The organism is Shewanella psychromarinicola, from assembly GCF_003855155.1.
Classification (GTDB): domain Bacteria; phylum Pseudomonadota; class Gammaproteobacteria; order Enterobacterales; family Shewanellaceae; genus Shewanella; species Shewanella psychromarinicola.
The window spans coordinates 1,787,813-2,249,185 of sequence record NZ_CP034073.1; the positions used below are offsets into that span (position 1 = coordinate 1,787,813).

At 42.1% G+C, this 461,373-nt stretch carries 409 protein-coding genes, 13 tRNA genes, 3 rRNA genes and 6 pseudogenes (1 of these 431 running past the window's edge); 248 read left to right on the plus strand and 183 right to left on the minus strand.

The window, feature by feature from the left end; all coding sequences use genetic code 11:
* Window positions 1–1,665, plus strand: the 3' portion of a protein-coding gene (locus tag EGC80_RS07715) for an AAA family ATPase (protein ID WP_124012518.1). Its footprint begins 1,101 nt before the window's first position; only the last 1,665 of its 2,766 coding nucleotides appear in the window; its start codon lies beyond the left edge, outside the window; its stop codon occupies window positions 1,663–1,665.
* 1,062 nt (window positions 1,666–2,727) lie between these two features.
* The gene (locus EGC80_RS07720) at window positions 2,728–3,501 is read left to right on the plus strand and encodes a radical SAM protein (protein ID WP_124012688.1); all 774 of its coding nucleotides are present in this window, start codon (window positions 2,728–2,730) and stop codon (window positions 3,499–3,501) included.
* An 82-nt stretch (window positions 3,502–3,583) separates the two neighbouring features.
* Here the strand turns inward: EGC80_RS07720 and EGC80_RS07725 are convergent.
* Window positions 3,584–3,688: pseudogene (locus EGC80_RS07725) on the minus strand (helix-turn-helix transcriptional regulator); the annotation flags it as partial.
* 274 nt (window positions 3,689–3,962) lie between these two features.
* Between EGC80_RS07725 and EGC80_RS07730 the strand changes: the two are divergent.
* Window positions 3,963–4,937, plus strand: coding sequence for a nucleoside hydrolase (locus tag EGC80_RS07730; protein WP_124012517.1), 975 nt, complete (start codon window positions 3,963–3,965; stop codon window positions 4,935–4,937).
* A gap of 422 nt (window positions 4,938–5,359) precedes the next feature.
* Here the strand turns inward: EGC80_RS07730 and EGC80_RS07735 are convergent, their stop codons facing one another.
* Window positions 5,360–6,193 (minus strand): mechanosensitive ion channel family protein, encoded by an 834-nt coding sequence (locus EGC80_RS07735; protein WP_124012516.1) that lies wholly within the window; start codon window positions 6,191–6,193, stop codon window positions 5,360–5,362.
* 358 nt (window positions 6,194–6,551) lie between these two features.
* Between EGC80_RS07735 and EGC80_RS07740 the strand changes: the two genes are divergently transcribed.
* Together EGC80_RS07740 and udp are read left to right on the plus strand one after the other, a co-directional pair.
* Window positions 6,552–7,727 (plus strand): type III PLP-dependent enzyme, encoded by a 1,176-nt coding sequence (locus EGC80_RS07740; RefSeq protein ID WP_124012515.1) that lies wholly within the window; start codon window positions 6,552–6,554, stop codon window positions 7,725–7,727.
* A 744-nt stretch (window positions 7,728–8,471) separates the two neighbouring features.
* A complete protein-coding gene (gene udp / locus EGC80_RS07745; RefSeq protein ID WP_101034022.1) occupies window positions 8,472–9,230 on the plus strand; it encodes a uridine phosphorylase in 759 nt (252 codons plus the stop codon).
* A 126-nt stretch (window positions 9,231–9,356) separates the two neighbouring features.
* Here the strand turns inward: udp and EGC80_RS07750 are convergent, their stop codons facing one another.
* The gene (locus EGC80_RS07750) at window positions 9,357–10,109 is read right to left on the minus strand and encodes an outer membrane protein OmpK (protein ID WP_101034023.1); all 753 of its coding nucleotides are present in this window, start codon (window positions 10,107–10,109) and stop codon (window positions 9,357–9,359) included.
* Window positions 10,110–10,581: 472 nt separating this feature from the next.
* Here EGC80_RS07750 and EGC80_RS07755 point away from each other — a divergent pair, with 472 nt between their 5' ends.
* From EGC80_RS07755 to EGC80_RS07780, 6 genes are all read left to right on the plus strand, one after another.
* A complete protein-coding gene (locus EGC80_RS07755) occupies window positions 10,582–11,043 on the plus strand; it encodes an NfeD family protein (RefSeq protein ID WP_124012514.1) in 462 nt (153 codons plus the stop codon).
* 102 nt (window positions 11,044–11,145) lie between these two features.
* The gene (locus EGC80_RS07760) at window positions 11,146–12,075 is read left to right on the plus strand and encodes an SPFH domain-containing protein (protein ID WP_124012513.1); all 930 of its coding nucleotides are present in this window, start codon (window positions 11,146–11,148) and stop codon (window positions 12,073–12,075) included.
* The gene (locus EGC80_RS07765; protein WP_124012512.1) at window positions 12,075–13,013 is read left to right on the plus strand and encodes an SPFH domain-containing protein; all 939 of its coding nucleotides are present in this window, start codon (window positions 12,075–12,077) and stop codon (window positions 13,011–13,013) included. Before EGC80_RS07760 ends, EGC80_RS07765 begins: the two co-directional genes overlap by 1 nt.
* Window positions 13,014–13,118: 105 nt before the next feature.
* Entirely contained in the window at window positions 13,119–14,168 is a 1,050-nt protein-coding gene (locus EGC80_RS07770; protein WP_124012511.1) for a glycosyltransferase family 4 protein, read from the plus strand.
* A 213-nt stretch (window positions 14,169–14,381) separates the two neighbouring features.
* On the plus strand, window positions 14,382–16,556 hold the full coding sequence (locus EGC80_RS07775; RefSeq protein WP_233768617.1) for an LruC domain-containing protein: 2,175 nt from the start codon (window positions 14,382–14,384) through the stop codon (window positions 16,554–16,556).
* 71 nt (window positions 16,557–16,627) lie between these two features.
* On the plus strand, window positions 16,628–17,212 hold the full coding sequence (locus EGC80_RS07780; RefSeq protein ID WP_233768618.1) for a hypothetical protein: 585 nt from the start codon (window positions 16,628–16,630) through the stop codon (window positions 17,210–17,212).
* Window positions 17,213–17,250: 38 nt separating this feature from the next.
* Here the strand turns inward: EGC80_RS07780 and EGC80_RS07785 are convergent, their stop codons facing one another.
* Window positions 17,251–18,132 (minus strand): LysR family transcriptional regulator, encoded by an 882-nt coding sequence (locus EGC80_RS07785; RefSeq protein WP_124012510.1) that lies wholly within the window; start codon window positions 18,130–18,132, stop codon window positions 17,251–17,253.
* 433 nt (window positions 18,133–18,565) lie between these two features.
* Between EGC80_RS07785 and uvrD the strand changes: the two genes are divergently transcribed.
* The 4 genes from uvrD (at window position 18,566) to EGC80_RS07805 (ending at window position 23,814) form a co-directional block, all read left to right on the plus strand.
* The gene (gene uvrD, locus EGC80_RS07790) at window positions 18,566–20,749 is read left to right on the plus strand and encodes a DNA helicase II (RefSeq protein ID WP_124012509.1); all 2,184 of its coding nucleotides are present in this window, start codon (window positions 18,566–18,568) and stop codon (window positions 20,747–20,749) included.
* Window positions 20,750–20,786: 37 nt separating this feature from the next.
* Window positions 20,787–21,659 carry a 4-hydroxybenzoate octaprenyltransferase gene (gene ubiA / locus EGC80_RS07795; RefSeq protein WP_124012685.1) on the plus strand — a complete coding sequence of 291 codons (873 nt, stop codon included), beginning with the start codon at window positions 20,787–20,789 and terminating at the stop codon, window positions 21,657–21,659.
* Between the two features lie 63 nt (window positions 21,660–21,722).
* Window positions 21,723–22,643, plus strand: coding sequence for an alpha/beta hydrolase (locus EGC80_RS07800; RefSeq protein WP_124012508.1), 921 nt, complete (start codon window positions 21,723–21,725; stop codon window positions 22,641–22,643).
* 154 nt (window positions 22,644–22,797) lie between these two features.
* Window positions 22,798–23,814 carry a hypothetical protein gene (locus tag EGC80_RS07805; RefSeq protein ID WP_124012507.1) on the plus strand — a complete coding sequence of 339 codons (1,017 nt, stop codon included), beginning with the start codon at window positions 22,798–22,800 and terminating at the stop codon, window positions 23,812–23,814.
* A 94-nt stretch (window positions 23,815–23,908) separates the two neighbouring features.
* Here the strand turns inward: EGC80_RS07805 and EGC80_RS07810 are convergent, their stop codons facing one another.
* The 4 genes from EGC80_RS07810 to EGC80_RS07825 all read right to left on the minus strand — a co-directional run bounded on the left by EGC80_RS07810 (window position 23,909) and on the right by EGC80_RS07825 (window position 27,631).
* Window positions 23,909–24,487: a nucleoside triphosphate pyrophosphohydrolase family protein gene (locus EGC80_RS07810; RefSeq protein ID WP_124012506.1), complete on the minus strand. Its 579-nt coding sequence runs from the start codon at window positions 24,485–24,487 to the stop codon at window positions 23,909–23,911.
* A 165-nt stretch (window positions 24,488–24,652) separates the two neighbouring features.
* Window positions 24,653–25,237, minus strand: coding sequence for a TlpA family protein disulfide reductase (locus tag EGC80_RS07815; protein ID WP_124012505.1), 585 nt, complete (start codon window positions 25,235–25,237; stop codon window positions 24,653–24,655).
* Window positions 25,230–25,667 (minus strand): cytochrome c-type biogenesis protein, encoded by a 438-nt coding sequence (locus EGC80_RS07820; RefSeq protein WP_124012504.1) that lies wholly within the window; start codon window positions 25,665–25,667, stop codon window positions 25,230–25,232. Before EGC80_RS07820 ends, EGC80_RS07815 begins: the two co-directional genes overlap by 8 nt.
* A complete protein-coding gene (locus EGC80_RS07825) occupies window positions 25,664–27,631 on the minus strand; it encodes a heme lyase CcmF/NrfE family subunit (protein WP_233768619.1) in 1,968 nt (655 codons plus the stop codon). Before EGC80_RS07825 ends, EGC80_RS07820 begins: the two co-directional genes overlap by 4 nt.
* 465 nt (window positions 27,632–28,096) lie before the next feature.
* Between EGC80_RS07825 and EGC80_RS07830 the strand changes: the two genes are divergently transcribed.
* The 11 genes from EGC80_RS07830 to EGC80_RS07880 all read left to right on the plus strand — a co-directional run bounded on the left by EGC80_RS07830 (window position 28,097) and on the right by EGC80_RS07880 (window position 39,252).
* Entirely contained in the window at window positions 28,097–30,121 is a 2,025-nt protein-coding gene (locus EGC80_RS07830) for a multiheme c-type cytochrome (RefSeq protein ID WP_124012502.1), read from the plus strand.
* Window positions 30,122–30,207: 86 nt separating this feature from the next.
* A complete protein-coding gene (locus tag EGC80_RS07835; RefSeq protein WP_124012501.1) occupies window positions 30,208–30,639 on the plus strand; it encodes a rhodanese-like domain-containing protein in 432 nt (143 codons plus the stop codon).
* A 70-nt stretch (window positions 30,640–30,709) separates the two neighbouring features.
* Window positions 30,710–31,495, plus strand: coding sequence for an FKBP-type peptidyl-prolyl cis-trans isomerase (locus EGC80_RS07840; RefSeq protein ID WP_124012500.1), 786 nt, complete (start codon window positions 30,710–30,712; stop codon window positions 31,493–31,495).
* A 44-nt stretch (window positions 31,496–31,539) separates the two neighbouring features.
* Entirely contained in the window at window positions 31,540–32,280 is a 741-nt protein-coding gene (locus EGC80_RS07845; protein WP_124012499.1) for a nitrite reductase, read from the plus strand.
* Between the two features lie 69 nt (window positions 32,281–32,349).
* Window positions 32,350–33,057, plus strand: a complete 708-nt coding sequence (locus EGC80_RS07850) for a 4Fe-4S dicluster domain-containing protein (protein WP_124012498.1) — start codon at window positions 32,350–32,352, stop codon at window positions 33,055–33,057.
* Between the two features lies 1 nt (window position 33,058).
* The gene (nrfD, locus tag EGC80_RS07855; protein ID WP_124012497.1) at window positions 33,059–34,006 is read left to right on the plus strand and encodes an NrfD/PsrC family molybdoenzyme membrane anchor subunit; all 948 of its coding nucleotides are present in this window, start codon (window positions 33,059–33,061) and stop codon (window positions 34,004–34,006) included.
* A 94-nt stretch (window positions 34,007–34,100) separates the two neighbouring features.
* Entirely contained in the window at window positions 34,101–34,625 is a 525-nt protein-coding gene (locus tag EGC80_RS07860) for a nitrous oxide reductase accessory protein NosL (protein WP_124012496.1), read from the plus strand.
* A gap of 80 nt (window positions 34,626–34,705) precedes the next feature.
* On the plus strand, window positions 34,706–35,983 hold the full coding sequence (gene nosD, locus EGC80_RS07865; protein WP_233768620.1) for a nitrous oxide reductase family maturation protein NosD: 1,278 nt from the start codon (window positions 34,706–34,708) through the stop codon (window positions 35,981–35,983).
* Window positions 35,984–35,996: 13 nt separating this feature from the next.
* A complete protein-coding gene (locus tag EGC80_RS07870) occupies window positions 35,997–36,899 on the plus strand; it encodes an ABC transporter ATP-binding protein (RefSeq protein WP_124012495.1) in 903 nt (300 codons plus the stop codon).
* A gap of 9 nt (window positions 36,900–36,908) precedes the next feature.
* Complete coding sequence (locus tag EGC80_RS07875; protein ID WP_124012494.1) at window positions 36,909–37,760, plus strand: ABC transporter permease; 852 nt, start codon at window positions 36,909–36,911, stop codon at window positions 37,758–37,760.
* Window positions 37,761–37,974: 214 nt separating this feature from the next.
* On the plus strand, window positions 37,975–39,252 hold the full coding sequence (locus EGC80_RS07880) for a winged helix-turn-helix domain-containing protein (RefSeq protein ID WP_124012493.1): 1,278 nt from the start codon (window positions 37,975–37,977) through the stop codon (window positions 39,250–39,252).
* Window positions 39,253–39,458: 206 nt separating this feature from the next.
* On the opposite strand, the gene fre is transcribed toward EGC80_RS07880, so the two are convergent.
* Both fre and ubiD read right to left on the minus strand, forming a co-directional pair.
* Entirely contained in the window at window positions 39,459–40,157 is a 699-nt protein-coding gene (gene fre, locus EGC80_RS07885; RefSeq protein WP_124012492.1) for an NAD(P)H-flavin reductase, read from the minus strand.
* Window positions 40,158–40,236: 79 nt separating this feature from the next.
* A complete protein-coding gene (gene ubiD, locus EGC80_RS07890) occupies window positions 40,237–41,718 on the minus strand; it encodes a 4-hydroxy-3-polyprenylbenzoate decarboxylase (RefSeq protein WP_101034036.1) in 1,482 nt (493 codons plus the stop codon).
* A gap of 153 nt (window positions 41,719–41,871) precedes the next feature.
* Between ubiD and EGC80_RS07895 the strand changes: the two genes are divergently transcribed.
* Entirely contained in the window at window positions 41,872–42,456 is a 585-nt protein-coding gene (locus EGC80_RS07895) for a hypothetical protein (protein WP_124012491.1), read from the plus strand.
* On the opposite strand, the gene EGC80_RS07900 is transcribed toward EGC80_RS07895, so the two are convergent.
* Window positions 42,426–42,674 (minus strand): diguanylate cyclase domain-containing protein, encoded by a 249-nt coding sequence (locus tag EGC80_RS07900; protein ID WP_124012490.1) that lies wholly within the window; start codon window positions 42,672–42,674, stop codon window positions 42,426–42,428. The two genes, EGC80_RS07895 and EGC80_RS07900, sit on opposite strands and share 31 nt — an antisense overlap.
* Before the next feature lie 43 nt (window positions 42,675–42,717).
* On the opposite strand from EGC80_RS07900, the gene EGC80_RS07905 reads away from it, so the two are divergent.
* Window positions 42,718–43,749, plus strand: a complete 1,032-nt coding sequence (locus EGC80_RS07905; RefSeq protein WP_124012054.1) for an IS630 family transposase — start codon at window positions 42,718–42,720, stop codon at window positions 43,747–43,749.
* Here EGC80_RS07905 and EGC80_RS07910 read toward each other — a convergent pair.
* The 16 genes from EGC80_RS07910 to EGC80_RS22540 form a co-directional block, all read right to left on the minus strand.
* Window positions 43,712–44,857: a diguanylate cyclase gene (locus tag EGC80_RS07910; protein WP_124012489.1), complete on the minus strand. Its 1,146-nt coding sequence runs from the start codon at window positions 44,855–44,857 to the stop codon at window positions 43,712–43,714. The genes EGC80_RS07905 and EGC80_RS07910 overlap by 38 nt on opposite strands.
* Window positions 44,858–44,860: 3 nt before the next feature.
* On the minus strand, window positions 44,861–45,841 hold the full coding sequence (locus EGC80_RS07915; protein WP_164839437.1) for an ABC transporter substrate-binding protein: 981 nt from the start codon (window positions 45,839–45,841) through the stop codon (window positions 44,861–44,863).
* 1,055 nt (window positions 45,842–46,896) lie between these two features.
* The gene (locus tag EGC80_RS07920) at window positions 46,897–47,148 is read right to left on the minus strand and encodes a transposase (protein ID WP_124012487.1); all 252 of its coding nucleotides are present in this window, start codon (window positions 47,146–47,148) and stop codon (window positions 46,897–46,899) included.
* A gap of 19 nt (window positions 47,149–47,167) precedes the next feature.
* Window positions 47,168–47,320 carry a hypothetical protein gene (locus tag EGC80_RS22410; RefSeq protein ID WP_157822248.1) on the minus strand — a complete coding sequence of 51 codons (153 nt, stop codon included), beginning with the start codon at window positions 47,318–47,320 and terminating at the stop codon, window positions 47,168–47,170.
* Window positions 47,321–47,842: 522 nt separating this feature from the next.
* Window positions 47,843–49,207, minus strand: coding sequence for a magnesium transporter (gene mgtE / locus EGC80_RS07925; RefSeq protein ID WP_101034040.1), 1,365 nt, complete (start codon window positions 49,205–49,207; stop codon window positions 47,843–47,845).
* Between the two features lie 465 nt (window positions 49,208–49,672).
* Window positions 49,673–49,948: an HPr family phosphocarrier protein gene (locus EGC80_RS07930; RefSeq protein ID WP_101034041.1), complete on the minus strand. Its 276-nt coding sequence runs from the start codon at window positions 49,946–49,948 to the stop codon at window positions 49,673–49,675.
* A 16-nt stretch (window positions 49,949–49,964) separates the two neighbouring features.
* Window positions 49,965–50,831 (minus strand): RNase adapter RapZ, encoded by an 867-nt coding sequence (gene rapZ, locus EGC80_RS07935; protein ID WP_124012486.1) that lies wholly within the window; start codon window positions 50,829–50,831, stop codon window positions 49,965–49,967.
* On the minus strand, window positions 50,828–51,271 hold the full coding sequence (ptsN, locus tag EGC80_RS07940) for a PTS IIA-like nitrogen regulatory protein PtsN (RefSeq protein WP_101034043.1): 444 nt from the start codon (window positions 51,269–51,271) through the stop codon (window positions 50,828–50,830). Before ptsN ends, rapZ begins: the two co-directional genes overlap by 4 nt.
* A 2-nt stretch (window positions 51,272–51,273) precedes the next feature.
* On the minus strand, window positions 51,274–51,561 hold the full coding sequence (gene hpf / locus EGC80_RS07945; RefSeq protein ID WP_124012485.1) for a ribosome hibernation promoting factor: 288 nt from the start codon (window positions 51,559–51,561) through the stop codon (window positions 51,274–51,276).
* Between the two features lie 25 nt (window positions 51,562–51,586).
* Window positions 51,587–53,071 (minus strand): RNA polymerase factor sigma-54, encoded by a 1,485-nt coding sequence (locus EGC80_RS07950; protein ID WP_124012484.1) that lies wholly within the window; start codon window positions 53,069–53,071, stop codon window positions 51,587–51,589.
* Window positions 53,072–53,213: 142 nt separating this feature from the next.
* Window positions 53,214–53,945, minus strand: a complete 732-nt coding sequence (lptB, locus tag EGC80_RS07955; RefSeq protein ID WP_124012483.1) for an LPS export ABC transporter ATP-binding protein — start codon at window positions 53,943–53,945, stop codon at window positions 53,214–53,216.
* Window positions 53,942–54,523 (minus strand): lipopolysaccharide transport periplasmic protein LptA, encoded by a 582-nt coding sequence (lptA, locus tag EGC80_RS07960; RefSeq protein ID WP_124012482.1) that lies wholly within the window; start codon window positions 54,521–54,523, stop codon window positions 53,942–53,944. Before lptA ends, lptB begins: the two co-directional genes overlap by 4 nt.
* Window positions 54,510–55,070 carry an LPS export ABC transporter periplasmic protein LptC gene (gene lptC / locus EGC80_RS07965; protein ID WP_124012481.1) on the minus strand — a complete coding sequence of 187 codons (561 nt, stop codon included), beginning with the start codon at window positions 55,068–55,070 and terminating at the stop codon, window positions 54,510–54,512. The genes lptA and lptC overlap by 14 nt, the downstream gene beginning before the upstream one ends.
* On the minus strand, window positions 55,067–55,633 hold the full coding sequence (gene kdsC, locus EGC80_RS07970) for a 3-deoxy-manno-octulosonate-8-phosphatase KdsC (protein WP_101034049.1): 567 nt from the start codon (window positions 55,631–55,633) through the stop codon (window positions 55,067–55,069). Before kdsC ends, lptC begins: the two co-directional genes overlap by 4 nt.
* Window positions 55,634–55,635: 2 nt before the next feature.
* Window positions 55,636–56,613: a KpsF/GutQ family sugar-phosphate isomerase gene (locus tag EGC80_RS22535; protein WP_124012480.1), complete on the minus strand. Its 978-nt coding sequence runs from the start codon at window positions 56,611–56,613 to the stop codon at window positions 55,636–55,638.
* A 45-nt stretch (window positions 56,614–56,658) separates the two neighbouring features.
* The gene (locus tag EGC80_RS22540) at window positions 56,659–57,621 is read right to left on the minus strand and encodes a calcium/sodium antiporter (RefSeq protein WP_124012479.1); all 963 of its coding nucleotides are present in this window, start codon (window positions 57,619–57,621) and stop codon (window positions 56,659–56,661) included.
* A gap of 200 nt (window positions 57,622–57,821) precedes the next feature.
* Here EGC80_RS22540 and EGC80_RS07980 point away from each other — a divergent pair, with 200 nt between their 5' ends.
* From EGC80_RS07980 to EGC80_RS08030, 11 genes are all read left to right on the plus strand, one after another.
* The gene (locus tag EGC80_RS07980) at window positions 57,822–58,646 is read left to right on the plus strand and encodes an ATP-binding cassette domain-containing protein (RefSeq protein ID WP_164839438.1); all 825 of its coding nucleotides are present in this window, start codon (window positions 57,822–57,824) and stop codon (window positions 58,644–58,646) included.
* Entirely contained in the window at window positions 58,633–59,418 is a 786-nt protein-coding gene (mlaE, locus tag EGC80_RS07985) for a lipid asymmetry maintenance ABC transporter permease subunit MlaE (protein WP_101034050.1), read from the plus strand. Before EGC80_RS07980 ends, mlaE begins: the two co-directional genes overlap by 14 nt.
* Window positions 59,419–59,459: 41 nt before the next feature.
* Window positions 59,460–59,933: an outer membrane lipid asymmetry maintenance protein MlaD gene (mlaD, locus tag EGC80_RS07990; RefSeq protein WP_101034051.1), complete on the plus strand. Its 474-nt coding sequence runs from the start codon at window positions 59,460–59,462 to the stop codon at window positions 59,931–59,933.
* Between the two features lie 79 nt (window positions 59,934–60,012).
* Window positions 60,013–60,612, plus strand: coding sequence for an MlaC/ttg2D family ABC transporter substrate-binding protein (locus tag EGC80_RS07995; protein WP_372491505.1), 600 nt, complete (start codon window positions 60,013–60,015; stop codon window positions 60,610–60,612).
* The gene (locus tag EGC80_RS08000) at window positions 60,609–60,908 is read left to right on the plus strand and encodes an STAS domain-containing protein (RefSeq protein ID WP_101034053.1); all 300 of its coding nucleotides are present in this window, start codon (window positions 60,609–60,611) and stop codon (window positions 60,906–60,908) included. The genes EGC80_RS07995 and EGC80_RS08000 overlap by 4 nt, the downstream gene beginning before the upstream one ends.
* Window positions 60,909–60,935: 27 nt before the next feature.
* Entirely contained in the window at window positions 60,936–61,187 is a 252-nt protein-coding gene (locus EGC80_RS08005) for a BolA family protein (protein WP_101034054.1), read from the plus strand.
* Window positions 61,188–61,202: 15 nt separating this feature from the next.
* Window positions 61,203–62,462, plus strand: coding sequence for a UDP-N-acetylglucosamine 1-carboxyvinyltransferase (gene murA, locus EGC80_RS08010; RefSeq protein ID WP_124012476.1), 1,260 nt, complete (start codon window positions 61,203–61,205; stop codon window positions 62,460–62,462).
* Window positions 62,463–62,617: 155 nt separating this feature from the next.
* Window positions 62,618–64,030: a sensor histidine kinase gene (locus EGC80_RS08015; RefSeq protein WP_124012475.1), complete on the plus strand. Its 1,413-nt coding sequence runs from the start codon at window positions 62,618–62,620 to the stop codon at window positions 64,028–64,030.
* A complete protein-coding gene (locus EGC80_RS08020) occupies window positions 64,015–64,650 on the plus strand; it encodes a response regulator (protein ID WP_124012474.1) in 636 nt (211 codons plus the stop codon). Before EGC80_RS08015 ends, EGC80_RS08020 begins: the two co-directional genes overlap by 16 nt.
* 192 nt (window positions 64,651–64,842) lie before the next feature.
* Window positions 64,843–66,516 carry an Ig-like domain-containing protein gene (locus tag EGC80_RS08025; RefSeq protein ID WP_124012473.1) on the plus strand — a complete coding sequence of 558 codons (1,674 nt, stop codon included), beginning with the start codon at window positions 64,843–64,845 and terminating at the stop codon, window positions 66,514–66,516.
* Window positions 66,517–67,750: 1,234 nt separating this feature from the next.
* Complete coding sequence (locus EGC80_RS08030; RefSeq protein WP_124012472.1) at window positions 67,751–69,070, plus strand: IS4 family transposase; 1,320 nt, start codon at window positions 67,751–67,753, stop codon at window positions 69,068–69,070.
* Window positions 69,071–69,129: 59 nt separating this feature from the next.
* On the opposite strand, the gene degS is transcribed toward EGC80_RS08030, so the two are convergent.
* A complete protein-coding gene (degS, locus tag EGC80_RS08035) occupies window positions 69,130–70,209 on the minus strand; it encodes an outer membrane-stress sensor serine endopeptidase DegS (protein ID WP_124012471.1) in 1,080 nt (359 codons plus the stop codon).
* Between the two features lie 186 nt (window positions 70,210–70,395).
* Window positions 70,396–71,745 (minus strand): Do family serine endopeptidase DegQ, encoded by a 1,350-nt coding sequence (degQ, locus tag EGC80_RS08040; RefSeq protein ID WP_101034060.1) that lies wholly within the window; start codon window positions 71,743–71,745, stop codon window positions 70,396–70,398.
* A gap of 320 nt (window positions 71,746–72,065) precedes the next feature.
* Between degQ and zapE (EGC80_RS08045) the strand changes: the two genes are divergently transcribed.
* The 8 genes from zapE (EGC80_RS08045) (at window position 72,066) to rlmB (ending at window position 80,286) form a co-directional block, all read left to right on the plus strand.
* Window positions 72,066–73,178: a cell division protein ZapE gene (gene zapE, locus EGC80_RS08045; protein ID WP_124012470.1), complete on the plus strand. Its 1,113-nt coding sequence runs from the start codon at window positions 72,066–72,068 to the stop codon at window positions 73,176–73,178.
* 264 nt (window positions 73,179–73,442) lie between these two features.
* Window positions 73,443–73,871 carry a 50S ribosomal protein L13 gene (rplM, locus tag EGC80_RS08050; RefSeq protein WP_101034062.1) on the plus strand — a complete coding sequence of 143 codons (429 nt, stop codon included), beginning with the start codon at window positions 73,443–73,445 and terminating at the stop codon, window positions 73,869–73,871.
* Between the two features lie 17 nt (window positions 73,872–73,888).
* The gene (rpsI, locus tag EGC80_RS08055; RefSeq protein WP_101034063.1) at window positions 73,889–74,281 is read left to right on the plus strand and encodes a 30S ribosomal protein S9; all 393 of its coding nucleotides are present in this window, start codon (window positions 73,889–73,891) and stop codon (window positions 74,279–74,281) included.
* A gap of 394 nt (window positions 74,282–74,675) precedes the next feature.
* On the plus strand, window positions 74,676–74,864 hold the full coding sequence (locus EGC80_RS08060) for a DUF2065 domain-containing protein (protein WP_124012469.1): 189 nt from the start codon (window positions 74,676–74,678) through the stop codon (window positions 74,862–74,864).
* 69 nt (window positions 74,865–74,933) lie between these two features.
* Window positions 74,934–76,229: an adenylosuccinate synthase gene (locus EGC80_RS08065; RefSeq protein WP_101034065.1), complete on the plus strand. Its 1,296-nt coding sequence runs from the start codon at window positions 74,934–74,936 to the stop codon at window positions 76,227–76,229.
* Window positions 76,230–76,351: 122 nt separating this feature from the next.
* A complete protein-coding gene (locus EGC80_RS08070) occupies window positions 76,352–76,969 on the plus strand; it encodes a tetratricopeptide repeat protein (protein ID WP_164839439.1) in 618 nt (205 codons plus the stop codon).
* A gap of 37 nt (window positions 76,970–77,006) precedes the next feature.
* Window positions 77,007–79,538 carry a ribonuclease R gene (rnr, locus tag EGC80_RS08075; protein ID WP_124012468.1) on the plus strand — a complete coding sequence of 844 codons (2,532 nt, stop codon included), beginning with the start codon at window positions 77,007–77,009 and terminating at the stop codon, window positions 79,536–79,538.
* Window positions 79,539–79,545: 7 nt separating this feature from the next.
* Window positions 79,546–80,286: a 23S rRNA (guanosine(2251)-2'-O)-methyltransferase RlmB gene (rlmB, locus tag EGC80_RS08080; protein WP_124012467.1), complete on the plus strand. Its 741-nt coding sequence runs from the start codon at window positions 79,546–79,548 to the stop codon at window positions 80,284–80,286.
* Window positions 80,287–80,395: 109 nt separating this feature from the next.
* On the opposite strand, the gene EGC80_RS08085 is transcribed toward rlmB, so the two are convergent.
* Together EGC80_RS08085 and EGC80_RS08090 are read right to left on the minus strand one after the other, a co-directional pair.
* Entirely contained in the window at window positions 80,396–81,820 is a 1,425-nt protein-coding gene (locus tag EGC80_RS08085) for an MFS transporter (RefSeq protein WP_124012466.1), read from the minus strand.
* Window positions 81,821–81,931: 111 nt separating this feature from the next.
* On the minus strand, window positions 81,932–82,684 hold the full coding sequence (locus EGC80_RS08090) for a DUF481 domain-containing protein (RefSeq protein WP_101034070.1): 753 nt from the start codon (window positions 82,682–82,684) through the stop codon (window positions 81,932–81,934).
* A gap of 216 nt (window positions 82,685–82,900) precedes the next feature.
* Here EGC80_RS08090 and rpsF point away from each other — a divergent pair, with 216 nt between their 5' ends.
* Genes rpsF through rplI form a run of 4 tightly spaced genes read left to right on the plus strand, consistent with a single transcriptional unit; the run spans window position 82,901 to window position 84,337 of the window.
* Window positions 82,901–83,293 (plus strand): 30S ribosomal protein S6, encoded by a 393-nt coding sequence (gene rpsF / locus EGC80_RS08095; protein WP_101034071.1) that lies wholly within the window; start codon window positions 82,901–82,903, stop codon window positions 83,291–83,293.
* Between the two features lie 6 nt (window positions 83,294–83,299).
* On the plus strand, window positions 83,300–83,602 hold the full coding sequence (gene priB / locus EGC80_RS08100) for a primosomal replication protein N (protein WP_101034072.1): 303 nt from the start codon (window positions 83,300–83,302) through the stop codon (window positions 83,600–83,602).
* A gap of 12 nt (window positions 83,603–83,614) precedes the next feature.
* Window positions 83,615–83,842: a 30S ribosomal protein S18 gene (gene rpsR, locus EGC80_RS08105; RefSeq protein WP_101034073.1), complete on the plus strand. Its 228-nt coding sequence runs from the start codon at window positions 83,615–83,617 to the stop codon at window positions 83,840–83,842.
* Between the two features lie 42 nt (window positions 83,843–83,884).
* A complete protein-coding gene (gene rplI, locus EGC80_RS08110; protein WP_101034074.1) occupies window positions 83,885–84,337 on the plus strand; it encodes a 50S ribosomal protein L9 in 453 nt (150 codons plus the stop codon).
* Window positions 84,338–85,180: 843 nt separating this feature from the next.
* On the opposite strand, the pseudogene EGC80_RS08115 reads toward rplI, so the two are convergent.
* Window positions 85,181–87,370 (minus strand): annotated as a pseudogene (locus EGC80_RS08115) (S46 family peptidase); the annotation flags it as partial.
* 130 nt (window positions 87,371–87,500) lie between these two features.
* On the opposite strand from EGC80_RS08115, the gene dnaB reads away from it, so the two are divergent.
* Window positions 87,501–88,907 carry a replicative DNA helicase gene (gene dnaB / locus EGC80_RS08120; protein ID WP_101034076.1) on the plus strand — a complete coding sequence of 469 codons (1,407 nt, stop codon included), beginning with the start codon at window positions 87,501–87,503 and terminating at the stop codon, window positions 88,905–88,907.
* Window positions 88,908–89,053: 146 nt separating this feature from the next.
* Window positions 89,054–90,145 carry an alanine racemase gene (alr, locus tag EGC80_RS08125; RefSeq protein ID WP_124012464.1) on the plus strand — a complete coding sequence of 364 codons (1,092 nt, stop codon included), beginning with the start codon at window positions 89,054–89,056 and terminating at the stop codon, window positions 90,143–90,145.
* Between the two features lie 160 nt (window positions 90,146–90,305).
* Here alr and EGC80_RS08130 read toward each other — a convergent pair whose 3' ends face one another.
* Window positions 90,306–90,782: a chemotaxis protein CheX gene (locus EGC80_RS08130; protein ID WP_124012463.1), complete on the minus strand. Its 477-nt coding sequence runs from the start codon at window positions 90,780–90,782 to the stop codon at window positions 90,306–90,308.
* Window positions 90,783–92,001: 1,219 nt separating this feature from the next.
* Between EGC80_RS08130 and dusA the strand changes: the two genes are divergently transcribed.
* The 3 genes from dusA to EGC80_RS08145 all read left to right on the plus strand — a co-directional run bounded on the left by dusA (window position 92,002) and on the right by EGC80_RS08145 (window position 94,326).
* The gene (gene dusA / locus EGC80_RS08135; RefSeq protein ID WP_124012462.1) at window positions 92,002–93,051 is read left to right on the plus strand and encodes a tRNA dihydrouridine(20/20a) synthase DusA; all 1,050 of its coding nucleotides are present in this window, start codon (window positions 92,002–92,004) and stop codon (window positions 93,049–93,051) included.
* A 585-nt stretch (window positions 93,052–93,636) separates the two neighbouring features.
* Complete coding sequence (locus EGC80_RS08140) at window positions 93,637–93,942, plus strand: hypothetical protein (RefSeq protein ID WP_124012461.1); 306 nt, start codon at window positions 93,637–93,639, stop codon at window positions 93,940–93,942.
* A 183-nt stretch (window positions 93,943–94,125) separates the two neighbouring features.
* Window positions 94,126–94,326, plus strand: coding sequence for a PspC domain-containing protein (locus EGC80_RS08145; RefSeq protein WP_101034131.1), 201 nt, complete (start codon window positions 94,126–94,128; stop codon window positions 94,324–94,326).
* 33 nt (window positions 94,327–94,359) lie between these two features.
* Here EGC80_RS08145 and EGC80_RS08150 read toward each other — a convergent pair.
* Window positions 94,360–94,679, minus strand: a pseudogene (locus EGC80_RS08150) (enoyl-CoA hydratase-related protein); the annotation flags it as partial.
* A 523-nt stretch (window positions 94,680–95,202) separates the two neighbouring features.
* Between EGC80_RS08150 and EGC80_RS08155 the strand changes: the two are divergent.
* Window positions 95,203–95,514 carry a hypothetical protein gene (locus tag EGC80_RS08155; protein ID WP_101034132.1) on the plus strand — a complete coding sequence of 104 codons (312 nt, stop codon included), beginning with the start codon at window positions 95,203–95,205 and terminating at the stop codon, window positions 95,512–95,514.
* A gap of 183 nt (window positions 95,515–95,697) precedes the next feature.
* The gene (locus EGC80_RS08160) at window positions 95,698–95,898 is read left to right on the plus strand and encodes a PspC domain-containing protein (protein WP_101034133.1); all 201 of its coding nucleotides are present in this window, start codon (window positions 95,698–95,700) and stop codon (window positions 95,896–95,898) included.
* Window positions 95,899–95,966: 68 nt separating this feature from the next.
* On the opposite strand, the gene EGC80_RS08165 is transcribed toward EGC80_RS08160, so the two are convergent.
* Window positions 95,967–96,704: an enoyl-CoA hydratase-related protein gene (locus EGC80_RS08165; protein WP_101034134.1), complete on the minus strand. Its 738-nt coding sequence runs from the start codon at window positions 96,702–96,704 to the stop codon at window positions 95,967–95,969.
* Window positions 96,705–96,739: 35 nt separating this feature from the next.
* Between EGC80_RS08165 and EGC80_RS08170 the strand changes: the two genes are divergently transcribed.
* From EGC80_RS08170 to EGC80_RS08180, 3 genes are read left to right on the plus strand one after another with little or no spacing between them, the layout of a single operon-like run.
* Window positions 96,740–97,219 carry a copper chaperone PCu(A)C gene (locus tag EGC80_RS08170; RefSeq protein ID WP_124012460.1) on the plus strand — a complete coding sequence of 160 codons (480 nt, stop codon included), beginning with the start codon at window positions 96,740–96,742 and terminating at the stop codon, window positions 97,217–97,219.
* Window positions 97,220–97,231: 12 nt separating this feature from the next.
* Window positions 97,232–98,203 carry a DUF2333 family protein gene (locus tag EGC80_RS08175; RefSeq protein ID WP_101034136.1) on the plus strand — a complete coding sequence of 324 codons (972 nt, stop codon included), beginning with the start codon at window positions 97,232–97,234 and terminating at the stop codon, window positions 98,201–98,203.
* 2 nt (window positions 98,204–98,205) lie between these two features.
* Window positions 98,206–98,940, plus strand: coding sequence for a TIGR04219 family outer membrane beta-barrel protein (locus EGC80_RS08180; RefSeq protein ID WP_124012459.1), 735 nt, complete (start codon window positions 98,206–98,208; stop codon window positions 98,938–98,940).
* A gap of 113 nt (window positions 98,941–99,053) precedes the next feature.
* Here the strand turns inward: EGC80_RS08180 and tolC are convergent, their stop codons facing one another.
* Window positions 99,054–100,349: an outer membrane channel protein TolC gene (gene tolC, locus EGC80_RS08185; protein ID WP_101034138.1), complete on the minus strand. Its 1,296-nt coding sequence runs from the start codon at window positions 100,347–100,349 to the stop codon at window positions 99,054–99,056.
* Window positions 100,350–100,777: 428 nt separating this feature from the next.
* On the opposite strand from tolC, the gene nudF reads away from it, so the two are divergent.
* The 7 genes from nudF to parC all read left to right on the plus strand — a co-directional run bounded on the left by nudF (window position 100,778) and on the right by parC (window position 108,857).
* Entirely contained in the window at window positions 100,778–101,404 is a 627-nt protein-coding gene (gene nudF / locus EGC80_RS08190; protein WP_124012458.1) for an ADP-ribose diphosphatase, read from the plus strand.
* 39 nt (window positions 101,405–101,443) lie between these two features.
* Window positions 101,444–101,881 (plus strand): DUF1249 domain-containing protein, encoded by a 438-nt coding sequence (locus EGC80_RS08195; protein ID WP_124012457.1) that lies wholly within the window; start codon window positions 101,444–101,446, stop codon window positions 101,879–101,881.
* 34 nt (window positions 101,882–101,915) lie between these two features.
* A complete protein-coding gene (gene cpdA, locus EGC80_RS08200; protein WP_124012456.1) occupies window positions 101,916–102,755 on the plus strand; it encodes a 3',5'-cyclic-AMP phosphodiesterase in 840 nt (279 codons plus the stop codon).
* A gap of 65 nt (window positions 102,756–102,820) precedes the next feature.
* On the plus strand, window positions 102,821–103,393 hold the full coding sequence (locus tag EGC80_RS08205) for a YqiA/YcfP family alpha/beta fold hydrolase (protein ID WP_101034142.1): 573 nt from the start codon (window positions 102,821–102,823) through the stop codon (window positions 103,391–103,393).
* Between the two features lie 70 nt (window positions 103,394–103,463).
* Entirely contained in the window at window positions 103,464–105,350 is a 1,887-nt protein-coding gene (gene parE, locus EGC80_RS08210; protein ID WP_101034143.1) for a DNA topoisomerase IV subunit B, read from the plus strand.
* A gap of 55 nt (window positions 105,351–105,405) precedes the next feature.
* Entirely contained in the window at window positions 105,406–106,554 is a 1,149-nt protein-coding gene (locus tag EGC80_RS08215) for a PQQ-dependent sugar dehydrogenase (protein ID WP_124012455.1), read from the plus strand.
* Window positions 106,554–108,857: a DNA topoisomerase IV subunit A gene (gene parC, locus EGC80_RS08220; protein ID WP_101034145.1), complete on the plus strand. Its 2,304-nt coding sequence runs from the start codon at window positions 106,554–106,556 to the stop codon at window positions 108,855–108,857. Before EGC80_RS08215 ends, parC begins: the two co-directional genes overlap by 1 nt.
* A gap of 252 nt (window positions 108,858–109,109) precedes the next feature.
* On the opposite strand, the gene EGC80_RS08225 is transcribed toward parC, so the two are convergent.
* The 6 genes from EGC80_RS08225 to rsgA (EGC80_RS08250) all read right to left on the minus strand — a co-directional run bounded on the left by EGC80_RS08225 (window position 109,110) and on the right by rsgA (EGC80_RS08250) (window position 116,854).
* Window positions 109,110–109,301, minus strand: coding sequence for a bacterioferritin-associated ferredoxin (locus EGC80_RS08225; RefSeq protein ID WP_101034146.1), 192 nt, complete (start codon window positions 109,299–109,301; stop codon window positions 109,110–109,112).
* A 231-nt stretch (window positions 109,302–109,532) separates the two neighbouring features.
* Window positions 109,533–110,483, minus strand: coding sequence for a D-2-hydroxyacid dehydrogenase (locus tag EGC80_RS08230; RefSeq protein ID WP_124012454.1), 951 nt, complete (start codon window positions 110,481–110,483; stop codon window positions 109,533–109,535).
* 36 nt (window positions 110,484–110,519) lie between these two features.
* On the minus strand, window positions 110,520–111,254 hold the full coding sequence (locus tag EGC80_RS08235) for a glycerophosphodiester phosphodiesterase (protein WP_101034148.1): 735 nt from the start codon (window positions 111,252–111,254) through the stop codon (window positions 110,520–110,522).
* Between the two features lie 24 nt (window positions 111,255–111,278).
* Entirely contained in the window at window positions 111,279–114,518 is a 3,240-nt protein-coding gene (locus EGC80_RS08240; protein ID WP_124012453.1) for a mechanosensitive ion channel domain-containing protein, read from the minus strand.
* Between the two features lie 304 nt (window positions 114,519–114,822).
* Window positions 114,823–115,689, minus strand: a complete 867-nt coding sequence (asd, locus tag EGC80_RS08245; protein WP_101034150.1) for an archaetidylserine decarboxylase — start codon at window positions 115,687–115,689, stop codon at window positions 114,823–114,825.
* Between the two features lie 103 nt (window positions 115,690–115,792).
* On the minus strand, window positions 115,793–116,854 hold the full coding sequence (gene rsgA, locus EGC80_RS08250) for a small ribosomal subunit biogenesis GTPase RsgA (protein ID WP_101034151.1): 1,062 nt from the start codon (window positions 116,852–116,854) through the stop codon (window positions 115,793–115,795).
* 112 nt (window positions 116,855–116,966) lie between these two features.
* On the opposite strand from rsgA (EGC80_RS08250), the gene orn reads away from it, so the two are divergent.
* The 25 genes from orn (at window position 116,967) to EGC80_RS08375 (ending at window position 141,554) form a co-directional block, all read left to right on the plus strand.
* Window positions 116,967–117,512, plus strand: a complete 546-nt coding sequence (gene orn / locus EGC80_RS08255) for an oligoribonuclease (RefSeq protein ID WP_101034152.1) — start codon at window positions 116,967–116,969, stop codon at window positions 117,510–117,512.
* A gap of 126 nt (window positions 117,513–117,638) precedes the next feature.
* Window positions 117,639–117,714 (plus strand) — tRNA-Gly (locus tag EGC80_RS08260).
* Window positions 117,715–117,892: 178 nt separating this feature from the next.
* A tRNA-Gly gene (locus tag EGC80_RS08265) sits at window positions 117,893–117,968 on the plus strand.
* Between the two features lie 36 nt (window positions 117,969–118,004).
* A tRNA-Gly gene (locus tag EGC80_RS08270) sits at window positions 118,005–118,080 on the plus strand.
* 818 nt (window positions 118,081–118,898) lie between these two features.
* Window positions 118,899–119,354: a hypothetical protein gene (locus tag EGC80_RS08275; RefSeq protein ID WP_101034153.1), complete on the plus strand. Its 456-nt coding sequence runs from the start codon at window positions 118,899–118,901 to the stop codon at window positions 119,352–119,354.
* Between the two features lie 172 nt (window positions 119,355–119,526).
* Window positions 119,527–119,985, plus strand: coding sequence for a tRNA (adenosine(37)-N6)-threonylcarbamoyltransferase complex ATPase subunit type 1 TsaE (gene tsaE / locus EGC80_RS08280; protein WP_101034155.1), 459 nt, complete (start codon window positions 119,527–119,529; stop codon window positions 119,983–119,985).
* A gap of 12 nt (window positions 119,986–119,997) precedes the next feature.
* The gene (locus EGC80_RS08285) at window positions 119,998–121,326 is read left to right on the plus strand and encodes an N-acetylmuramoyl-L-alanine amidase (RefSeq protein ID WP_101034156.1); all 1,329 of its coding nucleotides are present in this window, start codon (window positions 119,998–120,000) and stop codon (window positions 121,324–121,326) included.
* 1 nt (window position 121,327) lies between these two features.
* The gene (mutL, locus tag EGC80_RS08290) at window positions 121,328–123,193 is read left to right on the plus strand and encodes a DNA mismatch repair endonuclease MutL (RefSeq protein WP_124012452.1); all 1,866 of its coding nucleotides are present in this window, start codon (window positions 121,328–121,330) and stop codon (window positions 123,191–123,193) included.
* A gap of 1 nt (window position 123,194) precedes the next feature.
* Window positions 123,195–124,121 (plus strand): tRNA (adenosine(37)-N6)-dimethylallyltransferase MiaA, encoded by a 927-nt coding sequence (gene miaA, locus EGC80_RS08295; protein ID WP_124012451.1) that lies wholly within the window; start codon window positions 123,195–123,197, stop codon window positions 124,119–124,121.
* 84 nt (window positions 124,122–124,205) lie between these two features.
* Entirely contained in the window at window positions 124,206–124,463 is a 258-nt protein-coding gene (hfq, locus tag EGC80_RS08300) for an RNA chaperone Hfq (protein ID WP_101034159.1), read from the plus strand.
* Window positions 124,464–124,482: 19 nt separating this feature from the next.
* Complete coding sequence (gene hflX, locus EGC80_RS08305; RefSeq protein WP_124012450.1) at window positions 124,483–125,790, plus strand: ribosome rescue GTPase HflX; 1,308 nt, start codon at window positions 124,483–124,485, stop codon at window positions 125,788–125,790.
* Window positions 125,791–125,823: 33 nt separating this feature from the next.
* Entirely contained in the window at window positions 125,824–126,984 is a 1,161-nt protein-coding gene (hflK, locus tag EGC80_RS08310) for an FtsH protease activity modulator HflK (RefSeq protein WP_101034161.1), read from the plus strand.
* 2 nt (window positions 126,985–126,986) lie between these two features.
* The gene (hflC, locus tag EGC80_RS08315; protein WP_101034162.1) at window positions 126,987–127,865 is read left to right on the plus strand and encodes a protease modulator HflC; all 879 of its coding nucleotides are present in this window, start codon (window positions 126,987–126,989) and stop codon (window positions 127,863–127,865) included.
* Between the two features lie 399 nt (window positions 127,866–128,264).
* Window positions 128,265–128,855: a ubiquinol-cytochrome c reductase iron-sulfur subunit gene (gene petA / locus EGC80_RS08320; RefSeq protein ID WP_101034163.1), complete on the plus strand. Its 591-nt coding sequence runs from the start codon at window positions 128,265–128,267 to the stop codon at window positions 128,853–128,855.
* On the plus strand, window positions 128,855–130,069 hold the full coding sequence (locus tag EGC80_RS08325) for a cytochrome b (RefSeq protein ID WP_101034164.1): 1,215 nt from the start codon (window positions 128,855–128,857) through the stop codon (window positions 130,067–130,069). The genes petA and EGC80_RS08325 overlap by 1 nt, the downstream gene beginning before the upstream one ends.
* Window positions 130,069–130,806, plus strand: coding sequence for a cytochrome c1 (locus EGC80_RS08330; RefSeq protein ID WP_101034165.1), 738 nt, complete (start codon window positions 130,069–130,071; stop codon window positions 130,804–130,806). The genes EGC80_RS08325 and EGC80_RS08330 overlap by 1 nt, the downstream gene beginning before the upstream one ends.
* A gap of 96 nt (window positions 130,807–130,902) precedes the next feature.
* Window positions 130,903–131,532, plus strand: coding sequence for a stringent starvation protein SspA (gene sspA, locus EGC80_RS08335; protein WP_101034166.1), 630 nt, complete (start codon window positions 130,903–130,905; stop codon window positions 131,530–131,532).
* Entirely contained in the window at window positions 131,532–132,002 is a 471-nt protein-coding gene (locus tag EGC80_RS08340; protein ID WP_101034167.1) for a ClpXP protease specificity-enhancing factor, read from the plus strand. Before sspA ends, EGC80_RS08340 begins: the two co-directional genes overlap by 1 nt.
* Window positions 132,003–132,099: 97 nt before the next feature.
* A complete protein-coding gene (locus EGC80_RS08345; protein ID WP_101034168.1) occupies window positions 132,100–132,669 on the plus strand; it encodes an aminodeoxychorismate/anthranilate synthase component II in 570 nt (189 codons plus the stop codon).
* Window positions 132,670–132,797: 128 nt separating this feature from the next.
* A complete protein-coding gene (locus EGC80_RS08350) occupies window positions 132,798–135,284 on the plus strand; it encodes a S9 family peptidase (RefSeq protein ID WP_124012449.1) in 2,487 nt (828 codons plus the stop codon).
* Window positions 135,285–135,386: 102 nt separating this feature from the next.
* Window positions 135,387–136,529 carry an HDOD domain-containing protein gene (locus EGC80_RS08355; RefSeq protein WP_124012448.1) on the plus strand — a complete coding sequence of 381 codons (1,143 nt, stop codon included), beginning with the start codon at window positions 135,387–135,389 and terminating at the stop codon, window positions 136,527–136,529.
* 336 nt (window positions 136,530–136,865) lie between these two features.
* Window positions 136,866–138,083 carry an aspartate aminotransferase family protein gene (locus tag EGC80_RS08360; RefSeq protein ID WP_124012447.1) on the plus strand — a complete coding sequence of 406 codons (1,218 nt, stop codon included), beginning with the start codon at window positions 136,866–136,868 and terminating at the stop codon, window positions 138,081–138,083.
* A gap of 115 nt (window positions 138,084–138,198) precedes the next feature.
* The gene (astA, locus tag EGC80_RS08365; RefSeq protein ID WP_101034172.1) at window positions 138,199–139,218 is read left to right on the plus strand and encodes an arginine N-succinyltransferase; all 1,020 of its coding nucleotides are present in this window, start codon (window positions 138,199–138,201) and stop codon (window positions 139,216–139,218) included.
* Between the two features lie 9 nt (window positions 139,219–139,227).
* Complete coding sequence (astD, locus tag EGC80_RS08370) at window positions 139,228–140,688, plus strand: succinylglutamate-semialdehyde dehydrogenase (RefSeq protein ID WP_101034173.1); 1,461 nt, start codon at window positions 139,228–139,230, stop codon at window positions 140,686–140,688.
* Between the two features lie 68 nt (window positions 140,689–140,756).
* Entirely contained in the window at window positions 140,757–141,554 is a 798-nt protein-coding gene (locus tag EGC80_RS08375; protein ID WP_101034174.1) for a DUF1338 domain-containing protein, read from the plus strand.
* Window positions 141,555–141,614: 60 nt separating this feature from the next.
* Here the strand turns inward: EGC80_RS08375 and EGC80_RS08380 are convergent, their stop codons facing one another.
* From EGC80_RS08380 to crp, 4 genes are all read right to left on the minus strand, one after another.
* Window positions 141,615–142,949: a sensor histidine kinase gene (locus EGC80_RS08380; RefSeq protein WP_124012446.1), complete on the minus strand. Its 1,335-nt coding sequence runs from the start codon at window positions 142,947–142,949 to the stop codon at window positions 141,615–141,617.
* Window positions 142,946–143,620, minus strand: coding sequence for a response regulator transcription factor (locus EGC80_RS08385; RefSeq protein ID WP_101034176.1), 675 nt, complete (start codon window positions 143,618–143,620; stop codon window positions 142,946–142,948). The genes EGC80_RS08380 and EGC80_RS08385 overlap by 4 nt, the downstream gene beginning before the upstream one ends.
* Window positions 143,601–143,951, minus strand: coding sequence for a PepSY domain-containing protein (locus tag EGC80_RS08390; protein ID WP_232772146.1), 351 nt, complete (start codon window positions 143,949–143,951; stop codon window positions 143,601–143,603). Before EGC80_RS08390 ends, EGC80_RS08385 begins: the two co-directional genes overlap by 20 nt.
* A gap of 121 nt (window positions 143,952–144,072) precedes the next feature.
* A complete protein-coding gene (gene crp / locus EGC80_RS08395) occupies window positions 144,073–144,708 on the minus strand; it encodes a cAMP-activated global transcriptional regulator CRP (RefSeq protein ID WP_101034178.1) in 636 nt (211 codons plus the stop codon).
* Between the two features lie 297 nt (window positions 144,709–145,005).
* Here crp and EGC80_RS08400 point away from each other — a divergent pair, with 297 nt between their 5' ends.
* Window positions 145,006–145,785, plus strand: a complete 780-nt coding sequence (locus EGC80_RS08400) for a tetratricopeptide repeat protein (RefSeq protein ID WP_101034179.1) — start codon at window positions 145,006–145,008, stop codon at window positions 145,783–145,785.
* 239 nt (window positions 145,786–146,024) lie between these two features.
* On the opposite strand, the gene EGC80_RS08405 is transcribed toward EGC80_RS08400, so the two are convergent.
* The 3 genes from EGC80_RS08405 to EGC80_RS08415 form a co-directional block, all read right to left on the minus strand.
* Window positions 146,025–146,921, minus strand: coding sequence for a phosphoribulokinase (locus EGC80_RS08405; protein WP_101034180.1), 897 nt, complete (start codon window positions 146,919–146,921; stop codon window positions 146,025–146,027).
* Between the two features lie 128 nt (window positions 146,922–147,049).
* Window positions 147,050–147,304: a YheU family protein gene (locus EGC80_RS08410; protein ID WP_101034181.1), complete on the minus strand. Its 255-nt coding sequence runs from the start codon at window positions 147,302–147,304 to the stop codon at window positions 147,050–147,052.
* Window positions 147,305–147,314: 10 nt separating this feature from the next.
* Complete coding sequence (locus EGC80_RS08415; protein WP_124012445.1) at window positions 147,315–148,331, minus strand: hydrolase; 1,017 nt, start codon at window positions 148,329–148,331, stop codon at window positions 147,315–147,317.
* 112 nt (window positions 148,332–148,443) lie between these two features.
* On the opposite strand from EGC80_RS08415, the gene EGC80_RS08420 reads away from it, so the two are divergent.
* The 3 genes from EGC80_RS08420 (at window position 148,444) to EGC80_RS08430 (ending at window position 152,470) form a co-directional block, all read left to right on the plus strand.
* Entirely contained in the window at window positions 148,444–148,956 is a 513-nt protein-coding gene (locus EGC80_RS08420) for a TAT leader-containing periplasmic protein (protein WP_124012444.1), read from the plus strand.
* Between the two features lie 24 nt (window positions 148,957–148,980).
* Complete coding sequence (locus tag EGC80_RS08425) at window positions 148,981–150,570, plus strand: GMC family oxidoreductase (RefSeq protein WP_101034184.1); 1,590 nt, start codon at window positions 148,981–148,983, stop codon at window positions 150,568–150,570.
* A gap of 538 nt (window positions 150,571–151,108) precedes the next feature.
* Window positions 151,109–152,470, plus strand: a complete 1,362-nt coding sequence (locus EGC80_RS08430; protein WP_124012443.1) for a glycoside hydrolase family 5 protein — start codon at window positions 151,109–151,111, stop codon at window positions 152,468–152,470.
* A 678-nt stretch (window positions 152,471–153,148) separates the two neighbouring features.
* Here the strand turns inward: EGC80_RS08430 and EGC80_RS08435 are convergent.
* Complete coding sequence (locus EGC80_RS08435) at window positions 153,149–153,643, minus strand: TIGR02444 family protein (RefSeq protein WP_124012442.1); 495 nt, start codon at window positions 153,641–153,643, stop codon at window positions 153,149–153,151.
* A 72-nt stretch (window positions 153,644–153,715) separates the two neighbouring features.
* Window positions 153,716–155,626: an ABC transporter ATP-binding protein gene (locus tag EGC80_RS08440; RefSeq protein ID WP_124012441.1), complete on the minus strand. Its 1,911-nt coding sequence runs from the start codon at window positions 155,624–155,626 to the stop codon at window positions 153,716–153,718.
* A gap of 160 nt (window positions 155,627–155,786) precedes the next feature.
* Between EGC80_RS08440 and EGC80_RS08445 the strand changes: the two genes are divergently transcribed.
* A complete protein-coding gene (locus EGC80_RS08445) occupies window positions 155,787–155,984 on the plus strand; it encodes a YheV family putative zinc ribbon protein (RefSeq protein ID WP_164839440.1) in 198 nt (65 codons plus the stop codon).
* A 47-nt stretch (window positions 155,985–156,031) separates the two neighbouring features.
* On the opposite strand, the gene EGC80_RS08450 is transcribed toward EGC80_RS08445, so the two are convergent.
* The 8 genes from EGC80_RS08450 to sfsA all read right to left on the minus strand — a co-directional run bounded on the left by EGC80_RS08450 (window position 156,032) and on the right by sfsA (window position 163,072).
* Window positions 156,032–156,550 carry a DUF4124 domain-containing protein gene (locus tag EGC80_RS08450; protein ID WP_124012440.1) on the minus strand — a complete coding sequence of 173 codons (519 nt, stop codon included), beginning with the start codon at window positions 156,548–156,550 and terminating at the stop codon, window positions 156,032–156,034.
* Window positions 156,551–156,992: 442 nt separating this feature from the next.
* A complete protein-coding gene (gene panC, locus EGC80_RS08455) occupies window positions 156,993–157,847 on the minus strand; it encodes a pantoate--beta-alanine ligase (protein WP_124012439.1) in 855 nt (284 codons plus the stop codon).
* Between the two features lie 48 nt (window positions 157,848–157,895).
* On the minus strand, window positions 157,896–158,693 hold the full coding sequence (panB, locus tag EGC80_RS08460; RefSeq protein WP_101034191.1) for a 3-methyl-2-oxobutanoate hydroxymethyltransferase: 798 nt from the start codon (window positions 158,691–158,693) through the stop codon (window positions 157,896–157,898).
* A gap of 62 nt (window positions 158,694–158,755) precedes the next feature.
* The gene (gene folK / locus EGC80_RS08465) at window positions 158,756–159,247 is read right to left on the minus strand and encodes a 2-amino-4-hydroxy-6-hydroxymethyldihydropteridine diphosphokinase (RefSeq protein ID WP_124012438.1); all 492 of its coding nucleotides are present in this window, start codon (window positions 159,245–159,247) and stop codon (window positions 158,756–158,758) included.
* Between the two features lie 5 nt (window positions 159,248–159,252).
* Complete coding sequence (gene pcnB / locus EGC80_RS08470) at window positions 159,253–160,554, minus strand: polynucleotide adenylyltransferase PcnB (RefSeq protein WP_164839545.1); 1,302 nt, start codon at window positions 160,552–160,554, stop codon at window positions 159,253–159,255.
* Between the two features lie 252 nt (window positions 160,555–160,806).
* Window positions 160,807–161,688 (minus strand): tRNA glutamyl-Q(34) synthetase GluQRS, encoded by an 882-nt coding sequence (gene gluQRS, locus EGC80_RS08475; RefSeq protein ID WP_101034194.1) that lies wholly within the window; start codon window positions 161,686–161,688, stop codon window positions 160,807–160,809.
* A 120-nt stretch (window positions 161,689–161,808) separates the two neighbouring features.
* Window positions 161,809–162,252, minus strand: a complete 444-nt coding sequence (gene dksA, locus EGC80_RS08480) for an RNA polymerase-binding protein DksA (protein ID WP_101034195.1) — start codon at window positions 162,250–162,252, stop codon at window positions 161,809–161,811.
* A gap of 115 nt (window positions 162,253–162,367) precedes the next feature.
* Complete coding sequence (sfsA, locus tag EGC80_RS08485) at window positions 162,368–163,072, minus strand: DNA/RNA nuclease SfsA (protein ID WP_124012437.1); 705 nt, start codon at window positions 163,070–163,072, stop codon at window positions 162,368–162,370.
* Window positions 163,073–163,216: 144 nt separating this feature from the next.
* Here sfsA and pepB point away from each other — a divergent pair, with 144 nt between their 5' ends.
* Complete coding sequence (pepB, locus tag EGC80_RS08490; RefSeq protein WP_101034806.1) at window positions 163,217–164,491, plus strand: aminopeptidase PepB; 1,275 nt, start codon at window positions 163,217–163,219, stop codon at window positions 164,489–164,491.
* Window positions 164,492–164,547: 56 nt separating this feature from the next.
* Here pepB and thpR read toward each other — a convergent pair whose 3' ends face one another.
* Window positions 164,548–165,096, minus strand: coding sequence for an RNA 2',3'-cyclic phosphodiesterase (thpR, locus tag EGC80_RS08495; protein WP_101034197.1), 549 nt, complete (start codon window positions 165,094–165,096; stop codon window positions 164,548–164,550).
* A gap of 186 nt (window positions 165,097–165,282) precedes the next feature.
* Here thpR and EGC80_RS08500 point away from each other — a divergent pair, with 186 nt between their 5' ends.
* The 3 genes from EGC80_RS08500 to mrcB all read left to right on the plus strand — a co-directional run bounded on the left by EGC80_RS08500 (window position 165,283) and on the right by mrcB (window position 172,630).
* Complete coding sequence (locus EGC80_RS08500) at window positions 165,283–167,547, plus strand: putative bifunctional diguanylate cyclase/phosphodiesterase (RefSeq protein WP_101034198.1); 2,265 nt, start codon at window positions 165,283–165,285, stop codon at window positions 167,545–167,547.
* A gap of 128 nt (window positions 167,548–167,675) precedes the next feature.
* Window positions 167,676–170,261, plus strand: a complete 2,586-nt coding sequence (gene hrpB / locus EGC80_RS08505; protein WP_233768621.1) for an ATP-dependent helicase HrpB — start codon at window positions 167,676–167,678, stop codon at window positions 170,259–170,261.
* 68 nt (window positions 170,262–170,329) lie between these two features.
* Window positions 170,330–172,630, plus strand: coding sequence for a penicillin-binding protein 1B (mrcB, locus tag EGC80_RS08510; RefSeq protein ID WP_124012436.1), 2,301 nt, complete (start codon window positions 170,330–170,332; stop codon window positions 172,628–172,630).
* 255 nt (window positions 172,631–172,885) lie between these two features.
* Here mrcB and EGC80_RS08515 read toward each other — a convergent pair whose 3' ends face one another.
* The 8 genes from EGC80_RS08515 to EGC80_RS08550 all read right to left on the minus strand — a co-directional run bounded on the left by EGC80_RS08515 (window position 172,886) and on the right by EGC80_RS08550 (window position 179,876).
* Window positions 172,886–173,695, minus strand: a complete 810-nt coding sequence (locus EGC80_RS08515; protein WP_101034808.1) for a potassium channel family protein — start codon at window positions 173,693–173,695, stop codon at window positions 172,886–172,888.
* A gap of 329 nt (window positions 173,696–174,024) precedes the next feature.
* Complete coding sequence (locus EGC80_RS08520; protein ID WP_101034200.1) at window positions 174,025–174,360, minus strand: hypothetical protein; 336 nt, start codon at window positions 174,358–174,360, stop codon at window positions 174,025–174,027.
* 23 nt (window positions 174,361–174,383) lie between these two features.
* Entirely contained in the window at window positions 174,384–175,037 is a 654-nt protein-coding gene (locus EGC80_RS08525) for a hypothetical protein (protein ID WP_124012435.1), read from the minus strand.
* 6 nt (window positions 175,038–175,043) lie between these two features.
* Window positions 175,044–175,733: a PspA/IM30 family protein gene (locus EGC80_RS08530; RefSeq protein WP_101034202.1), complete on the minus strand. Its 690-nt coding sequence runs from the start codon at window positions 175,731–175,733 to the stop codon at window positions 175,044–175,046.
* A 10-nt stretch (window positions 175,734–175,743) separates the two neighbouring features.
* Window positions 175,744–176,157 carry a YjfI family protein gene (locus EGC80_RS08535; RefSeq protein WP_101034203.1) on the minus strand — a complete coding sequence of 138 codons (414 nt, stop codon included), beginning with the start codon at window positions 176,155–176,157 and terminating at the stop codon, window positions 175,744–175,746.
* A gap of 79 nt (window positions 176,158–176,236) precedes the next feature.
* Window positions 176,237–177,997, minus strand: coding sequence for a polyamine aminopropyltransferase (locus EGC80_RS08540; protein WP_233768622.1), 1,761 nt, complete (start codon window positions 177,995–177,997; stop codon window positions 176,237–176,239).
* 3 nt (window positions 177,998–178,000) lie between these two features.
* A complete protein-coding gene (locus tag EGC80_RS08545) occupies window positions 178,001–178,900 on the minus strand; it encodes a DUF350 domain-containing protein (protein WP_101034204.1) in 900 nt (299 codons plus the stop codon).
* A gap of 13 nt (window positions 178,901–178,913) precedes the next feature.
* Window positions 178,914–179,876: a hypothetical protein gene (locus tag EGC80_RS08550; RefSeq protein WP_124012434.1), complete on the minus strand. Its 963-nt coding sequence runs from the start codon at window positions 179,874–179,876 to the stop codon at window positions 178,914–178,916.
* Between the two features lie 161 nt (window positions 179,877–180,037).
* Between EGC80_RS08550 and glnE the strand changes: the two genes are divergently transcribed.
* Window positions 180,038–182,893: a bifunctional [glutamate--ammonia ligase]-adenylyl-L-tyrosine phosphorylase/[glutamate--ammonia-ligase] adenylyltransferase gene (gene glnE, locus EGC80_RS08555; protein WP_164839441.1), complete on the plus strand. Its 2,856-nt coding sequence runs from the start codon at window positions 180,038–180,040 to the stop codon at window positions 182,891–182,893.
* Between the two features lie 439 nt (window positions 182,894–183,332).
* Here glnE and EGC80_RS08560 read toward each other — a convergent pair whose 3' ends face one another.
* Window positions 183,333–184,286 (minus strand): sodium-dependent bicarbonate transport family permease, encoded by a 954-nt coding sequence (locus EGC80_RS08560; RefSeq protein ID WP_101034206.1) that lies wholly within the window; start codon window positions 184,284–184,286, stop codon window positions 183,333–183,335.
* Window positions 184,287–184,678: 392 nt separating this feature from the next.
* On the opposite strand from EGC80_RS08560, the gene EGC80_RS08565 reads away from it, so the two are divergent.
* Window positions 184,679–184,963: a DUF3081 domain-containing protein gene (locus EGC80_RS08565; protein WP_101034207.1), complete on the plus strand. Its 285-nt coding sequence runs from the start codon at window positions 184,679–184,681 to the stop codon at window positions 184,961–184,963.
* A gap of 50 nt (window positions 184,964–185,013) precedes the next feature.
* Here the strand turns inward: EGC80_RS08565 and zapE (EGC80_RS08570) are convergent, their stop codons facing one another.
* Window positions 185,014–186,216 (minus strand): cell division protein ZapE, encoded by a 1,203-nt coding sequence (gene zapE / locus EGC80_RS08570; protein ID WP_124012433.1) that lies wholly within the window; start codon window positions 186,214–186,216, stop codon window positions 185,014–185,016.
* Window positions 186,217–186,329: 113 nt separating this feature from the next.
* Here zapE (EGC80_RS08570) and EGC80_RS08575 point away from each other — a divergent pair, with 113 nt between their 5' ends.
* A complete protein-coding gene (locus tag EGC80_RS08575) occupies window positions 186,330–187,112 on the plus strand; it encodes a bactofilin family protein (RefSeq protein ID WP_124012432.1) in 783 nt (260 codons plus the stop codon).
* Between the two features lie 148 nt (window positions 187,113–187,260).
* Here the strand turns inward: EGC80_RS08575 and EGC80_RS08580 are convergent, their stop codons facing one another.
* The 3 genes from EGC80_RS08580 to EGC80_RS08590 all read right to left on the minus strand — a co-directional run bounded on the left by EGC80_RS08580 (window position 187,261) and on the right by EGC80_RS08590 (window position 192,315).
* Complete coding sequence (locus EGC80_RS08580) at window positions 187,261–188,178, minus strand: L,D-transpeptidase family protein (RefSeq protein ID WP_101034210.1); 918 nt, start codon at window positions 188,176–188,178, stop codon at window positions 187,261–187,263.
* Between the two features lie 152 nt (window positions 188,179–188,330).
* Window positions 188,331–189,881, minus strand: coding sequence for a nitric oxide reductase transcriptional regulator NorR (norR, locus tag EGC80_RS08585; protein ID WP_124012431.1), 1,551 nt, complete (start codon window positions 189,879–189,881; stop codon window positions 188,331–188,333).
* 145 nt (window positions 189,882–190,026) lie between these two features.
* Window positions 190,027–192,315: a nitric-oxide reductase large subunit gene (locus EGC80_RS08590; RefSeq protein ID WP_124012430.1), complete on the minus strand. Its 2,289-nt coding sequence runs from the start codon at window positions 192,313–192,315 to the stop codon at window positions 190,027–190,029.
* A gap of 438 nt (window positions 192,316–192,753) precedes the next feature.
* On the opposite strand from EGC80_RS08590, the gene slyA reads away from it, so the two are divergent.
* The 4 genes from slyA (at window position 192,754) to EGC80_RS08610 (ending at window position 196,796) form a co-directional block, all read left to right on the plus strand.
* On the plus strand, window positions 192,754–193,233 hold the full coding sequence (gene slyA, locus EGC80_RS08595; RefSeq protein WP_124012429.1) for a transcriptional regulator SlyA: 480 nt from the start codon (window positions 192,754–192,756) through the stop codon (window positions 193,231–193,233).
* Between the two features lies 1 nt (window position 193,234).
* On the plus strand, window positions 193,235–194,293 hold the full coding sequence (locus EGC80_RS08600; RefSeq protein ID WP_101034214.1) for an HlyD family secretion protein: 1,059 nt from the start codon (window positions 193,235–193,237) through the stop codon (window positions 194,291–194,293).
* 143 nt (window positions 194,294–194,436) lie between these two features.
* Window positions 194,437–195,462 carry a DUF2955 domain-containing protein gene (locus EGC80_RS08605; RefSeq protein WP_124012428.1) on the plus strand — a complete coding sequence of 342 codons (1,026 nt, stop codon included), beginning with the start codon at window positions 194,437–194,439 and terminating at the stop codon, window positions 195,460–195,462.
* Between the two features lie 446 nt (window positions 195,463–195,908).
* Window positions 195,909–196,796, plus strand: a complete 888-nt coding sequence (locus tag EGC80_RS08610) for a tetratricopeptide repeat protein (RefSeq protein ID WP_124012427.1) — start codon at window positions 195,909–195,911, stop codon at window positions 196,794–196,796.
* Between the two features lie 234 nt (window positions 196,797–197,030).
* Here the strand turns inward: EGC80_RS08610 and EGC80_RS08615 are convergent, their stop codons facing one another.
* The 3 genes from EGC80_RS08615 to EGC80_RS08625 all read right to left on the minus strand — a co-directional run bounded on the left by EGC80_RS08615 (window position 197,031) and on the right by EGC80_RS08625 (window position 198,579).
* The gene (locus EGC80_RS08615; RefSeq protein ID WP_124012426.1) at window positions 197,031–197,246 is read right to left on the minus strand and encodes a TIGR02450 family Trp-rich protein; all 216 of its coding nucleotides are present in this window, start codon (window positions 197,244–197,246) and stop codon (window positions 197,031–197,033) included.
* A 94-nt stretch (window positions 197,247–197,340) separates the two neighbouring features.
* Entirely contained in the window at window positions 197,341–197,946 is a 606-nt protein-coding gene (locus EGC80_RS08620) for an HAD family hydrolase (protein ID WP_124012425.1), read from the minus strand.
* 24 nt (window positions 197,947–197,970) lie between these two features.
* Window positions 197,971–198,579, minus strand: coding sequence for a CIA30 family protein (locus EGC80_RS08625; RefSeq protein ID WP_124012424.1), 609 nt, complete (start codon window positions 198,577–198,579; stop codon window positions 197,971–197,973).
* Between the two features lie 364 nt (window positions 198,580–198,943).
* On the opposite strand from EGC80_RS08625, the gene EGC80_RS08630 reads away from it, so the two are divergent.
* Window positions 198,944–200,077, plus strand: coding sequence for an endonuclease/exonuclease/phosphatase family protein (locus tag EGC80_RS08630; protein WP_124012423.1), 1,134 nt, complete (start codon window positions 198,944–198,946; stop codon window positions 200,075–200,077).
* Window positions 200,078–200,335: 258 nt separating this feature from the next.
* Here the strand turns inward: EGC80_RS08630 and pepN are convergent, their stop codons facing one another.
* From pepN to EGC80_RS08660, 6 genes are all read right to left on the minus strand, one after another.
* Window positions 200,336–202,999 carry an aminopeptidase N gene (pepN, locus tag EGC80_RS08635; RefSeq protein ID WP_124012422.1) on the minus strand — a complete coding sequence of 888 codons (2,664 nt, stop codon included), beginning with the start codon at window positions 202,997–202,999 and terminating at the stop codon, window positions 200,336–200,338.
* Between the two features lie 77 nt (window positions 203,000–203,076).
* Entirely contained in the window at window positions 203,077–203,670 is a 594-nt protein-coding gene (lpoB, locus tag EGC80_RS08640; RefSeq protein WP_198554786.1) for a penicillin-binding protein activator LpoB, read from the minus strand.
* A 49-nt stretch (window positions 203,671–203,719) separates the two neighbouring features.
* Window positions 203,720–205,090, minus strand: a complete 1,371-nt coding sequence (locus tag EGC80_RS08645; protein WP_124012421.1) for a COG3014 family protein — start codon at window positions 205,088–205,090, stop codon at window positions 203,720–203,722.
* Entirely contained in the window at window positions 205,084–205,596 is a 513-nt protein-coding gene (gene def / locus EGC80_RS08650) for a peptide deformylase (RefSeq protein ID WP_124012420.1), read from the minus strand. Before def ends, EGC80_RS08645 begins: the two co-directional genes overlap by 7 nt.
* A gap of 217 nt (window positions 205,597–205,813) precedes the next feature.
* Window positions 205,814–206,026, minus strand: coding sequence for a SlyX family protein (locus EGC80_RS08655; RefSeq protein ID WP_101034224.1), 213 nt, complete (start codon window positions 206,024–206,026; stop codon window positions 205,814–205,816).
* A gap of 20 nt (window positions 206,027–206,046) precedes the next feature.
* Complete coding sequence (locus tag EGC80_RS08660; RefSeq protein ID WP_124012419.1) at window positions 206,047–207,018, minus strand: WD40 repeat domain-containing protein; 972 nt, start codon at window positions 207,016–207,018, stop codon at window positions 206,047–206,049.
* Window positions 207,019–207,186: 168 nt separating this feature from the next.
* Here EGC80_RS08660 and fkpA point away from each other — a divergent pair, with 168 nt between their 5' ends.
* Window positions 207,187–207,939, plus strand: a complete 753-nt coding sequence (gene fkpA / locus EGC80_RS08665) for an FKBP-type peptidyl-prolyl cis-trans isomerase (protein ID WP_124012418.1) — start codon at window positions 207,187–207,189, stop codon at window positions 207,937–207,939.
* A 320-nt stretch (window positions 207,940–208,259) separates the two neighbouring features.
* Here fkpA and EGC80_RS08670 read toward each other — a convergent pair whose 3' ends face one another.
* Entirely contained in the window at window positions 208,260–209,225 is a 966-nt protein-coding gene (locus EGC80_RS08670; RefSeq protein ID WP_101034227.1) for a zinc transporter ZntB, read from the minus strand.
* Between the two features lie 200 nt (window positions 209,226–209,425).
* On the opposite strand from EGC80_RS08670, the gene EGC80_RS08675 reads away from it, so the two are divergent.
* Window positions 209,426–209,797 (plus strand): YacL family protein, encoded by a 372-nt coding sequence (locus tag EGC80_RS08675; protein WP_101034228.1) that lies wholly within the window; start codon window positions 209,426–209,428, stop codon window positions 209,795–209,797.
* 54 nt (window positions 209,798–209,851) lie between these two features.
* On the opposite strand, the gene EGC80_RS08680 is transcribed toward EGC80_RS08675, so the two are convergent.
* Both EGC80_RS08680 and narQ read right to left on the minus strand, forming a co-directional pair.
* Window positions 209,852–210,481, minus strand: coding sequence for a response regulator (locus EGC80_RS08680; protein WP_124012417.1), 630 nt, complete (start codon window positions 210,479–210,481; stop codon window positions 209,852–209,854).
* Window positions 210,474–212,189 carry a nitrate/nitrite two-component system sensor histidine kinase NarQ gene (gene narQ, locus EGC80_RS08685; RefSeq protein WP_101034230.1) on the minus strand — a complete coding sequence of 572 codons (1,716 nt, stop codon included), beginning with the start codon at window positions 212,187–212,189 and terminating at the stop codon, window positions 210,474–210,476. The genes EGC80_RS08680 and narQ overlap by 8 nt, the downstream gene beginning before the upstream one ends.
* Before the next feature lie 283 nt (window positions 212,190–212,472).
* On the opposite strand from narQ, the gene nrfA reads away from it, so the two are divergent.
* The 6 genes from nrfA to aroG all read left to right on the plus strand — a co-directional run bounded on the left by nrfA (window position 212,473) and on the right by aroG (window position 219,911).
* Complete coding sequence (gene nrfA / locus EGC80_RS08690; protein ID WP_206191826.1) at window positions 212,473–213,861, plus strand: ammonia-forming nitrite reductase cytochrome c552 subunit; 1,389 nt, start codon at window positions 212,473–212,475, stop codon at window positions 213,859–213,861.
* A 337-nt stretch (window positions 213,862–214,198) separates the two neighbouring features.
* Window positions 214,199–214,537 (plus strand): P-II family nitrogen regulator, encoded by a 339-nt coding sequence (glnK, locus tag EGC80_RS08695; protein ID WP_011636110.1) that lies wholly within the window; start codon window positions 214,199–214,201, stop codon window positions 214,535–214,537.
* Window positions 214,538–214,547: 10 nt separating this feature from the next.
* A complete protein-coding gene (locus tag EGC80_RS08700; RefSeq protein WP_124693468.1) occupies window positions 214,548–215,798 on the plus strand; it encodes an ammonium transporter in 1,251 nt (416 codons plus the stop codon).
* 168 nt (window positions 215,799–215,966) lie between these two features.
* Window positions 215,967–216,308 (plus strand): hypothetical protein, encoded by a 342-nt coding sequence (locus EGC80_RS08705; protein WP_233768651.1) that lies wholly within the window; start codon window positions 215,967–215,969, stop codon window positions 216,306–216,308.
* A 191-nt stretch (window positions 216,309–216,499) separates the two neighbouring features.
* On the plus strand, window positions 216,500–217,720 hold the full coding sequence (locus tag EGC80_RS08710; RefSeq protein ID WP_124012414.1) for a tetratricopeptide repeat protein: 1,221 nt from the start codon (window positions 216,500–216,502) through the stop codon (window positions 217,718–217,720).
* A 1,135-nt stretch (window positions 217,721–218,855) separates the two neighbouring features.
* Window positions 218,856–219,911: a 3-deoxy-7-phosphoheptulonate synthase AroG gene (gene aroG, locus EGC80_RS08715; RefSeq protein WP_124012413.1), complete on the plus strand. Its 1,056-nt coding sequence runs from the start codon at window positions 218,856–218,858 to the stop codon at window positions 219,909–219,911.
* 42 nt (window positions 219,912–219,953) lie between these two features.
* Here aroG and EGC80_RS08720 read toward each other — a convergent pair whose 3' ends face one another.
* A complete protein-coding gene (locus EGC80_RS08720) occupies window positions 219,954–220,130 on the minus strand; it encodes a hypothetical protein (protein ID WP_101034235.1) in 177 nt (58 codons plus the stop codon).
* Window positions 220,131–220,481: 351 nt separating this feature from the next.
* Between EGC80_RS08720 and EGC80_RS08725 the strand changes: the two genes are divergently transcribed.
* Both EGC80_RS08725 and EGC80_RS08730 read left to right on the plus strand, forming a co-directional pair.
* A complete protein-coding gene (locus EGC80_RS08725; protein WP_101034236.1) occupies window positions 220,482–222,275 on the plus strand; it encodes an ABCB family ABC transporter ATP-binding protein/permease in 1,794 nt (597 codons plus the stop codon).
* 558 nt (window positions 222,276–222,833) lie between these two features.
* Window positions 222,834–223,049, plus strand: a complete 216-nt coding sequence (locus tag EGC80_RS08730) for a hypothetical protein (protein ID WP_101034237.1) — start codon at window positions 222,834–222,836, stop codon at window positions 223,047–223,049.
* 253 nt (window positions 223,050–223,302) lie between these two features.
* Here EGC80_RS08730 and EGC80_RS08735 read toward each other — a convergent pair whose 3' ends face one another.
* Both EGC80_RS08735 and EGC80_RS08740 read right to left on the minus strand, forming a co-directional pair.
* Window positions 223,303–223,494 (minus strand): hypothetical protein, encoded by a 192-nt coding sequence (locus EGC80_RS08735; protein ID WP_101034238.1) that lies wholly within the window; start codon window positions 223,492–223,494, stop codon window positions 223,303–223,305.
* A 148-nt stretch (window positions 223,495–223,642) separates the two neighbouring features.
* Window positions 223,643–225,130: an FMN-binding glutamate synthase family protein gene (locus EGC80_RS08740; RefSeq protein WP_124012412.1), complete on the minus strand. Its 1,488-nt coding sequence runs from the start codon at window positions 225,128–225,130 to the stop codon at window positions 223,643–223,645.
* Window positions 225,131–225,540: 410 nt separating this feature from the next.
* Here EGC80_RS08740 and EGC80_RS08745 point away from each other — a divergent pair, with 410 nt between their 5' ends.
* The 3 genes from EGC80_RS08745 (at window position 225,541) to EGC80_RS08755 (ending at window position 228,199) form a co-directional block, all read left to right on the plus strand.
* Window positions 225,541–226,173, plus strand: a complete 633-nt coding sequence (locus EGC80_RS08745) for a DUF5610 domain-containing protein (protein WP_101034240.1) — start codon at window positions 225,541–225,543, stop codon at window positions 226,171–226,173.
* Window positions 226,174–226,217: 44 nt separating this feature from the next.
* The gene (locus EGC80_RS08750) at window positions 226,218–226,967 is read left to right on the plus strand and encodes a ferredoxin--NADP reductase (protein WP_101034241.1); all 750 of its coding nucleotides are present in this window, start codon (window positions 226,218–226,220) and stop codon (window positions 226,965–226,967) included.
* Between the two features lie 293 nt (window positions 226,968–227,260).
* Complete coding sequence (locus tag EGC80_RS08755) at window positions 227,261–228,199, plus strand: Dyp-type peroxidase (protein WP_124012411.1); 939 nt, start codon at window positions 227,261–227,263, stop codon at window positions 228,197–228,199.
* Between the two features lie 63 nt (window positions 228,200–228,262).
* Here the strand turns inward: EGC80_RS08755 and argR are convergent, their stop codons facing one another.
* Together argR and EGC80_RS08765 are read right to left on the minus strand one after the other, a co-directional pair.
* The gene (argR, locus tag EGC80_RS08760) at window positions 228,263–228,733 is read right to left on the minus strand and encodes a transcriptional regulator ArgR (protein ID WP_101034246.1); all 471 of its coding nucleotides are present in this window, start codon (window positions 228,731–228,733) and stop codon (window positions 228,263–228,265) included.
* A 195-nt stretch (window positions 228,734–228,928) separates the two neighbouring features.
* On the minus strand, window positions 228,929–229,417 hold the full coding sequence (locus EGC80_RS08765) for an META domain-containing protein (protein WP_124012410.1): 489 nt from the start codon (window positions 229,415–229,417) through the stop codon (window positions 228,929–228,931).
* A gap of 122 nt (window positions 229,418–229,539) precedes the next feature.
* On the opposite strand from EGC80_RS08765, the gene EGC80_RS08770 reads away from it, so the two are divergent.
* The 3 genes from EGC80_RS08770 to EGC80_RS08780 all read left to right on the plus strand — a co-directional run bounded on the left by EGC80_RS08770 (window position 229,540) and on the right by EGC80_RS08780 (window position 230,923).
* On the plus strand, window positions 229,540–229,758 hold the full coding sequence (locus EGC80_RS08770) for a hypothetical protein (protein WP_124012409.1): 219 nt from the start codon (window positions 229,540–229,542) through the stop codon (window positions 229,756–229,758).
* A 3-nt stretch (window positions 229,759–229,761) separates the two neighbouring features.
* Window positions 229,762–230,328 (plus strand): GNAT family N-acetyltransferase, encoded by a 567-nt coding sequence (locus EGC80_RS08775; RefSeq protein WP_124012408.1) that lies wholly within the window; start codon window positions 229,762–229,764, stop codon window positions 230,326–230,328.
* A gap of 238 nt (window positions 230,329–230,566) precedes the next feature.
* Complete coding sequence (locus EGC80_RS08780; RefSeq protein WP_124012407.1) at window positions 230,567–230,923, plus strand: hypothetical protein; 357 nt, start codon at window positions 230,567–230,569, stop codon at window positions 230,921–230,923.
* 19 nt (window positions 230,924–230,942) lie between these two features.
* Here the strand turns inward: EGC80_RS08780 and EGC80_RS08785 are convergent, their stop codons facing one another.
* Window positions 230,943–231,566 carry a GNAT family N-acetyltransferase gene (locus EGC80_RS08785; protein WP_164839442.1) on the minus strand — a complete coding sequence of 208 codons (624 nt, stop codon included), beginning with the start codon at window positions 231,564–231,566 and terminating at the stop codon, window positions 230,943–230,945.
* 133 nt (window positions 231,567–231,699) lie between these two features.
* Entirely contained in the window at window positions 231,700–232,851 is a 1,152-nt protein-coding gene (gene metK, locus EGC80_RS08790; protein WP_124012405.1) for a methionine adenosyltransferase, read from the minus strand.
* 773 nt (window positions 232,852–233,624) lie between these two features.
* On the opposite strand from metK, the gene tkt reads away from it, so the two are divergent.
* From tkt to EGC80_RS08830, 8 genes are all read left to right on the plus strand, one after another.
* The gene (gene tkt, locus EGC80_RS08795) at window positions 233,625–235,619 is read left to right on the plus strand and encodes a transketolase (RefSeq protein WP_124012404.1); all 1,995 of its coding nucleotides are present in this window, start codon (window positions 233,625–233,627) and stop codon (window positions 235,617–235,619) included.
* 190 nt (window positions 235,620–235,809) lie between these two features.
* Window positions 235,810–236,829, plus strand: a complete 1,020-nt coding sequence (epd, locus tag EGC80_RS08800) for an erythrose-4-phosphate dehydrogenase (RefSeq protein WP_124012403.1) — start codon at window positions 235,810–235,812, stop codon at window positions 236,827–236,829.
* A gap of 79 nt (window positions 236,830–236,908) precedes the next feature.
* On the plus strand, window positions 236,909–238,084 hold the full coding sequence (locus EGC80_RS08805) for a phosphoglycerate kinase (protein WP_124012402.1): 1,176 nt from the start codon (window positions 236,909–236,911) through the stop codon (window positions 238,082–238,084).
* 149 nt (window positions 238,085–238,233) lie between these two features.
* On the plus strand, window positions 238,234–239,298 hold the full coding sequence (gene fba, locus EGC80_RS08810; RefSeq protein WP_101034256.1) for a class II fructose-bisphosphate aldolase: 1,065 nt from the start codon (window positions 238,234–238,236) through the stop codon (window positions 239,296–239,298).
* An 860-nt stretch (window positions 239,299–240,158) separates the two neighbouring features.
* Window positions 240,159–240,899: a DUF481 domain-containing protein gene (locus tag EGC80_RS08815; protein ID WP_124012401.1), complete on the plus strand. Its 741-nt coding sequence runs from the start codon at window positions 240,159–240,161 to the stop codon at window positions 240,897–240,899.
* Between the two features lie 362 nt (window positions 240,900–241,261).
* A complete protein-coding gene (locus tag EGC80_RS08820; RefSeq protein ID WP_124012400.1) occupies window positions 241,262–242,008 on the plus strand; it encodes a hypothetical protein in 747 nt (248 codons plus the stop codon).
* Window positions 242,001–242,588 carry a hypothetical protein gene (locus EGC80_RS08825; protein ID WP_124012399.1) on the plus strand — a complete coding sequence of 196 codons (588 nt, stop codon included), beginning with the start codon at window positions 242,001–242,003 and terminating at the stop codon, window positions 242,586–242,588. The genes EGC80_RS08820 and EGC80_RS08825 overlap by 8 nt, the downstream gene beginning before the upstream one ends.
* Before the next feature lie 89 nt (window positions 242,589–242,677).
* The gene (locus EGC80_RS08830; RefSeq protein ID WP_124693514.1) at window positions 242,678–244,120 is read left to right on the plus strand and encodes a hypothetical protein; all 1,443 of its coding nucleotides are present in this window, start codon (window positions 242,678–242,680) and stop codon (window positions 244,118–244,120) included.
* A gap of 142 nt (window positions 244,121–244,262) precedes the next feature.
* On the opposite strand, the gene EGC80_RS08835 is transcribed toward EGC80_RS08830, so the two are convergent.
* From EGC80_RS08835 to EGC80_RS08860, 6 genes are all read right to left on the minus strand, one after another.
* Window positions 244,263–246,521: a PAS domain-containing protein gene (locus tag EGC80_RS08835; protein WP_124012398.1), complete on the minus strand. Its 2,259-nt coding sequence runs from the start codon at window positions 246,519–246,521 to the stop codon at window positions 244,263–244,265.
* 88 nt (window positions 246,522–246,609) lie between these two features.
* Window positions 246,610–247,227, minus strand: coding sequence for a TatD family nuclease-associated radical SAM protein (locus tag EGC80_RS08840; RefSeq protein ID WP_124012397.1), 618 nt, complete (start codon window positions 247,225–247,227; stop codon window positions 246,610–246,612).
* Between the two features lie 135 nt (window positions 247,228–247,362).
* Window positions 247,363–250,515: an efflux RND transporter permease subunit gene (locus tag EGC80_RS08845; RefSeq protein ID WP_101034263.1), complete on the minus strand. Its 3,153-nt coding sequence runs from the start codon at window positions 250,513–250,515 to the stop codon at window positions 247,363–247,365.
* Between the two features lie 2 nt (window positions 250,516–250,517).
* Window positions 250,518–251,717 (minus strand): efflux RND transporter periplasmic adaptor subunit, encoded by a 1,200-nt coding sequence (locus EGC80_RS08850; RefSeq protein ID WP_124012396.1) that lies wholly within the window; start codon window positions 251,715–251,717, stop codon window positions 250,518–250,520.
* 453 nt (window positions 251,718–252,170) lie between these two features.
* Window positions 252,171–253,391, minus strand: a complete 1,221-nt coding sequence (gene srmB, locus EGC80_RS08855) for an ATP-dependent RNA helicase SrmB (RefSeq protein ID WP_101034265.1) — start codon at window positions 253,389–253,391, stop codon at window positions 252,171–252,173.
* A gap of 55 nt (window positions 253,392–253,446) precedes the next feature.
* On the minus strand, window positions 253,447–254,205 hold the full coding sequence (locus tag EGC80_RS08860) for a tRNA1(Val) (adenine(37)-N6)-methyltransferase (protein ID WP_124012395.1): 759 nt from the start codon (window positions 254,203–254,205) through the stop codon (window positions 253,447–253,449).
* Between the two features lie 477 nt (window positions 254,206–254,682).
* On the opposite strand from EGC80_RS08860, the gene brnQ reads away from it, so the two are divergent.
* The 4 genes from brnQ to recJ all read left to right on the plus strand — a co-directional run bounded on the left by brnQ (window position 254,683) and on the right by recJ (window position 259,699).
* Window positions 254,683–256,014, plus strand: coding sequence for a branched-chain amino acid transport system II carrier protein (gene brnQ / locus EGC80_RS08865; protein ID WP_232772151.1), 1,332 nt, complete (start codon window positions 254,683–254,685; stop codon window positions 256,012–256,014).
* A gap of 89 nt (window positions 256,015–256,103) precedes the next feature.
* Entirely contained in the window at window positions 256,104–257,009 is a 906-nt protein-coding gene (gene xerD / locus EGC80_RS08870) for a site-specific tyrosine recombinase XerD (protein WP_124012394.1), read from the plus strand.
* A 127-nt stretch (window positions 257,010–257,136) separates the two neighbouring features.
* Entirely contained in the window at window positions 257,137–257,859 is a 723-nt protein-coding gene (dsbC, locus tag EGC80_RS08875; protein ID WP_101034268.1) for a bifunctional protein-disulfide isomerase/oxidoreductase DsbC, read from the plus strand.
* 115 nt (window positions 257,860–257,974) lie between these two features.
* On the plus strand, window positions 257,975–259,699 hold the full coding sequence (gene recJ, locus EGC80_RS08880) for a single-stranded-DNA-specific exonuclease RecJ (protein WP_124012393.1): 1,725 nt from the start codon (window positions 257,975–257,977) through the stop codon (window positions 259,697–259,699).
* Between the two features lie 307 nt (window positions 259,700–260,006).
* Here the strand turns inward: recJ and EGC80_RS08885 are convergent.
* The 3 genes from EGC80_RS08885 to EGC80_RS08895 form a co-directional block, all read right to left on the minus strand.
* Window positions 260,007–260,093, minus strand: a tRNA-Leu gene (locus EGC80_RS08885).
* A gap of 58 nt (window positions 260,094–260,151) precedes the next feature.
* Window positions 260,152–260,227 (minus strand) — tRNA-Phe (locus EGC80_RS08890).
* Between the two features lie 329 nt (window positions 260,228–260,556).
* Window positions 260,557–261,318 (minus strand): outer membrane protein assembly factor BamD, encoded by a 762-nt coding sequence (locus EGC80_RS08895; RefSeq protein ID WP_101034270.1) that lies wholly within the window; start codon window positions 261,316–261,318, stop codon window positions 260,557–260,559.
* A 134-nt stretch (window positions 261,319–261,452) separates the two neighbouring features.
* Here EGC80_RS08895 and rluD point away from each other — a divergent pair, with 134 nt between their 5' ends.
* From rluD to clpB, 3 genes are all read left to right on the plus strand, one after another.
* Window positions 261,453–262,427, plus strand: coding sequence for a 23S rRNA pseudouridine(1911/1915/1917) synthase RluD (gene rluD, locus EGC80_RS08900; protein ID WP_101034271.1), 975 nt, complete (start codon window positions 261,453–261,455; stop codon window positions 262,425–262,427).
* The gene (gene pgeF / locus EGC80_RS08905; RefSeq protein WP_124012392.1) at window positions 262,427–263,155 is read left to right on the plus strand and encodes a peptidoglycan editing factor PgeF; all 729 of its coding nucleotides are present in this window, start codon (window positions 262,427–262,429) and stop codon (window positions 263,153–263,155) included. The genes rluD and pgeF overlap by 1 nt, the downstream gene beginning before the upstream one ends.
* Window positions 263,156–263,309: 154 nt before the next feature.
* Complete coding sequence (clpB, locus tag EGC80_RS08910; RefSeq protein ID WP_124012391.1) at window positions 263,310–265,883, plus strand: ATP-dependent chaperone ClpB; 2,574 nt, start codon at window positions 263,310–263,312, stop codon at window positions 265,881–265,883.
* A gap of 62 nt (window positions 265,884–265,945) precedes the next feature.
* Here clpB and EGC80_RS08915 read toward each other — a convergent pair whose 3' ends face one another.
* Complete coding sequence (locus tag EGC80_RS08915; protein WP_124012390.1) at window positions 265,946–266,389, minus strand: DUF4124 domain-containing protein; 444 nt, start codon at window positions 266,387–266,389, stop codon at window positions 265,946–265,948.
* A gap of 99 nt (window positions 266,390–266,488) precedes the next feature.
* Here EGC80_RS08915 and pssA point away from each other — a divergent pair, with 99 nt between their 5' ends.
* The 10 genes and pseudogenes from pssA to EGC80_RS08970 all read left to right on the plus strand — a co-directional run bounded on the left by pssA (window position 266,489) and on the right by EGC80_RS08970 (window position 280,831).
* Window positions 266,489–267,337 (plus strand): CDP-diacylglycerol--serine O-phosphatidyltransferase, encoded by an 849-nt coding sequence (pssA, locus tag EGC80_RS08920; protein ID WP_233768623.1) that lies wholly within the window; start codon window positions 266,489–266,491, stop codon window positions 267,335–267,337.
* Between the two features lie 828 nt (window positions 267,338–268,165).
* Window positions 268,166–269,708 (plus strand): 16S ribosomal RNA (locus EGC80_RS08925).
* Between the two features lie 380 nt (window positions 269,709–270,088).
* A 23S ribosomal RNA gene (locus EGC80_RS08930) occupies window positions 270,089–272,992 on the plus strand.
* A 128-nt stretch (window positions 272,993–273,120) separates the two neighbouring features.
* Window positions 273,121–273,236 (plus strand): 5S ribosomal RNA (rrf, locus tag EGC80_RS08935).
* The 16S, 23S and 5S rRNA genes sit together here, the layout of an rRNA operon.
* Window positions 273,237–273,723: 487 nt before the next feature.
* Window positions 273,724–274,835: pseudogene (locus EGC80_RS22965) on the plus strand (IS3 family transposase).
* A gap of 315 nt (window positions 274,836–275,150) precedes the next feature.
* Window positions 275,151–276,155, plus strand: a complete 1,005-nt coding sequence (dmeF, locus tag EGC80_RS08950) for a CDF family Co(II)/Ni(II) efflux transporter DmeF (RefSeq protein ID WP_124012387.1) — start codon at window positions 275,151–275,153, stop codon at window positions 276,153–276,155.
* Between the two features lie 104 nt (window positions 276,156–276,259).
* Window positions 276,260–276,336, plus strand: a tRNA-Trp gene (locus tag EGC80_RS08955).
* A 187-nt stretch (window positions 276,337–276,523) separates the two neighbouring features.
* A complete protein-coding gene (locus EGC80_RS08960; protein ID WP_233768624.1) occupies window positions 276,524–277,510 on the plus strand; it encodes an extracellular catalytic domain type 1 short-chain-length polyhydroxyalkanoate depolymerase in 987 nt (328 codons plus the stop codon).
* Window positions 277,511–277,710: 200 nt separating this feature from the next.
* Entirely contained in the window at window positions 277,711–279,990 is a 2,280-nt protein-coding gene (locus EGC80_RS08965; protein ID WP_124693469.1) for a TonB-dependent receptor, read from the plus strand.
* 169 nt (window positions 279,991–280,159) lie between these two features.
* Complete coding sequence (locus EGC80_RS08970; protein WP_101034322.1) at window positions 280,160–280,831, plus strand: response regulator transcription factor; 672 nt, start codon at window positions 280,160–280,162, stop codon at window positions 280,829–280,831.
* 103 nt (window positions 280,832–280,934) lie between these two features.
* On the opposite strand, the gene EGC80_RS08975 is transcribed toward EGC80_RS08970, so the two are convergent.
* The gene (locus EGC80_RS08975) at window positions 280,935–284,441 is read right to left on the minus strand and encodes a hybrid sensor histidine kinase/response regulator (RefSeq protein ID WP_124012385.1); all 3,507 of its coding nucleotides are present in this window, start codon (window positions 284,439–284,441) and stop codon (window positions 280,935–280,937) included.
* Between the two features lie 168 nt (window positions 284,442–284,609).
* Between EGC80_RS08975 and EGC80_RS08980 the strand changes: the two genes are divergently transcribed.
* Together EGC80_RS08980 and EGC80_RS08985 are read left to right on the plus strand one after the other, a co-directional pair.
* Window positions 284,610–285,794 carry an MFS transporter gene (locus EGC80_RS08980; protein ID WP_124012384.1) on the plus strand — a complete coding sequence of 395 codons (1,185 nt, stop codon included), beginning with the start codon at window positions 284,610–284,612 and terminating at the stop codon, window positions 285,792–285,794.
* Window positions 285,782–286,726, plus strand: coding sequence for an alpha/beta hydrolase (locus EGC80_RS08985; RefSeq protein WP_124012383.1), 945 nt, complete (start codon window positions 285,782–285,784; stop codon window positions 286,724–286,726). The genes EGC80_RS08980 and EGC80_RS08985 overlap by 13 nt, the downstream gene beginning before the upstream one ends.
* Before the next feature lie 150 nt (window positions 286,727–286,876).
* On the opposite strand, the gene EGC80_RS08990 is transcribed toward EGC80_RS08985, so the two are convergent.
* The gene (locus EGC80_RS08990; RefSeq protein WP_124012382.1) at window positions 286,877–287,677 is read right to left on the minus strand and encodes a 3-hydroxybutyrate dehydrogenase; all 801 of its coding nucleotides are present in this window, start codon (window positions 287,675–287,677) and stop codon (window positions 286,877–286,879) included.
* A 613-nt stretch (window positions 287,678–288,290) separates the two neighbouring features.
* Here EGC80_RS08990 and EGC80_RS22830 point away from each other — a divergent pair.
* Window positions 288,291–288,419, plus strand: coding sequence for a hypothetical protein (locus EGC80_RS22830; protein WP_267898635.1), 129 nt, complete (start codon window positions 288,291–288,293; stop codon window positions 288,417–288,419).
* A gap of 241 nt (window positions 288,420–288,660) precedes the next feature.
* Here the strand turns inward: EGC80_RS22830 and EGC80_RS08995 are convergent, their stop codons facing one another.
* Complete coding sequence (locus EGC80_RS08995; protein ID WP_101034327.1) at window positions 288,661–289,158, minus strand: helix-turn-helix transcriptional regulator; 498 nt, start codon at window positions 289,156–289,158, stop codon at window positions 288,661–288,663.
* Between the two features lie 190 nt (window positions 289,159–289,348).
* On the opposite strand from EGC80_RS08995, the gene EGC80_RS09000 reads away from it, so the two are divergent.
* The 5 genes from EGC80_RS09000 to EGC80_RS09020 all read left to right on the plus strand — a co-directional run bounded on the left by EGC80_RS09000 (window position 289,349) and on the right by EGC80_RS09020 (window position 295,536).
* Complete coding sequence (locus EGC80_RS09000; RefSeq protein WP_124012381.1) at window positions 289,349–290,590, plus strand: metal transporter; 1,242 nt, start codon at window positions 289,349–289,351, stop codon at window positions 290,588–290,590.
* Complete coding sequence (locus EGC80_RS09005) at window positions 290,587–291,618, plus strand: efflux RND transporter periplasmic adaptor subunit (RefSeq protein WP_124012380.1); 1,032 nt, start codon at window positions 290,587–290,589, stop codon at window positions 291,616–291,618. The genes EGC80_RS09000 and EGC80_RS09005 overlap by 4 nt, the downstream gene beginning before the upstream one ends.
* Window position 291,619: 1 nt before the next feature.
* Window positions 291,620–294,673, plus strand: a complete 3,054-nt coding sequence (locus tag EGC80_RS09010; protein WP_124012379.1) for an efflux RND transporter permease subunit — start codon at window positions 291,620–291,622, stop codon at window positions 294,671–294,673.
* A complete protein-coding gene (locus EGC80_RS09015; protein WP_101034331.1) occupies window positions 294,670–294,975 on the plus strand; it encodes a DUF3240 family protein in 306 nt (101 codons plus the stop codon). Before EGC80_RS09010 ends, EGC80_RS09015 begins: the two co-directional genes overlap by 4 nt.
* Before the next feature lie 123 nt (window positions 294,976–295,098).
* The gene (locus tag EGC80_RS09020; RefSeq protein ID WP_124012378.1) at window positions 295,099–295,536 is read left to right on the plus strand and encodes a copper resistance protein CopC; all 438 of its coding nucleotides are present in this window, start codon (window positions 295,099–295,101) and stop codon (window positions 295,534–295,536) included.
* Window positions 295,537–295,806: 270 nt separating this feature from the next.
* Here the strand turns inward: EGC80_RS09020 and EGC80_RS09025 are convergent, their stop codons facing one another.
* Window positions 295,807–296,703 carry a LysR family transcriptional regulator gene (locus EGC80_RS09025; protein WP_101034333.1) on the minus strand — a complete coding sequence of 299 codons (897 nt, stop codon included), beginning with the start codon at window positions 296,701–296,703 and terminating at the stop codon, window positions 295,807–295,809.
* A 98-nt stretch (window positions 296,704–296,801) separates the two neighbouring features.
* Between EGC80_RS09025 and EGC80_RS09030 the strand changes: the two genes are divergently transcribed.
* From EGC80_RS09030 to rimI, 4 genes are all read left to right on the plus strand, one after another.
* Entirely contained in the window at window positions 296,802–298,388 is a 1,587-nt protein-coding gene (locus tag EGC80_RS09030; RefSeq protein ID WP_233768626.1) for an NADH-quinone oxidoreductase subunit L, read from the plus strand.
* Between the two features lie 2 nt (window positions 298,389–298,390).
* On the plus strand, window positions 298,391–300,820 hold the full coding sequence (locus tag EGC80_RS09035) for a YbcC family protein (protein ID WP_124012377.1): 2,430 nt from the start codon (window positions 298,391–298,393) through the stop codon (window positions 300,818–300,820).
* A 345-nt stretch (window positions 300,821–301,165) separates the two neighbouring features.
* Complete coding sequence (locus EGC80_RS09040; protein WP_124012376.1) at window positions 301,166–301,540, plus strand: DNA polymerase III subunit psi; 375 nt, start codon at window positions 301,166–301,168, stop codon at window positions 301,538–301,540.
* Window positions 301,527–301,985 (plus strand): ribosomal protein S18-alanine N-acetyltransferase, encoded by a 459-nt coding sequence (gene rimI, locus EGC80_RS09045; protein ID WP_124012375.1) that lies wholly within the window; start codon window positions 301,527–301,529, stop codon window positions 301,983–301,985. Before EGC80_RS09040 ends, rimI begins: the two co-directional genes overlap by 14 nt.
* 86 nt (window positions 301,986–302,071) lie before the next feature.
* On the opposite strand, the gene lipA is transcribed toward rimI, so the two are convergent.
* The 14 genes from lipA to leuS all read right to left on the minus strand — a co-directional run bounded on the left by lipA (window position 302,072) and on the right by leuS (window position 316,380).
* Entirely contained in the window at window positions 302,072–303,037 is a 966-nt protein-coding gene (lipA, locus tag EGC80_RS09050) for a lipoyl synthase (protein WP_124012374.1), read from the minus strand.
* Window positions 303,037–303,690, minus strand: coding sequence for a lipoyl(octanoyl) transferase LipB (gene lipB / locus EGC80_RS09055; RefSeq protein ID WP_124012373.1), 654 nt, complete (start codon window positions 303,688–303,690; stop codon window positions 303,037–303,039). Before lipB ends, lipA begins: the two co-directional genes overlap by 1 nt.
* Before the next feature lie 93 nt (window positions 303,691–303,783).
* Entirely contained in the window at window positions 303,784–304,050 is a 267-nt protein-coding gene (gene ybeD / locus EGC80_RS09060; protein WP_101034339.1) for a DUF493 family protein YbeD, read from the minus strand.
* A gap of 154 nt (window positions 304,051–304,204) precedes the next feature.
* Window positions 304,205–305,416, minus strand: coding sequence for a serine hydrolase (locus EGC80_RS09065; protein ID WP_101034340.1), 1,212 nt, complete (start codon window positions 305,414–305,416; stop codon window positions 304,205–304,207).
* Window positions 305,417–305,569: 153 nt separating this feature from the next.
* Window positions 305,570–306,382, minus strand: a complete 813-nt coding sequence (locus tag EGC80_RS09070) for a septal ring lytic transglycosylase RlpA family protein (RefSeq protein ID WP_124012372.1) — start codon at window positions 306,380–306,382, stop codon at window positions 305,570–305,572.
* Window positions 306,372–307,334, minus strand: coding sequence for a lytic murein transglycosylase B (mltB, locus tag EGC80_RS09075; protein ID WP_233768652.1), 963 nt, complete (start codon window positions 307,332–307,334; stop codon window positions 306,372–306,374). Before mltB ends, EGC80_RS09070 begins: the two co-directional genes overlap by 11 nt.
* A gap of 65 nt (window positions 307,335–307,399) precedes the next feature.
* Complete coding sequence (rodA, locus tag EGC80_RS09080; protein ID WP_283107445.1) at window positions 307,400–308,521, minus strand: rod shape-determining protein RodA; 1,122 nt, start codon at window positions 308,519–308,521, stop codon at window positions 307,400–307,402.
* Window positions 308,503–310,359, minus strand: a complete 1,857-nt coding sequence (gene mrdA / locus EGC80_RS09085; RefSeq protein WP_124012370.1) for a penicillin-binding protein 2 — start codon at window positions 310,357–310,359, stop codon at window positions 308,503–308,505. The genes rodA and mrdA overlap by 19 nt, the downstream gene beginning before the upstream one ends.
* Window positions 310,360–310,488: 129 nt before the next feature.
* Window positions 310,489–310,959 carry a 23S rRNA (pseudouridine(1915)-N(3))-methyltransferase RlmH gene (rlmH, locus tag EGC80_RS09090; RefSeq protein WP_124012369.1) on the minus strand — a complete coding sequence of 157 codons (471 nt, stop codon included), beginning with the start codon at window positions 310,957–310,959 and terminating at the stop codon, window positions 310,489–310,491.
* Window positions 310,959–311,288, minus strand: a complete 330-nt coding sequence (rsfS, locus tag EGC80_RS09095; RefSeq protein WP_101034345.1) for a ribosome silencing factor — start codon at window positions 311,286–311,288, stop codon at window positions 310,959–310,961. The genes rlmH and rsfS overlap by 1 nt, the downstream gene beginning before the upstream one ends.
* Before the next feature lie 161 nt (window positions 311,289–311,449).
* Window positions 311,450–312,085, minus strand: a complete 636-nt coding sequence (nadD, locus tag EGC80_RS09100; RefSeq protein ID WP_124012368.1) for a nicotinate-nucleotide adenylyltransferase — start codon at window positions 312,083–312,085, stop codon at window positions 311,450–311,452.
* A gap of 21 nt (window positions 312,086–312,106) precedes the next feature.
* Window positions 312,107–313,141 (minus strand): DNA polymerase III subunit delta, encoded by a 1,035-nt coding sequence (holA, locus tag EGC80_RS09105; RefSeq protein ID WP_124012367.1) that lies wholly within the window; start codon window positions 313,139–313,141, stop codon window positions 312,107–312,109.
* Window positions 313,141–313,635, minus strand: coding sequence for an LPS-assembly lipoprotein LptE (locus EGC80_RS09110; protein WP_101034348.1), 495 nt, complete (start codon window positions 313,633–313,635; stop codon window positions 313,141–313,143). Before EGC80_RS09110 ends, holA begins: the two co-directional genes overlap by 1 nt.
* A gap of 153 nt (window positions 313,636–313,788) precedes the next feature.
* A complete protein-coding gene (leuS, locus tag EGC80_RS09115) occupies window positions 313,789–316,380 on the minus strand; it encodes a leucine--tRNA ligase (RefSeq protein ID WP_124012677.1) in 2,592 nt (863 codons plus the stop codon).
* Window positions 316,381–316,500: 120 nt separating this feature from the next.
* Here leuS and EGC80_RS09120 point away from each other — a divergent pair, with 120 nt between their 5' ends.
* Window positions 316,501–317,001 (plus strand): zinc ribbon-containing protein, encoded by a 501-nt coding sequence (locus tag EGC80_RS09120; protein WP_124012366.1) that lies wholly within the window; start codon window positions 316,501–316,503, stop codon window positions 316,999–317,001.
* A gap of 222 nt (window positions 317,002–317,223) precedes the next feature.
* Here the strand turns inward: EGC80_RS09120 and EGC80_RS09125 are convergent, their stop codons facing one another.
* The 8 genes from EGC80_RS09125 to EGC80_RS09160 form a co-directional block, all read right to left on the minus strand.
* Entirely contained in the window at window positions 317,224–317,520 is a 297-nt protein-coding gene (locus EGC80_RS09125; protein ID WP_124012365.1) for a DUF6482 family protein, read from the minus strand.
* A gap of 226 nt (window positions 317,521–317,746) precedes the next feature.
* On the minus strand, window positions 317,747–317,932 hold the full coding sequence (locus EGC80_RS09130) for a hypothetical protein (protein WP_124012364.1): 186 nt from the start codon (window positions 317,930–317,932) through the stop codon (window positions 317,747–317,749).
* Window positions 317,933–318,120: 188 nt separating this feature from the next.
* Window positions 318,121–319,632, minus strand: a complete 1,512-nt coding sequence (gene lnt / locus EGC80_RS09135) for an apolipoprotein N-acyltransferase (protein ID WP_233768653.1) — start codon at window positions 319,630–319,632, stop codon at window positions 318,121–318,123.
* Between the two features lie 54 nt (window positions 319,633–319,686).
* Window positions 319,687–320,565: a CNNM family magnesium/cobalt transport protein CorC gene (corC, locus tag EGC80_RS09140; RefSeq protein WP_101034354.1), complete on the minus strand. Its 879-nt coding sequence runs from the start codon at window positions 320,563–320,565 to the stop codon at window positions 319,687–319,689.
* 45 nt (window positions 320,566–320,610) lie between these two features.
* Entirely contained in the window at window positions 320,611–321,081 is a 471-nt protein-coding gene (gene ybeY, locus EGC80_RS09145) for an rRNA maturation RNase YbeY (protein WP_124012362.1), read from the minus strand.
* The gene (locus tag EGC80_RS09150) at window positions 321,078–322,142 is read right to left on the minus strand and encodes a PhoH family protein (protein WP_124012676.1); all 1,065 of its coding nucleotides are present in this window, start codon (window positions 322,140–322,142) and stop codon (window positions 321,078–321,080) included. The genes ybeY and EGC80_RS09150 overlap by 4 nt, the downstream gene beginning before the upstream one ends.
* A gap of 169 nt (window positions 322,143–322,311) precedes the next feature.
* Window positions 322,312–323,736: a tRNA (N6-isopentenyl adenosine(37)-C2)-methylthiotransferase MiaB gene (miaB, locus tag EGC80_RS09155; protein ID WP_124012361.1), complete on the minus strand. Its 1,425-nt coding sequence runs from the start codon at window positions 323,734–323,736 to the stop codon at window positions 322,312–322,314.
* Window positions 323,737–323,820: 84 nt separating this feature from the next.
* On the minus strand, window positions 323,821–324,243 hold the full coding sequence (locus EGC80_RS09160) for a hypothetical protein (protein WP_124012360.1): 423 nt from the start codon (window positions 324,241–324,243) through the stop codon (window positions 323,821–323,823).
* A gap of 226 nt (window positions 324,244–324,469) precedes the next feature.
* On the opposite strand from EGC80_RS09160, the gene EGC80_RS09165 reads away from it, so the two are divergent.
* The 12 genes and pseudogenes from EGC80_RS09165 to EGC80_RS09220 form a co-directional block, all read left to right on the plus strand.
* Entirely contained in the window at window positions 324,470–325,693 is a 1,224-nt protein-coding gene (locus EGC80_RS09165) for an FAD-dependent monooxygenase (RefSeq protein WP_233768627.1), read from the plus strand.
* Window positions 325,694–325,913: 220 nt separating this feature from the next.
* Window positions 325,914–326,501, plus strand: coding sequence for an aminoacyl-tRNA hydrolase (pth, locus tag EGC80_RS09170; protein WP_101034358.1), 588 nt, complete (start codon window positions 325,914–325,916; stop codon window positions 326,499–326,501).
* Between the two features lie 77 nt (window positions 326,502–326,578).
* A complete protein-coding gene (ychF, locus tag EGC80_RS09175) occupies window positions 326,579–327,670 on the plus strand; it encodes a redox-regulated ATPase YchF (protein WP_124012358.1) in 1,092 nt (363 codons plus the stop codon).
* Between the two features lie 213 nt (window positions 327,671–327,883).
* Window positions 327,884–327,960: transfer RNA gene (locus tag EGC80_RS09180), tRNA-Met, on the plus strand.
* Between the two features lie 45 nt (window positions 327,961–328,005).
* Window positions 328,006–328,090, plus strand: a tRNA-Leu gene (locus EGC80_RS09185).
* 45 nt (window positions 328,091–328,135) lie between these two features.
* Window positions 328,136–328,210, plus strand: a tRNA-Gln gene (locus EGC80_RS09190).
* Between the two features lie 23 nt (window positions 328,211–328,233).
* Window positions 328,234–328,308, plus strand: a tRNA-Gln gene (locus tag EGC80_RS09195).
* A 5-nt stretch (window positions 328,309–328,313) separates the two neighbouring features.
* Window positions 328,314–328,390: transfer RNA gene (locus EGC80_RS09200), tRNA-Met, on the plus strand.
* 94 nt (window positions 328,391–328,484) lie between these two features.
* Window positions 328,485–328,569: transfer RNA gene (locus EGC80_RS09205), tRNA-Leu, on the plus strand.
* A 54-nt stretch (window positions 328,570–328,623) separates the two neighbouring features.
* Window positions 328,624–328,698 (plus strand) — tRNA-Gln (locus EGC80_RS09210).
* Between the two features lie 102 nt (window positions 328,699–328,800).
* The gene (locus tag EGC80_RS09215) at window positions 328,801–328,992 is read left to right on the plus strand and encodes a hypothetical protein (protein ID WP_124693470.1); all 192 of its coding nucleotides are present in this window, start codon (window positions 328,801–328,803) and stop codon (window positions 328,990–328,992) included.
* Window positions 328,944–329,344 (plus strand): annotated as a pseudogene (locus EGC80_RS09220) (DUF6363 domain-containing protein); the annotation flags it as partial. The gene EGC80_RS09215 and the pseudogene EGC80_RS09220, both read left to right, overlap by 49 nt.
* Before the next feature lie 311 nt (window positions 329,345–329,655).
* Here the strand turns inward: EGC80_RS09220 and EGC80_RS09225 are convergent.
* The 3 genes from EGC80_RS09225 to lolB form a co-directional block, all read right to left on the minus strand.
* Complete coding sequence (locus EGC80_RS09225; protein ID WP_101034362.1) at window positions 329,656–330,603, minus strand: ribose-phosphate pyrophosphokinase; 948 nt, start codon at window positions 330,601–330,603, stop codon at window positions 329,656–329,658.
* 90 nt (window positions 330,604–330,693) lie between these two features.
* The gene (gene ispE / locus EGC80_RS09230; RefSeq protein WP_124012357.1) at window positions 330,694–331,563 is read right to left on the minus strand and encodes a 4-(cytidine 5'-diphospho)-2-C-methyl-D-erythritol kinase; all 870 of its coding nucleotides are present in this window, start codon (window positions 331,561–331,563) and stop codon (window positions 330,694–330,696) included.
* A gap of 52 nt (window positions 331,564–331,615) precedes the next feature.
* Window positions 331,616–332,227 (minus strand): lipoprotein insertase outer membrane protein LolB, encoded by a 612-nt coding sequence (gene lolB, locus EGC80_RS09235; RefSeq protein ID WP_101034364.1) that lies wholly within the window; start codon window positions 332,225–332,227, stop codon window positions 331,616–331,618.
* A gap of 237 nt (window positions 332,228–332,464) precedes the next feature.
* Here lolB and hemA point away from each other — a divergent pair, with 237 nt between their 5' ends.
* From hemA to EGC80_RS09290, 11 genes are all read left to right on the plus strand, one after another.
* A complete protein-coding gene (gene hemA, locus EGC80_RS09240; RefSeq protein ID WP_101034365.1) occupies window positions 332,465–333,715 on the plus strand; it encodes a glutamyl-tRNA reductase in 1,251 nt (416 codons plus the stop codon).
* A 14-nt stretch (window positions 333,716–333,729) separates the two neighbouring features.
* Window positions 333,730–334,815, plus strand: coding sequence for a peptide chain release factor 1 (gene prfA, locus EGC80_RS09245; RefSeq protein WP_124012356.1), 1,086 nt, complete (start codon window positions 333,730–333,732; stop codon window positions 334,813–334,815).
* A gap of 9 nt (window positions 334,816–334,824) precedes the next feature.
* Complete coding sequence (prmC, locus tag EGC80_RS09250) at window positions 334,825–335,679, plus strand: peptide chain release factor N(5)-glutamine methyltransferase (protein WP_124012355.1); 855 nt, start codon at window positions 334,825–334,827, stop codon at window positions 335,677–335,679.
* A gap of 141 nt (window positions 335,680–335,820) precedes the next feature.
* Window positions 335,821–336,216, plus strand: coding sequence for a SirB2 family protein (locus EGC80_RS09255; protein WP_124012354.1), 396 nt, complete (start codon window positions 335,821–335,823; stop codon window positions 336,214–336,216).
* Between the two features lie 9 nt (window positions 336,217–336,225).
* The gene (locus EGC80_RS09260; RefSeq protein ID WP_124012353.1) at window positions 336,226–337,014 is read left to right on the plus strand and encodes a transglutaminase family protein; all 789 of its coding nucleotides are present in this window, start codon (window positions 336,226–336,228) and stop codon (window positions 337,012–337,014) included.
* 182 nt (window positions 337,015–337,196) lie between these two features.
* Window positions 337,197–338,444, plus strand: coding sequence for a DUF819 family protein (locus tag EGC80_RS09265; protein ID WP_101034370.1), 1,248 nt, complete (start codon window positions 337,197–337,199; stop codon window positions 338,442–338,444).
* A 17-nt stretch (window positions 338,445–338,461) separates the two neighbouring features.
* On the plus strand, window positions 338,462–339,313 hold the full coding sequence (gene kdsA, locus EGC80_RS09270) for a 3-deoxy-8-phosphooctulonate synthase (RefSeq protein WP_101034371.1): 852 nt from the start codon (window positions 338,462–338,464) through the stop codon (window positions 339,311–339,313).
* 161 nt (window positions 339,314–339,474) lie between these two features.
* Window positions 339,475–339,777 (plus strand): IS66 family insertion sequence element accessory protein TnpA, encoded by a 303-nt coding sequence (tnpA, locus tag EGC80_RS09275; RefSeq protein ID WP_124011565.1) that lies wholly within the window; start codon window positions 339,475–339,477, stop codon window positions 339,775–339,777.
* The gene (tnpB, locus tag EGC80_RS09280; protein WP_124693471.1) at window positions 339,774–340,124 is read left to right on the plus strand and encodes an IS66 family insertion sequence element accessory protein TnpB; all 351 of its coding nucleotides are present in this window, start codon (window positions 339,774–339,776) and stop codon (window positions 340,122–340,124) included. The genes tnpA (EGC80_RS09275) and tnpB (EGC80_RS09280) overlap by 4 nt, the downstream gene beginning before the upstream one ends.
* Before the next feature lie 84 nt (window positions 340,125–340,208).
* The gene (gene tnpC, locus EGC80_RS09285) at window positions 340,209–341,714 is read left to right on the plus strand and encodes an IS66 family transposase (RefSeq protein WP_124011563.1); all 1,506 of its coding nucleotides are present in this window, start codon (window positions 340,209–340,211) and stop codon (window positions 341,712–341,714) included.
* 131 nt (window positions 341,715–341,845) lie between these two features.
* Window positions 341,846–342,718, plus strand: a complete 873-nt coding sequence (locus EGC80_RS09290; protein ID WP_101034372.1) for a DMT family transporter — start codon at window positions 341,846–341,848, stop codon at window positions 342,716–342,718.
* 34 nt (window positions 342,719–342,752) lie between these two features.
* On the opposite strand, the gene EGC80_RS09295 is transcribed toward EGC80_RS09290, so the two are convergent.
* Together EGC80_RS09295 and EGC80_RS09300 are read right to left on the minus strand one after the other, a co-directional pair.
* Window positions 342,753–343,730 (minus strand): ketopantoate reductase family protein, encoded by a 978-nt coding sequence (locus tag EGC80_RS09295; protein WP_124012352.1) that lies wholly within the window; start codon window positions 343,728–343,730, stop codon window positions 342,753–342,755.
* A gap of 3 nt (window positions 343,731–343,733) precedes the next feature.
* Window positions 343,734–344,093 carry a VanZ family protein gene (locus tag EGC80_RS09300; protein WP_101034374.1) on the minus strand — a complete coding sequence of 120 codons (360 nt, stop codon included), beginning with the start codon at window positions 344,091–344,093 and terminating at the stop codon, window positions 343,734–343,736.
* A 339-nt stretch (window positions 344,094–344,432) separates the two neighbouring features.
* Here EGC80_RS09300 and EGC80_RS09305 point away from each other — a divergent pair, with 339 nt between their 5' ends.
* The 5 genes from EGC80_RS09305 to rsgA (EGC80_RS09320) all read left to right on the plus strand — a co-directional run bounded on the left by EGC80_RS09305 (window position 344,433) and on the right by rsgA (EGC80_RS09320) (window position 348,874).
* Window positions 344,433–344,918, plus strand: a complete 486-nt coding sequence (locus tag EGC80_RS09305) for a YajQ family cyclic di-GMP-binding protein (RefSeq protein WP_101034375.1) — start codon at window positions 344,433–344,435, stop codon at window positions 344,916–344,918.
* Between the two features lie 1,061 nt (window positions 344,919–345,979).
* Window positions 345,980–346,801 carry a GNAT family N-acetyltransferase gene (locus EGC80_RS09310; protein ID WP_124012351.1) on the plus strand — a complete coding sequence of 274 codons (822 nt, stop codon included), beginning with the start codon at window positions 345,980–345,982 and terminating at the stop codon, window positions 346,799–346,801.
* 104 nt (window positions 346,802–346,905) lie between these two features.
* A complete protein-coding gene (locus EGC80_RS09315; RefSeq protein ID WP_124012350.1) occupies window positions 346,906–347,751 on the plus strand; it encodes an AraC family transcriptional regulator in 846 nt (281 codons plus the stop codon).
* A 76-nt stretch (window positions 347,752–347,827) separates the two neighbouring features.
* Window positions 347,828–347,980 carry a hypothetical protein gene (locus tag EGC80_RS22890; protein WP_308199822.1) on the plus strand — a complete coding sequence of 51 codons (153 nt, stop codon included), beginning with the start codon at window positions 347,828–347,830 and terminating at the stop codon, window positions 347,978–347,980.
* Window positions 347,981–348,016: 36 nt separating this feature from the next.
* Window positions 348,017–348,874, plus strand: a complete 858-nt coding sequence (gene rsgA, locus EGC80_RS09320) for a ribosome small subunit-dependent GTPase A (protein WP_308199823.1) — start codon at window positions 348,017–348,019, stop codon at window positions 348,872–348,874.
* Here the strand turns inward: rsgA (EGC80_RS09320) and EGC80_RS22835 are convergent.
* The 5 genes from EGC80_RS22835 to EGC80_RS09340 form a co-directional block, all read right to left on the minus strand.
* Window positions 348,871–348,993, minus strand: coding sequence for a hypothetical protein (locus EGC80_RS22835; protein ID WP_267898636.1), 123 nt, complete (start codon window positions 348,991–348,993; stop codon window positions 348,871–348,873). The two genes, rsgA (EGC80_RS09320) and EGC80_RS22835, sit on opposite strands and share 4 nt — an antisense overlap.
* Window positions 348,994–349,234: 241 nt before the next feature.
* Window positions 349,235–350,671: an AmpG family muropeptide MFS transporter gene (locus tag EGC80_RS09325; RefSeq protein ID WP_124012349.1), complete on the minus strand. Its 1,437-nt coding sequence runs from the start codon at window positions 350,669–350,671 to the stop codon at window positions 349,235–349,237.
* 100 nt (window positions 350,672–350,771) lie between these two features.
* Window positions 350,772–351,104 (minus strand): hypothetical protein, encoded by a 333-nt coding sequence (locus tag EGC80_RS09330; RefSeq protein WP_124012675.1) that lies wholly within the window; start codon window positions 351,102–351,104, stop codon window positions 350,772–350,774.
* 331 nt (window positions 351,105–351,435) lie between these two features.
* Window positions 351,436–352,020 carry a peptidylprolyl isomerase gene (locus tag EGC80_RS09335; protein WP_124012348.1) on the minus strand — a complete coding sequence of 195 codons (585 nt, stop codon included), beginning with the start codon at window positions 352,018–352,020 and terminating at the stop codon, window positions 351,436–351,438.
* A 57-nt stretch (window positions 352,021–352,077) separates the two neighbouring features.
* Window positions 352,078–352,644 carry a YajG family lipoprotein gene (locus EGC80_RS09340; RefSeq protein WP_124012347.1) on the minus strand — a complete coding sequence of 189 codons (567 nt, stop codon included), beginning with the start codon at window positions 352,642–352,644 and terminating at the stop codon, window positions 352,078–352,080.
* Between the two features lie 230 nt (window positions 352,645–352,874).
* On the opposite strand from EGC80_RS09340, the gene EGC80_RS09345 reads away from it, so the two are divergent.
* On the plus strand, window positions 352,875–353,942 hold the full coding sequence (locus tag EGC80_RS09345; RefSeq protein ID WP_124012346.1) for a DUF2804 domain-containing protein: 1,068 nt from the start codon (window positions 352,875–352,877) through the stop codon (window positions 353,940–353,942).
* Window positions 353,943–354,130: 188 nt separating this feature from the next.
* Window positions 354,131–355,018: a sterol desaturase family protein gene (locus EGC80_RS09350; RefSeq protein ID WP_124012345.1), complete on the plus strand. Its 888-nt coding sequence runs from the start codon at window positions 354,131–354,133 to the stop codon at window positions 355,016–355,018.
* Between the two features lie 24 nt (window positions 355,019–355,042).
* On the opposite strand, the gene EGC80_RS09355 is transcribed toward EGC80_RS09350, so the two are convergent.
* The 3 genes from EGC80_RS09355 to EGC80_RS09365 form a co-directional block, all read right to left on the minus strand.
* Window positions 355,043–355,816 (minus strand): class I SAM-dependent methyltransferase, encoded by a 774-nt coding sequence (locus EGC80_RS09355; protein WP_124012344.1) that lies wholly within the window; start codon window positions 355,814–355,816, stop codon window positions 355,043–355,045.
* 119 nt (window positions 355,817–355,935) lie between these two features.
* Window positions 355,936–356,877, minus strand: a complete 942-nt coding sequence (locus tag EGC80_RS09360; protein WP_124012343.1) for a sugar kinase — start codon at window positions 356,875–356,877, stop codon at window positions 355,936–355,938.
* 207 nt (window positions 356,878–357,084) lie between these two features.
* A complete protein-coding gene (locus EGC80_RS09365; RefSeq protein ID WP_124012342.1) occupies window positions 357,085–358,269 on the minus strand; it encodes a methyltransferase in 1,185 nt (394 codons plus the stop codon).
* 330 nt (window positions 358,270–358,599) lie between these two features.
* Here EGC80_RS09365 and EGC80_RS09370 point away from each other — a divergent pair, with 330 nt between their 5' ends.
* On the plus strand, window positions 358,600–359,010 hold the full coding sequence (locus tag EGC80_RS09370) for a hypothetical protein (RefSeq protein WP_124012674.1): 411 nt from the start codon (window positions 358,600–358,602) through the stop codon (window positions 359,008–359,010).
* Window positions 359,011–359,026: 16 nt separating this feature from the next.
* On the opposite strand, the gene EGC80_RS09375 is transcribed toward EGC80_RS09370, so the two are convergent.
* Entirely contained in the window at window positions 359,027–359,506 is a 480-nt protein-coding gene (locus tag EGC80_RS09375; protein ID WP_164839443.1) for a PulJ/GspJ family protein, read from the minus strand.
* Window positions 359,507–359,641: 135 nt separating this feature from the next.
* On the opposite strand from EGC80_RS09375, the gene EGC80_RS09380 reads away from it, so the two are divergent.
* Entirely contained in the window at window positions 359,642–361,462 is a 1,821-nt protein-coding gene (locus tag EGC80_RS09380; RefSeq protein WP_164839444.1) for an ABC transporter transmembrane domain-containing protein, read from the plus strand.
* 506 nt (window positions 361,463–361,968) lie between these two features.
* Here EGC80_RS09380 and EGC80_RS09385 read toward each other — a convergent pair.
* A complete protein-coding gene (locus EGC80_RS09385; protein ID WP_124012340.1) occupies window positions 361,969–363,567 on the minus strand; it encodes an AMP-binding protein in 1,599 nt (532 codons plus the stop codon).
* 280 nt (window positions 363,568–363,847) lie between these two features.
* Between EGC80_RS09385 and tnpA (EGC80_RS09390) the strand changes: the two genes are divergently transcribed.
* The 4 genes from tnpA (EGC80_RS09390) (at window position 363,848) to EGC80_RS09405 (ending at window position 369,013) form a co-directional block, all read left to right on the plus strand.
* Entirely contained in the window at window positions 363,848–364,150 is a 303-nt protein-coding gene (gene tnpA, locus EGC80_RS09390) for an IS66 family insertion sequence element accessory protein TnpA (protein WP_124011565.1), read from the plus strand.
* Entirely contained in the window at window positions 364,147–364,497 is a 351-nt protein-coding gene (gene tnpB / locus EGC80_RS09395; RefSeq protein ID WP_124693471.1) for an IS66 family insertion sequence element accessory protein TnpB, read from the plus strand. The genes tnpA (EGC80_RS09390) and tnpB (EGC80_RS09395) overlap by 4 nt, the downstream gene beginning before the upstream one ends.
* Window positions 364,498–364,581: 84 nt before the next feature.
* Window positions 364,582–366,087 carry an IS66 family transposase gene (tnpC, locus tag EGC80_RS09400; protein WP_124011563.1) on the plus strand — a complete coding sequence of 502 codons (1,506 nt, stop codon included), beginning with the start codon at window positions 364,582–364,584 and terminating at the stop codon, window positions 366,085–366,087.
* Window positions 366,088–366,427: 340 nt separating this feature from the next.
* The gene (locus tag EGC80_RS09405) at window positions 366,428–369,013 is read left to right on the plus strand and encodes a TonB-dependent receptor plug domain-containing protein (protein ID WP_124012339.1); all 2,586 of its coding nucleotides are present in this window, start codon (window positions 366,428–366,430) and stop codon (window positions 369,011–369,013) included.
* An 82-nt stretch (window positions 369,014–369,095) separates the two neighbouring features.
* On the opposite strand, the gene EGC80_RS09410 is transcribed toward EGC80_RS09405, so the two are convergent.
* Window positions 369,096–369,626: a thioredoxin family protein gene (locus EGC80_RS09410; RefSeq protein WP_372491488.1), complete on the minus strand. Its 531-nt coding sequence runs from the start codon at window positions 369,624–369,626 to the stop codon at window positions 369,096–369,098.
* 138 nt (window positions 369,627–369,764) lie between these two features.
* On the opposite strand from EGC80_RS09410, the gene EGC80_RS09415 reads away from it, so the two are divergent.
* Complete coding sequence (locus EGC80_RS09415) at window positions 369,765–370,382, plus strand: LysE family translocator (RefSeq protein WP_124012337.1); 618 nt, start codon at window positions 369,765–369,767, stop codon at window positions 370,380–370,382.
* A gap of 231 nt (window positions 370,383–370,613) precedes the next feature.
* On the opposite strand, the gene EGC80_RS09420 is transcribed toward EGC80_RS09415, so the two are convergent.
* A complete protein-coding gene (locus tag EGC80_RS09420; protein ID WP_101034392.1) occupies window positions 370,614–370,940 on the minus strand; it encodes a DUF3144 domain-containing protein in 327 nt (108 codons plus the stop codon).
* Window positions 370,941–371,012: 72 nt separating this feature from the next.
* Window positions 371,013–371,564 carry a prepilin-type N-terminal cleavage/methylation domain-containing protein gene (locus EGC80_RS09425; protein WP_372491490.1) on the minus strand — a complete coding sequence of 184 codons (552 nt, stop codon included), beginning with the start codon at window positions 371,562–371,564 and terminating at the stop codon, window positions 371,013–371,015.
* 89 nt (window positions 371,565–371,653) lie between these two features.
* On the opposite strand from EGC80_RS09425, the gene ung reads away from it, so the two are divergent.
* Window positions 371,654–372,313, plus strand: coding sequence for a uracil-DNA glycosylase (gene ung / locus EGC80_RS09430; protein WP_124012335.1), 660 nt, complete (start codon window positions 371,654–371,656; stop codon window positions 372,311–372,313).
* Between the two features lie 102 nt (window positions 372,314–372,415).
* Here the strand turns inward: ung and ispB are convergent, their stop codons facing one another.
* Window positions 372,416–373,387 (minus strand): octaprenyl diphosphate synthase, encoded by a 972-nt coding sequence (gene ispB / locus EGC80_RS09435; protein ID WP_124012334.1) that lies wholly within the window; start codon window positions 373,385–373,387, stop codon window positions 372,416–372,418.
* 404 nt (window positions 373,388–373,791) lie between these two features.
* Here ispB and rplU point away from each other — a divergent pair, with 404 nt between their 5' ends.
* From rplU to EGC80_RS09470, 7 genes are all read left to right on the plus strand, one after another.
* Window positions 373,792–374,103, plus strand: coding sequence for a 50S ribosomal protein L21 (rplU, locus tag EGC80_RS09440; RefSeq protein ID WP_011638532.1), 312 nt, complete (start codon window positions 373,792–373,794; stop codon window positions 374,101–374,103).
* 16 nt (window positions 374,104–374,119) lie between these two features.
* A complete protein-coding gene (gene rpmA, locus EGC80_RS09445; RefSeq protein WP_006080527.1) occupies window positions 374,120–374,374 on the plus strand; it encodes a 50S ribosomal protein L27 in 255 nt (84 codons plus the stop codon).
* A 199-nt stretch (window positions 374,375–374,573) separates the two neighbouring features.
* Window positions 374,574–375,740 (plus strand): Obg family GTPase CgtA, encoded by a 1,167-nt coding sequence (gene cgtA, locus EGC80_RS09450; RefSeq protein WP_101034395.1) that lies wholly within the window; start codon window positions 374,574–374,576, stop codon window positions 375,738–375,740.
* Between the two features lie 20 nt (window positions 375,741–375,760).
* On the plus strand, window positions 375,761–376,519 hold the full coding sequence (locus tag EGC80_RS09455; protein WP_101034396.1) for a threonine/serine exporter family protein: 759 nt from the start codon (window positions 375,761–375,763) through the stop codon (window positions 376,517–376,519).
* A gap of 55 nt (window positions 376,520–376,574) precedes the next feature.
* Window positions 376,575–377,045 (plus strand): threonine/serine exporter family protein, encoded by a 471-nt coding sequence (locus EGC80_RS09460; RefSeq protein ID WP_101034397.1) that lies wholly within the window; start codon window positions 376,575–376,577, stop codon window positions 377,043–377,045.
* Window positions 377,046–377,064: 19 nt separating this feature from the next.
* Entirely contained in the window at window positions 377,065–377,547 is a 483-nt protein-coding gene (gene folA / locus EGC80_RS09465; RefSeq protein ID WP_124012333.1) for a type 3 dihydrofolate reductase, read from the plus strand.
* A 95-nt stretch (window positions 377,548–377,642) separates the two neighbouring features.
* Window positions 377,643–378,029 (plus strand): DUF3718 domain-containing protein, encoded by a 387-nt coding sequence (locus tag EGC80_RS09470; RefSeq protein WP_101034399.1) that lies wholly within the window; start codon window positions 377,643–377,645, stop codon window positions 378,027–378,029.
* A 344-nt stretch (window positions 378,030–378,373) separates the two neighbouring features.
* Here the strand turns inward: EGC80_RS09470 and EGC80_RS09475 are convergent, their stop codons facing one another.
* The 7 genes from EGC80_RS09475 to lptD form a co-directional block, all read right to left on the minus strand.
* A complete protein-coding gene (locus EGC80_RS09475; RefSeq protein WP_124012332.1) occupies window positions 378,374–380,395 on the minus strand; it encodes a methyl-accepting chemotaxis protein in 2,022 nt (673 codons plus the stop codon).
* A gap of 159 nt (window positions 380,396–380,554) precedes the next feature.
* Window positions 380,555–381,373 (minus strand): symmetrical bis(5'-nucleosyl)-tetraphosphatase, encoded by an 819-nt coding sequence (locus EGC80_RS09480; protein WP_124012331.1) that lies wholly within the window; start codon window positions 381,371–381,373, stop codon window positions 380,555–380,557.
* 3 nt (window positions 381,374–381,376) lie between these two features.
* Window positions 381,377–381,757 (minus strand): Co2+/Mg2+ efflux protein ApaG, encoded by a 381-nt coding sequence (apaG, locus tag EGC80_RS09485; RefSeq protein WP_101034402.1) that lies wholly within the window; start codon window positions 381,755–381,757, stop codon window positions 381,377–381,379.
* Between the two features lie 48 nt (window positions 381,758–381,805).
* Window positions 381,806–382,612: a 16S rRNA (adenine(1518)-N(6)/adenine(1519)-N(6))-dimethyltransferase RsmA gene (gene rsmA, locus EGC80_RS09490; protein ID WP_101034403.1), complete on the minus strand. Its 807-nt coding sequence runs from the start codon at window positions 382,610–382,612 to the stop codon at window positions 381,806–381,808.
* Window positions 382,613–382,621: 9 nt separating this feature from the next.
* A complete protein-coding gene (pdxA, locus tag EGC80_RS09495) occupies window positions 382,622–383,605 on the minus strand; it encodes a 4-hydroxythreonine-4-phosphate dehydrogenase PdxA (protein ID WP_101034404.1) in 984 nt (327 codons plus the stop codon).
* A gap of 9 nt (window positions 383,606–383,614) precedes the next feature.
* Window positions 383,615–384,919 (minus strand): peptidylprolyl isomerase SurA, encoded by a 1,305-nt coding sequence (surA, locus tag EGC80_RS09500; RefSeq protein ID WP_124012330.1) that lies wholly within the window; start codon window positions 384,917–384,919, stop codon window positions 383,615–383,617.
* Window positions 384,920–385,063: 144 nt separating this feature from the next.
* Complete coding sequence (gene lptD, locus EGC80_RS09505; RefSeq protein ID WP_124012329.1) at window positions 385,064–387,364, minus strand: LPS assembly protein LptD; 2,301 nt, start codon at window positions 387,362–387,364, stop codon at window positions 385,064–385,066.
* 143 nt (window positions 387,365–387,507) lie between these two features.
* Between lptD and EGC80_RS09510 the strand changes: the two genes are divergently transcribed.
* The 5 genes from EGC80_RS09510 (at window position 387,508) to EGC80_RS09530 (ending at window position 391,624) form a co-directional block, all read left to right on the plus strand.
* Entirely contained in the window at window positions 387,508–388,536 is a 1,029-nt protein-coding gene (locus EGC80_RS09510; protein ID WP_101034407.1) for an aminoglycoside phosphotransferase family protein, read from the plus strand.
* Window positions 388,533–389,222 carry an N-acetylmuramate alpha-1-phosphate uridylyltransferase MurU gene (gene murU, locus EGC80_RS09515; protein ID WP_101034408.1) on the plus strand — a complete coding sequence of 230 codons (690 nt, stop codon included), beginning with the start codon at window positions 388,533–388,535 and terminating at the stop codon, window positions 389,220–389,222. Before EGC80_RS09510 ends, murU begins: the two co-directional genes overlap by 4 nt.
* 59 nt (window positions 389,223–389,281) lie before the next feature.
* The gene (djlA, locus tag EGC80_RS09520; RefSeq protein WP_101034409.1) at window positions 389,282–390,055 is read left to right on the plus strand and encodes a co-chaperone DjlA; all 774 of its coding nucleotides are present in this window, start codon (window positions 389,282–389,284) and stop codon (window positions 390,053–390,055) included.
* A 42-nt stretch (window positions 390,056–390,097) separates the two neighbouring features.
* Window positions 390,098–391,051 (plus strand): D-2-hydroxyacid dehydrogenase, encoded by a 954-nt coding sequence (locus EGC80_RS09525; RefSeq protein ID WP_124012672.1) that lies wholly within the window; start codon window positions 390,098–390,100, stop codon window positions 391,049–391,051.
* Between the two features lie 114 nt (window positions 391,052–391,165).
* On the plus strand, window positions 391,166–391,624 hold the full coding sequence (locus EGC80_RS09530; protein ID WP_124012328.1) for a hypothetical protein: 459 nt from the start codon (window positions 391,166–391,168) through the stop codon (window positions 391,622–391,624).
* Window positions 391,625–391,722: 98 nt separating this feature from the next.
* Here EGC80_RS09530 and purT read toward each other — a convergent pair whose 3' ends face one another.
* The 3 genes from purT to EGC80_RS09545 form a co-directional block, all read right to left on the minus strand.
* Window positions 391,723–392,919 (minus strand): formate-dependent phosphoribosylglycinamide formyltransferase, encoded by a 1,197-nt coding sequence (gene purT, locus EGC80_RS09535; RefSeq protein ID WP_124012327.1) that lies wholly within the window; start codon window positions 392,917–392,919, stop codon window positions 391,723–391,725.
* 273 nt (window positions 392,920–393,192) lie between these two features.
* The gene (locus EGC80_RS09540) at window positions 393,193–393,834 is read right to left on the minus strand and encodes a peroxiredoxin-like family protein (RefSeq protein ID WP_124012326.1); all 642 of its coding nucleotides are present in this window, start codon (window positions 393,832–393,834) and stop codon (window positions 393,193–393,195) included.
* A gap of 114 nt (window positions 393,835–393,948) precedes the next feature.
* Window positions 393,949–395,250 (minus strand): DEAD/DEAH box helicase, encoded by a 1,302-nt coding sequence (locus tag EGC80_RS09545; protein WP_101034414.1) that lies wholly within the window; start codon window positions 395,248–395,250, stop codon window positions 393,949–393,951.
* Between the two features lie 818 nt (window positions 395,251–396,068).
* Here EGC80_RS09545 and EGC80_RS09550 point away from each other — a divergent pair.
* Both EGC80_RS09550 and EGC80_RS09555 read left to right on the plus strand, forming a co-directional pair.
* Window positions 396,069–396,839, plus strand: a complete 771-nt coding sequence (locus tag EGC80_RS09550) for a spermidine synthase (RefSeq protein WP_124012325.1) — start codon at window positions 396,069–396,071, stop codon at window positions 396,837–396,839.
* A gap of 157 nt (window positions 396,840–396,996) precedes the next feature.
* Entirely contained in the window at window positions 396,997–397,203 is a 207-nt protein-coding gene (locus EGC80_RS09555; protein ID WP_124012324.1) for a hypothetical protein, read from the plus strand.
* A 180-nt stretch (window positions 397,204–397,383) separates the two neighbouring features.
* On the opposite strand, the gene EGC80_RS09560 is transcribed toward EGC80_RS09555, so the two are convergent.
* Window positions 397,384–398,742, minus strand: coding sequence for an NCS2 family permease (locus tag EGC80_RS09560; RefSeq protein WP_124012323.1), 1,359 nt, complete (start codon window positions 398,740–398,742; stop codon window positions 397,384–397,386).
* A gap of 968 nt (window positions 398,743–399,710) precedes the next feature.
* On the opposite strand from EGC80_RS09560, the gene EGC80_RS09565 reads away from it, so the two are divergent.
* Window positions 399,711–400,754, plus strand: a complete 1,044-nt coding sequence (locus EGC80_RS09565) for an IS110 family RNA-guided transposase (RefSeq protein WP_124012322.1) — start codon at window positions 399,711–399,713, stop codon at window positions 400,752–400,754.
* Between the two features lie 290 nt (window positions 400,755–401,044).
* Here the strand turns inward: EGC80_RS09565 and tnpC (EGC80_RS09570) are convergent, their stop codons facing one another.
* From tnpC (EGC80_RS09570) to EGC80_RS09590, 5 genes are all read right to left on the minus strand, one after another.
* Window positions 401,045–402,550, minus strand: coding sequence for an IS66 family transposase (tnpC, locus tag EGC80_RS09570; RefSeq protein ID WP_124011563.1), 1,506 nt, complete (start codon window positions 402,548–402,550; stop codon window positions 401,045–401,047).
* Window positions 402,551–402,634: 84 nt separating this feature from the next.
* A complete protein-coding gene (gene tnpB / locus EGC80_RS09575; protein WP_124693471.1) occupies window positions 402,635–402,985 on the minus strand; it encodes an IS66 family insertion sequence element accessory protein TnpB in 351 nt (116 codons plus the stop codon).
* Window positions 402,982–403,284 (minus strand): IS66 family insertion sequence element accessory protein TnpA, encoded by a 303-nt coding sequence (gene tnpA / locus EGC80_RS09580; RefSeq protein WP_124011565.1) that lies wholly within the window; start codon window positions 403,282–403,284, stop codon window positions 402,982–402,984. Before tnpA (EGC80_RS09580) ends, tnpB (EGC80_RS09575) begins: the two co-directional genes overlap by 4 nt.
* A 1,019-nt stretch (window positions 403,285–404,303) precedes the next feature.
* Window positions 404,304–405,083 carry an acetoin reductase gene (locus EGC80_RS09585; RefSeq protein WP_124012321.1) on the minus strand — a complete coding sequence of 260 codons (780 nt, stop codon included), beginning with the start codon at window positions 405,081–405,083 and terminating at the stop codon, window positions 404,304–404,306.
* A gap of 471 nt (window positions 405,084–405,554) precedes the next feature.
* Window positions 405,555–406,664 carry an ISAs1 family transposase gene (locus tag EGC80_RS09590; RefSeq protein ID WP_124012320.1) on the minus strand — a complete coding sequence of 370 codons (1,110 nt, stop codon included), beginning with the start codon at window positions 406,662–406,664 and terminating at the stop codon, window positions 405,555–405,557.
* Window positions 406,665–407,039: 375 nt separating this feature from the next.
* Here EGC80_RS09590 and EGC80_RS09595 point away from each other — a divergent pair, with 375 nt between their 5' ends.
* On the plus strand, window positions 407,040–407,801 hold the full coding sequence (locus EGC80_RS09595) for a hypothetical protein (protein ID WP_124012319.1): 762 nt from the start codon (window positions 407,040–407,042) through the stop codon (window positions 407,799–407,801).
* Between the two features lie 198 nt (window positions 407,802–407,999).
* Here EGC80_RS09595 and EGC80_RS09600 read toward each other — a convergent pair whose 3' ends face one another.
* The gene (locus EGC80_RS09600) at window positions 408,000–408,809 is read right to left on the minus strand and encodes a RecX family transcriptional regulator (protein ID WP_124012318.1); all 810 of its coding nucleotides are present in this window, start codon (window positions 408,807–408,809) and stop codon (window positions 408,000–408,002) included.
* A gap of 667 nt (window positions 408,810–409,476) precedes the next feature.
* Here EGC80_RS09600 and EGC80_RS09605 point away from each other — a divergent pair.
* Both EGC80_RS09605 and EGC80_RS09610 read left to right on the plus strand, forming a co-directional pair.
* The gene (locus EGC80_RS09605; protein WP_124012317.1) at window positions 409,477–411,543 is read left to right on the plus strand and encodes a methyl-accepting chemotaxis protein; all 2,067 of its coding nucleotides are present in this window, start codon (window positions 409,477–409,479) and stop codon (window positions 411,541–411,543) included.
* Between the two features lie 350 nt (window positions 411,544–411,893).
* A complete protein-coding gene (locus EGC80_RS09610) occupies window positions 411,894–412,730 on the plus strand; it encodes a mechanosensitive ion channel family protein (protein ID WP_101034423.1) in 837 nt (278 codons plus the stop codon).
* A gap of 422 nt (window positions 412,731–413,152) precedes the next feature.
* On the opposite strand, the gene EGC80_RS09615 is transcribed toward EGC80_RS09610, so the two are convergent.
* Entirely contained in the window at window positions 413,153–414,082 is a 930-nt protein-coding gene (locus EGC80_RS09615; protein ID WP_101034424.1) for a LysR family transcriptional regulator, read from the minus strand.
* A gap of 131 nt (window positions 414,083–414,213) precedes the next feature.
* Here EGC80_RS09615 and xapA point away from each other — a divergent pair, with 131 nt between their 5' ends.
* Window positions 414,214–415,038, plus strand: coding sequence for a xanthosine phosphorylase (gene xapA / locus EGC80_RS09620; RefSeq protein ID WP_101034425.1), 825 nt, complete (start codon window positions 414,214–414,216; stop codon window positions 415,036–415,038).
* A gap of 876 nt (window positions 415,039–415,914) precedes the next feature.
* On the opposite strand, the gene EGC80_RS09625 is transcribed toward xapA, so the two are convergent.
* From EGC80_RS09625 to EGC80_RS09635, 3 genes are all read right to left on the minus strand, one after another.
* Entirely contained in the window at window positions 415,915–417,006 is a 1,092-nt protein-coding gene (locus EGC80_RS09625) for an NADH:flavin oxidoreductase (protein ID WP_124012316.1), read from the minus strand.
* A gap of 385 nt (window positions 417,007–417,391) precedes the next feature.
* On the minus strand, window positions 417,392–417,712 hold the full coding sequence (locus EGC80_RS09630; RefSeq protein ID WP_124012671.1) for a YbjQ family protein: 321 nt from the start codon (window positions 417,710–417,712) through the stop codon (window positions 417,392–417,394).
* A gap of 123 nt (window positions 417,713–417,835) precedes the next feature.
* Entirely contained in the window at window positions 417,836–418,285 is a 450-nt protein-coding gene (locus EGC80_RS09635) for a phosphate-starvation-inducible PsiE family protein (RefSeq protein ID WP_101034429.1), read from the minus strand.
* Between the two features lie 114 nt (window positions 418,286–418,399).
* Here EGC80_RS09635 and EGC80_RS22415 point away from each other — a divergent pair, with 114 nt between their 5' ends.
* Window positions 418,400–418,537: a hypothetical protein gene (locus EGC80_RS22415; protein ID WP_164839445.1), complete on the plus strand. Its 138-nt coding sequence runs from the start codon at window positions 418,400–418,402 to the stop codon at window positions 418,535–418,537.
* A gap of 530 nt (window positions 418,538–419,067) precedes the next feature.
* Here the strand turns inward: EGC80_RS22415 and EGC80_RS09640 are convergent.
* Window positions 419,068–420,855: an aminopeptidase P family protein gene (locus EGC80_RS09640; protein WP_124012315.1), complete on the minus strand. Its 1,788-nt coding sequence runs from the start codon at window positions 420,853–420,855 to the stop codon at window positions 419,068–419,070.
* A 293-nt stretch (window positions 420,856–421,148) separates the two neighbouring features.
* Here EGC80_RS09640 and EGC80_RS09645 point away from each other — a divergent pair, with 293 nt between their 5' ends.
* Complete coding sequence (locus EGC80_RS09645; RefSeq protein ID WP_124012314.1) at window positions 421,149–422,363, plus strand: M24 family metallopeptidase; 1,215 nt, start codon at window positions 421,149–421,151, stop codon at window positions 422,361–422,363.
* Window positions 422,364–422,476: 113 nt separating this feature from the next.
* On the opposite strand, the gene EGC80_RS09650 is transcribed toward EGC80_RS09645, so the two are convergent.
* From EGC80_RS09650 to EGC80_RS09675, 6 genes are all read right to left on the minus strand, one after another.
* A complete protein-coding gene (locus EGC80_RS09650) occupies window positions 422,477–422,947 on the minus strand; it encodes an FKBP-type peptidyl-prolyl cis-trans isomerase (protein ID WP_101034433.1) in 471 nt (156 codons plus the stop codon).
* 104 nt (window positions 422,948–423,051) lie between these two features.
* On the minus strand, window positions 423,052–423,402 hold the full coding sequence (locus tag EGC80_RS09655) for a DUF1294 domain-containing protein (RefSeq protein ID WP_101034434.1): 351 nt from the start codon (window positions 423,400–423,402) through the stop codon (window positions 423,052–423,054).
* Window positions 423,403–423,428: 26 nt separating this feature from the next.
* A complete protein-coding gene (locus EGC80_RS09660; protein WP_124012313.1) occupies window positions 423,429–424,832 on the minus strand; it encodes a hypothetical protein in 1,404 nt (467 codons plus the stop codon).
* Window positions 424,833–424,873: 41 nt separating this feature from the next.
* Entirely contained in the window at window positions 424,874–426,025 is a 1,152-nt protein-coding gene (locus tag EGC80_RS09665) for a DUF418 domain-containing protein (protein ID WP_124012312.1), read from the minus strand.
* Window positions 426,026–426,227: 202 nt separating this feature from the next.
* A complete protein-coding gene (locus EGC80_RS09670) occupies window positions 426,228–427,115 on the minus strand; it encodes a prohibitin family protein (protein ID WP_124012311.1) in 888 nt (295 codons plus the stop codon).
* A 36-nt stretch (window positions 427,116–427,151) separates the two neighbouring features.
* Window positions 427,152–427,637 carry a hotdog fold domain-containing protein gene (locus EGC80_RS09675; protein WP_101034438.1) on the minus strand — a complete coding sequence of 162 codons (486 nt, stop codon included), beginning with the start codon at window positions 427,635–427,637 and terminating at the stop codon, window positions 427,152–427,154.
* A 179-nt stretch (window positions 427,638–427,816) separates the two neighbouring features.
* On the opposite strand from EGC80_RS09675, the gene EGC80_RS09680 reads away from it, so the two are divergent.
* From EGC80_RS09680 to EGC80_RS09740, 13 genes are all read left to right on the plus strand, one after another.
* Window positions 427,817–428,707 (plus strand): DUF368 domain-containing protein, encoded by an 891-nt coding sequence (locus tag EGC80_RS09680; RefSeq protein WP_101034824.1) that lies wholly within the window; start codon window positions 427,817–427,819, stop codon window positions 428,705–428,707.
* A 227-nt stretch (window positions 428,708–428,934) separates the two neighbouring features.
* Window positions 428,935–429,897 carry a YbgA family protein gene (locus EGC80_RS09685; protein WP_124012310.1) on the plus strand — a complete coding sequence of 321 codons (963 nt, stop codon included), beginning with the start codon at window positions 428,935–428,937 and terminating at the stop codon, window positions 429,895–429,897.
* Window positions 429,898–429,909: 12 nt separating this feature from the next.
* Window positions 429,910–431,343 (plus strand): deoxyribodipyrimidine photo-lyase, encoded by a 1,434-nt coding sequence (gene phrB / locus EGC80_RS09690; protein ID WP_124012309.1) that lies wholly within the window; start codon window positions 429,910–429,912, stop codon window positions 431,341–431,343.
* 278 nt (window positions 431,344–431,621) lie between these two features.
* Window positions 431,622–432,833: an NnrS family protein gene (locus tag EGC80_RS09695; protein ID WP_124012308.1), complete on the plus strand. Its 1,212-nt coding sequence runs from the start codon at window positions 431,622–431,624 to the stop codon at window positions 432,831–432,833.
* Window positions 432,834–432,986: 153 nt separating this feature from the next.
* Window positions 432,987–434,396 carry an ammonia-forming cytochrome c nitrite reductase subunit c552 gene (locus tag EGC80_RS09700; protein WP_124012307.1) on the plus strand — a complete coding sequence of 470 codons (1,410 nt, stop codon included), beginning with the start codon at window positions 432,987–432,989 and terminating at the stop codon, window positions 434,394–434,396.
* Between the two features lie 340 nt (window positions 434,397–434,736).
* The gene (locus EGC80_RS09705) at window positions 434,737–435,135 is read left to right on the plus strand and encodes a nuclear transport factor 2 family protein (protein WP_232772238.1); all 399 of its coding nucleotides are present in this window, start codon (window positions 434,737–434,739) and stop codon (window positions 435,133–435,135) included.
* The gene (locus EGC80_RS09710) at window positions 435,135–435,884 is read left to right on the plus strand and encodes an SDR family NAD(P)-dependent oxidoreductase (protein WP_124012306.1); all 750 of its coding nucleotides are present in this window, start codon (window positions 435,135–435,137) and stop codon (window positions 435,882–435,884) included. Before EGC80_RS09705 ends, EGC80_RS09710 begins: the two co-directional genes overlap by 1 nt.
* A 98-nt stretch (window positions 435,885–435,982) precedes the next feature.
* Window positions 435,983–437,251 carry an NAD(P)/FAD-dependent oxidoreductase gene (locus EGC80_RS09715; RefSeq protein ID WP_124012305.1) on the plus strand — a complete coding sequence of 423 codons (1,269 nt, stop codon included), beginning with the start codon at window positions 435,983–435,985 and terminating at the stop codon, window positions 437,249–437,251.
* On the plus strand, window positions 437,248–438,069 hold the full coding sequence (locus EGC80_RS09720) for a DUF1365 domain-containing protein (RefSeq protein ID WP_101034446.1): 822 nt from the start codon (window positions 437,248–437,250) through the stop codon (window positions 438,067–438,069). Before EGC80_RS09715 ends, EGC80_RS09720 begins: the two co-directional genes overlap by 4 nt.
* Window positions 438,070–438,233: 164 nt before the next feature.
* Complete coding sequence (locus EGC80_RS09725) at window positions 438,234–439,469, plus strand: SAM-dependent methyltransferase (RefSeq protein ID WP_124012304.1); 1,236 nt, start codon at window positions 438,234–438,236, stop codon at window positions 439,467–439,469.
* 82 nt (window positions 439,470–439,551) lie between these two features.
* Window positions 439,552–440,082: a DUF2878 domain-containing protein gene (locus EGC80_RS09730; protein ID WP_124012303.1), complete on the plus strand. Its 531-nt coding sequence runs from the start codon at window positions 439,552–439,554 to the stop codon at window positions 440,080–440,082.
* Window positions 440,079–440,765 (plus strand): chalcone isomerase family protein, encoded by a 687-nt coding sequence (locus EGC80_RS09735; RefSeq protein WP_124012302.1) that lies wholly within the window; start codon window positions 440,079–440,081, stop codon window positions 440,763–440,765. The genes EGC80_RS09730 and EGC80_RS09735 overlap by 4 nt, the downstream gene beginning before the upstream one ends.
* Before the next feature lie 56 nt (window positions 440,766–440,821).
* Window positions 440,822–441,373 carry a DUF3833 domain-containing protein gene (locus tag EGC80_RS09740; protein ID WP_101034450.1) on the plus strand — a complete coding sequence of 184 codons (552 nt, stop codon included), beginning with the start codon at window positions 440,822–440,824 and terminating at the stop codon, window positions 441,371–441,373.
* Window positions 441,374–441,585: 212 nt separating this feature from the next.
* Here EGC80_RS09740 and EGC80_RS09745 read toward each other — a convergent pair whose 3' ends face one another.
* The 5 genes from EGC80_RS09745 to EGC80_RS09765 all read right to left on the minus strand — a co-directional run bounded on the left by EGC80_RS09745 (window position 441,586) and on the right by EGC80_RS09765 (window position 446,921).
* Window positions 441,586–441,930 (minus strand): DUF3634 family protein, encoded by a 345-nt coding sequence (locus EGC80_RS09745; RefSeq protein ID WP_101034451.1) that lies wholly within the window; start codon window positions 441,928–441,930, stop codon window positions 441,586–441,588.
* Window positions 441,931–442,781: 851 nt separating this feature from the next.
* Window positions 442,782–443,504 carry a TorF family putative porin gene (locus EGC80_RS09750; protein WP_124012301.1) on the minus strand — a complete coding sequence of 241 codons (723 nt, stop codon included), beginning with the start codon at window positions 443,502–443,504 and terminating at the stop codon, window positions 442,782–442,784.
* A gap of 112 nt (window positions 443,505–443,616) precedes the next feature.
* Entirely contained in the window at window positions 443,617–443,991 is a 375-nt protein-coding gene (locus EGC80_RS09755) for a cupin domain-containing protein (RefSeq protein WP_124012670.1), read from the minus strand.
* Between the two features lie 12 nt (window positions 443,992–444,003).
* Complete coding sequence (locus tag EGC80_RS09760) at window positions 444,004–445,503, minus strand: CoA-acylating methylmalonate-semialdehyde dehydrogenase (protein ID WP_124012300.1); 1,500 nt, start codon at window positions 445,501–445,503, stop codon at window positions 444,004–444,006.
* 65 nt (window positions 445,504–445,568) lie between these two features.
* Window positions 445,569–446,921: an aspartate aminotransferase family protein gene (locus EGC80_RS09765; RefSeq protein WP_124012299.1), complete on the minus strand. Its 1,353-nt coding sequence runs from the start codon at window positions 446,919–446,921 to the stop codon at window positions 445,569–445,571.
* Between the two features lie 303 nt (window positions 446,922–447,224).
* Here EGC80_RS09765 and EGC80_RS09770 point away from each other — a divergent pair, with 303 nt between their 5' ends.
* The 3 genes from EGC80_RS09770 (at window position 447,225) to EGC80_RS09780 (ending at window position 450,252) form a co-directional block, all read left to right on the plus strand.
* On the plus strand, window positions 447,225–448,721 hold the full coding sequence (locus EGC80_RS09770) for an aldehyde dehydrogenase (protein ID WP_124012298.1): 1,497 nt from the start codon (window positions 447,225–447,227) through the stop codon (window positions 448,719–448,721).
* A gap of 237 nt (window positions 448,722–448,958) precedes the next feature.
* The gene (locus EGC80_RS09775) at window positions 448,959–449,381 is read left to right on the plus strand and encodes a VanZ family protein (RefSeq protein WP_124012297.1); all 423 of its coding nucleotides are present in this window, start codon (window positions 448,959–448,961) and stop codon (window positions 449,379–449,381) included.
* A gap of 37 nt (window positions 449,382–449,418) precedes the next feature.
* On the plus strand, window positions 449,419–450,252 hold the full coding sequence (locus EGC80_RS09780) for a sulfurtransferase (RefSeq protein WP_124012296.1): 834 nt from the start codon (window positions 449,419–449,421) through the stop codon (window positions 450,250–450,252).
* Window positions 450,253–450,875: 623 nt separating this feature from the next.
* On the opposite strand, the gene EGC80_RS09785 is transcribed toward EGC80_RS09780, so the two are convergent.
* Window positions 450,876–451,214 (minus strand): cytosolic protein, encoded by a 339-nt coding sequence (locus EGC80_RS09785; RefSeq protein ID WP_123776827.1) that lies wholly within the window; start codon window positions 451,212–451,214, stop codon window positions 450,876–450,878.
* 223 nt (window positions 451,215–451,437) lie between these two features.
* Here EGC80_RS09785 and EGC80_RS09790 point away from each other — a divergent pair.
* Window positions 451,438–451,764, plus strand: a pseudogene (locus tag EGC80_RS09790) (transposase); the annotation flags it as partial.
* Window positions 451,765–452,108: 344 nt separating this feature from the next.
* On the plus strand, window positions 452,109–452,567 hold the full coding sequence (locus EGC80_RS09795; protein ID WP_124012294.1) for a GNAT family N-acetyltransferase: 459 nt from the start codon (window positions 452,109–452,111) through the stop codon (window positions 452,565–452,567).
* 41 nt (window positions 452,568–452,608) lie between these two features.
* On the opposite strand, the gene EGC80_RS09800 is transcribed toward EGC80_RS09795, so the two are convergent.
* The gene (locus EGC80_RS09800; protein ID WP_124012293.1) at window positions 452,609–453,559 is read right to left on the minus strand and encodes an IS110 family RNA-guided transposase; all 951 of its coding nucleotides are present in this window, start codon (window positions 453,557–453,559) and stop codon (window positions 452,609–452,611) included.
* A gap of 577 nt (window positions 453,560–454,136) precedes the next feature.
* On the opposite strand from EGC80_RS09800, the gene EGC80_RS09805 reads away from it, so the two are divergent.
* The 6 genes from EGC80_RS09805 to EGC80_RS09830 all read left to right on the plus strand — a co-directional run bounded on the left by EGC80_RS09805 (window position 454,137) and on the right by EGC80_RS09830 (window position 458,761).
* Window positions 454,137–454,595, plus strand: coding sequence for a hypothetical protein (locus tag EGC80_RS09805; protein WP_124012292.1), 459 nt, complete (start codon window positions 454,137–454,139; stop codon window positions 454,593–454,595).
* A 149-nt stretch (window positions 454,596–454,744) separates the two neighbouring features.
* The gene (locus tag EGC80_RS09810) at window positions 454,745–455,713 is read left to right on the plus strand and encodes a hypothetical protein (RefSeq protein ID WP_124012291.1); all 969 of its coding nucleotides are present in this window, start codon (window positions 454,745–454,747) and stop codon (window positions 455,711–455,713) included.
* 4 nt (window positions 455,714–455,717) lie between these two features.
* Window positions 455,718–456,095, plus strand: coding sequence for a hypothetical protein (locus tag EGC80_RS09815; protein ID WP_124012290.1), 378 nt, complete (start codon window positions 455,718–455,720; stop codon window positions 456,093–456,095).
* A 333-nt stretch (window positions 456,096–456,428) separates the two neighbouring features.
* Window positions 456,429–456,668, plus strand: a complete 240-nt coding sequence (locus EGC80_RS09820) for a PspC domain-containing protein (RefSeq protein WP_124012289.1) — start codon at window positions 456,429–456,431, stop codon at window positions 456,666–456,668.
* A 139-nt stretch (window positions 456,669–456,807) separates the two neighbouring features.
* Complete coding sequence (locus EGC80_RS09825) at window positions 456,808–457,464, plus strand: lipase family protein (RefSeq protein ID WP_157822266.1); 657 nt, start codon at window positions 456,808–456,810, stop codon at window positions 457,462–457,464.
* 580 nt (window positions 457,465–458,044) lie between these two features.
* On the plus strand, window positions 458,045–458,761 hold the full coding sequence (locus tag EGC80_RS09830; RefSeq protein ID WP_124012288.1) for a hypothetical protein: 717 nt from the start codon (window positions 458,045–458,047) through the stop codon (window positions 458,759–458,761).
* Between the two features lie 194 nt (window positions 458,762–458,955).
* On the opposite strand, the gene EGC80_RS09835 is transcribed toward EGC80_RS09830, so the two are convergent.
* Window positions 458,956–460,263, minus strand: coding sequence for an NAD(P)/FAD-dependent oxidoreductase (locus EGC80_RS09835; RefSeq protein WP_124012287.1), 1,308 nt, complete (start codon window positions 460,261–460,263; stop codon window positions 458,956–458,958).
* Between the two features lie 234 nt (window positions 460,264–460,497).
* Between EGC80_RS09835 and EGC80_RS09840 the strand changes: the two genes are divergently transcribed.
* The gene (locus EGC80_RS09840) at window positions 460,498–461,046 is read left to right on the plus strand and encodes a cupin domain-containing protein (RefSeq protein ID WP_101034465.1); all 549 of its coding nucleotides are present in this window, start codon (window positions 460,498–460,500) and stop codon (window positions 461,044–461,046) included.
* Window positions 461,047–461,373: the final 327 nt, after the last annotated feature.

Below are 461,373 nucleotides of genomic sequence, written 5' to 3' on the forward strand. Positions count from 1 at the left end.
ACCCCTATTAAAGATGTTCGAAAACATCCGCAAAAAGTAGTTGAAGACGAGTTACCGAAGCTGGAGTTCTTAGAGCAAGTATCCATAACCAGCGAAAAGATAGAGCATCAATTAAAAGAACGAATAGCTGTTTCCTTTGCTTATATACAAGCGTGCCTAAAGCTACACCGACATACTCTAACGGAAGGCTTGGTTTCAACTATTAACAATATTTTATCGTCAGACACATCTATTCCAGTGGAGTATTTAAAACAGCTATCAGCACTATACGGATTCTCAACTGAAATTGAAAAACTGAATGATGATATTAGAGCCAGAAACAAGAGAGTAGCAAATCAAACTAAACGCCTCGAATCTCTTAACGCTAAAATTGATCATATCGAGAAAAAACTCAAATCTGCTACCGTTTTTGAGACAAATATAGAGGCAAAATCTGAGATATTACTGGAAACACACAAAGAAATAGTTCGTCTTCTTAAACAAAGTAAAACTCATTCTAGCCAAATACTGCTTGACGAGGAGTTTAACGACTTTGCAAAGCCGCTTGAAGATAGTTACAAGAAATTATTTTCAAAACTTAATGAATACAAGCGAGGAGTAGAATCTGAAAATATAAATGGAATAGAACTATCAACACTGAGCTATTACAACCAAATCAATAAGCATGACAACCCGAATGAACTAGTGTCGGAAGTCAAATTTCAGCAAAAAGGCGGTACATATAGAATTATTCTTAAGATGCGAGATGGTCGTGAAGATGACGCGTTTTGTGTATTAAGTGAAGGGCACCTCAGAGGGCTAGGACTTGCCTTGCTCTTATCTGTAGCAAAGAAAAACTGTCATCCAGTGATTGTTTTCGATGATGTCGTCAATGCAATTGATACTGAACATAGGTCAAACATTATTGATATGTTTAGTGATGATGTTTATCTAAAAAAAGTTCAAAGAATAATTACAACGCATGACAGAATGTTCTGGGAAAAAATTTCTAACAGACATAAAAGAGCAACTGATGCGGACACATTTTCAAGTCAAATATTGAAATCGACATCAAAGGGGATAGTAATACAAAACTTCGGTGTGAATTACTCTCAAAAGGTTAAAGAAGCGCTTGAGGTATACGACATACGTCAAGCACTGGTCTACTCGCGAATTTGGTTTGAGACTATGATAAATGAGTATTGCGTCAGAAATGAAATTAAAATAACGACAATATTTTCTAGCAGACAACTAAAAAAAGACAATTGGTTGGAAATTAGCTTAGAGGCAACTTACAGCGAGTTTGCAAAATCATTGAACGGTAATGTCGACACTTTTAACTACCTGAAAAACGATCTAATAAACTGGGGTGGTCAGAATCAAGAACACCATGCATTTGATGAGTATAACTATAACTTTTCTCATGCAACGACTAGCTTAGAAGTTCAGACTATCTATGAGAAGTTATGGGTATTGGAGGCGCAGTTAAATCAAGAGAAAACTATCGAGAAGTTGAACAATGAAAAAGCAGAACATGAAAGAATCAGGGAACAAACTTCCCGTCAATTAGCAAGTCAAGGGTTTGTAGATAATGCTGATCAGGAGCTTGTTCAAAATTGCAGAGACCGCCTTGAGCAAGCCAATCGCGAGTTAAGGTTGCTGAACAAAATCTTAGAACAAGTTTAGCTGTACCAGAATACTTGGTTGAATAGACCCTGTGATGTATCACGGGGGGCTAGCTAATAGTATTAGGAGAATAGATAACTTTTTGTAGGGTAAAAGCCAATGAGCAAGATGCTCATGAGTAAAATCTCTAATGCGCAATGGTGCAGTTATTGGTTAGAGTTAAAAATCTAGAAATGAGTATTAGCATTAGAAAAGTATAGCTATTGGGTATACGGTAACATCCGCAATAAGGTGTGCCACGTTTAACCAACCAAGCACATTGAACTACATATCAAAACCGCCGAGTGTAACGCACCACCTTGATTGCTTTGTTAAATTACCAACCCGTTGCGCTTGGCATTGACATACTAATTTGAGGCATCACAAAATAGTCTCCAAGAGAGATATTTTGACTAAACAAGTCGAACCCAACTATGTTTGCTTCATTATCACTGGCTATAAAGTATGTCTTTGCACCTAGCTGAGTAGATATGACGAGTTGCAAGTAACCAACAATTGTTTCCATTGAGTAATCACTGACAATCGAAGATAAACAAACAAATTAGGCTCTCAACCAGTTAAGGTCTCTCAGCTATCGAGTCCCTAAACTCGGAAATCATATCTGTAATCTAGTCTCTCCTATCACCAAGTATAAGGAACTGACCAATTGATACATCTGCTTCGTTCAATTGAAGTTCAAGAGGTCGTGAAATTTCATTACGAGCGTGAAAGGTTCTGTATTGATTACTCTGATGACAATAACCGACTAAGCCCAGTAACATACTGGACGGAACCAGAATCGTGCAAGACGTTCCTCCTAATAACCACAGTAAAAGTTCTATGGAGTCCCCCATGTGCCAGGATAGTGATACAAATCAGAGTAATTCAACTTCTTTTGTCCTTTTTTGTATTTAGCTGGAGGCGATTCTAAAATAAATTTATGGTGAATAGTATGCTGTGTTTATTTGTGTACTATATTGTATACTATTTTTTTTTTCATTAGTTACTGTAATTAAAGGTTAAAGTATTACTCACTCACTATGTTGTCATTTTAGTATGCTTTTAGGGGTTATACTTGTGGACATGTATACCCAACCTCAAAAACAGTTTCGAGCACAAAAGCTCGATAGAATTGAACTGGATATACTTACGGCAGCCGCATCTGGTTATCCATTTAGTCGGGTCTTTTTTGCTGACGGTGATGCGATGACGTTACCGTTTAATCGTTTAAAAGCCATTTGCGAACTCATTAATACTCATCTACCTCGAGTGACCCGGATTAGCAGCTATTGTTTACCGCGAAACCTTAATAATAAAACGGTCGAGCAATTATCCGAATTACGGGAAATGGGCTTATCCATTTTGTATATTGGCTGTGAAAGTGGTGATGACGAAGTGCTAAAACGAATTAATAAAGGCGAAACGTTTGCCTCATCCATAGCTGCGCTGCAGAAAATTAACCAAGCAGGCATCAAATCATCAGTAATGATTTTAATGGGCTTAGGTGGGGTGCAATTATCTCGTCAACACGCGATTGCATCGGCTGAATTAATGAATGCTGCTCAACCCGACTATTTATCGACACTGGTGGTGACATTACCGCTGGGAACAGAGCGAATGGATGAGGTATTTGATGGTCAGTTTGTATTGCCAGATCAAAGCGGTTTACTGTTAGAGATGCACACCTTATTAAGTCACCTTAAGCTGGATAAAACGATTTTTCGTTCTGATCACGCCTCGAACTACCTAGTGCTTAAAGGTATTTTAGGTAAAGATAAGTCTGCATTAGTCACCCAAATCGAGCAGGCATTACACGGAATGATCCCGTTGCGACAAGAATGGCAACGGGGCTTGTAGCGGCGTTTACAATAATATTAGCCAGTTTAATCGAATAGGTGAATTAACTGGCCAGTGTTTTTCCGCTTAGTGACAGCCTTGGCTATTGCTCGTCTTCAAAAATATTTTCAATGGGTAACTTAAACAATCGCGCTGCTTTAAAGGCTAATGGCAAACTAGGAGCAAACTTACCTGTTTCGGTCGCATTTGTCATAGCCGGTTGCACACCTGTAAGTGAACCATTAAGTTCACTTACAGGTAAAAGTTTGACGAGCAATCACACTTCTTACGGCACTATTTTTGTATAGTGCCAAGGGCTTTAATGAGTCTCAGGACCCTGTAACAGTTTGTTTGTTGCAGTCGCTAATCATCTTCGAATATCTTGTTGATATGCATTGAAGGGCCTGTGAGTATCATCGCAGGATATTCAGTAACACCTTATAGTGTATCGATTCACTAAATAAAGCAGGACAGTGCTCCCCATGAAAACTAAAATTATATTAGACACAGATCCCGGTATTGATGATGTATTTGCTATTTTGTTTGCCCAAGCACATCCAGATATTGAACTTAAGGCCATCACCACGGTTTATGGTAATGCAACCATCGAAAACGCGACCCGTAACGCGCTATATATTAAGCAGAAATATCAATTACAAGCCGATGTCGTTACTGGTGCGAGTCAGCCCATTATTCGACCTCCGGTAGGTCCAACTGTGGTGGTTCATGGTGAAGGTGGTTTGGGAGATGTAAAAGTACCTGAAAATATTGAGGGCCAAGCAGACCCTCGTCCTGCCTATCAATACATTATCGATACCATTAAGGCAGAACCAGGAGAAATTACCTTGGTGGCCATCGGTCCGTTAACTAACCTTGCACTAGCACTTCAAGCCGATCCCAGCATTGTTGATTTAGTTAAAGAGGTCGTTATTATGGGCGGCGCCTTTGGTGAGAATAATCACCACGGTAATGTGACTCCGTTTGCCGAAGCAAATATTCATGATGATCCCCATGCTGCGGATATCGTGATCACTGCCTCTTGGCCTGTGGTAGTGATTGGTTTAGATGTGACCGAGCAAAGCTTCTTCACCCGTGAGTATCTTGATCAATTGCGCGATGATGCTGGTGAAGTAGGGCAGTTTATCTGGGACATTAGCCGGTTCTACTTGAGGTTTTATAGTGAAAAAGTGGGTCTAGAGGCTTGCCATGTGCATGATCCATCGGCTATTGCCTATGTGATCAATCCCGAGCTGTTCACCCTAAGAGAAGGACCAATACGGGTCGTTACCGATGGTGTTGCCGAAGGGATGACCATTCAGAAGTTGGATAGCCGTGTTTATCCACACGATGAATGGATGGATAAGGCACCACAAAAGGTCGGTGTCGCGGTCAACAATATCGCATTATTGGAATTATACCGTCGCAGTATTATCGATTATGCAACAAGTTTGAAATAATCCATCTGGCTGATTAACCTATATGAATCGTAACCCGAATTCAGATAATAACGAGGCTGCCTACAGCTGCTAGAGCGACCTTAGGTATGCTAGATTTTAGGAATAGAGCGCCTGCGGCTGCTAGGACGACCTGCGGTCTTCGAGGACGCTACGCTTCTAGATCCTAGGTGCCTAAAACCTAGCACCTAGAAGGGGCGAAGCACCGCCCTCTGGCGAGCTTGCGAGTTCCTAGAACCTATCAGTCGCGAAGCGACGCTCTCTTATCTTCAATCACTGCCTTGTTCCATTATCCTATGGGAGCTCTGAAACGAGCATGTTGAAGTGGCTTTGTTATTTGTGCTGGCCACCATGGGAGGCCGCTATAGTGGCCTTCACTGTTAGTGCTATAAATCCTAGTGCTATAAATCCTAGTGCGGTAAATACTAGTGCTGTAAATGAATTTCCTTTACTGGGCAAGGGATAGTGATATTGGCTGCTGTTAACGCTTTAATGATGGCTAAATTAGTTTGGTACTTTTGTTCATAGTAGCTTTTTGTTGGCACCCAATAACGCACGCCAACCTCCATGCCAATAGGATTAAACCCATTGATACCGACCAACGGTTTTTTGTCTTTATAAATAGCAGGAGCAGTGGCAAGTACATGGTTAATTAATTGGATCACATGATCGGCATCAGCTTGGTAATCAATATTAAACTTGTTTTCAACCAGTTTGTAAGCGAATGAATTATGTAAAATCTCCCCGACAATATGTTTGTTCGGGATGCTGATCTGCTCACCTTCTTCATTGCTTAAAATGGTTTGGCCCAATTTAATGATTTCTACTACGCCGCTGACATCTTTAATTTCAATCGTATTTCCTACCACAAAAGGGCGGGTGACAATAATGGTAATGCCGGCGGCATAATTAGAAAGCATACCTTGCAATGCCAAGCCCGCACCCAGTGAAGCAGCACCTATCGCAGCCACCATTGGTGTTACGCTAATCCCCAGTTTACCCAAACAGATCACGGCGACCATCACAATAATAATGATTTTGACCAAGTTGGAGGCAAAGTTACTTAGGGTGATATCAATATGATGTTTTTTCAGTTGCGCGGCGACAATATTGGCAGCTTTGTTTGCAACCCAAAGTCCCAATAAGAAAATGATAATCGCCCCAGCGATTTGAAAGCTGTATTCAATAACAAACTCAGTGATGACACTATAAACATTTTGAAGTTGTTGGAGCTCTTGATCTAAACTGGGTTCGTTCATTCTATGTTCCTTATTGAAACGTATTGAGTCGTTATCAACTTGGATGACAACCACTTTTCACACTTAGGGCTAAATCTTAGCCTACAGTTAAGTGTCGTTAAAGTGAAAGTATTTTCTGTCATTTATCGCGCATTTTTTTCGGTAATGTCTATACTTTTCAAGCGGAGAAACAACTCAATAACCTGGGTCATTAAGCGGGTGATGTGTTGAATGTTATTGATATTCCTTCAAGAATAAAAAAGTACACTTTTTGCATAAAAATTCGTTGCGTATTAGTTGAAAATATCGTTTACTGCGCATGTTTACACCGACGCTTAATGACACTTTTACCGCCCAACTAACAGGAGGCACCGGCCTAATGAGCCAATTTCAATCGATTGATGTTGCAGATTATTATGACAAGGACACGTTTGACCGCATTGAGGCATTTGCCAAAGATAAGCCAACGCCATTTGTAGTTATTGACACCCAAATCGTTGCGAAACAATACGATGATATGGTTAACAATTTTCCTTTCGCCACTATTTATTATGCGGTTAAGGCAAATCCGGCCAAAGAGATTTTAACCTTGTTGCGCGATAAAGGCGCAAATTTTGATATCGCATCCATTTACGAGCTTGAAATGGTGACCTCGATTGGCGTTTCGACTGATCGTGTTAGCTACGGCAACACCATTAAAAAACGTGTCGATGTGCGATCTTTCTATCAGCAAGGCGTGCGCATGTTTGCTTCAGATTCTGAAGCCGATTTACGCATGATTGCAGAAGAAGCTCCAGGTTCAAAAGTGTACTTGCGTATTTTAACCGAAGGCACACACACGGCAGATTGGCCTTTGTCACGTAAGTTTGGTTGCCAGAATGAAATGGCTTACGACTTATTGGTATTGGCAAAAGAGTTAGGCTTACAACCCCATGGCATTTCTTTCCATGTAGGTTCGCAACAACGTGATATCGGTGCGTGGGACTCAGCCATCGGCAAAGTGAAAAGCATTTACGACCGTTTAAAAGAAGAACACGGTATCGTGCTAAAGATGATCAATTTAGGCGGTGGTTTTCCTGCAAACTATATTGATAAAACCAATGAGTTAGGTGTTTATGCACAGCAGATTAAGCATTTTTTAGAAGAAGATTTTGGTGATGAATTACCCGAAATTATTCTAGAACCTGGTCGTTCATTGATTTCAAATGCCGGTGTACTCATATCAGAAGTGGTGTTGATTTCACGTAAGTCGCACACGGCATTAGAGCGCTGGGTATTTACTGATGTGGGTAAGTTCTCTGGTTTAATTGAAACCATGGATGAAGCGATTAAGTTTCCAATTTATACTGATCGTAAAGGTGAGTTAGATAAGTGTGTGATTGCAGGGCCAACTTGTGACAGCGCCGATATTATGTATGAGCAGTACAGTTACGGCTTACCCGTTGATCTTGCTATTGGTGATCGCATGTATTGGTTAACTGCGGGTGCTTACACTACAACATATTCAGCAGTATGTTTTAATGGTTTTCCACCACTCAAAGACTATTACCTTTAACTAATGGATTAGTTTGACGACAACATTATTGACAGGCTCAAAGGACGCGCTAGCGTCCTTTATTTCTATTTGTGGCTAAATTTAGCTTTGTTGTTGATGGTGCTTTAAATCTCAACTATCTGTTATTTAAGATGGAATCTGTCAGTTTGCTTCAATTTCCATCAGTTGCCATCAATTTTCTTAGTTTTAACTCGGTTTCTGTATCACTGCTACTGTGTGTCTCTCGTTCAGTAACTTGCTCATCAAATCTCGCAACTTTGCAAACATAAGTGACTTCTTAACGTTAGTTAGAGGATTGCGACCTCATATTGAACCGATCAATAGCATCATTTCAATCTGCATTTACGCCATGCTATTTCAGTAGAAATGAGTTCTAGTTGTGAATCAATACATTTTAAAAAATGAGACCTGTTTGTTGAATCGAATACTGATTAACTTTATGCTCAGTGATTATGCTTACCTTCAGCCTGAAACCATTTTTGTGAGGTTAACTTGATGTAAATCACGTTAATGGTTTTCGTATTAGATAAATAATTTGTTGTTTTTGTCGGCCTTCAACTATGATGAAACCAATGTGTTATTTATGAATTTGGCGGGATTTGGACATATATTAGTAATAATTTAACGAAAGAATATTAACTATTATGAATATATATGTGATCAAGTTAACCTTATCCCCCTAAATACTAGGTTACAGTCTGGGTTATAAGAATTTAATATTCAAAACTGAAAGGGGTTTTCACAATGTCCGATGTATTTCATTTAGGATTAACTAAAAAAATGTTAGATGGTGCTACCTTAGCAATCGTTCCTGGTGATCCAGAACGTGTTAAGCGTATTGCCGAATTAATGGACAACGCAACGTTCTTAGCAAGTCATCGTGAATATACCAGCTATTTAGCTTATATTGATGGCAAAGCTGTGGTTGTTTGTTCAACAGGTATAGGCGGACCATCAACGTCTATTGCGGTTGAAGAATTGGCTCAATTGGGTGTGACAACTTTCTTGCGCGTCGGTACCACGGGTTCTATTCAACCAAATGTGCATGTGGGTGATGTGATTGTGACTCAAGCATCAGTGCGTTTAGATGGTGCTAGTCTGCATTTTGCACCGCTAGAATTCCCTGCAGCAGCTAACTTTGATTGTACTACTGCAATGGTTGCAGCATGTCGTGATGCTGGCGTGGAGCCACACGTAGGTATTACTGCATCTTCTGACACCTTCTATCCTGGCCAAGAGCGTTACGATACTGTGTCTGGTCGTATTACTCAGCGTTTTGTTGGTTCAATGAAAGAATGGCAATCAATGGGTGTGCTGAACTATGAAATGGAATCAGCCACACTATTTACCATGTGTGCGACTCAAGGTTGGCGTGCAGCCTGTGTTGCGGGTGTTATCGTAAACCGCACAGAGCAAGAAATTCCTGATGAAGCGACAATGAAGAAGACCGAAGTTAGTGCAGTGTCTATTGTTGTAGCAGCAGCGAAAAAATTGCTAGCTTAAGTTAACGCTTTTAACCACGCGTTATAACAAGCGATGTGTTAAAACTGTTAGTGTTAAAAAATAACCATTAAAAAAGGTGCCTAGGCACCTTTTTTGTTAGCTTATTTTTATCAATTGTCGCGCTGATTAGAAATGATACTGCGCAATGATTGAGTAGGTATTTTGGTCGATACCCGCAACGCCATATTTACTCTGCCAGTAATCATATTCAAAACCCACTAATAGCTTGTTTTGTTTGTGATCACCAAACAGCGTTTTGCCTAAGTCATATTTTATTTGCGGGTTGATGTGCAGGTTTTCGTCGTAGCCGTTGTTATCGGCAGAAAATACCCAATCAATAAAGCCATCAAAGATAATATTAGCATTACCAATAGGCATGTCTATTCTAAATACCGGAGTGAACTGCCAGCCATCACTGATGTTACCACTGCTTATTGCATCTCGACGGTAAGTGTTCAATTGTAAGTAGCTAAAAAATGGCACGTCAAAGTCTAAACCGATACCATAAAGCATGCTGTTAACTGGGCCTTCACCTTCTTCGTAAGTTAATGCTAAAGAGACATCTTTTATCGCACCAAAGCTAACGGGCTGACCCAATATTTTGCTAGCACTAAAACGAGGTGAAATTTCGCCATAAGTCGTGCTATCAACCCCGTTATTATTACCGTTAAAGTTAATAAAATCTTGAAACATAAACCAATCACCATACTTCCAGCCACCGGCAGTCTCTAGGGTAATGGTTGTTTGTCTTTCTGATGGGGCTAAGTCATAGTTTTCGCCATGCAGGACAGTAGCGCTAGCATCCCACCATTGGACTAAATCGTCAGCAAAAACATTTTGTGAGAGTACGAGTGTGGCTAAAAGGCAGAGTTTTTTCATTTTTCTTCCGGTTAGTTAGCTGGCCAGATACACCAGTTTTGACAGTTTAAGAGTAAGTTTTAGATCGACCGAGGGTAATTTTATGATCTATTATTCCCGATCGTGCACAATGGGGCGCAATATATTCAATATTTTGATAAAGCACAATTAAAACTGGCAAGAATGTGACGATTTCATTGTTTTCATCATCGATATAATCATGTGACAGGTATTCATACTGTTAATTTGATGTTACACATAATGACTATTAGTTTGTGCTGTTATGTTATATCAATCGTATAGTCGTTATAAATAAGGTGTGACTCAGCAGAAATACTGACCTTGTTAGCGGCAGCTCATTTTCGAGGAAAAGGTAAATTGATGAATCGTTTATCACGTTTATATTAGCTGACTTGTTTGACATAATATGTCGCATTAATAAATAAAGCTGTTATAGTCAATCTACAGACATTGTCATTTTATGGGGGAGAATATGGAGATTGCCAATCCAATCGCAGTCTGGCTAGTACTTGGACTGTTATTGATGCTATCAGAAATCATTATTCCGGGTGGCATTGTTATCTTATTAGGTGCGGCATGCGTTATCGTCGCATCAGCACTGGCTGTTGGTATTATCGATGGCTTGGTGCAAAGCATGACACTATGGTTTATGGCCTCGATGGTGCTGTTGCTGAGTTTTCGTCATGTGACTCAACGTTTGGTGGGGGGAGATTCTCATGTGGATAATACCGATGAAGAAGTGGATCTCTACAATCAAGTCGCTATCGTGAAGCAAGACATTGGCCCAGGCCAACAGACAGGTCGAATTAGCTGCTTGGGTTCTGAGTGGACGGCTTTAGGAGATGGTACTGTGATAAAAGAGGGTACCCAAGTAAGGATCATTTGTCGGGAAAATATTGCGTTTGTTGTTGAACCTATCATTGATCCGGTATAGCTATTTATTGTTATCTAAAATGTTAATGTTATAAATTTAGATTATTGTGTCGTGATGACTGTTAAGCGTTATCTAGGAAAGTCAGATTAAAAGGAAGTAGATATGTTTGTGTTAACAATCGTTTTTTTATTCGTAATGTTTATTTTGTTCAAACTCATGTTAATTGTACCAATGCGTGAAGTTCATGTGATTGAGCGTTTAGGTAAGTTTCGTAGCGTGCTCAACCCGGGGTTTCATTTTCTTATTCCTTTTGTCGATCGCGTCGCTTATCGACACGACACACGTGAAGAAGTGCTTGATGTTCCACCCCAAAGTTGTATTTCAAAAGATAATACCCAATTGGAAGTCGACGGTTTAGTCTATCTTAAAGTGATGGACGGGAAGCTGGCTAGCTATGGTATTGAAAACTATCGCCGCGCGGCGGTTAACTTAGCGCAAACAACCATGCGTTCAGAAATTGGTAAGCTGACCTTGTCACAAACGTTTTCAGAACGTGACAGTTTAAACGAATCAATTGTGCGTGAGATTGATAAAGCCTCTGATCCTTGGGGGATCAAAGTATTACGCTATGAGATTAAAAATATCTCACCTTCGCAGAAGGTTATTCACACCCTTGAAAAACAAATGGAAGCAGAGCGTCGAAAGCGTGCAGAGATCACCTTAGCCAATGCTGAAAAAGCGGCAATGATCAATATGTCGCAAGGCGAACGTCAAGAAGCGATTAATTTATCGGAAGGCCAAAAACAGAAGCGCATTAATGAAGCTTTAGGTACAGGTCAAGAAATCTCGATTATTGCTACCGCTAAGGCTGAAGCCATGGAAATGATCTGTAAAGCCTTAACGGTGAATGGCGGTAATGATGCGATGAATATGTTGCTTAAAGAGCAGTTTATTGGCCAAGTCGGTAAGATCCTCTCTGAGGCTCAAGTGTCGGTTGTTCCTGCAGAAATGGCCAAGTTAGAAGGCTTTTTTGAAGGTATGGAGCAAGTGACTCATGCGGTATCAAATTCATCAGCCAAAGGAGCGCGCTAATGTCGATTAACGGAATTGATACTGATCTTATTGTAATGGCAATTTGGGGTGTTATTTTTGCTATTTTTGTGCTGAAATTATTTAAGTCTATCTGTCTTGTACCGACAAAATCGGCTTATATTGTTGAACGTCTAGGGAAATATCACAGTACTTTAGATGCAGGCTTTCATGCACTGATCCCCTTCTTTGATAAAGTGGCTTACATCCACGATTTAAAGGAAGAGACCATTGATGTACCGCCGCAAGAATGTTTCTCCAGTGATGAAGTGAATGTGGAAGTGGACGGGGTCATCTATATTTCGGTTATCGATCCCGTTAAAGCCAGTTATGGGATTACCGATTACCGTTATGCTGCCATTCAGCTAGCTCAAACCACCACACGTTCTGTGATTGGTACCTTAGATTTAGATCGCACTTTTGAAGAGCGTGATGTGATTTCTGCCAAAGTGGTTGAAGTACTCGATGAAGCAGGCTCTATGTGGGGCATTCGAGTGCACCGCTATGAGATTAAAAATATTACCCCACCTGAAACGGTTAAAAATGCCATGGAAATGCAGGTGAATGCCGAGCGTGAACGCCGGGCATTATTAGCCAAAAGTGAAGGTGATAAGCAGAGCAAAATTAATCGCTCAGAAGGTGTTATGGCGGAAACCATTAACCGCTCAGAAGGTGAAATGCAGCGGCGCATTAATGAGGCAGAAGGTAAAGCTCAAGAAATTCTGACCTTAGCCAAAGCAACATCCGAGTCAATAGAACGATTAGCGGTGGTTATTTCATCTGAAGGTGGTCAAAGTGCATTGCGTATGCAACTCGGTGAGCAATATATGAAACAACTTGATGGCTTAAGTAAACCTGATAGCCGTGTTGTGTTACCTGGTAATTTAGTAAATTTTGAGTACTGGATGGAAAGTATTGGTTTAAAAGAAGATAAACCTTAATATTGATATATCGTCAAAGTGGATCGATGATTATTTCGATCCACTTAGCATTTATCATAAAAGGGTTTAACTCAGGGTTGAACTAAATTAACCAAAAGGGTTTGGATGCGACTAAAAATTTTACATTGTGTCGATGATGCTGAAATGGGTGGCGTTAATTTTGCGTTACAGGCGTTATGCCATTCTCCATTATTAGCAAAACAATGTGATTTTGAGGTGCGATATCTTGATTTAACTGTTCCGACTCGAGTTCGCACAGACGCTGATATTATTTGTTTTCATGGGGCATCAAATTGGCGCAAACTCATTGGCTTAATTTGTTTAAAGTTACAATATCCTCGCACGCCTTTTTTACTTCAAGAGCATCATTACAGCCAACATTTTGTTAATGAGCAAATTGTTTCTACGAAACGTTTTTATCGTATGCTGAAATGGACTTATGCCTTAATGGATACTGTTATTGCCATTTCAACCTCGCAACAACAATGGATGCTCACTCATCATTTAATCAAGCCGGAGTCGATAGCATTGCTAGGACAGGGTCGTGACTTGAGTGCATTTGTTCCCATGGTTTCAAATAATCTTTCAACGCCCGACAATATTACTGCGCCAAGAATACCTATTATCGCCGCATATGGCCGGTTTCATCATCAGAAAGGTTTTGATGTGTTACTGCAAGCTATGGCGAATATTCCAGTCCACAGTTGTCAATTAATACTCGGCGGTGAAGGACCTCAATTAGCACAACTAGAGGCGCTAGCATCGCATTTACCTCACGTTAGTATTGTTGGATGCATTAATGACGTTCCTGCTTTTTTAAGCCAATGTGATGCGGTAATTATCCCATCACGATGGGAACCCTTTGGATTGGTGTTTATTGAAGCCAGTTCCATGGCTAAATGGATAATATCGACTTCTGTAGATGGTTTAGGAGATCAATTAGTCTCTCATTTTCAGCGAGATCTCGGTCCAGCTTGCATAACGATTGAACACGCTAATGCTGAAGCCATTCAACAAGCTATTCATAGGTTTTTACAACAGTGGCAAACCGATCCAGCCCCCCTGACTGACTCTGAAACGTTAGCATTATGGCGTCATACCCAATGGCAGCAATTACAACATCAATGGCTTAATATGATTAATGCATTGATGTAATCTGATGTTTTTAATCGCCTCCCATCATAAATCTAAAATATTACCGAATAAGTTCAGTTTGGCCTCTCGCATGTGTTAATCATTTTCAATTTGCATTTATTTTGCAATTTGCAATTCGAGATTTAATGTAAGTTTTTGAAATATAACAGCTAAAATGTTGGCTTGTTATTTGCTTACTATTAATTACGATAAGTGAAAGATGGGAACACCAATATGAATTTACTTTTTTCTAACATGTTATCTCGTTATCCCCTTTATAGAGGCTTTACGTTAGGTGCTTTGACATTAGCTATGTCGAGTGCTGCACAAGCAAGTGAACCTTTTGAAGCCTGCCCAAACGAAGCGTTTATTATCCAAACGCCAGCATCTAAGCCTATTGTATATGGTGTCGATCTCGGAACCGGTAGCTACCTTACCTTATCCAGCAATATGGGCATTGATGCCGCCTTAAATGGTACGGGTTTTAGTTATAATGACAATTACCTTTATGGCTGGGATTATCAACATCAAACGTTGGCCCGGATAGGTGCTGACTATCAGGCTCAACCTTTGACATTAATTAAAGATTCTGCCGCAACTGCTGCAGGCAATTTTTATGTTGGCGATGTCGCGTTAACTGAAAACGTCTGGTACGGATATAGGAAAAAAGTCGGTTTATTTCGGGTAGATTTAAATGTTGTCCCATTAACCATGGATTTGGTGGCTGGCAGTCAATCAATGGCCAATTACAATATTACCGATTTTGCATTTCACCCAAACAATGGCTTTTTATATGCCGTGACTAATGGCAAATCAGGTGAATTAATTTCAATAGATCCTTCAACAGGAGGGCATGAAAGCTTAGGCATAGTGATTACTTCAGATAGTAACTTTACCTTTGGCGCCCAGTTTTTTGATCCACAAGGTAATTTGTATATCAGTAATAATGGCAACGGAAATGTTTATAAGGTCAATGTTGAACAGCCGCAACCCAGTGCAGAACTATTTTCATATGGCCCATCTTCAACATCCAATGACGGTGCGCGATGTGCATTAGCAGAGGTTCCTGTTGGGGATGCGGTAGATTTTGGTGATGCACCAGTGAGTTATGGCACTCTTATGACTGATAATGGTGCGCGCCATGGCATTGATGGATCAATGGCTTTAGGGTTACTCAATGATAGTGAATCAGACGGTTATCCAGATCCGCTTTCAGACGATGTGAGTGATGGTATTGATGATGACGATGGCATCAGTATGCCAACTGGATTTGAAATTGGTGAAGATGCCATTTTGCTGGTGACTACACAAGGAAAAGCAGGTTTTTTAAATGCTTGGATTGATTGGGCACAAGATGGCCAGTTTGATGAAGAAGATCGCATCGTCTCAGGTCAATCTGTAAGTGCAGGTTCCCATACATTGCTAATATCAGTGCCTAATTGGGCTAAAGCGGGTCCAACTTGGTCACGTTTTCGATTAAGTTCAGTCGCTGATATTTTACCTACAGGTGGTGTCAGTGACGGCGAAGTTGAAGATTATCCTATTACCGTTACCGAAACGGGTATCACCATGACTTACTACCCATCATCTTCAGGTTTTACGACGTTAGCTTATGAAGATTTGTATCCCGACCAAGGCGACTTTGATATGAACGATGTCGTTATGCAGCTCAGGATCACCCAATTTGTTAAAGATAACCAAGTGCGGCGTGTTGGCTTTAACGCACAACTTGTTGCTATGGGAGCTTGGTACCACAATGGTTTTGCTATTCAATTACCCGGTATAGCACGAAATAATGTACAAGAGTCAGCTATTGAGTGGACGGTACAAGGACAGAAACAAACTCACTCGCCTTTAGAAGCGGGGCAAACTAATGCAGTTATGGTGCTGAGTGACGATTTATGGAAACATGCAACTAAAGGCAATGGTTGTGAATATTTCCGTACTGAACTTGGTTGCGGTACCAGTTATCGTGCCAACTGGCAAATGACGGTGCCCTTTGTGAATGCGGTTGATGAAGCCTTAATGCCTGATTTTCCTTATGATCCGTTTATTTTTGCGACACCCAATACTGACCATGGTTTAGCTGCTAAAAATATTAATGGCGGCAAAAATCCCGGCCGATCGCTTGAAGTTCATTTAAAAAATAAACTCCCCACCGATTTATTTAATCCAGCCTTTTTAGGTCAACGTGACGATGCGTCTAATGTTGCACTAGGACAATACTTTCAAGATCAAAATGGAATGAGTTGGGCAATTGAAGTACCTGACACATGGAAACACCCCATTGAACTACAACGACTTGATCATACCTATGTGGAGTTTGTTGATTTTGCTGCCGATGCTAGCGGTAATAGTAACCCTTATTGGTATATCAATGCAGATAGCGAGTTAATTTTTAAAGACTAGTTGTGACGCTGTAATGCAACGTAAAAATAAAATACTGAACAATGATACTAATAAATAGAAGGCGAACTAATATGAGATTTACTTCAACTGTTACCCTGCATATTAAGCAACAGATCAAGATGGCCCTGCAACAAAGTCGCGGGTTAATTGTCACTGGTGCGAGTCTATCTACTTTAGCTCTGCTGACCGCTTGTGGCGGAGGTGGTGGAGATGATGACTCTTCTAAAGCGTCAGTCACGCCGCCAACGACAATCACTACACCGATCACCACACCACCAGCAACTACGATACCAACCACGCCGATAGTTATTCCTGTTGTGGATCCTACTTCACTCGATGACTTAGTCGTTGATCCTGATTATGATTTACAAGCGGCTTTTACTCTTTTAGTGCAGGTGGATCTTGCTACAAGTCAGCGAGGATATTTTTCATTATGTGATGATTATCAACAACAAAATCAGATAATTACGGTTAATTATGAGTCGTGTTTGTTACGTGGGGCGCTTAATAATGGCCAATTGAATGAACAATTACTTGTAGCAAATCATCAACGGAATCTAATGGCGGTGGTGTGGTTTTATGATGGCAGCGCACCGCAATACCAACAATGGCAATATTCGTCAGACAGTGCAGGGCAGCAGTTAGCCATAAACTAGTATCTTGACTTGTTGCTTAGGATTAAGCCAAGTCATGATTATTCAGCCAATGCGACAGCATTAATCATATATTCAACAAAGACTTTGGCAACAGCGGATAAACAACTATCTGTCGGGTAAATGATATTAATGTCTTTGAATCCGGCACTGAGTTCAGGTAATACATTAATTAATTGCTGACTTTCAACGGCCTCGGCCGCAATGATCTGAGGCAATAAGCTAATGCCTGCACCACCTAAACAAAAATGATACAAGGAGTTGTAATCACTGCAAATAATTTTATGGTTGCTGCTAATCTCTGCATGTGGAAATATCCATTTATCTTCTAATACCCCCTCTGCAGAGCGATACCCCAATAATGAGTGGTAATGTAAATCATCAATGGTCTCAATTACCGATGATTGTTCAAGATAAAGGTTGCTGGCATACATTTTTCGTTCAAAGGTCATCAGTTTTTTTGCGCAAAGATTGCCTTTGCTGTCATCACTGACATTGAGCATGCAATCTAGATCTAAGCGCTTTAGGTCTTGGATTTGCCCCTGCACAACAAACACTTCTAACTGTACTTGTGGATAATCATGAATAAAATTAGCAATATATTTATCCATAAGCTTGTCAACAAAAGGCAGTAAACCAATGCGTAATTTGCCTTGAACTTCATCATGGCGATGTTTGAACACATCACTAGCATGATTGAATTGATTAACTAAAGGTTCGATTTGAACAAGATACTGTCGACCCGCTGAGGTTAATGTCATGACTCTTGTCGTGCGGGTAAATAGCGGCGCACCAAGCTGTTTTTCCATATCACCAATACGACGACTGACTAATGCTCTGCGAGTATCTAAAGATTTTGCAGCTTTAGAAAAACTGCCTAACTTTGCTACAGCAATGAATAGTTCTAAATCTTTTATATTCAATATGGCAACCTATACAGCTTAAACTGTGGGTAATAAATGCTTTTCAAATGGAATTTTGAGTATTAATGACATTGAATATATTGATAATAAGCAGGCATGCTCGCGAGCCTTATTCGCCACAAATAACAAACTTAATTCAGTTTGTTTAGCGATGAATTTAATGATTAATCAACTATTAGGTCCCTTACTCAAGGCTAAAATTAATTAATTACTTTATTTTGTATAATAATTTTTGCTTGCTCTTTTGTCAATTTAGGCTCTCATTAAAGCAGTTAGATCATCACAAGTAAGTGATTTTAGTGACTTTGATATTACCTTAGTGAGTAGGTTATCTCTCTTGTTAGGGGAATTGTTGATATAAAATAGGTGAAGTATTGCACGCCATTATCTCGCTATTTAAGATATAATGCCTCGCAGATTTCTGGGAGGAAAAATGGACGTATCATCATTATTAGACGGCCTAAACGATAAGCAGCGTGAGGCAGTCGGCGCACCACTTTCAAATATGTTGGTGTTAGCGGGTGCCGGCAGTGGTAAAACCCGTGTATTAACCCATCGTATTGCGTGGTTAATGCAAGTTGAACAACAAAGTCCATATTCTATTTTGGCAGTCACCTTCACCAATAAAGCCGCAGCAGAAATGCGTGAACGGGTGGAGAAGGTCGTGGGCACTAACATGGGGCGGATGTGGATAGGCACCTTCCATGGTTTAGCTCACCGGTTATTGCGCACTCATTATCAAGATGCCAATTTACCACAAAGCTTCCAGATTATTGATTCAGACGACCAGTTGCGTTTACTCAAACGCATTCTTAAAAGCCTTAATTTAGATGAGAAGCAGTATCCTCCGCGTCAAGCTCAGGGTTATATCAATGGTAAGAAAGATCAAGGTCTTCGCCCTAAGCATATTGATGCAGGCAGCTTTCCGATTGAGCAAAACTTACTCAACATTTATAAGATTTACCAAGAGTCTTGCGATCGTGCCGGTTTGGTCGACTTTGCGGAAATCTTATTACGTGCTCATGAGTTATGGCTTAATAAACCGCATTTACTGACCCATTATCAAGAGCGCTTCCGTCATATTTTAGTTGATGAGTTTCAAGATACCAACGCGATTCAATACGCGTGGATCCGTGTGTTAGCCGGTAAAACAGCCAATGTGATGATTGTCGGTGATGATGACCAATCCATTTATGGTTGGCGTGGCGCGCAAATTGAAAACTTACATCGTTTCTTAAAAGACTTTTCTGAGGCTAAAACGATTCGGTTAGAACAAAATTACCGTTCAACAGCGAATATTTTGAACGCTTCTAACTCTGTGATTGCCAATAATCCTGATCGTTTAGGTAAAGAGTTATGGACTGAAGATAAAGATGGCGAGCCCATTTCAGTCTATTGCGCCTTTAATGAGATGGACGAAGCCAAGTTCATTGTCAGTCGCATTAGCGAGTGGCATGAAAAAGGCGGCAGTTTGAGCGAGTGCGCCATTCTATATCGTTCAAATGCGCAATCGCGAGTATTAGAGGAAGCCTTTTTACATAAAGGGTTAGCGTATCGTATTTACGGTGGCTTGCGCTTCTTCGAGCGTCAAGAAATTAAAGATGCGATGGGCTATATGCGTCTTATCAATAACAAAGATGATGATGCCGCATTCGAACGTGTGGTCAATACCCCTGCTCGTGGTATTGGCGATCGAACGTTGGACATTGTACGCTCAACCGCAAGACAGCATGAGCTAACACTTTGGCAAGCCTGTGTGCGTTTGGTCGAAGAGAAAGTACTCGCTGGGCGTGCAGCTAATGCCATAAATGGCTTTATGGAACTGATCATCTCGATGCGAACGGATACTGCAGATATGGTGCTGTATACCATGACTGATAATGTGATTGATCGTTCAGGCTTGCGTACTATGTACGAGGCTGAAAAAGGCGAGAAAGCCCAAGCGCGAATTGAAAACTTAAACGAACTCGTTACCGCTGCCCGCAGTTTTGAAATGCCTGAAGAGCTTGAAGACATAGGCGAGCTTAATGCCTTTTTATCCCATGCCGCACTAGAAGCTGGCGAAGGCCAAGCGGATGCCTTTACCGATGCAGTGCAGTTGATGACCTTACATTCGGCCAAGGGACTTGAGTTCCCAATGGTGTTTATGGCGGGCGTAGAGGAAGGATTATTCCCGAGTAAAATGGCTCTGGATGAAGGCGATCGGTTAGATGAAGAGCGCCGTTTGTGTTATGTCGGTATGACCCGTGCAATGCAAAAACTGTACATCAGTTATGCGGAGTCGCGTCGTATTTATGGCCGTGAAGATTATGCTAGCCCATCACGGTTTATTAACGAAATTCCTGAAAAGTTTGTTGAACAAATTCGTATCCGTGCTCAGGTGAAGCCATCGATTAGCAAGCGTTTTCCTGCTCGCCCTGCGACGGTTACCACTAAACCGAATGGTTTTAATGATACCGGTTATCGAGTTGGCTCTAAAGTGAAGCACTTTAAGTTTGGTGAAGGCAAGGTGATTAACTTTGAAGGCTCAGGTGAAAAAGGGCGTGTTCAGGTTGAGTTTGTCGATTTCGGCATCAAATGGCTGTTGGTGTCGTTAGCAAAACTAGAGCGTTGCTAATCTGTTGCGTTTGCTAAATCATGGAGAGATGACACCAATGCGATTGCAAGACAAGCTGCATGCATATGCACGATTAATGCGGATCGATAGACCCATTGGCACCTTACTTCTACTGTGGCCGTGTTTAATGGCGCTGGTGTTAGCGGCTCAAGGTATGCCAGACATTAAGGTCTTGCTGATATTTATTGTCGGTGTGGTGATTATGCGTGCTAATGGTTGCATTATTAATGACTTTGCCGATCGTAACTTAGATGCCCATGTTGAACGTACCAGTATGCGGCCGTTGGTGTCGGGTGTGGTCAGCGCCAAAGAAGCCCTAGGGTTGTTTGTTGTGTTGGGGCTCGCCGCATTTAGCTTAGTCTTATGGCTCAATCCACTGGTAGTGCAGCTATCTGTCGTTGGCATTGTGTTAACTGTGATGTATCCGTTTATGAAACGGATTACCAATATGCCGCAAATGTTTTTGGGCATTGTATGGAGCTGGTCTATTCCGATGGCTTATGCCGCTCAACTCGGCGAAGTCCCTGCTGAAGCTTGGTGGTTATTTATGGCTAATTGGTGTTGGACTGTGGCTTACGACACCATGTATGCCATCGTCGATCGCGACGATGATTTAAAAGTGGGCATTAAATCAACCGCCATTTTATTTGGCCGTTACGATAGGCAGATTATCGGCTTATTTCAACTTGCCGCCCTAGGGTGTTTTGTGATGGCGGGATTGATGGCTGAGCGTGGAGTGATTTATGGCTTGGGCATTATCAGCTTTGTTGCGTTTGCTGTGTATCAGCAAGGGTTAATTTATGGTCATGAACGTGCGCCATGTTTTAAGGCTTTTTTAAACAACAACTGGGCAGGTATGGTTTTGTTTATCGCGCTAAGTGCTGACTATGTTATTTCTGCAGCGGTATAATCACGACAAAGCATGAAATGGAATTGAGTTAATGGTTTATTACCATAGGGCAGGGATGCATGAATGAAAACAACTCCTTGGTTAATCGGTGCGATAATATGTTGTTGGTTATCCCTAGCCAGTGAGTCCGCGAACAATGATGCTTTACTGGCTGGCTTACCAAGCAACGCTGTCGATGTGCATTCCACAGCTGCAGTAGTCACTATTCCTCGTACCCGCCAATTTGTGCTTAACGATGGCGATCGCCACTATCAAGTGATGATCAAACTACCTAAAGATTACCGCAACAATCGTACTCATCATTACCCTGTAGTCTATATGACGGACTCCATGTATAGCTTGCAAGTGGTGTCTGGTGCGACGCGATTTCCAATGAACAGCAACATGATGCAACAAGCTATTTTAGTCGCCATAGGCTATCAGAGGCCGAGCAAAGGTTCGGCGAGTAGGATCCGCGACTATACCCCAAGTCACGATGCGAGTTGGAAACTACCCACTGGTGAGGCCAAGCGGCACGTTGCCTTTATCAGCCAGGTTGTTATGCCCTTTATTGAAAAAAACTATCGAGTCGACACACAACAAAATACCTTTGTGGGTAATTCGTTAGGCGGGTTACTCGGCGCACATATTTTATTAGAACAGCCAACGCTATTTGCGTATTACGTGTTGGGTAGCCCATCTCTATGGTTCGACAATAAACAATTGTTGCAGCAGTTTGCTCAGCGTTTTAGTCAAACACCAGCAATATCTGCCGAGGTGTTTATTGGCATTGGTGAATTAGAGAAACCACCTTATACCCATGATGGTCATCAGATGGTTGCAGATGCTGAGGCTTTTTATCAAATACTCCAATCTCACCCATCTGCTCAAACCGGCACATTACAACTGAAACTATTGGTGATCCCCGAGGCCGATCATTCGATGGCTTTTCCTACTACCGCGATTCATGGTTTAACTTGGCTGTTCAAGCGCAATTTTTCGTGATCCCCATTTACGGCAATTTTTAGTAACAATTTTCACGCCAATCAATAGCAGTGAAACTAATGTTTGCTGATATGTTAACGACTTGTATCATCTCGTTTATATTCAGAATAATGATATGGCGTGGGTTAATAACATCTACAGGGATAAGTATTTAATGAGAGCCACGGTTAAGTATCGGTTAGTCTTTTTAGCCTTAATGGTGTTTAGCTTTGTAATAGGCGTTCAGTGGACGCCAGAGTCGTTAACGAGTGAAGCTGACAAGCGGTCGTTATACCTTATTTGTGCATTGTATTTTGTATTACTGCCTTTGAGCTACTGGTACTGCATTATTAAAATGGGTGCTCAGAAACTGTGGAAACTGATTGTCATTTTCAGTCTAAGCAGCTTGGTTGCTCGGTTAAGTTTCCCTGCCGAAGTCGCGCACTATTTTGAGTTTATTGCATGGTTACGTTATCCGATTATTGCGGTATTGCTGGTCATTGAATTGTACTTGGTGGTGAGTGTTGTTCGTGGCTTGATTAAGGTGCGAAAGCTTAAGGGCGATCCTAGAGTCGGGGCGGTAGAAACGTATCGGGATGGCGATGAAAAAAGCTTAACTATCGCACTTATTATGGCCAGTGAAGCGACTAACTGGTTTTATTCAATCCCTTGGTTTTCACGTCATCATCCGGTGGCCATCGCTAATATTAACCTCAACAGTGCAACGCGCTGGCATGTGTGGCTTATGCTATTTGGTTGTATTACCGCATCTTGTAGCAGTTATTTATTACTGGTTTCATGGAGCGAATGGGTGGCGATTATTGTCTCGAGCATTATTGCCTATACCTTGATGTCTATCGTGGCTAACCATCGGCTATCGCGTTATTACTCTTTGTATTTAATCAGAGATAACTTAGTGATCAATAATTCATTGTGGGGATTTATGGTGGTGAACATTGCCGATATTGCCAGTGTCGCTGCTCAAGAATCAACTGAATTAAATAAAGATGAGCCAGAAACCATTATTATTGGCCGTGGGCAGAGTAATGTCACTATTACCTTAAACCATCCGGTCATTTATCATGGTGGTATGGGCCAGTTACCCGAACCCATGATTACGATACATTTGAGTGTGGATGAGCCACAGCTGCTAATTCAGGCGCTTAATAATAAAGTCTCAGTGGCCGCGTAGTCATAAAAAGCTCATAAAAAATGCGCTGATAAAAGCGCATTTTTTATGAGTCAATCAGTACTACCAAGTGAAAACCCAGTCGTTGATTTGTTGATTAGTTTCGTACTAGTTTGGTTAAGTCTGCAGGGCGATAATAAACTGACTTTAATACTTTGCCTTGGCGCACAACTTTACCTGCCATTTCGACGTCTTTAGCGCACTTAGCAATAATAAACTCACCTTTAGTGCTACCGACAATCTCGACACCTTGTTTAGCGTAATGGGCAATGGTTTCGTCGAGTTCTTTGTGGTTGCGGCATACTTTACTCATGTTGCTTGAGTGCACTTCATCCCAGCATTGAATAAAATCAATTTGACGGTTTTTAGCGACGTTGAGCAATAAATCGATAAGGTAACTGATCTCAAGGCGATCGCTTACCTGAGACGCACCTAAGTGCACTAAACGGCCCATTAACACATAAACAGAGTCAACAATCGCATCGGCTTGTTCGATGCGAGAGTCGGCTTCAGCAAGCTCGGTCATTTCTTCAATAATTAATGATGTGTGTAAGGTATCTGCTTTGTCGTCTAGGCTAGCACTGTCATTAACCGGTAAATCAAAAGTGCTGCGAAACTCAAAAATGTCGCGATATAAATGGTTAAAAATGGATTGGTCTAAAACAGATAACTTCATTATAAAATAAGCCTAAAAATTGAAAAAATGGTGATAATGGTAATGAATTAAGGCGGAATCTACAAGGAAAACGGCGACCTTCGGTCTGCCGTTGTTGAGATAAAAAGAACCGCCCTAGAGAAGTCGGGATTGGACAGTAGTTGAAAATCACCTTGAACTATGAAATTACAGTTTGGTGTACTTAGCAATAAGTCTATCTAAATAAGGCTGTATGTCGTCGTCTGTCCAATCAATATAACCACGAACAAAACCAACAAGATTGCCTTTTCCATCCAGAATGAAGCTGGCTGGGATTAAATCTGCAGGCATGATGTAGTCGATGTTTTTTTCAGGGTCTAGCCATGTTTCATAGCCTGTAATACCGTGCGCTTTAAAGAAAGGAGCAATTGCATTGGTATCTTCATCGATTGATATTGGTAAAAGGACAAAATCTTTGTCTTTATTTCGTTGCTGTATTTCCTGCATAGCCGGTATTTCTTTAGCACAGGGGGCGCACCATGTTGCCCATAAATTTACCATCACTAACTTGCCGTGATATTGCTGCAAATCTACCTTATTTTTCTGTTGATCCATAAAGTGTATATCAGCAATCTTTCTAGCATGATGCAGTTCAACAAAGCGCGACATTACCAGAGGTTTTTCAATAGGGTCGCCGGTTTTATAGACTCTAACATCCACAGGTGACGCAGGTGCATTTAAATGAATACTGGCGGTAAGGATTAACAGTGTTAAAGGAAGCAATTTATTCATAATTTTTCTCGTCTATTACAGATTTTTCGTTAGCTGATTGCCGTTTGTGTTGTGTCATTACCCAGCTAATACCGCCGACAATGGACAGAATAATCAACATAAAAGGTATGAGCCATAGTGCGAATGTGCCGCTATTGATGCTTGGGTTATAACGGATCCTTTCACCAAAGCGTGCCACCATAAAATCAATGATTTGCTGTTTAGATTGACCTTCATCTAATTGTTTAAAAATGTGGCCTTTCAACTCATTAGCAATTTGTGTTTGTGAGTCAAAAAGACTGCGATTATCAGAAGAAGGGCAGCGAAGCTCTTGGGCAATCTCAAAACCCAATTTGCGCTTTTCTTCTGGGCTATACATTGCGGTATCAGCGAGTACTGACGGAATGAACACACACAGTAATATTGTTATCATCATGACTCTTAAATTCATGAGATGAGTTCCTGTAAAGTGTAAGTGGATGGTAAAGTCTTTAACTGTGTGGTGGGTTGGTGATAGCGGCTTGTTAATACGATAAAAAAACCGCCAAACATCATTAATATCGCGCCAATCCAAAGCCAGCTCACCATAGGTTTATAGCTGATACGGATTAAGTATTCAGTCTCATTTAACTTGGTGCCCATTGATACATATAAATCTTGAAACGCCGTAGAGTAAACACTAGCGGCAGTGGTTTGCATGCCATTAGTTTTAAAGGTTTGACGTTGAGGATAAACATAACCCACGGTTTTTTCGTCTAAATCCATAATACGGATATTGGCTTGCAGGGCATCAAAGCTTGTTGCCGTTATCTGCTGGGTTTGCTCAAATACAAAGATATATCCGGCCAACTCTCTGCCTTGACCTGGCCCCATACTTAGGACTTCTTCTTGTTCAAAATGAGAGACAACAGTACCCGCAAGAATTGCTATTGCAATGCCAAAGTGCGCTAAGCACATGCCAAAAAAGCGGTATGATTGAGTGGTTTTTGTTTTACTTTTAAGGAGCTGATACATCGCGAGGCAAGTGCAAGCTATAATCCATATAGTGGCCAGTAAGCCAAAGAAAAACCATGCATTAGTACGCTCTGTATTGACACTGATAAGTATCACTAGTGCAACACAAACGAATAGCAAAAGCAGTGGGCGTTTTAAGCTGGATAATTTTTCTTGTTGCCAACTTATCAAAGGTGCTAATCCCATCAGGAAACTCAGGATGAAAATAATGGGCACAAAAATACTGTTGAAATAAGGTGCGCCGACTGAGATTGTGTTGTTAGTGATGACGTTATAAATAATTGGGTAGTAGCTGCCTAGTAGCACCGACAGACCAGCTACCACCAATAAGAGGTTACCAAGCAATATAAGTGTGTTTTTGGAAAAAGGACTGAACCTGTCTTCTGCAGTTATATAAGAAATACGGCTTGCAAATAACGCTAAAGCTCCACCAGATAACACCACAAGCAGAAAGAGAATTGACATACCACGGGTGGGATCAGCAGCAAAGGCATGCACAGATTGTACAACGCCAGAGCGAACGATAAAGGTGCCAAGTAAGCTAAGTGAAAAAGCCAATATCGCTAAGAATAGCGTGAATTTTTTACATTGCCCTAAGCGCTGAGTCATGGTTACTGAATGCACTAAAGCTGTCGCCACAAGCCATGGAATAAACGAGGCATTTTCTACAGGATCCCAAAACCACCAACCACCCCAGCCAAGTTCGTTATAAGCCCACCACGAACCAAACGCATTGCCACCGGTTAGAAACACCCACGCCATAATAGCCCAAGGGCGCATATATTGTGCTTGTTGTTGGGTGAATTGTTTTCCGAGCAATGCGGATACTGAACTTGCAAAGCAAACCGTTAAGCCGACATAACCGAGGAACAATAGCGGTGGGTGAATAATTAAACCGATGTTTTGTAATATTGGATTTAAGTCTCGGCCTTCAATTGGAAAGTTCGGTAGAAGCCTAACAAAGGGGTTTGATGTGAAAATGATAAATAAACTAAAACCCAAAATGACCAAGGCTAATACCGATACGGTACGGACAAAAAACGCTTCATTATTCTCTGTCTTTCTATTGGCGATTAATGCCGTCCAAAATGCAATGGCACTGACCCAGAAAAGCATTGAACCTTCATGGCTTCCCCAAACTGCGGCAATTTTATAGAAGGTGGCCAGTTGAGTATTAGAGTGGTTCGCCACATAAGCAACAGAGAAGTCATTACAGATAAAGCTAAGCGTTAGGCAGGTAACTGCAGCCATAAAGGCTAATAACATCATATTACTTAATGGACGGTAATAGCTGATTAAATATCGGTTGCCTTTATATAACCCGAATAATGGAATGGTGGCCAATAATAATGAAAGGCTTGTGGCTATGATTATCAGTAAATGTCCAATTTCTGGGATCATCTTATATATACCTAGTTATATTAATCATGTATGTAGTTAATTTTTACTCATTGGTTTTTACTCATTGAGTCGTGAAATTTGATAATTAAAAAACTTAATGAATAAAGTTAAATAAACATTATCTTTGTTGATGTTTATTTTCTGTGAGGCTGATCTTATTCGTATTTCAATTATTTTAAGATGAGAGTTTTTTATATTAACAAATATATTTTTAGATTTTTTTATAGCTAAAAAATCGGTATTTTTATATAAAAAATAATCTAAAATAAAATCCAAGTTATTGTAATTAAAGACTTTATTTTGTTTTATGTTTTGTTATTTCTGAGTCGTTTTTCTATGTGATCTTGCGCATGGTTAGCCCTGTAATTACCTTTAAAATGCCTCTTGCTCAAATTAATTATATCGTTCGCTGAACTGCCAGGTTTGGTGGAGAAAAATAGAGTAATGATGATGAGGATTGGGACAATGAAACAGGGTAAATACAAGCTAGCTGCACTCAGTGTGCTGCTTTGTCTTGGCGCTGTAGGTACTGTTAATGCAGGCGGAAAGGCAACAAGTGAAAAGTCGATGGGGCATACCGCATTAGAAGTAATTGAACATTCTAATGGTGTTGAAAAAACTAAAGGGGTTAAAACACTACAAGATTATATTGTTCAGGAAAAAGAATTATTTGATTTTCTTTTTCAAAATCACCCATTATTTAAATATCATGAAGAAGGTAATTTAATTGGTGAGTATCATGTAAGCGACCGGGGTGAAGAATATCTCGATACTGGTAATAGCCCTGTATATAGTGAAATGGTTGGTCGCCCAAGTGCGGTTCAATATCGTTTAGGCGCGAAATCAATTCTTGATTATCCAAATAAGTTTGTTGGTCCTGAAAAATGTGGTGAATGTCATGCTGTCCAATATGAAGCATGGAGCCGCTCTCGTCATGCGAAGACAATTCGTTTCCCTGGCGACCATCCAGAAGTTGATAACGATCTTAAAAAGCCAATGTATGGCACTAAAGATACGTCTATCTTAGCTGACGGTATTACGCCTGATGCCATCTATGCAACTGTCGGTACGCCTCGTACTAAATATGGTTTCATCGATAGTTACCTTGTTCGTGGCACATACCATATTCGTGATGGTTTACTTATTGAAGGCACCGGTAAAATGGTCGCTGGTGGTAACCAATTCTCACGTGGTTGGGCCGAATGGTTAACCCCTGCCATGGCGGCAAAAATCAATGCTGTTATCCCTGAGTTCCCAGCCACTAACGACGGTAAAGCTTTTGGCGCAAGTGGTTCTCATCAAATCGGCATGAGCTCATACGGAGCGAAATACGAAAAAGAAATGCTGTTCCAACCAGCAAGTTCTTATTGTGAAGTGTGCCATAGCTTCAAGTTTGATTTCCAATCTAAAGATGAATACTTTGCCGCATTAGGCGACCCTAAAAAACTACAAGAACATACTATTTCTAAAGGTATTGCCTGTGAAGAGTGTCATGGCGCTGGGGGTCACTTAGACGGTGGGAATGGCGGCGGAATGCCTTCTAACTGTGAGCGTTGTCATCAACGTTTTAATTTTGTACCTGATTTAGCTAAAACAGAGAAAGGTAAAGAGAAGTTAGAGTATGCATTTGGTGTGAAAATGAAGTCTGCATGTCCATCATGTGGTACTGAAGGTTCGCAAATGTTCGCTTCTATGCATTATGAAAAAGGCATGCGTTGTTCTACTTGTCATGATCCACATGAAGTAACAAGCAACGATTGGAAGTCTGGTTATACCAAACCAAAAATGAAGAAAGAGTGCTCTGATTGTCATGCTGCACAAGCTGAAATCGTAGAGAACACTAAGTCTCATAGCGAACAAACCTGTACAAGTTGTCATATGCCGAACATGGGTAGTTGTGAAAACTTCACTGCTATGCAGTTCCCTGACCAAGCAGGCTTCGACGCGGTGCGTAAGTCGCATATGTGGAAGATTGAAATAGATCCAACTAATAAGACTCTTAACCCGCCTGAAGGTGAGCCTCGTGTATCAAGTACTAAAGGTTGGACTGTTGCTAAAAATGCAAACGGTAATAACTACTTAGACTTAATGTGGTCATGTGCACGTACTGCAATCTCTGATGATAACGTTGTTAATGGCAAAGGTTGTCATAGTCAGTTCCAATCCGAACTCGATCCAAGCTTACATTACGAAGACCAACAAGAGATTTATGGTGAAGTGATGAAGTGGCAAACACCGATTAAAGACACCTACGCTCAGGTTGTGGTTGCACTGGATGGTATCGATAAACTGCTAGAAGTCACTAAATTATCCGTTGAAGATAAATCACAAGTACTTTTACTTACTGATAAAGCTCAAGATGCTGTAACGCTTCTTAAGAAAGACGGTTCTTGGGGGGTGCATGGTGCACGTTATAGCCAAAAACGTATCGATGCTGCGATGACATATGTCACCCAAGCTCAAGCAATTATCAATAAAAATAGTATGTAAATCAATAATGGTTTCCCGCAATAGCGGGAAGCCATTTACCGATATTCCGACATCGCTGTGATGACGAGATATGTAGAGAGAATGTAATGAAAAAACTACTTAGCACCATTTTGATTTCAGTGTCGTTGTTAGTCGTATTTAACACTCCAGTATTCGCTGGCGGCGGCGGAGAGATGACTCTTGCTCCAGTATATGACATTCAGCTTAACCCGATCTCAATGCGTGAGGCTGAGACGTTAATAGGCAAAGAGGATGTTTATTTTTTTGATGTGAACACGATGGAGTTATGGGCTGAAGGATATATTCCGGGTGCTATTTATTTCAACGTTAAAAATTGGAAAAAACTACTTCCAAAAAATAAGGATGCCGTAATGATTTTCTACTGTGCAAATCCTTTATGCACTTCCAGCGCAATGGCGGCCAGAGAAACTGTGAAAATCGGTTATACCGGCGTTAGGCATATGAGCGAGGGCATTTATGGATGGCGCTTATCAGGTAGGCCAACAGAGAAACCATAACCCTTTATTTCAGATTAATAGCTATTGGTAATTTACTGATAGGTAAAACTCAATAATGTGAGAATTCTTTATGAAAAATCTTAGCAAAAGTGCGTTAACCATTGCGACGTGTATTTCGTTAGTACTATCAGCCAGCAGTGTTGCGAGTGATGGATTGGCAAGTGATGTTGAAAAACAGTCTTATAGTATAGGCGCTTCGGTAGGTAATTATTTATCAAACCAAATTTTTAATCAAACAGAGCTAGGTGCAAAAGTCGACGTTCAAGACGTTATTGATGGAGTGATTGATGCGTTAAAAGATCAGCAAAAAATCACTGATGAGGACGTCATCACTTACTTGAATGAGCGAAGTGAATTATTGAATTTATTAAACACCCAAAAAGATGAAAAAATGGCGTTAGCAAGTCGTAAAGCTAGCGAAGATTATTTAACGAAAAACAAAGATAAATCAGGTGTAAAAGTGACAGACACCGGTTTGCAGTATGAAGTGTTAACCCTTGGTGACGGTATTAAACCTAAGGCTGAAGATGTGGTGACAGTGAAATACAAAGGTTCATTGATTGATGGCACTGTCTTTGAAGAAACCACCGAACCAGTGCGTTTTGCATTGTTAACGGCTATTGACGGTTGGGAAGAAGGTTTACGTCTAATGCCTGTTGGTTCAACTTTTCGATTCACTATTCCATCTGAGTTGGCTTACGGCGCAGAGGGCGCGGGTAATATTCCTGGTGAAACAGCCTTAGTGTTTGAGGTTGAGTTAGTTAAGTCCGAAAAACCAAGTGAAAAAGCCAAAGGAATGGGGCTGAGTGGTATGGGAATGGAAGGCATGATGAACCAATCAATAGCGGGTAAATAGCCTAGTTAACGTAACAACTTATTCAATTCAAAGAAGAGACACTTATGAATATTCTGGCCTTAGGTATTGCAATATGTCTGAGTATATTTATCGGACTCTTCTGGCTTCATCACAGTGCATACAACCGTAATTTGAGCAGTACTGTGGTGAAAAATAATAGCAGAGTGACTAAAGGTGTTAGCAAGGCTGTAAACGTTGAACTTGATGAGTTCAATGGTCTTGCTACCGCTCATTATCCTTTTGGGATGTCAGTCATCGTGTTGATCTTTTCGATATCTATTTATGCCAGTGGAGGACATTTTCAAGGTTGGGATCAGGGTAGAGTTGATGACAATGTGGATTATCTTGTCGCTGCTAACATCACGAAAGGGCGGATGCAAGTTGAGCAACAACCACAAGATGAAAGGGCACTTATGGCGTTAGCGCAGTCTTATGCCGAAGGCGGCTTATATGCTGACTCGGTCGGGACGCTAACCCAGCTTATTTCTTTGGTCGGCAACGACGCTGAACTCTTAGGGATGAAAGCAACATCAATGTATTACCGTGATACTCGCACATTCGGGCCTGAAACAAAGCAAGTGATTGATACCGCTTTGTCTATCCAAAGTGACGAGCTTCATACTCGAATGCTACTTGCAACAGACGCTTACTTAAATGGTGAGTATGCAATAGCCATCGAGCATTGGCAGATTTTACTAACAAACCAATCTCAACCTTTTAATCGACAATCTATTACTAATGCAATTATAAAAGCCGAATTTCAATTGGACGAAGTGAATCAATAATTTCGTCATTTGAATTTACAGCCGAACCAATAAATACCTGTCAGCCAATGCTGATATAGGGAGGGTGTTGTGAGTGAGAATATAGAGAGACGGAGGTTTCTAAAAGGTGTTGGGGCTGCTTCTTTAATTTGGGGACCGATGGGTTGTACCTCAGTTGAAGACGACAGTTCTAATACGAATAAACCTCATTATGTCATGGTGTTTGATCAAAACAAATGTACTGGATGTGGAGAGTGCAAGCTGGCTTGTAATACAGCAAACAACTTACCTGAGGGGAAGTCAAAGTGTTTGATGGAACATCAATCGGGTGGAGTAGAAGGTAAAGCTTGCCCACACTGTGGTAAAGACAAATGTAACTGCGAACGTAAGTTTGTACGTGTTTCTTGTCAACAGTGTAAAAATGCACCATGTGTCAGTGTATGCCCAACTGGTGCAGCACATAGAGATCCTAAAACTGGGATTGTGACCATGGATAAAAGTAAGTGTGCCGGTTGTAAATATTGTATTGGCGCCTGTCCTTATAATGCTCGTTTCATAAATGAAGATACCAATGTCGCTGATAACTGTGATTTTTGTTTAAGTAGCAAGTTATCAAAAGGCGAGTTACCAGCATGTGTACAGCTATGTAAATATGACGCATTGGTTTTTGGTGATATTAACGACCCAAACTCATATGTGAATAAATTATTGGCAGTCAAAGACTCTGTTCGTATGAAACCTCAGTTTGGTACTGAGCCGAGTTTACGTTACATACCAGTCGTTAAATTGGGGGTATAAGATGGACGGTTCAATGGAATTCACCATGGGGTTATCCAAAGGGATAGCGTGGCCATGGCCTATTGCAGTGTACTTGTTTTTAGCAGGGATCTCTGGTGGTGCTTTAGTTGTTGCGTTAGCTCTTCGGTTTATTAAATGCCAAACCGCTAACACACCTTTGTATAAAGCTGCCGCGTTAATTTCGTTCGTTACGATAAGTTTAGGTATGTTATGTCTAGTGTTAGATTTAACTAACCCTATGTTCTTCTGGCGTATTTTGGTGTTTTACAATTTAACTTCAGTAATGTCACTTGGGGTTATCGCGCTTTGTGCTTATATCCCATTAACAGCGGTGTTGTGTCTTTATGCCTTTGAAGATGACATAAAAGCTATTAAGGGGTTAAGCATACTATTGCCACTTATTAGTATGTTGAAGCCAATTCGTCGTCCATTAGAATTATTAACTTTGATTCTTGCTATGTCGGTTTGTGCATATACAGGCTTCTTAATTTCAGCACTAATTCGTTTCCCACTGATTAATACTGCAGTGTTACCTGCATTATTTATCGCATCTGGTATTTCTGCTGGTGCAGCAGCATCAAAAATGGTGTCGGTTTTAGTGTTTAAAGAAGACTTACACAGTAGTGAGTTAAAGCTGTTACACGGTGCAGAATGGCCGATCATGATTACTGAAATTTTGTTTATTGTGATGATTGCCATGTCACTTGCTACGGGTAATGAAGGTGCGCAATCTGCATTTTCTGCATTTACTAGTGGTGTATGGGCTAACTTGTTCTGGGTTGGGGTAGTTGGGGTTGGTTTCTTAGGCCCCATCTTACTTAACTTTGCCACAGGTAGAACCTTTAGCCATTCAGCCAAAGCGTTCTACTTATCAGGTGTATGTGTCATTAGTGGCATGATGTGCCTACGTTTGTTCATCTTATATGCGGGGCAAACTTACGGTATTTAATCAGTTTTGAGGGCTGCCCTTTATTAATTGACTCCCCCGCTGCTTTTAGGGGGAGCTCTTTCAATGTGATTGTTTACTGTTAAGTGTGAATTATATGAATAGAATTTATGTTTTACTGTTGTTTATCCCGATGCTATTTGCTTGCGGCCCTCAAAATGATGGGCTAACAATGCACAACTCTCAGGCTATTCACGATCATGACCGTTGTCATATGTGCGGCATGATGATCACAAAATACCCAGGACCTAAAGGTGAGGTGTTGTTAAAAAATAGTGATGTAATCCCCAAGTTTTGCTCAACTAGAGACATGTTCAATTTTATTTTACAGCCGGAGAATCAACGGCAAGTAAGCCAAGTTTATGTGCATGATATGGCAAAAACATCATGGGAAATGCCTAAAGATGATTCCTTTATTGATGGAGTAAAGGCTTGGTATGTTTATGGCTCGAATCGTAAAGGTGTTATGGGGCCTTCCGTTGGCTCATTTAGTAGTGCAGATGCAGCGCAAAATTTCGCTAATGAGTTTGGCGGTGCAGTGTTGGCATATGATGAGATCACACTCGAAGTATTAGGTGAAGGAATGTCGCACGAAAAGGGCATGTCACACAAAAAAACATGAGTCATTAATGCTAGTCTCAAATAAAGTGGCTTTTTATAAGGTCACTTTCATTGGGCACTATTACGTTTGAGTAGAGTGGTATGACAATGAGACTTGCTAGTTTGTTATCTATTTTTATGGGCATACTCATTCTGCCAAGTACTGCTGCTGAAATACAGGTGAAAGATCCACTAAGCTTACAACTAAAAATTCAGCAAGCACATTCTTATGACACGTTAGTCTTGCATCCAGCCGTTTTTCAGGGGCAATTTATCATAGATAAACCGCTCATTATTATTGGTAAGCCCGGCGCAGAAATAGACGCGTTGGGTTATGGCAGTGCAATAACGATAGCAAGCTCAGATGTTAAGCTTCGATCGTTAAAAATTGTCAATTGGGGGGCAGACCAATATGAGCTAAATGCCGCAATATTAATTAACGACGGCATTAATAATGTGTTAATTGAAAATAACGAATTATGGGGTCCAAGCTTTGGTATTCGAGCAGATAATGGTGATTTTTTATCGATTAAAAACAATGTGATTACTGGTAGCAGCCAAGGACATATTTTGGACAGAGGAGATGGTATTTACTTAAAGCGGGTCGATAATGCCGTCATTCAATTCAACGAGATTAAACATGTGAGAGATGGCATTTATCTTGAGTCAGGTAAGTATAGTTTGGTGAGCGATAATTACTTTGTTAACCAGCAATATGGCTTGCACTATATGTATACCGCTCATGATGAAGCATTTAATAATTATGCTGAAGATGTTGATGGTGGTTTTGCATTAATGAGTTCTGAGAAAATCAAGTTACATCATAATCGAGTTCAATCGGCCCAACGTTTTGGTGTGTTACTGAACATGACTAATCACTCTGAAGTATCTGCAAACCGGGTCAATAAAATTGTTAATTCACATGCGAAAGTTGCGGGAAGTGAAGGCCGTGGGATGTTTATTTACGGTGCACGTGATAATGCAGTGTTTGATAATAATTTTTCCAATAGTGAGGTAGGTATTTATATGGCGATGGGCGGTGAAGGCAATAAGATTTACCGTAATCAATTTATTAATAACCAGGCTCAGGTTAAATATGTTGGTGATAGCCTCGTTGAGTGGAGTTATGAACGTCAGGGGAATTATTGGAGTCGTTTCATTGGTTGGGATCTGACGGGGAATGGTATTAGTGAGCAGGCTTATCAGCCAAGTGATCAATTAGATCGTTTGTATTGGCTTTATCCAGAAGCGCAATTTCTATTAAAAAGTCCAGTCGCGCAACTACTTCGCTGGACGCAACATCAATTTAAAATTATGCCTGAATCAGGAGTAATTGATAGTTTTCCTATGATGAGCCCCCCCCAAGTTGATAGATTATAAAGGTAATCATTATATGCAAGATACCACTGCAATTTTAGTCACTCATTTAGTTAAACAATACGGCGATTTTTTGGCCGTTGATGATATCAGTCTCACTGTTAATGCTGGAGAAACATTGGCTTTACTCGGTCATAACGGTGCAGGTAAATCTAGTTTAATCAAAATTTTGCTTGGTATTGTCCCTGCCACGTCGGGTGAAATCTCGATGTTAGGAACGGTGCTTAAAAATGAAAAGCAACACCGGAAAATTAACTTGGGTTATTTACCTGAAAATATCTCGCTTTACGAGAAGTTAACCGGAAAAGAAGTACTGGAATATTTTGCTTCATTAAAGGGTGTTGCTAAAAATCAGGTGGTTAAGGTGCTCGAAGAGTTTGGTTTGGGTCAGGTGCAGAATAAGCCTGTTAGAACCTATTCAAAAGGCATGAAGCAACGCTTAGGCTTTGCACAGGCCATTTTGTCTGAGCCTGATATTTTACTACTTGATGAGCCTACAGTCGGGCTTGATCCTCAAGCGTCGCTATTTATGTATCAAAAAATTGCCGAACTTAAACGGCAAGGCTGCGCTATTGTTGTGTGCACTCATGAGCTCGCAGTGGTTGAAGGTAATATCGATCGTGCATTTATTATGGCCAATGGTAAAAAGCTAGCAAGTGGCCGGTTAGAGGAGTTACGTCAAGCCGCGGATCTTAAGGTGCATTTTACAGGCGATGATATCCTTGATGCCATTGCCCATGATGATTTTCTATCAAGATTAGCAACCAATAATCAGTTATGGGTTCATCAAGTTGATAAGCCGAGGATTATTAAGTACCTCACTTCACATCGTGGGGCCTATAACTTTTCAATTGAAGAGCCTGATTTAAGTGATATTTATCATCACTTCATGAATCTTCATCAACACAAAGCGGCATAAGGGGCTGTGATGTTTACAGCGGTTTTGGCCATTGCATTAAAAGAAATAAAAGATAACTTTCGAAATCGATGGTTTTTATTTATTGGCTTAATGCTGACATGTTTATCACTGCTTATCACTTTTGCGGGTTCCGCCGTATCAGGTGAATTAGTTGTGGCTGATTTACCATTACTCATGACCAGTTTGAGTTCAATGTGCGTGTATATTTTACCATTGACCGCAATATTACTGAGTTACGATAGCTTTATTGGTGAGGAAGAGTCAGGCACTTTGTTGCTACTATTGTCTTATCCGGTTACACGTTTACACATCATATTAGGTAAGTTACTCGGCCATCTTTGGGTGTTCAGTTGTACGATTGGTTGGGCTTTTTTTCTGACAGCCATTTTAGTGTGGACGTTGACTGCCTTCCCGATACAAGAAGTCGTAGTGGCCTTTATTCACTTAATACTGAGCAGTATATTGCTAACGGTATGCTTTGTGTTGTTGGGTTATATAGTGAGTTTGTTGGTGGTTGAGAAAGCCAAAGCGATAGCGGTGCTGTTATTTCTGTGGGTAATGATTGTGCTGGTATACGATCTTGTTTTGCTCACATTCATGGTGGCTGATTTACAGGGCTTTTCAAATGCGATTTTTCAGGTATTGATTTTACTCAATCCTAGCGATTTATTTAGGGCAATTATGAGCGGTGTCGTATTACCAGACATACCACCTCAAGGTGATGTGGTTCAACACCGAGGCAGTAATAGCATGTTAAGTATTGCTCAGATGCCCATCGCTGGGCTTTATAGTGGCTTACTATTATGGGTATCGTTTTTACTGATCGTGGGGCAGCAAATATTTAGTCGTAAACGCTTATAAGAGCATTTCATTTGTTAAGGTGTCATCAAATCAGTGTAAAGGTAAGTTATTGTAATAAAGTAATTTAAATGTGTCAGATTGAGTTTGTTATCACATTGTAGTACCGTTTTTAAATGTATCAGATTGAGTTTGTTATCACATTATAGCACCGTTTTTAACTGTACAATTTTGTAACAATTAAATTGGTTTATGATCATTATTCTAGGTGCATACGGTGTTAAAAATCACTAATTATTTATCACTTGATACTTCAGCTAAGCAACTGATTAATCATCTAAACAATGAGAAAATCCCGCTCACTTTTTCTGAACATGCCGTACTAACTAAACTGCTTGATTTTGAATGTAAAATTTACACAAAAGAAGAATTATTAGAGGCTGGCTGGCCTGATAGAGTCGTCGCACCAACGTCACTCACTCAGTGTATTAGTACCTTGAGACGTAAATTAGAGCCCTTTCAAGACATCCAACTAAAAGCGGTTGCAAGGCGTGGTTATCAGCTTCATATAAGTGAGCAAAGCCATGTTAAAGTCGTTTCACTGAGTGACAGTGACACGATTCGCGCCGCTTTTTTTGACGTGAGCTTATTGGTTAAAATTGCTGGTGCATTGGTTTTGTTTGGCATACTCATTATCTTTTGGTATGGCTGTGAATATCACCAAGTGCTGAAAATTACATCGCAATGGAAAAGTGATAAAGACATTGAGCTCAACATTGGTGGTATTCGTGAAAGTGCGAAAGTGTTCTATAAAAACGACACGGATCAATTGCATGAATCTAAATGGCAGAAGCACATTGCGCCAAAGACAAATCAACTTAAAGGTTTAAAGGGGTTTAGCGGTTTTGCTCTCACGAACGGCAGTTCTTATTCATTTGCTACTTGTCCAGGATACACTTTGAATGATTGTGATGGCCAAGGCATTATTAATATCACTATGTTAACCCCTGAACCCGCAGGAATTAACATGGAAAGTTTTATCCCATTATCTAAAAAAATGGAGACTCGAATTCGCTATAATCGAGTGCTTATTCCAGAAGGGGATATTGGCGATATTGTTGAGCATCATTACCATGCAGATGTATATTTTCCAATAGCTGGACAAAAGCTCATACGCGCCGACTTAAGTATTTCATTAGTGTATCAAGGTGAAAATACTGGCCAGATATACACCACGACATGCATTACCGATGAAGACTGTATAACGACACCGATAAAATTAAAAACCCGTGGGACATTTAATCAATATCAGCAATCAATTGGCGATGTTGATGTGGATGTGTTTTTTACCAAGATAGATCAAAAAGAGTTCATTAAGCCCGAGCACGTCACCGAATCGGCAATGCGTTTTTATCGTGAAGTGAAACGCATGGATATTCAAGAGGAAGAGCTTGTATTTTTTAGGGTTCATACCACTGAAAATACAGCCGTATGGATAATGCCATTTATGAGCGACTTAGTTGCTTGGAGTCGTTATGAAAGAGTACAATTTTAATCAGTTAAGCTACCCGGAGGGCATAAAAGCTTACATTTATAGCCTACTATCGTTGAGATATTATTTGGATTTTCACCAGATCTTAATTCGGTCTTCATTGTGAAAGTTGATTAACAACAATAAAAAATCGGATGAAACATTATCATCCGATGTATATCTTGGTCAGCTTAGTCAACTGACCAGTAAACTCTATGCGCAGTTGTTTATTACTTGATAAATGCGAACGCATCACCATATAAATGAGTTTCTTCAATCCCAAGTTCACGAAAAACTTCTCGTGCAGCCCCGACCATATCAAAGCGGCCGGCTATGTAGATGTCATAACCATTTAAGCTGACAAAATCCTGCTTTATTTGCTCAAGTAAATTTGCTTTTTTGCCTTGCCAAGTACTGCCTGCAAGTTCAACTACAGGAATAAACTCTAACCATGAATGGTCTGCATGCCATTGACGAGCAATCTCTTGATAGTACATAGCATCTTCGTTACGACAACCCCAATATAGCTGAGTTTGAATCGTTTCGCCGTTAGCAATCTGCGCTTCAACGATACTTTTAATGTATGAAAAACCCGTGCCGCCAGCAATTAAAATGCGCGGTCTATGGCTATCGCTACGTAAAAATGCGTCGCCAGCCGGGGCTTCAATATCAATATGAGTCGCAGTTTGAAGGCGTTCAACAACTTGCATGGGATAACTTTCGCTGACCGCAGCACCAATGTGCAATTCAATTAACGCAGCATTAGGCGCCGAAGCGATAGAAAAAGGACGTTTGTCTTTTTCACCCATGATCACAGATAAGTATTGGCCAGCCTTAAAGTCAAAGGCGGCTTCGGGTTTAAGGAACACTTGATACACAGCATCATTAAACGGGGTGACTTTTTCAATCTGACAACGAATGGTTTTCATCTAACGTCCTTTAAACCTTTTTATAATTTTTATCAATGAGTTAATTATAGCTATCTACGCCTTAATCAGATCACTGTGGTTACAATGTTGGTACATCTTCTATGCCAAGATCATCCCAAATTTGGTCAATTTTTTGTTTAACCTTAGGATCCATCACAATAGGGGTGCCCCATTCACGGGTGGTTTCGCCTGGCCACTTGTTGGTGGCATCTAAACCCATTTTAGAGCCTAAACCGGCAACGGGTGAGGCAAAATCCAGATAATCGATAGGGGTATTATCTACCAGCATGGTGTCGCGTGTTGGATCCATCCGGGTAGTAATGGCCCAAATAACATCTTGCCAATCACGGCAATTGATATCTTCATCAACCACGATAATAAATTTGGTGTACATAAATTGGCGTAGGAATGACCATGCCCCCATCATGACACGCTTAGCATGACCCGGATATTGTTTACGGATTGAAATCACAGCCATACGGTAGGAGCAACCTTCAGGCGGCAGATAAAAATCAATAATCTCTGGGTACTGCTTACGAAGAATAGGCACAAATACTTCGTTTAATGCCACGCCTAACATAGCGGGTTCATCGGGTGGACGGCCGGTATAGGTACTATGATAAATAGCATCTTTACGGTGAGTAATATGAGTCACAGTAAATACGGGGAATGAGTCGGTTTCGTTATAATATCCAGTGTGATCGCCGTATGGACCTTCTACTGCTTTCTCATCTGGGTCAATATAACCTTCAAGAATAATCTCGCTGGTGGCTGGTACTTCAAGATCGCAGCTAATGGCTTTACAGACTTCGGTACGTTCGCCGCGTAGTAAACCTGCAAAGGCATATTCACTCATGGAATCTGGCACGGGAGTTACAGCACCTAAAATGGTCACAGGATCGCTACCTAATGCCACTACGACAGGATAACGCTCTCCAGGATGAAGCTGTTTAAAGTCTTTAAAATCTAAGGCGCCGCCACGATGATCAAGCCAGCGCATAATCAGCTTATTTTTGCCCAATAACTGTTGACGGTAAATACCTAGGTTTTGTCTTTTTTGACGTGGCCCTTTAGTGATCGTGAGTCCCCAAGTAACTAATGGGGCGACATCTCCAGGCCAGCAATGTTGGATTGGCAACGAGGTTAGGTCAACTTCATCACCGGTTTTAACCACTTGCTGACAAGGCGGATTACGCACTGTTTTAGGCGGCATATTGAGTGCCTGCTTATACATAGGTATTTTGGCGATGGCATCTTTAAAGCCACTCGGTGGCTCAGGTTCTTTTAAGAATGCTAATAATTCACCGACTTCACGCAAAGCCAAAGGATCGTCTTTACCCAATGCCATAGCAACACGTTTAGGCGTGCCAAATAAGTTAACCAGTACCGGCATGGTGTGATTGGTAGGATTTTCAAATAACAGTGCGGGGCCACCCGATCGTAAAACACGATCAGCGATCTCCGTCATTTCTAAATGAGGGTCAACAGGATAGCTAATGCGCTTTAACTCACCATTTGCTTCCAAATGATCGATGAAGCTGCGTAAATCTTTAAAACTCATGTTTACCGCCTGTAAATCAAATCCAATATGGCGCGCACTATAGCATTTTTCTAATATAGGGTTAACCAATTTGATAGACCTATATTACTGATATCGACTTTAGCTATACTTAGGCTAAAATGGTAATAGTCAATAATGTGGTAGAGGTGACTTATGCGAACGAATAAGCAGTGGACTTTGATGCCATTATTCGGGCTTGGTTGTGTTGTTATACTCAGTATGGCGAGTTCAGCCAGTGCTCAGCCGTCGTTAGCGAATGAGTATTCTAATCGTGTTTCGCATTCTGTCAGCTCTCAACATAATCATTATCGCCAACACAATAATCATCACCGAAATCGTGATCCTTGGCGTTGGGGATTTGGTTGGGATCAAGGCTGGGGAGTTAACCGACATTGGGGCCCAAGTATCGGGATTAGTTTAAGTCATGGCAACAACTGGCGATATGGCTCATATTGGGGGAATGGTTATTCCCGTAGAAATAACAACGGTTTTTATCCCTATCAACATCAGTTAACTAGCGGATATCAGCCGCAAAATATTAAGCTTATCGACACCATTGTTGCGCCTCAACAGCGGACTACGACCCATATTGAGTATGCTTCGGGCTTAAGCCACCTACCTGCAAATGCTAAAGTGATCCAGCGTGCGAACGGGACAGTCTATGAGTGGCAAGGGGTTGAATATTATTTTGATTGGAACACTCAAACCTATGAGGTTGCTAAAGCAGAGACACCATGATTGCTGGTATAGAAACAAAATTCAATGCTACCGTCTGCTTTAGCTTGATACATTGCAGTATCAGCTGCGCTGATTAGCTCCCGACTATTTAAACCATGCTTAGGCAGTATACTAATCCCAATACTCGCCCCCACGTGTAAAATATGTTGGCCGATGATAATAGGTTGCTTAATACAGTCCAATAGCTGGTGTATTTTATGTTCTATACCCGTGATCATTGAAAATGCTTGATTTTGTCCCAAATGGGATCATCATAGCCCCATGAAACAAATTACACTCTCGCCAGAACAAAAAGTAGCATTGGAAACTCGACATAAAAGCTCGAGTGATAGGCGTGAGTGTGATCGCATTAAAGCCATTTTACTACGCGATGAAAATTGGCCAACGCCAATGATTGCCCAAGCGTTACGTATTCACGAAACGACCGTAGTTCGATACATTGATGCCTATGCTCACGACCAAAAACTCACGTGTAATAGTGGCGGCTCCTTAAGTTATCTGAGTCAAGAGCAAACTGAACTATTGATTGCACACCTGTGTGAGGTGACCTACTTGCATAGCCATCAAATAGTCGCTTATATCTCAGAACAATTTCAGATTAAGTACACAGTGTCAGGCCTCAATAAATGGCTGCATAAACATCAGTTCAGCTATAAAAACCCTAAAGGGGTTCCTCACAAATTTGATGAAGACAAACAAACGGCTTTCATTGAATATTATGAGCAACTAAAATCCTCGTTAACCCCTGATGAACCGTTATTATTTATGGATGCGGTTCATCCGACCCAAGCCACAAAAATCACCGCTGGCTGGATAAAAAAAGGCGTTGATAAACCGATAGAAACGACGGGAAGCCGAACCCGTATTAACGTGGTTGGTGCAATCCGACTTGGTCACTTAACAGAAGCGGTCATTGAGCAATATAGCAAAACGGTTAACGGTGCATCCATCATCGATTTTTTAAACCAAATTAGAGCGCGTTACTCAACAAGTGGTGTTATCCATTTGGTGCTTGATGGCGCTGGATACCATCGAAATGCCTTAGTGGTTAAAGAGGCTAAAAATCTGAATATAACATTGCATTACCTGCCGCCTTATAGTCCAAATTTAAACCCAATAGAACGATTGTGGAAGGTGATGAATAAACATGCGAGGAATGGGCAATACTTCGCAACGACAAAAGAATTCCGACGAAAAATCACTGACTTTTTTAGCATCACCCTCCCCGATATTGCCGATACACTCGGTGATACAATTAATGATAACTTTCAGAAATTAAAAACTGCAGTTTGAATTCACTTGAGTATATATCGATAGGCCCGGTGATCATATCGAGCCATACGATAAATTCATCTCCTCCGAATCGACCGACCATATCGGTTGCTCGCAAGTTGTTTACTAAGCGTGAGGCTATGATCATTATAACGTCATCGCCAATACTGTGGCCGAGTGAATCGTTAATGTCTTTAAATTTATTCAAATCAAGAAACAATAAAGCTGCTTGATCCTCGCCACGTAAATCTCTTGCGATCGCAGTATCTATTTTTTTTATAAACGCACGACGATTGTAAATCCCTGTTAGTTCGTCATGTTCAGCTAGGAAAATGAGCCTGTCTTGTTGTTCGATCAGTTTGTGGGTTTGACTGTCTACTTCTTGTTTTAACTCTTCTTTTTTGATCGTAATTTGGGCGAGTGATTGTTTCATTTTATTAAAGTTATCGGCAAGTGCAGATAACTCATCGGTATCAGTGAAATTAATCTGGCTGGTTAAATCCCCAGCAGCAAGCGCGTTCATCCCTTGTTTAAGTGAAGCCAATCCTTTTTTAAATCGAATCAGCGTTATAAAAGACCATGCCGTAACCAAAATCGCGAGTAGTAACAGTACGGCTCCAACGAGGTATAATAATTTTTGCTGTGTTTGACTCGCTTGTTTAATTGATAATTGATGAAGTCGGAACATTTCTTCGGTCATTTCTTCAATGGTCATGCTGTATTTAGCTTTAAATAATTGTTCGGCAATCAGTGTTGATGAAACATCGACTTGTTTGCTGTGGTAGCTATTTTGCGTATTGATGAGCTTTCTAATATTGCTATTGAGCTGATTAAGATTTGCGATAATGAGTTTTTGTTGTATCGCCCAGTTGATATCTTCTGCGAGATTTTGGGCCAGTTCTGTTTGGCGTTTATTCAGCTCTGAAAGCCCCTGGCCATCGGTATATTCTTGGTAAAGCCACAGCTGGCTTCGCAAGCTATCAATGTTGATCTGCAACTTCATTGAGTAATTGAGTTGGCGATATATTTGCTGCTGATAGTTGTGAATTTGGATCAGCGATAAACCAACAATGAACGTGAGAAGTGTGCAGAGTGTTGCGGTTAGCTTTAGGCGCTTAGATAACATCATAAATTACCATCCAGCCTCTGAATTCATAAAATCTTCAAGTAATTGACGATCGATAACTTGCCTGAAGTCGACGCTCTTTTCTGTCGGAACTAATTGATTGTCGATGGCCCATTGGCTTTGAATTTGAATGTTAGAAAAAAGTGCATTACTGAGGGATAATCTAAAAGTATAGTCATTCCAAGAATAATGCAGTTGGGAAGGATCGATATTCAAGATGCGACTAATGTCTACCTGAGCAAGATCTGAGTGTGTATGAATATAGTCTATTGCGTCATTAATTGCTTTGAGTAGAGCTAACTTTTCTGAGGCTGATAACGTCGTTTGTTTAAGCTCGATTAAGTTAAAGGATAAGTGATATAGACCGCGGCTATTGATGACTTTTGTATTTGAGGTTATTTGTTGTGTTAACAAATAACTTAATGGCTCCCAAGCTGAAATAATATCAACTTCATTATTTAATAATGCTGGAATAAGCTGATCTGCACGTAAATAAATGCGCTCGATAGGCTGTTGAGTTTTATTATACATAATCAGTAAACTATCGAAAAAAAACTCACTAGCACTGCTTTTTACTATCCCTACGCGGACGTTGGCTAGATTATTCAGCTGATGATATTTTTGCGGTACTAGGCTAAGTAATTTGAGATCGTTATCTGATTCGACAAAACTGGCTAATACGGAAAAGTTTGTTTGTTTAAAACTATTAAACATCACCACAGTTTCAGAGGCAGTGGCGAGATCCACTTGTTTATTGAGCAGCGCATTGAAGCATTTCACCCCACCATCTAATCTAACTAACTCAATATTAAGATTATTACGCTTAAAATAACCTTGTTGTTCGGCAATAAAAAAGGGTGCAGAAAGTGGCGTATTAGAAACAGCAATTTTAATCGGACCCTTTGCGGCTAAGGTCTTGATGGATGAGTTTTGATTAAGATCACAACCCGCAATGCCAATCGCGATTAGGCTCCAAAAAATAATCATTAACACTTTGTGCATAAGTGAGATTTCAGTCAAAAGATAAATAATGTTAAGTGTAGTTAATGTATTATTTTTTGTGAGAAATATTGGTCAATATAATCGTTTTTTTTTAATATTATCAATTAATAACGGAAATACTAAGCTTCTTGTTAATCATTAATTTACTAAGTAAAGTGATTCATAGTGGCGGCCATTGTGAAAATAAATATTATTTACCATTTAATTCAGATACTTATTTGTTAAATTAGTGAGACGATCACTGATGGACACCGAGCCATAACGGCTATATTTCGGTTAAGCTGTTTTATGCATGAGCAGAGAATGAATTCGATTGGTATTACTCCGACTAAGGTTAACTTATGAGTATGAAAAAGCCCCAATGCATCCTTTGCATTGGGGCTTTTGTTTGCATAGTTTATTTATATTTATATTATTATTTATGCTGCGGTGGTATCACCACCCTAACGCAATCATTGAGTATCAATTGAAGCTTTAGGGCGTTGCTCAAGCTCATTATTATTATTTGGCTTTGAGCTATCAGCCAAAGGCTGAAATAAAAATGACGTTATTGGCTATTACATCTGGGGAACCAATAACGCCTGAACTGTCAATAAAGCGGCAAGGATGCAAGTATTTTGCGCTTATTATTAGAATGTTTGTTGCTCTGTTATCAACTTGCTGGGGGACGAGTTGCTAACACTATCAAACATCCTTGCCAAAACGGTTTTGATATTTAGCTCTGTTAATGGTGACAATCGCGCCGTCAATGGCTAAAGCTAAAACACCTTAATAAAAATGACGTTATTGGCTATTACATCTGGGGAACCAATAACGCCTTAACTGTTATGTTAGCCGGCTTCCTTAACGACTAACGGTGGAGCAATAAAGCGGCAAGGATGCAAGTATTTTGCGCTTATTATTAGAATGTTTGTTGCTTTGTTTTCAACTTGCTGGGGGACGAGTTGCTAACACTATCAAACATCCTTGCCAAAACGGTTAACTGAATTTCCAGTCATTATGGCTTAAGATAGTTTAAACGCTATCTCAAGCGTATATGCTTAGCTTGCCATCGTATGTAACTGTTGACTTAGCTGAGTGATTTTTTGTTGTAAATGGGCTATTTCTGACACGATAGCGCTTTTGCTTCTCATTTGGCGAAGATCATTACTTCTTACCCATTGGTAAACGGTTTTAGCTGATACACCGTATTGCTTTGCTACATCAGACAATAATCTGTTATGGTTTTTGACTTCATCAATTACTTGTCTTTGTAATTCCACTGGATACTGTCTCGTATTTGACATATTCATCAAATAACCTCCTGCTGATTTATTTATGTTTGCCTGAGCGAGTTTCAACATCATCCCACTGGCTGCAACCGAGATGCGCTAAGAAAAAAATATTTTGTCGGCATTGTTGAACGATATTATTGAGCATGATACTGACCGATTTAATCTGACGACTTAAGTTAATTTTCTTCATCGCTATCTCCTACAACTACAATGGAATGCTTTACAATAAAACTACCTCTTAGTGGGTATGAGTTGTTATATGGAAACTTTGTGCCAACGTTGTAGGAAAATTTAATCTGTTATTTATCAAGTATTTAATATTTTATTGTCAATGGGTTATTACTTACCTATTGGTTAGTTTGGTGCAATTGCACTAAATTGGTGAAAGATGCTATGGCGATTATTTATCGCTGAAGTGGTCGATGCTGCACAGTATGGATGACCAATATGGCAGCAAAAGGTCATCTTAATGACAAGATGAGCAAGGCGTTATAGTCGAATGAGTTATTCCGAGTGGATGGTTTAAAAAATCATACAAGGAGTGGGTTTGATGATATGGCTTTAATGGACGTCATCTTGGTAAGTGATCCGGGCGTGAAGACGCATGTTAAACAGGCTAGCGATGTATGGCGGGGGCAAAGTCGTCCGGGGAATTGCGCTAGAGTTTGCAATTTCACTGGACGACATGGTGTGCACCAATCAAATGAATGAGCTAGTGGATTAAGAACAATGTGGCTAGGCCTAAAAATGCAAATAAGCCAACCACATCTGTCACCGTGGTTAATACCATGCCACCGGCTAATGCTGGGTCAATATTTAACTTTTTTAACATTATTGGAATAGTGGCGCCAGCAAAGCCTGCAACCGTCATATTAATCAGCATAGCACAACCAATTAACCCTCCTAACGCGATGTCATCTTTCCACAGCCATACTGCAAAAAATACCAATATAGACCACATTAAGCCGTTTAATAATCCAATGCTGAGTTCTTTACCAATCAACCAACGTGAGTTACTTTGGCCAATATGCCCAAGTGCAATACCACGGATCACCAGTGCTAAGGTTTGATTACCGGCAACCCCGCCCATACTCGGAACTATGGTCATTAAAATCGCGATGGTGGCAAATTGCTCTAAGGTGCCTTCGAACATGTTACTGACAGACGAGGCAAGTAACGCAGCAAATAAGTTAATCGTTAACCACAGGGAGCGTCTTAGCGTACTTTTTAGCACTGGGCCAAAGGTATCCTCATCATCATCCATCCCTGCCATCCCCATCATTGAATGCTCGGCATCTTCGCGGATCACATCGATAATGTCATCGATGGTGATCCGGCCAAGCAATTTTGCTTGGCTGTCGACGACTGGGGCGGATAGCCAATCGAGTCGTTCAAATTTTTGGGCTACATCTTTATCAGACATCTCAACCGGAATACTTTCTAACTCTGTGTCCATAATGCTTCGGACGGTTACGCTTGGATCGCAGGTTAATAAATCGACTAATCTTACTCCGCCTAAAACATGATCTTGACGGTCAACAACATATAAGGTGTCGGTAGTATCGGGTAAGTTTCCCCGTTGACGTAAATAACGTAATACCACTTCGATATTGACATCGGGTCGTAAGGTGACGGTATCGGTGTTCATGATACTGCCTGCCGTATCATCAGGATAGCGCAGTGCTTGTTCTACTCTATCCCTGTCCTGGCTGCGCATTGACTTAAGTACTTTCTTGTAAACACCATCGGGTAAGCTGCGAAGAATATAGGCGAGATCATCTGTGTCCATACCTATTGTGGCCTGGGCGAGCTTTTCTGGTGTCATGCTGCTAATGAGTGAATCTTTAAGCTCTTCACCTAATTCGTCAAGAATTTCACCCGCATATTGTTGGTCAATGAGTTGCCATAACACTTGTCGATTTTTGGGCGGTGATGATTCGAGAATTAGGGCGACATCGTTAGGTGACATGGTGTGCAACATGTTACGAGCATGAACAAACAAACCACTGTCTAGCGCTTGAACGAGTTGATTGAGGCGTTGTTCGGTTATCTCATTATCTAGGTACTCTTTACCCATATATCTACTTCCTATTCATCATACTTATATCATAAAGTATGTAATCATTCTGGGCTGCTCAGGTTTTTCTGTTTAAGGCGTATTGGTGCAATAATCGTTGTCTGCTTGTAAGACAATGTAACGCCGAAATGGGATACTTGAGTCGTTTCCTCTGGACGAAATTATGCATGGTCTACGCTGCTATACATCATATTGACGGACGACTGCACGGATGCAGAGTCATACTGGATCCGTTGCTGAAAGCGGCGATATCTGTATTATGTTAAACGCTAAACTCCCGCAGAGTGAACTGATACTTAATCAGATGGGTATCAACTGCGTGAGATAAACCTAAGGGCTAATATTATCGAGGGACTGATGTCTACCGTTGAGCATCAATGTCGTGACAGTTTGGTTAGGCCACGTGTAATAAGAATAATAGTGGATTAAAAAGTGAGTGACTCGCGAATCGTACTCTTCACTGATTTAGCAAGATTCATCAAATTTAGCATTAATCAGATCACACACTGCATTTAATGCTACTTCGGCATCTGGACCCTTTGCGGTCACGGTGATCATTTTTCCTATTCCACTTTCAAGCATTAACAACCCAAGCACACTTGCGGCACTGGCGTTTTTTTCGCCCTGAGTTAAGGTGATGTTCGCGTCAAAATCGGCGGCTAATACCGCGAGTTTTGTTGCTGCACGGGCATGTAATCCTAATTTGTTGGAAATGGTAACTTGGCGTTCAAGTTTGATCATTCATGCAATCCTATGCTCACTTAGCGGTGAGTTCACTTATACTTAATTCTCTGTGGCGAGCATTAACAGTGTGTTTACTGCCTTGCCTAAATCGTTTTGCTAATTGGTCTGCAATATATACCGAACGATGCTGGCCACCCGTACAACCAATCGCGATAGTCAGGTAACTGCGATTGTTACGTTCTAGGTGTGGCATCCAGGTTTCAAATAGGTTTTCAATTTGCCAAATGAACTTGTTGACCAATGGCTGACGCCCTAAAAATTCTTGTACGGGTTCGTCTAATCCTGTCAATGGGCGCAATTCTATTTCCCAGTGTGGATTGGGCAAAAAGCGTACATCAAACATAAAATCCGCTTCAGTCGGCATGCCGTGCTTAAAGCCAAAAGACTCAAAGTTAATGACCAATTCTTTATCGACACTGCCTAGTAGTATTTGCCTAACTTGGTCGCTTAACTCGTAGATATTTAGCGCCGAAGTGTCAATGTAATGGTCAACAATTTTTGCGGTAGGCTCAAGTAAACGGCCTTCTAATTTGATCGCTTCTTGCAGTGAAATATGATTTTTAGATAACGGGTGCAATCGGCGTGTTTCGCTGTAGCGTTTAAGTAACACTTTATCATTGGAATTTAGAAAGAAGCTGATAATTTCAGTGTCATGTTCAAGTAGGGCTAATTGGTCTTGAAGCACTTTGCCTTGTTCAGCAATGTTGCGGACATCAACACTAATCGCAACTAAATCATTACTGCCCTTGAGCTGAGCGAGTAATGTGCCAATGAGGGGTAGAGGCAAATTATCGACACAATAATATCCTAGGTCTTCTAATACTCTTAAGGCAACGGATTTCCCTGAACCTGAACGTCCCGATACTATGACAAGTTTCATGCAGTTATAACCCGATAAAGTTCTGTTGCGTTGTGGCTTTTGCGAAGCTGTTTCAATATTTGCTTATCGCTGAGCTTTTTAGCCATACTCGATAACGTGCCTAAATGTTGTTGGCACTGGTCTGCAGGTACTAACAAAGCAAATAAAATATCCACGGGCTGCTTATCAATTGCATCAAAGGCAATGGCTTCTTCACATTTAACAAATATCGCGATGGGGTGATCGATGGTCGTTAATCGACCATGAGGTATCGCAATGCCATTTCCTATACCTGTGCTACCCATTTTTTCTCTCGCTAATAGGCTTTCAAAAACCTCTTGCGAAGACAGGGTTGGATACTGGGCAGCGACTAAATTGCTGATGAGTTCCAGTACTTTTTTCTTACTGCCCGGTGTGGCACAGGTAGTGCATTCCGGCTGCAGAATGGTACAAAGTTCCATCGTTAGTGTTTTGTATACTTCTCTTTGTGTTTAATTACCTGACGGTCGAGTTTATCGATCAGGGCGTCTATTGCAGCATACATATCAGTATTTTCTGACATAGCAAAAATCTCTGCGCCATTAACGTGGATTTTGGCTTCTGCTTTTTGTTGTAATTTGTCTACATGGAGTACAACGTGTACATTATGGATCTGATCGAAGTGTCGTTCAAGCTTTGAAAATTTACCATTAACATACTCACGTAAAGATTCAGTTATTTCGACATGACGTCCAGTCAGATTTATATCCATAGAAAATCCTCCACAACCTTGTAGGTTATAAACTCTTACGTTGGTTTGAGGGCGGGATTAGCATTGCTTCTCGGTATTTTGCAATCGTACGACGAGCAACGTTTATGCCTTGTTCTGCCAGAAGTTGAGCCATTTTACTGTCACTCAATGGTTTTTTCTGGTTTTCTGCGGCAACCAGCTTTTTGATAAAAGCACGAATTGCTGTTGATGAGCATTCCCCGCCATCGTCAGTGCTGACATGGCTAGAGAAGAAGTACTTTAGTTCAAATAGTCCACGTGGGGTGTGCATATATTTTTGTGTGGTGACTCGTGAAATTGTCGATTCATGCATTTCTACTGCTTCAGCAATATCATTTAGCACCATAGGTTTCATGGCTTCTTCACCGTATTCAAAGAAGCCTTGCTGAAATTGCACAATGCAATTTGCCACTTTGAGTAGAGTATCATTGCGGCTTTCGATACTTTTAATAAACCATTTAGCCTCTTGCAAATGGCCTCGAATAAATTGACTGTCAGACTGATTTTTACTGCTTCTAGCCATGGCGGCGTATTGCTGATTAACGCCAATTTTGGGCATATTGTCTGGGTTTAACTCTACAACCCAACGGCCATTTTTCTTTAGTACCGTGACATCGGGAATAACGAATTCGTCATCGGTGGCGGTGATCAATAAGCCTGGACGAGGATTGAGTGATTGGATTAGGGTGATGGCGTCACGTAACTCATTTTCTTTTAGCTTAGTTTTGCGCATCAATAATCTAAAATCACGCCCAGCAATTAAGGTTAAATAGTCTTTGATTAGCAAACGGGCATTATCGATATGGGGTGTGGTGTTAGAGAATTGCGCTAATTGGATCAATAAACATTCACTTAAATCACGTGCAGCAACACCAACGGGATCAAAGTGTTGAATTCGTTTTAATACAGCTTCAACTTCATCTAACTCAACATTTTCGTCACCCATGGCTTCGAGAATATCGTCGGTACTTTGGGTTAAATAACCGCGTTCATCCACGGCGTCGATGATCGCTGTGGCAATGGCAAGATCGGTCTCTGAAAAGGGAGTGAGATTTTTCTGCCATTCTAAATGTTCATACAGACCTTCGGTGGTTTCACCTTGAAACGGCATGTCATCATCGCGCATGCTAGCACTACCTGAACCTGACATCGGCGAGGCGGTGTACACTTCATCCCATGTAGTATCCATGGCTAAATCATCCATGGTTTCTTTGGTCATAGATTCTGCTGTGTCGACTGTTGAGGTGTCTTTTTCAATATTGACAATGCTGTTGTCACTGAAGTCTGTATCAGCTTGGTCGCGATTTTCTTTTACGGGGTCTTTTGCTTCAGAAAACTCATCTTCTATTTCAAGTAATGGATTTGAATCCAATGCTTGTTGGATTTCTTGCTGTAGCTCCAATGACGATAATTGCAGTAAGCGAATGGCTTGCTGCAATTGTGGGGTCATGGTTAAGTGTTGACCCATTTTAAGTTGGAGTGACGCTTTCATTTACCGCTTATCCCTAGATGATTTCCATAAAAGTGACAATTTATAAAACTGTAATGGATTGTCACGTACATCAATGATGTTTAACGCTGTTTAGATATCGTTCAATCAAATGAGTTAGATAGACTAAAGGCCCGTAAAGTAACTATAGCTTGAATTGTTCACCTAAGTACACCGCCCGAACTTGTTGATTGCTCAATACCTCATCAGGTGTGCCTTCGGCAATTAAATTACCTTGGCTGACGATATAAGCTCGCTCACAGACATCTAACGTTTCACGTACGTTATGGTCGGTAATTAATACTCCTAGACCTCGGCTTTTAAGTTGTTGAATGATTTTTTTTATGTCGATGACAGAAATCGGATCAACACCAGCAAAGGGCTCATCGAGTAGAATAAATTTTGGATTGGCGGCTAAAGCGCGCGCAATTTCAACACGACGACGTTCACCACCCGATAACGACATGCCTAGGCTGTCTCGAATATGGGTAATATGGAACTCTTCTAATAGATGCTCAAGCTGTTCAATACGTTGGTTTGTACTGAGTTCTTTGCGGGTTTGCAACACGGCCATAATGTTGTCATACACTGTGAGTTTACGGAAAATACTGGCTTCTTGTGGTAAGTAACCAATGCCTTTGCGAGCTCGCAGATGCATGGGATCGTCAGTGAGATCGTCATCATCAATTAAAATTCGACCCTTATCACTTTTCACTAGGCCGACAACCATATAAAAGGTGGTTGTTTTACCTGCACCATTGGGGCCTAAAAGCCCAACAATTTGGCCTGTTTTAACCGTTAAACTGACATCTTTAACAACTTGACGATCTTTATAGCTTTTAGCCAGATTTTCAGCGGTTAAGGTTATTTGGGTCATGGTTTGATCTGCTTTTTAACTGGGATTTCAGGGAGTTTTTGCTTTGGCGCAGACTCGTCTTGGAAATTCTCAGGTTGAATAATGGTGATAACCCGATCTTGCCCTGTGCCCGAACTTTCAGCAATAAGCTCTTGCGCATTGATGTTGTACTTAATTCGATTACCGGTCACTTGGCTACCCGATTGATTAAGTTTGGCATTACCTGTCAATGTTAGCGTGGTAGTCGCAAGGTCATAGGATATTTCGTCGGCACTGGCAGTACCAATTTGACCGTCATCTAATTCTTGTGAAAACGTCGCGGGTTTGCCAGTGGCGATAAGTTTCTTACTGGTGCTGTTTTCGGGGGTAAACGCCCGTAATTCATCAGCATTGATATTAATACTGCCTTGGACAATCTTAACCGGACCATTAAAAATGATTTGGTTATTTTTTATGTCAGCAAATTGGCTAACCGCAACAATTTTTAATTCTTGTTTCAGATCACCTTGTTTCGCCATAGCAGGCAAACTCAACAGGCAAAGTATGCTGCTCAATAACATAACATTGGCGCGAGTGTGGAGACGATTAATGTGGCTCATATGTTCCTTCTACCTGGCTCAGTAGCGATAATTGTTGCGAATTCAAGTCAGCATGTAGGCCTAAGCCTTTAATAATAAACCCTTTGCCTTTGATATACACCATCTCTTGTGAGGTGCCTATCATAGTGGTTAAGTCTACCGTCACCGCTTGGGTACTCAATGACTGCAGGGGTTCTTCTATATCAATGGCATCAATAATAACATTGTTTTCTAATATGACTTTGCTGGTGTTTTTATTCAATTGTCCTCGATCTGCACTTAATTGCCATTGTGCTTTACCATTTTCAGGGTAAATGAGGTATATCGGTTTGGTAAAGTGAGTGATGTCACTTGAAGCATAATGCTCCATGTGCTCGGCGCTGACTCGACTTTCGACAAAACCTTGTTGATTGAATTCCGTGGTGCGTAGGTTATCTGCAATAAAGTCAGGGCGCTCAATACCAGGTACTTTCACCGAGTCCATTTCACTGCGTTTTATTTGTGCTTGCCAGTACAACATAAAAGCAAGACCAAAAAAAGCCACAATACTTAGGGTGATCCGATTCATATACTCATTCCATGAGCACTGGCAAATTTATCTTGGCTTAAGAGTAATAAGTCAGTCAGTTCTCGCAAAGCTCCATGTCCGCCGTTTAAGGTCGTTGTCATGTGACAATGTCGTTTTACAAACGGATGACCATCGCCGACACACACGGAGAGACCTACGGCTTTCATTACGGGCAGATCAACCATGTCATCGCCAATGTAGGCTACTTGTTCGGCGCTTACATTATACAGCGACATAAGTTGCTCAAAAGGTTCAAATTTATTATCAATGCCTTGATAAATATGTTTGATTCCTAATCCGGTCATTCGGGTTTCGACAATTTTTGATTGACGACCTGTAATGACGGCAACATGAATATCGCTAGTGAGAACTGAGCGTATACCGTAGCCATCGCGAGTATGAAAGGCTTTGAGTTCTTCGCCAGCATTACTGAGATAAATACGTCCATCTGAAAAGACCCCATCGACATCACAGATTAACAGTTTAATTTTCTGAGCTCGCTGCCAAATATCATTACTGATAGGGCCGTAAAATCCTTGGTGACACGAGGTTGATTCTGACATGATTAAATGACTCCAGCTTTAACCATATCGAGCATGTTTAATGCCCCGATCGGTTGGTGTTTTTCATTGACGACAACCAGTCCGTTGATGTTTTTTTCATCCATGATTTGTAGCGCTTGTGCAGCTAAAATACCCGTGGGGCAGGTCACACAGTTTTTGGTCATCACCAGGGCTATCGAAGTGGTACGAAGGTTCACTTCGGCATCGATGACCCGGCGTAAATCACCATCAGTAAAAATACCCACTAGTTTGGCTTCATGGTTGACTACCGCCGTCATGCCAAGGCCTTTTTTAGATATTTCATAAAGCGCTTCAGTAATACAAATAGCATCACTGACGATAGGCAAATCATCGCCTTTATGCATGACATCGTCTACTTTTAGTAATAATTTTCGCCCCAATGAGCCACCAGGATGTGATAAGGCAAAGTCATCACGGGTAAACCCTTTTGCTTGCAACAATGCAATGGCTAATGCATCACCCATTGCTAGCGTAGCAGTGGTGCTAGACGTCGGCGCTAATCCTAACGGGCATGCTTCTTCTTGTACTTCAATGCATAAATGAATTTTAGATAAACGCGCCATGTTAGAGTCTGGTTTACCTGTTACGGCAATAACAGGCACGCCCATACGTTGAATCACAGGCATTAACGTGAGTATTTCGCTCGATTCACCTGAATTGGAAATCGCCAGTACAATATCGTTCTTAGCCAATGCGCCTAAATCACCATGACTGGCCTCACCAGGATGAACAAAAAATGCCGGCGTGCCGGTACTGGCAAACGTCGCGGATATTTTATTACCGATATGACCCGATTTGCCCATTCCCATGACAATCACTTTGCCTTTGCACTGCATAATGAGTTCACATGCTTGGCCAAACTCAACTGAGTCCACATATTGATATAAATTATCTAAAGCAGCTTTTTCAATATCAATGACTTTACGGCCCCATTGACGAAATTGAGTTTGATTTACCATACGGCTCTCTCTTTTAGCTTAAGACTTTACCTTTAATGCTCCAATCTAATGGGATTGAAATACAATAATTTGGTACGCAATAAAGGTGATTAATAATAGTGCGCCATGCCAACGAGTCAGTTGTTGCTTGGTGCCACTGGATAATACTAAAACGGCTAATGCAGTACTGGTGCCCAATACCATATAGAAGTCTCTTCCACTGGCAGAGGCATCTATTTCGCCAGGGGCAATTAACCCTGGTAGTGCCAGTACGGCAAGAATGTTAAATAAATTCGATCCAACGATATTACCAATAGCGAGATCGTGTTCTTTTTTTAATACGCCAGCAATACAGGCTGCTAATTCTGGTAGGCTTGTTCCCACTGCAATAATGGTTAATCCAATGACAAGATCTGACAAGCCATAAAACTTTGCAATACCCACAGCACCATCTACCATCCAACTCGCTGATAGCGGGAGGAATATAATACCGACGATTAGCCAAATGATAGCATGAAAGGTTGAGACATTTTTAGGGATATCAGATCCAAGTTCAGTATCTAAGCTGTCGGTTGTTCTATCATGAGTCGCTTGCCAAATGAAATATCCCATTAACACGAAAAGTACCACGATGAGCATGATACCTTCTGCTCGTGTTAGCACATTATCATGCAGGGTATAGCCAGCAAATACCGTGGCGGCTAGCATAATAGGTATTTCGCGTTTTAAGGTCTTTGAGGCTACGCTAATGGCGCCAAGTAAGGCGGTTAATCCTAATATTAAGGTGATGTTAGCAATGTTTGAGCCCAGTACGTTACCCACGGCGGTATCACGCATGCCATCCATTGAGGCCGTAGCTGCAACAAACATTTCAGGTGCAGAGCTACCCATCGCAACAATGGTCAATCCAATTAACATGGGAGGCAAGCCTAAATTTCGCGCAAATGCCGCCGCTCCGTAAACAAATCTATCCGCACTCCAAACTAAAACAGCAAGGCCAGCAACTAACATTAGAATATTAACTAGCATGTGATTCCGATAGTGATCATTAATTAACGAGCATTTTCGCTGGATTTTTATCAAATTGAAAGTCAAATTGAAAGCATTGCACAGTAATTGTACTCGAAATGATGTGTGGTGATATGGATATAGTTGTCGCTTAATCGACAATTACAGTACAATTTACACCTTAACTTAATGCAAGGAAGGCAGTTATCTCCTCAACGCCAATGTCTGATATGAGTAAATCAAATAATAATCCTTTGGTCGAAGTCAACCATATGGCCTTTAGCCATGGTTCGCGCGTGATTTTTAACGATATTTCTTTATCGATCCCCAAAGGCAAAGTAACGGCAATTATGGGACCTAGTGGTATTGGTAAAACCACCTTGTTAAAATTGATTGGGGGACAGTTAACCCCTAATACCGGACAAGTCTTGTTCGACGGTCACGATTTACATAAGCTTAAGCGCAAGGAACTTTTTGAATTGCGCAAGCGGATGAGTATGCTGTTTCAAAGCGGTGCATTATTTACCGACCTTAATGTATTCGATAACGTGGCATTTGCATTGAGAGAACATTCTGGATTACCAGAAGATATTATCCGCTCCATTGTATTGATGAAGCTGCAAGCGGTAGGTCTTCGTGGTGCAGCGTATATGATGCCTAACGAATTATCCGGTGGTATGCAGCGTCGAGCAGCATTGGCTAGGGCGATTGCACTAGAACCTGAAATGGTGATGTACGATGAGCCATTTGCGGGACAAGATCCAATTTCAATGGGGATGCTGGTAAAACTTATTCGTGAGTTGTCGGATTCATTAAAACTGACTTCTGTGGTGGTCTCTCACGATGTGGATGAAGTATTAGGTATTGCAGATTATGTCTATGTAATAGCAGACAAAAAAGTCATTGCTCATGGTACCCCAGAGCAATTACGTCAATCTGACAATCCGCAGTTGATCCAATTTATTCAAGGCGCACCAGATGGCCCTGTGCCATTCCATTATCCTGCAGAGGATTATCAAGAGGAGCTACTTCGTGGGCGCAATTGATTATATTGCCGATATTGGCGCATATGCACTGAAACTCGTGCAGGGCCTCGGTCGGGCTGGCATCATGTTATGGCGCGCGATCGTGCGTGTTCCGAATATCAAAAAAGGCACGCCATTACTTATCAAGCAGATTTATGTGCTTGGTGTCCGTTCTATGGTTATCATTATAGTATCAGGCTTGTTTATTGGCATGGTATTAGCCCTACAGGGATATAATATTTTAGTTGGGTTTGGTACTGAAGAAAGTTTAGGCCCAATGGTGGCGTTAAGCTTATTACGAGAACTTGGACCCGTTGTTGCCGCGTTATTATTTGCCGGACGAGCGGGCTCGGCGCTAACCGCCGAAATTGGTCTAATGAAATCGACTGAACAATTGTCAAGTTTAGAAATGATGGCGATAGACCCTTTAAGGCAAATCATTGCGCCGCGCTTTTGGGCAGGTGTTATCAGTATGCCATTACTCGCACTAATGTTTAGTTTGGTGGGTATTTTTGGTGGACATTTAGTCGGTGTTGAATGGAAAGGTATTGATAGTGGTGCGTTTTGGTCTATTCTTCAAGCATCGGTTGAGTGGCGACAAGATATTGTTAATTGCTTGATAAAAAGTGTTATTTTTGGTGTGGTGGTCACATGGATAGCCTTGTACCGAGGTTATGAAGTCGAACCCAATCCAGAAGGCATTAGCCGTGCGACAACCTCAACGGTTGTGCAGGCAAGCTTAGCTGTTTTAGCACTGGACTTTTTGCTGACAGCAATCATGTTCGGAAATTAAGATTTTTTCATTATTTAGATTAATTTAAGTGGTTTAATAGTATGTTGACACGGAAAATTGAGTTATTAGTAGGCGTGTTTTTATTGTCAGGTCTATTGGCATTTTGTGTATTAGTATTCAATGTTGCTAATGTTAAAGTAAAAACCGATGCCCAGACTTATACATTAGTGGCTGAGTTTAACAATATTGGCGGACTAAAAGTACGTTCGCCTGTAAAAGTCGGTGGCGTAGTGGTTGGTCGCGTGACTGATGTTGCCCTTGATAGCCATAAATTAGTGCCTATTGTGACGTTAACAATGGATAAGCGTTTCGATAAATTCCCTGAAACGAGCAGTTTGGCCATTTTGACTTCAGGGTTACTCGGGGAGCAATTTATTGGCTTAACGCCTGGGTTTATGGACGATGATATTTCGATGCTTGCCGATGGCGATAAAGTACATGACACTCGTGGAGCATTGATTTTAGAAGATTTGATTGGTCAACTTTTGTACAGTATGTCATCTGCAGATAAATAGGATCCCTATTATGAAAATATTTTTTAGTCGTGTTATTGCTTTATGCCTAGTGGGCAGTGTTGTGATAAGTCAAGGTGCTATGGCTGCCAATGATGAGGTTAATACCAATGACCCTTATGAGATGATCAAACAAGTATCTAATATGACTTTTGATCGATTTAAATCAGACAACACGTTAATTAATAATGATTTAAGTCACTTGAAAGTGATTGTTCGAGAAGAGCTTATGCCTTATGTCGATTATAAATATGCCGCTTACAAAGTGATGGGGCAGTATTTAAGTGATACAACGGTAGATCAACGTAATCGTTTTGTTGAAGCTTTTGAAGGGTATCTAGTCGCGACCTATGCGCAAGCATTAACAGAATATACTGATCAAAAAGTCGCTTTTGATCCGCCGAGAGATTTTAGCGATGAGAAAATAGTTGAAGTGAACGTCCAGATCCTTGAGCAAGGTCGTCCACCGATTAAAATTCAATTTAAAGCGCGTCGTTTAAAAGACAACACTTGGAAAGCATTTGATTTAGTGGCGGAAGGCGTGAGCTTATTGGCCTCTAAGCAATCTGAAATTTCGAATTTAATCCGTCAGCAAGGTATTGAAGCGGTTATTACCATGTTGAATGATAAAACCCAGCAGAGAATTGATCGTCAACCTGCAAAAGAAGCTGCAGCTGCGTGATTACCTTTAATCAACAAGACGACCGTTGCATTGTTAGCGGTCGGTTAACTCAAGATGAGGTGAAACAATTGTGGCCTAAACGCCATGAATTGTTTACTGCATCAACCCAAGTGGTAGACTTATCAGCAGTGGAATACGTCGACAGTGCAGGTGTTGCATTGTTATTAGCGTTAATCAAACTGCATGTTTCAAGCAGTCAGGAAACAAGTGTGTCACGTCAATTGGTTAATCCAAGTGTTCAGCTCAAGAAAATGATTGAGCTTTATGATTTAGACGCTTTTTTCAGCCAAGTATAGAATTGAATAGTAAAGGTAATTGATTTCATGGAATGCAAAGATATTGAACAACTTTTAACCGAGGCGTTGTCGCTAACAGAAGCGCATGTGACCTCTGATGGTAGCCACTACAAAGTGGTCGCTGTGGGCGAATGTTTTGACGGCATGAGCCGCGTAAAACAACAGCAGGCGATTTATACCCATTTAGCGGAGCAGATTGCCAATGGTGAATTGCACGCATTAACGATTAAAACTTTTACGCCTACCCAGTGGAAGCGTGAAAAACTTTTCAATATGTAACAACTGAGATTCACATTGGATAAATTAACTATTAAAGCCAGTAATCCTTTAGCTGGCGAAGTCGTGATCTCGGGTGCAAAAAACGCAGCATTGCCAATTTTAATGGCTGGCGTACTAGCAGAAACAGATTTTATTGTTTCAAATGTACCTAAACTTCGTGACGTCATCACCAGTTGCGAACTGTTACGTTGTTTAGGCGCAGAGGTTGAAGACTTAGGCGATAGCCGCATTCGTATTTCAACCACGCATTTAAATAACTATTGTGCCCCTTATGACTTAGTCAAAACAATGCGTGCTTCTATTCTTATTTTAGGCCCACTGCTTGCCCGTTATGGTACTGCAGACGTTTCTTTACCCGGCGGTTGTGCTATCGGCGCCCGTCCGGTCAATTTGCATTTGCACGGCTTGGAGTTAATGGGGGCCAAGATTGAAGTTAAAGAGGGCTACATCAAAGCGCGAGTTGATGGCCGTTTAAAAGGCGCCCATATCTTTATGGATATGGTCAGTGTCGGCGCAACAGAAAACTTGCTTATGGCAGCCGCGCTAGCGGATGGCACAACGGTTATTGAAAATGCTGCTCGTGAGCCTGAAGTGACTGATTTAGCAAATTGCTTAATTGCTATGGGTGCGAAAATCACCGGTGTTGGTTCTGCCACGTTAACGATTGAAGGGGTGGAGCGTTTATCCGGTTGTGAATATCGCGTGATGCCTGATCGTATCGAAACAGGGTCATTCCTGGTTGCGGCGGCGGTAACGCGTGGCAAAATTCGTTGTGTGTCAGCAGACCCTATTGGATTAGAGTCGGTATTATCCAAGCTTGAAGACGCCGGTGCCGAGATCACCACAGGCGAAGATTGGATTGAGCTTGATATGAAAGGCCAACGTCCAAAAGCCGTAAACATTAAAACGGCACCTTACCCTGGATTTCCGACCGACATGCAGGCGCAATTTTGTGTGTTAAATGCGCTGGCAGACGGGACGGGTAGAGTGACTGAGACGATTTTTGAAAATCGGTTTATGCATGTGCCAGAATTAAGCCGTATGGGGGCTAATTTAGAGCTGGAAGGTAATACCTGCATTATTCATGGTATTGAGCGTTTAAATGGTGCCCAAGTGATGGCGACCGATTTACGTGCCTCGGCCAGCTTAGTGATTGCCGGCTTAATGGCTGAAGGAACCACGACAGTGGCTCGTATCTACCATTTAGATCGTGGTTATGAGCACATAGAAGCAAAATTCAAAGGGCTAGGCGGCGAAGTTATCCGCGTTAGCTAACTTAATATAATACTTGCTTATTCACTAAGACCGCACTTAACCGTGCGGTTTTTTATTTGATATGTGTCAAAAATTCTTAAATAAACCTCACCGCATCGCAAAGTAATTGCAAAGCTGATCACTTCTTCATAATGGTAAACTGTTAATGTGTTGTGATGACGACTTTCATCACGTTTAACATTTATTTATTTTACGGCCTCGTGTTTTTTGCGATTGGTTGCGTGGTGGTGTTTCGGAATTTTAAATATAGTCAGCTATCTATATCTGAGACGTTATGGGCGCTGGCGCTTTTTGGTTTCTTTCATGCTTTTCATGAGTGGTCTGAGCTATACGCCATCTTATTCAGTGATGATATCTCGCCAAAATATCATTCTGTGGTGCAATGGTTAAGAGTGATAAAACTGTCACTTTCTTTTGCTGGCTTGATGATTTTTGCTTGGCTTTTATTCCGAATTTGCCCTAAAACGTGTGCAAGAATAGGCCAGTTTATTACCGCAGCAATTATGGTGATTTATATTCTGGTGATGTTGTTCTTATATCAAAGGAGTTCAGTGCTGGCGGAAACATTTGCACAAGCTGCCAGCTACACTCGTTTTTTACTCGGCTTTGGTAGTGCCACCTTAGCCGGAGTGGGTATCGCTGTTTATGGTCATCAATTGCGTCAGGATAGTCACGAATATGGGCAGTATTTTATTGCCACTGGTGTTGGGTTATTTATCTACGGTGTATTGGCTGGTTTAGTGCCGACAGAGCTTCATTCTTCCGTTCCAGTGTATAGAACCTTAGCGGCCACTTTTGTGTTGATCACGCTCTACAAGGCACTCAATATTTTTGATATTGAGAAAGAAATGGCCACAGAGGCTAAGCTGAAGCGAGCTATTGAAGCGGATAAATATAAAGCCATTGGGCATTTAGCGATGGGAATAGCCCATGAAATTAATAACCCTTTGGCTTCTTCTACTTTGGCATTGGATTTACTCGAACGAAAACTTCCAGTGAAGTTGGATGAGTTAACGGATTATATTAATAGAGCGCGCTTAGGCATTGATAGGGCATCTGTTATCAGTAAAGAATTACTGGCCTATGCTCACACCGATTTGGGTAACGCTCAAAAGGTGTATTTTTGTGATGTCATTTATGGCGCTAAGCAATTAATGAGTCATAAAATTGTCCCTTACGTTATCAATATTGATTGTGATCCATCCTTAAGTATCATTGGTCAGAAGGTGAAGTTGGAAGAGTTATTAATTAACTTACTTAATAACGCCATGGATGCCAGTGGTCATAACTCTCATATCGATATCAGCGTCACTAGAGATGAGCATCAGGTTTTATTTGAAGTCAGAGACTATGGCGATGGAATGAATGAGCAAACGCAGCAACAAGCCACAGAATTGTTTTACTCAACTAAACCTATAGGTAAGGGAACGGGATTAGGCTTGGCTATTTGTAAGCAAATTGTCAGTGCTCATAAAGGGAAAATGAACATTATCAGTGCCAAAGGCGTTGGTACTAGAGTACTTATCCGTTTTGCCACAGGGGGGGAGTGTGAATGGTTAACGTGTTAATTGCAGAAGACGATCATGAACTTAGGCGAAATATGGTCGATATTCTTCAACTTGAAGGCTATCAAGTCACCGGTGTTGACAGTGGTGAAGCTGCAATTACTGCTTGTGAGCAGCAAAATTATGATATTGCTCTGTTAGATTTAGTGATGTCTGGTATGACAGGTGTTGAGGCCATTTCCAATTTACGCCAACTTAACCCCTATATGGCGGTGGTCATTGTGACGGCTTATGCCACGGTTGATACCGCTGTGGATGCGATGAAAAAGGGTGCCGATAATGTTATCACTAAGCCTTTTAATAGTTCGGTGTTAATTGTCACTATAAAACGCAGTATTCAAGAAAAACTATTATTAAAAACAACCAATGATATCGATCCAGATTGTGTCTATTCTGCGTTAGCAAACGCCTTGCGACGCGAAACACTTAAGCAGTTAGGTACTCATAAGCAGCTAAAGTTTATGGATCTTTGCCGATTAGTGGGGGTTGCAGACCATACCAAATTTAATTTCCACTTACGCCAGCTAAAAAAAGCAGGTTTGGTAATGCAAAATGAGAGCAAGATCTACATTTTAACAAGTACCGGTCAATTCGTATTACAAAACCACAACTTATCATTATAGTTTTAATGCATTTAAATCAGTTGGTTAAGTTTATTGTGATAACAATAGTTCACAAGTTGTTAGAGACTGTGAACTATCGTTATCTATCTCTTTATAGGTAATCCGCAAATACTGAGCATATGTCCAAAGAGACATATCAATCACGCCCAACAACATTGTGCAGTGATTGAAAGCCAATTTGAGGATGAACTGATGAAAACAATAATTCCATACAAAAAATTACTTCTTGCCAGTATGATTACCATGCTTGTTGCTTGTGGTAGTGACAATGACGATACCGTTACTCCACCACCAGCAGATGAAAATACCCCCCCAGTAGCAACTGCTGATATTGCCAATGTTCTGGCTGCACAAGTTGTGACCATTGATGTGCTAGCAAATGACACCGATGCCGATGGCGACACCTTGGCAATTGTTTCTGTTGATTCTGGTAGCGCAGTGATTAAAGATGGCAAGGTTGACTTTACCGCTGGTGCAGAAGCCGGTGAAGTGACGTTTAATTACACCATTACTGATGGCACCGACGAAGCATCAGCTGTAGCCACGGTAACCGTAGAGGCTATTCCTGAGCCAGAAGCATTAAGCTATGTCGGGTCTTCATCTTGTGCTGCCTGCCACGCTGATACGCACGAGACTTTTGTAAAAACTGGTCACAACTTCAAAATCATGAAAAACCCGGGCAATGATGCTCCGGTATTTCCGTATACTCCTGCTACAACCATTATTGGCGCTATCGATTTGTTGGTCAATTCAACAGCCAATAATGATTTAGGTGCACCAACAAGTTATGACGAGGTCTCATATACTGTTGGTGGTTACGGTTGGAAAATGCGCTGGTTAGACAAAGATGGCTACATCGTTACCGGTCAAGACGTGCAATACAATATTCGTAATGCTGCTGGTGAATTGAATATTCCTGATAATCATCCAGGTGATGTGGATGTTATGGGCGATTACAAGGGAGACCAATTCAATGTTAAATATAGCTGTGGTAACTGTCATACAACGGGGTGGAAACGTACGACTGATGTAGCAGGTGGCGATACTCGCAGCCCATTACGTCAAGATGATCTTCCTGGCATGGATGGTACCTTTGCAGAGCAAGGCGTTCAGTGTGAATCTTGTCATGGCGCGGGTAGTGAGCATGTCAAAGCACCATCATCAGAAAATATCGTTAAGATTGCCGTTGCTCGTATAACCGAAGATTTCTTAGCCGATGATATGGGCTATGGTAAAGCGGTCACATGCGCCGAGTGTCATACTCGTGATGGTGAGAAAGATTACCCAACATTTATTAGCCATTATAACGATGCCTTCCCTGATGGAAGTAAAGTCGGTGGTCGTATCATCTCTAGTGGTGGATTATCAAAGCATCACCAGACTGGCGATGAAATGTTAGGCGTTGTACCTGAAGACCATGGCACTTATAAAGCCGGTGACGAAATTGGTCCTAAGAGCGGTATGGCGTGTACCTCTTGTCATGATTCTCACAAGTCTACCTTAAATGCAGACAGTGCTGATGGTTTGCATACTGGTGCAGTTAAAGAGTGTTCTTCTTGCCATATGGGTGAATACAAGAAAGAGTTTACCGTTGGAGTACATGAGTTTGTTGCAGAGTGTACCGACTGTCATATGCCAAAATTGGCTAAGAGCGCAGTAAAACATTTCGGAAAAGATGGCACAACGGCCTTTGGTGACGTCAAATCTCACCTGTTTACTCTTGACCTAGACCCTGCCGCGAAGCAGTTCACTGAAGATGGTAAGTTCCAAATGCCTTGGGCAACCGCGCAGTACTCTTGCGGTGAGTGCCATGCTGATTATGCTGATAAAGCAGCAGCACTACCTGATGGTAAAATGCATAAGTAAACATTAGCGCTACCTTAAAGCCATGCGGTATTCCGCATGGCTTTTTTTATTGTTAAATGATGAAGCCGTCAATAATCTGGTTTTAGATTATCCATGTAACTGTTGTGATGAAACTGTTTGAGTAACTTAAATGAGTTAACGAATTAACCGCTTAATGAAAAAAGCCATCAATATTAATTGATGGCTTTTTTCATTAATGTTTAACTGCCGGGGTTTATGGATCAAAGACCTTATGTTGCTCACTATTCACCAAGGCAAAATAGTTTCAAACCATCATTTGGCGTTATTGAACCATCCCGCCAGTATTAAGCGAGTGTTATTACCAAGTAGCGCTAACATGAATGAATTTACACAATATAATCATGACTTACATTGTTGAACAAACTAAAGCTCAGCTGCAAGAAGATAAAATACTTACCCCGCACTAAAAATAGTGATTGAGTTGATTTAGGTTGTCGTGGTGATGCAGGGGAATAAATTAGCGCTCAACAGTAACAATAGTCGTATCCTTCATAAGATATTAATCAACACAAACAGTCTAAAGATAAATTAGATCAACAATCGGTGGGTAAAAAGTAGTGTGGGTAAAACATCAATGCAGACGGATACACTGATGCTATAAAGGTAATTATTGTTGAACGAGACATTATTCCCAAAGGGAATTATTAATAGTTTGGTTTTCAAAAACGGCATGTCGTCGGCATCGTTATTCACTGCATAGTCAAAGCGTTTCAAGTTCAATTATTGACGACGAACAAGGTAATCGTTTTGTTGGTGAATTCCCCTAAGGGATAAATAGCCCATGGTGAAGGCGTTAAAGCCTATGGCGTTTACTTATCGCTATATCCGTTATTGCCTTATTGAGTAATATGTTAGCCACAATTATGCTGAAAATGATATCAGGATGACAAAAGTGCATCAAAAGACCTGCCTGCTTTAGGCATTGGCAGGCCATAGATGTTTTACTTAATTCGAGTCACTAATCGACTTAGTTAATAGACTGAGTTAATCGACTTAGCAAAAAGCTAAAATTTCAGCAACACATGGCTTAGCATTTCAGTTAAAGAATAAATTGTCTTATATATTTATATTTATCTAAGAAAATGCGGAATCGTTAGCGCTAGTGTTGTACAAAAAAAGCCATTCAATTGAATCAATGCCGATCGTTTAAGAGCACTTGACCGATCCTGCAGATGAAAGATAATCCCTACCAGTATTCTGGTGGGGATTTTTTATGTTTGTGCAAGAGCTTGAGTTAGTTCATGAGTCTGTTGAAGAAAGCGGGTCTTACGGTTCTGTAATGGAGGCGATTGATTCAGATTGGATCGAACAATCACTCCTTTCAGCTAACAAGGCGAGTATCCGTAATCGCCGTCTGCCTGCCCAGCAGGCAGTCTGGCTAGTACTCTGGATGGGGTTAATTCGTAACCAGTCCATCAAAGAAGTCTGTAGCTCGATGGATATTGCACTTCAATCTGGAGACTCAACTTGGTCTCGCGTAGCGCCGAGTGTATTGACGGATTGCCGACGACGCTTAGGTGAAGCGCCTATGTCGTACTTATTTAAATCCACTGTCTCAGCTTGGCTTGAGCAAGCGTTGGGGGAGAATAACGCGCTAGGGCTTACCACCCTTGCCGTTGATGGAACCGTGTTTCGTTGCCAAGATTCTGAAGAAAATGCCAATGAGTTTGGTTTTATTTCAAACACACACAAACCCTATCCTCAACTTCGATTAGTCAGCCTTATATCGACTGAAACCAGAATGGTATTAGGTGCTGCCTTTGATGGCTGCCACGTAGGAGAGGTCACGCTCGCACAGCGTTTAGTTCAAGATACCCCTGATAATTCCTTAACCCTATTTGACCGTTGTTATTTCTCTGCTGACTTATTAGTAAACTGGCAAAGCTCTGGAGTACAGCGACATTGGCTGACACCCGTAAAGTCAAAGATGCGCTACGAGGTAGTCGAAGAGTTTGCGAATAATGACTTGCTCATTGATATGCCCGTCTCCCCACAGGCGAGAAAGAAAAATCCGGAGCTCCCTGAAACATGGCGCGCCCGTTTTATCGCTTATCAAGAGCCAAAAGGTGAAATAAAAGGATTTGTCACCTCATTGATTGACCCTGTTCAGTATCCGCTGGACAAGCTGCTAAATATCTACTGGCAACGCTGGGAAATAGAAGAAGGATATGGCGAACTTAAGCAAACCCAGCTGCAAAGCAAGGTGACGTTACGGAGCAAATTTGTTGAAGGTGTTAAGCAAGAATTGTGGGGAGTGCTTATCGCTTATAATCTGGTTCGTTTAGAAATGACAGCGATAGCAAAGGAAGCTAAGGTCGCGCCAACCCGTATCAGTTTTACCGCTGCAATAAGCTTGATAGATACACAATTAAGGTGGCTTGCTTTATCACCAGATGGAAAGCTGCCAGCGAAACTGAAGCAAATGCGAGCCGATATAAAACACTTTATCCTGCCAGATAAAAGAAAGCACCGAACGTATCCACGCTCAGTGCTCTACATACCCAGTCGCTATCCACTTAGATATAAACAATAGTGCTTATCCGAATAGCATTAATTCAATGAATGGCTTTTTTGTCGATATTTTTAATGGTATTACTCAGGGTTAGTGACTTTTTCTGCAATAATGACTGGCAGCGTCTGCTTTTTACCCTCACGTATAATGGTCATGTTGACTTTAGTGCCCGGTGGGGTTTCTGCAATTCGGTCCATCAACATTTCAACACCAGGCACATCTTCGTCATTATACTGAGTAATAACATCCCTAGGGGTTAAACGTGCTCGGGCAGCAGGTCCGCCAGGATCGATACCCGTCACCAACACGCCTTTCAAATCTGGTAGGTTAAGTATTTGTGCCATGACAGCGTTAAGCGGTTCTCCCGAAATGCCTAACGCGCCACGAATAACCCGGCCATCCTTAATTAATTTGTCCATAATACTGTGGGCTAACTTTATCGGGATCGCAAAGCTAATGCCGTTACCACCATTATCGCCACCCACTTGGAATGCCGCGGTGTTGATACCAATGAGCTCACCACCGGTATCGACTAATGCTCCGCCAGAGTTACCGGCATTAATGGCCGCATCTGTTTGTAAGAAGTCTAAGTAACCAGAACTTAAGCCGTTGCGGCCGGTGGCACTAATAATACCTTGGGTAATGGTTTGGCCAATGTTGTAAGGGTTACCAATCGCCAATACCACATCGCCGACTTGGGCTAGTTTATCAAGATTAACCGGTACGATAGGTAAATTATCGCCTTCAATTTTTAATACAGCTAAATCTGTTTCGGGATCGGAACCCACCACTTCGGCAGTAAATTTTCGCCCATCTTGCAGTGCAATAACAATTTCGTCGGCTTTTTTTATCACATGGTAATTGGTTAGTACATAACCTTCGTTACTCATTATTACCCCAGAGCCTAAGCCTTGAAGCGAACTTGAATTGAGTGGATTACCTTGATCAATACTAAGACTGTAAATATTAGCAACTGCCGGTGCGGCTCGTCGAACGGCTTTAGCAAAAGATAATTCTGAGCCACTGGAGCTGACATTGGATAAATTATGATTGAACGAGGAATTTTGCATCAACGAGGTTATGGCTAAAAAAACAGCTGCCATGATCAGACCAAATACCACAGCTTTAGTTATATAAATGCAAGTGTCTTTTAAATTCATGGCTTGAATAATTGTTAAAAATAATAGTTGAAATATTAACATAGCTCAAAGAAATAAGCACCGACCAAAGGCTTGGCGATGCTTCATTCTTTAACTAACACCACAGACTATAACGTAATGGTTGTTATTGCTGTGTGACTCTGTTTATAGGCAGTCATCGTGTAATAAATGTTAGCGTAATATATGTTAACGTAATACAAGGTAGAGCAAATGGTTGTCTCGTAATATTTTAAGTGCCGCAGAGCTTTGATTATCTTTCAACATTTCTGTTAATGCTTTAAGGCTGGTCACTTTACTGCGGTTTAGCCCCACAATTAAATCACCTTTCTCTAAACCGCTCATTGCCGCCGGTGAGCCTTGAGCAACCTCTGTGATCTGGATGCCTTTTTTGCTGTCTTCTAACGTGGCACCTTGTAGCATAGGATGCACATTGCCCGCTTCTGCTTCGACTTTATCTGCTTTACCTAATGTCGCTTCAATAGTTTTTTTATCGCCGTCACGAATAATACCAAATTCTACTTCTGCTCCCTCGCCCATAGTGGCCACTTTTGCACGTAATTCTTGGAAGGTTTTAATACTGCGACCATTGAGGCTGACTATAATATCACCCGCTTTTAGCCCTGCTTTATCCGCAGCACTTTTTGGCATGACTTCATTAACAAAACCGCCATGCAGAGTATCTAAACCAAAAGCTTTGGCGAGTTCATTATCAAGATCGCGTCCTGATACACCTAATACCCCACGCCTGACTTCACCATGTTCAATAATTTGATCAACAAGGTTATTCACCATATTGGCAGGGATAGCGAAACCAATACCGACATTACCGCCATTAGGGGCGACAATTGCGGTATTTATCCCGATGAGTTCGCCTTTTAGGTTAACCAATGCGCCGCCAGAGTTACCACTATTTATAGCGGCATCTGTTTGGATAAAGTTTTCGAGCATTTCTATGCCTAAACCACTGCGACCTAGCGCGCTGACAATCCCTGATGTAACGGTTTGCCCAAGACCAAATGGGTTACCAATGGCAACAGCAAAATCACCAACGCGGATTTCGTCAGAATCAGTTTGCTTAATAGCGGTTAAGTTTTGGGCTTCAATTTGCAGTAAAGCAATATCGGACTCTTTATCTGCACCAATGAGCTTAGCCGTTACTTCGCGACCATCATGTAAACCAATTTGAATGTCGTCTGCACCGTTAATGACGTGATTATTGGTAATAATGTAGCCTTTATCAGCATCGATAATAACGCCAGAGCCTAAGCCTCTAAAAGGGCGTTCTTGAACTTGTTCTTGTGGTGCGTTGGGGCCAAAGAAATAGCGAAACACATCCGGTACACGTTGCTTTGACACTTGGGTGCCCGTTACCGCTACCGACACAACTGCTGGCGTTGTGCGTTCTAACATTGGCGCTAAGCTAGGTAGGGTTTGACCGTCAACGGCTTGTGGAATGGCCGCTAGCGACAGCGTTGGTGTCATGACTAACGATGCCGTTAATAACGCAGCAGAGAGTAAGCTTAATTTGGTTTTCATCTAGGGACAGCTCCTGTATACATTCAAGCTTGATGAGAAAAATATCTGGCTTGATGACATGATGTTAAAGTTAAATATCGTTAATCATTTTGCTGATGTGTTGCCTAAAGCTCGTTTTATGATGTTCTACAATAGCGAGCAAGTCAGCACAATTATAGGTAAAGAATAAGCAAATTTACGTTAATCAATCAGAGTGGCTGTTATTATGTTAGTTCCTTTTTTATTAACAAAGGTTAATTTGATCCTTTGAAGCCATTACTCGTACCTATTGTTTAATGTTATTATCCGCAGCAATTATTTGATGTAAGAGAGTCGTAATCGTGTCGCAGTTAACCCCTTGGCAACATTATCAGCAAGACCTTACCCGAGACGACTTTTCACATGATATCGCACAAGAACAAGCGGTTAAGTCATTGCAACGCGTATATGACGAGTTGATTGTCGCCGCTAAACCCGTTTCGGGCTTGAATCAGTTGTTTGCTGCGGTGGGGATAAAATCGGCATCTGCCCCAGTAAAAGGCTTGTATTTATGGGGTGGGGTTGGCCGGGGTAAAACCTATCTGATGGATACCTTTTTTGATGCCTTGCCCACGGAGAGAAAATTACGTGCTCATTTCCATCGTTTTATGCATCAAATTCATCATGACTTAGGCGAACTCAAAGGGGTACAAGATCCTCTTCTGACGATTGCTAAAAAGATGGCGTCACAATATCAAATTATCTGCTTCGATGAGTTTTTTGTGTCTGATATCACTGATGCCATGTTGTTGGGCACCTTATTTCAAGCATTGTTTAAAGAAGGGGTCGCACTTGTCGCTACCTCGAACATCATTCCTGATGAATTATACAAAAATGGCTTACAGCGGGTGCGTTTTTTACCTGCGATTGCATTGATTAACCAGCATTGTGAAGTCTTAAATGTTGATTCAGGGATTGATTACCGTCTACGGACCTTAGAGCAAGCAGAGATTTATCATTATCCACTCGATGAACAAGCTGATATCAATCTATTACATTATTTTGATCAACTCGCGCCGGAATCAGATAGATTTACCACGCCGATAGAAATCGATGGACGCGCCATTCGTATTCGTCAACAGTCGCAAGGTGTGCTGTTAATCGACTTCCGTGATTTGTGTGATGGGCCTCGTTCGCAACGTGACTACATGGAAATGGCTTGCTTTTATCATACTGTGCTGTTGAGTGGGCTTGAGCAAATGGGGGCGCAGCAAACGGGTGATGATATCGCCCGGCGTTTCTTAGCTATGGTCGATGAATTTTATGAGCGAAATGTGAAATTGATTATTTCAGCGCAAGTGGAATTGGAGCACATTTATACTGATGGCCTGTTAAGTTTTCAATTCAGGCGTTGCCGTTCAAGGTTGATTGAAATGCAATCGAGAGAGTATCTCGCGTTGGAACATTTGCCTTAGTTTACCAGCGCTATTTTTTTAAAAAAAGCCGAACGCTTTTTGTTCAACGTGTATAGAGCAGTTAATTTAAAATATTATCAAAAAGCAGGTGATCTTTGCTGTGGCTTTGCGTATAATCTGCGACCTGCCCGCGTTAATCCGCCAATTGGGCGGAAGTTATAAGCCAATATTCATGTTCGAAGGGGCAAGAATCGGTAATTTTGTGTTGATTGCAATCCGCATTCAGCATGTAAGACAGAAAATTAACTTTGGGTTTTTGTAATAATGAAGACTTTTACTGCTACACCAGAAACTGTAACTCGTGACTGGTTTGTTGTTGACGCTGAAGGCAAAACTTTAGGTCGTATCGCAACTGAAATCGCAACTCGCTTACGTGGCAAGCATAAGCCAGAATACACACCGCACGTTGACACTGGTGATTATATCATCGTTATCAATGCTGAAAAGGTAACTGTAACTGGTAATAAAGCTGCTGGTAAGATTTACTACTCTCATTCAGGCTTCATTGGTGGCATTAAGCAGATCAGCTTTGAGAAGCTTCAAGCTCATAAGCCTGAAATGATCATCGAGAAAGCAGTTAAGGGTATGTTACCAAAAGGTCCTTTGGGCCGTGCTATGTTCCGTAAGCTTAAAGTTTACGCTGGCACAGAACATAACCATGCTGCACAACAACCACAATTTCTTGATATCTAAACGGGAGGAGTAATAAAATGGCTGCAACTCAGTACTACGGCACTGGCCGTCGCAAAACATCTACAGCTCGCGTTTTCGCTAAAGCAGGTAGTGGCAATATCGTTGTTAACCAACTTCCACTGGATGTGTATTTTGGTCGTGAAACGGCTCGTATGGTTGTTCGTCAACCATTAGAGTTAGTTGAAATGACTGATAAATTAGACATCTATGTAACTGTTAAGGGCGGTGGTACTACTGGCCAAGCTGGTGCAATTCGTCACGGTATTACCCGTGCACTATTGCAACTAGATGAAACATTACGTCCTTCTCTACGTACCGCTGGTTTTGTTACCCGTGATGCACGTAAAGTTGAGCGTAAGAAAGTTGGTCTACGTAAAGCACGTCGTAAGCCACAGTTCTCTAAGCGTTAATTCGTTTTTTGGATTCAAAAAACCCAGCTTATGCTGGGTTTTTTATTGCCTAAAATTTAGCGCGCAAGATGTGTTTTGTGTGCATATTAATGATGTTCTATAAAATCGCTGCAGATAAGCTCGAAAACATCGGCCGAAGATGTCATGCCAATCAAATTACTTTACTCTGTGTTGACGCATTTTAACGTACGACGGCATGATCTATTTTGTTCCATACAAGATAAGACATTTCCTCCATTGTCCATGGCGGTCAGATACAAAAGGTAGATCAACCCAGAGCAGTTGCCGAACAACACTATGCCTTTAAGTCTTGGTCTTGATTAAAACAACTTAAATTCCCGCTGCATGACCCAATATTGAACACGATTGGTGTCAGTTAAAGAGAGACTACAACATGAATATACAGCTGTTAATAACCGCATTTGGCTTAGTTTTAATTCTTGAAGGGCTTGGTCCGTTACTTTTCCCTAACAAGTGGCAAAAATATTTATTAGAGCTTTCAACACAAAAGCAAAATGTTCTCAGACGCTTAGGTGGCTGTTTAGTGACTATAGGCGTCATTTTATTGATCACATTTCAATAAAATACTTGCCTATAACCCCCTAAAATCTGTTAAAATTCTATTTTATACCACAAGACGTTGCAGCTAATCATGGGTAAGAATGTAGTCGTGCTCGGCACTCAATGGGGTGACGAAGGTAAAGGTAAGATTGTCGACCTTTTAACAGAACAGGCAAAATATGTAGTTCGTTACCAAGGCGGCCATAATGCCGGTCATACTTTGGTAATTGATGGTGAAAAAACCGTTCTTCATCTTATTCCGTCAGGTATTTTACGTGATAACGTAAAATGCATTATCGGTAATGGTGTGGTCGTTTCTCCTGATGCGTTGATGACAGAAATCAACATGTTAAAAAAACGTGGTGTCCCTGTAGAGGAACGTTTATTAATTTCTGAAGCATGTCCGCTTATCCTTCCATTCCATTGTGCATTAGATGTTGCCCGTGAGAAAGCGCGCGGTAATAAAGCCATTGGCACCACTGGACGGGGTATTGGTCCTGCATATGAAGACAAAGTCTCTCGTCGCGGTTTGCGCATTGGTGATTTGTTTAATGCAGAACTATTTGCGACTAAGTTACAAGAAGTTATGAAATACCATAACTTTATGCTAACTGAGTACTACCATGTTGAAGCCGTTGATTATCAGCAAACACTAGATGATGCATTGGCAATTGCTGATTATCTCAAAAGCATGTGTACTGATGTCAGTGAAATGTTAGATGTTGCCCGTAAAGCGGGTGAGCCCATTCTATTTGAAGGCGCTCAAGGAACATTATTGGATATCGACCACGGTACTTATCCATTTGTGACCTCATCAAACACAACTGCGGGTGGTGTTGCGACGGGTTCAGGTTTTGGTCCTCGTCATCTAGACTATGTGTTAGGCATCATGAAAGCGTACACGACGCGTGTCGGTGCGGGTCCATTCCCAACGGAATTAACCAATGAAATTGGTGATTATATTGGTGAGAAAGGCCAAGAGTTTGGTGCTACAACGGGTCGCAAACGTCGCCCTGGTTGGTTAGATGCTGTGGCCATGCGCCGTGCCGTTCAAATCAACAGTCTTAGCGGTTTTTGCTTAACTAAATTAGACGTTTTAGACGGTCTAAAAGAAGTTAAGATTTGTGTTGGCTATCAATATGCTGATGGAACAGTTTCAAAGGTGACCCCTTTAGCTGCTGAAGGTTATGATCTAGTTACCCCAATTTATGAAACTATGCCTGGTTGGAGTGAAAACACTTTCGGTGCCACAACCATCGAGCAATTACCTGCCGCGGCAATTAATTATATCAAGCGTCTCGAAGTGTTATTAGAAACGCCCATTGATATTATCTCTACCGGTCCGGATAGAAATGAAACCATGATTTTGGTGAGTCCGTTCAAGTAAACTAAAAAGGCCGCGATAAGCGGCCTTTTTAATGAGTGCGATTAACTGTCGTAGCAGTTTCTACTCAAGAAATACGCTATACTGCCGATGGGTTAGTCATGATAGTGTCATCGAGAATCCTTATGTTGCGTATCTCTTTATTGTTGTTGAGTGTTGTGTCCATCAATGTTTTTGCGGTCACCGAAGCCGTCGATATCTATAGCGATCAACAATTGATTTCGCTCATTCGTTCAAATCAATATTTGCAACGCGTAAAAGCTGACGACTGTCAGTTAGTGCAAGACATTGAAGCCCGTGCAGAAGTGTTGCAGCAACCCATGTACCAGTTTTTATGGGGTGAAATGCTCAATAACGGTGTGTGCGTAAAGGCACATCCCTCTCGCGGTATGGCACTACTGCAAACCGCTGCAGAGCAAGGTAGCCCCGAAGCGATGGTAAAATTGGCAGATTATTATTATCGCGGTAAACTAGTGGTTAAAGATCCTAATCGTGCCGTGCAATATGTGTTGCCTGCCGCAGCGAATGGGGATTTAACCGCAAAAATGATATTGGTTCGTTTATTTGGACAAGGCTACGGAAGTCCTGCCGATTATGAACTAGGCTATCATTGGTTATATAACAGTATATTTGACGACGACGCCCAACAGAAAAAGGCCTCGTCCTTATTGCAGATGCTAGCTGCAAAAATGCCTGCCAGTATTGTGGCCAGAGCACAGCAGCCACAGCTGTACACACGTTAAAGGCTCCACGATATGGAGCGAATTATTTGGAAATTGAATGATCAACGATCCTCATTTTGAGAGAGAACAAGACAAGTACGACAATCCTATTCCTAGCCGTGAGTATATTTTAGAATACTTGCGTGCACAAAAGTCTCCTGTTACCCGCGATAAAATTGCCGAAGCATTAACCATTACTGAAGAAGTGCCATTAGAAGCGCTTCGTCGCCGTTTACGCGCAATGGAACGTGATGGGCAATTAGTCTTTACCCGCGGGCAAAGCTATGGCTTACCTGAACGGATGGATTTATTGTCTGGTACGGTTTTAGGCCATCGCGATGGATTTGGCTTTTTTAAGCCAGATGAAGGCGGTGATGACTTATTTATTAATAATCGCGATATGCTGATGTATTTCCATGGTGATAAAGTGCTCGCTCAAAAAGCGGGTACCGATCGTCGTGGTCGCCGTGAAGCACGTATTGTCCGACTAGTACATGAGCGAACCGCAGCGTTAGTTGGACGTTATCACGTCGACAGCGGTATGGGCTTTGTGATTGCAGATGACCGACGTATTACCCAAGAAATATTAATCGCCAGCGAAGATACGTTTGGCGCTCGCGCCGGTGATGTGGTTGTTGTTGAATTAACTCGTCGTCCAGGTCGTTTTGTTAAAGCAGCAGCAAAAGTGACTGAAGTCTTGGGTAAGACAATGGCACCGGGTATGGAAATCGAAATTGCGTTACGTAATTATGATTTACCCCATACTTGGTCTGAGATTATTGAGAAAAAACTTAAACGTATTCCCGACGAAGTCACCGAAGACGATAAGTTAGGTCGCGTTGATTTACGTCATTTACCGTTGGTCACCATTGATGGCGAAGATGCCCGTGATTTTGACGATGCGGTATACGCTGAAGCAAAACCAAGTGGTGGCTGGCGTTTATGGGTTGCGATTGCTGATGTGAGCCATTATGTACGTACTGATTCTGCATTAGATACTGAGGCTCACTCACGAGGTAACTCAGTATATTTTCCGTCGCAAGTTATTCCAATGTTGCCTGAGAAAATCTCTAACGGCTTGTGTTCATTAAAGCCCCAGGTCGATCGTTTGTGCATGGTGGCCGAGATGACCATTTCTGCTGCCGGCAAATTATCGGGAACCAAGTTTTATTCTGCAGTAATGCACTCTCATGCTCGTTTTACTTACACTCAAGTGGCCGCGATGCTTGAAGGTGGCGCTATTGCGCCTGAGCACGAAGCGTTATTCCCACATTTATTGTGTTTGCAGTCATTATATCTCACCTTAGATAAGCGTCGTGCAGAGCGTGGGGCAATTGCATTTGAAACCCTAGAAACGCAGTTTATCTTTAATGAGCAGCGTAAAATTGACAAAATCGTCCCAAGAGGTCGTAACCAAGCGCATAAGATCATCGAAGAATGTATGATTTTAGCCAACGTGGCTTCAGCTAAGTTTGTTAAAAAACACAAAGGCGAAGTGCTATACCGTGTTCATGAAGCTCCATCGGCGCAAAAACTGGCTAATTTTAAAGAGTTTCTTGCTGAACGCGGCTTAAGTATGGATGGTGGACTCGAGCCGACACCGACAGACTATCAAAATATCATGCTGAAAATAGCCGATCGCCCTGACTTTGAGCTAATTCAAGTGATGTTATTGCGCTCTATGCGTCAAGCAGTCTATAGCCCAGATAACGAAGGTCACTTTGGTTTGGCATTAGAAGCGTATTCGCATTTTACCTCGCCAATTCGCCGTTACCCTGATTTGGTTTTGCATCGAGTGATCAAATATTTGCTCGCAAAAGAGCAGGGCGATGTTAACGATAAGTGGACGCGGGATGGGGGTTATCTCTACCAACTTGAAGAATTAGATTTATTAGGTGAAGAATGCTCTACCACTGAGCGTCGCGCTGATGAAGCAACTCGCGATGTCAGTGATTGGCTGAAATGTGAATATATGCAAGATCATGTCGGCGATACCTTCGATGCAGTTATTGCCTCAGTCACTAGTTTTGGATTGTTTGTCAGACTTAACGAATTATTTATTGATGGGCTGGTGCATATTTCAAGCCTGGCCAGTGACTACTATAAATTTGATCCTATGCGCCAACGATTAATTGGTGAAAATACTCGCCAAGTATACCAAGTGGGTGATGAAGTGACCGTTAAAGTTGCCGCGGTTAATCTTGATGATCGTCAAATTGACTTGTTGATGGTGGGTGACAACAGTAAAGGCGCGGGTAAACCTGCACGCAAAGGCAGCAAACCTTCAACCGCTCGTGAACGAGTGAATGCAGAAGGGGCTAAATCGGCACGGGGTAAATCGACAGGTAAATCTGATAAACCTAAGTCGGATAAGCCTAAATCGGATAAGCCTAAATCTGATAAACCTAAGTCGGATAAGCCTAAATCGGATAAGCCTAAACCCAGCAAGCGTCGTTCAAGTGGAAAAGCTTCATCGCCAGCAGCCAAACCTGCGGTTGCTAACAACTCTTCCGCTGTGGAACAAAAAGCTGATGCCACAAAACCCAATTCTAGTGTTAAGAAAAACCCTGCCAAGCGCAGCAAGAGATAGTAATTAAATGAAAAAACAAGATAACATTTTTGGCATTCATGCCGTTGAAGCATTGTTAAATAATAGCCCTGAACGCGTCATTGAGCTTTGGCTATTACAAGGCCGTGATGACGAACGCTTAACACCGTTGATTAATATAGCGTCCACGTTTGGTACCACACTTCAGCGTGCTGCACGTAAAGTATTAGATGACAAAGCCGGTAGTTCACATCACCAAGGTATTGTTGCGCGAGTAAAAGCGCTTAAGCCTCTAACTGAAAGTGATTTAGATGCATTGCTTGATAAAACAGAAGTGCCTTTTTTATTAATTTTAGACGGCGTTACTGATCCGCATAACCTTGGTGCGTGTCTACGTAATGCAGATGCTGCGGGTGTGCATGGGGTTATCGTGCCGAAAGATAATTCAGTCGGATTAACCTCAACAGTAAGCAAAGTCGCTTGTGGCGCAGCCGAAATCATACCGTTATTTCAAGTGACTAACCTTGCTCGTACCATGCGTCACTTGCAAGATAAAGGTGTTTGGATAGTCGGCGCGGCAGGTGAAGCTGAGAGTAATGTATATCAAGCTGACCTTAAAGGGCCGCTAGCGGTTGCTATGGGTGCTGAAGATAAAGGTTTGCGCCGGTTATCTCGCGAAGGCTGTGATTCATTGGTTTCAATTCCGATGGCTGGAAGCGTGTCGAGTCTCAACGTGTCTGTTGCTTCAGGGGTTTGTTTATTTGAAGCGGTCAGGCAGCGTTTAAGTTAATGACCAACCAGTAGCTTGTTTGCTATAAAGCGCGATCAAAAAACGGCGATATTTATCGCCGTTTTTTATTGTTCAATACTTTATTCATCACATATCAAAGTAAAGAAAATTAGCGTCTACCGATTTCGTTGTCGACATCCTCGTCATCCAATTCTTCTGGGATCAAATTATCAGCGCTCACAATGCTAGCATAAGCGGTATTATATTCTGCTGGCTCATCGGTATCATCAAACTCATCATCGGTTGATTCTGGCATGATATCAAATGCACCCTCAGCAGGATTGATCATTTGCTCGTTGACCATTTCAATATCCACGCGTGGATCTAACGAGGCTGCTAGCGGCGAGCCTACCATGTCACCCGCTGCCATTATATAATCTTCGGTAGTCGTGTGCTCAGCTTTTTGACGGACATTAATCCATAGTAGTCTTACGAGTAAAGTAAACGAACAGATGGCCATAAATCCATAGAGCATTTGGTCGCCTAACGCTTGCATTAAGCCAGAGGCAACTAAGGGGCCAATACTTGCTCCTATACCGAACGTGACTAATATTGTGGCTGACAGTCCTACTCGCTCGTGTTGCTCTACGCGCGAGTTAGCTAATGCGGTTGCTAATGGATACAAGGTAAAAGCTAAAATACCAAATAGGCTGGTTAATATTAATGAATATACTGAGTGGAATGGGACGACAGTAATAATTAATACAATAACACCCAATAAAGTGCAGTTAATTCGAATTAATAAGCTACGAGAGATCTTATCGGATAATTTACCCATGGGCCATTGAGCTAACAATCCTGCAAAAATGGTACAAGACATGTAGATCGCAACGTGTTCAGGATCAATGCCTTTGGCTGTGGCGTAAGATGGCGCCAAACCATAAAAACACCCCACTATCATGCTACCTAATGCTATCGTTGTTAGGGCTTGAGGAGCGAGTTTCCAATAACGACCCATTTGTAACGGTGCTGGCGTTAACGGTTCAGGATGAATTCTGCGGGTGATTGAAATTGGCACAATACATAATGCGAAGCATATGGCTATTAATAGTAGCGGTTCTAACCCTAGATCAGGATATAAGCTAATGGCTCCCTGGCCAGCCATTAATGCTAAGTAAGATACAATCATGTAACTCGCAAAAACAGTGCCGCGTTGATTGGTTTCAGCTTGTTCGTTCAACCAGCTTTCTAACACCATGTATTGGCACATCATTCCCATACCGACAGCAAAACGTAGCACTAACCAGACAGTTAAGTTGTCTATTAAGGCATGACCCAGTGCAGAGGCGGTAACGATCCCCGCACAAGCAACAAAAGCACGAATATGGCCAACTTGAGCAATGAGTTTATGACCCACTTTAGAGCCGCAGACAAGCCCAATATAGTAGGCTGACATCATGCCACCAATCCATATTTGTGGAACTTGCATGTTAGTCAGGCTTAAGCCTAAGTAAGTGGTTAGTAAACCTGCCGCCAGCACCATTAAAAAGGTGGTGCTATATAATGATGCAAAACTGCGAAGCGGGCTGTCCATAACTGGGCCTTTATTGGTTCAAAAAGGCTTCATGGCCTTATTTAGTGGTTCAAAAAGGCCATGAGGCCTTATTTATTGAGTGTATAGCTTCGCTTCAATGAAGAGCAATAGCTATTGAAACGTGTACAACAAGTTGAATGTGGTAATGGTATCGGTATTTCTACTTTCATCAGGAACCACCTCGGTGTACTTGATGTTCATGCCTATTTTAAATGCCCAATCCTGAATAAAAGTATTTTTATAACTCATATCAAGAGTTAATGTATTGTTGTCTTGACCTGTTTCAGCGGTCACATCGGCATTAAAGCTAGTGTACTCTTGTAATTTAACCGTGTACTTAGCCGCAGAACGCAGAATAATATCGCGGTTTGCTTCTGGGTCAGGCACTAAGGTACTTTCTTTGGCTAAGTCATAACGATAACCCGGACCGACTTCAAGGCTTAATTTGGTTTTATAGTTTTTAATTAAGTCAAAACCGTAACCTGCTGAAATTGTTGAAATTTGTGTGTATGAGCCAAATTGGTCCCAGGTAAATTCACCACGACCAAACACATAACCTCGTTCCAACTTATAGTTTGACTGTAAAAACAGCTGATATCGCTCAGCGGTCGACTCGGTTCCATCAGCAGCATAATATGCTTTTATCGTCGCTTCCTGTTTGGTACTCGGCGAGTCATAAGTTAAATAAGTGCGGCCGTTGAAGTTTTTAGTTTCATTATTGCCACTATTTAACTGAAGTCCTGCTTCAATCTCAGCATTAAAATTACTGGGTGGCTCTTGGTAATCTGGTGGAACCAATGCCCATGCTGGTGCAGACAATAGAAAGAAGCAGCATGTGGTTACTATTTTTTTTATAGACATCATTAGAGTGTTTTATTCTTAACGGCGTAAACGCGATATTTTCGACTGTCGACATCATACCTGTAATCAAGATTGCTGAAAAGAGTGAGTTAGTGCTTGAGTTTACGGCGCACTTTATGTATCATCGCGCGCTCAAATCAGTCACTTTAATTCGTTCCTTGCCTCTAACTTGGTCTGACTGAGCCAAAAACGAGGCTACCTAACCGTAAGGAGCAATAGATGCGTCATTATGAAATCGTATTTATGGTTCACCCAGATCAAAGTGAACAAGTCCCAGGTATGATTGAGCGTTGCACCGGTATTATCACCGCTGCTAATGGTACAGTCCACCGTTTAGAAGATTGGGGTCGCCGTCAATTGGCTTACCCAATTCAAGACCTACATAAAGCTCACTATGTTCTTATGAACGTAGAAGCATCTGCAGAGTCTATTGAAGCACTAGAAACAGCTTTCCGTTTCAACGACGCTGTTCTGCGTAACATGGTAATGCGCACTAAAGTTGCCGTTACTGAAGATTCTCCTATGGCAAAAGCAAAAGACGAACGTGAGACACGTCGTTCACCTGCTGATGACCGTAAGGTAGAAGAAAGCGCTGAAGAAAAGGCTGAATAATTTTTTGTGAATAACCACTTAACGTTGTCAGGAACGATAACTCGTTCAAGGCGATTTGATAGCCCTAGCGGTATTGCCCATGTGGTCATAACGGTAGAGCATAAATCACAGCGACAAGAAGTAGAAATGTTGAGAAACGTCTACTGTTTGATCCAAGTGGTATTAAGTGGCCCGCGCTTTAATAGCGTTGCAAATAAATTACAAGCAGGTGTGCAAGTTGATGTTGAAGGGTTTCTTTCACTACAACAAGGGCGAAATGGCCAAAACCGTTTAGTCTTGCATGCTGAAAATGTCGAATTGAAAACTTAGGAGACTGTCAAAATGGCACGTTATTTCCGTCGTCGCAAGTTCTGCCGCTTCACCGCTGAAGGTGTTGTACAGATTGATTACAAAGATATCGTTACTTTAAAGAACTATATCACTGAAAGCGGTAAGATTGTTCCTAGCCGTATCACTGGTACTAGTGCTAGATATCAACGTCAACTAGCTCGCGCTATCAAGCGTGCTCGTTATCTTTCTCTACTGCCATATACTGATTTACATCAGTAATATTGCAGTATTAATTCCTAATCGAATATAGAGGACTTGATAATGAACGTTATTCTGCTAGATAAAGTTGCAAACTTAGGTAGCTTAGGCAACCAAGTTTCTGTTAAAGCTGGTTATGCTCGTAACTACCTTTTACCTTACGGTAAAGCAGTTGTAGCAAATGCAGCAAACATTGAAGTATTTGAAGCTCGTCGTGCTGAATTAGAAGCTAAATTAGCTACTGAATTAGCAACAGCGACAGCTCGTGCTGATAAATTAACTGTTTTAGAAGGTGTAGTTATTACTTCTAAAGCGGGTGATGAAGGTAAATTGTTCGGCTCAATTGGCAACCGTGATATCGCTGATGCAGTTACTGCAGCTGGCGTAATTCTTGCTAAATCTGAAGTTCGTTTACCTTTAGGTGCTTTACGCACTACTGGTTTCTTCGAAATTGAAGTTCAAGTACACGCTGAAGTTAAAGCCGTAGTTAAAATTTCTGTAGTTGCAGAAGCTTAATTACCTTTAGCTCCATAAAAAACACCGCCCTAGGGCGGTGTTTTTTTATGTCTGCGATTTAATCCCTAGCCTTGCTAACCATAACTCTTTAGGCCGCACGGCCAGCTGTTTGGGATCGTTCAATGTCAGAGAATATACCAGTGAACATCTATTTGATGGTCACTGGTATATTGTTTACTAGGGTTAGTTTGGTTCTTTTCCAGCTGTTGCTTCAGGGGCTACTACAACCGCTGCTTTGGCAAGTGTTTTAGTTACAGCTTTAGTTACAACTTCGGGCACAGCTTCAGGTGCGACTACAACCGCTGCTTTGGCAGGTGTTTTAGTTACAGCTTTAGTTACAACTTCGGGCGCTGCTTCAGGTGCGACTAAAACCACTGCTTTGGTAGGTGCTGTCGTTGTAACTTCGGGTACGGCTTCAGGCGCTACTTCAATTACCGTATCTGCTTGTGCCTCAGTTGCCACTTTGGGTGCGACTACCGTTACTGCTTCAGCCGTCGCTATGGTAGGAACTTCAGTCGCTACTTCAATTGCAACATCGGGCGCTACTTCCGTTACCGCTTTGACTGGCGCCTCAGTTGCCACTTTGGGTGCTAGTACCGTTACTGCTTCAGCCGTCGCTTTGGTAGGAACTTCAGTCGCTACTTCAGTTGCTACTTCAATTGCAACATCGGGCGCTACTTCAGTTACCGCTTTGACTGCCACCTCAGTTGCCACCTCAGTTGCCACTTCGGGTGCTACTACCGTTGTTGTTTCTGTCGTCGCTTTAGTAGACGTTTCAGATGTAATTTCTGGCAATATTTCAGTTGTCGCTATGGCAGTTGCTACCTTTGCTTCTCCTTCAGCCTTGGTCACTAATGTTAACTCTTTTATCAAATTGTCAGCGTGATCGACCTTATCCATCATCCACAAAATGTAGCGAATATCGACATGCACTGCACGGGTAATCGTTGGGTTAAAGAACCAATCTTTAGTAATGGCTTCATAAGTTGAGTCAAAGTTAAGACCGACTAATTCGCCTTTACCATTAAATACCGGTGATCCGGAATTACCGCCTGTAGTGTCAGCGCTTGATAAAAAGTTAACTGGTACTGAGTTAAAATCAGCTGGCTTGTCTAAACAAGACATAAACTGACAACTACTTTGCTGTCGATATACCGATGTGACGCGATGCTTGCCCAAGTCATCAGCTTTAATGGCTGCTAATAGCTTGGCCGGGACATAGTAAGGTTCTTCTCCGGTGTTTTTAGCAAGGATGCCGGCTAAGCGAGTAAATGGTTGCTTGTATAACGCATCTTTGGATTGGTAACCATCAACCATGCCATAAGTAATGCGTAAGGTGCGATTAGCATCGGGATATACTGGCCAGTTATTTGATTTGTAATAGTCAATAATCGCCTTCATGTATTCAGGGTGAACGAACGACAGCTTACCTTCAAGCAACTTTTCACTTATCTCTAATGTCATGTTGGTTTCATGAATGGCGACCGCTAAACGAATAAACGGGTCTGCGCTAATTTCAAAATCTGCAGCCGTTTTAGCCATCCATGCAAGGCGTTTAGTTTGATTAGTTAGCTCAGTTAGTGCGTATAAACTTTCAACTTTTGTTTCTAGCGGTTCAAAACTGTCTGAGATGCTTAAGGCATTATCAAACACTTGGTTTTTTAACGGTTGGCGAACATAAGCTTGTAAGTCTTGTAGCCATAAAATTTTATCGACCACTGGGTCAAAGCTGCTATCGATGCGTTTGAGTGCTGCTTTAAACATTTTCATATCACGAAGCTGAAACCCAGATTCACGTTGGTCATTGGGTTTCTTTCTTTCTTTAGCCAAACGGTAAAGTTTACTCGCTACCTGAAGCATTTCGCTTGATTGGGCATTTTTAAAGAAATAATTGGTTTGCATTTGCTGATGTTTTTCGGCAAGTAGCGCTTCAAGATCGCTGATTAGATTTTGGTTAGCATTAGGGTCTTTTTTAAGCCAAGCTAAAAAGTCATTCTCGCGTTGCTGCTTAATGCCGACAATATCGGTAGCGTTAAAGCCATCTAACAAGCCATTAAGTTTTTTCATTCGATTAGCCATTGAGGCCATAGCGCCAGCATATTTAAGCGCAATATCTTTATCGATATCTCCCATCAAGGTAATGGTGTCAATTTGTAATTGGTAGCGTTTTGCATACGTTGGATATATCCAATCACTGGCAAATTGCAGCTCGCTGGTTAAGTTGTATCGGCTGGTCGCGCCTGGATAACCGGCAACAAAGATACCGTCACCGGCTTTAACACCGTCAGCATTAATTTTAAGGTAGCTTTTAGGGCTATAAGGAATGTTATCTTCTGAATAAGAGGCCGGTTTACCGTTTTTACCGACATAAGCTCGTAAAAATGTAAAATCACCTGAATGACGGGGATATTCGTAGTTATCAATATCACCACCAAATCCGCCAATACTTTCAGGGGGGGCATACACTAAGCGTACATCACGAATGATTAACTGTTTAGTCAGATAATATTCTAAACCATGGTGAAAACTGTTAACCGAACAGCGATAGTTGTCATCTGCTTCGCAGCTTTTGATTAATGCTTTGCTGTTGGTTTGAATGCCTTTAAAGCGTGCCAAAGGTTCAGTACTTAAGTTAGCCATCACTTGGCTGGTCACGTTGGTGACTTTCTCGGTAATGTATAAGCGTTCGTTTGGCCCTGCTGAAGGTTCCTCTGCTTGAGTGTTTGCTAAAAAGCCATCTTCGAGGTAATTATGTTCTTTTTTACTGTTATATTGTATGCCGCGATAAGCACAATGATGGTTTGTGACAACTAGGCCTTGGGGGGATACAAAACTGGCGGTACAATACCCCAGACTGACGACAGCATTCATTGGGTATTGTCCCAAATCGGCCAGTTGTGATGCGGGAATAGCAATACCGCGTTGTTGGAGTTTGTCGGCTATGGATGGCATTTGATACGGTTGCCATTGGCCTTCGTCGGCACAGGCAAAGCCAGATGTCAGCAAAAGTGCTGCAACAAGTGCGATACGCATGTATTTTCCTTAAATTATTATTTTATTTCCGTTTGACGGAGCCGTTATTTTAATTCGTAATGATGGCAAATTAAGCTTGATCACGGTGTTATACCATATTTTGTAAAGTCGTTGTAAATTGGGAGTGTTAATGTCACAGCAAGGTGCTTTTAAAGCCAGAAACAGGCAGAGAGATGTAGAAGTTAATGCATTAAAATTGCCTCCTCACTCTATTGAAGCAGAACAATCCGTTTTAGGTGGATTGATGCTAGACGCTGAAGCGTGGGATCGTGTTTCTGAAGCGGTTGTGGCCGAAGATTTTTATTCTCGTTCTCATCGAATGATTTTCATGGCTATGCAACGTTTAATGGAGTCTAGCCAACCTCTAGATTTGATTACCGTATCCGAGCAGTTAGAAATTGAAGACCAATTAGACGATGCCGGCGGCTTTGCTTATCTTGGTGAAATTGCCAAAAACACCCCCAGTGCAGGTAACATTTTATCTTACGCTGATATTGTTCGTGAACGTGCTGTTGTTCGTGACATGATCGCTGTTGCTCACGAAATTGCTGATGCGGGTTATAACCCAGAAGGCCGTGATTCAAGTGCATTATTAGATTTGGCTGAAAGCAAAGTGTTTAAAATTGCTGAAATGCGTACTAATGCCAATGAAGGCCCAGAAAACATTAAAAGCATTCTTGAAAAAACCGTCGACAGGATTGAGCAGCTTTACAATAATCCTCATAATGGTGTTACTGGTGTTTCAAGCGGTTTTAATGATTTAGATAAAATGACTGCAGGTTTTCAGGCTGGCGATTTAATTATTGTTGCCGCACGTCCTTCCATGGGTAAAACGACCTTTGCGATGAACTTGTGTGAACAAGCCGCTATGAATGAAGATAAGCCGGTGCTCATTTTCAGTCTGGAGATGCCATCTGAGCAGATCATGATGCGTATGTTGGCGTCGCTGGGCCGAGTTGATCAAACCAAAATTCGTACTGGCCAACTAGACGATGAAGATTGGGCGCGCGTGTCATCGACCATGGGCATTATGCTTGAACAAGGTAAAATGTTTATCGATGACGGCTCAGGACTCACCCCAACAGACGTACGCAGTCGTGCCAGGCGTATTGCTCGAGAGCACGGTGGTTTGTCTATGATCATGATCGATTACCTACAACTAATGCAGGTACCGTCGTTAAAAGATAACCGTACTTTGGAAATTTCGGAAATTTCTCGCTCGTTAAAAGCGTTAGCTAAGGAACTGGAAATTCCGGTTATCGCGTTGTCGCAGCTCAACCGCTCACTAGAGCAGCGTGCTGACAAACGTCCAATTAACTCTGACTTGCGTGAATCGGGTGCGATTGAGCAGGATGCCGATTTGATTATGTTCATTTATCGCGACGAAGTGTATAACGATAACTCTGAAGATAAAGGCACTGCTGAGATCATTATTGGTAAACAGCGTAACGGACCCATTGGGCGTATTCGTCTAGTATTCCAAGGTCATTTTTCTCGTTTTGATAATTATTCTGGTCCACAGTTCGACCAAGATTAATCATTGATTATGTTATATTTAGTTATATTTTTCCGTTGTTTATGATAGCAACATATCGCTGTTAGTGTGGTTGCATTTGATGCATCAAATCACCTAACAGGCAGTAAAACGTGGCGTGTTATTTATTGTTTAATTAGGGCTATCTATTGAAACCTTTTCCCCGTGCAGAAATTAGTCGTTGTGCTTTACAAAGTAACCTAGCGCAACTGCGTCTTATTGCGCCAAATAGCAAAGTGATGGCTGTGGTTAAAGCCAATGGCTATGGTCATGGCTTATTAAATGTGGCTGAAAGTGTCGGCAAGTATAATGGCGGCGCAGATGGGTTTGGTTTAGCAAGGCTTGAAGAAGCGCTGCAGCTCAGAGACGGCGGCGTAAAAGGTAAGCTTCTATTATTAGAAGGTTTTTTTCGTCAGTCAGACTTACCAATATTGGTGACTCATAATATCGACACTGTGGTGCACCATGAATCGCAATTGCAAATGCTGGAAACTGTCAGTTTAGATCAACCTGTTACTGTATGGATAAAAATCGATACGGGTATGCATCGTCTTGGCTTTAGCTTGGCGCAGTTTGATGATGTTTATCAACGTTTACAAGCGTGCCCTCAAGTGGCGAAACCGATTCATTTTATGACTCATTTTGCTTGTGCTGATGAGCCTGATAATCAATTAACCCAGTTGCAAATAGATGCTTTTGAACGCAAGATAAAGTCGCTTGAAGGCGATTGCACTTTAGCAAACTCAGCCGGTACTTTGTTTTGGCCGTCGAGCCAAGCCGATTGGATAAGACCCGGTATTGCGCTTTATGGTGTATCTCCGCTGGCTGGTGATAAAGGGAGTAACCATAAACTTGTGCCTGCCATGGAGCTGGTGTCTAATCTCATCGCCGTGCGCGAGCACAAAGCGGGTGACAGTGTCGGTTACGGTGCATTTTGGACCGCAAAAAAAGATACCCGTCTAGGTGTGGTAGCAATAGGTTATGGTGATGGTTATCCACGCAATGCACCAGAAGGCACGCCAGTATGGATTAACGGACGCCGAGTGCCAATAGTGGGCCGAGTGTCGATGGATATGTTAACCGTTGACTTAGGTGCTGATGCGCAAGATAACGTGGGTGATAATGTACAACTGTGGGGTAAGGCGTTGGCGGTAGAAGAGGTTGCCGAATATATTGGCACTATTGCTTACGAGTTGGTCACTAAATTAACCCCACGAGTCTTGGTTGAGCTGCTTGATTAGTCATACCATGCTCTGGTGTTATGCCCAATACGCAGTCGCGGCTTGGGCATTTTAGTTTATGGCTGTTTGACAGCATTATTGAGAGTATTTTCGAGAGTATTCTTGATGGTATCAGAGTCGGCAATCTGGCCGGGTCATTTCAATCTATCTGCGACATTGATTACACCGATTGGACATCCTCAAAACAAATTTCAATAAAGGCGCTGCCATATTCGTGGGTAAACGGCATTAATATTTTTTTACCACGTGCTTTGTGGGAAATCGTATGGTTTTCACCAGAGACTACGGCGGGTGTTGCCATATCAAACTCATAGCCTTTTTCGCTGAGTAAGTTTTTAGCGCCACCAGTGACCATGTTAGTGAGCTCACCGACTAAATCAGTCACTTCATCATTAATAACCCCAGGGTTTTCAGCTAACATTTTATTCATAATTTCAAGGATTAATGTTTTTTCGAAAGTAATTGAAAGCGAACCGCGAGTTTTAGGGCCCACCATACCAATCAAGCCAGATACATCACCTTTAGCTATATCATGGTTTTTTAATTGAGGTTTACCAGGTTTTAAATCCATTGTTGCCATGGTAGAGATAACATTGATTAAAGACACAAGAAATGGGTTGATGAATTCAACGTTCATAGGCTAAGAGATCCTTCTACATATAAAGAGTGGTGATAAGGAGATAGTTAAGGAGATAAAGAGGGCTCACGTTACACGGGCCCATCATCATAAACCATCAAAGGTGCTGATTATGATAAATACTGACTATATCAGTAAAGTGGAATACTGCTTCTAGCTTAAAACACAAAAATGAAATGGAAAGAGACATTACTAGCAAAAACAATGTTTAGGCAAGTGTTTAGTGTTAATAGTCTAATTTTCAGCTGGATGAATTAATTTATTTCTGTGGGATGTTGTTTAGTGTTAACTCGATTCTATTCCATGTTTTATAACGACCATAGCATTGATATTAGCTAAACCATCACATGCGCCATCTAGCTAGATTTTCATGACTAACTCATTTGTACCCGTGCGACGTGAAGTCGTATGAAGCGCTGTTCACCACTTTGAGTAGCTGGTCTCCCGTTGCAAGAAAACTAGAAGAACTTTGTTAATGGAGAAACGCAAGCGATGACTTCAAATGAAGTTAGTGCCTCTCCTTGCTTTGCTCAATGACAATCCATCGATTGGAGAATCATTAAGAAAAAAGTATCAAATCTACAAGTGAGTATTGCGAAGGTAACCCTTGTGGTTACGCACTAACATAGTGCGCCTTAGTGGAGGCTTGAGCCGTATGCAGTGAACTGTTCTTAGGAGAGCGGCACTTGGCAACGGGTGCAGCCTATCCGACCAAAGTAAGTCAGATCTTAGTTTTGCTCCTTTCTATGTGGCACTCATTTGCAGACAAATATGAAATTAAATCGAAGATAGCTAAATTACCGGTGTAGATGAGTCAGCGAGTCTCCAAAATAGGGACGTTTTGGTTAAGCCCACATGGACGTGCTCGTGGCGTCTCGCTTAATCATCTGCACAAGAGCATGCGGCAGGCAATTAGTTACCATGACGCAGCGTTATGAATCAAACATAGCTAATACCAAATAAGTCAGTATATCTGACACGTTCTAGTCCCTATCCAGCCACCTTGTCTGAACCTGAGTGCATGCTTATTGGATCAATCCCTCAAGAGTTGTTTGTTGATCGTTTGGTAAAGAATCTTTGTCCCGTGTATAATCTTTCGTTTGATGCAGCAAGGCGTCATGCATGGGTTTCCCGCTTACCAAAATCCAATATTTTATGGTTTCCTGCTGGTTCCCCTTGCGCTAAAAACCTTTAGACATGTGCACAATTAACCCAGATTATGAGTATAAAGAATTCAGTGAATACAACGCCAAAGCTAGTGACACCAACGGATACTCTCGATCGCACCTTTTCCATTGCGCCGATGCTGGATTGGACCGATCGCCACTATCGTTACTTTGCTCGTTTAATGTCGAGCAAAGCCTTGTTGTATACCGAGATGATCACCACGGGTGCGATATTGCAAGGTAAGGGCGACTATTTGGCCTATAACACTGCAGAACATCCACTGGCGTTACAGTTGGGTGGCTCTAACGCGGTTGATTTAGCGGCGTGTGCCAAATTGGCTGCTGAGCGTGGTTATGATGAGGTGAACCTGAATGTGGGTTGTCCGTCTGATAGAGTACAAAATGGCCGCTTTGGTGCGTGTTTAATGGCCGAGCCTGAGTTAGTTGCACAATGCGTTGATGCGATGAAACAAGTCAGTGATATTCCGATTACAGTCAAAACCCGTATTGGGATTGATGAGCAAGACAGTTATCAATTTTTAACCGACTTTATTGATATCGTCAGTGCCAAAGGTTGTGGTGCTTTTACTATTCATGCGCGTAAAGCCTGGTTGCAAGGCTTAAGCCCGAAAGAGAATCGTGAGATCCCGCCGTTAGATTATGATCGGGTGTATCAATTAAAGCGCGATTATCCACAGTTGAACATCAGCATTAACGGTGGCATTAAAACGTTAGACGAAGCAAAGCTACATTTAGCCCAGCTTGACGGGGTGATGGTGGGGCGTGAAGCTTATCAAAACCCGTATATGTTGGCGCAAGTAGATCAACAGTTGTGCGCAATCGATAAAGTGGTGATTACTCGCCAACAAGTGATAGAACAAATGTTACCTTATATTGAAGCGCATTTAGCCCAAGGCGGTCGTTTAAATCATATTACCCGTCATATGATTGGTTTATTTCAGGGCTTACCAGGTTCGCGTGGCTGGCGTCGGCATTTGAGTGAGAATGCTCATAAGCCCAATGCTGATATTGGGGTTGTGCTTAACGCCGCTGAATTTGTCGATGCAAAAGCACTCGCCAGTGACGAATCTACTTTGATATAATTCTCGTTATATAGAGGTTATGTCACCAGATTATGTCGCGAGCTTATGTCGTGAATAAGACGTGAAATAAACGGCCAGACAGACATGTTGAAAACAGCTGTTAGCATATAAAAAGCGCCTATTATTAGGCGTTTTTTGGTTTTGTCTCTCGCTAGAATCGCTAGCGGAACCATAAAGCCTGCTAAACAACAGTGTCTAATACCATAAGCTAGACAGTCACTAATACAGTCACCGACATTTTCACACTTCAACCACTAACCCAGTCACCAAGTTAACCACTAATCTCTGCTACAGCCTCTCAGTTGGCGGTGATATTTCGCTATTTATTGCTACTTTTTAGCCTTGCTATAATACTGCATAAAAATCGCTGGTCATTTTCACTAACTAGATGGTGATTTTTACTACCTGTTGGTTTTTTGTTCTATATTTTAGTTCATTTATATTAACGATAATTAATTAATTTAGTCAATTAATTAGCAGGTTACTGTTGTTTTTTAAAGTTGGCACGCTGCTTGTAATACCTATTGTATAATCAACTAGACGAGTGTTTAGTTGTCATCAACCAGCACAATAAAGGATTCCATTATGTCTATTTTAACTTCAACTAACGTTATTCGTCGTAGTGTTCAGTTATCAGTTGCTGCAGCATTATTGGTTACCGCCAGTGTTTCGGCACAGGCTGATGAAATGTCAACCGCTAATACAGTTGCTGCACTTGAGCAGACTATGACCCAAGCTAGTCAAGAAATGATTGCCAATGTAAAACAAGAGTTAATGTTGTCGTTGCAAACTCAAATAGCTGAACAGGTATTTGAAATGAATTCAGCCCTAGAGTTTGCTAGCTTTGAACAACCACAAACCACAACAACCTTGACCACTGAGAACAAGTAATGGATTGGATAATGAATATAGCTTTGGTGCTGCCATTAATGTCGTTATTGTTATTGCCAGTGATCAGTTTTGCACTGTGTGCGACAGTAGTCAGCTGGCTATTATGGCCAAGCATTAATGACCAAGCTTAATCTGAACACCATTACTGACTAGGATAAACCTGGTTGAGTACGAGAGGATAATATGAAGCGTTTAATCAATAGATTACAAGATGAAACTCGGATCGTATGTGGCGTATCAGCTAAGTTGGCTAAACAATACGGCTGGTCATTACTTTGGACGCGTGTTGTGACACTAGGGCTCGTTGTCAGTAATCCCAGTATCGGTTTGTTAGCTTACTTTGTGATAGCCGTGGTGATGAGTCAAAAAACGACTCGATTTTAACGTCTACCCAGCACTAAATACTTCTCCGAGTTAGATGAGTTCAGCCGCTTTTTGTTGGCCCACGATTAAGGGTAACAATAAGCTTGATGCGGCTTCAGGAACCAAGGACAGACTAACAAATGGCATCTGAAATCTAGCCCTATTGTCGGCATACACTAAGTCGCAATGAAGTAGCAAGGTTGTACCCATTCCCACAGCAGCCCCGTCACAGCAGACACAACCGTTTTTTTTAGACCCAATAAGCAAAGCAAGAATGTAACCGTTGGATGCCCCTCGACTAATTGACCACTCTTGAGGACATCTGCTTTCTCATTACCTGATGTAAAGCCATTTTCTGTACCATGTACCATGTACCATGAAGCATAAAGGCACGTATTGGGATTAACGACCAAGACAGCCATCAATGTTTAACTGACTTTATTAGATCTATGAGTGGTAAAGGTTGCAGTGTTTTTACCATTGATGCGCGAAAGCATGGTTACAAGGCTTAAGCTCGAAAGCAAATTGTGACATCCCGCCGTTAGATTATGAGTGTGTTTACCCGCTAAAACGTTGACTCATTCACTCACTCATACACTCAGTCATTTCACTTAACACCACGGTGATAGCTGGCCATTTATTTAAGCTGTTCATCTTTTTTACATGGGTTAACAAAAGGGCTGGTCATTCTCACTAACGATATGGTTAATTTTACTACCTGTTGGTTTTTTGTTCGAGAGGTTGGTTCATTTATATGAACGATAATTAATTAATTTAGTATATTAATTATGTGGTTACTGATTCTTTTAAAGTTGGCATGCTACTTGTAACACCTATTGTATAATCAACTAGACGAGTGTTTAGTTGTCATCAACTAGCACAATAAAGGATTCCATTATGTCTATTTTAACTTTAACTTCAACTAACGTTATTCGTCGTAGTGTTCAATTATCAATTGCTGCAGCATTACTCGTTACCGCCAGTGTTTCGGCTCAGGCTGATGAAATCTCAATCTCAAATACGGTTGCTACGCTTGAGCAGACTATGACCCGAGCTAGCCAACAAATGATTGCCAATGTAAAACAAGAGTTAATGTTGTCGTTGCAAACTCAAATAGCTGAACAGGTATTTGAAATGAATTCAGCCCTAGAGTTTGCTAGCTTTGAACAACCACAAACCACAACAACCTTAACCACTGAGAACAAGTAATGGATTGGGCAATGAATATAGCTTTGGTGCTGCCATTAATGTCGTTATTGTTATTGCCAGTGATCAGTTTTGCACTGTGTGCGACAGTAGTCAGCTGGCTATTATGGCCAAGCATTAATGACCAAGCTTAATCTGAACACCATTACTGACTAGGATAAACCTGGTTGAGTACGAGAGGATAATATGAAGCGTTTAATCAATAGATTACAAGATGAAACTCGGATCGTATGTGGCGTATCAGCTAAGCTGGCTAAACAATACGGCTGGTCATTACTTTGGACACGTGTTGTGACAGTAGGGCTCGTTGTAAGCACCCCCAGTATCGGTCTGTTAGCTTACTTTGTGATAGCCGTAGTGATGAGTCAAAAAACGACTCGATTTTAACGTTTACTCAGCAGTGGGTAAACGGGGCCATGACTTTCCCCGTAGACAGGTTATATCGAGTAGGATATTTATTTTTGTAAGAAAGCTTGGAAGCGTTGTTTGGCTTCATCACTTTGTAAACGTTTAGAGAACTGAACTAATTCTAACTTCATTTGTGCTTTTACTTGTGCCTGATTATGGCGTAAAAGCTGTTTCGATGCTTGAAGTGACTGAGGTGGTTGTGCAGCAAGTTTTTTCGCTTGAGCTAAGCTGAAACTCAATAAATCGGCATCATCGACCACTTTATTAATAATATTTAATTCTGCCGCTGTCGTAGCATTAAATGCTTCTCCGAGTAAGATGAGTTCAGCCGCTTTTTGTTGGCCCACGATTAAGGGTAACAATAAGCTTGATGCGGCTTCAGGAACCAAGGCCAGACTAACAAATGGCATCTGAAATTTAGCACTATTGTCGGCATACACTAAGTCGCAATGAAGTAGCAAGGTTGTACCAATTCCCACCGCGGCCCCCGTTACAGCAGCCACAACCGGTTTTTTAAGATCCAATAAGCAAAACAAGAATTTAACCGTTGGATGCTCCTCGACTAATTCACCACTCTTGAGGAAATCTGCGATATCATTGCCTGATGTAAAACAGTTTTCTGTACCATGAAACATAAAGGCACGAATATCGTTGTCGGCTTCACCTTGGATCAGGTATTCTGTGAATTGCTGATACATTTCTAGATTAAAGGCATTGCGCTTTTCTGGACGATTAAAACTGATGATCCGTACGCCTTGATCATCTCTTACCTGAATATGACTCATTCGTAGCTTCCTGTTGTGAACGCGAGTGGGATTACATGGAGTTTAAGACATTGAAAGCAATATTCAAACATCTGTTTAACTTTTTAGTGCTATCATCAATTTCATTCGCAGCCAGCGCTAACGTTGTATTGGTTGATGGTCATGTCAGAGCAATGCCTGCGAGTGTGCCCAATACCGCGGCTTATTTTACGCTAGAAAATCATAACAACAGCGATGTTAAGTTAGTTGAAGTGAAGACGAGTGCGGCAGAAGTAGCGCAGTTACATACAATTATTGAAGAAGATGGCATGGTTAAAATGCGCCAAGTCGAAGGGTTTACTATACCGTCCCACGGTTCGTTAACGCTTCAACCTACTGGGGATCATGTGATGTTATTGTCGTTAACCGCGCCATTGGCTATTGATGATAAAGTGCCTTTAACATTAATTTTTGACGATGGTCAGCAACTTATGATTGAGCTTCCCGTGCTTAAGAAAGCCGAGACTCAACATGATGAACATCATCACCATAATTAAGGAGCAATATTGATGCAAGTAACAAGGAATAAAATATTAGCCGTTGTTGGTGTGCTTTGTTTAGTACTTTACTTTATGAGTGTGTGGTGGAGTGTTGCACCTGATCCAATTAAACCGGTATCGTCGAAAACAGATAACGGTAAGTTAATTGTGGGTTATGCCACAACAACGTCATTAATTGCCACAATGGAAACCTTGCTGGATAAACCCGGAGGTTGGCTCTCTAATGATATTATGCCTCCGTCAGTAATGATGGATAACATGCCTGCATTTGAGTTTGGTGCATTAGAACAGGCGCGAGATTTAGCGCTAACGATGCGTAAAGAATTTAGTCGTTCACAGTCGCAGTCCACTGCGGATGATGATTTATTAACGGCACATTCGAAGTTAAACATCGATAATACCAGTTGGTTAGTGCCAAGTGCCGAAGGTGAATATCGCGATGCGATCAAATTATTGAAACTTTATCGCGCTAAAATCAACGATGCAGAGAACAATAATGCGCAGTTTTATGCTCGTGCAGACAACCTCAATGAATGGCTGAAAGAAGTTCAAAAACGCTTAGGTAGTATCTCACAAAATTTATCTGCCAGTGTCGGCCAAGAACGGTTAAATACTGATCTAGCAGGTGATATTTCTGCGCGTCAATCGACCCCCGGTTTATCGAGTAATGAAATTAAAACCAGTTGGTGGAAAATTGACGACGTATTTTATCAAAGCCGTGGTTCCGCTTGGGCATTATTGAACTTTATGCGGGCCATTGAAGTTGATTTTGCCGATGTATTAGCAAACAAAAATGCTGCGGTCAGTTTACGTCAAATTATTCGTGAACTTGAAGCAACTCAACAAACAGTTTGGAGCCCTTTGGTTCTTAATGGAAACGGTTTTGGTTTAGTGGCTAATCACTCGTTGGTGATGGCTAATTATATTTCGCGTGCAAATGCCGCGGTAATTGATTTAACGAATTTACTCTCACAAGGATAATGATGAAAAAGACTCTTATTGCCACCGCTTTAGTGGGCCTGTTAAGCGTGTCATCGGCTCATGCGGCAACTGTATTAGGTTTTAAAGTCGGCGCTGATTACTGGCAGGCCGACACCACAAATGCATTTAATGATGATAGTGCTGTTGCGCACAGCTTTAATGATGATTCATCTCAAGGTAGCGTATGGATTGCTGTTGAACATCCATTGCCGTTTGTGCCTAATGTTAAAATTCGTGAAAATCGCCTTGAGTCGAGCACGAGTATTAGCAATGCGGACTTTAATTTTAATGGTCACAGCTATAGCGGTGCGGCGTCGGTCATTAATGACTTAAGTAATACTGACTTTGTGTTGTATTACGAAATCCTAGATAACGACTTAGTGTCTGTTGATTTAGGTGCCGCCTATAAATTAATGAGCGGTTCATTACGTGTTGCTGATGCCGGTCATCCTGAAGAAGTGGATATCGACAGCGGTATCGTGATGGGGTACGCCAGTGCACAAGTTGGCATGATTGGTTTAGGCTTGTTTGGCTTTGCTGATGTGATGTTAGGAGTGGACGAATCTAATGTGCATGACTATGGTGCTGGTTTGGGATGGCAGTTTGACGGATTAGCTGTTGATACTGCTATTCGTGTTGGTTACCGTGAGTTTAATTTTGATGTGAGTAACTTCTCTGGTGTGACGCAAAACACTGACTTTAGTGGCGCATTTGCTGGTGTTGAATTAGTTTTCTAATTGCAGACTATGTTAAAAGATCGTGCTAAAAGATCGAGCAAAAATATTGTGTTAATAATTGTATGCTCACAAAAAAACCGCCTATTGGCGGTTTTTTTATAGGAGATTAATCACTACTGAGCAATTAGTCCGCTGTTAATCGAGATAACATCATCTTCGGATAATGTACCCGCAGCCTGTTTTAGGGCCAATATAGAATTGATATAGCCATAACGCGCTTCAGACAATTGACGCTTTGAATCGTATAAATCACGTGTACGGTTCAGCACATCAACAATCGTACGCGTACCCACTTCAAATCCAGCTTGAGTGGCTTTTAATGCGCTTTCAGATGAAATCACCGATTGCTCATAGGCTTTTATTGAACTGATAGAAGCGTTAACGTTATTAAAGTTATTACGTACGTTCTTAGTTACACTGCGATGAGTTTGTTCTAATCTCTCGCTTGCTTCCACATATTGGAACTGAGCCTGTTTCACTTGCGAAGTCACTTTAAAACCTTCGAAAAGCGGAATGCTCAAGGTTACACCAATATTGGTATTGTCATAATCTGGACCTGGAGTCTGGTCAACGCCTTTGTTATAGCCGGCATTTAAGTTAAGTGAAGGCATGTGGCCAGCTTTGTACAATTTAATCGTCTCATTGGCGATATCTTTGGCGATACGTTGAGTCATTAAATCGATGCTACTGGTTTCGGCCATTTTTAACCAAGCCGCAGATGATGCTGGGGCAGGTGTAACGGCTGAAAAACGGTTAGTATCAAGAATATCAATTGATTTATGATCTACACCAGTAATTTCACGTAATGCTTCGTAGCTATTGTCTAGGGTATTTTGAGCAAGAATTTCTAATGCTGATGCTAGGTCATATTGTGCTTGTGCTTCATGAACATCAGTAATTGCCGTTAAGCCTACGGCAAAACGTTGCTTAGTTTGCTCAAGTTGGCGTTCAATTGCTGCTTTTTCTGCACCTTGGAACTCGAAGTTATCTTTAGCCGTTAATACATCAAAATAGGCTTTAGTGACACGGGTAATCAGCGATTGTAATGTCGATGCATAAGCAGAGTCTGCTTGAGACGCTGCCATTTCAGCAAGGTCTAAACCTACCCATGCACTGTGATCGTAAATAACTTGAGTTAAGTTAACACCACCTATTAATCCGTCGCTATCTTCTAAAGGATCATTCCACGCTTTAGCGTAGCCAACGTTTGCACTGATACTTGGCAATAACGGTGCACGATTTTCTTCAATACTTTCGTATAAGGCATCACGTTGTGCTTTGGCTTGTAAAACGATAGGGTCGCTAGTGAGTGCTTTTTGATAAATTTGAAGTAAATCGTCAGCTTGTACTGCTGGTGCTGCAATAGCAAATGCTAATGCTGCGTATAATGAACCAATTTTGAATTTCATTTGCTGCCCTTTTTAGACAATTCCTCGGTAAGATGAGGTGTTGATTAACTTATAAATTTGGTCATGTCCTCCGTTAAGATAATGAGATAACATTATTCAGTCTTAACGCGGCAATCAGTGTTAACTTACTTGCTTAATGAGTATGCATAATAATTTATAGCAGATATCGTCGTTCAACATCCACAACGCATTGCTCATTGCATTTTATTCACCATATGTTTATTACTGCATATTGTGCACTACTTACATATTGTGCGCTAACTGATAGTAGTGATTTTTTCATTTTCAAGTCAAATTTGAAGTGTAACAGATTTTATTTTAATTAGACCTGTTTTTGCTGATGCAAGCTTAAATGCTTAGTTATTAATTATGTTAATTTAAACTGTAAAATGACCAGATGGTTTACGTTTTGATCGATGAGGATAAATATGTCTGAGCAAGCCGCTATAACCACCTTTGACGCAGAGTCTGGGTTTAGTTTGATATCTAAAAAAGTATTATACAAAGGATTCTTCCAGTTGGACGAATACACCTTTAAGCATAAGCTGTTTAAAGGAGGCTGGAGTGGTGAGGTGAGGCGTGAGGTCTTTGAACGAGGCCATGCCGTTGTTGTAATACCTTATGATCCAATTCGTGACGAAATCGTATTGATAGAGCAAATCAGGGTTCCAGCATTAGCGACCACTAAATCAATCTGGCTTCTTGAGTTAGTGGCAGGTATAATTGAACCCGGCGAATTACCCGAGAAAGTGGCAGAACGTGAATTAGCGGAAGAAGCCGGATTAAGTTTATTAGGCTTAACATTTATAAACAGCTATTTGGTCAGTCCTGGCGGCACAACAGAGCGTTTTCATTTGTTTTTGGGGCAAGTCGATGCCACCAAAGCGGCTGGAATACATGGACTCGAACATGAAAATGAAGATATTCGGGTTCATGTTGTCAGTCGCGAGCAAGCTTATAAATGGGTAAACAATGGTCGTATCGATAATGCGGCGACGGTGTTGGGTATCCAATGGTTGATGCTGAATTACCAACAAATTCGTGACTCACTTTAACTTGTTGAATAGGATTGTGAGCAAGATAGGAATGATTGGGTGGCAGAGTTTAATCTGAAAAAAAAGCAAAAATATAAACCTAATGTCAGTGTTTTTTTAGCTGTGTGTGGCAGAAATTATGCACGTATTTTAAAATGGTTACCCGAAAAAATGAGCGTTAATGTGCCATGGCAGATTGAAGGTCAATTTGGTACCTTGTCGATCAATCTTCTTGAAAATACTAAGTATACTCAGCTAGTCGAAATATCTCGTCCTATACCCAATGGACATTTTTTTAAAACTCCCAAAGCAACTGTTCGTGTTTATCATGATGCTCAATTAGCAGAAGTGTTAACTAGCCAACAGATTTATCGCTTAAAGCCAATGTATGATTACCCTAATATACATATGCATCATAGCGATGAAAAATTTCAGGTGAATGCATTCCTTGAAGATCTGTTGAAGATTGGGTCTCGGAGAGTGACTTGCCAATCATAGCTATTTTATTCTTTTACCATGTTGGGAATCTTTAGTGCTTAAAGACGCAGTGCATTATTCTGTTACTGAAAATGAGCCTGTACGATTAGTACAAGTGACGGATCCGCATCTCTTTTCTGATCCAGAAGGACAACTGCTAGGTGTTAATACGGCCCAAAGTCTCCAAGCGGTGTTAAATACCTACATAGCCACTCAATATCCTGCTCATTTATTGTTAGCAACCGGTGATATTAGCCAAGATTACTCACCTGAGTCTTATCAGCATTTTGTGCAAAAGATTGAAATGTTAAATCTGCCTTGCCATTATTTACCCGGTAACCATGATGACCCTCGCTTGATGAGCTTGCGTATGCAAGGTGAAAAAGTGTTTGGCCAACAACGGGTGGTTATTGGTAAATGGCTGATATTAATGCTTGATTCTACTCTTCGAGGTAAGCCTGGTGGCCATATGGGCGAGCGACAATTTGCCTTAATAGATGCTGCAATTAACGCTGAACCCGATAAACATGTCTTGTTAGTGATGCATCATAATCCGATCTTAATGCAGTGCGCTTGGTTAGATCAGCACTGTATGATGAATGGAGAAGAGTTTTTGCAACGGACCAGCCGTTACCCGCAAGTGAAAGGTATTCTTTGGGGGCACGTACACCAACAAGTGGATAATATTCATTTAGGGGCGCATGGTCCTATTCAATTAATGGCGACACCGTCAACGTGTATTCAATTTAAACCATTATCATCCTATTTTGCCTTAGACCATCTTCAACCCGGTTATCGTTTGCTGGAGTTGGCAGGCGATGGTAGCATTCGTACTAACGTGTATCGCGTGCCAGGAAATCTATTTGCGCCAGATAATGAGGCCAGCGGATACTAGTTTACCGCGCCATATTATGTTAATAAGGACGCCCTTAGTGCTAATTAACCGTCTCGCGAGGGAATATGCTGCTTTATATACATGGTTTTAATAGTTCTCCACGGTCAGATAAGGCCATTCAAACCGCACACTATATTCAGCAACATTATCCACAAGTCGATTTTCACCAACCACAATTACCTTCGTCACCCATTGCTGCAATTACTTTACTGTGCAATATCACTGAGCAAGCGAAACGGCAAGGGCAGACATTGCGCTTTATTGGCTCGTCGTTAGGTGGTTATTTTGCCAGTTATTTAGCCGAAACCTATGGTGGTAGAGCCGTGTTGATTAATCCGGCGGTAAAACCGTTCGAATTATTTGAACAGTTTATCGGTCCTCAATATAATCCTTATACTGATGAGCATTATCAAGTGTTACCGCAGCATCAATATGATGTTGCTCAGTATAATACTCATGTGATCCGACATCCTGATCGTTTTCTCGTGCTGTTGCAAACTGGTGACGAAGTGTTAGATTATCGACAAGCACTACATAAGTACCATAGCTGTGAATTACATTTAGAGCCTAATGGTGACCACAGTTTTGTTGGCTATGAACAACAATTAGACAAAATATGTAAATTTATTCAGCTGTAACGTTTTAGCGTTACAAACAACGATCAATTTGAGCTAACTTTGGCTCTATCTAACTCCAAATGTGTGGATTATGACCAACCAATATACTTCTGACGCTATTGAGGTCCTTAATGGACTTGACCCGGTAAAACGCCGTCCTGGTATGTATACCGACACCTCTAGGCCTAATCACCTTGGTCAAGAGGTTATTGATAACAGCGTTGATGAAGCTCTGGCGGGACACGCGACTAAAATTGAAGTTGTACTCCATGAAGATAATTCCCTTGAAGTGACCGATGATGGCCGGGGTATGCCGGTGGACATTCACCCAGAAGAAGGCATTCCTGGGGTTGAACTTATTCTGACTAAATTGCACGCAGGTGGTAAGTTTTCGAATAAAAGCTACCAGTTTTCAGGTGGTTTACATGGGGTGGGTATTTCGGTCGTCAATGCGCTTTCTCTGCGTGTTGAAGTCAGTGTTCGTCGTGATGGGCATGTATATGAAATGGCCTTTGAAAATGGTTTTAAGGTTGAAGAACTGGTCGTGACGGGCACTTGTGGGCGCCGTAATACGGGAACTCGAGTGCATTTCTGGCCCGATACCAGTTATTTTGACTCGGCTAACTTTTTGGCCAGTAAATTAATTTATATACTACGAGCTAAAGCGGTATTGTGCCCCGGTTTACGCATCAAGTTTACCAATAAACAAAATGGTGAAGTGTATGACTGGTTTTATGAAAGCGGCTTAACCGATTACCTCAAAGAAGCGATAAAAGATTCTGTATTGTTACCTGAAGAGCCGTTTGTTGGCAGTTTTAAAGGCAAATTAGACGCCGCTGAGTGGGCGATTACTTGGTTGCCTGAAGGTGGGGATAGTTTGAGTGAAAGTTACGTTAACTTAATTCCGACACCATTAGGTGGTACTCATGTAAATGGCTTTAGACAAGGTTTGCTTGAGTCTATGCGTGAGTTTTGTGAATTTCGCAATCTTGTTCCTCGTGGTATTAAGCTATCGCCCGAAGATATTTGGGATCGTGCAGCGTTTATCTTATCGACAAAAATGCAAGATCCACAGTTTTCTGGCCAAACCAAAGAAAAATTATCCAGTCGTCAAAGCTCTGCCTTTGTTTCTGGTGTTGTTCGTGATGCCTTTTCTTTGTGGTTAAACTCCAATACTGAGTTAGCAGAACAACTAGCAGAATTGTGCATTAGTAATGCACTGCGACGTTTAAAAGCAGCTAAAAAAGTGGCGCGTAAAAAAGTGACTTCTGGGCCAGCATTACCGGGTAAGCTAACCGATTGCAGCGGTCAAGATCCGATGCGAGGTGAGTTATTTTTAGTGGAAGGAGACTCGGCTGGCGGCAGTGCAAAACAAGCTCGAGATCGTGAATTTCAAGCCATTATGCCGTTAAGAGGTAAAATTTTGAATACTTGGGAGGTCGATTCCTCGCAAGTGTTAGCCTCGCAAGAGGTGCATAATATTTCGATAGCGATTGGTTGCGATCCTGACAGCGATGATATTTCAGAATTACGTTATGGTAAAATTTGTATTCTAGCGGATGCAGATTCTGATGGACTGCATATTGCGACATTGTTGTGTGCGTTGTTCTTAAAGCATTATCGTGTATTAGTGAATAATGGGCATGTGTATATTGCTATGCCGCCGCTATTTCGTATTGATATCGGCAAAGAGGTTTTTTATGCTCTGGATGAAGCTGAAAAAACGGGGATCTTAGACCGTATTACCGCAGAAAATAAAAAAGGTAAGGTGCAAGTGACTCGCTTTAAAGGCTTGGGTGAAATGAACCCATTGCAACTGCGTGAGACCACTATGGATCCTAACACCCGACGCTTAGTTCAATTGACTATTGATGACGCCGATGAGACGGTAGCCTTGATGGATATGTTACTGGCTAAAAAGCGTGCTCCAGATCGTAAGACCTGGTTAGAAAGTAAAGGCGACTTAGCGTCACTTTAGTCGTGTTTGTTACTGCCAATAAGAATGTATAACATAAGGCAAAAAGATAATTAACATGCAGTATATTAACGTACGATTTTATCTTAACCTGGGCAGTAAATTTGCTTGCGCAGGTATAATATTATTAGGCTTTTTCCCCACACTCGCCATTGCCGCACAATCGGTGATGATCACTGTCACCAAAGGGTTTGGATTAAGCTTGTATGCCTCTGATTTAGGCGATATTAAGCAAATGACCGTGGGCGATAACGGTACTTTATTTGTCGGGTCTCAAAAAAGTGGCACCGTGTATGCGTTGGTTGATAGTGATCAAAATGGCCAAGTGGATAAGCGTTACCTTATCGCAAGGGGGTTAGATTACCCTGATGCGTTAGCCTTCCATAATGGTTCGCTATACGTCACTGAAGACGACCGTATCATTCGCTTTGAAGAAATAGAATCTCGTCTTCGCCGTCCTAGTCGAGCACGTGAAGTCTATTCAAATTTGCCAAGCTTAGATAAGAAATATTCTCGTTCGATGCACTTTGGCCCCGATGGACTGTTATATGTTGCCATTGGTTCGGCATGTAATGTCTGTGAATCACCTTCGCCATTTGGCAGTATTTTGGCCATCGATGTTGATCCCGGCGCCAGTGAGCAAGTTGCGTTTGGCCTTAGGAGTGTGACAGGTTTTGATTGGTCACCGGTGACCAACAAGTTGTGGTTTGCTGATTTAGGTCGTAATTGGATGGGCGATAATATTCCACCTGATGAAATAAACCGTTTAGAAATTAAAGGTAGCCACTTTGGTTTTCCTTATTTACACGCCACAGATGTGATTGAGCCTGCCTATGATAAACCTGAAAATTTAAATATCAGCGTGCCTGAATTCGAACTGCCAGCACACGTTGCCCCAACCGGATTAAGTTTTTACCGAGGAGAGCAATTTCCAGAACGTTATCGTAACCAAATATTTGTTGCTGAAAATGGTTCATGGAATCGTTCAAGTAAAGTGGGCTATCAAATTGTGATGCTGAGTATTGAAGATAATAAAATTAGTAAACGTGAAACCGTGGTGAGTTTTTTGGATGGAGAATTTCCCGTCGCACGTCCATTTGATGTGATTAATGCGCCAGACGGCGCAATGTACATTTCAGATGATTTAAAAGGTAATATTTACCGTTTGTTTTATAACGCACCCGAACAATCACAGGATATGAAATAATGAGTGATGCGATTGAATTAAGTCTTGATGGCGTAGAGCAAATGCCGCTTAGGCGCTTTACTGAAGAGGCTTATTTAAATTATTCCATGTACGTGATTATGGATCGTGCTTTACCGCATATTGGCGATGGTTTAAAACCTGTTCAGCGTCGTATTATTTTCGCCATGAGTGAATTAGGGTTATCGGCACAGTCTAAACACAAAAAATCAGCCCGTACTGTGGGTGATGTTTTAGGTAAATATCATCCACACGGTGATAGCGCATGTTATGAAGCGATGGTGTTAATGGCTCAGCCATTTTCCTATCGATATCCACTGGTTGACGGCCAAGGTAACTGGGGCGCGCCAGATGATCCTAAGTCATTTGCGGCAATGCGTTATACCGAAGCTAGACTATCAAAGTTTTCTGAAGTGTTATTGTCGGAATTAGGTCAAGGAACCGTCGATTGGGGGGTTAACTTTGATGGCACCATGAAGGAGCCTAAAACCTTACCTGCCCGATTACCGCATATTTTATTGAATGGCATTACCGGCATTGCGGTGGGCATGGCAACAGACATTCCACCACATAACGTGCGTGAGTTAGTTTCAGCTTGTGTTGAGCTTATCGATAATCCAAAAACTGATTTAGCCCGACTCATGGAGTTAGTGCCAGGTCCTGACTACCCGACTGAAGCCGAAATCATCACCCCTAGAGCCGATATTGAGCGGATTTATGATACCGGGCGTGGTTCAATCAAAATGCGCGCGGTTTACAAAGAAGAGCATGGTGAAATTGTCATTACCTCATTACCGCATCAAGCAAGTAGCGGTAAGATCCTAGAGCAAATTGCCAATCAAATGCAGGCAAAAAAGCTGCCGATGGTGTCTGACTTACGTGATGAATCTGATCATGAAAACCCAGTGCGATTAATCATTGTTCCTCGATCAAGCCGTGTTGATTGTGATCAGTTAATGACCCATTTATTTGCCACTACGGATCTTGAAAAAAGCTTTCGGGTTAACTTAAATGTGTTGGGACTTGATGGCCTCCCTAAAGTGAAAGGGCTAAAGCAACTATTAACCGAATGGTTAGAGTTTCGGATGACCACTGTAACGCGCCGCTTGCAATATAGACTCGATAAAGTGTTAGCGCGATTACATATTTTAGAAGCCTTGATGATCGCATTTTTAAACATTGACGAAGTGATCGAGATTATTCGTTTTCACGATGAGCCTAAAGCTGAGTTGATGTCTCGGTTTACCTTGTCAGATAAACAAGCAGAATCAATTTTAGAATTAAAGTTACGTCATTTGGCCAAGCTTGAAGAATTTAAAATCAAAGCTGAGCAAGACGAGTTAGCCGCCGAGCGTGACAAATTAGAATTATTATTAAGCTCAGATCGTCGTTTAAAAACCTTAGTCAAAAAAGAATTGATTCAAGATGGCGAGATTTATGGTGACAATCGTCGTTCGCCTATTATTGAACGTATTGATGCCAAAGCACTGACTGAACAAGAGTTAACCCCAACTGAACCTGTCACTGTCGTGTTGTCAGATAAAGGTTGGGTACGTTGTGCTAAAGGTCATGATGTTGATGTAAAAGGCTTGTCTTATAAGTCTGGCGACAGTTACCTGTGCAGCGTAATGGGTAAAAGTAATCAGGCGGCGGTGTTTATTGACTCAACAGGGCGAGCATTTACAACCGACAGTCACACGTTGCCTTCAGCCAGAAGCCAAGGTGAGCCGATTACCACGCGCTTTAATATGGCGCCTAACGCGGTAATGCAACATGTATTAATGGGTGAGGAAGAGCAGTTCTTCTTGTTGGCAACCGATGCGGGTTATGGCTTTATTTGTGCTTATCCTGATTTAGTCAGCCGTAATAAGGCGGGTAAGGCGTTACTAAGCCTACCAACGAATGCGTTAGTCATGCTGCCAAAGTTAATTAATAAAACCGCAGGTCAATCTTTGTTAGCCATAACTTCTGAAGGCCGCATGCTGATGTTTAGCTTAGATGCTTTGCCACAGTTATCAAAAGGTAAAGGCAATAAAATTATCGGTATTGCTACTGATCGAGCTAAAAATCGCGAAGAATTACTATTGCATCTGTGTGTGGTTCCTCAAAATGCCTCAGTAACGTTATGGGCGGGCAAGCGTAAGTTAACCTTGAAACCAAGTGATCTAGAGGAATATCGAGGTGAACGCGGACGAAGAGGTGCTAAGCTACCAAGAGGTTTACAACGTGTGGATAGTGTTGATGTTGACAGTGCCCATGTAGACAGTGAGCCAGGGGTAGACGATTCTGCGCAAACGTTAGATTAATGCTTAGATTAATGGCGTAGATTAACGCTTTAGATTAACGCTTTAGATTAATGGCTTATTTCAGGATCACATGGTTTCGTTAACCTTGTTGTTTGTCTGAACATTGCGAGGATCGCATTAATGGTTTGTCTGAACATTGCGAGGATCGCATTAATGTTAGTGAACCAGCCCTGAATTTTTCGGTTAGTAAATCGCTAAAGAATGAAAAAAAGCTGCTCATATGAGCAGCTTTTTTTATGAAAAGGAAATATTTTATGCAACTTCATAGAAATTGGGTTCGTACTCTAACTGAGTCTGAATGATTTGAGTTGCCATCCGAGCACATTTTCCACATTGGTCTGAAACGCCCAAACGCTTTCTCACGTCAGCAAGTGAGCAATCACCTTGGCTAACGGCTGCTTTAATTTGAGTGTCTGTAATGGCATGACAAAGACAAACGTACATAGAGAAAGCCTCTTCATTTAAAATGGGTCAGAGCTAAGAAAGTAACCTAATTCTAAATGAAAATAGTTATCATTGGCAATACCTTTCTTGTAAATATAATGATTATTTTTAATACAGTATGATCTACATCACTTTTTATGAAAAATTGAAGACTTGCAATAAAGCCGTATTTAACGAATTAGCCTATCTATTGTTCCGATCTGAGGTTAAACAATGCTATTTCAGCCCGTTTTAGTAGCCATGGCTAGCATCGACGACATAGTGCAATGATTTGGACTGTTGCCATCGGCAATAGTTTTGGCTAAATATTTGTACTACTTGTTCGGGAAAACTTGGCGCAGCGATATGGGGAGTAATAGTGACGTTATCGTAATGCCATAGTGGATGGTTAGCAGGCAAGGGCTCTTGTTCGAACACATCTAATATGGCTTGGCGCTGTGGGCATAGCATCAGTTCAGTTTGTAAAGCAGTCAAATCAATTGCGTTACCTCGGCCAATGTTAAATAACATGGTATCAGGTTTCAATAAGGGCAGATTTTCGGCATTTAATAGATGCTTGGTTTGAGGTGTATCGGGTAATACGCTGACAATGACATGTGCATGGGGCAAATAATCGGCTAATTTATCCATCGTGTCGATGCGATTAAAGCCACTCACGAGTGCGCCTTGGCGATTGAGCCCGCTGACTGTCATGCCAAAATGGTGGGCTGTTATCGCAAGGTGTTGAGCGATGGAGCCCGTGCCTAGTATTAATAGTTGTTGCCCTTGCAAAGTTCGGTAACTGCCTGGTCGCCAAAGCTGCTGGTGTTGTTGCTGCGTATACTGGGCATGGTGTCGATAATGGCTTAATAGGTAGCCAAAAACATATTCACTCATTAGCGGGCCAAAGACGCCGCGAATATTGGTCAGCAAATAATCATGTCGTAATGATGGTTGCATTAACGCATCGACACCCGCAAAGGTTGATTGTAACCATTTAAGCGCTGTTGCATGGGGCAGTAATGGTGCGGCTAAATGGGGTTCTGCTAACCAAATATCAGCATCATTAATATTGCTGAGCGTGTCATCGCCAGTATCAACGAGAATGTCATCGACAATTTCGAGATCTGGCAATGAATGCTTTGCCAATAATTGGCGATATTGATCGTTCTCTCTGGTCCGCAATAATAATTTATTCGCCATAGGGATTCCATGATTTAGTCTTGATACGTAGACGGCTTATTCAAACCAACCATGGTAGTCCACTGTGACCGGCATCATTGCTATTGCCATCGCTTTGTCTGGATAATTACTGAAAACACCGTCGACACCCATTGCTTTTAACGCTTGAATATCTTCATGATGATCAACGGTATACACAAATACTTTACCGCCGCGCTGATGGGCGTCATCAATAATAGCTTGATTAATAAAACTCACGTCAAGATTGATCGAATAGGCATTAAGCGTCGTCATTATTTGAGCTAAGTCTAGCGGGATCCCCGCCAGTAATGGGGCGATAATAGCTTGTGGGAAAGTGTTTTTTATCTGAGCCAAATAGGGGTGGTTAAATGATGATATTAACAGTTGTTCTGGGGTGTAATTGAGTTGCTCAAGGGCTTGAGGGTATAATGCAAGAAAGGGTTTTACGCAGCCAACGCCTTTTAATTCGATGTTGACGCTGCACAAGCCTTCGCTTTTTGTGCTTATCCGTTCGAGTGCCTGCCATAACGTGGGGATCGCTTGTCCGCCGACGGTAAATAGAGCCAGAGCTGCTTTTGTGGTTAAGTGGATCAGCCCTGTTCCGGTTGACTTACCTTCTAAACGGCGATCATGAAACACCACTAATTCACCTTCAACGCAATGCACATCAAGTTCAATGGCATTAACACCCAAATCGAGTGCTTTGTCTATAGCAATTAAGGTATTTTCAGGTTCATAACCGCTGGCGCTGCGGTGAGCAAAAACGAGCATAGCTTTCCTTAATTAAGACTTGAATTAGCCTTTATATAATCCGGTGGATTCTTTAGGCATATGATTAATATGAATGTCCATCTGCGGATAGGCAAGTTCGACATTATTTTCTTTAAGCTTTTTATTAATGAGTTTATGCAAGCTGTGGCGTAACGGCCAACGATCCGACATGTCTTTCGCATACGAGCGAATTTCGTAATCTTGTGTGTGTCGACCAAAACCGGCGAACCATACTTCTGGCTCCGGTATGGCTAATGATAAATCACATTCAAGCACGGCTTGATGAAGTAACATTTCGACTTTGGTTGGATCAGCATCACGAGATACCGATACTGTTACGATCACACGAGTGATCGGATCGGACAACGACCAGTTAACCAGTTGTTCGGTAATAAAGGCTTTGTTTGGCACAATAATTTCTTTATGATCAAAGTCGACAATCGTAGTCGCTCTGATTTGGATTTTACTGACTGTACCTGATAGGTCGCGGATAGTAACGGTATCGCCAATACGAATGGGTTTTTCAAATAGAATGATCAAACCAGAAATAAAGTTAGCAAAAATTTCTTGTAAGCCAAACCCTAAGCCTACTGAGAGTGCCGCAACTAGCCATTGCAATTTAGCCCACTCCATCCCAAGGGTTGAAAAACCAAATAGTATGCCAAAAAATACCACTAAATAACTGCTCACAGTGGTAATGGCAAACCCGGTTCCTGGCGATAAATCTAATCTTTGCAATAACGTCAGTTCCATCAAACCGGGGAGGTTTTTAGCAATAACTAATGAGAAACCAACTAACATAATTCCAAATAGAATTGATTTCAATGTAATGGGCACTTGTTGCTCAATACCATTTACATTGCTGTTGGTGGTCCATAAAGTAATGCCATCTAAAAACGAGAATACCGCAGTATGCGTTTGCGCCAAAATGCCCAATAAGCTGGCGAAGAAGGCCAAAATTAAAATTGATCTCACTAAGCCCAGTGACTGGCTGGAAATGGTTTCTAAATCAACAATCGGTTCTTCATAGGTATCTATCGGTTCATTGTTTTGTAATTCGTCTCTTTCTCGTTGTGCAAGTAACTCTGCACGCTTGGCTTTGGCGCGATCAAATGCGATTAAACGGCGTTCAATCAACATCCAACGCTTAATTAACTGATAAGTCAGCAAGAAGCCCAAGCCTAATAATACCGAAATTTGTAGCTGTAATAGAAGTTGGAATGCGGTGAAGTAGTAGCCGATCACCGCCAAGATTGCGCTAAAAACAGGGGTCCCGATCAGTATTGCCCATAGCGCTTTTTGAATGATAGCCATATTAGTGGCGCTAGGCTTATTTTTGCGATATTGGCCAATAAGTAACATGACTTCTTTATACAGCAGAAATAGCACAACACAGAAAACGATAAACGCACCACGGCCAAGACTGTTGCGTACTAATGAGGTATCTAACGCTTCGGTAAAGCCCATTAAACCTATTAATGGCGCAGATACCATGACAAACGAAGCCATGGTTTGTTGTGCTTGTTGGACAATTTCCTTGGGCCGTCTGAAATGACTGATCAAAATACCTTTATCAAGGGTTAACAAGAAAAAGAACTGATATATCAGATAACTGACACCAATAGCTAAAATGCCAACCCCCACGGCATAAACCAGATTTTGCTCTGAACGCGAGAAAATAATCCCTGCCATTATCACCGGTAACGGCCTTATTAAAGCGTACGTTAAGCTGATGATTAGGGTTTTAATGGTGTATTTAAATTTATCTTGAGTCACATTGCCAACATATATTGCATAGCGACTAATCGCTTCATTGAACTTAGGTGTCAGCATGTCCTGTGCCATTAAACAACACAAAAATAAAATTCCCCACCAAGCCCAATAATTACTTTGTTCAGACCAAGCTTGTTGTAACAACTGCCACTGACTCGGTTGCAGTAACCAGACACTACTGTGGCTTAAGTCAATTAACCATAAGGCGCCAATGCTAGGCGCATTAGGCACCCAAAATAGATGTTCGTTAAGGGTGTTTTTTAATGTGTTATGTAATTGATTTAATTGCTCATAACCAATGCGTAACTTAGCAAATTCAGCTAGATATTGATCGTAACTTTGCGATAGTTGATTGATTAGCTCTTGTTGTGATTGCAGTAATTTAATCTGGGTTTCATTAAACATGTCGCGGTTATCAAGTTGCTGGCTGTTCAGTGCTTGTTGCTGTTCTAATTTGTAGCGTTGTAAACGAGCATCGGCTAATTCTGTTTGCAGTTTGTCTAGATTGGGTGGCTTAGGTAATGATTGCAGCATCTGCAAAAAACGATCGCCAAAGGCGGAGTTAGTTTTAACCCAGGTAATTTGCTCAAGTACGTTTGATAGTTGGGCATTTTGTGATTGATAGCGTTTCTCAATTCGTTGTTGATTCTCGATCGCAGATTTTATATTACTGGTGAGGGTCTGTAATTGTTCAGCATAGTGCTGATTTACTTCGCTAAGTTCTTGAGATAATGGATCGGCTAGCTCTTGGGCATCAATTAAGTTATTGGCTATGGTGTCTGCGGTTTGCTGCTGGCGAGACTCAATGTTGTGTTTGTTGATAAGCTCAATAAAGATTCCTTGTTGGCTTAAAGACAAGCGATTGAGCTGCTGTTGTAGTTGAGTAATTTCTAACTGCTTAGGGTTAGCTAATTGTTCAGCTTGTAAGGTGACAATATGCTGCGCGAGCAGTTCTGCCTGAAGTTTGTTACGTTGGCCTAATGGAATATCAATCGGCGATTTTAGGGTTTTATTATGTTGGGTTAAGGCATTTTGTGCTTGAACAATTAAATCAGGTAATTGCGTTTGGCGTTGTGAAATCAGACGTAACTGCTGATTAAGGCTCGATTCGGTCTCTTTTAATTCCGATAAATGAAAATAGGCCATTGAAGCTTGCTGGTTAAGATCGATTTCAACATTTAGGCTTAACGGTTTCTGTGCTTCAGCAAGTTGCTCTGCCAGTGAGAGTTTTGCTTCGTTGTTAGAGCGTTCTATATTGGTATAGGTTTGTTGTTCAATTTGCAGCTTTTCAATGCTGCTTTCGAGTTCTGTAATTTGAGATTGTATATCAAGCGGCTGATTTTCAGATTGGCTATTGAGCCCCAAACGCTTATCTAGGGTTAGAGGGGTATTAGCAAATACAGAAACTGACAGTATATTTGCTATAAGAAAACACAGAAATAAACACGCTAAACGTAACATAATACTTGGCTCAGGCTGGAGTATGGTCATGGTAGCAAATTTGCGAGATTATGATCTATATTTTTGATGTCTTTGCTGAGTTTCAAATAAAGCTGTCGCAACAATCATTATTTATTTAATCGTGGTTGGAGTGGTCTGTTGCTCGTCTAAAATGCTGCGTGCTAGCACCAATCATAAAAGGGGGTAACACGATACTACAGCGCTGTTTTTGCGCTTAAAAAGCGCAATGCAGTGGTAAATGAGCAATGAGTTTACAATATAAAGCCGTACCACTCAAAAGCAGTACGGCTCAATATAGCTCAATTAATTCAGGGTGTGGTTTAGTGGTGGCGAGTTATTGCTGGTTGAATTTGGCGAATGGTTGACCCATACGCGTGGTTTCACCTGGTTCGACACCATCAGCAAATGTTGCAATGGCATCTTGCGCAAATAACATCACCACAGTGCTGCCTAGTTTAAAACGACCCATTTCAGCGCCTTTTTCTAAGGTAACCGCTTCTGGGCCTGTGGTTGGATAGTCCCAGCTAAACACTTGCTTACCACCTGGTGGGGTCACTGTACCGGACCAAATTGTTTCAATACTGGCTACAATTGTTGCACCTACCAGTACCATTGCAAGTGGGCCTGCTTCGGTTTCAAAAATAGCCACCACACGTTCATTACGGGCAAATAGTCCGGGCACATTTTGAGCCGTAAGAGGATTAACCGAGAATAAATCGCCTGGCACATAAGTCATTTTTGATAATGTACCTGTGATTGGCATGTGGATCCGGTGGTAATCTTTTGGAGCCAAGTAAATAGTGGCAAAATCGCCATCATCAAAACGTGCAGCATCATTCTTATCACCCCCTAATAATGCTTCGGTCGTATAACTGTGACCTTTGGCTTGGAAAATGTTGCGAGCGTCAATTGAACCACATTGACTTATCGCCCCATCAACCGGGTGCGCCATGAAATGGCTGTCTTGGCAGATAGGTCGCAGTTGAGGCTTTAATGCCCGGGTAAAAAAGGCATTGAAGGTTTTGTAGGCTTCGGGCTCAGGTTGCAATGCTTCTGACATATCAACTTTGTATTGTTTGATAAACCATTTAATCCCTGCCGTGGTGATAACGCCTACTTCTGCAGCGGCAAATTTGCCCACTAAGCGCGACAGAAAGTGTTTTGGCAACATGTATTGCAAAGCAATTTTAATTGAGTCCAATGTGTTTCCTTTTTCTCTCATCTGGTTGAACGATATAGTTTTATTCTACAGCCTACTATTTCTACAGCCTAGTCTTTATAAAGAGTATTAGGCATACAGAATATTATTCATCAATTGCACGGAAATGTCGTGCATGACGTTGTTCATCTAAACTGGCAATAATACGTTGATAATTACTAAAACGGTCTTTGGTTATTTTTCCATCAGCTAATGCTTGCTGTAAAGCACAACCTGGGTCGTCGCCATGTTTACAATCGCGAAACTTACATGTTCCTAAAAAATCTCTAAATTCGATAAAACACCAACCAACCCTGATGGCATCTAAATGCCATAATGCAAATTCGCGTATACCAGGTGAATCAATTAAATCACCCCCGCTGATAAAATGCAGTAACTTGGCCGTGGTGGTCGTGTGTTGACCTAAACCTGAGTTATCGGACACATCGCCAATTAATAGTTCAGCTTCTGGCATTAAAGCATTGATTAAGGAAGACTTTCCAACTCCTGATTGACCAGCGAAAACACTGACTTTGTTATTGAGTAAATCTTTAATGTCATCTACGCCTTCGCCTGTGTGGCTACTGATCCGATAAACCGGATAACCAATATCTTGGTAGCGTGTCAAAGCTCGTTCGATTTCATCACGATTGGTATCATCTAATAAATCAATTTTGTTCAGAATGATGATAGGTCGAATATCGGTATCTTCAGAAGCCACTAGATATCGATCAATAATTTGGGTGGTAAAGCTAGGCAAAACCGATGACACAATTAAGATTTGATCGATGTTGGCGGCAATAATTTTTACGCCGTCGTATAAATCTGGTCGAGTTAAAGAAGATTTTCGTGGGTGAACGGCTACGACAATACCACCGATACTGGAGCCGGATTGGACTTCAGTCGCGAGTCTTACCACGACTTTATCACCCGTGACTAAACTGGTGACCGCGCGACGAATATTACATCGCGATACCATACCGTTTGCAGTTTCAATATCGGCATGCTGACCAAAGCGAGAAATAACCACACCAGCTTGCTCAGGACCTAACAGATTGTCCTGTAACTCGGCATGTTGAGTGTTATCGTCATTGCGCTTTAATCGCTTAGTCTGATTAGCGCGCATTCGGCGTAATTGGCCCTGACTTAGGGGTTTCTTTTTACTCACAGGCTTATCTTCATTAAATAGGTGTTTTTTTGTGTGTCAAAAAAACAGTATGATACACACTCTTTTATAAAAATGCCTGAATTTAGGCGACAGATAACATAAGGCGGCATAAATGGCTGTTGATGCGAATAATCTAATTTGGGTTGATTTGGAAATGACAGGCTTAGAACCCGCTGTGGATCGAGTTATTGAAATTGCCACCTTAGTGACCGACCAAGACCTTAATATCATTGCTCAAGGCCCTGTACTAGCGATTTACCAAACCGATGCTGCTCTAGCAGGCATGGATGATTGGAACCAAAAACATCACGGCCAGTCAGGATTAATTGACCGTGTGCGCGCCAGTAAATGTTCTGAACAAGATGCGATAACACAAACGATTGATTTTTTATCTCAGTACGTGCCTAAAGGCGCATCGCCAATGTGCGGCAACAGTATTGGTCAAGATCGTCGCTTTATGAATAAGTACATGTCGGAGCTTGAAGAGTATTTTCATTATCGCAATATCGATGTGAGTACCATCAAAGAGTTGGTTCGTCGTTGGAGCCCTGAAACAATGAATGGCTTCAGTAAGAAAAATACTCATCAAGCATTAGAAGATATCAAAGAGTCTATTGCTGAAATGCAGTTTTATCGCACAGAAGTATTTAAAATTTAACCAATTGAACAATTTTTTTAAAAAAGGGGGTTGCAGCGTAGTAAAATTTACCTATAATGCGGCCTCAACTTTCTACAGAGCGCCAAACTCTGAGTCATAGAAAGTTGTATTGAAATTTGAAAGTATGCGACATTAGCTCAGTTGGTAGAGCGATACCTTGCCAAGGTATAGGTCATCAGTTCGAACCTGATATGTCGCTCCAAATTTCTGTATGATTTTAAAAGAAAGTGAAATATGTGCGACATTAGCTCAGTTGAGTTAATTGTAAGAGTCGATACCAATCTTGTTCCAAGGTATAGGTCATCAGTTCGAACCCCTCTTTATTTATAAAGAAGGTCGCTCCAAATTTCTGTTAGATTTTAAAAGAAAGCGAAAAGTGTGCGACATTAGCTCAGTTGGTAGAGCGATACCTTGCCAAGGTATAGGTCATCAGTTCGAACCTGATATGTCGCTCCAAATTTCTGTATGATTTTAAAATAAAGTGAAATATGTGCGACATTAGCTCAGTTGGTAGAGCGATACCTTGCCAAGGTATAGGTCATCAGTTCGAACCTGATATGTCGCTCCAAATTTCAACATGATTTTGTAATGCCAAGGTATAGGTCATCAGTTCGAACCTGATATGTCGCTCCAAATCACTTCTCTAGTTTGAAATGCAACATTATCTCAGTTGCGCTTTTAGAAAATGCGATACCTTTTTTTTTGCCAAGGTATAGGTCATAACAGCGTCATCAGTTCGAACCACTCTTTATTTATAAAGAAACGTCGCTCCAAATCACTTCCCTAGTTTGAAATCCCTAGTTTGAAATGCAACATTATCTCAGTTGCGCTTTTAGAAAATGCGATACCTTTTTGTTTGCCAAGCTAGACGTCATAAAGCGGTCATCAGTTCGAACCACTTTTTATTTATAAAGAAACGTCGCTCCAAATCACTTCCTCTGTTAAAAATCCTTGTAAACATTCCCTAAATTTTATCTAAATTAGCTCAGTTGTGCGTTTAGAAAATGCAATACCTCTTGGTTTGCCAAGCGAGAAGTCATAACAGCGTCATCAGTTCGAACCATTGTTTATGACGGGAAGGTCGTTTATCACTCCTTCATAAAACAACCTTATCGTCTTCACCACTTCACTCGTTATGCATTGACAGTCAATTCATTTTTAACAATACCTGCTTAACTCGGTTCATTTTCAAGCGTTGTTAAGGCAAATTGATTTCTAATCAACCAAACAAGTGATCTAGCACTCACTTCTTTATGGATCTCTAAAGTAATGGTCTACTTGTGAAGTAAAACATGACATTGTTCAAATCATTTACAGTGATTATCTTTGATAATCAACTTAAGATAAATTTCCTAAGATGCTAGGGCGTTAAACGAGGTGAGTGTTATGCGGATCCAACAGCTAAGTGAGCTACTTGATTATGTTGCTAATTGCCATCTCGACATGGAGAAACTGTATAAGCGTTTAGATCGTAATGCGGATTCTACTCGCGTTAAAATGATGCTGACGTATTTCCAGCAACACCAGAGGCACATATACGAGACTTTAGAGCGTTATATTGACGATGCACCCTCAAGAATATTAAATACTTGGTATAAAGACATTACCTTTGAGGACTTTAGTAAACGTTGCATTGAAACATCATTCCCCGCCAATATGGATGAGAGTCAAGTGCTTGAGTTACATCTGGATTTGGAAAATCGCTTAATCGCGTTACTTGAAAAAACAGCTATTAGTAGCCCAACCGATGAAATTAGAAATACATTAATGGACTTAGTGCGAGTGGCACAAACTCAACAAAAACGTTTAGTTCACAGCACAATTCGTATGGATGACATTTAAACGACGCATTGAAACTTTGACATAACTTCCTGAAGTGTTAATTTGCCAGCTATTCCCAGTAGCTGGCTTTTTTTATTAACAAAAAATAACCGCATAACAATGGGAGTTCCCCGGTAACTTCTGGTATATTTAGCATTCTTATAACTCTTTTTAATAGATATAGACCTAAAACATGGCATCTCTGGTTAAAATCCTTGAAAATGAACAAGCTACAGTTATGCTTGGGCAACAAATTGCTCAGTGGATTGTACCTCCTTTAACGATTTATCTCACTGGGGACTTAGGCGCTGGTAAAACGACGTTTAGTCGAGGCATTATCCAAAGTTTGGGTCATCAAGGCGCGGTAAAAAGTCCGACTTATACTCTGGTAGAACCCTATGAATTTAACGATATGGATGTGTTTCATTTTGACCTATATCGATTAGCCGACCCAGAGGAACTTGAATATATGGGTATCCGTGATTATTTTACGGATCGAAGCGTCTGTCTAGTTGAATGGCCTGATAATGGTCATGGATTACTCCCTGGGGCTGACATCCAAGTGCATTTGCGTTATAAAGAATCTCAAAGACAAATTGAATTACAAGCCTTATCCCCAGCAGGACAGGCAATTTTAAATAAAATAAAATAAAATCAAATAATAATGACTTTAAAAAATACGTTTTTTACCACTGTACTTTACATGCTGTTGTTTTTGCTGCCTAACGTGGTTTGGGCGGCCAATCAACTTGATAGCGTGCGTATTTGGGCTGCTCCAGAATCGACGCGAGTGGTGTTTGATTTAACTCAAGCGCCCAAATATGACAGTTTTACCTTAACCGGCCCTCATCGTTTGGTGGTCGATATTCAAGATACTGGCGCTAAAATTAATTTAGATAAAATAGCCAACAACAGTAAAATTATTAAAAAAATCCGTTTTAGTTCTCCGCCTAGAAAAGGCATATTGCGTCTTGTTATGGACTTATCGAAACCGGTAAAATCAAGTTTATTTACTTTGCCGCCAACAGCACCCTACGGAAACCGTTTAGTGGTCGACTTAGAGGACTCCGATGGTGGGTCGTCAGCAGTGCAAACGGTTAGTCGATCTTCTAATCAGTCAGCTCGAGACATTATTGTTGCCATTGATGCTGGTCACGGAGGGGAAGACCCTGGCTCAATTGGGCCTTCTGGTATGCATGAAAAGCGTGTGGTACTTGAAATTGCTAAGCGCCTAGCGCGTAAAGTGGATTCAACGCCAGGTATGCGCGCTGTAATGACACGCAGTGGTGATTATTTTGTTAATTTGAATAAACGCTCTGAATTAGCGCGCAATAGTAAAGCGGATTTATTGATATCTATCCACGCCGATGCCTTTACTTCACCACAACCTAACGGTGCTTCCGTTTGGATCTTGTCAATGCGCCGAGCCAATAGTGAAATTGGTCGATGGTTAGAGCAAAAAGAGAAACACTCAGAGTTGTTAGGCGGTGCTGGTGAGATCATTCAAAACACCGATAGTGAACAATATTTAGCAATGACTTTACTTGATATGTCGATGAACAGTTCGATGGCGATAAGTCATTCTATCGCGGGTGATATTCTTAGCGATTTAGGTTCTATTACCCACTTACACAAAAGAAAGCCTGAATCAGCAAGCTTTGCAGTGCTTAAGTCTCCTGATATTCCATCTCTTTTAGTTGAAACCGGCTTTATCTCTAACCCAGGTGAAGAGCGGTTATTGTCTAATGGAAATCATCAACAAAAGCTTGCAAATGCTATTTACAAAGGCGTGTTACGTTATTTTCAGAGTAATCCGCCAGCCGATACTTTATTGGCTAAAACATTAAATATGAAACACAGTGTTAAACGTGGTGAGTCTCTATCCATTATCGCCCAGCGTTACAGTGTGTCGATCAGTAGTCTAAAAAGTGTGAATAATCTTAAATCAGACGTTGTTCGTATTGGACAAACACTTGTGATCCCTAGGACATAATATGGTCATTCAACTGCTACCGCCTCAACTTGCAAACCAAATCGCAGCCGGTGAAGTAGTTGAACGTCCGGCTTCTGTGGTCAAAGAACTGGTTGAAAATAGTCTTGATGCTGGTGCCACTAGAGTTGATATAGATATCGACAAAGGGGGAAGCAAGCTTATTCGTATTCGCGATAACGGTGCGGGCATCCCTAAAGATGAGTTAGCCTTGGCTCTATCGCGTCATGCTACCTCAAAAGTACATACACTAGATGACCTAGAAGCTATTTTAAGTTTTGGTTTTCGTGGTGAAGCTTTGGCCAGCATTAGCTCAGTGTCTCGGTTAACTTTAACCTCAAAAACCGCTGAACAATCTGAAGCTTGGCAGGCCTTTGCTGAAGGCTCGCAAATGGACGTTAAGGTCACGCCTGCCGCACATCCGCAAGGCTCAACGATTGAAGTGGTGGATTTATTCTTTAATACTCCCGCAAGACGTCGTTTTTTAAAAAGCGACAAAACGGAATTTACCCATATTGATGAGTGGTTAAAACGGATTGCGATTGTTCGCAACGATATTCACTTTACCTTGACACATAATGGTAAATTAGTTCGCCAGTATCGACCTGCCAATACCGAGATCCAGACCCAGCAACGATTAGCTCAAATTTGTGGGAAAGCCTTTGCAGAACAGGCGTTGAGCATTGAGTGTGAACATGATGGTTTATTATTAAGTGGTTATTTACAATCACCACATGACAGTGTCATCACAGATACCAGTTTTTTTTATGTCAATGGACGATTAATCAGAGATCGTCTGGTTAATCATGCCGTAAAACAAGCTTTTGCTGAATATGGCATTGAGCATCAGCCGGGATATGTGCTGATGTTATCGCTTGATCCACACCAAGTTGATGTGAATGTACACCCAGCCAAGCACGAAGTGCGTTTTCATCAATCTCGTTATGTACATGACTTTATTCTACAAACGGTACAGTCAGCGTTAGTGCAAATGCCTGTATTGTCTTTGCCTGATGTTGAATTACATCACCATGATAATGTCGCACCGATGCACACAGAGTCAACCTTGTTGCATAATGCCAATATCGTCGACACCACTGAAGACGCCTTTACCCTTAATCATGAGCCTGACAAGGCGATTAACAGTGTTAGCCCATTCGGTTCGATGCATGTTCCGGGAAAGAATAATGACTTATCTGGTGGCTATTCAGCTGCAATTAAGCCTAGTTATGATAAAAAGCCCACCATTGCATCTTCCTCTGGGGTCAATAAGACGGCCATTGCCAATTATGGACAATTGCTGCATACCCCGATGAATACCCCAGTATCATATGTTAATGAAGTGACGACTCAAGTTGCAATGCCACCCATATTAGCGGGTGAGCATTGGGTTATTTGTAAAGATGATAAGCTGTCATTACTGCCAATAAAACAGGTGTTGTTGACAGTGAGAAAGGAAGAGGTTGCAGCCAAGTTTGTTAATGGTTTAGTGTCTCAGCCATTATTAATGCCAGTGTCTATTGCAGCAGATTTGGATTGGACAGAAACATTAGTGATACGTGATCTATTACTGCGTCAAATGGGTATTGAATTAACAATTCGCTTCCAACAGTTGATAATTAAAAAAGTGCCCCCATATTTGAGGGAGAGCCAACTTGCTATTGTGATCCCTGAGTTACTACAATGGTTACAATTAGAACAACCTATAGACAGTGCTATTGTGGCTTGGCTTGCACAACAAAGTTTATCGCAATTTGAGCCAGCGCCAGCCTTATGGCAGCGGTTTTGTTCACTTGACGAAGAAACGAAACAAATTTGTTATGACCAAGAACACATATTGCCTTGGCACAATTGGATGAAAGATTATTAACGTGAACAGTGTCGATAAGCCAAAAGTGATTTTTTTAATGGGGCCTACCGCCTCAGGCAAAACGGCATTAGCCATTGAAATGGCGACGCAACATAATTGTGAGATTATCTCAGTCGATTCAGCATTGATTTATCGTGATATGGATATAGGGTCTGCTAAACCGAGTTTGCAAGAACTGCAATTAGCGCCGCATAAATTAATTGATATTCTTGATCCTAGCGAAAGTTATTCAGCGGCAGATTTTCGCCGTGATGCTTTATTGGCCATAGAAGACATTGTTAGCCGAGGTAAGACGCCTTTACTCGTGGGTGGTACCATGATGTACTTTAAGGCATTGTTAGAAGGTTTGTCACCTTTACCCGCTGCTGATAACGGCATTAGGCAGCAAATATTAGCTCAAGCTCAAACCCAAGGTTGGGACGCGCTGCATCAAGAGTTGTGTGACATTGATCCCGTCGCGGGAGAAAGAATTCATCCTAACGATCCACAACGATTGTCGCGAGCACTAGAGGTATATCGGATCAGTGGTAAAACAATGACTGAATTGACTCAAACGAAGTCAGCCGCTTTGCCGTATGATGTAGTGCAATTTGCTATTGCACCAACCGACAGAAAAATTTTACATCAATTAATCGCTAAACGCTTTAATATGATGTTAGAACAAGGTTTTATCGAAGAAGTTGCGCGTTTAAAAGCGCGTAACGATTTGCATTTAGAGCTACCGTCTATGCGTTGTGTTGGTTACAGACAGTGCTGGCAGTACCTAGATAATGAATTTGATCATACGACCATGGTCGAAAAAGCTACTGCAGCCACTAGGCAATTGGCCAAACGTCAATTAACATGGTTGAGGAGTTGGCCCGATTTACAGTGGCTTGAAAGTGGTGCAGAAGGAAATTTAGTTACGCTTATGCAACAAAGCAACTAGCTAATTTGGCGTTGCTGTATAATACTAAAACTAAACAATAAAACTTAATTCAACATATTTATAAAATAAAAAAAGGAAATTGAAATGGCTAAGGGGCAATCTTTACAAGACCCATTTTTGAACGCATTGCGTCGAGAGCGTGTACCCGTCTCTATCTATTTAGTGAATGGTATCAAATTACAAGGCCAAGTTGAGTCGTTTGATCAATTTGTTATCTTGTTGAAAAATACGGTAAGCCAAATGGTTTACAAACACGCTATTTCAACAGTCGTACCAGCACGCCCATTTAACGTTTCTGCTCACCAAGGTACTGCCAATGGTGAAGAAAGTGATGTTGAATAATTGAAAAGGAATATAATTTTTGTTTGATCGTTATGAAGCGGGTGAAACAGCTGTATTGGTTCATATAGACTTTTCTGATGAAGAGCGTCGAGAAGATCTTATTGAGTTACAGTTGTTAGTTGAATCTGCTGGTGCTCGCTCTATTGGGGTGATTACTGGCAGCAGACGTTCGCCGGATCGTAAGTTTTTTATTGGTACCGGTAAAGCTGAAGAATTGGCTGCTATGGTCGCTGCTACTGAGGCCAATGTAGTTATTTTTAATCATGCATTGAGCCCTGCTCAAGAACGTAATCTTGAATTGGTATGTCAGTGTCGAGTATTAGACCGAACGACACTTATTCTTGATATTTTTGCTCAACGAGCAAGAACTCATGAAGGTAAGTTGCAAGTGGAGCTAGCGCAATTGCGCCACATGTCGACACGCTTAATTCGAGGTTGGACTCATTTAGAGCGACAAAAAGGTGGTATCGGGATGCGAGGGCCGGGTGAAACTCAGCTTGAAACAGACCGACGTTTATTACGAGGCCGGATCAAGAATATTAATCGTCGCCTTGATAAAGTGGATAAACAACGTGAGCAAAGCCGCCGAGCTCGTAAGCGCAGTGACTTAGCGACAGTGTCTTTAGTGGGTTATACCAACGCGGGTAAATCGACATTATTTAATGCGTTAACGTCATCGGACGTTTATGCTGCCGATCAGTTATTTGCAACATTGGATCCGACGCTACGTAAGTTATCATTACCTGATGGTGCGGTAATTTTAGCGGATACTGTTGGGTTTATTCGTCATTTACCTCATGACCTTGTTGCGGCATTTAAGGCCACATTACAAGAAACTCGACAAGCAGAAATTCTTTTACATGTCGTTGATTGTGCAGATGAAAATATGGCTGAAAATTTTGACCAAGTACAAAATGTATTGGAAGAAATTGATGCAGATGAGATTCCTCAATTAGTAGTATGTAACAAGATTGATTTACTTGAAAATTTCGCGCCCCGTATCGATTACGGTGAAGACGGTAAACCTGAGAGGGTTTGGGTCTCTGCGCAAAAACGCATTGGATTTGATTTGCTGCTTAAAGCTATAACCGAATTAATCGGTCAAGTTATTTGCGAGCTTACATTGAAAATACCTGCATCAGCAGGACATTATCTTGGCCAGTTTTATCGGCTAGATGCAATACAGCAGAAAGAGTATGACGATCTGGGGAACTGTATTTTGTCTGTTCGTTTATCGGAGGCCGATTGGCGCCGATTAGCTAAACAGAGTCAGGGGGAATTAGAGGCATTTATTTTTGAATCTTCAGAAGTAGACACCTCTTGTTAATCTCATTTATTTCATCCAATTATGGAGTGCTAAATGGCTTGGAATGAGCCCGGTAACAAGGGGAACAAAGACCCTTGGGGAAATAAAGGTGGTAACGATAAAGGGCCACCGGATCTTGACGAAGTCTTTCGTAACCTATCAAAACGTTTTGGTGGCAAGGGGGGCAATAGCGCCTCAGGTCTACCATTTAATTCATCTTTATTGATTGTATTTGTCGTTATTGCCTTAATTATTTGGGCATTGTCGGGTTTATACACGGTTAAAGAAGCTGAGCGTGGTGTGTTACTTCGTTTTGGTGATCACATCGGTGAAGTGAGTTCCGGTTTACATTGGAAAGCCACTTTTATTGATGAAGTGATTACCGTCGACGTGGAAACGGTCCGTTCGATTCCAGCATCTGGCAGAATGCTGACATCTGATGAAAACGTCGTGAATGTTGAACTCGTGATTCAATATAGCGTATCAGATGCTTATTCATATTTATTCAGTGCTGTTGATGCCAATTCGAGTTTAAGCGAAGCGACCGATAGTGCGTTGCGTTATGTCATTGGCCATAATCGTATGGATGACATTTTAACCACTGGACGTGATGGTATTCGTCGTGATACTTGGACAGAGTTAGAGCGTATTATTGAGCCGTATAAACTAGGCTTAAAAGTTCGTGACGTTAACTTTTTACCCGCTCGTCCTCCAGAAGAAGTGAAAGATGCATTTGATGATGCTATTTCAGCTCAGGAAGATCAACAACGCTTTATTCGCGAAGCTGAAGCCTATGCGCGTGAAATTGAACCTAAAGCGCGTGGCCAAGTAGAACGAATGACACAGCAAGCTAGTGCTTATAAACAGCGTGAAGTTCTTGAAGCTCAAGGTAAAGTCGCTCGATTTGAGAAGTTATTACCTGAGTATAAAGCTGCGCCTGATGTGACCCGTAATCGTTTATACATTAATGCGATGCAATCCGTGCTGGCTGATACTAATAAAGTACTCATTGACACGAAGAATAGCGGTAATTTAATGTATTTACCTTTGGATAAACTGATGGATTCTTCTAAGAATCCGCGCAATCAAGTACAACCTGAGACGGAGCGTCACATTAATTCGGGATCAGGTGATGGTGTCAATACGCCTATTACGAGCATGTCGTCTGATGGTCGTCTCAGCCGCGAAGATCGTCTTCGCCAAGGGAGGAACTAACAATGGGTAGATTAGCTCTGATCATTCTTGTGGTCATTTTAGGGGTTGGTTTTTCATCTATGATGGTGGTAAACGAAGGCGAACGCGCAATTGTAGCCCGCTTTGGTAAAGTCCTTAAAGATGAAGACGTCACAAAGGTATTTGCTCCAGGCCTTCACTTTAAATTACCCGTAGTGGATAAAGTGCGCTATATGGATGCTCGTATCCAGACATTGGACGGTGCAGCGGATCGTTTTGTTACTTCTGAAAAGAAAGACTTAATGGTCGACTCCTATGTTAAGTGGCGTATTCGTGATTTTAAAACGTATTATCTTTCTACCAATGGCGGTGTTAAAGCCAATGCAGAAAGCTTATTACAAGCCAAAATCAGTAACGATTTACGCACTGAATTTGGTCGCCGGACGATCAAGGAAATTGTGTCAGGTAAACGCGATGAATTGCAAAACGATGCATTAGAAAATGCTTCTGAAAGTGCTCAGAGTCTTGGCATTGAAGTGGTTGATGTACGTGTTAAGCAAATTAATTTACCTGCTAATGTCAGTATCAGTATTTATCAACGTATGCGCGCCGAACGCCAAGCTGTGGCGAAAGAGCACCGTGCAGAAGGTAAAGAGCAAGCTGAGATTATTCGCGCGACTGTTGATGCGAATGTCACGGTTAAGATTGCTGAAGCTGAGCGTAACGCCTTGACCGTTCGTGGTGAAGGTGATGCATTATCGGCAAAAATCTATGCTGATACTTACGGTAAAGATCCTGAGTTTTATAGCTTTTTACGTAGCTTAGAAGCCTACAAAGAAAGTTTTTCCGGCAAAAATGACATTATGGTGTTAGAACCTGAAGGCGATTTCTTCAAATACATGAAATCATCTAGCGGAAAATAGCGTTGATATTTTTTTAGCCTAAAAAAAGCTCGGTTTTTACCGAGCTTTTTTATGTCTGTAATTTGAATTTAGTTTTGCAAAAAACTTTGGTAAATGACAATAGTAAAGCTTTGAGACGTTTTTTACTGTCTAATGTCGATAAATTGCTGATTTAACTAAGTGTTAACGCGGTTTTTTTTACTAATTAAGTTGCTGCTAATTGTTGCGGGACGGTTGATTTATATGCGCTTTTGAAAAAAATGTTAATATCCTCAACATAGATGTATGTTTTCACTATGATCTGGTTCTAATTTTTCGCTATAATGAGCACCGCCTCAAACTATGATTTTAGCGTTTTACCTTTTTGGTCGCTAAAGTATTGAAATATAAAAATTCCAACACCCTCTGGGAGATAAGTGGATGAGCAATGCGCCAGTCGATACCGGACGTCGCAGATTCCTGACAGCCGCAACCGCCGTAGTAGGTGGTGCTGGTGCTGTCGCTGTAGCGGTTCCTTTCATCAAGTCATGGAATCCGAGTGCCAAGGCGAAAGCTGCAGGTGCGCCGGTCGAAGTAAATATTAGTAAAGTAGAACCAGGTCAGTTAATTCGTGTCGAATGGCGTGGAAAACCGGTTTGGGTCGTTCGTCGTACAGAAGCTGTGCTAAATAATCTTAAAACATTAGACAGTCAATTACGCGATCCTGCTTCTTTAGAATTACAGCAACCAGAATATGCAACTAACCCTGCTCGTTCTATTAAGCCTGAATTCTTTATTGCAGTCGGTATTTGTACTCACTTAGGTTGTTCGCCAACTTATCTGCCTGATTCATTCGGTGAGCAGGTTGAAGGCGTGACATCTGGTTTCTTCTGTCCTTGTCATGGTTCTAAATTTGACATGGCTGGTCGGGTATTCCAGGGTGTTCCTGCACCATTAAACCTAGTGGTCCCACCGCACAAATATATCGGTGATGCTAACGTTATCATCGGTGTAGACACAGGAGCGGCGTAATGGTTAAGAATTTAATTGATTGGATTGATGCACGCATCCCAATGACGGCAACTTATAACCGTCATGTGGGTCAGTATGCGACACCAAAGAACTTTAACTTTTGGTATTTCTTTGGTTCATTAGCATTATTAGTATTAGTTAACCAGTTACTGACAGGTATTTGGTTAACCATGAATTACGTACCTACAGCAGAAGGTGCGTTTGCTTCTGTTGAATACATAATGCGTGATGTTGATTACGGCTGGTTACTTCGTTATATGCACTCTACCGGTGCATCGGCGTTTTTCTTTGTGATCTATATGCACATGTTCCGTGGGGTAATTTACGGTTCTTATCAAAAACCAAGAGAGCTCTTATGGCTATTTGGTATGTTGATTTTCCTTGTGCTGATGGCTGAAGCATTCATGGGTTACTTACTGCCTTGGGGACAAATGTCTTACTGGGGCGCGCAGGTCATTATCTCTTTGTTTGGTGCCATTCCTATTATTGGTGATGACCTAACATTGTGGATCCGTGGTGACTACGTTATTTCTGGCGCAACATTAAACCGTTTCTTCGCACTGCATGTTATTGCGTTACCACTTGTATTGGTTGTGTTGGTGTTCTTACACCTAATTGCATTACATGAAGTGGGTTCGAATAACCCAGACGGCGTCGAGATTAAAAAGAATAAAGATGAGAACGGATGGCCCATTGATGGTATTCCATTCCACCCTTATTACACTGTAAAAGATATTATGGGTGTAGCTGGTTTCTTGATCGTGTTCTGTTATGTGCTGTTCTTTATGCCTGAAGGCGGTGGTTATTTCCTTGAAAAGCCAAACTTTGAAGCGGCTAATCCAATGAAGACCCCTGATCACATAGCGCCGGTTTGGTACTTCACACCCTTCTATGCCATTTTGCGTGCAATTCCTGATAAGTTAATCGGTGTTGTTGCAATGGGTCTGTCGATTGCTGTGCTGTTTATTCTGCCTTGGCTTGATCGTTGTAAAGTGAAGTCTATCCGCTACCGTAGTTTGACTCACAAGATCAACATTGCACAATTTACTGTGTCGTTCATCATTCTTGGTTATTTAGGTGTCGTTCCTGCAACGCCTGAGTTAACTATAGCGGCACGTGTATTCACTTTCACTTATTTTGGTTTCTTTGTAGCCTTATGGTTCTACAGTAAAAATGAGAAAACAAAAGAAGTGCCAACGAGGGTGACACACTAATGAAAAAGTTATTAATTGCATTAGTTACATTACTGCCATCTCTCGCAATGGCAGCAAGTGGACATGGTGTTCATTTAGAAAGCGCTAACGTTGATTTACATGATAAAGCGTCATTAGAGCGTGGTGTGGATTTATTCCAACATTACTGCTCTGGATGTCACAGCACGCAATACCAACGCTATGAGCGTGTTGCCACTGACTTAGGCATCTCTAACGATGATATGCGTAACAAGTACATGTTCACCAATGCTAAAATCGGTGATCTAATGGAAAATGCCATTCCTACTGCAGATGCGGCTAAATGGTTTGGTGCTGCGCCTCCAGATTTAACGTTAGTTGCTCGTGTACGTGGAGCTGATTGGGTATATTCTTACCTAAAAGGTTTCTATGCCGATGAAACTCGTCCATTTGGTGCCAACAATACCGTGTTCCCATTAGTGGGTATGCCACATGTTTTACAAGACCTGCAAGGTCTTGCAACTCCTCATTATGAAAAGAAAGTAATCGACGGTGTTGAAACGATGGAATTAGTAGGTCTAAACCCTGCTACTGGTGGCAAAATGAGTGCAGAAGAATACGACCAAGCGGTGCGTGATATCACCGGTTTCTTAGTCTATTCTGCTGAACCTGTTCAGTTAGAGCGTGAAGCTTTAGGCTGGTGGGTACTTGGATTCCTGTTTATTTTCTTCATCATTGCTTATTTGTTGAAGAAAGAATACTGGAAAGATGTACACTAGCCATCAATAACGGTTAATATACACCATCCGCATATTGTAAACGGGGGGCTTAGCCCCCTCGTTTGTTTTGTTTTTTTTAGTTTCTGGAGGGTATCAATGGCTGTTGCTGCCAACAAGCGCTCTATCATGACACTTTTTTCTGGTGCCGATGATTTATATAGTCACCAAGTACGTATCGTATTGGCTGAAAAAGGGGTTACCGTTGATGTTTTACAGGTAGACCCAAGTGAGATGCCTGAAGATTTACTTGAAGTAAATCCATACAACTCAGTACCGACCTTAGTTGATCGTGAGCTAGTGTTGTACGAATCACGCATTATTATGGAATATTTGGATGAGCGTTTTCCACATCCTCCATTAATGCCTGTATACCCAGTATCTCGCGGCCAAAGCCGTTTAATGATGCACAGAATCGACACTGACTGGTATGCGCTTGTAGAGCGTATCCGTAAAGGTGAAAAAGCTGATGCTGCGCGTAAAGAGTTAACTGAAAGCTTGATTGCTCTAGCGCCAGTATTTGCTGAAATGCCATACTTCATGAGCGAAGAGTTTGGTTTATCTGATTGTTACTTAGGCCCATTATTATGGCGTCTACCAGTATTAGGTATTCACTTAGATCCTCGTACATCGAAAGATATCAGTGCTTATATGACCCGTATTTTTGAACGTGAATCATTTAAGGCATCGTTAACTGAGGCTGAGCGCGAAATGCGCATGGGCATGTAATGAAACCAATAACAGCTAATCGTCCATATTTGTTGCGTGCTTACTATGAGTGGTTGATGGATAACCATTTGACGCCACACGTAGTTGTGGATGCATTTGTTAACGGTACGCAAGTTCCACAGCAATTTGTCAAAGACGGTCAAATCGTCCTGAATATTGCCACCGGAGCTGTGTCTAATCTTCACATGTCCAACGATGCTGTTGAGTTTAATGCACGTTTTGGTGGTGTACCACAAAATGTCTATTTACCTATGGCATCTATCGTCGCCGTTTATGCACGTGAAAACGGCGCTGGCACGGTGTTTGATATGGAAGATGCGTACATGATCGAAGGTGAAGATGATGATTTATCATCTGTACCACCATCAATGAAATCTGTTGATGATACTTCGACATTGCCACCATCGCCTAAATCGACGGATCCAGATGATAAAGCTAAGCGTAAAAACCATTTAACTGTGGTGAAGTAACGATTAGTTATCAGCACATAAAACCAGTCGCAAGGCTGGTTTTTTTTAAACTAAAATTGATGTGCCACAAAAAATTTATAACTAAGTGGAACCCATAATGTTGTTGATGATTGATAATTATGATTCTTTTACGTTTAACTTAGTACAGTACTTCCAAGCGCTTGGGCAACAGATACTGGTTAAGCGAAATGATGACATCACCATTGAACAAATTGAAGCATTAGCACCGACTCATTTAATCATTTCTCCCGGTCCGTGTACTCCAAATGAAGCGGGTATTTCACTTGCGGCGATTAAACACTTTGCGGGTAAAATTCCCATTCTGGGTGTCTGTTTAGGACATCAAGCTATCGCCCAAGTGTTTGGCGTTGACGTTATACGTGCAAAACGTGTTATGCACGGTAAAACCAGCTTGATTGAACATAATCAACAGGGATTATTTTTTCAGTTAGCACTTCCGCTGCAGGTGACTCGCTATCATTCATTGTTGATTAATCATGTTCCCAATGGCTTTAGGCTGGATGCGTGGTTTGATGACCCAATTTATGGTCGTGAAATTATGGCAATGAGCCATGCTGATTTAGGTATTTACAGTGTTCAGTTTCATCCTGAGTCTATATTGACTCAGCAAGGTCATGAACTATTGGATAACTTTTTACATCTATAAAGTGTTATTCACAGTCTATTTTTAGGTTGATAATCACTTATTCTGTTACAACTTCTGCAACCAATCTGGCTAAAGTCACGCGGCAATTATGCTATAAATAGCGCTTAAAAATAATAAAAGGGATGATCATGACAAGCTTTATGCGAAACATTGCGCTGAGTGCACTTTCTTTGGCCATAATGAGTGGCTGTGCCGCCACGGATAATAACAATACCTCTGCTATCGTAACCCCCAGCGCAAGTGCATTGACCGTACCATTAGCACCGCCTCCAAAAGCCCAGCAGCCGTTGACACTTAATCAAATTATGGCCAATCCAGATTGGATGGGAATCTTTGCTCAAGGAGCTTATTGGAGCGATGACAGTCAATCGATATATTTCAGTCGCCAAGCACATCAATCTCCGGTCCGTGATTTTTATCAACAAGCTATTGGACAGTCTGAGGCAAACAAACTTGCACTCAATCAGCTACACCTTGCCGATCAACGTAATGGCGTATTCGATCAGGCAAAGACTCAAAAAGCCTATATTTATCAAGGTAACGTATTTGTAAAAGACTTATCAAATGGTGAAATAAAGCAAATTACCCGTCAAAATGATGCCATTAATGGGGTGCGTTTTTTAACGGGTGGCGACCTTGCATTCTGGCAAGGTAATAATATTTTTCGGGTGCACCAGTCTAGCGGGCTAGTGGAACAAATTGCCGCCATCCAAATGGAAAACGAACCTAAAGCGACGCAAGCACCCAGTAGCTTTATCGCTAAGCAACAGCACAGATTAATTAACTATGTTGCCAGGGAACATGATAACAGTGTCACACGTGATGAATACCGTGACTCATTGGCTAAAGCCGATCCTACTTTTTCAGCTAAACCTTGGTATTTAGGTGATGCCGAAGTGGTTTCAGAAATGAGCTTGTCACCTGATGGACGTTACGTGATATTGGCATTGACTGATAAAAATTATGATTGGCCTGCAGAACACGACATTATGCCCAATTATTTGGGCCAAGAGGGTTATGTCGTTCCCGTGCCTTCTCGTGCTCGAGTGGCTGAAGATGTCTTTCCTGGACAACGTTTAGTGCTACTTGATCTTGTTGAACACAATAAAAAAGACATTAGCATCGAAGGTCTAACAGGTTTTGATCAAGACGTACTGGCAAGTGTCAAAACTGAAAATGCTAAGGCCCAAGGCAAAAGCTATAAAAGCGAAAAAGCACCACGTTTAGTCCAGTTAATGCAAGATTGGGAATGGAGTCAGAGTGCAATTCAGTGGCATGAGTCTGACGATAAATTATTAGTGATGCTGGAAGCCGTTGACAACAAAGATCGCTGGATCGCCAGTGTTGATCTTCAAAAAGGCAAGCTGATAACCGAACACCGATTACATGATGATGCTTGGGTAAATTATAATTTTAATCAATTTGGTTGGATAACCGGTACCGATAGCATGTACTACTTATCTGAAGAGTCTGGTTTTTCTCAGCTATATATCAAAACAGCCTCTAATGAAGTAACAGCCTTAACTAATGGCCAATTTGTGGTTGATAATGTGACTTTATCACCCGATGCAAAACATCTTTATTATCGTGCCAATAAAGACCACCCAGGCAGCTATAATGTTTACCGTGTAGAGATTGCCAGCGGCAAAACAGAACAACTGACTCAGTGGTTAGGCACATTGGATTACAGCTTAAGCCCTGATGGGCAATCACTGTTATTAACGGCTTCTTCTGCTGTGCACCCTGATGAGCTATACATTCAATCTATTGGTGGCGAAATTAGCCAATTAACCCATTATACCAGCACAGCGTTTACACAATATCCTTGGCAAGCACCGCAAATAGTCACAGTACCTTCAAGCCATGGCGCGGGGCAAATTTACGCTCGGGTTTATTTGCCACAAGATTATGATCCTCAGCAAGCTGATAAATATCCAGCCGTGGTGTTTAACCATGGAGCCGGTTATTTACAAAATGCCCATTATGGTTTTTCAGGCTACTTCCGTGAATTTATGTTCAATAACTTACTTACCCAACAAGGCTATGTGGTGATGGACATGGATTATCGCGGTTCAAAAGGTTATGGACGTGACTGGCGTACGTCAATTTATCGTAATATGGGTCATCCTGAAGTTGAAGATTTGATAGACGGTGTGGCTTGGCTGGCGAAAAATGCTAACGTTGATAGCAAACGTGTTGGTACTTATGGTGGTTCATACGGTGGATTTCTCACCTTTATGGCGCTGTTTAATGAACCTGAGTTATTCCAAGCAGGGGCCGCATTACGCCCTGTAACAGACTGGGCCCATTATAATGCGCCATACACGTCAAATATTTTAAATACGCCTGACGTTGATCCTATCGCCTATGAGCGTAGCTCACCGATAGAATATGCTCAAGGTTTACAGAAACCATTACTGATCATGAGTGGTGTAGTAGATGACAACGTATTTTTTCAAGATAGTGTGCGCATGGTTCAACGTCTGATTGAATTAGAAAAACCGATGTTTGAAATGGCAATCTATCCGGTTGAGCCGCATGGATTTAAGCAAGCTTCAAGTTGGTTAGACCAGTATCGTCGTATTTATAAATTGTTTGATCAAGAACTTAACTAATTGGCTCTGGATTCAAAAAAACAAATAAATATCGATTATGGCTTCCTTTGAGAAGCCATAATTTTTATGATTAAGCGATAAAAACAGTAAAAGGCAATGTAAGTGGCAATATCAATAGCAGGTGGAGTTCGGCCCGGAAAAGTCATCGAGATTGAGCGCCGGCTCTATAAACAACTTATTGTGGGTAAGCACAAAGCCAATGCTATGCCTGATGAGTTGAGCGTTGAGTTAGAACAGAGTGCCAATAAGCTTGATATTGAGCGTCAAGCATTAAAAGTGCGCCTCGAAAAGCAAGCTAAAGAAAAAAATGTATTTCTTGAGGTGTCTGCACAGTTAACCCATACGGTTAATCATGCGATAGAGCATCAATTAGCGCATCCACAAATGGTATTAGAGGCATCGGGAATTAGCGAAAGCCAAATTTTACTGCTCGATTTATTATTACATTCAGACCTTAACATTAATCGACTTCGACCCATTATTGAAAGTATTAGCTGGTTATCTCGTGATTTAATCAATTTAATTAACAGTCCGGCATCAGGTCACCGACGGCCCAAACATACCGATGTGCAAGTGACTGACATTAAGCTGGTGCTTAACTATATCGGGATTGAGAATTTACGCTTACTGATCCCTTATTTTTGCTTACGTCATTGGTTACCTTCAGGTAATGCTAACTTATTGTGGATAACCAGAAAGCTAAGGCGATATAGCATGGTAAGTGCCATTGCGGCGCAAACGTTAGCTGAGTTACATAATGAAGCGCCGAGTTTGGCCTATAGCTGTGCCTTAATGTATCAATTTTCTACCTCCATCATACTCAGCCAAAGTGGGCATATGTTTGATAACACTTGGGGGACATGGCTCAGAGAGGCCAGTCACAGTGGCGAAAAACAAGTTTACGATGCCATTATGGCAACTGATTTTCCTGCGCAAGCGGTGTTAGATCAAGTGATACAACATAGCCATCGTTTAAATTGGCAATTGCTGACATTACTTAAATTTGAAGACTCTCCGATAACCTTAGTATTAAAAGAGTTAGATCACGATTACCATTTCACCGAGTTGTCAGCTGATGCCGCGATAGTGGCTAAGGCCAGTTGTTATGCCAAAGTGCTTTTGTTAGAAGAGCAACAACAAATCGATCCACAAGAAAAGCGAATTATGTTTGATTATTATCAATTTTCAGATCAAGAATTAATTCGGCTTAAAGGGCAAAATTTTCGTAAGCTTGATTTACTTTAAACCGACTATCTCTGTCAGAGTTGGAAATGTTAAATCTGTGTAATTATTCACTTTTGATGAATAGCCACACAAAATCGAGTCAAATAAGTTTTTTTATGACTAGTTATGCTCCATACCCCTGAATAAGCGCATTGTTTAGGCATGTTTTTTAAATCTTTATGCACAATGCCAAGCAAGCCTGCACAAGTTAATTGTACTGAACTGGTATTTTGATCACATTTTCGCTAATAATGTCGCATAAATAATACAAACTTCCGCTAATGAACTAACAGAATATAAAGCAAACAGCGGAAACAGCGGCTTTGAAGCCGTTTACAACCTGAAGGATAAAATGCAATGAGTGTAGAAATGAATCTAACCCGTGCCCAATTTGATGAAGTTATGGTGCCTAATTATGCGCCTGCCGCGGTTATTCCTGTACGCGGTAAAGGTAGCCGAGTGTGGGATCAAGAAGGCAAAGAATTCATCGATTTCGCTGGTGGTATTGCAGTAAATTGTTTAGGTCATTGTCACCCTGCTTTAGTGTCTGCATTAAAAGAGCAGAGCGAAAAGTTATGGCATTTATCAAACGTAATGACTAACGAGCCAGCGCTTGAATTAGCCACAAAGTTAGTTAATGCCACTTTTGCTGAGCGGGTATATTTTGCTAACTCAGGTGCTGAAGCGAATGAAGCCGCCTTAAAATTGGCTCGTCGTTATGCACTAGACAACCATAGTGCTGATAAAGATCAAATCATCGCATTTGATAAAGCGTTCCATGGCCGTACATTCTTTACGGTAACCGTAGGCGGACAAGCTGCTTATTCTGACGGTTTTGGCCCTAAGCCACAAAGTATTACCCACGTGCCTTTTAATGATATCGCTGCACTTGAAGCGGTTATTTCTGATAAGACTTGTGCCATCATGCTTGAACCTCTTCAAGGTGAAGGCGGGATTATCGACGGTGATCCTGAGTTCTTAAAAGCGGTACGTCGTTTAGCCGATAAGCACGACGCATTAGTGATTTTTGATGAAGTACAAACGGGCGTAGGCCGAACCGGTGAGCTATTTGCTTACATGGGTACTGATATCGTGCCTGATATTTTAACCAGTGCCAAAGCGCTAGGCGGTGGCTTCCCTATCGCCGCAATGCTAACAACAGCAAAAATCGCCGCTCACTTTAAAATCGGTACTCATGGTTCTACTTATGGCGGCAACCCACTGGCTTGTGCTGTAGGAAATGCGGTAATGAATGTGGTTAATACCAAAGAAGTACTGGACGGTGTTAAACATCGCGAACAGCTATTTCGTGATGGTTTAGCGGCAATTAATGCCAAATACAACGTATTTAGTGAAGTGCGTGGTAAAGGCTTGTTAATTGGTGCGGTATTAAATGAGCAATATGAAGGTCGTAGTCGGGAGTTTTTGTTAGCCTCAGTTGCTGAAGGCTTAATGAGTTTGATGGCCGGTGCAAACGTTGTGCGTTTTGCTCCTTCATTAGTGATCCCAGAAGCTGATATCGCAGATGGCTTATTGCGTTTTGAACGCGCTGTAGCAAAAGTGGTTGCAGGTTAATTAGCAAAAAGTGCACCCCCAGCGTGCACTTTTTTGTTTGGGTACGCTGACAACGTAAATATGCGCCGAAATGTATTTCAGCGCTGTTTGCTTGTGGCGCAATGAGGAGATTAAGATGTTAATCATACGTCCTATCCGTGCAAGTGATTACGATGCACTCTACAGTATCGCAGTCGAGTCAGGCCACGGTTTTACATCTTTACCAGTTAACGAAGAGTTACTGCGTTCAAAGATTGCTAGGGCAGAGGCATCTTTTATCAAGCATGTTGATAAACCTTTTGACGAAGGTTATTTGATGGTGCTTGAAGACATGAAAACCAATGAAGTTGTTGGTACCTGTGGTATTGAAGCGGCTGTCGGCATGGAAGATGCTTTTTATCATTACCGTTTAGGTACTGAGGTATACCACTCTCAACAAATATCGGTCCGTAATGAAGTTGAAACCCTGACATTATGCCATGACTACACGGGCGCCGCGGAACTGTGTACCTTGTTTTTAAAAGACGGTTATCGTAAAGGTAACAATGGTCGAATGTTGTCGCGATCACGTTTTTTATTATTAGCCCAACATCAGCATCGCTTTGGTGAAACTGTGATAGCTGAAATGCGCGGTGTTAGTGATGATCATGGCGACTCACCTTTTTACGAATGGCTACAGCATCATTTTTTAGGCATCGACTTTATTGAAGCCGATTATTTATCTGGCTTAGGCAAAAAAGCGTTTATGGCCGAAATGATGCCGCGAAACCCTGTTTACGTGTGTATGTTGCCTAAAAAAGCCCAAAAAGTGATCGGTGAAGTCCATAAAAATACTAAGCCAGCACTGCGTTTACTGCAAGCTGAAGGATTTAGGTTCCGCAATTACGTCGATATTTTTGATGGCGGCCCAACGGTTGAATGTTCAATTAGTGATATTCGCTCAGTAAAGAAAAGTCGCTTACTCACGGTTAACATCGGCAAAATGTTACATGCCGATCACCATTTTATTATATCCAACACTTCACTCGCTGATTATCGTGCATCAGCGATAAAATTATTGGTCTCTGATGAACACGACAATGTACTGCTTAGTCCTGAAATCGCCGCCGGTCTTATGGTTAGCGAAGGCGAGCAAATTCGTGTTTTAGCAATGTAGGAGCAAGAAATGACACAATATATTAAAGGTCAGTGGTTAGCTGGCGAAGGTCATGATATTAACTCAAAAAACCCTGCCAACGGTGACGTCATTTGGCAAGGTAACACTGCGACTGCCACACAAGTGAATGCAGCTGTCGATGCCGCTCGCGCGGCGCAGTTTGATTGGTTTATGTTGGGCTATGAAACCCGCTTGACCATTGTAGAAGCGTACCGCGCAGAACTAGAAGCTAATAAAGCCGAAATCGCTGAAACCATAGCCCAAGAAACGGGTAAGCCACAGTGGGAAACCGCAACTGAAGTGGGTGCTATGATTGGTAAAATTGCCTTGTCAGCGAAAGCTCACGACAAACGTACCGGTACTGAAACCAATGATTTACCTGCAGGACGCGCCGTATTACGCCACAAGCCTCATGGTGTTGTGGCCGTATTTGGTCCGTATAACTTTCCCGGGCATTTGCCAAATGGTCACATAGTGCCAGCATTATTGGCGGGTAACACAGTGGTATTTAAGCCGTCTGAATTGACGCCTAAAGTGGCTGAGTTAATGCTGAAATGTTGGGATAAAGCCGGTTTGCCACAAGGTGTGATTAACCTAGTGCAAGGTGAAGTTGAAACCGGTAAAGCGTTAGCGTCGCATCCACAAATTGACGGATTATTCTTTACCGGCAGTTCTCGTACTGGGCATATTTTACATGAACAATATGCTGGCCTCCCAGGTAAAATCTTAGCCTTAGAGATGGGCGGTAATAATCCCCTTATCGTTAAAGGCGTAACGGATACCAAAGCTGCAGTTCATGACATCATTCAGTCTGCTTATATTTCGTCTGGCCAGCGTTGTACTTGTGCCCGTCGTTTATACGTTGAAGAAGGCGCGCAAGGCGATGCGTTAATCGCAGCGCTAGTCAAAGCGGTTAAGCAAATTAAAGTCGGTCCTTGGAACGCACAACCGCAGCCGTTTATGGGGGCGATGATTTCTGAAACCGCAGCGCTTGGCATGGTTGGTGCACAAGCTACCTTGCAGTCACTAGGTGGCGTTTCATTAGTTGAGTTAGTGCAAGTTGAAGCCGGAACCGGTTTAGTCACTCCAGGTTTAATTGATGTGACTCAGATTGCTGAATTACCTGATGAAGAATATTTTGGTCCATTATTGCAACTCGTTCGTTATCGCGATTTTGACCAAGCGATTCATTTAGCCAATGCGACTCGCTATGGTTTATCTGCAGGTCTATTAGCGGATAGCCGTGAAGATTATGATTACTTTTTAGCGCGCATTCGTGCAGGTATTGTTAATTGGAATAAGCAGATCACTGGCGCATCAGGTGCGGCACCGTTTGGTGGTGTTGGCGCATCGGGTAACCATCGTGCAAGTGCATTTTATGCTGCTGATTACTGTGCTTACCCAGTCGCTTCAATGGAAGCTGACGCGGTGAGCTTACCTGCAACTTTAAGCCCTGGTTTATCAATTTAACTGATAAATTCATCGCATGATCAGTGCTGGCGATGTTAATCGCCAGCCTTATTTAGAAGGATTTAACCATGCATACTGACGTTAATGCTTTATTTGCTGCCTTATGGCAAGACTATATTCAGATGACGCCGTCAGCGGCGAAAATTCATCAGCTATTAGGCCACGGTGCTCCCATCATCAATGACCATATTGCGTTGCGGACCTTTAATATCGCCAAGGTGAATTTAAACGTACTGGCCAAGCATTTCACTTCTCTTGGTTATGTCGACAGTGGTGATTATCAGTTTGTGCAGAAAAAACTGATTGCCAAGCATTTTGAACATCCGGATCCTAAACAGCCAAAGGTGTTTATTTCTGAGCTGTTAGTTGAAGAGTTTAGCCCTGAGTTGCAAAAGACCATTCATGACTTAGTTGGCCAAGTGGATGTCGCAGCTACTACTGCAGATAATTTCATTTATTCTGGCTGTCATTGGGATCTAGATAAAGCGACATACCAAGCATTACTCGTTGAAAGTGAATATGCGGCGTGGGTTGCGGCATTAGGTTATCGTGCCAATCATTTTACGGTTTCAATTAATGATTTACCTGAGTTTGAGCGTATTGAAGATGTAAACCAAGCCTTAAAACAGGCTGGCTTTTTATTAAATAGCTCAGGCGGTGAAATTAAAGGGTCGCCAGAAGTGCTGCTAGAACAGTCTTCGACCATGGCCGATAAAGTGGTGGTGAAGTTTACCGATGGCGGTGTTGAAATTCCAAGTTGTTTCTATGAATTCGCCCGCCGTTATCCGATGGATAATGGTCAGATTTATACTGGTTTTGTAGCGGCATCAGCCGACAAAATTTTTGAAAGTACCAATGCGATGTAATGTTCATCTATCGACAAAGAACCTAATTGAGTCATCAATTAGGTTTTTTTATGGGTATTGTTATTGATTAATCAAAATACTGACGCTCAGGCCTTTTAACGTTTCACTGCGACTAAATTGCAATACAAAACCGTATTGGTCACAAATCTCTTTAACGATAGATAAGCCTAATCCATGACCCATGGTGGCTTCATCTAATCGAGATCCTCTGGTGGTTAGTGAGGCCATTTGGGCTGGTTCTACGCCAATACCATCATCTTCTACTTGCAGTAATATTGCCTCTGAATCTGTGTAGCCAATACTGATGTTAACTTGGGTGTTTGCCCATTTAAAGGCATTGTCGAGCAAGTTGCCAAATAATTCCATGCCATCTTCGCGATGAATTGGAATACGACTTATCTGCTGCGGATTGACTATGGTGCATTGTATATATTGTTGGTGATGCACTCTATGTAGCGTTTGGATTAAGCTATCGAAATCTTTTGGAATGGCTAATTGTGCCGCGGGTAACATGTCCCCTGTTATGCGTGCCGCAGCCAATTTACGTTCAATCATTTTATGGACTAAATCCAATTGCTGCTGCATTGCCATCGCGGCATCGGGATGGCTGAGTCCGAGAGCTTCAACTTGTTGCTGCATCACCGCGAGTGGGGTTTTTAAGCCGTGACTTAAATTACCTAAGTTATTGCGACTACGTTCAATCTGTTTAGCCGTGTAGTCTAATAATTCATTATAGGTTTCGGCGAGTGGGCGGATCTCCGCTGGAATTTGTGAAATGGATAGCGAGGCAATCTCACCTTCGCGAAGCTTAGCCAGAGCACCTTGGATTTGATTCACCGGCTTAAAAGACTGGCGTAAAATAATAAAAATACCGGCGATCATCGCGAGTAACATGCCAATATTGATTGCCAATTTAGCGCCAAACACTTCACTGAAGACACTACGGCCGATACTGAGGTCTTGGGCGACAGTCAGTGTTGCGGTGTTGGGGCTGTTTGGCGCGCCTATGCCGATAGATAAGAGCTGCATATCATTATTTTTGGGCCCTTTAGCCTGCCAAACGCGTTTTTGTTGCGCTTGTAAGGGTTCAATGTGTAACTCTGCATCCCACAAGGACCGAGAGCGAATAGTTCGGTCGGGCAAATTTAATTGGAAGTAACGTCCTGAATAGGCGGGTCGATAGAAGCTGGATAATTGGCTTTGGTCGATAACTAACTCATCTTCATTGAGTTGAGTGGCGATAATAATATGTTCTAAATCTTCTTCTAGGCGGTTAATAATTGAGTCATGAAACGCATCTCGCAGCATCGACTCAAACAAAAATAAGCCTATGAGGGTGGCAATGATGATTAATCCACTGAGCCATAGACTTAATTTAAAACGAATTGAGATCATTCAATAATGCCATGAAAAATATAACCCTGGCCACGGCGGGTTTCGATAGCTGTTTTACCCAGTTTTTTACGTAAATGTGTCACGTAAACTTCAACGACGTTACTTTCTTTTTCATCATCAAACTGATAAAGCTTGTCTGTAAGCTGCTGCTTAGAAAGAAGTTTTTTTGGCGACATCAAAAAGATTTTGAGTAACCTAAACTCCATAGATGTCAGTTCATATTCTTGATCATCGACAGTAACTTTTTGTTCATTTTCGTCGAGGTTGACGCCGGCATAACATAATTGTTTGGATGATGAGTTTATCCGCCCATGAGCGCGATGAATTAACGCTTGAATGCGAGCGAGCAGTTCTTGGGTATGAAAGGGCTTACCTAAGTAATCATCAGCACCCGCATTAAAACCTTCAACCTTTTCGTGCCACTGACTGCGCGCTGTCAACATAATTACGGGGGTATTGATGCCACGTTCACGCCATTGAGTCACTAATGACAAACCATTTCCATCAGGTAAGCCTATGTCTAAAATGACACAGTCATAATTGGTTTCTTTCATCAAATAATCGGCTTCAATAGCTTTGTCTGTGACATCGGTAATATAACCTGCTTGCTTGAGTTGTTTTTCAAGCTCGGCAACGAGTAATGGGTTATCTTCAACGAGTAACAGTTTCATGTTTAGTACATTCGCTCGGTAATTGAGTCAATGAATCTTGCATGCCATTAGCTGCATCTAACTGCAGATTAACAACATGCCCTTGTTTTAGCTTAAATTGTAGATTATAGCGCAATTTATCTTGGTGTTGATAAAGCTGCGCGTCGATTAAGTGGCCATCACAATACTGCGATACCCAGGCTAAGTAATCATCTAATGAACGTATATTACCAGAAGAAACCAATTTTTGGACATTGTCGTGATCCAGAGGGAGTTCTTTTGCGGGAATATCTTGTTGGTTAATGGTGATGGCCATTAAGCTGCTCATTACTGTGGAGAACAAGCTATTCATGGTCGCTCCAAAATAAAAAAAAGTGGCGTTCAGAGTATGAACACCACTTTAAGTATCTTGGCTTAAATCAAGCTGAAGCCTAAATGATTAAGGCTTAAACATTTAGCCTTAGTCGTCGTTTTTAGCGAGTGCCATAAACCACGATTGTTTTACCGTGTGCTTGAATCAAATTTTGTTCTTCAAGCATTTTTAAAATTCGACCAACGGTTTCGCGTGAACAACCGACAATTTGACCAATCTCTTGGCGGGTGATCTTAATCTGCATGCCGTCAGGATGTGTCATTGCATCAGGTTGCTTAGCAAGATGTAATAATGTTTGTGCAATACGGCCAGCCACATCAAGGAAGGCTAAGTCGCCCACTTTTTGACTAGTGCTGTGTAAACGATATGCCATTTGCGCAGAAAGCTTCATGAGAATTTCAGGATTAACCTGAATGAGTTGCTTAAACTTCTTATAAGAAATTTCTGCAATTTCACATGCTTGCTTAGCACGAACCCAAGCAGTACGTTCAGATTGTTCTTCAAACAACCCAAGCTCACCGATAAAGTCGCCTTGATTAAGATAAGACAGGATCATTTCTTTACCTTCGTCATCTTTGATCAATACTGCGACCGAACCTTTGACGATGTAATATAAAGTGTCAGACTCTTCACCTGCGTGAATTAAAGTACTCTTTGCTGGGTACTTATGAATGTGACAATGTGAAAGAAACCATTCTAATGTTGGGTCAGGTTTTGGCTTACCAATCAGAGCCATATGATATTCCTCGATTGATTAAAAATGAAAGTAAGTAATGTCTAATTAAGCATTCTACGCTATTGAAACGGTGAAAACTTTGATAGAGATCGTATTTAGAAGTGTGGGTAGTGTATATTAACTTGTTAAATTTTAGATTAAATTTATCTCGTTTGTGATGACTGTCCACTTTTTTTGTGAATTAGTCTTCATCATCACTACGATTGGGTTACAGCCAATGGCATTTATCTATTGTATTAGAACTATGTCTTAGCTAATGTTATTTAATCAGCATCATTAATAGTTGTCGAGGTATGCGTGAAAAAACTGAGTCAAATCGGGGTTGTTATCTGTGTCGTTTTATTAAGTGGGTTAAGTTTGTCTGTAAAAGCGTTTGTGATCCCGCCCTCCATTCAGTCTCAGGCGGCGACTAAACTGGTTCATATTCAGATTAAAGCTAAACAGGGCAATGCTGATGCACAATTTTTATTGGGCTTAATGAACCTTTCAGGACGATTTGCTACTCAAGATACTCAACAAGGTTTGAATTGGATTAATCTTGCTGCTCTGCAGCAACACATAAAAGCACAACAAACATTAGCGGATTTAGCCTTTGAAGGTAAATTATTTCCGCGTGATTTAGCGCTTGCTGAAAAATGGTATCTGCAAATGGTTGAGCAAGGTGATAAATGGGCTCATTTTCGTTTAGGGTTTATTTATTCTGCTGGTGGCGATGGCGTGGTGCGTAATTGCGGTAAAGCAATGGAGCAGTTTAGTGTTGCGGGTGATGCTGTATCAATGGGCAATATTGCTTGGATATTAGCAACGTGCCCTGAAGCTGAATATCGAGATGGCTCGCGTGCGGTGTCGATGTCGTTAAAATTACTTGAGCATGATCAGAATGATCCGACTGTATTGGATAACCTTGCGGCTGCATATGCAGAACTCGGTGATTTTACTGCAGCGATTGATACGCAGAAAAAAGCCATTGATGCCTTGAAGGATTACCCGGAGATTGCGCGCAGCGATGAGTTTATTTTGCGCTTGAAACAGTACCAAAATAATCAAGCTTATCGAGAAATTATCCCGCTTATGTAATGCTCAGAGTGAGCAATGTGAGTCATTTACTATTATCAACCAATCAGTGTATTCACTTGTTTATCTGAAGGGATAATAGTTGATGTGGGTGCTTGAGCCGCGACGTTGTTTGGTTTCGTTAATGTGCTTAATGCACTAACAGAACAAAAAGGGGGATTAGCACTTTAAGCACATCAACTGCCGCTATTTCGCTTGAAATCACGATGTCACTATTCTAGCCACCATGACTTAAATCAAGCTTAATCGGGCTTGATATCATTTAGATTTTGTAACTCTATGCGTTTATCCATTAAGTCTTTAACCAATGGTGTCAAAATAAGCTCCATGGCCAATGACATTTTTCCACCGGGGACGACTAAAGTATTAATGCGGGACATAAATGAGCCTTGGATCATATTAAGATAATAAGGAAAATCAACATTATTTATGCCACGGAAACGGATCACCAGAAAGCTTTCGTCGAGACTCGGAATGTCTTTGGCGCTAAAAGGGTTAGAGGTATCAACCGTTGGCACTCGTTGAAAATTAATGTGGGTTCGCGAAAATTGCGGGGTCATATGTTTGATGTAATCATCCATGCTGCGGACAATCGAGCCCATCACTTTTTCACGGCTATGGCCCCTATCATTTGTGTCGCGGATAATCTTCTGGATCCACTCTAAATTGACAATGGGCACCATACCAATCAATAGATCAATATGTTTAGCCACATCGGCATCTTCAGTCACCACACCACCATGCAGTCCTTCGTAATACAGCATATCGGTATTTTCTGGTAACTCACGCCATTGGGTGAATGTGCCAGGCATTTGGTTGAACGGAACCGCTTCGTCAAATGTATGCAAGTAACTGCGTGTTTGGCCATTACCGGTGTTACCGTAACTGGTAAAGCATTCTTCGAGTTTTTTAAAGTTGTTTGCTTCGGGGCCAAAATAACTTAGATTACGATTTTCAGCCTGGGATTTTCGAATTAACACTTCCATTTCTGCACGGGTAAAATTATGAAAACTGTCACCCTCAACAAATGCAGCATTGATGCCTAGCTGTCTAAAAATATGAATAAAAGCGGTAGTTGTTGTGGTTGTGCCAGCACCAGATGAACCGGTTACAGCAATAATAGGGTGTTTTGCTGACATGTTATTTGCCTACGTAAAGTTGTGGACGAATGAAAATCAAGTCACTAGTTATACGGTAATTATCACCTTTGGGTCAATTATTCACCGGTGGCATATGATCAATTTGTCGTAGTTCTATCATTTAGTTATCACGATTCATGGGTAGATGACCGTGAAATATGTTCGCGTTGTCTGATGGCGATAGACTCGTCGTCTTCACTAAACTCGACAACTAATTCGCCTTTTTTCAGCGCTAGTTTACATTGTTCCATCGCACTTATTAATTGCTGCTCGCTAGCATCACTAAAGCTGCCATCTTCAAGTTGCGAAAACAGATATTCTTTTATCATACGTTGAAGTATTTCTTGAGGTAGTGTCAGTAGGGCTTCATAAGGCACAAGCATGGCGTATTTCCTATAAATGACTTAGCGAGGAAGAGGGGACATCGTGCTCGGTTATTGTGTCACCTGCAGATAGAATAAACTCGATGATACGATGCTCGAGATAAAAACGTGGTTTCCAAGGCCATCCCCCTTCAACAAATCCCACATGCCCACCAAACTCATGCAACTCGTATTCAACCATCGGCGACAATTGGTCTTGGTTTGGGATCACTTCATCGGTCATAAAGGGGTCATCTTTAGCGTGGATCACTAATGTGGGCTTAGTGATATGTTGTAAATAAGCAAGGCCGCTGGATTGCTGATAGTAATCATTGACGTCAGTGAAACCGTGTAATGGTGCGGTGACTTTATCGTCAAACAAATAAAAGGTATTCAGCATTTTGAGCTGCTTTTTAGTGATCGGCATTTGCTCGGTCAAATCTGCAGAGTTAATTTTGTCGAGCATTTTATCTTGTAAGCGTTTAATCAAAAAACGCTGATAAAGGGTTGAAAAGCCACTTTCTAGGCGTTTTGCACAGGCACTTAACGTGAGAGGGGCCGACACAACCACGGCACGTTCCAGTAAGCTATGTTGTTGTTTGCTACCTTGGTATTTGGCTAATACATTACCGCCCAGGCTGTAGCCGACAGCATACAGTGGCGAGTCTGGATAATAGTGTTTTAGTTGCTCAAGAGTGTAGGCTAAGTCGTTAACATCGCCACTATGATAGCTGCGGGCTAAGCGATTAGGCTCACCTGAACAGCCCCGATGATGGTGAACCAATGCAGACAGTTTGGCTTTTTTTGCTTCGATGAGCATTCTGCGTGCATAATGTGATTCTGTATTACCTTCAAGACCATGAATAATCACTAATATAGGCTCGCCATTTTGGGCTTGGCCAAGCCAATCTAAATCGATAAAATCGCCATCGGGTAATTCTTGTCGTTGCCTAAAGGTTGCAGGTCTGGCTACTTTAAAAAGCAATGGTAGAATCGTTTGAACATGCGGGCTAGCAGCCCACCAAGGCGGTGTGAATAACGTTTTCATAAAGGGAATATTTCTATAATAGTTTGTTAAAATTTAAACATGTGTTTAAATGTTACTCATGCCACTCTACCACATAAAAAATAGAGACAACAATAAACTCAAGGGGAAGTAAATGAAGCGGCGTACCTTTCTCACTGGAGCGTTTGCTGGAACTGCAGCATTGGCCCTAGGCGTTAATTTATATTTGCCAAATATCACTACTTCTTCGGATGATATCCATCACCGAGTATTGTTCAGTGTGTTGATCCCAGCTTTCTTAGATGGCGCATTACCCGAGGTACCCAGCCATCGAGAAATCGCGATGAATCGGACTTTGGATGCAATTTCACAATCAATTACCCATTTAGCGCCAGACCAACAACAAGAGTTGATGGAGTTATTGGAATTGCTTGAAGGACGTTTGGGCTTGTTGTTACTCAGTGGCAGTATGACACCGCTTTTAATGCGTGACCCCCAGCAATTGGTCGAAATGCTTGAGTTTTGGCGTTACAATTATTTGGATATGTTAAAAACCGCTTACGGCGGTTTACGTGAATTGATTATGGCCAGTTATTACGCCTGTCCAGAACATTGGGGCAACTTACGTTATGAAAAACCTACTTTTTTAGTTAATAACCTACAATAACTCTCTCGTGTAAGGAGCATCCCCTTGGCTATTATTGATCCGATTATCACTGGATTAAACGACGGTTGGCATCATATCGATGCCAGTCGCTTAGAGGTCGATCGCCATTTTGAAGCCGATGTTGTTATTGTTGGTACTGGTGCTGGTGGCGGTACGGCGGCAGAAATCTTAACGGAAGCGGGTTTAAAAGTGATCATGATTGAAGGCGGAGCGCTTAAGTCATCGACTCACTTTGATATGGAAGAACGTCACGCCTACCCCAATTTGTACCAACAAGCGGCCGCGATGAAAACTGCCGATAAAGGCATTGGTATATTTCAAGGTCGTACGGTGGGCGGGTCGACCACAGTGAATTGGACCACATCAATAAGAACACCTGAGCAAACATTAGCTTATTGGGAACAAGAGAAGTCGGTTAAAGGACTATCTTCGCAAGACTTACTCCCTTGGTTTGAAATGATGGAACAGCGACTTAATATTGAGCAATGGCAGTATGAGCCCAATCGTAACAATGGTGCATTACTTGAAGGTTGTGAAAAACTGGGCTGGGATTACACGGTTATCAAACGTAATGTCAAAGGTTGCTGGAATACGGGCTACTGTGGCATGGGTTGCCCTGTCAACGCGAAACAATCTATGTTGGTCACTACTATCCCCGCGGCGCTGGATAAAGGCGCTACGCTAATTTCACGCGCTAGGGTGATTAAGCTTGAGCATAAAGGCGATCAAGTTGTTGGGTTAACGGCACAAGCGTTAACAGAAGGCCTAAAGCCAACGTCAGTGCAAATCACCTTTAGTGCGAAACATTATATTTTAAGTGCGGGGGCTATTCATACTCCGACTATTTTAATGCGCTCTAATACGCCCGATCCCCATAAACAGTTAGGCAAAACTTTCTTACATCCTTCATTGTTATCGGGAGGGATTTTTGCGGAACAAATTAATGGTCACAGTGGTGCACCGCAATCTATCTATTCCGATGAATTTGTTTGGCGTGATGGCGCCGTGGGTGACGTTGGTTATAAATTGGAAGTTGCGCCTGTACACCCAGTATTGATCGCGTCAAAAACCATTGGTTATGGCGTTAGCCATGCACAGTTAATGGCTAATTTTAATCAAATGCAGGTCACCATTGCGCTTATTCGTGATGGTTTCAATCAGCAATGTCCTGGTGGACAGGTGAGGTTAACGGATACCAGTTTTGCATTAGATTATCCTTTAAACCAAGGATTTTGGGATGGTGCTCGTCGGGCATTTTTGTCGATGGCTGAGTTACAATTTGCTGCAGGTGCCAAAAAGGTGTTACCGATGCATGATGGTTTGTCATTTCTCAATTCGTGGAGTGAAGCAAAGCAGGTTATCAATAATGTCGATTTAGGCTTATTAAAAACCATAGTCGCATCGGCCCATGTGATGGGCGGTTGTGCAATGGGTGAAGATAAAGCCCTTGCAATGGTCGATGGTTTTGGTTATTCACACTATCTTGAAAATTTATCGGTGATGGACGGTTCGGTATTTCCAACCAGTTTAGGCGCTAACCCTCAGTTGTCTATTTATGGGCTTGTGGCTCGAAATGCGACGGCGTTGGCCCAAAAACTGACTCAAACTAGCTAGCTCAATTTATGTTGTATACCGCTATTGGGCGGTATATTACTTTGATATTGTCGTAGTTTGTCGATATTAGAGTCGATATTAGAGTCGAGATAACTCACTTTTATTCCAACGGTTATTAATATTTGGACTTCAGTTCGAGTAACGCCTTAACAATTTCATATTTTAAGGTTTTTTAGATCGTCAATTCAATTTTATCAATTGCTATAAGCCGGTTACCTACAGGATGTCGCGAATGTCGCGATCACATGGATGTGAAAGAGCAGCCTATAGTGCAAGCACTTCGGTGACACTTGGCAAGTCCTTCCCAGTAAACTTGGCCATGTCATCGACGGCCGCGTTACTCCGATATTTATGCTGCTTCGATTTTGCTTGATATTGTTTCGAATAACATAATTAAGTGCTTTTATTGTGGATCACCCGAAAAGATAGTGCTCGTTTTATACTGCCCAAAGGTGACCCTATTATGGCTAGCCAAGATCGTTGGCGAATACTCAACCACTGGTCTAGTCTTTAGTTACCTTTATTTTGCAGGTAATGAATGATGGCTAGACCAAGACAAACAATCGTGAGCTTAGAAGAGACACCTAATTATCATTGCTGCTCATGTGTTGTTCGTAAAGCGTTCTCGTGTGGCCTTGATGATGTGACTGATGAACACGTTGAGCATCGACGAGAGTGGGTTGATTCGCGGATCGTTAAACTAGCGACTATCTTTGCTATTGATATCTATGCTTGTGCACGCTTGTTAATACGCAAGAGTGTAACGCCTTTACTATTCGCCACAGTCATTTATAACTTACTCGGCTGTGGAAGTCCCAACGCTATTGCTAACGCAACAGATAATCCCGTGGTGCTATTAGACAGCTATTACAGCGACCTTTACGCATGGAATGATCAAGGTGGCCTGGAACAGACGCAACTCGGCCGAGGAATCAACCTTGGCAATTACCTAGAGGCTCCTGTCGAGGGCGAGTGGTCTGGTGGTCGCGTGCTGATTGAAGATGATTTACAAAGGATTGCCGCTGCCGGTTTTAAAACCGTGCGCATCCCGGTTCGCTGGTCCGCTCACGCCGATTTAACCTTCCCCTATGCCATTAATGATACATTTATGGCCCGCGTTAAAGAAGTGGTTGGCTGGGCCAACAATGCGCATCTAAAAGTTATCTTAAATGTGCATCACTATACAAAGATGATGCATGATCCAGAAAGTCAGCAAGCGGGACACATTCTTCGTTTACAGGGTATTTGGCAACAAATGAGTGAGCAATTTCCTCTCTCTGAATATGGCCATGATAATCTTATCTTTGAATTATTGAACGAGCCTAATAGCAGCATAGATCACAGTGATTGGAATAATATCATTGCACGATTATTGACGGTAATTTGGGGTGATATGGCAGCACAGCAAAATGATGGTACCACGCAGCGGACCGTAATGATTGGTTCGGCCAATTGGAGTCAGCCCGATGACTTAGCGAAATTGAGACTACCATCCTCGGTAAATGCGCGTAATACCATAATTACCATTCACTATTACAAGCCCTTTCATTTTACTCATCAAGGGGCTAAATGGGTTAATGGAGCAGACGATTGGATTGGCACTCGCTGGTTAGGCACACAAAGCGATCAGGCCCCCTTAATCGCTATGTTTGATCGAGTCACTCGTTGGAATGCGCACGCTAATCGCGGTTTTGAAATATTTATAGGTGAATTCGGCGTTTATTCGCGTAGCGTTGATCCCGATCAGCAAAAAGCCTGGACCGCTTTTATTGCGCGCGAGGCTGAAAAACGTAATATGAGCTGGGCATATTGGGAATACGCATCAGGATTTGGCGCATACGATGCTAATAAGGGCCAATGGCGACCAAAGCTAATCGAAGCTCTGATCCCAGTGCAATAATGTGTAAATGTATGTATTGAGTATTACCTGATGGTATTACTCAATACCATTAATCATGACCATTAATCATGCCACCAAGATTGTTGCTGCAAAAACCAAAGACCATGGTAATGATTATTGAAACCATCCATGTTACGAATTTGAAAATGGATGGTTTAGCTTTCCATCTACATATACGCCATTAGGCGATGGCCCAGGACCAGGGGCATCGTTTGAATATCACGTTAGCGTTATAAATATAAAGAAGACGAAGAAGCGGTTAGAACTTCTCAAAAAAATCGAGCTGATTATCTAGTAGGTCAGAATGTAAGCGTTAATATCAAATCTACCGCGTCGAAAGAAAAGTTAAATACTTATTGAAGGTGAATTAAAATCAATGACCGACTCGAAAAATAAATAATGTCTAAATCTTAATTTTATGCAATGAAAGCTAACATTCTAAGTGGTCGTAAGTGGTCGCGAAGTCAATAAAGATAGGCCGCGCGAAGCCGCGTCCTTATCCAATGTGTTGAACATACCAGATATTGAGTGTGACTAAGACTCTTCTTACTGTCACAACAGCCAGCCTATTTAGCATTGTTTAGACAATCTTTATTGTCTAAACAATGCTGTTATGGGTGAATCTTATTGTTAACCCATTGGTTTGCGTACAACTGGCTCAAATGAGATGACGATGTATTACGAGTTAATAAGACCTGTTTGCGTGGTTAACCCAGCCATAATGCTTTCATCTAAGCCAAATAAACTTAGATAGTGTTGTATATTTCCTGGTTCAGTATTGTCTGTAGTATCAGTGCTTAGTGGTTGTCCCTGCAGTAAATTCAATTTGTGCAATAACATGTATTGAGATTTACGTTCCATCACCAACTCAACATCGAGCATTTTTTGATATTCGTCGTTGTCTAAATGCGCCTTAGCGATCCGACGTAAGCGTCGATAAGGTTGTAAGACATTGGTTTCCCATTGATCAACCACAAGGGTTAATATTTCCCATTGTTGCTGCGTCAAAACATAATGCTGTTGATCAAGGTATTGCGCTAATAATAGAATATTAACGTTTACGTGGTAACTGTCTTGTAGGTGTATGTAAAACTGAGGGTTAATTGAATAGCTTTGCTCGCAATGACGCCAAATTGTATGACTAAATGTTTGGCGATGAAAAGGTTGCGACATACAGAATCCCTTGCTGCATTTGTGCGGTTAATTAACAGCACAAATGCCAATAAAATAATGAAAACCAATCGCTTATTGAAAATCTTGTTCGATAAGCTCAATCTGTTCTTGAATCTCTAACCAATCCATTTCACTTTCATCCATGGTTTGAGTCAGCGTCGTACGCTCGTTGAGAACCTTGGTCATTTTAGCTTTGTTCTCAGCTTCGTATAAGTCGCCATCGGCTAATTCAATTTCTAGTTCGGCTAATCTTTTGTTGATTTTTTGCTGTTGGGTTTCTAATTTTATTTGTTGCTTTTTCAATGGCGATACTCGTTGACGTAATTCAGCGTCCATCCTTTTTTGCTGCTTTTTATCCACCGAATCACTGCTAATGGCAGCATCCGTTTTGTTGCTGGCTTGGGCCAATTTAGCCGCATCGAGTAACCATTGATGGTAATCATCCAAGTCACCGTCAAAAGGTGTTACAACACCTTGATCCACTAAGTAATAGTCACTACAACTTAATCGTAATAGGTGACGGTCATGTGACACAATTACCATTGCACCTTCAAAGGTTTGTAATGCCATGGTTAGCGCATGGCGCATCTCTAAATCTAAATGGTTGGTGGGTTCATCGAGTAATAATAGATTAGGGCGTTGCCAAACGACTAATGCTAATACCAGACGCGCTTTTTCGCCGCCAGAAAACGGCCGTACTGGCGATAAAGCCATATCACCATTAAAGCCAAATCCGCCTAAAAAGCTCCGTAATTCTTGTTCGCGCGCATTGGATGGCGCCAGCCTGATCAAGTGTTGCATTGGGGTATCATCAAGGCTTAAAAATTCAACTTGATGCTGAGCAAAATAACCAATGTTCAATCCTGGATTAGGTTGATATTTACCGGTTTTAGCTTTTAATTGGCCAGATAACAGTTTAATTAGCGTCGATTTACCTGCACCGTTTCTCCCCAATAAACCGATACGAGCGCCTGGAACAAGGTTTAACTCAACCTGTTTAAGGATGGTTTTATCTTCATAACCAATAGAGACATTTTCCATCACCACTAATGGATTTGGCAATGCTTCTGGTGTTCTAAAGGCCATTTGAAATGGATTGTCTACTTGGGATGGCAATAACTCTGCCATACGTTCGAGTGCTTTTAAGCGACTTTGTGCTTGTTTAGCTTTACTGGCTTTATAGCGAAAACGATCAACAAATGACTGCATATGTGAGCGTTCTTTTTGTTGACGCTCGAAGGCCACTTGTTGTTGTGCCATGCGTTCTGCGCGCACGCGTTCAAAAGATGAGTAATTGCCTTTGTAATAATTTAATTTTTGATTTTCGATATGAACAATTTCACCGATAATGCCATCGATGAAGTCACGATCGTGACTGATCAAAATTAACGTTCCTTGATACGTTTTTATCCAACCTTCTAACCAATACATGGTATCTAAGTCTAAGTGGTTGGTTGGCTCATCGAGTAACAATAAGTCAGAACGGCATAACAGTGCTTGGGCTAAGTTGAGGCGCATACGCCAACCACCAGAGAAACTTTTGACCGGGTGACTCTGATCTGTATCTTTAAAGCCTAAACCGGCTAATAGTGAGCCCGCTCGAGCTTTAATAGCATAACCGCCAATAGCATCAATTTTGCCATGGATAAGCGCTATTGCATTGCCGTTATTATCATGTTCAGCTTGTTCTAATTGGGCTTCTAGTTGACGGTATTCGGTGTCGCCGTCCAGTACATACTCTAGTGCCGACACATTTAATGCGGGTGTTTCCTGAGCAACAGAGGCAACCTGCCAGCCTGCGGGGAAACTGAACTCACCTTTATCCAGCTGTAAATGACCCAAAATTAAGGCAAGCAATGTTGATTTACCTGTACCATTGGCGCCGACAAGGCCAACCTTGTGTCCGGGGTTAATCGTCAGTGAGGTTTCATCGAGTAAGATTTTACTGCCGCGAATTAACTGTGCTTGGCTTATCTTGATCATTAATTACAACTTGATTCTTAAGAATAGAATAATGGTGCAGATAATATCGCATATAGGATTTATTTCCCACAATCACGGGACTCATGTGGGCTAATCATGGCAAAATAGGCGTATAAAGCGGGTATAAACCTCATTGTGTAAACACTAAGTCGAGTAAATCATGACTAAAATTAAAAAGCGTTTTGTTGCAGGGGCTAAATGTCCTAAATGCAGCGCGAAAGACAGTATTCTATTGTTTAAAGAAAATGGCATTGAAACCATTGAGTGCACAGAGTGTGATTACCGTGAGCAACAAACTGATGTAAAAGCACCTCAAAAGGCTAGCGGCAGTATGATCGGGGTGTTTAAACCAGACTAGAACAGTCTGCTTAGGGGGATAACCTCAACATTGGCATTGAGTTGAGGTTAATTACTCATATATTCATCAGGGGGTGTTTCAGCAGAGACCTTCATCTTATGTTGATTTAATACACGGATAACATTGATGTTGTTTTTAGTGAGATCATTGAAACGTTCAGAGATGTTTTGTAATTCTAGGCCGTAACTTGGATCGTCTTTAGGTGTGGTCTGCCAATAACGTTTACGATCCAGTTTTTGGATTTCGCTCGCACGTAATATTTCAAAATAGCTATTTTCTTGTTTAAGTCGATAAATTTCGCCATCGAGTAATTGGAGTAATTTTTCTTTAGAAATAGTTTGTTTATTAAGCAAGGCTTTTAATGGATCGTCTTTCAACTCGCGCTTGTCAGAGTCGATTTCGGTGGTAATACCTAATTGATATTCAATTTTATGCTGGCTATATTCTTGCGGGCAAACTGTTTGGCTGAAAATGACTTTTTCATCCTTCATGCACTTGTAGATAGTATTGGCCTGAGCAGTAAAAGCGCTCATGGCGAGTACGATGAATAACAGTTTTTTTGCCATGCGGCCACACATCCTTTTGTCATCACTATTACGATTTTGATATTAGTGGTTTACGGTAGACTGTTTCGGTTATGTATTCAGCCTAACAGCGGACCACAGTGTTTAGCTTCCGACTAACTAACTAACTAACTTACTAACTAACTTAATTAGCTCGTGGTTTGGTGAACTTATTGACTTAAGCAGATTAGCATGTTTTTTAGCTACGTAACTAAGACATAACCCTTGCTCGTTAGCGGAAAGTTGATACACAGCCATCATGCTTAAATAACAATATAGCAACAATAGCGTCGAAAAAATAATGATATTGATTCAATATCATTCAATATGATGTAATTTTATCGATAAAACCAGTTTTTTGACAACAGAAATTTCAATAAAAAATAATATTTGTTTTGTTATTTAATGGGCTTAAGCTGAAACTGGATAATTTCATAGGTGGTGGCTAATTCGAATGACGAGAAAATAGCACGTTGTCGATTAAGCGCGTTTTACCGAGATACGCGGCCGCAATAACAATTAGCTTAGTGTCTGCTGCCGTCGCTTGGTGTAAGGTGTTTGCATTTCTCACTTGGAGATAATCGGGCGTAAAACCAGCACTAATCAAGTCTCGTTCAGCTTTCGTGATAGCTTGTTGTGCTGCTTCACCGTGTTGAATAGCGTGAATAATATTATCTAATACTTGTTTTAATCTTGCTGCCAAGTATTTTTCATCGGCGGTTAAATAGCCGTTACGAGAACTCATGGCTAGACCCGATTTTTCTCGGATAGTCTCGACACCAATTACGTCAATTGGCATCGATAAATCTTCAACCATGGTTTTGATGATCATCAATTGTTGAAAATCTTTACGGCCGAACAAGGCAATGTCAGGTTGCACAATATTGAACAGTTTGGTGACTATGGTTGCCACACCACGAAAATGCCCTGGGCGGCTTGCACCACATAATTGATCGCCAATGTCGGGTACTTCAACAAATGTTTGTTGTGCTAACCCTTTGGGATACATGATCTCAGGTGTTGGAGTGAAGAGTATTTCTGTTCCGGCAACCATAAGCAGCTCGCTGTCTTGTGCGAGTGTGCGAGGATAATTGTCTAAATCTTCGTTGGCACTAAACTGCATAGGATTAACAAAAATAGATACCACCACATGGTCTGCACGCTTTTTGGCTTCATCTACTAAGGCGATGTGACCTCGATGCAAATTGCCCATTGTTGGCACAAAAGCAACCGTTTCGCCCTTGCGGCGCCAAGCATTAACGTGTTCACGAATGGTTGAAATAGCGGAGGTGGTAATCATTTTCTGTTCAAACCTTAATGGAAAAACAATGCCGTTATTTAATGCGCATTATGAATTAAATGTGTGCTCTTCAGCTGGAAAAGTGCCGTTTGCTACTTCATCAATATACGCTTTAATAGCGGTACGAATTTCACCTGTTTGTTTAAGGTAGTTTTTTGAAAAACGAGGAATATAGCCACTGGAAATGCCTAACACATCATGCATAACAAGAATTTGGCCATCAGTGTCTGCACCTGCGCCAATACCGATAACGGGAATGGTTAGCGCTTCAGTAATGGCTTTAGCCAGCGAAGCCGGAATACATTCAACCACTAATAATTGCGCGCCTGCAGCTTGTATTGCTTTGGCTTCATCTAGAATACGTTGAGCACTATCAACATCGCGACCTTGCACTTTAAATCCGCCAAACACGTGCACCGACTGCGGGGTTAATCCTAGGTGAGCACATACTGGAATGCCACGTTCGGTTAACATTTTTACGCTTTCAAGTAGCCAATGTCCGCCTTCTAATTTAACCATACTGGCACCCGCCTGCATTAGCGTTGTAGCATTAGTCATGGTTTGTTCTGGGGTGCTATAACTCATAAACGGCATGTCCGCGATGAGCAATGCACGCGAAACGCCTCGTTTGACACAAGCTGTATGGTAAGCAATATCGGCAATCGTTACCGGTAAGGTATCATTATGGCCTTGAAGCACCATACCAAGTGAATCACCTACTAAAAGTACATCCACACCTTCGCTGTCAAAGGCGCCGGCAAAACTGGCGTCATAGGCCGTTAATGCGGTGAACTTTTTACCTTCTTGTTTGAACTTGATTAGGGTCGAACTGGTGACTTTTGACATAATAGACTCTTAAAACAATATTGAAATACTAAAAGCCGAGCTTAATGTTCTGGCCGTTAAGATCAACTTAAATCGATAAGTTTTTGCAATTCATCACGCATTTTCACACTAATAAGACTTTCAAGGCTTGTATTGCAAGGCAATGTTAGCGATGGCGCGATGTCTGCCAATGGTACTAACACAAAACTGCGTTGCTTCATGCCGTAATGAGGCACACAGAGTCGAGGTTTGCTTATGTGTTGATTACCATACAGTAACAAATCTAAATCTAGGGTGCGAGGTCCCCAGCGCTTAAGCCGAACACGCCCTTGGTGTTGCTCGATATCTTGCAAGGCATCAAGTAATTCAATCGGCAATAGGGTGGTATGAAACCCAGCGACAGCATTGACATAATCTGGCTGAACAACATCACCCATAGGCTTGGAACGATAATAAGCTGAGACCACAAACGTGTCGTTTACCGCCAATGCTTTTAGCGCCGTTACTGCAACATTGAGTTGTTGTATTGGCTCGGCTAAATTAGCGCCTAAGGCGACATAAACTTGAACCGCCATGGTGGTTATTCTTCCGCAGGCTTGGCTGCTGGTTTACGACGACGCTTACGCTGTGGTGCATTTCTGTTGCGACTATTACTGCTTTTGACACTTTTAGCTATGTCGCTACGGTCAGTTTCATCTGCTTCTACAAACGTTGTCCACCACTGAGCTATCTTGGCGGTATTGCCCGCTTCAGCTTCACCACGCAGTAGTAGCAAATCGTAAGCGGCTCTAAATTTAGGATGTTCTAGCAGTTTAAATGCCCGCGTGCCTTGACTCCGTTCTAAGCGCAGTTGCAGCTGCCAAATGTCGCGGGCAGGGGTACTAAAGCGTCGTGGTAAGCTAATCGTTAGGCATTGTTGTTCAAGCACATCACCCATAGCGGCAACATGTGCATCGTAGTGGGTTAACCCGCTTTCAATGGCAATATCATCGGCTCGGTATTTTACCGGATACCACAATATGGCAGCAAAGAAAAATGCTGGGGTAACCGTTTTATCCTCATTAACACGGATATCGGTATTACGCATAACGGCTTGCAGCATTTTGGCGGCATGTCCTTTAGGCGACTCTTCAATGAGTGCGCTGACCTGTGCAAACAAGGGTGCGAATAAACCAAAGCGTTGCATCATGTTATAATTGGCTTCAGCTTTGCCGGCAAAAAACAGTTTTAACACTTCTTCATACATGCGTGCTGCAGGGATATCTTTTAATAATGGTGCGAGTGCTTTAATTGGGGCCGCGGTAACGGCGTCGATTTGCATATCAAGTTTAGTGGCAAAACGAACGGCGCGCAGCATGCGGACAGGGTCTTCGCGATAACGGGTATCGGGGTCGCCAATAAGCTTAATCGTCCGAGCCTTGAGATCGTCTATTCCACCGCCATAGCTGCGAATAGAATAGTCGCTGATGTCGTAGTACAGCGCGTTAATAGTGAAGTCACGACGTTCAGCATCTTCATCAATTTCGCCGTAGACATTGTCACGCAGTAAACGCCCTTCAGCATTTGATTTCGATACGTTGTCGTTTGTTTCACTGTGGTGGCCGCGGAAAGTGGCCACTTCAATGACGTCACGCCCAAAAACGATATGTGCCAGTCTAAAGCGACGACCAACTAAACGGCAGTTACGGAATAGTTTTTTAATGTCGTCTGGCGTGGCGTTAGTCACAACGTCGTAATCTTTCGGTTGAAGGCCTAATAAAATATCACGCACACCCCCACCGACTAAATAAGCTTTATAGCCTGACCTATTAAGACGATAGAGCACTTTGAGTGCGTTCTCACTAATTTGGCGACGTGAAATCGAATGGCCATCTCTGGAGATGATATCCAGACGTAAGCCATCTTCTTGAATGGGGTCTTCAAGTACTGGAGCTACTTTGTTGTCTTCAAATAGCTGTTTACAGAATTGGCTAATACGGCGAAAAATAATACACCTCGAAATGCTAGAATAATTTGATTAAAAATCTGGCGGGTATAATACATTAAATGTGACCAAATGAGTACACATGTCGCGGGGCTAAAATGGGCTTAATGCAATCTTAATGCAATCATGTACGCCGAACGATGACGATACTTAGTTGTTTGTTGTCGTTAAGACAATTTCTTTTTGTGCTGGAATGGTACTTAGGTCAAATTGTTCTATTGCCTGTTTAAGCATGACCTCTACCGAATCTACATCAACCATTTGTTGGCCTAAAAAGGCAAGAGCAGCATTAATACTGGCTTGTGGGCGAATGATATCGATGGCGGGCGCGTGATTCTGCTTTGATAATTTAACGCCTTTTTGTGCACAGACTAGCGGTAAATGAAGCCAATCAGGTGGGGTAGCATTTAATTGAGTAAATAAACTTATTTGCCTGCAACTGGCTTCAAGTAAATCACAACCTCTGACGACTTCAGTGATACCTTGATAAGCATCGTCGAGCACAACGGCGAGCTGGTATGCAAATAAACCATCGCTGCGTTTAATCATAAAATCTTCTTCGGCGAAGGTGTTATCGACCAGTACATGGCCTTGAAGCTGGTCAATAAAGCGATCGATTTTAGCGTAATTTCTAATCCGGATCGCACCTTGTGTCAACTTAGGCTGCAGTCGGCCACAATGGCCATCGTATACACCACCATTGGCTTGGATCATCTTACGTGTGCATTGGCAATAATAAGCATCATCGCTGGCAATGAGTTGGTCTATTTTATCTTGATAAGCCTGATGACGTTGATGTTGAAATAGTGCAGTGCCATGCCAATGCAAACCGTAGGCATCAAGTGTGCGGAGGATATTATCGCTTGCACCTTGGACTTCTCGTGGGGGATCGATATCTTCTATGCGGACCAGCCATTGGCCTTGCAGACTGTGGGCGCGAAGATAACTGCCTAATGCAGCCGTGAGTGAACCGAAATGCAGTGGACCTGAAGGTGATGGTGCAAAACGTCCAACGTAGGAAGTGATACTCATGTTATTTTGTGGAGTATTTTTTATTCATTAATATCGCACTGTCATTACCGTCACTTACATGTGATGTGACTAAATTACAAAGCAAATAGGGCGAGATAATCTCGCCCTATTGGTAACGGGTTAACCCGCCATTTGTTTTTCTCTTATTTCTGCAAGTGTTTTACAGTCGATACATTGATCGGCTGTTGGGCGAGCTTCGAGACGGCGGATACCTATTTCGACACCACATGAGTAACAGAAGCCAAAATCGTCTTCTTTGATTAACCGTAAAGTTTTCTCAATCTTTTTGATCAGTTTACGTTCTCTGTCACGAGCTCGTAATTCTAAGCTGAATTCTTCTTCTTGTGCTGCACGATCTACAGGATCAGGAAAGTTTGCAGCTTCATCTTGCATGTGAGTTAACGTACGGTCGACTTCTTCACGCAATTGGTTACGCCATGCATCGAGGATCAATGTAAAGTGACCACGTTGCTTGATATTCATATACTCTTCACCAGCGGATTCCTGGTAAGGATCTACTCCGGCGATAGCGAGTACGCCAAGTTTTTTCGTGCCTTCAGGCATAACGCATCTCCTGTAATCATTTGCGTTTTAAGGGCGTCTAAAATTTATCGCCGCTATCTATAGCAGAAACTCTATGGCTAGGCAAATTTTTTACTCAGTATTTGAGTTTTTTTATCTACACCATCACTTTACAAGGGGTGGTGATAAGGCTTCCCTGAGATGAACATTGTGTCTTATATGCTAGCACTTCAACGCCATTTGATACTGCTTGTTGAAGTAAGTCTGCGTACTGAGGGTCAATATGTCGTGCGGGTCTAACACTTGTTATGCCACTGTGTTGTACCACAAACAATAATATCGCACGATGTCCTAATGCCACCATGTGGCTCAGCTCCCGCAGATGCTTTTGTCCTCGCGTGGTCACGGCATCAGGGAAATAACCCTCTTGGCCTTCTAGCAAAGTACAACTCTTCACTTCAATATAGCACTCAGGTCGGTTTTGGCTAGTGAGCAAAATATCAATACGGCTATTTTCATTACCATATTTTACTTCACGTTTTAATTTGTCATAACCTTGCAGTTCAGTGATAACTTGCTTATGGATTGCTTCTTCTGCTAACGCATTGGCACGATTGGTATTAATACCAATCAGCTGTTGCTGATCTGTCTGCATAATTTCCCAGGTGTGGGCATATTTACGTTTTGGATTGTCTGAGGTGGAAAACCACACCTTTTCACCTGGAAATAAACAATTTTTCATTGACCCCGTATTAGGGCAATAAATCGTGATCGCTTGGCCATTTGGTAGCATGATATCGGCGAGAAAACGTTTATAACGTTTAATTAATACACCTGATTCTAATTCGGGGGTAAATTTCATCGATTACTCATTTAATGAGTTGATTTACAACAATGCTAACAAACTTTAGCGTGGTTTATCGATTATGTTTTGTCTACACTACTGCCATTAACTCGTGGTTAAGCGCGAGTATTGGTGTTATTAGACTTACAACAAGGGATTATTATGGACATTATGACAGTTACTCTCACCACCCAAGCCCCTGCTGCTCATTGGGGTAAGGCTGATGTGACCTTCCAAGGCGCTCAAGCGGCGATCCATTTATCTGGCAACGATGAACTGCGCCAAGTGCAAATGGCAGCAAGGAAAGTGCGTAATCAAGGTATTAATTATGTGCAATTAGACGGTGACTTGTGGAATTTACATTCACAGTGGGCATTTGCGCAAGGTTTTGCGACGGCTAAAGCGGGATACGAAGTGAACTGGTGTGGCAGTGATGCAGATAAAGCAACGTTGAAACAACGTGCTGAAGCGGCCCTGTTTGCCCGTAAGTTGATTAATGATACACCTGAAGATTTATCGCCAGTCGGTTTAGCAACACAAGCAGCTGCTTGGTTAAAACATATTGGTGGCGATCATGTCAGCTTCAGTATTGTTGAAGGCCAAGAATTATTAGCGAAAAAATGGGTCGGTATTCATGCTGTGGGTCGTGGTAGTGAACGTCCTCCTGCATTATTAGAACTCGATTTTAATCCATTGGGAGCCGATGCCCCGGTATCGGTTGCCCTAGTAGGCAAAGGTATTACTTTTGACTCAGGTGGTTATAGCCTTAAGTCATCAGAAGGTATGTTAGCGATGAAATGTGACATGGGTGGCGCCGCCACCGTCACTGCGGCATTGGGATTAGCGATGAAGGCGGGTTTGAATAAACGCGTAAAGCTATTTCTATGCTGTGCGGAAAACTTAATCAGTGGTCGTGCCTTTAAATTAGGTGATATCTTAACTTATAAGAATGGCACCACGGTTGAAATCGTCAATACCGATGCAGAAGGGCGCTTAGTCTTGGCTGATGGTTTACAAGCAGCATCAGAAACGGGTGCAGGCTTAATTATCGATGCGGCAACCTTAACCGGTGCAGCAGTGATGGCCGTGGGTTCAAATTATAATGCGATTTTTTCACCACAAACGGCAACATTACAATTAGCACAGCAGCGCGCGGCAGCAGTATCAGAAAATGTATGGCCATTGCCGTTAGATGAATGGCATAAAGATATGTGTCCATCAGCCTATGCTGATACCGCCAATAGCAGACCAGTCAAAGGTGGTGGCGCGGGTGGGGCATCAAATGCGGCCGGTTTTTTATGGCGCTTTGTGTCACCACAAGCTAACTGGTTACACGTAGACTTAGCTGCCGCATTTGAATCATCTGCCTCTGCATTATGGGCAGCAGGCGCGACCACCCATGGTGTATTGACCATAGCTGAATTATTAAAAGACTAGTTATTTTGTTTTAAACGTAATAAAAACCGTCGTTCACGTATTGTGGCGACGGTTTTTTATTTTTTGTGCAGTAACGGCCAACTTTTGAGGACTGAATAGTTAATTTGCTCCGAGCAATTTATGGATTGGTACAAATGTAAATGTGTCGGCGTTAACTGTAAGTTTGTCATGCATCCCAATATGGGTAAATCCGTCATGCTAACATGACGAAATAAGCTAATGTGTGGCGTGTATTGGTGCTGGCTGATGAATAAGTTGTGGTGTTTGGCAATCGATGTAAGCGATTGTGCCATGGCTAATAGCGGTTCGCTTGCTTGTCCTTTTAAACAGATTAACTGTGCTGATTGCCATAAAGCTAGGGTATCAAGCTGTTGATTAAAAATAGATTTAGGCATCAACCCAATCGCATCGATGACACTGGCGTAACGGGTAGGATCTACCGGACCTAAAAATCCAAGAGTCATGTGTAAATTGGTGTTGTTTATGGTCTTCGCATCATTGTTCAAAAATAGCTTAACCCTATGCTGTAGCGTAGATATTTGTTCTATTTGTGATTTTTTTAAGCTAAAACCGACAAACAATCTTCGCGAAGAGGTGGTTTGCATTCGGTTATCCTTAATTAGTAATAAGTTGTAACCCTAACCCGAATCGATTATCAATACAGCATGATATAAACATATATCGTTATTTGTGAGTGACTAAACTACACTTAGGCTAATGTTAACGATAATATAGCGCATGTTTTTTTATTCCCAAGCAAATTGAATTGCTAACCTTGACTGAGTTGATGAATGGCCAATAGTACCCAGCAACTATTGAAAAGTGTTTTTACAAATGGACCTATTGAAGGCAATAATACTTCGGTGTTATCACTGCTTAATCAGGCACTACAATTAGTCTGTGAAAGGCTAGAATGCAGTGCAGCATTTGTGCTGACGAGTCAATACGATAAATTATTTGCGGTTGATACTGATATTATCGATACGTTAGAGCAACAATGTGTCAGTCATTTTGGTGCTTCACCTGCATCTGAGGCCCTGTTTAGCCAACATTTACAAGATAATCGATCACTGTGCAGCTCCTTATTTTATAATCATCAACCCATCGTCTATACCTGTTCCCCTGAACAATGTTTTACTGCAGCCGACGAAAACCCAATATTAATTCCGCTTCTAGACACACTGACGACCCTGGATATTGATTGTAAGCACCTTGCTCTAAGTCCCGTTTTACACGTTGGCAATGTCAAAGTTGTTTTAGGGACTTTGTGTGTATCAGATGCTAATCATGATGTTTGTCAGCATGAAAATCCTTGTGCCTTTGTACAAAAGTTACTCGATGATACCGCATATGAATTGGCCTCTTCACTTGAGTTACGTCGTTTAGCCGTAGTTCTTGATAATAAAGATAAACAGTATCAAGAACTGTTTCAATTATTGCCGATGGCCTGTGCGCTGATTGATCTACACAATAATGTGGTACTGCAAAATGATGTGAGTAAACATAATTTGCCCATTACCATAGGGCAGAGTTTATTTGATTTGTTACTTAAAGATGATCATCCTCTGCTCCTAGATACATTGCATATTGTCCGAGAAGGTATTTTACGCCAAGCCTGGTGTGAAGTGCCGCTGCGAAATGGCGTTCAAATCCACTGGTATAAGTTTAGCTTTTGCCATGCGCTTAATAAACAGCAACAGTTATTGTTAATGATTGAAGATGTTACCGAGCGCTATCGACTTGCCGATGAATTATCGTTCCATTCAAATCATGATGTGCTGACCGGACTCCCTAATCGGCTACAGTTTGAAAATATGCTCGAAGAGTTATTAAACGACGAAGATCATCCACCGGCATGTATTGCCTTTCTCGATCTCGATCAGTTTCAGGTGGTGAATGATCTTAGTGGCCATCAAGCGGGCGATTTGTTATTGCAACAAGTGGCTACGCGGTTAAAACAATTATTGCGTAAAGGAGATATCGTCGCACGTTTAGGCGGTGATGAGTTTGGCTTATTGATGCTCCACTCAGATATGTCATCAGCACAACAAGTTGCCAAGCGGATTTGTCAGCAATTGTTTGATCATGAATTTATTTGGAAAGGTGTTAAACACAATATCAGTGCCAGCATTGGTATGGCCAAAGTCAATTATGTTGATCCAGATATATATGGTGTGATGAGTAAGGCTGATGCCGCTTGTCGATTAGCTAAAGAAGAAGGCCGTAACCGTTGGCATTTTTATAATCCTGACGATCCGCAAATGCACATTATGTATAACCAAATGCTTGCATCTGTTGATATTACTGGCGCGCTAGCATTGGATCAGTTTGAGTTGTTTTATCAATTAATTGAACCGTTAGTTAAATCAGAGACGGGTATACACATGGAAATCTTGCTGCGGATGGTTCGCAGCGATGGCCAATATATATCACCAGGGGTGTTTTTGCCTGCTGCTGAGCGTTATAACCTAGCGCCTCGAGTCGACCGTTGGGTGATAGATAATTTATTGAACTGGGGCGGAAATAATTTAGCCACATGGGAGCAGCTTTCTATGGTGTCAGTGAATTTGTCGGCGATGTCGCTGGCGGATAAAAAATTCATGAATTGGCTCGAAATGCGCTTAATGGTTGAACCTGAGCTGGTCAGTAAATTATGTTTTGAAATTACTGAAACCGCAGCTGTAAGCCAGTTAGATCAAGCCACCGGATTAATTGATTTATTACGACCTTTTGGTTGCAAGATAGCCTTAGATGATTTTGGTTCAGGTTTTTCGAGCTTTGCTTATTTGAAATGTCTTGATGTGGATTATGTTAAAATTGATGGCCAATTCGTGGTGAATTTATGCGAAAACCGCAGTGACAAAGCGATCGTTTCAGCTATTTGTCAGCTTGGCAAAGATATGGATTTTGAAGTTATTGCCGAATTTGTTGAAAACACAGAAATAGGGCTATACCTCAAAAATATTGGCGTCGATTATGCTCAAGGTTACGCCATTAATAAACCGACTCGATTAGCCCAATTACAACACGGTTTACGGACTCCTTGGTTAATATAAGTGTTGTGGTTTGCCGTGAACCGCTGAGTGACGTTAATTAATTTGCGGGTGAAATCGTCAATTAATGACAGATTAGTTCAAATGTGGGTAAAATGCCTGCCAGAGAATCGCCGTAAAAGTTAACCCCCTTGACCTCAAAACAAGCATTACTGCACCCCAAACCATTGGCCTCCACGACACTGCCTATTCAAGCCGTCCTTGAGCCGTTGCGAGTGCAGTTTGCTACTCACTCACAAATTATTCTCGAGGCGCCTACGGGGGCAGGCAAGTCAACCGCATTACCATTAGCCATGTTAGCTTGGCCTGAAATTCGCGGCAAAATTCTCATGTTAGAACCACGCCGAGTTGCTGCCCGAAATGTCGCCAAATTTATTGCTCAACAATTGGGGCAAGCCGTTGGACAAGCGGTGGGGTATCGTGTCCGCGGTGAATCAAAAGTCAGTTCACATACTCGATTAGAAATAGTCACTGAAGGTATTCTGACCCGAATGATCCAACATGATCCTGAGCTTAGCGGGATTGATGTGATTATTTTCGACGAAATTCATGAACGACACCTTGCTACTGATTTAGGCTTAGCGTTAGCATTAGAAGTGCAGCAATCATTACGTGACGATTTACACATTATCGCCATGTCAGCCACCTTGTCTGGTTTACCTTTAGACACGTTAATGCCCAACGCCGCGCAGATCCACAGCGATGGTCGCAGTTTTGCGGTTGAGATAGCGTATCAACCTTGCCCGAGCCAACAATTGTGGCTTACGCATATGTCTCGGGTCATTATCAATACTATTGAGTCGACTCAGTTAGCGGCCTATCAACAAGGCAGTATATTAGCCTTTTTGCCCGGTAAAGGTGAAATCCGTAAACTTGCAGGGTTATTGCGCCAACGCTTAGATGGGTCATGGCTTATCTGTCCTATGTACGGCGATTTGTCTTCTGCCGAGCAAGATCAAGCCATTCGTGCAGCAGAACCCGGTAAACGTAAAATCGTCCTCGCCACCAATGTGGCTGAGTCGAGCTTAACTATCGAAGGGATCACCCTTGTTATTGACAGTGGCTATCGACGTGAAGCCAGTTTTAACCCTAAAACCGGCGTGACACGCTTAGGGCTCAGGCGCATTAGCCAAGCCTCTGCTATTCAGCGTAGTGGGCGTGCAGGGCGTTTAGCTGTGGGGTATTGTGTGCGTTTATGGAGCCAAGAAGAACAAGGGCGAATGCGCAAAGTCGATGAGCCCGAAATCTCTCAAGCCGAGTTGACTTCAATGGCGCTTGATTGCGCCAGTTGGGGGGTGACATCATTTGCTGAGTTATCATTATTAACGCCACCACCACCGATCCACGAGCAAGTTGCCTGGCAATTACTTCAGCAACTTGAATTGATTGACCCGCAACGAAAATTAACCTCTTTGGGCCGTGATGCCTATGCATTAGGTTGCCATCCGCGCTTAGCGCATATGCTCCTAAAAGCCAAACAACTAGCGCGGCATAATGATCAGCCTCAACTTTGTTTACTGGCATGCGTATTGGCTGGCATTATTGAAGCCCGTGGCTTGCCTAAAAAAGGCGCTGATATTCATCATTATTTGACAGAGACCCTGCAGGGGCAGATTAAACAGCAAGTCAGGCAATGGCAACAATCCTTATCGATATCAGGTCAGGTGAGTGACGTAATACGTAATGCATCCACACGTGATATTAGCTATTTGTTAGCACTTGCTTACCCGGATCGTATTGCTAAGGCTCGCGGTCATGAGGGCTTTTTATTAAGTAATGGTACCGGCGTGGTGATCAGTGCAGATGATAGTTTGGCTCATGAACCTTGGTTAGTGGTTGCTGACTTCCAAGAGACTCAAGGTCGTAATGCTGGGCAAGTTTATCTCGCCGCAAGGCTGGATGAGCGCTTGTTTACTGCAGAGCTTGCATCGTTAGTCACCACTCACATTCAAGGTGGATGGGATAATGCAAAAGGGCGGTTCTTTGCTGAAAAACACACCAAAATCGGTGAGGTTATTATTAAAACCGACACTGGTATTACACCTGCTCGGGCACAAATTACCGCCGCATTATTAGCACAAATCCGCATAAAAGGGTTAACAATCCTTAATCGTGACGAAGTATTAATCCAGTTACAATATCGGGTTGAATTAGCTCGACACTATGCTCCAGAGCATGAGTGGCCTTGTTTAAGCGATGAGTACTTGTTGGCTACACTCGAAGATTGGCTTGGGCCCTATTTAGACAACGTCAGTTCATTGACTGCGTTAGCTAAGGTTGGTGCTTATGGATTGGTGAAAAACTTACTCAACTGGCAACAGCAACAATTATTAGAACAATTGGTTCCGACGCATTGGCCTATGGCTACGGGGACTCGTGCGCCGATCCGTTACCAGATGCCCCTTGACGCTGACGGACATTTTTATCATAACCATGAGCAACAAGGCCGAGCATTATTAAGTGTACGGTTACAAGAAGCGTTGGGCTTAGCGCAAAGCCCATTAATATTACACGGCAAAATGACCGTGACTATGGAGCTGTTGTCGCCAGCACAACGACCATTAGCCGTGACGGCGGATTTAGCCAGTTTTTGGCAAGGCCCTTACGTAGACGTTAAAAAAGAAATGCGCGGCCGATACCCAAGGCATTTATGGCCAGATGATCCGGTCAATACTGTGGCGACAAAATTTACTAAAAAGAAAACTCCAGGCGTGTAAATAAGCCATGTCGCTTATTAACAACATGTAATTAATTCAGTGTTATATGGAAAACGAAACCATTATTTATGACTAAAAAAACCAAAAAGTCTTCGGCAACCAAAAAAAACAGTGGCCCATCTTGGAGGCAAAAACTCTGGTCTCTCACATGGAAATTATCAATCGTTGGTATTGCTGTTGTGAGCTTTTATGCTATTTATTTAGATCAAATTATTGGGCAAAAGTTTGAAGGCCAAAAGTGGCATTTGCCTGCCCAAGTTTTTAGTCGCTCAATGGCATTATATCCAGGTGCTGCGATCAACCATCCTCAGTTAATGGCCGAACTTAAGTTACTGGGTTATCGTAAAGTGTCAAACCCACGTCAAGTTGGTGAGTTTTCTGCCTCTAGCACTCGTATTGAATTATGGCGTCGACCGTTTTTACATCCCGAAGGTAATCAAGCTGAACAGCGAGTGATGATCAGTTTTGACTCTGACGGGGTTAGCTCGGTTAACCGCATGTCTGATAAACGTGAATTAGCTGTATTTCATTTAGAACCGGTATTACTCGATCGGATTATTGCTGGCAATGGTGAAGACCGCTTATTTGTGCCGGCGTCAGAGATGCCTGCAATGATCATCGATGCGCTTATTTTGGTTGAAGACCGCAGCTTTTACGATCATTACGGCGTGAACCCACTGGCCATTGCTCGTGCTGCTATGGTTAACATTTCTGCCGGTCGCACTGTGCAAGGTGGATCAACCTTAACCCAACAGTTAGCCAAAAATTTCTTTTTAAGCAGTGAACGCTCAATTGTTCGTAAAGTGCGTGAAGCCATAATGGCATTGATTATTGATTTTCGTTATAGCAAAGATGAAATCCTAGAAGCTTATCTGAATGAAGTTTACATGGGCCAAGATAAGGCGCGTGGCGTACACGGTATGGGGTTAGCGTCACAATTTTATTTTGGTCGCCCAATCGGTGAGCTGACGGTGTCGCAACAAGCCTTTTTGGTGGCAGTGATCAAAGGGCCTTCTTATTACAATCCTTGGCGTAATCCTGATCGTGCTCAAGAGCGTCGAGATCTTGTGCTACGTATATTAATGGAAAATGACCAATTGACTGTTGCACAATATAAAGCCGCAGCAGAGTCGCCTATAGGACTACGCAGTGAGAAAAAGTCAATACACCAAAAATTGCCAGCTTTCTTTGCGGTAGTAAAACAGGAACTTCGTGAGCGCTACGGCGATACGTTATTACAGCAGTCAGGGGTGAAGGTATACACCACGTTAGATCCTATGGCTCAAGAAGCCGCAGAAAAAGCGGTATTGTCGACGATGGCGTCATTGGATAAACGGGCTAAAAATATTCAAGTTGGCATGGTGGTAACGGACAAATATACCGGCGGCATTGCAGCCATGGTGGGTGACAGACAACCCAGTTATGATGGCTTTAATCGTGCGGTAGAAATTAGACGTCCAATCGGTTCGTTAATTAAACCATTCGTGTATGCAAGTGCATTACGCCAAGGTGATCGATTCACTTTAGCGACCCCAATTGATGACAAACCGATCACGCTAACAAATGAGCAAGGTAAAACCTGGTCGCCTAAAAACGTAGATAAAAAGTTCACTGGTCAAGTACCTTTATTAAGTGCGTTTAAAGATTCAATGAACGTTCCGACAGTCAATGTCGGTTTGGCTGTTGGAGTGGATAACGTTGCTAACACATTGCAAAAGTCGGGTTGGATTGATGATATTTCACCTTATCCATCCATGTTGTTAGGCGCCGTAAATGGTTCACCATTAATGGTGGCTCAAGTTTATCAAACCCTTGCTGATGAAGGTCGTTACCGTAAGTTATCATCGATTACCGCGGTGTTAGACAGTCAAAACCAAGCATTAGATGTCAGTCGTGTGCCATCGTCAATGGCGATTGATCCTGCGACCGATTACTTAGTCCAATATGTGATGAATCAAGTGGTGCTTAGTGGTACGGCTAAACGCTTAGGCCGTGCGTTTCCTGGCGTGCGTTTAGCAGGAAAAACGGGCACCAGTAATGATAGTCGTGACTCATGGTTTGCTGGGTTTGATGAGCGTAACGTAGCGGCAATTTGGGTCGGTCAAGACGATAACAGTAAAACCGGTTTGTACGGCAGCAGCGGCGCAATGGCAGTGTATCAAGCCTTTTTACGTGAACGTCCTCCACTCAGTTTACGTATGTTGCCGGTTAATGGGGTGATCCATGGTTATTTTGACCGCACAACAGGCGCGGCTAAGCAAGGAAATTGTAATAATATTATTGGTTTACCTGCATTAGACTCTAGCTATCATCCGCTAGCCAATTGTGGTGAGTCATTATCTTGGTGGCAGAAGCTGGTTGGAAAGTAAATCGTTAGCTTGACCGTTGTTTAGCTGCAAATATAAAGCCCAAAGTAAGTGATTACTTTGGGCTTTATATATTTAACCTCAGTTTAGAATCATAACGATTATCAAACCGCTCTTCTTTTCTGCTGTTATTATTACATCGACTTGCCATAGATGCGTCAATGCGCTTTGTTAGCAACATCAATGGCAAGTGTGATATTGCCGACTTGAAATAATCCCATTTTATCGTTTTATCTAATCTCTTATCCCGAGTTGGGATTATTTTCGCTGATTGAGTTGGTTACGTAATGTGGTGATCTCTTTGAGCATTTGCTGCTGATTTTGTTCCATGCGTTCAAGGGCTAATTCTAGCTTGGTATTGATTTCTGCTTTATGGGCTTCTTGAGCCTCTTGTGCTTCATTACGTTCTTGCTCATCTGGGGCGACGAAAACAGATGCCATATAACCGGAGATAACCCCAAAAAAGCTAACACCACTGATAATCACCAGTCCACCAATGATATGACCGACCGTAGTGACGGGATAAAAATCACCGTAACCAACCGTTGATATGGTCACTAATGCCCACCAAATTGCTTGTTCTGCGGTTTGGATGTTGGCGTTAGGTTCTGCACTTTCTACCAATAAAATAAGCACCGATGCGGCGGCCAAAATTAATATCATTGCCACCAGTAAACTGGCTAGCGTTGTTTGTTTTCGTTGGCGCAATAATGGGATTAATAAAGATCGGCTCATGCGGATCAGTCGGATCACGCGTAATATTTGGAATATGCGTGCAAATCGCAATGGTTCAATGGCAGGGATGCTGGCAATAAAGTCTATCCAGTGATGCTGGAGGTAGTAGGTTTTACTGCGTGCTTTAAATAAGCCAACAAAAAAATTACTCATAAAAACCATGCATATTGCACTGTCGATATACAGCAGCACTTTGTTGGTTTCGGCGTCTAATCGACCAAAGGTAATGGTGAGCACTATGACCACTGACACTAATGATAACACCATCATCGCAAGTTCGAACGGGCTAGGACCATCGACATTTTTTAGCGACCAAGCTTTAGATCCAAGCATGTAGTTAACCTCAACTCTGGATAATAAATGGTTATCAAATAGCCTTTGTTGCGCGACCGGAGTGGTATCAACTAACAATAAGCCCGCTATTGATACGTCAATACACCTTGTTGGCAAAACAGATGGCAAGCTTAATATTGCAGACTTAAAACCAAACCGTTTTTAACGATTTATCCCCTCACTTATCCAGCGTTAGGGGTCGTTAAGTCCGCTTACGTTCGTTAACCGATAGGCTTTGTTAATTGATTAGCTTTATCATAACAAAAAAACGCACAAGACAGGAGTCTAGTGCGTTGTTTTTATTTGGCATAATTAGCGTAAAACCGTGTTTATTTTGCTGATTTAGTATCAACAAAATGGACTAGGTCATCTAATACCCGTTTCTTGATTTCCAGCTGTGATTCACTCTCTAAACCGTATCTTTGCGCTAAAATCACGTAGTCTTCAGCATTTAATGATACGGTCAAACGGGGGCGTTTAGGACGTTTAGATACTGACAGTCCGAGTATAGTGCGGATTTGGTCTGAAGGACTTACGCCTTTGTCTAAGGCCGCTTTTCGGATAGAGTATTGAAACTTCTCGTCCAGATCAAAAGCCACTTGAGTCGCTTTTGCCGCTTGTTGGTTTTTAAGCCATTTCTCTGGTAACGGTTTGCCTGAGCTCATTCGAAAATCGTCTCCTAGCTGTATCAGCTTGCTGGCCAGTACTCTCTAATATCGGTCAGTGGTCGATATAAAGTTAACATCACTTCGGTATCTCCACTTTCGTAAACTTCAATATCCACGGCGTGAGAGTCATCAGAATTAACTAAACTATAGCCTTCAAATCCTTCACCGCGGGCATCATCGTCATTTTGAGGCGGTTTAAGGTCTCGATAATCTTGACGATGAAAATAACCAAAACAGCCAAACTCGACTTGATGATATTCATCACTAAGCCATTTATCCCACTCAGCACTTAGCTCGGAGGGAAGCGTTTGCACGCTGAGTGTTGCTTTGCCTGGTTCTTCAAATATTTCAGCAAAGGCCTCAAGATCAAACAATTGTTCAACCTCCGCGCGATTGATTTTCATTGAAATACTTAAGTAGGGTTCATCTTCTTTTATATAGGATAAATAAATTGCGCTGCCGCTATGGCCACGTAATAAGAATTCACAAAGCTGCGAGCGCTGGTATTCATAAGTATGAATACCCTCAACCTTAAGCTGTTGCCCGCGCAATTGCGTAGGCAAAGCAAAACTGTCATCAAAGGTGATCATATCACCCTTGAGCAGTTTATTGGGATGGTCAAGCTGGCGCTTCGGGGCTTCTTTTTTGCCAAATAGGCCGCTAAGAAATCCCATATTCGCCTAGCCTTTTCGTGCTTTGATGCGATCTAACACGGCATTGGCATTCGACTTTTGCTCACCAATACCTGCTTGAGCTAGTTTGGCATGTAATGACTTGTCGCTACTTTCATCCGCTAATGTTTCTGACGCCTTTAAGCGGTCATCAAACTGCTGTTGACGTGCTTTGATACGCTCAAGTGAATCTTTAGCATTAAGCAGTTTAGAGTTGCTTGAGGCAAACGAGTCAGTAATAGTCGCGGTTGCTTTTTGCACGCTTTCAGTGGTTTTAACCATGGTTAATTGACGTTGGTAATCATTTAACTGACGCTCGGTCTTTTTGACTAAGTCTTTTAAACGCAGCGCATGGGAACTAAAGCTGTCATTGGCAGTTTGTTGTTCGGATAACTCTTCGTCTAACTGAGCAATCTTTTCAGCAATTTCAATAGCTAATGCTTCATTACCTTTGTCTAGCGCTTGGGCCACATAACCCTCGTGTTCGGTAACGCTGCGCTTTAAGCGATCAATTTCACGACTGGCCTGCATTTCTTTTGCCATGACATCAGTTAACTCACGCTTTGCGCGAGTTAAATGCTTTTCTGCATCACGAATTTCTTGTTCAAAAATACGGGTTGAGTTTGCGTCAACGACAGTCTGGCCAACTTCGGTTGCACCACCACGAAACGCTGTAAGAATCTTGTTTAGAATGCCCATAATTGGCTCCTTAGTTTAAAAATTCGACGAGTTCGTCGATAACTTCCAGACAGTTGTCTGACAGAACGGCTAATTCTTGTTCAATTTCTTCCATGCTTGATTGCACAGACAAAGCACCGTAAACCACATATTTATCATCGATTTTCGCAAATGATGATAATGGCATTGGAATGTTGAGCTCTAACATGGTCTCAAACATTTCAGCGCGGCGATCTTGGTTTACTTCGTTTTCGCCCCACAGATAACTGATACACAATATTTGGTTGTCAGTTACTGATACAAACACCGGAATTTCTTCACGGCTGACAATATTGACTTGTAACACTTCAACATCACCGTCAATCGGATAACAATCAAACTGAAAACCGGTTTTGCTTTGATCGCAAAGTCCATTTAGGTGACTTGCAATGGTATGGATGTTCATATTTGTCCTTAATTGACATATTATGTCTGTGAGTAACGATAGCATCTAGACATAATATGTCAAGCGCTATCTGGTTCAATTAAAAAAGATTAATTACTTCATATTCTGACCAAGCTGCTAGGTGGTAATGATACAGCTGTAATGAACCAATTTCGTTTACGTTAATGCTATCGATATCATCATAAAAATCACCCGGGAATTCAAATGAAGCCTTGATTAAGCCTGGGGTTAACCATTCTTCTGGCACTGGTAGTGTCTGTAATGTCGCGAGTCGTTGTTGTGGGTTTTTGCCCATTTTACTGCCCATGCTCCAGCCCCATTCACCAAAGCTAGGCACATTATGATGATACTGTTTTACATTAAATCCTGCTGCAGTCAGTGTCTTGCCAACAGACATAAACGCTTTGCGTGCATGATAGGGGGAGGTTGATTGCACTGTGATGACACCATCGGCGCTGAGCAGCTCATTGAGTTTTCGGTAAAATAAATCCGAATAGAGTTTGTTTAAGTCAGGATGGCTTGGGTCGGGTAAGTCAACAATGATGGCATCAAACATTTGGCCTTTTTGGATCAGCTTATCAACCCCATTAAACGCATCGTCAACGACCAGCGTTAATCGTGGATCGTTTAACGAATTTCCATTTAATGCTAGTAATGCATCGCTCAAACGTTGCGGCATATCTGCTGGCGGTGATGTAAATAAGCTCAACAAGTCTTGATCTAAATCCATCAATGTAACCGCTTTAGGTTGCCATTTGAGCACTTGTTTTAAGCCTAAACCATCGCCGCCGCCAATAATGAGCACGTTATTGTGCCGGGCACTGGCCGCTAATGTTGGATGAACTAAAAAGCTGTGGTAAATATGCTCGTCGCTACTAGAGAATTGCAAACGCCCATTGATGTATAAATTATAAACTGGCGCTAACCCTCCACCACGTAAACGCTCAGTAAAGTTGAGCTGCTGGAACCGGGTTGCTTTGGCATACACTACATGATCTTTATACAATAGATTATTAAAATGTTGTTCCCAATTAGGGCCTTTAACCGCTAAAATTCCAATCACAACACTGGCAATAATATGGCCAATAAGCAGCCATTTAACATGACGAATTTTGGCCCAAAAGCGCCAAATAAATACTAGTCCAGCGAGTAAATTAACACTTGCGGTTAGCGCAGCCGCTAATTGAATATCAATGGCTAGCATAAAGCCGACCCAAATAGCCGCGCCTATACCTGCACCAATGTAATCGGCACCATATATGGTGCCGGCATTATGCAGTAAGTGCGCTTCAGATAAGGATTGCCGAACGCGAGCAATAAGCGGAATTTCCATACCAATCATTAACCCAAGCAATACACCCCATACATAAGGTAAGTATTTGCTGAGGGTTTGCAGGCCAGCAATAAAGCCGCCATTGGGTAAATGATCAGGAGGCAGACCCAGCGTATTGGCTATAGCTAAAGGAAGTTGTTGGCCAAACCCAATGACCGCAGCGGTAACAATAATGGCAAACGAGCCGCACAGTGCTACTGTTAACTCGAGCATGGCAAAGCCTGTGAATGCGCATTTTATTTTACGGGCGGCAAATGCTCCTACGCCCATAGACACAATCATCAAACCTATCATGGTGTAAATAGCGGCTTCTAGCGCGCCTAAAATACGCCCCGCATAGTGCGATAATAAGTATTCATAAATAAGACCGCATCCCGCCAGCGAGGCCATGATGCCGAGCAATAAGGCATCATCAAGCCACGATACTTCACGGGAGGGAAGGGAACTTTGCTGTGGGTCCCCCGGTGTTGTGTTAACGGGAAGATCATCGAGCAAAGGTGTTGTCATAAATTAAGCCATTAACGCCGTAAGAATAAGAGCAACAGCAATACTAATTGCCATTTCAACGGCTGCAATACCAATGTTGTGTTGTTTTTCAACTTCTTCAGCCAGATTGATACCGGCTAACACCAGTTTTTTCACTATGGCGATCAACAGCGATAACACCACCAGCATGATCAGTGAAAAAACGCACCAACTAATAATGTTGCTTAAATGGGCGCTTGGGTCATAAACAATGAAATGGCTGGCCGCTTTAAAGCTTAACGCCATCGCTATCATATAGCCGCTGTGACGTAGTGCTAATGCGGTTTGATTTTGGGTTAATGCTTGTTGCATTGAGGCGCCTTGATTACGTTTAGCATAACGTTTTTCACGTAATCGAGTGAGTATGACTAGCATCAATTGTGAGATTAAAAATGCACTAAAAATACCAATAAAGGTATCTAGGGTAAGATCTTCTGCCCACATTAATACTGCGCGAATAATAATCGCAGTGGCAATGGCAGCCGCGGCGTCAACCACAGCAACAGAGACATTACCTTTAAGAATTTCATCGTTCTTAGCAAATTCATTTAAGGCTATTTTATCATGTAAAAACCGGCCTAATTTAATTAGCACTAAGCCAAACAAGCCGTAAGCCGACATGCCAATAGCTTCGGTTAAATAAGACGGTGCAGCTTCGCCAGTGATGGCCCCTGTAAGCACAATCCCTAATGCAGCGATCGCACCTGCGGTACTAATACCAAACGCAAAATTGTCGCGCTCTGCAAGCTCAGCACTGCTATTGACTTTAATGCTCCAACCTTGCAAATAACGCATCAACGCCAGTAAAATTATAGCGATGGTTAAATCAATGGCTAAAATAATCGCCAAATGTTGAGTTAAGCCATATTCTTGAAAAAATGTCATGGTGAGTCCTTACCTATTTTCCACGGCTAACACCGCGACTAGTGCGGCTGCTTGAGTTACGGAAACTACTGTCTTTTGAATAGCTCGAACGGAATTTTCTACTCGCGCTTTGGGTAGTGCTACTGGCTTTGGGTACGCTCGCACTTTGACGTGACAAGCTTGTTGAGCCTGTTCGAGTTTTGGCATAAGGGCTATCGAATCGTTTCCCTTGGCTGTTAAAACGTTTCTTGGTTTGTTCAAAGGTTTTTGCTTGCGAGGTCGCTTGGCTTGGTGATGTGTAACGGTAACGTCCTACATCATTGTAGTAGCTGTAGCCACGGTTACCTGACCAACGACCGTAACCTATTGGACGAGAGAAGTTAGAAAACATCGCATACATGCCATACCAAGCCCAGATTGAGGTGCCGCTTGAATTATTTTGCCAACTACCGTAAGACGGATTGCCCACCAGCTGACTACCAGCACCACTGCCTTCGGAGCCATTTGCCAGCGCTTCAGCTTCACGGCTGATAGCATTGACTCTGGCCAGTTTCCCATTAGACATATCGGCAACTACATTGACGGGATCGGACAGCATATCGTTATACAAACTGCTGTCGGCGGCTTGATAAATATTCTGTGCTTCAGCTAATTGCTGGTCTAAATCAATAAAGTTAGCGCTGTTGTTTAAGTCTTTATTACGACGGGTTAATGACGTAAACATTGGACCTTCTGTGCCAGCATCTTTAGCCAACTCTTCCAGCAATGGGGTTAAATCGGATTGACGCTGAGCGAGAATACGGCAGTATTGTTTGAGTAATGTCGCATTACGCAGCTGATTGTTGTTGAGCGAACTAGCCAACAGATCAAGACGTTGTTGGGCAAGTTGCTGGTACTGAGCAATTTGTTCCGGTCTGTTATCACCGCAACCGCCAAGGGTTAACGTGACAAACAATACGGTTATCAATGTGAGTACACGGGGGAGGTGACCTACCATGTTTTCTCCAAATGTAGATTTTTCATGTGCTAATTCAATATGACACAGGTTATAGTAATCTGGGTGTCAATGATATTAATCTGAACATTAGACTGACTGATAGATATACCACTCGCGACATAATATGTCCAACACTCATTTCTTTAGGGATCATTATTGCCATGCAAAACCAAGGTGACAAGGTATTATCTGCCGCGATGTTAGCCAGTGCAGATCGTTACTGGTTAAGACTCTGTGATGTTTGGCCTGAAGCTAAAACAGCACTGACCGCCGTGCAACAGCAAGAGTTAAAGACCGTATTTGGCTTGAGTGATTATATGGGAGAGCAACTTTGCCGTCATCCAGAATGGATTGTGCAGTTATTTAATGGCTTATTAGATGATGTTGTGCGCAGTGAGTTTGATGCTGGGTTACATTCGCTGTTAGCGGAATTAACGCAAGAAGAACAAGTTAAATCGGTTTTACGTCGTTATCGTAATGTGCAAATGGTTCGCTTAGCGTGGCGTGATTTTTTAAATTACACCCCAGTCGAAGAGTCATTACTCGATTTGTCTGCATTAGCAGAGGCATTGGTTATTGCTGGGCGAGATTGGTTATACCAAGAGATGTGTAAGCAATACGGTACACCGATGAGTGCAGAAGGTAAGCCACAACCTTTATTGATTTTGGGGATGGGGAAATTAGGCGGACGTGAGCTTAATTTTTCATCTGATATCGATTTAATTTTTACCTTTCCAGAACATGGTGAAACCGTTGGCGGTCGACGGACTCAGGACAATCAACAATTTTTTATTCGCATGGGCCAGCGTTTGGTTAATCTACTCGACCAAGTGACTGTAGATGGATTTGTATTTCGGGTCGACATGCGTTTACGTCCTTATGGTGAAAGTGGTCCTTTGGTGGTCAGCTTTAGTGGGTTAGAAGACTATTACCAAGAGCAAGGTCGCGATTGGGAACGTTATGCCATGGTCAAAGCGCGAGTGCTTGGTCCTTGGTCGGGCTATTGTGACGAGCTCCATGATTTATTACGCCCGTTTGTTTATCGGCGTTATATTGATTTTTCTGCCATTGAATCACTGCGTAAAATGAAGCAACTGATTGCCCAAGAAGTTAGGCGTCGTCAGTTAACTGACAATATTAAGCTTGGTGCTGGCGGGATCCGTGAAGTCGAATTCGTGGTGCAAAGTTTTCAGTTGATCCGTGGCGGACGCGAGCCTGCATTGCGACAGCAAAGTTTATTTGGCGCCATTGATACCTTGTACAGCCTAGGGCAGTTGGAATATTTAGCCGTCGATGAGCTTAAACACAGTTATATTTTATTGCGTCGCGTGGAGAATTTATTGCAGGCCATTGACGATAAACAAACGCAAACCCTGCCCAATAATGAACTCGATTGGCAGCGTTTATGTTACCCGCTAGGGGTAGAAGACGAAGCGGCACTTCGCCAAAAAATCAACAAGGCGATGGCAACCATTCATGGTCACTTCAATGACACAGTAGGCGGGGCTGACAGCCACGAACATAATGATCATTGGACCTGTTTATTTTGGAATATTCAGCAAGATGAACACGCTAATGCCTTGTTGCAAGAGCAACAAATCGATGATGCCGAATTATGGCCACTATTAAATGAGTGGCATCAAACGGTGTCCAAACGTTCTATCGGGCCGCGAGGACGTGAAACGCTCGATAAGCTAATGCCTAAGTTGCTGGAAGAATTAGTCAATCAAGTTAAACCGAGTCAAGCGTTTAAACCTGTGTCAAAAGTGCTGGATAAAATCTTAACCCGTACCACTTATCTAGAGCTTTTGTGTGAAAACCCGGGCGCTCGACAGCAGTTAGTCAGTTTGTGCTGTGCAAGTCCTTGGATTGCGCGCGAGCTGGCCAATTTCCCGATGCTGCTAGATGAGTTAATTGATCCGTCGCAGCTGTATGACATTACCTCGATTGATGATTACCCTAGCGAATTACGTCAGTACTTGTTACGGGTACCAGAAGATGACATGGAACAGCAAATGGAAGCGTTGCGGCAGTTTAAATTGTCTCAACAGCTCAAGATTGCTGCCGCCGATGTGACTGGCGTTTTACCTGTGATGCAGGTAAGTGATCATTTAACCTTTTTAGCCGAAGCCATTATCGAGCAAGTCGTGCTGCAAGCTTGGCATCAAGTGGCGTCTCGCCACGGTATTCCCGAGGAAACTAGCCCTAGCAACATGGGGTTTGCGGTGATTGGTTACGGTAAACTCGGTGGCATTGAGCTAGGTTATGGTTCTGATTTAGATTTGGTTTTTTTACACGGTCATACCGGTTCTGGCACTACAGATGGCAAACGCCCGATCGACAATGGCTACTTTTACTTAAAACTGGCGCAGCGAATTGTGCATTTATTTGCCACCCGCACAACCTCGGGTGAATTATATGAAGTCGACATGCGTTTACGACCCTCTGGCGCATCTGGCTTGTTAGTCAGTGAAATTGAGCATTTTGGTGCCTATTTACAACAAGAAGCCTGGACGTGGGAGCATCAAGCTTTAGTGCGGGCTCGTTTTGTGTTTGGTGATTATTCGCTGGCAGGACGCTTTAGTGAGCTACGCTCGCAAGTCTTGCAAATAGAGCGAGATAAAGTGGTATTGGCCAAAGCCGTCAGGGACATGCGTATCAAAATGCGTGAGCACTTGCTCCGCGTTGAGCCAGGGCAATTTGATTTAAAACAGAGTGCTGGTGGGATTGCTGACATCGAATTTATCGCTCAGTACCTAGTCTTAGCCTATGCCTACCAATATCAAGAGTTAACCATTTGGTCTGATAATGTGCGTATATTTGAAGTATTAGCTGAGTTGGAGTTATTGCCTATCATGCAAGCCCAGCAGTTAACTCAAACCTATTGCTGGCTCCGCGACGAGAATCATGAACTGACATTGCAACAATTACCCAGTAAATTATCCAAGCAAAGCGTGCAGCAAAAAACAGAAAGTGTGGTGGAGATTTATAATCATATTTTAGGGGTTGACGGTTAATTAAATGGATCCAGGTTGATATCTCGTCAGTTAACAGCGGTTTTCAGCATCGATTGGGTTGATAAGTTTAATCGACTCCCAGTGCTAATGATTTAAGTCTGTGCAATGTGAAGAGGTATGCGAAATCCACCAAGATATTTCATGTTGTGGTCATGCCATTAACCTGCAAGGTATTAGCGCGTTTTGAGCAGAAGGTGGTTCAACATCAGCTTGGATACAGCAAGCCTTAGCGCCACGCGTATTAGTAAAGCTGTGGTGCATCGACCAGCAAAGCCGTGATTAACTTCATACCATTATCAGCTTAACGTCGATAACGCGATGTTGGTTGATAAAGCCGCTCATCATCAGGCTAAATAATACCGGATGAGATAAACCAATACTCACTTGAGGCATTCGTTTTGGTTCAAATAATATGGGCGTTAAGCTAATTTATAACGGTTTACCCTAGTATCTGCGCAATCCACAATTGGTAGACGGGTAGGCCTATTAATACGTTAATCGGAAACGTTATCCCCAGCGACGCCAACATAGCCAAGCCGATATTCGCATCCGGTATCGCCGCCTTAATTGCTGCAGGAGCCGCAATGTAAGATGCACTGGCACTTAGGGCTGCAAGCACCAAAATACTGCCAGAGGGTAAATCAAGTAACACCCCTAAACCGATACCCGCCCAAGCCAGTACAAATGGAATGACCGCTGCAAATAATAATAAACGCCATTGCTTGTATGGGATCGGTAAGCACACTTTAGCGGTACTAATCCCCATTTCTAATAAGAATAGTGCTAACAAGGTTTTAAAACCCGCCAATAACATTGGTGTGAGTGGTGCCATGCCGCTGGAGCCATATATCCAGCCTATGACCACCCCACCACAGAGCAACACAACTCCGCGACTTGTCAGGGCTTCGTGCAATACGCTGCCAGCCGAAGCGTGTTGACTATTTCCTGCGGTTTTGGCTTGTAAATAACGATGTAGCCATAACATGATAATAATCGCAGGCAGTTCAAGTAACACCAGATACAATGTTGTTTCAGGTCGTAAAGGCCATTGAGATTGATCGACCATGGTCATCACCACGGCAAATGTTCCCGCACTGACTGAGCCATAATGGGCCGCAATGCTAATGGCTTCTTTTTGTGGTAATTGAATTAATTTTCGAAGCAAAGGGTAAAGAGTCAGTGGGATAATAAACCCAAGTGCAATAATAGACAGTAATTCAGTGATCGCTAAATTTTTGGTTTCACCATGCAGTGCCATTCCGCCTTTAAGTCCTAGCGTCAGCATTAGCAAGATGGACAGGGTTTCGTAGGTGGCTTTAGGGACTTTTAAATCTGATTTGATCAGTCCAGCAAGCAAACCTAGGGCAAAAAAGGCAATCACAATATCAGGCATGGTATAGGTTCAGTCTGTTATAAAGTATGGTGATTTTGCCTTGTTGTGTTAACAAATGGAAATGTTTTAACTGAAAAAGAAACTGCAATACTGAGCCGCTTTAAACTAAGCCGTTCGATTAAGGACTGATCGATTCAATGCAGATCGATTGCTGAGGGATCTATTCAATGTAGGTCGATTAATGACTGAACTATTTAGTGCAGATCGATTACTGAGGGATCTATTCAATGCAGATCGATTAATGACTGATCTATTTAGTGCAGATCGATTAATGACTGGCCTATTAAAAACTGATCTATTAAATACTGATCTATTGAGGGCTGATCTATTAAAGGCAATCGGCGTATAGTATCTTTAAATAGCAACATAAAAAATTAACAGCAGAGCATGACATGAAAAATGAAATTGATATTCACCGTGCGTTAAAAGTATTTAACAAAGTCACCCAACATGGCGAAAAGCGTGCCATTGAAGACGGTCATTTTGGCCATGATTATTGGTTATGTGGCATTAGCGCGCAAACAGACCATGATGGTTATACTATTACCTTATCTGACGCTCAGGTCAGCTTAACGGTGTTTTTTCACAATAAATATCAGTTCGAATATCCGACCAGTGATGCCCTTGACAACTTCTTACGTCGTTTTAATGACGTTGAAAATTACCAAGCATCTTAGTCTAGCGCTAGGTGACTAAGCACCGTTAGCCTTAGTCATACAGGCTTATTTTACGCCCATTGTTGCATTTCAATAAGGCGACTATAAGTGCGTCGAAACTCAAACTGTAATGCCCCATTTAGATACAAATCTTCTAAGCTGGAATGGCTATTGAGGATTAACCTCACTTTTTGATCGTAGAGTTCATCCACTAAACTGATAAAGCGCCGAGTGGGATCGTCTTCACTGGCATACGCCAGTTGTCTTTCGCCTGTGGTCGTCGCTACCGCGCCATCTTCAGTGCCGCGCGCTTTAATCCAACTGCGTACTTCGCCGCCTAATGTAGGCACATTGCTGAGTAAAATATGGCTAAATTGTCCCGCCAGTTCAATATAATCCAATGCCGATCGCGGACCTTGGCACAAGGCTGAAAATTCAAACCAAGCAAGTTGTCCATATTGGGCCGCAATGGCAATATCGCGATGACAAACCTCAATTGAATCTGGATGACTTATGATGCTGGCATTAGCTTGTGGATATTGTTGACATAATCGTTGAAAAACGGCTTCAGGCTTCGTTGATGAAGGCAGTTTCAGCCAAGCTGCTGGCGTTGCAATTGCAGATAGTGTTGCGGCATTGGTTGGTAAACGATGATCAACAGGGCCGTTTAAATGGATTGTCTGGGTGTATTTAAGCAGGAGATCGATCGTCGGTAAAAAACGATCGCGCTGTAAACCATTTTTATATAAGTCCACTATGGGCACATTTGAGGTTGCTACTAAGGTCACGCCTGATTGAAATAAGGTTTCAAATAATCGGCCCAGTAAAATAGCATCGCCAATGTCAGATACAAAAAACTCATCAAAGCAAATTACAGAGTATTTCGCCGCGATCTGCTTAGCAATATGAGTTAAGGGATCGCGGATCCCCGATGTCTGATTTAATTGCTGGTGGAGCATGGCCATAAAACGATGAAAGTGTAGGCGTAATACCGTTTTTTTTGCTTTAAGTAACCCACCACACTCGCTCCGATCACACAGGCCCTGATACAACAAATCCATCAAAAAAGTTTTTCCTCGGCCGACATCCCCCCACAAATATAAGCCCCGAATGACCGGTTGTGCTGAAGTATATTGCTGATAGAGCGAATCTAAGGCGAGTATTGCTTGATGTTGCGCGGGATCATCAACAATATTTTGTTGAACGCGCTGCTGGTAGGCTTGTAATGGAGACATAACACTTAAGGTAAATTGTTGACCTGGGTAGTATACCATTAACGGTTCTCTTTATTATGGTGTGCATTTCCTTTAAGCTCTCGTGACAAAAAATAACAAATCATTAACTCTGAGCATTAACCCTGAGCATTAATCCTAACAAGGACCTAGAAATGAATAATAAAAATAAGGGGATGACCTATATTGGTGCCGATATGGCATTGGAAGGCGATGTCCGCATCCAAGGCCCTGCCATTGTCGCAGGCCAAACTAAAGGTACCATTAATTCAACTGATCAAATAAAAATTGAGCTGGGTGGTGTGGTTGAAGGTGACGTTTTTTGTCAAGAGATGCGTGTCTCGGGTTTATTTAAAGGCAAATTACATTGTAATAAGTTAGTCATTGTCAGCTCGGGCATTGTTGAAGGTGAGGTGTCGAGCCATCAAATGGAAATTTATGATGGTGGCCAATTTATCGGTATGCGCACCAAGGGACCCGATGCGTTGGGGTTACCTCAAGCTGACGAACCAACATCAGATCAACCGTCATATCAACATTCACATCAATCGAGTGCCGTTACTGCAGCCCATTCACCTTTTTATGCCCGTAAAAAATTCACTTACGCGGCAGTTGCTGCCATCGTGATTATTGCTGGCGTAGTATTACAGCCCACAATCAGTTTGGCGCTAGATAATGACCAAGCGCTATCTTTTGATATCACTCAAGCTAACGTGGCGCAATATCTGCAACCAACATCGAGTGTCACAGAAGACTCTGCGGAATTGGCTAAGCAGAGCGAAGCGTTAATCAATGTAGATCAAACTGACTTAAACATGTCCATGGAAGATTTACCTGCGTTAACGAAAACCACTGAGGCACTCGGTGATAGTCAGAATGTGAATGATAACGATAATGTAGAGCAGAGCGGGTCGACCATAAGCACACCTGATAAGTAACCTCATCTCTTATCCGGAGTTGAGGTTAAGTCATAATTTTTGCTATCAAGCTTATAAAAAATGGCTTTGTTAATCACAGTGTTTACTGAATTAACAAAGCCATTGTTGTTATGTCTGCAGAAATCCAAACACCTTTATGGGTTAATGCTTACGGATTAATCCGAGTTGGCATTCCGGTGCGTTGTTCAAGCAAACGCTTTAATGTGAATGAGTCAGTGTCTGGGTGAGCAATAAAGCGAGTTATTTGCTTATCTAATAATAATGCCACGGGCTCTTGTGAATCAAATTCAGCTTGAGTGCGTGATAGTGGCTCATGCACTTCTAGATAACGGTTACCATCAGGCTCTTCAGTGGCTTTAATCGGTTGGTTAATAAACTCAACGCGAGTGCCAACAGGTATGCTGTTAAATAAATATTCAATGTCTTCATCACGCAAACGAACACAACCAGAACTTACCCGCAAACCAATACCAAACGTGGCATTAGTGCCATGAATAGCATATAAGTTACCCACATAGAGTGCGAATAAACCCATTGGGTTATCAGCGCCAGCAGGCCATACTGCCGGTAATGTTATCCCTTTTGCAGCGTAAGATTTACGAATGTTAACGGTGGGTGTCCAAGTTGGGTTTGCCCGTTTTCGTTGTATTGTTGTCACCCAATTTTCTGGGGTGTCTTTACCAATTTGACCAATACCGATAGGCAATACTTCAACAGTGTCTTTTCCTTTAGGGAAATAATATAAACGCATTTCAGCGCTGTTAATCACCACACCTTCATGCTTAGTGTTAGGTAGAATTAACTGATGTGGGATCAATAAAGTACTACCGACTTTTGGCAAAAATGGATCAACATCTGGGTTTGCTTCTAATAAGTTAGTTAACCCTAGCTGAAATTCTGAAGCAATTTGCTCTAGGGTTAGCTTTCCCTCAGGAACAACATAATATTGATTTTCACCCACTAAATTGCTGCCTTTGGCAGGTAGACGATATTCAACTGCTGCACAGGAAAAACTTAATATAATGGCAGTCGCTCCAATTAACGAAGCGCGTAACGAATTTATCATAAGGGTTATATCATTCCTAAAAACAGGCGTTAAGTTAGTCAGACTACAATATCTTACCAAGCATGACTATTTTGTACAGGTCATTTGTACAGATGATTAGGGCGCATCCTCACTTATTACGCCTAATAATTCAACTCATTTTTTCACTTTGGCTATTTTAATCCCAAGCGTTTAGCAAGCCGATGTAAGTTACCTGAGTCGATTTGCAATTGGCGTGCGGTTGCAGCCCAATTACTCCCTTGTTGGGTAAATATTTGTTGAATATATTGATTTTGAAACTGATCGGTTGCATCGCGTAAGCTTGTTTGTGGTAAAGAGGTTATCGACTGTTTAACCGTGAGTTTTTTGTATGAGAACGCAACAGAGTGCGAGGTATCTGCAAATTCAAAATGGCTATTTTTAATCATACACATGCCATCTTTTTGGCTTTGGGATTTGGCTAATACGGCGGCTCTATGGATAGCATGTTCAAGTTCTCGCACGTTACCAGGCCAATCATATTGTTCAAGTAATTGCAGTGATGCAGGTTCTAACCCTAAATGAGTTAAGTGTAACTGTTGGCGATAGCGCTCGATAAAAAAGCCTGCTAACAAGTGAATATCCTGCTGGCGCTCTCTTAGCGGTGGTACGACAATGGGAAACACGCTTAAGCGATGATATAAGTCGGCTCTAAATCGACCTGCTAATACTTCGCTTTTGAGATCTTTGTTGGTCGCGGCAATAATACGCACATCCACTTTTAGACTGCGATCATCGCCGACTTTCTGTAAATCTCCGAATTGTAGTACTCGCAGTAACTTGGCTTGCAAGTTAAGCGCGAGTTCACCAATTTCATCCAAAAATAATGTGCCTTTATCAGCCATTTCAAATTTGCCGCTACGATGACTAATGGCGCCAGTAAAGGCGCCTTTGACATGACCAAAGAGTTCACTTTCGGCAACGGATTCAGCCAGCGCGGCACAATTTAAATATACCAGGGGCTTATTGGCTCGCACTGAATGTTGATGGATAGCTTTAGCTATCAGCTCTTTACCCGTACCCGTTTCTCCTAAAATCAACACATTGAGTTCAGTTGCCGCGACCACATTAACTTCATTAAGCAGCGATAAAAGATTATCTGCTTGACCGATTATTTCGGTGTCTGGGTTAAGTTGTCCTGATGGTTTTGCGTCGGGGATTGTAAGGTTGCTCGCTTGTTTTTCAAGCTCATCAATCAGTAATGCATTGTTTAGAGACGCTGCCGCAATGGCGCTAAAACTGCGTAACTGATGATTACTGTATTGATCAAATTTATGGGGATCGATGGCATCAATGGTTAATGCGCCAATGAGTTGTTCATTGGCAAATAATGGTAGGCCAATACAGGCATGTACTTTTAAGTTACCTTCTACATTAGGAATTAAGCCATCGTAAGGATCGGCAAGTTCGCTGTCGGCAGGAAATCTTACGATATCACCCGCTCTGGCAATGGCTTCAAGCCTTGGGTGTTCGTTTAAAATAAACCGCCGCCCCAGTACATCAGCACTGAGTCCATCAACCGCCAAAGGGGTAAATTGATGACCTTGAAATGATAATAGCGCCGCCGCATCGCAATCGAGGGTTTCTCTTACTGTGGTGACTAAACGTGAAAAACGATCGCGATTAGACAAGTTAGCGGTAATATCAAGTGCGATACGGGTTAAGTCTGCTTGACTCAATGCCATGTCAAACTCCAGTTAACTACAGGGTGATGTCATTATGACAAGTGTGAATATAACAACAAGGGTAAAGAGCATAATCTTGATACAAAAAGGGGCCTCGATGGCCCCTTATATGATATTTATCAAAACATGTTTATCAATGTATAGCTTAGCTATTGGTTAATACGGCAGCTTGGTTAGCTTTTGCCCCTTTGCTGACGATAGCTTTCTTGATAAGGTCATATAAGAACGCCGCCATCAATAACCCACCAATACTGAAGATAATATCACCAAACATTCGCATCCAGACGAGGTTTTCAACCAAGTCGCTATGGATCACCGCTGGTGAACGGGCATACCAGTAGCCGTGGTCAATAACCGCAAAAAATTGCACGATACCCACAGGCAGTAGCGACATAAATACCATTGCCGCTAAACCAATATTGAGCGTCCAGAATGCCCCTTTAAGGTATTTGTGGTTCCATTGCATATTGCCAGTTAATCCACGAAGACAGAATAGCATTAGCCCTATGCCTAGCATGCCATACACTCCCATAAACGCAGCGTGAGCATGAGTTGCAGTGGTGTTTAAGCCTTGAATAAAGTACAACGAAATAGGCGGATTGATTAAGAAACCTAATACCCCAGCGCCAATCAAGTTCCAAAATGAAGTGGCCACAAAGAACATAATCGCCCAGTGATAACGTTCCATCCAAGGACTTGCTTTACGTAAGCGATAGGTTTCCATGGCTTCAAAACCAATTAACGCTAGCGGCACGACTTCAAGCGCCGAGAAGATAGCACCCCATGCAATGACAGAAGTTTGGGTACCGGTAAAGTATAAGTGATGTAAAGTACCGATTAAGCCGCCGGTTAAAAACACTACCGTTGAGAACAATACTGCACCATTGGCGCTGCGGGCACGGATAAGACCTAAGCGAACTAACATAAGCGCAATGACAGAGGTGGCAAATGTTTCAAAGAAGCCTTCAACCCACAAGTGCACCACCCACCAACGCCAGTATTCAGCAATCGCTAGGTTTGAGTGTTTGCCCATAAACAGGCCGGCACCGTAAAATAAGCCAATCGCGACACAAGAGGCATACAGAACCCAAATCACCGGTTGCATGTCGTTGCTGACTTTTAAGGCTGGACGCATTGATGCGGTCACTAACGCTAACCAAATTAATAAGCCCGCCAGCAATAACACTTGCCAAACGCGACCTAAATCAATGTATTCATATCCTTGGTGACCGAATAGGAAGTTCATGTCCAGATCAAAGTATTGTTGTACGCCAAGCCATTCACCGGCCATAGAACCGAGTACGATAACAACTAATGCGCCCCACAGAATGTTTACTCCTAAGCGTTGATACTTAGGCTCGTATCCTGATAGTGCTGGCGCGATATACAGCCCTGTGCCTAACCAAGCTGTGGCAATCCAAAATACCGCTAGTTGAGTATGCCAAGTACGAGTGACCGAGTATGGGAGTATTTCTGATAATGGGAAACCATAAAACTCTTGGCCTTCAACTGCGTAATGCGCGGTAATACCGCCCACTAATATTTGCAGTAAAAACAGGCCAATAGCGGTTACAAAATACTTGCCGACGGCTTTTTGTGATGGCGTCGGTTTGGTAAAAAATAATGGATCATCTTTGGCCGCTTCCGGTAATGCTTCTTCTTTGCAGCAGGCATGGTGCCAAATCAACATGGCAATACCTAAGATCAATGTCACCAAACTTAATACTGACCAAACAATGTTATCTGAAGTCGGTATATTGCCGATTTGGGGATCATACGGCCAGTTATTGGTGTAAGTGTACTCATAGCCAGGACGTTCGGTTACTGCTGCCCATGCTCCCCAAAAGAGAAAACCGTTTAATAATTCACGATGCTCGGCATCAGTGATGGTCCCTTCTTTCATGGCATATTGTTCGCGCAGTGATGACAGTGCTGGGTCGTCACCAAAGAGTGATAAATAGTGTTGACTGACTTCATTTATCGCAGCAATACGCACATTTGATAATGCGACATATGTATTGCCATCAGCGCCTTCAATGACAGTATTATGACGAATATCATTTCTGAGGCCTTGTTCTAAACCTGCCTGCTGCTCAGAATCAAGTTCAGCAAAATCGCGATTATAACGATCAATTGCGGTGATTGATAACCAAGCTTGTGCTTCACGGTGTAACCAATCAGCAGTCCAATCTGGTGCTACATACGACCCATGTCCCCAGATCGATCCCAATTGATGACCGCCCATAGAACGCCACACAAGTTGACCTTGTTCAATATCATCTTTGGTAAATATGGGTTGGCCACTGGTGTCAGTAAAAGCCGTTGGAATAGGGGGTTTTTCTCGATATATGCCACTGCCTAAACTGAGTAATACAGTGAAGGAAGCAACGAGCACGATTAGCAGTGCAATGCCGGTGAGTTTGTTTTTGCTCATAAATCCTCTTAGCGCAAAGTCATTTTGATACAGATAGCATGTAATAGCATAAGTCGTGCCAACTATTTTTAGTTAATTAAAGTATTGATATATATGTATATTAATTTAATCCCAATTGAATTAAATTGTCATTTAGACATTGTTTAATAATTGTAAATATGACACCGTTGTCATATTTACAATTATTAAATGTGATCATGGTCACCTTGTTTTATTACAAAGGGAGAATGGGTTGAACATGTCGAGTATGAATAGATAAAGCCGATGATAGGCATTTTAGGTCAGACTAATATTCAGTTGATTAATATTTTAAAGTCTATATATCAAGTATTTAGTTAATTTATTAAGCTTTTTTAACTTCAAGTAAGCAATTGAGCTATTTACTTAGCATGCTAACTAGTTATAATGCTTAGCAAGCTAACTAAATGGCAAGTTAATATGTATAACGAATTAGAACGACTAAAAGAGCTGCATCTTGCGGAGCAACTAGGAAGATTGCATCGATTATGGCGCACAGCCGCAGATGTTGAATTAATTCCACTAGGGTTAACTCATCCTCGTTGGACTGCATTATGGAAACTATTACGTTTGGGTGACGATGTGAGTCAAAAAGTGCTAGCCGATGCGTTAGAAATAGAGCTGCCATCGTTAATGCGTACCTTGGGTCAATTAGAAGCGCAAGGCTATATTAAAAGGCGTTGTTGCGAAAACGATAAGCGCGCTCGAATAGTGAGTTTGACACCGCAGGGGATCGACATTCTTAAACAAATAGAAACACGGATTATGCAAATTCGTGCTGAATTACTCAATGGCATTAGCAGTCAAGAATTAAGTGAGTTTGAACGTGTGATCAGTCTGATTAGTGATAATGCCATGGCTAAACTTGATCCGTCTGCCGACCCTTTTGGTGAGAAATAACATGACTCCAGATCAACAATTTGCCCGCCTCGTTAAGATAGCCATTTTGATGTTTGTTATGGTCTTCGGCTACTTTATGTTTGCTGATGCCGTTATCCCTTTAACCCCTCAAGCGATGGCGACCAGAATAGTGACAAAAGTCACCCCCCAAGTCAGTGGGAAAATAGCGACTATTGCCGTAGCCAATAATCAAGTGGTAAAAAAAGGCGATGTGTTATTTAAGATTGACTCAGTTCCTTACGAGCTTGCCGAAGAACAAGCACAGTTAGCACTGGAACAAGCAAAACAAGATAACGCTGAACTTGATGCTGCCTTATTAGCGGCCAAAGCAGATGTGCAAGCCAATAGATCCAATGCCAAACAAAAGCGCAGTGAGGCGAAGAGAATTGACTCTTTATTTTTGACTCACGGAGTGTCTCAACAACTTAACGATCAGACTGGCAGTGATGCGACGACTGCAGAGGCCAACTTACAGGCCTCCAATGCGCGCTTAGCAAAACTAAAAGTCAGTCGTGGTCGTTATGGTGATGGAAACTTAAAAGTTCGCCAAGCACAGAATCGCTTAGAGCAAGCTGAGTTGAATCTGTCATATACTCAAATTCGAGCCGATCAAAATGGTATCGTGACTAATTTACAGCTGCAGGTAGGTAGTTTTGCTTCTGTCGGTCAACCATTATTAGCATTAGTGTCGGATAAGGTTGATATCATTGCTGATTTTAGGGAAAAAAGTCTTCGCGGTATTGATATTGAGTCGAGTGCTTTTATTGCATTTGATGGCGAACCTGGACGTTTATATCGTGCGCAAGTGAGTTCAATTGATGCTGGAGTCAGCGCCGGACAGTTTGAAGCGAATGGTCGTTTGGCGGCACCACAAGAATCTGCTCGTTGGGTACGCAATGCTCAGCGCTTACGTTTACACCTTGAGCTTGACCAGCAAGCCGTTAATCTACTGCCAGCAGGCGCGCGTGCCACTGTACAATTAGTGCCCAATAGTGGTTTGCTTGGCTTTATTGCCAAGGTGCAAATTAAGGTCATTAGTGTGCTGCACTATATTTATTAAATGACATCTTACATTTAATCAGTATTTCTCTAATCCATAACAATGGCTGACTTTCTCTTTGGTGGTTGCTTTTTTTAGCAAACGCATCAATCAGGATGAGTTCTTTATTGTGGAATATTTTCCCCGACGCGTAGGTATTTCAGATGTTGTTACGCCATAGTCCTTTGACTAAAAACGATTTACGTCAATGCTTGCGCATTGCAACAGGCGCAACGCTAGGGTTTGCGATTTGTAAGTTTTTCGACCTAAGTTATGGGGTGTTTTTTACCGTAACCCCAATGCTATTACTCGGACTTGTGCCCGTGATGAATGCGCATGCGATGCGTCAACTGTTGGCATCATCGGTCATGGCTGGGATTGAGGTCGGTATTCTAGGTGGTTTATTTGGTTCTCACCCAGGGATGATATTGCCCATCGTTTTTGGGCTTTTTTTGTATCGATTTGCGGCAATGTCACGTGGAAGCTTGTTTTTATTCGGTGCTAATGGGGTGATCAGCTTAAGTATTATGCTGCACTTTGCCAGTTATCCGAGTGTGGATATTAACAATCTTATTTTTAGCAATTTTTGGGCGACGGCAGCGTCGGTGATCATTGCTTATGCCATGACCGCCCTATGGCCCGATGTTGAACCTCGCTCGCCAATGGCAGCCGTGGTTAAAGCGCCTAACCGTATGCGCCACGAAGCTTTGTTGGGGGCATCAATTGCCACCGCATCATTTTTGGTATTTCAGGTGTTTAATTTACAAGATTCCATGTCAGCCCAAGCCACCACTTTGTTATTGTTATTCCCAATGCATTGGAATGGCGCACTCGGTTACGCCCGAAAACGGGCTATCGGCACCTTGTTTGGGGTAACATTTGGGTTGCTGGTGCAAGGATTACTTTATGATTGGTCTGGGTTACTTATTTTTGTTATACCACTATTGTGGATAGGCCTTATGTTATTTAGCCAAGTGCATGTGAGAGAGGCGAGTGGTTCAGGAGTAGGGTTTGGCGCTATGACGACCTTAGGTATTTTGTTTGGTCAGTACTTAACCCCCCAAAATGATCTGATTTTTAGTGCTTTATACCGTGTGAGTAGCATTTTGGTTGCGATAGTAGCGACATTATTATTGTGTTATCTAATGCATCGTTTATTGAATCAATTTGCAGCGACTCGATTTGGGTGAACAATTGATGTGTGCGGTAAATCGATCTAATTTGCTTATTTGCTTATTTGCTTATTTGCTTATTTGCTTATTTGCTTATTTGCTTACCGATATTTATCAACAGTGGGCTTACTTCTATTGCGATAGGTAAGTGGTTATTAAAGTATTAGACTGCTTTTGAAGAATAATGTGCTTATTAACTGACAATATTAGATATTAGATATTAGATATTAGATATTAGATATTAGATATTAAGTATTAAGTATTAGGTATTAGGTATTAGGTATTAGATATTAGATATTAGGTATTAAGTATTAGGTATTAGATATTAGATATTAGGTATTAAGTATTAAGTATTAAGTATTAAGTATTAGATATTAGGTACGGTTAGTTTTATAGACATAATTACTATATACATTCGGTATATAAATGCTAATAGTAATGAATCGTATATAAAAGGATTTAACATGATGACAAAAAATACTATTATTTTTAGCTTAATATTAAGCTTTCTCGCTTTCGCTCCATTTAAAAGCCAAGCAAACCAATTGCCTGAGTGCAGTACATCCGAATGTGTCGAATACTTTAAAGCCTATCGTATTTTAACTAAACGAGGTCACTCCTCAGCGATGGGCATGTTAGGTGAGTTTTACTATGTTGGTTATGGTACTGATAAAGATATAGACATAGCATTAAAATGGTATCGTCGCGCAGGTAAATATGGCGTTATGGATGCCAAATACAAAGCGGGTGTATTGTACTTACAAGATACGCATTTAAAAGATATTGACGAAGGCGTTGAATATTTAGAGTACGCATCAAAGAGAGGGCATGGACAGTCTTCGTATTTGTTAGGCAAAATGTATTTAGGTGGTGGTATGGTAGAGCAAGATTTGGCGCGTGCAGATCAATATCTTGCTAGAGCTTATGAAGAAAAAAATTTTGCAGCCAGAAATTATGGACAAGAACTTTACTTACATGAATCAACTAAAAAATTACCACTCAGAAAACTTTACGATTTAATTTCAAAAGATGTTGTCACCTTAACCCCAGAGCAAACTGGTTCAAATGAGCAAACTGCAGTGATCAATTTTCCTGAAGGTGAAATGGAAACCCTTGATGTGAAAATGGATACATTTGAAGGTATGTTTGGAACTCATATCGCCCAGTTAAACAATATGATCCCTGACACTTCAAAAGGCACTGGATCAAATATAGCAGGGCAGACATGTGCCACAATGTGGGGGTGTAGTAGTGAAGGCGACGGCGAACGTATCCAGGACGTCCTGTTATCTGATTGGGGCCTAGAAACACTTCAATTTAGGCTTGAAGGTTCAATATTTATTATCAATTAATAGCTGAGTACAAACTGGTTATTTTTGTTAGCAAGGCCAATGACAGAGCAATAGTGGGTTGTTGTAGTCAATGTCATAGTAAGCCGATCAACAAGCGGTTTGATAACCGTTTATTATCTTGAAATTCGTTAGATAAGGTTATGCTAACGCTAGTATAAAAAAGTGACTCATTGTGCTTAAGCAAGCGTCACTTTTTTATTTTCAAATCCCATAATGAATGTGTTTTACAGTAGATTATTGCCAGCCAATTTTCCACTGTTGCGGGTCTTTAAGATCGCGCCAGTCAATGACAAACTCTTGTGCATTCATTTCTGCACGGATAAGACATTCAACCACGTTTTGTTGTTCGTCATACTCGACTTTAGCGACAGTAAAATGCTTCAGCTTTTGAACCACGTTAACCTTGGTCCACTTACTATTAAGTAATTTTTTAGGATGAATTAGGTTCATATTCGTTCTCATGTTCACAGTATTTCGTTGCCCGTATTAACACTCATGTTATGACTCATACAGTAACTCATGGCGTACCTGATCAGTACTGGTGTTAGTCACTGTGAGAGTGACCAACTAATAACTGCTGCAATTGGCTTAGATCATTGATAATAATATCGGCCAAATGTTGATAAGTACTTTCAATCCCATGATTAATAAAACAGGCGATCATGCCAGCATTATTAGCCGCTTGAATGTCGTATAGGTAATCCCCCACATAGATAATATCTTGAGGGGCTATTTGCCATTGGGCTGCAATCGCCAGTAGAGCATCGGGTGCCGGTTTTGCTGGGTAATCTTCGCGGGTTAGCACGTGGTCGATAGCAATATTATTCTGTTTTACCTTTAATGCGCTTGCGGCAAGGCTGTTACGCGTTACGATGGCGATGGGTAATTTTGCCGCTTCAATGGCATTAATCAGCTCGGTCATTCCTTTGATGGGCTTGGCACTCAACGCATCTTGGTATTCATGATCTAGAATAATCTGCTTGGCATCGGCTTGAGTGGCTTTGCAGCTTAAGTCGTCGACATAGTTAAGTAAGTCTATGCCATCAGGGCAACCAATTTGCTGGCGAATTAAGCCGAAGTCTAAGCTGGACTCAACTAAGGTGCCGTCTAAGTCAAAAATAATGCCTTTTATTTGCATGGGTAAATTCAATGAATTCCTTTCTTTTCTCAATATTTATCGGTCAAACTGCATAGAGTGTAACTCAATTGCAAATGGACCTTGTTGTTTTTGTGCGACTAAAAATCCAACACGATTAATATCATTTAAATGTAATGTTGGTGCATTCGCGACTGCGCGTCCCCTAAAGCTGACCGTAAAATCTGCAGGGGTAAAAGCATGTTGAGTGAGTGTGTCTGCGCTAGTGGTAAAGTTAGCAACATAGGCTTCACCATAAGATAAATTCGGTGTTTTTAGCCGAATTTGATAGGTTTTTCCATCACCTTTAACCGCAATGACGAGTAATGATGCATCTGCAATTTGATGTAGTAGAGTCGACTCTATCGACGCAAAGCCGCCATTGTTTTCCAATGACACTGTGCCAGTAAATAATAACGCTTGCTGCGTAAGCTCAATTTGGCTTTGCGAGACGCCGCCCATCACAGTGTCATTATTGATGTTCCATTGTGTAAAGTGGCTCGGATCAGTAAAGTGAAATAGCATAGTGTCCTCACTTGCACTCCATACGGGTTGGCTAATTAATAATATAACCCCAACTGCAGCATGGATGCCTATTTGTATTATCCGGCTAATATGCCCGTTATGTGTATTGAGTAATGCCATCATATACTCCTGTAAATTATCGTTCGATAAACACTTACACTGTAGCAAACATTGCCGTAAAAAAAATGGCTTATCAGGGTGAGAGATAAGCCATAAAGGGTCATACGGATGATAATTGCATACAGTACATCGGGTGTCAGTCAATTGGGGATTTAGTGCATCAAATATTAGTGCATTAGGTGTTATTACATCAGGTGTTATCTAACGGTTTATCTGTTCATGCATTACGCAAGCGAGTTAATTTAGGTTCATTTATTTCTTAGTTTATTTAGTTTTTGTGGCTATTCACCAAATGAATGCCGTTATATTCGACAAATCAGAATGTTGCCAGTACCCTTAATGAAGGTTTTACTGGGAACAACATATTTTGCAAGTAAACAGCACATCATCCGCTCCATCACCCGGGCTTACATTCAGTGTGGTAAGCATCAATTTATTTAATTTTATTGAACCGCCTCATGCTTTCTACGACTTTGAAAATATCTATAGCGATAAACAGTGGCAAAAAAAGTGTGCTTGGTTAAGTGATTTTATTAACCAAAATCAACCTGATATTATTGCTTTTCAAGAGGTTTTTAGTCCTGACGCCTTAGCCAAACTGACTCAGTCGCTGGGTTATGAGCATTTTGTGGCGTTAGATTTACCTGAAGTGGTCAGTGACTATGTGTATCGCAGTCCTGTGGTGGCTATTGCATCAAAGTATCCTATTATCGATTCCGTCAATGTCACCCCAGATAAGCAATGGGTGAGCCAGTTAGGCTTAGCAGAGTCATTTAGTTTTAGTCGTAAACCGCTCAGAGCAACCATACAATTACCGATTTTTGGTCCATGTGATTGTTATGTTATTCATCTTAAGTCTAAACGAAGTGGCGTGAGTCGTGACGATATCAATGACAGTGGTTTACATGGCGGTGCAGATTTTGTTGCAAGGCAAGTGCTTGGGCGCTGGGCATCGAGTTTACAGCGAGGCAGTGAATCTGCATTGTTGTGCCATCAAATGCTGATGAGACGACAACAAAGTCAGCAACCTTTCATGTTAATGGGTGACTTTAATGACACCATGGGCAGTGAACTCTTAGCCGCGTTTAATCATCAATTGCGAGTGTATCGCAGTGACATTGAAGACCCCGGGCTGGCTAAGCTAGGCGAAACGTCATTGATGGCAGAATTACACCAAAGCAGTTTGTTTGACAGCTATGAGTTGTTTATTGCTGCAACCAAGTGTAATGCGACGTTGGCCCAAGATGAGTTTGAATCAAGCACATTAGTGGATGAGCAACCCCATCCTGCCAGACAGCCGACTCATTATTATGGCAACAGTGGATCTGTACTGGACTACATATTAGTGTCGAGTGAGTTTAATCCTACTCAGCAGCAAAACCTTGCTCATGTCATTGATTATCAAACCTTTGACCGACATCTGGTTCGGCCTGACTATGATCGGGATCGTGACAGTACCGATCATGCTCCTGTGATGATGAGCTTTCGCGTGCGTAATTAGTGGCTTGCAATAAGGATGATGACTGATGTGTTGTCAAACATCATGGTCAAATAAATGTGCTAAGAGCTAAGAGATAAAGATAATAACTATGAGTTGAGAGCTAAGTTCATCTAATCAAAGTAAAAAAAGCGCTGATGTTTATCAGCGCTTTTTTGGGTTTAAGGCAAATTATTCGCCATTGAAAAGGACAATAAGTTGGCAATAGTGACTTTACTCTCAACTCTGAATAAGAGAGGGGGATAAATCGTTAAAAACGGATTACTTTAACGTTTGTTTTATCTTTATGCAGCGCTGCTCTTGTTGGCGGGTTTCGAGTAGCGCGCGTCTCGCTAATTGCGATAAGCCCGTTTGCGTATCTAAGGCGTAGCTAATCGCATCAATGTTCACTGAACTACAATCTGTCGGAATTAATTGCGCAGCAAAACTGCGCATAAATACTGGGCCTTTGTCGTCCATTAATGCCAAGTTGGCAAAGCGTTGATCTGCGGTTGCGGCACTGAATAGTTTTTGTTCTGCAGGGTAGAGATTGTTCATCGCGATACGAATTTTAGAGAAAGGCATGTTGTCATTATTTTCAATGGTGTTTAACCACTGACGTTTAAGCGATGACTGCGGGCGGATCACTTCAGCTGCAATCGCCGCTTTTTCACCTGAGTCAGATTGATCAAGATGTTTTTCCTGGGCGAGTAACGCCTTAGCGTCGCCATAATCATAACGGTTTAACTGTCTGATCATTGCCCAGCGTATGTCTTGATCTATGTTTAGACCTTTAATATGGCTCTTACTTTGCAGTAAAGATTGAATATGTTTTAACGCATCACCATGGCTAGATAAACTAATGTAAGCATCGAACCAACGGCGTTGGAAGTCGCGATTGCGGTAGCTTTCCATGCTCATACGCAGACTCATTTGGCTTAATGCTTTTGATATTCTGCTGTTGTAACTCCCATGCATTGGAGCCATGAGATCAAGGTAGTTTTTGGCTCGCTGCAGATTGCCAAGTACTTGACCTAAAATAGTGTAGTCTTTTTCCAGTGGGGCATTAATTAATGCGATATTGATGAACTGATCCAGTGATGTCTTACCATCAATTACGCTGTCCCACATACTTTGCCACAACATAGAACGTAATAGCGGATCGCTCACTTGGCCTAGAGACTGTTTGGCCGTGCTAAACGAACTAGAGTCTAGTTCCACTTTCACAAATCCCCAGTCTTGATAGTTTGGATAGACCAAATCTGGGCAAGCCTCGCCAATTAATGGCTCTACTTCGGTGTAGGCGCCTTTGTACGTAACGGCAATTGATTGTTGTTTTTCTAGGCCATATCTATTTTGAGTAAATAATCCAATTTGCACCCGTTGTTCGCGCAGTGTGGGGTGTTGGCTATTATCAGCGGTCTGCACTAAAGCAAACGAGTCAATTTGCTTGTCTTGGCAAGTGTATTGCGCCTTGATGGTATTGACGCCAGCGGCATACAACCATTCTTGAGTCCACTGACGCAGATCGCGGCCACTGGCCTTGGCTAGACTGTTGATAAAGTCATTGAGCTCAGCATTTTGGTAACTGTACTGTTGTAAATATTGGCTCACACCACGGCGGAAGGTTTCTTCACCGAGTAAATGACGCAATTGTTTGATGGTCGATGCGCCTTTTTGATACGTAATGGCATCAATGTTATCAAAGGCATTTTGGCTGGTGGCCACGGGCACTTCAATGGGGTGAGTGGTCACTAAGCTGTCTTGATGGTAAGCGGCTTGTTTACCAGAGGCGTAGAAGGTGCGCCATGCATGACTAAATTCGGTGGCTTCACTCGTTGCCAGCGTGCCCATAAAAGAAGCAAAGCTTTCATTTAACCATAAGCCATTCCACCATTTCATGGTCACTAGATCGCCAAACCATTGATGGGCCATTTCGTGCATGATAACGCCAGCTAAACGTTCTTTTTGCTCACCCGTCATTTTGGCATTAAATAAGAAACGGTCTTCAGAAAAGGTAATCGCGCCGGCGTTTTCCATCGCACCATAGAGAAAGTCTGGCACTAATACTTGATCGTATTTTTTAAACGGATAGGCAATGCCAAAATAGCGGTCAAAAAAGTCTAAACCTTGCTTGGTGTAGGTAAACCAATCTTGTGGGGTAACTTGGTTAGCAACAGATTGACGTGAAAACAGGCGCATGGGGTAACGGCCTGAATTGTCTTCCCACACATGGTACGGGCCGGCATGCATAGAGAAGTTATATGGGCTTAATTTGGGCGTAGCAGGGAAAGTCCATAAGTTGCTGTCGCCTTGGTCAACCACACTGGCTTCGCGCATGGCGCTGATCACTTGCCAGTCTTTTGGAGCATGCACATTAATTTGATAACTGGCTTTAAGATCCGGTTGATCAAATACTGCAAACATTTGTTGTGCCGCGGCCGGTTCAAAATGTGAGTACAAGTAAACTTTATCATCTACTGGGTCGACAAAACGATGTAGGCCTTCGCCATTGGTGCTGTGTTCACGGGTAAACTCAACTTCAATAGTGTTACTACCTTCATTCAATAAGCTTTGATTAAGGGTAATATAAGCACCATTGTAATTAGGATAGACCTTAATACCGTTAATAAAAAACTGCTTAATATTGACTTTATTGAGATCGAGTGTGAGTAATTTAGGTACGCTGCTTAAGTCAAAGTGGGCTATGGATTTGGCACTGAATTGGCTGTGTTCACTTAAAAAGAAGGTTAGTTCATATTGTACATTCGATACTAGGCTGGATCTGGCTTGTGCCTGCCCTTGGCTGATGTAGGCCGAACCATTCCGTTGTAATGATGAGGTAGTCGGTGAACTGCTGCAGCTGATAACGCTGGCACAACATAATGCGATGAGACTGGTTTTGATGACTAGTGAACGAAACAATTGGGTGGATAACAATTTCACGTTAGTGTTCCTAACTTATTATTAAATGTATGAAAAAGCCGACAACAATGTCGGCTTTAGTGCTATGTGGTGGCGTTTTACAAGCCTAAAAATGACTTTGATTTTACTTTACGAATTTCTTTTTCATCTGACCATTCAATGAGGCCTGTTTCAAGATCCATTAAGCGCATGGTCATTTTGTAATATACGTCTTTGGTGCTGCCATCTTGTTTAACGATGCTCGATAAGTTGCCATAAAGCATATACTGCGCGCCAATTTGGCGACCAAATTTAATCGCAGTTGATGGGTCTACCATGCCAGCATTGTTTTGATAATCAAGTTGTTTACGTACGGTATCAACCTTAGTCATATCAATAAAGCGGAACTTACCAGAGCGTAATAACTTGTTGCTAATGGTGTCGGTCACTGATTCTGTATCGATATGCTCAGAGGTTTTGTTTTTGATTTTATCCACAAACACAATTGGGCGGTTACTTTGTGTCATCACCACCACAGGAGGGAATGCCATCATACTGTCGACCATCTTAGCGGCAATGTTTTGCAGATCGGTTGAGCCAAAGTTTTCATTGACGGTTTCGACTTCAGTGGCGTCACCATACTCTACTTTTGATTGGCAGGCGGAAAGTGCCATCACTGCAGCTAATACAAATATCAGTTTCAAATTTTTCATAATAAATTCCATTGGTGATGAGTGACAGTTGATAAACGATTATCGTCCATCAGATGATTATCGAATAAAAACGGGTACGATTGCCAGTCTCGATGACCCAAATTAATGTTGATCGCTGTGGTTTTACCTCTATTTTTACACTTTGGCTGTTATTTAAGCGAATATTATAGTTGCCGGCATCAATAAATTGTCTGGCGATTTGTGCTTGGCGTGGCAAGGTTAACCAGCTTCTGCGATCGGCCTGTTCGGTTATTACATTAAAAAGTTGCATCACAATGGCGCCGGCGTCAATTGGATTATTGCCACCTTGACCACTGCTTTGGACACTTCGGTTCATTTGGTATTTAGCATAAACTCTTGCGGCTTGGCGAAACAGAGCCGCGGGTAAATCTTCTTTTAACGCATTAATGGCTAAAGCATCAATGTTAGCAATAGTTTGAGCGGTTAGTGGCGCACCTAAACCTTGAATTTGGCTGTTATTGACTAACTGACGTTGCGCTTGATAAGTCGCTAATGAGGCGGATTGTAAATTACCGTTGATGGGGAACGGTACTGTAATACTTTGTTTTTCTGGTACAAAATCACGTTCAACAATAAATACGACTTGTCCTTGCTCCGGTGTCGGTAAGACAGCATCTCCCCAGCGACGTTTAAATTCATCGTATTGAGGCATATTCAGTTGTTTGGCTAAACGGACTAAATCTTGTTGTAAAAAGACATTATCTGGGGTGATTTGGGCTGCTTTTCGATAATCAATAAACGCGTCGTTAGGTTCGCTAGCGAGTTCGTGTAATAACCCGGTGGTGTAATAACTGTAGGCGTTAAGAAACGAGCTGGTGACACTGCCAGCGTCCTTACTTAATTGCGCCATTTGCGAATTAATAGTGCCATTAGCCATATCTTGCACTGACTTTTGAGATTGTTGATAGCGAGCTTGTTCCATGCTTTGCAGTTCATTGCTGCGACGAACTTCCACTAATGCTCCTTGAGCATCGCCACTGAATAAATAATTAAGCGCCTGATATTGATGCAGCATGATGCGCTCATATCCCGGACCTCGATAAGGTATGGCATTATCATTTAATAAAATACTGCTGGCCCCTGCGCCGAGTTTACTGGCACTGACAGTGGCTTTATCGTCAAAGACTTGATAGGCGTCTATGGCTTGCTGGTAATAAGTCTTACTGCGGGTAAAGTCACCCGCTATTTGCATAATACGTCCAGATTCTTGGGCATAAAGTAAGCCATCATTGCCACTAATATTGCCGGCCAAATCGGTGATGTTTGCGGTTGGCGTCTCGCTACTGAGTTGCTGCTTGTATGACGCTATTTGCGACGGATAATTAACAAAGACACTGTTAAAGGCGCAACCGGACAGGCCAAAACAGAGGATCAACCAAGCACAGAATGTTCTTAACATTGTGTCACCTGTACCTGCGTTGCGATAAGGTTGACCCGTTCAAGTAAGGTAATGCCTTGTAAGTGGTCATATTCATGTTGAAAAATACGCGCCACAAAACCCGTTAATGTTTGTTGATATAACTGGCCATCAAGTGATTGATATTGAACCTCAATTTCGCTATGTCGCCAAATAGATAACCGCTGACCTGGAATCGACAAGCAGCCTTCTATACCCGCTTCTGTTGCGGTAGACGCCGATAAAATTTGAGGATTTATTACCACAGTTGGGGCCATTAAGGGCGCATCGGGATAACGTTCGTTTGGATTTGATGCCATGATGAACATCGCCGCGCGACTGAACACTTGCGTTGCCGCAATACCGACCCCGTTTGCATTTTGCATAGTGCTGAGCATGCTGTCGGCTAAAGTGTGTAATGCTTGGTCAAAAACCGTCACGGGCTCAGCAATTTGAGTCAGTATTTCTTCGCCTGTGGTAGCAATGCTGAGTAATGGCTTTAGCTGCATAGGTGACGGCTATCCTTGTTGTTCGCGTTTAACGACGAGCTGCATTAATCTATCGTTTAAGATCGTTATTACTTGCAAATAGGTCATTCATACTTACTTATGATCCACTCGGTTTGATGACTGTCTATGCCACATTGGCTCAACATCAGCTTAAGATGATAGCCATCTATTAGCCTGAGTTATGCTAGCCTGAGTTATGCCGCTTCGCAGCAAGGCTTTAGTAATGCGGTGGCGGTGTTTCATCTACCTGAGACGCCATATTACTGGGCTCAATAGCATGTAGTTTATTAACCATTAATAGCATTTGCTGTTGCTGTCTGGCAACCAGTGCATTGAGTTTTATCACTTCTTGGTTTAACTCTTCAATGGTGATGTCTTGAAATGATAATCTCATTTCAAGATCATCAATCTTTTGTAAAACGCGATCCATGTTGACCTCTTATTGATTAATTAATGCTGCCAATACTCAACGAGACCTTGGCTGCTAATGCTGACTATTGATCCTGGTGCTATCATTGCGGCAGAGTATACTACAGCGCCTTTGTTTTGGGTGTTTTTACTCAGCTGAACTTGCCAACGTGAAAGTCGCTTGCCTGAGTTAATTTGCCATAAAAAAATTTCTCTTGATGGCGTGCCTGTCAGTAATTGCTGGTCATGATTAACAAAGCGAGCAGTTGAAAAGGTCATTTGGCGTCGGTTAATATCCAGATGACTGATTGGTTTACCTGTACCCGATTGCCATAGCGTTGCATTACCTGTGATATCGCTGGCAAAGCTGAGTGTTCCAGAATCATTAATCACCACTTTAGTGATACGAGAGGTTAACTGCCATTGCTGGATTGGTTGACCCGTTTGGGCTTGCCAAAGAAGCACTTTACCGTCATTACCGCCACTGAGTGCCTTATTACCATCGGCACTAATGGAGACACTATTGACTTTTTCTTGATGGCCCAAAAATTGGATTAGGCGCGCTTTTTCTGGTGACAATGACATCACTGAGCCATCGACTAAACCAACAAGTGTTTGGCCTGTATTGGCTATGGCGACGCTTTGTGCATAAGAGGGTAACGACCACCATCCCACGGAAGACCCATCGGTTAATCGCCATATTGCCAGCGAGTGACTGCTGATTGTCGCGGCATAGAGGTTATTAGCCGATATTGCGGTCTCAATGACGTTACTGGTATTTTTCTGCTGACCTTGCAGCCACTGATAGGACAGGGTTGAGGTGGTGATATCCCATACTTGTACACCGTTGTGAGCCGTACTAACCAGGGCAATACTGGCATCATTAGATAGGCTTGCACTGTAACTGGCATCGGTAGTAATCACCTGTACTTTGGTGGCTGGAGGCTGGCATGCCGTTAATAGACCTGTTAGGACAAATATTGACCAAAAAAGCAGCATTGGAACGCGTATCATGAACTTGCTCCTTGAATTGTTGTCCTAAACATTGTCATATAAGGTTTGCCCAATGGTATAACCGTTTTAACTAGTATAGAGTGGCAAATAAACATGACCACTTAAACATCTCATTGATTGAATGTATTAAGGTTATTGTAACCACTAAAGGATGCTGAGGAAGCTTTAATGAAATCTATTTACAAATTATCGTTAGTTGCATTAGCCGTTGTAGGCCTTACTGCGTGTAATCAACCACAAGACGTTGCCCAAAAGAAAGTTGAGCTAACAACTGATGTTCAGAAAGAAGCATATAGTGTTGGTGGTTCAATCGGTAAATACATGTCGGGCCACATTAAAGAGCAAGAAGAATTAGGTTTTGCTGTTGACCGCACCATGGTGATTAAAGGCTTTAGCGATGGCTTAGGCGAAGAAATGCAGTTAACTGAAGAAGAAATGAAGACTGTATTAGAAAACCTAGACAAAAAATTAAACGACAAGCGTTTAGAGCAAGCAGAAGCGTTAGCCGCTAAATCGATTGCTGAAGGCAAAAAGTTCTTAGAAGACAACAAAGCGAAAGAAGGTGTGACCACAACTGAATCTGGTTTGCAGTATGAAGTATTAGAAGCCGGTAGCGGCGACAAACCTGCAGCAGAAGACTCTGTTGAAGTGCACTACCGTGGTACATTAGTCGATGGTACCGAGTTTGATAGCTCTTATGCTCGCGGCGAAACGGCTAAATTCCCACTAAACCGTGTTATCCCTGGTTGGACTGAAGGTTTACAGTTAATGCCTGTAGGCGCTAAGTATAAGTTTGTTATCCCATCAGAATTAGCTTACGGCGAACGTGATACAGGCACTATTCCTGCTAATTCAACACTGGTTTTTGATGTTGAATTAATCTCAGTAGAAAAAATGCCTGCAGCAACAGAAACCAAGTAATATCGTCTATGTTACCGTCACTCAGTGATTGAAATATGGATATCAAAAAGGACGCTCCGGCGTCCTTTTTTGTTTACAATGTAGTGTGTTTAACCTTTAACCTTTCATCTTGGCTCAGGATAAATGATTCACTTAGCCTTTTGACATGACTCAACCTTAGGTGGTTTGCTACATTCGCTATACCGAGCTAATAATGGTATTGCCATTAGCTTGTTGCCCACCTTGTCGATCATCTTCTAAAGATCACCTAGCCTCATCCCGCGAGTGCTTCATTGCGGTTCCGTGGCGCGTTATGAATAAAAAGGGCGATGACTCACTGATTATAGCCATTTCAAGCGGTAGAATAAGTACATTTGCAAGCCAATCAGCGCAAACAACCCGCCACAGAATGCAGCAAAAGCCCAGTTAGATTCAGCCCCAGGAATGCCGCCAATATTGACGCCCAATAACCCAGTTAAAAACCCTAATGGTAAAAACACCGCCGAAATCAACGATAAAAAATACAGTCTTTGGTTCACTTGTTCTGATTGTTGCGATTGCAGTTCTTCTTGGGTGACACTGGCACGATCTCGTATCGCATCAAGGTCTTCAATGACCCGAATCAGGGTTTCGTGAATTTCTCGCAAGCGGACCTTGTCATTATGGTCAAACAGTTCACTGGCTTCTTGTAGCATACGATAAAATGCTTCACGCTGAGGTGCTAAGTAGCGTCTTAACACTACCGTTTGCCTGCGCAGCTCAGCAATGTCGGTACGCAAGGTTTTGTTCACTTGAGTGACAACCCGTTCTTCTAATTCATCAAGCTGTTCTTCAAGCTTGCCAATAAACTCCACTTTACGCTGCGTCAGCCGCTCACAAATGGCCATAATAAACGCCGCACTATCAATGGGGCCTTTGCCTTGAGTGATCGCATCAGCAACATCAATCACCGATTGTAATTGACGCTCGCAGGTCGAAATGATTTTGTATTCTTCTGCGTAAATCCTCACCGCAACCATGTCTTCAGGGTCGGACCCAGGGTTTAAATTAACCCCACGCAATGCTAGTAATATACCTTTTTCTGAGCTTAATACTCGTGGACGAGTATCGGTTGCTAGTAGGGTATCCATCTCAACTCTATCTAAGCCAGAGTTGAGGAGCCATTGACGAGCTTTAGGTTCACGATAGCGAAGATGTAGCCACAAAAGCCCATCAGTGGGCTGCCATTGTGCTATTTGTTCAATGGTAAGTGACTGGCCAGCATTTGGCCCTGTAAGCAACAAACTGTATATAAAACCATTATTCATTATCAGAGATTCCATGTGACCACTATCGCAATAATTTACGCTACTTTTTAATCATGCCCAAGTTTTAAACGAGCTTGTAGAATGACATTCTTTATTTATCGAACATTTAACCATCAAATACACGATTTGATCAGTTAACGATCAGCAGAGTGGCCAATCATCGGTTAAAATAGAAAAAATGCTAACAAAAGAGTACTAGTATGGAATATCAGTTTCGTCGTAACCGCCTAGAAGGCAATTTTTTTGCTGAATTTAGTATGGATCACGAGGTGCTAGGCCGATGGTTTGCTGAACAACTCGGTGATGATAATCGCAAAGCTAATTATATTCTTAGCCAAATAGCGGCCATTAAAAAAGGGACTCTCACTCATTGGCGAGATATCAGTGGGGATTTAACCATCGACATCGACACTGAGCAGGTTAGAGTCTTTGCCAATGTGATTGATTTTGATGAAAAATACCAACTCGAAGATGCTATGAACTTATATGATGCCGAGTCTGAGTCTTATTGTGGTTTGGAAGACTTTGAGTCAGTACTGCAAAGTTGGTTAGCGTTTATTAACGATAAATAACAACAAAACCACATTGAAGTGGCCTTGTTGAGTATGAACTTGGTTGTTAACGCGCTAATTATTAAGGTAGCGTACAGCCATTTCAGTGCGTGATTTCGCATTCGCTTTACGCAGTAAATTCTTCACGTGAACTTTGACCGTCCCTTCGCTGATGTGTAAATCATCAGAGATCATTCGATTACTTTTACCTTCGGCTAGTTCCTGTAATATTTGCAATTCACGAGGGGTTAAATTTTCTATCCAGCTATTATCGTCAATGGTGTTTTTTAACTCATAAATATAAGCCTCGACTTCATCACTAATGACTCTGTGACCCAACATGGCTTTTTTAAGTTGCTCTAATAGTAAATCAGGCTCAGTGTCTTTGAGCAAATAACCATCAGCACCCGCGCGCAATAATCGAATGACATCTTGTTTTGCATCGGATACGGTTAAAATGACAATTCTTGCTGTCACTCCCTCTTGACGCATAGCGTTAAGAGTATCAAGGCCAGACATACCTTTCATATTCAAATCGAGCAAAATAATATCGGGTTCATTTTCGGCTACGGCTGCAAGAGCTTCTATGCCTGTGCCTGTTTCACCAAAAAGCGAAAAGTCGCTGTCGGAGGTGATTAATTGGCAAATACCACGACGTAATAATGGATGATCATCGACAACAAGTACGGAATACGGCTTACCCATTTAAAGGCTCCTGTTGAGGGGGGAAACTCAGCGTGACAGTAGTGCCGCCAAGCGGATTACTATTGAACGAAACGATACCATTCAGTTTGTTGGCGCGTTCATGCATGATACCAATACCAAAATGTTGGTCTCGTTCTGCTAAATGTGTCACGCCAATACCATCATCACAAATTGAAATAGTAATCATGCCATTCTCAGTCAACTGACAATCTACCACTATATGGGCAGGCTTTGCGTGTTTTATTGCATTTAATGTCGCTTCACGAATTAATTGCAAGATATGAATGTGTTGTTTAGCTTCAAGTAAATGTGCTGATAGTGTGTAGTTCAACTGGATATCGATATTGGTTTGATGACGTAATTGCTCCAACATAACTTCAATCGCTTGACTTAAATTAGGCTCTTTAATGGTTAACCTAAAGGTGGATAACAGCTCACGTAATTGTACATAAGCAGTACTGACACCTTCATTGATTTCCATCAACTGGCTTTCTACTTCAGGGCTACGACAACTATTACCAAGGCTTTTACGTAATAAACTGACTTGAATTTTCAAAAATGATAATAATTGCCCAATAGAATCATGTAATTCCCTTGCGATGACCGCTCGCTCTTCTAATAGCGCCAGTTGTTGGCGTTGCTCACTTGCATTATGGATGGTAATGGAGCGCGTTAACATCATGGCAAAGTTTTCAAACAATAATTGGTTTAATGGTCGGTTAGAAATGACATCTAAATAGCCCAACTGTGTCTTTTCTATCAATAGCGGAAAATGTACCGATTCAGCTTGCAACTCTTTCGGCCAACCGCCTTCTGCTTCAATGACATCTTCAGAGCCGTCATCATGTTCAACGATTAATCTGAGATAGGTTAAGTCTTCATAATATTTGAGTTGGTTGATTGCAGATTGCAATGCTTTATAGTCAAGTTTATCGGCATGTAGCATTACGAGGTTGTCGTATAAAAACTTTAACTCGTTATTTGCTCGGGTTAATGCCAAGGTTTTCTCCGTTACTTGGTCTTCTAAATCCTCATATAAGCTGGCTAATTCAGCCGCCGTTTTCTGCAATGCGTTACCTAGAGCCGTCAGCTCAATATAACCCGTTTTAGGCATTTCAACGTTGAAGTTACCTTTAGAAATCGTTGCGGCGCTGTCCATTAATAATTGCAACGGTTTAACAACGCGTTTACGAGTGAACACTACAGCAAAGAAAGCGATAACTAACAAAATAGATAAGCCGATAATCTGTCCAATAACCAATAGCTTAAGTTTAAAGGCCGCGAACTGTTCCATCTTAAATACTAAGGTGTTAATGGTGTCGACAAAGTCGGTCAATGAATTAGAGTAAAGCTGTGTATTCCCTTGTTCTATATAGACCTTCATTACTTGCCACTTGTCGATAACCACCAAGTATTGGTTTCTGAGTTCTTCAGGGCTATACCAAGCAAAGGAACGTTTAAGTGCTTCAGAGTTAAGTGTGTTTTCAAATTCAGTAATTTTTTTATCGGTATTATGACTGCCCGCATTGGTATACAACAAGAGCCGGTAACTTTGCATTCGCAGTGATCCCGAGGCATTAATCCCTTTGGCATCGCCTAAACTGAAGGTTAAATTGACGATAGAAAATACCGCTAAGCTTGATGACAACAAAATTAACATAAGCATTAAGCTTAAAATGGTGGAGGTAAGGCTGCCACGAGTAAACATAAAATCCTGTTGTTGATAGTGATTAGTGATTAAAAATAAGCCAAAAGTATTGTTTTATATCGTGTCCAATAGTGTGTTCTACATTAGGTATGGGTTGATAACATTAACAAGTTTACAAAACTGTGAAATACATCCTGTTTACATGTTGATCTGGCGCAAACTTTCATCGCTATACCCCATAAGGGGTATATTTAAAGTTGAATTAAATAGCTAACTTTGACCTTGGAGATGTCGTGATTATTAAATTAAATATAATGTAACACGGAGATAAAGGGTGATGAAGATGAATGTAAAATCAATTGCACTGGGTGCAGTGATTGCAGCCAGTTTTATGGCTGCAGGCGCAATGGCGAGTGATAAAACCGAACCGCGTAATGAGGTTTATAAAGATAAATTTTCAAAGCAATATGACAGCTGGCATGCTACTGAGGAAAGCAAAGAAGTTGTTGATATGTTAGAAAAAGTACCTAGCCTAGTTGTATTATGGGCAGGTTACGGCTTCGCTAAAGATTACAATGCACCACGTGGTCATATGTATGCGGTTACTGACGTAACTAACTCATTACGTACCGGTGCGCCAAAAAATGCTCAAGATGGTCCAATGCCAATGGCGTGTTGGAGCTGTAAAAGCCCTGATGTACCTCGGGTGATTGAAGAGCAAGGTGAAGATGGTTATTTCAGTGGTAAGTGGGCTAAAGGCGGTCCAGAAATAGTCAATGTGCTTGGTTGTGGCGATTGTCATGAAAAAGGTTCTTCAAAGTTACGCATGTCACGTCCATTTGCGGCTCGCGCAATGGATACATTGAATACGCCATTTGATAAAGCTTCTCGTAAAGACAAGCAATCAATGGTATGTGCTCAATGTCACGTAGAATACTATTTCGAGAAAACCGCAGAACGTCCTGGTTTCGTTAAATTCCCTTGGGATATGGGGACGACTGTTGAGCAAATGGAAGTGTATTACGACAGCATGGAATTCTCTGATTGGACCCATGCTGTGTCTAAAACTCCTATGCTAAAAGCACAACATCCTGGTTATGAAACTTGGAAAATGGGCGTGCACGGTCAAAATAACGTGAGTTGTATTGATTGTCATATGCCTAAAGTGACTAACGACAAAGGCCGCAAATTTACAGACCATAAAGTGGGTAACCCATTTGATCGCTTTGAAGAAACCTGTGCAACTTGTCACAGTCAAAGCAAAGAGTTTATGGTTAAGCAAGTTAATGAAAGCAAAAAGAAAGCACAAGACTTAAAAGCACGTGTTGAAACTCAATTAGTTAAAGCTCACTTTGAAGCTAAAGCTGCGTGGGATGCTGGTGCAACTGAAGTTGAAATGAAGCCAATCCTAATGGATATTCGTCATTCACAATGGCGTTGGGATTACGCAACTGCTTCTCATGGTGCATCAACTCATGCTCCTGCTGAAGTATTACGTATTTTAGGTACTTCATTGGATAAAGCGGCTGATGCTCGTGTTAAATTGGCTCAGCTACTAGGTGCTAAAGGTGTTAAGCAACCTATTGCATACCCTGACACTTCAACTAAAGCAAAAGCACAAGCCGCTTTAGGTATGAACATGAAAACCATGAATGCTGAAAAAGCTGAGTTTAAGAAAACACTGGTTCCTCAGTGGAAAGAAGAAGCTAAAAAGCGTGAAGCGACTTACTAATAAGTTTTACGGTGAGCATTAACACTCACCTCATGTAAAACCAGAAGCAATATAGCAAACAGCCCTCATTTGAGGGCTGTTTTTTTATGTGTTTGGCGTAGAAGTCGCAGATCAATCGATTGCTGTTATGTGCCATTAATGGTGGGGTAATAGTTGCACCAAAACAATGCGGCGCTGTTTTCTGTGCACTCGATTGGTGCTGTTCTGTTAACAAATAAAATACAAAATAAAATAAAAACCATATATAACAGACTGTTGAAAAAGTGGCCTAATGATTGAATTAACTCATTCAACAACAAAACAACAACCATTTTTTTTCACACTTTTGGAGGTCGAGATGAAACTCGTCAGCGCTATCATCAAGCCATTTAAATTGGATGATGTCCGTGAAGCTATTGCAGGCATGGGCATTGAGGGTATGACTGTAACTGAGGTAAAAGGCTTTGGACGTCAAAAGGGTCACACAGAACTTTATCGTGGGGCAGAGTATCAAGTAGACTTTTTACCAAAAGTAAAATTAGAAATTGCCACCAAGGATGAAAACTTGGACATGCTTATTGAAGCGATTACCAGTGCCGCTCATACCGGCAAAATTGGTGATGGTAAAATATTTGTAACTGATTTAGAACAAGCGATCCGTATCCGTACGGGTGAACTTGATAACGAAGCATTATAAGGGGGCGGTGATGGAAGAATTAACTCAATTAGGGCTGACGGTAACTGAATTACGTTTTGCACTAGATACATTTTATTTTCTTATTTCAGGCGCATTTGTGATGTGGATGGCAGCGGGTTTTGCCATGTTAGAAGCTGGCTTAGTTCGCTCAAAAAACACCACTGAAATTTTAACTAAAAACGTGTGCTTATACTCCATTGCGTGTGTCATGTTTCTATTAGTTGGCTATAACATTATGTATGTAAATAATGTTGAAGGTGGCTTTATTCCTTCTTTTGGCTCACTAATAGGCACGCAAGCTGAAGGTGCGGATCATGCTCTTGAATCTGACTTTTTCTTCCAAGTGGTGTTTGTTGCCACAGCAATGTCAATTGTGTCTGGTGCGGTTGCTGAGCGGATGAAGCTGTGGTCATTCCTTACTTTTTCAGTGGTAATGACCGCGGTTATTTATCCTGTTGAAGGGTATTGGACATGGGGCGGTGGCTTTCTCTCTGAAGCTGGCTTTGTTGATTTTGCTGGTAGTGGCATTGTGCATATGGCGGGTGCTGCCGCAGCCATCTCTGGTGTGTTGCTGCTTGGCGCTCGTAAAGGTAAATACGGTGAAGATGGTCAAATTCATCCAATCCCTGGTTCAAACTTGCCTATGGCTACCTTAGGTATGTTTATTTTATGGATGGGTTGGTTTGGCTTTAACGGTGGCTCGCAACTGTTAGTTTCAGATGCAGAAAACGCCAGTGCAGTTGCTAAAATCTTTGTCAACACCAACTCCGCTGCTGCATTTGGTGCCATCTCAGCACTTATCGTGTGTAAAGTGGTATGGGGTAAAGCAGACTTGACCATGATTTTAAACGGTGCGTTAGCCGGGTTAGTGGCGATTACCGCTGACCCATTATCGCCGTCATTGTTAATGGCAGGTGTGATTGGCTTGGTTGCTGGTGCTGTTGTTATCTTCTCGGTTATCGCTTTTGACCGTGTTAAAATTGACGACCCTGTTGGTGCTATCTCGGTGCACGGTGTTGCTGGTTTCCTAGGATTAATGCTGGTGCCATTATCAAATGCAGACGCGAGTTTTGGTAGCCAGCTATACGGGGCCGCGATTATCTTCGCTTGGGTATTCTCAGCATCTCTTGTTGTTTGGTTTGTGATTAAAATGACCATGGGTATCCGCGTAACAGAAGAAGAAGAGTATAACGGGATGGATGCTTCTGACTGTGGTGTAGATGCTTACCCTGAGTTTGTTAGTGTTAAAACCGCTGGTTAAGTGATTAATACGCTTTATTCGTATTATAAAACATAACCCTGGAACAGAATCCTAACATTAGGATTCTGTTTTTTTATGCACCAGAATAAAGAGGTTATCAAGCTTTGTTGGGGAAGCTGAGACAATGTGCTAGCGTTATGAGATAGCCATTTTGGGATAACAAGAGTGATGACGTTATTAATGAAGCCATGGATGATTTGTCTGTTAGCTGGAGTCGTGTTATTAAGTGCCAATAGCTACTCTGGCACCGTTGTGGTGCGTCCGTCATCACAAGCCTTTGATGCATTTGCGGTTCGCGATTTGGTGTCACAACAGCATCAATGGCAAGAATTGTTAAGGCAGCAAGAGCAAATTAACATTTTGCAATCCTTACCCCTGGGTTGTGTCGCCGTGACGTTACCCTTTGACCACTTTAGCTGTGGCCTGCAATCTTATCGTCCCTACCAATACCAAGATAAACCCGTTTATATACAAATTGATCCGCCTATGAGTGATGGCCCATCTCAATAGTTAATCCCACTGGGATTAATAAAGGGGGCAAAGAGGGTAGAGTTCGAATACTTCAGCTGTTTGATAAGCGTTTATTATCCCAATAGCGGTTGGTTAATAAGTCGTTACAACCTTGTGACGGTTCTTTTTGACCGAGAGGTCATCTGTTGACTATACTTTTAGATAGCTTATTTCTATCTAAGGGCTGAATTATGTTCACTTATCACTCAAAAGGAATAGAGGTTGATCCCCCGTATTATGGTGATGACTTATTACCTGCGTGGGTTAATATCTTGTTTTTGTTTTTATTTTTTAGTTTGAGTGCCTGCCAATCAGCCCCGTCGTCGGTCAACAAAATTGATATTGATAACTTGTTTCATGATGAACTGTTCACACCTGTTGACGTTGTGACTGTTGACGATATTTATCGATTGCCAGAAAATTTTGTGACACAACTCAGGCGACAATTTCAAGCCGATAATACTATCCGTAGCCAAGGTGTGATGGCCAATGAGTGGTTGGCTCAGTATATCGGTGCACAAAATGGTGGCTTTGAATATCGAGACCATTTTACCCGCACAGCCGCTGAAACGGTACTCAGCCGCCAAGGTAACTGCATGTCTTTAGTTGTATTGTCGGCTGCGTTAGCGGATGTATTAAATGTGCCGGTTGAATTTCATGATATTGATGTTGAACCTATTTGGGATAGGCGCGGTGGTTTCTATTTAGTTAACGGTCATGTGAATTTAAGTTTATTACCTCCGGTTAATAGCAACATTGTGCTATTTAGCAGATCTGAAATGCTAGTGGACTTTTTGCCTGAACGCTCTGTTCGTGCTTACCATAAAAAAAGAGTCAATAAGCATCAATTAACGGCAATGTTCTATAACAATATCGCCGCCGAAGCGTTGGTGAAAGCCGATTACGATTTGGCTTATGCGTTAGTTAAAAAAAGCATTCAGCTAGACCCTCAATTTGTTGCTGCGATTAATACACTGGCGGTTATCTATCGACATAAGGGCTATGAGGATGAGGCTGAAAATGTCTACCGCTCGGCGTTACACGTTAACGATCAAGATCTGTCGACACTGTATAACTTAGCGTTAATTTTAGGTGAACAAGGTCGTTTAGAGGAATGGCGTGAAGTGCATAAAGTACTTGAGTTAGCGAGAATTAATAATCCATTTTATTATTTTGACATGGCCCAACAAGCGTATTTTGATAAGCAATATCAAGATGCACTCGTATGGTATAAGCGCGCTGTTGAGAAAGCGGATTATCGGCACGAGTTTTATTTTGGTTTGTCTAGGGCTTATTGGGCAACGGGTGAGGAGCGACTCGCTGAGAAAAATCTTAAACGTGCATTGGCACTCAGTGACACCAATAATAAACAACGCTACCAAATTAAGCTGCAAGCAATGAAGCAGAACTAATGCTTTTTAGGGGCTTAATGATGTGGCTGAACATTATTTTTGTTATGCGAGTTCGAGTATTTTTAGGTCGCGATATGACTGCTTGGGTGACGTAATGGCATTATTAACTCGATTAGTCATGATGGGTTGATGACAGACAATGTTGGTTGGGCAGGGTTGAACAATGCGATTTTGCTCGGGGGTAAGGGGGTCGAGCTTTAATTTTAGTTTATGGCGATAATATTCAAATATCTGTTTTTCTAATATAATTTCATGTACGTAACGATTAAATAACCTCACCACTTGGCTTTGTGATCAGTGATTTCACTAATATGAGGATTGGCATTGCTCAAATCGTTAAACATATCGACTAAGTATTGTTTTCAGTTTTGAAACCCTAAAAAAGACAAAGCATTAAGATCGTTAATTTATTCAATATGGAAGTTAATGCTTGATAAGCAGAACCCGCTATTTTTGATATTCAATCAAGTTTTGGGTATCAAATAGTCATTTAATATTATCGGCATAAACTAAATCTTCCGATGCCCTGAACCCATGTTCCACTGTCACTCAACGAGTTAAATTCGACTAATGGGTGTTAACCTTCGTTAGGCTCAATGGAAGCGGCCACTGAGGGGTTGATGTCCATGGTAACTTGCTGAATGTAATGGGTGTTTTTAGTTTTTCAATCAGTGATTACCTTCTGGATAACGAGCTGAATATTAAATGGTTCATCTTGTTTGTGTTGAGTTGAATGAGGTTAATAACCAAGGTAAAGCATATTAATATCATGAGTGTGTCTTTTCATAATACTGCTGATTGGCAGTGTGATTGGCAGTGTGATTGGCAGTGTGATTGGCAGTGTGATTGGTTACTAAAAATCTATAAATAGGCTTATTTAATACTCAGTTTACATCGGGGTACTGTGTCTCATTCGCTATTACTTCCTATTACCGTATTGCCCGTGACTTGCTATAGCATCTGTTATCGGTATCGATGAATAATACTTGATTGATTTGTCGATAGATACTGGTTAAATTGGAGATTCATGTTCATTTTTTTCGATGGTTTTTGATCATTTTTAATGAATCGTATCATCTGATTTACCTTTTAATGGATCAGATAAATAAAATGTTTTGCCGGAGCTGTAACCACTATGCATTACCAAACTGACGATATTCGTATTGATGAAATAAAACAATTACTTCCTCCTATTGCGATTCTAGAGCGATTTCCGGCAACCGAAAATGCATCAGCAACCGTTTTCAATGCACGCAACAGCATTCATAACATTTTAGCCCGTAAAGATGATCGTCTGTTGGTGGTGATTGGTCCTTGTTCAATCCATGATCCTGTTGCGTCTTTAGAATATGGTCAACGCTTGGTTAAGTTACGTGAACAGTATATAGATCAGCTTGAAATCGTGATGCGGGTGTATTTTGAAAAGCCGAGAACAACCGTGGGCTGGAAAGGCTTAATTAATGATCCGTATATGGATAATAGTTTTCAACTAAATGATGGCTTACGCACTGCGCGCAAATTATTAGTCGATTTAAATGACTCTGGAATACCAACCGCAGGTGAGTTTTTAGATATGATCACGCCTCAGTATGTGGCCGATATGATGTGTTGGGGCGCTATTGGGGCTCGCACCACTGAGTCGCAAGTACACCGAGAGCTATCATCGGGGCTGTCTTGTCCTGTTGGATTTAAAAATGGCACCGACGGCACCATTAAAGTGGCTATTGATGCGATAGGTGCAGCCAATGCTCCTCACCACTTTTTGTCGGTGACTAAGTTTGGTCATTCAGCGATTGTATCGACCAAAGGCAACCCCGATTGTCATATTATTCTTCGTGGTGGACGCGCCCCAAACTATAGTGCTGAGCATGTTTCAGAGATTGCTAATCAGCTGACTAAGTCAGGATTAGTTGATAATATTATGATTGATTTTAGCCATGCCAATAGCAGCAAAAATTATAAAAAACAGATGGTGGTAGCAAAGGATGTTGCCGGCCAAATATCTCAAGGTAATCAGGCTATATTTGGGGTTATGGTTGAAAGTCATTTAGTCGAAGGAAGCCAAGATTTAATTGAAGGCAGTGCATTGTGTTATGGACAAAGTGTTACAGATGCTTGTATCGGTTGGGATGACACCGAGTCGCTTTTAGCGACCCTAAATCAAAGTGTACTAGACCGTCGTCAAGCATAGTCTTTGGCAAAATCACTCAAAAAATAAGGCGCAATGAGCGCCTTATTTTTTTGTATATTCAACGAGATATTCATTAGCCTTTGCTAGATTACCAAAGGCCGAGATAAGATTATTACGGCCTTTGTCTTGCAGTTCAGGGTTATCAGATTCAATCATCATCCATACCCATGTTTGTATTAGTTGTAATGGAGGGTACTGAATTTTTGTGTTATCCAACATAAAGCATCCTTTAAGTTAGTAAATCTTTGTCTGTTAATCATCAAACAGGCCTTTATTTGTACTCGAAGAGTAGCAAATTATGCTCACAGAAATAACTCTATTTAGCTTAAAAAAGCACAAAAAAACACAAATAAACCCAAAAATTATATCTTTGACTAATAAAAATCTATTTTTAGTAAGCCTTAAGTATTACTAAACTTGACGTTAAAAAGGTTAACATCAATAAAATTTGATAATATCCATTCCATTATAATGTGACGTAAGTCTGATAAGGAAATGGCATATAATAAGACAATCAATGTTTACCATTCGTAACACTGCCAATAACAGCGGTAATTAACTGGAGTAAAGATGAGACCTTCTGCGTATTTTGAAGGCCCGGTAGGGACGTTAAATTGGCAAGTTCTACGATTGTTATGGCCATATTTATTAGAATTTAAAGGGCGAGTATTGCTGGCGATGATTTGCCTCATCGTTGCTAAAATAGCGAGTGTTGGATTGCCATTTATCCTTAAAGACTTAGTCGATACGCTCGATAAACAATCAGCGACGCAGCTAATCGCCGTCCCTGTTGGTTTGGTGTTAGCCTACGGTGCGGTTCGCTTGCTCAATGTCATTATTGGTGAGGTACGCGATACCTTATTTGGTCGGGTTACCGAACGTGCTATTCGTCGCCTTGGACGGTCGGTTTTTGAACATTTACATCGACTCGATCTTGATTTTCACTTAGATCGCCGTACCGGCGGCCTGTCGCGTGACATTGAACGTGGCACCAGTGGTGTCAGTTTTTTAATGCGCTTTATGGTGTTTAATATCGTTCCAACACTGCTTGAAATTGTCTTAGTTATTGGTATTTTCTTTTATAACTATGGCGCGAGTTTTGCGCTGATCACCTTCTTCTCTGTTGTGACCTACATTGGTTATTCCGTCGTGGCGACAGAATGGCGTACAGGTTATGTGCGCGATGCCGCTAGAGCCGACTCGCTGGCAAATACTCGTTCAGTGGATAGCTTATTAAATTATGAAACCGTAAAATATTTTAATAACGAAGAATTTGAGTCGCAACGATATGACTCTGCGCTTGAGCAATGGGAAGTGGCAAAGCGCAAAAACCGTTTATCGTTATTTGCGCTTAATGGTGGCCAAGCGTTAATTATTGCCGTTGCTATGACTGCCATGATGGGGTTGGCGGCCTACGAAGTGAGCCAAGATTCCATGACTATTGGCGATTTTGTATTAATTAATGCGTTTATGATGCAGTTATTTATTCCGTTAAATTTTTTAGGGTTTGTTTATCGTGAGATCCGCGGTGCATTAGCCAATATTGAACGCATGTTTGATATTTTAGCCAAACAACCACAAGTATTAGATCAGGTTGATGCGATAGAAATTAGCCCAACCATTGGAGCGATAAAGTTCACTGATGTGAGCTTTCATTACGATCAACGAGCCATTTTAAAAAGTGTCAGTTTTGAGGTGCCAGCAGGGAAAAAAATTGCCGTAGTGGGCGACAGTGGCGCAGGTAAATCCACTATCATTAAATTGTTATTTCGCTTTTATGATGTTGCCAGTGGTTCGATCACTATAGATGGTATTGATGTGCGTCAGTTTAGCCAGCAAGCTTTACGCAGAGCAATCGCAGTAGTACCGCAAGATACGGTATTATTTAACGATTCTATTTATGAGAATATTCGCTATGGCCGTGCAGATGCTTCCCGTGATGAGATTATCGCGGCGATTAAATTGGCTCATTTGAGCGACTTTATTGAATCATTGCCAGATAAAGGCAATACCAAGGTCGGTGAGCGTGGATTAAAGCTTTCCGGCGGCGAAAAACAACGTGTTGCTATTGCTCGTGCTGTGTTGAAAGGTGCGCCTATTTTAGTGTTTGATGAAGCCACGTCTTCATTAGACTCACGCTCAGAGCAAGCTATTTTAAGTGCCTTGCGAGATGCTGCAAAAGGTCACACAAGTTTAGTCGTAGCCCATCGTTTATCGACCATTATTGATGCAGACCAAATAGTCGTATTGAGTAAAGGTAATATTGTTGAGCATGGCACTCATACTAGTTTATTAGCTCAACAGGGGCTTTATGCTCGGCTTTGGCATATTCAAAATGAACAAGAAAATCTGGCGAAGGGCTAAGTGTCGATAAACATGTTTCTGCGTTATATAAACTAAAAGTGAGAGGATTAGATGCTAGTACGCTAGCGCGGCTAGATTCTATACCAGCTAAAAGCGAGAGGATTAGATGCGAATATGCTGTGCGGCTAATTCCGAGTACCTAGCCGACCGAAGGTCGCTCTAGCAGCCCTATTCCTAGAACGTTGAGCGCGGTCACTTCTTGATATGCTGGAGCCTACATTTCGAGGTCGTTTAGGTATATATGTTGATGTGGCGTAAAAACGGGCGTTTGGGTTTATCATTCTCTTACCATGAGTAAGAATTATCACCAGCGAAGTCGTTAAGTGGGGGCATAATTAAAAACCTCTTTATAGCGTAAGCACTCTATAATGGAACATTTTAACAGCGCTGAATGGTGTTAAAACCCTATTGTTAGATTTATGGCTAATGAATTTTTTGACGATAGTGATTAACGCAGTTAATCTATAGCCTTACTCGTGAGTTATTTATCTCAGATAACATTGTTTTTCAATCAACTGGATTTTATTAAAGGTGCAGATTCGTGTATGGAGATGACTTGTGCATAATATTGCGTTAATTGCGGCGCTAGAAGGCACCCGGCATCAAGTGACAACAGATTGGTTTGCTATTATGGCAATGCTAAAAACGCGTAACATGTCTGATGATGCAATTAAAATAGTGTACAACGATTTGTGTGCTGGTTTAAGGGTGACGACTCGTGGCGTGACGTTAGCTAAGGCGATGGATAGTGATCTCGATAAGAGTATTGTATAACCTAGCCAATTAAACAAAATGATGACACGCAGGACACACTTTTGTTGTTTGACTCGCTCTAATCAACTCATGCTGTTATATCGATTTGCACTGACTTATGATGCTAATGAATTGATATCAGTGTATCTTTTGGGATGCCATTATGGCTTTAATCGCTAACATTAGGATTTTTGGTCGATAAAGCACTTGGAAGAAGATCGGGATATAGTCAGTTATGTCTAAAATGACAAATTCGACTGTTGATTAAAAATGATTACTTTTTCTGCCAACTAATACACACCATTTTTATCAGTGCCGCTGGAGAAGGGTCTAGTGTTAAACGTTTAATTTTGCCTTGTTCAAAGCATACTAATTCTCCTTCGATTTCTGTCATTCGATTACAGTTTTTACAGCTTAAACTTAAGCTTTTTGCATTTAGATCTACTGCATTCGTTTTTATATTCAATACGAAACCCTCTGGACTGACGTCTCTTCAAATCACATTAAGACTGCTTATTGTGACTAATATCAAACATATTGTACACCTTTTCTCATTTTCGGCAAAGTAATCCGCGCACTAGAGCCCTGTAATTTACTGGGGTTCATGACCTACACTATTGCATATGTCGGTAATGTTTATCGAGAGTGACTGCGACCCCAGACGATTGCACAATACGAGCATGGTGGCGGGTTAAATATCTTGGATCTGTTACGCCGCATGAATGTGCGATCATGATTAAATCATAGTGTAAAAAATGATTATAGTTTGCGACACGTACCGATTTATCTTTAGGATCTAAGCCTTTTTGTAGTCGTGTATTATGAGTTGTAATGCCAGTGGGGCAAGTGTCTTTGTTACATTGCAGCGATTGAATACAGCCTAAGGCAAACATATTTCCACGGGCGGAAGCAATAAAATCGGCACCAGTGGCTAATGCCCATGCCACATATGAGGGTATGATCATTTTCCCCGTAGCAATAATTTTAATGCGTTGCTTAAAGCCGCGTTCATTCAGTAAATCAACCAGTAACGGTAAACTCTGTCGTAGTGGTAAGCCCACATTATCCATCAGAGCTTGTGGCGCTGCGCCTGTACCGCCATCGGAACTGTCTAAGGTAAAAAAGTCTGGTGCATGCTCAATACCACGGCGCTCAATTTCATCCAGGAATTCGGTTACCCAAGACATATCGCCTAACACAGCCTTAATTCCTGTTGGTTTGCCGGTAATACCTCTTACCTGATTTATCATATCGACAATGTCAGCTACGTTGTTTAATTCAATGTGTCCATTGGGGCTAATTGAGTCTTGTCCCGCTGGGATCCCGCGAATAATGGCAATTTCTTCAGTCACTTTTATGGCGGGTAAAATACCACCTTTACCGGGCTTAGCACCTTGGCTTAACTTAATTTCAAACATTTTGACTTCAGGATGCGCTGCAATTTCGGTGAGTTTTTGTGCGTCTAAATGGCCTTGAGCATTACGGACACCGTATTTAGCTGTGCCTATTTGAAATACTAAATCACAATGACCTTTTAGATGGTAAGGGCTTAATCCTCCCTCGCCAGTATTGAGCCAACAGCCTGCTTTTGCTGCGCCATGGGATAGTGCTGTAATCGCTGGACGAGACAATGCCCCAAAGCTCATTGCTGATATATGGCAAATTTTCTCGGTTATGTAAGGGTGATTACAATCGGGGCCAATGGTGACAGCGATGGTTTTATGGGTGTCATGATCATTGATGGGGAATGCTGAGTTCATGAACATTACTGCCCCCGGTTTATCTAAGATCTGAGTAGAACCAAACGCAATGGTGCGGTCAACATTTTTAGCGGCGCGATATACCCAACTGCGTTCGGCGCGATTAAATGGCAGCTCTTCGCGGTCTTGGGCAAAAAAGTATTGTCTAAAAAACTCGCCTTGTTTTTCTAGAATATACCTAAAACGGCCGATGACAGGGTAGTTATGCCGAATGGCTTGTTTAGTTTGCAGTTTATCAGCGATAAACATGTAAATTACCGCAATGAGCAAGAACCAGAATAACATTAATAAAAGACCAGAAAAAATATCTATTCCCCACATAAACCAATGTTGTTGCAGCATATTTTTGTCCTTAATTAAAATTCAGTGTGAGAGACTCAGTATGGGTGATAATGATAAAATTAATCTTATTAACTAGCCATATTAGCAATAACCAATACGAGGTAACTATATCGTTACACTTTTGACCTCGTTATCAAACGGTTTTCTTTTGCAGTAGTAAGGCATTAATTGATGCGATTGTGATGCGTTGAAGCTTACTTTTTCAATTTAGCGGTTATTGCTAATGTACACATTAACGCTGTTATTTGGGCTATCCTTTACATTATCGTTATGCAATATAGGCCTTTAGTTCGCCATTAATATCGTAAGGGGGTGAATGAGATGAATCGTTATATTTATCTATTATGACTTCAGAGATTCATTTTTTGGTCGATATTTAGGCTATCTATTATGCTAAATGAGAAATTATTATGGATGTTAACAATGCGGCTTCAACTAATGCGACCCCTGCACTAGAAAGTAAAAGCACTTCAACCCGTGCCGCCACTTCGTCAACTCAAGCCGCTTCCAATAACGCTAGCTCAGCGGTCAACTTATCCACCAAAATATCAGCGAGCCAACTCAGTCGTCAAATAATGAATAACAACATTCTGGCAGCACAAGAGGAAGTGAGCATTGCTGCCGGTGACAAGTCCATGGCATTACTTTATCGCGCCGCGATTGAAGCCATTAACGAAGAGCTTGCACCAATGCGAGGAGAAAACTCAGTCCAAAAGAGCCTTGCGAGTGGGGTGGATTACTCGCCAGAAGCAACTGCTGATCGTATTGTTAGCTTTGCAACAGCGTTTTTCTCTGTGCATCAACAACAAAACCAATCTATGGTGCTCGATGAACAAGTTGACAGCTTTATGCTCAAAATTGGAGATGCAATCGATCACGGCTTTAAAGAGGCAAGTGATATTTTGTCTGGTTTAAAAGTACTAGAGGGCGATATTGCTGCTGGTGTTGATAAAACATATGAGCTGATACAGCAAGGGTTAGCGCAATTTAGACAGGATAAGTCGACTAAAGATGGATCACAAAGCGTGACTCAAGCTACTTAGTCTCTTATGATTAAGATAGGCTTTCAGCGATAAGGATAGTGACTATGTGGACAACGGGTAAGGTAATTGAGCGCATTGATTGGAATGATAAATTATTCTCATTGCGCATCAAAGCCGATGTCGAACCTTTTATCGCAGGTCAGTTTATTAAGCTCAGCCAAATGCGTGATGAAAAGCGTGTCGCGCGGGCGTATTCACTGGTAAATTCTCCAGGTACGGATTATGTCGAAGTGCTGGCGGTGTCGGTAGAGGATGGGCAATTATCTCCAGATCTAAAAGCATTAAACCCAGGAGACACCATTGAAGTGACGCCCAAAGCGACTGGATTTATGACCTTAGATGAAGTGCCTAACGGCGTATTGCAAGGCAAACATTTGTGGTTCTTTGCTACCGGTACCGCTGTGGGTCCTTTTATCTCTATGCTGGCAACGGCAGAACCTTGGCAACGCTTTGAAAAAGTCGTATTAGTTTATGGTGTCAGGTTCGCTGAAGATTTAGCTTATTTAGCAACCATTAACCAGTTTATTGAACAACATCCACAGCAGTTTGTGTTTATTCCGATTGTGACCCGTGAAGACTATCCTGAAGGGTTATCGTGTCGCATTCCTGATGGCATTAGCAGCGGATTAATTGAACAAAAAGCGGGGTTAGGGATTAATGCAGAACATTCTCAAGTGATGATCTGTGGTAACCCAGGGATGATAAGTGACGCTCAAATAGCCCTAGTAGATAAAGGATTAGCCAAAAATCTTCGACGTGCTCCTGGGCAAATAACGGTCGAAAAATATTGGTAATAGTATCGTAAATGAGAATGCAGTGGTGGCCCTGCTCGCCATATTCACAGACAGTATGATAATAATTGTAATGAATGATCAACCTCTTACCTGACCCAATATGAGTACAATATCGATTACAAATCAGCTAAATGTGAGTACACTTCGGGTAATGTATATTGAATTAAGATAAGCTATTAATTAGCGGAATTGATAAAAGAAGCTATTGGTTATCTAATGACTACTTAATTACATCAAAGCGTTAAGTTATAACCATTTAGGCCGACATAAAGTATTAAGGTAGATGAGTTAATATGGGTAACCAAGTTATGCCTCGTGAACAGTTAGGGATTTGCGCAGAAGGGAATTTACACAGTGTGTACTTGATGTTTAATGCCAATGACGGTGTTGAAGATCAACTACGTCCGTCCATTGCTAATGTGGCGCAATACATTTACGAACTCACGGATCAGTATGCAGACAGTGCTTTTAATGGCTTTGTGGGTATTGGGGCCAATTTTTGGGATACTTTTTATCCAGAAGCTCGTCCAGCATTGTTGAAACCTTTTCCTGCAATGAATGACGGTAATCGTGATGCTCCCGCGATGGAATATGATCTGTTTGTTCATATCCGTTGCGATCGTTATGATATTTTGCATCTTGTTGCTAATGAAATTAATCAAATGTTTGAGGATTTGGTTGAGTTAGTCGATGAAGAGCGCGGTTTTCGATTTATGGACAGTCGTGATTTAACCGGCTTTGTTGATGGTACTGAAAACCCTAAAGGGCGCCATCGTCAACAAGTTGCGCTCGTCGGTGATGAAGATCAAGACTTTGTATCTGGTAGTTATCTACATGTGCAAAAATACATGCATAACTTAAGTAAATGGCATCGTTTACCACTTAAAAAACAAGAAGATATTTTTGGTCGAACCAAAGTTGATGATATTGAGTACGAGTCAGAAGATAAGCCATTAACCAGCCATACGAAACGAGTCAATTTAAAGGACCCACAGGGTAAAGCATTAGAGATTTTACGCCAAAGCATGCCATATGGTTCGATTAGAGAACAAGGGCTAATGTTTCTTTCTGTATGCCGTACACCTGATAACTTCGAAAAAATGCTCCGCAGTATGGTGCACGGTGATGGTCATGGAAATCATGATCATCTAATGTCGTTTACTAAAGCGTTGACTGGGTCGTCATTTTTTGTACCATCACTGGATTTTTTAACTCAATTTGATGATGTGTAAACGCCGATCCTAGGCAATAAAAAAGCAATGCCATGGCATTGCTTTTTTATTGGAACGGTTTTTTTATTCACTATAGTTGAATAAGGATCTAACCGTTTCGAGAGTATCATCAATAGTTTTTATGCTTGCTGGGCAAATAAAAATAGTATCATCGCCGGCAATGGTACCTAATATGCCTTCTGGTTTGCCTATTGAATCGAGCAAACGTGCAATTAATTGCGCTGCACCTGGGCTGGTTCTTACCACAATCATGGCTTGGTTATGGTCAACATCCAGTACTAAATTCTTAACTGGACTACCCGCAGTCGGAACGCCTAGCTCGGCAGGGAGGCAATACACCATCTCTTGCTTAGCATTTCGAGTTCGCACAGCACCAAACTTGCTGAGCATGCGAGAGACCTTAGATTGATTAATATTACCGAATCCTTCGGCTTGAAGCGCAATAACAATCTCGCTTTGGCTTCCAAAACGTTCTTCTTTCAGAATCGCCTTAAAAGTTCGAACGAGCTCATCCTGATTTCTTGTCGCTGGCATAGTGATAATTCATCTTATAGTTGTTATTCAAAAAACTAGCATATTTTGAATATATTGGCTTGTTAAGTCAAGAAAGAATCAGATTTATTGAATAAAAATTCATTTTACAGTGGAACTTTAAGCTGACACTTGGGTGAGTAATAAGTCTACCGACTTAAGTGAATAATTCACAGTATTGAGGTTATAAACTATAAATTAATAGGGTGCAGTATTTAAAGAGGCTTTATCGGACGACTCGTTATATAACGATTCTTTGTATAACGATCGTGGCGATGATTGTTTTGTTAGTACCAATAGCGTATCACCCTTTTCAGACAGCAGATTGAGTTTGCCTTTTGAGAAATCAATCTGTTGTACCTGTGCAATAGCGTGCATCAAATCCGCTTCTTGGGCCATTAAACTATCTACACAAGCTTTCATAGTTGAACCCGACGGTGCCATTTGGAGTCGATTTCCTTGTTGATTGTAATGACCAAAAAATTGATTACAGCTGTTATTGCCGCTTAACTCACCATTTTGGGCAAAAACTAATTTTGCTGGGCTATTATTAATGGTAGGAGTGTCAAGGACGACTTCTACATGCCAAGTACCAATTAATTGTTCATTTGAGACAATTTGAGTGTGGTTTTGACAAGCACTAAGGCCTAAAAATATAACGGTGGCGCCAAGAATATGCTTTATCATGCGAAGAGAGTTCCAAATACGAAAAAATTGCCGTTATTCTACTACTTGAAGGTGAGTAAGAGCGTAAATAATTGTAATTTTTCGGATTAATGAACATTATTTAACGTATTAAAGAGTCTAAAATGATCAAATTACTCAAAGTGTTGCATATCGTTGGTTTAATCATGTTGCTGGTGGGCGTAGGATTATATTGGCAAAGTGATATAGGCCAGCAAGTCAGTGGTATATTAGTCATTGCCTTACTTATTGGTGTGGGGACATTAATTATGTCTCCGCTGCCTGTTGCGCTAGTGATAGAATGGTCTAAGAAACAATCTCCCAATTTAGGGTCAAAGGAATAATCATTGTCATTTATTATCCGTAAGGCGTTATTAACCGATGTTGCTGCTATTGTGCAGTTAGAACGTGCTCATGTAGATGATGAGTTGCTAGGTTCAAATAACCAACTTCATGCTCATTCACTCAGCAAAGGCGAGGTGATACAGCTTATCAATCAGCATTGGTTTATCGTGGCAGAAGAGCAAGAGCAAATCATTGGTTATGTGATGGCAGCCAAATGGTCCTTTCTTTCCGCGCAACCATTGTATCGCCATATTATTCAAAAAATTAAGTTTACCGATTTAGAGGGACAAACTTTATCGACCACTAATTCATGCCAATATGGGCCGGTTTGGATCCAAGAATCAAAACGTGGCAAAGGAGTATTTTCGGCGTTAGTCACTGAATTAAAAAAACAAGTAAGCAATACCTTTCCATTTATGATTACGTATGTCGCCGCAGACAATGCGCGTTCATTAGCCGCACATCAACAAAAAGCGGCGATGACAGAGATTGATCAATTTAGTTTTGAACAACGTGATTATTGTTTACTGGCCACTGCCACTGCCACTGCCACGGTAAATGGTATCTGATCAATTGTGTCGTTAAGGTGGTTATTTAACGTCAAGGCGGTATAAGGGATGGGATATATCGATAAAAACCGATTTATTTCAAGTCTGCAATATCAAACTGGCCATTGGCTTTGCTAACAAGGGACATTGACGTGTTAGTTGTGGCCCTATTGTCAGTCAATGCAACACCGATAGCAGGACAAAGAGTTGTTTGATTATCGTTTGCTATCCCGAGCTGAGGTTATTTATTAGGAATATTATGAGTACTGACTTTGAAACCCTTTTTTTACCTTACCTTGGCTTAAGGTTATCGGCGTTTGACAATATGAAGCTGATTGCTGCGGTATTGACTGACGCGAGTGAGACGTTTGAGTGTGTTGCAGCTGATTTACAAGATGAAGATGATCCACAGTTGCAGCAGTCGGGATATTTTGTGTGCTGGCAACAAACGTGGTTATTTTGTGGGGTAACCAATGATTACCATGCAGCGATTACATTGTTTACCCAAGTCGAGCGGATTAATAAGGCGTCAATTTGTGTCAAAGTGGTGCCAGTAATGACCATGCCGCAAGTATCGTTTATGTGTGTTGAAACGGCTCATTTTGATCATTGTTAATGAGCCTATCACCCCGTATTTATGGCGCTGTCACTTCAGCGTCATGGAGTTGCATTATCACTAATGGCCGTTGCTCACTGTGATATCGATGATATAACTGCATTATCTCTGCCGGTAACCTAGCAAACGCACTCGGGTCTATCACCATAAAGTGCTGCCGTTGATATAAGCCAATTAACCAGGGGTGGGCAAATAAGAAGCAATGTCTACTCGTTAATTTGGGCGCGATAAATTGCAATAACTGACTTGAAAGTTGTTGGCCACGATAGTGAGGATGGACTAATAATCCACTTATCAATTGATATTGGCCTATCGGTTTAATTCTTATTGCGGCAACGATTGTTTGCTGATTTAAGTCTGTGCTATCTGTGCCAGAAGAGTGTAGGTGATGAATCACTGCAACCGCTTCTTTTTGGGCTAATCGAGCATAAGGCATATGCTGACGATAAAATAATTTGAGTGCAGACCACGCTTTTATAGCAGAAAGTTTACTGGCACAGTGCTTGATAGCCGTGAGTTCAATCGCAGTCGGATTAGTTGCAGTCGGATTAGTTGCTCTTGGGTTAACCGCAATGGATTTAGTCGCAACAGATGGCTGGTGGTTTGCCGTTATCTTTGTGTCTAGCCAAGTGGGGTGATACATAACGTGAGCCATTTGTGAGATCAAATAATAGTCTAATAAATCAGATAAAATAAAACCGCCAATGGCGGTTTTATTTTTGATATCGTTTTGCTTAGCCTAAAGTCGCTAGGCTAAGACGATATGCGTTTCTTCATTATAGCCCAGCATCAGCCCGAAGGATTTCAGCTTTATCTGTCGCTTCCCAAGGGAATATATCGCGACCGAAATGACCATAAGCAGCGGTTTGTTGGTAGATTGGACGTGCCAAATCTAGCATTGCCGTTAAGCCATATGGACGTAACTCAAAGTGTTGACGAATCAATTTGATTAACACTTCTTCAGACACTTTACCGGTACCGAATGTTTCAATACTGATAGATGTTGGCTCTGCCACACCAATGGCGTAAGACACTTGAAGTTCACAGCGATCAGCAAGGCCAGCCGCAACAATGTTTTTAGCCACATAACGTGCAGCGTAAGCGGCACTTCGATCTACTTTAGATGGGTCTTTACCAGAGAATGCTCCGCCGCCATGACGGGCCATTCCGCCGTAAGTATCTACGATAATCTTACGTCCGGTTAAACCACAATCACCAACAGGTCCACCAATTACAAAGCGACCGGTAGGATTAATAAAGTATTTAGTGTCTTTATTTAACCATTGTGCCGGTAATACAGGCTTGATGATGGTTTCCATTACCGCTTCAATCAAATCAGCTTGTTTCACGTCTTCACGATGTTGCGTTGACAATACAATCGCATCGATACCGATGATTTTGCCATCGTCATAGGCAAACGTTACTTGGCTTTTCGCATCTGGGCGTAACCAAGGTAGGGTGCCATCTTTACGCACTTCAGACTGACGCTTAACTAATTTGTGCGCGTAAGTGATAGGTGCAGGCATCAATACATCGGTTTCATTGCTGGCATAGCCAAACATTAAGCCCTGGTCACCCGCGCCTTGTTCAGCCGGATCTGAGCGATCAACACCTTGATTAATGTCTGGTGACTGTTTGCCAATGGCGTTCAGTACAGCACATGAATCTGCATCAAAACCCATATCCGAATTGGTGTAACCGATTTCGCGCACGGTTTTACGGGTAATTTCTTCAATATCTACCCAAGCAGAAGTGGTGACTTCGCCGCCCACTAATACCATACCGGTTTTAACATATGTTTCGCACGCAACACGAGCTTTTGGATCTTGCTCAAGTATTGCGTCTAATACCGCATCAGAAATCTGATCGGCGATTTTATCTGGATGACCTTCTGAGACAGACTCAGAGGTAAACAAGTGCTTTGCCATAATAGGAAAATCTCGTTGGTTGCATTTGAATATACGTCTAGACGTCTATTTTAGTCGAAATCGAATCTGATAACACCCCCCCTATACGAATTTAACTTTATAATTGTGCAGTGATGCATGAATATTTTATATTCAAAATAACTATTTTTAGCTTCGTTGCTAATTAACTGATTGATTATAAATAATTTTAGATGTTTTTATGGTTTTTTATAATCACTTTAGTGCCAAAAATTGAACAATATCAGGGTTGATTATTAGGCTTTAAATGGCGATATAAGGTTATGTTTGACTGATATGGCGCTGTTTTCAAGCTTGACTGTCAATAAATAATGACTTAGCTCATCAATGCCCTTCATTGGTATTTGAGCATATGGCTAGGTACTAGGTCGCTTCGCTGCTTGATGCTATAAAATCTTAGCAGCGAAGCGGTCCCTATTCCTGAGATGACAAGCGGTGACGAGCGATATCAAGAGATGATAAGCCACGAGCCTAGGTGCTAGACCGCTCTATCCGTGAGCGCAGCGTTCGCTTGTTATCTCTTGTTATCGTTTCTGAAGCTGTCCCTAGTAGGACAGAGTCCGCTCCTAGCAGCCGCAGGCGCTCTATTCCTAGACCCTTGAACTGGGTCAATTCTGGACATGCACAATCCTGTCTTTCGAGGTCGTTTGGGTATAAATATGCAATGTGAGAAATTTTAATTTGCGTCACATCGCCTAGTAGGGGAAAATATGACTTCACAATTGTCAGCTACTCACAAACAAGCAGGAGAGAGCATGTCATCTCGTAAAGTACTCGCTAACGCCATTCGCGCCCTAAGTATGGATGCGGTTCAAAAAGCCAATTCTGGTCATCCAGGTGCCCCTATGGGTATGGCTGATATTGCCGAAGTGCTATGGAATGATTTTCTAAAGCACAATCCAACTAATCCTAACTGGGTCGATCGCGATCGTTTTGTACTATCAAACGGTCATGGCTCTATGCTTATATACTCTTTACTGCATTTATCGGGTTATGAATTGCCAATTGAAGAGCTAAAACAATTCCGTCAATTACATTCAAAAACCCCTGGTCATCCAGAATATGGTTACACCCCTGGCATTGAAACCACAACCGGTCCTTTAGGCGCGGGGCTCAGTAATGCTGTTGGTATGGCAATTGCTGAAAAAACCTTAGCGGCTCAGTTTAATCGCCCAGGCCACGAGATTGTTGATCACTTTACCTACTGTTTCTTAGGCGATGGTTGTTTAATGGAAGGTATTTCTCACGAAGCCAGTTCATTAGCGGGCACATTGGGTCTTGGTAAGTTAGTGGCATTTTGGGATGACAACGGTATTTCTATCGATGGTCATGTTGAAGGTTGGTTTACCGACGATACGCCTAAGCGTTTTGAAGCCTATGGCTGGCATGTTATTGCGGGTGTAGATGGTCATGATCCAGACGCTATCCGTGCTGCAATTGAACAAGCCAAATCAGTCACTGACAAGCCATCGATGATTTGCTGTAAAACCATTATTGGTTTCGGTTCGCCTAACAAATCGGGTAGCCATGATTGCCATGGTGCACCATTAGGTGATGCTGAAATCGCCGCGGCTCGTGAGTTCTTAAACTGGCCACATGCTCCTTTTGAAATCCCATCTGATGTTTATGCTGGTTGGGATGCTAAGCAAAAAGGTGTGGCCAATGAATCATTATGGAATGAAAAATTTGGCGCTTATCAAGCTGCATTTCCAGAACTCGCTGCAGAATATGATCGCCGGGTATTAAAAGGTGATTTACCTGCAGATTTCGAATCTAAAGCACAAGCTTTTATCCAACAAAGCCAAGATAAAGCTGAAGGTATTGCCAGCCGTAAAGCATCGCAAAATGCCATAGGTTTCTTCGGTGCCATGTTGCCAGAATTACTCGGTGGTAGCGCAGACTTAGCCGGTTCTAATTTAACGCTTTGGTCTGGTTCAAAAGGTATTCAAGACGATCCTGCCGGTAACTACATCTATTACGGTGTACGTGAATTTGGCATGAGCGGTATTATGAACGGCGCATCATTGCATGGTGGTTTTATTAACTATGGTGCAACCTTCATGATGTTTATGGAATATGCGCGTAACGCAGTACGTATGTCTGCATTAATGGGTATTCAAAATATTTTCGTGTATACCCATGACTCAATTGGTCAAGGTGAAGATGGTCCAACCCATCAGCCTGTTGAGCAATTAGCTAACTTGCGCTTAACGCCAAATATGGCCGTATGGCGTCCATGTGATGCAGCTGAAACGGCTGTTTCATGGAAAGTGGCGATTGAACGTCGCAATGCACCAACAGCGCTAGTCTTTAGCCGTCAGGGTCTTAAAGCACAAGCGCGTAGCACTGAGCAATTAGCTAACGTGACTAAAGGTGGTTATGTACTGTCTGATTGTCAAGGCACTGCAGAGGTGATTTTGATTGCCACCGGCAGTGAAGTGCAATTGGCGATGGATTCTGCCGTCGAGTTAACCAAGTTAGGTCAAAAAGTGCGTGTGGTTTCTATGCCTTCTACGACTGAGTTTGATAAGCAAGATGCTGCCTACAAAGAATCTGTCTTGCCAAAAGGTGTCACTAAACGTGTTGCCATTGAAGCTGCACATACAGATTTCTGGTACAAGTATATTGGTTTTGATGGTGGCGTAGTGGGTATGACGACCTTCGGTGAGTCAGCCCCTGGTGGTGATTTACTTAAGCATTTCGGCTTCACTGTTGATAATGTAGTAAAAACTGTCCAATCTTTAGGATAATCATCTGAGATTAAACACTTATCTATTAGGTGGTTAATCTGTATAATAACGGCCTGCAATACTATTGCAGGCCGTTATTTTTATGTCTTTAATTCACACTAAATAACATTTACTAAGTCACTTATGTGTCAGTGTTTCTACAATAGTTGATGACACCATAGGTACCTCGGTGAATGATACTGGACCCTAAATGATTCGAGTTGCAATTAATGGTTATGGCCGGATTGGCCGCTCAATACTTCGTGCACTGTACGAATCTGGTAAACGTCAACAAATTCAAATTGTGGCGATTAATGAGCTGGCAAAGCCAGAAGCTATTTGTCATTTAACCCAATACGACACTACTCATGGTCGTTTCAAGCATAACGTTAAGCTAAAGGGTGATCAGTTGCTTATTGGTGATGACAGTATTTTGTTACTCAATCAAGCTGATGCTAACTTATTGCCTTGGGCTGAGCTTGATATTGATATCGTTTATGAAGCCACCGGCAGCTTAATTGATCGTCAAGCTTGCGAAGCACACATTCATGCTGGCGCTAAGCAAGTGCTGATTAGCCATCCTTCTTCTGCAGATGTTGATGCAACCATTGTGTATGGTGTTAATCATGATTTATTGCGTGCAGACCATACGGTTATTTCTAATGCGTCTTGCACTACCAATTGTATTGTCCCGGTTATCGATGTATTGGATAAGCATTTTGAAATTAAAAGTGGGGCTATTACGACTATTCACTCGGCGATGAATGATCAGCAGGTCATTGACGCTTATCATGATGATTTACGTCGAACGCGCGCCGCAGGCCAGTCCATTATTCCTGTTGATACTAAATTAGCTCGAGGCATCGAACGTATTTTGCCGCACATGAAAGATAAGTTTGAAGCTATTTCTGTGCGTGTGCCCACCATTAATGTGACCGCGATCGATTTATCCGTCACCCTTGAGAAAAAAGTCAATATTGAACAGATCAACAGTGTGTTAGAACTTGCCTCAAACGGAAGTTTTAATGGTATTTTAGGCTATACTGACGAGCCTCTGGTATCGTGTGACTTTAACCATGATCCACGTTCAAGTATTGTCGATGGTACCCAAACCCGTGTTAGCGCTGGCCACTTGGTCAAATTATTATTATGGTGCGATAACGAATGGGGTTATGCCAACCGCATGCTTGATACCAGTTTAGCGATGATCCAAGCAAAATTAGATCGGTAACATAAACAGATTATGCCGTAATGGGTTAAGCCGGTTGCGCACAAAGACTTTGTATTAACTTAAAAAGGAACTGCTAATTATGGCAATTATTAACATGACAGATTTAGATCTACAAAATAAGCGGGTGCTTATTCGTGAAGATTTAAACGTGCCTGTCAGCGATGGCGTTGTGACCAGTGATGCGCGTTTACGGGCGTCATTGCCAACGATTAAACTTGCGCTGCAAAAAGGCGCCGCAGTCATGGTGATGTCACATTTAGGCCGCCCAACAGAAGGTGTGTTCAACGCCGAATTCTCAATGCAACCTGTAGTGGATTATTTAACGAAAGCGTTAGATTGCTCAGTGCTTTTAGTGAGTGATTATCTTGATGGTGTTGAGGTTAATGTTGGCGAAGTCGTCGTATTTGAAAACGTTCGCTTTAATATTGGCGAAGGTAAAAACGATGAAGCATTATCTAAAAAAATGGCCGCATTATGTGATGTGTATGTTATGGACGCATTTGGAACGGCTCATCGTGCCCAAGCATCTACTCATGGCGTCGGTGTGTATGCCCCCATTGCCTGTGCTGGCCCGTTATTAGCCCAAGAATTAGATGCACTAGGCAAAGCGCTTGATAATCCAGCTCGTCCAATGGTGGCGATTGTTGGTGGTTCTAAAGTGTCGACTAAATTAACCGTACTTGAAAGCCTTTCAACTAAAGTTGACCAACTTGTTGTGGGCGGCGGTATTGCTAATACCTTTATTGCTGCAGCAGGCTATAAAGTAGGTAAGTCACTGTATGAAGCTGATTTAGTAGAAGAGGCCAAGCGTCTAGTGGCCAATGCCCGAAGTCGTGGTGGTGATATTCCGGTTCCTACTGACGTGGTAGTCGCGAGTGAGTTTAGTCCAACGGCTGCCGCGACGCTTAAATCGGTTAGCGAGGTGACTGACAGCGATATGATTTTTGATATTGGTCCTGACAGCGCAGAAGCCTTAGCTAAAATTATTGAACAAGCGGGCACGATCGTCTGGAATGGTCCAGTGGGCGTGTTTGAATTTGATCAATTCGGCGAAGGCACTAAGCGTATCGCCGAAGCGATCGCAAATTCCAAAGCATTTTCTATTGCTGGCGGTGGTGACACCCTGGCGGCAGTCGATAAGTACAATATTGCAGACAAAGTGTCTTATATTTCAACCGGTGGGGGGGCTTTCCTTGAGTTTTTAGAAGGCAAAGAATTACCCGCAGTAGCAATGCTTGAAAAGCGTGGCGCTTAGTTCACACATCAAGTATTTGTAGCGTAAACCTAATAATTATTATAAAAAAAACCGCTCTGTCACTGTTATTTTTTAGCCGCGACAGAGTAAAAAATCCGTCCAAACGATAGCGACCTAGGTGAGTAATCACCCTATTATTGGAGAACAAAATGGCTCTTATCTCTCTACGACAACTGCTTGACCACGCTGCAGAGCATGGTTATGGCGTCCCTGCTTTTAACGTTAACAACCTTGAGCAAATGCGTGCAATTATGCAAGCCGCTGAAGCCACTGACAGCCCTGTGATTGTTCAGGCCTCTGCCGGTGCACGTAAATATGCTCGCCCACAATTTTTAAAATACTTAATGGCAGCCGCTCTTGAGCAGTATCCTGATATCCCAGTTTGTATTCATCAAGATCATGGTACTGATCCTGACATTTGTCAGCGTTCAATTCAGTTAGGTATGTCATCAGTCATGATGGATGGCTCGTTAATGGCCGATGGTAAAACACCTGCATCATACGACTACAACGTAGATGTCACTCGTCGTACAGTGGCATTTGCTCATGCTTGTGGTGTGTCTGTTGAAGGTGAAATTGGTTGTTTAGGCAGTTTAGAAACTGGCCAAGCTGGCGAAGAAGATGGTGTTGGTGCTGTGGGAACACTGAGCATGGACCAAATGCTAACGTCGCCTGAAGAAGCTGCTCGGTTCGTTGCTGATACTCATGTAGATGCGTTAGCGATTGCCATTGGTACCAGTCATGGTGCGTACAAGTTCAGCCGTAAACCTACCGGTGATGTATTACGTATCGACCGTATTAAAGAAATCCATGCGCGGATCCCTAACACGCATTTGGTTATGCACGGTTCATCTTCAGTACCGCAAGAGTGGCTGAAAATCATCAACCAGTACGGTGGTGAAATTCCAGAAACTTACGGTGTACCGTTAGAAGAAATCGTTGAAGGTATTAAGCACGGTGTGCGTAAAGTGAACATTGATACTGATTTACGTTTAGCATCAACGGGTGCCGTGCGTAAATTCTTGGCTGAACATCCTGCAGAATTTGATCCGCGTAAATTCTTGAAAGCATCAATGGAAGCGATGGCTGACATTTGTACCATCCGTTATGAAGCATTTGGTTGTGCGGGTATGGGCTCTAAAATTAAGCCTAAATCACTGCAAGCAATGTATAAAGCTTATCAATCTGGTGAGCTTGATCCTAAAATAATGTAAGCCAGTCTTACACTAAAACCACTAATCAGCTCATTTATCAATGAGCTGATTTTTTGTGAAAAAATAACCCAAAACGCTATTTTGTAAACCTTATCGAACATGGTTATCGGTTAAAAAATTGATGCTATAACGTCAACATTTATTGATTTACCTGTTATGGGCGAAAGATCTCATGGATGTGGCCATTAATGGCCGCGACCTAATGTGAGACGCCCTGGGTGACAAAGCTTTCGCGGCACAGTGATTCTATTGCCAAATTTGAATGTTTATCTTATTGTTCGGATTGTTGATTGGTATAGGTAACAAGATTATTATTGACCCTATGGTCGGTGCTAAACAGCTATGAGCTGCTAAGTCTCAAAGGTATCTAGTGCCAACATTAGGCTTAATCCTAACCAGTATTATGATGCTATTCGTGATGATATGGTGGCCTAATCTCATGGGGAACTAGTGATAAAAACGACCTTATTTTCCTTATAGGATAATTATTTGTGCTGCCGTTAGTTATGGAAACCGTTAGGACATTTAACTTAGTAGTGATTAATGCGTTAAGAGCCTGCGGTGATGCCATGTTGGCTTTTTGCATGGGCCTGTTCCATGTGATGTATAGCGGGATCTGATGCGGTCCACTTAGCGTTTAGCTTGCTGGGTGTTTGGGCCGTTTTAGCGCTCGATGAATAGGTTTAGCCATGCTGTGGCTGTTAATGCACCGCATGTTGGCAAAGCAACAGCCTAGTGACTTAATGATTGATGGGATGACTATTTTTTCAATTTTATTATCAAAGTGTTAATATTCTAGGGGTTAAACGTATAACCCCCCACATTAGATTTTGTAAATCGTAAATAAAGGATGAAATGACATGAAGAGACTGCTACTTACTGCAGCTATTACACTAACCATGCCATTTGCAGCACATGCTGGAAGTGAGTTTGTTGAAGGCGATGCCACTTTTGCTGGTGAAGCAGAATTAGGTGCAACGTTAACCACCGGTAATACAGATACTTCTTCGTTTAAAGCGCGCCTAGCGTTGAAACAAGAATTAGACAACTGGGAGAACCAGTATGTGTTAGAAGGCTTGTACAAAGAAGACTCTGAAGAAGTGACTGCAAAACGTTATTTCCTAGGTGCGCAAGGCAACTACCAAATTAACGATGTGAGCTATTTGTTTGCTAACACTAACTATGAAGTTGATCCATTCACTGGTTACGATTTCACCTCAACGACTTCTGCCGGTTATGGTCAACACTTTATTGATACTGACAGAATGTCTTTAAAAGCTGAGGCGGGTCCGGGTTATATTTATCAACAACTGGATGAAGAATCCGCACTTGCTGAAGGTTATGATAGCGAAGATAGCGTTGTTGCTCACGCCGTGATTGATTTCCAAACTAAGATTAGTGATTCATCTAAGTTCCAGCAGAGGTTTGTTGCCGATTGGGGGAGTAAATTAGATGCTCGTTCTGAAACCTCATTAACAGCCAATATCGTTGGCTCACTGGCGATGAAATTTGCTGTTATTGTTCGCTATAACAGTGAACCGCTTGATGACAAAGAAAGTACTGACACTGAAACCAACATGACATTACTTTACGCATTTTAAGTTAACACTATTTGTCATGTTAACTTGAATTTATGTATCGAAACGCTGGCCTTGCCAGCTTTTTTATAGCTGTTTTTTTGAATGACTACAATGTCGGCTTATTATCGCCTTAACGAATGGATCCCCCCAATCTTTATCCGTAAGTGATTAATTCAGCGTGTCCCATTATTAATCAGCAATGTCGTAAGTTAGCGATTTCTATATTTACTATCATGCAATTATACCTTGCGCAGAAAAACGCCATATTCGCGGGCTTGCTCACGAATTAGCAATCTTATCCAGAGGATAGTCGAGTTAGCATCCTTTCATCTCTCTCTTTGGGAGTATACTTTTTTAATCAGTCGATACACTAAGACAGTGCGATGCAAATAGGATGTTGTTGGTTCGACAATGCACAACGTTTGTTGACAGATCAGTCAACGGCGACTCAATGGCATTTAAACGATAATGAATATTGGGTGTTAAACCAATTGGTTCAGCATCGCGGGCAAGTAGTGCCTTTATCTTTGCTTGCAACTGTGGTGGCATCTGGTGACTGTGCGCATCAATTATCTCATGCCGAACTGCTAGGTATTATCAATAAAATTATTAATCATCTGTGTCATCGTCATATTAATCTCATTGAATATATCCCTGAACAGGGGGTGATTTTATATACCACCGTGACCACTAAGCGCAGCAAGATCTTGGAAATGCCTAATCGGCTATTATCGTTAGGTCAGTATCTGTTTATTATTGCCATTCTATTAAGTATATTGTTGTTTGTTTACGCTAACCTTAACCCTCCTCAGCTTGCTCAAGCCGATGTATTGCGGCAAGTGTTGACCTCTGATGGACATATTGTTCAACTGTTTGTTTTTGGGGAGGATAATCAGCAAAATGCGCTATTGCATGCAGACTGCTTATCAACACAATTACGCTTGTGTCACCATGCCCGCTGGGATTCAATTACGATGACGTTATCGGCTAATCAAGGTTACATGAGTTTCATTTTGACCGATTCCAGTGAAGCGATACCATTAGTTAATAGCATTAAAGTGAGTATCGATAACATGAGCACGCCATTTATCACTCAAGAATGGCTACAAAAGGTGCACATTTGTGGCTAGATTTATGTCCCTATTAATGCACATGAAAATACGCCGATTATTACAGTCAAAACGCGGCAAGCTTTTTTTTGTATTAAGTTTTTTGCTGATTACATTTATTGTGACCAGTGTGCTTAATCGCATTGCTAGTACCCATAATGTTTGGCATTTCGATTGCCATGCTGACGGTTATTTTAGTCATCAAGGAGAATTACCATTAACCGTTAATAAAAGTAACTTACGGTTAACCTTATACATTGAGCACAATCAAGCCGAACTGACTTATAGGGTAGAGTCATCAACTCATGATCCCGAAACGGTTCAATTATCAGGCAAGGTCGAAGAGGTTCATATGGGCTCATTTACTTATCATTTAGCATTATCCCTACCGCCGACCCGTTGGCAAGATAACAGTCTATTACGCCCATATTTACAGAATGAATTTGGTATTACTGCATCTCACTTTATGGATGGTTTTAGCATATCTCAGGAGGTTCAGGTGATCGACTTAGATGACACATTCACACGGGGAACGCTAAAATTTCTCCCAAGTAATAACGTTTGGGCTTGTCAGTTAATATCCCCCAATACTGCTGACTAATTTTCATTGAATAAATTAACTTTTAGCTTAATATTCCCTTTGCGGTATAGTAGGTAAGTGTCAATGAAAAAAGGTGTGTGAAAGATATAGTGGCAAAAGTTAAAGTAAAACAAGAAGAAGCGTTATCAATTAAATTTAGTCATCAAATGGGCCCTGGTGATCAACGGGTATTTGATCTGTATTTTTATTTGCCAACAGAAATGGGCATTGGTTCGCATACCTTAGATGAAGAGGATTATTATCACAGTAGTATTCTTGGACGTCGTTCTTATTATTCTAAAGGACTGCATTTACCGTTAGTCCAGTCACGTTTTGTCAGTTTAAATAAACGAACGTTAGAAGAGTTTCGTTTATACCTTAACTTATTCGCTTATCAATTTGCTGTCGCCATTGAAACTGATGCCAAAGAGTTACAACAAAATACTGACACAAGTGAGTTTTATCCGGCATTAGATGAGCTGTGTGATGTGGTTACGCAACTATTTAAAAAGTTTCGGCGTAATGAACCGAACGATCCTAAGTGGAAATCTTATTTTGAGCATGCCGATAATTACCTGTCCTGGTTTTGTGAGCAGCAGCTATTAAAGACATTGGCTCGAAGCCCTAGAAGTGCTGACTATAGTGATGTTAAAGAAAAAGTATTAAATTTATGCTGTAGTGAGAATCACTATAGAGAGCAAGAGTGCAAATACAACTCGTTGCAGACTCAGCTTGATGCTAACCGGATCTCTAATAAAATGCTTCTTTTAAGACGCTTAATTCAACAAGGTGTTGTTTTAAAAGAAGAATTAAAGCCATTAGGCGTCGGTCTCAAAAAATTCGTAACTGGAGTTGCCACGGGGCTTGTGATGCTGGTGGTATCGGCATTGATAATAAAAGCCCAAGGTTTCTTTAATGGATTAACCTTGACCTTGCTGCTGACGTTAGCGGTTATTTATGGTTTTAGGGAAATCTTTAAAGAGGATTTTCGTAATGCTATGTGGCGGTTTATCCAACGAGGCCGTCCAAGGTGGAGCCGTATTTTACGTGATACTACCACCCAAACTGTGGTCGCTAAACAATTAGTTTGGCTCGAATTTATGCGCAGTCAAGATATCCCAAAAGCGGTTTCTGATATCATGAAGCAACGCCACAGTCAGAATAAAGTGGATTCAGAAGTTCTGCATTATCGTATTGCAACCAAGGTGACAAATAAGCCCTTTGAGGCGGATTATTCACAAATTCAAGAACAAGTGAATTTTAGTCTAGTGCCTTTTGCTCGTCATTTAGAACGTGGTAAAGCGAAGATATATAAAGAAACCGAAGGTAATATTAGCAATGAGTCTGTTGAGCGTCGCTATCAAGTCAATTTGGTTGCTGTGTTGCGTGATGGCAAACAGGAACCTGAATATGCCCGCTTTAAAGTGACCATGAACCGTTCAAGTATTATTGATATTCATGAAAGTAAGCTGCCTGATAATGTACAACCTTTTAGGCTTGAGTCTGACGAACTCCTTCCAGAGGTTGTTAGTCATTCTAATCCGCACACATAAGACTACAGATGAAGTAATTAAAAATAGTTTTCTTTTATAGCTTTATTTCTATTTATTAATAACTTGACGTTATTCATCTTCTGTTCAACGGTCAATATTGATCACCACCTGACGTTAAGCAACGCTGTGTCAGGTGATTGAATCAGTCAATTTTCGAGGATGATGTGGCTTTGGTAGGGCGAGTAAATGCTTGGCAAATATTTTGGTCAACAGATTGTTTAGCACGTTTTAAGGCTATTTCAGCGTTAGCAAGGTATTGGTCCAAACTTTGTCGCTGTAAATAACTCGCGATACCAATGTTAATTCCTTCACCCAAATTCTTTTCTTCCAGACACTGCATCATATTAATCGCATATTGATGGGCTGAGTTTGCATTCGTTTCGGTCAACAATATGACTAGCTTTCCGAGCTGCCATTGCGCAATTTGATAATTAAGCGGTAACTCAATCAGTAACTGTAGCTCAATGTCTTTTTGACGCTTTTCAAGTTGGCTCATATTGCCCATATTGCTGAAAATGCCTTCTGGATTAATGTCCATTACGAGTAAGCTTGAATGTTCTTTAGTGAGCTCACTAAGGTTGATAAAGTAATTTTCAAGCTCATTTAAACGTAATACTATGGCGCTTCGATGGCCAATGACGTTACTGCTGTTTTGGGCCGACACCACTGGCGTGGTCTGTTCAAAAGTACAAATAAGGTATTCAATATCACCTTCGAATGTAAGTTGACCTGTTAATGTCGTTTTTAAGCAATGCTCATAACGGCCATGGTTAAATGGCATAATTTGCGCGGTCCACTCCCCCTGTAAGCTAATTTGCGCGGTTATGTTCTGCCATTGATTATGCAGTTCATCGCCGAGTAATTCTGTGATAGAAATATCAGTGTCTCCGTGTAAAGACATCAGCTGATCAAATTGCTTATTACATTTTATTATCATGCCACTGGCATCGGTTAGCGCCGTAGCGACAGCACAGTTGCTCATTAATTGATAGAGATAGGCTTGGCTCTGACTATCAAATAATGCGGTAATATCTTCAAATGTGACTAACCAATAATACTCATTACTGTTAGGGCATTTTTCTCTGCGAATATGAGTTTGTAACATACTACTATTAAGCGTTTCTAAATTGATCTCACCATTCCATTGCTTATGATGAGTTAATGCATCTTTAATGTGGTTGAAACGATCATCATCAAGATGCAGTACTCGTTGTAAACTGCGATCTTTGAGATCATCAATTGGTAAGGATAGTGCGGCAGCGGCTTTGGCATTAACGCTCTGGATACGGCCACTATCATTGACGATTAAGCAGCTTAATTCACTGCTAAACAAACTGTTACTCAATTGAAGGCTATTTTGCCTCGCGCGTCTCTCAAGTACAAATCGATGTCTTAATATAATCAGTAAACTGGCTAACAGTGCTATCAAGCATCCTGCAACTATGATGAGTATTCGCCATTGAGCATAGCGAGTGGCAATGTCTTCATGGCGAATATAAGACAATAAAAAGTATTCTCTTTTGTTTTCGTATTGGTTGGTTAACTCGACTTTTAAATACACAAAAGTGGAGTCTTGGCTGTGAAACTGACCAAAGTTATTCATTGCTATTACACGCCACAATTCTGGGTAAGTTTGTTTTAAACTTGCCCCAAGTGTGTTGGGCATACTGTCTAATGGCGCAGGTTGAGAGGCACCCGCATAGAGGAAACCTTGAGTATCAAGCAGGAGTAATGGTGAATTTTGATTAAAAAAAGCAGGCTTTATTGTTTCCAGTAGTTTAACGATAGAATTGTAAGTGACCAAATAACCTTTAATACTTTGGTCTGGGTTTTCTATCCACGATAACTGATAAAAATAAGGTTCTAATATGCCATCAATAGGAGTAAACGCCATTGGTGACGTGTAAATATCATTGCCGCCCATATTTCTACCCGAGCCCAATAACGCGGCGGGTAGTTGCATGTTATTGAAACTACCCGTGGTGGCAAATTGGAGTTCTCCTTGAGGAGTAAATAATGCCAGCCCAAGTAGTTCAGGAATATTTTCAGTCAATGAATTCCAGTTTTCGATGGTCTTTAATTGCAGTTTGTCTGATGGGTTTTGCAGATATTGTCGCAGTAATTCACCTTTTGCGATGGTTTGGGTTCTAAACTGCAAAAATGAGACTTTATCAGAGGCTAAAGACGCTACCGTTTGCAACTCACTGTAGCGTTGATCTGCCCAATCTTCTTGCAGGCGACGCTCGCCTAGATTGACCACCATATTAGTGACGATAAACACCACAATTAATAAAATAATCAATTGGCTTAGCAGCGAAAGAATGTGCTGTTGCGACCAATGACTCGCTTGTGAAGAAATTAATAACGAGTTTGAAGAACCCACTGCTTTGTGTTTAGACATGGTGCCACTTTTTTAGCATTCTCTTACTGGCAATACTAGCATGAAGCCGACGTTGGCGAAAACGTCTAGGTATCAATAGCCCATTTATTTAACCAATTTTATCCAGTTCGCGTTGTTTAAATATTGCACCGTTTTGCTCTGCGATACCGCGGCAACGTTCGATGTTTACATTAGCCAGTCCGTTAATGGCACTGACTTGTACTTGCGGTATGTATTGAGGTGCGAGTTGAATAAATTCAAGCAGTGCCTTATAGGAATTTGCCAGCTTGGGGTGACAGTGTTGCTGGTAGCTTTCTGGGGTGTCGGCATTAAGTGAAATTGACAGGCTGTCTATGCATTGGCTGAGCTCTGGCAAAATATTACGACGATGAAAGTGGTTGCCCAATCCATCGGTATTAAGCCTTACACGCCCACCTTGTGCTTTTATGGCATGGGCAAGCTGCAGCAAACATTCAAGGTTTAACGTTGGTTCACCAAAGCCGCAAAAGACATATTCTTCCACGTCATGCACATTACCTAACAAGGGTAAAACATCCTCTGCGGTAATACGTTGACTGAGTGATAAGTCGAAGTCGTGCACTTGTTTCGATCCATTATGCTTAGGGCAAAACTGGCATCTTAAGGTGCATCTTGCCGTAATATTGAGATAACGGTGATTGCCGATATCGTAAACTAAGGTTGGCGTGGGTGAGGTAGAGGCGTTCATGGCAGCTTTTTATTATGGAGAACAGGGTAAGTATTGTAGCTAAATATCGAATGTGACTATGTTGCTTAGCTCGCAGTTTTTACAGCAAAAAAAACAGAGCTGATTTAGCTCTGTTTTTGGGACTAACGATATGGGTTAATGGTGTTCATCAGAGCCTAATGGTTCCGCAACTGTTTTGGGTTGCCACCACCACATAAAAACGCGTCGTAATAAGCGCCTTATATCATCCAGAATAATGTACAAGATGGGCACCAAAATTAACGTCACTACCGTTGAGAATAAAATACCAAATGCTAGAGATGTCGCCATTGGGATAACAATTTTAGCCTGTAAGCTTTTTTCCATAATAATGGGCACCAAGCCAAAAAAGGTGGTTAACGAGGTAAGGATGATTGCCCTAAAACGATAACAACCAGAATCGATAGCCGATTGCATTAGCGACTTGCCTTCTTCGCGGGCTCGGTTAACAAAGTCGACCAAAATGAGTGAGTCGTTTACCACTACCCCGGCTAACGCCACAATACCGCATAAGCTCAACACACTCATGGATAAGCCTAGAATATAGTGGCCAAACAAGGCGCCAATCATGCCAAACGGGATGACCGACATAATGATTAACGGTTGCGTGTACGATTTTAATGGAATGGCCATTAAGGCATAAATGGTAAACATGGCAAAGAAAAATCCTTGCGCTAAACCAAGCATAGCATTTTGCTCGTCTAAGCTGCCGCCATCTAATGCTGACGTTACTTTAGGGAATCGTGCGGTTAATTCGGGTAAAAAATCTTGCTGAATTTCGGCGACCACTTTCGATGGTTCAACGTTGTTTTTATTCACATTGGCGCTGATGGTAATCGCTCGGCGGCCATCAACCCGGGTGATCGACGCGTACGACTCACCCATTTCGATATCTGCTACGGTTGAAAACGGCACTGCTGCGCCTGACGGGGTGCGGATCAGCATGTTTTCAAGGTCACCCACAGTGCGGCGTTGTTCGAGCGGGTAACGCACCATGACTTTGACTTCTTCTTTATTACGCAAAATACGTTGGGCTTCATAACCATAAAAACCGTACCGAACTTGGCGAGCTAAATCTGACAGTGTCAGCCCTTGCGCTTCGGCTTCAGGACGGATATTTAACCGAATTTCGTGCGAACCTGAAGAAAAGTTATCGGTAATATCAAATACGCCTTCATAAGTGGCCAATTTAGACTTAAGCACTTTGGCCGCTTCAGACAGTTGGTTTAAATCACTTGAGGTTAAGCGAAACGATAAATCGCCGCCAGCATCGTTGGTGCTGGCATTGATGTTAAGCTTTTTAACTGACAATAACTCGGGTAATTGTTTACGCCATTCTTCAGCAATAGCGACGCCGTCTACTTCACGGTCTTCGCCTTTAGTCAGCTCGGTAAACACAAAGGCACTGCTGCGTGAGCTTAGTTCGATGTAGCTGTGCTTCACCATGGGGTAACCGTATTGGTCTTCAAGTTTGGCGTTCATCTTGTATAACGCATCTTCGACTTGTTGCAGCACTTTTAAGGTGTTCTGCTCAGAACTGCCTTCTTCCATTTCAAGCTGCACTTGAATAAAGTCCGATGGAATATCAGGGAAGAAAACCCAGCGTACTTTGCCGCTTTGCACTAAAGCAAGTGACAGAATTAATACCCCCACAAATACCGCCACGACGTTGTAGCGACGCTTAATGCAGCGCTCAAGAAAATGACGATAGGTGTTGTGAATGAAATGCTGTAACCATTCGTTGATAGCAAATTTAAAGCGTGAGAAAGGATTCGTTGGGGCGGTGCGTTTTCTGATTTTCATGTGAGCTAAATGTGCGGGTAAAATCAGTTTTGATTCGATCAGCGAAAAGGCTAAACACAAAATCACCACCATACCGATGGATTTCCAAATAATGCCCATGGGCCCAGACACCATGATCATGGGGATAAAGGCTGCAATAGTGGTGAGCACCCCAAAGGTGGCTGGCATCGCCACTTTTTGTACCCCTTTTATCACATTATCTAAAGAGTGGCCGTTTTCCTCTAACTCGGTATAGGCACTTTCTCCGATGACAATGGCATCGTCGACGACGATCCCCAGCACCAGAATGAACGCGAATAAGGTCAGCATATTAATCGACATGTTAAACGGTTCAAGCGGCATTAATAACATGGTGCCCAAAAAGCACACAGGTAAGCCCATCATTACCCAAAAAGCGAGTTTAAGATCTAAGAATAAGGCCAGAATAATAAACACCAGCAGAGCGCCATAAAACATGTTCGACAACATCATGTTTAAACGCCCTTGCAGGTAGTGAGTTAAATCACCCCAGGTATCAAGTTGAATATTGCTTGGTAAGGTTTTTTTACGTTCGGCGACGTAAGCCTTAACTTGTGATGAAATATCTAAGGCATTTTGATCGTCAATACTGGTGATTTCAATTACCGCAGCCGGTTTGCCGTTAAAGCGGGTGTATTCCAGACGTTCTTCAAAATCATCATTAATTGTGGCCACTTGCGGTAACATAATCCGGCTGCCGTCTGGGCGCGTTTCTACCACAATCTGCGCAAAGTCATCTGCGGTATAAGCTTGGCCTTTTGTGCGCAGTAGGATGTCACCATCTTGGGCCCGAATAGAACCGCCGGGTAAATCAATCGACGAGTTTTGTACCGCTAAAGCCACTTGAGTAAACGTAATGCCATATTCGCGTAGTTTGTCTTCCGACAGTTCGATGCCTATTTCGTAGTCGCGAACTCCGGTGACTTTTGCGCGAGTCACTGCTGGTAAGTCGGTAATGTCGTCTCTGATCGCTTTAGCCATTTCTTTCATGTCATGCAGGTTCATGTCGCCATAAACAGATACCCAAATCACATTGTTTTCTGGCTTTATTTGGTAAATATTGGGTTTTTCGATGTTGTCAGGGAAGGTTGCAATGGCATCGATACGCAGTTTAGCTTCATCTAGTACTTGCTGCACATCGTAACCGTCTTCGACCTCAATGGTCACTGAGCCAACACTATCACTGGCAACAGAAGTCACTTTTTTAATGCCGCTAATATCTTGAATCGCTTCTTCGATTTTTATATTAATCCCTTCTTCAATTTCTTGTGGCGCTGCGCCTGGATAGGCAACATTGATATTGATGAGATTTAATTCAAATGTTGGAAAGATTTCTTTATTAATGAGTACCGCACTAAACAAACCGCCAATAAGCAAGGCGGCCATCAGTAAGTTGGCTGCGACACTGTTGCGCGCAAACCAGGCGATGATCCCTTTATTAGTATCCATTCTTATTCACCTGCAGTCGTAGCGGCTTGGGCGTCAGTATCGACTGGAGCTGACTGGGTTTCTTCTCCGAGCACTTTAATGATCTGCCCAGAATTCAAACTATTAATGCTAGTCATGGATACTCGCTCATTTGCCTTGAAGCTGCCTTGAATATAAATGGTATCGGCATCTGAACGAATAACATTCACTGGGCGCATCTCGATAATATTGTCTGCACCAACAACGGCAACCTGACCATTTCGTACCACGTGACGTGGCAGTTTTACTACATTATTAACCGTGCGGCCTGTGATGACGGCGTTCACAAAGCTGCCATATTTTAAGGGTAATTGTCCTTCAGTTTTATTTTTGCGTAAATACGGATCATGTATTTCTGCGACTAGATACACCATGCGAGTTTGCTCGTCGATGACGTTTTCGCTGCGAACAATATTGCCTTGCCAAGTGACTTGTTTACCTGCCAGAAATGCGGTGAGTGTGACAGCGGTTTCAGGATTATCAACCGACTCTAAATACGCGAGATCTGCATTTGTTAATGGCAGTCTAATTTCAGCAATACTGGTGTTGTAGAGTTCACCTAAGTTAGTGCCCAAGGTTACGTACTGACCTAAGTCGACATTGCGTGCTTTGATAATGCCATCAAATGGGGCCCTAATTACTGTACGTGCTAAGTTGCGTTGTGCACGGGCTAATGCGGCTTGTGCATATTTGACGTTAGCTTGTTCTTTTTTTAGCTGTGGGATCCGTAATCCGAGCTCTGGTGGTAAACCGGTACCAAAATCTTTAAATTCAATTTTAGCGACTACACCACGGGCTTTTTCTTCATTCAATGCGGCGGTTGCTTGAGCAAGTGTCGCCTCTGCCTGTATTAGATCCGCTTCGTAATCAGAGGGTTCAATAATGGCAAGTTGTTGGCCTTGCTTTACGACACCGCCAGCAACAAAGTCTGCTGAAATGTTCAGTAAACGCCCTTGAACTTCGGTGACTAACTGGGTTTTATATTTGGGATTAACCACGCCGTATGACGGTAAGTTGAGCGACAAGGTTTGCGGCGTGATGGTTTGCACATCAATAATGGGCACGCTAATGGGTTCATCTTTTTGCTCGGGTGCTTCTTGTGTGCTGATAAGCAGCATGGCTGCGGCAACAAACACAGCAATGATAAGCAGTGGTGATGATCTTCTTAATATGGTTTTTATCATTTCTATTGCGTATCCATGCTGAAATAATGCTTTAGACAGTTAACTACGTTGGCTAACATGTTCATTCAAATTCATTTTATTACTCATAGCGTCTAAATTAACAGAGTATTACGTTTATCTAAATAGTTTGATGTAAATAAAATGTTTCATAAAGTTATGTTTTTTCTGATTTGGCGATAAACACTTAATAAACTGATTTTTTTTGCCATGTTTGAATAGAGATAAAATAATCCATTATATTTTATCTCTTATTAATTAGTAGGTTATATTAGATTATTCGGGTTAGTGTTTTTTGTGCACAAATTGACATTAGTTGACACTTTCTGGCTGTATTATGTCTATTTAATGATGCGATATAGTGCTTTGAGGATAAAAAAAGCGAATTACTGAGTAATTCGCTTTAATAATCGTTAGTCAAGGTATTCTAGGACGAGGTATAGCTAAACCTGTAGGTTACTTTTTCTTGTACTTTTTCGATGTCACTCTAGCCTCTTTTGCATTGGCTTTTTTCTTACCTGGGACCTTGGCTTCTTTGTGTTTAGGACGAAGTTCTTCAATCACGCGGCGTTTAAGCGGTAATTCAATGTATCGTTCAATTTTAGAAATAATACGCATATCGTGCGCTTCAACTAATGAAATCGCGGTTCCTTTAGCGCCAGCACGAGCGGTGCGGCCAATTCGATGAACATAGGCATCAGCAGAGCGGGGCATGTCAAAGTTGATGACATGGGTAATGTCATCAACATCAATTCCTCGAGCAGCAACATCTGTCGCCAATAGCACGTTGACTTCGCCCTTAGAAAAACGCCCCAGTGCTTGGAAGCGTTTTTTCTGTTCCATATCGCCACGCATAAATGCACAAGGGATATTCGCTTTTAGCAATAAGCCTTCTAAGCTGGCAACCATTTCGCGAGTTTTAACAAACACTATGGTGCGTTTAACGTTTTCTTGCTGAAGAATGTGGCATAACAACGCAAATTTATGTGCTTGATCATCGGCCAAATGCACCCACTGATGCACTTTGGCTTTTTCACTGCGTGGCGCTTCTACATCGACCACTACCGGATCGTTTAACAATTCGCGAGCGAAACGGTTAACCCCATTGCCTTCAAGTGTGGCAGAAAACAACATATTTTGTTTGCGGCCTTGAGCTTCAATGGCAATAGATTGCACTACTGACGAGAATCCCATATCAAGCATACGATCAGCTTCATCAATAATGAGAATCTCCACTTCAGTGGCATCAAATTTATCTTTATCTAAGTATTCCATTAATCGACCTGGGGTGGCGATCAATATATCAACATTGTCTGCAAGTGCTTCTTCTTGTGGGCCATATGGCACACCACCTGTAATGATGACGATATTAAGATCAAGCCCAGTGGCTAAATGACTTGCATAACGATGAATTTGACTGGCTAATTCACGCGTTGGCGTTAGCACCAAAATACGTGCTTGGCCTTCAAAACGCCGAGGGAAGTCGATTAAATGCTGTAATGCAGGCAGTAAAAAGCTAGCCGTTTTCCCTGTGCCGGTAGGCGCTCGCGCTAAAATATCCCGCTGGTCCATGGCCAATGGGATCGTTTGTTGTTGAATTGTGGTAGGGCTGTGATGTCCCATGGCCTTGAGTGACTCTAATAAGCTAGGGTCGAGCTGGAAATCTTCAAATTGCATGCACTTGGGTCTCGCTGAAAAATAGTTGAGTATTATAACTGACCTAATGAGCAGGCTAAAGCTTTAAGTAGAACTCGCGGCATAAATCTGCCATAGCTTGGCTGTATTGTCCGTGTTTGTCGCGGATCACCAGTTGTAGACATTGAGTTTCAATGGTGACCTTGTTATTGGTTTGTCGGGGATTAACCCTCATTGGGTCGTATTGTATTGCCAATAGTGCTCTATTGGGAGACTTTCCCTCAACACTAATAACATCAAGGTGTTTTATAACGAATAAACCATGAGCGTTAAGTTGTTGCCTAAAACGGGCTAAACTTTGTTGCGGTAGAATAATACTAGCCGTGCCTTGGGGAGCAAGTAATTGACCGATCACGTACTGTAACTCAGCGAAAGATAAGGTGTTGGTATGCCTTGCGTCGGCTCGTGCGCTATTTTTGGCCTGCAAACCCTGTTCAAAGTAAGGCGGGTTACAAATGATATGATCGAATAACGGTGCTGATATTTGATTATGTTGTTGTTGAAAATGCTGAATAGCACCTTGAAATAGCTGAATTTTCTCAGGCCAAGGGCTTTGTTGAATATTATATTGGCAGGCATTTGCTGCTGCACCGTCTAATTCTACAGCAGTAATACTGGCGTTATGAGGGCTGCGCTGTGCAGCCATCAGGCTTAGCAAGCCACTTCCTGCACCAATATCGAGAATGTTGCTAGATTGCGATAATTCAGCCCAAGCACCGAGTAAAACCCCATCTGTACTGACTGACATTCCACACTGTTTATCATCGATATGAAATTGCTTAAACGTAAAAGACATAGATAATAGAGTACTCTTTGGGCTGTATGAACGACTCAATAGGATCATAGCGGCTTTGGTTTTTACTGTCGCGGTTTAATTGCCAGCGCTTGTCATCGTTGATTTTTTGTAATGCTAAATTAACTTAAAAACAATAGATGTGCTGAATATGTACACAAGCCTTGCCACAAATCGCAACTAAATAGGTTTTTTTAATTGTTTGGAGTGCTGAAGCTTGAGTATTAAGGCGATATTTGATATTAGTCTGCACACTTTTTTACGCATTAAATTGAGTAAAAAGTCTAATTTAAGCTATTTTGGCTGGAACATGACACTGAAAATAGAACTAACAGCTCGTTTCCGTTGTTGTCTTAACAAATTGAGTATTTTTCAAGTGTATTTTTAACTTTACAAATCATTGTTGGTTCAGTTTAGCAGTAGCTAATGATGGTGTAATCAATTAGGTTTGTAAAAAATAACAACAAAGCGGAGTGAGTAGTGCAAACAACCAAAATGAGTGTAACGGATACGCTTGGGTTAGGATTTATGACCTTTGCGTTTTTTTTAGGGGCGGGTAACTTAATTTTCCCTCCTTTTGCTGGCATGCTTGCTGGCGAGAATATGTCTTTTGCGATGTTCGGTTTCTTAATTACTGCAGTGGGTATGCCGTTGATAGGCTTAATTGCGGTTGCCAAATCCAACGGTAAAGTGATGGCATTATTACCTGGATTTGCTGCAACGGCATTAGCCATTGCTATTTATATTATTATTGGCCCGGCATTTGCGGCCCCGCGTACCGCTCTGGTGGCGTTCGAAATTGGTGCAAGACCTTTTATCGGTAATCCTGATGCACTGATGATGTTAGGCGGTAAAGAATTCAATATTGCCCAACTTATTTATACTTTAGTGTTTTTCTCCGTGGTGATGTTTTTATCTTTATATCCAGGCCAATTACTGGACAGCGTAGGGAAAGTGCTTACGCCAGTATTAATTTTATTATTGGTGGGATTGGCCAGTTCAGTGATTATTATTCCTGGCGCAGAGGTGAGCCAACCCGTTGGTGATTACATTAATAGTCCATTAACGAAAGGGATTATTGAAGGTTATAATACCATGGACACCTTGGCATCTTTGATGTTTGGTATGTTAATCATCGATTTATTACGCAAAAAAGGTGTCAATGAAGCCGCTGATCAAACCAAGTATTTAATTCGTGCCGCCTTTATTGCTGCTGGTGGTCTAGCATTTGTGTATATTTCTTTGTTTTATCTTGGTGCTTCTGCGGGTGATTTTGCCATTGGCGCTGACAATGGCGGGCAAATTTTAACCAACTACGTCACGTATCACTTCGGTAATCTTGGTTCACTATTGTTATCGACCGTTGTCACCTTAGCCTGTTTAACCACGGCAGTCGGTTTAGTTACTGCGTGTGCTGAATTTTTTAATGAATTATTACCGCGCTTGTCGTATAAATTGTTGGTTGTCCTGCTAAGTGCAGTGTGTGCCACCGTTGCAAACGTTGGTTTAGCGCAATTAATTAGTGTGAGTATTCCGGTGTTAATGACGATTTACCCAGTCGCTATTGCATTAGTGTTGGTCACTTTCTTAACGGAGCGTTTTGCTCGACCTGAGTTTTCGCACCGAATAGTGCTAACTGTGGCACTTTTTTTCGGCATTTTCGATGGGTTACAAACCGCGGGGATGGACATGAGCTTCTTAGATTTTATGCCATTACATGCTGAGGGTATGGCTTGGTTGCTGCCTACGGCGTTGACCGCGATTGTGTGTTTGTTTTTACCCAAAAAGAGGCTTCAAAAAGTGCAGGCTTAAACGTTAAATAGGCCATAATAAACGGATCAATATAACGGCGTTATGATAGATTATCTAACGTCGTTTTTTATTATTTATTGGAAACTGCTTTGGCCAAACCTGCTTATCAACCCGATCCATTAATTAACCAGTTTGTTGATGACTTATGGTCAACTAACGGGTTAAGTGATAATACATTGGCATCCTATCGCACCGACATACAACATTTAGAACGTTATGTGTTGTCTCAGGGAAAAGACTTACTGCAAGTTGATCAAGCCGTGTTGCGCGACTACCTCGCAGAGCGTTTTGACAAACAATTTGCTAAAAGCAGTACCGCCAGATTACTCAGTAGTTTACGGCGTTTTTATGCTTACTTATTGGTAAAAAAGCAAATTAGCCAAGATCCGACCTCATTGATTAAGTCGCCTAAGTTAGTTCGTCAGTTGCCTGATACCTTGTCTGAGGCACAAATTGAGTGTTTATTATCTGAGCCTAATACCGACGATCCGATTGAATGTCGTGATAAAGCCATGTTGGAACTCTTGTATGCCACCGGGTTGCGCGTGACTGAATTAGTGAGCTTAACGATGGAGCAAATCAGTTTGCGTCAAGGTTTAGTCCGAGTGATGGGTAAAGGCGGCAAAGAACGTTTGGTTCCATTGGGTGAAGTGGCCATTACTGAGGTTGAACAGTATATTAAGTTTGCTCGTACTGAATTGTTAAATATGAAACAGTCCGATGTACTGTTTCCGTCACGTCGTGGGCAAATGATGACTCGGCAAACTTTCTGGCATCGAATTAAGTTGTATGCGGCAAGGTCTGGAATTGAGTGCCATTTATCACCGCATACGTTACGACATGCCTTTGCCACTCACTTATTAAATCACGGTGCTGACCTACGGGTTGTACAACTTTTGTTGGGACATAGTGATTTATCAACCACTCAAATATATACTCATGTGGCAAAAGTGCGTTTGCAGCAATTGCATAGCCAGCATCATCCGCGCGGTTGAGTGCGAGGTTGATCAAATCCTTACATTTAAGCCTGTGAGTTTAGTTGCGTTAGCTAAACTAAGCCTGTAAGTTTTATTGACAAAATCGGGTCTATTCACTTTGAACCCGTGTAATTTAGGAATTATCATGAAGTTAACCAAAACATTAGCCCTTGTTGCCAGCCTTGTTATCACTCCAATGGTGTCAGCTGCGTCTGATGTAGCCAACGAATCAGCATTAAAGCAAAAACTTACCGACACGCTAGGTGTCAACGTGATGACAATTCAGCAATCTCCCATCGACGGTTTATATCAAGTGCTGACCGACCGAGGTGTGTTATACGTCACCAAAGATGGCGCTAAGTTATTTCATGGTAATCTGTATGACATCGACAACGGCATGAAAAACTTAACCGAGGCAGCACTAGCCGGACCTCGTATCGCATTGCTCGAACCATTTGTAGATGAAATGTTGGTTTACAAAGCTAAAAATGAGAAGCATGTCGTCACTGTATTTACCGATGTCGACTGTGGTTATTGCCGTAAGCTACACAATCAAATGCAAGGCTATAATGATTTAGGTATTACGATTCGCTACTTAGCTTATCCGCGTGCAGGCATTCCTTCTGCAAATGCTGATGAGATGCAAGCCGTTTGGTGTGCTAAAGATCCTTTAAAAGCGATGACAGAAGCTAAAGCGGGTGGCAATGTTAAAGCCGCGAGTTGTGATATTGATATTGCGGCGCAATATAAGTTAGGTATGTCGTTTGGTGTTAACGGTACACCCGCACTGATTTTAGAAAATGGAACCATGGTGCCAGGTTATCAAGCTCCGGCAGAATTATTACGTACTATTGAATCAAACTTATAACGCCCACTTATAAATCAAAGTCGTATAGCCTGTGCTATAAACGTAAAATCAAGGTGAGCTTAGGCTCACCTTTTTGTTATGCTCCATTCTCTTATTGCCCGATTAAGGTTGCCTTTTGTCTCATAATATAGTCCGTCGCCCTCAGGTTGATGATAATCATTTACCCAGTTCTTTACCGCCATTACTGAAACAACTCTATGCCCGCCGTGGTGTTAATCAAGATAACTGTGAATTAGTGTTAAGTAAGTTATTGCGTCCCGAGACGATGAAAGGTCTAGCCGAGGCCGCAGTAGTGATCGCTGATGCGATTGTTGCACAGCAATCAATTTTGATTGTTGGCGATTTTGATGCTGATGGTGCGACCTCAACGAGTGTATGCATGCTGGCGTTAAACATGATGGGTGCTAAACGGCTTGATTACCTTATTCCAAATCGGTTTGATTATGGTTATGGTTTAAGTCCTGAAATTGTTGCGGTAGCCTACAAGAAGAGTGCCGATGTATTAATTACCGTTGATAATGGGATATCTTCCATTGAGGGGGTTGCGGCTGCCAAGTTACTGGGCATGACCGTCGTTGTGACAGATCATCATTTACCTGGTAATAGCTTGCCAAATGCTGATGTTATTGTAAATCCCAATCAGCCTGGTTGTCAGTTTGCCAGTAAGTCTATTGCCGGTGTTGGTGTGGCATTTTATCTGATGTCAGCTTTGCGAGCAGAATTAAGGCAACGTAATTGGTATCAACAGCAACAAATTACTGAGCCAAATCTGGCAACATTACTTGATATTGTCGCCTTGGGTACTGTCGCGGATGTGGTGTCGTTAGACACTAATAACCGTATTTTAGTCAATGCTGGTTTACAGCGTGTTAGAAGTGGCCGCTGTCGAGTTGGTATTACCGCGTTGCTAGAAGTCGCCAAACGCAGCCCTGCAAAGATGGTTGCTGCCGATTTTGGTTTTGCGGTTGGTCCCAGATTAAATGCTGCTGGCCGCCTAGATGAAATGGCGCTGGGGGTAGAAACCTTACTGTGTGAAGACATCATGTTGGCAAGAAGAATGGCTGCCGAACTGGATGGACTAAACCAAGAGCGGCGTGAACTTGAAACCGGCATGCAACAAGAGGCATTAAAGAGTTTATTGCAAGTGTCGCTTAATGAAGATGATTTACCCTGGGGCATCGCCATTTTTAAGGATGATTGGCATCAAGGCGTGATTGGTATTTTGGCATCACGGATTAAAGATCGCTATCATCGCCCTGTTATTGCCTTTGCTGATGCGGGGGATGGTCAAATAAAAGGTTCTGCCCGCTCGATTAAAGGACTGCATATGCGAGATTTACTCGAACGCATTAATAGTGGCTATCCTGGGATGATAACTAAGTTTGGTGGTCATGCGATGGCGGCAGGATTATCATTAAAAGCTGACGTATTTGAACAATTTAAACAAGCCTTTGATGATGCGGTAAGAGAAATATTGGATTATGAACAGCTGACCGGAGAGTTACTGTCAGACGGCGAGCTGTCAAGTGAGCTAATGACCCTTGATACTGCATTTATGTTACGTAATGCGGGACCGTGGGGACAGTCGTTTGAAGAGCCTTTATTTGATGGCATATTTAATGTTATCCAGCAGCGCATTGTCGGCGAGAAACATTTAAAGCTATTGTTAGAGACCCAATGTGGCAGTTCGATGTTAGACGGTATTGCCTTTAATGTGGATTTAGCAATATGGCCTGACGCAACCATTAAACATGCCCGAGTGGTCTATAAGCTTGATGTTAATGAGTTTAGAGGTAAACAAACCGTGCAGTTAATGGTGGATTATATTGAGCCGATGTAATTGCTTTTTTATGTGGTAGCGGATTGTTCTGGCGAGTTGAATGACTTGCCAGTGAAAAACGGTTTGATAGTACCTTGCGACATATTGATATTTAAGCGCTAACTTGCAACTGAGTTTTATGGCGAACTCACGGATCATTTACAGTGTGCTATTGCTGTAAGTTAGCTGCCGTAAGTGAAGAAGGGGTGATGTCGTACTATTTGAATAAACCAACATAGTTTGTCTTGGCATTTCGAAATGAGATAGACAATCAAAACAAAAAGGCCTCGCAATGCGAGGCCTTTTTGTTAAAACGGATAAAGTTATTTGGTACAGGTGAGAGGACTTGAACCTCCACGCCCTTACGAGCATCAGCACCTGAAGCTGACGTGTCTACCAATTCCACCACACCTGCAAAACATTATTGCAAAATAACTTTATTTTATTAGTCGCTGTAGCCACCAATATAAATATGGTGCCCGAACCCGGAATCGAACCAGGGACACGAGGATTTTCAATCCTCTGCTCTACCGACTGAGCTATTCGGGCGACGGACGCAATTTAAAGGGTTTTGACCTGCTGAGTCAACCTGTTTTTTTATATTTATATCAAAATTAGATTTGTTTGGATGTATTTTGGTCGTATCGAGTGTTATTCAGCCAAAGCACCATGGTGTAATAAATACTTCATTCCTATGATGGTTGCTAAGTTAAAAGGTGTTATGGTGCCTTTTTACTGGTGTGATAACAGCGCCAAGTAAAAAGAGTAAAATAAGTAGATATGAAATTTACTAATGCTGATGAGTCAGGTATAAAAAAACGCTCCGAGGAGCGTTTAATGCTAAATATTCGTTAACTGTCGTTGAGCTTCAATAATGACTAGTTAGTTAATATCTCATTATTTGGAAAATTTGCTTTCATCACAGCTTTAACGTTTTGTTGTAATTTTTCCTGACCTAACTCGTCATACGCTTTAGCCATTATCTCTAATGCTCTTTCAGTTAAAGGTGTTCCTGGGAACTTCTCCATGACTGATTGGGCACGAACTGCCGCTGCACTCCATGCGTTCATTTTGATATAATATTCTGCAACTTGAATAGAATATTTCGCTAAACGGTTCTTTAAGAACTGCATACGTTGTTGTGCATCAGCAGCATACTTGCTATTTGGGTACGATTTAATCAATCGGTCAAAATCTTTAAATGCATCTTGGGCATTTTTTGGGTCACGATCGGTACGATCAATATTCATTAAATCGTGAAATAAGTAATTATCTGCCTGCATATTGGTTAAACCACGCATATAATAGACGTAATCTATATTAGGATGCGTTGGATTGAGGCGTAAAAAGCGATCAATATTGGCAAGTCCTGAGGCTGCATCATCCATTTTGTAATACGCAAAAATCAAGTCTAATTGAACTTGAGTTTTGTGCGGACCAAATGGAAAACGAGAGTCCAATGCTTCAAGTGAACGGACGGCTTTAGAGTAATTACCTAATTCCATTGACGTTCGTGCTTGAGAATACAAGACGTCAGGTGATGCTTTACTGGCAACATCAACGTCTTCTGGACTGCTACTACAGGCTGTAATAGCCAGTGAAAGTAATACTAGTGCGGCAACTTTGGCAATTTTATGCATACTTGAATTCAATTCTTTTTAAGTTGTTGTTAAGATTTTTTCTATTTCACGGTAAAATCACGGTAAAATAGAAAACATCCGATTGTAACAGATAGCTCATTCACTTTGGACCCCAAAACTGGGGTACGGTTCCTATGACACAAGAGATTAATCTAAAAAGCGAGATCACAGCAACACAAACCGGTCTGAGGTTAGACCAAGCATTAGCTGGTTTGTTCCCTGACTACTCGCGCACACGCATCAAGGAATGGATCCTATCTGGTGCAATTACTATTGACGGTATCACAGTCGACAAGCCACGGGAAAAGGTTTTCGAAACTCAACAGATAGAAGTGACCGCGACTATCGAAGAAGAAGTGCGGGCAAAAGCGCAAGATATCGCCCTCAACATTATTTATGAAGATGATCATATTTTAGTGGTTAATAAGCAAGCTGGTTTGGTCGTCCATCCTGGTGCGGGTAATGCCGACGGTACATTGATGAACGCATTATTGCACCATTGTCCTGATATTGAGCATGTTCCAAGAGCTGGTATTGTCCACCGCTTAGATAAAGACACCACAGGGTTAATGGTTGTCGCTAAAACGGTTGAAGCACAAACCCATTTAGTTGCAGCTCTACAAGCTCGCGATATCGTTCGTGAATATGAAGCGATTGTATTAGGCACTATGACGGCGGGTGGTACGGTTGATGAGCCTATCGAACGTCATGCTACTCGTCGTACTCAAATGGCAGTGATCCATGGTGGTCGTCCATCGGTGACTCATTACCGTGTTGCAGAAAAGTTTCGTGCTCACACTCGTTTGCGTTTACGTTTAGAATCTGGTCGTACTCATCAAATTCGTGTTCATATGGCACATATTGGTCATGAGTTAGTGGGCGATCCGGTTTATGGTGGCCGTCCTCGTCCGCCTAAATCCGCTAGCCCAGAATTTTTTGAATTACTTAAAAGCTTTAAGCGCCAAGCTTTACACGCCGTGCGTTTAGAACTTGCTCATCCCTTCACCTGTGAGATCATGACTTGGCATGCGCCTATTCCTGATGACATGGTTGAGCTGACAAAAGCACTTCGAGTAGATACTGAGCTTCATCCGATAGTGTATTTATAATGCTCAAGCACGATTGGCCAATACCTGATAATGTCGCCATTGCGATGACTAATCGTTATGGCGGTGTCAGTTTAAGCCCTTTTGATAGTCTAAATTTAGGGCTCCATGTAGGTGATAAGCCTCAACATGTATTGGCTAATCGTGCCATTTTACGCCAACGATTGTCGTTGCCAGCTGAGCCAACTTGGCTCGAGCAAGTTCATGGTACTAACGTTGTTGATGTACAAACATTGATACCAGGTAGCGCTATAGCATTAGCGGATGGCAGTTACAGTAATCAGTTTGGCCATGTTTGCACGGTAATGACCGCCGATTGTTTACCCATATTGTTGTGCAATCAACAAGGCAGTGAAGTAGCCGCTGTTCATGCTGGATGGCGAGGTTTGTGTGAGGGCGTTATCGAGCAGGCATTGGCGATGTTTCATTCTCCACCGTCAAGTTTGATCGCATACTTAGGGCCTGCAATTGGCCCTTCTGCCTTTGAGGTTGGCAGTGAGGTGCGTGATGCTTTTATCAATAAAGACCCACAAGCTTCAATGCACTTTGTTGGCCACAACAGCAAGTATTTAGGCGATTTGGTCGGATTAGCAAGGTTGCGTTTGTCTGCAGCTGGTGTAATTCAAACCTATAGTGCTGATGTGTGTACCTTTACCGATCCTGATTACTTTTCTTATCGTCGCAACAAACAAACGGGTCGAATGGCTTCGCTAATCTGGCTTAAGGCCTAAATTTTGTTATGGCGCTCAAAAAAACAACAATTTTTTGATCTAGGTTATGTTTTAAGCTTGAATTTACATTAAATGCCCCCCATCTTTAAGTTAACAAATTATTCATTTCTGAATTAATTTCCCGTTATATTAGTATCAGATCCTAGGAGATTGTATGAGACTCGATCGTATGACTAATAAGTTTCAAATTGCCATTTCTGATGCCCAATCACTAGCATTGGGACGCGATCATCAATTTATTGAACCTCTTCATTTAATGATGGCGCTATTAAATCAAGATTCTGGTTCTATTCATTCTTTACTCACCCAAGCGGGTATTCGCGTAAGCGCACTTCGCTCAGCTATTAGTCAAGAGTTAGAGCGTTTACCGCAAGTTGAAGGTACTGGTGGTGATGTTCAGCTGTCACAGGGATTAATTCGTTTACTGAATCTGTGTGACAAACTGGCTCAAAAGCGTAAAGATAAATTCATTTCATCGGAATTGTTTGTCTTGGCCGGATTGGAAAATAATGATCCCCTTGCCAAAGCATTAAAAGACTCTGGTGCAAGTAAAGAATTAATGGAGAAAACCATCGAGGACATGCGTGGCGGACAGAAAGTCGATGATCCCAATGCTGAAGATCAACGCCAAGCATTGAAAAAATTTACCGTTGATTTAACTGAGCGCGCTGAGCAAGGTAAATTAGACCCTGTTATTGGTCGTGATGAAGAGATCCGTCGCACTATTCAAGTATTACAACGCCGCACTAAAAATAACCCAGTACTTATTGGTGAGCCAGGTGTGGGTAAAACCGCCATTGTTGAAGGGTTAGCGCAACGTATTATCAATGGTGAAGTCCCTGAAGGGATTAAAAATAAGCGGGTATTATCATTAGACATGGGCTCGTTAATTGCGGGAGCCAAATACCGCGGTGAGTTTGAGGAGCGTTTAAAAGCGGTCTTAAATGAGCTATCCCAAGAAGAAGGCCGAGTCATCTTATTCATTGATGAGTTACACACTATGGTGGGAGCCGGTAAAGGCGAGGGCGCGATGGATGCCGGTAATATGCTTAAACCCGCGTTGGCTCGTGGTGACTTGCATTGTGTCGGGGCCACAACACTCGATGAATACCGACAATATATTGAGAAAGATGCCGCACTAGAACGTCGCTTTCAAAAAGTGATTGTAGATGAGCCCAGTGTTGAAGACACGATTGCCATTTTACGTGGTTTAAAAGAGCGTTACGAATTACATCACCATGTTGAGATTACCGATCCTGCTATTGTGGCCGCCGCTACGATGTCGCATCGTTATATTTCAGATAGAAAATTGCCTGATAAAGCCATCGATTTAATTGATGAAGCAGCGTCTAGTATCAGGATGCAAATTGACTCTAAGCCAGAAGCGCTAGATCGATTAGAACGTCGTGCGATTCAGCTTAAGTTAGAAGAACAAGCGTTAAGTAAAGAGTCCGATGAAGCCAGTCGTAAACGTCTTGATTTTTTACAACATGAATTGAGAGATGTTGAAAGTAAAGCGGCTGAGATGAATGAAATTTGGCATACCGAAAAAGCCGCATTGGCAGGCACACAGCACATTAAGGCCGATCTCGAACAAGCGAGAATGGACTTGGAAGTGGCTCGACGCGCCGGTGACTTAACTCGAATGTCAGAATTGCAATATGGGCGTATTCCTGAGCTTGAAAAACAGTTGGATTTAGCATCACAAGCTGAAATGCAAGATATGACATTGCTGCGTAATAAAGTTACTGATGTTGAAATTGCTGAAGTGCTATCAAAAGCCACCGGTATTCCGGTGTCAAAAATGCTTGAAGGTGAACGAGAAAAACTGTTACACATGGAGGATGCACTCCACCAACGTGTCATCGGTCAAAATGAAGCCGTTGATGCAGTATCGAATGCTATTCGTCGTAGTCGTGCTGGTCTTGCCGATCCTCAACGTCCAATCGGTTCATTTTTATTCCTTGGACCGACAGGTGTCGGTAAAACTGAGCTGTGTAAGGCGTTAGCTAAATTTTTATTCGATAGCGAATCCGCTTTGGTACGTATCGACATGTCTGAGTTTATGGAAAAACACACTGTGTCGCGTCTAGTCGGGGCTCCTCCCGGTTATGTTGGCTATGAAGAAGGCGGATATTTAACCGAAACGGTACGTCGTAAACCTTACTCTGTCATTTTGTTAGACGAAGTTGAGAAGGCGCATCCGGATGTATTTAATGTATTACTGCAAGTGTTAGATGATGGTCGCTTAACCGATGGTCAAGGTAGAACGGTCGATTTTAAAAACACTGTGATTATTATGACCTCAAACCTTGGGTCAGATATTATCCAAGAGGGCTTTGGTCATACGACATATGAGGAGATGAAAGCCGGGGTTATGAATGTTGTGACGCAAAGTTTCCGTCCCGAGTTTTTAAATCGAATCGATGAGTCTGTGGTATTCCATCCCTTAGACGCTGCAAACATCAAGCATATTGCCAGTATTCAATTTGAGTTGCTGCGCAAACGTTTGATTGAAAAGGAGTTCGATATTGAATTGTCTGATGCGGCATTATCATTAATCGCTGAAGCTGGATTCGATCCTGTTTATGGTGCAAGGCCGTTAAAACGAGCATTACAACAAGAAGTAGAGAATCCATTAGCTCAAAAATTACTTCGGGGTCAATTGCTACCGGGTAAAATGATTAAAGTCATAGTGGAAGATGGCAAGCTAGCATTTATTCAATAATGTTATTGAGAATTATTAGATGACATCGGCATAAAAAAGGGAGCATCAGCTCCCTTTTTCTATTATTTACTCTGACAAAATAAGCTAACTCGTTCGGTATTTTCAGCAATTGCAGCTTGCCTTTGCTCTTCTGTCATTACGACCGACTCGCCAGTATCTTTATTTTGCTGATTTAATTTGCTGTGACTCTTTAACACATTAAGGCTGTGCTTAGCACTTTCACAGATATCTTTGGCCTGTTGCTTATCTTTTTCATTAATGATTTTTGCCGATCGTTCTAATTCAGACTCCACTTTAGTTGAGACCTTTTTTTGTGGGGTGTGAGTTCCAATTTTCGATGGTTCTATATCTTCACTATAAATCTTGCGAGCATCTACACTCAAGGGTTGTTGCTGGCTGTAATGTACAACACCAGCAGTATCGACCCAAGTGTAAATCGCCGCCGCTAGTGTGGATGTACTAAATGCTAACGTGGCCAAACCAATCACTATCCGCATAATTCTCATGTGAGTATCCTAGAGCTAATTGACGTTATGCTTGAATGTTTCAAAATATGCTATCTTTGAGTATAAATTCAACATCTAAAACGGTAATGATTGAAGTGTATGCAAAAATCGCCTGATCACCCAGTAAAAAATAAAGGTATTTACCTATTACCTAACTTATTTACAACAGCAGGATTGTTTTCTGGTTTCTATGCTGTCATTTCATCAATGAACGGCCACTTTGAGTCTGCTGCAATTGCTATCTTTATTGCCATGATTTGTGATGGACTTGATGGCAGAGTCGCAAGGCTTACCAATACACAAAGTGATTTCGGAGCTGAATATGACAGTATGGCCGATATGGTTTCATTTGGCATGGCGCCAGCCATTCTTGCCTACAACTGGGCCCTGCAGGATTTAGGTAAAATCGGCTGGTTAGCTGCATTTATCTATTGTGCATGTGCAGCATTAAGATTAGCTCGATTTAACACTCAAGTGGGTGTGGCGGATAAACGATTTTTTCAAGGGCTTGCAAGTCCTGCAGCTGCTGCATTAATTGCTGGGAGTATTTGGAGCGGCACTAAATATGAAGTCGACCCTACAGATATTAGCTATATAGTGGCAATCATCACTGCGTTAACGGGTTTACTGATGGTGAGTAATTTCCGTTATCATTCCTTTAAGGAAGTAGACTGGCGGGGGAAAGTGAATTTCATTGTTATGTTATTGCTGGTAGGGGTCTTCGTTATTATCTCTGTAGAACCTGCAATCATACTTTGTCTTGGTTTCTATATATATGCACTCTCTGGACCCGTGATCACTATCAAAACGATTAAGAAGCTAAAAGTAGAACACATAATGGGTGATGAACCGATAAGCAAAAAAACCACTCAGTCTGATAACCATAGCCATTCATCTTCCCATTCAGCACCAACTGATAAAGTACAACAAAAAGATGATGTCCAATAAGACCTGCTATTAATGGAGCCTCATTGCTTTAAGCTCTGTTAAGTCCACCTCTAACTTCCAACTAGTCTTCTTTGATTGCTTAATGATGCCTACTTAGCAGTAGGCATCTTTCATTTTAATATGATCTAATCGCCATTTGTGTTTTCATTCAGCAAATTTGTACTATAGTTAGTTTCCCTTTTATTGTTTCTTGTATGAGTAAACAAACAAGAACAAACAATAAAAGGACTAATTAAGTTATGAATTGATAGGTTTTGATGTGATTTTAATCGTTTTAACATCGCTTTGTTTGAATTGTGTTCGGTTAGGCGTTGTTTTGATAAATCCATTGAAAAAGGGCTTGCGCTAAATCTTGTATTGCCTATAATGCGCATCCATTGACACGGCAGACAGCGAAAGCAGTCACCGAGTTAGGTTGAATTAAGTGGTTCAAAACACTGAGTTCAAGGCGAAAAGAAAGTTTGAAAAAACACTTGACGCGAAACGGGAAATGCGTAAAATACGCACCCCAAGCCAACGACCTAGCGTCAACGACCTAGCGTCAACGGCCGCTGAATGAAAAATCGAAAGATGTTCATGTTAGCAACGTTCTTTAACAATCTAAACAAGAAATCTGTGTGGACATTCACAGGTATTGAGTTATTCGAAATTGTCTTCTGTTCTTCGGAATGTTGGCAATCAAAAAATTTCAACTCAATGCAACGATGAGTGTTCATAGTAATATGTACAAACATTATTTAGATTCTTCCGAGTCTAATTAATGAAATCAGAATTCATTGAGCCGAAAGCGTCGTTCTTACTTGTAAGAATGGGGTTTTCAAAAAACTTTAATTGAAGAGTTTGATCATGGCTCAGGTTGAACGCTGGCGGCAGGCCTAACACATGCAAGTCGAGCGGTAACACAAGGGAGCTTGCTCCTGAGGTGACGAGCGGCGGACGGGTGAGTAATGCCTAGGGATCTGCCCAGTCGAGGGGGATAACAGTTGGAAACGACTGCTAATACCGCATACGCCCTACGGGGGAAAGGAGGGGACCTTCGGGCCTTCCGCGACAGGATGAACCTAGGTGGGATTAGCTAGTTGGTGAGGTAATGGCTCACCAAGGCGACGATCCCTAGCTGTTCTGAGAGGATGATCAGCCACACTGGGACTGAGACACGGCCCAGACTCCTACGGGAGGCAGCAGTGGGGAATATTGCACAATGGGGGAAACCCTGATGCAGCCATGCCGCGTGTGTGAAGAAGGCCTTCGGGTTGTAAAGCACTTTCAGTAGGGAGGAAAGGTAGCGTGTTAATAGCCCGTTACTGTGACGTTACCTACAGAAGAAGGACCGGCTAACTCCGTGCCAGCAGCCGCGGTAATACGGAGGGTCCGAGCGTTAATCGGAATTACTGGGCGTAAAGCGTGCGCAGGCGGTTTGTTAAGCCAGATGTGAAATCCCCGGGCTCAACCTGGGAATTGCATTTGGAACTGGCGAACTAGAGTCTTGTAGAGGGGGGTAGAATTCCAGGTGTAGCGGTGAAATGCGTAGATATCTGGAGGAATACCGGTGGCGAAGGCGGCCCCCTGGACAAAGACTGACGCTCATGCACGAAAGCGTGGGGAGCAAACAGGATTAGATACCCTGGTAGTCCACGCCGTAAACGATGTCTACTCGGAGTTTGGTGACTTAGTCACTGGGCTCCCAAGCTAACGCATTAAGTAGACCGCCTGGGGAGTACGGCCGCAAGGTTAAAACTCAAATGAATTGACGGGGGCCCGCACAAGCGGTGGAGCATGTGGTTTAATTCGATGCAACGCGAAGAACCTTACCTACTCTTGACATCCACAGAAGAGACCAGAGATGGACTTGTGCCTTCGGGAACTGTGAGACAGGTGCTGCATGGCTGTCGTCAGCTCGTGTTGTGAAATGTTGGGTTAAGTCCCGCAACGAGCGCAACCCCTATCCTTATTTGCCAGCGCGTAATGGCGGGAACTCTAGGGAGACTGCCGGTGATAAACCGGAGGAAGGTGGGGACGACGTCAAGTCATCATGGCCCTTACGAGTGGGGCTACACACGTGCTACAATGGCAAGTACAGAGGGTTGCAAAGCCGCGAGGTGGAGCTAATCTCACAAAGCTTGTCGTAGTCCGGATCGGAGTCTGCAACTCGACTCCGTGAAGTCGGAATCGCTAGTAATCGTGGATCAGAATGCCACGGTGAATACGTTCCCGGGCCTTGTACACACCGCCCGTCACACCATGGGAGTGGGCTGCAAAAGAAGTGGGTAGTTTAACCTTCGGGAGAACGCTCACCACTTTGTGGTTCATGACTGGGGTGAAGTCGTAACAAGGTAGCCCTAGGGGAACCTGGGGCTGGATCACCTCCTTACCTATACGACTAACTCAATACCTAAAGTGCAGCGATGCATGTGAGTGTTCACACAGATTACTTGTTAACTTCTTCGGAAGTAGAGTGAAACACGCCGCCAGCCGGCTAGTGTTGTTCTTTAACAATTTGGAAAGCTGATAGTACTAACTAAAGGCGCATGAATGACGATTCGTTGTCGTTTGTGTGATTACGTTAGTGCGAAAAATAATACTAATGCGAAAGCATTAGTATCTTGAGTTCTCAACACACTGTTTAAGTGTCTTGAATATTCTAAAAAACTAAGGCGAGTCCACTTCCTACCCGGAGGTGAGACAAGTAAAAACCAGCTGGTCATGATATGACTCAGAGGTTCACGCAAGTGAAACTCATTTGGGTTGTATGGTTAAGTGACCAAGCGTATACGGTGGATGCCTTGGCAGTCAGAGGCGATGAAGGACGTAATAACTTGCGAAAAGCGTTGGCGAGCTAGTAATAAGCATTTGAGTTAACGATATCCGAATGGGGAAACCCGGCCACATAAGTGGTCATCATAACGTGAATACATAGCGTTATGAGGCGAACCTGGGGAACTGAAACATCTAAGTACCCAGAGGAAAAGAAATCAACCGAGATTCCCCTAGTAGCGGCGAGCGAACGGGGATTAGCCCTTAAGTCTATGGGGTGTTAGTGGAATGTGTTGGAAAGCACAGCGGCACAGGGTGATAGCCCCGTACATGAAAACTAACCGTAGATGAAAACGAGTAAGGCGGGACACGTGACATCCTGTTTGAATATGGGGGGACCATCCTCCAAGGCTAAATACTCCTGACTGACCGATAGTGAACCAGTACCGTGAGGGAAAGGCGAAAAGAACCCCTGTGAGGGGAGTGAAATAGAACCTGAAACCGTGTACGTACAAGCAGTGGGAGCGGTTCTTGAGACCGTGACTGCGTACCTTTTGTATAATGGGTCAGCGACTTACATTTTGTAGCGAGGTTAAGCGAATAGCGGAGCCGTAGGGAAACCGAGTGTTAACTGCGCGTTTAGTTGCAAGGTGTAGACCCGAAACCGAGTGATCTAGCCATGGGCAGGTTGAAGGTTGAGTAACATCAACTGGAGGACCGAACCGACTTATGTTGAAAAATGAGCGGATGACTTGTGGCTGGGGGTGAAAGGCCAATCAAACTCGGAGATATCTGGTTCTCCTCGAAAGCTATTTAGGTAGCGCCTCGAGCGAATACCATTGGGGGTAGAGCACTGTTAAGGCTAGGGGGTCATCCCGACTTACCAACCCTTTGCAAACTCCGAATACCAATGAGTACTACTCGGGAGACAGACAGCGGGTGCTAACGTCCGTTGTCAAAAGGGAAACAACCCAGACCGTCAGCTAAGGTCCCAAAGTGTATGTTAAGTGGGAAACGATGTGGGAAGGCTCAGACAGCTAGGATGTTGGCTTAGAAGCAGCCATCATTTAAAGAAAGCGTAATAGCTCACTAGTCGAGTCGGCCTGCGCGGAAGATTTAACGGGGCTAAACATACCACCGAAGCTACGGGTGCATTTCATTAGAAGTGCGCGGTAGAGGAGCGTTCTGTAAGCGGTTGAAGGTGAAGGGGTAACCCACACTGGACGTATCAGAAGTGCGAATGCTGACATGAGTAACGATAAAGGGAGTGAAAAACTCCCTCGCCGAAAGACCAAGGGTTCCTGTCCAACGTTAATCGGGGCAGGGTGAGTCGACCCCTAAGGTGAGGCCGAAAGGCGTAATCGATGGGAAACAGATTAATATTTCTGTACCTTCACTAACTGCGATGGAGAGACGGAGAAGGCTAGGCTAGCGCGGCGTTGGTAGTCCGCGTTTAAGGTGGTAGGTTGTATTCTTAGGCAAATCCGGGGATACGCATTCAATTGCAAGACTGAGGACTGATGACGAGTCACTAAGGTGATGAAGTAGTTGATGCCATACTTCCAGGAAAATCTTCTAAGCTTCAGGTTAGTGGGGATCGTACCCCAAACCGACACAGGTGGTCGGGTAGAGAATACCAAGGCGCTTGAGAGAACTCGGCTGAAGGAACTAGGCAAAATGGTACCGTAACTTCGGGAGAAGGTACGCTGCCGACGGTGATAGGACTTGCTCCTTAAGCTGTTGGCAGTCGCAGATACCAGGTGGCTGCAACTGTTTATCAAAAACACAGTACTGTGCAAAATCGCAAGATGACGTATACGGTATGACGCCTGCCCGGTGCCGGAAGGTTAATTGATTGGGTTATCTTCGGAGAAGCTCATGATCGAAGCCCCGGTAAACGGCGGCCGTAACTATAACGGTCCTAAGGTAGCGAAATTCCTTGTCGGGTAAGTTCCGACCTGCACGAATGGCGTAATGATGGCCACGCTGTCTCCAGCCGAGACTCAGTGAAGTTGAAATTGCGGTGAAGATGCCGTATACCCGCGGCTAGACGGAAAGACCCCGTGAACCTTTACTATAGCTTGGCACTGAACATTGAACCTACATGTGTAGGATAGGTGGGAGACTTTGAAGCTTGGACGCTAGTCTGAGTGGAGTCAATCTTGAAATACCACCCTTGTAGTTTTGATGTTCTAACCGCGGCCCCTAATCGGGGTTCGGGACAGTGCCTGGTGGGTAGTTTGACTGGGGCGGTCTCCTCCCAAAGAGTAACGGAGGAGCACGAAGGTTGGCTAAGTACGGTCGGACATCGTACGGTTAGTGCAATGGCATAAGCCAGCTTAACTGCGAGACATACACGTCGAGCAGGTACGAAAGTAGGTCATAGTGATCCGGTGGTTCTGAATGGAAGGGCCATCGCTCAACGGATAAAAGGTACTCCGGGGATAACAGGCTGATACCGCCCAAGAGTTCATATCGACGGCGGTGTTTGGCACCTCGATGTCGGCTCATCACATCCTGGGGCTGAAGTCGGTCCCAAGGGTATGGCTGTTCGCCATTTAAAGTGGTACGCGAGCTGGGTTCAGAACGTCGTGAGACAGTTCGGTCCCTATCTGCCGTGGGCGTTGGATGATTGAAGGGAGCTGCTCCTAGTACGAGAGGACCGGAGTGGACGAACCGCTGGTGTTCGGGTTGTCATGCCAATGGCATTGCCCGGTAGCTACGTTCGGGATCGATAACCGCTGAAAGCATCTAAGCGGGAAGCGAGCCCTAAGATGAGTCATCCCTAGAGCTTTAAGCTCTCTAAAGGGCCGTAGGAGACTACTACGTTGATAGGCAAGGTGTGTAAGCGTTGTGAGGCGTTGAGCTAACTTGTACTAATGACCCGTGAGGCTTAACCATACAACCCAGATGGGTTTTACTGACCTTAGTGTTAGAATAGAGCGCTTAAACAGTGTTTTGCAGACTCAAAAAAATCAGCTTTCCGAATTATTATTTACGGCCTTAAAGGCGGTAGATATGCAAATTTGTCTGGAAACCATAGCATTGTGGCACCACCTGATCCCATTCCGAACTCAGAAGTGAAACGCAATCGCGCCGATGGTAGTTTGGGGTCTCCCCATGCGAGAGTAGGTCATTTCCAGGCGCCTAATTTACTCGAAAGAGTAGTGAAACAGCCCGCTATTATATAGCGGGCTTTTTTACGTCTGTTATTTAACAGCTTCGCTGCTAGGGCGGACTGCGTCCTGCTAGTATCGCTTCGCTGCTAGTATCGCTTCGCTGCTAGTATTGCTTCGCTGCTAGTATCGCTTCGCTGCTAGTATCGCTTCGCTGCTAGTATCGCTTCGCTGCTAGTATCGCTTCGCTGCTAGGGCGGACTGCGTCCTGCTAGTATCGCTTCGCTGCTAGTATTGCTTCGCTGCTAGTATCGCTTCGCTGCTAGTATCGCTTCGCTGCTAGTATCGCTTCGCTGCTAGTATCGCTTCGCTGCTAGTATCGCTTCGCTGCTAGTATCGCTTCGCTGCTAGTATCGCTTCGCTGCTAGTATCGCTTCGCTGCTAGGGTATTGTGGCTTAATGAATCTGTACACCGATTGAGGTAAACTCCCCTTAAAACAAAACGGTGTAAAAAGTATGAAAACTCAACCAACTTACTCAACAGAATTTAAAATAGATGCTGCAAACCTCGTTATTAAACAAGGTTACACTACGAGTGAAGCTCCCAAGGCTACAGGGGCAGGTCCAACAGCGATTAGACGTTGGGTGACTCAACTTAGACAAGAATTTGAAGGTATTACCCCATCATCTCATGCCATCACTCCTGAGCAAAAACGAATTCAAGAGCTTGAAGCGCAAATTAAGAAGATTGAATGGGAGAAAGACATCCTAAAAAAGGCTACCGCTCTCTTAATGCAAGACAACATCAAACGATAGCGTTAATTGAATCGTTATCGAGAGAGCAGAACATCGTCAAACAGCTTTGCCATTTATTTGAAATACCGCGAAGCAGCTATCATTACCATCTCAAACACCGTGGGTTAGTGAAACCTGAGCGTGAAAAATTGCGCCAGCAAGCAATTGCAATCCACCGTGATAGTCGTGGCTCTGCAGGGGCAAGAACGATAGCAGGTCAGCTTAATCAACTGGGTGAAAATGTTGGCCGTTATAAGGCCGCGAGTTTAATGAGAGATGCAGGGCTAATTAGTAATCAACCCAGAAAGCATCGTTACAAGATAGCAAATGATGAATCTAAAATAGCCCCTAATTTGTTAAAGCGGCAGTTTAACGTTGAAGCAATAAATCAGGTTTGGTGTGGTGATGTGACCTATGTTTGGTCTGGAACGAAATGGCTCTATTTAGCGGTGGTAATGGATTTATACGCGAGAAAGATAGTGGGTTGGGCGTGCTCTGACAGTCCTAATACCGATTTGACTTGTGCAGCATTAAGAATGGCATTTGAAAACCGTGGGCGTCCTAGAAACCTAGTGTTTCATTCTGACCTGAGTTGTCACTACACTAGCCTTCTGTGGAAATATCAGATAACTCGATGTATGAGCCGACGAGGAAACTGCTGGGGGAACGTTTTTTAGAAGCTTTAAAATAGAATGGATGCTAAGTATGGCTTCAATAGTTTTGATGAAACGAAGCATGATGTGCTGAATGATATACAGAAGCACTACGATACAAAACGAGGTCATAGTTATAACAATTATATGGCTCCAACAGCAACCGAAATGGCAGCATAAAAACGCCTGTTTGTGTACAGTTTTAGTTGACCACATTAGTTTGTGTACAGATTTAGATGACCCTGACTACTTCCTGCTAGAGACAGTTCCTCGACAGAGCCATTTGGTCACTTTCTTACGCCTATTAAAGTACAAAATACTAGATGAAAACGATTTTATTGCTTATCTTTTTAGTAAAAGGGGGATTATCAATAACAATAACGATTACTATTGTTATTTATGCTACAGGTGTATCACTTTCTATGGTTTGGGCTTGATAATTAATAGTAAATACATAAATAATGGAGTCTTAATTTCTCCTTCATAAATGCTGATATGACTCCTCAATCTCATCCTATAAAGCAATGGCAACATCATCATCAATTTAGTCATAATAACTCTGATGGTGAGCGAAATACTCTTTATGTTCTTATATTAACGATCATTACTATGTTAGCCGAGATTATTGCCGGCTCAATTTATGGATCTATGGCACTATTGGCCGATGGTTGGCATATGGGAACACATGCCGCAGCGTTCATGATCACCTTATTCGCGTATCGATACTCCCGTAAAAATGCTGATAATCCGAAATTTGCTTTTGGTACTGGGAAGGTGAGTGTATTAGGTGGTTTTACCAGTGCAATTGCTTTAGGTATGGTTGCGTTGATAATGTTGATTGAGTCTTTAGTTAGAATAATTAATCCAGAACAAATCTATTTTAACCAAGCTATCTTTGTTGCCTTTATTGGTCTTACAGTCAATATTGTCAGTGTATTTTTATTGAAAGATCATCATACCCATGATCATGATCATCATCACGCTGAACATGAACATGAACATGAACATGAACATGAACATGAACATAAAAGTCAGCCAAAACCTCATCATGACCATAATTTAAGAGCTGCATATTTCCATGTTCTTGCAGATGCTTTAACGTCAGTATTAGCTATAGTGGCGTTAGTCTTTGGTAAGTATATGGGACTCACTTTCTTAGATCCTGTAATGGGGATTGTCGGTGCGGTGATTATTACTCGTTGGGCATGGGGATTAATGAAACAAACTAGTCCAATCTTGCTTGATGGTTCAATATCATTACATCAGAAATCGCAAATTAAGCAATTTCTTGAACATGATGGTGTTATTGTTACCGACCTTCATATCTGGAAGGTCAGTGCTGAGCATTATGCTGCCATTGTTTCGATTTTGGTTCACAATGACATCAACGCTGTGCAAATAAAGCAACAACTTGAGCGTAAGTTTTCGCAGCTTAGCCATGTCACCGTTGAAATTAACCAATGTCTAGAACCAACATGTAACAACATCATCGACTCATAAACCAGTTAGAATGGCTAACTTGCCTGAAAAAACTGCAATTGAACGGTTTATTTAAAAAAGTACTTTACCTTTGGAGGGGGTTTTAGCATAATGCCCTCGTCAACAGGGGTGTAGTTCCAATTGGTAGAACAGCGGTCTCCAAAACCGATGGTTGCGAGTTCGAGTCTTGCCACCCCTGCCAAATTTAGAAGGCCTAGCAGAAATGCTAGGCCTTTGTCGTTTCTAATATACCCGTTTTCTAAACCTCTTTTCCCATTCCACTCGTATTATCCCGACCACACCGTTTAGAGTCATTCCAATATAATCTTTCTCCTATGTGGATCTAAAGTGCCATTGCAGTTTGCAGTAAAATTCAGCAAGTTATGATTATGACGAATTTGGATATTGCTGAAATGAGAAATAAAAAATACGGTCTAACTATGCAGCTTCTTGCTCTGTGTTGGACCTTTTGGATGCTACCTGTTCAAGCCGCTGAGATGCCCTATGTCCCGCTAACAAGTTTTGGAGATAACCCTGGAGCCCTAACAAGTTTTTATCTCCCGGTTAGTGAAAACTTGAATGTTCCGCGTACTGGTAATGCTTCTTTGATTGTCTTACTTCATGGCTGTATTCAAGATGGCGTGGAACTGGCTAATAAAAGTGGATTGACATCTTTAGCATTGGAAAATAATTTTGCGGTTTTAGTTCCACAACAAAGTTATCAAAATAATGTGAAACGTTGTTTTAACTGGTTTGCGAGTCAAGATACACAGCTTGATAGTGGCGAAATGCTGTCAATAAAAAATATGATTCTGGCTACTCAAGAGAAATTAGCTACAAAGCACGTATATGTGATCGGACTGTCTGCTGGCGGCGCTATGGCTAGTGCGGCACTCGTCAATTACCCAGACTTATTTCAAGGCGGCGCTGTTATTGCTGGGTTGCCATATCCTTGTGCCGATAATCTTATCAAAGCGATATCTTGTATGAAAGAAGGTCCGTCACAATCGGTTGAGGAATTAGCTCAATTCGCCAAAGCAATACATCCACTGCAAACTCACTGGCCTTCATTAAGCATTTGGACAGGAGACAGTGACAATGTCGTCAACGCTAATAATGCGCAAATGTTAGCTTTTCAGTGGCAAATATTGACTCAATCTGACACTAACCCAACTGTCACAAATGAAGCTGGCTACAGTATTTCTCGGTGGAAAAATGCTCAAAATAAGGCGTTAATAGAACTTATCACCATCAAAGATTTCGGACACGGAATTGCTGTCAATCCAGATATTAAACATGGTGGAGAAGAGAGTGACTTTCTACTCAGAGCGCCAATAAGTAGCGTTACTGAGATCATTAAGCTTTGGGGAGTTTAATTAAGGTATCTTGATAACTTTATGTTTTTAATATGTATTAGCTTAATATTTTTAGAATTTATAGACCAAAACACATACTACTATAGTACCGATTCAATGCTGTTGAAAATGCTATACAGTCAATATGTGAACAGTTAGTAGTAAACCAACACGAGTAGTAAACAAAACCATTAATAATAAATATTACCACGGGGATCTGTATGAAACAGAATACTATTAAAATGAGTTGTATTGCCTTAGCCATTTCGTCGGTATTAACTGCACAGTATGCCGTTGCTGCTGATGAAGAAAATAACAGCGGCGACAAGCAAGCTGTTTTAGAGCGCATTGAAGTGACTGCTCGTAAAACGGTTGAAAGTTTACAAAATGTTCCTGTTGCAGTGACCTCTGTCAGTGAAAGAGAACTGGCAGAAAACGGCATCAGCGTAATGACTGAAATTCAGCAGTTTTCTCCCAATACCACATTACAATCTAGCCGAGGCACTAATTCTACGCTTACCGCTTTTATTCGTGGCGTAGGTCAAGAAGATCCACTTTGGGGCTATGAGCCTGGTGTCGGTATATACATTGATGATATCTATATTGCTCGTCCGCAAGGTGCAGTGCTAGACATTCTTGATGTGGAGCGTATTGAGGTGCTTCGTGGGCCACAAGGCACGTTATACGGCAAAAACACTATCGGTGGTGCAATTAAATACGTCACAAAGAAAATGACCGGTGACGGAGAATTGAGCCTTAAAGGTACTGCAGGTAGCTTTGGTCAAAAGGATGTTAAAGTCGCAGGACAATTCCCCATTGTTGATGACAAGCTCTATGTTGGTTTCGCCTTTGCCAGCTTAAATCGAGATGGTTTTGGTGAATTTAAAACCTCAGCATTAGAGGGCCAAGATACTGAAAACTATAACAAGGACGTCATAGCGGGTCGCTTAAGCGTTGAATATACGCCTACCGATGACCTGTTTATGCGCTTTACCTATGATAAAACCCAAGATGAATCAAATTCAAAAGGTGGTTATCGCCTGCTGCCTAGTTTATTAACCGATGCCCCAGTGCCTGACAGTAAATATGACTCTTATACCAGTTTACCTACCTGGAATAAGGTGGAAACAGAAGGCTGGGGAGCAACCATTGAGTATAACCTCAATGAGAATTGGAGCGTAAAGTCAGTCACAGCCAAACGTGAAGGTTATTCGCCAACAAACATCGATTTTGATAATACCAGCCTACGTATTTTTGACGTCCCCGCCATTTATGAAGATGAGCAGTTTAGCCAAGAGTTCCAAGCAAACTATGTTGGTGACAATCTCAATGTCGTCTCAGGAATTTACTATTTTGACGGTGATTCTTGTGGTGTTTTCGATGCTATTTTAGAAGAAGCCTTTAAAGCGTTTGGAGGGTTAACGCGTGAAGTGAGTGGTTGTAACAATAGTGAAAGCTATGCCGCTTATGTGCAAGGCTCATATGATTTCACTGAACAATTATCAATGACATTAGGTGGCCGTTATACCCGTGAGACTAAAGAAGCCACGGTTTATAACGGGGTGATATTCGACAGCATTTATCCTCAAACTGGTTGGTATCCAGGGTTTGTGCGCGATGAAGCGTTAATTGAATCTCAAATACCTAAAGTGCTTGATGACGAAGAAACATGGTCTAAATTCAACCCACGTGTGGGTCTGGAATATCAAGTTAACGATGACATGATGCTGTTTACCAGTTACTCACAAGGATTCAAGTCGGGCACCTTCAACCCTAGGGCAACCGGAGCTGAACCTGCTGTAGACCCTGAAACGGTCGATTCCTATGAAATTGGTATCAAGAGTGAGTGGAATGATAATCTTCGTGTTAATGCAACCGTATTTTATCTCAACCATAAAGACAGACAATTTGTGACTGTATTACCCGGTGATGATGCTTCAGACCTCAATCAGCGTTTAGGCAACATTGGTAAGTCTACAGCCAGTGGACTAGAGCTTGAAGTTGAATATGCTGCAACAGATTCACTTAATTTATTCGCAAATCTTGGCTTAATTGACGCCACGTTTGATGAAGTGATTTCTTATGATGAATTTGGTACTAAAATTGATATAAGTGATACTTACACTATTACCAACACCCCAGATACCACAGCAAACCTTGGTTTTAGTTATAGTATTGAAGCCGGCGTGGGTAGTTTTATCATTAATGGTAATTACTATTACCGCAGTGACTATGACTTAGCGGTCGTGGATAACCTATTGAGCCAAGATGGATACGGATTGCTGAATTTTGGGGTGAATTGGTATAGCAATGACGGCCATTGGAATGCCGGTCTGCATTGGAAAAACGTCACTGATGAAGAGTATTTGGTTGGTAACTACGCTTTTGTCACGCCAACCGGCAACGGAGACTTTACGCCAGGACTTGGCGGCGATAACACCTTAATTGGTTATTATGGCGATCCGGAGACGATTTCGTTAACGGTTGGCTATATGTTCTAAGCGTTAATGAGTCAATTGCCTATTAAAGAATAGCCGGCTCACTATAGAACCGGTTATTCTTTTTATAGATGATGAAGTCTGCGTGTGTTGGACGATCAATAAATAATAATCAATAATCAATAATCAATAAATAATAAACAACACCAGCGCAATTTTTTAGGAGCCGACGATGTCTCAGATAAAAGTGGCAATTGCAGATGATCACCCGCTATTTCGTGCCGCTTTAACCCAAGCTGTACTTAAAAATTTCAATGATGCTGAAGTGTTAGAGGCTGAAAATTTTCCAGAGTTAATCTCCATCGTGGAGCAACATTCAGATATAGAGATTATCTTTATTGATTTGCATATGCCTGGAAACGATGGTTTTACAGGATTAACCTTATTACAAAATCACTTCCCAGATATTGTCGTTATTATGGTGTCTTCTGACGATCAACCCGAAATTATTCGCAAGGCGATCAATTTTGGCGCCAGTGCATTTATTCCTAAATCTGCTAATTTAACCCAAATATCGACCGCCATTGAAACCGTGCTTGAAGGGGGGATTTGGTTACCCGAACACACTAATATCAGCGCCGATCAACATACAGCCGCTGAGCATCAACGTCTGGCAAAACAATTAGCTCAGTTGACCCCCCAGCAATACACAGTGCTAGCCAATATTGCAAATGGCCGCTTAAATAAGCAAATTGCCTACGACTTAAACATTAAAGAAACCACCGTTAAAAAGCATGTTTCAGCTATTTTGCTAAAGCTTGAAGTGTACAATCGCACTCAGGCAGGGCTGGTGTTTCAACAATTAATGATCACTTCAACTGAAAATCGGCAGATAAATGCTTAATATTCTGATTTAGATTGAAAACCGTTAAATAAAATGCCGCAACGTGAGGCCTTTTTGTCTAAGCGATGTCTACAACAAGCAGCGTCTAAAAATGTACTCGTTATTATGGTGTCAGTTGTTTAATGATCCGTTTCAAGGCAATTGCCTTGAGCGGTTTACGTACAAAACTAAATTGAGCACTGCTCGTATGTTGTCGAACCGTTTCTGAGGGATCTGCGGAGCAAATAACACATGTGGTTTGCTTATTGGTCATTTCACTGTGGTTCGCCAATAAATATTGTACTAAATCGACACCATTTTTATCATCTTCTAAATGGTAGTCTGCAATGATTAATCTTGGTTGTGGATTATCCGCCAGTTGCTGTATTGCGCTAGATTGATCTTTGGCTGTAATCACATGACATCCCCAACCACTCAATAATGACGAGATTGCCTTTAGCATGAGATCATCATTGTCGATAACGAGCACAATAATATTAAAGCTGTCGCTATTGATCTCATCTTCGACGGGGATGTTTAGTAAATTAACAGACTTTTTTTGTTGTGAGACACGGGGTATTTCAACACTGAAGCAAGTTCCTTTACCGACTTCAGAATGCAGTGATATTTTAATATCCAATAAGTTTGCTATACGATCGCATATCGCCAAGCCCAGACCTAAACCTGGAATTTCACGTGTGAGTTCTAAGCGTTCAAACTCGCAAAAAATTGCCTGTCGTTTATCAACAGGAATTCCAGGTCCATTGTCCCAAACTTGTATTAACAAAGCGTTCTCAAGTCGCCTGACACCTAATAGAACCTTAGGGACAAAATCGGCGTTCTCAATGGCCTCTTTTGCCTTATTGCCTGACTTAGTATCTTGAAGCGCTGGTTGGTGCTTGGTGTTACCTGAAGGGGAATAATGAAACGCATTAGACAAAAAGTTTTGAATAATTCGGCGTAATAGCCTTTGATCGCTGTGGACGAAACAGGAAGAGACCTGGTAATTAAAATCAATGCCTTGTTGAACCGATAACGCCTTAAATTCATTGACCAATGTTGAGAGTATATCATCAATTGCAAATTGACTTTTTTCGGTTTTTAACGAGTTACTGTCTAAGCGAGATATTTCAACAAGGTCTGATAGCAAACTTTCTACTACGTTTAATGAGTCTTCGATATGAGTGGCTAAATCCTGAAGTTCGGTTGATTTGACTCTTTGCTTCAGCATCTCAGTAAATAATGTTAACGCATTAAAGGGTTGCATTAAATCATGACTTGCAGCGGCCAAAAATCGTGTTTTACTGCTATTGGCCGCTTCTGCTTCTGCTTTTGCTTTTTCAAGTTCTTTGGTGCGGCTTTCTACCCGTTTTTCGAGTGTATCATTAGCAAGTTGTAAGGCTTTTTCTGCTTCAATATGGGCAGTAATATCAGAAAACGTACTGACAAACCCACCGCCGGGCATTGCTTGGCCGCGAATTTCTAGCACTTTTCCGTCAAGCATGATGCGTTGAAAATGATGTGGACTGCCACTGCGCATATGATCTAAGCGCTTTTCAACTAGCTCGTGGGCAGCGTCGCCGACAATGATCCCCCTGTCGATGTTAAATCTAATCAGTTGCTCAATGTGTAGTCCCGCTTTTACAAAATTTTTTGGGTAATCGAGCAGTTCAATATAGCGCTGATTCCAAGCGACTAAACGCATATCGGCGTCTACAACGCTAATGCCTTGCTCAATATTTTCAACGCCCGATTGCAGCAGTTCGCGGTTAAATTCAAAGATTTGGCTCGCTTCATCGACAATGCTAACCACATCTTCTAGTGGCACGTATTGGCTGCGAGAAGCAGCGCTCATCACCATTCTAGTCGATGCAGAACCGAGTACGCCTGATAGTTTTAGGCGAGTGTAATCAACAAGTTGTTGCTGCTGATCTTTACCGCTGAGCTTTTTGGATTCTGCTAGCAGGGTATCGGCTTCATCTTTATTAATAAAACGATTTAATAAACTGGCTAAATCATCTATAGATAAGTGACGTTCTGACTGAACTTGTTTTCTGTTAACAAATAAATCGGCTTGTAAAACCTCGCCAACGCTTTGCTCTTTAAACAGTGAAATGACCACAAAGCAGCCGATGTTAGCCGCTAAACTGTAAAATACACCGTGGCTGATATTGTCCAAATGGGTTAATCCAAACAATGCAGTTGGCGTTAACCAAGTTATATCAAATAAACCAAAGTTAACCCATAGTGCATCAGGAAATGTAACGGGCAAAAGTAGGGTATAAAGCCAGACAATACTTCCCATCATTAAACCAATGAATGCCCCTTGGGTTGTTGCATTTCGCCAATATAAGGCGCCTACAGCGGCTGGCGCAAATTGAGATAACAGCACAAATGATAGTAAGCCAATACTGGCTAAATGATTTTGCTGATTGATAAAACGTTCAAATGCAAAGGCCGATAGTAAGATTACGGCGATAGATATACGGCGTAAATTTAATAAGATTCCTGATAATTGCGGGGTTTGTTGAGAGTTAAATTTTGGTAGACGTAACAGTAATGGGGTTAAAATTTCTGTCGAAATCATGGTGCTAAGCACAATAGCTGCCACAATAACCATTGCAGTGGCTGCAGCCAGTCCACCGATGTAAACCAATATTCCCAACCAAGCTTGCTGATAAAATAGCGGTAACGTCAGTACATAAGTATCTGCACCCACGCTGCCACCGGGGAAGCTAAGTTGTCCGGCTAATGCGATAGGTAATACAAAAATATTGATCAGTAATAGATATAACGGCACCATCCAGCGAGCCGATTTAAGTTCGTTGTCATGATTATTTTCAATCATCATCATGTGAAACTCTTGCGGCAACGCATAGATAGTAATCGCGCCCAAAATAACCTGTGATACCACAAGATAAGTGGAGTCTGATTGGGTGGTTTCTTTGATGTTTTGACTTTGAGTTAGCAAGTCGCCAAAACCATCGAAAACATAAAACGTGGCAAATATGCCCACGGCGGTAAGGGCAAATAATTTCACGATAGAACTAAACGCGATGGCAAGTACTAAGCCTTGATTGTGCTTACTGGCGGAGAGTTGGCGTGTGCCGAATAAGATACTAAAGATAATTAATACAATAGTGACCACAAATGCCGTGCTAATCCCAGACTGAAACGTGCCAGTAAGTAGATCGAAACTGGTACTGATAGCTCTTAACTGCAATGCAATATAAGGAATGGTCCCAAGCAGTGACACAATGGCGACGCTGGCGGCAATTTTAGGCGAGCGGTCAAAGCGACAGGCAATAAAGTCGGCAATAGAGGTGAGGTTCTGGCTTTTGATTATTTGTAACGTCCGCATTAGCATTGGCCAAGCAAGTACTAAACAAATGATCGAACCTATGTAAATGGGAGCAAGCCATGCCCCTGTTGTGGCAGCTTGCCCGACAGTGCCATAAAATGCCCACGAAGTGCAGCATACACCTAAGGATAAGCTATAGACCCATGGCTTTTGGCTTAACTTTTTTATAGCGCGACTTTGCCCCCACTGTGCGACCACAAATAGCATCGCAAGATAAGCAATCGAAATTGAACTGATCAACCAAGTATCAATAGATAACCAAGCCTGCAAGATATTCCCCAATGATTTTTATTTTATATCCTTGCGAAACTACACTAGACATCCTGTTTGATAAAGATTTTTAATATCGCGGTGCACTAAGGTAGTACTTATTTATCCATACCCATCAGATAACATGATTAAACTACATTAGTGTCATTTAAGGTACACATTACGCCTATGAAAATAACCCATAGATATTTGGTAGAAGGCCTGGTTTTTACGAGTTATGTTCTCTTTGCCATGGCATGGGTAGGAGGCACTGCCAGCATGAACAGCATCATGGCATCGATGCAAATTGATAGCTTAGCTTCAGCAAGCTTTATCAGTGGTGCTGTCACTCTGGCTAAGATAGTGGGCACATTTGGCGCCGCTTATGTGGCGGTGAAGTGCGGGATAAAGTATGCATTTTTACTCGCGGCGCTATTAATTGTTATCGGAATAGTGACACCTTTTGCGACTAATTATGAATTACTTCTGGCCAGCCGTTTTCTAATGGGCTTAGGTGGGGCCTTCATGATTGTTTACTTCAACCCAATAGTGATGCTGTGGTTTTCGCCTGAAGATCGCCCGGTTATTAATGGTCTCAATGCGGTGGCATTTAACGTAGGTACTGCAATTATTTTATGGGGAATGACCAGTATTAACTCTCTCACTGGCAGTTGGCAAAACAGCTTGGTGTTGTTTTCTGCCGCTAGCTTGGTACTTGCAATGCTGTGGCTACTGGTTAAGTTTGAAACGCCATCGCCCGCTAACCATGTATCTGGTTCAGAGCCGGCAATATATGGTTATCTAGAAGGGTTAAAAGATAAATTTAATTGGGCTTATGCTTTTACCTATTCAGGACTGCTTTCTTTTTACATTTGTTTATTTACTTTCTATCCTCAAGCGGGAATAAGTCAAAGCAAATGGGTGATTGGTTTTGGTATTGTCGGCACTATTGCAGGAATGTTTTATAGTCGCAAAAACCCGTTACGCTTGCCTATTCTTCGCTGGAGTGGGTTGATTATTGTTATCACCGTTTTCGGTTTATCTTTTAGTCCCGAGTCTTGGTTGCAAACGTTATGTGCAATAGTGTTGGGCTTTTTTATCTTTTTCCCGGTGACTGCATTAGTGTCCATTCCTCACGAGCTCCCTAAGATGACAGGCCAAAAAATTACTGTGGTTTTTAGCCTATTTTGGTCAATCAGTTATCTTGTTTCTACTATCGTGTTGTGGGTATTTGGTAAGCTTGTTGATTTAAGCGATGGTAGCTATTTTAGCTCATTTGTGATGATCACCTTACTCAGTGGCACTGTGTTTGTAGGCAGTTATTTTCTACCAGAAACCGGAAAACCAAAGGAGTTAATATTATGCGAGGAATAGTATCCCCCAAACTCACTGATTTTCTAGCCTTAGCGAACAGTAATATCGCCTTGGCTAAGCAAAATAATGTGCAATTTACGCCGACAATATTACGTGAAAACTTAAACAAACTTGGCGCGTTAATGAGTGACTCGCCATCGGTGAGCTATATTGCCGACGAAGCGCTTACGTTAACCGATCGTACCATTCCGGTTAGAGTTTATAGTCCTGCACCAGAGCTGCCTTTGCCTGTGTTAGTGCATTTTCATGGTGGTGGCCATATGTGTGGCAGTGTGGCGCTGTACGATCCTATTTGCCGTCACCTTGCCAGTATTGCGCAGTGCGTGGTGATATCTGTCGAGTATCGACTTGCACCTGAATATCCTTATCCTGCTGGGGTTGAAGATTGTGAATATGCATTAATACATTACGCGCAGTTACTCAATGATGTTAACCATCAAGACTCAGTCACCATTATTGGTGACAGTGCGGGTGGTGCTATTTGCACCAGTTTAAGCATGAAAAGCTTAACCGATAAACGGATTCATATAGACCAACAAATTCTGATTTACCCCAGTGTCGATTACACATTAACTAGCCCATCACTTGATAGTAATGGCTGTGGATTTTTACTCGAGACTAGCCGCATCAAATGGTATTTTGAGCAGTATTTCAAGCAGTCCGATCAACGCTCTGATCAAATCAAACAGGCTTCACCTTTACTTGGCACCATTAACGCTAACTTACCTAAGACACTCATTTTTACTGCAGGTTGTGATCCGCTCAGAGATGAGGGCATAGCCTATGCGAAGGCTCTGAGCGCGGCAGGTGTGGATGTTGAGCATTATTCGTTTGACGGCATGATCCATGCCTATATGTTACTGCACGATTTGGTTAAACAAGAGTGCATGACAACCTATCAGCGCATCGCTGAGTTTATGGCCAAGGCCTAACTCATATTTTAAGCAACACTATCATCTTGGCTAGTACATCGATTGGCAAGGTCTGTGTCTCGGCAAATAAAACAACCCGTATTCGCACACAGCGAATACGGGTTGAATTTTTTGCTAAATACTAACGTTTAAACATAAGGTTAGCTAAGCTTATTGTGCCGTCCAAGCGCCGTCCATCGGAAGTGCTGAACCTGTAATGCCTCTTGCTGCATTGCCACAAAGGAATAACACGAACTCACCTATTTCTCTGGGGATTAACATTTCTGGTAATGGCTGCTTGGAGGTCACCAGCTGGTATTTTGCATCTTCATAACTCAAGCTTTTATCCGTTGCGATGGTGTCAATTTGCTTACTGATAAGCGGCGTATCAACCCATCCAGGACAAATTGCGTTAACGGTAATACCTTGCTCTGCACATTCAATCGCGACCACTTTTGTTAATCCAATAATCCCATGCTTTGCTGCGCAATAGGCCACTTTATTCGCTGAGGCGACTAAACCATGGACTGAGGCAATATTGATGATCCGTCCCCACTTTTTTTTAGCCATTAAAGGCACGACTTTTTGAATGGTATGAAAAGCGGAGGATAAGTTAATCGCGATGATGTCATTCCATTTTTCTATCGGAAAATTAGTGACATCTTGTGTATGTTGAATTCCAGCATTGTTGACCAAAATATCGATACTCCCTAAGGCATTAACCGCATTATTGATAAACTCATGTATGCAGTTAGCATCTCTTAAGTCCGCATTGCTAAAAAAAGTGTTTATTTGGTACTGAGCTGCAAATTCAGAGGCTAAAGAGAGTCCATCATCTTGGTCCATCAGCCCATGTAACACGATATGACAACCCTGCTCTGCAAGCACGTGGGCAGTCGCCAGACCAATACCGCTAGTTGAGCCAGTAATAAGCGCCACTTTCCCTTTTAGTCCTGTTTGTAACGTCGACATAGTATCCGTTCCTCAATTCTATAGCGGCAATGACAGCATATGTGATCACCCACAGTTAATGTTTCATAGCGAAATTGTATTCACTACAATCCGGTTTAGTACTCTCAGGTTTAGTACTTTCAGGTTTAGTACTTTCAGATTTAGTACCTCAGAGTAAAGCAATTACAGGACTATTTATTTGGCACCTTAGTACCATAGGAACGGTTACATTTTTCGGTAATTGTTATTAATCTCAGATCGGGATAATAAAAGGGTCATCAAACAGTCTTTTATCCCGCTAACTGTGTTGCATTAACTTGCAATAGGCTTGTTATTGACACGCCAATGCGCCTTGCTAGTAAAACAAATAACAAGTTTGATATGGAATAGGTCAACTATTTTGATTTTGGCTTACTTATCAGACCGCTTAACCAACCTTGTGGTTAATTAGTACGATTTGCTGGTTAATCTTCAAAATAGAGCGCTTTATGTGTGGATTTAATAAGGTCGTTGACAGCTACGCCGCAGCATTAGCAGTACGTTAAGTTGGTATAACCATCATTACGGGGGGTCTTGGATTATGTGGTATTCCTGAAAATATTATCAAAGAGTTCAAACCATCGGCACTGAAAATATGACCTTAGTGTCCAATAATGACCGCACAACCGATTATGGATTGGGGCTATTACGTCTTGATAAACAGAGAAAGAAAATCATTGCTTACTATGTCGGTGAGAATGTGGGTGAAAATGCCAATTTTTAAGCTCAAATGATGGGGGGGAGAATTTGACGTTTAATTAACACCTACAGACTGGTAAGGCCTAGGAATACTAGACACATTCGTTGAAAAATGACAGTCTCTGGGAATCCCGCTTTCTCTTTCTCTTTCTCAGTAAAAACTGATCTATCGCTATGTCTACGTTATCCGTTGAGCCAATAATAAAATGTAGCAGTGAGCACACAGGTAGACGTTACGTCTTACACCGAGTCCAGATCTTAAGTCTTTAGTCTTGAATAAAATCTTCCATAAACCAAGCACTGAAAGTGTGGCGGCCATCGACTTCAGCTTTACTATAAATCGTTGAGGCTTGTTGACGAACCGTTTTTTCTTTTGTTAGTCGCACTTCGGCAATCTCTTTAAAACTGAGCCCTTTTAACAATAAAAGGGCAACCTGCTGCTCACTTTTTGTAAAACCCCAAGTATCAAATTGAATGGCAATCGTTTGACTATATTCTTGTCTGGCTGCGCGCATTTTGCTCGACATGTTATTGATCTGTTTGTCAGCGTTTGCGAGTTTGAACCCCAGCGCTTTTACTTGGCGAGAACTGCGTATGAGGTCGTAACCTAAATAGATACTCCCCACTATGGTAAGCAATACCAAAATACTCTCTTGCGCTATATGCCAAGCAGGGATCTCGAGCTGCAAGTCAGCGATGATGTCAAACAGCTTAAACAGCGTTATCAGCAGTAATAATACAATAATGGCTACATCTTTTTTCATGGCAGAGATCCTGAAACGAATAAGTAATACAAATTAACTAAAAATGATGCTTATTAATTTAATTCAATAAAATCAGTTATCTAATTTATGGTACATATGTACTATACCCATCATTATGATACATATTCCCCATGTATTCTAGGGGGTAACCGTTACAATCTGTATACATTTGGGGTAAAAGAAATTACTTATGTCTGCGGTTAAGTTTAGTTTCAAAATATGTCTTTTAATTACTTTAGCTAGCGGTATTTTTAGCCATGTCGCTTTTAGCAATGAACTGCCACAACTTGTGCAAATAAGCCAAGCTAGGTTAAAAGCGACACAACTCAATGGCACGCCACTCAATGATGGTCGTGGTGTAGAGTTGAGCAGTTCGACTTGGTTGTCAGGCTTACCCATTATTAGTTTAAGTTACCTTAGCGACCTTGATAATAATAACATTTACGAGCAAGAGGTATCGCTCAATCTACCGATGAAATCATTGAGTTTGCACAGCAGCGATAAACAGCTAAGACAGTTGACGCAAGCTTTGCAAGGCCAACAAGTAGCGTTACAAAAATTGTACTTATCTGGATTGCTCAGACAAAGCATGTGGGACCATCGCATTGCATCGGTCAAGCTTAGTCAGCTGAATCGTAAAGCCAGTTTACTCGAAAAATTATATGCTCAGCAAAAGCAACTTTCCGATGTTGGAGAGTTACCTGTGGTGAATTTATTACTGCTCGAGCGTGAGCGCGTTGATATTGATTTAGCCCAGATTGATCTTAAGCAGCAACAAGCTGAGGCGCTTTCTCTTTTTCGTTCGTTAACTGGCCTTAACGAAATGCCCCAGAAAATAGAAGAAGACGGCCATGAAATCTCTCAACTTGAAACCAATAACTTTGATGCGATTCACGTGGCGTTAATGCAGCATCCATTGTGGCAATTGCAATCTTTGCAACAGCAACAACAGTTGTTAATGATTAAAAGTCAGCAAGCAGGAGAGCAAGATCCCTGGACACTGTCATTGACCGCAAAAGAAACCGCTGGCGATCAATTTAATGACCAACATTTAGGGCTCGGAATTAGCGTGCCACTGGGCTTTGGCTCGGCGTTATCACAAAGTGAGCTGTCCATTTGGCAAAAAGACCATCAAGAACAAAGTCTAAACAGTGAACGCATCTACCTTGAATTAAAAACTCAAACAGAAAAGCTTGCAATGCAACAGCAAAGTCTCCGCCAACAGCAGCAGTTGTTGCAGCGCGGGCTGACGCTAAGCCGAACCATTACTGAACATTTAGCAAAAGTGAAAGATCAAAATCAAATTGGCTATGAAATCTGGCTGCGCCGCTATATGGATGCGCTTGATACCGAATCGCAATTAGCGCTTAACCAAGTCTCTCAGCAACAACTTCACTCTCAGCAACTGCAAGCCTTAGGAATTTCATTATGATGGCCAAGTTTGGTGCCAGCTTTTTATGTATATCAATCTGTTTCTCAGCCAGTTTCGCGTCCGCGGAGTCGATATCACTTGCCGAATTGGGTAGCTTAGAACTGAGCTATATTCAGCCTCGAAAAGTGGCCAGTTATGAAGGTAGCTCTCTGCCAGCACAAATAGAGCGCTTACCCGGTAATGATTATTGGGTCAGTACACCTGAAAATATCCAACAAGTGACGTTTTTAGTGGGCCAGGGGCAAATTGTCACCAAAGGCCGGGCGATTGTAAGATTGACCGGGCCTGAAGTGTTTCATTTTCTGGCTCAAATAGAGGCGGCTAAAAGTCTTTATCAACTTGCTAAACAGCGTTATGACCGCAACAAGCCGCTATTAAACAATGGCAGTATTAGCACGGATAAGTGGCGCGAGATCAGTCAAGACTATTTCAGTACTCACCTTGAATACGAGCATATGCAACATTTTATGGAGATGGTGCAAAGCATCGATGCTGATACAGAATCGTTAGTGGTGATGGCACCCGTTGCAGGCATAGTCAATCTTAATCATCTCAATAGCCCTTATACCGCCGGCGCCCAGTTATTTTCGCTGGTACCCACCGACAGTATTAGGGTTAAGGTGAATGTGCCCATGAGTCAATCAACCTCATTATCGGCGGTTAACATTAATCAGTGTCATATTGCGATAGATGAAGTATCGGCCATTGCGGATGGTGTGTTTTTAACTGCATGGTCAATGCCGGTACCTCAAGAGTGTAACCTACTGTTAGGGCAGCAAATCACCGCGATACCTGAGTATCAAAAAGCCGTGTATCTGTTACCCAAAAATAGCGTATTTAGTTGGCAACAAGAGAGCCAAATCTTTATACAAACAACGCAAACATTGTCCGCGCTCAGTATCGATATTTTAGGCTCTACCCCTGATGAATATATTGTTGCTAGTGATCAAGACTTAAGCCAAATACAAGTGTTATCTCAATCTGTTGCTGCTGTTAAAGGAATATTACTTGGCTTAGGAGGCGAATAATATGCTCGCTTCCGTGATCCGTTTTTCGCTCACTCAGCGCCTGTTCGTGCTTATTGTGGCGCTGATATTAATGTTAGCTGGCGCTCGCGCTTGGTTTTTTATTCCGCTGGATGCGTTTCCTGATATTTCACCGACCCAAGTGAAAATCATCCTAAAAGCACCGGGCATGACCCCTGAAGAAATTGAAGCTCAAATTACCGTGCCTATCGAAACTGAGTTATTAGGTATACCGAATCAGGCTATTTTACGCTCAACGACCAAGTACGCCATCAGCGACATTACCTTGGATTTTATCGAAGGGACTGATATCTATTGGGCAAGACAGCAGGTGAGCGAGCGACTAGCCGCGGTGTGGGACAGTTTTCCAGAGGGCGTATCGGGTGGTGTTGCACCTATGAGTACGCCATTGAGTGAGATTTTTATGTTCACTCTGGAAAACCCTAATTTATCTTTAATGGAACGCAGGCAGTTACTGGAATGGGAAGTTCGCCCACTGCTGCGCACCGTTGCTGGGGTCGCCGATGTCAATATTTTGGGCGGTTATGCTAAGAGCTTTAGCATTAATCCCAATCCTTCAGCGATGGCCGCCGCCGGGGTGAGTTTTGCCTCATTACAACAAGCGATTATTGATAATAACCATAATGAAGGCGCCGGCAAGCTCACTATTGGCACCGATACTATTATCGTCCGCGCTGAAGGGCGCATTGATGATATTGATGAACTTAAGCAATTGGTGATTAAGGCCGATGACGCCAAGGTGTATCGCCTTAGGGACTTGGCTGACATTCAAATTGGCCATCTGGCTCGTTATGGCGCCGTGACCAAAGACGGTGAAGAGGCTGCTGAGGCATTAATTATTGCCCTTAAAGATGCCAATACTGCCCAAGTGGTCAGCAGCATTAAAGACAAGCTTGAACAGATAAGCGTAACGTTACCTGAAGGCAGTGTGATTAATACCTTTTATGATCGCGCTAATCTAATTAATACCGCCATCAATACTATTTCAAGTGCATTGTTTGAAGCTGTGCTGTTAGTCATTGTGCTATTGGCTCTGTTTTTAGGTAATGTCCGCGCCGCTTTGGTGGTGTCATTGTCTTTGCCTCTCGCTGCATTGATGACTTTTTTGATGATGGATCTATTCAATCTTTCTGCCAATCTGATGAGCTTGGGGGGATTAGTGATTGCCATTGGTATGTTGGTTGATTCTTCAGTGGTGGTGGTTGAAAACATGGTCAACCTGATTGCGACTAAGCAACGTTTACCGCGCTTACATCTTATTTATCGTGCCACTAAAGATGTCGCCATTCCTGTGGTGTCTGGCACTGTGATTGTAATGATAGTGTTCTCGCCGTTACTGACGTTAACAGGGCTTGAGGGCAAATTGTTTACTCCTGTTGCGGTGACAATCGTGTTCGCCATGTTGTCGGCATTGGTGTTATCGCTCACCGTCATTCCGGTAGTTGCCTCTTATCTTGTTAATGAAAAGGCCGCCCAAGAACCCAAGGCCATTGAAAAACTCAAAGCCGCCTACCTCAGCAGCCTTAAAAGTACCTTTAATCATAAAAAGCCTTTTATAATCATCGCGTTCGTCTTACTCATTGTCAGCTTAGGCTTGTTTAGCTTAGTGGGTAAAACCTTTATGCCCACCTTAGATGAAGGTGACATCATTTTACAGCTAGAAAAATCGCCTTCTATCTCGCTTGAGGCCTCTATTGCGATTGATAAGCAAATTCAGCAGACCTTGCTTGCTGCAGTTCCTGAGATTAAGCAGATGGTTGCTCGCACCGGAGCCGATGAAATTGGTTTAGATCCTATGGGCCTTAATGAGACCGATGTATTTCTGGAGCTTGCTCCACGGGATGAATGGCGATTTGATCATAAAGAGCAATTAATTGAGGCGATTCGCAGCGAGCTGCTTAATTTTCCTGGGGTGAATTTTAACTTTACCCAGCCTATCCAGATGCGCGTCTCGGAAATGCTTACCGGCAGTATTGGTGATGTGGCCATTAAGGTATTTGGCACCGATATTGATACTCTTGGGCAATTAACCGCTCAGATAGAGCAGTTGGTCAGTGCCACGAGCGGCAGTATTGATGTCAAAATGTCGATGATTGAAGGCAGTCCTTTTATCAATTTAACCTTAGATAACGAATTGGCTCGCGGTTTTGGCATGAGTACCATGGAGTTTGCTCGTTACCTCAAGAGTCAACTCGAAGGGGTGGTTGTCACCGAAGTGCTACAAGGTAAGAAGCGCACGCCAGTATTGATAGCCAATAATCAAAGTGGCTTAAGTAGCATTCATGAACTGCAAAATCAGTTGCTGGTGATGCCGGATCATTCACTGAAGCGCATTACCGATGTGGCCAAGTTAAGCTACAAAGAAGGACCGATTTTAATTGAACGAGAGCAAGGCGATCGTTTCTCGGTTATCACTACTAACGTGCAGGGACGCGATATCGTCAGTTTTGTAGAAGAGCTCAACGCTAAAATTACCGCCGAGATCAAGTTTCCTAGCGGATACAGTGTCAGCTTTGGTGGCGAGTTTGAAAACCAACAACGTGCGACCAATAATTTACTGCTGGTTATCCCAATAGCGATTGCATTAATTACGCTAATCTTGTTCACCACTTTTGGCTCACTGGCTAAAGCCGGTTTGATCCTCGCTAACGTGCCGTTTGCCATGATGGGCGGTATTGTGAGCTTATATTTTTCCGGTGAATATCTATCTGTACCAGCATCTGTCGGTTTTATTGCACTGCTTGGCGTGGCGGTACTCAATGGCGTGGTGATGGTGAGTTATTATGAGCAGACCAAACATCTATTCAGTGGTTTATTGGCACGAGTAGAGCAGGGCGCTGCCAGGCGTTTACGGCCAATCTTGATGACGGCCACCACAGCGATGTTTGGGTTAATGCCGCTGGTATTTGCTTCTGGACCGGGTGCTGAAATCCAAAAACCTTTAGCCATTGTGGTCATAGGTGGTTTGTTAACATCAACCATCACAACACTTTATTTATTGCCCATCCTTTATTACTGGCTGGAGAAACGTCGATGATCACCGAGCAACTGTTAGTGCTGATCGCCCAAAATGATATCAAGGATGATATCGTCGATACCTTAATTGAGCTTGATTTCTTGTCAGGTTTTAGCCTAGGTAATATCTGTGGTTTTAGTCGCGAGCACAGCCACTTTAATATTAAGGAGCAAGTTGAAGGTTACCGGGAGTTTTGTAAATTTGAAATTATGCATCCGCTTGAGCAGCAACAGGCATTATTGAGCGCCCTCGCTGTTGTGTGTAAAAACAATCCTTGTCGTTACTGGATCACGCCAATCGTACATAGCGGTACTTTATGTTAGCAGACAGTCAGTTGTTATATGAGTTAGAGGCTACTGCCGTAGCCTGTTGGAATTTCGAAGCTAGTATGCAACGGGTTTTACAGTCTGATTATCATTATTTAGCTAAATGATAAGGCGTTACAAATGACATTTTATAACTGTTTCGGACTATTTTTATTGACGATGTTGGCCACTAACCGCGTTTCTGCCAATGAGCTAAGCCCAAATGATCGCACCGTAACTGATCGTAGTGTAGCCGTAGAGTTCATTATGGCTCCTGCGAGTATAATGAAGATTTCATTCGATGAGGCCGTTATCTTAACGTCAATGACTATTAAGGATAACGACGGTTACCTGATTAACTTAGGTGTTCAAGTCCCTAAGGGTGAACATAAGGCATTTTCTTTTGAGATCCCCAAACTTGCTCCCGCTGACTATCTCATTTTATGGCGGATCCACAACCATGATAATTCAATTCAACAGGGGGATGTAACGTTAACAATACCAGATGATGACATCTATCCTCGACCATCAACCAAAACGCACAAATACGGAATATTGCATAAAAAGTTGCATCATTAGCCCACGGGGATGACCTTATCACTATCGACTATCGACTATCGACTATCGACTATCGACTATCGACTATCGACTATGAGCCAAGGGCTACGAGCCAACAAAATGTTAGTTAAGCGCCAGCGCCTAAACGGATGTTATGTTTGCCGATAAAGTTAAGTAAGCGTGCCAATATCGTTAGGTGCGCTGGATTGACGATCGTCATTTATCAATGCTTGATGGCAATCTTATTGGCCGCGGTGGTCGTCATATACCGGGCGTTTGTATTGCTATCCGTTAATTGCTGACTTCAGTGTCTATATGTTGTTTTAACAGTGCTAATAACACCTCTGGGACAAACTTTCGTTGGGTCGTAATGGCATAGAAATTCTCGTACACATTGGGTAAGCGTTGATACACTTCTAAAATACCCTGTTCAATTTCATCTTTAACGACGACAGGCGGTAGCACTACCAATGCGCCACTGTCTCGGGCTAAAAGGCGAAGCATTGCCATGTCATCGGCTTCTGCTTGCACATCTGGTTGATATTGCCAGGTTGCACAAAAGGAGTTAAATGCAGCCCTAATTTCACTGTTCTTACCGGGCAATACCCAACGCATGTCCTGATAACCATTAGGAAAACTGTCGTTAATCACCTTGCCTTTTGGGCCAACAATCGCCAGGGGCTGACGGGAGACTAGTTGGGTTTGCCATAATGGATCTTTTTTATCGACACTGATCGGTCGATTGGTTAGCACCAAATCAAGTTCATGATTAGCGAGTCCGTTTAAGAGATTACTCATTCCTTTAGCTGTTAAAGAAAAACTCACATCCGCATTAGCAAGTAACGGGCTGATAAAACTCTCTACAAAATTTCGTGATAACGTGGTTAATACTCCGATAGATAAATGCTGCTTTTCACTGATGCTGCCTTTACGTAAAAATGACTCAAGCTCTTCGCCTTTGCTAAATATATCGTTAGCATATGCCAACACACGATGGCCATGAGCGGTTAGGATCAGGCGCCGACCTCTTCGCTCAAACAAGTTAACATTCATGTTGTGTTCAAATTGCTTAATTTGGGCCGACAATGCGGACTGTGAAATATGCAGGTCTTTGGCGACGTGGGTCAGGTTACCCACAACCGCTACGCGCCAAAAATAGTAAAGATGATGATAATTAAGACGGCTCATTAATAGTTAACCAAAACAGAACGTTTTATTAGTTTATATATGTTTTTATTAAAGATATAGCTCTGACATACTCTTACGACTAAAAGAAGAGGCTGTTTATGAATATAGCGTTATCATCCGTTTTTTTGTTAAGTATTCCAATCACGTTAATTTTTGCTAGCGGGTGGAGTGGTCGTGCTAGTTTAAAAAATAAAGCGACATGGTTAGTTAACGTAAGTGGCCTTATTGTGTTGCTCTTTATGGCTGCATTAGCTGCGATACTGGGCTTACCTAGTCTAGACGCTGATGCGCAATACATTAGCCAATCAAAGCTAAGCTTAGTGATGATGGGGCTGGTGGTATTTATGAGTGTCATCTTAATTGCATTTTCTCGCAATTACATGGCGGGCGAACCCCGTGGCGGTACTTATTGGCACTGGCTACTTAATACCCTTGCCGCTGTTTCGTTGGTGGTTATTAGCAACCACTTGCTATTGTTCTGGTTGGGTTGGGTATCGATTAGCTTAGCTTTGCATAAGCTGTTAACTTTTTATCCTGAACGTCCTCGTGCAGCGCTTGCTGCCCATAAAAAATTCTTATTAGCACGAACCGCAGAAATGTCGTTAATGGCTGCGATTATTTTGTTGTATCAGCAGCATGGTACGTTATTGATAAGTGACTTAGTGGCTCACTTTAATGCCGTTGCTATAGACAATAGTGTGCAACTTACCACCGTTGATCATATTGCTGCAGTACTCATCGCGGTAACGGCCTTGATTAAATGCGCGCAATTACCCGTTCACGGCTGGTTAATGCAGGTTGTAGAAGCGCCAACACCTGTCAGTGCATTACTGCACGCTGGGGTCATTAACTTAGGTGGATTTTTGCTGATTTTATTTGGCCCTTTGTTTATTCAATCTGCCGTTGCCCAGTGGTTAGTGATTATTGTTGCTGGATTCACCACGGTTATCGCCGCATTGATCATGGCCACTCGAATTAGTGTAAAGGTACGCTTAGCTTGGTCAACGAGTGCGCAAATGGGCTTGATGTTAGTTGAATGTGCATTGGGTTTATTTGAATTAGCATTAGTGCATTTACTCACTCATTCAGTCTATAAAGCGTATGCATTTTTGAACTCTGGGAGCGCAGTGTATCAAGACATGCAACGTCGTCTTGCGCCAGCGGCCAATCCTAACCTGATAGATTGGATAGTGGCAGCAGTCTTTTCTACCCTCATTGTATCGGTGGCAGTAATGGCATTGGACTATCAAGGTGTATGGAGTGTTTGGCTGTTGTTAGTTTTGGCCCTGACGATGTTAATTGCCCAACGTCATAGTGAGCGTTTACGCAGCAGCATTATGCCCGTCTTGCTATTAACCATCTTATTGGTGCTCAGTTACAGCGGGTTTAAGTGGGTGTTTGGCGAAATTATTACCACCTCGCCAGCATTGCAGGTTGAGGCTTTTAGTGCGGTTGATATTGTCGCGATACTGTTATTTGTCAGCTTGTTTGTTCTGAGTTGGATGCTGCGATATCAGCTACATAAACCGGCACTGCAGCACTTGTATATCGATTTGTTTGCCGGTTTATATTTAGATGAGTGGCTGACACGACTGACGTTAAAAGTGTGGCCTGTGCGGTTGCCTGTGCGCACCAACATTAAGGTTTTAGACAGCACCAAAGCCACTAAAATTGAGGAGTTATAAGCATGAATGTCGCGATTAAATCAACCTCGGTGGGGCAGCTGACTGAAACCCAAAAGGCACTATTGACCTCTGCGGGTCAGAAAATAGCACCCACATGGCCGCTCGATCAAATGATTGCCGTTAATCCCTTTTGGCAAATGCGTGACCAGCCAATCGAACAGGTCTCAGCGCGAGTCTCTGCACTTGATCGGGTTGAGTGTTTAATGCCAAAAGCTCATTATCGCCATTTATATGCACAAGGCGAAATCAGCCAAGATGCGTTGCAATTAGCGGCTGAGCAACAAGGCATCGCGATGTCCGTCGAGCAACTCGCGATCTTTCTTAACCAAGAAGATGATCTTGCTCACTGGCATAATATTGCCGATTTATTGGATAACCAACGTGACCAGCACAAGATGGCATGGCGTGATGAAATTATTCATCAAATTAGTCAGTTTTGCGCTGCATACTATCAACAATTGCGCCCTATTTTTCCTGCTAGCGATATTTCAGCTCCGGCAGATTTATATCGTCACTGGCTCGATATGACACGTCGTGACCGAGGGATCAGTATTATTATGGATGAACCCGGTTTGCAGCAGTATTTTCAGCAATTGCCACCAGATGCTGAGACTTTGCTCGCTGAGGCGGTTGATGAACTGGGTGTTGATGACACTGTGATAGAAGATTATGCCCATGCATTGCTACTCGATATTAATGGTTGGGCGTCTTGGGTTGCTTATTTGCGCTGGCAAGGTGACTTACATGCAAAACCCTGCGATGAAATGTTGCAACTACTCGCGATCCGTATGGCTTGGGAATTGGTCATTTGGCGCTATTTAAAGGCACAACAAACAGATAGTTTCGCTCAATTAGTTGCACTTTGGTTAGGTGAAAAAGACCAATTAGCGCTTTTAGTTGAGCAACATGAGCAAGTACAGAAACCCCTTTGGGTGTGGGCAAAGGCCGCTGAGTTGAGTTATCAAGCTTGGCTTAACACTCAGTTAATCAATGCTAAAAAACAGCTGATGACAACATCAAGGCTACAAGCGGCATTTTGCATTGATGTGCGTTCAGAGGTGATACGTCGAGCGTTAGAAAATCAAAGTGATGACATTCAAACAATAGGGTTTGCCGGTTTCTTTGGTTTACCTTTAGAGTATCAACCGCACGATAGTGAACTGTCTCGACCTCAGTTACCGGGATTGTTAAAGCCGGTTATACAAGTGTCTGAATGGCGTGATACCCAAACGCAAGTCGATACGCTCAATATAAAGGCGCGGTGGCAAACATGGTCACAAGCTGCCCCTTCGGCATTTTCTATGGTGGAATCCATGGGATGGCTTTATGCCTTTAAGATGCTAAAAAGGTCATTTTTTGCTACACAAACTGATCATCCTGTTAATGCGCTGACCCATCAAAAAAGCTGGCTGCTGCGAAAAAATGCTCAGGTACTATCAGTAACCGATAAAGCCGAACTGGCAAAAGGCATTCTACATGCGATGGGACTAGACCAGTTTGCCGCTACCGTGCTGCTGGTTGGGCATGGCAGCCATACAAGCAACAATTTGCATGCAGCAGGTTTAGATTGTGGTGCCTGTGGTGGGCAATCTGGTGAAGTGAATGTGCGTGTTTTAGCCCAATTGCTCAATGATCAAGAGGTACGTAAGGTATTGACAGAATTAGGTATTACGATCCCCGCGGCGACACGGTTTGTGGCTGCACTGCATAACACCACCACGGATCATATTGATTGTTTTGATACCAAACTCGATCAGACCGTCGCGTCATGGCTACAAGCGGCTACCGAAACAGCACAACGAGAACGTATCGTGCAAATCGCCCCGAGTTTGGCTAACAGCAGTGCAGCTGTGCTGGACCGATTTTATACTCAACGCAGTCATGACTGGTCTCAAGTGCGTCCCGAGTGGGGACTGGCAAACAATGCCGCCTTTATTGTTGCACCTCGGTGTTGGACCAGAAATATCAATCTACAAGGTCGTAGTTTTTTACATGACTATCAGTGGCAAAATGATGATGGCTTTGCGGTATTAGAATTAATTATGACGGCGCCCATGGTCGTAACCAATTGGATTAATATGCAATATAACGCATCGGTCAGCGATAATTTGAAATATGGTTGTGGCAATAAGTTATTACATAACGCAGTAGCAGGTCATATTGGGGTGTTTGAAGGTAATGGGGGCGATTTACGCATTGGCTTGTCGATGCAGTCGTTGCATGATGGTGAAAAATGGATGCACCAGCCACAGCGTTTAGCGGTTTATTTAGCCGCACCGCGGCAACCTATCGAACAAATCACCGCAAAACATGACAATGTTCGTTGGCTGATAGATAACCAATGGTTGTATCTGCTGCGCTGGTCAGATGAAGGCTTGATAGAACGTTATTACCAAGGCCAATGGTTACCCCAAGAGACTGACAAGACATAAGCTATTTATCACGTTTAGATCAGTGTGAAGCCAAAGGTATTGATATTATTCAATCGATTTATAGGTGTGTTTGAGGTGCTTGAAAACTCGGTAGCGATGCCAAGACTAACAGACGTAGCACGAGAGTCGTGTATTTTCGATTCAACTTGCGACTCATCTATGGGCCAACATAGAAGCAACCTGAGTGCTGAGAGAGGTTTTTACGTGCGGTTTTATGCTAATACCAACCTGAATTTGATTGCTATTAATTAAACCGTATACCAACAAAGCTTGATGTTAAATTACCATACAACCTCGTTTACTTAGCTGTTATGCTTAACACAGTATCCTTGTTTTGAGAGTCCGATGGATAAATTTGCTTATTTAGATGCGATGAATATTACTCGCTGGCTTAGTGCCGATAAACCGTTAAAGCCTTACTTAGTGTTACATGATCTTGATGCCGATTTGTCTGATCAAACATTCATTAATGATGTACTCGGTTTATTGGACGTTGAAATTGATCAGTGTGAATTTGATTGTGAAATGGTCAAAGGGCCACAGGTGATATGGGATATGCGTAAGATAAAAACCCGTCCCCGTGTCGCTTGGATTGTAAGCGCCCCATTAACAGAACTCCATGCTCAGGCAGACGAAAAACGTCAACTGTGGCAGCAAATATCCCAGTATTTAGATAAAACTCAACCATTGAGCAAAGGCGAGCCCAATGAACAACATTGATGCTGAGGTAATTGTGCCTCTTAGGGTTGAGCATGCTGTTGTAATGGCGAAGATTGAAAAGCTAGCGCATACACATCCTTGGTCTGAAATGAGCTTAAAAGAGTGTTTTGGGCCTTTATATCGAGTAGTGGGCATTAAGCGCCAAGATGATTTGTGTGGTTTTGCGATAGTACAGCAGATTATTGATGAGGCGACCTTACTTGATATTTGTGTGGCACCTGAAAAACAAGGTTCAGGTTTGGGGGCGGCATTAATGCAGCAGCTCATTGATGATGCAAAAAATGCCGGCGCCGTGGTGTTGATGTTGGAAGTACGCCAGTCAAATAAGGCAGCAAAATACTTATATGATAAAGTTGGTTTTATTGAGGCTGGACGGCGTAAAAATTATTACCCTACCCATGATGGCTATGAAGACGCAATTTTAATGGATTTATCATTGGATTGATTTTTGAGTAAAGCATCAGGCTTGTTTCGAACTCATTGAAAAAAAACAGCGCTAATTTAGCGCTGTTTTTTTATTCAAGGAAAAGGTTACTTCACTTCTTTACCCTGTGCTTGTAAATCAGCATGGTAGCTTGAACGAACCAATGGGCCGCAGGCTGCATGGGTAAAACCAAGCTCATCGGCTAGTATTTTCAATTGATCAAATTCCGCTGGTGGAACATAACGTTCAACGGGCAGGTGGAATTTAGACGGTTGTAAATATTGACCAAGGGTCAACATTTCAACGTTATGGGCACGTAAATCACGTAATACTTGGGCAATCTCTTCGTTTGTTTCGCCTAGACCCATCATTAAACCAGACTTTGTCGGAATAGTTGGATGACGTTCTTTAAAGCGCTTAAGCAGATCTAATGACCACTGATAGTTAGCGCCTGGACGCGCTTTACGATAATGCGCTGGAGCCGTTTCTAAATTGTGATTAAAGACATCAGGTGGCTCTGTCGCTAAAATATCTAAAGCAGCATCAATACGGCCTCGGAAATCAGGAACCAGAGTTTCAATCTTGATTTCAGGGTTTAACAAACGAATTTCGCGAATACAATCAGCGAAATGTTGCGCGCCACCATCACGTAAATCATCACGATCTACAGAGGTAATCACCACATATTTCAGCTTCATGTCTTGAATGGTTTGCGCTAGCTTTTTAGGCTCGTTAGCATCGGCTTTGAGCGGGCGACCATGGGCTACATCACAAAATGGGCAACGACGGGTACAAATCGCCCCTAAAATCATAAAGGTTGCCGTACCGTGGTTAAAGCATTCTGCTAAGTTAGGGCAAGAGGCTTCTTCACACACTGAGTGTAATCCATTTTTACGTAATGCCGCTTTTATGTCGAGAATGCGTTGATTTGATACGGGTAATTTGACTCTCAACCAATCTGGCTTACGCAGCATAGTTTCGCGCTCTGATGGCACTACTTTTACAGGAATTCGAGCGACTTTTTCGGCATCACGTAATTTGACACCTGGCTGTAATCTTTCAGGCCTATTCATTATTCTGCTAATCCTTGATGATGTAAAAGTTGTTGATAGCCCATAATTTGGCTAAAGGTTTGGATTAATTTATCGCCAGCTTCAAGCACGGTCTGTGGACCCCCCAATGCTTTACATTGCACCATTTCTAAACCGGCATATCCGCAAGGGTTGATGCGCTGGAACGGGGCTAAATCCATGTCGACATTTAATGCTAAGCCATGAAAAGAGCAACCTTTACGAATGCGTAATCCTAAAGAGGCCACTTTTCGTTCTGCTACATAAACACCCGGTGCGTCTGCTTTTGCGTACGCATTGATATCGTAATAAGTCAGCATATCCACAATACTTTGCTCTATATTGTTCACTAACTGACGAACGCCTATTTTATAACGTTTGATATCGATAAGTGGATAAACCACTAGTTGTCCAGGTCCGTGATAAGTGACTTGACCACCTCGGTCTACTTGAATAACCGGAATGTTACCAGGGTTGAGTATATGCTCGCTTTTACCTGCTTGACCCTGGGTAAATACTGGCTGGTGCTCAACAATCCAAAGTTCATCTTGGCTGTCGCTATCACGAGTGTCAGTATAGTCCTGCATGGCATGCCATGTTGATTCATAGTCTTGCATGCCAAGGTGGCGAATGTGCAGTGTTTGCAAGGGTAACATCTCCCCCAGATAAATTGGGTGTATCCATCGAATGAATGGATTAATTGTTGAGTATTATACTCAAGTATATAGGTAATGATGACTTTTTGGCGTTTACAATACTCTTTTTACGCCTTCAATTGCGGCAAGATCCATATACGCTTTTTCAATATGCGCTTTGCTGGTTACCGTAATCCGAATGGTCACTGAATAGTAACTGCCTTTGCTCGATGCTTTAACGCTTGGAACATAATCATCTGGCGCAAGTTGTTGCGCCACGGCAACAACACGATCGGCTAAGGTATCATCTGCTTCACCAATCACTTTGAAAGGGCACGAATTAGGAAATTCCATTACTTGGTCAAACGTTGTATTTAACATTAGCTTACTCGATTCTGTTTTGGTATTACTTATATGGTGATAATTATACCCGATTCAAGCCTGATAGATCTGAAATATTAAAGCCGCTGATCAGGCGGCTTTAATTAGTTGATTCACTAATAGATTCATTAATAAATAATCTACATCAATTTAATTACTCAAACAGACTGGCGAACATTTGCTTAAAGTAATCCATTAATTTGCTAAACCAGCCGCCTTCTTGGACTTCATTCAATGTCACTAGCGGAAACTGAGCAATGTCTTTTCCATCAAGCTGGAAAAACACACGCCCTACGGTTTCGCCTTTTGCCAGCGGGGCCGTTAATGGTTTGGTTAATTCAAAGTTAGCTTGTAGATCTTTTGCCTGACCACGGCTAATGGTAATCGGAGTATTGGTCATGACACCAAGATCAACCGTTTCTCTATCGCCATACCAAATCTTTTGAGTCACAAAGGTATCGCCAGCTTTGTAAGGTGTGATGGTTTCAAAGAAACGGAAACCATAGTTGAGTAGTTTTTTACTCTCAGCCTTACGTGCAGACTCACTCGCGGTACCCATCACGACTGTGATAAGACGCATGCCTTCGCTGGTGCCTGATGATACTAAGTTGTAGCCAGCACCTGATGTATGGCCCGTCTTAATACCATCTACGTTTAAGCTTTTATCCCATAATAAGCCATTACGGTTATATTGCTTAATTCCGTTATAGGTAAATGATTTTTCGGCATAAACACGATATTCATCAGGCACATCACGGATCAGCGCAGCGCCTAAAATAGCCATATCATAAGCTGTTGTTTTGTGATTTTCAGAATCTAAGCCATGAGAGTTTTCAAAGTAACTGTCTTTCATGCCCAATTGCTTGGACCATGAATTCATTAGATCAACGAATGCACCTTCTGTTCCGGCAATATGCTCTGCCATCGCAACACAGGCATCATTCCCCGATTGAATGATAATACCGCGATTCAAGTCGTGTACTTTGACGGTTTTACCCACTTCAATGAACATTTTTGATGAATCAGGGAAATTCTTTGCCCAAGCATTTTTGCTAATGGTGACATCATCATCTAATGAAATATTACCGACACGGATTTCATGACCAATCACATAACTGGTCATCATCTTGGTAAGGCTTGCTGGATTTAAACTTTCGTAGGCATTTTCTTCTGCAATGACTCTGCCAGAATTATAATCCATTAGCACATAAGCTTTGGCTGCAACACTGGGTGCATCAGGTGTCACCATAGGTACGCGATTAGGCGTTGGACGTGCATCTGGTTGTGGCGTTGCTGCGAGTGAAGAAAAACACACAACTGATGCAAAGAGCATAGTTGTTAATTGAGCAGTTTTGGAAGTTATCATGAAGTTAGCACGTCTCTATTTAGTCGAAGAAAAGACAAAAATCAATTGGTATAATTTTATTGATTATACATTAGTAGGCCATCATTTCGCATTAAGGTTCATTCATCCGATATAAATGAACCTTAATGAGACTCTTATCGCCAGTATTATGGCTTACGGTACGATAAAGCTTTGCGGATAGCCATCAGCTTGCAAACGATCGAGCAACTTATTGGTGAGGTGAATTTGTCGGATCGGACCCAATTGTAATCTGTGAATACCCTTTGTGGAGGATACGCGTGAGGTAACCGCGTATTTGGTTTCTAATTGCTTTGCCAACATATTGATGCGTAATTTATCTTGGGAGGCCACAACTTGAATAAAGTGATTGTCGGCATCGTTTAAATCGCTAATGGCTCGCTCTTCTGGTGAGGGAATGTAAACGGTTTCAAGTGCTACTTTTGTCGTGCCTCTTGCCAGCATACCTAAGTGATAAGCCGCCGCATAAGAAAGATCAATGACTCGACCATGATGAAACGGTCCACGGTCATTTACACGGACGATGATTTGCTTATTGTTTTCTAAATTGGTCACTTTGACATAACTGGGTAAAGGCAAGTTTTTATGTGCTGCTGACATAGTATACATATCATAAGTTTCACCATTTGAGGTTAAATGACCATGAAACTTTGAGCCGTACCATGAGGCATGACCTTGTTCTTTGAATCCCTTTCCACTGTCGAGTACTTGGTAACTTTTGCCTAAAACCGTGTAATCACGATTGCCTTGCCTGCTATAAGGTTCGTATTTAGGCTGGGCATTTTTAACCAAGCTTACGTCTGGTGCGTCATCTGGATAACGGTCATTAGCCATTTGATAGCGGCTTTTTTGTTGTGGAGAGGATTTTTTACCCTCATTTGACGAACAACTTATGAGTAATAAACTGCTTAAAATGATCAATAGAATGAAACGGTAATTAATGGCCATTTTGATTTACTGATAAATAATGAGCGTTAAGTTGTTGGCTAAATTGATATACCGCCATTGCATATAATGGGCTTCTGTTATATCGAGTGATGACATAAAAGTTTTTCAGTCCTAACCAATACTCTACATTCTCTGCTTGGTCTAATTTGACTAATAAGGCTTTTTGAGAAGCATCCAAATCTTGGTTATTGGCTAAGCTCAGTGTTGGGCTAAGAATATCTGATACCTTGTAATGCAGTTTTTCTTTGGTCCATACTTTTGCTTTAGGGGCTGTGCTAGATGTGTGGTTTAACAATAATGCCACGGGTTGGCCTTGTTGCCATCCATGTTGATGAAAATAATTTGCGACACTGCCAATAGCATCGGCTTTACTGGTTAACAAATCACGTCGACCGTCGCCATCAAAGTCGACCGCGTAATGACGGTAGCTTGAAGGAATGAATTGTCCATAGCCCATCGCGCCAGCATATGAACCTTTTAAGGTGTCATTATCGAGTTTTTCTTCTTTAATCAACGACATTAAATTGGCATATTCACTGCGAAAGAACGTGGCGCGTGGTGGGTAATAAAAGCCCAAGGTGTACAACGCGTCTTGCACACGATAATTACCCATGTAGCCACCATAAAAGGTTTCAATACCAATTATGGCGACAATAATTTGGGGGTCGACGTTAAATTTTTCAGCAGCTTGGCTAATCACAGCATGGTTTTCTTGCCAAAAAGCTAAGCCTTTTTCTAGGCGTTTGTCGGTCAAGAAAATAGGATAATACTGGTGCCAAGGCTTGGCTTCCCATGGTTTAGTCATGGCATCAATGATGTTCTGGTCGAAGGTGGAAGTGGATAAAAATTGTTCCACCTCAGCCTTGCTAGCGCCTTTTTTTACCTGCTCTTTTACAAATGCATTTTGTAATGCTTGGGGATCATTTTCAGTTGCAGCATTGAGATTGAACATGACGCTGCTAAGTAATGCTAGGCTGGCGATTTGAACGGTTATTTTTGTCATAGTTGCGGTTAATCCTATCGGTCGACAAATCGTCTGTGGGTGTGAATGCTCATTAGAATACCAAAGCCTGTCATTAAGGTCAGCATCGAGGTTCCCCCATAGCTTATCAGTGGTAAAGGAACACCTACTACGGGTAAAATTCCTGATACCATGCCTATGTTGACAAAAACGTAGACGAAGAATGTTAGGGTGATACTGCCCGCCAATAAGCGGGCAAAGCTGGTCTGTGCTCGTGACGCGATAACAAGGCCCCTGGCAATCACAAATAAATACATTGCCAATAAGAGTAAACTGCCAATGAGTCCAAACTCTTCTCCTATTACCGCAAAGATAAAGTCAGTGTGGCGCTCTGGTAAAAACTCTAATTGTGATTGAGTCCCATCAAGCCAACCTTTACCCCACAATCCACCAGAACCAATGGCAATTTTGGATTGGATAATATGATAACCCGCGCCGAGAGGATCTTGTTCAGGGTTAAATAAGGTTAATACTCGAGTGCGCTGATAATCGTGCATCAAGAAAAACCACATGATAGGTAAAAAGATTAAAATGGCGGTAATAAATCCGCCAACAATCAACCAGCTCATACCGGATAAAAACAACACAAACACCCCAGAGGCCGCCACTAAAATAGACGTCCCTAAATCAGGTTGTTTAGCGATTAAGAGTGTTGGGATCAGCAAAATAATGACACCACCCGCCAGATAGCGCTTTTTCGGCGGTAGCGGAAACTTACTGATGTACCATGCCATGGTGATCGGGAAGGCCAGTTTTATCAGTTCCGATGGCTGAAACTCCATAAACCCAAGATTCAACCAACGTTGTGCGCCTTTATTAATGGTGCCAAACCAGTCGACGCCCAGTAACAACAGTATTCCAGCGATATAAATCGGCAATGCCCAACGTCTGAGTATTTCAGGGTTGATTTGTGCAAAACAAAACATGACCCCCAGTGACAATGTTATACGGACCAGCTGGCGTTCCATCATCGCAGGATCTTCACCGCTGGCTGAATAGATAATAAAGAGACCAACCCCCATTAGTATTAACAGGCCGGTGAGTAATGGCACATCTATGTGTATCTTCTGCCAAAATGATTTTTGATATGGATGATTATTCACGGTTTTGCCGCCCATTCGTCTCGTAAAATATACTCATCGAGCAGTGCTCTTGCGACCGGCCCAGCGTTAGACCCCCCCCAGCCAGCATGTTCAAGTACGACTGCCAAAACAATACGAGGATTTTCATAAGGTGCATAAGCAACAACCAATGCATTGTCGCGCAAGTGTTCGGCGATGGTGTCGGCATTATATTTTTCATCTTCGCCAACACTAAACACCTGTGCGGTACCGGTTTTCATTGCGGCGGTATAGCTCGCATCAGTAAAGCGAGATTTATCGGCAGTTTGGCGCATCGCCTCATTAATAATGTCCCAATTATGCGGATCTTTAAGCTCAATTGGCGGCTGTTCATCAATGGGCGAATCCATTTTAACGGTACTATTTTTAAATGACTTTAATAGATGAGGCGTAAATCGCTTGCCTTTATTTGCCATGATCGTGACGGCATTAGCAAGCTGTAATGGTGTTGTGGTCCAATATCCTTGGCCAATACCGACCGAAATAGTATCACCGTTATACCAAGGTTGATTGTAACGCATTCTTTTCCAGTCTCGAGAGGGCATAACGCCATTTGATTCTTCGAAAATATCAATACCAGTACTTCTGCCAAAGCCAAAACGGTCCATAAAGATAGCCATTCTATCAATGCCAACCTTATAGACGAGCTCATAAAAGAAAACATCACAGGAGTCGACAATGGCATGGTAGGTATCTACCCAGCCATGACCCCATTTTTTCCAATCCCCCCATTTGCGCTCCACACCTGGCATTTGCCAATAGCCAGGGTCCCAAATTCGAGTGCGTTCGTTAATGATTTTCTCTTCTAAACCGAGTAACGCCACATGCGGCTTGATGGTTGATGCTGGGGAATATTGTCCCTGAGTTGAACGATTAATTAATGGACGTGATTTATCATTTAATAGCCCATTATAATCTTTAGAGGTAATGCCATGTACAAATGGGTTAGGGTCATATGATGGACTTGAGAACATGGCTAAAATATCGCCATTCCTAGGGTCTATTGCAACAATGGACCCTTTACGACCGGCTAACAACTCCATGGCTTTTTGCTGTAGTTTGAGGTCTAGTGTGAGATAGATATCTTGCCCCGGTGTCGGGGGGGTGACGTTGAGCGTGCGGATCACCCTGCCACGATTATTAACCTCTTCTTCGAGGTGACCTGGCATGCCGTGAAGTAAACTTTCATAAAATTTTTCAATGCCGATCTTACCAATGTCTTTAGTTGCCGCATAGTTTTTCCATTGGTCGCTTTTTTCAAGCTGCGACTTATTTCGGCTATTAATTTTGCCGACATAACCCAACACATGAGTCATTAACTCATTATAGGGATAGTGACGTTTTAAGCCTGCTTCAACATAAATACCGGGGAATTTAAATTGATTAACACTAAATATGGCTACTTGTTCGTCAGTTAATTTGTTTTTGATGGTTAACGGCTTAAAACGACGATGAAACTTTAGGGTTTCAGTGATGTTTTCGCGCTCATCATCTGAGAGTCCAATCAGGCTATTAAGCTCATCTAAGGTTGCCGTGATATCACTGACTTTTTCGGGAATAAGCTCTAAAGAATAGTAAGGTTGATTTTCCGCTAAAAGTACGCCATTACGGTCATAAATTAACCCTCGGCTAGGCGGGGTCGGAACCACACGGATACGGTTATCATTTGAACGAGTTTCATAGTCTTTGTAAGAGACAATTTGAAGCTGATAAAGGTTTGAAAATAGTATACAGAGTAGCAATAACACGCAAATGAAAGTAAATAATGCACGGCGTTTAAATAGCGCAGCCTCTGCGGCGTGATCATGCATGGTAATGCGCTTTTTTGGCGACACTTATGCTATCCCCGTCGTTACCAAATGAAAGAATGGATGATAAAAGATCACTGTATCAGCTGATGAATATGAAACAAAGAGTTGCATGATAATCATTATCGATAAGCTTAGTTATTCATGCGACTGAATTTATTCTCTGTGATAGGGATGATTGTTATTGATGCTCCAAGCTCGGTATAGGCTTTCTGCCACAATAACCCTAACCAAAGGATGAGGTAAGGTTAGGGCAGACAAACACCAGCTTTGGTGGGCCACCTCTTTGCAAGCAGGTGAAAGTCCTTCTGGACCACCAATAAGTAAGCTGACATCTCTACCATCTAATTGCCACTTTGTCATTTGCTCGGCAAGTTCTGGTGTTATCCAGTTTTTACCGGGTAAATCTAAGCTGACAATGTGGTTACCTTTGGCTACTGCCGCTAGCATTAATTCGCCTTCCTTATGTAAAATTCGGGCGATATCGGCATTTTTTCCGCGCTTCCCCGCAGGGATTTCGATGAGTTCCAAAGCCATATCTCTAGGGAAACGGCGTTGGTATTCTTCGAAGCCTCGGGTTACCCAATCGGGCATTTTGTTACCAACGGCAATAAGCTGTAACTTCATTAGGCGCTGTGTTCAGACCAAAGTTTTTCAAGCTCGTAATAATCACGAGTTTGTTCCTGCATCACGTGCAGAATAACTGAGCCCAAATCAACTAATACCCATTCACTGCTGTCACGTCCTTCAACCCCAAGAGGTTGCACGCCAGCGTCTTTGGCTGACACGATAACGTGCTCACCAATAGATCGAACGTGTGTTTTTGACGTACCAGTACAGATAATCATGGTGTCGGTGATGGTTGACCGTTTAGATACATCTAAAACAGTAATATTTTTTGCTTTTAAATCATCGATTTTGTCGATAACGAAATCTTTTAGTTCGGTGCCTTGCACTCGAAGTACCTCATAAGTAAAAATTAACGGAGTATTATACTCAAATTCACTGTTGATGCGCAATTAAGCGCAGCGAAACAAAGATAGAATTAATTTTGTGCTAGCGGATGAGTTAACCGACAGTGGCAGCAGTTGAATCAATAATAGTGCTTATCGTAGTGTTAACGATAGAGTTTATGTTGACGAATATAATCGGTCGTTGTTTGCAGTAATACCGCGCTGATGTCAATATTTTCAGCTAGCCGCTGGCGTATTTCTGTCGAGGAAATATCGACTAACTGGCTGTTGATGCAAAATATTTTTCCATGTGTAGCATGGGAAGGTGAGTCGAGGTAGCTGGCAGCTGCCTGCCTTAATAATAATTGTTTGGTCATTTCGCTCTGAGTGTCCATTGCCCAACCCGGGCGTTGACACAGCGCAATATGGCACAGGGTAAACAATGATTGCCATTGATACCACAGTGGCAATTGAATGAATGAATCCATTCCCATAATGAAAAAGAATTCATCTTTGGGGTGCTGTTGCCTGAGTAATGAGAGCGTTGTGGCACTATAAGACGGTGTATTGCGATTGATTTCGATATCGCATAGTTCAAATTCAGGGTACTGCTGGCAAATTAACTTCACCATTTCAAGCCGATGATGACTACTCACCACGGTGGTATTTTTGAGGGGTGAAATATGATTGGGCATTAACCAAATCTGGTCTAAATTAAGTTGCTGTTTAACATCTAGTGCAGGATTGATATGTCCTAAATGGATGGGGTCGAACGTGCCGCCCAAAATACCGATACGCATTCGCTGTCCTTACCTTTTATCTCAGTCCGTTAATTTAATATGGGCTAAACGATTATGTGCTCGTGGATCGAATAAAATGCATAAATGGCTAAGACCAATCCAATCTTCAAGCCCTTTTTGTTTAAGATTTAATTCTATTGTAGAGGCAAAAGCGAGCATATGTTCGATATGGTCTAAATCCAATCGCGTTATTGCAGCCTGATAGAGCGGTTTTCGCTTATCCCAAATTCGGTGTTGTCCCCACAGTTTACTGAGTTGTTCGCCATTCTGAACCGCCAGTTTTAAGGTGAGCAGTAGGTTAATTTCTTTGAATAAAGCCCACATTAAAATGGGCATAGCGGTGCCTTCAGCCTTCAATTGAGCCAACATGTGTTGGGCATTTTTTTGATGATTACCTAAAATGGCATCACAGAGTTGAAACACACTAAAACGAGATTGGTCTTCGAAATATTCACTCAATTGTTCTGGGGTAATATTTTGCTTAGGGCTGAGCAGTTGCAACAATTGCATCGCTTGCTCGGCTGCCAGTAAATTACCTTCAAATAAGCTAAACAACATGGCTTTTGCATCATGATGAACCGTGAGAGCATAATGAGTAATACGGCTGTCTAACCAGCGTTCAAACTGCTTACCTTCAGGTGTGGTGCAGGGTAAGTATATACCTTTGGCATCGAGTGATTTAAACCATTTGCTGTTGGTTTGTTCTGCACTGGCTTTAGGTCCTTGTACAATCAACAACATATCTGGGTTAGAATGTTGTAAAAGCGTTTTAAATGCCGCTGCGCCTTCGATGCCTGGCTTACCTTGTGGCAGGGTTAACTCAATAATCCGTCGGCTAGCAAATAAACTCATTGCTTGCCATTCTTGGATCAAATCGCCCCAATTAAAGCCGGTTTCTTGGCTTAATTGCACCCGTTCTTCAAAACCTTGTTTTTTAGCGGCGTTAAGAATAAGTTGTTTACTGTTTTCGATTAGCCATGGGTCATCACCAAACAGTAAAAAACACTGGGGTAGCTGTTTGAGATGTTGCTTGAGTTGATCAGGATAAACCCGCATTACTCTGCCCCGATTAACGCCAGAGTTTGGATAATATAATCGGCTGCTTGTACGCGCATCTCTTTAACTAACAACTCCATTTCGCGGCTTTTTGCCAATGCGGTTCGAGGATCGTCTTGATAGTCGCGGCGGATTTCTGTATCAAATTCTTGTGGTTCTTGTTCAGGTAAGGTGACAGAGTAATGCACTAAGTAGATGAGTTCATATTCTGCGACATTCCCGGTGGGATAAAGTGACAATGTGGCGCGTTCGAGTGAGTCATTGATAAGTCGCAACGTAGGCGTTTTTTCTGCTGCATCAACAAGGCTAATACGGTTGATCCGTAATCTGTCACGAACTAAGCGAGTTAACTCACTGTATTCATCGCTGCTGCTTAAATGCAATTCGGCTAATTCTGCAGGTATAGAATAACTGCGTTGGAGTGTAAAGCCGCAACCTGCACTGGTGAGTATTACCAATGTCATTATTGCCAAGCAAATCTTTTTGGCTAGCATAGTGAGGGTAGGCATCCTTGTTTATTGGTATCGGTTACATAAATAACTTACCGCGGTGTCACCCGCGGTAAGTTATGACACTGACAATACTAGGCGTTATGACTTAGCCCTATAGGAGGTTTCTGTCGCCTCATATCAGGGCTGATATTGTCACTAGTTAGCCACAATACTTAATAGTTTACCAGGCACGTAAATTACCTTACGAACCGTTAACCCTTCAGTGTGCTTTTGCACATGTTCATCACTCATGCCTAAGGCTTCAACATCTTCTTTCGATGCATCGGCAGCGACAGTAATTTTTGCACGCACTTTACCGTTAACTTGAACCACAATGAGCTTGCTGTCTTCGACTAATGCTGACTCATCGACTTCTGGCCAACGGCTGTCTTCAATATCACCTTCGTTACCTAACTCATTCCATAACGTAAACGTCATATGCGGAACGATAGGGTAAAGCAAACGCGTTACAGCAGACAATGCTTCAGCAAGCAATGCACGGTCTTGAGCGCTTTCTTGCGATGCTTTGAGTAAATGGTTCATTAGCTCCATTACCGAGGCAACCGCAGTGTTAAACATTTGACGACGCGCAATATCATCACTGACTTTGGCGATGGTCTTATGTAATTCACGGCGCAATGCTTTTTGATTAGCATTTAATTTGCTGACATCTAGTGCTTCAGTTTTACCTGCGGCAACATGATCGCTGGCCAATTTCCAGAAACGTTTGATGAAGCGATGTGCGCCTTCAACGCCAGACTCTTGCCATTCTAGAGTTAATTCTGGTGGCGAGGCAAACATCATGAATAAACGGACTGTGTCAGCACCGTATTTTTCGACCATGACTTGTGGGTCAATGCCGTTATTCTTCGACTTAGACATCTTGCTCATGCCGGTATAAACCAGTTCATGACCTTGATTGTCGACAGCTTTGATAATGCGGCCTTTGTCGTCTTTTTCTACCACAGTCACTTCTAAAGGTGATACCCACACTCGGGCACCTTTTTCGTTGTTGTAGTAGTAAGCATCGGCTAAAACCATGCCTTGAGTCAGTAATTGTTTTGCGGGCTCATCACTGTTGACTAAGCCAGCATCACGTAGCAACTTATGGAAGAAGCGGAAATACAATAAATGCATGCAAGCATGTTCGATACCACCAATATATTGATCTACCGGTAACCAGTAGTTAGCTTTGGCTGGATCTAACATTTCATCGGCATGAGGACTACAGTAACGCGCGTAATACCAAGATGATTCCATAAAGGTATCAAAGGTATCTGTTTCGCGCATTGCAGGCTGACCATTGACTGTGGTTTCTGCCCAAGCTTTATCAGCTTTGATCGGACTTTGAATACCGTCCATCACCACATCTTCAGGCAGAATGACCGGTAGTTGATCTTCTGGCGTAGGGATAACGGTGCCGTCTGCTAAGGTCACCATCGGGATCGGTGCCCCCCAGTAACGTTGACGAGATACACCCCAATCGCGTAAACGGTAGTTGACTTGACGTTTGCCTTTGCCTTCTGCGGTTAATTTAGTATCAATGGCTTCAAAGGCGGCTTTGAAATCTAAACCGTCTAGCTCAGGAAAAGCATCACCTGAGTTAAATACCACCCCTTTTTCAATATAGGCTTCTTTGCTGATGTCCAATTCGCCTTCAACAGGCTTGATCACCGCTTCGATAGCGAGCTGGTATTTAAGCGCAAATTCATAATCGCGTTGATCATGAGCGGGGACCGACATTACTGCGCCCGTGCCATAATTCATTAATACAAAGTTAGCCACCCAAATAGGGACCAATTTACCAGAAATAGGGTGAATAGCCTGAAGACCGGTTGCTACGCCTTTTTTCTCCATCGAAGCCATCGCCGCTTCAGTGGTATCAGCATTTTTGCATTCTTCTATAAATGCGGCTAACTGAGGATTATTCAGCGCCGATTGTTCCGCTAACGGATGACCCGCAGCAATAGCAACGTAGGTCACGCCCATTAAGGTATCTGGACGAGTGGTATAGATATCAAAGGTGGCGTTACTGTCAGCTACGGCAAAGGTCATTTCAATCCCTTCGCTGCGGCCAATCCAGTTACGTTGCATGGCTTTAACCTGTTCAGGCCAGCCATCTAACGTGTCGAGATCGTTAAGCAGTTCTTCAGCGTAATCAGTGATTTTAATAAACCACTGAGGAATTTCTTTCTGAATGACTTCAGTATCACAACGCCAACAACAACCGTCTTGCACTTGTTCATTTGCCAGTACGGTTTCATCATTTGGACACCAGTTTACTGATGAGGTTTTTTTATACACTAAGCCTTTTTCAAACAACTGAGTGAAAAACCATTGCTCCCAACGATAGTACTCCGGGGTACACGTAGCGATTTCACGACTCCAATCATAACCAAAACCTAATAATTTAAGTTGGTTCTTCATATAGTCGATATTTTCGTATGTCCACGGTGCAGGAGAGGTCTTGTTATTGATCGCGGCATTTTCTGCAGGCAGACCAAATGAGTCCCAACCAATCGGTTGCAAAACATTTTTACCTTGCAAACGTTGATATCGTGCTACAACATCGCCTATGGTGTAGTTACGGACGTGGCCCATGTGGAGACGACCTGAAGGATACGGAAACATTGAAAGACAATAGAATTTCTCTTTGCTTTCATCTTCAGTGACTTCAAAGGTTTTATGTTCGTGCCAGTGCTTTTGCACTAAGGCTTCAATTTCTGAGGGATTATATTGTTCTTGCATCAATCTATTTCCGGCCATGCCGCCTATTGTTTGATCTAACGCTCAGCAGCGCGATTTATAACTGCATAGAATAAACCAGAAGTGATCTATTAAAAAGGTGCGTATTAAGGAGTATTAATTATGAGTGGAAAAAGTTCAGCACTATTAGCCTTATATCAGTCACTATTCGAACAGGTGAAAGCCACGTTTGATCAAGATAACTCATTGACAGCTAAGAGTTTGTTTAAGTCGGTAACCCAAGGGAAAGAGTACTTGGCACTTAAATCTCATTCAGATGAAGAAGAGTTAGAATTAGTCGAAGAATTTTTAAAGCGTGACATTGCAGCCTTCTTAAATGAGGAAAATGCCGATAATTTGAGTTTTAGCCCGATGGTCATTGGGATTGAGAATACATTATGGCAGTGGTTAAGCCAGATAACCGATCGTAGTCAAGTGGAATGGCATGAACTATTACAAGATTTTAAACATCGTGGTGTTTATAAGTCTGGAGAAATCATTAACCAAGGTATATTGATCTGTAATAAGTGTGGTCACCAAATGCAAATCGATTTCCCTGGGGTCATCCCCGATTGTCCACAATGTGATTATAATGAGTTTTCACGGGAGCCATTAACGCCATAGTGGGTAACTGAGCTCAACTCTGGATAAAAAGCGGTAATCGGACCGCTTTTGTCCCGAGCTCGAAGTAGCTTAACCTGCAAGATCCACCCTATCGCTAGGTAAACTCGCCTTGTATACACAGTGATACGTAATTTTCATATGCTTGACTGGAAAAAGTTAACTCGAAACAGACTGCTTTTGATTAACTTTTTCCCATACCCTTATCCCAAATGAGGTTCGAGATTAAAATTCGACTCGGTAACGGCAATGGCTACCGCTACCGCTACTAATACCTACCATCTCATCATATGCCGTTTGAATTTCTATTATGGCGTAATTAATGCCTTGTTGTTTCAATAGGTTTTCAGCTTGTTTGATTGAGTTAAGACTGAGTAAAACGCCAGCTTTGTTGCGGGCGCTTTGAAAACTGCCATTTTCGTCTTTAATACCAAGTAAGTAATGATTGGAGTCGGCATAGCTAATAATCGTCGGGTGTTTAGCTTGTTGGGATATGGCTAACTTGATTTCAGATAATTGCATAATAACCTCCTGTAGTTGTTTATCAGAAGCAGTACGATGCAAACTCAAAGGTAGTTCAATTTTTAAACAAGAAAAGGTCTTTAAAATGACGTTATTTTAGCAATAGCTTAATATAATTTGATATTGAGGTGTTGTGGCACCGTTGGCGGCTCAAGGGTATAAAAAGTAGCCGTTATCATTGTTGACTTGGACATTATCATCTTGGTTATATCCAAGTAACAGCAATTTATTGATATTGAAAGGTAAAATTATTCTCAGCAACAATCCATCGTTCGATGTCAGGGTTATCTACATCACCCGGTCTTAACCGCGTTTCAAGTACCCCCTCGTTGTCGATATCGATATCAATATCGATTAATTCATCGCGGTTTGTTTGCCTTGCACTTGTAAGTGCGTCATGTTGAACGGGCATATAGCAGACAATTGCGGGTTTTAACACTGGCCGTCACGCCAGATTATCTGCCTTGTCGAGCATGGGTACTGAGCCTAATAAATGTAGGCGCGGCGACAATCGCTAACATAACGACAATGATGACCTCACCCCATGCAATTAGGCTAAATCTTGTGAAAGCGTCTTTTTTGAGTTGGATCAATTGCCCGTTATTTACGTAAGTAGTTTCTTACACCCAATAACAGTAATAAGCTGCACAGTATCAGCAAGGGGAATTGACCTATTTTTCTGAACCAAGTTTCACCTTGATAAAGGGCAACGTTGGTCACTAAGACACCCGTTTCAAACTGAGGGATTGCATCGGTAATTCGCCCGTGCGGATCGACCACTGCAGTAATGCCATTATTGGTCGCCCTCAGTAACGGTTTACCCATTTCAATCGCGCGCATTTGGGCGATTTCCATGTGTTGTAATGGCCCATTAGAGGCGCCAAACCAAGCGTCGTTTGATACCGTGAGCAGCATATCGGTTTCGTCGGTAACACTGGCTCTTACTTGCTCTGGAAAGACAATTTCGTAGCAAATTGCAGGCGCAATATGGTAACCCAGCGCAGTTAAATTAGCTTGAGTGTAGCCACCTCGCTGGAATGATGACATAGGTAAATTAAAAAACGGTGCAATAGGGCGCAATAAATCACCTAACGGCACAAACTCACCTATAGGCAATAAATGATGCTTTTTATACTCATTGCTGCCATCAATGACATAATCAGCACTTTGCTGCTGCTTCAGATGATGATTACCTAAAACGATTAATGAGTTATAAAAGTCTTTTTGCTGGTGGCTAATAATGCCGGTAATTATCGCCGTGTTATTGATATTGGCGACTTGATTGGCATTGATTAAAAAGTCTTCCACCATGGCTTCTGGCGCTGGAATAGCGGCTTCTGGCCAAATGATGATATCGACACTCGAGGCGTCATCAAACTGGCTACGGGTTAAATCCATGTATTTAAGCATAGTCGGCCACAATGCATCGGGTTCCCACTTCATGCTTTGGGCAATATTACCCTGCACTAAGGCGACTTTGACTGATTTCCCAGAGGTGGAAATTGGATTTACTTGTGGTGCCACCCATGCAAGCAGTGCCAACGTAGGTAAAATAAGCAGTATCGGTATTATCCGCTTTTGGCTTAATAGCAGCAGTGAGCCAGCAACTAAAGCCACCACAAAACTCAGTCCCAACGCACCAATAAAGCTGGCAAATTCGCTCAGAGGTCCTAATGTTTGGCTATAGCCAGCCCAAATCCAAGGAAAACCCGTGAGTATCCAGCCTCGTAACCATTCGGTGAGGACCCATAATCCAGGGAATAGCCCAAGATAGGTTATGTAAGGGTTTAACGTATGTTTTGATGTGCGGGATAACTTACTGAGCAAGTATCCACAAATGGCGGGATAAATGGCAAGATAAAGTGCCAGTAAAGCCATTAAAGTTATCGACACAACAATAGGCATGCCACCAAAAGTGTCAATACTGACATGGACCCAGCTAATACCAATAGCAAAACAGCCAAAACCGAAACTAAGCCAATAATACAAACTTTGTTTAGCGGTTAAGGTTTGGCTTTGCCATAAGGCAAAACTGAGTGCCAACGGAAATATGGCCCACATTTCATAAGGCGCAAACGATAATGCCGTACTGGCGCCAGCAAAAAATGCCATCACCAGACGGGCAATACTCAAAGGAGAGTATAAGGGTTGAGTTTTTAGCACGATTTAGTCGTTGAGTTCTTCACTAATATTTGGGTCTGGGAGTTTAACACGAAGTTGCACCAAGCGGCGGTTATCAGCATTAATGACTTTGAACTCAATATTGCTGATGACAATGCTTTCATTACGTTCAGGTAAGTGACCAAATGCATGGGACACCATACCTCCCACAGTATCAAACTCTTCATCACTAAACGCGGTGCCACACGCTTCGTTGAAGTCTTCGATTTCAGTGAGCGCTTTCACCATAAACACAGTATTACTGAGCTTTTTAATTTCAGTGTCTTCAACTGAATTGTGGTCGAATTCATCTTCAATTTCGCCGACGATTTCTTCCAGAATATCTTCAATAGTGACTAAGCCTGATACCCCGCCATATTCATCAACAACAATGGCCATGTGATAACGTTGTGAGCGGAATTCTTTGAGTAGCACATCGACTCTTTTACTTTCAGGAACGACCACTGCAGGTCGAATAACCTGGGCAAGAGTGAAAGATTCATCAGATTGTTTAAAACCGTATTTGATCAAATCTTTAGCCAGTAAAATGCCTTCAATATGATCTTTATCTTCATTAACAACAGGGAAGCGAGAGTGGCCTGAATCGATGACAATTTTTAAAAATTCATCGACAGTCGAGTCTATTTGAATGGTAACAATTTGCGCTCTTGGGATCATGATGTCGCGCACACGAAGGTCGGAAACCTCTAATACACCTTTAATCATTTCGCGAGTATCTTCAGTAATAAGGTCACGCATTTCTGCACCTGCAATGACGTCAACTAAATCTTCGCGATTTTGAGGTTCGCCCTGAAATAATTGGTTAATTTTATCGAACCAGCTTCTCTTGTGGGCGTTTGTACTCGGGGGGATATCGTCACTCATAATATTTACCTAAACAGGGATATCTATCAGATATAGCTTGTTTATTTATGCTTCCTTATAGGGATTTGTAAAACCTAAGCCTTCAACAAGTTGGGTCTCTAATGACTCCATCTCATCGGCTTCCTCGTCGATAATATGGTCATAACCCAGCAAATGCAAGCAGCCGTGTATGACCATGTGTGCCCAGTGCGCGTTTAGCGGTTTATTTTGCTCAATTGCTTCTTGTTCCACCACTTGCGCGCAGATAACGAGGTCACCTAATAACGGCAATTCAACTTCAGGCGGCGCTTCAAACGGAAATGACAACACGTTAGTCGGCTTATCTTTACCGCGATAGGTTAAATTGAGTTGCTGACTCTCGGCAACCTCAACGATACGAATGGTGAGTTCCACTTCTGGCATCGTTTGCCCCATCGCGGTGCGTACCCAAGTGTCAAACTCTGCTTGAGTCGGTAACCTTGGGTTATCAACTGCAATTTGCAGGTCGAGATCTAATGATATCCCTTGCTGGCTCATTGAGTATGTCCCTCTTTTTCCAGTTGGACACGTTTCTGCTCACGTTCGCGATAAGCTTGTTCTTTTGCGGCTTTTTCAATTTGTTCTTGTTGCTCAAAAGCTTCATAGGCTTCAACAATACGAGCCACTACCGGATGGCGAACCACATCTTGGGCAATAAAGAAATTAAAGCTAATTTCGGACACTTCACTGAGGACTTCAATGGCGTGTCGCAGACCTGACTTTTGGCTACGAGGCAAATCTATTTGGGTAATATCCCCGGTGATCACCGCGCGAGAATTAAACCCAATACGGGTTAAAAACATTTTCATTTGCTCAACGGTGGTGTTTTGGGCTTCATCTAAAATAATAAAGGCGTCATTGAGTGTACGGCCGCGCATGTACGCCAGTGGTGCGACTTCAATCACCCCGCGTTCAATCAGTTTTTCGACTTTTTCAAACCCCATCATCTCAAACAAGGCATCATAGAGTGGGCGTAAATAAGGGTCGACTTTTTGGCTTAAATCGCCCGGTAAAAAACCCAGCTTTTCACCCGCTTCAACCGCGGGGCGAGTTAATAGAATACGACGTACTTCTTGACGTTCATAGGCATCAACCGCTGCTGCTACAGCAAGGTAAGTTTTACCGGTACCGGCAGGGCCAATCCCAAAACTGATGTCGTGACGGGTAATGTTATGCATGTACACACTTTGATTGGGTGTACGAGGTTTAATCACGCCACGTTTGGTTTTTATATGGATGCTACTGTCGTCATTGTCTTGTTCAGCTTCAAGGTGAATGGCTTCTTGAATGGCGAGATGAACGATTTCAGGTTCTAAATCAGGCGTGCTGCCTTTTACGGTTTGGGTTTCAATGTATAACTGACGCAACAAGTTATTGGCATTGAGCACGTTACGTGGCAGACCAATAATAGTGAATTGATTATTTTTATGGATAATCTCAACACCTAATCGGCGTTCGAGTTGTTTGATGTTGTCATCAACTGGGCCACATAATGAGGCTAAACGGCGAGTGTCTGACGGTTCTAGATACACGTTCATGGTGGTGGCTTTAGTGGTCAAATAAGGCTCCAGATTTTGGTCAAGGGCAAAGAATAAGTGCTTAAACATGCCATATTACAATAATAACAGTTTACGAGTCTCTGTATTGAATTACCATAATATGACTCATTTTAGGCAAAATTAAAGGCGGACAAGCCGCCTTTAGTAATGCTTAAGCAACAAACATCAATTACGGCTTAAAGTGAGCAACACCCAATGCGTCATCTTGCTTGTGTTTAGCCATAATATCAGACGGATGTAAACTGCGACGTAAATCCATCTCATCTTCACCTCGGACAAATTCTCCGCGCAATGAGTTGGTATAAACATCAACAATTTTCACATCAACAAAACTGCCGATATGAGTGTGGGCAGCTTCAAAGTTAACCACACGACTGTTTTCAGTACGACCACGAAGCTCCATTGGATTCTTTACCGAAGGACCTTCGACTAAAATACGTTGAACAGTGCCTAGCATATGACGGCTATAACGCATCGCTTGCTGGGTAATACGTTCTTGTAAAATCGCTAAACGCTGCTTCTTTTCTTCATCGCTGACATTGTCAGGCAAATCTGCTGCAGGTGTTCCTGGACGTGCACTGTAGATAAAGCTAAAGCTGTGGTCAAAGGCGACATCTTCAATCAGTTTCATGGTATCAGCGAAATCTTGTTGAGATTCACCTGGGAAACCAATAATAAAGTCTGAGCTGATTTGAATATCAGGACGCGCTTTACGCAGACGACGAATAATCGACTTATATTCAATGGCCATGTGACCGCGTTTCATTTGGGTCAAAATACGGTCTGAACCCGATTGCACCGGTAAATGCAGGAAGCTCACCAATTCAGGTGTGTCTTCATACACATCGATAATGTCTTGGGTAAACTCAATTGGGTGGCTGGTGGTAAAACGCAGACGGTCTATACCATCAATCGAGGCGACTAAGCGCAACAATTCCGCAAAGGTGCAGATTTCATCATCGTGGGTTATCCCGCGATACGCGTTAACGTTTTGGCCAAGCAAGTTGACTTCACGAACGCCTTGGGCGGCTAATTGAGCCACTTCGAGAATAACGTCATCCAATGGACGGCTGACTTCTTCACCACGGGTATAAGGCACCACGCAGAAAGAGCAGTACTTACTGCAACCTTCCATAATGGATACGAATGCCGTTGGACCATCAGCGCGAGGCTCGGGAAGACGATCGAACTTCTCAATTTCTGGGAAACTGATATCAATCACGGCTTTTTCGCCACGTTGAATTTGTTCGATCATCTCAGGTAAGCGATGCAGAGTTTGCGGACCAAAAATAATGTCTACACATTGGGCGCGATCTTTAATTGCCTTACCTTCTTGTGAGGCAACACAACCACCGACCCCAATAATTAAATTAGGATTTTTATCTTTTAAAGATTTCCAACGCCCTAGCTGATGGAACACCTTCTCCTGTGCTTTCTCACGAATAGAGCAAGTATTTAGCAGCAGTACATCTGCTTCGCTTGCGTCGTCTGTCAAGGTATACCCTTGATAATCGTCTAATAAATCAGCCATCTTTGATGAGTCGTACTCATTCATCTGACAGCCCCAGGTTTTTATATGAAGTTTTTTACTCATCAGTGCTCGCCGGTAAACCAAAGTTAAAAAATAGCGCGACATTTTACCTTTTGTCAGGCTGTCTGGCCAGCACTAGTGCAAGTTTCACTCATTTGAATAAAAACTTTGTAATGGCCATGGAGATAGTAATGACTTATCGTTTGAATTAAACGTGATTGATTGAGGCGAGTAAACACCAAATTCAGCAGCCATTTGACGACTTTGCTGTTGAGCATTGACCGCGTTACTCTGGCTTAAGTCACGATTGAAACTCAGCAACATTTCCGTGGTTTGTTCATATAGGGCATAATCAAACATACTACGGTATATCACAGTAATCGTTTCAATAGGGCTGATATTGGTCGCGGCCATATTGGTTGCAGGTATTACTGGTTGGTTTTTTTGACTATTGGCCGACACGTGGGCGGATAATGCCAGTGTGCAAGTTAGTATTGTAACAACCACACCACAACGAATGTAATGGCGTACAGGTAGGTAGTATAAAGGTTGATGATGGTGACTGTTCATGATGTCCTCTCTTGGTTAAATAAAGTGGATCCATTAATGAGACAGTCTCAGTATAGAGAATAGTTTGCTGGTTAATTTTTATACATGTAAGCGAATGTAGTGAACCGGCGTTATAGCAACATTTATTCACACTTTTGCTATTCTAGGCATGTCTATACACATGTTGCCGTCTCGTTCATTGCCCTGTTGGGCTTAAAGTCATCTCACGATTATGGATGTAAACACAATGCAAGATGCTTCACTCACTTCAACGAATACCTCGGATAACGCGATTGATTATGATGTTGTCGTTGTTGGTGGCGGAATGGTCGGTGCGGCTGCCGCGATTGGCTTAGGTCAGTTAGGGCTCCGTGTCGCGGTGATTGAGTCTCGCCAACCACAACCTTATGATCCAGAGCAACCTTTGGATGTTCGTATATCGGCTATTAGTGTGGCGTCTGAGCAGTTATTAACACGTTTGGGCGTGATGGATAGCTTATTGACCATGCGCCATGCACCTTATACTGGCTTAGAAACATGGGAACTAGATGGCTGCCTTACTGCATTTAGCGCCGAGCAAGTTGGTCAATCGCACTTAGGCTATTTTTTTGAAAACCGATTGATCCAACTGAGTTTATGGCAACAAATCGAGCAAATGGACAATGTCACCTTGTTGTGTCCGCGAAACGTGACCCAATTCTCTCGCTCAAATGATCGTCATCAAGTGAGTATTCAGCTTGATAATGGCGCTACACTCTCGACAACATTACTGATCGGCGCAGATGGGGCTCATTCGCAAGTGCGCCAATGGGCCGGTATTGGTGTGACAGGTTGGGATTATGCTCAATCGGCGATGTTAATTAATATTAGTACTCAAACGCCCCAGCAATCAGTCACTTGGCAGCAGTTTACTCCTGTCGGGCCAAGAAGCTTATTGCCGCTTCCGGGGAATCATGCTTCATTAGTCTGGTATGACGATGCCAACCGAATTAAACAATTATCTCAACTGAATAATGTGCAACTGGCAGAGCAGATCCGCCAGCATTTTCCGTCGCGATTAGACCCTCATTTTACGGTTGATAATCGTGGCAGCTTTCCGTTAACCCGCCGCCACGCACAGCAGTATTATCAAGATAACCTCGTTATTCTTGGTGACGCGGCCCACACGATTAATCCATTAGCTGGCCAAGGGGTTAATATTGGTTTTAAAGATGTCGATGTGCTGGTGGCCCAAGTCGCTAATGCCATTGGCAGTGGTGAAACATGGTGGGACAGGCGCGTGCTAAAGCGATATCAGCAAGCGCGTTATTACGATAATCAATTAATGATGACCGCAATGGATGCCTTTTATGCGGGGTTTAGTAACGATTTACTGCCGTTAAAATTACTGCGCAATGGCGCATTAAAATTGGCAAACATCGACTCACCGCTAAAGCGTAAAGTATTAAAGTACGCCCTTGGACTTAATTAGATATTCTATCGGCTCAATGTGTGGTTTGTGGCCTCGTTGAAGTAATGGAATAAGCATTACTTGAATAAGACGTGGTGAACGGTAAAGTTTGAGTGGCTCTGAGTGATTACATTATGAGTGAAATTGGTATAAAATGCCGCGTTTTGCATCATGTGTATTTTGATGTACGCCATGAAAGGCATTTAGCGACATTGTTCGCTGATAAACTGACTAGGTTGGGATGAGTAACATTAAACTGATTGTTGGGTTGGCAAACCCCGGTGCTGAATACGCACAAACTCGCCATAATGCTGGTGCATGGTATGTGCAAGAACTGGCTCGTCTATGCAACGTATCATTGGTTGTAGACAGTAAATATTTTGGCGTCACTGCCCGCGTAACATTGCATGGAAGAGATGTGCGTTTACTGATCCCAACAACTTTCATGAATTTAAGCGGTAAGTCGGTTGCTGCCTTAGCTAATTTTTTTCGGATCCTGCCTGAAGAAATCTTGGTTGCCCATGATGAGCTTGACATGGACCCTGGCGTGGCTAAATTTAAATTGGGTGGTGGTCATGGGGGACATAATGGTCTAAAAGACATTATCGCCAGCTTAGGCAACGACAAGAATTTTCATCGCTTGCGCATTGGTATTGGCCATCCTGGTGATAAAAATAAAGTTAGCGGCTACGTACTGGGAAGAGCCCCAGCGTTAGAACAAGAACGGATAATCGCTGCGATCGATGAAGCGGTTCGTTCAACCGAGATTTTATTTAAACAAGACATGGCGAAAGCCATGCACAGATTACATACGTTCAAAGCAGAATAAGCTACGCGAGTTTTGTTTTAACACCCTTTCGACATCATTATCCAATAGGATAACTCTACATATATAAAGGTAAGCATATGGGTTTTAAATGCGGCATTGTTGGTCTGCCAAACGTAGGTAAGTCAACGTTGTTTAATGCGCTAACACAAGCAGGTATTGAAGCGGCAAACTTTCCGTTTTGTACCATTGAGCCAAATACCGGAGTGGTACCTGTACCAGACTCTCGTCTTGATGCGTTAGCAGCCATTGTCAAACCTCAACGCGTGTTACCGACTACTATGGAATTTGTCGATATCGCTGGTTTAGTGGCTGGCGCATCGAAAGGTGAAGGTTTAGGCAATAAATTTTTAGCCAATATTCGTGAAACCGACGCAATTGGTCATGTTGTGCGTTGTTTTGAAGATCCGAATATTGTCCACGTAGCGAACAAAATTGATCCTGCTGGCGATATTGAAGTGATTAACACTGAGCTAGCCCTAGCGGATTTAGACGCATGTGAGCGCGCTATTTTTCGTCAAGCCAAACGTGCTAAAGGCGGCGATGGTGATGCAAAATTTGAAATCAGTGTGCTTGAAAAAATGCGTCCAGTATTAGACGAAGCCAAAATGTTACGTTCATTAGCGTTAACCAAAGAAGAATTAGCCGCAGTAGCGTATCTAAACTTCTTAACCCTAAAACCAACCATGTACATTGCTAACGTTGCTGACGATGGATTTGAAAATAACCCTCATCTTGATGTTGTGCTTGCCATTGCGGCAACCGAAAATGCAATCGTTGTGCCTGTTTGTGCCGCGATTGAGTCAGAACTGGCTGAGATGGAAGCCGATGACCGTGACGAGTTCATGGCTGATTTAGGTTTAGAAGAGTCAGGTTTAGATCGCGTGATCCGTGCTGGTTATGAGTTATTAAATCTGCAAACTTACTTTACTGCCGGTGTAAAAGAAGTGCGTGCATGGACAGTACCTATTGGTGCATCAGCACCACAAGCTGCTGGCGTAATCCACACCGATTTTGAACGTGGCTTTATTCGTGCACAGGTTATGGCGTATGAAGATTTTATTACCTACAAAGGTGAAGCTGGCGCCAAAGATGCGGGTAAATTACGTGTAGAAGGTAAAACGTACATTGTTAAAGATGGCGATGTGATGCATTTCTTATTTAACGTATAAGCGTCATTTACGTTAATTTGAAATTTAAAAGGGGCGTAAAGGTGTTTACGCTAAGTTAATAGGGTTTATTTTGTCGATTCGGCATTCAGTTTGGTGAAGTTATAGCCGAACAAGACGAATTGATGAAAATAGCGAAAAAAACCAGTTGACCTAGATAAGCTGAATAAGCATAATACGCCCCGTTCCTCGCCAAGAGGGATTGCAAGAAATAGTGGCAATATAGCTCAGCTGGTTAGAGCACAGCACTCATAATGCTGGGGTCGCAGGTTCAAGTCCCGCTATTGCTACCATCTATTTCTTACCCATCTACTCAAGATGTTAAACTAGAGTGTTGTGCGGGAATGGTGAAATTGGTAGACACGCCAGATTTAGGTTCTGGTGCCGCAAGGTGTGAGAGTTCAAGTCTCTCTTCCCGCACCATTTATTCGAGACGTTGGCTCAGGCTAATGTTTCAAAAAGCTTAATTGGGATATCGCCAAGCGGTAAGGCACTGGGTTTTGATCTCAGCATTCCAAGGTTCGAATCCTTGTATCCCAGCCATTTATAAAGTTAGACAAGATTATTGGGATATCGCCAAGCGGTAAGGCACTGGGTTTTGATCTCAGCATTCCAAGGTTCGAATCCTTGTATCCCAGCCATCTTTGGCAATGTAGCTCAGCTGGTTAGAGCACAGCACTCATAATGCTGGGGTCGCAGGTTCAAGTCCCGCCATTGCTACCATATTTATTAGGTAGAGTGAGTATTATTTGCGCTAGCTGGTAAAGCCAAAGTTTACTCTGAAATAAAAAGAGTATACTGTAAGTTAAAATTTGATGCGGGAATGGTGGAATTGGTAGACACGCCAGATTTAGGTTCTGGTGCCGCGAGGTGTGAGAGTTCAAGTCTCTCTTTCCGTACCATCAAATTTTAGTTAAATTAAATGGTTTCTCTGCTTTAAAATAAATAGTTGTTATTGGGGTATCGCCAAGCGGTAAGGCACTGGGTTTTGATCTCAGCATTCCCAGGTTCGAATCCTGGTACCCCAGCCAAATTCTGAAAAGCCCGTCTATTAAGACGGGCTTTTTGTTGGATTTTTTTAGATACCAATCACGTTAACCCCAATTGAAGCCTTCAGAGTTGGGTGCAGATCAATGCAGAATCAAACTTTAGCCTGCTGTGAACTCCCGCAAAATGAGTCGATAATTAATACAGTAGGTAAAATTTATCAAGAGTATTTTCCTATCAACACGATTGATTCTATCCGTTATCTATTTTACTTACTGTTCTTGAACCCTCAAGGGACTTCTATCTTGATGGTGGGTTGGCTGCGCCATTACCCGTGAGAGAAGCGTATCGCCGCGACGCTCGTAAAATTGTGGTTATTCGCACGGTTAATGCCCATTTTCATGCACAATCTGCTTGGGTACATAAGCTCAAATCATGGATTGGTGTGTCAGGGGACTGTCCCAAAACAATTGATTACTTGGTTCCGCATGAACAAGAGCTCGCTTTTATCGCTAACCCACCTGAAGATGTCGAGGTCATTCAAATTTTGCTGATGACAATCTTTAAAGCAAATTGTTAGCCAGTACAGATATCGATTTACGTCATGGTTATGGTACTGGCATCGCTGCGGGCAATGCTTTTTACAGACTCAGCAAGCATTTTATGCAACACATTCAGTGCATCAGTTAGATAAACGGCAGTCGTTTGCTTTCAGACAAGAAATGACCGCTTAATGGAACTCATTGTTGGTCTAAGGCCGATATGAGAGAGCTCGTGGACGGTGCATTGATTAAAAGGGCTAAGCCCTAATGACAAGCCAATCAATGCACGTTGAATTGATCGTTTGAACCTTACGGCATGGTTTTACGGGTAATTGCCGGATATCAGTCATTCAATAATGGTTAATGTCTCGTAATGCCGGTTGAGCACCAACCAACAAACAAAAACGCACTCAATTGAGTGCGTTTTTTATGTCAGCGTTAAGCCTAATCGAATAAAGATTAGTGGCGAAACATCGCAGAAATTGACTCTTCGTTACTAACACGACGGATCGCTTCGGCTAATACTGCAGACATGGTCAGCTGAGTCACTTTAGCCACTTTCATCATTTCAGGGCTTAATGGCACAGTGTCTGTGACGATAACTTCATCGATAACAGAATTAGTAATATTTTCAGCCGCATTACCTGAGAATACAGGGTGAGTAGCATAAGCGAACACGCGGTTAGCGCCATGTTCTTTTAATGCTTCTGCAGCCTTACATAAGGTGCCGCCAGTGTCGATCATGTCATCAACAATAATGCAATCACGGCCTTGAACATCACCAATGATGTGCATTACCTGAGCCACGTTTGCCTGTGGGCGACGCTTATCGATAATTGCAAGATCAGTATCATCTAATAGCTTAGCAACTGCACGAGCGCGAACTACACCGCCAATATCAGGAGATACAACAACAGGGTTTTCAAATTTCCTGGCGAGCATGTCTTCAAGTAACACAGGGCTACCGAATACGTTATCAACAGGGACATCAAAGAAACCTTGAATTTGCTCAGCGTGTAAGTCACAAGTCAATACGCGGTCAACACCCACGCTTGACAAGAAATCTGCAACCACTTTCGCTGTAATAGGCACACGTGCACTGCGCACACGGCGGTCTTGACGAGCATATCCGAAGTAAGGAATAACGGCAGTAATACGACCCGCTGATGCACGACGTAATGCGTCAACCATGACAATAAGCTCCATGAGATTATCGTTCGTGGGTGCGCAAGTAGATTGGATAATGAACACATCCGCACCACGTACATTCTCGTTTATTTGAACACTGATTTCACCGTCGCTGAAACGGCCTACAACGGCGTCGCCAAGTTTGCAAAATAAACGGTCGGCAATCTTAGCGGCTAGATTTGGGGTAGCGTTACCAGCAAAGAGCTTGATGTCGGGCACTTTATGAACCTCAGGTGTTTGCTTTACAATTAAAGGCTAGATCAATTTTATGTGTTGTCACTCAAAACTGACCCAGAAGATATTATGTTTTCAGAGTTGCTCAAGCCGTATTTGTAATGGCGACTTATTCATCCCTTTTGCGACAAACCCTCGCATATCAGCCGGTAATTCGGCTAAAGCGTCAAGGGCTTGTTGCGAATGTGTAAATTCCCCGAACACGCATGCGCCTGTTCCGGTCATTCTCGACGGCGCATATTCTACCAGCCAGCTTAAGGCATTGGCAACTTGAGGGTGCCTAGTTGTGACCAGTTTCTGACAGTCATTGGTCCATTTTCGAGTCATTAAGGTGTTTATATCAACTTTCGGGGTGTTGCGGGGCAAATCAGGATCTTGGAAGATATCCTTGGTTGACACATGCACATCCGGCACAATGACTAAGTACCACGACTCTGTTGGTTCTACTGTGATCAACTTTTCTCCTACGCCCTCGGCAAACGCAGATAAACCATTAATAAAAACAGGGACATCCGCACCAAGCGTTAAGCCTATTTCAGCCAGTTTACTGGGTGATAAATTGGTTTTCCATAAGGCATTTAGGGCCACTAATGTGGTTGCAGCATCAGATGAACCGCCCCCTAGACCGCCACCCATAGGTAATAATTTGTCTAACCAGATATGTGCGCCGCCTTCATATTGGGCGTATCTCTGGAGTGATTTTGCGGCTTTAAGAATTAAGTTATCGCTGTCAGCAACAGAATCGCTAATATTTGAATGTAGAACCAAATCAGGTGTGTCGGTAATATGAAAATCAAGATAGTCACAATGGTCAATAAATTGAAACAGAGTTTGTAATTCGTGATAGCCATCGGCTCGCTGGCCAGTAACATGTAAAAATAAATTCAATTTTGCGGGAGCAGGCCAACTTATTGATGCTGATTTGTGTGAGCTCGTGGATGTCATGTTCGTTTCACTACCTTGTTTAATAACCCGCGTAACATTAAGGATTAAACGCTTATTTTGTTCTGGCTGCTACCGCTGTCCATTGATTACTTTGAATCTTAATTTGTACATTTTCACGTTCAATTTTTAACAGCTTAGGCACTAATGCGCCACTTTGATGGTGCCAACTGAGAAAACTGACCGACCAATTTGCTTGGGGATCGTGACTGATTAATTGTTTAATTGTGCCATCAGGATTATAGCTGACAATGTTATCATTATTGCCAATTTGGCCGGTGATCCATAACGGAAGGCTTTCTAGGGGGATTGACCATCCGCTAATCGCTTTCAGTAAATCTTGTGCATTACTGTCACGATATATTTTGCCGTCAACTTCAAGTGTCGCCATCCCCTGATCCGTCTTAAGGGATAATACCGTTGTGCCTAATACAGTTGTTAACCGTAAATCATTGGCTGCCGGTTGATGTAACCAGTATATATTGGTGCTGAATTTGTCTTCAGATGTCTTAACGGCAATTTTACCTTGAAGTTCCCATGCTTTAGCTTGAGCTGCGTTTTTCACCGTTATTGGGATAAAATCGTCAGATGGGGTGACACTACAACCGGCTAATAAAAGCACCGCGGTAATGAAAGCTATATGAAATAAAGAGGCAGATAAACGCAATGGATTGCCTAACAGTGGTTTAAGATTATCTTATGATACTGGGCTTAAGCCATTATGTAAAAATGCTTTTTACAAAATTAATGTGATATTAATGTACTGGTTTACATAATACTTAGGTGAATAAAAAATAAAAATTTAGACATTTATTCGGTTTTGTTAACCCAATTGTGTTTTTAGTTGGTTCAATTCAGTAGAATAGACTAATTAACGTCACCGAAAAGAACTTGATACTGTCAAATGAGCCTAGTAATAATCGGGATAAACCATAAAACCGCCACGGTAGATTTGCGTGAAAAAGTCGCTTTCTCTCCAGACCGCATTCATGACGCAATGAAAAGCTTGGCCAGTCGCACCCGCACGGGTGAGGCCGTTATTGTGTCTACCTGTAACCGAACTGAGCTGTATTGCAATAATGCCAATAAGGAAGACATTATTGAATGGTTAGAGGATTACCATAATTTAGACCATAGTGATTTAATGCCGTGTATCTACGCCTATGAAGAACAAGTTGCCGTCAAGCATTTAATGCGAGTGGCATCGGGTTTAGATTCTCTGGTGTTAGGTGAACCGCAAATTTTGGGACAGGTCAAACAAGCGTTTGTGAAAGCTAAAGAAGCTGGCACCATAGCGTTAACGATTGACCGTTTGTTTCAAAATACCTTTTCTGTGGCTAAAAAAGTGCGCACTGAAACTGAAATCGGTGCCGCAGCCGTCTCTGTTGCTTTTGCGGCAGTCAGCATGGCGAAACATATTTTCTCATCATTGAGCACCACTAAGGTGTTACTCATTGGTGCAGGAGAAACCATTGAGTTAGTTGCCAAGCACCTTAAAGATAACGGTGTCGCTTCTATGGTGGTGGCGAATCGCACTCTCCAACGTGCCCAAGCCATGTGTGAAGAGTTTAATGCAACAGCAATTACCTTAGAACAAATTCCAGACTTTCTCGCTAAAGCCGATATCGTGATATCCTCTACCGCCAGTCCTTTGCCTATTTTAGGTAAAGGCATGGTCGAAAAAGCGCTAAAACAGCGTCGTCATCAACCTATGTTGTTGGTGGATATTGCAGTTCCAAGAGATATTGAAGCCGAAGTCGGTGAGTTAGACGACGCATTCCTTTATACTGTAGACGATCTGCATAGCATAATTGAACAGAACATGGCTTCACGTAAAGAAGCCGCCGAGCAAGCAGAATTAATTACTGAAGATCAATCACACTTGTTCATGGAGTGGATTAAGTCTTTAGAGTCAGTCAACAGTATTCGCGAATATCGCAGCCAGAGCTTGGCGATTAAAGATGAATTAGTTGAGCGTGCCCTGAATAAATTGTCTCAAGGCAGTGATAGTGAACAAGTGATACTAGAGTTAGCTAATAGGCTAACTAATCGTTTGATACACTCACCTACACAAGCGCTCACATCAGCAAGCCGTCAAGGTGATTTGAATACGTTAGGCCAATTAAGAACTGCGCTTGGTTTAGATAAAAACTAAGGTTAGCGAGCTAAATGAAAGAATCCGTTATCCGCAAGCTTGAAGGCTTGCTAGAGCGTAATGAAGAAGTATTGGCGTTACTCAGTGATGCTAGCGTGATAGCCGATCAAGACCGCTTTCGTGCATTATCCAAAGAATATGCTCAACTTGAAGATGTGGTAAAAGAGTTTACTGCATTCCAACAAGCCCAAAAAGATTTCGACTACGCCAAAGAGATGCTTGAAGAAGACGATCCTGAAATGCGCGAAATGGGCCAAGATGAGTATAAACAAACAAAGCAAGCGTTAGAAAAGCTTGAAGATGAATTACAAGTATTACTCTTGCCCACCGATCCAAACGATGACACCAATGCGTTTCTTGAAATTCGCGCGGGTGCAGGTGGTGATGAAGCGGCTATTTTTTCCGGTGATTTGTACCGCATGTATTCACGTTATTGTGAAGCCAACCGATGGCAAATGGAAATCATGAGCGTTAATGAAGGTGAACATGGCGGCTTCAAAGAAATTATTGTTAAAGTCAGTGGTGACGGTGCTTACGGTAAGCTAAAGTTTGAGTCCGGTGGACACCGTGTTCAACGTGTGCCAGAAACCGAATCTCAAGGTCGTGTGCATACCTCTGCTTGTACTGTAGTGGTATTGCATGAAGTGCCCGAAGCCGAAGCTGTGTTGATTAATGCTGCTGATTTAAAAGTCGATACATTCCGCGCGTCTGGTGCGGGTGGTCAGCATGTTAACAAAACCGATTCTGCTATTCGTATTACTCATATTCCATCTGGCATTATTGTTGAGTGTCAGGATCAACGTTCACAGCATAAAAACCGTGCCCAAGCGATGAGTGTATTGGCCGCGCGTATTCAAGCTGTTGAAGATGAAAAAAGACGCAGCGCTGAAGAAACAACACGTCGTAGTTTAGTGGCCAGTGGTGATCGTTCTCAACGTATTAGAACGTATAATTACCCACAGGGTCGCGTAAGTGATCATCGAATCAACTTAACGCTATATCGCTTGAATGAAGTTATGGAAGGCGATTTAGATGTCTTGCTAGAGCCTATTATGCAAGAACATCAAGCAGATATGCTTGCAGCGTTAGCTGACGATTAAGGAGTGCTCTTGACTCAGTCTTCGTATTCAACAATTGCAGAAGTTCTACAATGGGCTTATTCACAATTAGCCGCAACCTCTGAATCTGCCCATATAGATGCAGAAGCACTGCTATTGCATTGTTTGAATAAAAATCGTAGTTTTTTATATACTTGGCCTGAGCGGCAGCTTACTAGTGATCAATTTAAAGCCTATAGCCAGATGATTGATAAGCGTCAAAAGGGGACGCCGGTTGCGCATATCATTGGTGAGCGAGAGTTTTGGTCATTACCCTTTATTGTTGATGACTCGACCCTTATTCCAAGACCTGATACCGAGATTTTAGTTGAAACAGCACTGAACTTATCAGTGCGTCACAATGCTAAAGTATTGGATTTAGGCACAGGAACAGGGGCTATAGCATTGTCTTTAGCATCGGAGCGACCTAAATGGCGCATTACTGCTATTGATAATGTTCTTGACGCTGTCGAGCTTGCCAAAGCTAATCGCGGCAATCTTAATTTACTCGATGTGGAAATTATCCAGTCAGACTGGTTTTCTGCGGTTGAGCAGCGTGATTTTGATTTGATTGTGTCTAACCCGCCTTATATCGATGAAGCCGATGAGCATCTTCATTTAGGGGATGTTCGCTTTGAGCCACAAAGTGCGCTAACCGCAGGAAATGAAGGTTATGCTGATCTGTTTTACATTGCCGCTCAAGCGCGTGAGCATTTACTTCCCGGGGGTTATTTATTGCTTGAACATGGTTATGAGCAAGCAATCAAAGTGCGTAAAAAGCTCATCGAACTAGGCTATAAAAATGTTGCTACGGTGCGTGACTTTGGCAGTAATGATCGCTGCACGCTAGGGCAATGGGGTGATTAATATTCCTGCAATCAATAGGCGTTTCCCCCTCTAAAGATATAAACAACAAATAAATATCAACAATCGTGATATTGGTACACGGCTGATTGATAGCGTACACTAGCCGCCTTTTACTTTTACCTTCTCAATGAGACTTCATCAATGGAAACATTTTACAGTTTATATCCAGCGGTAAAGCATACTCACATGCTGTTAGTTGCCACAAGTGTGACCTTTTTTATCGTGCGTTTTGTTTTACATTTACGTCAGTCTCCTATTATGGACAAAAAGTTTGTGAAAGTGGCGCCACATGTTGTTGATACTTTTTTACTACTGTCAGGCTTTACCCTTTGCTTTATGATCAAACAGTATCCTTTTGTCGATCCATGGATGACCGAAAAAATAATCTGTGTGGTGGCATACATTGCTTTAGGTGTCATGGCACTAAAATCTAACCGTAATAAGCTGTTTAAGTTTTTTGCTTTTATCGGCGCAATTGGTTGGGTAGTGTTAGCGGCCAAACTGGCTTATTTTAAACAAGTCGTCTTAATGGGTTAATTGGTTTTAATGGCAAAATATCTTCTTAATGATGCAGTTTCGATCCCCGAAACTGCATTTGAACTATCTGAACACCTTGGCTTTTCAACATCCAAATCTGCTATGTGGGCGTGGTATGAAATGGCCGGTTCAGTATTGAGTCACTATGTTGTTGACCAGCAAGCACGGCTTGATGGTCTGTTTAATTGGTTTTACAATGATCTCGGTTTTTGTGTTCGAGACGACTATTTTAGTGTCGAGGCAGCAGATTTAAGTTATTGCGTGTTAAAGCGTCAAGGTAACAGCACCACGCTATCAACATTGTTAATTTTATTGGCCAAGCAACTCGACATAACACTCGAGGCGATTTTATTACCCGGTAATACGGTACTAAAAAGCCAGATAAATGATGTTGTTAGATACCATGACCCACTTACAGGTAAAGAGCTTAGTCGTCATCAGATGCATGCATTAGTGCGTGGTGAGCTGGGTAATGCAGCTAAATTAAAGCCCAGCCATCTAAAAACAGCTACACTAAAACGGCTAATTAGTCGCATGTTACATGAGCTAAAAGCGGGTTGTATTGTCAGTCATAAATATGAACAGGCAATGGAATGCTGTAATTTATTATTACAATGGCACCCTGACGATGTGCACCTTAATCGCGAGCGAGCTTTTATTGCCCAGCAATTAGGTTGTATTAAAGTGGCCATGTCTGATTTACAGCACTTCATTGATTTGAGTCCGCATGATCCGGTGATTGAATTGGTTAAGATTCAATTAAAGGAACTTAGTCAACATACGCAGGTTTATCATTAATCATTTGATAGTACTTGCTGCTTAGGCTGCTTTGGGTTAACTCAAAGCAGTTTTTATTCGCAGTGATGGTGTTGCTCGTTTATGCAGCGCTTATCTGTGAAACCATGCGAATTGAATCACAATTGATTTCGCAATAATAATAATAACTAAAAATATAATGTATTTGTAAGGGAGAACACTGCATGACAACGTCAGCAATGGTGAGCAATGATGCCACCGCACTGGGTATACTCGCCGTTATTCTAGGTTTTGTTTTTTACACTAGTTCATCAACTCATCCTTTTTGGCAAAAATTCTATAAATACATACCTGCATTACTACTGTGCTATTTCTTACCCTCATTATTAAACACATTTGGCGTGATTGATGGTCATACATCACAACTGTATTTTGTTGCGTCACGCTATTTATTGCCAGCCTGTTTGGTTTTATTGATTTTAAGTGTCGATTTAAAAGCCATTCTGAGTTTAGGTCCTAAAGCAGTTATTATGTTTTTAACCGGTACTCTTGGGATTGTCATTGGTGGACCGATTGCATTATTGAGTGTGTCAATGATCGACCCATCACTGCTGGGTGGTAATGGTCCGGATGCCGTTTGGCGCGGCATGACGACCTTAGCGGGTAGCTGGATTGGTGGTGGTGCAAACCAAGCCGCGATGAAAGAGATTTATTCGGTCGGTGGTGAGATATTCTCGGTAATGGTGACGGTAGATGTCATCGTGGCCAATATCTGGATGGCTGTATTGCTATTTATGGCATCGAAAGCCAAAGAAATTGATGCCAGAACTGGCGCCGATACTAGCGCAATTGAAGCACTGAAACAGAAAGTCGAAAAGTACCACGCAGAAAACGCACGTATTCCTTCACTTCGCGACATTATGTTGATTGTGGCCGTTGGGTTTGGGGTGACGGGCTTCGCCCATTTTGCGGCCGATTTCTTGGGGCCGTTCTTCGAAGCCAACTATCCATGGACCGAAGATTACAGTTTAACCTCTAAATTCTTCTGGTTAGTGGTGATAGTGACCACCGTTGGTTTAGGTCTTTCATTTAGCCCGGTTCGTCATTTAGAAGCCTCTGGTGCCTCTAAAATTGCCTCGGCATTTTTATACATTTTAGTCGCGACCATTGGTTTACATATGGACGTGTCTAAAATAATGGATACACCGATTTATTTCCTAGTCGGCATAGTGTGGATGTTAGTTCACGCAGGATTAATGTTATTGGTGGCTAAGCTTATTAAAGCGCCATTGTTTTATATGGCCGTGGGCAGTCAGGCAAACGTTGGTGGAGCCGCATCAGCCCCTGTGGTGGCGGCAGCATTCCACCCTGCATTAGCACCTGTTGGGGTGCTGTTGGCAGTATTCGGATATGCATTAGGTACTTACATGGCTTGGCTATGTGGTCAGTTATTACAAATTGTCGCAGCGTAATGCGCTAAGAGGATCAAATGGATCAAAAAATTATTCAGTTATCTCATAACGTTCAAGTCGCTAACGATAAGCCGTTCGTTTTATTTGGTGGTATGAACGTACTTGAGTCGCGCGACTTAGCCATGTCGATAGCGGAGCATTATGTCGAAGTGACTCAAAAACTAGGCATTCCCTATGTGTTTAAGGCGTCTTTTGATAAAGCCAATCGTTCATCGGTTAACTCATACCGTGGTCCAGGAATGGAAGAAGGCTTACGTATTTTTGAAGAAATAAAATCAACGTTTAACGTGCCAATTATCACCGATGTACACGAAATCCATCAGTGTGCACCTGTGGCTGAAGTGGTTGATATTATTCAGTTACCTGCATTCTTAGCCCGTCAAACCGATCTTGTGGTGGCGATGGCCAAAACCGGCGCTGTGATTAATGTGAAAAAACCGCAGTTTTTAGCGCCACATGAAATGCGTCATATCATTACTAAGTTTAACGAAGCCGGTAATGACAATATTATTTTATGTGAACGCGGCAGCAGCTTTGGTTACAATAACCTCGTTGTCGATATGCTAGGCATGGACGAAATGAAGCAAACAGGTTACCCGGTGATCTTTGATGCCACCCATGCGCTGCAACGCCCTGGTGGACGTAGCGATTCAGCGGGCGGACGCCGTGCACAAGCAACCGAGCTTGCGCGCAGTGGTATGGCATTAGGCTTAGCGGGCTTATTTATTGAAGCGCATCCAGATCCTGACAATGCAAAATGTGATGGTCCTTGCGCGTTGCCACTGCATTTATTGGAGCAATACCTCACGCAGATGAAAGCAGTTGATGACTTGGTCAAATCATTTGAGTTTATTGATACCAGCAAGTAAACCATCAATGGCATTGAATAACTGAAACACCGGCGAGTTGATTTTTAATCAATTAGACATTTAATCAGTGTCTTTTAATGGTAAGCGCTCAATTAACCGCACATACCAATAACCTTCAAATGTGACATGATTATTTCCTAACTAAATCTAGGAAAACAATCATGTCAAAAAACGATAAAATACAATACTGGCAACGCATTTTTCAGCAGCAAACTGAAAGTAAATTAACCAAAGCTGAATTTTGTAAAACCAATGACTTAACCCTATCTACATTTTATGCGTGGACTAAAAAACTTAACCCGCATTCGTCATCAACTAAGCAAAAAGTGGTGCCGCTGATTTTTCCTGAAATTAAACCTGACCAGCCACTCACGCTGGCATTGCCCAACGGCTATCTGTTTTCTTTTCCAGCCTCATTAGCGCCAAGCAAATTACAACAATTTTTACGCGTGCTATCAGCATGACACCACATAAGCAGATCTATCTTGTTACCGGCCATACCGACATGCGTAAAGCCATTGATGGCTTATCTTTAATCGTCAGTGATGTATTGGAAATGGATCCGTTGAATCAAGCCTGGTTTATTTTTTGTAATCGCGACCGGGACAAAATTAAGATTTTATTTTGGGATACTAATGGTTTTTGGCTTTACTATCGGCGGCTAGAAAAAGGTCGCTTTAAGTGGCCTGGCGCTAACGACGAACAAGACGCGCTGACAATCAACCAGCATCAGCTAAATTGGTTACTATCAGGCTTATCGTTAGAAGTATCCCATGGGCATAAACCCTTAAATGGCCTGACAGTGAGGTGATCATCACTGGATCGCTAAATAGCGGTTGCATGATCAAATACAGCAGGCAAACTAGCGCTATCTATTGGTCTTGAACGCTAATTAATGACAACTGAACAGCCTGATAATATTGAACAACTAAAAAAAATGCTGGCAATGTTGCAGCATGAAAATCAGGTGCTCAATGCTAAAAATAAAGACTTGGAAAACCGCCTTAATATCGCTTTGGAACAATTGCAACTCAACCGCAATAAGCAGTTTGGTCAACGCAGTGAGAAAATGCCGAAAGGCACATTCAATGAAGCTGAGCAGGATCAATCCACAAATAAAAATGAAAATAAACAACAAGGTAAAACGGGTCGAAAACGATTACCTGAGCACCTTGAACGTGAAGAAAGATCTTATACTCTTGACAGCCCTATGTGCGATTGCTGTGGTCATGTGATGCGTGAATGCGGTGTGCAAGAAAGCGAACAAGTCAACATTATTCCAGAGAAGATCAGCGTCATTAAGCACAGGCAAACCAAGTATGCTTGCCGTGAATGTGAAACAACATCAACCAGTACCTCTGTCATTACCGCGCCTAAGCCTGCACAGCCGATCCCCCAGAGTATCGCCAGCCCTGAAGCGCTTGCGGCTGTGGTGACCGCCAAATACTGTGATGCCCTACCGCTTTATCGGTTAACCGACATATTTGCCCGTGGCGGTTTAAATATTAGCCGCGCTACACTGGCCAATTGGTGCATAGCCAGTGCCGAATTAGTTAGGCCGTTAATTGCTGCGATGAAAGCTAATCTACTCGCTCAATCAACGCTGTGCGCAGATGAAACAACGGTGCAAGTATTGGATGAACCAGATAGAAAAGCAGCAACTAAATCCTATATGTGGGTCTATCGCAGCAATGAATTTAGCGATAACCCTGTTGTTATTTATGATTATCAACCGAGTCGTGCACGCAGTTGCCCAGAAGCATTTCTAGCAGATTATGCCGGATATTTACAATGTGATGGTTACAGTGTTTACGACAATATAGAAGGAATAATGCCAGTCGGGTGCTGGGCACACGCCAGACGCAAATTCCACGATGCCTTAGCGGTGCAACCGAAGAAAACCGGCAAAGCAACAGTCGGTATCAATTATATTCAAAAACTGTATGCAATAGAAAAGCGGGCAAAAACATTACCGCCCGATAAGCGAAAATCACTCCGGCAGGAAAAGGCTGAGCCAATCTTAACATCGTTGCATGAATGGTTAGAAAAAAGCGAGAAAACAGTCCTGCCCAAAAGTAAAATTGGGGTAGCAATCAAGTACACATTGAATCAGTGGGAAAAACTGAGGCGTTACCTTGAATCAGGTGAATTAGGCATTGATAATAATGTCACTGAACGCGATATCAGGCCGTTTACGACGGGGCGGAAAAACTGGATGTTCTGCCAATCGGTAAATGGTGCAAAAGCCAGTGCTGCACTTTATAGCTTGGTGATGACTTGCCGTGCCAACGATATTAACCCGTACTTTTACTTCCAAAAACTTTTCACGGAACTGCCACAACGGGATAAATTTGCTGATTTAAGTGATTTATTACCTTGGCATGCCGATCTAAAAGCTTGATGATATCGGGCTCCACCGCTTAATTGACCGCTTACTTTTAATGGTCGTAAACAGTAATCTAATTGCCCTTGTATAAGCCCTGACTTGTTACCAAGTTTCAGGGCTTTTTTATGTAAAGAGCAACAATAAATATGTGGATCATGTTTACCTTTCTCGCCGCGTTTATGCAGGCGTGGCGCAATGCATTTCAAAGTAAACTCAGTAAAGACGTGAGTATTGCTGGGGTCACATTAGCGCGGTTTATTTGGGCGGGCCCAATTGCCGCTGGTTACCTTTTTGCTTTACATCAATATCAACCCACAGCAATGCCAGAATTTAGTGGCAGCTTTTGGGGCTTTGTTATTGGTGCATCAACCATGCAAATACTGGCAACAGGGCTAATGGTTAAGCTATTTAAAATGCAAAACTTCGCCATAGGTGCCGGTCTTGCCAAAAGTGAAGCCTTAGTAGCCGCAATACTGGGTGTATTGTTTTTTGGTACTCAACTTTCGGCGTTGGGTTGGATGGGGGTCATTGTTGGTGGTCTTGCGGTGATGTTGCTTAGCAGCAAACAAGGCTTTAAACATTTGTCGCTTAAAACGGTGTTGTTAGGCCTTGCGTGTGGCAGCGCTTTTGCGCTGACATCATTATGGGTAAGAGAAGCCAGCTTAACCTTACAAGGCCCGTTTACGCATCGCGCTGCGTGGGTATTGTTGTGGGTGATAGGTTTACAAACCATAGTGCTAATAGGTTATTTACTGGCTAAAGATAAATCGACCTTAACCGCGTTGTGGCAACGACCCACATTAACCTTATCCATTAGTGTCACTAGTTGTATTGGTTCTATCGGCTGGTTTAGCGCCATGTCATTACAGGCGGTACCTTATGTCAAAACATTAGGCCAAGTTGAGGTGTTTTTTACTCTGATTATTGCGACATTTTGGCTTAAAGAGAAGGTTAAAATTAATGCTGTGGCTGGGTTATTGTTAATCGCCATTGCCGCGATTTTAGTGATGTGGAGCTAATTACCTCGAGTCGAGATTCGTTATCAAGTTGCATTCAAGATTGACTGAGTTGTAAAACCTTGTCGACTAAAGATTGGTTGATGGGTACGTTAAGGTGATCCAACTTAGCTTGCTGGCAAATATAGCCATTAATCTCATTAATTTCAGTTGCCCTATTGTGGGCAATATCCTGATACATCGATGAAAAGTTTGCTGCTGTTAAATCGATTACCTGATAAACCCGTGCGCTGATGGCAGCCTTATCTAACGTGATGCCATCATATTTAGCCACTTGTACTAGCTCATCGATAATGGCGCGGATCTGTGGTTGATATTCTGCTCTGGCTAATTGGCCATTGGCACAATGGTTGAGTGCCGTGAGAGGGTTTATCACCGCATTAATCGCCAGCTTTTGCCATAACACAGGTAACACAGGCTGATGCCATTCAATAGGTTGATTGTCACAGTGTAGATTAGTTAAGCGCGCCTTTAGCTTGGCCGATATAAGCGCTCCACAATAATGCCCGAGTTGTGTCACGCCAAAACCGCTGTGTTTCACCTGCCACTGGCTTAGTTTTAACGCCGCTTGGGATGTCGTGCCTAAGCTTAATCCTTGGCCTTGGTGTTTTGCCAACGCAGCAGCGACAGGCAAGTGCGGGCCTAAACCATTATGCAGTAATACAATATGGCATTGAGGTGACAGTTTCACTAATAAGGGGATAAGCGCTTGCTCTACTTGATAGGCTTTAACACACACGAACAGTAATTCAATTCGTACTAAGCGGTCATCATCAGTTCCCAATATTGCCGCTAATGATTCATGAGTGTGCTGCGTGTGGTCAATAAAACTTAGCGGCTGTTGACGAGTCAACTTATCTCTACCAATAAACACCACATCGTTTGCTTGAACTGCTTGAGTATTAACACTCAGTTTGTGATACATCAGCTGTCCAATCGCACCCGCACCCAATACGGCAATATGCGCAGTATTGTCGGGTGTGGATGACGGTGGCAACCTTGATGTTATTCCCATGGTCTATGCACGATTCGCTTTTAATTTACGGTATTGAGTTATTGAAAAATGCAGTAAGTAAAACAGTGCAATACCGACAAAATCGGCAATTACATCGGCAGCGGATGCACTGCGGTAAGGTAAGCGAGATTGGATCAATTCAATTAACACAGCATAGGTAGCCAAAGAGGTACACAAAATATACCAACGGGGTTTGAAAGCGTAATGCGCAAGATATGCAAGGGCAAAAAAGCTGCCTAAATGGCCTACTTTATCCATATTAGCAAAAGCCTGCGGGTAATTTGGTTTTGAAAAAACAAGATAGCTAGTCACAATGACAGCGACAACTAACGCAAGTTTAAAAATATTTTTATAAGTGATCACGAGCGTAACATCAGCCTTGTGAAACGAGAATATTGCTAATAATAAGAAACCTGTTTTAAATTGTCACTAATTAACCTCTTTGGAAAGTAATAATTGTGTCATCAGGGCTATGTTTACGCTTGAAAATGATAAATGCTAAACCGTTAAACTCAATCACAATGGGTGTTTTAGCCAGATTATCAATGAAAATAGCTTGTTAATGATTTTTTGTTAATTAATCTGGGTTAGTGCTCAATAACTTCGCTAATGGATCTCAGGTTGTACTCTACTATCCTGATAATGACTCCTAGTGTAAAATAGTCGTATATACATTTGTGATGAACCAAAGAGGAAAGCAACATGCCATCTATGGATATTGTGTCGGAAGTTGACGAAGAAGAATTACGTAATGCGGTAGAAAACTCACGCCGTGAAGTGTCTGGTCGATTTGATTTACGGGGCAAAGAAATTGAAATTGAGTTGAAAGACAATGTCGTTACCTTAAAATCAGAAGACGATTTCATTTGTAAGCAGCTAGTCGATATTCTGCGCATTCAGCTCAGTAAACGTAACGTTGATCCATCTTCAATGGAAGTTGACGACAAAGCGGTTCACAGCGGCAAAACCTTCAGTTTAAAAGTGAGCTTTAAACAAGGTATCGAATCACTGATTGCCAAAAAACTAGTCAAAGCCATCAAAGACAGCAAGCTTAAAGTACAAGCTGCCATCCAAGGCGACTCAGTACGGATCACTGGCAAAAAGCGCGATGACCTGCAAGCCGTCATGCGCTTAGCCAAAGAAGCAGAACTCGGCCAACCCTTTCAGTTCGATAACTTCAGAGACTAATCCTGAAGTGATTAATGCTGCACTGACAAGTACTATAGAGATAACAAAGCCGATACGGGAAACCCTGTCGGCTTTTTTGTTGAATTGATTGAATCAATTTCATTAAGTTTATTTAGGATATGGCCTGCGGCCACTAACGTCGTGGCGTGTCGCCCATACCAGACCAAGAGGACATTAACGGCTATTCCCTCCTTAATTTTTATAGCAGAATTGGCCCAGCTGCCCCGCAATATTCCCCCTATTGACTTAAACAACAGATGCGAAAAGGTCGCCATGGGGATTGATCCAGCTTTTAACTTCATTTGAAGCCTGCTTGGGCCTATCTTGCAGTAAAGAGAGAAAATGCTAACGCTTCCGATAGGCAGGATGCCTTATAGCACATGGATGTGCGGGAAAGGCCCAGGCCAACGAAAGCTAGCCTGACGTCCTGTCAGGCTCACGCTATTTTCTTCAACGTCCTCAATGTAATTGAATCCTGTAGGTTTAAGTATGCTTACGCATTCTTTTTGTAAAGGGTCTTCAACGTCCTCAAGTTAAGTGTTGAATCAGCCCTTTTAAAGTCAGTATAACTAACTCATTTCTGCCCGTGCGACGTGAAGTCGTATGAAGAGCTGTTCACTGCTTTGAGTGAACCATAATAGGCCTTAGTGGGGGCTTGAGCCGTATGCAGTGAAAGTTGCATGTACGGCACTTAGGAGAGATGCACCTGGCAACAGGTGTCGATTATCCGACCAAAACAACTTAAAATGATTACTAGTAGTCGTTCGAGCTACTGAGTTTGTGATAGTTACCCTTATATCTGAGACCTTGGAAGTGATGAAAGAAAACGCTATTTTTTTGTGACGCAGCGCAATACCCTCCCTGATACTTGCCTGTCTATGTAATTACGACTTCCACCTTAAATACCCCCTTTGAAGCAAATTAATAACCTAGAAACTGTCGTTTTTATTCAATATTTCATGCGGCGCATCTTCTACTATTTGGGGCACAAAGCGGTACATCATCTCTGATGCAGTTCCTGCTTTAGCATTTTGCCAAATCTTTATTCAGGAGAAACAGCTATGTTAGAAATAAAACCTGTTGAAAAAAAAGAAAAACTAAGTGAACTAAAAAAGCAGTATTTTGCGCAATCGACAGACCCCCTTGACGGGATGTGGCTCTTTGGATTCGTTCCTATTTCAGTACATTTTGGATTTTATGAAGAGGATACATTAGTCGGATACTGCTGCATTAATGGCGAAGGCTATATGCTGCAATTCTATTTGGCTAACGAAGCCAAAACGCAGGGAAAAGAACTTTTTACCTTGATTGTAGAACAGAACAGCTCAGTTATTGGTACTGTTAATGGTGCATTTGTTAGCACAGCGGAACCTCAGTATTTATCACTTTGTTTAGATAACTCATCAGCATTTAAAGTGAATGCGTTAATGTATAAGCAAGTGAATCCTTTGATAACAGGTAATAAAACAGATCTAGAACTGAAACTCGCAGATCAAGATCAACTGACTGATTTTGTTAAGTTTGCCGCAACCAATATTGGTGCGCCGGAGCAATGGTTATCAGGCTACTTTGGTAACCTTATCAAGCGTAAAGAACTATTCGGCTACTGGAAAGAAGGCAAACTGCTAGCGTCTGGTGAGTGCCGTTTGTTTGATGAGCACCAGAAAGGCTTTGCAGATTTAGGTATGATTGTGGCTCAATCTGAGCGAGGTCAAGGGATCGCCACTCAAGTACTCAGTCGTTTGGTTAGCTTAGCTAATGAACGTGGGTTAACCCCTATCTGTTCAACTGAAAGTAGTAATATAGGTGCACAAAAAACGATTGTACGCGCAGGTTTAGCACCTCTAAACCGTATTATCCAAATTGAATTTGACCGAGAATAAGCCAATTCTTTAAGCCTTGTCAGACTTGACCGGGGCTTAGTTTTTAATTACTGAAATCTAGCTTATAGTGATAGGCATATGCTTAAGAATAAAGGGAGGCTGTTATGATCCACTGGCTACAGCCATCAAAATCCGCTGACGTTGCCAAGTATGTTGAATGTTATTGGCTAATTGAAAAAGAGACTGACTCTACCCGTTATCAGTACCCTAAACTCAATCCAGATCCTTGCGCCCATTTGATTATTTCGCCCTCAAAACAGACCTACCAGTATGATTTAAATCCGGGGTTGGCAAGTGGTGAAGGAAGTCATTGGCTCTTTCCACACAAGCAAACCTTTCAATTAGATCATTCCAAGCCTTTTGTTCATCTAGGAATAAAGTTCCATGTAGGAGCATTATATTCACTGGGTCGCTTTTCAGGTAAAGAACCAATGCTCGACAACGTTAAAGCAATCAATCTCTCGGCGCAGTTCGATGATCAACCCCTTAACGAAAACACGTTAATTGAGCTAGCACGACATCAAGCTGATCAGTGCTGTGATCAATTGGATAGTTTGCTCTTACCGTGGCTAGCCAACGCTACCGAAGATCAACACTGCAAGATCACCCAAAAAGCGCTTCATGTATTAGACTCGGCCATAATTTCAGCGTTGGGTAAGCAACTTTTTTGCTCGCAACGCACGTTAGAGAGAAGCTTTCTACGAGTGACGGGATTAACGTTAAAGCAATGCCAGTCAATGAATAAGCTTGAGGCGATGTTGGAGTATCTATATCAACGTGACTCTCAAGAAATCGATTGGGTTGCGGTGGCTTTTAAGTTCGGCTTCAGTGATCAGCCTCATCTGATCCGCCATCTAAAAAAGCAACTAGGTTTAACACCTAAAACCTATGAAAAAGAACGGGGATTGACCATCGATGCTTATGGTGGTGTGAACTCTAGCCCTAAGTGATATTGTCGGAAATGTTCAATCATCACCCACAAGGTTGCTCTATTATGTGCTAAACAATGAGATGTGAGAGCAAAGTATGAGTAATTCAATCCCGACACTTCAACAACTTGGATGGAAACCTTTTTTTCAACAACAACTCAGTTTGGATGAGCTCACCGATTTAACGATGGGTCGAGTTATCGAACAACATCGTGACCGCATTGTGGTTATGTCGGAACAAGGCCAGTAAGACCTAACACTTATCTCTTACGATGAAACAATCTGTGTGGGTGATTGGGTTCTATTTAATGACACTCTGAGAGTGACTAGAAGTCTCGAGCGCCAATCCCTATTCGAACGAAAAGCGCCAGGTTCAAAAGTAACCACTCAGCTAATTGCTGCGAATGTTGATACTGTCATGATTGTGTGTTCTCTCAACCATGACTTTAGCCTTAACAGAATAGAGCGTTATGTAGCCATTGCGCGAGAAGCTATGGTAGAACCTGTGATTCTATTGACGAAAGCAGACCTATGTGAAAATGCAGATGTTAAGCGACATCAAGTTGAAGAACTTGATCCTATGTTGATTGTCTACTCTCTTAATGCTCTGGATGAACAAGATATTCAGCAAGTTAAAAATCACTGTACCAATAGTAAAACTATCGCTTTCTTAGGCTCATCGGGTGTGGGTAAATCCACACTCGTCAATGGCCTGTTAGGCTTTGAATCTCAGCAGATAGCCGGGATAAGGCAAGGCGATAGCAAAGGGCGTCATACTACGACTCATCGAGCCTTGAAAGCATTGCCAATGGGTGGGATGTTAATGGATACCCCCGGAATGCGAGAGCTACAGTTAGGCAGTTGTGAGCAAGGGGTTAGTGAAACATTCGGCGAAATCACAGAACTTGCGCAAAGTTGTCGTTTCTTTGATTGTTCGCATAAGTCAGAGCCCGGGTGCGCTGTTCAGCGTGCTATCAAAGCTGGCCAGCTATCAGAAAGACGTCTGCTCAGTTATCAAAAATTACACCGGGAGCAAGCACTTAATGGCGCGACACTCGCGGAAAAGAGAACTAAAGATAAAGCGTTGGGAAAGCTGATAAACCTTACTCAAAGCGCCTCACAGCGATATAAAAAAGGTTATTAGATCAACTCTTGACTTAACATTGATAAAAACTCATTCGGATCGATTGAAAGACTGATGTGGTATAGCGATACTTGGCCATCTCGCAATACTTGAATTGCGCCATTGATAGTGAATGACATATCTAAGCTACTTCACTCTTTACAATAAGATGGCCCAAAGCAGTCTACAAACGACGTTAAAAGCTGGATCCATTTCCGCCGCGACCTTTTCGCTATTATTGGTGCTTATGAAAATGTTGCCGGAATGGCAAGGGCCAGTCGTTTATAAAAAGTAAAGAGGGGATTGCTGTTGATCCCCTTTTGGCTAGTGCAGGTTGGAGCCTTGCGATGTTAATCCAAACGAAGTTTGGACATTAGACAACTAACGTGGTGGCTTATCCACATCAATCGGCACATCGATCAGCACATCACTCGAACCATCTGATAATGCCGCCTCAGCAGCGACCTGATTTTGCGATCGATTAACCAACACCACTAATATTAATACCGGAAAACCAATCAAACTCGCTGCAACAAAGAAATTGATATAACCAAACGCATCAACATACAAACCCGAAAATCCAGCGATAAACTTAGGAAACAACAACATAATGGATGACAATAATGCATATTGGGTAGCGCTATAACCCGTGCTGGTTAAACTCGATAAATAGGCAATAAACGCCGCCGTCGCAATACCGGCACTAAAATTATCCACCGAAATCGCCAAGGTTAAAAATGGTACGTTATAGCCAATATACGCTTGCCAAGCAAACAGCAGGTTGGTGACCGCGACTAGCAAGGCGCCCAAGAACAGAATTTTCATGGTGCCATAGCGCATGATTAATACCCCACCAAAAGCGGCACCGACTAAGGTCATGATTAAACCATAGACTTTACTGATAAAAGCGATTTCTTCTTTACTAAAACCGATATCGACATAAAACACATTGGCCATAATGCCCATGACAATATCTGAGATGCGATAGCATGAAATTAACAACAGAATCAGAATGGCGCTTTTGCCATGACGTTTAAAAAAGTCAATAAAAGGCAATACGCTGGCACTGTATAGCCAAGCTAATGCTCCGGCGACTTTTGCAGGATACTTGGCCGCAAACTCCGCCCTTAATTGGCGTTCTTTATCGTCAGCGTATTTAGTATCAACTTGAGGTTCTTTACTGCATAGGGTGGTAATAATGCCAATGCCCATTAACATGGCCATAGCAAAGTATGCCGTTTGCCAAGCTTGTAGGTTATAAGCATCATTACCTGGTGATACCCAAGCCGCGATGGTTAACGCGCCAGCAGTAGCAATGATCATCGCGCTGCGATAGCCCACTTGGTATGCAGCGGCTAGCGCTGCTTGCATTTTTTCTGGAGCGGATTCAATCCGAAAAGCGTCGATTACGATGTCTTGAGTGGCAGAGGCGAAGGCTAACAGCAGTGCACATAACGCCAGACGGTCAAGATTAACCACAGGATCGCTAACCGACATGCCGAGAATGGCACCCACTAAACACAGTTGTGCAAATAGCATCCAGCCACGTCGTCGGCCTAAAAAGCGGGTGAATAAGGGGAGCGACATACGGTCGACTAATGGAGACCATGCCCATTTAAAAGCATAAGTCAGCGCTATCCAGCTAAAGTAACCAATCGCGGCTCGATCGATACCCGCTTCACGTAACCAGAAACTGAGGGTCGAAAAAACCAGCATTAAAGGTAAGCCGGCAGAAAAGCCCATCAAGAGTAATATCAATACTCGTTTATGGTAATAAACCGATAATGCTTCACGGGTACGAGACAAAAAAACCGACATAAGACAACTGGATGAAGGAGAATGGCTCTAGCTTATGTTGCAAGGGGCTTAGGTTCAAGCCATTCGAAGAGTTTATTCAATCAGTTTGGATTAATTAACCTTAAGGTCTGATACCAATACAGCTTTGTGGCACATTACCGCCAATATTGATGTAGTCGCAACATTCATTAACCTGCTGGCGTAAATACTGATTGCCTTTAATAGTCCAACCAGACCAATGATCAAAACAATACAATAAGTGCCAAAATACTTTTTCGGTATCGCTAGGTTGCTCGGTTAATTGATTAGAATGGTTTGATATAAATTGCCATTCTTCCAACACATCCCACATATACAGTTGTATTTCTTTGTAATCTAACTGATTGTCTAAAAAAGCTTTGCCGTAATAGGCAAGCTGTGGGGCTTTGGTTTCAATAAAATCATTAGCCGTCATCATAAGTGCGTCCTTGAGTATTTGGAATGCGGTTGCGAATAATTGCGCAGCTAACTGAGTGAGTGAATAAAATAGAGTATAGACGTTAATAACGTTGTTGAAGGTGAAAACCTTAAAAAAAGTGTCATTTTGTCATTCTATAGTGCTATTAGTTGATTTATAAGCTAGTAAAAATATACAGGGTAAGAAGTAATTGCATCATCATATGAGCTAAAGATAGCCTTATTAATGATAATGATGCTGGTATTGGTTAAAGGTGCTCGACGGTAATGCGCGAATAACGATGGTATGCGCGCATTACCGTCGATAGGTATAGACGAATAGCAGGAGATTAGCGAGGCAGTAAGGTGGCCTTTTTTAGCATAACAGTATTTACCGGAAAATCGGGCCAGTTTAGCGTAGTGTTATTTTCAGTCGGTACCAATGAAATAGCTTCTAATACCTCCATTCCTTGAGTCACTTCACCAAAAACAGTATAGCCCCAGCGACGTTTAGACGGGTCTAATTTGGTATTGTCAGCCAGATTGAAGTAAAACTGCCGTGTTGCTGAATGGGGGTTGTTATCTCGAGCCATTGCAATTGAACCAAGAGAATTTGATAAACCATTGCCAGATTCATTCACTACGGGATCGTGTGAAGGGCGTTCTTCTAGTTTAGTGGTTAACCCACCGCCTTGAACCACAAATTCGGCAATGACACGATGAAAAATCGTATTATCATATTCGCCTGTAACCACATAGGTTAAAAAGTTATCCACGGTAAGCGGTGCACGGGTGCGATCTAACTCAACCACAATTTTTCCCATTGAGGTGTCAAACTCAACTTGCGGATATAAGGTGTTTTTTTGAATATCAACCGCGGCATGGGTGTGTAAACTGGTTAATAGCAATAGACATGTGGCTAGCCATTTCAACATAATCTTCAGTCCTTTTATTGACATCTTTGATGCCAATACGTGATGGCGCGAGTTGGGTTAACGTTGAATAAACTGGTGTAATTCTTCATCGTTAAGTATTTCAGTGGTAAGTTTATCAACTAGTTTGGTGATATCTAATTCAAGCGTTGCAAAATCAGGGCTTAACGGGCCTTTTAAATAACCGTTAGCATTATACGATTTAGTGAATTCTTGCTGTGAATTTTTAGCCAATACGTTGATCACTAAGCGTGTTTTTGATTCAAAACTGAACGTGGTATCAGTGACATCAGCCAACAAATAATTTAGCTGAAACTGCACTGAATTGCGTGCGGCAGGATCTATGACATAACCCGCTTTTTTTATCCCATCACGGAACAGCTTTTCCAGTTGTTGACGGATCGGCTCACTGGCGCTCACCAATCTAGGCGCTTTGCCTTCTTCATTAAAACGCACCACAAAGCTTGCTTCGCGAGTGTCGATGGTGTCTACCATCACAGGGAAATCCGCTTCAGTTTGTAACTGGATCCGACCCAGAGTGGGATTAAGACCAACATGAGTCGGTTCATGACTGGCGCAAGCTGTTAACAATAATGTAGGCAGTAAAATAGTGATTAATAACTTCATGAGACAACAATAACGAGCAATAGGTAGATAAATCATACCAGAATTTGTCTGGGTTTCCAGTATCGCTAGGGTTATGTTGTTATTAAAGATAACTCAAGTTATGTGCGTCACTATGCATACCGGTGTAACTAATAATCAATATTCCGTTTGCCCCCCCTTTTTACTGAGAGACACGGCATCAATGTTACTCGGTTGTTGACATTAATGACTGATCAATTCAGGTTAGTGTTATGCAACTTAAGTCAGATAAACAATGTGATGTAGGTAATGTAATGCAACATAAACAACCACAATTGGCTCCAGATAAATTGATCAATACTAATGGCCAGCCAGTATTTGGCCTATTTGATGGGATTGTTGATTCACTCAATGTTAATCAATTTGTTTATTCGACGGTAATGGACAAACCCGCATCGACATTGGCTAAGCATTTCGATTTTAAGCAGTTCCAGTTTGTTAACATTATTACCCCTCATTATATTATTGCTGTTGCGATTGCCGATATTCGCTATGTCGCCAATGGTTTTTGTTACCTTTATGACATTAACACCAACAAGCTTACTCAAACGCAATGGTTAACCCCGCTAGGGCTTGGGTGCCAGTTAAGTGATTCTCCAAAACGTGGGCGCGCCGAGATTGGCCGTAAACAAAAAGGTATTGTTATTGATATTGTCGACGGACAATGGCAAGTCGAGATTAATCTTGCAGACATACAAGCCAATTTACGTATTCAACCTGCGCCATTGAGTTTACCCATCAGCTTGTGTACTCCAACAGGTTATAACGGCTGGACCTATACTCAAAAGCATAATGGCTTAGCCGTAACGGGGCAATTAACCATTCATCATGAACCGCAGCCTTTACAATATGCGCTGGCGGGTTATGATTTTTCGGCCGGATTTATGCGCCGTGAAACCAGTTGGCGTTGGGCTTCAATCAATGCCCAAACTGAAGACGGTGTTATTGGGTTGAATTTGGCGGCTGGGGTTAACGAAACCGGTCAGACCGAAAATGTCATGTGGGTAAATGGCGAGCGTCACTTGTTGGGCTGCGCGCAGTTTGATTTTAATCGACACTCACAACAAGATTTGTGGCATATCACCACCAATGATGGTCAAGTTGATTTGTATTTTAGGTCGTTAAATCAACGTAGCGAAAAGCTGAATTTAATCTGGTTAAAAAACAATTTTAGACAATACATTGGTTATTTTAGCGGGATGATTGGCGATAATAATGGCAAACAATATCGCTTAAAAAACCAGCTAGGCTTAACAGAAGATCATTTTGCCAAATGGTGATGACGACTAACGGTGTCGACTAGATAAGTGATTTTTTAGTCTATGGTCTATGGCCTATTAAAAACGGATTATTAAAAGCGGTTTACTAAAATGGGTTGTGCCGGAAGAGCGATTTGATTAGGAATGCGAAGTAGCGAAGCGTTATTACAAACGTTGTTAAAATAATAATAAATAGAAATGGATAACATATGGACATGGATTTACTGATAGCTCACCCAGAGTGGTTATTACTGGTGTTAGCGCCGATTTTTTTCGGCTGCATTTTATTGGAGTGGTGGTTTGGTGTTCGCGCCCAGCGATTGCCGAGTAATGCTCAATATCGCCCCGGCGAAGTGTTGTGTAATTTTGTATTGGCAGGCATGCATCAAGTGGCGGATATTATCGCGGGCTTATTGATTGCGAAGATCTATTTACACTTTTTTGGCTGGCGCTTATTTGATATCGAAATGACATTATTCACTTTTGGTTTATTGCTTATTGCTCAAGACTTTTGTTATTACTGGTTTCATCGCGCTAGCCATCGTATTCGTTGGATGTGGGCGGCACATGTGGTGCATCACAGCTCTGAAAATATGAATTTCACTACTGCATTTAGACAAAGCTTAATGTATCCACTGGCGGGAATGTGGCTGTTTTGGTTACCGTTAGTGGTGATTGGCTTTGATCCTAATTGGGTGGTGTTTGCGGTGTTACTTAATCTTGGATTGCAGTTTTTTGTTCACACCCAAGCGATTAAGTCGTTAGGGCCGCTAGAGTTGATTTTTAATACGCCGTCCCATCATCGTGTTCATCATGGGCGTAACCCGCAATATATCGACAAAAATTATGCCGGGGTGCTGATTATATGGGACAAAATTTTTGGTACGTTCGAGCCTGAGATTGAAACCGTGGTATACGGTATTACTAAACCGGTAAACAGTTTTAACCCGATAGTGGTGACATTTAGTGAATGGCGCGAGATGTGGCGTGATGTCACCCAAGCGCAATTATCTCTAGGGCAGCGGTTACGAATATTATTTGCACCGCCCGCAACCCATCAACAGCCCCCCCCAAGAACGAATACCACTTTAAGCTAACCTAAAGCGGCGACGCGTTTACTTTTATACTACTTTTATTGCCTTGATAGAGTAAATAAGTGGCATGAGGTGGCCTTGATGTTTTAGCTGGTAACCTTTACCTGCCACAAACTCCAAACCTTCGACGCAGTTGTAGGGACTGTAAGGATGCTCGTTAAACGCTTCGATACTGAGTCCCGCATTAATGAGTGCGCTAATGACTTCGCTTATCGGATGCGGCCAAGTGACTACCGTTTCAATTTGGTCGTTGTGGTTTTCGGTGTAGGTGACTTCATCTTCGATATCCGGTTGTGTCTGGGGAAAGTATCCATAACCACACAACACATCATTAAAAGGGTGGAACTCAACCAAATGAAATTCACCGCCTGGACGTAATGCGCCAGCAATGGTTTGCGCCCAGCGGGTTAAGTCTGGTAACCAAGATAACACTCCGTATGAGGTGAACACGATATCGTATTGCTTGATATTGTTTTCACCAAATTGATAGATGTCCTGGTTAATGAATCTTGCCGATAATTGCAATTGGGCCGCTAGTTGCTTAGCCTTTACTATCGACTCGCAGGATAAGTCTACGCCAGTGACATTGGCGCCAAGTCTTGCCCACGATAAGCTGTCTTGGCCAAAGTGACATTGTAGATGCAACAGGCTTTTGTGGTGTACATCGCCGACCTGTTCAAGTTCAATGGGGTTTAATGATGACTTACCTTGGATAAATGCGTCTAAGTCGTAAAATGTTGAGTCGAGGTGGATTTGAGTTCGCTGGTTCCATGCGTGTTTATTGATGGCTAAATAGTCCATTTTCAATGTCTTCTTATTGCTTTTATAGGGTAAATTGTCCAAATGACTCAATAATATTACTTGGTTTGAAGCTAAAACACGAATGACTCAATAAGCGACAAAAGATGACTCTTTAGCTGTTATTGCATGATTAATTTTTGACGTTCAATAAATTGATGAAACTCAATTTTAGGTGCAATGGCGCCTTTATGCTGAATCACAAATCCCGCTGCTTGGGAGGCTAATTTAATGGCGGCGCTGATATCAACGCCAGTTAAGCGCGCGCCTAAATACACCCCGTTGAACGAGTCGCCCGCTGATGTGGTGTCGATAACGTTTTTTACTGGTGTAATCGAAAAATGCTGTTGCTGGTCATTAATCACATAGTGAATGCTGTTTTTACCGCTTTTAACCACCAGTTCGTTAATGGCGTAAGGCTGGCAGAACGCAATGATGTCTTCAACAGAATGAATACCGTAAAGTTGATTAAAGTCATCAACACCTGGCAGTACGACATCGGCCACACTAAACGCAATATCAAACTGTGCCTTTGCTTGGTCTGGACTGTGCCACATTCTTGCGCGGTAGTTAGGGTCAAACACAATACTGACACCCGCTTGCTTACATTGTTTAATCAGTAACCAAAATGCTTCGCGATCTTCTTCTTTAATAACCGCTAAAGAAATGCCTGAAAAAAACACCATATCCGCCTGAGAGATTTTACTGATGGCTGCTTCGTCAATAAATTGCATCATTTGCCGTGCTGCTGAGTCGCTGCGCCAATAAGTAAAGCTGCGCTCGCCATTACTGTCAGTTTGTATTGCATACAGGCCGGCAATTTTGTCAGTGCTTTTAAAGACCATATCGGTATTAATTTTTTCATCTTCAAAGCGTTGCAACATGGCCTGGCTAAAACTGTCTTGGCCAATGGCTGTGACTAGGTGCGTGCTAATATCGCTAAAGGTGCGCTTAAGGTAAACCCCAGTGTTATACACATCACCAGCAAAAGATTGCTGTAAGCTGGTGGCCGTTACACGTTGTAATTCGACCATACACTCACCAAATAAAAAAATACTTTTCACGGTTATAACTTCCTTTTTAACGTAAAAATAACGCTTACATTTTTTTAAAGACGACTTTGTATTGGTTAATTTGCGTATTAGGTTAAGTTGGAAATGCTTTAGTGGACATTCGCTCTAAGGTCTGCAAAAGTCATTCGTAGACCGGGTTGGCGCTTTATCCACTCTTGGTCAAGCGACTGAAGGGCTCACTGTCAGTCGTTAATGGGGTTATTTCGTGGCTTGTAAAATTACAAACTTACCATTGGATGCAACCGTGGTGCAGTTTTTAAAAATGCGGTTTATTTTAACGTGATAGGCCAAGTGCCGATTGCCGACGATATGTAATAAGCCACCTTTCTTTAAACGCTTATGGGCGTCAACAAACATTTGCCAAGCGATATGGTCGGTGATGGCTTCACCTTGATGAAACGGTGGATTGCATATCACTAAGTCTGGCTCAACACCTGCGGGCAAGTTGCTCAGGCAATCGTCCCAATGGAAAAAGGCTTGAGGCGCCGCTGGGTTTTGACCATCTGGGTTTTGGGCCTGAGCGTTTGTGGTGTGAGTCTCTAAAGCGTTAGCTTGCCAATTATGCTTGGCCGAGGCTATAGCCATATCAGAATCATCCACAAAGTGAATATGCGCATCGGGATAACATTGCTTTGCGTGTAATCCTAAAATGCCGTTACCGCAGCCTAAGTCTATAATGTGGTTGAATTCACCTTTGGGCATGTTGTCGAGCATAATCCTTGCGCCGATATCGAGTTTATTGGCAGCAAATACATTAGCAAGATTACTCATAGTGAGTTTGAGCTCATCGACATTCCAACTCACCGCTTTTGCTAATGGGCGTTGTTTGCCATCGCTAATACAGCTGATAACCCGTGTGTTTTTCCACGCTAAACTGGCTGAGGCTGGGCCAAGGTTTTTTTCAATACTGGCCAGCAATGCTGGATTAATTGACTTAGCTTTAGCCCCAATCAGGACTTTGGTTCCTGCAGGTAGCACTGTGGATAAACGGGCAAGTTGCTGGCCAAAGTAGTGTAGATTTTTCGGCAACTTCATCAGCACTAACTGAATATTTTGCGGCAATGTATCGCGGCTATTTAACCAATGTATGTCGCTAGGTGCCAGTTTGTTGTGTAATAAATTTTGCTGACAGCCCAGTAAACTGGTTTTTGCATCCGTTTCGACAAGCAATGAACTGTTTGGGTTTTGGGTTGCTAAGGCACACGTTAGCGCCCCAAAGTTATCATTAAGAATGGCGGTAGTGGTTGCTGTTATTTCGGCGTCGATTAAATATTTGATTAGGTGTTCATCAGCGGCATCCCATGCTTGTAAGTTTGATGCTTGTTGGCTTGGATAACGAAAAAGCTCAAGCTCTATACCTGAACAAGCAAATTGGGTTGTCATAACTGTGTTACCTAATAAAAGAATATCGATAAAATAGCCAGATATTATCTCAGATAACACCTAGCAGCGCGAGGCTTAGGCTTAAACAAGTTAATAAGGACAATTAGCCTAGTGCCGCGATTCTATCGGTTATCTGTCTTTCCTCCTGGAATAGCTATTTTTACACTCCATGTTGAATTTTTAATATAAACAAGGTGATATAAATATTTTGCTTTGATGGTAAATCATTATTCGGTAAAAAGACTCATGCAACAGAGATAATTGCTATTAACGGTACGGTTGAGTAATATCAATATATTGCCGTAAAATAATGGTTTTCAAGGAATAATGATGAAAGGTGCTGGTGGAACATCTGGTGGAATGGGTCAGTTCTTTATTGGGTTAGTGATGATCTGTGGTGGCTTTTATATGTTGTTAAATGCTATCAAAGTAACCAGCTCATTTGGTTTTAGCAGCCATTTATATCAGCTGGGCGGCTTTGGATTTACCAGTGGCATGGTGATGATACCCTTTATGTTTGGCGTGGGAATTATGTTTTATAACGCTAAAAATATTCTCGGGTGGTTGCTGACATTTGGTTCGTTAGTGGCGTTGATTTTTGGGGTAATAAGCTCGATTCATTTTCGTTTTTCTTACATGAGCGCGTTTGATTTAATCGTTATTTTGGTGCTCAGCGTGGGTGGTTTAGGCTTGTTTTTACGCTCTTTGAAAGCGATTGAAAAGCGTTATCCTGAATCTTAATGGCATTTTTGGGCTGTTAACAGCCGCTGGTTTGAACATTAATAATAGGGCGTTCCGTGGTTGATGTTGCTTGCCTATAACGTAAATAACACGCCGCTTTGCCAGCGTCCTCAGTGATCACTCCATGCCAGTATATCCATGCTCCAGGAAACACACTTTCGCGTTTGTTCCAATCATTTTCAGGTAGATTCATTAATAATGGTATACCCGCAGCGGTACCATCTGGGTAACCATAGGCCAACTTAATATCGACACCATCAATATTCAGCGTAGTTATCGCAAGCCTCTCGACGCCAGCAATAGCGGCTTTTGAATAGGTTAATGTTGCAGCTGACTGCATGGCTGTTTCCATTCCATCCATAGTCGACACTATTGCGTCAGTGCGTAAATCAATAAATTTACTTTGCGCGACAACGGCCAATAAGGCCAAAATAATCATAACAACAACCAACTCTATTAATGTAAAGCCGTGTGATTGTCTTATATTATTTCTCATGCTATTTTTCATCTTATTTTTTAGTGATACTAGCATCATTTTTTCGGCGGTCGTAATCCTGCTGTGTCGGCCCTTATTGTTAAGGCATCTACAATGTGGTGTTTTGTTGGTATTATCAGAATATCTTAGTTATATATGCTGGTTAATACTGTGACGAATCCAACGACTATTTCAACTGAGTCCCCATCTTCTGCTAAACCTCCTTTACGGCATTCTGTTTTACCTTGGATTTTACAATTTCTGTCTCCTTATCGTATGAAGGTAGTGGCGGCGATTGTATTTCTGTTTATTGGATCGCTGGCATGGCTATCGCTTGGGCAAGGTGTTCGGTTAATGGTCGATGAAGGCTTTATTGCTGATAATGCTGGGCGCTTGAATGAAATTATGTTGTTTATAGTTGCTATTACCGCGATCAGTGGCACTGCGGTTTTCTGCCGGTTTTATATCATGACTTGGCTTGGCGAGCGGGTCAGTGCTGATATTCGGTTACAGGTATACAATCATTTATTATTGTTATCACCTGCTTTTTTTGCGACTCAGCGAACGGGGGAGGTGATTTCACGATTTACCGCAGACAGCACTTTATTACAAAGCGTTGTTGGGTCCAGTTTATCTATGGCGCTGCGTTCAAGTGTGACTGTGGTTGGTGGCATCGTTATGATGGCTTTTACCAGTGTTAAATTGACGGCATTAGTGTTGTTAGCGGTGCCTTTGGTATTAGGGCCAGTCAGTTTTTTTGGACGGAAAGTGAGAACCTTGTCGCGAAAAAGCCAAGATAGGGTCGGCGATCTTGGTGCGTATATCGATGAGACATTACATGAAATTCATACCGTGCAAGCGTATACCCACGAAGCTAAAGACCGCCAACTCTTTGCCGACCGAGTTGAGGCGGTAATGGATGTGGCTAAAGGCAGGATCAAATATCGCGCACTACTGATTTCAACTGTGATGTTTTTAAGCATTGTGGCGATAGCTTTTGTGACTTGGATTGGGGCACAAGATGTTATGTCTGGCAGTATCACCGGTGGTGAGCTGTCTGCGTTTATGTTTTATGCCGTTATGGTTGCAGGCTCGGTGGCGACCATCAGTGAAGTGTTTAGCGAGATCCAACGCGCCTCTGGCGCAGCAGAGCGGTTAGTTGAGTTAGTTAATACGCCTATTGATATACCTGAGCAAGTTACACCGAATCAATTAGTCGTGCCTGTTAATGGTTTGCTTAGTTTTGATAAGGTGAGCTTTGCTTATCCGTCTGATCTGGGACAAGACGTGATCCGCCAGTTGTCGATAACGATTGCTCCAGGTGAAAGAGTGGCGTTAGTAGGGCCTAGCGGAGCAGGGAAGAGCACCATATTTGAATTAATGATGCGTTTTTATCAGCCTAAACAAGGGCGAATTTTATTAGATGGTATTGATATTTCGACTCTGACATTGGCTGACTTACGCCAACAGTATGCGCTTGTGCCGCAAGAGTCGGTGATTTTTGCCATGAATGTCCTCGACAATGTGCGTTATGGTCGCTTAGATGCCAGTGATGAAGAGGTTAAGCAGGCCTGTATTGCCGCTAAAGCGGATGAGTTTATTAGCGAGTTTACTGAAGGCTATTGGACCTACTTAGGTGAACGTGGAGTCCGTTTGTCTGGCGGGCAAAAGCAACGTATTGCTATTGCAAGAGCTATTCTTGCTGACAGACCAATATTACTGCTTGATGAAGCGACGAGTGCGTTAGATGCCATAAGCGAAATCAAAGTAAAGCAGGCGCTTGATTCACTTATGGCCAAACGGACTACGGTGATTATTGCCCATCGTTTGGCGACCGTGATCAATGCAGACCGAATTTTTGTGATAGATAAAGGGCTATTCGTTGCCAGCGGCACCCACAACGAATTAATGGCGAGCAATGAGCTATATCGTGAATTTGCCAGTTTACAGTTATTGATGGATAACGAGTTGTCATAATCGTTATCGCTTTAAGGTATGAGCTTGTGTGTGGCGAATAAAAAAGATGCCTAGGCATCTTTTTTATTCAAATTGATTAACCGTGTTAAATGACGTTAATCACAGTTCGTTAATCACAGTTCGATAATCACAGTTCGATAATCACAGTTCGATAATCACAGTTCGATAATCACAGTTCGATAATCACAGTTCGATAATCACAGTTCGATAATCACAGTTCGATAATCACAGTTCGATAATCACAGTTCGATAATCACAGTTCGATAATCACAGTTCGATAATCACAGTTCGATAATCACAGTTCGATAATCACAGTTCGATAATCACAGTTCGATAATCACAGTTAGATAATCACAGTTAGATAATCACAGTTAGATAATCGCACTTGATAACGACAGCTTGATGAGTGCTTATTATCCTGAGTTGAGGTGAGTGACCTGACGTTTTACCAACATAACGCTCTACTTACTCGCGCTCTACTTACTCGCTCTCTACTTACTTGCTCTCTATTTACGGAGCTCCCGACGCAAAATTTTGCCAACTGCACTTTTTGGTAATTGTTCTGTAAACTCAATAATTCGTGGCACTTTATATGCAGTCAGTTGGCTGCGACAATAATCTTTAATGATTTGTTTTGTCTCATCAATATTCGTCGATTGTTGTTTTAGAACAATCACGGCTTTTACTGCTTCACCAGAACGTTCATCTTCAACCCCCACCACGGCACATTCGAGCACTAACTCATGGGTTGATAGCACATCTTCGATTTCATTAGGATAAACGTTAAAGCCAGAGACAATAATCATATCCTTTTTCCGATCGACAATGGTGTGATAACCATCTTCACTCTCAACCCCAATATCGCCAGTCTTAAAAAAGCCGTCTTTGGTCATGACGTTAGCGGTTTCTTCTGGCTTATTCCAATACCCTAGCATCACTTGCGGGCCACGCACGGCAAGTTCGCCAGCTTGTCCGACAGCGACCTCATTATCATCTATATCCAGTACTCGAACTTCAGTCCCTAATACTGGTTTACCAATAGTGCCAAGGCGTTGATATCCAGGGGCATTAATGCTGACTACCGGAGATGTTTCAGACAAACCATAGCCTTCTGAAATCATACAACCTGTGGTTTGCTGCCATAAATTAGCCGCTGCACTGGTTAATGCCGTACCACCAGAAATGGTTATTTTCATTTTACTGAAATCTAAGGCTTTAAATTCTGGTTGATGGCATAGACCGACAAATAATGTGTTTAAGCCAGCAAACCCGGTAAATGGATAGGCTTTCATGGTATTGATTAGCCCAGCAATATCACGAGGGTTTGGAATTAATACTGAGCAACCACCGGACTCAAAATACAACACTAAATTAACCATAAAAGCATAGATATGATAAATCGGTAATGGTGCGACAAATACATCATGTCCTTCGGTCATGGTGCTGGCAATTCGTGACTTTACTTGGCCAGAATTGGCTAAAAGGTTGCCATGATTGAGCATGGCGCCTTTGGATAAACCCGTTGTTCCACCTGTGTATTGCAATGCAATTAAGTCATCGTGGGTTGGTTTTACGGGGTGGTATTGATGTTGGGCTCCTTCCGCTAACACGGCGATAAAGGTGACTTTATCGAATAACGTATCTGGCTGTTGTTGTGGCTGAATAAGATCCATTGCGTGGGTTGAAATAACCAACTCTACTGCTGTTTTGCTGATGACGTTGGGTAAGGTTGGCAGTAAATCAGATAACACCACTAAGGCTTTTGCACCTGAGTCGTTAAATTGATGAATAAGTTCGCGCTCGGTGTACATAGGGTTGGTATTGACTAACACCATTCCCGCACGAATCGCGCCATAAGCTGCGATAACAAACTGAGTAATATTAGGCAGCTGGATTGCGACTCTGTCGCCTGGTTGCAAAGAGGTGCAATGCTGTAAATAACTGGCAAAATGGCGAGAATTTCGTTCTATTTCAGCAAACGTAGTGTCTTTTCCAAGACAGGCATATGCCGTGTTATCTGCATACTTGTCGCAAGCTTTTTCGATTAAATCAACTATGGATGTGTATTGGTGTAAATCAAGTATTGAATCTGCATCATATGCCATACATACCACCTTAGATATTTTTGGTTATTATTTTTGATTATTAGTAACAAGTATAAATCAAACGTCCGTTTAGATTATTTTACTAAGCTACACGGGTCAATATTAATTGGCAAAGATTGACTGAAATTGAATCGGAATTAGATGATTCACTTTAGATGTTTTTATTTAAAACTCTCGTTATAAAAAACACGGTTTTAAAGTAAGCGCTCAATTAACCGCACATACCAATAACCTTCAAATGTGACATGATTATTTCCTAACTAAATCTAGGAAAACAATCATGTCAAAAAACGATAAAATACAATACTGGCAACGCATTTTTCAGCAGCAAACTGAAAGTAAATTAACCAAAGCTGAATTTTGTAAAACCAATGACTTAACCCTATCTACATTTTATGCGTGGACTAAAAAACTTAACCCGCATTCGTCATCAACTAAGCAAAAAGTGGTGCCGCTGATTTTTCCTGAAATTAAACCTGACCAGCCACTCACGCTGGCATTGCCCAACGGCTATCTGTTTTCTTTTCCAGCCTCATTAGCGCCAAGCAAATTACAACAATTTTTACGCGTGCTATCAGCATGACACCACATAAGCAGATCTATCTTGTTACCGGCCATACCGACATGCGTAAAGCCATTGATGGCTTATCTTTAATCGTCAGTGATGTATTGGAAATGGATCCGTTGAATCAAGCCTGGTTTATTTTTTGTAATCGCGACCGGGACAAAATTAAGATTTTATTTTGGGATACTAATGGTTTTTGGCTTTACTATCGGCGGCTAGAAAAAGGTCGCTTTAAGTGGCCTGGCGCTAACGACGAACAAGACGCGCTGACAATCAACCAGCATCAGCTAAATTGGTTACTATCAGGCTTATCGTTAGAAGTATCCCATGGGCATAAACCCTTAAATGGCCTGACAGTGAGGTGATCATCACTGGATCGCTAAATAGCGGTTGCATGATCAAATACAGCAGGCAAACTAGCGCTATCTATTGGTCTTGAACGCTAATTAATGACAACTGAACAGCCTGATAATATTGAACAACTAAAAAAAATGCTGGCAATGTTGCAGCATGAAAATCAGGTGCTCAATGCTAAAAATAAAGACTTGGAAAACCGCCTTAATATCGCTTTGGAACAATTGCAACTCAACCGCAATAAGCAGTTTGGTCAACGCAGTGAGAAAATGCCGAAAGGCACATTCAATGAAGCTGAGCAGGATCAATCCACAAATAAAAATGAAAATAAACAACAAGGTAAAACGGGTCGAAAACGATTACCTGAGCACCTTGAACGTGAAGAAAGATCTTATACTCTTGACAGCCCTATGTGCGATTGCTGTGGTCATGTGATGCGTGAATGCGGTGTGCAAGAAAGCGAACAAGTCAACATTATTCCAGAGAAGATCAGCGTCATTAAGCACAGGCAAACCAAGTATGCTTGCCGTGAATGTGAAACAACATCAACCAGTACCTCTGTCATTACCGCGCCTAAGCCTGCACAGCCGATCCCCCAGAGTATCGCCAGCCCTGAAGCGCTTGCGGCTGTGGTGACCGCCAAATACTGTGATGCCCTACCGCTTTATCGGTTAACCGACATATTTGCCCGTGGCGGTTTAAATATTAGCCGCGCTACACTGGCCAATTGGTGCATAGCCAGTGCCGAATTAGTTAGGCCGTTAATTGCTGCGATGAAAGCTAATCTACTCGCTCAATCAACGCTGTGCGCAGATGAAACAACGGTGCAAGTATTGGATGAACCAGATAGAAAAGCAGCAACTAAATCCTATATGTGGGTCTATCGCAGCAATGAATTTAGCGATAACCCTGTTGTTATTTATGATTATCAACCGAGTCGTGCACGCAGTTGCCCAGAAGCATTTCTAGCAGATTATGCCGGATATTTACAATGTGATGGTTACAGTGTTTACGACAATATAGAAGGAATAATGCCAGTCGGGTGCTGGGCACACGCCAGACGCAAATTCCACGATGCCTTAGCGGTGCAACCGAAGAAAACCGGCAAAGCAACAGTCGGTATCAATTATATTCAAAAACTGTATGCAATAGAAAAGCGGGCAAAAACATTACCGCCCGATAAGCGAAAATCACTCCGGCAGGAAAAGGCTGAGCCAATCTTAACATCGTTGCATGAATGGTTAGAAAAAAGCGAGAAAACAGTCCTGCCCAAAAGTAAAATTGGGGTAGCAATCAAGTACACATTGAATCAGTGGGAAAAACTGAGGCGTTACCTTGAATCAGGTGAATTAGGCATTGATAATAATGTCACTGAACGCGATATCAGGCCGTTTACGACGGGGCGGAAAAACTGGATGTTCTGCCAATCGGTAAATGGTGCAAAAGCCAGTGCTGCACTTTATAGCTTGGTGATGACTTGCCGTGCCAACGATATTAACCCGTACTTTTACTTCCAAAAACTTTTCACGGAACTGCCACAACGGGATAAATTTGCTGATTTAAGTGATTTATTACCTTGGCATGCCGATCTAAAAGCTTGATGATATCGGGCTCCACCGCTTAATTGACCGCTTACGTTTTAAACGTAAAATTATGGTTACAGTTGAGTTTTATGGAGATTGTGTTGTAAAAGTTTACTTATTGAAAATAATTTTTTGTGTGATCTATGTCACTAAAAATCAACTGCTTAGGTTATGTTTTTGTTAACACCTATTTAGCATATGCTTATTTATCCAAAAAAGTGTTAGCAATTGTAATTTAATTGTTATAAGAATGTATTGTAAATAGGGAGTGTTTCGATAGGGAGAGACATGTTTTTCACTCATTTTTGTGAAAAATATCGTCGACAAACAACAATAATAAGCAATTGAGAACATAATAATGATTCAATCAAAAAAATCTAAATTTGGTATCAGCTCTCTGAGCTTAGCCATTTCATTTGCACTTGCCGGAACGGTTATTAGCTCTCAAGCTTTTGCTGAAGATGAAGACATCGCAAAAAAAGAAAATGTCGAAAAAATCGCAGTCGTAGGTTCTCGTGCGGCACCTCGTTCAATTGGTGATTCACCGGTTCCAATTGATATTATCAGCAGTGATGACCTGAAAAAAAATGGTTCGACTGACATGATCGATATGTTAGTGACATCAGTGCCTTCTTTTAACTCTCGAGCACAACCTATTAGTGATGCCGCGACGCTTGTTCGCCCGGTCAACTTACGTGGCCTCCCGTCTGACAGTACGCTTATTTTGGTCAACGGAAAACGCCGTCATCGTGCTTCCGTTATTGCTTTCCAAGGTGGTGGCATTAACGATGGTGCGCAAGGCCCTGATATTTCAGTGATCCCTGGTGTGGCATTAAAGCAAGTTGAAGTATTACGTGACGGTGCTGCGGCGCAGTATGGATCCGATGCGATTGCGGGTGTGATGAACTTCGTATTAAAGGATGCTTCTGAAGGTGGATCAATTACTGTTAGTCAGGGTGAATATTACGAAGGTGACGGCGCAGCAACCACCATTGACGGTAATATTGGTTTACCTTTGACGGATGATGGTTTTATTAACCTCAGTGCACAATATAAAACCGCTGATGCGACTAGCCGCAGTGTACAACGCCCAGATGCCGCAGCGATTGCCGCAGCGGGTAATACATCCATTCAAGACCCTGCGCAAACTTGGGGTAACCCAGAAATCAATGATGATTTTACCGTATTTGTAAATTCAGGCTTTGATATCAATGACAACACCCATTTATACGCTTTTGGTAATGTGTCCTCACGCAAAGCGACGGGTGGTTTTTACTATCGTAATCCACAAGATCGTAGTTTGGTTTATTCAACAATCAATCCAAATGATCCAGATGATCCAGATGATGATACGAGAGAGCTATTGGTTGGTGCGATAAATGGCGACCAATCGACTTGTGGTGTTATCTCTGCTGAAGTACCAAACGTGCTTAATACGCCAGAGTATCAAGCGATGGTTGCCGATCCGAACTGTTTCTCAATGAACCAAATCCGTCCAGGCGGGTATACACCTCAGTTCACCGGTAAAATTGAAGATATGTCTTTCTTCGCTGGTGTAAAAGGCGAGTCTGGCGAGTGGATGTATGATGTGAGCGCAGGTACGGGCAGTAACAAAGCCAGCTTTGGTTTAAAGAACTCATTAAACCCATCAATGGGTTTAGATACACCAACTGACTTTGATACTGGTTCATACGAGCAAGTCGAAACAACTGTTAACATAGACTTTAGTCGTTTCGTGACTATTGGTAGCTTAGAAGATATTAGCTTTGCTACTGGTTTTGAATGGCGTGAAGAGTCATTTGAGATTGGTCAAGGTGATGAAGCTTCATGGATTGCAGGTCCTTATGCTGATCAAGGCTTCAACATTGGCTCACACGGCTTTAAAGGTTTTGGTCCAGAATCAGCCGGTAAAAATGACCGAAGCAACATTGGTGTTTATACCGACATTGAAGCGTATTTAACCGAAGACTTATTATTAGGCTTTGCACTGCGTTATGAAAATTTCTCTACTTTTGGCGACACATTAAACTACAAGTTAACCGCGCAGTATGTTGCAACCGATGAATTATCATTTCGTGCTTCACACAGTACTGGTTTCCGTGCGCCAACTGTGGGTCAAGAAAACGTAGTGAACACTCAAACATCGATTGTTAACGGTGACTTGATCCAAACCTTTACTGCGCCGCCAACCAATCCTTTATCTGCTTTTTATGGGGGTGAAGTACTTAATCCAGAAGAGTCTGTTAGCTATGCAGCTGGTTTTGTGTATCAATACGATAACTTGTTCTTAACGGTTGATTACTACAACATTGAAGTAACCGGTCGCATTGCACAGTCAAGCCAAATTTCGGTTGAAGCCAGTGACTATGATGCATTAAGAGCTGCCGGTGTTGAATTCCCTGAGTTAATCTCGGCGGTAACTTTCTACACTAATGATTTTGATACAACGACTCAAGGTGTTGATATTGTAGGTACTTATATGACAGAAATGCTGTCAGGTGATGCCAAATTTAGTTTAGCCTATGGTTGGACAGATACCATTGTTGATAAATTTGATCCTGAAACAACGGATGCAGGTAAGGTTCGTCGTTTAGAAGATGGTATTCCTGCACACCGTGCCACCCTTACTTGGGGCCAAAGCTGGGATGATTTAAGCATGTCAGTTCGTGGTAATGTCTTTGGTGAGTACTATGCAACCCATGCTGATGATACCTCTGCTGCTGGGTCTGAAATGGCTGATGCTGCAGTGACTATCGACCTTGAAGTCAGTTATGCGGTACTTGATAACCTAACGGTATCAGTGGGTGCAAACAACATCTTCGATCAAGAAGCGCAGAAGCTAAAAGACGGCACTTTAGGTGCGTTAGGTGCGGTGTACTATGAAAGTGGTCCATTCGATTACAACGGTGGTTTCTACTATGGCCGTGTAAACTATCGCTTCTAATTAATTGAAGTGGCAATGAGCGTTATTGGCTCAATGACAAAAAGACTGCTGCGGCAGTCTTTTTTTATTTTCATACTGCCACTTAAGCACCGTTCGGGTTGGCTAACGATAAAGCATGGTAAAGGTCGTCAATAATAAGTGCTTTAGGCAGCTCAATACCATTTGGATAGGCTGGGCCATAGACTTTATTATATGGGGTACCAGCAACCGCTTGCAGGCCCATATACTGCTCAATAACAGTATCAGCTCGGGTCCAGTTACCTTGCATTAAGATAATGTGCCGTTGGTTTAATGTATTGACCACTTGCTCGCGATGAAGCACATTGGCTTTATTGGTTTGGCAGGGCACACACCAGTCTGCCGTAATATCAACCAACACGATATTTCCTTGTGCCACATAGTCAGCAATTTTTTGCGGTTCAAGTGGCTGCCAATTCAATGTTTGGTAGGCTTGATAGTCTTCACCTTTATTAATAAAGGCAATAACACCGGCAAAACAGATCCCCATGAAAATGAGCATAACGATCACTAAGGTCGGGATCGGTTTGCCCTTTATTTTTGCCCAAATCAGTATGACTACGGCGCTGAACATAACCAAAAGTAATATCATCATTAATGTCGCCATAGGTTTCCTGTGTAAATGCTTTATCATCTCGTGGAGTTTCAGTACATTAGCATTGTCGGCTTAACTGGTTGTTAAAATGTATTTTGTACAAAGACTCATGATTGTTCATTGTAAATAAGAGGTGTTATGACGTTAAGTACTTGGCTGGGACTCCTCGCTATTTGTTGTTTGGGAGCAATGTCCCCAGGACCTAGTTTAGCTATGGTAGTGAGGCATACGCTCAGTGGCGGAAGATTACATGGCGTTGTGTGTGCTTGGGCGCATTCGATAGGGATTGGTGTGTATGCGTTAGTCACTTTACTAGGACTGGCCGCAGTATTAAAGGCATCCCCATTAATTTTTAATACCATAGCCATCATCGGGGCGATTTACTTAGCGTGGATGGGGATTAAGGCTCTAGGGTCTAAAGGCGGTATGCAGCAAAAGTTGGCTGCGGGCAAACCTACAGGTCTGTGGATTGCAGCAAGAGATGGTATTGTTATTTCGTTATTTAACCCAAAGATATTACTGTTTTTCTTAGCCTTGTTCAGTCAGTTTGTGTTAGCGGCTCAGACCGTTACCGGTCAAGGTTTGATTGTGCTTACGCCGTTAATTATTGATGGCTTGTGGTATACCATTATTGCATTCGTGTTATCACATTCAGCAGTATTACCTAGGTTACGTGAAAAGGCCAAGCTGATTGATAGGCTGTCTGGAATTGTATTGATCCTGCTTTCTATTAGGGTTATCTACACTCTGTTATAGCGCGTGCGTTTGAGGTGCTTAGACTAATAAATGATATTGGCTGCAAAAAATGCAATGGTTAGAGTGAAAAGTGAAAAGTGAAGAATGAATTGAGGCGATAACATGTGACGCTTATATTTGGCAACAGTTCGTGGTCAGTGATGAGCAAGGCGGTCATTAACAATAATCCATAGCAGTAATCTGCTAGGGATTATTGTTACAACTAATCATCTGTGGTGCGTAGAATGAATGTTAGCCGCCTTTAAACTGTTGCACGCTATCATCGCCTTTTTGTTCTTGTTCAGGTGCAGCGACAGGAGGGTTAGCGATATGGTCTTCTAAGTTTTCTTTTAGCATGGCTTTAAATTCATCAGAAAACCAAGCTAATGCATGATCTTTTTCAGCGGCAAGATCAGCTGATTTAATTGAGGCTTCGAACGCATTAAAGCGTGCAGAAGCAAATCTCATTGCTGTACCGACTTTACCAATATCATTTTCTTGTTGGCTTAGTTGATTGGCTAGGGCAATAAATTGGTCAGCTACTTGATACATTGTTAATTCTGTTTTGGCTTCAGACATTAGATCCACTTTGTTGGTAAGTTAATTTTCTACTGAGTGTAACGTCTTTAATTGAAAATATCAGGTAAAAAATTATCGATTGGGATCTGAATCTACCAACACTTGGCCGTTACGTGAATCATAATATATCGATATAAGCGGTAGTAAGTTGAAGTAATAACGGCATTGGTCTGGGTTGATATATTGAGCTTGGTAATCAGATGTATCTTTATTAGCACTGCTCGATACGCTGGGACCATCCTGCAACAGAGTAGGCCAGACGGAAAGGCAGTCATTAACATTATTCAATCTTGGCGAAGCTTCGTAAGGTGGATAATTTTGTGCAGGGTAACCCCATTGGTTCATATCAAGTTCGCCATCGGTTCCAGCTTGACTGAAAATAGCTAGATTATCTGCTGGGCCTGAATACCCCATGGCGGCCCATTTTATATGGGCCAAGGTTATTGCCGAAGAAAATGCCCCGCCAGTGGTTTTTACACTGGCTATTCTAGCGTCTTGGCCTAAATCGACGAACCTAGGCAAAGCGATAATTGCGATGATCCCAAGTATGATAATAACCACGACAAGTTCAATAAGGGTAAAACCGTTATTAGCAGTGCTTTTGTTATTATGTAATGGCATCATATTATTCATAAGGGTGATTAAGCTGTTAATAGTAAACCAAAGACTAAGTGGTTCACAAATTTGTCGTTTTCTTTTAAGGAATACATTGAATGACTTCCCATTGGCAAGAGCTGTTTGAGCAACAACAATCTCAGGCATATTATCAACATTTGCAAAGCTTTATAGCCTCACAAAGGGTCAATAATAAAACCGTTTATCCACCTGATGATGAAGTATTCGCGGCTTTTGATTTAACACCGCTGTCAAAGGTTAAAGTGGTGATATTGGGGCAAGACCCTTACCATGGGCCCAATCAAGCTCATGGGTTGTCTTTTTCGGTTAAAAAAGGCATAAAACCGCCGCCATCATTAGCGAATATCTATAAAGAATTACGTAATGATATTGAAGGCTTTGTAATACCCGAACACGGCGATTTGACCCCATGGGCTAAGCAAGGAGTATTATTATTAAATACCGTGCTGACGGTAGAGCAGGGGGTAGCTCATTCACATGCTAAATCAGGCTGGGAGGTGTTTACTGATAATGTATTGAGTCGATTGAATCAGCAATCATCGCCCATTATATTTGTGTGTTGGGGAAATCATGCGATTAAAAAAGGTCGATTGATTACCGCACCTCATCATGTGCTGCAGGGGCCACATCCATCGCCATTATCTGCTTACCGTGGTTTTTTTGGCTGCGGTCATTTTTCAAGCGTAAATAAAATATTATTTGAACAGGGTAAGAAACCCATTAATTGGCAAGTTTGATAACAAAAAAGAAGGCGTGAATATGATATTCACACCTTCTTTTTCAATACATCGTTATCAGAAAATCAATGTCATCGCGAACCATTCAGTTTTTAGCTACTGCTAATTATTGCGATTAACCGACAAGTGAGCTAATGAAATTAATGCTTGTTTGTAGTCATTTTCTGGGAAAATACTCAGTGCATCAATGGCTTTTTGTGCTTCGACTTGAGCTTTTTCTTGAGTATAAGTCAAGGCTCCAGACTCATCTAATGCGACTAAAATGTCATCAATTACTTTGGTTCCATCGCTATGCTTAATAGCGTCTCTAATCAATTTTTTTGCTTGTTCAGAGCCGTTTTCCATTGCGTAAATTAACGGTAATGTTGGTTTCCCTTCAGCAAGGTCATCGCCAATGTTTTTGCCTAGCTCGTCGGCATTAGCCGTATAATCGAGTAAATCATCGGTTAATTGAAAAGCCGTGCCGAGGTATTTACCGTAGTCAGCCAATGCTTGCTCTTGTTCTGGACTAACCTTAGCTAATACGCCGGCTAATTGAGTTGCCGCTTCAAATAACTTTGCCGTTTTACAGTAGATAACACGCATGTAGTTTGCTTCGGTGGTATCTGGGTCATTACAGTTCATCAACTGTAAAACTTCACCTTCTGCGAGCACGTTAGTCGTATGGGCAAGGACTTTAAGCACTTTCATGTTGTCGATCTCGGTCATCATTTGAAATGAGCGAGTGTATAAAAAGTCACCTACGAGTACGCTCGCGCTATTACCAAATAAAGCATTGGCAGTTTCACGGCCCCGACGCAGTGTCGATTCATCAACAACATCGTCATGTAATAAAGACGCTGTATGAATAAATTCAATAATTGCCGCAAGCTTAAGGTGATGTTCGCCTTGGTAGTCAACAGTTCGGGCGGCTAATACTGATAATAACGGGCGTAAACGTTTACCACCGCCATTGATAATGTAAAAGCCTAATTGATTGATTAGGGCTACATCAGATTCAAGTTGTTTGTATATCAGCTGATTGACTGCTTGCATATCAGTGTCAGCCAGTTGACGAATGGCGTTTAAATCCATAATAGTCTCTAGTTGTTGGGCGACAGGCTTTGCACCCTTAATTAATCATATCGAATTAGAGCGCATATCTTACAGGATATCAGTGCTATTTTTCAAAGTATGTATTTCCACAATTGAGCCGACAGAATCCTGATTTTGCGATAGTTTGCTGGATTACTCTCAATTCACCTATAAAACGTAGATCTAAATGAACACAACCATGTTAACTAAATTTTAAAGATGACACATTAGCTATTAATGAATAGTGTGCAGTAATAAGGTCTTTTTTATTTGAGAGTGAATTATGACTTGCCTGATGATAATTCTTCGCGTAGAATCCGCGCCCATTGTCATTAAAAGTTTTTTAGCACCTAGTCTCGTCAATAATATGAGTTAGTGTGTTAGTCATTTGGAGTAAAATAGCCATGTACGCTGTTTTTCAAAGTGGCGGTAAGCAACATCGTGTTGCTGAAGGTCATACAGTTCGTTTAGAAAAATTAGAAGTTGCTACTGGTGAAACCGTAGAATTCGATCAAGTTTTATTGATCGCTGATGGTGAAACAGTGCATGTTGGTGCTCCTTTAGTTGCTGGCGGTAAAGTCGTAGCTGAAGTAGTTGGCCACGGTCGCGGCGAAAAGGTAACTATTATCAAGTTCCGTCGTCGTAAGCATCACGACAAGAAAATGGGCCACCGTCAGTGGTTCACTGAAGTTAAAATCACTGCGATTAGCGCATAATTTAGGAGTCTAACTCATGGCACATAAAAAAGCTGGCGGTTCTACTCGTAACGGCCGCGATTCAGAAAGTAAGCGTCTTGGTGTTAAGCGCTTTGGTGGTGAATCAGTTCTAGCTGGTAACATTATCGTTCGTCAACGTGGTACTAAATTCCACGCTGGTGTAAATGTAGGTATTGGTCGTGACCATACTTTGTTTGCATTAACAGACGGTAAAGTAAAGTTTGAAGTTAAAGGCGCTAATAACCGTAAGTTTATTAGCATCGAAGCTTAACTCTTTACAAGCTAGATCTCGAAAGCCCTGCCTATGGTGGGGCTTTTGTGTTTTTTATATCACTAAACTATTATAGATAGTTTGATGGTTTTGTTATATGCAGTAGGCGATATCGTGATGAATACTATCTTCAGCGCTTTCCTGCAAACCCCATTGATTTGGGGCTATAATTACAGATTATGTGGCGTCAGGAGTCAGTATGAAGTTTGTTGATGAATCGAATATTCGCGTAGAAGCCGGTGACGGTGGAAGCGGTTGCGTGAGTTTTAGACGCGAAAAGTATGTTCCCGATGGTGGCCCTGACGGTGGTGATGGTGGTGATGGCGGCAGTGTATATCTGCAAGCTAACGAAAACCTCAATACACTGATTGATTACCGCTTTACTCGTTTTCATATGGCTGAACGTGGCACAAATGGCCGTGGTCGTGATTGTACTGGCCATGGTGGTAAAGATTTAGTTCTTCAAGTACCTGTCGGTACTCGTGCTATTGATCAAGACACTGGTGAGTCTCTGGGCGATTTAACTGCAAATGGGCAAAAGTTACTTGTGGCTAAGGGTGGTTTTCATGGTTTAGGTAATACTCGTTTTAAAACCAGTACTAACCGTGCCCCGCGTCAAAAGAGCTTAGGTACCCCAGGTGAAGTCCGTTCATTGAAGCTCGAGCTTTTATTGCTTGCTGATGTGGGTTTGTTAGGCATGCCAAATGCCGGTAAATCAACCTTTATCCGCTCGGTATCACGTGCGACGCCTAAAGTCGCTGACTACCCGTTTACCACTTTGGTACCCAACCTTGGAGTGGTTAATCCGCGTCCAGGTCAAAGCTTTGTTATTGCCGATATCCCAGGTCTAATTGAAGGTGCTGCTGAAGGTGCTGGCTTAGGTATTCGTTTCTTAAAGCATCTTGAACGTTGCCGTATGTTGTTACATATAATCGATATCGAACCCATTGATGGTACCGACCCAGTGTATTCTGCTCGTGCCATTGTAGGTGAGCTTGAAAAATATTCTCCAAAGCTAGCAGCAAAACCGCGTTGGTTAGTGTTTAACAAAATAGATTTGATACCTGAAGATGAACTTCAGCAAAAGATTGATCAAATCGTTAATGAATTAGATTGGCAGGGTGATGTGTACATCATGTCAGCGTTCAACAGAACTGGCACTGAAGAGTTAAGCATTAAAGTGCTTGATTATATTAGAAGTTTACCGGCCATTGTTGAAGAAATAATCCCTGATGCAGACGTCGAATTCAAATGGGATAATTATCATAGTGGTGAAGAAGAAATTACCAATGAAGATTATGATGATGACTTTGATGATGATTTTGATGATGATGATTATGATGTAGAAGTCATCTACCAACGCTAAATTGCTCATTTGAGGATTTCGTGTACGAAGATAGCCAAAATGAAATTACCCGTCTTGTAGTGCGCTGTGCGCAACTACTGTTGGCCTATGGTGCTGAGTCTGATCTTGTTGAAGAGATTAGCCAGCGCCTTGGTAAAGCGCTCGGTCTTGCTAGCATTGAGTTATCGATTTCATCTAATGCATTAGTATTAACTAGCTTAGTACAAGGACGATGCGTTACCACGACCCGTCGTATTCGTGCTCATGGCATTAATATGATGGTGATTTGTGAACTTCAACGCATTTGTATACTGACAGAAAAAGGTATTTATGGTGCTAATGAAGTTCGTAGACGCCTCGCTCATATCACTCCTAAATCGTACCCCGCTATTGCTGTAATTCCTATGATTGGTTTGTCATGTGCAAGCTTCTGTCATTTATTTGATGGTGATCTGATGGCGTGCCTAATCACATTTTTTGCCTCATCGACTGGAATGATGGTGCGGTTATTTCTTGCCTCGCGGCATTTCAATTTATTAGTTAACTTCTCGCTGACCGCGTTTGTGATCACTGGCATTGCCCAAATTGGCTACATTTCCTCTATTACCGAAACGCCTCAAGCGGCAATGGCGGCAAGCGTGTTAATGCTTGTCCCAGGATTTCCACTGATTAATGCCATTTCTGATATGGTTAAAGGCCACATGAATGTGGGTATTTCTCGTTGGGGCCATGCGACCTTGTTAACCTTAGCATCGGTTATTGGTATTACCATTGCAATGCAACTAGGGGGCATTTTTTAATGTTAACCTTAGCATCGGTTGTTACCATTGCAATGCAACTGGGGGGCATTTTTTAATGTTATCCCTGCTGAGTTTACTGTTACATGATGCTTTTTTTTCGGCGATACCCGCAGTCGGTTTTGCGATGGTGTTTAATGTCCCTAAGCGCTATTTAATCTACTGCGCCATAGCGGGTGCCATAGGTCATAGTTCAAGAACTTTTTTATTAAATTTTTCAATGCCAATTGAATGGGCGACCTTTGTTGCAGCTGCGATTGTTGGCTTGATCACCATTCAGTTCGCTAAACGTCACCTTGCGCCACCATTGATGTACGCCGTGGCGGCTATTATTCCTATGGTGCCAGGTACCTACGCATTCAATACTGTCATCGCATTAATTCAATTAACGGCACAAAGCCAAGTCAGTCCAGAGCTCAGCGCTCAGGTCATCGTAAACGGGTTAAAAACGGTGTTTATTCTAGGTGCGCTTGCTGTTGGGTTAGCGTTACCTAGCTTACTTTACTATCGCAACAGACCGATTATTTAACGACAAGGATTTTGATATAATGCGTATCGCGATGATAGCTGCTATGGCTAACAATCGAGTCATTGGTAAAGACAATAAAATGCCCTGGCATTTACCCGAAGATTTACGCCACTTTAAGGCCATGACGCTATCTAAACCCGTGGTGATGGGCCGCAAAACATTTGAGTCAATCGGGCGGCCATTGCCTGGACGGCATAATATTGTGATTAGCCGTGATAGTCAGCTGAGTTTTGAGGGTGTGTCCTGCGTGACAAGTTTTGATGAGGCTATTACCCTTGCTGGTGATTGTGATGAAATCGTGGTGATTGGCGGCGGTCAGCTTTACCAACAAATATTGCCTAAAGCCGACGTTCTTTATCTTACTTTTATTGATGTAGATGTAGATGGTGACACCGTCTTTCCTGATTGGGATGATGGTTCTTGGGTTTTACAGAACTCAGAAAGTGCAACAAACGACAAAGGATTGCAATATAGTTTTAACACTTTACACAAAAAGTGTTAAATTAGCAGCGTTTAACCCTGAAATTAGATGAACTGGCTATTTACACAATAAGCTAAGTTCATTGCTAAATAACTATAATTAGAAAGGAGTGTCAGATGCGTCTATTGCCTGTGGCTATTGCAGCCCTGATTGCAGCATCTTCTGTGTCAGCCCCTGTTATCGCCGATACAGATCAATTAGTTGCAAATATTTGTAATTATGTACAATCAGACGATAAAAACCGTTTACGTAAAAAAATGAAAGAGAACCGTGTTAAATTACGTAATGTTTACTCAAGCATTTCTTGTGATGGCAGCAGTTTATTGCGTACTGCCTACAAATCGAATGCTGATGATACCGGTGAATATATTGCGAAGCGGATGCCAACATCTGATCTTGCTGCACCTGAAGCTGATGGTAAAACCATTTTAGATTGGGCTGCAGAAAATGGCCATAGTGCAAGTGCCATTAGTGCTGCGATCAAGGAACGTATAGGCGGTTAAGCCGCCCCGTTGATGGATTCTGATGATGTATCATCAGTCATCGAATGAGTACGATAATATAAAAAAATGCCGACATTATTTGTCGGCATTTTTTATTCTACGGCAAGCATTTATCAGCACAATATACGTACATCGTAATAGGTATTAGATCATATTAGGTATTTAGATCGCATTATCTGTTTAGAGCATATTATCTGTTTAGATCATATTATCATTTTAGATCGCATTATCTGTTTAGCGCATATTATATGTGTAGATTATATCGTGTGCTTCATGACGTTATTCTACTAAACAAAAAAGGCCTTGTAGGCCTTTTTTGTTGTCGTGCAATACCATGATTGCTTTTACACTTTAAACTCGCGTACAGAGGCTTGTAGCTCTTCAGCAAGCACAGCAACTTGGTGACTCGATTGTGCTGTTTGGTCTGCTCCCGTCGATGTCTCTTCGGAAATAGCAGCAATGTGCTCGAGTTTTTCTGAAACTTGTTGGCTAACAATATTTTGCTCTTGTGCCGCTTGAGCAATATGGTTACCTGAATCAAAGGCTTTGTGAACAGACTTACTGATAGTTTCCAAGGCAATATTAGATTGCTCGTTCTTTTCAACACAGCTGTTGGCTTGGCCTCGACTCTGTTCCATTACTACCACAGCTTCTTGAGTGCCGACTTGCAACACTTCAATCATTTGTTGAATTTCACTGGTTGAATGCTGGGTACGCGACGCCAAGTTACGCACTTCATCAGCAACAACAGCAAAACCTCGCCCTTGTTCGCCGGCCCTAGCGGCCTCAATCGCGGCATTCAGGGCAAGTAAGTTCGTTTGGTCAGCAATACCACGAATGACATCTAAAATCGAACCAATAGAAGCACTATCGGAATGCACTTTGTTGATGACAATACCGGCTTTAGCGACTTCTTCAGCAAGCGCGAGGATGGTGTTTTTGCTTTCTTCTGCAAGCACACGCATGTGCTGAGCTTCCTGGTCGGCTTGTTTTATTTCATTGAGTGCTTGGTCTGCACTCACTGACACCTGTTGTGCACTTGAGCTCAGCTCTGTGGTTGCCGCCGCGACTTGATCAACTTGGCTTTTTTGCTCTTGAATACCAATGGTTGTCTGCGAGGTAATTGCAGAGGTTTCTTCAGCCGCAGCCGCTAATTGGTTTGAGCGATCAACAATTCCAACAATAAGACTGCGGAGACTGTCGACTAACCTGTTGCAGTTTTTGGCTAATTCTGCAAATTCATCGTGACCTGTGTCATCCAATTTATGGGTTAAATCACCTGATGCCAATACATTCAGGGCTTTATTGACTTTTTCTAACGAGCGGGTTAATGGTTTTACCACTGCAATACTGACAATAATGGCGACAATGATGGCGATTAATACCACTAATAAAGTTTTAATGGTTGCTGAATCGATAATTTCAATGGCTGCGTTACTGATCTCTATGGCAAAGTTATCGATTGATTTAGCGAGCACTGTCATTCTTTTATTGACGGTTTTTGCTGCACTTTTAGTGTCAGCAAGCATTTTGGCGGCAGCAAAGTCATGATTTAGTTGCTTTTGTTTCAATGCCTGAATCGAATCTGCTCCATTCAGTAATATAAGCACTTTCGCTGATTCAGTGGTGAGATCTTCTAAGGTTGAATTACTTACAATACCGTTACCTTGACGATTAATGTAGTCAAGTTTAGCCTTAGCTTCACTGGTCAAGTAATCCAATTCTTTGATGATCAGGTCATATTTGCTTTGTTCAGTAGCGGCCACAAGGTCATAAATAGTGCTGATCATATTGATAAAAGTACTGTCAATGGCGCTTGCTGTGGCAGCGAGGCTTTTTTCTGTATCGTTTTCACTGGTTTCAAGGTCAATGATATCCAGTAATATCGATGATGCATCGTCAGCGGAATTTTCGAAATTGCTGCGTAGACTAAGTAATTGCTCTTGTTGACTCAGCGCACTTTCACGCTCTGCGAGCATGGTTACGGCACTTTTTTCATAAGCACGGTAGCTTTTAGTGAGACCTATCAGAGGTGTTGTCAGTTGTGACTGGGATTTAACTAATGTGTTTAGACGAGTCAGATCGGATTCAAATGTGTTATCTAAGTCGGTTAGCTTTTTTTCTATCGCTGGAATTTTCGATGAATGAGTACTGTAATAAGCGAATAGTGCTTCAATTTGCTGGGTGCTTAGGTTCTCACTTAAAATACTCGTCGTTTCAAGTGCAGGTAAACTGATAGTCTTAAGAATCGTCGTGCCATCTTTAATACTATTATTACTCAGCATGTTAACACCACCGAGGACCATCAGTAACAGCGTCACCACAGTAAAACCGCCAATGACTCTAGTCGCTACATTTATTTTCATACAGTACTCCGGCTATTATTATTATTATTTGATGCTGATTTTTATCTTGTAAGTGCGATCGTATATTAGAATATCGAATTTATTAAAGGGTGGTTGTATCGATGGTAAGGTAATAAACGCTACAGTTAACTATCGGCTAAATGCTACTTTAGTTTAACGTTAAATTAACTTTTTTTGAGTGATTTTTTCATTCTTTTCAAGATGCCATAAGGTTAAGTGTTCTCCCCAGCAGCAGCCCGTATCTAATGCGAGAATGCGCGCATTATTAGTCTGGCCCATTAATGCAGCCCAATGACCGAAGACTAAGGTGTATTGTGGTACTGTTTTTGATGGAAATTCAAACCATGGACGTAATTGGGCTGAGTGTTGTTCGCTTGGCGGTGATTTACACTTAAAATCAAGATGACCATCGAGGTGCAAAAATCTCATCCGAGTTAATGCATTAATACCGTAACGTAGTCTGTCGATACCGGTTAATGTGGGCGACCACTGTTCTGCATCGTTGGTATACATTTGGGCAATTAATGCGGTTAAATAATCGTCTTGCTGCAATGCTAAGCTAACTTGCTTTGCTTCATGTTTAAGGGTTGCTATATCCCACTGAGGAGGCACGCCGGCATGGGTCATGATGATATTATGTTCGGGCAAGGTTCTGACTAACGGTTGTTGGCGGATCCAATTAACCAAACCATCAATATCGGGTGCATTGAGTAACGCTTCAAGATGATCTTGTGGATTAGCTCGCTTTAATTTTCCGTGCAGAGCCAATAAATGTAGATCATGATTACCGAGCACCACTTTAGCAGAATCTTGTAATGACTGGAAAAAACGCAGAGTGTCTAACGATTCAGTCCCTCTGGCAATAAGATCGCCCACTGCCCAAAGTTGATCTTTGGATGGATTAAACGCTACTTTTTGGAGTAATAGTTGTAATTCGGAATTACAGCCCTGAACATCGCCAACAAAATAATGGGCCATCAGTTATTGAAGTATCCCCGGGACAGCAAGGCGAAAAGGTGGGATGGTCGCTAAAAAACGCTCTCCTTTATGATCTTCCATACCATAAAATCCTTGCATAAAGCCCACTGGCGTCTCCATCACTGTACCACTGGTATATTGGTAAGCAGTATTAGGCGCAATAGTGGGTGTTTCTCCGACTACACCAGGGCCTTTTACTTCATTCTGTTTGCCGTCAGCATTGGTGATAATCCAATGACGGTCTTTAAGGGTCACTTTGTTATCACCTAGATTGATGATGGTAATGGTATAGCTAAAAAGATATTTATTATCAGCGACATCTGATTGTTGCTCTAAATATTGGGTGTCGATTTTAATTTTAATAGGCGATTTAACTTGGCTCATATTACATCCTAAAGCGAAAGGGCATGCTCTTTATGCATACCCTTATGATTAATCTTTTTTGTCACACAGCATATTAGCCATTGCCACATATTGCGGGACACTAATTTGCTCTGGACGCAAACTCGAATCAACTTGCAGTGTTACAAAGTCTTCGTCTGACAGTAATGTTTTCAAATTATTACGCAACGTCTTTCGACGCATATTAAATGCTGTCGTGACTAAGTGCCTTAATACGTGGACATCTTTACACGGCCAAGGTTTGACTTCAAAAGGCAATAATCTAATCACTGCAGAGTCAACTTTGGGCGCCGGGGTAAAGCTTTCCGGTGGCACTTCTAATACGGGTACCACTTGGCAATAATATTGTGCCATTACGGTTAAACGGCCGTAAGCTTTAGTGCCTGGGCTCGCCGATAAGCGCAGGACCACTTCTTTTTGCAACATAAAATGCATGGTTTCTATTTGTTCAGCAAACTCAAACAAATGAAACATAAGTGGTGTTGAAATATTGTAAGGCAGATTGCCAAACACTTTCATTTTTTTGCCAGCTTGTTGCAACTGACCAAAATCAAACTGTAACGCATCACCTTGGTGAATGGTTAGCTTGTCTTTAAGTATTGGATGATATTGTAAGCGTTTAACTAAGTCGCGATCTAATTCAACCACGGTTAGGTTATCAATCATATCTGCAACAGGCTCAGTTAAGGCGCCTAGGCCTGGTCCAATTTCAACCATAACATGATTATTATCTGGAGCAATAGCGCCTACGATACTGCTAATCACGCCTTGGTCGGTTAAGAAGTTCTGTCCAAAACGCTTTCTGGCCGTGTGGCCTAAATGTACTTTATTACTCATTAAAATGGGTTACTTACTTTTTGAGGCCAATTCGATGGCTTTGTTTAATGCACAGGTAAAACTGCCGCAATCTGCTTTACCACTTCCAGCCAACTCGAGCGCGGTGCCATGATCGACTGAGGTGCGAACATAAGGTAAACCTAAGGTGATATTGACCGACTTGCCAAATCCTAATGATTTAAGCACAGGTAATCCTTGGTCATGATACATGGCCAATACGACGTCAGCTTGTTCAAGATACTTAGGTTGAAATAAGGTATCTGCTGGCAACGGGCCAACAATATCCATGCCTTGTTCTCGTAACTCATTGAGCGCCGGTATGATGGTATCAATTTCTTCACGACCTAAGTGACCGTCTTCTCCTGCATGTGGATTGAGCCCACAGACATAAATTTTAGGTGAGCCTAAACCAAATTTGCTGACTAATTCGCGGTGCAAAATAGTAATAATATGATGCAATCGGTCGCGAGTAATCGCTTTTGCAACGTAGGCCAGTGGAATATGAGTGGTCATTAGCGCCACTTGTAGACCAGGCGCGGCCAACATCATCACCACATCAGCACAGTTGGCTTGCAGTGCAAAATACTCAGTATGACCACTAAACGGGATACCCGCTTGGTTAATAATCCCTTTATGTACGGGACCGGTTACGACGGCGTCGAATTCATTCGACATATTTTTTTCACCGGCATAACGCAAGGTTTCTACTACATAGGCACTGTTTGCTTCATTCAACACGCCACACTTAGCCTCTTCGGCTAATGTAAAAGGAGCAATGGTTAATGTTCCTGCCGTTTGTGGTTTCGGTGGCTGCGATGGTTGATAAGGCCTGAGTTGTAAAGGCAGTCCAAGCATTTTAGCTCGTGTGATGAGTAAATTGGGATCGGCACAGACAACTAACTCAACAGGCCAGGCCTGTTGAGCGAGTTTGATGACTAAGTCGGGACCAATACTTGCTGGTTCACCTGGGGTGATGGCAATACGTTTAGTCATTAATTTTGCTTAGCCTCGTTTGCTTGCTGGCTCAACGATTTCGATATACGCTTCAGAACGCATTTCGTCTAACCAGGTTTGTAACTCTTCATTAAACTTACGACGGAAGATTAATTGATGAGCACGGTTGCTGTTAAATTGCTCTGTTGCATCGGTTGTACGACGCGATTCAAGTTGAACAATATGCCAGCCGTGCGTTGAACGGAATGGCTCACTGAATTGACCTTCTTGAAGACTCGAAAGGGTTTGAGAGAACTCTTGCACATACATGCTTGGGTCTGCCCAACCTAATTCGCCACCTTTAGCAGCAGAACCAGGATCTTCTGAATACTGACTGGCTAATTTAGCAAAATCAGCGTCACCAGAACGAACTTGAGTTAAAAAGTTGGCCAACATTGCTTTAGCACGATCTTCCGATAGGATTGGCGATGGCTTGAGTAGAATGTGGCGTGATTTTACTTCCTCAACTTCTTGGGTTTGCAAACCACGAGTGTCTACTACTTTAATAATATGAAAGCCGGAACCCGATTTAATCGGACCAATAATGTCGCCTTTTTTTGCGGTATTAATCACTTCTGCAAACAAGGTCGGCATTTCGTTAATGTTCATAAAGTCCCATATGCCGCCTTCTAATGCTTTAGGACCTGATGAAGACGCGATAGCTGTGCTACGGAAATCCTCTCCACCATTTAAACGTTTAAGCACGATATCTGCACGACTGCTAGCACTTTCGAGTTGTTCACTGGTTGGGCTACTTGGCACTTCAATCAGAATGTGACCAATTTGGAACTCAACATCTTTTAAGCCTTGTTCTTGAATTAATTTAACTAAGCCGCTAATTTCTTGTGGCGACACTTGAATACGGCGTTGCACTTGGATGCGCTGAATTTCACCTAGGGTGACTTCTTGACGTAACTGTTCGCGATATTGGCTAAAGCTGGTGCCTTCACTTTCAATCGATTGTTGCATTTGTGCAACGGTCATTTTTTGTTCTTTAGCAATATTGGCAATGGTTTGGTCTAATTGCAAATCACCAATTTGTAAGCCGATACGTTCAGCCATTTGCATTTGCAAATGGGTTAAAATAAGGCGTTCAATAACTTGAGTGCGTAAAGCATCATCAGAGGGTAATGTTTGTTTCGCTGCTTTAGCATTGGCTTTAACAGTCGTAACCATGTTGGTTATTTCACTTTCAAGAATGATACCATCATTAATTTGTACTGATACGCGATCTAATGGCATTGGTGCTGCAACACTGGTATGGCTCACAGCCAGTGCTAGTAATGCAAAAATTATTTTTTTACTGTGTTTCATCCACAAAATCCTTGGCACATTCGATTCAATATAAACTGGCGATACATCGCCAAAATAAGGTTACTACTTCATACACAACAGCGTGTTTGTTGTTATTGGACTATGAGTTTATCGCTAGGTTCAGCAATCTATCACAAAAGAATGCTAATTCCTCAAGTAAAGTGGTTTACGGTAGTTAAATAAGCCTTCATTTAACATGTCGTCGACCCCTAACGGACCCGATCCCCCTAAGCCTTTAATGACAAAGTTCAGGTAAACACCGCTTTCAAACTCTTCACGTCCGTCAATGGTTTCTGATAAATCATCATCGTAGTTGGTTTTGATACGATAATGATAACTCAGACGCAATGCCCAGCAACATGATTCGTATTGCACGCCAGTGTAAGTTTCAATACTACGAGATTCATTGAGGTCGTAATAGAAGTTACCCACAAAATATAAGTTGTCACTAATGGGCCACGATGCACGCACACCAGCCTGCGAAATATCTACTTGGTCATTGGTGTTGGTATTGAGCAAGTCGGGTACATAACGATAACTTAGTTGCAATAATCTGTCATTACTTGGACGATAATCTAAGGTGACTTCATTCTTTTTATTTTTACCCGTTTCAGTATCGTGCTGAACCGAACCACTGACAAACCAATCGTTGTATAACTGGGCATCTAATTCAGCTGCCAAGACCGACGTTGACTGAGTGGCTTCTTCGTAGGTATTTTCAATGCTGACTTTTGAGTTTTCTAAATAGATGATTTGACCCACGCTAAACTTAAGTTTTTCGCGGTTAGTTTGATCAAACAAACGAGTGGTGAAACCTAAGGTAAACTGGTTGGCATCTGCCACGCGGTCTAAACCTGAATATTGGCGATCGCGGAATAAACCATAATAGTCTTCTTGCAATTGTGCGGTGTCATAAATACCAATATTGGATTGATCTTCATAGCCGACATAAAGATATTGGATCTGGGGTTCGAGCGTTTGACGGTATTGCTCGTCAAACAGTTGTGTTGCCCGCTCAAAATTGACCTGACCATGTAAACGCGCTTGTGGAATCGTGCGGCTTATACTGTCGTCTAATGTTGAGTCGTCGTCGATATTTTGTTGCCAATACTGAGTTTGCAGTAATTTAACTTCACTGGTAAACGAGCCTGCAGGTCCTTGAATTGGCCAAATTAAGCTGGGCACTAAGTGTAAGCGGGTTGCTGTATTGTTCTCGTTATCTTGATGTCGAAAATTGGTCAGTTCAGAATTAAACCTGAAGTCGATAGAATTAATAATGTCTGCAGAACGATAGTTAAAGTTTAACTGTGGCATCACTTGATACGGTTTTTCATCTTCGCCAAGTACTTTAATGTCTTGTACTCGCATGTTGAAGTCCCAGTCACGTTCAAAATAACTGGCTTCACCAATACGTGATAACTGGTTGTCGGTTGACTGATTGACGTCGGAATTTAAATCGTTGAAATAATTATTATCAGATACATCTGTATAATTTGCTCTTACCCGCCAATTGTCATTCACCGCACCTTGATGACTCCAGTGGTAAAGGTAACGATTTGCGTTATTAGTGAGCTTATTATCACTGCCTAAATATTCAAAATTAACTTGGCCATTCTGACGTTCACCCGCCAAATATCTGAATTCAGTTTTGGTGTATAAACCACGAGATGACATATAGTCTGGCGTAAACGTTAAATCAAATTCTGGCGCGATATTCCAATAATACGGGGTACTAATTTCAACGCCGTTGGTGGTACTCGTGCTAAAACTAGGGAATAGAAAGCCTGATTTACGTTTATCTGACACTGGGATCGTCATATACGGAATGTATAACACTGGGATGTTGGCAATACGCAGTTTGGCATTCCAAATTTCGCCCCATTCTTCTTCGCTATCAATTTTGATCATTTCAGCTTCGAGTAACCATGATTCATCACCGGGAGGGCAGGTAGTGAAGTTAGTTTTTGTCAGCAATAGATTATTGTCTGAAGTGATCTGAAGCTTTTCTGCGTCACCATGCACTTGTTGTCCATGTAACCAATATTGAGCTCCTTTCAGAGTGGCATTATTGGCGCTCATTTGTGCTTCTAATGAATTTGCGGTGATGGTAAATAACTCATCTTTAAATATAAGGTTACCGTTTGCATTTAAACGTTGCTGCTTTTGATCCAGCACGGCATTGTCAGCGGCAATATGACGACGTCCTTGGCTGAAACTCACATCACCCGAAAACTCAGCCTGGTTATTGTAAGCTACGGTGGATTGATCGCTAATGATAACAATCTGATCGTCTGAGATGCCAGTTAATGCTGCGCGGTCTTCGAATGAACGAGAAACCGGAGGAACTACAACGCATTGCAACGCAGGCGCTGGTGTCGTTGTTGGCTCATCAGCCAACACGATATTTGGGAGTAGGCATAATGCCAGAAAATAACGGATCTGCATTGTTGTCAATAATTTATGAATTCTGATGCTGGAAAAGTTTTGGAGAGAAAAGATACTCAGCTAAATGAAACATTCCATTCTTTAGCTGTTTCCAAATGTTATGCTGGCTATAATAAAGCAATTTTTCGTTAAGAGCCATTGAGATGATTTTATCTGATCCAAGATTTATCGCGTTAAGTGACTGGTTAAACCAATATTTCGGCGATGGAGTTGCCATTAACTTGATCTGTGGTGATGCCAGTTTTCGACGCTATTTTCGTATTCATCATCAAGATAACCATTATATTGTCTCTGATTCGCCCATCGATTTAGTGCCCATCGCCCCTTTTGTTGCAATAGCAAAGGCCTACCAACGCGTTGGGCTACTGGTACCCGAAGTGCTTGCAACCTGCGATGAGTATGGTTTTGTTTTGCAAACTGATGTGGGTGAGTTACAACTATTGTCGGTGCTCAATAAAGACAATGTAGCCGACTATTATCAGCAGGCATTAAATTTACTCCCGGTGATTGCGACTGTGACCGATACCGAAAATGGACCGTTAGCAGATTACGATGGTGCATTTGTGGCCAGAGAGTTAGCTATTTTTGTTGATTGGCTATTAAACAAACATTTAGATTACGTATTGACGGACAATGAGCAAAAAATGGTGACGTCAACGTTTAGTGCGTTGACCCAAAATGTGCTTGCACAACCCAAAGTGGGGATGCACCGTGACTACCATAGCCGTAATTTACTGATAAATGATCATGCATTAGCGGTTATCGACTTTCAAGATGCGGTGCATGGGCCGGTGACTTATGATGCGGTATCATTGCTGCGCGATTGTTACGTGCGTTGGCCAGACGATATTATTGATCACTTGATGAGGTATCACTATCAACTTGCAATAGATCATAAATTGATGGCTAAAGAGGTTAAGTTTTCAACCTATAAACAATGGTTTGATTTAATGGGCTTACAGCGCCACATTAAAGCGGCAGGTATTTTTGCGCGTTTATACCATCGTGATGGCAAAGACGGTTATCTAGCTGATATTCCATTAACCTTACAGTATATAGCTGATATTGGGATGCAATACCCACAAATTGCTGATTTTGGCGTATGGATTAAAAAGGTGATTTTACCGTTAGTAAACCATAAGATCATCAATGAGGCGGTAAGCGAAGCATGAAAGCGATGATTTTAGCTGCGGGACGTGGGGAGCGTTTACGACCATTAACCGACTCGTTACCTAAGCCGTTAGTGAGTGTTGCGGGTAAACCCTTAATTGAATATCACTTAGAAAAATTGGCGTTAATCGGTGTGACCGACGTGGTAATTAATCAAGCTTGGTTAGGGTATAAGTTACCTGAAATGTTAGGCGATGGGAGTCGTTGGGGACTGCAGATTAGCTACAGTGAAGAAACCACGGCGTTAGAAACCGCCGGTGGCATAAAGCAAGCATTACCTTTGTTGGGTGACGAGCCTTTTTTAGTGATCAATGGTGATATTTTTATCGATCACTTGCCCGATATGACCGCGGCTTATCAGCGAGTGAGCCAAGGTGATGCCTTGGGCTATTTATGGTTAGTCGACAATCCAGACCACCATCCGGTAGGCGATTTTTCGATTGCTGCGCAAGGGCAATTAACCTTGCAGGATGAACAAAGGTTAACATTTGCTGGACTGGGGATTTATCATCCTCAATTATTTAGCGCATTGCCTCAAGGTAAGCATGCTTTGGGACCGTTATTGAAACAGTCGATTACCCAACAGCGGATCTATGGTGAATATTTTAATGCTTATTGGTGTGACGTAGGAACACTCGAGCGACTTGAACAGTTACAAACACGTTTAGTCTCTTTGTTGTTGCCTTAAGTTAGGTCAAATGATGGGCGCACAGTGGCGTAATTATTTTAAATATAGTGGAAGAAAAAATGCGAATTTGGGGTAAAATTTTTGGGTTTATCATTGGGTTTATGTTTGGGCGTTTTTTCGGGGCAATATTAGGGTTATGGTTAGGTCATGCTTTTGATAAACGCCAAGGATTTAAGTCGTTAATTCGTAAAGGTAGTGAACGTCAGGCGATGTTTTTTAATTCCACCTTTGCAGTTATGGGTCATGTAGCCAAAGCCTCTGGGAGGGTGACCGAAACTGATGTTCGCATTGCGACTCTGTTAATGGATCAAATGAAGCTGTCTGGGCAATCACGTGTCGATGCGCAAACCGCTTTTCGTCAAGGTCGCCAAGCGGATTTTGATTTACTCAAGCAGCTAGAACTGTTTCGACAAGCCACACAAGGCCGGGTTGAGTTGGCGCAGATGTTTTTGGAAATCCAAATTCAAACTGCTTTGACTGATGGTGAATTACATGCAAATGAAAAACAAATATTGTCAGTGATTGCCGCTAAACTTGGTCTTGGTGCACAACTTGATGCCTTACTGGCTCGTTGGCAAGCAGAGTTTAGCCATCATCAGGCGCCGCAAGGTAATAAAATTTCGCTGATTGATGCCTATTTGTTACTCGGGGTAAAAGAATCTGCTAGCGATCAAGATATTAAACGAACCTACCGAAAATTGATGAATGAACATCATCCTGACAAGCTTGTGGCAAAAGGGTTACCAGCTGAAATGATGGAGTTGGCTAAAACCAAAGCTCAAGATATTCAAGTCGCTTACGAACGCATAAAAACCTCGCGTGGAATGCGTTAATTTTACACTGAGAGTAGACCAAGCAAAGGACTGAAGTACGTGATGAAAATAGTGGTATTAGATGGTTATACACTTAACTCAGGTGATTTGAGTTGGCAGGCGCTTGAAGCGCTAGGCCAGTGTGATATTTACGATCATACAACACTCGATCAGGTGGTTAATCGCTGTCACGAAGCAGATATAGTACTGACCAACAAAACCCTGTTAAGCGCAGAGACCTTAAAACAACTGCCCAGGTTAACCTACATCGGTGTGCTCGCGACCGGCACCAATGTGGTCGATGTTGAGGCGGCGACAGAGCAGGGTATTAGCGTTACCAATATTCCTGCCTATGGTCCAGATGCTGTGGCACAAATGGTATTTGCGCATATTTTGCATCATCATCAACAGGTGGCGTTACACAATCAAGCTGTTAAAGCTGGAGAGTGGGCTGCTAATAGAGATTTTTGTTTTACCTTAAGCCCATTAACCTCGCTAAAAGGCCTAACCTTAGGTGTTGTCGGTTATGGCGATATTGGCCAACAAGTGGCAACATTAGGCGTGGCGTTTGGCATGAAGGTGTTGATCACCAGTGCCAAACCTAAAACCGCTTTACCCAAGGGCGTTCACTGGTGTGAACTGGAGACGTTATTAACCCAAGCCAATATTGTGTCACTGCATTGTCCACTTAATCCATTAACCAAACACATGATGAATAAATCCAGTTTAGCTTTACTTCCATCCGGTTGTTTACTGATTAATACTGCCCGTGGTGATTTAATTAATGAAGCAGATTTGGCCCAATGGTTAAATGACCATAATGGCTTTGCCGGAGTCGACGTATTATCGACTGAGCCACCGAGTGCGAGTAATCCACTACTCAGTGCCGCCAATATTAGCATCACGCCGCATATTGCATGGGCGACATTACAAGCCAGACAAAATCTACTCAATATTGCCATTGAGAATGTGCGCCATTTTCAGCAAGGTAAAATGTTAAATAGAATCAATGGCTAAAGTAGTCGCTAACAATGAGTGCTCTTAGGCACTCGCATTCTTAGCCACTCGCATTCTTAGCAACGAGCACTAATCACCATCGCTTAAACTCTCATTTAGAACGGAGCTCTGCACATGTCACTATGGAAAGTCCTGTTTGATTTTGTCGATAAAGAGCGCACCAGGTTTGATAACGTGCGTCATGATACCCATGCGCTGCAATTTGAAATTGAAGCCAACATCCATTTTTTTGTTGATGGTGTAGCGCAAGCTGTTAGCACCGCAGACATTATTAACGGCCTAGAAACCAAAGCGTTTGAACATGCGATGCTGTCGGGATTACATATTCGCCAGGGTAAGTTAGCGTCGCGCACCATTGAGGGTTATAAAGAGTTTGATAAGTATTTAGGTGAGCCAAGTGATGTGCTGGTTAAAAATCTGTACCTGAAAATAACGCTGCTGCAAAAACTGATTAACGCAGGTAAGCTTGATCAAGATCGTAAGCTTAAAGCACTGTTTCGTTTACTGATGTTAGTCCACTTTCATTTAGCCAATAAACCACTGCCAAAACCACTGCCAAAACCAAAAGCCTAATTCTTAACGCTAAGTTGCAAAAAACTAAACCGCAGATAATCTGCGGCTTAGTTTGTTGTTAATTAACTTTAGTTTGATCCAGTTCACTTCAGCTTTGCTTAAAACAATACCTTAATCTTACTGGCAACCGTTTTGGCTTTTTCGATGGCTTCTTCAACCGTGTTGTCTCTGGCTAACGCTACCCCTAAACGACGGCGTCCATCAATGTCTGGTTTACCAAATAAACGCAGTTGAGTATCAACAGGCGCGAGTGCTTCAGCCATGCCTTGGTAACGGATATTGGTTGATGTGCCTTCAGCCAGAATAACCGCAGAGGCGCTGGGACCGTGTTGCACAATATTGCTGATGGGTAAGCCTAAAATGGCGCGCACATGTAAGGCAAACTCTGACAAATCCTGACTGATTAAGGTGACTAAACCGGTATCATGTGGTCTGGGTGACACTTCAGAAAAATACACCTCATCACCTTTAATAAATAGCTCTACACCAAACAGTCCATAACCCCCTAAGGCTTCAACAACTCGCTGACTCATGGCTTGGGCTTTGTGCAATACCTTCGCGGGCATCGCTTGTGGTTGCCAAGATTCACGGTAATCACCGTCTTCTTGTCGATGACCAATCGGGTCACAAAAGTGGATGCCATTGACCGCACTGATGGTCAGTAGGGTGATTTCATAGTCAAAAGGAATAAAGGCTTCAACAATCACCCGCCCTTGACCTGCTCGGCCACCTTCTTGAGCATAAGCCCACGCCGGTTGAACTTGCTTTGCCGTTTTAATCACACTTTGGCCTTTACCCGATGAACTCATCACAGGTTTAACCACACAAGGCATTCCAATGGTGGCAACAGCTTGTTCAAATTCATCTTGGTTGTCGCAAAAAAAGTAAGCCGATGTGGGCACGGCTAATGTTTCTGCCGCCAAGCGTCGAATGCCTTCGCGATCCATGGTTAGTTGGGTCGCCTTTGCTGTCGGCACCACCCGCAAGCCTTGTTGCTCCAGTTCCAATAACGTTTTAGTCGCAATCGCTTCGATTTCAGGGATCACCAAGTCAGGCTGCTCGAGTTCAATAACCGTTTTGAGTGCATCGGCATCGAGCATGTTGATCACATGAAAACGATGAGCAATTTGCATGGCTGGTGCATTCGGGTAGCGGTCGACCCCAATCACCTCAATGCCGTAACGTTGTAATTCTATGGCGACTTCTTTACCGAGTTCGCCACAGCCTAACAACATCGCTTTGATTGTGCCTGGGGTGTTTGCTGTGCCAAAAGTCGTTGGGGTTGCTATGGTCATGTGCGGCCTTACTAAATAGGATATATTTTTATATGAAGAACAGTGTAACGAGATATGGTGTTATAAATCCAACAGAAAAAGCATTGTTTAGCTAAACCAAGGGGGATAAGGCGATAAAATGTGAGCGATGATTGTGTTTTATGGCGATAAGTAGGTGTTTGTATGCTTAGAATAAATGCTCTGCATGTGATAAAAAATAGTTGAATAAGCCAACATCATTGACTACATCGCTGATGTTGGCTGTGCCATTGGAATCGATTGCACAGGGCGCGATTAGTTAACCAACAGCTCTGCTGCAGTTAAAATCAATTCAGGAGCCGGGCGAACTTTATAGTTGGGATTAACATATTGAAAATGGATTAAGCCGGTTTTGTCTGCCACGTATACCGCAGGCACAGGCAACACCAAGCGTTTATCACCTTGTGGCGTGGTAAACAGGGTATTGTCGACATTCAGCTTAGCTTGGTAAGTCTGGGTGGTTTTTTCACTGGTGTAATACGCCAAACCAAAAGCTTGTGAAGCGGCCATTGATGCATCGGACAGCAGTAAATAATCCAGTTTTTTAGTCGTTATCGAGGCGCGCATTTTTTCTGGGGTGTCGGGTGAAATCCCCACTAACTGAAAACCTAGCTCAATGAGTTTAGGTTCAATGGCTTTGAGCTGGCCCATTTGCGAATTACAAAATGGACACCAGCCGCCACGATAAAAGAAAAAGACCGTGGGTTTTTGGGCTACCAATTGACTCAGATCAACCGCTTTTCCATCAACATCTTGCAGTGTAATAGCCGGAATTTGATGACCATTAAGCAGGGGGATTACATGATTTTCGTCACTGGCAATGGGTTTAGCCACACTGGCTAAACTGGTTAAACTGGTTAGGGTCAATGCGGTAGCGATAAGTAGCGTTTTTAGCATAGTAAGTCCTTGTGAAGTGATGTCCCAACAACAATAGACCATAGCATAAACACAATAATTTCATCCAAACACAAAAAAGGCGCCTAAGCGCCTAGTTGATTAAATAGCGTGATGCTATTTAATCTTTTTGTATTTTACCGTGCTACTGGCTTTACCTACTTTAACCCGACGTCCATCCATGTTTTTCTCGGCAATCATCTGCTCGCCCACGTTATCGCTACGTTGTTGCTTTTTAGCAAAGCTACGGCGTTGTTCAATTTGCTTAAGCAATACCTCACGGCTGCCGACTTCGTAACCTGGCACTGTGACCCGGCGGATTTTCTGGCCGATTAATTTTTCAATGTCCGCTAAGGTGCGTTCTTCTTCGCGGCTCACAAATGAAATGGCAACACCGGTTTTACCCGCACGACCAGTACGGCCAATACGGTGGACATAATCTTCGGCTAAAAACGGTAAATCGTAGTTAACAACATATTCTAGATTTTGGATATCGAGTCCGCGAGCAGCCACTTCGGTGGCGACTAATACGCGAATTTTACCTTCAACAAATTCACGCAGTGCACGACGACGGCTACCTTGGGCTTTCTCGCCATGAACCACACCAGAAACAATCCCGTCTAAGTTTAGCTCTTTCACTAATTTATCTGCCGCATCACGCGTCGCGGTGAACACTAAGACACGTTGCCAATTTTTAGTGCCAATTAACTCAGATAATAATTCATGTTTACGACGTTGCTCAACCGGATACACCACTTGGCTAACGGTGTCCGCCGTGGTGTTTTGCTTATCAGCGGCAATAATTTTAGGCTTATTAAGCATCTCATTGGCTAACTTTTTCACTTCAGTAGAGAAGGTCGCAGAAAACAACATGTTTTGACGCTTTTTGTTTACCGCTTGGATAATTTTTTTAATATCAGCACTAAAGCCCATATCGAGCATGCGATCGGCTTCATCTAGGACTAAAAATTCAACGTTAGATAAACTTAAGTTACAGGCTACAATGTGTTCAAGCAAACGCCCTGGGGTAGCCACAATCACGTCGGCACCACGTTTAAGTTTCTGTGATTGAGAGTCCATTTTAACGCCACCGTAAATGGTTAATACCGTTACGTTAAGGTATTTACTGTAGGCGCTAATATTGTCGGCAACCTGCGCAGCAAGCTCACGGGTTGGCGTTAGAATTAAGGTGCGAGTGTTAGACGGTAGCGTCTCTTTGGGGGTGTCACACATTTTTTGTAAAATAGGCAATGCAAACGCCGCCGTTTTACCGGTACCGGTTTGGGCGCTGGCTAACACATCTTCACCACGACGGATCGCAGGGATCGCTTGTTGTTGAACGGGTGTCATAGCTTGATAACCGCACTCAGCGATCGCGCGTAGTAATTCTGGGGCGAAGCTAAAAGATTCAAATTTCATGGTGCAGTTCCTGTATGTACATCAAAACAAAGCGATTGATATGCGATTCAGTCAACATCAGTTAACAAAAAGTGTTCGCAAATTAATCTGGAATTTTATGGTTTAGAGCCTTATCTAATGGTCGATTCTATGCTTAATTTAGCGTGATTAACATCTTAGGATAGTTGAAAAACGTTAAGCCTGAATTAAGCGCCAATTTTGTGCCATAGATAAGCGGCCGCGGAGTATAACAAACTTTTGTATAAATCCTGAACTTTATCTGTGTCTGGCGCTAAGATTTTTTAGGCGATATCGTTCTAACGGAAATGACTCGATGGCAACGACATTGAGGTGTCGTGTTCTAGCAAAATCCGCGAACATGTTTTTTGACATTGAACTGCAGCCAGTACCCGTAGCAAATGTGCCGTGTCTAGTGATCCAAGCGCTTACCAAGGTATCAATTTTTGCCTATTTCAACTGACAATTTTGGGCATCTTAGTGGTTTTTCTATCTTTATATTCGGTTCATATTTAGATTTAAATTCACATTCAGCTTAAATACTGGCCATCCGTTATCAATGATTTAGCCGACACTCATTATGATACTTGACGATATGGTCGATGTTCATCGCGGCCTAGACCCTCTTGGCTTGGTTAACAAGATATCTCCGATCCAAGCATCGTCCTTTGTCGCGTGATAGCGCAAGACATAAAAGTGGCTGTCCGCTAAAGGATTTTATTGATTAAAGCAGAAAAAATCATCGAGGAACACCTAGCCCTCTTTTTCGTTATAATGCTCTACCCGTTATATACCCGTATTTAAAAGGTATTAAAAAGATCATGGATATCAAAGGAAACTGCATCTCATCAATAAACGATGAGCACGGCCCAATTTATGTTTACCAAACAAGGACCAGCCGGATCCTCAGCTTTGATGGGAAAATCTATCAAAGTAGTATGAAACTAAAAGACATTAATGGATTAGCTCTGGGCTACACTCAGGCCATGATGGCGGGTTTATTGTTTATCCCCACAGTAAAAACTGCCACGATTATGGGGCTGGGCGCCGGCTCAATGGCAAAAAATCTACTCAGTAGTTTCTCCGAATTGCAGGTCCATGCGGTCGAATATCGTGCAGCCGTGGCCAATACTGCAACAGAATATTTTTACTTACCCGACACGGATCGCCTGTGTATTCATATAGATGATGCGGTTAACTACATGAAACACACCGACATAAAAAGCGATATTATCTTTTCAGATCTCTACAACGCTAAGGGCATGGAACCGAAGCAAGTACAACAATCCTACTTGCGTGATTGTAAACAGGCACTCAACCAACAAGGTGTCCTCGTGCTCAATATCTGGCATACGACAGTTAACTTACGAGAAGAGTTAGATGAATTACTCGCGGGCGTATTTGACAACCAACTACTCAGTTTCGAAGTCGATAGTGGAAACACGATTGTTCTTGCATTCAAAAATGACATTCCCGCGCTAAAAGAACAAGATCTACTGGCTAAAGGTCAATGGTTGCAACAGGAAATGAACATTCCGATGGAACCTTATGCCAAATTACTGTTAGAGACACAAGATTTTTGCGAAGAGTGATGCGGATAGCTATTTTTACTGGCTACGCTATTGAGATATATCTTTGGTTTTATGATTGCTAGAAAAGGGTGAATGCCTCCTATGGGTCAAGACAAGGGTTTGCTTATGGGCCTTAGCGCTTTTGCTGTCTAGCTAACACTATAGTGTATTCAAGGTGATGCTGGCGTTTAAAAGCAAGGGGATTGCCCTGACATGGATAAGTGAAGCGGGCTTAAATGTGGGCCTAGATGTGGACTTAGATGTGGACTTAGATGTGGACTTAGATGTGGACTTAGATGTGGACTTAGATGTGGGCCTAGATGTGGACTTAGATGTATCACTGCGCCGCGATGAATTCCGTAACCCCTGCAGCTATTATGGTTAAACGCCCATATTGCTAGCGGCCAGCTACCACCAGCACCTGCTGAAGATGAAAGTCGCTATGGTAGGCCACTAACAAGTGCCTCGTCTTTCTAGGCCTTAGCCGTATTACGCCGCTAACAAAAAGCCGCTAATAAAAAGGCCAGCCTCTATGGCTGGCCTCACTATTGAGTCTATTATCGGGTTAAATTGCCCAACCACCTAGATAGAACGCGACTAAACCGAGTGTAATGGCGATGACGCCAAGTCGCAGTTTACGCCACTCGCCGCTGCATATGCGGCCAATCACTAAGGTCACAAAGCCAAGCATGATCCCAGTGACGATATTACAGCTTAAAATGATAAATACTGCGCAGGTTAGGCCTGCCATCGCATCCACTTTATCGTCAAAATCAAGCTTAGTGACGTTGCTTAGCATCAGTAATCCAACATACATAAGCGCTGGCGCGGTCGCATAAGCCGGCACTAAATAGCTTAACGGCGCTAAAAACATCATCATCAAAAACAGCAAGCCAACTATGGTAGCGGTCAGGCCAGTTTTGCCACCTGCAGCGGTTCCTGCAGCGGATTCAATATAAACGGCCGCAGGGGCACCGCCGACTAGGCCAGCAACAATACTGCTGACAGAATCTGATGTCAGTGCTTTACCACCACCCACAATATTGTCATTTTCATCAAGAAGTTCCGCTTGGCCTGCCACCGCTCGAATCGTGCCAGTGGCATCAAATATTGCGGTCATCACCAACGCCAACACAATCGGCAGTACCACTGGATTCAGTGCGCCCATAATATCGAGCTGGCCAATCAGTGATGTTTCCGACATCAAGTCAGGCAATGCAAATAAGCCTTGATATGTCACGTTCGGATCAAATATTAACCCAAAGACAGAGAGTCCGACAATCACCAGCAATATGCCACCTGGCATGCCTCGGCGCTCAAGCCCAATCGTCATAGCAAGGCCAATTATTGTTGCGATAACCGGTAAGCTATTAATATCACCAAGCTGTACGGGTAAACCGGCATCGTTGGAGACAATTAATTTCACGCTATTGGTCGCAATAAGCAGTAAAAACAAACCAATACCAATACCCGTACCATGAGCGATACCGGTTGGCAAGTTCGTCAGTACCCACTGACGAATACCCGTGACACTCACAAAGGTAAATACGACACCCATAAGAAAAATAGCGCCAAGGGTGACAGGAATGGATATGCCTTGGCCCAGCACCATACTAAATGCCGTAAAGGCCGTGAGTGATATTGCACACCCTATGGCCATCGGCAAATTAGCCCATAGCCCCATGAGTAACGAACCAAAAGCGGCAATTAAGCAAGTCGCGATAAATACCGCAGCAGGGTCAAACCCTGCAGTGCCAAGCATGTTAGGCACTACAATTACCGAATAAACCATAGCCAAAAACGTCGTTAAGCCCGCAATGACTTCACGTTTTAAGGTACTTCCACGGGCAGAAATATTGAAATAGCTATCCAAAAATGGATCAGAAGCAGCAGTCGAGTTAGAGAGAGTCTGTTCAGACTTCATAGATATTATACCTTTTGATCTCTTAAATATGAGTTAACCAATGATCATTCATTGGCGACACAGCTATGGCAGGTAGAGCCCCAATCGAGATAGACTTAGGTGAGAGATCCACTTGGCGCTTATGGCGTTAGTGACCTGCGAGTATTGTGGTAAACAAATTTGTTATCCACATGTCTGGTAAAATTTACTCTTACCAACATAGCCTTTGTTGGCGCGGAGTTTACAACAATCGACCATAAGGAAACAGGAAGCAGTTAACAATTTTTGTTACATAGATAAAACAACGCCCATAAACACACAAAAGTAACCGGCTGTTTTACCTGCCGCATCATAAAATGACTCACTGCAGTGACAACTACTCTCCAGTATGTATTGCCAATAACTTATCAGCGGCCTTAGTCCGGCAACTCAATGCCGATATGAAGGCATAACAGTGTTTGCCGCGAGTGGAAAATTAACTCGCAGTAGTCGATTATCGAGGTCGAAAATCGTTAGCTATTATTGCTGTGTATCCGTGAAGACGTGACAGTGAAGCGTTAATGCTAAATTCGTTAGTGGCCCAAAGTATTTTTAAGCTATGGCCTGCGGCCACTAACGTCGTGGCGCTTCACCCACACCAGACCAAGAGGAAACCAACGGCTGTTCCCTCTTGGAACTCCCAGCCGCCCCGCAACATTTTCAAACAGCGAAAAGGTCGCCATGGGGATTAATCCAGCTTTGGACTTCATTTGTATGCTGCTTCGGACTTATTCGAAAATGCTAACGCTTCCGATGGTACATCCTGTACCTCGAAAGCTAGCCTGACATCCATGTCAGGACTCACACTATTTTCTTCAACGTCCTCAAGTTCAGAGTTGAATCAGCCGTTTTAAAGTCAGTATTTTGGGTGATGAGATGGACGCTCCCTAATACGGCGTCAATGCGCCAAACTGATGTTGAACCATACAGTTACTTAAGGAGCGTCCACCATGAAAGTTACCACTATTGCGATTGATTTGGCAAAAAATGTTTTCCAAGTTTTAGGAATGGATAGCCATGCAAAGCAAGTCTTCAATAAACGTTTAAATCGCACTCAACTGATTGAGTTTATGTTGCAACAACCCCATTGCGATGTGGTCTTTGAGGCTTGTTATTCATCCCATTACTGGGGACGTAAGTTTCTCGTTATGGGGCATAACGTTAAGCTCATTCCTGCCCAACATGTCACCCCGTTCGTGCGAGGCAGTAAAAATGACAACAATGACACAATGGCGATTTTTGAAGCCAGCTTTAGGCCAAACATTCGTTTCGTGCCAGTGAAAACCGAAGAGCAGCAAGAAATATTGATGTTACACCGAGTCAGAGAACGTTTAGTGAAGGAGAAAACGGCCTGCACTAATCAAATTCGGGGTGTATTAGTCGATTTTGGGATTTGCTTTGCCCAAGGCTATAAAACATTTGAAGTTGCTATGTGGGACATCATTAACGATGCGTCACAACGCCCTATCATTAAGTTGATGGCTAATGATTTCTGGGATGAATATCAAAGTGTTAATACTCATTTAGACAGAATTAATACCTTGATAAAAAAACTTGTCGAGCGTGACCCTAATGGCAAAATTTTATTAAGCATTCCTGGTGTAGGGCCCATTATCGCGTCAGCGTTTGTTGCATCAATTGGCAAAGGTCAGGCGTTTAATACTGCTAAAGAACTGGGTGTGTGGCTGGGGTTAACCCCCAAGCAATTTGCCTCAGGCCATCGAAGTGTTAATGGCAGTATTACCAAACGTGGCAACGGCTATTTACGCAAACAGCTTATTCATGGAGCCAGAACCGTCGTCAGCCATGCGAGTAAAAAACAAGATGATTTAAACCTCTGGATAACGCAGCTAAGAAGCCGAAAAAGCATCTGCAGTACGGTGGTTGCCACGGCTCATAGACTCGCCAGACTGATATGGATTTTATTACAAAAACAAGTGCCTTATGCTCCGCAATATGCAGCAAATCAAGGTGTAAACCATGGTACTTGTTAACACTGTTGTCGCTATCTTGCAGAGCTCGGTCTGGCCAAGGACTCCGAGTCCGACTGGGTGATAAGAGCCGCAAGATAGCACATTAAATACTCACCGGGGTTGTTGTGAACGATGAAGAAATGGCTCAGTCCAACCAGTGCTAGCCCGAATAGGCCAAGGATAGGAAAAGCCTAATCCGCATGGGTGTTTCAATTGACAGGCGCAGTGGTACGGATTTCATTAGGGGCGCAGCTTGGCTGTTAAGCCCGTATATATGTAAGCGGTCAATTAAGCGGTGGAGCCCGATATCATCAAGCTTTTAGATCGGCATGCCAAGGTAATAAATCACTTAAATCAGCAAATTTATCCCGTTGTGGCAGTTCCGTGAAAAGTTTTTGGAAGTAAAAGTACGGGTTAATATCGTTGGCACGGCAAGTCATCACCAAGCTATAAAGTGCAGCACTGGCTTTTGCACCATTTACCGATTGGCAGAACATCCAGTTTTTCCGCCCCGTCGTAAACGGCCTGATATCGCGTTCAGTGACATTATTATCAATGCCTAATTCACCTGATTCAAGGTAACGCCTCAGTTTTTCCCACTGATTCAATGTGTACTTGATTGCTACCCCAATTTTACTTTTGGGCAGGACTGTTTTCTCGCTTTTTTCTAACCATTCATGCAACGATGTTAAGATTGGCTCAGCCTTTTCCTGCCGGAGTGATTTTCGCTTATCGGGCGGTAATGTTTTTGCCCGCTTTTCTATTGCATACAGTTTTTGAATATAATTGATACCGACTGTTGCTTTGCCGGTTTTCTTCGGTTGCACCGCTAAGGCATCGTGGAATTTGCGTCTGGCGTGTGCCCAGCACCCGACTGGCATTATTCCTTCTATATTGTCGTAAACACTGTAACCATCACATTGTAAATATCCGGCATAATCTGCTAGAAATGCTTCTGGGCAACTGCGTGCACGACTCGGTTGATAATCATAAATAACAACAGGGTTATCGCTAAATTCATTGCTGCGATAGACCCACATATAGGATTTAGTTGCTGCTTTTCTATCTGGTTCATCCAATACTTGCACCGTTGTTTCATCTGCGCACAGCGTTGATTGAGCGAGTAGATTAGCTTTCATCGCAGCAATTAACGGCCTAACTAATTCGGCACTGGCTATGCACCAATTGGCCAGTGTAGCGCGGCTAATATTTAAACCGCCACGGGCAAATATGTCGGTTAACCGATAAAGCGGTAGGGCATCACAGTATTTGGCGGTCACCACAGCCGCAAGCGCTTCAGGGCTGGCGATACTCTGGGGGATCGGCTGTGCAGGCTTAGGCGCGGTAATGACAGAGGTACTGGTTGATGTTGTTTCACATTCACGGCAAGCATACTTGGTTTGCCTGTGCTTAATGACGCTGATCTTCTCTGGAATAATGTTGACTTGTTCGCTTTCTTGCACACCGCATTCACGCATCACATGACCACAGCAATCGCACATAGGGCTGTCAAGAGTATAAGATCTTTCTTCACGTTCAAGGTGCTCAGGTAATCGTTTTCGACCCGTTTTACCTTGTTGTTTATTTTCATTTTTATTTGTGGATTGATCCTGCTCAGCTTCATTGAATGTGCCTTTCGGCATTTTCTCACTGCGTTGACCAAACTGCTTATTGCGGTTGAGTTGCAATTGTTCCAAAGCGATATTAAGGCGGTTTTCCAAGTCTTTATTTTTAGCATTGAGCACCTGATTTTCATGCTGCAACATTGCCAGCATTTTTTTTAGTTGTTCAATATTATCAGGCTGTTCAGTTGTCATTAATTAGCGTTCAAGACCAATAGATAGCGCTAGTTTGCCTGCTGTATTTGATCATGCAACCGCTATTTAGCGATCCAGTGATGATCACCTCACTGTCAGGCCATTTAAGGGTTTATGCCCATGGGATACTTCTAACGATAAGCCTGATAGTAACCAATTTAGCTGATGCTGGTTGATTGTCAGCGCGTCTTGTTCGTCGTTAGCGCCAGGCCACTTAAAGCGACCTTTTTCTAGCCGCCGATAGTAAAGCCAAAAACCATTAGTATCCCAAAATAAAATCTTAATTTTGTCCCGGTCGCGATTACAAAAAATAAACCAGGCTTGATTCAACGGATCCATTTCCAATACATCACTGACGATTAAAGATAAGCCATCAATGGCTTTACGCATGTCGGTATGGCCGGTAACAAGATAGATCTGCTTATGTGGTGTCATGCTGATAGCACGCGTAAAAATTGTTGTAATTTGCTTGGCGCTAATGAGGCTGGAAAAGAAAACAGATAGCCGTTGGGCAATGCCAGCGTGAGTGGCTGGTCAGGTTTAATTTCAGGAAAAATCAGCGGCACCACTTTTTGCTTAGTTGATGACGAATGCGGGTTAAGTTTTTTAGTCCACGCATAAAATGTAGATAGGGTTAAGTCATTGGTTTTACAAAATTCAGCTTTGGTTAATTTACTTTCAGTTTGCTGCTGAAAAATGCGTTGCCAGTATTGTATTTTATCGTTTTTTGACATGATTGTTTTCCTAGATTTAGTTAGGAAATAATCATGTCACATTTGAAGGTTATTGGTATGTGCGGTTAATTGAGCGCTTACGTATATATGGCAGTACAACCGCTTCTAGCGGTAAATGAGCACATCAAAAGCAACGATAAGAGTGAGAATGTTGTATAGAAAACTAAGGCCAAAAAGCCTTCGGTGAGCAAAGTATTATCTTGACTCACCGGGAGCGTCCATATATGGCCATGTATTTATGATAGGATTATGTCAAAAGGTGATCGGCGTTCAAGCTATAAACCTTGGAGATAATTAAAAATGTTTTATGTCCGGAATTTTATTGTTGGTGGTTATGCATATTATAGAAAAAAAGGATTTGGCCATTCTGGCTCTGTTTCTATGGTATTACTTTCATCATTAGGTTTTGTTTTTCTAATCTTGCATGGATTTTTAAACACTAATGGTTTTAGTTTTTTTTCAAGCTTTAAATGGTATGGGTATTTTTCTATTTTTATAATATGTGTTTTATGGCTATATATTAACTCTCTGCTTTGTAGAAGCTTAAAAGTGTATGAACTTGATTTTAAAACCAGTATAGACTCAAAAAAAATTAGGCTGTACAACTATGTGACATACTTTTTGATTACGATATTCATTTTTGTTCGAGTTTTTATTTAATAATTCGAGATACTTCAGAAAATGGGTGGCATAGTTTCATTTAGTTTCATTTCAGCATAGTTTTATTTCTTTCAGAAAGGCTTTCGAGAACAATGGTAATTAAGTTTAAAAGTAAAAAATAAAGAATGTTAAGCAGGAAATTAAAGCCTTAGATTGAAACTTGATTAGCAATAGACATTGTCACCTAAGAGTAGTGCTTTTTAGAATCCAGCCTATTTTTCACATTGCTGTTAATCACAGAGCTAAAAACTGCAGGCTATGTTGTTACTCTCAATGTTAGCCCGCAATTTTTAAACCATATATATACCCAAGACACATCAAAATACACAATCCTGCATTTCGGGATCGTTTGGTTATTATTAACAGTAAACCATACCGCCATCTATCAGTGGTGCTTGACCTGTCATGTAATCAGAGTCTGGACCGGCTAAATATGACACAAAGTTGGCGACATCCACAGGTGTTTGCGCACGACCAAGTGCAATGCCTTTGACGTATTTATTATACGTTTCACCTATTGGAGCCCCAGTAATTTCAGAAAAACGTTTATCAATCTCGACCCACATATCGGTTCCAACCACACCAGGGCAATAAGCATTTACTGTAATACCTGCGCTAGCATATTCCTGTGCTGCAGCCTGAGTTAACGCACGCACTGCAAATTTAGTCGCCGAATATGCGCCCAGTAAAGCAAACCCATTATGGCCAGCAATGGAAGAGGCACTTATAATTTTGCCTTTTTGCTTGCGTTCGATGAATTTCTTTGCAGCGGCTTGAATGCCCCAAAGAGTTCCGTCTACGTTGATCTTTTGGATTTTATCCATTTCTTCTTGAGTAATATCTGCTATGGCTTGAACTTGCGCAATACCTGCGTTATTCACCATAATATCGAATCCACCTAAGGTTTTCTCTGCATGGTCTATAGCGGCATAAACTTGTTTCCGGTCGCTTATATCAGCTTTAAAAGTCGTTGATTTTCGACCTAAGGCTTTGACCTCAAGAGATACCGCGAGCATTTTTTCTTCGTTTAGATCAACGATGGCAACATCTGCTCCATCTTTTGCTAAACGAAGTGCAATGGCACGTCCTATGCCCTGACCTGCACCAGTGACGAGCGCGACTTTTCCTTGTAATGACATATCTGACTCCTTTTTGATAATAGGATAAGGAAGACCTTTTTATAGCCTTCCAGATAACGATTGAATGATCAGTTTACAAGGACGTAGAACAATAAAATTAGATATAGATCAATTTGAGACAGCTTAATGGTTAAGAATTAAACATGTTTAATCTCTAAGAATGACCTTTCAATATTAGTGATAAATTTTTAGATATTATGTTAATTATTAGTTGTTTTATTCTATGTAAATATCTAGAGAAAATAGACGTAGACAGCCATAATCGGTTGTTTAGCTATTTAGTGATGTTCAGTTTGGAATTGTTTCATGCAGGGAAGGTCTGCTAACTTATTTCTGCCTAAAGTTGATTATGGATATGGCCTACGGCCACGACCTTATTGGCCGTAGGCCATACACCAAAGACTAACCAACTTGGGGCATAAATAGAAACGGGTTAGCTCAGGGCTACCGCATGAGTGTTTAATTTTTAACCTAACCACTGAATCCAGCCTTTAATACTGCTTCAAGCATCGATGGATTCATCATGCATCGCTTTTGCTTTCCAACAATGCTTATCTTCGTCGGCTCTGCTCGTAACATATTCAAGCTCATATGACGCAGACATGATAGATTTTCCGCCCCGTGTGCGTTGTATATTTGACATGCATCCTCACTCATACTGACATCAAGCACCCAGTGCATCGATTCTATGCCCCAATGTTCTCGGACAGCTATCGCTGCTTGCTCAGCACTTAACTCCTTAGAACTAATGTAATAACGATACTCAAGTTCGATTGGTTTTCCTTTCTCAAGGCGACAACTTTCAACCATAACGATATTTTTTAGCCCTTTCCACTTTGAAAAGTCACCGAGTAAGTTTTTACTATCAATAACATAGCACTGTCGACACTCAGTACGTCCGTGACCGTGTTCAATTACGGATTTGTCCGTATTGTTAGCTCGCTGGAAAGCGAAGGCTTTTACTATTGCTTCGCGCAGCTTTCCCTGATTACTTTTAACGGCAAGCAGATAATCACCACCTTGGTCCACAATGGTTTTTGCTATCTTTGTTTGACAAGCCATCGCATCGATAGTCACTAACGCCCCTTTGATATCGAGCATTTTTATCAACTCAGGAATAGCTGTTATCTCATTACTTTTTTGTTCTGTTTTAAGCTGACCAAGTACTAATTTGTTTGATGAAGCATAAGCACTAATCATGTGTATGGTACTGGCTCTATCTTCACGATTGTATGACCCTCGAAGCGTTTTTCCATCGATAGCAATGACTTGGCCTTCAGTAAGGGTGTGTATCGAAGACATCCAATTGATAAAACATTGGTGAAACTGCTCAGGTTCAATGGTTGATATAATACGAGCAATCGTGTCATCAGCGGGAATGCCGTTCATGAAGAGGTTGTTGTTTTGAAACCAATCATGATGCCCAAGAATGTATTCGCGAATGTCAAACCAGCCTTTAGCGCCTGCGATAACGGCACATAGCGAACCAAACAGCACCTCAAAGAGGCAATAGGTCACTTTAGCCCCCTGGCGCTGGTCTGTTATTGTTTGGAAATGCTCTTTGAAGTGGTCAATATGCATGGTGTGCTCCCGAAAAAAGGGAGTATAAGATCATAGCGAGATGTTAACGTCAAATAGTGAGTTAAATTGTTTAAAAAACGTTCACGATCTCGCCCTGCGGGTTAGCTTGCCCAGACAATGATTTAATCAACAAGGCCAATCAAAGCCGTTAATGACACTTGATTAAGCCGGTTAATTCACTCAAGCAGTTGAATTTAATTATGTAAAGATATTTAATTTACCAGAATTGAATCCTATGCCTAGTTTCTATCATATTTTAATTAAATAAAATTACCTTATTGGACTATGGTTAATTGGTGGTAATACGAATGAAAAACATTTCATTTATTCATATCTAGTAGAAATGCTACTAGAAATAGTTAAGGATGATTCAATATGAACCCTTTTAACGTTCTACCAAAATTTATAGGCGTACTGCTATTTTCATTCACAGCGCTATGTGCTGCCGAAGAAGAGCCAGAAATGTATGTTTATTCAACCTATTTTAAATGCATACCTGAGCAAGAATCCGCTGTAGACGAGCTAGTTCAAAGAGCCTATGCCCCCATATATAATGATGGTGTTAACAATGGCACCATAGCGAGTTGGGGTTGGCTGAAGCATCATACCGGAGGCGAATGGCGTCGAATTTTATACCATTCAGCACCGAGTATAGATTCATTATTTGCTGCACAAGAGACGATGAACAAAAAATTTGAAGCTGTTTTGGGAAAAAATACTGATGCCCTTGGACGTGGTTGTCAATCTCATGAAGATTATATTTGGCAGTATGTGACCGGGAGTCGACCTACTTTGGGGGGCGAAACGCGTGGAAAAGTAAGCTTATCTGTTTACATGGAATGTAGTTTTTCGGGAGAAGAAAAAGCAGATGCTATTGTCAAAGAACATTTTGCTCCAGTATTCAATGCTCAAGTCGGTAAAGGAAAACTCACATCCTGGGGTTGGTTATCTCATGTCGTTGGCGGCAAATACCGTCGATTGCAAACGGCCACCGCAGATAACTATTCTGATTTATTAAAAGCAAAAAAAAATATCCTTGATACCCTTTATGATAAAGACAATAAACACAGTGCCGAATTTAGTGACATTTGCACTAGTCATCAAGATTATCTGTGGGATATAAAAACAGAATTATAATGAGATATCATTATTTATGAAGCCGAGAGTTATGAGGAAAATACCTATGAAACAGATAGTTATTAAGCCACCCATAATTATATAATCATTAACATCATGGCTTTCGTCATTCATTGCGATAGCCTTTTATGGCTATTCAAACGTACAAATTAAACGCTTTTTTGCTTCATTAATCTTGGGTGGCAATCTTGTGTTTTGTTAGTCATCATCTGGACCCATTGCTTCTTTTATTTCATCACTGCCGAACCCTTTACGGGATAAATAGGCATACGCTTTGGACTTTTCTTTATAGTTTGATAAGTCATAGCGCTTTTTCGCCAGCTCATTTTTACAGCTTTGATAAAAATCGACATCCTCTGTTAACGTTAATTGGTACACCGTATCTTCAAAGTCGCTCACATCAATCAGTCGCTGTTTTAGTTCTTGCAAGATGAGGGTTTTGCCTTTGCCTTTGTTAAATAGTTTGATTATTTCAGTGGTTAAGTCAACTTTGTCTGCTTTTATGGCTAATTTACTGCGCAGTGTTTCACGTTCTGGATGTTGTGCTAATGCGTGATCTATTTCGGCCCGAGAAAACCCTTTTGTGGTCATTTGGGTGTAGACTTTTTCTCTGCTGGTGCCATAAAAGTTAACAAATCGCCTTAGTAGCCTAGATGTGGCCATCGCAAAGGCATCGACTTTTTGCTCGTACATCACTTGCTCTATCGCGGTATCAATCACGGTAACGGGTACGCCGCGCAGTTGTAACTTACGTCTTATCGCGCTGGTACCGAGTTCATTTCTAAAGGCTAACTCGCAATAGCGTACCGCAAAGTCATTGTCATTTTTTAAATAACCGTTTTCTATGAGTTTGGCCAGTACGGTTTCAATCCATTGTTGATTTTCTGTTTTACGCTCAAGCTTAGTGCGAATTTCATTAATGGTAAAATCTTGTTGGCCAAGGTGCCAATAGGCGCTATTAAAAACGTTATCGATGGTTTTGGCTTGACGTAGAGGAGGGCGCTGCATAAAAATTGATCTTAAATTAAAAAATAACCAACAACAGTGTAGCAGCTCCCGGTGTTATTGAGTACGCGCTAGACGTATCCTTGTGCTTGAATACTATTTGAAAAAAGCCATATATGGCCTGATTAATGCCATTGAATTGATGGCCTATAGTGGATTTTTAAATATCAAAATGGTTTAAGTATTACTCGGGGGGAAAGCCCAAAGGCTAATAAGCTTTGGAGCATAAATTTGTTAGCGCCAAAGTTAAAAATTCAATAGTTCGCATTATTATAAGTATGGCTTCTTTGTTAAACACTAGGGGGCTCTTATAGTCGATTTGTTATTCGGTGGCCAAATTTACTATGCCACTTTACGTGAGCTTGATGCTCAACAACCCCTCAATATTTATAGTGAATGTATTTGTTTTCATTTATATGCCATTGAGTCAGTACTTCTTGAGCACAGCTACTGCTACTTAAATTATCACCCAAGATTAGTCAGTTTTTTTTAAAATGTATTATTAATGATGAATGCTTGGATTGTATTTTGTTAATTAGCTCGCATTTTTTCTAATGCGTTAACGCCTAGATCACACTCCTGCAACACCCATGTTGAACTTAGCTGTTTTTTATCACCTAATGCCATTAGATTTTTCTTATGTACTATTGAGCTTATCTAAGGTTTTATTATGATAAATACTATTAAAGCTAAATTAATCATATTAGTAGGTACTTTACTAATCCTTGTATCTAGCTTTTTTATCGTCAACATGTTCATGGTTGAACAGGCTGTTCTTAAAAAAGAAAAGCTTAATATCAATGATAAAGTCGAAAGTTTAGTAAAGGATAACCTTATCGGTCAGGTGGATACTCTTAGCCGTTCAGTTAATGATTTCTATCAACAGTCCAAAGTCGAAAATATTAGGCTGGGCCTGAGCGATGAGATTGTCATGTTGCGTAATACAATTAATAACCTGTATGAAAATAATCTCACCGATGACCCCGATATGATGATCTATACCTTCATCAATGAATACCAATGGGGAAAGGGCCGTTATCTGTTTGCCTATGATGCAGATACTTTAACGAATGAAGCCGCTGGCAATGGCAGCGTTTCAATGGGAAATAGTCGTGATGCTATCGATGAAAAAGGCAACTATTACGCCCGTAATATTGTTGCAGCCGCCAAGGAAAACAAGATAGGTTTCACCAACTACTTCTTTTCAAACCCATCAACAGGACAGATCGAAGAAAAAATATCAGCTTCTTTCTATTTTGAACCGCTTAATTTAGTGATTGCTACGGGTGAGTACATCAGCACGCTAAAGCAGGGGAATGTCACTGCTGCTCTACAAACTATAATGGCAGCAAAATATGGTAAAAATGGTAAATTTTGGGTGCAGGATCTAAACGGTAATATTCTGGCTCACTCGCAAACAGATCTTATTGGTACTCAGACAAACAACACCGCTAAAGTTAACCAAGTCTTAGAGGGAAAATCTGATGCCTTTGTTCTGCTCTCTGAGTTTTCTTCTTTAACGAATGTGAATAAAACAAAAATTTCATACGTCAGAAAGATCCTACCTCAATGGGGCTGGATTATAGGAACGGGAACCTACGAGTCTGATGTGACCTCGATTCAACAGGGCCTTACGGATGGTACTCGTGAGATATTCGACAACAAAATTTTCCAGAGTATTGCAGTGGCAAGCATCATTATCATCGTTGCACTCATTTTCTGTGTCTGGCTTATAAGCAAACTAATCACCGACATGGTGGTGTTAAAAACACGTATAGACACCTTATCCACTGGCGAAGCCGATCTCACCTCCCGATTGGAAATCATTAATCATGATGAGCTTGGAGATATAAGCCATTCAGTTAATAATTTTATTGGTTACCTTCAAACCATGATGCTTGATATATCCCGTTCATCCAAAGACATTACTGAAGGCATCACACAACTTAACCGTCAATCAGAAAGTAACAGCATTGCTCTGAACAACCACAGTTCAGAAACGAGTCTCGCAGCTACCGCAATCACTCAGATGAACAGCTCAGCAGAGGCGGTGGCTAACAGTGCAGCGCAAACTGCATCGAGCACCCAGCAAGCCAACGAAGAAGCTAAAGCCTCTAAAATCAACGTTGTTGATGCATCAAATAGCGTAATAGCCCTTGTAGAAGATATGAATGCGGCGACCGACAAGATTAATACTATGAGCGAGAATACCGACCAAATCGTATCGATTTTAAGCGTAATTAAGGGGATAGCTGATCAAACCAATCTGTTGGCACTCAATGCTGCAATAGAAGCCGCACGTGCAGGAGAACAAGGGCGAGGCTTTGCCGTTGTCGCTGATGAAGTGCGCTCACTCGCCTCTCGTACCCAATCGAGTACAGCTCAAATTGACCAGATCTTAATAAGGTTACAAGATGACGCTTCGTCGGCAGTAAAGGTGATGATTGAGACTAAGCAGAGCTGTCAGAAGGTGGCAGATAACACCTTTAGAGTGACCTCTAACCTTGATTCAATGACAAGTTCTATCTTAAACATTAACGATTTAGGCGGTCAAATAGCCACTGCATCTGAGGAGCAAAGTGCAGTAACCAGTGAAATTAGTCGAAATATACACACCATCGAAACTATGGCGCTTGAGTTGTTGCAAAATGGTAAGCAAACCGCAGTGAGTACTCAACACCTTTCGACTGCAAATGATCATCTCAATTTGTTAGTCAATAAGTTCAAATTAGCCTAAGAGCTGGTTTGGTGGGTATCGATAGCCCAATGTCTGTCAGTATTTCGATATTTTTTGTCTTGCTTAACATGGCGTTAGATCCGTGAATAATCGCTTCCGTATTTAGTTGCTTAAAACGCTTCAATACTTTCAACTCCACAGCGCTAAAGGGGTTATTCCACTCGCTTGGTTTGACTTGGGCTGGATCTCCCGCAGTTGCTTTAATAACTCGATCTATCCCAACGTTAGCCCCCCTATTAGTTATCTGAAAATCACCTTGTTTTCTGGTAACATTCCCCATAGAGTGTCGGCCCAGAATCATAGCGATTCAGCACCATCAGTATTAAAAAATAACAATATAGGTAGCAGGTTTGGTAGATAAAATTGTATCAATAGTCGATTTCTTTCTCGAACACAAATTATTATTAACTGTGTTGATAGTAATGCTTATTTCAGTGATTAAGCGCTTTATCATTTCAAGTATTCGTGGCGATGTGGCTTTTCTTTCTGATGTGCAACGTAAATGGATGTCACGTACTAAAAATGGCACATTCATTTTAATCCTGGTTATTTTGTTCATGCTTTGGCAATCCGAAGTCAGCAAGTTTGCCCTGTCAGTTACCGCTATTGCCATTGCTTTAGTGATAGCTTCAAAAGAGATTATTCTTTGCTTTACTGGCTCGATACAACGAGCCAGTTCTCGTTCGTTTGTGATAGGTGATTGGATTGAAGTTGGCAAAATATATGGTGAAGTGATTGAACACAACTTAATGGCCACAGTGATCCAAGAGATCGATCTGGATCAGGGTCAATACCATTACACAGGAAAAACCGCGACGTTGCCAAACAGTATGTTTTTTACCTATGCGGTCAAAAACCTCAACTTTATGAAACGCTACGTTTACCATAACATTACGATTACCGTGGTCGAGTTTGTTAACCTTTATAAGCTTTTTCCTGAGCTAACCCGTCAAATAGAAGATCACTGCGAAGACTTTATTGAAGTGGCCAAGCGCTACAACGGCGTTATAGAAAAACATGCAGGTGTCGATTTACCGGGCAGCGAACCGCATATTCATATCACTAGTGGCATAAATGGTGAACAGAATGTTCATATAATGATTTTTTGCCCCACTGAACGCGCTATACAATTAGAGCAGCTGATAAGAGAAGATTTTATGGTTGCTTACCACCAACAATTTGGCTAGTACTATTTCAAAAGGGTTGCCAGTAGACCGCAGCGTGTCCAAATTGACTTAAGACCGAAAAATGGCCTGATTTTTTACGCCGTTCACTTCTCATTAATCAAATAGGACGTGCTAGGTTTACTGTTTATGAGTTTGTGTTCTTGGCCGACTACATTAGCCTCAGACATCACAAACAGGCCAACGATTATTCAGCCTCAAGGTCTCTGGGTGACATGGAACAAGGTATATCCTTGATTGTCGATATAACGAGTGAGCTGTAACCAATGATGACTGGCCAAAATGGAACGGGAACCTGACGTGAACAAAGACAGAACTGAAGACATGATGTAATACCATCTCACAAAAGCCCCCCATTTCTGCCGCCTAGATTAAGCGGATTAAATCCTCAACATTTGAGCGGGACACCTATTCGAATTCATTCGCTAATTGATATTTTGTAAACTCAGTAAAGCGGGTATTTCTGCTAAAAATACATTCACGGACTCTCTTTCACTCCGGCTGTCATAAATTGCGTAAATATCGGCTTGAATAGCCTCTTTTAACGGAATAAAACACACATTGTGCCATTGATGTTGACGATAACTTTGAGGCACAATCGACACCATAGTGCTCGTCGCCACAACAGCCATTAAGGTCGTAGGCTCAATAACTTCCTGAGTCACCTTAGGGTAAAAGCCGCTGTCTAAAAGTCGCTCAATAATCATATCGGTGGATGCAGAGTTAGTACGCTTCATAAACACAAACTCTTGATTAATAAGCTCATCCATACTGAGACTTTGTTTCATTTTCAATGGATGCTCATCCGACACCAAAACACACATGGGTTCTGCGTATAAAAGCCTTTCACTCAGTGGATAAATGTTACGGGTATCAGCGAATCGGGCTAATCCTATATCGATACGATGCTCGCTTAACGCTTGTTTCTGCATCTCTGGCGATAACTCAATAAAATTAAAGGTATATTGCGGATAACGCTTTTTGAACTCTCTTAGAACTGTGCCGAAACCGGTCCAAAAGACCGAGCTCATTAACCCTATGTTGATTGTGTTATCTAACTCCCGCCCCGCCTTAGCCACCTTGTTTACCGAATCACTAAACATATCGAATAATAGTGCACACTCCTGTTTTAATATCAAACCCACTTCAGTGAGCTGAACATGGCGGGTCGTTCGCTCAAATAAGGTCACATCAAGCACCGACTCTAAGGCTTTAATTTGAGCACTTAAGGGCGATGTTGAAATATTAAGCTGTTCTGCAGCTTGTCCAAAATGCATACATTGAGACACGGCATAAAAATAACGTAGCATTTTCAATGTTATACGACCATTTAGTACATTTTCATTAATATCCATTATCCGGTCCTCAATATTTGGCAATCATATTGTACTTAAAATCAGGATAATAGTGTTGAATTTAGTGATTAATTGAGAATAAAGCTTGGGGTAAATTAACCTTAAGATAATTAATCAGTAAGGAATAAACCATGAAGATCGATCCTGTAGACAATGCGCTAGCCACCATTTCAGATCGTAAACCACATTTTAGTCCCAAGGCTGCATTCATCTTAGGTTCCGGCTTGGGAAGCCTTGCCGACGAACTGGAAGACAAAGTTTGTATTGCCTATGAAGATCTTGATGGCTTCCCTGTCAGCACTGTCGAAGGTCACTCTGGCGAGTTAGTGCTGGGGCGAATGAATGGTATTGACGTTGTTTGCATGAAAGGCCGCGGCCATTACTACGAACACCAAAGCATGAAAGTCATGACCAATCCGGTGCGTACTTTTAAACGTTTAGGCTGCGAACTGCTCATTGTGACCAATGCTGCAGGGTCTTTACGGCCCGAAACTATTGACGTCGGATCCCTGGTTATCTTCAACGATCACATCAATACCATGCCAGGCACACCCATGACAGGTCGTAATGATGACACCTATGGCCCACGCTTTTTTAGCTTAGCGAATGCTTATGATAAATCCTTACGTATGCAAGCATTGGCGGTGGCAAAAAAAGAGGGTATTAATGCCACCGAAGGAGTTTTTGTCTCTTACAGTGGACCGAATTTCGAAACGGCTGCCGAAATCCGCATGATGCAGATAATCGGCGGAGACGTAGTCGGAATGTCTGTGGTACCTGAGGTCATATCAGCTGCTCACTGTAATCTCCCGGTACTGGCTATCTGTGCTATCACTAATATGGCAGAAGGCCTAGGAGATGTAGCCCTATCCCATGAACAAACACTGAAGTGTGCAAAGTTAGCGCAGAATGACTTTATCAATCTCATCAAAGCATTTATGGCAGAACATTTTTGATGTTATACCAAGAGGTATAAAAAACATCTACTTAGAGCATTTTGACAAACTAATTCAACACGAATGAATAAAAGAATGGCGCTCCCTTCTGAAGTCATTCAACGCAGAAGTAGGCAGCCAAACATACTCCTCAAAGATGAGTGTTAGCAATGTTAACCCGCTTAAGCGAGGAGTAACGCTGTTTTCACTCGTTTCGAACAACATGGATAATGAAATGCCCCATCCTCTTTTAATCGGCCTAACTATCGGCCTAACAATGGGCCACAGCGTGACTGTGACTGCCATATTAAATAATGCCATAAAGACGTTAAGTCCTGTACGACAGTTAATGTGATTACCGATCTTAATTGCAATGCCAACAAATCTTACTCACTTATGATTAGCGCAGTTGTTAACCTCGACCACAATAGCCGCTGATTGATGGGTGGGTGATAATTAGTTGTGCTGCCAGTGCTTTTCTATAAACTTTTGAACTAAACCACATAATCCCTCTCTACTGAAAAAAGTTACTGAAAAAAGTTACTGAAAAATGATACCGATACTAATACTTAAGTTGTACGAAAATAGATCACAACAACATAGGATATAGAATATATTATCTTAAGATCAGAGTAATGGGGGTCAGTATGTGGTTGTTGCTGAACTCATGCTGCGGAATAACTATTTATTTATAAACAAGGGTATAGGGCCCTATGCCTTAACATGAAGGGGCCAATGCCTTAACATGAAATAGACTAATATCTATCAGATAGGAATGCACTCTGATAGACATTAATGGGGTGATATCATTTTATAATACCTAGCCAGATGAGCCTTTTCAGCTCATTTCTGGACATCAAGGTGTTAATGCTTAGTTTAAAAGCGATCGAGTCTTTATTATCTCTTCTTGTGGACAACACAAAAATTGCCACGTCTTGTGCGACATTTTGAGCATCTTTCACAATCAACAGGTGCTCTGTTGCCTTCTTTCCAGCGCTTAATTAAATGAGGTTCAGCAAGCAAAGGTCTTGAGATCGCAAAACATTGAATATTGGTTGTATTTGCAATCTCTTCTATCGCACTAATATCACTTAATCCACCAACGGTAATAATGGGTACATTAACTTCTGCGCTAATAACTTGCCCATATTCATGAAAATAGCCTTGTTGTTGAATGTTATATCCATCAAAAGATTCGCCAATCATGGTGCTTGCTTTGCCATGTATATTCCCTGAGATGATAATGGCATCAACCCCTATGGCGGCTAACTTTTTACAAATAATACGTGTTTCATCAAAGGTTAACCCACCATCAAAAAACTCCGATGCGGTCAATTTAACTAATATTGGATACTCATTACCCACAAGCTTTCTAATCTCAGCATAGATCTCTACTAATAATCTGATCCGATTGTCTAGGCTGCCACCATATTCATCTTGTCTTTGATTGTAATATGGGCTCAAGAACTGATTGATTAAATAGCTATGTGCAGCGTGTATTTCTACACCATCAAACCCTGATTGTTGGGCTCTTCTGCTTGCTTGAGCAAATGCCTTAATGATGTAATCTATTTCATCTTTAGTCATCGCTTTGCCTAATGTTTGTGTGCCTCTTTCACACACTTCACTCGGCGCATAGATCACCCTTTCACCTACATTGTGAGTGGTTTTTGTGCCACCGTAAGCAAGCTGCATCACTATTTTAGCATCATTGCGGTGGACTAACTCGGTGAGCTTTTTGTATTCATCGATAAAGGAATCATTGTACATTCCCATCATGCCGGCATTTGGCTTCTCTTCTTCTACAATATTGGCATAACCCGTTACAATTAGGCCGACTTCGCCTTTGGCAAGTTCTTCGTAGATAGCGTATAGCTTATCCGTCATATGGCCATCTTCTGTTGCCATATTTTCCCACGTAGCGCTTCTAATAAAGCGGTTTTTCAATCTCATTTTGCCAATACGAGTTTCTGTAAACAAAGTACTCAAGTCCAATCCTCTTAAAAATCGTTTTTAGTATTATTCATCAGCTTTATAAAGAACAAGATAAGAACAGCCATGCTTATTACATGGCTGTTCTTATCTTGAGTGTGTTTGGTATGTGCGATGAGCGATGGTAAATACTACCGATAATGTATATGAAAATCTTTAATCTGGATTAAGTTATTGTCATATACATCATGTAAAAAACGCTTCCAAAAGTCTGATTTATGTCATCCGAAAGAGTTCAGGAAGACTTATATCGCCAAAGCGTCTTAGGCTCAAGGTGACCACAAGGAATTTCAGGTCGTGTTGGTATCGGAGAAACGTGATTGTCGTGCGAAGCAGCATCTAGAGTGGTTAGGGCTGGAGCTTAGAGACCCCAGCAACCCGATTAGCTTTTCTCTACAACAACGGCAGTTCCATAAACTAAAAGTTCTGACATGCCAACTGCAATAGCGCTTGTCGTAAATCTTACGTTGACAACAGCATTAGCACCTTTGCTTTTTGCTTGTGTCATCATTCGTCTCAATGCTTCCTCTCTGGCCTCGATCAGCATTTCAGTATAACCAGCCACTTCACCACCAATGATGGTTTTGAGTCTCGCCATAATATCTCTACCGATATGTTTTGACTGAACCATGCTTCCGGTGACAAGGTTGATTGATTCAACAATTTTATAGCCAGAAATTTCGGGGGTGTTTGAGATGATCATCATATTTCCTTATACCTGATAAATAAAGCTAACACCGGGTTCTTCAATTAGGTGCCGTTGTTGGCTCGTTAATGCCTAGCGCAAAAAGGGTGAGATCTGTATCCAATCTGTAGCAAGCACTTGTCAGGTTTGGGATGCGTTTCTTTGTTTTACTAACCAGTATGATATGCCCAATGCAATTGTTACCAAAGCAAGACCTATGATGTGTTCTGAAGAAACAAGTTTAAGATCTAACACGATAACTTTCCGCGCTACAGCCATAAGAGCGGTGGCAATCACTAATTCTACTGGGATAATATTTGACCCAAGGTATAAACGAATATTAATAAAGATTTCAACGGCTATGAGCACAAGCATAAAAGCGCCAAAAGTCTCAAGAATATCTTCAGCATCGAGGAGAAAATACGGGGGTACTATCACTTTGCTATAGATAACATAGACAACGTCTGCAACGCTCCAAAAAATGACTAATACCATCAACACGGCAAGTATTCTTATCGCAAATCGGATCGTGCGATGCAGTACTTTTAATAATTGATCAGAATGATCTTGTGGTAACTCTTCATGTTTCATAAATTTTCCCAAGATAGATATTATCAGTAAACGATAAGAGAGCTAAAAAACCTAACGTTTAGCACCGCGACAAATGATAGCGTCAGTTGCTGCTTTTGGTTAGGTGATTATTTTGTGAATTCCGTACCCAGTCATTTCCCTGTAGATAAGCCGATTGAACAAGAGCAACCTGCGACATTATTGACTACTATTACTCAGCACATTATTGGTAGAACGGGTAAAATTTGTATATGCACTGGTGTTTGGTACTGAAGGATTTTTAGCAACCCACAACACTTGTCCATGACGATTAATGCATATTAACTGTTGAGCTGGCATATTGTTCGGGAACACTATGTAATCAAAAATGTCGACAATATTATTTTCAGCTTCCGATACCAATAAAACTGCGTAAGGCAATTCAAACACTTCAATAACAACCGTTTTTGTGTTGTTAACGATTTCAATTACTTATAGCATCTAAGGCTTATTGCACGGCTTGCCTGATAATATCCGACATGTAAGTTATTGATTTATATCATCCTATCTTAGCTTCAATTACCTGCAATCAGTTCACCTTGATGTCGTAGTCGTTTAGGCATACATTTTTTGTGTACGTCCAACTAAGCTTTTGAACTACATAAGACAGCCATTAAACGTTAATAGATTGTAAATATCAAGAGTGATATCCGTAAGGTATTAATATCTAAAGTCATATCACATGTATAAAAAAGGCTTAGGTCAAATTACTTGTCCTAAGCCTTTGGTTATCGGTTATTGATGTTGGCGGTAGCGATAAAAGCTTACATGGCGATGGTGACTTTATTGAGCCACGCTAGCGCGTCGCCTTGCATCAGTGGTGCTAAGGTATTACGTACTTTTTGCTGATATTGATTAAACCAATTCACTTCAAATTCAGTTAATAACGACTTATCGACTAAACGTGCATCCATTGGAATATGGGTTAATACGTCAAACTCGTACATTTCACGCTCTGCACCGGCTAGGGCTTGGCAATGCTGCACGGTGACGAGGTTTTCGATGCGAATACCAAAACCATCGGCGCGGTAATAACCTGGTTCATTCGACAATACCATTCCCGGCAGTAAAGCCACGGCGTTGACGTTTTTACCAATGCGCTGTGGGCCTTCATGAACACTTAAAAAGTGACCGACACCATGGCCTGTACCATGGTCATAATCAAAACCGTGTTGCCATAAATGCTGGCGTGCAAAGGCATCAAGCTGCTGACCCGACGTGCCTTTAGGGAAGCGGGCCGTATCTAAGGCAATATGGCCTTTTAATACTAATGTGACCATTTTTCTCTGCTCATCTGTCACCTTGCCAATGGCGATGGTGCGGGTGACATCGGTAGTACCGTCAAGGTACTGGGCGCCAGAATCGACCAAGTAAATGCTGTCCATGGTCATGGTGCTTGGGGTGCCATTATTGTGGTTGTAATGGCACATGGCGGCATTGGCGCCAGTGGCTGAAATAGTGTCAAAGCTTGGCTCACGGTACAGCGGGTCTTGCAATCTAAAGCTTTCTAACTTGTCAGCCAGTTGTGCTTCATCATGCATAATGTGTTGTGCAACTTGATTGTCTAACCAAGCTAAAAAGCAGCTTACGGCTGCGCCATCACGAATATGACTCGCCCGCATACCGGCTAATTCGGCAGCATTTTTTTGTGCTTTAGGTAATGCAACAGGATCAAGTCCTGCAATCAGCTTAGCACCGACTTTTTGTGCCAGTAACTGCGAGTATGCGTTGGCAGAATGTGGGTCGGCTAATAGCTTCACCCCATTCATTTGGGCTAATACCCTTGCCAGTTCCGCTTCATCTTTAAAACTAACACCTGCACCTACGTGATCTTCAATGTTTTGCGGTACTTTGGCTAAATCGGTAAAAAAGGTCATGTCGCCATTGGCTGATAATAACCCGCAGCCAAGGATCACTGGGAAGCGGGGCACGTCGTTACCACGGATATTGAGTAACCAACAACATGAATCTAATGCCGCGATAAGGGCGACATCTGCGCCTTGTTTTTTCACCAGCTGGCCAATTTGTTGGCGCTTCTCGATGCTATTGCGTCCAGCGCCTTGATGACTAAATAAAGTCATGATGGATGCTGATAACGCCGGGCGATCTAACCAACTCACATCAATCGGATTGTCATCAACTTCAACTAAATTAATGTGGGCTTTATCAAATTGCGCTTTGGTTTGTTGATACCAAGCCAGCGTATGTAAGCGACTGTCGATGCCGACGCTAGCGCCAGCAGGTAAGGTGTCGATTAACCAGTCAATTTTGGGATCGTCATGCAGGCTTAAATACTCAAATAGGTTGCCATCCACTTGTTGGCGTACTTGCACAGTGTAACGTCCGTCGGTAAATATTGCCGCGCGGTCTTTTAGCACTATGGCCATGCCTGCAGAACCGGTAAAGCCAGTGGCCCACTGTAAGCGCTCATTACGTGCAGGCACGTATTCTCCTAAATACTCGTCGGCGCGGGGAATAATAAAGGCATCGATTTGATTAACTTCAAGCTGCTGACGAATGGCGCTAAGGCGCTTAGCAATGATATTGGTCATGGTTTCTCCGTTGGAGGCGGCTGATGAACTCAGCTCTGTAGAATGAATAACGATTATCGCAAGTGTGGCAGTAAACTGGCAAGTGAAGTCGCCGACATTATGTTTAGCTAGCAGACTAAAATTGTAACCTTATATTGTATAAGATGGTAACAAAACGATGCAGACGGTATCGTTGGCTATGTTGATTATCTGGCATATTTAAATAAGGTAAGACGATACGTTATAAGCAATCTACTGTTAATCTGGTAACAAAAACGATAACAAAAACGATAACAATAACCAAAGGAAATCCTATGACAATGGGTGTCGGCGGCGCAAGCCCACAACAAGCATTAGCCACATTAGCCAATATGACCGATGGCATGGCGGCGATAAGTGATGATGAGTTTACCCAACGTATTCAATATGCTCAGCGATTAATGACACAGCATGGCTTGGATGCTATTTATGTTAATGCGGGCACTAATTTGTACTATTTTACCGGTACATCGTGGTTTGCGAGTGAGCGTATGGTGGGAGCGATTATTCCAGCCGTTGGTGAGGTGCAGTATATTGCCCCCGCTTTTGAACTCGATACCTTACAGGGGTACATGATCATTAAAGGTCGAGTAAATACTTGGCATGAAGATGAAAGCCCATTCCAGCTATTTGCCGATGTGTTAGTTAACATGGGCATTAACCAAGCAAAAATCGGTATTGATGAGTCAACCGCCTTTTTTATTAGCGATGGCATGGCTCAAGCTGCGCCTCAGCAACGGTTTGTGAGTGCAACAAGTGTGACGGCGGGTTGTCGGATGATTAAGTCGGTTGATGAAATTGCCTTAATGCAGCGGGCTAAGGACATGACCCTTGAAGTGCATAAAGCGACGGCCAGTATATTACGTGAGGGCATCACCACCGCTGAAGTTGAAGACTTTATTAATCAAGCTCATTATGCTGTGGGTGCCGTAAAAGGCTCGTATTTTTGCATCGTATTATTCGGTGAAGATACCGCTTATCCCCATGGGGTTAAATCGCCTAAGGCGCTAGCATTAAATGACACTGTATTAATTGATACGGGTTGCCAGTTACAGGGTTATAACTCTGATATTACTCGCACTTATGTGTTTGGTGAAGCCAATGATCGCCAACGTCAATTATGGCAACTTGAGCAAGATGCGCAAATTGCGGCATTTGATGCGGCGCAAATTGGCACATCTTGTAGCGATGTGGACGCAGCCGCTCGTACAGTGCTAGAAGCGGCTGGCTTTGGTCCAGATTATAAGCTGCCGGGTTTACCTCATCGTACCGGCCATGGCATAGGTTTAGACATTCATGAATGGCCATACTTGGTTCGCAATGATATTACGCCGTTAGCCGTTGGCATGTGTTTTAGCAACGAGCCAATGATATGTGTGCCAGGCGAGTTTGGTATCCGTCATGAAGATCATTTCTACATGACAGCCCAAGGGCCAAAATGGTTTACAGCGCCCGCAAAATCGATTGACGATCCGTTTTACCTAGCATGATAGTCAAATGGTGATGGGGTAAAGACTCATTTGCCAATAACCAAGAGCCAATAGCAAAAAGCCTCCACAAGGAGGCTTTTTCATTTTCAGATTAAACTGATATTCATTGCTGATTAGTTAATCTCAAATAACTCGACATCGAAAATGAGCACTGCGCCACCTTCAATTTTTCCAGTGGAGCGATTACCGTAAGCCAATTGGCTTGGAATATAAAAACGGAATTTGTCGCCAATACTCATTAATTGTACGCCTTCAGTCCAACCTTTAATCACTTGATTTAAACCAAAGCTGATGGTTTCGCCGCGATCGACAGAGCTGTCAAATACAGTGCCATCGATTAGCGTACCGTGATAATGCACGGTCACTTTACTTTTTGCGCTTGGATGATCAGTGTTTTCGCTTTTAACGAGCACTTCATATTGTAAGCCAGATAAGGTTTGCGTGACGCCTTCGCGTTGGGCATTTTCAGCTAAAAAAATCTTACCTTTCTCAATATTCTCTTTGGCGGCTTTTTGATTGTTCGATTGAGTGAAAAAATAAAAAATAACGCCCGCAATGACCACAATGGCCAAAATCATACGCATAGTTGCTCTCGAATGGTTAGTAATTGGGCGACTAGTTTAGCGTAAAAAGTGATGGGCTAATACTTATCACCTCGTTTAAAGAGATAATTGAACCAATAAGTTAATTAACGATACCCATCAAATAGCGGCTGCCATTGCTGGTAACACAATAAACTAACCCCGACTGAGTTGAGTACTATGCAACACCACAATAGCCGTTTAAAAGATGATTTTTGGGTTTTATGGCGTAAGTGATACTGGCCAAGTAGTGCTGCCGGCCAGCCTCCAATCAAAGCAAAAAATTGTAAGGTGCTTTCTTTTATGCGCCACTGGCCCTGCTTAGCGGCCGATTTGTCACGGTAATACAAACCAAATGTGATCACATTAATTAATCCATAAATACCTGCCAACCAGGGTTGGACGGCGCCAAAAATGGCGCCGATTAACAGCAACATCAACCAAGCAAATTTATTCATTCTAATATCAGTCCAGGGGGATTAATTCAGTCTAGGTAGCTTATTTCAAATTCAACCAAAGGGGCATTATCTTGCTCCGATTCAAATATGGCTTCAATAGTGTAATTATCCCCATCGATATTGACCGAATCATAGTTGTCTTCTGCATCGGGATAATGCGCCATAAATTCACTTTTAGTTTGCGGTAAATTTAGCGCTACTGCTGCTTGGGCAAATGTGCCTTGGGTATATTTTTCTGTCGTTAGGGCTGATGTGAGTTTGACTCGAGTGATCACTTCATTGGCTTGTTTGACCAAGATAAAACTCGATAACATAAACCACTGTTTATCTTGGGTTAGGTTAAAGCTGTTTTGCTGATTGTTATTGATATAACGCGCTGCAGAGCGGTCTGCTAAGGTGGCATTTTTACCGCTTACCACATTGGAAAAACCTTGAGTATCGATAGGGCTGAACTGAAGTTGAGCAATCGGTTGAGTGAAATGATTACTATGGAGAGTAAATTGAGTCAATTCAGTGTTAACGGGTTTTGTTGCATTGGGTTTGTAGTCAGCAAAATCCATTATTAAGGTGTTGTTTTGATGCTTAATGGCGTATTGATGCGAATTGATTTTTACCGCTTTGTGATCGCTCTGGGTTAACACATCGGCTAATTCATCTCTTATATTAATCTTGCCGAACAAGGTCCAAGGATTATCGTCGAAATTATCATTGAAACTGATCCAATTTTTACCATATGCGCTCAGTAGCGCGGTCGTTGAACTGGCAAATTCCACTTTATCATTAATCAAAATAAACCACAGATTACGGCCATATAACCAAGCTGACTGATTTTTTTCAAGCGACAGCTGTACACTTGCCGGACCAAGAGTGCTAAACAGTACTTGGCTTGATGCGCTCATGGGAATACCGTAAATATGTGTGAATGACACATCGGCTTGGGGCTTTTTAACCGCTTTTGCCAGAGAGGCTAACGATTCTTCTGCTGTTTCGCTAACTTGCCAGTTGAAGGTCGTCACCGTCAGCTTTTTACCTAAGTGATTATAGGGCGTTGGTGTGGCAGATAATGATCGATCATCAGTACAAAACGTGACTAAGTCGGCTTGGTATTCAATTACCCTTTTGTAGTCACTGGTGTGACTGCTTTTAGTGATAGTGGTTTTATTCAACGCCATCAACATGATGGCGTCAGCATGTTGTTGTTTTGCTGCTCGCTGCAATTTGAACATACTGGTGTCGAACATACTCAGTTCTATTTGTTGATCGGTTTGGCTTTGAAAATCCTCAGTCAGATAAACGTCTCTTACTGCAAGCTGATTGATAATGGTTGGGCTGCAATTAGGCTTAAAATCTAAAATAGGCGGTAATGTCTCTGCGGCAATGGCACTCATACTGATGAGATTAATCAATATGGCACAGTATTTTAGTTGCATGTATTCTTCCTTGAGTGGTTATGATCCTAAGCTGAGATTGATTAACTTGTGCGGGAGACTAAGACGCGCCAAAGTTTTTCTAACGGACCTTGATTGAATTTGCGTAAATAGACATCGGCTAATAGCAACTGTAACACACTGTAAATAATGGCAATGGAGAGATAACCTATCCTGTCTAGTGAGTACAACCAGTCTGGTGCAATATAACGTAATAATAAAATACCAACAATAGACTGGAGAATGTACAAACTAAATGCCATTCGGCCGGCATTTTGCAGAAGTGTTAGTCTGTGGGGGGCATTTTGACAAAATTTAACAATAATATGGATATAAATTAATGCCGTCGCAATAGCGCTGAACCATAATAATAGGTCTGACATCGCTTCCCACCTCGGATTGCCGCTGAGACTGAATAGCGAATCTAATGATGACAATATGATGGCCCAAAATACGCATTGCCACAGGGTTTTTTTCTCTAATCCATTGGTAAAAATGTTGCGTTTATATAATGCCATCCCCAATAACATTAGACCTGCGATATACCACATTAGGGTTAACGGAATAACCGCTAACATGTAAGCCAACATGGTTAAATGCAGAGTGAGTTGTTGCTTGTAGCTGCCTGTCCAAGCTGACAGTTGCTCGATGAAAAATGCTGAGTCGCGTATATAAACGTGCTCGTCAGGCATAAGTGAAATGAGCGCAATGGGGATCAATGATAACAAGATAAACCCTCTGGCTTTGCGCAGTAGCTCATCAGCATTGAGATTGATGTAGCGAAAAGCCAATAACCCACTCACGCCATAAGACAATAATATATCTCCTGGGAAGATAACAATAGCGTGGATTACCCCAAAGACGATTAACCAATATAAGCGGGATTTTATCTGATTATTTTGGGATGGTGCCGCGACGGCAGATACCGGTCTCGCTTGCTGGCGTTGATATTGGATTAATAATCCCACCCCAAAAAGCATGGCGAATAGGCTAAAGAAGCGTCCTTCTAAAAAAAAGTTGCTGAAAATGAGTATGGCTATATCTGTTGTAGGTTGAATTTCATGAGGAGCATAGCCCAAAAAGCTATTGCCCATAAAATAGATATTAAGGAAGAAAATACCTAATACGCCAACACCTCTGATTGCATCAAGATTGGCTAAACGTATTGATTGAATGGGAGAACCATGCTTATTCATGTTAGTTGTACTTAATCTCTGAATTCCTCTTACTATTAGCTGTTTATAAGCCCTCTTTATTAAATAAAGATGCGCGACTAGAGATTAACAGCCAAACCTTGTAATGCCGCTAGAAAATATTGTTAAGTAGGGCAAAGCATCATAAAAAAACCAAACGACCCGCTTTAATGCCGATCCCTTGGTTTTTTTACAATAGAGATATTTATTGGGTGGTTTGCACTTCAAGGAACGGGATTGTACCTGTCGGCAACATGGTGGTCGGCAATTTTCCATCCCAGCGTTCAGCTTTAGTCAATTCAACTAAATTTTGATTTTGCGCTAGCGCTTCTGCACGAATTTTAATGGCTGATGCTTCTGCGTTACCTTTAATTCGGATACTTTCTGCTTCGGCAATGGCACGGGCCAGTTGCGAGTCTGCTTCAGCTTGCGCTTGAGTCACGGCAATTTGGGCACTCACGCGCTCTTTTTTAAGATTTTGTAATTGGGTTTGCACTTCTACTTCTGCGCGCATTCTGTCTTCTACCGATTTTTCGTAAGCATTGCTAAAGTCGATATTTTCAATTTGCACTGAGTTAATGGTCGCCGGGCCTTTAATCGATTGAGTAATGGCTTCGGTGACATCAATACCAAACTTGATCCGTTCTTGAACCGCAGAAATAGCGGTATATTTACCAAAAATATTCTCAATTTGAGTCGGCACTTGGCGGTCAAGTAAGCGCGATACCATTAAGTCTATGCTTTTAAATTTTGCATACACTTCTTCAACACGATCTGGCGGTATGCTGAATGTCACTGAGGCGCGTAAAGTTGCGGGTTGTTGATCGCGGCTATAAGCCTGTAAACCTTGGTAATTTGCTGTGTGAGTTTGAGTTGAAATTTTAACCACGGTATCCATAAGCGGAATTTTAAACCCAAGCCCTGGTTCTGCAGTATCGATAATTTTACCGTTACGTAGCACGACGCCACGTTCGCCCTGATCAACGGTATACCAGCTGCCATATAAGCTGATAAGCATTATTAGCAAAATAGCGATCGGAATAATTTTTCCTAGATGATTTTTGTTGGCTTGCGCCAGATCATTCTTTAACATTATGCTTCCCTAGCAAAAGTGAATAAGGTGATTAATTTACTTCGTTATTTTTTGAGGTTTCTCTGAAATCCATAGCTTAATATGCCCTTGGACTACCACAACACCATTAGTATCATAGGCCTTTACGTCAACTAACATATCACCCACTTGCCATTGTTCTGATTTTACCTGTGCAACACATAAAATGTCGCTACCCGCTTTTGCGGTGTAATCAACGCTCATGCCCTTTGGGATCCAACGTAAATGAGCCGGGATCGATGCTTCTGCCATCGTGCCCATGGCCATTTCTAAGCCATTACAAATGGCTATTACATGCACGGTACCAATATGATTTTGGACTTTTTTGCGTTTTTTTATTAAACATTCGCAGCGGTTAACGCGTAAATCGCTTATGTAAGGGTGTACTGTGCCAAAATAGGGCGCCATCCGAGACACCATTTTAGAGAAAATATGCTTACCCAATGGATAAGCAGTGACTTTGTGGTATAGCGACATGACTTTATTGGGTTTTGTGTGGGTCATAAATAAACTTTACTCGTTATTTTATCGGATGAGGTTAACATTGTTGTAACCTGTGGAAAAGCCCCGATCAATATTTTCCATCGCTCATTACACAGGGCACAGGTATAATTTACCGGTGTAGACACATTGAAGGATGAATTTTGAAAACTGACTCACTGTTATTGAATTATTTCAAAGGTATGGCCATGGGCGCTGCAGATGTTGTGCCGGGCGTATCGGGTGGCACTATCGCATTTATTAGCGGTATTTTAGATCCATTATTGGATGGCATTCGCAAGATTAACTTGTCTTTAGTAGGGATTATCAAACACAAAGGGATTAAAGCTGCTTTTTTACATATTAATGGTCCTTTTTTGCTGTGCGTGTTCGGCGGGATTTTAACCAGTATTTTTACCTTAGCTAAGCTAATTTCTTGGTTGTTGGTGACACATCCTATACCTGTGTGGTCGTTCTTTTTGGGCTTGATTCTGTTTTCCGTGGTTCACATGCTTAAACAAGTGAATAAATTCAGTGCTATTCGGGTTGCCATGTTTATTGTCGGCGTCGCCTTTGCGTGGGCCATTACCGTGTTGCACCCCATTGAATTGCAAGTGAGTTACCTTAACTTCTTTTTCTGTGGTGCGATTGCTATCTGCGCCATGATATTACCCGGTATTTCAGGCAGTTTTATTTTACTGCTTTTAGGGATGTACCCCGCGGTGTTAGCGGCGGCTAAAGGATTTGATATTGTGTATTTGGCCTGTTTTGCTATTGGGGCTGTGGTTGGATTATTAAGTTTTAGTCACGTGTTATCGGCATTGTTACGTAAATTCCATGATGCAACATTATTGTTTTTAACCGGATTAATGCTGGGGACATTAGGTAAGATTTGGCCTTGGAAACAAGTAATTAGCTGGCGCGAGAATTCTAAAGGCGAGTTAGTGCCATTGGTAGAGCAAAATCTATCCCCATTTCAATTTGAGCAAATCACCGGTGAGTCATCGCAACTGTTTGTGGCGATTGTGTGTGTGTTTGTGGGCATTGGTCTGGTATGGGGGGTAGAGCGTCTAGGGGCGAAAGCTCAGGCTTAATATGCACAATATGTCAATCGATCCCTATAAAGCAGAACTCGCGTTCTGCTTTATTTTTATGGCAAATATGCAGACTATGATTGCAAATACAGCCAATATGCTTGAATAATACAATAATGAACTTAATTGGTGTATTACGCGTATTTTTTTAGCATATTGTATGGGTAAAGATAACCTCATTTTTCATCCCGCTTAGGGATATTACGGCCGCCACAGGAGTGCATAACATGCCAGATACCGATTCATTTGTGCCACAAAAAATCCAAATTGGGATCAGCAGCTGCTTGCTGGGTAATCAAGTCCGTTTTGATGGTGGACACAAAAATTCTTATTACTGTAAACAAGAAATTGAACCGTTTTTTGAATACATCACAGTCTGTCCTGAGATGGCCATTGGCATGGGCACACCGCGTAAAAGTATTCGCCAAGTGCGAGACGGCGATGTGGTGCATATTCGCAGTGCTGATGGATCGCTCGATGTGACTGACAAGCTTAATGAGTATTCCCAAGCCAAAGTGGAAGAACTAGATTACTTGGGCGGTTATATTTTATGTGCAAAATCACCAACATGTGGCATGGAAAGGGTTACCGAGTACAAAATTGGTACCAATCATGGCACTAAAACCGGTGTGGGTGTTTTTGCAAAAAAATTAATGGAACGCTACCCATTTCTGCCTGTAGAAGAAGAAGGGCGTTTACATGACTTGCCATTAAGAGAAAACTTTTTTACCCGCGTATTTGCTTATAACGATTGGAAGAAAATGACTCAATCGGGTCTCACTAAACACAAGCTAATGCAGTTTCATTCGCGTTATAAGTATTTATTAATGGCCCACAGTCCACAGTGGTACAGAGATTTAGGGCCTATATTGGCCGATATTCAAGATGTGGAGCAAACCGCACAACAATATTTTGAAGGCTTTATGACGGCACTCAAAATTATTGCTACCCGCAAAAATCACACCAGTACTTTGCAGCACATTCAAGGCTATTTTAAGAAACAGCTCAATGCGAGACAAAAAGAAGAGTTGAGCGAATCGATTTTAAAATATCGCCAAGGGCTATTGCCTTTGTTAGTGCCTATTACCTTGATTAATCATTACGTACGCGAATTTCCCACCGCGTACATTGAAGAGCAAGTGTATTTAAATCCGCACCCAGAAGCGCTAAAGCTTCGCTATGCCTATTAGGTTGCCGGTAATATGAGTAACGTAAATAGCTTAATGTGGTTTAGGCAAGACTTGCGGGTTGGCGATAATCCAGCCCTTGTGGCAGCGTGTCAATTTGCCCAACAACATCAAGGCAAGGTTCGGGCTGTGTATATTGTTACTCCGTCGCAATGGGCGCAGCATGATGTGGCGCCAATACAAATTGATTTTATCCAGCGTCATGTCAATCTATTAGCACAGTCGCTTGCTGCCTTAGGCATATCATTGGATGTGCTGCATCTTGAGTGGTTTAGCGATACCCAGACCGCTTTAAATGATTACTTACAACAACATAATATTGATGCTGTTTTCGCTGGTAACGAGCCGGAAATTAACGAACGTCGCCGTGATAGCGCATTAATTGGCCAGGGGTTGCCACTGACGTTAATCGATCAAGACTGCGTATTTGCAGCCGGACAAGTGCAAAATTTGTCCGGTGATATGTACAAGGTGTTTACCCCATTTGCTAAAAAATGGAAAAGTATTGCCAGTCAAAAAGCGATAGTGCCTTTAGCCGCGCCAGCACCTGTTGCTGCAGCGCTGGCATTGCCAGCGGCTATCGAATTTAATTGCCCAACACACAGCAGCGATCAATGGGCTGCAGGAGAGGGCGTTGCAAAGCGAATACTGGATCAATTTTTAGCAAGCCAAGTAGAAGATTATCAAGCCGAAAGAGATTTTCCTGCCCTAGAAGGTACTAGCCGCTTATCACCCTTTTTAGCCATCGGAGTAATGAGTTCGCGTCAATGTGTAGCGGCAATTTTAGCGCGTTACCCCCAAGCGTTAGTGGATGATACTTGCCTTGCTAAAACATGGCTCAATGAACTGATTTGGCGTGAATTTTATCATCATTTGCTGGTGGCATTTCCACGTTTATCCATGAACCATAACTTTAATGAACTGGGTAAGGCGATTGCGTGGCGCAATAATCCTGATGAGTTTACTGCCTGGTGTGACGGGCAAACGGGCTACCCGATTGTAGACGCAGCCATGCGCCAACTAAACCAAACGGGCTGGATGCATAATCGCTTGCGTATGGTAGTAGCCAGTTTTTTAACCAAGCATTTATTGATCGATTGGCGTTGGGGCGAACGTTATTTTAGGCAAAAACTGATTGATGGTGATTTAGCCGCTAACAATGGCGGCTGGCAGTGGTCTGCAGGCACAGGCTGCGATGCGCAACCTTATTTTCGAGTGTTTAATCCGATGACTCAAAGCAGCAAATTTGATCCAGATGCCAGTTTTATAAAGCGTTATGTTAGTGAGGTATCAGGTTGGTCTTTGGCTGATATTCATCAACCTAAATCTATTAATGTTAATGATCTGTTTGCACAACGACAAGATGACCGATACCCAGAGCCTATTGTCGAACACAAGATGGCGCGACTTCGGGCGATAGAGGTGTTAAGTGCGCTAAAGCGTGGTTAAGCCTTTTTATTAACAACCAAGACCAATTGTTCAGTTAACTTAGTTTGACTGCCTTGATTCGATACATCAGCAAAATCACGGTAAGGCCGCTATTATCTTTTAGGATAATAGCGGTTTTTTTTTGCGTTAGATCACACTATGAGCTTGGCTCAATAGCGAATATGTGAGTATTGATTGAAGCCGATCGATTAACAGCATAGAATAGCGCAATTAAAGATTCATATATTATACATGTTTAAATCTTGTTGATGTTAACCCACTAAGTGAGTGTACTGCTTATGCTGAATATTGATGATCCCGCTAAAATTGATAACACGCCTGCAATATGGCGTTTGGGCTTTAGGCCGTTTTTTCTTGGCGGCGCAATTCTCGCAGCCTTATACATTCCGCTTTGGCTAATGGGTTGGTTCACACCACAATATAGTTTATTTAGCACTGAGTTTTGGACAAATGTGGTGCCGCTATGGTGGCATCCTCATGAAATGTTATTTGGCTTTGCGATGGCCATAGTGTGTGGTTTTCTGCTCACGGCAGTGCAAGCGTGGACCAATCAACCCACCATCACGGGTCGCGCATTAATGGTTACGTTTGGCTGTTGGCTCATTGCTCGCTTGATGTTGCTATTACCGATGAACATTCCGTTGGTATTACCGGCAATATTTGACAGCTTATTTTTAGGTTTGAGCGCTTATGCATTATGGCGCTGTATTTATCCAGTCAAACAATGGCGCAATATTGGTTTTCCCATCATGCTCATCGTTGCATTGCTGGTGAATTTAGCCAGTTATTATGCGTTGTCGGAACGTGATTTTTCGTTATCGACTCAGTTATGGCAAGGGATGATTTGGTGGTTCGCGATGGTGATCACCATAGTGGGTGGACGGGTGATCCCATTTTTTACCGCAATGAAAATTAAACAACCCAAGCCCGATCCCATTAATGCGCTAGAGAATACGTTAATATTTGTAATGGGTTTACTGTTTGTTCAAGCGATAAGCCATTGGTTGCCTAAGGGTGTTGAACAGATACTGCTTGCTGTTGCGGGCATATTACATTTACTTCGAGTTGCTCGTTGGCAAGCCCATAAAACCTTAAAAGAACCGATGTTGTGGTCGTTACATATTTCTTATTTATCGTTGCCGCTGACACTGTTATTAATGGCAATCAATATCGACAACGAATATGCCTATCGCACCTTGCTACATCTGTTTGCCATTGGTGGAATTGCATCATTGTGTTTATCAATGATTTCACGGGTTTCTCTCGGGCACACGAGTCGTAATATATACCAAGGCCCAAACATGACGTTGGCATTTTTATCTGTGCCTCTCGCTGCCGTGTTACGTGCAGGAATGCCGCTATTGATGCCTGAATATACCCAAGTCTGGTTGTGGGCTGCAGGCGCGTGTTGGTTTATTGGTTTTGGTTCGTTTGTGTGGTTTTATGCGCCAATTTTAATGCGTCCGCGTCTTGATGGTCGTCCAGGCTAGTTTGAGCGCAATTTAAATAAATTTATCCAAGCAACGAATTTGGTAAACGTTAACTAAAGCAGTTAACTAAAGCCGTTAATAAACGTAATGTTACAGACTTACGGTTCTATCTAGTAATTTTAATTAAGCGATTAACAGAGAAAGGTTAGCAATATGATGGTTCAACTTGTCGACGTGGTAATGAAAGCAACGCGGCCGATGCGAAGTAAGGTAGGGTTAAGCATCGTTATTTCCGCACTCGCGCTGCTGAGTCTGACATCTTGGTCGCTTAAAAGTGCTGAAGTGGATCCCAATCAACTTAAATTTCCACAACAATATGATTCTTGGCAAGCGACAGAAGAACAAACCGAACGAGACGATATATTGGCGCAATATCCTGCCAATATCATTTTGTGGGCGGGTTCGTCATTTGCCAAAGAATACCATAGCCCTCGTGGTCATCAATTTGCTGTGGCTGACGTGACACATACTTTGCGCACTGGTGTTGCAATAGCTGAAGGTGACAAAGGCTTATCTGCCAGTTGCTGGACCTGTAAAACACCCGATGCACCAAGATTGATCAAAGAAATGGGTATTCAAGGTTTTTCAGGTGCCAATTTTGTCGATTTAGGCCGTGAAATCAAATCTGTTGTCTATTGCAGCGATTGTCATGTTGATGGCAGCGCTGAACTGGCATTGCCTCGCCCTCATGCTCAAAATGCGATGGCTAAAATTAAATTACCGTTTGATCAACAAGACCGTAGCATGCAAGGGGCACAGGTTTGTGGTCAATGTCATGTGAGTTATTATTTCCAGCCTGAAAATAATAACAAAGTTAATATTCCATGGATTTTCGGCAGCACTGCCGATGCAATTGAAAAGTATTATGACACTCGCCGCTTTTATGAATGGATCCACCCCATTTCTAAAACCCCAATATTAAAAGCGCGTCATCCAGAGTTTGAGCATTGGAGTCGTTCGGTTCACGCTAAGCAAGGCGTGACCTGTATAACCTGTCATATGCCGCCTGCGACCGATGAAAAAGGCGCTACATTTACTGACCATAAGGTTGGTGGCGCATTAGACAATTTTGATCGTAGTTGTGCAAGTTGTCATAGTAGTGAAGCGGCCATCACCAAAAAGCTTGATAAAACCAAGGCTAATATTGATGCTAAATCACGAAATGTAGAGTCATTACTGATTAAAGCACATTATGAAGCTAAAGCGGCATGGGATGCGGGGGCCACATGGCCGCAAATGAATGATGCGATTATGGCTATACGTCATTCACAATGGCGTTGGGATTTTGCGACAGCATCACATGGAATGTACGCTCATAATCCTAAAGAAGGCATTGAACTACTGGATAAATCGACTGAACAGGTTACTTATGCACGTGAAGCATTAGCCCGCATTTTGAGTCAATTATCCGTTACTGAGGTTGAGTATCCAGATTACAGTACCAAAGAAAAAGCCCATGCTGCTATTGGCTTTATTGAAGCCGACGCCATTAAAGCCAAGCAAGCTTTTATTAAACAAGAAGTTGATAAGTACTGGCAGCCGGTAGCTAAAAAAGGTTACTAAGCTTCTGAATAAAAGCACCCCAATTACTGACTTTATTAACGCCTAAGCCCTGCTTAGGCGTTTTGCTTTGTGACTGGTGTAAAACGGTGATCTACTTCCTGCGCTATCTCGTATTAATTCCCAGTTAGTTTTTATTTACTTCACGGCCAATAAATACTTTTATCTTGTTGTCATATAAGGCATTCTTATAAGTATGTTCCGTGAGTTTTCTGGGTCACGTAATAGGAGTTGGTAAATGCAAGGCGCACCGTCGATAGTTGATACTCAATCAGAACCATTAAATCCGGATAGCTCAGCGTCCATTAATGGTCATCCTGCTATTATTGATGCATTTATAGATATGTATCAAAAGCTTAATAAAGATAACTTATCAATGTTAGCGCAAGTGTATCGTGACGATATTCGCTTTCAAGATCCGCTCCATAAAGTGGAAGGCATTGCACCACTAACGCGTTATTTTGCTAACATGTACCAAAATGTCACCCACATTGAATTTGATATTAAAGAAGTGGTTATCAGTGCTAATCAGCAACAAGCTGGATTATATTGGACCATGACCTACTCGCACCCTAAGTTAAACAAAGGGCAGAGTATCAATGTCGAAGGCATGTCACAGCTTAGGTTTAGCGATAAAATTTTTGCCCACCGAGATTACTTTGATGTAGGCCAAATGCTCTATGAGCAAGTGCCATTTTTAGGTGGCTTAATTGGATTACTCAAAAATAGGGCGGGCAAGTAATGACTAACACCAATGACAAACAGCTTGCAGTACTGATCACCGGTGCCAGCTCAGGCATTGGTCTTGCTTTAGCTCAGCACTATATCCGTGAAGGTTTTGCGGTAATTGCCTGTGGTCGCAACGAACAAAACTTGGCGAAAATTTCATCTGCAACCCCTTTGGTATTTGATATCACTGACATTGGACAAGTGTCTGCGGCATCTCTTCACTTGCAACAACTGCTAAAAGATAACGGCTGGAAGTTGCACCATATCATTCTAAATGCCGGAAGTTGTGAATACATTGACGATCCATTACATTTTGACTCGGCACTATTTTCCCGAGTGATCAATACCAATGTGGTGGCGATGGGTTATTGCCTTGAGCATTTTTTGCCTTTACTGAGTCGTGGTGCACAACTTGGATTAATGAGTTCAAGTGCCACTTATTTACCATTTCCGCGTGCCGAAGCCTATGGTGCATCTAAAGCGGCTATTGGTTATTTAGGTCGTAGTTTACGGGTTGACCTTGCTCAGCATGGTATTGGGGTGAGTGTCATTTGCCCAGGCTTTGTTAAAACCCCGTTAACCGCCAAAAATGACTTTGCCATGCCAATGCAAATCAGTGCCGAGCAAGCTGCGACTGAAATTTTTAATGGCATGCAGCGTCAACGACGTGAGATCCATTTTCCAACTAAATTTACTTGGTTACTTAAATTAGCCTCTTTATTACCAGAAAAATTATTAGTGTATTTTTTGGCGCCCAAATAGCTGGAACAATAAAATTAACAATAAAATTAACAATAAAAGTAACAATAAAAGTAACAATAAAAGTAACAATAATAATTATTAGGTCAAGGATTAACTTAATGAAAAATATCGCCGTGATTGGTTCTGGAATTTCCGGTTTAACCTGCGCCCATCTATTAAGCCGTGAACACACGGTAACTGTGTTTGAGGCCAATGATTATATTGGCGGACATACCGCTACAGTAGATGTGGAAGTGGCTGGGCAGCAATACGCCATTGATTCTGGTTTTATTGTGTTTAATGACCGTACCTATCCGCGTTTTGAAAAATTAATGGCGCAGCTTGAGATTAAGTCTCTCCCTACAGAAATGAGTTTTAGTGTTAATAATGCACTCACCGGGCTTGAATATAATGGCAATAATTTGTGGAGCTTATTTGCCCAGCGTCGTAATTTACTCCGTCCGAGTTTTTATCGATTTTTGGGCGAAATTGTTCGTTTTAACAATGGTTGTAAAGTGATTTATGAGGCCGACAAATACCCTACCGCTTCATTAGGTGAGTACCTTAATGAACAAGGTTTTTCTGCCTTTTTCTGTGAGCATTACATTCTGCCTATGGGCGCGGCTATTTGGTCTGCCAGTATTGATGACATGCGTGGTTTTTCTCTGCGATTTTTTATTCGATTTTTCCAACACCATGGTTTATTAAATATTAATGATCGACCGCAATGGTATGTGCTTGAAGGTGGATCGCGCAGTTATATCCCCGCCTTAACCGCGCCTTTCAAAGATCGCATCCAGCTAAATTCTCCAGTTACCGGTATTAAACGCGCCGATGATGGTGTGTATGTTCAAGTTGCTAAAGGCGAATGGCAGCGCTTTGATGATGTGGTGTTAAGTTGTCACAGCGATCAAGCATTAGCCATGTTAACCGATGCTACTGAAGACGAAATAGACGTGTTAGCTGCGATGGAATATCAAAATAATGAAGTGGTACTGCACACTGACATTAATTTGTTGCCTAAGCGCAAAGCGGCGTGGGCAAGCTGGAACTATCGTTTGGATGGCAATAACCCGCAAGATGTTGCCCAGCGTCCAGCCAGTGTGACCTATAATATGAATATTTTGCAGTGCTTGCCTGCCAGTGCACCCACATTCTGTGTCACCTTAAATCAAACTGCATTAATTGACGACAGTAAAATTTTGCGCAAGTTTAATTATGCTCACCCAGTTTTTAATGATGCTAGCATGAAGTCTCAAGCGAAAAAGTCGCTTATTAATGGTAAACATAATACTTACTTTGCCGGAGCTTATTGGCATAATGGATTTCATGAGGACGGCGTTCGTAGCGCGGTTGAAGTATGTGATCTGTTTGGGATTAGTTTATGAATCAAACCACATCGGTAATGGAACATGATCAATTAAACAGTGGCATTTATTGCGGCAATATAAACCATCGCCGTCATACGCCTAAGTTGCATCATTTTGGTTATAATATTGCGATGATGGCGATTGATTTAGATGAACTGCCTGCATTAACGGCGGTCAGTAAGTTGTTTTCAACAGACAAATTTACCCCGCTTAAATTTAATCCCAGTGATTACCTCAATGCCCTCGATAAGCAATTTGGTGACAAGCTTGTCTTGAACCAAGCCTGTCATGGCAATGATGCTATGGCCTTGAAGCTGCGCGTGTTAGCAACCATTAAGCATCTTGGGGCCACACAAGTATGCGATAAAATTATATTTTCTGGACAAATACGCCACTGTGGTTTTTACTTTAGTCCGGTCAACTTTTACTTTTGCTATCATCAAAATGACATGGTTTATATGCTTGCTGAGGTGAGTAATACTCCTTGGAATGAGCGCCATTGTTATCTGGTCGATATTGCCCATACTATTCAAACCGACAAAGTATTTCCTGTGTCGCCGTTTATGAATTTAGAGATGCATTATCTGTGGCGTATTACGCCGCCAGCCAAGCATTTAAAAGTGATCATTGAAAATCGAAATGCTAATAATGATAAATTATTTGATGCCAGTTTAGTGTTAAAACGCCAACCAATTACTTCGAGTTCCATGCGTCAATTTATGTTGAGTTATCCATTAATGACCAGCAAAATTATGTTAGGTATTTATTGGCAAGCAATGAAGTTATTTATTAAACGGATCCCATTTGTCGGCAAACAAACTATTAAGGTGAGTTAGGCCTGTTGACCTATCGAGATGAATTTTACCAGCAAACAACAATCGGCCCCTCACTCTTGCAAAATGTGAATAGCAAAATGTAAACCAAATGGATGGTTACCACGTACTAAGCTGTAATGACGCCAATAAAGCGAATAATACAGTGTACGAACTGGAGAGATGACATGGAAAATATGGCGACGGAAAGTAGCATGACTCAAGCGAGTCTATCTGACAGTCTTGCAAGGAAAATTTTACTTCGCGCATTAGCCCATCTTGCTGAAGGGCATTTAACTATTGTTGACGGCAACCAAACGTCTGAGTTTGGTAACGTTAACAGCAACGTTCACGCCACCATGCAAGTCAAGCATGCTAACTTTTATCGTCAAGTGGTGTTTGGTGGCTCAATTGGTGCCGGTGAAGCTTATATTCAAGGTCACTGGAGCAGTCAAGATTTAACCAAAGTGGTGCAAATTTTTGCTAAAAACTTAGCCTTGTTAGACAATATTGAACGCTATTTTTCATGGTTGAGTAATAGTGTTAACCGGATTAAGCATGTGTTTAATCGTAATTCTGAACAAGGTTCAAAGCGCAATATTCTGGCTCATTACGATTTAGGTAATGACATGTATAAACAGTTTCTTGACCCGGAAATGATGTATTCAAGTGCACTTTATCCGAACGATGATAGCAATCTAAATGAAGCGCAATTACATAAGTTGCAAACCATCTGTGAACGCCTAGACTTATCGCCAGGTCAAACATTACTTGAGGTTGGTACCGGTTGGGGGGCATTAGCTATTTATGCTGCAAAACACTATGGCGTAAATGTTACCACCACCACTATTTCCGATGCGCAATATGAGTTCGCTGTTGAACGAGTTAAGCAACTAGGCCTTGAAGATAAGATCACCTTACTCAAACAAGATTACCGCTTATTGACTGGCGAATATGATCGCATTGTCTCTATTGAAATGATCGAAGCTGTGGGTCACGAATATTTAGGCGGGTTTTTTGAAAAGCTACAGCATTTACTTAAGTCTGAAGGGCGAATGCTGATCCAAGCTATTACCATTGCCGATCAACGTTATGACAGTTATCGCAAGAGTGTCGACTTTATTCAGCGCTACATCTTTCCTGGTGGCTGTTTACCCTCGGTCAGCGAAATGACCCGACACATTGCCAAGAAAACTGACATGGTTACCTGGTCAATTGACGACATGGGTAGAGATTATGCCCGCACATTAAAGCATTGGCATGAAAACTTTGATGCCGCTTACGATAAAATAAAAGCGTTAAATTACGGTGACGATTTCATTCGGATGTGGAAGTTTTATCTAAGCTATTGCGAAGGTGGCTTTTTAGAACGTACTACAAGTACAGTTCACTTGGTCGCGGTTAGACCGCTATATCGCCCTTGATAATTGCGTTTTATTGCCCTTAGTGATTTACATCCCCGGTAACGGCTTACCGGGTCGTATCCTCCTATTTGGGTGATATATTATGCCTACTTACGCTTTGCCCTCAACATTATTTATCCTGATTAACGCCGTGTGTTTTCAGTTGGTGTGGTGGTCGGGTGTGATAGCCCAAAACCAACTTATCATACTGTCAATTTTACTGATCATCGGTCATTTTTTATTATCCAATTCTGCTCGTCATGATGCTCTGTTAATGGGTGTTTGTGGTGCAATTGGGATAGTCGTTGACAGCTTATTAGTATGGTTTGGCGTGTTTGAATTCAACATAATCCCTTATTGGTTGGCGGTATTGTGGTGCTATTTTGCTCTCAGTTTAGATTACAGCTTAGCTTTTTTTAAAACCTTACCACTATGGTTACAATCAATACTCGGTGGCGTGTTTGGCTGTTTAAGTTATCTGACGGGCGCTAAATTTGATGCTGTGGTGTTGCCTTTGGGTTATGAAAAGAGTGCACTGATATTGGCATTGATCTGGAGTGGCTTATTTCCCGTATTGATTTGGGTGAGTAAACGTATCGCACCAGCGAATATGGTCTTGGAGAACAATCAATGAAAACCTTACTGAGCACCGACAAGCTGCAGCAAGACAAAGGGCTGCAACCATTAACTCATTGGTTGAGTGAATTGTTATTTGGTGCGGGAGGGGCATTAGTATTAGTAGTGATCATCGCGATTAGTATTAACCATGCTGCTGCCAATAATAGCGACATTGGTTCGACATTGTCGATGCAACCAGCCAATACAACCGATGCAGCCAATATAACCAATAGCGCCAAGACCACAAATAAAGCCAGCATAACAAATACGACATTGATTCAAGTGGGTTCTGCCGACATGAGCTTATTATGGTTCGATATCTACACTGCCAAGCTGTTTTCTCTTGATGGCAACTACCAAGCCAATCGATTCCCAATGATCCTCGATATTCAATATCACCGTGATATCAAAGCCCCTGATTTAGTTGATGCCACTATCGAACAATGGCAACACCTTGGGTTAACCGAAGACGACATCAGCCTGCTAAGCCAGCAATTAGTGCGAGCATGGCCTGATGTTAAACAGGGCGACAGACTTACCTTTAGGGTCAACAATCCTAATGACGCTGCATTTTTACTCAATGACACGCCTTATTATCAAGTGAGTAATGCGCAATTTCCTGAAGCATTTCTCGACATTTGGTTGTCGGAAAAAACCAGCCACCCTAAATTACGCAAACAATTAATTGGAGCCAACTAATGCCCACCATCCTATTCTCTATGCACCACAGAGGTCATATTTTTGCACGAGGGTTGATGAAAAAGTTAGCTTATGTATGTTTATACACAGGATTACTTTTAGGCGTCATGTCATGCTCATCTGCATCGATTGAAGATTATCAAAACACCACCCCCCGGTTAGATTTAGCCACGTTTTTTGATGGTAAGTTAACAGCAGCAGGGATAGTACAAGACTTTTCGGGCAAGGTAACCCGCAAATTTACTGTCACTATGGAAGCAAACTGGACTGATTCTCCTGAAGGTAAGCAAGGAGTGATTAACGAATGGTTTATTTACGATGATGGTGAAAAGCAAACCCGTGTGTGGAAAATTATTGATAAAGGTAATGGGGTTTATCAGGGTACAGCCAATGATATATTAGGCATTGCCCAAGGGGAGTCGCGCGGCAGCGCATTACGCTGGCGTTATGATATGCAATTAGCCGTCGATGGTAGTGAGTATCAAGTGCACTTTGATGATTGGATGTTTCTAGTTGATAACCAAACCATTATTAACAAAAGCGACATTATCAAGTTTGGTATTACTGTCGCTCAAGTGACCTTGGTCATCTCTAAGCAAGAAGACTAATTAACAAGGCTCACTAACAAGATTAAGCAAAAATATTAAGTAACAGACTAAAGCAAAAAGTTAACTCATATAGCTGACTCATATAGCTATATGAGTTGCTAAGCAATAACAGGCCACACAAGGCTAATCTAAAACAAGGTATTCTAACGCCTCTACGGACATAAAAAATGGACTCAATAGAGTCCATTTTTTATGTCCGCCAACAACTTGTATTAACCTTTAAGTTTAGACGCGTCTGACTGTTTCTTGTCGTAATATTCAAATGGAAACTGGTTACGAATTTGCTGGACTAAGTTATCGCCAATATTGGCCGACACATGCAAACGCACGTCACCAGACTTTTCTGCTCTGACAGTGCAAGTCAGTTTATTAGATTTAGCTATTGCACGACAATCACGTTCAAACTTCTCCGGTATTTTGCCTTTATGCTTATTGAGCTTGCCATCTTTAAAATGCATTTCAAAAAGTGTTAATCCACGGCTACCACTAAAAATTAGTTTATAGGCCAGAAAAAATAATACTGCAATGACCAGTATTTTAATAATGTTATCAGCCATAGTTTGCTCCTTTGTGCCGTTTAGTTATACGGTTGCTATAACAATAAGATACTCTCGTACGTCATGGATGCAACGCTATTTTGTTGAAATCTATGCGCAAGATCGAAGTTATGTTCTATCAATAATAGATCATTTAGAAATGCAGCACGCTTTTGTCTTTTAAGTGTGATACCCAAGCCACTTCAACATGCTCGTATTGTCTCCCGAAAGGTAAGCCGAGAAGCAAGCTATTTCTATCCCTATCCCTGAGATGACAAGCGGTGACGAGCGATGACGAACGATGACATACAAGCTAAAATCTAGAATCAACAAGCCTAGAGCGCTGCGCTGCTAGGATGCTACGCAGCTAGATGCTATAAAATCTTAACAGCGAAGCTGTCCCTAGCAGGACGAAGTCCGTCCTAGCAGCGAAGCGCACTATAGCAGGACGAAGTCCGTCCTAGCAGCGAAGCGCACTATAGCAGGACGAAGTCCGTCCTAGCAGCGAAGCGCACTATAGCAGGGCGCAGTCCGTCCTAGCAGCGAAGCGCACTATAGCAGGGCGCAGTCCGTCCTAGCAGCGAAGCGCACTATAGCAGGGCGTAGGTCCGTCCTACTAGGTTGGTAAGTCGTGAAAACGCAAGCGGCAAGGGCAACCACTAATAGCGTTAACCACCAAGTAAGTTTAGTTTTATCCATTTATTCTACCCCTTAACCCATCGATTCATTCCCTCTCTTATCCAGGGTTGAGGTTAAGTAATAAAAAAACCGCCCCATGGCGGTTTTTGTTGTTAATACTGAGCGACAAACATTATTCATCATCATTAGCTCAGATTTACACTGATTAGCATCACTTATTAACACATAGTGACTTAGAACGCGTAACTGACGCTCGCCAATAAGGTGCCTGAGTTTTTATATAGCCCAGAGCTCACTTCGTAATCACCATTAATGTCGGTGTCTAGATAGGCAACCGAGATGCCAAAGCCGGCGACTTCAGTTGATACTCCAACAGAGTAGTCTGAGTAGCTATCAAAGCCTTCACCGTCATCAATCGCGTCACCAAAGTTGTAGCCATAATGCACATCTAGGCTCCAGTTTTCAGTAAACTCCCAGCCGTAATTGATTTCGGTGTAATGTAGATCAAGATCGCTGCCACCATAGTCATTGGTAAACCAATAGGCGGCTCTAAAACCACTAAAATCAATACCTGCGCTGACTTCTAAATAGTCTAAATCGCTTTCTCCTGGGTAGTTATAACGGTACAAGGTTAAGTCATAACTGGTGTTGTCGTTAATCTCGCCGTAGTAGCCCGCGTACAGGTCTACTTCTATGTCTGGGCCGTTATATCCGGGCTCATCAAAGTCGACATTACTGCCCCAAGCACCAACAAAAAAGCCGCTTTCATGGCTCCAATCAATATTGGCTTGTAGCGCTGGGTCACCGGCTGTTTGTGATACACCACGGAAACGATAATCGTTGGTTACAGTAACCGCACCAGACACTTCTGCCGTAGCTAACGGAGCCAGTAGGGTAGCTGATAACGTTAATCCGCTTAACAGTGCAATTCGCGTTCTTTTTAATGTGTTCGACACGATATTATCTCCATTTACATAAAATGCAGCCGCTGGTCTCCAGCTACTGCGTATGCCACTTATCAGAGTCAAAACCGCAAGGGCCTTGTCTGTACCGCATGGCGGTTAAACACTATGTTTGCTCAAGCTGTTGTTCAAACATAACGTAGATTTTTATACAGTGATTGACTACCTCCCATGTACCGGAAAACCCAGCAGGAATAACAAATTTATCACCTACATTGACGGTTAAGCTTTTGCCTCGACTGTCGGTGATAATGCTGCAGCCTTCGAGAATATCGCAATACTCATATTCGCTATAATTGATATTCCAACTGCCTGGTTCACTTTGCCAAATGCCAACATTAAACTGCTTGCACGGGCTTTGAAAATGGTTTTGCACTGACTGCAGTGGATCGCCAGTAAGCCGTTTTTCATCAGTTAAATGATACGACTCAACCGCAGTTGATTGGCTACTAAAAAGCGTAATATCGTTAATATGCTTCATCGTTGGTTTCATTTATTTCATCGTCGGCATAATAAAAGCCGAAGGTTCGTTATTGTCGATTTTTGCTTGTGGCCAGCGGGCGGTAATGGCTTTTCGCTTAGTATAAAAACGCACTCCATCTGGACCATGCATGTGTAGCGGTCCAAATAGCGATCGTTTCCAACCGCCAAAGCTATGAAATGCCATCGGTACTGGGATCGGCACATTAACGCCGACCATGCCCACTTCAACATGGTGACAAAAGTGGCGTGCAACTTGGCCGCTTTGAGTAAAAATAGCTGTACCATTGCCAAATTCGTGTTGGTTGATCAGTGCCAACCCATCGGCATAGTTATCGACTCGGACGATAGCTAACACAGGACCAAAAATTTCTTGTTGGTAAATGCTCATCGTTGGCGTGACATGATCAAATAAGCACGCCCCTAAAAAGTAACCTTGCTGGTGATCGCTAATACTAATATCGCGGCCATCAACCACTAAGGTCGCGCCTTCATTCACGCCAGCTTCAACATAGTCGCGTACTTTGGCTAAGTGCTGAGCTGAAATTAACGGTCCCATGTCCATTTCTGGGGTAATACCACTGCCCACCTTTAAGGCACTAATTTGCGGTAATAATGCAGTGACTAATTTGTCGCCGACATCGCCTACGGCCAATACCACTGAAATGGCCATACAACGTTCACCTGCACTCCCATATGCCGCACCCATTAACGCATTCACGGCTTGGTCTAAGTCAGCATCTGGCATTAATAGCATGTGATTTTTAGCCCCACCCAATGCTTGCACCCGTTTACCGTGAGCAGAGGCTGTGGTGTAAATGTATTCGGCAATCGGAGTTGAGCCAACAAAACTGATGGCGTGTACATCGGGGTGGGTCAGTAAGGCATCAACCGCTTCTTTATCGCCGTTGATGACATTAAATATGCCATTAGGCAAACCCGCTTGCTTAAGTAATTGGGCAAGGAACATCACTGCACTAGGGTCTTTTTCAGACGGTTTCATGATAAAAGCATTACCGCAGGCTATGGCGATGGGGAACATCCACATCGGTACCATGACCGGAAAGTTAAACGGCGAAATGCCTGCGACAACCCCCAAAGATTGGTTGACTGACCATGAATCAACGCCGCCACCGACTTGTTGAGTGTGTTCGCCTTTGAGTAAATGTGGAATACCGCAAGCAAACTCAACCACTTCGAGTCCTCGAGTGATTTCACCTTTGGCATCGTCTAGCACTTTGCCATGCTCAAGGGTAATAAGTTTGGCCAATTCATCAACATGTTGTTCGACTAAGGCTTTAAATTTGAATAATACCCGGGCACGATTCAGTGGCGTGACTTGCGACCAAGTTTGATAGGCATTTTTGGCAGCAGCTATCGCCAAGCTGACTTCATCGTGACTCGCCAATGATACTTGGCCACGGGCTTCACCGGTTGCGGGATCATAGATCCTTTGATTGCGCTGACTGGCTGGCGTGTGTTGTCCATCGACAAAATGAGTGATGTTAAGCATGAACAGGATCCTTTTAAGCCAAATATGTATTCAAAAAGTGTATTAAAAAAGTGTATTCAAAAACATTAACCAACAGCGTTAATTGCATCGCTAATGTGATTAACCATGTCGTCGATTTGTGACTTCTCGACAATCAGTGGCGGCGATAATGCGATAATGTCAGCGGTTGCCCGCACCAACGCGCCATGTCTAAAGCAGTGATCAAAAATGGCATAACCTCGTTTACCCACGCCTTTATCGCTCGGCGCCAGTTGAATACCGGCAACTAAACCGGTATTACGAATATCAATTACGTTGGCTAGTCCTTTAAGGCTGTGAACCGCTTGCTCAAAATAAGACTCAAGACCTTTAGCGCGCTCAAATAATTTTTCATCTTCATATATCGATAAGGTTGCCAGTGCTGAAGCCGCCGCCACCGGATGGCCTGAATAGGTGTAACCATGGAAAAACTCAATTAATTCATCAGGGCCATGCATACAAGTGTCGTGAATGGTATTACTGACAAACACTGCGCCCATTGGAATAGCACCATTATTAATGGCTTTGGCAGTGGTGATCATGTCTGGGGTGACTTGCCAACGTTCACTAGCAAAAGCGGCACCAAGACGGCCAAATCCGGTGATCACTTCATCAAAAATAAGCAAAATACCGTGCTTTTGAGTGATTTCACGTAGGCGCTTTAGGTAACCTTCTGGCGGTAAAATGACCCCTGCCGATCCCGACATGGGCTCGACGATCACAGCGGCAATATTTTCGGCGCCGTGTAAGGTAATCAGTTGTTCAAGCACTTCGGCTTTATCTAAGCCATGTGGAGGCAAACCGTGGCTAAAGGCATTATTGGCAATGTCGAGGGTATGAGGTAGATGATCAATGCCTTGGAGTAATTGCTGGCTGAAGGTTTTGCGATTATTGCTAATGCCACCGACGGATATACCACCAAACCCCACGCCATGATAGCCAAGCTCACGGCCGATAAACCGAGTTCGTGTTGCTTGGCCATTAGCGCGATGATAACAAAGTGCCATCTTTAGGGCGGTATCAACCGATTCTGAACCTGAATTGGTAAAAAACACCTTATCCAATCCATCTGGACTTAATTGACAGAGTTTATGGGCTAATTCAAATGCGAGCGGATGACCCATTTGAAACGACGGCGCATAATCCATTTGACTGATCTGCTGGCTTACCGCTTGGGAAATCTCTTGGCGGCCATGTCCGGCATTGCAACACCATAATCCAGCTGTCGCATCGAGTATTTTATTACCATCGATATCGGTGTAATACATGCCTTGGGCTGATACTAATAATCTTGGATTGGCCTTGAATTGCTTATTAGCGGTAAAAGGCATCCAAAAATGTTCCATGTTGGGCCACATTTGCGATGAATCGCCGCTATTGTTTCGCTGATATTGGCTCATAAATTGACTCTATATTGATCGCTACAATTATGGGAGATCCATCTCACATTGGTTAAATTATGAGTGGTTAATATTTGCTATGCTATGTCAAAAATAATGAACGTTAAAGTGTTTTGTGCATTTATTTATACTAAATGAGCTATTTTTGTAAAATATATTGAAAATATCTTGCTGTTCAGCATAATCTGGTGACAATATTCACTAATATTATTGTGTCGATAGTTGCTTTTATGCGACACAAATCTTGTGTTTGGCATCTACCTAATGGGTGCGTATCAATCCATTTATTATTTCGAGGTCACAATGAGTACTCCAACAAGCCGTCGCGATTGGGAAGCACTAGCAGCGAGTCTGACAATTACCGGGCAAGCCTTCATTAATGGACAATATCAAGGTGCCTCTTCGGGTGACACATTTGACTGTATCAGTCCTATTGATGGCCAAGTATTAGCCAAAGTGGCTAGTTGTGATATAGCCGATGCTAACCTTGCGGTGGCGAATGCGCGTGAAGTGTTTGAAGCGGGTACTTGGTCAATGTTACCGCCCGTTAAGCGTAAGCAAGTGATGATTAAGTTTGCCGATTTACTTGAAGCCAATGCCGATGAGTTGGCGTTACTTGAAACCCTCGATATGGGTAAGCCAATTCAATATTCCAAAGGTGTTGATGTGGTCGGTGCCGCCCGCGCCATACGCTGGTTCGGTGAAGCGATAGATAAAATTTATGATGAAATCGCTCCAACTGCTCATAATGAGATAGGCATGATCACCCGTGAGCCAGTAGGCGTAGTCGCCGCCATTGTGCCATGGAATTTCCCGATGATTATGGCATGCTGGAAGCTTGGGCCTTCGCTCGCCACCGGCAATAGCGTTATTTTGAAACCCTCCGAGAAATCACCGCTTACCGCTATTCGTATGGCGCAATTAGCGATTGAAGCAGGTATGCCCGCGGGGGTGTTGAACGTATTACCCGGCTATGGCCACACTGTCGGTAAAGCGTTAGCTCTGCACATGGATGTTGATACTTTAGTCTTTACTGGCTCAACTAAAATTGCCAAACAGTTAATGATTTACGCAGGCGAGTCGAACATGAAACGCGTGTGGCTAGAAGCCGGAGGCAAGAGCCCTAATATTGTGTTTAATGATGCACCAGATCTAAAAGCGGTAGCTGAAGCGGCGGCTACTGCCATTGCTTTTAACCAAGGTGAAGTGTGTACTGCGGGCTCACGCTTATTAGTGGAGTCGGGCGTAAAAGATGAATTGATTAAGCTCATAGCCGAACAAATGCAAGGCTGGCAGCCTGGTCACCCACTTGATCCTAAAACCACTTGCGGTGCAATGGTCGATCAACAGCAGCTGACCAATGTATTGAACTACATTAAAAGTGGCAGTGAGCAAGGTGCCACCTTAGTCGAAGGCGGACAGCAAGTGATGGCTGAAACCGGCGGTATGTATGTGCAACCGACCATTTTTAGTAATGTTAACAATGACATGACCATTGCCAGTGAAGAGATTTTTGGCCCGGTATTATCGGTTATTGAGTTTGATGGCATGGAACAAGCCATCAAAATTGCCAACGATACTGTGTATGGTTTAGCGGCTGGAGTGTGGACATCAAACTTAAGCAAAGCTCACAAAACGGCCAAAGCACTCCGCAGCGGCATGGTGTGGATTAATCATTATGATGGCGGCGATATGACCGCGCCGTTTGGCGGATACAAACAGTCGGGTAATGGCCGTGATAAGTCATTACATGCGTTTGATAAGTACACCGAAATCAAAGCCACTTGGATAGTCCTATAACTGGGATTTTTTATGGTGATTGATATCAAGCCCTTTAGTGATAAAGGGCTTTTTTATTGCTCATCATCGGGCGGGATAATTCAGAGCAAATACTCCGGTTTTGTTTAACAAGTACTTCCCTATTGCTGACGCCTTAAATCGAGCGCAGGTTAAGCAAAATTAACGCTAAAATATTAGCTATTGCGGTAGACTCAAAAGCATTATTTACATCAACATTTCATACACGGATGAATGCAGATGACCCATAAGAGCTTCTCTCGTTTGGCTATTATTGTTGCTGGTGGTTTTTTTAGTTTTATTTTGTGGATTATTTACCTCGCCAACACGGGCGGTCACAGTGTGTTTTTCGACTTAATAAAACATGTCCCCTACGGCGATAAAGTCGGCCACATGTTGTTATTCGGTCTATTAACGTATGTTGTCAATTTAGCCTTACTCAGTCGTCATTTTTGTATCGGGCGCCTTCCGCTTTATTACGGCGCTGTGTTAGTGTCGATATTCGTCTTGAGTGAAGAAATCAGTCAGGGTTTTATCCCGTCAAGAACATTAGACATCATCGATTTAGTTGCCGATGCTGTAGGTATTATTTTATTTAGTTATTTAAGTGGATTAACTCAGCGCTATTTGGACAATCATCGCCATCAGACTCGCTTAAGTTAACATCAATATTTGCCATCAATTGTAAGAGAGGTTTAATGTGAATTTTCCTTTAGTGACTACCGATTGGTTAGCGCAACACCTAGAATACCCAGAACTTGTGTTACTTGATGCCAGTATGGAAGTGGTATTGGGTAAAGAGCCATTGGTATACGATGAGCTTTATGTTATTCCTGGTGCGCTATCTTGCCAAATTGACAAGCTACTTTTTGATCATCGTGCTTCGCAAACCCATGCTATGCCAACAGCAGTGCAATTTACCGATGCTGTGCAAACGTTAGGGATAAACCATAACAGCACAGTGGTAATATACGACAATCAAGGTATTTATTCTGCGCCGCGTGCGTGGTGGACCTTTAAATCGATGGGCTTTGATAAGGTATTTGTGCTTGACGGTGGCTTACCGCAATGGCAAGTAGAAGGGCGGGATACTGTGCGCCAGTTTGCCTCTGCTACTCATTCTGGCGATATCAAAGGCCGTTTGCAGCAACACAAGGTATGTGACACTGAGTTTGTGTTAACCCATCTTGGTCATGCCAAAGTTGATATTATTGATGCTCGCGCAGCAGGGCGTTTTAATGGCACTTCACCAGAGCCCCGTGTTGGTATGCGCAGTGGTCACATTCCCAGCTCGCTGAGTTTGCCGTTTGCTCAGGTTTTAAGTCGGTTTAAAATGAAATCACCCCGTGAGTTGCAAACCATTTTTGCGGCTTTAGATACTAGCCATAATGCTCAACGGGTGTTCAGTTGCGGTTCTGGGATCACAGCCTGTATTTTGATTTTGGCGTCCTATGCCGCAGGGCATCATCAAGCGGTGCTTTATGATGGTTCATGGGCGGAATGGGGCGGGGATGCTGCGCTTCCAATAGAGTAGGGCAAATTGAATAATTGGTCGGTATTTTTTGTTTTATGGCCTGCGGCCACTAACGCTTAAGATCGCAAGGTTCCACCCTGCACGGGCTATTAGATTATGGCCTGCGGCCACTAACGTCGTGGCGTTTCACTCACACCAGATTAAGATCGCAAGGTTCCACCCTGCACGGGCTATTAGATTATGGCCTACGGCCACTAACGTCGTGGCGCTTCACCCACACCAGACCAAGAGGAAACCAACGGCTGTTCCCTCTTGGAACTCCCAGCCGCCCCGCAACATTTTCAAACAGCGAAAAGGTCGCCATGGGGTCAGATCCAGCTTTTAACCTCATTTGAATCTTGCCTCGGTCTTATTCGAAAATGCTAACGCTTCCGATGGGGCGTCCCTTCCCCTCGAAAGCTAGCCAGACATCCATGTCTGGACTCACGCTATTTTCTTCAACGGCCTCAATTTTTATTGAGCCTGAAGCTATGGAACAGCTCACGCATTCTTTGGTAAAGAGTCTTCAACGGCCTCAAGTTCAGAGTTGAATCACGCCAATTGCAAGCAAGGTAGGCAAATCATTTATGCCCCATTCCTTGCTAGGGATGCCAATTCGCCAATTTCAACTTACTGAATAATTTTCAGTCTATTCGGGTAATAAAGGTTTGCTCGTCATCCACAAAAGCTACAAAGCCGCCGTGATAGATAAATACCCGACCACGTCCCTCAACTAAGCAGGCAAGCTGTGGGTTCAAATCTTCTTCGTTACCCTGTCTTTGATATGTGCCGATATCGGTGATTACGCCGCTGAGAGTAGGCAAATATCTATAAGTTCGCTTTGCTTGATCAACCAGGTTCAATTCGCTGGCGGTAGAGAAGCAAGAGGGTATCGTACCGGCTTCTTCGATAAACATAGTTTTCAGTTCTTCAAAAGCTGTGATCACTAGCCAGTCGATGCCGTTAACATGATGGATAAACATTGAGTTTCTCGGTAATTCTGATGCGGAGATTTTAACATTATCAGGGGCAGAACGTAGTAGAGATTTAGTGATTCTGTGCAATTTACGGTCATTCACTAGGCCACCTTGAAACACGTCTTTGCCCCATTATCATTTAGAACAATAACACTACTATTTGGTGGGATGCTCACCAGCCATTACTTATGCTATTGATCATTTACTAGATCCCTCCAGTTCAATCGATATGCGTTACACCGATTATCGGGATAATCAACGCAAAATCATGCAAATGGTTCCCGAAGAGTTCATCCGGCGTTACCTATTGCATGTGCTGCCAAAAGGCGTGATGCGGATAAGGCATTTTGGTTTTTTAGCCAACAGTTGTCGATGTAAAAAGTTAAGCCAAATCCGCTCACAACTGGCAATGAAAGCCCCCAAGAAAGAAAAGGTGATAGAGCCGTTAGGGCATTGGTGTTGCCCGCAATGTGAAACGGGGCGGTTACAGTTTATGGAACTCATCTCGCTATTAAAAATAGTCGAGCGCGAAGCCGCACTGAGGCTGTCGGGCTAAATGCCCAAAAATGAGTGATGTGGACCATGAAACGGCGTGCTTAGTTAATACAGAATTAGCTGGGACGACAGCACACATCATCACGCAGGCAAATCGCTATGCAATACAGTAACAGGACGATAGAAAAAGATGAAACAGTTCAAAACCTGCCTTAAAAGGTGTAATCAGAACAACCGATTAGCCGAAGTGCTGTACAAAAAACAACTACCGTAAAAAAGCAAATTCCTATAGCATAAAGCATACCGATTAATATGGATGTGGCATCGGCCAAGTCCAACAAGCGATTTATGCCCTGCAAACAGCGCAACGCATAAATACTAAAACGTTAACTTCCTAGGGATAGAATGAGTATACGGAAAGCTACAATTAATGATGCAGTAGGAATTCGATCTCTAATCCTGAGCGCCGCTGAACCAGAAACCAACTCTGACTTTAATAAAGAAGGTGTTGTACACTTTAAAGAAAGCCTTGAATTGAAAGCTATAAAAGCACGCATCCAAAATAAAAACTATTTGATGTTATGTTTTATCAAGGAATACAAAATTGTCGGAATAATAGCAATTTTCAAAAAAGAAAAGTTAAGTCAGCTTTTTGTTGACCCTACTTCTAGAAAGTTAAATATCGCTAAACAATTGTGGTCAGCAGCAAATGAAATCTGTATAGCTCAAGGAGGTAATGGAAATTACTGGGTAAAGTCTTCAACTATGGCTATTCCTGTTTATGAGCGTTTCGGTTTCCGCCTTGATTCGGTTCAACAAAATACAGACGGTATAATTTTTCATACAATGTTGTTACAGTCATGAATACGGAAGTTAACAAGAGACTATGGCGTCAATAGTTAATTTTATGCTTTTGGCGCTTCCCATAAAACACCATCTCTTAGCATCGAATTTAAGATCACAACCATCTTCCTGATGCAGGCAATAATAGCCACTTTCTTTGGTTTTCCTGCAGCCACTAATCGCTGATAAGTCCCTTTAAAAACGGGGTTAGACTGTATCGCTGACATCATGGCCATGTATAAAACGGTTCTAACTTGATGTCGTCCTCCTTGGATTTTTCGGTGGCCTTTGAAGCGTCCACTTTCTTTATTCATTGGTGCTACACCGACTAACGAACTGGCTTCTTTGTTATTGATATAGCCTAATTCCGGTAGATTGCTGATGATTGACGCTGCGGCAATTTTACCTATCCCTTTCATGCTTTGCAGGATGAGGTTTTTAGCTTGATAGTCAGGGTTTGACTCGATGAGATTGACGATTTTAGTTTCAATTTTTGCAATCTGATTTTTAAACACCGTCAGGATAGGTTTGATGGTCATCGCAAGTTCTTTCGGAAGAATTTGAAGTCTATTCTTCTCCATAGTTTGCATGACCAGTAGTTGATTTCGTCTTCCGACCAAATCGCTCATAGCCTGCATGATATCGGGTTTTAGCGTTGATAGACGAGGTTTGATGGCCTCACTGTAATGAGCGATAAGTTGTGCATCTAGCTTATCGGTTTTAGCTCGTTGGCCAATTGCACCAGCAAAGCGTTTTATGTGTACAGGATTAGCGATAACGAAGGGTAAATTGGCATTAGCACAAGCGATGATAAAGGGCATTTCAAGCCTCCCAGTCGCTTCTATAACAATACGTTCAGGGTTGTGTTTTTTTATGAGTCTCACGGCTTCTTTGATGCCTTTATCATCGTTAGACACGGTAAAATAGATATCGAGTGGTCGAATATAAATGTCGAGTTGGTACTTGCCAGTATCGACACCGACGTTAATGTTTTGATTAGTTTTTGTTTTCATAATAAGCTAACTCTTGCTTGCAAATGCGGGTTCGAGACCCAGTAGACTATTCGAGTATTTTGCTTGGAGTCGTTTGTCGCGTTCTTTCTTGTTATCGGTCTCTCAATAGAGGATCCGTCATTCAATCGAACTACGACAAATGAAAGCTTTAGTTGCAGCTAAAGCCTGGGTCTCACATTACCCGAAACTGGGAATTATGTGTAATTAGGTGGGTTTATTATCCATACAAGTCACTCAAAAGGACAAATAACAGTTGGTTTTTGCTCCTTCGTCGCTTATTTTAACCAACTATTATTTGCCTCTTAGTGAGGCGTTGAACGAAGCCGCTGCGCGGAGCCAAATCAAGCTTCAATTGACTGTATTACTCGTATTGAATCAGCTAGACTTAAAAAAGATGTGATGGAACACCACAATGACAAGGGAATTTCAATGAAACACGTACAAAACAAGCCACATAATCAGTTCAGAACTGCTCTACAGCCCATAGCCAGCATCAAAAAAAGCAAATTCCTATAGCATAAAGCGTACCAATTAACCTGGACTCGGCATCGGCCAAGCCCAACAAGCGATTTATGCCATGCAAACAGCGCAACGCATAAATACTAAAACGTTAAATGGCAATGATGGCATGAAGACTCTTCAGCAGAAAAATGATGAACATTCGAAGTTGATAGCTAAGGAAAGGCATAGCGCACTCTATTTGGCTTTGTCGCTATTTCCAATAGTTACAATTTTTGGCTATGACTTCTATCAAGGTTTTTTTGGTAAAGAAGCTCTTGGTTTTCAACCTGCATTTCTAGTGTTTGGTACTTTGCTCTTTGCTTTACCATTTCTAGCAATTGGCCAAATGCTCATACTTCCATCTTGGCTCAAGTTGACCTCATATGTATGTATTCAAATCCTATTCACCTCATTGTGGTTTCTCGATGGATTATTATGGCTTGCAATAATTCCGCTGATTGTAATTTTTGGCATACTACAGTACCAATTACCTGAGATCCGGAAATCCACAGAGCAAAATGAAAATGCCACTTAACAAGCTGCTAAATTCAGATTCACCAAGGCTGTCATGCCATTTGCTGAGCAAATCGCCCGCCAGCACATGGCTCACTTATTAGCAGGGCGTTAAACCTCTAAACCAACGTTTAGAGTATAATTCAAACTTTAAAAGGAACTTAAAAGAAAATGAGTGAAATAATATTATGTAATCGCACTTATAGTGCAAGTGTATTTAAAAATGAGTGTGGCATTGGGATTGAGTTGGCTTCATCTCTTACTTGTGCCAACCCAGATATGATTATCGCTAATACGCCTTATTTATTAAAAAATGGTAATTCAGCTGTTTGTAAAGCATCATTAGCAAAACTATCTAATCCTTCAATTACAAAAAACCTGACGAGCTTAGCTTTATCTTTTGGTGGTGATAATCTGATTTCTCTTTCGTCTATTAGCTCTCAACTGCAAGAGTATAATGTGGGGTTAATGGGCGCATCAACCAGTGTCTACGCAAATAGAATGGGAGGCTTTGTTGGCTCAGTTAAAAACTACCAATCTGCTTTAATTGAATATAGCCAAGTAGCAAAAAGTAAATCACCTCTTAAAGTAGCCGCTAAACAAAAAGCCAAAATGGCTTTCGATAAAATGCAAAATAGCTTTAAACACGAAGTTAAGGTTGTAACAAGCCAAGTTAAATCGAGTCGCGGTACACCACTGACTAATTTTGACCGAGGTGCAAATATCGCCAAAAGTAGTAGGAATATGGCTAAATTAGACATAATGACACCTGTTCAAGCTGACAAGATTGTTAAATTTACTAAATACGCAAAAGTTTTAGGTAATGGTCTTACCATTATCGACTTTGGTAGTCGTGTAGGTAATATTCAGAATAGCTATAAAGCAGGTGGTAACTGGGAACGTGAAATGTTTATTGAGTCTAGTAGCTTTGCTGCTAGTGCAGCTACAGGAATTGGCGTAGTCAATGTAGGAGCGGGAGCCTTAACATTTTTAATGGTGGCGACACCTATTGGTTGGATTGGTTTAATAGTGGGTGGCTTGGTTGTTGCAGGTGCGGCGGCGACCGCATCAATAGGAATGAATAATATTATTAAAGACAATGCAGGTAATACATATGATGCATTAATTAAAAGTTTATAAATTAATGAATACTATAACAATGCTAGTTGGAGTAATGATCGCTGCCTCAATGGTGAGCGGTGTCTTATATGTTGCTTTTGGACAAATCACTGTACGGAAGTTAAGGAAAAACCCTAAAACTAAAGGTCTACTCGGTGTCGAGTATGCCAGTGGTTGGGATATTATTAATGTAGCTCAAGCATTTTCTCTTCCAAGGTCTTGGACTCGGAAAATCGAAAAGAGTAAATTTTCATTCTTTTATGCTAATGCAACCGTATTATATGAAAATACAACCAAATTTGATCAGGTATTAGGTTTTGTGTTTTATTGGGTATTAACAACTACTGGACTGTCTGGAGCTTTATTAGTATTGCTCAATTATATTGGGATTTTCAGTGAATAGAGGCTTAACAAGAGACTTTAAACGGAACAAAAAACCGTTGACTTTTTGTTCACTCCGTTCACTTATTTTAGCCAACAATTTTTTGCCTGTTAATTAGGCGTTGAACTAAGCCGCTGCGCGGAGCCAAATGCTGACTCAATCGAGTATATTATCCTCATTGAATCAGCTAGACTTAAAAAGATGTGATGGAACACTACAATGACAAGGGAATTTCAATGGAATACATACAAATCACGCAATATATTCTGTTTAAAACTGCTCTACAGCCCAGATTCAGCATCAAAAAAAGCAAATTCTTATAGCATAAAACATACCGATTAATATGGATGTGGCATGGAAAGTCTAGATAATATAAAAGTTCTAACTCGTGGAGAATCCGCGATTCTTGCTGGAGTTTGTTCAGGTATTGCGGAATATTATAATTTGCGAAAAAACGGCATTAGGTTAGCATTTTTGTTAACTAGCTTGTTTTTTGCGATTCCTGTATTGGCTTATGTTGTTTTGTGGTTAGTTTTACCCAAATATCCGACGACAGAAGCGATGGCTCGTCACTTACGGCGAAAGAAGTTATAAAGAAAATATGGCAGCTAACAAATAAGGATAGGCCGCGCGAAGCCTCGTTCTTATCCCAAGTGTTAGGGCGTAATATCGAGAATGGCGTATGAAAATAAGATTATTTTGTTTCATTTTGTACTTATGGAGTTCTTTTTCTATGTCTGAAGAGTGTGTTGTATTACTTCATGGGATGGCTCGTTCCGATAGCTCTATGAATAAAATGGAGACGAAGCTTAAAGAGGCAGGTTATACCGTCGTGAATTTTGACTACCCATCAACGCAGCATAATATTGAGAGTATAGCCACAGATTACCTTCCTAATGCTATAGCTCAATGTAAACCTAACGTAATCATAAATTTTGTGACACATTCTCTTGGTGGGATTGTGTTACGTAAATATTTAAGCGATAACAAACTAGAACGCCTAGGCCGTGTGGTAATGCTAGGTCCGCCGAATAAAGGAAGTGAGGTTGTTGATAAACTAAAAAATGTTCCAGGTTTTGAATTTATTAATGGTCCAGCGGGTATGGAATTAAGTACTGATAAAACAAGTGTTCCAAACTTACTTGGGGCGGTCACCTATCCAGTAGGAATAATAGCAGGCAGTTCAACTATTAACCCAATACTTTCTCAAATGCTTCCAAATCCTGATGACGGTAAGGTGTCAGTCGAGAACACAAAGGTGGAAGGGATGGCTGATCACATAATTCTCCCCGTTTCTCACCCATTTCTTATGCGAAATGACGAAGTGATTAGGCAAGTTAAAAGTTTCCTAAAAACAGGGAAGTTTCAGCATAGTATAGTTTCGCCCTAACACAGATGAGCCTCTCTTATTGTGAATTATTTTATAATAAAGAATGCTGCCTGACGCTTTTCAGATCCTTTAGTACTTTAAAAAATGAGTGGCTTATTTTTGCAACACCAGACCAAGAGGAAACCAACGGCTGTTCCCTCTTTACTCTTTTATAAGAGAATTGGGCCCAGCCATTCCGGCAATATTTTCCCCATTGACTTAAACAACAGAAGCGAAAAGGTCGCCATGGGGATTGATCCTGCTTTTGACTTAGTTTTAGCGTTCCTCGGTTCATCTTACAGTAAAGAGTGAAAATGCTAACGCTTCCAATGGGGATCTGATGTGAATGGATTCACGAATGTAGTGATGGCACGGTCAATGATGTTTCCGACATCATAATGACATTTCCCAAATCCATATGGTTCAGATGCCAATGAACGACCTGTACCGCGAAAGCTAGCCTGCAATGATAAGTCTCTGGCGATAATGTTCAGTTAGAGTCTGATTAATCAATATTATCGAGGGCGTTACATTATTTACTTGTGAATAATGAACTTGTTATGCTAATTTCTTGCGAACTCAACATCATGATGGAATATGAATGCGTTATCTACTGCTAGCCATGCTGCTAACCTTAACTGGTTGCGCAAGTAAACAACCTCCTTTTAGCCTTGTTATCGACCCCTTATTGCCCTCTGTCATTAATTATAGCGGTGAAATTGATCCAGATAATGTTGCCGCTTTTGAACAAGGCATGGCAAATAGTCCAACTCAAATAACCTCATTGATTATTAACAGTGGTGGGGGAGATGTACTTGCTGGCATACGATTAGGAGAGTTGGTATATCAGCACAAATTAAAGGTCACAGTTGATAAAGTCTGTGCGTCATCTTGTGCTAATTATGTTGTAACCGCCAGTGATGAAGTGACTATAAAACAAGATGCCCTGTTAGGTTGGCATGGTGGGGTGTTACAACCACTATTATACGGCTCGGAAGACTTCCATAAGTACAACAAAAGTATGGTTGAATATATTATGGCGTGGGCAGAGGCCGAGCGCGTCTTTTTTGACATGGTTAAGGTCAATCAAGCTGTCACGGTATTGGGGATGATGCCAGGCTTAAAAGGTAAACGAGACACGCCATTATATAGTTATGACCAGCAAACGTTAAAGGCGTTAGGTTTACATATTACTTTTGAAGACAAGCAAGCAACGGTTTCTAAAACTGGCGAAGAAATTGTACAAATATTTAGCTTAAGCCCTGAAGTATTGGACACTTTACTGATGCAGCATGCACAAAGGTTGCAGCAATTGTAATTAAGTTAGCTTGTCTTTTAAGTGATGGCCTGCGGCCACTAACGCTTAAGATCGCAAGGTTTCACCTTGCGATCTTAATTCAAACGAAGTTTGAAAAGTCTGGTGTGGGTGAAGCGCCACGACGTTAGTGGCCGTAGGCCATAAAAAGATGTAAAGGTTGACCCTTTTGCCAACCCACAGCAAATCCATCAACCCTAAAGCAAATCCTTCATTCTGTGGTACAACATCCCTGCTGCCAGCAATGGCGATCGCAACATAGGTCCACCGGGGAAGGTCATGTGCTTAATATCATTAAACACATCAATACGCTGTGACTGCTGGCTAATCGCTTCAGCAATTAACCTTGCGGCCATGTGAGTGGCGTTCACCCCATGGCCGGCATAGGCTTGGGCAAAGTAGATGTTGGCTGCGTCAGGTAAACGGCCGATTTGCGGCATCCGATTGGCGCCGATACCCATCATGCCACCCCATTCATAATCAATTTTGATGCCTTTTAATTGTGGGAAGACCTTTTCAAGATTAGGCCTTAATTCAGCTTCAATATTTTTGGGGTCTTTACCTGAATAAGTACATAAACCACCAAAGAGTAGGCGGCGGTCTGCTGATAAGTGGAAGTAATCTAACGCCACACGCATGTCGGCAAAGGCCATATTTTGCGGAATAACACTGGCACATTGTTGTTCGGTTAACGGTTCTGTGGCTAATAAATAGGTGCCTGTTGGCAACACTTTCCCGCCAAGAAAAGGGCTTAATGTATTGCCGATATAACCATTGCCTGCCAATACCAGATAGTCACAGATCACTTCACCTTCGGCGGTGATCACTTTGGGTTTACTGCCCTTGATGATTTTTTCTGCGGCGCTGTATTCAAATAATTGGGCACCAAGTTCACGTGCAACACGTGCTTCGCCTAGGGCTAAATTAAGTGGGTGTAAATGTCCGCTGCCCATATCGACCAAGGCGCCTTGGTAAAAGTCTGAACCGATAACGTCACCAATTTGCGAACGATCAAGCAGTTTGATTGATTTTTGATAACCTTGGTCTTTCAGATCTTGGTATTCTGCCGCTAAATCATCCATGTGCCGTGGCTTTACGGCTAAATCACAATAACCCATGTGTAAGTCGCAATCGATTTTGTGCTCGGCAATGCGCTCGGTAACGATATCAACCGCTTCAAAACCCATTTGCTGAATGGCTTTTACGCCTTCGTCGCCAATTTGATTACGGAACTGGGTGGCGTCATGACCGATCCCACGGATCAACTCACCACCATTGCGTCCCGAGGCGCCCCAGCCAATGCGTTTAGCTTCGAGCAATGCGACACTGTAGCCACGTTGTCTGAGTTCAATGGCGGTATTAATGCCACTAAATCCACCGCCAACAATACACACATCGACAGTTAGCTGTTCGGTTAGCTTGGGATGCGAGTAAAGCTCTTTTGCGGTCGCCACATAAAAGGAGTCTGGGTAGTGTTGGCTATGGATCGGGGATTTACGTGGCATAAATACTCCAAGCTATTGATTGCGATTATAATCATAACGTTTAAATGAATAGTCAGATGCAGTGTAAGTCATCTAGGGTGTGCATTTTATTTAACACTTATTTAGTGTAAAATACAATTGCTTTGATTTAAGCAAGTTATCATGCTTGATCGCTAGCATTTTTTTGTTAAAGTGTTAATAATCTGCAACACTTTAATAACAAGTCATGGGTCAACATTTACTAGGAGAACGAATTTGGATATTGGTGCAAACCTAAAAGCTGTTCGCAAATTGAAAGGGTTATCTCAACGCGAGTTAGCCAAGCGTGCAGGGGTTACCAACAGTACAATTTCAATGATTGAGAAAAACAGTGTTAGTCCATCGGTGAGTTCACTTAAAAAAGTGTTAGCGGGTATCCCGATGTCATTGGTAGATTTCTTCTCGATTGATGATGGCTCTATTGGTGATCAGAAAGTGGTTTACCGTGGTAATGAGTTATTGGATATCGGTACCGGTGAGTTAGTGTATAAACTTATCGGCCGTGACTACCCAAACCGTGCAATGTCGGTGATGAGTGAGACTTATCCTGTCAATGCTGATACGGGTGCTGAAATGCTGCAACATAAGGGTGAAGAGGGCGGCATCGTTGTTGAAGGTAAGATTGAGCTGACTGTTGGTGAAGAGGTGTTTATCCTTGAAAAAGGTGACAGTTATTATTTTAATAGTGAACACCCCCATCGATTTCGTAACCCATTTGAACAGCCTTGTCAGTTAATGAGTGCCACCACTTCAGCCGATTTTTAACGGTTTTCACTTTAGCTTTTACTGCTTATGTCTAACTCGACGGCTTAAGGGAATAGTGTAAGATAATCAATAAATCAGGCTATTCCCAACGAGTTAGTCGCTGATGATTTTTAGGGTTTCATCTATTTTCGATGGTATTCCTAGCATGTCATTATTATCTTGTGTAAAGAATATTAAGCAATGCATTCCCTTTTTTTGTGCATTCCCTCCCCATTTTGGCGCATTTTTTGGCGAGATTTAAGCAAAGTCAGTCAGATAGTTTTTTTTGGCATTATGGCTATTTTAAAGTTATCAGTATGTTTCTAAAGTGTTTTAATTTATTTTTAT

Bases quoted from the DNA above. Each gene is read 5' to 3' on its own strand.
- EGC80_RS07720 (WP_124012688.1), top strand. From the start codon at position 2,728: ATGTATACCCAACCTCAAAAACAGTTTCGAGCACAAAAGCTCGATAGA.
- EGC80_RS07730 (WP_124012517.1), top strand. From the start codon at position 3,963: ATGAAAACTAAAATTATATTAGACACAGATCCCGGTATTGATGATGTA.
- EGC80_RS07735 (WP_124012516.1), bottom strand. From the start codon at position 6,193: ATGAACGAACCCAGTTTAGATCAAGAGCTCCAACAACTTCAAAATGTT.
- EGC80_RS07740 (WP_124012515.1), top strand. From the start codon at position 6,552: ATGAGCCAATTTCAATCGATTGATGTTGCAGATTATTATGACAAGGAC.
- udp (WP_101034022.1), top strand. From the start codon at position 8,472: ATGTCCGATGTATTTCATTTAGGATTAACTAAAAAAATGTTAGATGGT.
- EGC80_RS07750 (WP_101034023.1), bottom strand. From the start codon at position 10,109: ATGAAAAAACTCTGCCTTTTAGCCACACTCGTACTCTCACAAAATGTT.
- EGC80_RS07755 (WP_124012514.1), top strand. From the start codon at position 10,582: ATGGAGATTGCCAATCCAATCGCAGTCTGGCTAGTACTTGGACTGTTA.
- EGC80_RS07760 (WP_124012513.1), top strand. From the start codon at position 11,146: ATGTTTGTGTTAACAATCGTTTTTTTATTCGTAATGTTTATTTTGTTC.
- EGC80_RS07765 (WP_124012512.1), top strand. From the start codon at position 12,075: ATGTCGATTAACGGAATTGATACTGATCTTATTGTAATGGCAATTTGG.
- EGC80_RS07770 (WP_124012511.1), top strand. From the start codon at position 13,119: ATGCGACTAAAAATTTTACATTGTGTCGATGATGCTGAAATGGGTGGC.
- EGC80_RS07775 (WP_233768617.1), top strand. From the start codon at position 14,382: ATGAATTTACTTTTTTCTAACATGTTATCTCGTTATCCCCTTTATAGA.
- EGC80_RS07780 (WP_233768618.1), top strand. From the start codon at position 16,628: ATGAGATTTACTTCAACTGTTACCCTGCATATTAAGCAACAGATCAAG.
- uvrD (WP_124012509.1), top strand. From the start codon at position 18,566: ATGGACGTATCATCATTATTAGACGGCCTAAACGATAAGCAGCGTGAG.
- ubiA (WP_124012685.1), top strand. From the start codon at position 20,787: ATGCGATTGCAAGACAAGCTGCATGCATATGCACGATTAATGCGGATC.
- EGC80_RS07800 (WP_124012508.1), top strand. From the start codon at position 21,723: ATGAAAACAACTCCTTGGTTAATCGGTGCGATAATATGTTGTTGGTTA.
- EGC80_RS07805 (WP_124012507.1), top strand. From the start codon at position 22,798: ATGAGAGCCACGGTTAAGTATCGGTTAGTCTTTTTAGCCTTAATGGTG.
- EGC80_RS07810 (WP_124012506.1), bottom strand. From the start codon at position 24,487: ATGAAGTTATCTGTTTTAGACCAATCCATTTTTAACCATTTATATCGC.
- EGC80_RS07815 (WP_124012505.1), bottom strand. From the start codon at position 25,237: ATGAATAAATTGCTTCCTTTAACACTGTTAATCCTTACCGCCAGTATT.
- EGC80_RS07820 (WP_124012504.1), bottom strand. From the start codon at position 25,667: ATGAATTTAAGAGTCATGATGATAACAATATTACTGTGTGTGTTCATT.
- EGC80_RS07825 (WP_233768619.1), bottom strand. From the start codon at position 27,631: ATGATCCCAGAAATTGGACATTTACTGATAATCATAGCCACAAGCCTT.
- EGC80_RS07830 (WP_124012502.1), top strand. From the start codon at position 28,097: ATGAAACAGGGTAAATACAAGCTAGCTGCACTCAGTGTGCTGCTTTGT.
- EGC80_RS07835 (WP_124012501.1), top strand. From the start codon at position 30,208: ATGAAAAAACTACTTAGCACCATTTTGATTTCAGTGTCGTTGTTAGTC.
- EGC80_RS07840 (WP_124012500.1), top strand. From the start codon at position 30,710: ATGAAAAATCTTAGCAAAAGTGCGTTAACCATTGCGACGTGTATTTCG.
- EGC80_RS07845 (WP_124012499.1), top strand. From the start codon at position 31,540: ATGAATATTCTGGCCTTAGGTATTGCAATATGTCTGAGTATATTTATC.
- nrfD (WP_124012497.1), top strand. From the start codon at position 33,059: ATGGACGGTTCAATGGAATTCACCATGGGGTTATCCAAAGGGATAGCG.
- EGC80_RS07860 (WP_124012496.1), top strand. From the start codon at position 34,101: ATGAATAGAATTTATGTTTTACTGTTGTTTATCCCGATGCTATTTGCT.
- nosD (WP_233768620.1), top strand. From the start codon at position 34,706: ATGACAATGAGACTTGCTAGTTTGTTATCTATTTTTATGGGCATACTC.
- EGC80_RS07870 (WP_124012495.1), top strand. From the start codon at position 35,997: ATGCAAGATACCACTGCAATTTTAGTCACTCATTTAGTTAAACAATAC.
- EGC80_RS07875 (WP_124012494.1), top strand. From the start codon at position 36,909: ATGTTTACAGCGGTTTTGGCCATTGCATTAAAAGAAATAAAAGATAAC.
- fre (WP_124012492.1), bottom strand. From the start codon at position 40,157: ATGAAAACCATTCGTTGTCAGATTGAAAAAGTCACCCCGTTTAATGAT.
- ubiD (WP_101034036.1), bottom strand. From the start codon at position 41,718: ATGAGTTTTAAAGATTTACGCAGCTTCATCGATCATTTGGAAGCAAAT.
- EGC80_RS07895 (WP_124012491.1), top strand. From the start codon at position 41,872: ATGCGAACGAATAAGCAGTGGACTTTGATGCCATTATTCGGGCTTGGT.
- EGC80_RS07900 (WP_124012490.1), bottom strand. From the start codon at position 42,674: ATGATCACGGGTATAGAACATAAAATACACCAGCTATTGGACTGTATT.
- EGC80_RS07905 (WP_124012054.1), top strand. From the start codon at position 42,718: ATGAAACAAATTACACTCTCGCCAGAACAAAAAGTAGCATTGGAAACT.
- EGC80_RS07910 (WP_124012489.1), bottom strand. From the start codon at position 44,857: ATGATGTTATCTAAGCGCCTAAAGCTAACCGCAACACTCTGCACACTT.
- EGC80_RS07915 (WP_164839437.1), bottom strand. From the start codon at position 45,841: ATGATTATTTTTTGGAGCCTAATCGCGATTGGCATTGCGGGTTGTGAT.
- EGC80_RS07920 (WP_124012487.1), bottom strand. From the start codon at position 47,148: ATGAATATGTCAAATACGAGACAGTATCCAGTGGAATTACAAAGACAA.
- EGC80_RS22410 (WP_157822248.1), bottom strand. From the start codon at position 47,320: ATGAAGAAAATTAACTTAAGTCGTCAGATTAAATCGGTCAGTATCATG.
- mgtE (WP_101034040.1), bottom strand. From the start codon at position 49,207: ATGGGTAAAGAGTACCTAGATAATGAGATAACCGAACAACGCCTCAAT.
- EGC80_RS07930 (WP_101034041.1), bottom strand. From the start codon at position 49,948: ATGATCAAACTTGAACGCCAAGTTACCATTTCCAACAAATTAGGATTA.
- rapZ (WP_124012486.1), bottom strand. From the start codon at position 50,831: ATGAAACTTGTCATAGTATCGGGACGTTCAGGTTCAGGGAAATCCGTT.
- ptsN (WP_101034043.1), bottom strand. From the start codon at position 51,271: ATGGAACTTTGTACCATTCTGCAGCCGGAATGCACTACCTGTGCCACA.
- hpf (WP_124012485.1), bottom strand. From the start codon at position 51,561: ATGGATATAAATCTGACTGGACGTCATGTCGAAATAACTGAATCTTTA.
- EGC80_RS07950 (WP_124012484.1), bottom strand. From the start codon at position 53,071: ATGAAAGCGTCACTCCAACTTAAAATGGGTCAACACTTAACCATGACC.
- lptB (WP_124012483.1), bottom strand. From the start codon at position 53,945: ATGACCCAAATAACCTTAACCGCTGAAAATCTGGCTAAAAGCTATAAA.
- lptA (WP_124012482.1), bottom strand. From the start codon at position 54,523: ATGAGCCACATTAATCGTCTCCACACTCGCGCCAATGTTATGTTATTG.
- lptC (WP_124012481.1), bottom strand. From the start codon at position 55,070: ATGAATCGGATCACCCTAAGTATTGTGGCTTTTTTTGGTCTTGCTTTT.
- kdsC (WP_101034049.1), bottom strand. From the start codon at position 55,633: ATGTCAGAATCAACCTCGTGTCACCAAGGATTTTACGGCCCTATCAGT.
- EGC80_RS22535 (WP_124012480.1), bottom strand. From the start codon at position 56,613: ATGGTAAATCAAACTCAATTTCGTCAATGGGGCCGTAAAGTCATTGAT.
- EGC80_RS22540 (WP_124012479.1), bottom strand. From the start codon at position 57,621: ATGCTAGTTAATATTCTAATGTTAGTTGCTGGCCTTGCTGTTTTAGTT.
- EGC80_RS07980 (WP_164839438.1), top strand. From the start codon at position 57,822: ATGTCTGATATGAGTAAATCAAATAATAATCCTTTGGTCGAAGTCAAC.
- mlaD (WP_101034051.1), top strand. From the start codon at position 59,460: ATGTTGACACGGAAAATTGAGTTATTAGTAGGCGTGTTTTTATTGTCA.
- EGC80_RS07995 (WP_372491505.1), top strand. From the start codon at position 60,013: ATGGCTGCCAATGATGAGGTTAATACCAATGACCCTTATGAGATGATC.
- EGC80_RS08005 (WP_101034054.1), top strand. From the start codon at position 60,936: ATGGAATGCAAAGATATTGAACAACTTTTAACCGAGGCGTTGTCGCTA.
- EGC80_RS08015 (WP_124012475.1), top strand. From the start codon at position 62,618: ATGACGACTTTCATCACGTTTAACATTTATTTATTTTACGGCCTCGTG.
- EGC80_RS08020 (WP_124012474.1), top strand. From the start codon at position 64,015: ATGGTTAACGTGTTAATTGCAGAAGACGATCATGAACTTAGGCGAAAT.
- EGC80_RS08025 (WP_124012473.1), top strand. From the start codon at position 64,843: ATGAAAACAATAATTCCATACAAAAAATTACTTCTTGCCAGTATGATT.
- EGC80_RS08030 (WP_124012472.1), top strand. From the start codon at position 67,751: ATGTTTGTGCAAGAGCTTGAGTTAGTTCATGAGTCTGTTGAAGAAAGC.
- degS (WP_124012471.1), bottom strand. From the start codon at position 70,209: ATGAATTTAAAAGACACTTGCATTTATATAACTAAAGCTGTGGTATTT.
- degQ (WP_101034060.1), bottom strand. From the start codon at position 71,745: ATGAAAACCAAATTAAGCTTACTCTCTGCTGCGTTATTAACGGCATCG.
- rplM (WP_101034062.1), top strand. From the start codon at position 73,443: ATGAAGACTTTTACTGCTACACCAGAAACTGTAACTCGTGACTGGTTT.
- rpsI (WP_101034063.1), top strand. From the start codon at position 73,889: ATGGCTGCAACTCAGTACTACGGCACTGGCCGTCGCAAAACATCTACA.
- EGC80_RS08060 (WP_124012469.1), top strand. From the start codon at position 74,676: ATGAATATACAGCTGTTAATAACCGCATTTGGCTTAGTTTTAATTCTT.
- EGC80_RS08065 (WP_101034065.1), top strand. From the start codon at position 74,934: ATGGGTAAGAATGTAGTCGTGCTCGGCACTCAATGGGGTGACGAAGGT.
- EGC80_RS08070 (WP_164839439.1), top strand. From the start codon at position 76,352: ATGTTGCGTATCTCTTTATTGTTGTTGAGTGTTGTGTCCATCAATGTT.
- rnr (WP_124012468.1), top strand. From the start codon at position 77,007: ATGATCAACGATCCTCATTTTGAGAGAGAACAAGACAAGTACGACAAT.
- rlmB (WP_124012467.1), top strand. From the start codon at position 79,546: ATGAAAAAACAAGATAACATTTTTGGCATTCATGCCGTTGAAGCATTG.
- EGC80_RS08085 (WP_124012466.1), bottom strand. From the start codon at position 81,820: ATGGACAGCCCGCTTCGCAGTTTTGCATCATTATATAGCACCACCTTT.
- EGC80_RS08090 (WP_101034070.1), bottom strand. From the start codon at position 82,684: ATGATGTCTATAAAAAAAATAGTAACCACATGCTGCTTCTTTCTATTG.
- rpsF (WP_101034071.1), top strand. From the start codon at position 82,901: ATGCGTCATTATGAAATCGTATTTATGGTTCACCCAGATCAAAGTGAA.
- rpsR (WP_101034073.1), top strand. From the start codon at position 83,615: ATGGCACGTTATTTCCGTCGTCGCAAGTTCTGCCGCTTCACCGCTGAA.
- rplI (WP_101034074.1), top strand. From the start codon at position 83,885: ATGAACGTTATTCTGCTAGATAAAGTTGCAAACTTAGGTAGCTTAGGC.
- dnaB (WP_101034076.1), top strand. From the start codon at position 87,501: ATGTCACAGCAAGGTGCTTTTAAAGCCAGAAACAGGCAGAGAGATGTA.
- EGC80_RS08130 (WP_124012463.1), bottom strand. From the start codon at position 90,782: ATGAACGTTGAATTCATCAACCCATTTCTTGTGTCTTTAATCAATGTT.
- dusA (WP_124012462.1), top strand. From the start codon at position 92,002: ATGAGTATAAAGAATTCAGTGAATACAACGCCAAAGCTAGTGACACCA.
- EGC80_RS08140 (WP_124012461.1), top strand. From the start codon at position 93,637: ATGTCTATTTTAACTTCAACTAACGTTATTCGTCGTAGTGTTCAGTTA.
- EGC80_RS08145 (WP_101034131.1), top strand. From the start codon at position 94,126: ATGAAGCGTTTAATCAATAGATTACAAGATGAAACTCGGATCGTATGT.
- EGC80_RS08155 (WP_101034132.1), top strand. From the start codon at position 95,203: ATGTCTATTTTAACTTTAACTTCAACTAACGTTATTCGTCGTAGTGTT.
- EGC80_RS08160 (WP_101034133.1), top strand. From the start codon at position 95,698: ATGAAGCGTTTAATCAATAGATTACAAGATGAAACTCGGATCGTATGT.
- EGC80_RS08165 (WP_101034134.1), bottom strand. From the start codon at position 96,704: ATGAGTCATATTCAGGTAAGAGATGATCAAGGCGTACGGATCATCAGT.
- EGC80_RS08170 (WP_124012460.1), top strand. From the start codon at position 96,740: ATGGAGTTTAAGACATTGAAAGCAATATTCAAACATCTGTTTAACTTT.
- EGC80_RS08175 (WP_101034136.1), top strand. From the start codon at position 97,232: ATGCAAGTAACAAGGAATAAAATATTAGCCGTTGTTGGTGTGCTTTGT.
- EGC80_RS08180 (WP_124012459.1), top strand. From the start codon at position 98,206: ATGAAAAAGACTCTTATTGCCACCGCTTTAGTGGGCCTGTTAAGCGTG.
- tolC (WP_101034138.1), bottom strand. From the start codon at position 100,349: ATGAAATTCAAAATTGGTTCATTATACGCAGCATTAGCATTTGCTATT.
- nudF (WP_124012458.1), top strand. From the start codon at position 100,778: ATGTCTGAGCAAGCCGCTATAACCACCTTTGACGCAGAGTCTGGGTTT.
- EGC80_RS08205 (WP_101034142.1), top strand. From the start codon at position 102,821: ATGCTGCTTTATATACATGGTTTTAATAGTTCTCCACGGTCAGATAAG.
- parE (WP_101034143.1), top strand. From the start codon at position 103,464: ATGACCAACCAATATACTTCTGACGCTATTGAGGTCCTTAATGGACTT.
- EGC80_RS08215 (WP_124012455.1), top strand. From the start codon at position 105,406: ATGCAGTATATTAACGTACGATTTTATCTTAACCTGGGCAGTAAATTT.
- parC (WP_101034145.1), top strand. From the start codon at position 106,554: ATGAGTGATGCGATTGAATTAAGTCTTGATGGCGTAGAGCAAATGCCG.
- EGC80_RS08225 (WP_101034146.1), bottom strand. From the start codon at position 109,301: ATGTACGTTTGTCTTTGTCATGCCATTACAGACACTCAAATTAAAGCA.
- EGC80_RS08230 (WP_124012454.1), bottom strand. From the start codon at position 110,483: ATGGCGAATAAATTATTATTGCGGACCAGAGAGAACGATCAATATCGC.
- EGC80_RS08235 (WP_101034148.1), bottom strand. From the start codon at position 111,254: ATGCTCGTTTTTGCTCACCGCAGCGCCAGCGGTTATGAACCTGAAAAT.
- EGC80_RS08240 (WP_124012453.1), bottom strand. From the start codon at position 114,518: ATGACCATACTCCAGCCTGAGCCAAGTATTATGTTACGTTTAGCGTGT.
- orn (WP_101034152.1), top strand. From the start codon at position 116,967: ATGGCTGTTGATGCGAATAATCTAATTTGGGTTGATTTGGAAATGACA.
- EGC80_RS08275 (WP_101034153.1), top strand. From the start codon at position 118,899: ATGCGGATCCAACAGCTAAGTGAGCTACTTGATTATGTTGCTAATTGC.
- tsaE (WP_101034155.1), top strand. From the start codon at position 119,527: ATGGCATCTCTGGTTAAAATCCTTGAAAATGAACAAGCTACAGTTATG.
- EGC80_RS08285 (WP_101034156.1), top strand. From the start codon at position 119,998: ATGACTTTAAAAAATACGTTTTTTACCACTGTACTTTACATGCTGTTG.
- mutL (WP_124012452.1), top strand. From the start codon at position 121,328: ATGGTCATTCAACTGCTACCGCCTCAACTTGCAAACCAAATCGCAGCC.
- hfq (WP_101034159.1), top strand. From the start codon at position 124,206: ATGGCTAAGGGGCAATCTTTACAAGACCCATTTTTGAACGCATTGCGT.
- hflK (WP_101034161.1), top strand. From the start codon at position 125,824: ATGGCTTGGAATGAGCCCGGTAACAAGGGGAACAAAGACCCTTGGGGA.
- hflC (WP_101034162.1), top strand. From the start codon at position 126,987: ATGGGTAGATTAGCTCTGATCATTCTTGTGGTCATTTTAGGGGTTGGT.
- petA (WP_101034163.1), top strand. From the start codon at position 128,265: ATGAGCAATGCGCCAGTCGATACCGGACGTCGCAGATTCCTGACAGCC.
- EGC80_RS08325 (WP_101034164.1), top strand. From the start codon at position 128,855: ATGGTTAAGAATTTAATTGATTGGATTGATGCACGCATCCCAATGACG.
- EGC80_RS08330 (WP_101034165.1), top strand. From the start codon at position 130,069: ATGAAAAAGTTATTAATTGCATTAGTTACATTACTGCCATCTCTCGCA.
- sspA (WP_101034166.1), top strand. From the start codon at position 130,903: ATGGCTGTTGCTGCCAACAAGCGCTCTATCATGACACTTTTTTCTGGT.
- EGC80_RS08340 (WP_101034167.1), top strand. From the start codon at position 131,532: ATGAAACCAATAACAGCTAATCGTCCATATTTGTTGCGTGCTTACTAT.
- EGC80_RS08345 (WP_101034168.1), top strand. From the start codon at position 132,100: ATGTTGTTGATGATTGATAATTATGATTCTTTTACGTTTAACTTAGTA.
- EGC80_RS08350 (WP_124012449.1), top strand. From the start codon at position 132,798: ATGACAAGCTTTATGCGAAACATTGCGCTGAGTGCACTTTCTTTGGCC.
- EGC80_RS08360 (WP_124012447.1), top strand. From the start codon at position 136,866: ATGAGTGTAGAAATGAATCTAACCCGTGCCCAATTTGATGAAGTTATG.
- astA (WP_101034172.1), top strand. From the start codon at position 138,199: ATGTTAATCATACGTCCTATCCGTGCAAGTGATTACGATGCACTCTAC.
- astD (WP_101034173.1), top strand. From the start codon at position 139,228: ATGACACAATATATTAAAGGTCAGTGGTTAGCTGGCGAAGGTCATGAT.
- EGC80_RS08375 (WP_101034174.1), top strand. From the start codon at position 140,757: ATGCATACTGACGTTAATGCTTTATTTGCTGCCTTATGGCAAGACTAT.
- EGC80_RS08380 (WP_124012446.1), bottom strand. From the start codon at position 142,949: ATGATCTCAATTCGTTTTAAATTAAGTCTATGGCTCAGTGGATTAATC.
- EGC80_RS08385 (WP_101034176.1), bottom strand. From the start codon at position 143,620: ATGAAACTGTTACTCGTTGAAGATAACCCATTACTCGTTGCCGAGCTT.
- EGC80_RS08390 (WP_232772146.1), bottom strand. From the start codon at position 143,951: ATGAATAGCTTGTTCTCCACAGTAATGAGCAGCTTAATGGCCATCACC.
- crp (WP_101034178.1), bottom strand. From the start codon at position 144,708: ATGGCTCTGATTGGTAAGCCAAAACCTGACCCAACATTAGAATGGTTT.
- EGC80_RS08405 (WP_101034180.1), bottom strand. From the start codon at position 146,921: ATGTCAGCAAAACACCCTATTATTGCTGTAACCGGTTCATCTGGTGCT.
- EGC80_RS08410 (WP_101034181.1), bottom strand. From the start codon at position 147,304: ATGCTTGTGCCTTATGAAGCCCTACTGACACTACCTCAAGAAATACTT.
- EGC80_RS08415 (WP_124012445.1), bottom strand. From the start codon at position 148,331: ATGAAAACGTTATTCACACCGCCTTGGTGGGCTGCTAGCCCGCATGTT.
- EGC80_RS08420 (WP_124012444.1), top strand. From the start codon at position 148,444: ATGAAGCGGCGTACCTTTCTCACTGGAGCGTTTGCTGGAACTGCAGCA.
- EGC80_RS08430 (WP_124012443.1), top strand. From the start codon at position 151,109: ATGATGGCTAGACCAAGACAAACAATCGTGAGCTTAGAAGAGACACCT.
- EGC80_RS08435 (WP_124012442.1), bottom strand. From the start codon at position 153,643: ATGTCGCAACCTTTTCATCGCCAAACATTTAGTCATACAATTTGGCGT.
- EGC80_RS08440 (WP_124012441.1), bottom strand. From the start codon at position 155,626: ATGATCAAGATAAGCCAAGCACAGTTAATTCGCGGCAGTAAAATCTTA.
- EGC80_RS08445 (WP_164839440.1), top strand. From the start codon at position 155,787: ATGACTAAAATTAAAAAGCGTTTTGTTGCAGGGGCTAAATGTCCTAAA.
- EGC80_RS08450 (WP_124012440.1), bottom strand. From the start codon at position 156,550: ATGGCAAAAAAACTGTTATTCATCGTACTCGCCATGAGCGCTTTTACT.
- panC (WP_124012439.1), bottom strand. From the start codon at position 157,847: ATGATTACCACCTCCGCTATTTCAACCATTCGTGAACACGTTAATGCT.
- panB (WP_101034191.1), bottom strand. From the start codon at position 158,693: ATGTCAAAAGTCACCAGTTCGACCCTAATCAAGTTCAAACAAGAAGGT.
- folK (WP_124012438.1), bottom strand. From the start codon at position 159,247: ATGGCGGTTCAAGTTTATGTCGCCTTAGGCGCTAATTTAGCCGAGCCA.
- gluQRS (WP_101034194.1), bottom strand. From the start codon at position 161,688: ATGAGTATCACTTCCTACGTTGGACGTTTTGCACCATCACCTTCAGGT.
- dksA (WP_101034195.1), bottom strand. From the start codon at position 162,252: ATGCCTGAAGGCACGAAAAAACTTGGCGTACTCGCTATCGCCGGAGTA.
- sfsA (WP_124012437.1), bottom strand. From the start codon at position 163,072: ATGAAATTTACCCCCGAATTAGAATCAGGTGTATTAATTAAACGTTAT.
- pepB (WP_101034806.1), top strand. From the start codon at position 163,217: ATGGACATTATGACAGTTACTCTCACCACCCAAGCCCCTGCTGCTCAT.
- thpR (WP_101034197.1), bottom strand. From the start codon at position 165,096: ATGCAAACCACCTCTTCGCGAAGATTGTTTGTCGGTTTTAGCTTAAAA.
- EGC80_RS08500 (WP_101034198.1), top strand. From the start codon at position 165,283: ATGGCCAATAGTACCCAGCAACTATTGAAAAGTGTTTTTACAAATGGA.
- mrcB (WP_124012436.1), top strand. From the start codon at position 170,330: ATGACTAAAAAAACCAAAAAGTCTTCGGCAACCAAAAAAAACAGTGGC.
- EGC80_RS08515 (WP_101034808.1), bottom strand. From the start codon at position 173,695: ATGCTTGGATCTAAAGCTTGGTCGCTAAAAAATGTCGATGGTCCTAGC.
- EGC80_RS08520 (WP_101034200.1), bottom strand. From the start codon at position 174,360: ATGAGCTCAGGCAAACCGTTACCAGAGAAATGGCTTAAAAACCAACAA.
- EGC80_RS08525 (WP_124012435.1), bottom strand. From the start codon at position 175,037: ATGGGATTTCTTAGCGGCCTATTTGGCAAAAAAGAAGCCCCGAAGCGC.
- EGC80_RS08530 (WP_101034202.1), bottom strand. From the start codon at position 175,733: ATGGGCATTCTAAACAAGATTCTTACAGCGTTTCGTGGTGGTGCAACC.
- EGC80_RS08535 (WP_101034203.1), bottom strand. From the start codon at position 176,157: ATGAACATCCATACCATTGCAAGTCACCTAAATGGACTTTGCGATCAA.
- EGC80_RS08540 (WP_233768622.1), bottom strand. From the start codon at position 177,997: ATGACAACACCTTTGCTCGATGATCTTCCCGTTAACACAACACCGGGG.
- EGC80_RS08545 (WP_101034204.1), bottom strand. From the start codon at position 178,900: ATGACATTTTTTCAAGAATATGGCTTAACTCAACATTTGGCGATTATT.
- EGC80_RS08550 (WP_124012434.1), bottom strand. From the start codon at position 179,876: ATGGTAGGTCACCTCCCCCGTGTACTCACATTGATAACCGTATTGTTT.
- glnE (WP_164839441.1), top strand. From the start codon at position 180,038: ATGCAAAACCAAGGTGACAAGGTATTATCTGCCGCGATGTTAGCCAGT.
- EGC80_RS08560 (WP_101034206.1), bottom strand. From the start codon at position 184,286: ATGCCTGATATTGTGATTGCCTTTTTTGCCCTAGGTTTGCTTGCTGGA.
- EGC80_RS08565 (WP_101034207.1), top strand. From the start codon at position 184,679: ATGAAAAATGAAATTGATATTCACCGTGCGTTAAAAGTATTTAACAAA.
- zapE (WP_124012433.1), bottom strand. From the start codon at position 186,216: ATGGTATACTACCCAGGTCAACAATTTACCTTAAGTGTTATGTCTCCA.
- EGC80_RS08575 (WP_124012432.1), top strand. From the start codon at position 186,330: ATGAATAATAAAAATAAGGGGATGACCTATATTGGTGCCGATATGGCA.
- EGC80_RS08580 (WP_101034210.1), bottom strand. From the start codon at position 188,178: ATGATAAATTCGTTACGCGCTTCGTTAATTGGAGCGACTGCCATTATA.
- norR (WP_124012431.1), bottom strand. From the start codon at position 189,881: ATGGCATTGAGTCAAGCAGACTTAACCCGTATCGCACTTGATATTACC.
- EGC80_RS08590 (WP_124012430.1), bottom strand. From the start codon at position 192,315: ATGAGCAAAAACAAACTCACCGGCATTGCACTGCTAATCGTGCTCGTT.
- slyA (WP_124012429.1), top strand. From the start codon at position 192,754: ATGTATAACGAATTAGAACGACTAAAAGAGCTGCATCTTGCGGAGCAA.
- EGC80_RS08600 (WP_101034214.1), top strand. From the start codon at position 193,235: ATGACTCCAGATCAACAATTTGCCCGCCTCGTTAAGATAGCCATTTTG.
- EGC80_RS08605 (WP_124012428.1), top strand. From the start codon at position 194,437: ATGTTGTTACGCCATAGTCCTTTGACTAAAAACGATTTACGTCAATGC.
- EGC80_RS08610 (WP_124012427.1), top strand. From the start codon at position 195,909: ATGATGACAAAAAATACTATTATTTTTAGCTTAATATTAAGCTTTCTC.
- EGC80_RS08615 (WP_124012426.1), bottom strand. From the start codon at position 197,246: ATGAACCTAATTCATCCTAAAAAATTACTTAATAGTAAGTGGACCAAG.
- EGC80_RS08625 (WP_124012424.1), bottom strand. From the start codon at position 198,579: ATGATGGCATTACTCAATACACATAACGGGCATATTAGCCGGATAATA.
- lpoB (WP_198554786.1), bottom strand. From the start codon at position 203,670: ATGAAAAATTTGAAACTGATATTTGTATTAGCTGCAGTGATGGCACTT.
- EGC80_RS08645 (WP_124012421.1), bottom strand. From the start codon at position 205,090: ATGTTAAGAACATTCTGTGCTTGGTTGATCCTCTGTTTTGGCCTGTCC.
- def (WP_124012420.1), bottom strand. From the start codon at position 205,596: ATGCAGCTAAAGCCATTACTCAGCATTGCTACCACAGGCGAAGAAATA.
- EGC80_RS08655 (WP_101034224.1), bottom strand. From the start codon at position 206,026: ATGGATCGCGTTTTACAAAAGATTGATGATCTTGAAATGAGATTATCA.
- EGC80_RS08660 (WP_124012419.1), bottom strand. From the start codon at position 207,018: ATGATACGCGTTCCAATGCTGCTTTTTTGGTCAATATTTGTCCTAACA.
- fkpA (WP_124012418.1), top strand. From the start codon at position 207,187: ATGAAATCTATTTACAAATTATCGTTAGTTGCATTAGCCGTTGTAGGC.
- EGC80_RS08670 (WP_101034227.1), bottom strand. From the start codon at position 209,225: ATGAATAATGGTTTTATATACAGTTTGTTGCTTACAGGGCCAAATGCT.
- EGC80_RS08675 (WP_101034228.1), top strand. From the start codon at position 209,426: ATGGAATATCAGTTTCGTCGTAACCGCCTAGAAGGCAATTTTTTTGCT.
- EGC80_RS08680 (WP_124012417.1), bottom strand. From the start codon at position 210,481: ATGGGTAAGCCGTATTCCGTACTTGTTGTCGATGATCATCCATTATTA.
- narQ (WP_101034230.1), bottom strand. From the start codon at position 212,189: ATGTTTACTCGTGGCAGCCTTACCTCCACCATTTTAAGCTTAATGCTT.
- nrfA (WP_206191826.1), top strand. From the start codon at position 212,473: ATGAATGTAAAATCAATTGCACTGGGTGCAGTGATTGCAGCCAGTTTT.
- glnK (WP_011636110.1), top strand. From the start codon at position 214,199: ATGAAACTCGTCAGCGCTATCATCAAGCCATTTAAATTGGATGATGTC.
- EGC80_RS08700 (WP_124693468.1), top strand. From the start codon at position 214,548: ATGGAAGAATTAACTCAATTAGGGCTGACGGTAACTGAATTACGTTTT.
- EGC80_RS08705 (WP_233768651.1), top strand. From the start codon at position 215,967: ATGACGTTATTAATGAAGCCATGGATGATTTGTCTGTTAGCTGGAGTC.
- EGC80_RS08710 (WP_124012414.1), top strand. From the start codon at position 216,500: ATGTTCACTTATCACTCAAAAGGAATAGAGGTTGATCCCCCGTATTAT.
- aroG (WP_124012413.1), top strand. From the start codon at position 218,856: ATGCATTACCAAACTGACGATATTCGTATTGATGAAATAAAACAATTA.
- EGC80_RS08720 (WP_101034235.1), bottom strand. From the start codon at position 220,130: ATGTTGGATAACACAAAAATTCAGTACCCTCCATTACAACTAATACAA.
- EGC80_RS08725 (WP_101034236.1), top strand. From the start codon at position 220,482: ATGAGACCTTCTGCGTATTTTGAAGGCCCGGTAGGGACGTTAAATTGG.
- EGC80_RS08740 (WP_124012412.1), bottom strand. From the start codon at position 225,130: ATGCTGCAACAACATTGGTTTATGTGGGGAATAGATATTTTTTCTGGT.
- EGC80_RS08745 (WP_101034240.1), top strand. From the start codon at position 225,541: ATGGATGTTAACAATGCGGCTTCAACTAATGCGACCCCTGCACTAGAA.
- EGC80_RS08750 (WP_101034241.1), top strand. From the start codon at position 226,218: ATGTGGACAACGGGTAAGGTAATTGAGCGCATTGATTGGAATGATAAA.
- EGC80_RS08755 (WP_124012411.1), top strand. From the start codon at position 227,261: ATGGGTAACCAAGTTATGCCTCGTGAACAGTTAGGGATTTGCGCAGAA.
- argR (WP_101034246.1), bottom strand. From the start codon at position 228,733: ATGCCAGCGACAAGAAATCAGGATGAGCTCGTTCGAACTTTTAAGGCG.
- EGC80_RS08765 (WP_124012410.1), bottom strand. From the start codon at position 229,417: ATGATAAAGCATATTCTTGGCGCCACCGTTATATTTTTAGGCCTTAGT.
- EGC80_RS08770 (WP_124012409.1), top strand. From the start codon at position 229,540: ATGATCAAATTACTCAAAGTGTTGCATATCGTTGGTTTAATCATGTTG.
- EGC80_RS08780 (WP_124012407.1), top strand. From the start codon at position 230,567: ATGAGTACTGACTTTGAAACCCTTTTTTTACCTTACCTTGGCTTAAGG.
- EGC80_RS08785 (WP_164839442.1), bottom strand. From the start codon at position 231,566: ATGTATCACCCCACTTGGCTAGACACAAAGATAACGGCAAACCACCAG.
- metK (WP_124012405.1), bottom strand. From the start codon at position 232,851: ATGGCAAAGCACTTGTTTACCTCTGAGTCTGTCTCAGAAGGTCATCCA.
- tkt (WP_124012404.1), top strand. From the start codon at position 233,625: ATGTCATCTCGTAAAGTACTCGCTAACGCCATTCGCGCCCTAAGTATG.
- epd (WP_124012403.1), top strand. From the start codon at position 235,810: ATGATTCGAGTTGCAATTAATGGTTATGGCCGGATTGGCCGCTCAATA.
- EGC80_RS08805 (WP_124012402.1), top strand. From the start codon at position 236,909: ATGGCAATTATTAACATGACAGATTTAGATCTACAAAATAAGCGGGTG.
- fba (WP_101034256.1), top strand. From the start codon at position 238,234: ATGGCTCTTATCTCTCTACGACAACTGCTTGACCACGCTGCAGAGCAT.
- EGC80_RS08815 (WP_124012401.1), top strand. From the start codon at position 240,159: ATGAAGAGACTGCTACTTACTGCAGCTATTACACTAACCATGCCATTT.
- EGC80_RS08820 (WP_124012400.1), top strand. From the start codon at position 241,262: ATGCAAATAGGATGTTGTTGGTTCGACAATGCACAACGTTTGTTGACA.
- EGC80_RS08835 (WP_124012398.1), bottom strand. From the start codon at position 246,521: ATGTCTAAACACAAAGCAGTGGGTTCTTCAAACTCGTTATTAATTTCT.
- EGC80_RS08840 (WP_124012397.1), bottom strand. From the start codon at position 247,227: ATGAACGCCTCTACCTCACCCACGCCAACCTTAGTTTACGATATCGGC.
- EGC80_RS08845 (WP_101034263.1), bottom strand. From the start codon at position 250,515: ATGGATACTAATAAAGGGATCATCGCCTGGTTTGCGCGCAACAGTGTC.
- EGC80_RS08850 (WP_124012396.1), bottom strand. From the start codon at position 251,717: ATGATAAAAACCATATTAAGAAGATCATCACCACTGCTTATCATTGCT.
- srmB (WP_101034265.1), bottom strand. From the start codon at position 253,391: ATGCAATTTGAAGATTTCCAGCTCGACCCTAGCTTATTAGAGTCACTC.
- EGC80_RS08860 (WP_124012395.1), bottom strand. From the start codon at position 254,205: ATGTCTTTTACGTTTAAGCAATTTCATATCGATGATAAACAGTGTGGA.
- dsbC (WP_101034268.1), top strand. From the start codon at position 257,137: ATGAAGTTAACCAAAACATTAGCCCTTGTTGCCAGCCTTGTTATCACT.
- EGC80_RS08895 (WP_101034270.1), bottom strand. From the start codon at position 261,318: ATGCATAAAATTGCCAAAGTTGCCGCACTAGTATTACTTTCACTGGCT.
- rluD (WP_101034271.1), top strand. From the start codon at position 261,453: ATGACACAAGAGATTAATCTAAAAAGCGAGATCACAGCAACACAAACC.
- pgeF (WP_124012392.1), top strand. From the start codon at position 262,427: ATGCTCAAGCACGATTGGCCAATACCTGATAATGTCGCCATTGCGATG.
- clpB (WP_124012391.1), top strand. From the start codon at position 263,310: ATGAGACTCGATCGTATGACTAATAAGTTTCAAATTGCCATTTCTGAT.
- EGC80_RS08915 (WP_124012390.1), bottom strand. From the start codon at position 266,389: ATGAGAATTATGCGGATAGTGATTGGTTTGGCCACGTTAGCATTTAGT.
- pssA (WP_233768623.1), top strand. From the start codon at position 266,489: ATGCAAAAATCGCCTGATCACCCAGTAAAAAATAAAGGTATTTACCTA.
- dmeF (WP_124012387.1), top strand. From the start codon at position 275,151: ATGACTCCTCAATCTCATCCTATAAAGCAATGGCAACATCATCATCAA.
- EGC80_RS08960 (WP_233768624.1), top strand. From the start codon at position 276,524: ATGACGAATTTGGATATTGCTGAAATGAGAAATAAAAAATACGGTCTA.
- EGC80_RS08965 (WP_124693469.1), top strand. From the start codon at position 277,711: ATGAAACAGAATACTATTAAAATGAGTTGTATTGCCTTAGCCATTTCG.
- EGC80_RS08970 (WP_101034322.1), top strand. From the start codon at position 280,160: ATGTCTCAGATAAAAGTGGCAATTGCAGATGATCACCCGCTATTTCGT.
- EGC80_RS08980 (WP_124012384.1), top strand. From the start codon at position 284,610: ATGAAAATAACCCATAGATATTTGGTAGAAGGCCTGGTTTTTACGAGT.
- EGC80_RS08985 (WP_124012383.1), top strand. From the start codon at position 285,782: ATGCGAGGAATAGTATCCCCCAAACTCACTGATTTTCTAGCCTTAGCG.
- EGC80_RS08990 (WP_124012382.1), bottom strand. From the start codon at position 287,677: ATGTCGACGTTACAAACAGGACTAAAAGGGAAAGTGGCGCTTATTACT.
- EGC80_RS22830 (WP_267898635.1), top strand. From the start codon at position 288,291: ATGACCTTAGTGTCCAATAATGACCGCACAACCGATTATGGATTGGGG.
- EGC80_RS08995 (WP_101034327.1), bottom strand. From the start codon at position 289,158: ATGAAAAAAGATGTAGCCATTATTGTATTATTACTGCTGATAACGCTG.
- EGC80_RS09000 (WP_124012381.1), top strand. From the start codon at position 289,349: ATGTCTGCGGTTAAGTTTAGTTTCAAAATATGTCTTTTAATTACTTTA.
- EGC80_RS09005 (WP_124012380.1), top strand. From the start codon at position 290,587: ATGATGGCCAAGTTTGGTGCCAGCTTTTTATGTATATCAATCTGTTTC.
- EGC80_RS09010 (WP_124012379.1), top strand. From the start codon at position 291,620: ATGCTCGCTTCCGTGATCCGTTTTTCGCTCACTCAGCGCCTGTTCGTG.
- EGC80_RS09015 (WP_101034331.1), top strand. From the start codon at position 294,670: ATGATCACCGAGCAACTGTTAGTGCTGATCGCCCAAAATGATATCAAG.
- EGC80_RS09020 (WP_124012378.1), top strand. From the start codon at position 295,099: ATGACATTTTATAACTGTTTCGGACTATTTTTATTGACGATGTTGGCC.
- EGC80_RS09025 (WP_101034333.1), bottom strand. From the start codon at position 296,703: ATGAGCCGTCTTAATTATCATCATCTTTACTATTTTTGGCGCGTAGCG.
- EGC80_RS09030 (WP_233768626.1), top strand. From the start codon at position 296,802: ATGAATATAGCGTTATCATCCGTTTTTTTGTTAAGTATTCCAATCACG.
- EGC80_RS09035 (WP_124012377.1), top strand. From the start codon at position 298,391: ATGAATGTCGCGATTAAATCAACCTCGGTGGGGCAGCTGACTGAAACC.
- EGC80_RS09040 (WP_124012376.1), top strand. From the start codon at position 301,166: ATGGATAAATTTGCTTATTTAGATGCGATGAATATTACTCGCTGGCTT.
- rimI (WP_124012375.1), top strand. From the start codon at position 301,527: ATGAACAACATTGATGCTGAGGTAATTGTGCCTCTTAGGGTTGAGCAT.
- lipA (WP_124012374.1), bottom strand. From the start codon at position 303,037: ATGAATAGGCCTGAAAGATTACAGCCAGGTGTCAAATTACGTGATGCC.
- lipB (WP_124012373.1), bottom strand. From the start codon at position 303,690: ATGTTACCCTTGCAAACACTGCACATTCGCCACCTTGGCATGCAAGAC.
- ybeD (WP_101034339.1), bottom strand. From the start codon at position 304,050: ATGTTAAATACAACGTTTGACCAAGTAATGGAATTTCCTAATTCGTGC.
- EGC80_RS09065 (WP_101034340.1), bottom strand. From the start codon at position 305,416: ATGATAACTTCCAAAACTGCTCAATTAACAACTATGCTCTTTGCATCA.
- EGC80_RS09070 (WP_124012372.1), bottom strand. From the start codon at position 306,382: ATGGCCATTAATTACCGTTTCATTCTATTGATCATTTTAAGCAGTTTA.
- mltB (WP_233768652.1), bottom strand. From the start codon at position 307,334: ATGTTCAATCTCAATGCTGCAACTGAAAATGATCCCCAAGCATTACAA.
- rodA (WP_283107445.1), bottom strand. From the start codon at position 308,521: ATGGGCGGCAAAACCGTGAATAATCATCCATATCAAAAATCATTTTGG.
- rlmH (WP_124012369.1), bottom strand. From the start codon at position 310,959: ATGAAGTTACAGCTTATTGCCGTTGGTAACAAAATGCCCGATTGGGTA.
- nadD (WP_124012368.1), bottom strand. From the start codon at position 312,085: ATGCGTATCGGTATTTTGGGCGGCACGTTCGACCCCATCCATTTAGGA.
- holA (WP_124012367.1), bottom strand. From the start codon at position 313,141: ATGCGGGTTTATCCTGATCAACTCAAGCAACATCTCAAACAGCTACCC.
- EGC80_RS09110 (WP_101034348.1), bottom strand. From the start codon at position 313,635: ATGCTAGCCAAAAAGATTTGCTTGGCAATAATGACATTGGTAATACTC.
- leuS (WP_124012677.1), bottom strand. From the start codon at position 316,380: ATGCAAGAACAATATAATCCCTCAGAAATTGAAGCCTTAGTGCAAAAG.
- EGC80_RS09120 (WP_124012366.1), top strand. From the start codon at position 316,501: ATGAGTGGAAAAAGTTCAGCACTATTAGCCTTATATCAGTCACTATTC.
- EGC80_RS09125 (WP_124012365.1), bottom strand. From the start codon at position 317,520: ATGCAATTATCTGAAATCAAGTTAGCCATATCCCAACAAGCTAAACAC.
- EGC80_RS09130 (WP_124012364.1), bottom strand. From the start codon at position 317,932: ATGCCCGTTCAACATGACGCACTTACAAGTGCAAGGCAAACAAACCGC.
- lnt (WP_233768653.1), bottom strand. From the start codon at position 319,632: ATGGCATTTTTTGCTGGCGCCAGTACGGCATTATCGTTTGCGCCTTAT.
- corC (WP_101034354.1), bottom strand. From the start codon at position 320,565: ATGAGTGACGATATCCCCCCGAGTACAAACGCCCACAAGAGAAGCTGG.
- ybeY (WP_124012362.1), bottom strand. From the start codon at position 321,081: ATGAGCCAGCAAGGGATATCATTAGATCTCGACCTGCAAATTGCAGTT.
- miaB (WP_124012361.1), bottom strand. From the start codon at position 323,736: ATGAGTAAAAAACTTCATATAAAAACCTGGGGCTGTCAGATGAATGAG.
- EGC80_RS09160 (WP_124012360.1), bottom strand. From the start codon at position 324,243: ATGAACAGTCACCATCATCAACCTTTATACTACCTACCTGTACGCCAT.
- EGC80_RS09165 (WP_233768627.1), top strand. From the start codon at position 324,470: ATGCAAGATGCTTCACTCACTTCAACGAATACCTCGGATAACGCGATT.
- pth (WP_101034358.1), top strand. From the start codon at position 325,914: ATGAGTAACATTAAACTGATTGTTGGGTTGGCAAACCCCGGTGCTGAA.
- ychF (WP_124012358.1), top strand. From the start codon at position 326,579: ATGGGTTTTAAATGCGGCATTGTTGGTCTGCCAAACGTAGGTAAGTCA.
- EGC80_RS09215 (WP_124693470.1), top strand. From the start codon at position 328,801: ATGCAGAATCAAACTTTAGCCTGCTGTGAACTCCCGCAAAATGAGTCG.
- ispE (WP_124012357.1), bottom strand. From the start codon at position 331,563: ATGACATCCACGAGCTCACACAAATCAGCATCAATAAGTTGGCCTGCT.
- hemA (WP_101034365.1), top strand. From the start codon at position 332,465: ATGAGCCTAGTAATAATCGGGATAAACCATAAAACCGCCACGGTAGAT.
- prfA (WP_124012356.1), top strand. From the start codon at position 333,730: ATGAAAGAATCCGTTATCCGCAAGCTTGAAGGCTTGCTAGAGCGTAAT.
- EGC80_RS09255 (WP_124012354.1), top strand. From the start codon at position 335,821: ATGGAAACATTTTACAGTTTATATCCAGCGGTAAAGCATACTCACATG.
- EGC80_RS09260 (WP_124012353.1), top strand. From the start codon at position 336,226: ATGGCAAAATATCTTCTTAATGATGCAGTTTCGATCCCCGAAACTGCA.
- EGC80_RS09265 (WP_101034370.1), top strand. From the start codon at position 337,197: ATGACAACGTCAGCAATGGTGAGCAATGATGCCACCGCACTGGGTATA.
- kdsA (WP_101034371.1), top strand. From the start codon at position 338,462: ATGGATCAAAAAATTATTCAGTTATCTCATAACGTTCAAGTCGCTAAC.
- tnpA (WP_124011565.1), top strand. From the start codon at position 339,475: ATGTCAAAAAACGATAAAATACAATACTGGCAACGCATTTTTCAGCAG.
- tnpB (WP_124693471.1), top strand. From the start codon at position 339,774: ATGACACCACATAAGCAGATCTATCTTGTTACCGGCCATACCGACATG.
- tnpC (WP_124011563.1), top strand. From the start codon at position 340,209: ATGACAACTGAACAGCCTGATAATATTGAACAACTAAAAAAAATGCTG.
- EGC80_RS09290 (WP_101034372.1), top strand. From the start codon at position 341,846: ATGTGGATCATGTTTACCTTTCTCGCCGCGTTTATGCAGGCGTGGCGC.
- EGC80_RS09295 (WP_124012352.1), bottom strand. From the start codon at position 343,730: ATGGGAATAACATCAAGGTTGCCACCGTCATCCACACCCGACAATACT.
- EGC80_RS09305 (WP_101034375.1), top strand. From the start codon at position 344,433: ATGCCATCTATGGATATTGTGTCGGAAGTTGACGAAGAAGAATTACGT.
- EGC80_RS09310 (WP_124012351.1), top strand. From the start codon at position 345,980: ATGTTAGAAATAAAACCTGTTGAAAAAAAAGAAAAACTAAGTGAACTA.
- EGC80_RS09315 (WP_124012350.1), top strand. From the start codon at position 346,906: ATGATCCACTGGCTACAGCCATCAAAATCCGCTGACGTTGCCAAGTAT.
- EGC80_RS22890 (WP_308199822.1), top strand. From the start codon at position 347,828: ATGAGTAATTCAATCCCGACACTTCAACAACTTGGATGGAAACCTTTT.
- EGC80_RS22835 (WP_267898636.1), bottom strand. From the start codon at position 348,993: ATGTCATTCACTATCAATGGCGCAATTCAAGTATTGCGAGATGGCCAA.
- EGC80_RS09325 (WP_124012349.1), bottom strand. From the start codon at position 350,671: ATGTCGGTTTTTTTGTCTCGTACCCGTGAAGCATTATCGGTTTATTAC.
- EGC80_RS09330 (WP_124012675.1), bottom strand. From the start codon at position 351,104: ATGACGGCTAATGATTTTATTGAAACCAAAGCCCCACAGCTTGCCTAT.
- EGC80_RS09335 (WP_124012348.1), bottom strand. From the start codon at position 352,020: ATGTTGAAATGGCTAGCCACATGTCTATTGCTATTAACCAGTTTACAC.
- EGC80_RS09340 (WP_124012347.1), bottom strand. From the start codon at position 352,644: ATGAAGTTATTAATCACTATTTTACTGCCTACATTATTGTTAACAGCT.
- EGC80_RS09345 (WP_124012346.1), top strand. From the start codon at position 352,875: ATGCAACTTAAGTCAGATAAACAATGTGATGTAGGTAATGTAATGCAA.
- EGC80_RS09350 (WP_124012345.1), top strand. From the start codon at position 354,131: ATGGACATGGATTTACTGATAGCTCACCCAGAGTGGTTATTACTGGTG.
- EGC80_RS09355 (WP_124012344.1), bottom strand. From the start codon at position 355,816: ATGGACTATTTAGCCATCAATAAACACGCATGGAACCAGCGAACTCAA.
- EGC80_RS09365 (WP_124012342.1), bottom strand. From the start codon at position 358,269: ATGACAACCCAATTTGCTTGTTCAGGTATAGAGCTTGAGCTTTTTCGT.
- EGC80_RS09370 (WP_124012674.1), top strand. From the start codon at position 358,600: ATGAAAGGTGCTGGTGGAACATCTGGTGGAATGGGTCAGTTCTTTATT.
- EGC80_RS09375 (WP_164839443.1), bottom strand. From the start codon at position 359,506: ATGAGAAATAATATAAGACAATCACACGGCTTTACATTAATAGAGTTG.
- EGC80_RS09380 (WP_164839444.1), top strand. From the start codon at position 359,642: ATGCTGGTTAATACTGTGACGAATCCAACGACTATTTCAACTGAGTCC.
- EGC80_RS09385 (WP_124012340.1), bottom strand. From the start codon at position 363,567: ATGGCATATGATGCAGATTCAATACTTGATTTACACCAATACACATCC.
- tnpA (WP_124011565.1), top strand. From the start codon at position 363,848: ATGTCAAAAAACGATAAAATACAATACTGGCAACGCATTTTTCAGCAG.
- tnpB (WP_124693471.1), top strand. From the start codon at position 364,147: ATGACACCACATAAGCAGATCTATCTTGTTACCGGCCATACCGACATG.
- tnpC (WP_124011563.1), top strand. From the start codon at position 364,582: ATGACAACTGAACAGCCTGATAATATTGAACAACTAAAAAAAATGCTG.
- EGC80_RS09405 (WP_124012339.1), top strand. From the start codon at position 366,428: ATGATTCAATCAAAAAAATCTAAATTTGGTATCAGCTCTCTGAGCTTA.
- EGC80_RS09410 (WP_372491488.1), bottom strand. From the start codon at position 369,626: ATGATGATATTACTTTTGGTTATGTTCAGCGCCGTAGTCATACTGATT.
- EGC80_RS09415 (WP_124012337.1), top strand. From the start codon at position 369,765: ATGACGTTAAGTACTTGGCTGGGACTCCTCGCTATTTGTTGTTTGGGA.
- EGC80_RS09420 (WP_101034392.1), bottom strand. From the start codon at position 370,940: ATGTCTGAAGCCAAAACAGAATTAACAATGTATCAAGTAGCTGACCAA.
- EGC80_RS09425 (WP_372491490.1), bottom strand. From the start codon at position 371,564: ATGATGCCATTACATAATAACAAAAGCACTGCTAATAACGGTTTTACC.
- ung (WP_124012335.1), top strand. From the start codon at position 371,654: ATGACTTCCCATTGGCAAGAGCTGTTTGAGCAACAACAATCTCAGGCA.
- ispB (WP_124012334.1), bottom strand. From the start codon at position 373,387: ATGGATTTAAACGCCATTCGTCAACTGGCTGACACTGATATGCAAGCA.
- rplU (WP_011638532.1), top strand. From the start codon at position 373,792: ATGTACGCTGTTTTTCAAAGTGGCGGTAAGCAACATCGTGTTGCTGAA.
- rpmA (WP_006080527.1), top strand. From the start codon at position 374,120: ATGGCACATAAAAAAGCTGGCGGTTCTACTCGTAACGGCCGCGATTCA.
- cgtA (WP_101034395.1), top strand. From the start codon at position 374,574: ATGAAGTTTGTTGATGAATCGAATATTCGCGTAGAAGCCGGTGACGGT.
- EGC80_RS09460 (WP_101034397.1), top strand. From the start codon at position 376,575: ATGTTATCCCTGCTGAGTTTACTGTTACATGATGCTTTTTTTTCGGCG.
- folA (WP_124012333.1), top strand. From the start codon at position 377,065: ATGCGTATCGCGATGATAGCTGCTATGGCTAACAATCGAGTCATTGGT.
- EGC80_RS09470 (WP_101034399.1), top strand. From the start codon at position 377,643: ATGCGTCTATTGCCTGTGGCTATTGCAGCCCTGATTGCAGCATCTTCT.
- EGC80_RS09475 (WP_124012332.1), bottom strand. From the start codon at position 380,395: ATGAAAATAAATGTAGCGACTAGAGTCATTGGCGGTTTTACTGTGGTG.
- EGC80_RS09480 (WP_124012331.1), bottom strand. From the start codon at position 381,373: ATGGCCCATTATTTTGTTGGCGATGTTCAGGGCTGTAATTCCGAATTA.
- apaG (WP_101034402.1), bottom strand. From the start codon at position 381,757: ATGAGCCAAGTTAAATCGCCTATTAAAATTAAAATCGACACCCAATAT.
- rsmA (WP_101034403.1), bottom strand. From the start codon at position 382,612: ATGAGTAATAAAGTACATTTAGGCCACACGGCCAGAAAGCGTTTTGGA.
- pdxA (WP_101034404.1), bottom strand. From the start codon at position 383,605: ATGACTAAACGTATTGCCATCACCCCAGGTGAACCAGCAAGTATTGGT.
- surA (WP_124012330.1), bottom strand. From the start codon at position 384,919: ATGAAACACAGTAAAAAAATAATTTTTGCATTACTAGCACTGGCTGTG.
- lptD (WP_124012329.1), bottom strand. From the start codon at position 387,364: ATGCAGATCCGTTATTTTCTGGCATTATGCCTACTCCCAAATATCGTG.
- EGC80_RS09510 (WP_101034407.1), top strand. From the start codon at position 387,508: ATGATTTTATCTGATCCAAGATTTATCGCGTTAAGTGACTGGTTAAAC.
- murU (WP_101034408.1), top strand. From the start codon at position 388,533: ATGAAAGCGATGATTTTAGCTGCGGGACGTGGGGAGCGTTTACGACCA.
- djlA (WP_101034409.1), top strand. From the start codon at position 389,282: ATGCGAATTTGGGGTAAAATTTTTGGGTTTATCATTGGGTTTATGTTT.
- EGC80_RS09525 (WP_124012672.1), top strand. From the start codon at position 390,098: ATGAAAATAGTGGTATTAGATGGTTATACACTTAACTCAGGTGATTTG.
- EGC80_RS09530 (WP_124012328.1), top strand. From the start codon at position 391,166: ATGTCACTATGGAAAGTCCTGTTTGATTTTGTCGATAAAGAGCGCACC.
- purT (WP_124012327.1), bottom strand. From the start codon at position 392,919: ATGACCATAGCAACCCCAACGACTTTTGGCACAGCAAACACCCCAGGC.
- EGC80_RS09540 (WP_124012326.1), bottom strand. From the start codon at position 393,834: ATGCTAAAAACGCTACTTATCGCTACCGCATTGACCCTAACCAGTTTA.
- EGC80_RS09545 (WP_101034414.1), bottom strand. From the start codon at position 395,250: ATGAAATTTGAATCTTTTAGCTTCGCCCCAGAATTACTACGCGCGATC.
- EGC80_RS09550 (WP_124012325.1), top strand. From the start codon at position 396,069: ATGGATATCAAAGGAAACTGCATCTCATCAATAAACGATGAGCACGGC.
- EGC80_RS09555 (WP_124012324.1), top strand. From the start codon at position 396,997: ATGCTGGCGTTTAAAAGCAAGGGGATTGCCCTGACATGGATAAGTGAA.
- EGC80_RS09560 (WP_124012323.1), bottom strand. From the start codon at position 398,742: ATGAAGTCTGAACAGACTCTCTCTAACTCGACTGCTGCTTCTGATCCA.
- EGC80_RS09565 (WP_124012322.1), top strand. From the start codon at position 399,711: ATGAAAGTTACCACTATTGCGATTGATTTGGCAAAAAATGTTTTCCAA.
- tnpC (WP_124011563.1), bottom strand. From the start codon at position 402,550: ATGACAACTGAACAGCCTGATAATATTGAACAACTAAAAAAAATGCTG.
- tnpB (WP_124693471.1), bottom strand. From the start codon at position 402,985: ATGACACCACATAAGCAGATCTATCTTGTTACCGGCCATACCGACATG.
- tnpA (WP_124011565.1), bottom strand. From the start codon at position 403,284: ATGTCAAAAAACGATAAAATACAATACTGGCAACGCATTTTTCAGCAG.
- EGC80_RS09585 (WP_124012321.1), bottom strand. From the start codon at position 405,083: ATGTCATTACAAGGAAAAGTCGCGCTCGTCACTGGTGCAGGTCAGGGC.
- EGC80_RS09590 (WP_124012320.1), bottom strand. From the start codon at position 406,664: ATGCATATTGACCACTTCAAAGAGCATTTCCAAACAATAACAGACCAG.
- EGC80_RS09595 (WP_124012319.1), top strand. From the start codon at position 407,040: ATGAACCCTTTTAACGTTCTACCAAAATTTATAGGCGTACTGCTATTT.
- EGC80_RS09600 (WP_124012318.1), bottom strand. From the start codon at position 408,809: ATGCAGCGCCCTCCTCTACGTCAAGCCAAAACCATCGATAACGTTTTT.
- EGC80_RS09605 (WP_124012317.1), top strand. From the start codon at position 409,477: ATGATAAATACTATTAAAGCTAAATTAATCATATTAGTAGGTACTTTA.
- EGC80_RS09615 (WP_101034424.1), bottom strand. From the start codon at position 414,082: ATGGATATTAATGAAAATGTACTAAATGGTCGTATAACATTGAAAATG.
- xapA (WP_101034425.1), top strand. From the start codon at position 414,214: ATGAAGATCGATCCTGTAGACAATGCGCTAGCCACCATTTCAGATCGT.
- EGC80_RS09630 (WP_124012671.1), bottom strand. From the start codon at position 417,712: ATGATCATCTCAAACACCCCCGAAATTTCTGGCTATAAAATTGTTGAA.
- EGC80_RS09635 (WP_101034429.1), bottom strand. From the start codon at position 418,285: ATGAAACATGAAGAGTTACCACAAGATCATTCTGATCAATTATTAAAA.
- EGC80_RS09640 (WP_124012315.1), bottom strand. From the start codon at position 420,855: ATGACCAATATCATTGCTAAGCGCCTTAGCGCCATTCGTCAGCAGCTT.
- EGC80_RS09645 (WP_124012314.1), top strand. From the start codon at position 421,149: ATGACAATGGGTGTCGGCGGCGCAAGCCCACAACAAGCATTAGCCACA.
- EGC80_RS09650 (WP_101034433.1), bottom strand. From the start codon at position 422,947: ATGCGTATGATTTTGGCCATTGTGGTCATTGCGGGCGTTATTTTTTAT.
- EGC80_RS09655 (WP_101034434.1), bottom strand. From the start codon at position 423,402: ATGAATAAATTTGCTTGGTTGATGTTGCTGTTAATCGGCGCCATTTTT.
- EGC80_RS09660 (WP_124012313.1), bottom strand. From the start codon at position 424,832: ATGCAACTAAAATACTGTGCCATATTGATTAATCTCATCAGTATGAGT.
- EGC80_RS09665 (WP_124012312.1), bottom strand. From the start codon at position 426,025: ATGAATAAGCATGGTTCTCCCATTCAATCAATACGTTTAGCCAATCTT.
- EGC80_RS09670 (WP_124012311.1), bottom strand. From the start codon at position 427,115: ATGTTAAAGAATGATCTGGCGCAAGCCAACAAAAATCATCTAGGAAAA.
- EGC80_RS09675 (WP_101034438.1), bottom strand. From the start codon at position 427,637: ATGACCCACACAAAACCCAATAAAGTCATGTCGCTATACCACAAAGTC.
- EGC80_RS09680 (WP_101034824.1), top strand. From the start codon at position 427,817: ATGGCCATGGGCGCTGCAGATGTTGTGCCGGGCGTATCGGGTGGCACT.
- EGC80_RS09685 (WP_124012310.1), top strand. From the start codon at position 428,935: ATGCCAGATACCGATTCATTTGTGCCACAAAAAATCCAAATTGGGATC.
- phrB (WP_124012309.1), top strand. From the start codon at position 429,910: ATGAGTAACGTAAATAGCTTAATGTGGTTTAGGCAAGACTTGCGGGTT.
- EGC80_RS09695 (WP_124012308.1), top strand. From the start codon at position 431,622: ATGCTGAATATTGATGATCCCGCTAAAATTGATAACACGCCTGCAATA.
- EGC80_RS09700 (WP_124012307.1), top strand. From the start codon at position 432,987: ATGATGGTTCAACTTGTCGACGTGGTAATGAAAGCAACGCGGCCGATG.
- EGC80_RS09705 (WP_232772238.1), top strand. From the start codon at position 434,737: ATGTATCAAAAGCTTAATAAAGATAACTTATCAATGTTAGCGCAAGTG.
- EGC80_RS09710 (WP_124012306.1), top strand. From the start codon at position 435,135: ATGACTAACACCAATGACAAACAGCTTGCAGTACTGATCACCGGTGCC.
- EGC80_RS09715 (WP_124012305.1), top strand. From the start codon at position 435,983: ATGAAAAATATCGCCGTGATTGGTTCTGGAATTTCCGGTTTAACCTGC.
- EGC80_RS09720 (WP_101034446.1), top strand. From the start codon at position 437,248: ATGAATCAAACCACATCGGTAATGGAACATGATCAATTAAACAGTGGC.
- EGC80_RS09725 (WP_124012304.1), top strand. From the start codon at position 438,234: ATGGAAAATATGGCGACGGAAAGTAGCATGACTCAAGCGAGTCTATCT.
- EGC80_RS09730 (WP_124012303.1), top strand. From the start codon at position 439,552: ATGCCTACTTACGCTTTGCCCTCAACATTATTTATCCTGATTAACGCC.
- EGC80_RS09735 (WP_124012302.1), top strand. From the start codon at position 440,079: ATGAAAACCTTACTGAGCACCGACAAGCTGCAGCAAGACAAAGGGCTG.
- EGC80_RS09740 (WP_101034450.1), top strand. From the start codon at position 440,822: ATGAAAAAGTTAGCTTATGTATGTTTATACACAGGATTACTTTTAGGC.
- EGC80_RS09745 (WP_101034451.1), bottom strand. From the start codon at position 441,930: ATGGCTGATAACATTATTAAAATACTGGTCATTGCAGTATTATTTTTT.
- EGC80_RS09755 (WP_124012670.1), bottom strand. From the start codon at position 443,991: ATGAAGCATATTAACGATATTACGCTTTTTAGTAGCCAATCAACTGCG.
- EGC80_RS09760 (WP_124012300.1), bottom strand. From the start codon at position 445,503: ATGCTTAACATCACTCATTTTGTCGATGGACAACACACGCCAGCCAGT.
- EGC80_RS09765 (WP_124012299.1), bottom strand. From the start codon at position 446,921: ATGAGCCAATATCAGCGAAACAATAGCGGCGATTCATCGCAAATGTGG.
- EGC80_RS09770 (WP_124012298.1), top strand. From the start codon at position 447,225: ATGAGTACTCCAACAAGCCGTCGCGATTGGGAAGCACTAGCAGCGAGT.
- EGC80_RS09775 (WP_124012297.1), top strand. From the start codon at position 448,959: ATGACCCATAAGAGCTTCTCTCGTTTGGCTATTATTGTTGCTGGTGGT.
- EGC80_RS09785 (WP_123776827.1), bottom strand. From the start codon at position 451,214: ATGTTTATCCATCATGTTAACGGCATCGACTGGCTAGTGATCACAGCT.
- EGC80_RS09795 (WP_124012294.1), top strand. From the start codon at position 452,109: ATGAGTATACGGAAAGCTACAATTAATGATGCAGTAGGAATTCGATCT.
- EGC80_RS09800 (WP_124012293.1), bottom strand. From the start codon at position 453,559: ATGAAAACAAAAACTAATCAAAACATTAACGTCGGTGTCGATACTGGC.
- EGC80_RS09805 (WP_124012292.1), top strand. From the start codon at position 454,137: ATGCAAACAGCGCAACGCATAAATACTAAAACGTTAAATGGCAATGAT.
- EGC80_RS09810 (WP_124012291.1), top strand. From the start codon at position 454,745: ATGAGTGAAATAATATTATGTAATCGCACTTATAGTGCAAGTGTATTT.
- EGC80_RS09815 (WP_124012290.1), top strand. From the start codon at position 455,718: ATGAATACTATAACAATGCTAGTTGGAGTAATGATCGCTGCCTCAATG.
- EGC80_RS09820 (WP_124012289.1), top strand. From the start codon at position 456,429: ATGGAAAGTCTAGATAATATAAAAGTTCTAACTCGTGGAGAATCCGCG.
- EGC80_RS09825 (WP_157822266.1), top strand. From the start codon at position 456,808: ATGTCTGAAGAGTGTGTTGTATTACTTCATGGGATGGCTCGTTCCGAT.
- EGC80_RS09830 (WP_124012288.1), top strand. From the start codon at position 458,045: ATGCGTTATCTACTGCTAGCCATGCTGCTAACCTTAACTGGTTGCGCA.
- EGC80_RS09835 (WP_124012287.1), bottom strand. From the start codon at position 460,263: ATGCCACGTAAATCCCCGATCCATAGCCAACACTACCCAGACTCCTTT.